Raw genomic sequence first — 459120 nt, 5'->3', positions numbered from 1 at the left:
TCCGGCCGGTCGCCAGCAATCCGCCGTCATTCCGCTGCTGATGCGGGCGCAGGACCAGGACGGCTGGGTGAGCCGCGCCACGATCGAGACCGTGGCCGACATGCTGGGCATGGCCTATATCCGCGTGCTGGAAGTGGCGACGTTCTATACCCAGTTCCAGCTGCAGCCGGTTGGCCGCAATGCCCATATCCAGGTGTGCGGCACGACGCCGTGCATGCTGCGCGGTGCCGGTGAGCTGATCGAGATCTGCAAGAACAAGATCCACCACGATCCGCACCATCTCAATGCCGATGGCACCATGAGCTGGGAAGAGGTGGAATGCGCCGGGGCCTGCGTGAACGCGCCCATGGTGACGATCTATCACGACACCTATGAAGACCTGACGCCCGCGCGCTTCGAAGAGATCGTGGATGCTTTTGCCGCGGGCAAAGGCGCGACGATCAAGCCGGGTCCCCAGATTGACCGGCTGCATTCGGCGGCTGAAGGCGGCCGCACGACACTGCTGGAAAAGCCGACCGCCAAGCGCGAGAAGTTCATTCCGCCTGCGCCGCCCGCCGACGCCGCTGCGCCTGCTGCCGCCGCACCCGCTGCGGCGCCGACCACGGCCGCCAAGCCCAAGGACGTGAGCGAAGAATCCGCGCCGGCCATCAAGGGCACGCCAGCCAAGGCCAAGGTGTCCGAGGCCAAGGCCGAAGGCGAGCGCAAGGCGACCAATGCCGAGGCCAAGGCCAATGGCAAGCCCAATGACGCCATGCGCGAAGGCGCCGTTGGCGCCGAGTCGCCCGCCGCCCAGGACATGGACAAGACCACCAGCACGACGGCCGGCAAGAGGAGCCGGACCATCATTGCGTCCAACGCGCCGGCCGCGAAGGCCGAAAGCGCGGCAGCGCCAGCCATGGCGCCGCTGTTTACGGCGCCCGAGGGCGCTGCTGACGACCTCAAGCTGATCTCGGGTGTCGGGCCGGTGCTGGAAGGCAAGCTCAACGCGCTCGGCATCACCCGCTGGAGCCAGGTGGCGGCGTTTACCGAGGCCGATATCGCCAAGGTCGACGATGCCCTCAGCTTCAAGGGGCGCATCACGCGCGACGATTGGATCAAGCAGGCCGCCGCACTCGCCAAGGGTGGCGAAGCTGAATATGTCCGCGTCTTCGGCAAGAAGCCGCGGTAGGAGTGAACGATGCTCGCTGATAAAGATCGCATTTTCACCAATCTGTATGGCCAGCATGACTGGACCCTGGCCGGGGCACGCGAACGCGGCGCCTGGGTCGGCACCAAGGAATTCATCGATTCCGGCCGTGACTGGATTACCAATGAGGTCAAGGCTTCGGGCCTGCGTGGCCGTGGCGGCGCCGGTTTCCCGACGGCGCTGAAATGGACCTTCATGCCCAAGGTCAACGATGGCCGTCCGCATTACCTGCTGGTCAATGCCGACGAGTCCGAGCCGGGCACCTGCAAGGACCGCGAAATCCTGCGCCATGACCCGCATCACCTGGTGGAAGGGTGCCTCTTGGCCGCCCGCGCCATGGATGCGCATACCGCCTTCATCTATGTGCGCGGCGAGTTCATCCGTGAACGCCAGCACCTGGAGCGCGCCGTCGAGGAGGCCTATGAGGCCCGCCTGATCGGCAAGGACAACATCCACGGCTGGGACCTGGACATCATCGTCCATCACGGCGCCGGCGCCTACATCTGCGGTGAAGAAACCGCACTGATGGAATCGCTGGAAGGCAAGAAGGGCCAGCCGCGCCTGAAGCCGCCGTTCCCGGCGGGCATGGGCGTCTATGGCAACCCGACGACCGTGAACAATGTCGAATCCATCGCCGTTGTTCCTGAAATCCTGCGCCGCTCGGGCGCCTGGTTTGCCTCCATCGGCCGCGCCAACAACACCGGCACCAAGCTGATGTGCGTGTCGGGCCATGTGAACAAGCCGGCCACGTTCGAAGAAGCCATGGGCGAAAGCTTCAAGGACATCATCGAAAAGCATTGCGGCGGCGTGCGCGGCGGCTGGGACAATCTGCTGGCGGTGATCCCCGGCGGCGCTTCGGTGCCCTGCGTGCCCGGCGAAAAGATCCAGAACGCCATCGTCGATTTCGACGGTCTGCGCGAAGTGGGCTCGTCGATGGGTACGGCTGCCATCATCGTGATGGACAAGCAGACCGATATCATCAAGGCCATCTGGCGCCTGTCGGCTTTCTACAAGCACGAGAGCTGCGGCCAGTGTACGCCCTGCCGCGAAGGCACGGGCTGGATGATGCGCGTGATGGAACGCATGGTCGAAGGCCGTGCGCAGAAGCGCGAAATCGACATGCTGTTCGAGGTGACCAAGCAGATCGAAGGGCACACCATCTGTGCGCTCGGCGACGCGGCCGCCTGGCCGATCCAGGGTCTGATCCGCAATTTCCGCCACGTCATCGAGGCGCGGATTGACCAGTACACATATTCGTCCACCAGCGATGGCGCCGTGCCGTCGATCGCGGCGGAGTAGGTCTGATGGCAAGTATCAAGGTTGACGGCAAGCTGGTCGAAGTTCCCGACCACTACACGCTGATGCAGGCTGCGGAAGCAGCCGGCGCGGAAATCCCGCGCTTCTGTTACCACGAGCGCCTGTCGGTTGCCGGCAATTGCCGCATGTGCCTGGTCGAGGTGAAGGGCGGTCCGCCCAAGCCGCAGGCCAGCTGCGCCATGGGTGTCAAGGACATGCGTCCGGGCCCCAATGGCGAGCCGCCTGAAATGTTCACCAACACGCCCATGGTCAAGAAGGCCCGCGAAGGCGTGATGGAATTCCTGCTGATCAACCACCCGCTGGATTGCCCGATCTGCGACCAGGGCGGCGAGTGCGACCTGCAGGACCAGGCCATGGCCTATGGCGTGGACAAGAACCGTTTCGCCGAGAACAAGCGCGCCGTCGAAGACAAGTACATTGGCCCGCTGGTCAAGACCTCGATGAACCGCTGCATCCACTGCACGCGCTGCGTTCGCTTCACCACCGAAGTGGCCGGCATTGCCGAAATGGGTCTGCTGGGTCGCGGCGAAGACGCCGAGATCACCACCTATCTCGAAAAGGCGCTGAGCAGCGAGCTGCAGGGCAATGTGATCGATCTGTGCCCGGTGGGCGCTCTGACGTCCAAGCCCTATGCGTTCAATGCCCGCCCGTGGGAACTGACCAAGACCGAGTCGATCGACGTGATGGATGCCGTTGGCTCCAATATCCGCGTCGACAGCCGTGGTCGCGAAGTGATGCGCATTCTGCCGCGCATCAATGAAGCGATCAACGAAGAGTGGATTTCCGACAAGACCCGCTTCATCTGGGATGGCCTGAAGAGCCAGCGGCTCGACCGCCCCTATGTCCGCAAGGGCAAGAAGCTGACGGCGACCACCTGGGACGATGCGCTTTCGACCGTTGCCAAGGCCGTCAAGAAGGCCGGCGCCCGCGTCGGTGCTATCGCCGGCGACCTGGCTGGCGTGGAAGAAATGTATGCGCTCAAGGCGCTGCTGGCTGGTCTGGGTTCGGGCAGTGTCGATGCACGCCCGGCGGGTTCGGCGCTGTCGCCGGCTGCCGGCCGCGCCAGCTATATCTTCAACCCCACCATCGCGGGGATTGAGCAGGCTGATGCAATCCTGCTGATCGGCACCAATCCACGCAAGGAAGCGGCTGTGCTCAACGCGCGCATCCGCAAGGCCTGGCGCGCCAAGGGCCTGGCGATCGGGGTAATCGGCGAAGCCGCCGACCTGACCTATCCGACCCAGCATCTGGGCAATGGCTCGGAGAGCCTGAATGACCTGGTCGAGGGCAAGGGCAGCTTTGCCGAAGCCTGGGCCAAGGCTAAGACGCCGATGGTGATCGTGGGCGAGGGCGCCGCCACCGCCGACGTGCTGGCTGCCGCTGCAAAGCTGGCGACCGGTAACGCCGAGATTGCGGAAGGCTGGAATGGCTTTGCGGTGCTGCACAATGCGGCTGCCCGCGTCGGTGCCCTCGATGTCGGCTTTGTGCCGGCCAAGGGCGCTGCCGATACGGCCGCCATGCTGGCTGGTGGCGTCGACGTGCTGTTCCTGCTGGGCGCCGACGAGTTCGACCTGGCTAATGTCGGCGATACGCTGGTGGTCTATATCGGCACCCATGGTGACAATGCGGCGCATCGTGCCGACGTCATCCTGCCGGCCGCGGCCTACACCGAAAAGAGCGCAACCTATGTCAACACCGAGGGCCGCGTGCAGGTGACCACCCGCGCCGTGTTCCCGCCGGGCGAGGCCAAGGAAGACTGGGCCATCGTCCGTGCCCTGTCGGCACTGACCGGTTCGGCGCTGCCGTTCAACTCGCTGGCCCAGCTGCGGGCAGCGATCTATGCACAGTATCCGCACCTGGCGCGTATCGACGCCATTGCAGCGGGCACGACGGCCGATATAAGCAAGCTGGCAAAGGGTTCGACCAAGGGCAAGAAGGCAAGCTTTGTCTCGCCCGTCAGCGAATTCTATCTCAGCAATCCGATTGCCCGCGCGTCTGCCGTGATGGGCGAATGCGCAGCGACTGCCGCCGGTCTCCGGCAGGCGGCAGAGTAGGGGAGCATAATGGACTTCATTCTGGCTGCCCTCGACTATCTTCTTGGCATCCCGCCCCTGGGCTGGGGCATGCATGTGGGGCTGATCTACAAGGCCCTGCTGCTGCTGGTGTCGCTGCTGGTCTTTACCGCCTTTATCCTTCTGGCCGACCGCAAGATCTGGGCGGCGGTGCAGCTGCGCCGTGGCCCGAACGTGGTGGGTCCCTTCGGCCTGCTGCAGAGCTTTGCCGACCTGATCAAGTTCGCGCTCAAGGAGCCGGTTATCCCCGGCGGCGCCGACAAGATCCTGTTCCTGCTGGCCCCGCTGCTGACGGCAACGCTGGCGCTGACCGGCTGGGTCGTGGTGCCGGTGGGCCCGGGCATGGCGATCGCCGACATCAACCTGGGTATTCTGTACCTGCTGGCGATCTCTTCGTTGGGCGTCTATGGCGTGATCATTGGCGGCTGGGCTTCGAACTCGAAGTATCCGTTCCTGGGTTCGCTGCGCGCCGCAGCGCAGATGGTGTCCTATGAGGTCTCGATTGGCCTGGTTATCATCACGGTGCTGCTCTGCGTGGGTTCGCTGAACCTGAACGACATCATCGTGGCGCAGCAGGAAATGGGCCTGGCCCATATGATTGGCCTGCCGCAGCTGACGTTCCTGAACTGGTTCTGGCTGCCGCTGTTCCCGATGTTCGTCATCTTCTACATTTCGGCCCTGGCCGAGACCAACCGCCCGCCATTCGACCTTGCAGAAGGCGAGTCCGAGCTGGTGGCCGGCTTCATGACCGAATATTCGGCGACGCCCTACATGCTGTTCATGCTGGGCGAGTACATCTCGATCCTGTTGATGTGCGCCATGACCACGGTGCTGTTCCTGGGCGGCTGGACGTCTCCCATCGATCTGCCTCCGTTCACCTGGATCCCGGGTGTGGTGTGGTTCTTCATCAAGGTGAGCCTGGTGTTCTTCATGTTCGCCATGGCCAAGGCCATCGTGCCGCGCTACCGCTATGACCAGCTGATGCGCATTGGCTGGAAGCTGTTCCTGCCGCTGTCGCTGCTGATGGTCATCATTGTTGCATTCGTGCTTCAGCTCACGGGCTGGGGCTGGCATGGAGGGATGGCCTGATGCGCGCCGCCCAGTTCGTCAATACGCTGCTGCTCACCGAGCTGGTGAAGGCCTTTGGCCTGACCATGCGGTATTTCTTCACGGCCAAGCCGACGATCAACTATCCGTTCGAGAAGGGGCATGTCAGCCCGCGCTTCCGTGGTGAGCATGCACTGCGCCGCTACCCCAACGGGGAAGAGCGCTGCATCGCCTGCAAGCTGTGCGAAGCGATCTGCCCGGCGCAGGCCATCACCATCGAGGCCGGCCCGCGCCAGAACGACGGCACCCGCCGCACGGTTCGCTACGACATCGACATGGTCAAGTGCATCTATTGCGGCTTCTGCCAGGAAGCCTGCCCGGTGGACGCGATCGTGGAAGGTCCGAACTTCGAATTTGCCACCGAAACGCGCGAAGAGCTGTATTTCTCCAAGGAGAAGCTGCTCGCCAACGGTGACCGCTGGGAGCGCGAAATCGCTGCCAATCTGTCCGCCGACGCACCGTATCGCTGAGAGGGAAGCGCATGACACTTCCACTGTTCTTCTTCTACGTTTTCTCGGCGATTGCCGTGGCTTCGGCGCTGATGGTGATCTCCGCGCGGAACCCGATTCACGCCGTGCTGTTCCTGATCCTGGTGTTCTTCAACGCCGCGGGCCTGTTCATGCTGGCCGGGGCCGAGTTCCTCGCCCTGATGCTGATCGTGGTCTATGTCGGCGCCGTTATGGTGCTGTTCCTGTTCGTCGTGATGATGCTGGACGTCGACTTCGCCTCGCTGCGGCAGGGCTTCCTGCAATATGCGCCGATTGGCGTGATCGTGGGCGCCGTGCTGCTGCTCGAGCTGCTGATGCTGGCGGGGAGCTTCGTGGTATCGCCTGAAGTCACCGCCTCGGCTGTGCTGCCGATGGATGGCGTGGACAATATGCGCGCCATCGGCCAGGTGCTCTACACGCGCTATGTGTTCCTGTTCCTGGGCGCTGCGGCGGTGCTGCTGGTGGCCATGATCGGCGCCATCGTGCTCACGCTGCAGCACAAGAGCAATGTGAAGCGCCAGGATCCGGTCAAGCAGGTTGGCCGCCGGCCATCCGAAACGCTGGAAATCGTCAAAGTCAAAAGCGGTCAAGGGCTGTAGGAGGCGAACATGGGCTTGGGTATCGGGCTCGGTCACTACCTGACCGTAGCAGCCATTCTGTTCACGCTGGGCGTGTTCGGCATTTTCATCAACCGCAAGAACATCATCGTCATCCTGATGTCGGTGGAGCTCATCCTGCTGGCGGTGAACCTCAATCTGGTGGCCTTCAGTGCGCAGCTCAATGACCTGCAGGGTCAGATCTTTGCGCTGCTGATCCTGACAGTGGCTGCCGCCGAGGCCGCCATCGGCCTGGCCATCCTGGTCATTTTCTATCGCAACCGTGGCTCGATCGCGGTTGAAGACGTCAACACGATGAAGGGCTAAGAACCACCGCTATGATTCAAGCGATTGTTTTCCTGCCCCTTATCGGTGCGCTGATAGCGGGGCTTCTGGGTCGGACCATCGGTCACCGGACCAGCGAATATATCACCACGGGCCTGCTGCTGATTGCAGCGGTGCTGAGCTGGGTCGTGTTCCTGCCGGTCGCCTTTGGCGGCGGACTTGCCGGTGCCGTGGCAGACGGCCATACGGCCGTGGTCAAGGTCGAGGTGATGCGCTGGATCCAGGTCGGCGACATGGACCTGCGCTGGGTGCTGCGCGTCGATACGCTGACGGCCATCATGCTGGTGGTGGTCAACACGGTGTCGAGCCTGGTGCACATCTATTCGATCGGCTACATGGCCGACGATCCGCACCGCAGCCGCTTCTTCGCCTATCTGAGCCTGTTCACCTTCGCCATGCTGATGCTGGTGACGGCCGACAACTTCCTGCAGATGTTCTTCGGCTGGGAAGGCGTGGGCCTGGCTTCGTACCTGCTGATCGGCTTCTGGTACACCAAGCCGTCGGCAACGGCGGCGGCCATGAAGGCCTTCGTGGTCAACCGCGTGGGTGACTTCGGCTTTGCCCTGGGCATTTTCGGCGCCTTCATGGTGCTGGGCCATATCGACTTCGACGGCGCGTTCCACGCCGTGGGCGAGTTCGGCACCACCGGCCTGCCGGTGATGCAGTTCCTCGGCTGGAAGCTCGACGCCATGACTGTCATCTGCCTGCTGCTGTTCATGGGCGCCATGGGCAAGTCGGCACAGTTCCTGCTGCACACCTGGCTGCCGGACGCCATGGAAGGCCCGACCCCGGTGTCGGCGCTGATCCACGCGGCCACCATGGTGACCGCCGGCGTGTTCATGGTGGCGCGCCTGTCGCCGCTGTTCGAGACTTCGCCGACCGCGATGACTTTCGTGCTGGTGATCGGCGCCATCACCGCGTTCTTCGCGGCGACGGTGGGCCTGGTGCAGAACGACATCAAGCGCGTGATCGCCTATTCGACCTGTTCGCAGCTCGGCTACATGTTCGTGGCGCTTGGGGCAGGGGCCTATTCGGCCGGTGTGTTCCACCTGTTCACCCACGCCTTCTTCAAGGCGCTGCTGTTCCTGGGCGCTGGCGCGGTGATCCATGCCATGCACCATGAGCAGGACATGCGGAACATGGGCGGCCTGCGCAAGAAGATCCCGATCACCTATGCCATGATGCTGATCGGCACCCTGGCGCTGACCGGTGTGGGTATTCCGGGTTCGGAATGGCTGGGCTTTGCCGGCTTCTTCTCCAAGGACTCGATCATCGAGGCGGCCTATGCCGTCGGCGGCAACACGGGCATGTTCGCCTTCTGGCTGCTGGTGATTGCGGCGCTGTTCACGAGCTTCTACTCGTGGCGCCTGATCCACCTGACCTTCCACGGCACGCCGCGCGAGCCGGCGCATGATCACCATGCCCATGACGACCATGCGCATGACGACCATGGCCACCACGGCTCGGCCTATGACAATGCCCATGAGGCGCCCAATGTGATGCTGGTGCCGCTTTATGTGCTGGCTGTCGGTGCGGTGCTCGCAGGTGCGGTGTTCTACGGCATGTTCTTCCACGATGTGGAGCATATCGAACACTTCTTCGCCGGTGCCATCGTGGTCGACCACGAGATCATCGAGGCAGCGCACCATGTGCCGCTGTGGGTGAAGTGGAGCGCGACGATTGCCATGGTGATCGGTTTTGTAACCGCCTGGTACATGTATATCCGCCGTCCGGAGACCCCGGCCAAGCTGGCCGCGACCAATCCTGGCCTCTACAAGTTCCTGCTCAACAAGTGGTACTTCGACGAGCTGTATGACTTCATCTTCGTGAAGCCTGCGCTGTGGATCGGCCGTGCGTTCTGGAAGGGCTTTGATGACTGGCTGGTGGACGACAAGATCACCGGCGGCCTCGGCCGGCGCGTGCTCAACGTGACCAGCTGGGTTACCAAGCTCCAGTCGGGCTATCTCTACCATTATGCCTTCGCCATGCTGATCGGCATCGCGGCTCTGCTGACCTGGGCCATTGCGGCCGGGGGACTGATCTGATGACCTTCGAAAACTCCATTCTCACAGTCCTCACGTGGCTGCCCATGCTGGGGGCCATAGCGATCCTGCTGACGCCACGGACGGCGGAAGCGGCCATCCGCTGGACGGCCCTGATTGTCACCGGCGTGGTGCTGGTGCTCTCGCTGGCCATGTGGCGCGCCTTTGACCCCAGCAATGACGGGTTCCAGTTCGTGGTGAACCTGGCCTGGGTCGGTGACACCATCGGCTATCGCGTTGGCGTGGACGGCATTTCGGTGCTGTTCGTGGTGCTGACGGCGCTGCTGATGCCGTTTGCCATCCTGGCAAGCTGGGAGTCGGTGACCGAGCGGGTCAAGGAATACATGATCGTGTTCCTGATCCTCGAGACGCTGATGATCGGCGTGTTCACCACGCTCGATCTGGCCATGTTCTATGTGTTCTTCGAAGGCACGCTGCTGCCGATGTTCCTGATCATCGGCATCTGGGGTGGTGCGGCCCGCATCCAGGCCAGCTACAAATTCTTCTTCTACACCTTCGTCGGCTCGGTGCTGATGCTGCTGGCCATCATGGCCATGTATTGGAATGGCGGCACGACCGACATCACCAAGCTGCTGGACCACGACTTCCCCAAGTCCTGGCAGCCCTGGCTGTGGTGGGCGTTCTTCGCCTCGCTGGCGGTCAAGATGCCGATGTGGCCGTTCCACCGTTGGCTGCCGGAAGCGCACGTGCAGGCGCCGACCGCTGGCTCCGTGATCCTGGCGGCGATCCTGCTCAAGCTGGGCGGCTATGGCTTCCTGCGCTTCAGCATCTCGATGTTCCCCGACGCTTCGGCCCAGTTTGCCAATATCGTGTTCTTCCTGTCGGTGGCCGCGATCGTCGTCACCTCGCTGGTGGCCCTGGTGCAGACCGACATCAAGAAGCTGATCGCCTATTCGTCGGTGGCGCACATGGGCTTTGTGACCATGGGTATCTTTGCCGGCAATGCCCTGGGCATTCAGGGTGCCATGTTCCAGATGATCTCGCACGGCATCGTGTCGGGCGCGCTGTTCCTGTGTGTCGGCGTGATCTACGACCGCATGCACACCCGTGACATCGAAGCCTATGGTGGTCTGGTCGAGCGCATGCCGCGCTATGCCTTCGCCTTCATGGTGTTCACCATGGCCAATGTGGGCCTGCCGGGCACCTCGGGTTTCGTGGGTGAATTCCTCACCATGCTCGGCGTGTTCCAGGTCAACACCTGGGTCGGCTTTGGCGCCGCCTTTGGCGTGATCTTCTCGGCGGCCTATGCCTTGTGGCTCTATCGCCGCGTGATCTTCGGTGCGCTGACCAAGGATAGCCTCAAGGCCATTCTCGACCTCAACCTGCGCGAGAAGGTGATGCTCTATCCCCTGATCGTGCTGACGGTGGTGTTCGGCTTCTATCCCGCGCCAATTCTCGATACGACGGCGGCGGCTGTGAACCGGCTGGTGACGAACTATGCCACGGCCGTTGGCCTTGACCCGGCAGTGTCGCTTGCCCAGGCGCAGGCGCCCCTTGCCCATGCTGAACCGGTTGCTGCGGCCGAAGAGCCCGCCGCCGCGCCTGCTGCCCACTAGGAGAGTCCCGTGAACTCAGACGTTATCGATTTCGCGAGCCTGGCTCCCGCCTATCCGGAAATGCTGCTGGCGATTGGCGCCGTGGTGCTTCTGATGATTGGTGTCGTGGTCAACAAGGAGCGCTCGGTGCTGGTGTCCTATGGCGCCGTGCTGCTGCTGATTGTCACCGCGGCCCTGGTTATCCTGCAGCCCAAGGACGGCGTGCTGTTCAACGGCGTGTTCATCGCCGATGGCTTCGCCCGCTATATGAAGGCGCTGGTGCTGGGGGGCTCGGCCCTCTCGCTGCTGCTGGCGCTGCCGCGGGCCGAGGAAAATGGCACCCACAAGTACGAATATGCCGTGCTGGTCGTGCTGGCGACGCTCGGCATGATGATGATGGTGTCGGCCAACGATTTGATGAGCCTTTATGTCGGCCTCGAGCTGCAGTCGCTGTCGCTCTATGTGCTGGCGGCCATCAAGCGCGAGGACAGCAAGGCGACCGAGGCGGGCCTGAAGTACTTCGTGTTGGGCGCGCTGAGCTCGGGCATGCTGCTCTATGGCTCGTCGCTGGTGTATGGCTTTACCGGCCACACCAATCTCAGCGAAATCTTGGTGGCGATCGCCCAGGAAGGCCGTTCGATCGGCCTGATCTTCGGCGTGGTGTTCCTGCTGGCTGGCGTGGCCTTCAAGATCTCGGCCGTGCCGTTCCACATGTGGACGCCGGACGTGTATGAAGGCGCTCCCACCCCTGTGACGGCCTTCTTTGCCACTGCGCCCAAGGTTGCCGCCATGGCGCTGATGGTGCGCCTGGTGACTGATACCTTCAAGGGCATCAGCCACGACTGGCAGCAGATCGTCATCTTCCTTTCCATCGCATCGATGGTGCTGGCGGCCTTTGCGGCCATCGGGCAGAAGTCCATCAAGCGCCTGATTGCCTATTCCTCAATCGGTCACGTGGGCTTTGCCTTGGTGGGCCTGTCCTCGGGAACGCAGGGTGGTGTTGAAGGCGTCGCGATCTATATGGCGATCTATGTCACCATGACGGTCGCGCTGTTCGCCTGCATCCTGTCGCTGCGCACCAGTGCGGGATATGTCGAGACCATCGAGGATCTGGCTGGCGCCGCCCAGCACCGTCCGTTCGTCGCGGCGATCATGGCCATCGTCATGTTCTCGCTGATCGGCATGCCGCCGCTCGCAGGGTTCTTCGCCAAGTGGCATGTGTTTCTGGCGGCGATCCATGCGCATCTCTATGTGCTGGCGGTGATCGGCGTGCTGGCTTCGGCCATCAGCGCCTTCTACTACCTGCGCGTGATCAAGGTGATGTATTTCGACGCCCCGGTGCGCGAGTTCGAGGCGGTTCCGGCCGAGCTCAACATCATCATGGCCGTGACCGGCTTTGTGGTGGTGACGTATTACTTCACCGTCGCCGGGCCGCTGGCCGGGCTTGCCCAGTCCGCCGCAGGAAGCCTGTTCTAGGTGACCGACTTCGCGCTCGGACCCAAGGCGCGCGCAGCCGGCTATCGGCTGCGCAGCTTTGACAGCATTGGGTCAACCAATCAGGAAGCGCTGGCGGCTGCCTCCGCCGGCGATCCGGGCGGCATCTGGTTCGCGGCGCGGCAGCAGACCAGTGGTCGCGGCCGGCGTGGCCGGGCCTGGGTCAATCCGCATGGCAATCTGGCGGCAACGCTGTTGGTGGTGCCCGACTGCGATCCCGCTGTGACGGCAACGCTGGGCTTTGTGGCCGGGGTGTCGCTCAACCGGGCGCTCACCACTATTTTGCCCAAGGGGTTGGTTCAGGTCGGGCTCGATGGCGCCGACAGTGCCAATGGCCGCGGGCGCATGGCGCTCAAATGGCCCAATGACATGCTGGCCGACGGCGCAAAGCTCGCAGGCATCCTGCTCGAAGCCGTGCGGACGCCGGACGGCCGGTCGGCAGTGGCCATCGGCATTGGCGTCAATGTTGTGGCGGCGCCTGATGGTTTGCCCTATCCGGCGATCTATATAAACAGTCTGGGCGTGACGCGCTCGGCCGAAGAGGTGTTCGAGGCGCTCTCGGATGCCTGGGCCGAGGTGTTCGGCCAATGGAATGACGGGCAGGGCCTGGCGTCGGTATTGGCCGATTGGCGGGCCTCTGCAGCCGGGATCGGTGGACCGGTGGCTGTCACCCAGGACGGTGATGTGCTGCGCGGCATTTTTGAAACCATCGACGACGCGGGACGGCTGATCGTCCGCGCGGAAGACGACCGCCTGATCGCAATCACGGCGGGCGACGTGCATTTTGGGGCAACGGCCAGCGCCCGAAGCTGACCATCAATTGCGCAGGCGACCGGCGACCAAAGATCGCTCCGGCGTTGCGCTCGAAAGGACTGAAAGACCCATGGCTAAAACCCAAAGGGACGAACTCGTATTTGTGCCGCTTGGCGGCGTCGGCGAGATCGGCATGAATATGGGCGCCTACGGCTTCGGGCCGGAGAAATCCCGCAAGTGGATCGTGGTCGACTGCGGCGTGACCTTCGGCGGGCCGGACCTGCCGGGGATCGAGCTGATCATGGCTGATCCGGAATTTCTGGAGGAACGCGCCGACGACGTGCTGGCGCTGATCCTGACCCATAGCCACGAAGACCATTACGGCGCCGTGCTCGACCTGTGGCCGGGCTTTGAGAAGCCGGTGTTCGCCACCCGCTTCACCGCCGCCATGTTGGCGGCCAAGCGGGCAGGGGATGGCATTGTCGAAAATGTCGACATGACCATCATGGTGCCCGGCAAGCCGTTCACGGTCGGGCCCTTCACCATCGAGGCGATCAATGTGGCGCATTCGATTCCGGAATCGAATGCCCTGCTGATCTCGACGCCGGCCGGCCGCGCACTGCACACCGGCGACTGGAAGCTCGACCCCACGCCGGTCGGCAATGCGCCCACGGACGTGGCGCGCCTCAAGGCCATTGGCGAAGACCGCTCGACGCCCCTGGCGCTGATCTGCGATTCCACCAATGCGCTCAAGGAAGGCGAAAGCCCGAGCGAGGCGGAAGTGGCGGCCAATCTGGCGGCCATGATCGCCGAGTCACCCAATCGCGTGGCGGTGACCACCTTTGCCTCCAACGTCGGCCGGGTGATCTCAATCGTCCGTGCCGCCGAGAAGGCCGGGCGCCAGGTGGTGATGTCGGGCCGTTCGCTGCACCGCATCATGGGCATTGCCCGCGAGCTGGGCATGCTGGAAGGCCTGCCGCCGCTGCTCGACCAGGACGCCTATCGCAGTATTGCGCGCAACAAGATCGTGCTGATCTGCACCGGCAGCCAGGGCGAGGCGCGGGCCGCCATTGCCCGTATCGCGCGCGGCGACCATCCGGTGATCGCGCTGACGGCGGGCGACCGGATGATCTTCTCGTCCTGGGCCATTCCGGGCAATGAGCGCGAGGTCATCGACATCCAGAACCGCCTGATCGACCAGGGCGTCGAGGTCATCACCGCCAATGACGGGCTGGTGCATGTGACCGGCCATCCGCGGCGCGACGAAATCCGCCAGCTCTACAGCTGGCTCAAGCCCGACGTGCTGGTGCCGGTGCATGGCGAAGCCGTGCATCTGACCGCCCATGCCAAGCTGGGCCGGGAATCGGGCATCGCCAATGTGTGTGAAGCGCGCAATGGCGACATGGTGCGGCTCTTTCCCGAGCCGATGCTGATGCCGGGCGAAGTGCGCACCGGCGAGCTCTATCTCGACGGCCTTGTGCTGTGCACGCCCGAGGAATCGGGCGTCAAGGGCCGGCGCCGGCTGTCATTCGGCGGCCATGTGGTGGTGAGCCTGTGCGTGAATGGCGGCGGTCAAGTGGTGTCGGGGCCGGATCTGGTGATCGACGGGCTGCCCGAGACCGAGGACGAGTCGCTGACCGAGTTGGTGGAAGACACCATCGATGGCGTGCTCAAGTCCATGCCGCCCAAGCGGCGCAGCGACACCGAAGTGCTCAACTCGGCGCTGTTCAAGGCCATTCGCAACGAGGTGAATGCCTATTGGGGCCGCAAGCCCAATGTGTCGGTGTTCGTACACCGCGTCTGACGGTTAAGTTGTCGCGGCGGTTGCCATGGCGCGCGCCGCGACAAGATTGCTGCTATCGCCTCATGGGGCCGCGGGCGTATGCTGGCGGCCCAAACTTTTTCAACTTGCTGTCAGGACAGACCATGCAGATCGGGTCGCTCATCGCCGTGTTTTTCGTGATGTGGTGGATCAGCTTCGTGGCTGTGCTGCCGATCGGCAACCAGAGCTTTCACGAGGCCGGCGAGAAAGTCGTTGCAGGTAGCGATCCCGGCGCGCCAATGCGCCCGCGCATTCTGCGCAAGGCGCTGATAGCGACCGCACTGGCGATGCTGCTCACGGCGCTGCTGATGTGGGCCATGTCCAACGAGACACTGCACCACTACTGGAATCGCTGAGGACAGCGACGGGGGCAGGGGCTCTCGAAAGCCTCCCCCTGAAGGGGGAGAGACTGGTCCCGTTCATGGGCGAGGTTTGCCCCGGACGAGCCGGGCAATGACGGGCACAGCGGTTAGCGGACAGAGACCAATCAGGTGCGGCGCGGTGGGACGGGATACACCCATCGGCCAACTCCGATTCTGATTGCACGCCAGTCCCTGCAGAGCTGACTAGCGTTTGCGGCCTGGCTTGGTAATGGCGTGGGCAGGGCCATGGCGAGCGCTGCGGCGAGATCGGCCTCGGTTGCAGCGGCCAGGGTCAGCGTCGTCCAGCCCTGACGACCCCAGGCATTGTCGAGCGGGGCAAAGACCTCCGGCGCAACCATGCATTTCAGGGACTGCTCGTCCGGCGTGAACTTGAGGTTCGCCGTCGCGCCATCAGCCGCCAGCGTGGCGTAGATCCGATGCACCTTGAAGGCGCGGCGATCGACGTGCGGCGCTTCTGAGGTGCCAGGGAGCGCGAGGGCCAGGCGACGCAGATCTGATTGGGTGGCCATGAAAATGCCTCCGAAACCCGACAAACTGCTGCAACTGCATAAAAAAAGCGGGGCACAAGGCCCCGCTCCATAAGTTTGATCGACAATACGCTGGTCTTAGGCACGCTATTGAAAGCGGCGGCCAACGCTCCTCCCTTGACGTTGTCGACGTCCGGCGGATTGTGACCGCCTGTGCTTGATTGGTCGTGACACTAACAACTCAAACACGGGCTGTCACGCAGATTCTGCATGCCTTCCATGCTTGCATCGGATGGACGAGTAGGATTTGAGTGGGCATCAAGAAAAGTCACGAGTCGACGGTCATTCTGGAGTTCACATGCGCCTGTCTCGCTATTTTTTGCCGGTGCTGCGCGACGTTCCCAAGGACGCCGAAATCGTCTCGCATCGCCTGATGCTGCGGGCGGGCATGGTGCGCCAGCAGGCGTCCGGCCTCTACACCTGGCTGCCGCTGGGCTACAAAGTGCTGATGAAGGTGCAGAAGATCATCGAAGAGGAGCAGAATCGCTCCGGCGCGGTGCAATTGCTGATGCCCACCATCCAGTCGGCCGACCTGTGGCGCGAAAGCGGGCGCTACGATGCCTATGGCAAGGAAATGCTGCGCATCGAGGACCGGCACGAGCGCGAATTCCTCTATGGCCCGACCAATGAGGAGATGATCACCGACATCTTCCGCACCTATGTGAAATCCTACAAGGACCTGCCGCTGAACCTGTACCACATCCAGTGGAAGTTCCGTGACGAGGTGCGCCCGCGCTTCGGCACCATGCGCAGCCGCGAATTCCTGATGAAGGATGCTTATTCGTTCGACCTGGACAAGGAAGACGCCGTCAAGGCTTACGAGCGGATGTTCGTGGCCTACATGCGCACCTATGCGCGCATGGGGCTGACCGCGATTCCGATGCGTGCCGACACCGGCCCCATCGGCGGTGACCTCAGCCATGAATGGATCGTGCTGGCCGACACCGGCGAAAGCGCCGTGTTCTGCGACAAGCGCCTGCTCGACAAGCCCATTCCCGGGCCCGACACCGATTTCCGTGGCGACCTCAAGCCGATCTTCGAGGACTGGACCTCGCTCTATGCCGCGACCGAGGAAATGGTCGACATGGCCGAGTTCGAGGCCAGCGTGCCGGAAGAAAATCGCGTTTCGGCGCGCGGCATCGAAGTCGGCCATATTTTCTACTTCGGGACCAAGTATTCCGAGCCCATGAAAGCGACGGTCACCGGACCGGATGGCAAGGAAATCACCGTGCACATGGGATCGTATGGCATCGGGCCGACCCGGCTGGTGCCCGCACTGATCGAAGCGTTCCACGACGAGGCCGGCATTGTCTGGCCGGTGTCGGTGGCGCCGTTCGAGGCCGTGCTGATCAATCTCAAGGCCGGCGATGCCGAATGCGACGCTGCCTGCGATGCGCTCTATGCCGAGCTCACCGCGGCCGGAATCGACATGCTCTATGACGACCGCGACCAGGGCGCTGGCGCCAAGTTCACCACGGCGGACCTGATCGGCATTCCCTATCAGATCATCCTGGGACCGCGCGGCCTGAAATCGGGCGAAGCCGAGATCAAGCACCGCAAGACCGGTGAGCGTGAAACGCTGCCGATCGCTGCCGCCGTGGCCCGCCTCAAGAGCCTGATCGAACCGCAGAGAAAGACCGATATTTGACCGAGATGGCGACGCCTGCACTGAACAAGGGCACGCGCGCCTTCTCGCGCTTTGAATGGATCGTGGCGGGCCGCTATCTGCGCGCCCGGCGCAAGGAGGCGTTCATTTCGGTGATCGCAAGCCTGACCATGGTGGGCGTGGCGATTGGCGTTGCGACGCTGATCGTGGTGATGTCGGTGATGAACGGATTTCGGGCCGAACTGCTGACCAAGATCCTGGGGCTGAACGGGCATTTCACGGCCTACCCAATCGAGCGGGAATTCACCGACTACAAGGAAACCATTGCCTCGCTGCAGAAGGTGGATGGCGTGGATTTCGCCGTCTATTTCGTCGAGGGCCAGGTGCTGGCGTCCGGCAATGGCAGCTCGACGGGCGTCACCGTGCGCGGCATGGACGAAGAGAATATCAAGAAGCTCAAGCTGCTGCATGGCGGGGCCAAGCAGGGCGGGTGGGACAATTGGGATACCAGCAAGGGCGTGGCCATCGGCTATCGCTTGGCGCAGACGCTGGGCGTGTCGCTGGGCGACCAAGTGACCATCATCAACCCGGACGGGGCGATGACGCCGTTTGGCACCACGCCGCAGATCAAGTCCTTCCCCGTCAATGTGATCTTCGACCTGGGCATGGTCGAGTTCGACAGCTTCTTCATGTACATGCCGCTCGAGCCGGCGCAGGACTATTTCAAGCTGGTGGACGAGGTGCTCAAGCCGGGCATGGGGCCGCTGGACCCGCTGGCGAGCGACGAAGAGATCGACGCCGCCTATCAGCGCGTGGGCAAGGTTTCGGCGGCGGAAATCTTCATCAAGGACCCCGATGACGTGGCCAATATGCGCCTCAAGCTGCAGGCTGACCCGGCAACGCGGCCGCTGGTGCTGACCGACTGGCAGCAGCGCAACGAGACGTTCTTCTCGGCGCTGCAGGTGGAGCGGGTGGTGATGTTCACCATTCTCTCGATGATCATCCTTGTCGCCGCATTCAACATCATTTCCAGCCTCATCATGCTGGTGAAGGACAAGAGCAGCGACATTGCCGTGCTGCGCACCATGGGGGCGACGCGCGGGGCAATCATGCGCATCTTCTCGATCACCGGCACGACCATAGGCGTGATCGGCACCATTTCGGGCGTGGTGCTGGGGCTGATCGTGGCGGCCAATGCCGAGCCGCTGCGGGCTTTCCTGTCCAATACGCTGGGCGTGGCGATCTTCCCGCCAGAAGTGTTCTACCTCTCCTCGCTGCCGTCCAAGACCGATCCGGTGGAAGTGGGCGTGGTGATCTGCCTGGCGCTGGGGCTGAGCTTCCTCGCGACGCTTTATCCGGCCTGGCGCGCCGCGCAATATGATCCGGTCGAGGCCCTGCGTTATGAGTAAGCCGCATCTCATCCTCACCGACGTCCACCGGCACTACGGGCAGGGCGACAAGATCGTGCGCGTGCTCGAGGCGGCGAACCTGACCGTGCACAGCGGTGAGCTGGTGGCCCTGGTGGCACCCTCGGGCGCCGGCAAGTCCACGCTGCTGCACCTGTCGGGGCTGCTGGAAAGCCCGCAATCGGGCGAAGTGGAGATCGTGGGGCACAAGACCAGCCAGCTGGGCGACCGCGGACGCACGCAGCTGCGGCGCTCGACGGTGGGCTATGTCTATCAGTTCCACCACCTGCTCCCAGAATTCACGGCGCTGGAGAACGTCACCATGCCGCAGCTGATTGCCGGCGTGGCGCCGGCGGCAGCCAACAAGCGCTCCATGGAGCTGCTGGACCTGCTGGGTGTGGGCCCGAGGGCCAGCCATCGTCCGGCGGAGCTCTCAGGCGGCGAGCAGCAGCGCGTGGCCATTGCCCGCGCTGCGGCCAATCATCCCAAGGTGATCCTGGCCGACGAGCCGACGGGCAATCTGGACCCGGAAACCAGCGAGATCGTGTTCGGCGCACTGGCCAATCTCATTCGCAATGAGGGTGCGGCAGCGCTGATCGCCACGCATAACCATGACCTGGCGCGGCGCGCCGACCGCATCGTCACGCTCAAGGGCGGGCTGGTGGTGGATCACACACTCTAGGCGTGTGCGGCGGCGCTAGAGCGCCGCGGCGATCGCCTTGGCCAGTTCGGCCAGTTCGGCATCATCGGCCTTGCCGCCGGCGTGCGGGGCCAGGGCCATGCCTTCATAGACCGGGATCAGGTGAAAATGCAGATGGAACACCGTCTGCCCGGCCGGGGCTTCGTTGAACTGGGCCAGGCGAATGCCATCGGCACCAGTGGCAGCCTTGAGGGCATTGGCGATGCGCTGCACCAGCGGCATGACGGCTGACAGGGCCGCCGGATCGGCATCGAGCAGATTGCGCGAGGGTGCCTTGGGAATGACCAGGGTGTGGCCGCGCGACTGCGGGAAGATATCCATCATCACCAGCGCGGTTTCGTCCTCATAGACACGGTGCGCCGGGATTTCCCCGCGCAGAATGCGGGCGAAGATATTGCTGGAATCATAGCTCATGGGTCACTCCGCCGGCTGGGTAAGGTCCGGCTGCTCCTTCTGGAAGAAACGAAAGCGGAAATAGTTGAGCACGGCCAGGCCGGTGAGCGTCACCGGCACGTAGCGGAAGTCACGCTTGATGAAGAAAAGCGCAATGCTGACCGCGGTCTCGGCGCTCATCTTGCCCGGGCCCATGGCCGACTGGAAGGACGATGGCACGATGTGCCGGTAGATCAGGGCATTGGAGCGGTAATAGTCGCGCGCACGGGCAGCGAAGGCGCGCTTGGAGCTGGCGTAATCCTTGAGCCAATCAAGGCCCATGTCGCCGTGGAACTCGACCTCCGAGCCCAGGCCCCAGACCTCTGGCGGCGACAGGCGGGTGCTACCGATCTCGATGAAGCGTTCGGTGAGATCGCGGGCGGTGACGTAGTTGGCGTTCCAGCAATCGTCCTTGATGGCGCCATGGGACAGGATCAGCACATCGGCGCGCGCAAGTTTTTCGTCCATGCGATCATAGTCGCCGGGGGCATAGTCGACACCCGACTTGGCGGTCTCGACACTGCCGCCGAGCTTTTCCAGCCGCTTGACCATGGCCGAACCGAAGGCGCCGCTGGCACCGGTGACAAGGAAGCGCCGCCCGGCGATCTGGCAGCCCGTGCCCATCACCAGGTCAAAGACATTGGTGAAGGAGGAGAAGAAGTTGTGCGGATAGAGGTGGTGCATGGCGTGGTAGTTGTTGTCCACCCATAGCCGCCCCTGCTGGCCGCCGACGCGGTCCATGGACATGTGGTTGTAGTCCAGGCCTTCCTCGCGCAGCGTCATCACCAGCATCACGGTGCGCACTGCCACCACAAGCGCGATGGGCGGCCAGGGGAAGACGAGGAGGAAGATCAGCGTGCCGGCCAAGGAGGTGAGATATTCCGGCAGGATATGGAACCAGATATTGGCCCGGGCATAGGCCGGGTTGACCTGCATATCGAGGCCGAGGAACTTGTGATGCACCCAGTGCCAGGCCGAAAAGCGGCGCAACAGCGGATTGGTCGAACGCTCCCAGCGATGGAGGGTCCAGTGCAGGGCGTCAAACAGTGCCGTGGAGACCACGAAAACCAGACCAGCCTGCAGCGCGAAAACGACAATGTCCCAGATCATGGTCATTCAATAGAGGGGAATGGGCGCAGGGGAAAGGGCAGGCGGCGTCGCAGGGGGATTATCGGTCGAGCCGTTCGCCCTTGCGGAAGGGGGTGAACTGGTCGAGCATTTCCTGGTTGCGCTCAACGGCGCGACGCTCCTGCTCGAGATAGTCGGCGACGGCGTGGCGCAGGCCCGGATGGGCAATCCAGTGGGCGGAGTATGTGGTGGCAGGGGCATAGCCGCGAGCCAGCTTGTGCTCGCCCTGGGCGCCCGCCTCGACGACCGCCAGCTTGTGGGCGATGGCGTAGTCGATGGCCTGATAATAGCAGAGCTCGAAATGCAGGAACGGCACGTCGCGGGTGCAGCCCCAGTTGCGGCCGAAGATGCGATCGTGGCCAAGGAAGTTGATGGCGCCGGCAATGGCCTCGTCCCCGTCATAGGCCAGCATGAGGACGATGCGGTCGGCCATGGACTGGTTGAGACGCGAGAAGAATTCGCGGTTGAGATAGGGGCGGCCCCATTTGCGGGCGCCGGTATCTTCATAGAAGGCGTAGAAGGCGTCCCAATGGTGTTCGCGCAGATCCGAGCCGGTCAGCCATTTAACCGTCAGGCCGTCGATCAAAGCATCGCGGCGCTCGCGGCGGATGGTCTTGCGCTTGCGCGAGGCGAGCGATTCGAGAAAGTCCTCAAAGCTGGCATAGCCGTCATTGTGCCAGTGGAACTGGGTATCGACGCGCTTGAGCCAGCCATCGCCGGCAATTTCGTCAGCCTCGGCCTGGGGCAGGAAGGTGGCGTGGACCGAAGACGCATCGCGCTGCTCGGCGAGCTGTTGGGCGGCGTCCAGCAGGGCGGCGCGGATGGCTGGGGCGCCCGAGGGCACGAGCAGCTTGGGCGCGGTGGCGGGAGTAAAGGGTACTGAGCACTGCAGCTTGGGATAATAGTGCCCGCCCGCCCGCTCCAGCGCATCGGCCCAGCCATGGTCGAACACATATTCGCCCATGGAATGGGACTTGAGGAACAGCGGCATCAGCCCGACCGGCGCGCCGGATGCGTCGTTGAGCAGGATGTGCTGCGGCTGCCAGCCGGTGCGGGCCGTGGCGCAGCCGGATTCTTCCAACGCCAGGAAAAAGGCGTGGTCGAGAAAGGGGTTGTCCGTCTTGCCACTGGTCGACGGCACAAGGCTGTTCCAGACCGCGGCGGGGATGGACGCCGTGGTCGGATGGATGGTGGCCGTCAGGGCGTTGGCTGGCACGAAGGATCCGGGGATAATCAGCAGACTCGATAAAGATAGGCTGCATTGCCCGGTATTGTAAGGTTGTGATCGCGCCGGATCACGGAGATTTGGGACCCGAATTGCTGGCAGGCCGCGGTGAAGGCGGACAGCGGCGTATCCGCATATTCGATATCGAGCACATGGCGCCCAAACACGGCGGCATAGTCGTCGCACTCCTCGAACAGCTGGCAGGATTCGGTAATGGCGAAGTCTATGCCGATGTCGCGGCCTCTGGTGCCCAGCTCGACGCTGTTCTTCTGGCTGAAGGCGAGGCCGAGGGCATGGGCGCGCTCCACCAGGGCTTTGGCGAAGGCGAGGTTGCCGGCCATGCTCAGGGCGCCATCCGAGCGCGAATAGCTGTCGAGATTGTCCGCCTCGATGGCTTGAAAGCCGTCCTTAGCGCATTGGTCGATCCAGGGGCCAACAATGTCGAGCAGCGCCGCGCGCTTGTGGGCCGTGCTGGTGTCCAGCAGCATCTCGTCAGGCCAGCCCGGATCGAAGACGAGATTGCCCTGGGCACTGGTCAGCAGAAGCTCTGGGTGGTTTTGCGCCCACCAGTCCGCATCCTGCGGCTGGGTCTGGAAGGCGTTGATGTAGCAGATGGAATAGAGGCCGGCGGCAGGCGTGGCTTCGCGGTCCCGGCTGACGATCGTGGTGCCCGGCGGCGGCGCATAGGCGCCGCCGAGCTGGGAATCATATTGCCCGCCGGTCGGGGGGAGGCGCACTTCGGCCGCCTGGACCGGCAGGGCCAGCAGCGGCGCGAGCAGGATGCCGGCGCTAGATCTGCGCGACATCAAAGCCTTCAAACACGATCTGGTCGGCGTCGCCCAGAGCGGCACGGGCTTCATCGACAGAGCGAATGGTCCAGGCTGTCACGGGCTTGCCCAGCGCGCGCCAGAAGACGATGGCGGGTAGGTCGAGGGCCTGGCTGTGGCAGGAGATGAAGTCGAACTGGGTCTCGTGCCAGTGCAGCAGATGGCGCAGGCGATAGCGCTGCTGCTCGGTGAGCTGGCTGTCCCAATCAGGGCGATCATAGGCATAGGTGATGATGCCGCGCGGACCGGTGAAGCCGAACTGGCGGATGGCGGTCAACAGGTTGGGATCAAACGATTCGATGGTGACCGGGCCGTCATAGGCCTTGAGCGCCTCGGCCACCGCGCGAGCGAGAAGCTGCGTGCCGGCGGCATCGCGCTGGCCCTTGAGCTCGATCTGCAGCAGGGTGCGACCGGCAATCTGGGTGAGAAAATCGGTGAAGCGCTGCGGACAGTCACCTGCGGCGCTGTCCAGTAGGGGCGTGGCGGTGATGTCGCCCGCGCTGGTATCGGCGACGGCGCCCTCGCGGCCGAGCAGGCGGACCATGTCGTCATCATGGAAGATGACCGGCACGCCATCGCTGGTCAGCTGCACATCGCATTCGATGGCAAAGTTGCCGGCGATGGCGGCCTCGAAGGCCGCCGCGCTGTTCTCGATGATGCCCGCTGCACGGTCATGCAGGCCGCGATGGGCGATGGGGCGGGGGAACATGGGTTCAGTCTTGCTGTCAGTCATGGTTCAGTCCTGGCGTGCTGTCGTCTGGTTGTGCGCCTGACCTGCCAGCAAACTGTGACGGTGCTGTAACGTCAGACCTCGACCACGGCCTCAATCTCGACGGCAGCGCCGAAGGGCAGGGACGCTACGCCAAAGGCGGCGCGGGCATGCTTGCCCTTGTCGCCCAGCACACCGACCAGAAGGTTGGAACAGCCGTTTGCCACCAGATGCTGCTCGGTGAACTCGGGCGTGGAGGCGACCAGAACCGTGACCTTGAGGATCCGCTTGATCTCGTCCAGCGGTACGCCACCCATGTGGACGATCTGTGACAGCACGTTGAGCGCAGCCAGTTCGGCGGCATTGCCGCCCTGAACCACATTCATGGTGTCGCCGAGCAGGCCGGTGACGACGCCGTGCTCATTGCTCGAAATCTGGCCGGAGACATAAAGGATATTGCCGGTGCGGGTGACCGGCACATAGCTGGCGACGGGGGCCTTGGGCGCAGGGAGCTCGTAGCCATATTCGCGGAGCTTTTCGATCGGGCTGGTCATTTGGTCTTGCCTTGGTTCTGGTCGTCGTCATTTGTCGCCGGCTGCGGCGCCGGCGCGTGTTTGTAGAGCTTGCCGCGTACCACGGCTTCACGGCCGAAGCGGGTGCGAACGCGATCCATGGCGCGTTCGGCAGCGGCCTTGCGGGCCACGATCGGCTCGAGCAGATCGGCCGGATCATTGCCGTCAGCAGCGTCGATTCCCGAAACGCCGATTCCGATCAGCCGGAATGCCGTGCCATCCACTTCGCGCTCGAGCAATTGCAGCCCAGTCTCATAGATGACATTGGCAAGCTGTGTGGGGATCATCAAGTGCCTGGCCCGCGTACGCAAGCGGAAACCGGCCGACTTGAGCTTGAGCGTCACTGTGTCGCCAACAATGCCCTTGGCCTTGAGCCGTTCCGACAGGCGTTCGCTGACCTTGAGCAGCTCGGTGGAGAGACCCTCGAGCGAGGCAATGTCGGTGTTGAAGGTGGTTTCGGACGACACCGTCTTCATCTCGCCGTCGCTGGAAATGCGGCGACTGTCCTCGCCACGGCACAGGCGAGCGAGTCGGGCGCCGGTTTCGCCATAACGGCGAATCAGGGTTTCCGGCGGTTCAGCCTGCAATTGCCCGATGGTGGTCAGGCCATCCTTGCGCAGGGTTTCGGCCAGCACCTTGCCGACGCCGTAGATCAGGCTGATGGGGCGTGGCGCCAGGAACGACAGGGTTTCGGCCTTGCCGATGACGGCGAAGCCGCGCGGCTTGTCTAGATCGGAAGCAACCTTGGCGAGGAATTTGTTATGGCTCAGGCCCACCGAGATGGTGACGCCGATCTCGGTGGCGATGGTGCGGGCGAAACGGGCCAGCACCACCGCCGGCGGCGCCTTGTGGAGCGACTGGGTGCCTGCGAGGTCCAGGAAGGCCTCGTCGAGCGAGATGGGTTCGACCAGCGGGGTCAGCGCATCCATGTGCTGGCGGATCTGCTTGCTGACGCCGACATATTTGCTCATGTTCGGCTTGATGATCACGGCGTCCGGGCAAAGCTGGCGCGCCTTGAACATGGGCATGGCCGAGCGCACGCCGGACTGGCGGGCGATGTAGCAGCAGGTGGAGACGACGCCGCGCACGCCACCGCCGATGATCAGTGGCTTGTCGGCCAGGCTCGGGTCATCGCGCTTTTCGACCGAGGCGTAGAAGGCGTCGCAATCGACATGGGCGGTGGTGAGGGCAAAGAGTTCCTCATGGCTACGCAGCCGCGGCGAGCCGCAGGCCGGGCAGCGCATGGGCACCGGCTCGGTGCTGGCATAGGTCAGGCAGTCGCGACAGAGCCAGTCGACAGCCATGGCTCATCCCGCCGGATTGAGCTTGTACCAGACCCGCATGAAGTCTTCGGGCGTCATGGCGGCATTGGCGCAAAAGGCGAGCAGAATCGGTTCGTTTGCCGCAAAATAGTCGATGAGGCCCCGCTGCAGGCCGGGGGAGCCCACAGCGGACTGAAGAGCGGCGGCATCGAGGCCGGCATGCTGCATGAAGGCCAGCAGCTCCTCGGGGTGCTGGATGAGATAGCCCAGGCAGGCTTCGGCCAGCGGCGCGACAGAGTGTTGGACTTTCTCGATGCGCGGCACAGGCGGGCTCATTTGGTGATTTGTAAGAGTTTTGATGCTAGCTGAAACAGGCGACAAAGCGAAGCGTCGCCAGCGCCAGTCGGCGCGAGGAAGGACCCATGCCCAAGACTGTGATGATCGTTGAAGACAATGAGCTCAACATGAAGCTCTTCAACGATCTGCTCGAATCGCGTGGCTATGCCGTCATCCAGACCCGCAATGGAATGGAAGCGCTCGATCTTGCGCGCGCTCACCACCCCGATCTGATCCTGATGGATATCCAATTGCCCGAGGTTTCCGGGCTGGTGGTGACCAAGTGGCTCAAGGACGACGACGAGCTGGCGCATATCCCTGTTATCGCCGTTACAGCCTTTGCCATGAAGGGTGATGAGGAACGGATTCTGCAAGGCGGATGTGAGGGTTACATCAGCAAACCAATCTCCGTGCCTCACTTTCTGGAAACTATTGCCCGCTACATTGGGCCGGCCTGACCGGACAGATTTGGCGACAAGTTTCCGTCCGGCTGACGAGTCCGGGCTGGCAGTCTTGCCGGGGCCGGCGTGAATACCGGGGCTTGTAGTGACCGCACGCGTTCTGATCGTTGATGATATTCCCACCAATGTCCGCCTGCTCGAGGCGCGGCTGGCGGCGGAATATTATGACGTAGTGACAGCCTCGTCGGGCCCGCAGGCGCTGGCCATCTGCGACAGCCAGGATGTCGATATCGTCCTGCTCGACGTGATGATGCCGGACATGGACGGCTTCGAGGTCTGCCGGCGGCTCAAGGCCAATCCAAAGACCCTGCATATTCCCGTATTGATGGTGACGGCGCTCGACCAGCCCTCGGACCGGGTGAAGGGACTCGAAGTCGGCGCCGATGATTTTCTGACCAAGCCGGTCGACGACATGCAGTTGATGGCCCGGGTGAAGAGCCTGGTGCGCCTGAAGTCACTGACCGATGAGCTGCGCGCCCGCGCGATGACCGGCCAGCAGCTGGCCGTCGAGGATTCGCTGCGGGCGATGGACCGCATCACGACCAGCGGTGGCTCGCTACTGATCATCGACACCGATCAGCGCCATGCCGAGCGGCTCAAGAGCTTCCTGACGCCCGAGCATGACGTGGATATTCTCACCCAGCCGTCCGACGCGGTGTTCCAGGTGACCGGGGCGCAGTATGAGCTGGCGCTGGTATCGATGGCGCTGGCTGACTTTGACCCGCTGAGGGTGTGTTCGCAGATCCGCACGCTTGAGCATACCCGGCACCTGCCGATCATCCTGGTGGCCGAGGACAGCGACAAGCCCAAGGTGGTGCGGGCGCTGGACCTGGGCGTCAATGATTTCATTTCCCGCCCGGTGGAGCGTAATGAGCTCGCTGCGCGGGTTCGGACGCAGATCCGCCGGCAGCGCTATGCGCTGGAGCTGCGCCAGAGCGTGACCAATACTATGGCCCTGGCCGTGACCGATGAGCTTACCGGCTTGTATAACCGGCGTTATTTCGACCGGCACCTGGGGCTGATGCTGGGCAAGGCGCAGAACCAGGATCGCAACATGGCGCTGATGATCCTGGACATCGACCACTTCAAGGCTGTCAACGATACCCATGGCCATGATAGCGGCGACGTGGTGCTGCGCGAGTTCGCAACCCGCTTGAAGAGAAACATCCGCGGCATTGATCTAGCTTGCCGATTCGGCGGCGAGGAGTTCGTGGTACTGATGCCCGATACCGAATTCCGGCAGGCCGAAGCGGTCGCCGAACGGGTGCGGCAATCCATTGCGGACCGGCCTTTCGAGCTGGGCGGCGGCAAGACGCTGGCGATGACGGTGTCGGCTGGGGTGACGCTTAACGAGAGCGGCGCCGACACCGCGGAGTCGCTGGTGAAACGCGCGGACGTGGCGCTCTATCGCGCCAAGCGCGAAGGCCGCAACCGGGTGGTGTTCGACGCGGCCTAGCCGATGCCGACAATTCGACCCATTAGGGTTATTTGTTATAATTAACAAAAGGTTGCCGGCTGGAGATGGCCGGTTTTCCTTGTGTTTTGGCGGCTTGAGCGTAGGTTGCCCCCAACACCGACAGCGACCCCTAGGGGGTTGTGGTTGAGGGTTCCCTACGGCTCGTCTCAGGTCCGCCGCAACTCCTGAGCCCCGTAGGGCGGTTGGTCCGGACGCGGACAGAGTGGCCTCTTCGACATGCCGCTCCGGACCAGCCACTCCATTCAAAATTCAGCATCACTTGCAGTCAATGTGTCAGCACTCGGTTCACCGCCCGGGGCGCACATTCGCCAATGCGACAGCCTGCTGGGCCAGCGCCGGATAGCTGTGCCCGGCCAGATGGTCGAGGCCGGCGATTTCGGCCGGGGTGAACCAGGCAATCTCGGAATGCTCGTCGCAGACATTGGCGGGCTCGCCACCTGTCCAGCCCAGCACGGCATAGATGCTGGAGGTGGAGAGGGGACCATTGGCCGAGGCGGGATTGGTGACTTCGCAGAGCAATGCGATGGTTTCGACCTCGACGCCGACCTCTTCGCGGATCTCCCGGCGCAGGGCCTGGTCGGGCGTCTCGCCTGGCTCCAGGCGCCCACCGATAGCGTCCCAGTGATTGGGCCAGGCCGGCTTCCAGCCGGCGCGGAGGCCCAGGAGCACACGGCCGTCGCGCACCAGGAGGCCGGCCGCCGTGCGCAGAAGGGGTGTTTCGGACATGCTCATCCCCGTTTATTCGGTGGTGAGTCAAACTGTCACGAGATCGTCAATATCCGTCAACAAAGCCGCAGCGGAAATAAAACAAAAACCCCGCAATTGCTTGCGGGGTTTTCTCAGACTCCAGCAAAAAAGCCAGATTACTTGATCTTGGCTTCCTTGAATTCGACATGCTTGCGCACAACCGGATCGTACTTGTTGTACGAGAGCTTCTCGGTCTGGGTGCGGGCGTTCTTCTTGGTGACGTAGTAATAGCCGGTGTCAGCCGTCGACACGAGCTTGATCTTGACGGAAGCAGCTTTGGCCATTCTGTAGTCCTTCACAAAGCAAAAGGCGCCGCGGAATCCCCGGCGCCGGAATTTGGCCGCAACCTACGGATTTACCGCAGATTGTCAAGCCGGCATTCAGTCGATCTGGCCGGTGCCGAAGCCATACATGCGATTGGCCCACTGCAGGCCGACGATGGCGCCCTTAATCGAGGGCAGCATGGCCAGCGGCATGATCACCGCCAGGGGCACCATGGTGTAGAGATAGGTCAGCGGATCGACATGCCAGACCATATCCATGTGCAGCATCAGGCCGACCAGGATGTGGCCGACGATCATGATGGCGATATAGGGCGGGAAGTCGTCGGCGCGATGCAGGTTGAGCTGTTCGCCGCAGCTGTCGCAATGGTCGGCAACCTTGAGATAGGCGCGGAACATCTTGCCCTGGCCACAATGGGGGCATTTGCACAGCGTGCCGCGCCACATGGCCTGGGTTACGCTGCGATGTTCAATCGCACGGCTCTGGTTTTCCATCACTCTACCTCTTCCTGCGGCCCTTGGGCCCGAAGGACCTAGATGGGCGCTTCTTGTCGCGGCGAACAGATGACGGATTGACGCGTACACCCTCCGACAGCAGCTCAAAGCGCAGTGCGCCGGCGACAGGGGCCGCTTCGAGTAACCGGACGGTGACGCGATCGCCCAGGGCGAACTTTTCGCCCGTGCGCTCGCCGATCATGGCCTGGCGCTCCTCGACATAGCGATAGTAGTCCTGGCCCAAGGTGGATGCGGGGATGAAGCCATCGGCGCCGGTCTCGAACAGGCGCACGAACAGACCGGATCGCGTGACGCCCGAGATGCGGCCCTCAAAGCGGGCGCCGATCTTGGTGGCGAGGAACTGGGCGAGCAGGCGATCGGCGGTCTCGCGCTCGGCATTCATGGCGCGGCGCTCGGTGGCCGAGATGTGCTGGGCGATGCCGGGCAGACGAAGGGCCTCGTTTTCGCTGAGGCCATCATCGCCCAGGCGCAGCGCCGAGATCAGCGCACGGTGGACGATGAGATCGGCATAGCGACGGATGGGCGAGGTGAAATGGGCGTAGCGGTCGAGATTGAGGCCGAAGTGGCCGTAGTTCTCGGCGCTGTATTCGGCCTGGGCCTGGCTGCGCAGCACCATTTCGCTGACCTGCTCGACATTGCCGGCCTTGCGGGCCTGGGACAGGATGCCGTTGAAATCGCTGGCGCGGACGCTGTCGGATTTCTTGATGGCGATATCGAGCGAGCCGAGGAAGTCGCGCAGGGCCTGGAGCTTTTCGGACGAGGGCTCGTCATGGGTGCGATAGAGCAGGGCGGAGCGGTGCTGTTCGAGGGTTTCGGCGGCCGCGACATTGGCCGCGATCATCATTTCCTCGATCAGGCGATGGGCATCGAGCCGCTCGGGGATGCGGATGTCCTTGACCATGCCTTTGTCGTCCAGAACGATCTTGCGCTCGGGCAGGTCGAGATCGAGCGGACCACGCTGGTCGCGCGCCTTGGCCATGGTGTCATAGGCGGCGTAGAGCGGGCGCAGGATGGGGTCGAGCAGCGGACCGGTCTGGTCATCGGCATTGCCGTCGATGGCGGCCTGGGCCTGCTGGTAGCTGAGCTTGGCGGCCGAGCGCATCAGCACGCGATGGAAGCTGTGGCTGCGCTTGCGCCCGTCGGCGCCAAAGATCATGCGTACGGCCAAGGCGGCGCGGGGCTCGCCCTGCTTGAGCGAACACAGTTCGTTGGAGATGCGCTCGGGCAGCATGGGCACGACGCGATCGGGGAAATAGACCGAATTGCCGCGCAGATAGGCCTCGCGATCGAGCGCGGTGCCGGGTGTGACATAGGCGGCGACATCGGCGATAGCGACAGTGACGATATGGCCGCCCGCATTGGCCGGGTCGGTGTCGGCCTGGGCGTAGACAGCGTCGTCGTGATCCTTGGCATCGAAGGGATCGATGGTGATCAGCGGCAGGTCGCGCCAGTCCTCACGGCCCTTGAGGGTGGCTTCCCTCGCCTCCTCGGCCTCGCGCAGCACGGACTGCGGGAAGCGATAGGGGATTTCAAGATTATGGATGGCGATCAGGCTGACCGCGCCTTCGCTCATGGGGTTGCCGATGACCGCGGTGACCTTGGCGCGGGGTATCATCAACCGACCGGACAGCTTGACCTCGACTTCGACGAGATCGCCATCGGAGGCGTTGAGCAGATCGCCCAGCGGGATGCGCATTTCCTTGTTCTTGCGATCAACCGGAATGAGGCGGGCGCCATCATCGTCCATGCGCACGATGCCGATCTGGCCGCGGCGCGGCTTGTCGAGGATCTTCATCGCCTTGGCGGTATAGACGGGAACGTCGCCATCGCCGGCGTCGATGCGGGCCAGAATGCGGTCGCCCGGCGCCGGTGCGACGCGGGCGTCTCGGCCTGTCAGTACGGTGACGCGGGGCTTTTCGCCTTCCTCATCATTCCACTGGGCGGGGAAGGCGTGCATGTTCTCGGGGTCGGCATCGGACGGGATGTCGAGAACGGTGACATGGGGCAGGGCGGCGGTGCGGCGCAGCGCCTTGCGGGTGCGGGTGATGACGCCCTCGCCCTCGAGTTCGGCCAGCATGGCCTTGAAGGGGCGCCGCATGTCGCCGCGAATGCCGAAGACCTTGGCCAGATCGCGCTTGCCCTTGATATCGGTCTGCTCGGCGAGCGCAGCCAGCAACTGCTCACGGCTGGGCAGCGCATCCGCGCGGGGCGCCGTGGCGCGGCGGGGGCCGGAGGTGTTCTTGCTCTTGGGGCTCGGCTTGCGGCTGGGCGTGCTGGTCGGGGGCTTGGGCATAAATCAATTTCAATGGAGGGCAGGGCCTATGTAGGCGATTGGCGGGGTTTTGCCAAATGCGGGCGCTTTTGGAGGGTGGCAAGGGCGGTGCGGGTCGCGATGGATTGCCCGGACAAGCCGGGCAATCACGGGCGGTGCTGAGGCAGGCATGAGGGCGCCGTGCGCACAGGCCTTGAGGTGGCCGTGGTGAGGGGATTGTATCGGGGCTTCAGCGTTGAAAGCGATTCCCGATGACCATTCCCTTTTTTGACGGCCACAACGACACCCTGCTCAAGCTGCTGGAGGCGGAGGGGGATCGGACGGCGCTGTTTGTCGAGGGCCTGCCCAAGGGCGATATCGACCTGCCGCGGGCCAAGGCGGCCGGGATGGCGGGTGGGTTCTTCGCGATGTTTCCGCCGCCGCTCAAGGCCGGGCTCGATGCCGTGGTGGCGTCGCCCAACTACAGCACCGGCAATTTGCCACCCGAGCTGGCAGTAACCGATGCGCAGCAGTCGACCTTTGGCATGAGCGCCATTCTGCTGCGACTGGAGCGGGCCGGGGCGCTGGCGGTGTGCCGGACGGCGGCAGAGGTGCGCTCGGCCAATGCGCGGGGCCTGCTGGCGGCGGTGATGCATATCGAGGGGGCCGAGGCCATCGACACCGAGTTCAACGCCCTGGAGGTGCTCTATGCCGCCGGATTGCGCTCGATCGGGCTGGTTTGGAGCCGGGCCAACGCCTTTGCCACCGGCGTGCCGTTCCGCTTTCCCTCCGATGCCGAGATCGGGCCGGGGCTGAGCGATGCCGGCAAGGCGCTGGTGCGCGAATGCAATGCACGGGGGATCATGATCGATCTCAGCCATATCAATGCCGCCGGGTTCCGCGATGTGGCGGCAGTCAGCGACAAGCCGCTGGTGGCGACGCACTCCAATGTGCATGCCATCTGCGCCAGCTCGCGCAATCTGGTGGACTGGCAGCTCAAGGCGATTGCCGAAAGCAAGGGCATCGCGGGCGTCAACTACGCCACCGGCTTCCTGCGGCCGGACGGACAATGGCGTGTCGACACCGAGATGGAGGTTGTGGTGCGCCATGTCGATGCGCTGGTCGAGGCGCTGGGCGAGGATGGCGTGGCGCTGGGCAGTGATTTCGACGGGGCCATGCTGCCCGCGCCGATGAAGGACGTCACCGGCGTTCCCAAGCTGCTGCAGGCCTTGTTGGACAAGGGCTATGGCGAAGCGCTGGTCAGCAAGATCGCCTATGGCAATTGGCTAAGCATGATCGAGCGGGCGATCGGCTAGGGGCGGTGGCACCCCCACCCAGCCTCCCCCTGAAGTGGGAGGGGCGCCCGGTGAAATGGACATAGTCGGGGCCCAAAACGCCGTCATCACCCGGCTTGTCCGGGTGATCCAGTGTGATGGTCGGTGGTGGATTGCCCGGACGAGCCGGGCAATGACGGGTGTGGGCGGATGGTGGGACGGAGCCGAGAAGCTGAACCCCTCACCCGGCGCTGCGCGCCGACCTCTCCCCTCAGGGGCGAGGTGGGCCTCGGTGCGTGGGGAGGGTGCTTTACCCCGCCGTCGTCATCACTCGGCTTGTCCGGGCGATCCAGTGTGATGGTCCGGATGTGGATTGCCCGGACAGGCCGGGCAATGACGGTGGGTGTGGGGCGGGCCTGCGCTCAGGGCGCGAGATCGCCCAGGCGGACAAACTCGTAGCCCTTGGTGTGCAGCTCCAGCAGGCCCTTGGCGATGCCGGCGCCGGCCGGGCGGCCGGGCTGGTTGATATGGGCGATGATGACATCGCCGTCCCTGGCTGAGGCGATGCGGCTCCGGGCGGTTTCCGCCGAGGCCGAGGCGCCGAAATCGGCATTGAGCGAAAAGCCGGCGACGCGATAGTCCAGATGGGTGATCTCTGCGATGGCGTCAGGCGTGTAGAGCGCGGTGGCGCCGCGGAACCAGGTGGGCTGGCGGCCGAAATTGGCCAGGATCGCCTCGGCGCCGCCCAGCACTTCGTCATCGACGGCAGCCAGCGTGCCGGCGGGGGTGATGCCATAGGGCTTTTCGCTGCCGGTGACGGCCGGCACATGGTTGCGGCCATGATCCTCGATGTCGAAGAGATCGGGATGGGCCACGAGCACGGCGATGGTCTCGGGATTGTTCCTGAGCCAGCGCGCGGTGGCGAAAATGGTGGTGGGGATCTGCTGGGTGACCAGCACGTCGAGGATGCGATGGTCGATGTCGCCCATGCAGGCATCGAGCGTCAGCGCCACGCGGGGGTGATCGCCGTGCGACGGGGGTACGGTGAGCGCCGGCTCAAGCAGCTTGCCGGCCGCGGCACCCAGCGTGCTGGCCAGCACGGCCAGACCGGTTATCAGAAATCGACGCATGTGAGCCTCCCGGAGCGGAGGCTTATCCCGTTTCTTGCGGCGGGCAAGGCGAATGTTTGCGGGCAGCGCCAGGGGCGCTGCCCGAACGTCCAGGTCGCCTAGAAGGGCACGTCTTCGTCGGCGACGATCTTCTTTGTGGCAGGCTTCTTGGCCGCAGTGGCCTTTTTGGCTGCGGCAGGTTTCTTGGCAGCCGTGGTCTTGTCAGCCGTGGTCTTGTCAGCCGTGGTCTTGGCGGCTGCGGTCTTTGCAGCCGGCTTTTTGGCCGCAGCCTTCTTGGCCGCAGCCTTCTTGGCCGGGGCCTTCTTGACCTTGGCGCCGGTGGCTTCGGCGCGGGCGGCGATCCAGGCGACGGCCTGGTCGAGAGTCACGGCCTCGGGCTGCACATCCTTGGGGATGGTGGCGTTGATCTTGCCCTGGTTGACATAGGGACCATAGCGTCCGGCGCGCACGGTGATGGGGCCATTGTCGTGCTCGAAGGTCTGGATGGCGGCAACGGCAGCACCGCCGCCGCGCTTGAAGCCGCCAGCGGCCTTTTGCGCGAGCAGATCGACCGCACGGTTGAGGCCGACGGTGAAGACCTCCTCGACATCGGGCAGGTTGGCATATTTGCCATCGTGCAGGATGAAGGGGCCATAGCGGCCCAGACCGGCCGAGATGGGCAGGCCGGTTTCCGGATGCAGGCCCACTTCGCGCGGCAGTGACAAGAGCTTGAGCGCGGATTCCAGCGTCAGATTGGCCGCGTCCCAACCCTTGGGGATGGAGCTGCGCTTGGCTTCCTTGCCATCGCCGAGCTGCACATAGGGGCCAAAGCGGCCGGACTTGAGGAACACGTCCTCGCCGCTCTCCGGATCGGCGCCGAGCACGCCGTCACCGGCTGCCGCTTCCGGCGCCTGGCCGGAGGCGGCGTCGGAGAGCTGCATGGTGTGCTTGCACTCGGGATAGTTCGAGCAGCCGATGAAGGCGCCGAACTTGCCCAGCTTGAGCGAGAGCTGGCCGGTGCCGCAGGTGGGGCAGCGGCGCGGATCGGAGCCGTCTTCCCGCGGCGGGAAGATGCGGCTGGCCAGGGCGTCGTTGAGGGTATCGAGCACCTCGGAGACGCGCAGATCCTTGATCTCATCGGTGGCGGCGGTGAAATCCTTCCAGAAGTCACGCAGCACCTGCTTGTAGTCGAGCGTGCCGGCGGAAATCTCGTCGAGCTGTTCTTCGAGGCCCGCCGTGAAGCCATATTCGACATAGCGGGTGAAGAAGTTTTCGAGGAACGCCGTGACGATGCGGCCGCGATCCTCGGGATGCAGCGCCTTGCCCTCGAGCCGGACATAGTCGCGGTCCTTGAGCGTGGTGAGCGTGGCCGCATAGGTGGACGGCCGGCCAATGCCGAGCTCTTCCATCTTCTTGATCAGGCTCGCCTCGGTATAGCGGGACGGCGGCTGGGTGAAATGCTGCTCGATGTCGACCGCTTCGAGCGCGGGCTTGTCGCCCACGGCCAGCGGGGGAAGCTCGCGGGTGTCCTCATCCTCGTCATCGGGCTCGTCGGACTTGGCCTCGACGCCATAGAGCTTGAGGAAGCCGGGGAAGGTGACAACCGAGCCGATGGCGCGCAGTTCGACGGCGCGGCCGGGGACGTTGACGGCGATGTCGACCGTGGTGCGGTCGATCTCGGCCGATTTCATCTGGCTGGCCAGGGTCCGGCGCCAGATCAGGCCGTAGAGCTTGGCCTGGTCGGCATCGAGCGAAAGCTGCTCGGGGCGCTTGAACATGTCGGTGGGGCGGATGGCCTCGTGCGCTTCCTGGGCGTTCTTGGCCTTGGTCTGGTAGATGCGCGCCTTTTCGGGGAGATATTCCTCGCCGAAATACTTGCCGATCACCGAGCGAGCCATGGCAATGCCCTCGGGGGCCATCTGCACGGCGTCGGTTCGCATATAGGTGATCAGGCCGTCTTCGTAGAGGCGCTGGGCGATCTGCATGGTGCGATTGGGGCTCAGGCCCAGGCGCGAAGAGGCATCCTGCTGCAGGCTAGAGGTGGTGAAGGGCGCATAGGGATTGCGCTTGGTCGGCTTCTTTTCGACCGCCGAGACGTTGAACTGGCCGGATTCGATGAGCTTTTTGAGCTCGGCAGCGTTCTCGCCGGTCTTGATGGCGAGCTTGTCTGTCTTCTTGCCATCGACCGAGAGAAGACGGGCGAGGAAGCTCTTGCCCGACTGGCTGAGCTTGGCCTCGACCGACCAATATTCGTCGGGCTTGAACTTCTCGATCTCGGATTCGCGGTCGGACACCAGGCGCAGCGCCACGGACTGGACGCGGCCAGCCGAGCGGGAGCCGGGCAGCTTGCGCCAGAGAATGGGCGAGAGGGTGAAGCCGACGAGATAATCGAGGGCGCGGCGGGCCAGATAGGCATCGACCAGCGGCATGTCGATTTCGCGCGGCACTTGCATGGCCGCCAGGATGGCGTCCTTGGTGATGGCGTTGAAGAGCACGCGGCGGACCGTCATGTCCTTCTTGATGGCCTTCTTCTGGCGCAGCACATCGAGCACGTGCCAGGAAATGGCCTCGCCTTCGCGATCCGGGTCAGTTGCCAGGATCAGTTCGTCAGCGCCCTTGAGGGCGGCGGCAATGTCGGCAACGCGCTTTTTGGACGCCGTGTCGACTTCCCAGGACATGGCGAAATCTTCGTCCGGCCGGACCGAGCCATCCTTGGCGGGCAGATCGCGGACATGGCCGAAGGAGGCCAGGACTTCGTAGTCCGACCCGAGATATTTGTTGATTGTCTTGGCTTTAGCCGGACTTTCAACGACGACGACCTTCATGGAATACCTGTCCGCAACCGCTTTGTTGGAAGTGGCGCAACATGGTGAAGCCGGAACAAAGTGTCAACGGCCTCCCAGCGCGCCGATGCAGCCGGGCGCCGCCTCCCCGAAGGGGAGAGAAAACTTGCATACAAGACGGGACGGGTGCAGACTTGGTTCCGGCGCCGTTCTGCGCCCCACCCAATCACAGTGCAATCGTGCTCAATCTGTCCCGCGCTCCCTGGCGCGGTCGCCGATTGCCTGTCGGGCCGATCACGAGGAGATGATTGCTATGGACTATCGCATGCTGGGTAACAGCGGCACCGTCGTTTCGAACTATTGCCTGGGCACCATGACCTTTGGCGCGGAATCGGACGAGGCCACGTCATTCGCGCTGATGGACGCCTATGTGGCGGCGGGCGGCAATTTCATCGATACGGCCAATGTCTATAGCGCCGGGGTCTCCGAGGAGATCGTGGGTCGCTGGCTCAAGAGCAAGCCGGGGATCCTGCGCGACCTGGTGATCACCACCAAGGGCCGCTTTCCCATGGGGCAGGGGCCGAACCACCTTGGCCTGTCTCGCAAGAATCTCAATGAGGCGCTGGACGCTTCGCTCAAGCGCCTGGCCGTCGAGCATATCGATCTCTACCAGATGCACGCCTGGGACGCGCTGACGCCCATCGAGGAGACGCTGCGCTTCCTCGATGATGCCATCCGTAACGGCAAGATTGCCTATTATGGCTTCTCCAACTTCCTGGGCTGGCAGATGACCAAGGCGGTGTGGACCGCCAAGATGGCCGGCTTTGCGCCGCCGGTGACGCTGCAGCCGCAATACAATCTGCTGGTGCGCGACATCGAGCACGAGATCGTGCCGGCGGCGCAGGACGCCCAAATCGGCCTGTTGCCCTGGTCGCCGCTGGGCGGCGGCTGGCTGAGCGGGAAATACAAGCGCGATCAGATGCCGACTGGGGCCACGCGTCTGGGCGAAAACCCCAAGCGCGGCATGGAGGCGTTTGAGAAGCGCAACAGCGACCTGCGCACCTGGGAGGTGATTGGGGCGGTGGAAGACCTGGCCAAGGCGCGCGGCGCCAGCATGGCCCAGGTGGCGCTGGCCTGGGTGGCGGCGCAGCCGGCGGTGACCTCGGTGATCCTGGGCGCGCGCACGACCGACCAGCTCAAGGACAATCTGGGTGCCGCCGGGCTGGTGCTGACGTCGGAAGAGCTGGCGGCGCTGAGCGCGGTCAGCAAGCCGGAGATGAGCGACTATCCCTATGGCGAAGGCGGTATCGGCCAGCGCAACCGCAATATCGGCGGCGGGCGGTAGAGAGCTGGGGTGGGGGGGCGGCCCCCACCCGACCTCCCCCTGGAGGGGGAGGAGGTGCGCGGCGGCTGGGGCGAGATCGTGCGCAAGCCGTCGTCATCTCCCGGCTTGTCCGGGTGATCCAGTTGCGGGGCCAGTGGTGGATTGCCCGGACAAGCCGGGCAATGACGGTGCGATGGGGACAGTTGGTCCTCGAACCTGTCGACCCCCTCCCTTGATCCCTCCCCTCAAGGGGGAGGGAGACGATGGATCCGCTGGTTCGGGAATGGGGAGAGGCCCGTTGCGCAGTGAGTCGAGGCGTCTGACCTCCGAACGCCGTCATCACCCGGCTTGTCCGGGTGATCCAGTTGCGGGCCGGTGTAGATTGTCCGGACGGGCCGGGCAATGACGGGGATGGGGACGGCGAGTGCGCTAGTAGCGCAGCGCGACCAGCTGGCCGCTGGACCATTCGATCTGGCCGGCCAGATCGAGTTCGAGCAGCAGCATCTGGATATTGGCAGCGGGCAGGCCGGATTGGGCGACCAGGTCGTCCACCGCGACCGGCGTGGCGCTGAGGGCGACGAGCAGCCGGGATTTGTCGTCGGGCGACGGCGGCGGCAGCTCGGGCGTGAGGGCCGGGGTCCAGTCGTGGTCAAAGAGCGCGGTGCGCGCGGGATCGGCGGCGCCGAGCACCGTGATGATGTCGGCGGCGGAAGTGACCAGATGGGCGCCCTGCTTGATCAGGGCATTGCCGCCTTCGGCGCGGGGATCGAGTGGCGAGCCGGGGACGGCAAAGACATCGCGATCCTGCTCCAGCGCCAAGCGCGCTGTGATCAGCGAGCCGCTGCGCTGGGCGGCCTCGACGACGACAATCCCCAGAGACAAACCCGACACCAGCCGGTTGCGGCGGGGAAAATCGCGGGCACGCGGCTCCCAGCCCAGCGGCATTTCGGTGAGCAGGGCGCCACCGGCATCGAGAATCGCATGGGCCAGGGGGATGTTCTCTGAGGGATAGATGCGGTCGAGCCCACCGGCGAGGACGGCGATGGTGCCGGTATCGAGGCTGGCCTTGTGGGCGGCGGCGTCAATGCCGCGGGCAAGGCCGGAGATGACGGTATAGCCGGCGGCGCCGAGGTCGGCGGCCAACAGGCGGGTCATCTTGACCCCGGCCGAAGAGGCATTGCGGGCGCCGACCAGGCCCACGGTGCGCTGCCAGTCGCGATTGTCGCCGCCGGCAATGGTCAGGACGGGCGGGGCGGCGGCAATAAAAGGGAGCAGCGGCGGATAGTCGGGATCGGCGCTGGTGACCAGCCGCGCGCCATAGCGGCTGAGGCCGGCCAGTTCGTCTTCGGCCTCGGTCTGGGTGAACACGTGGACCGGGCGGCCGGCGCGGCGGGCGATGTCGGGCAGGGCGTCGAGCGCCGCCTCGGCGGAGCCGAAGCGGTTGAGCAATTGGCGGAAAGTGGCGGGGCCGACGTTTTCGGTGCGGATCAGCCGCAACCAGGCGAGGCGCTGGGCAGGGCTGAGGCCCTTGGCACCCGGCGCCCCCCGCAAGGATCAGGACGCCTTCTTGCTGCCGCCGATCCGGGGTTCGGTGCCCCGGATAAGGCGCAGGATGTTTTCGCGGTGCTGGAAGAACAGCAGCAGCGCCATGAGCGCCACGGCGCCGGCGAGGCGTTCGCTGACCACCACATAGGCAAAGATCGGCGCGGTGGCGGCGGCGGTGAGCGCAGCCAGCGAGGAGAATTTGCGGGCGAAGGCGATCAGCAGCCAGACGGCGCAGAAAATGAGGCCAACCGGCCAGCTCAGCGCCAGGAGCGAGCCGATCATGACGGCGACGCCCTTGCCGCCCTTGAAGCCCAGCCAGACCGGGAAGCAGTGGCCAAGGAAGGCGCCGATGGCGGCCAGCATGGCGGCATCGTCACCCCAGAGGCTACGGGCGATCAGCACGGGCAGGGCGGCCTTGGCGGCATCGAGGACCAGGGTGCCTGCGGCCAGCCAGCGGTTGCCGGTGCGCAGCACATTGGTGGCGCCGATATTGCCCGAGCCGATGGCGCGAATGTCGCCCAGGCCGGCGGCGCGGGTCAGCAGCAGGCCAAAGGGAATGGAGCCGAACAGATAGCCCAGCACGAGCGCATAGAGCAGGGGAAGAGCGTCAGGGGGCATGGGGATTCCTTTGCGGGCCTGCGGGCAGAAATACCCCGCGCGGGCCAGTGGCGGCAAGGGGTGTGCTGGAGGGGGCGACTGGGGTGAGTGCGTAGGCGGCCCGCAGATGGCGCTGGCGCGGACATGGATTGCCCGGAGAAGCCGGGCAATGACGGGGGCAAGATGAGCGCACCAGGCAATCGGCGCGGCGTTTGGATTGCCCGGAAGAGCCGGGCAATGCTCAGTCGATATGCTCGAACACCGTGGCGCCACCGACGATGGTGCGGATGACCTTGCCGGCGAGGCGGGCGCCTTCGAAGCAGGTGTTGCGCGAGCGGGAGCGGAGCTGGCGGACGTCGACCTGCCAGGGATAGTCGAGATCAATCAGGATCAGGTCGGCCGGGGCGCCCACGGCGATGCGGCCGGAGGGCAGGCCGAGGATCTCGGCCGGGCGGCTGGTCATGGCGCGCAGGACGGTGAGCAGATCGACCTCGCCGGAATGGACAAGGCGCAGCGCGGCGGGCAGCAGGGTCTCGAGGCCAATGGCGCCATCGGAGGCTTCGGCGAAAGGCTGGCGCTTGACCTCGGTGTCCTGCGGATCGTGGTCGGAATGGATGGTGTCGATGGTGCCGTTGCGCAGGCCCTCGATGACCGCCTGGCGATCATCCTCGCTGCGCAGGGGCGTGGAGAGCTTGAAGAAGGTGCGGTAGCGGCCGACGTCGTTCTCGTTGAGCGCGAGGTTATTGATGGAAACGCCTGCCGTAACAGAGTTGTTACGTTTCTTGGCGGCAGCCAAAAGCTCAATGGAGGCGGCGCAGGAGACCTGGGCGGCATGGTATTTGACACCCGTGAGACCGGCCAGCTGCAGGTCGCGCGCCAGCGGAATGGTCTCGGCTTCGCGCGGCTGGCCGCGCAGGCCCAGGATGGTGGCAAACAGCCCCTCGTTCATCACGCCGTCGCCGGCGAGATCGGCATCGCGCAAGTGATGCACAAAGGTCATGCCGTAGTTGGCGGCATAGCTCATGGCGGTACGCAACAGGCTTGTCGACTGGATGGCGTGGCGGCCATCGGTCAGGCAGACGACGCCGGCTTCGCGAAGCAAGCCAAATTCGGTCATCTCCTTGCCGCCGAGACCCTTGGTGATGGCCCCAGCAGGCAGGACATTGACCTTGGACGTTGCCTTGGCGCGGCGAATGAGGAAATCGACCAGGGCGCTGTCGTCGACCACAGGGGTGGTGTCGGGCATCATGACGAAGCTGGTGACGCCGCCGGCAGCGGCGGCCTCGCCGGCCGAGGCCAGAGTTTCGCGATATTCCTTGCCGGGCTCGCCGGTGAAGACGCGCATGTCGATCAGGCCCGGCGCCAGCGCCAGACCGCGGGCATTGATGACCTCGACGTGGTCGGGCACGCCGATGGGCTTGCCGATGGCAACCTCGGCGATGACGCCGTTCTCGATCAGCACGGCGCCGGCATGATCGGTGCCGGTGGCGGGATCAAGGATGCGGGCGTTTTCAATCAGCGTTGCAGTGGTGGTCATGGCGGCGCTCATGGCTCGTTCCTCGCCGGCAGCAGCGCATCGAGCACGGCCATGCGCACGGCGACGCCCATCTCCACCTGGTCGGTGATGACCGAGGCGGGACCGTCGGCAATGGCGGGGTCGATCTCGACGCCGCGGTTCATCGGGCCGGGGTGCATGACGATGGCGTCGGGCTTGGCGTAGCTGAGCTTTTCGGCGTCCAGGCCATAGAAGTGGTAATATTCGCGGATCGAGGGGATCATGCGGCCGTTGGCGCGCTCGTGCTGCAGGCGCAGCATCATGACCACGTCAGCGTCCTTGAGGCCTTCGCGCATGTCAGTGAAGACCTCGGTGGCGAGGTTTTCGATGCCGGCGGGCAGCAGGTTGCGCGGGGCGATGACGCGGGTGCGCACGTTGAGCGCGCCGAGCAGAAGCAGGTTCGAGCGCACGACGCGGGAATTGCCGATGTCGCCGCAGATGGCGACGGTGAGGCCGGCAATGCGGCCCTTGTGATTGCGGATGGTGAGGGCATCGAGCAGGGCCTGGGTGGGATGCTCATGGGCGCCGTCGCCGGCATTGATCACCGCGCAACCGACTTTCTGGCTCAGCAGTTCGACCGCGCCGGCGGCCGAATGGCGCACGACGATGACGTCGGGGCGCATGGCGTTGAGCGTGGCGGCGGTGTCGACCAGTGTCTCGCCCTTACTGACCGAGCTGGTCTTGACCGACATGTTCATCACCAGCGCGCCCAGCCGCTTGCCGGCGATCTCGAAAGAGGCCTGGGTGCGGGTGGAGGGCTCAAAGAACAGGTTGATCTGCGTCTTGCCCGTCAGGGTCGGGTGCGTCTTCCGCTCCTGGCGGGAGATGGGCACCATGGCCGCGGCGCGATCGAGCAGATCGATGATCTCATGCTGCTGGAGATCGGCAATCGAGAGCAGATGGCGCTGATTGAACGGGGGATAATCGCCGGAAGTGCCGGCGGGCGAATTCGAGGCTGTGCTGGCGCGAGCTTGGGCCATGCGCTCCCATTCCCTATCGATTTGCTGCGGTCTAGCGGAGGGGGACCACAGGGGCAAGAGGGCGCGCGATTTTCATACAGCTATCGCTTCCCGAAGCCGGGCTAACGCGGGCGGAGCCGGTCGAGCGCACCCTGCAGGATGTAGCTGGCGGCGAGCTTGTCGACCACTTCGGCGCGGCGGTCGCGGCGCATATCGGCATCGATCATCATGCGGGTGACGGCGCTGGTGGAAAGGCGCTCGTCCCAAAAGGCGATGGGCAGGGTGATGCGCTGCGCGAGGCTCCGGGCAAAGGCGCGGGTGGACTGCACGCGCGGGCCTTCGCTGCCATCCATATTGAGCGGCAGGCCCAGGATGATGGCGACGATGGCGTTTTCGGCGATGAGCTGGTCGAGCCGGATGGCGTCGGCGGTGAACTTGGTGCGCTTGATGGTTTCGAGCGGGGTGGCCGAATAGCGCATGCCATCCGAGACGGCGACGCCAATGGTCTTGGTGCCCAGGTCCAGCCCCATGATACGGCCGCTGGGCGGAATGGCGGCCAGCGGATTGGCGAACTCTGGATTGTCTGCGTCAGTCATGCGGGGGGCTCGCTTGCCATGATGGCTTGGTCCTATAGGGTGCGGGCCAATTTGGCGACAGGAAAGCGCGGCATGAAACTGACCTGGTTTGGCGGCACGACGGTGCGCATTCACATTGGCGGGGCCATTGTGGTGGTGGATGCCGCCGGGGCGCCCGCGGGAATCGATGCGGCCGAGCTGGTGGCTGGGGCCGACCAGGTGGTGGCTGACTTTGGCGCGGAGCTCGAGACTATCGACGCTGCTGCGTTCAAGCCGCGCAAGCCGGTGCGGCTGCTGGATGAGGGCGAAGGCCTGCCCGATGTGATGATCTGGTCGGCCGGGCCGGGCGCGCTGGTGATCGACGCCATGGGCGAGGCGCCGCTGCTGCTGGTGGCGGGCGAGATGCCGGTGATGGGGCGCTGGGCCGATGGGGCCGTGGTGGCGCTGTTTGGCGACGGGGCAGGGCTGTTGGCACGGGGGCAGGCGCTGCTCGCCACGCGGGCGCCGCGGCTGGTGATGCTGGGTGGCGACGAATCGGCGGTGGATACCGCCATTGACGGGCTGCGCGCGGGGCTGGATGGCACGGGGCTGGTGGCGCTCGAGGCCGGGCTGGCACTCGAAGCCTGAGCCGCACGCGTGAACGCATGTGGTGATGGCGTGCATCAGGCATTTTCATTGTCTTTTTGGTCGGGCCGTTGCTAATAACGCGCCAACAGGCCGTATTTTCTGGAGTGACCCATGTCCGTCGACGCCACCACCGTAAAGCGCATCGGGCGCCTGGCGCGTATCCGCATCGAAGAGCATGAAGTGGCGGGCTACCAGTCCGAGATCAACTCCATCCTGGGCTTCATCGAGCAGCTGTCCGAGGTGGATGTGACGGGCGTCGAGCCGATGACCTCGGTGAGCCCGATGGTGCTGCGCCGTCGCGACGACGTGGTGAGCGATGGCGGCTATCCCGAGCAGATCGTCGCCAATGCGCCGCTGGCGGAAGACAATTTCTTCATGGTGCCCAAGGTGGTCGAATAATGGCAGTCAGCGTCGCCATCGAGACGCCGCTGCAGGACGATGTGCGGACGCTGGTTGCGGCGCTCAATGCGCATCTGCAGCCGCTGTCGCCGCCCGAGTTCCAGTTCAAGCTGACGGTCGAACAGATGGCGGGCGCCGACACCAGCGTGTTCGTGGCGCGCGACGAGAGCGGCCAGGCGCTGGGCATTGGTGCGCTCAAGGTGCATTCGGAGACCATGGGCGAGGTCAAGCGCATGTTCACCCTGCCGGCGGTGCGCGGGCAGCGGGTGGGCTCGGCGCTGCTCGATGCCATCGTGGCGCTGGCGCGCAGCAAGGGGCTGAGCGTGCTGATGCTCGAGACCGGCGCCGCGGCGGACATGCCGGAGGCCCACCGCCTCTATACGCGCAGCGGCTTTGTGCCGCGCGGGCCGTTCCTCGATTATCCCGAGAGCCAGTGGTCGGCGTTTTTCGAGATGCCCCTCACGGTTGGCGTGGAGCCGGCGGAATGAAGGCCCTTTTGGCATGTGCAGTCTGCCTGGCTGGCTTTCCGCTGGCGGTCGTGGCGCAGGACGATCTGCCGATCGACCAGTCCAAGCTCTATGTGAGCGATCCGGCCGCGTGTGAGGCGCTCGAGAAAAAGGGCGTGGACGCCTTCATGGATACCGATTTCCTGGTGCTGTCGTTCAAGGACGGCATCCACTCGATGGAATTCACCTGCGACCTCTATGAGATCAAGTCGCGGCCCAACAACAACATGCTGTTCGTGGACGCCATCTGCCAGGCACCGGGCGAGGTTTATCCTGACACGTTCTCGATCAGCCCCTATGATGCCAAGACCATTCAGTTGGTTTCCACCTATGACGCCATGATGGCCATGTCCCGACCCGTTGACGGGGCGGAGCCGACCGGCAACCCCGGCGTGACCCTTTATACCCGCTGCGACAATCTGAGCGAGATCCGTGTTGACTGACCTGACCAAACTGAGCCTGGCCGCCGCCCGCAAGGGGCTGACCGACAAGAGCTTTACCGCAAGCGAACTGACCGGGGCCTATCTTGGCGCGATCGAGGCCGCCAATCCGGCGATCAACGCCTATGTGGCGGTGACTCCAGAGCAGGCCATGGACATGGCCAAGGACAGCGACGCGCGGCTGGCCAAGGGGCAGGCTGGTCCGCTCGAAGGCATTCCGCTCGGGATCAAGGACCTGTTCAGCACCAAGGGCGTCCACACCCAGGCGGCCAGCCATATTCTGGATGGGTTCAAGCCCGAATATGAATCGACCGTGACGGCCAATCTCTGGCGCGATGGCGCGGTGATGCTGGGCAAGCTGAACATGGACGAATTCGCCATGGGCTCTTCCAACGAGACCAGCTATTACGGCCCGGTGATCAGCCCGTTCAAGGCCGAGGGCAGCAATGCCAATCTGGTGCCCGGTGGCTCCTCGGGCGGTTCGGCTGCGGCCGTGGCGGCCTGGCTCTGCGCCGGCGCGACCGCGACCGACACCGGCGGCTCGATCCGCCAGCCGGCGGCGCTGACCGGCACGGTTGGCATCAAGCCGACCTATGGCCGCTGCTCGCGCTGGGGCGTGGTGGCCTTTGCCTCCTCGCTCGATCAGGCCGGCCCGATTGCCCGCACGGTGGAAGACGCCGCGCTGCTGATGACCTCGATGAGCGGCTTTGACCCCAAGGATTCGACCAGCGTCGATATGGCGGTGCCGGACTTTGCGGCGGCCGTGGAACGCGGCGTCAAGGGCCTGACCATCGGCGTGCCGCGCGAATACCGCATGGACGGCATGCCGGGCGAGATCGAAAAGCTGTGGACCCAGGGCCTGGAGTGGCTCAAGGCCGAAGGCGCGGTGATCAAGGACATCTCCCTGCCGCACACCAAATATGCCCTGCCGGCCTATTATATCGTGGCGCCGGCCGAGGCCTCGTCGAACCTGGCGCGCTATGACGGCGTCAAGTTCGGCCTGCGCGTCAGCGGGCAGGATATTACCGACATGTATGAACTCACCCGCGCCGCCGGTTTCGGCCGGGAGGTGAAGCGCCGCATCATGATCGGCACATACGTGCTGTCTGCCGGTTACTTTGACGCCTATTACGTCAAGGCCCAGAAGGTGCGCACGCTGATCAAGAAGGATTTCGAAGACGCCTTCCACGGCGGCGTCGACGCCATCCTGACCCCGGCGACGCCCTCGGCCGCCTTCGGCATTGGCGACGAGACGCTGGCTGCCGATCCGGTGGCGATGTATCTGCAGGACGTATTCACCGTCACGGTCAACATGGCCGGCCTGCCGGGCATTGCCGTGCCCGCCGGCAAGGATGGCAAGGGCCTGCCGCTGGGCCTGCAGCTGATCGGCAAGCCGTTTGACGAAGAGACGCTGTTTGCCGCCGCCCGTGTGATCGAAAAGAGCGCGGACATGGATTTTTCGCCCAAGCGCTGGTGGTAAGCGGCGCCAAAATAGTGACGGCGCCGACGCACCGGGTCCTTCACGGCAGCTGTGAGGGACCAGGGACGGCCAAGGGTGCCGGAGTTTACTCAAACCGCTTGCGCCACTTGATCCGCCCGCTGATCCGCCTTATTTGGCCGAAATGCGAAAACTGAAATTGGTGGTGACGCCGCCACGTCCGGCGTCCGGGCAGACAAGAGAAACTCCCATGGCCACTGATATCTTCACCACCCTGGACTGGTCCGAGCCGCCCAAGGACATGAGCAAGCCGCTGCAGGCTCTGTGGTGGCTCAAGAAGGGTGGCCTGCGTGTGGGCCCCGAGTGGGAACAGGCGCATGTGATCGTTCAGGCCATGGAAGGCGTGCAGGCCTTTGACTGGGTGCATGCGCTGATGCACTGGATCGAAGCCGACATGGGCAATGCCGACTATTGGTATCGCCGCGCCGGCAAGAAGCGTGCGACGGCCAGCGTTGCCAGCGAATGGGAACATATCGCGGCAGCCCTCAGCGAAGTGACGCGGCACTAGGCCGTTTTGAATTCGAATTGATGCGGTTCGATCATCCTCTGCTCTTTGCGTAGAGGGTGGGGTTGGTGCTGATGGCCACTGATGGACCCCCTCCCTCGGTCCCTCCCCTCAAGGGGGAGGGAAGGGATCGAGCCGAGAATCCCCCAGCGGTGAAACGGCAGGGCCGTCACTGCGGGGACCGGCCCGGCAGTGACGGCGCCTTTATGTTCGACTAGCGGTTGTCATACTCGCTGCGCACCAGCTCCAGCCCACGCCGCGTGATGCGGTAGGGCTTTCCGCCCGACGATTTGATCGCCTTTTTGGCCTTGAGCTTGCGGAACAGCAGCAGGCTGCAGCCGCTGCTCAGCCAGCCGTCGCGGTTGAAGAATTCAAGGCCGGTGACCTTGCCGTCGTCATTGCGGATGAGGGCGATACAGCCGCCCTGTGCGAGGGCATGCAGCACCCGCTGTTCGTCTCGGGAAATATCCATGGAAGTCTGAAGCCTGATGGCGGCCCCAAATGGGCCGCGGACAAACAAGGCCCGTCACCGGCATCGCGCACGGCGTCAGGCTGGTTCATCAATGCCCCGTCGCAGTTGGACGGGGCTTCGGGCGGTTTCAGACTGCTTACACATGGCTGCTTGATAGCGCCGACTGGACGAATTGCGCAAGGCGGGCGGTTGAATTCGCGCCGAACTCGGTGCAAACCAGCAACAGAGCCAATTGAGTGGATAGTGCTGTGACCGCTGCAAAACTGCCTGCCGAATGCCAGACCAAGGACGATGTCCGCGCCGAGATCGACCGCGTCGACCAGGCGTTGCTGACCCTGTTTGCGGAGCGGCACGCCTATGTGACCCGCATGGCCGAGATCAAGACCGATCCGCATGAGGCACGCGACCCGGCGCGCATCGAGGCAGTGATCGCCCGGGTCCGTGAACGCAGTTTGGCCCTTGATCTTGACGAGGATCAGGCCGAACTTGTGTGGCGGACCCTGATCGACTGGAACATCAACTACGAGAAGGGCATCATCGCCGCACGGCGACGCGGCTAGCCCGGAGGCTTACGATGGCAGGTGTCAGCATACGCAAGGCGGTGACCGATGACATGCCGCACCTGGCAGACATCGCCTATCGCGCCTGGGAACACGGCATCTATCCGCTGCTGACGCCACTTCCGGGCCTGAAAGCCGCCGAACAGTCCCGCCTGGGCCAGGTGGTGTCGCAGACGCTCAACCGCATCATTGTGGTCGAAGTGGGCGGCGTGGCGGCCGGCTGGTGCTCGCGGGCGGCGCGGCGGGCCTATATTCCCTATCTCTTCGTCGCGCCGGAAATGCAGCGCATGGGGCTGGGCTCGATGCTGCTGCGGCGCATGGAATCGCTGCTCGAGCTGGAAGGCGCCGAGCGCGTCTATCTCGAAACCCCGGCGGACAATGTGCCGGCCGTGCGCTTCTATGAAAAGCAGGGCTACCAGATCCTGGCGCTGCGCCAGGATGGCAATGCGGCCCACGAGGCCTTCATGAGCGTGCACCTGGAAAAGCGCTTGCTGCCGTTCACCGGCGAGATCGACGAGGACTGAGCCGGGCAGGGGCTGTTTGCGCCCCGTAGTGCGCAAAGCAATTGCAACCGCAGGCCCAAGGCAATATGCGTTTGGCATCGCTTTGCCTCGCCTCAGGACGTCTCAATTGACCCTTATCGACACGCGCACGCCCAACCCCAAGAGCTTCATTGCCGGATCGACCGGCGACTGGGAAGTGATCATCGGCATGGAAGTGCATGCGCAGGTGACGTCCGAGAGCAAGCTGTTCTCGGGCGCGTCGACGCAGTTCGGCAATGCCCCCAATTCCAACGTGTCGTTCGTGGACGCCGGCATGCCCGGCATGCTGCCCGTGATCAACGAGGAATGCGTGCGCCAGGCTGTGCGCACCGGTCTGGGCCTCAAGGCCAAGATCAACAAGCGCAGCGTGTTTGACCGCAAGAACTATTTCTATCCCGACCAGCCGCCGGGCTATCAGATTTCCCAGTACAAGGACCCCATCGTCGGCGAGGGCGTTGTGGCGCTCGACGTCAATGGCGACCAAGTCGAGATCGGCATCGAGCGCGTGCATCTGGAAACGGACGCCGGCAAGCTGCTGCATGACCAGCACCCCAACATGAGCTTTGTCGATCTCAACCGCGCCGGCGTGGCGCTGATGGAGATCGTCTCCAAGCCCGACATGCGCTCGTCGGACGAGGCCAAGGCCTATCTCTCCAAGCTGCGCTCGATCCTGCGGTACCTCGGCACCTGCGACGGCAACATGGAGCAGGGTTCCATGCGCGCCGACGTCAACGTCTCGGTGCGCCGCCCGGGCGGCGAGTTCGGTACGCGCTGCGAGATCAAGAACGTCAACTCGATCCGCTTTGCCGGCCAGGCCATTGAATTCGAAGCCCGCCGGCAGATCGACATTCTCGAGGATGGCGGCGTGGTGGAGCAGGAGACCCGGCTCTATGACCCCAAGCTGGGCGAGACGCGGTCGATGCGGTCGAAGGAAGATGCGCAGGACTATCGCTATTTCCCCGATCCCGATCTGCTGCCGCTCGAGTTCGACGATGCCTTCGTCGCCATGCTGGCTGACAATCTGCCCGAGCTGCCGGACGAGAAGACCGCGCGCTTCATTCGGGATTTCGGCGTGACGCCCTATGACGCGATGGTGCTGACGCTGGATCGCGAGACGGCGGACTATTTCGAGGCCGTGGTCAATTTCGGTGGCAGCGCACGCGACGGCAAGGCCGTGGCCAATATGCTGAACGCCGACGTGGCGGCCTTTGCCAATAGCCAGGGCCTGGCCATCTGGGAAACCCATCTCAAGCCGGCGCAGATCGCGGGAATCGTCGACCTGGTGGCAGCCGGGACCATCTCGTCCAAGGGCGCCAAGGATCTCCTGGCCATCATCATCAGCGAAGAGCCCGAGGGCGTGCCGGCGGAGATCGTGGAAGCCCGCGGCATGAAGCAGGTGACCGACATGGGCGCCATCGAGGCGATCGTGGACGAGATCATCGCCGCCAATCCCGACCAGGTGGCCAAGGTCATCGCCAAGCCGACCATGATCGGCTGGTTTGTCGGCCAGGCGATGAAGGCCTCGGGCGGCAAGGCCAATCCGCAGGCGCTCAACGAGCTGATGAAGAAAAAGCTCGGCCTCGAATAGGTCCGATTGTCTGAATGGACCAAACCGGTCGGTGCGCGGGCACCGGCCGGTTTTTTCTTGCGTGTCGGCTGGTCAGGCGGCGACGCGCTGCCAGAGTCGGCTGATGCGGCCATCGATCAGCAACAGACCGGTGAAGATCACCAGCATGCCCAGGATCTGGATGGGCAGCACGCTCTCCTTGAGCACCACCACGCCCAGGATGATCGCCGAGATCGGGGCAATGAAGGTGGTGGTGGCAAAGTTGGTCGGGCCGACGCGCGGCAGGATGCGATACATGATCTGGAAGGTGAAGGCCGTCGAAACCAGGCCGATGGCGATAGCGGCGGCCCAGGTCTCGGGGCGCTGCAGCACCGGCGCGCCCTCGGTGAAAAAGGCGACCGGAATCGAGACGATAGCGGCGCCGGTGAGGGCGATGGCGGCCAGCGCGGTCGGCTCCACCGCCTTGAAGCTGCGGGTGATATTGAGCGAAAGCGCGTAGCACAAGGTGGCCAGGAGGCAGGCGCCGATGGCCCAGAGATGGGAATCGCCACCGTCCATCAGGGCGGGTGAGGCCAGGATTGCAGCGCCGACGAAGCCGACGACGACCCCGGCAGACTTGACCCGCGAGGCTTTCTCGCCGCCGATCCAGAAATGGCTGACGATGACCGTCATGATCGGCGTCAGTGCATTGATGATGGCGGCTACGCCGCTGGCCAGATTGGCCTGGGCGAGGGGGAACAGGGCAAAGGGGATGGCGTAGGCCAGAACGCCCAGCGCACCCAGCTTGAACCAGAGCATGGGATCTCGCGGGACAGGCTTGCGCAGGATCAGCATGGCGAACCAGCAGCCGAGCGCGCCGATGCCGACGCGGAAGGAGGTGACCCAGAGCGGGCCGATCTCGCGGATGAGCACGGCGTTGAAGATAAAGGAGCAGCCCCATATGGCGCCCAGCAGAATTATCCAGAACCAGTCGCGACGAACCATCAGAATCTCCTTGTCCGCGGACGCTACGCCGTAGCGGAACAAAGATCGAACCGATTTTGACGATGGGATCGATCAAAACCGGTGATGGGTGTCGCGGGGATCGATCAGGGGGCGCTGATGGCCCCGGAGGCGAGGAGGCGCAGGGCTTCGGGATAGATGCGGTGCTCTTCGACCAGCACGCGGGCGGCGAGAGTGTCGGGGGTGTCGCCGGGGAGCACAGGCACTTCGGCCTGCAGGATCGGCGCGCCTTCGTCGAGGCCGGGGGTAACAAAGTGGACGGTGCAGCCATGGGTGGTGGCGCCGTCGGCCAGGGCGCGCTCATGGGTGTGCAGGCCTTTATAGAGCGGCAGCAGCGAGGGATGGATGTTGATCATCCGCCCGGCCCAGTGATTGACGAAGTCATCGCCCAGGATGCGCATGAAGCCGGCAAGGCAGACGATGTCGACGTCCCAGCTTTCCAGCATCTGGGTCATGACATCTTCGAACATGTCCCTTGTGAGGAACTTGCTCTGGGCCAGGGAGGCGGTGGCGATGCCATGGCTGGCGGCGATGGTGAGGCCCTCGGCGGCGGCACGATTGGACAGCACGCCGACGATCTCGGCGGGATAGTCTGGCGCCTTGGCGGCGTCGATCAGCGCCCGCATGTTGGAGCCGCGACCGGAAATGAGAATGCCGACGCGCTTGCGGGTCATGACTTGGGCTCCAGGGAGGGATCGAACAAAGCGAGTTCTTCGGCCGTCGGACGCTCGATGGCGTCGGCGTAGCGGCGCAGCTCGTCCAGGGTGAGCGGCGGGTTCTCGCGGCCGCGGGCCGAGGTCCGCTGGTAGAGGATTTCCGGCGCGGCATCGAGAAAGTGCAGTTCGGCTCGTGCGCCGAGGGCACGCGCGCCCTCGCGAAGCCGGTCCCGCTCTGCCCGGGCCCAGGTACCCCATTCAATGATGGCGACGCCGCCGAGGCGCAGGACGTGCTGCGCCTGCAACCACTGCAGCGCCTCTATGCTGTCGCGGGCCGCAGTGTCCCAGAGGTCGATGCCGAGGGCGTCCATCCACTCGTCAGGGGCATAGATGATGCCCCCGTGCTCGTTTGCCAGTTGTGCCGCGAGCGTGGACTTGCCCGTGCCGGGCAGGCCGCAGATGATGATCAGCCGGCCCGGGTTGCGCATATCAGAGCGCCAGGCTTCCCTCGAAGGTCACCGGTTCGCCGCTGCGCTCTGTCAGATTGCCGACGATGGAGGCGATTTCGCCGGCGGCGTTGAGCTGGTCGACGAGGGCCTGGGCGTCTTCGGGCGCCACGGCGACCAGCATGCCGACGCCGCAGTTGAAGGTGCGTAGCATCTCATGCTCAACGATGCCGCCGGTGCGCGACAGCCAGCCGAAGACCTTGGGCACGGTGATGGCCGGCAGGTTCACATGCGCGGCCAGATGGTCGGGCAGCACGCGAGGAATATTGTCGATGAAGCCGCCGCCGGTGATATGGGCCAGCGCCTTGATGGCCAGGCCCGCCTTGAGGGCGGCGAGCAGCGGCTTCACATAGATGCGGGTGGGGGTAAGGAGGGCTTCCGAGAGCGCCGTGCCGGGGGCGAAGGGCGCATCGGCGTCCCATGCCAGGCCCGAGACCTCGACGATCTTGCGGACCAGCGAATAGCCATTGGAATGGACGCCCGAGGAGGCGATGGCCACCAGCGTGTCGCCGGCGGCGATATCGGCGCGGGGCAGCAGGGTGCCGCGCTCGGCAGCGCCGACGGCAAAGCCGGCCAGGTCATAGTCATTGCCGTGGTACATGCCCGGCATCTCGGCGGTTTCGCCGCCGATCAGGGCGCAGCCGGCGAGGCGGCAGCCATCGGCGATGCCGGTAACGATGGCCGTGCCCTGGGCGACGTCGAGCTTGCCGGTGGCGAAGTAGTCGAGGAAGAACAGCGGCTCGGCGCCCTGGACGATGATGTCGTTGACGCACATGGCCACCAGGTCCTGCCCGATGGTGCCGTGATTGCCGGTATCGATGGCGATCTTGAGCTTGGTGCCGACGCCGTCGTTGGCCGCGACGAGCACGGGATCGGTGAAGCCGGCTGCCTTGAGATCGAACAGGCCGCCAAAGCCGCCGATCTCGCCATCGGCGCCCGAGCGGCGCGTGGAGCGCACGGCAGGTTTGATCGCTTCGACCAGCGCATTGCCAGCATCGATGTCGACTCCGGCCTGCTTGTATGACAGACCATTTGATGTCAGGTTTTTCGGATCGGACATGGGCCTCGGACCATCATGGGGAAAGCGTGCGGAAAGCTGACACCGGTCGACCAAGGCGGTTGCCAATTCCGGAGCCGGAAGCTATGCGGCCTGATAGCTTCTCCACCCCACATGCGCAAGGGCTGCCCGGCACCATGACCCTGAGAAATCAAGTGCTGATCTGGATCGCGTTCCTCGTGGTCATGATCGTGCTGCTTTGGCTGTTCCGCGGCATCCTGCTGCCCTTCGTGGTGGGCGCGGCCCTGGCCTATCTGCTCAATCCGCTCGTCAACCAGTTGCAGCGCTGGCATTTCAACCGGGGATGGGCCACGGCGGTGGTCCTGCTGGCGGTGATCACCATCTTTGTGGGCGTGTTCCTGATGTTCCTGCCGCTGGTGGGGCAGCAGATCATCGGCCTGATCCAGCGCCTGCCGGGTTATGTGACCTCGCTGCAGGGGCTGGTGACCGAATGGTCGCCACAAATCAACGAATGGCTGGGGCCGGAGCGCGCCGCGCAGTTCCAGACCTCGATTACCGAGCTGACGCGCCAGGCGCTGGGCTTTATCGCCACGTTGCCGGCCGAGCTGGTCAATATCGGCTATACGGGCGCTGCCGTGATCGGCGTCACGCTTGTGACCCCGGTGGTCGCCTTTTACCTGCTGCTCGACTGGGAGGGCATGGTGCGGGGCCTGCAGGGCCTGCTGCCACGCGACCACAAGCACGAGATCAACCGTATTCTCAGCGACATCGACAAATCCATGGCCGGGGTGATCCGCGGGCAGGGCGGTGTGCTGGTGATCGACGCGATCTTCTATGCCACCGCGCTCAGCCTCATCGGGCTCAACTTCGGTCTCGCCGTCGGGCTGATCAGCGGGCTGCTGAGCTTTGTGCCCTTCGTGGGCTTTGCCTTTGGTTTCTCGCTGTCGATCGGCATTGCCATCGTGCAGTTCTGGCCCAACTACTGGATGGTGGTGGCTGTCGCGGCGATCTTTCTGGGCTGGCAGTTCATCGAGGGCAATGTGCTCTATCCCAAGCTGGTGGGATCGAGCATCAACATCAATCCGGTGTGGCTGATGTTTGCGCTGCTGGCGTTCGGGGCGTTGTTCGGCTTTGTCGGCCTGTTGCTGGCCGTGCCGCTGGCCGCCATCGTGGGCGTGCTGGTGCGCTATGGCATCGGCAAGTACAAGGCGAGCACGCTCTATCTGGGCATCAATGGCGAGGTGCCCGCCCTCACCGATGCAAGCACTGCCAATGACCCTGCCGGCACGCCCTGAACCGGGCGATACAGCGCGACAGCTGGCGCTGGACCTGCAGCATACGCCCGCACAGGGGGAAGCCGACTTCCTGGTGGGCGACGGCAACCGGCTGGCGCATGCGCGCATCATGGCGTTTCCGCACTGGTCCGAGCCGCTGACCCTGCTGCTGGGCCCCGCTAAGGCAGGGAAATCGCATCTGTCGCGCATCTTTGCAGACCGCGCCGGAGCGGCCTACGCCGGGATCGATGCCTTGGAAACGCTGGCCATGGCCGGCGGGAACCAGCCGCTGATCGTGGAGGATGCGGACCGCCTGGGCTATGACGAGACCGGGCTGTTCCACCTGCTCAACCAATCCCTGCGTGATCGCCGGCCGATCCTGCTGACCGCGCGGGAAGAGGTTGCGCAATGGCCGCTGTCGACACAGGATGTGGTGTCGCGCGTGCGGCGCGCCACGGCCTTTACCCTGGAGATGACGGACGACATCCAATTGTCACAGATGTTCGTGAAGTTGTTCGGCGACCGTCAGGTCGCCGTGGACCCCAAGATCATCGCCTATCTGGTGGCGCGCATGGAGCGCTCGTCGGAAGAGGCCGTGCTGCTCGCCGACCTTATGGACCGGCTGGCGCTGGAGAAGGGGACCGCCGTGACCCGCAGCATTGCTGCACAGGCCCTTGATCGTCGCCGACGCGACCGCGGGGAGACGGACGACGAACAGGAGTGGGATAGTCAAGACGATGAATGACATGAGCGAGTTCTCCGAAGGCGACGCAGCGGTTCCCGATACCGAAGCCCTGCGCGCGAGCCCAGCGCGGTTCGTCAACCGCGAGGTGAGCTGGCTGCAGTTCAACATGCGCGTTCTGGAAGAGGCGGGAAACGCCAACCATCCGCTGCTGGAGCGCCTCCGTTTCGTCTCGATCTCGGCGAACAATCTCGATGAGTTCTTCATGGTGCGCGTGGCCGGGCTCAAGGGCCAGTTGCGCGCCGGCATGACCAAGCAGAGCGCTGACGGTCTCAGCCCGGCCGAACAGTTGGACGAGATAGCGACCCTGGCCCAGCATCTGCAGCTTGAACAGCAGGATCACTGGCAGGACCTGCGCGAGGAGCTGTTTGCGCAGAATGTGGTGATCCATGAGCAGGATGATCTGACGCCGGACCAGGTGAACTACCTGCAGAAGCTGTTCCGCGAGGAAATCTTCCCGGTGCTGACGCCAATCGCCGTGGACCCGGCGCATCCCTTCCCCTTCATTCCCAATCTGGGCCTGGCGCTGGCCTTTGAGCTCAAGCGGCCGGACTCGGACCTGCACCTGACCGCGCTGGTGCGCATTCCGGGCAATCTCGATCGCTTCATCCACCTGCCGAGCTCGCTGGTGTCAGAGGGGCGCAGCGAGGTGGTGACCATCGATACGCTGGTCAAGCTGTTCTTCCACAAGATGTTTCCCGGCCACGAAGTGGTCGGCTCGGGCGCCTTCCGCGTGATCCGCGACAGCGAAATCGAAATCGACGACGAAGCGGCCGACCTGGTGGTGGAGTTTGAAAGTGCCTTGCGGCAGCGGCGGCGCGGCCAGGTGATCCGTCTCGAGATCGAGAGCTCCATGCCGCGCGCCCTCAAGCGGCAGATCGGTGAACAGCTCGGCGTCAAGGAGTCGGAAGTCTTCGAGGTGCATGGCTTCCTCGGGCTGGCGGACGCCAGCAAGGTCTGCGAAGTCGACCGCCCGGACCTCAAGTTCACGCCCTATCATGCCCGGTTCCCAGAGCGGATTCGCGACTACAATGGCGACAGCTTCGCCGCCATTCGCGCCAAGGACATCCTGGTGCACCACCCGTTCGAGAGCTTTGACGTGGTGGCGCAGTTCTTGATGCAGGCGGCACGCGACCCCGACGTCGTGGCCATCAAGCAGACGCTCTATCGCACGTCGGCCGATAGCCCGATCATCAAGGCGCTGGTGCTGGCGGCGGAGGCCGGCAAGTCGGTGACCTGCCTGGTCGAGCTCAAGGCGCGCTTCGACGAAGAGGCCAATATCCGCTGGGCGCGCGACCTGGAACGGGCCGGTGCGCAGGTGGTGTTCGGCTTCATCGAGCTCAAGACCCATGCCAAGCTCAGCCAGGTGGTGCGGCGCGAAAAGGGCAAGCTGGTCAGCTACTGCCATATCGGCACGGGCAATTATCACCCGATCACCGCCAAGATTTATACCGACCTGAGCTATTTCACGATCGATCCGGCGATCACGCGCGACGTGGCGCGGGTGTTCAACTTCATCACCGGTTATGCACGACCGACCGAGCTCGAAACCATCGCGGTCTCGCCAGTGAACCTGCGGCAGACGCTGATCGACGATATTGCCCGCGAGGTGGAATTTGCCCGCAACGGGCAGCCGGCCAGCATCCTGCTCAAGATGAACTCGCTGGTCGATCCGCTGATCATCGATGCGCTCTATGACGCCAGCCAGGCGGGCGTGAAGGTGGATCTGATCGTGCGGGGCATCTGCTGCCTGCGCCCCGGCATCCCCGGCTTCTCGGACAATATTCGGGTGAAGTCGGTCGTCGGCCGGTTCCTCGAGCACAGCCGCATCTATTGCTTTGGCAATGGCGAGGCCATGCCCAACCGACGCGCCAAGGTCTATATTTCCTCAGCCGACCTGATGGGCCGGAACCTGGACGGCCGCGTCGAGGTGATGGTGCCCATTCTCAACAACACCGTGCATAAGCAGATCCTGGATCGGATTCTGGTTGCCTATCTGCGTGACAACCAGCAGAGCTGGGAAGTGTTGCCGGACGGCAGCTCACACCGTATCCGCGCGGCGGAGGGCGAAGAGCCCTTCAACGCGCATGACTACTTCATGACCAATCCCTCGCTGTCCGGTCGCGGCAGCGCCGGGTTGGTCGAAGCGGACGAGGGCTAGGGTTGAATAAATTCTGGGGCGTCGATGCCGATCCGACGGCGCAGGGCCGCATCAAGGGCGCCAAGCCCGTGGCCGTGCTTGATATCGGGTCCAACTCGGTGCGTCTGGTGGTCTATGAGCGGCATGCCCGCGCGCTGACCCCGCTCTACAACGAAAAATCCGCCTGCGCCCTCGGGCGCGGCGTGGGGCAGACGGGCCGGCTGGCTGACGCCAACGTGGCCCAGGCACTCAACGCCATCAAGCGATTTGCCCTGGTGTGCCGCATGATGCGGGTGGGCAAGGTATTCGTGCTGGCAACGTCGGCCGTGCGCGATGCCGCCAACCGCGAAGAATTCGTCGGCGCCGTGGAATCGGTGATGGGCAGCAAGGTGCAGGTGCTCACCGGCGAGCAGGAAGCGCACTACGCCGCGCTGGGCGCCGTGGCGGGCATATTGGGCTTTTCCGGCTTCGTCGGAGACCTCGGCGGCGGCAGCCTCGAGCTCTCGCGGATCACCAATGGCGCCGACACCGACGGATGTTCGTTCGAGCTGGGCGTCATCCGCCTGCAGGACGATAGCGGCGGTTCTGCCGAACGGGCCGCGGCCATGGTGCGCGAACGGCTGGCGGGAACCTCGCTCAAGGACCTGGCCAAGGGCGCATCATTTGCCGCCATCGGTGGCACCTGGCGTTCGCTGGCGAAAATCCACCAGGTGATGACGAAATACCCGCTGCACATGGTGCAGCACTATGTGGTGCCTGCAGAGGACATGATCGCCTTCTGCAACGAAATCGTCGCGGCGGGCTCGCTCAAATCCTACCCGGGTTCGGCTCATGCCAGCTCGTCTCGTCGCGAATTGGTGCCGTTCGGCGCGGCGGTGATGGCCGAGGTGCTCAAGGCCGGGCAATTCAGGGATGTGGTGTTCTCGGCACTCGGGGTGCGCGAGGGCTATCTCTACGGCATGCTGGATGCGCGCGAGCAATCCATCGATCCGCTGATCCAGGGGGCCGAGGAGCTTTCGGTGTTGCGGTCGCGCTCCCCGGCACATGCCGGCGACCTGATCGGCTTTACCAGCCAGTTTCTCGAAGCCAGCGGCATCGCGGAGAGCGATGAGCAGGGTCGGCTGCGGCTGGTGGCGTGCCTGCTGTCGGATATCGGCTGGCGGGCGCATCCGGACTATCGCGGCGCGCAGAGCGTGGATTCGATCGCCTATGGCTCGCTCAGCGGCATCGACCATCCCGCCCGCACCTTCCTGGCGCAGACCATTGCCATTCGCTACGACGGGCTCAAGAGCAAGACGGCGGCAGCGCTGGTTGACCTGGGCACACCGGCGCAGACCGAGCGGGCGCGGCTGCTGGGGGCGCTGTTCCGCGTCGCCTATCCGATGACGGCGGCCATGCCGGGAATCCTGCCACGCATCCGCTTCGAGCTGGATGGCGGCACGATCAAGCTGGTGCTGCCGGCCGATCTCACCTTTCTCAATGGTGAGCATCTGCAGAATCGCTTCGACAGCCTGGCTGGCGTGGCCGGCTTCAAATCCGCCGAAATCGTAGTGGCCTAGCGCAAACCCCAGGGTATGCCCGGCAACCCCGAGGGGGTGCCCGGAGCCGCCTATTCGGCGGCTTCGGGTAGCTTGACCTCGAACTGCACGATGCCCTTGCGGGTGGCGGCCAGGCCAATGCGCCCGTGCTTGATGGCCAGGGCCTTGTCGCCGAACAGCTTGCGCCGCCAGCCATGCAGGGCCGGCACGTCGGCTTCGTCATCCAGCACCAGGGCATCGATGTCGTCGGAGGTGGCCAGGATCCGGGCGGCGACGCCATGTTCCTCGGCGACGGACTTCAACAGAACGCGGATCAGGTCACCCACGGCACCCTTTGGCGATGGGCCGCGGTACCGCTCGGGCATGGAGGGCAGTTCTGCCTTGGTGAGGCTCTCGACCTGCTTGAGCAGGCCGATGATCTCGGCGGCGGCACTGCTGCGGCCAAAACCGCGCGGCACGGCCCGCAGCTTTTCGAAGGCATCGGGGGTCAGCGGGCGCTGCACGGCCAGTTCGGACAGCACATCATCCTTGATGATGCGGCTGCGGGGCTGGTCGGTGTCCTGCGCGCGCTGTTCGCGCCAGGCAGCCAGCGCCTTGAGGGCGGCCAGGTCGCGCGGGCGATTGATCTTCATCTTGAGCCGTTCCCAGGCCTTGTCGGGCTGGACGATGTAGGTGTCGATGCTGCGCAGGACGGTCAGCTCGTCTTCCACCCAATCGCCGCGACGGGTCGCGGCAACCTGCTTGCGCAGTTCGCGATAGATGTCGCGCAGATGGGTCACGTCGGCGATGGCGTAGAGGCGCTGCTTCTCGGTGAGCGGGCGCGCCGACCAGTCGGTGAAGCGGCTGGACTTGTCGAGTTCGACGCCGGTAATCGAGCGCACCAGATTGTCGTAGGACACGCTGTCGCCGAAGCCGCAGACGCTGGCGGCAATCTGGGTGTCGAAGATATTGGCCGGCACCTTGCCCGTGGCCTTGACGAAAATCTCGATGTCCTGCCGGGCGGCGTGGAACACCTTGACCACGTCGGGATTGGCCAGGAGGTCGTAGAAGGGGGTGAGATCAAAGCCGGGGACCAGCGGATCGATCAGCACGGCCTCGTCGTCGGTGGCGACCTGGATCAGACAGAGCTTGGGCCAATAGGTGGTCTCCCGCAGGAATTCCGTATCCACCGTGACAAAATCGAATTTGGCCGCGCGTTCGCAGAATTGGGCGAGCACGTCTGTGGAAACGATGAGGTCCATGCGTCTGTCCGTCTCAAAATAGTCACGATTGTTCCTAGCAGGTGCGTTCGGTGCACTCCAGAACGGATTTCCCTGTATTGTATATGGCTTAGCCGCTGGCGCGCGCCGATCGGGTCCCGTGCCGGCTTCACCTTGACAATCTTGGCCTCGCGTGCGCTTTTCCGGCCCAAGATTCCGGCCTTTTTTCAGAGCTTTTGACATGACCGAACATCGCTACCGCTCGCACACCTGCGGGGCACTGACCGCCAAGGAGGCCGGCCAGACCGTCCGCCTGAGCGGGTGGGTTCATCGTATCCGTGACCATGGCGGGCTGCTGTTTATCGATCTGCGCGACCATTACGGCCTCACCCAGGTGGTGGTCGATCCCGATTCGCCGGCCTTTTCGGCGGTGGAGAAGGTGCGCTCGGAATGGGTGATCCGCATCGATGGCGAGGTGAAGCTGCGCGACGCCGCTGCCGTGAACCCGAACCTGAGCACCGGTGCCATTGAGGTGTTCATCCGCGAGATCGAAGTGCTGTCGGCGGCCAAGGAATTGCCGCTGCCGGTGTTCGGCGACCAGGAATATCCCGAGGACGTGCGCCTGACCTATCGCTTCGTCGACCTGCGCCGCGAAAAGCTGCATGCCAATATCGTCAAGCGGACCAAGATCATCGGCGCAATGCGCCAGCGCATGGGCGAGGCCGGCTTTGCCGAATACTCCACCCCGATCCTGACGGCGTCTTCGCCGGAAGGCGCGCGCGACTTCCTGGTGCCGAGCCGTATTCATCCCGGCAAGTTCTTCGCGCTGCCGCAGGCGCCGCAGCAGTACAAGCAGCTGCTGATGGTGGCTGGCTTTGACCGCTATTTCCAGATCGCGCCGTGTTTCCGCGACGAAGACCCGCGTGCCGATCGCCTGCCGGGCGAGTTCTACCAGCTTGACCTGGAAATGAGCTTTGTGACGCAGGAAGACATCTGGAACACGATGACGCCAATCATCACCGGCATCTTCGAGCAGTTCGCCGATGGCAAGCGCGTAACCAAGGAGTGGCCGCGCATTCCCTATGACACGGCCATCCGCAAGTATGGCTCGGACAAGCCGGACCTGCGCAACCCCATCGAGATGCAGGCCGTGACCGAGCATTTTGCCGGTTCGGGCTTCAAGGTGTTTGCCAGCCAGATCGAGGCCGATGCCAAGGTGGAAGTCTGGGCGATTCCGGCCAAGAACAAGGCCGGCGCCGAGCCGATCGGTCGCGCGTTCTGCGACCGCATGAACGCCTGGGCGCAGGGCGAGGGCCAGCCGGGCCTGGGCTATATCTTCTTCAAGGACGGGCAGGGCAGTGGCCCCATCGCCAAGAACATCGGCGAGGAGCGTACGGCGGCCCTCAAGGCCCAGCTGGGCCTCGATGACGGCGACGCCGTGTTCTTTGTCTGCGGTCGCCCCGAGAAGTTCTACAAGTTCGCCGGCGAGGCTCGCACCAAGGCCGGTACCGATCTCGGCCTGGTGGACACTGAGCAGTTTGCCCTGTGCTGGATCGTGGACTTTCCGTTCTACGAGTGGAGCGAAGAGGAAAAGCGCGTGGACTTTGCGCACAACCCCTTCTCCATGCCGCAGGGCGGGATCGACGCGCTCAACAGCCAGGACCCGCTGACCATCAAGGCCTATCAGTATGATGCGGTCTGCAATGGCTATGAGATCGCTTCCGGCTCGATCCGTAACCAGCTGCCCGACACCATGGTCAAGGCGTTCGAGCTGACCGGCAAGAGCCGCGCCGAGGTCGAGGAGCAGTTCGGTGGTCTCTACCGCGCGTTCCAGTATGGCGCCCCGCCGCATGGCGGCGCCGCATTCGGCGTGGATCGCATCGTGATGCTGCTGTGTGGCGTGCAGAACCTGCGCGAGATCACGGCCTTCCCGATGAACCAGCAGGCCGAAGACCTGCTGATGGGCGCGCCCAGCCCGGCTTCGGCCAAGCAGCTGCGCGAGCTCAGCATCCGGCTGAACGTGCAGGACAAATAGTCCGCCTCCAGGCGGGTCAAGGACTTCTACACAAGGCGGTCACCTCATCGGTGGCCGCCTTTTCCTTTGGCCGGGGGAGTGGTTTATGAGGGTTAACCAGCATTAATGATCCGTTAAATGCTGATTGATACCGATAGGTGTGTTGTCGCCCATTCGGATTCGCAAAGTTGAAGTCCCGATACTCCCATATCCTGATGCTGCTCGGCGCCATCCTGGCGTTCGTGCCGATCTTGAGTGTGGACTTTTTGCTCGATGCCTATGTGCGCATGCGAGAGAAAATCGATGCTTCTCAATATGTAGCGGCGATTTCTTCACAGATTGATGCTGCATCGACCGACGCCATGTCGTCGCTGCGCCAGGTCCTGGCGGATAGTCCGTCGCTGTGTACGCCGACCTTTGTGGCCAATGTCCAGGTGGCCATCGAATCCAGTCTCAATATGAAGCAGGTGCTCGTTGAGAATGCCGATGGCGTCCAGTATTGCGACGCTTTCGGGCGGACGGTGCAATATTCGCCACTGTCTGAGAGCCTGCCGGTTCCGGGCCGGACGGAATCGCTGACGGTCGTGAAATATGCAGACATGACCATGCCGGTGCTCAAGCTGACGCAGGCGTTTGGCGAAACGCGGCGCGTGTCGGCCTTCCTGCCGGTGATGAGCCAGAACACGGCGACGATGGAGCAGGGGCTTGATGCCGGTGCCATGGTGAGGGTGAGCCTGACCAATGGGACGCCGATCCTGACCCTGGGTGACCCGGGCGCCTTTGACCGGCGCGAAATCGACGCCGATTTCATTTCTGCAGACAGCTTTGCCGGTGCCCTCCCGGTCAAGGTTGAGTACGCGGTGCCCTTTGCCATCGTGCGGGCGGGCTTCGCCGATCTGGATGTGAGCTTCACCATCGTGGCGTGCCTGATGAGCGCCGCCTTCCTGGTGCTGGCGCTGCACTATGTGCGGCGCTCGCGGGTGCCGGCGTTCGATCTGGAACGCGCCATCGCCCGTGGCGAGATCAAGCCCTATTATCAGCCGGTGATCAATCTGCGCACCGGCGCGCTGGTCGGCTGCGAAGTGCTGGCCCGCTGGGAAAAGAAGAACGGCAAGATCGTGCCGCCCGGCGCCTTCATCGACTATGCGGAAGTGACGGGCCTGGCCATTCCGATGACGCTGTCGATGATGCAGCAGGTCAAGGCCGATCTGGGCGACCTGTGCACGATGATGCCGGACATGAAGGTGGCCATCAATCTGTTCGAGGGGCATTTCCGCGACGACAGCATCGTGGAAGACGTCCAGGCCATCTTCGGCAATTCCGCCATCTCCTATCGCCAGCTGGTGTTCGAGATCACCGAGCGGCACCCCGTGGGCAATTCGGCCGTGGCCAACAGTGTCATCGCCGGGTTGCATGCCCTTGGCTCGCGCCTGGCCATGGACGATGCCGGTACCGGCCACTCCAACCTGGCCTATCTCGGCACGCTGGGCATCGACATCATCAAGATCGACCGCATCTTCGTGGACATGATCAAGCCCGAGACCACTCAGGTGCCGGTGCTGGACGGGCTGATCGCTATGGCCAAGGACCTCGATTGCGAGATCGTGGCCGAAGGGGTCGAGACCGAAGCACAGGCCATCTATCTGCGTGCCCGCGGCGTGCTGCAGGCCCAGGGCTACATCTTCGCCCCCGCGCTCAAGGTCGATGCCTTCCGTGAACTGGCCGTCGCGCTGCATGCCACGCAGGCCCCGCGCCAGCGAATTGAGGCCGTGGTGGCGAGCGCCGCGTGAGCATTGCGACTTTAGTTGCAAGCCCCCGGGGGATTTGACCCTTTTCATTGCCCGGAAATGGTGGCACGAACGCGGTCCCGTACGTGAAATGCACAGTGTTGAGTGCAGCCGGGAGAGGAGGCTGAAGTGTCCAGCGACATCAACGAACAGCGGAAGGCCCTGCGCGAAGCGGCGCTGCATTTCCACGAGTTCCCCAAGCCCGGCAAGCTCGAGATCCAGCCGACCAAGCCGCTCGGCAATCAGCGCGACCTGGCGCTGGCCTATTCGCCGGGCGTTGCTGCGCCCTGTGAGGAAATCGCTGCCAATCCGGACGCCGTAGCCCGCTATACCTCGCGCCAGAACCTGGTTGCTGTGATCTCCAATGGCACCGCCGTGCTGGGCCTGGGCAATATCGGCGCCCTGGCCTCCAAGCCGGTGATGGAGGGCAAGGCCGTCCTGTTCAAGAAGTTCGCGGGCATCGATGTGTTCGATCTGGAGATCGACGAGATCAATCCGCAGAAGTTCATCGATGCCGTGGCGCCACTGTGGCCGACCTTTGGCGGCATCAACCTGGAAGACATCCGGGCTCCGGACTGTTTCGAGATCGAGGAAGCGCTGCGCGAGCGCATGCCCATTCCGGTGTTCCACGACGACCAGCACGGCACGGCGATCATCGTGGGTGCCGCTGTTCTCAATGGGCTGGAACTCAAGGGCAAGCGCATCGAGGACGTCAAGATCTGTGCGTCGGGGGCAGGGGCCGCAGCCATTGCCTGCCTCAACGTGCTGGTGGCACTTGGCGCGAAACACGAAAACATCTGGGTGGCCGACAAGGATGGCCTGGTCACGCACAAGCGCAATGACGTCAACGACAAATGGCGCGGCCAGTTCCGCCGCGAAAGCGACGCGACCACGCTGGCCGAGGTGATCGAGGGCGCCGATATTTTCCTGGGCCTGTCTGCAGCCGGCGCTCTGAAGCCGGAAATGCTGACCAAGATGGCGCCCAAGCCGCTGATCCTGGCGCTGGCCAACCCCAATCCCGAAATCATGCCGGAGGTGGCCAAGGCCACCCGCCCGGACGCCATGGTGTGCACGGGCCGGTCGGACTTCCCCAACCAGGTCAACAACGTGCTTTGCTTCCCCTTCATCTTCCGGGGCGCGCTCGACGTGGGCGCGACCACGATCAACGAAGAGATGAAGCTGGCGGCCGTGCGGGCCATTGCCAAGCTGGCGCATGAGCCAGGGCTGGAAGTGTCGCCCTCGGGCGCGCCGGCGGTCTATGGGCCCGACCACATCATTCCCAATCCGTTTGACCAGCGGCTGATCCTGCGCATTGCACCGGCCGTGGCGCGCGCCGCCATGGAATCAGGCGTCGCCAAGAACCCGATCACCGACTGGGCGGCCTATCTCGATAGCCTCAACCGCTTCGTCTTCCGCTCTGGCCTGGTCATGAAGCCGATCATCGATCGGGCGCAGGGGCAGAACAAGCGCATCGCCTTTGCCGATGGCGAGGACGAACGCGTTCTGCGCGCCACCCAGGTGCTGCTGGAAGAAAAGATCGCGCGGCCAATCCTCATCGGCCGCCCGTCGGTGATCGAATCGCGCATCGAGCGCTTCGGCCTGAGCCTGACGCCGGGCCGGGACTTCGAGGTGATCAATCCGGACGATGATCCGCGCTACCGCGACTATGTCAGCCTGTTCCACTCGCTGGTGGGCCGCGACGGCGTGACGCCCGATACCGCCCGGCAGGTGGTGCGCACCAATACCACGGTCATCGGCGCCCTGGCCGTCAAGCGCGGCGAGGCCGATGCGCTGATCTGCGGCTTGCAGGGTCGCTTCATCAAGCATGTACGCGACATCCGCTCGATCATCGGGCTTCAGGATGGCGTCACGGACGTGTCGGCGCTGTCGATGCTGATCATGCCGCGCGGCGCCTTCTTCCTGGCCGACACCTATGTGAACATCGACCCGACACCCGACGAGATCGTGGGCATCACGCTCAAGGCGCGCGACAGCCTCAAGCGCTTCAATATCGAGGCCAAGGTGGCGCTGCTGAGCTATTCCAACCTCGGCTCGCGCGATGGCGACAGCGCCTACAAAATGCGCGAGGTCTACAAGCGGCTCAAGTCGGTGGCGCCCGAGATGATCGTCGAAGGCGAAATGCAGGGCGATCTGGCGCTCAACCAGATGCTGCGCGAGCGCTATGTGCCCGACTCGCCGCTGAGCGGGGAAGCCAATCTGTTGATTTTCCCGAATCTGGACGCGGCGAACCTGTCGATGACGCTGCTCAAGGAAATGAACAATGCCCTTTCGGTGGGGCCGATCCTGATGGGGCCGCGGGCACCAGCGCATATCCTTGCGCCCTCCACGACCAGCCGCGGTATCGTCAACATGGCGGCCATTGCCGCCGCCGAGGCCGTGGGCAGCGAAGGCTGATCGTCGGGTCATTTCTGCACAGATTACGCATGCGCGGTCCCGCTTTCCGCGCATGTGCCGGGCGGTTCATGTCGGGCTTTTCAACGCCCCCAGAAATAAGTGCGCCTGCGGATTTTTTCATTGCAATCAGACCTGGCCAGGCGCTTAAGATTCTGACGGAGTGGTCCGAGTTGATGTGCTGCAGTGGACAGGCTGATCAAAGAACTGAGTGTACGCTTCGATCCAAGGCCTCGCCTGGATTGGCTCACCGGGCTGCGGCTGCCCATCATCGTGCTGCTGGCCATCGCCAGCTGGCTGGTGTTCATCGCCATCGGTGTGGGACTGTTCCTGCTGGTCCGGCAATTTCTGTAGCGATGACAGCGTGATCGAACAGGCGGCGCCAGCCGGGATCGCAACGCCGCGTTAAGCAGTGCAATGGCATAGTTGGCTATCCTAATCCGGTTGCTCCATGCCCACCCGTCTCAAACGACCTGCGCTCTGGCGTCCCCTGGCTCTGACCGTTGCCCTGCTGGGTTTCCAGGGCTATCTGGGCTTTTCCGCCATCGGTGGACAGTTTGGCATCGAGAGTCGGACGCAGATCATGCTGGATATCGACCAGCTCAAGGCCAAGTCGGCGGCGCTGCAGGCCGAGATCGATGCCTATCGCCACCGTGCGACGCTGATGGACCCGCGGCGGCTCGATCCGGATATCGTCACCGAGCGTGCCAGGGCGCTGCTCAACATGGCCAATGCCGACGACATGCTGGTCATGGTCGATCCGAGTACCGGTCAACCACTTTCCGGTAAATTCAACGAATTAGCCGCAGATCAGTTAAACGCAATTATCGCTGCAGATTCAATTCTCTAGCGCGTATTTTGCGCTGAGCTGTGGCATTGCTTTGCTGCGTTTGCTTGCGCTATAGTGTCGATATGTGGCCATGTTGGCACTAGCGGCAATTCCATTCCGATGCGGAGCGTTCTCTATGGCGCGTAAGGCTGTGGCCACCAAGGCCAAGACGCAATCCAATATCCCCCAGTTCAGCCCTGAGCAGGAGCTCGAAGCCTATCGCGAAATGCTGCTGATCCGGCGTTTCGAAGAAAAGGCTGGCCAGATGTATGGCATGGGCCTGATCGGCGGCTTCTGCCACCTCTATATCGGCCAGGAAGCGGTGGTGACGGGTGTCACCATGGCCTCCGAGAAGGGCAAGGATGCCCAGATCACCGGCTATCGTGACCACGGCCACATGCTGGTGATGGGCCTGGATCCCAAGGGTGTGATGGCCGAGCTGACCGGTCGCCAGGGCGGGCTCAGCCGCGGCAAGGGCGGCTCGATGCACATGTTCTCCAATGAACACCGCTTCTATGGCGGCAACGGCATCGTGGGTGCGCAGGTTTCGCTGGGCACCGGGCTAGCCTTCGCTTCGAAGTACAAGGGCGACGGCTCGGTGAGCCTGGCCTATTTCGGCGACGGCGCGGCCAACCAGGGCCAGGTCTACGAGAGCTTCAACATGGCCAAGCTGTGGAAGCTGCCGGTCGTGTTCATCATCGAAAACAACAAATATGCCATGGGCACCTCGATCGAGCGCGCTGCCGCGACGACCGATTTCTCCATGCGCGGTGCCTCGTTCGATATTCCGGGCGAGCAGGTCGACGGCATGGACGTGCGCATGGTCTATGATGCTGCCCAGCGCGCCATCGAGCATGCCCGCTCGGGCAAGGGCCCCTATATCCTCGAGATGCTGACCTATCGCTATCGCGGCCACTCGATGTCCGACCCGGCGAAGTATCGCTCCAAGGACGAAGTGACCAAGTATCGCCAGGAGCGCGACCCGATCGAGCAGGTCAAGGCGCGGCTGCTGGAATCGGGTGCCCAGAGCGAGGAATCGCTCAAGGCGATCGAGAACGAGATCCGGGCCATCGTCACCGAGGCGGCTGACTTTGCCACCAATGATGCCGAGCCCGATCCCAAAGAGCTCTGGACCGACATCACCATCAGCGCCTGAGGGGCCTGTCCATGACCGTGCTGCTGGGCGTGATTGCCGTCTTTGCCATCCTGTCGCTGGTCGTCGCGATCACGCAGGCGCGGGCGGTCATCCGACTGGCGCCGGCCAGTGCCGAAGTCGGTCCGTTCATGGTGCTGGGCTGGTGGAAGTTCGCCAAGCTCGATGCCAAGGCCGGACCGGCGGCGGCGACAAACCTGCAGATCTACAAGCGCGCCACGATTGCCTTTGTGGTGCTGGTGCTGCTGGGCGTGATGCTCAGCGGCTGGATGGTCAGCCAGAGCGAGGGCGAGCAGCCCGTCGCAAGCCTGGATGGCGTCATCCTCATGCCACTGGCCGATGCCAACAAGATTGCCTTCAATACTGACCTTCGCCGCGTGGCCAGCATGCCCGGCGCTACACTTCTGGAGAGCTGATATGCCCCAAATCCTGATGCCCGCGCTGTCGCCCACGATGGAAGAGGGCAAGCTGAGCAAATGGCTGGTCAAGGTCGGGGACACCGTGTCGCCCGGCGATGTGCTGGCCGAGATCGAGACCGACAAGGCCACCATGGAAGTGGAATCGGTCGATAGCGGCGTGGTCAAGGAAATCCTGGTCGAGGAAGGCACCGAGGGGGTGAAGGTCAACACACCCATCGCCCTGGTGCTGGCCGAAGGCGAAAGCGCCGGCGAGAGCAAGCCGCAGCCGGCTGAAGCCAGCGAGAGCGCGGCGCCTGCTGCTGCTGCCAGCGCGCCCGCCGAGGCCAAGGCGCCGGCGGCTGCCGAGGCGCCCAAGTTTGTCGCGCAGGACGATCCGGACCTGCCTGAGGGCGTCGAAATGGTCGAGATGACCGTGCGCCAGGCGCTGAACGAGGCCATGGCCGAGGAACTGCGCCGCGACAAGGACGTCTTCGTGATGGGCGAGGAGGTTGCCGAATATCAGGGCGCCTACAAGATCACCCAGAACCTGCTGCAGGAATTCGGCCCCGAGCGCATCATTGATACGCCGATCACCGAGCATGGCTTTGCCGGCCTGGCCGTTGGCGCGGCCTTTGCCGGCCTCAAGCCGATCGTGGAGTTCATGACATGGAACTTTGCCATGCAGGCGATCGACCAGATCATCAACTCGGCGGCCAAGCAGCTCTATATGTCCGGTGGCCAGGTTACGGCGCCCATGGTGTTCCGCGGCCCCAATGGCGCGGCCGCCCGCGTGGGTGCCCAGCACAGCCAGGACTATTCGGCATGGTACAGCCATGTGCCGGGCCTGACCGTCATCGCGCCCTATAGCGCAGCCGACGCCAAGGGCCTGCTCAAGGCTGCCATCCGCTCGCCCAATCCGGTTGTGTTCCTCGAGAACGAAATTCTCTATGGCTCGACCGGCCTTGTTCCCAAGGTGGACGATTTCGTGCTGCCGATCGGCAAGGCGCGCATTGCGCGCAAGGGCGCTGATGTCACCATCGTGTCGTTCTCGATGGGTATGCGCTACGCCACCCAGGCTACCGAGAAGCTGGTTGCTGCCGGCGTTGACGTGGAACTGATCGACCTGCGTACGCTGCGCCCGCTCGACAGCGACACCGTGATCGCCTCGGTCAAGAAGACCGGGCGCCTGGTGACGGTGGAAGAGGGCTGGCCGCAGGGCGGCATCGGTTCGGAACTGTCCGCCCGCGTGATGGAACAGGCCTTCGACTATCTCGATGCGCCGGTGATGCGCGTGACCGGCAAGGATGTGCCCATGCCCTATGCCGCCAACCTTGAAAAGCTGGCGCTGCCCAACGTTGATGAAGTGATCGCGGCGGTCAATGCCGTGACCTATCGCTCGTAAGGAGAACCGGGATGCCAATCGATATCACCATGCCGGCGCTCTCTCCGACGATGGAAGAGGGCAAGCTCGCCAAATGGCACGTCAAGGAAGGCGACAGCGTCTCCTCCGGTGACGTGATTGCCGAGATCGAGACCGACAAGGCCACGATGGAAGTCGAGGCCGTGGACGAAGGCAAGATCGGCAAGATCGTGGTTGCCGAAGGCACCGAGAATGTGAAGGTCAATGCCGTGATCGCGGTCCTGCTGCAGGATGGCGAGAGCGCCGGCGACATGTCCGCACCCAAGGCTGAGGCGAAAGCCGAGGCGCCAAAGGCGGAAGCGCCCAAGGCTGACGCCGGGGCCGTCAAGGAAGCCAATGCGGCAACGCAAACCGCGCCCACGGCAAAGGCGGACCCCGCGCCCGCCAGCAACAGCAATTCGGGTTCGAGCGCACCGGCTGCGGCACCTGCGCCGGCCAAGTCGGGCGGTGACAAGGTATTCGCTTCGCCACTGGCACGCCGTATGGCCAAGGACGCCGGCATTGATGTCGCCGCCATTTCCGGCTCCGGCCCCAAGGGCCGCGTGATCAAGGCCGACGTGGAAGCCGCCAAGTCCGGCAAGACGCCGCTCAAGGCGTCTGCCCCTGCCGCCGGTGCTTCGGCTGCGCCCGCTGGTGCTGCCATGGCTGGTGGCATGAGCAAGGCCCAGGTTCTGGCGCTGTTCGAAGAAGGCAGCTACGAGCTCGTGCCCAATGACGGCATGCGCAAGGTGGTGGCCGCGCGCCTGACCGAGTCCAAGCAGACGGTGCCGCATTTCTACCTGACACTCGATTGCCAGATCGATGCGCTGATGGCCGCCCGCGAGCAGATCAATGCGTCTGCGCCCAAGGGCAAGGATGGCAAGCCGGCCTACAAGCTCTCGGTCAATGATTTCATCATGAAGGCCTGGGCGGTGGCGCTGCAGCGGGTGCCGCTGGCCAATGCCACCTGGGCTGGTGACAGCATTCTCTATCACAAGCGCAGCGACGTGGCCGTGGCCGTCTCGGTGCCTGGTGGGCTGTTCACGCCGGTGGTCAAGAGCTGTGACACCAAGAGCCTGCGCGAGATTTCCGACGAGGTGAAGGATCTGGCCACACGCGCCAAGTCCAAGAAGCTCGCCCCGCATGAATATCAGGGCGGCGCCTCCTCGGTCAGCAATCTGGGCATGTTCGGCATCAAGCACTTTGCCGCCGTCATCAACCCGCCGCATGGCACGATCCTGGCCGTGGGTGCGGGCGAAGAGCGCGTCTATCCCGAGAACGGGCAGATCAAGATCGGCCAGTTCATGACCGTGACGCTGAGCTGCGATCACCGTGCCGTCGATGGTGCGCTCGGCGCAGAGCTGCTGGGTGTGTTCAAGGGCCTGATCGAAAATCCCGTGATGATGCTGGCCTAAGGGGCAGGGCGCCATGAAGACCATTCTCGCTTACGGCGACAGCCTCACCTTCGGAGCCAATCCGTCGGGTGGGGCGCGCCATGCCTATGAGGATCGCTGGCCGACGGCGCTGGAAAAGGGCCTGGGCGGCAAGGCGCGGGTGATTGCCGAGGGTCTTGGCGGTCGCACGACGGTGTCGGACGACTGGTATGCCAATGCCGACCGCAATGGCGCGCGCATCCTGCCGACGCTGCTCGAAAGCCACGGGCCGCTCGACATGGTCATCATCATGCTGGGCACCAATGACCTCAAGCCGGCCATCTGTGGCTCGGCGCTCGAGGCCTCGTTCGGCATGCGCCGGCTGGTGCAGATCATCCGTGGCCATGCCGCCGGACGCAATGAACCGGCGCCCGAGATCGTCCTTGTCGCGCCGCCTTTGCTCTGTGACAGCGACAATGCCGACATGATGGGCCATTTCGGCGGGCTGGCGCATGGGCTGGAACAGTCCAGCCAGTTTGCCGCCCACTATGCCCGACGGGCGCAGGAGTGGAACACCGGGTTCTTTGATGCCGCGACCGTGGCCAAGGCGGACCCGCAGGACGGTGTCCACCTGGACGCCGCCAATACACGCGCGATCGGCGAGGGGCTCGTGCCGGTCGTCAAATCCATGCTGGCAATCTAGGCCGGCTCCATAGACTTTCTGGAGGCCCAAATGGCTGACCAATATGATCTTCTCGTCATCGGCGCCGGCCCCGGCGGCTATGTTGCCGCCATCCGCGGCGCGCAGCTGGGCATGAAGGTGGGCATTATCGAGCGCGAGCACATGGCGGGCATCTGCTCGAACTGGGGCTGCATCCCGACCAAGGCACTGCTGCGCTCGGCCGAAATCTATGGCCACATGAGCCATGCCAAGGACTATGGCCTGACGGCGGACAAGTTCGGCTTCGACATCGACGGCGTGGTCAAGCGCAGCCGCGCCATCGCGGCGCAGATGAACAATGGCGTCCAATTCCTGATGAAGAAGAACAAGGTCGACATCATCTGGGGCGAGGCGGTCATCACCAAGCCCGGCGAGGTCAAGGTCGCGCCGACCAAGAAGACCATCCAGCAGCCGCAGGTGCCGCCGCCCAAGAATGCCCTGGGCGAAGGTACCTACAAGGCCAAGAACATCATCATCGCCACCGGCGCGCGCCCGCGCGTGCTGCCCGGCATCGAGCCGGATGGCGACAAGATCTGGACCTATTTCGAGGCGATGAAGCCGGCTGCCATGCCCAAGAGCCTGGTGGTGATGGGTTCGGGCGCAATCGGCGTCGAATTCGCCTCGTTCTACCGCTCCATGGGCGCCGAGGTGACCATCATCGAGCTGTTGCCGCAGATCATGCCGGTGGAAGACGCCGAGATCTCGGCGCTGGCCCGCAAGCGGCTGGAAAAGCGCGGCATCAAGATCCTGACCGACACCAAGGTGGAAAAGGTCGAAAAGACCGCCGCAGGCGTGACCGCCCATGTGGTGCTCAAGGATGGCAGCAAGCAGCAGATTTCGGGCGACAAGCTGATCTCGGCCGTGGGCGTGCAGTGCAATATCGAAGGGCTGGGCCTTGAGACCGTTGGGGTCAAGACCGAGCGCGGCGCCATTGTCATCGATAGCTATGGCAAGACCAGCGTGGACGGCATCTGGGCTATCGGCGACGTCGCCGGCCCGCCGATGCTGGCGCACAAGGCCGAGCACGAGGCTGTCATCACCGTCGAGAAGATCGCCGGCATGAAGGTGCACGGGCTTGACAAGACCAAGGTCCCCGGCTGCACCTATTGCGAGCCGCAGGTGGCCAGCGTCGGCCTTACCGAGGCCAAGGCCAAGGAAGCCGGGCGCGAGATCAAGGTGGGGCGCTTCCCCTTCGTGGGCAATGGCAAGGCCATTGCGTTGGGCGAACCCGACGGTCTGGTCAAGACCATCTTCGACGCCAAGACCGGCGAGCTGCTGGGCGCGCACATGGTGGGCGCCGAGGTGACCGAGCTGATCCAGGGCTTTGTGGTGGCCATGAACCTTGAGACCACCGAGGAGGAACTGATCCACACGATTTTCCCGCATCCCACGCTCAGCGAGACGATGAAGGAAAGCGTGCTGGACGCCTATGGCCGCGCGCTGAATATCTAGGACGGCCCAGAGGACGGTTGTGCACAGCCCGTGCACAGCTTTTCCACAGGCTATCCCCAAGATCTCCACAGGGGACGGGCTGCGCCCCCTGAGCAAAAACCTGATGCAGCCTGGGGGTTGCCGGTGGTTTTCCCCAATGTTCCCACAGTTGGCTGCATGGGTATGTGGACAAGTCGGCCGGGTTGATCCGGCCGCTCGGGCGGCATGAGCCGACCGGATCGCAAACCCAGGCCAAGGAGACGGACCATGAGTGTTGGAATGCAGGAATTGCTGATTTTTCTCGGTATCGGGCTGGTCGCCGGCTGGCTGGCCGGGCTGATCCTGGGCGGCGGCGGTCTGCTGCGCAATCTGATCGTTGGCGTGATCGGCGCCTTTGTCGGCGGCTGGCTGCTGTCGGCGCTCAATATCTCGCTGCCGATCGGCAACGTGCTGGTGAGCCAGATCATCACCGCCACCATCGGCGCCATTGTGGTGATCGCGGTGGCCCGGGTCATCGCGCGCTAGCGGGCGCCCCTTGAAGGTCCGGCTCTGCCGGGCGATATGTCACGCCAAGCGTGGAAGGCAGGAAGCAAGTGGTCACACTGATCGACACAGCAGCATCCCGGCCCCGGCACCCCGAAAAGGTGAACCGGCCGGAGAGCGTGGTGTTGCGCAAGCCCGACTGGATCCGGGTCAAGGCACCGGGCTCGCCGGTGTACAAGGAAACCCAGGAGATCGTGCGCCAGAACGGTCTGGTGACGGTGTGCGAAGAGGCCGGCTGCCCCAATATCGGGGAGTGCTGGAGCAAGAAGCACGCGACCATGATGATCATGGGCGAGATCTGCACCCGCGCCTGCGCCTTCTGCAACGTGCGGACCGGCATGCCTGGCCCGCTCGATCCGGCCGAGCCGGAAAAGGTCGCCCGTGCCGTCCAGCAACTCGGCCTCGAGCATGTGGTGATCACCTCGGTGGACCGCGATGACCTGGCCGATGGCGGGGCGCAGCATTTCGCCGATGTGATCCTGGCCATAAGGGCGCAGAACCCCAAGACCACCATCGAAATCCTGACGCCGGACTTCCTGCGCAAGGAAGGCGCGCTGGAGATCGTTGTCGCGGCCAAGCCGGATGTGTTCAACCACAACCTCGAAACCGTGCCGTCGAACTATCTCAAGGTGCGGCCGGGTGCCCGCTATTTCCACTCGATCCGCCTGCTGCAGCGGGTCAAGGAGCTGGACCCCACCATGTTCACCAAGTCGGGCATCATGGTCGGGCTGGGCGAGGAGCGGAACGAAGTGCTGGCGCTGATGGACGATCTGCGCACCGCGGACGTCGATTTCCTGACCATCGGGCAGTATCTGCAGCCGACCAAGAAGCACACGCCGCTGATCCGCTTCGTGACGCCGGAAGAGTTCAAGTCCTATGCCACCGTAGCGACGGCCAAGGGCTTCTCGCTGGTGTCGTCGAGCCCGCTGACGCGCTCGTCGCATCATGCCGGCGAGGATTTTGCGGCCCTCAAGGCGGCGCGCATGGCCAAGCTCGGTCACTAGGCATTGTGCTGAGGGGCAAGCTGCCGCCGGACGGAAGAAAGCCAGAAGCCTGAGACCATGAATCGATTCTTCGAGCGGCATGTGCCGCATCTGCCCCAGCGCATGTTCGAAATCGTCGACGACTTGGCGGACTATCCGCGCTTCGTGCCCAACTGCAAGGCCATGGTGGTCCGCGATGACCCGGCCTCGCGCGACGGACGGGTGAAGCTGGCAACGATGACGCTCTATTTCGGACCAATCACCCAGGCCTACACCAGCCGGGTGACGAGTGACCCCAACGCGCTGACCATCGCCGCCAAGGCAGTCGATGGTCCGTTTGCCTATCTCGATAGTCTCTGGCGCTTCGAGGCGGAGGGCATGGGCACGCGGGTGCGCTTCGAGATCGACTTCAAGATCTCCAACCCGTTCATCGCCGCCATTGCCGAGCCGGCCTTTGCCGCCAAGCAGGACGAGATCATGCAGGCCTTTGCCGACGAGGCCGACCGGCGCTTCGGCGCCTAGCGGCGGCTGACGGATCGGTCTTTTGGTTCAGGATTGTTCCTGATATGTTCTCGATGGAATCGAGGGCAGAATGATCCGCAAACTTGAATGTGTCTGTATCCCGACCAAGGACGTGGCTGCGTCCGAGGCCTTCTATGTGTCGTTGGGGCTGCGGCGCAGCTGGATCATTGAGCGCAGCCTGCCCAATGGGGCCGTCTGGACGTTGCTCGGGCTCAAATTCGCCGATGCGGCCAGTTCCGAGCTGGTGCTGAGCGATAATCCCGACGTCAATTTCACCGAGATCGAGCTGGCGGTCGATGATGTGCGCGCCAGTTTCGCTGAGATCAGCAAGATGCCCGGCGTCAGCTGGATCCGCGAACCCTTTGCCACCGAATCCGGTCATGTGGCGGTGATGCTGGCGCCGGACGGCAATGTGTTCGTGCTGGTCGGCGCCTAGCCGCCCAGCGGCTGGCACAAGGGCAGGGGCCGGGCCCCGCCGGCAGGCGTCGACGGGGGCCGACAGATGCGTTCAGGCCTTGCTGCCCTTGAGCACTTCGATGACCAGATCGAGCGCGGCCTCGACGCTGGCGGCGCGGATGGCGTCGCGGCCGAGGTCGCCAAAGCGATGCTCGATGACGACGGTGGCCAGTTCGGACGACACCGCGACATAGACCAGGCCCACAGGTTTTTTCTCCGAGCCGCCATCGGGGCCGGCGATGCCGGTGACCGCCACGGCATAGTCGGCATGGGCGGTGTTGCGGGCGCCATCGGCCATGGCGCGGGCGACCTGGTTGCTGACCGCACCATAGTCGCGGATCAGCCGGGCCTGCACATGGATCATGCGCGACTTGGCGGTGTCGGCATAGGTGATGAAACCGCCATAGAAGGCCGAGGACGAGCCGGGCACGTCGGTGAGCGCGGCAGCGATCATGCCGCCGGTGCAGCTCTCGGCGGTGACGATGTTGCGATTGACCTCGGTGAGCAGGTCGATGACCTGCCGCGCCTTGTCGGTGGCTTTTGCTGCGGGTTTGGCGATCATGACTCCACCCTCGGCACTTCTACGCTTGCACTTGCCATTGCCACGATACCTTCCTCCCGCCCGGTAAACCCGAGCTTCTCGCTTGTCGTTGCCTTGATCGCGATCCTTGCTGGCGCGATGTTGAGTGTCTCGGCGATGACCGCGCGCATGGCCGCGACATGTGGACTGACTTTCGGCCCTTCGCAGACGATTGTCACGTCCAGATTGACGATGCGCCCCCCCGCCTGGCCGATCAAATCACCGGCATGCTTGAGAAAGATGGTTGAGGCCGCGCCTTTCCACTGCATGTCGGACGGCGGGAAGTGGACGCCGATGTCCCCGGCGCCGATGCTGCCATAGAGCGCATCGGTCAGGGCATGCAGGGCCACGTCGGAATCGGAGTGGCCATTGAGGGCATGGTGATAGGGAATGCGCACGCCACCCAGCCAGACGTGATCGCCAGGCACGAAGGCATGCACGTCAAAGCCGGTGCCGATGCGGGTTTCCATGAGACTGTCTCCGGACAGGATGCGTTCGGCGCGGGCAAAGTCCGGACTGAACGTGAGCTTGATATTGTCGGGATCGCCCATGGTCATGGCGACACGTAGGCCGGCCCATTCGGCGATTTCGGCATCGTCGGTAAACTGGCGGCGCACGGTGCCGGCGCGCATATGGGCCGAGAAGATCTGACCGAAGCGGAAGCCCTGGGGTGTCTGGGCGGCGGCAAGCTGGTTGCGGTCCTCGGTGGTGGCGACATGGCGACCATCGAGCGTTCGCTTGATGGTGTCGGTGACCGGCAGAGCGGGCAGGGCGCCGTCATATTGATCGAGCAGGGCGATGACGTCGCCAATCAGTTGCGGGCTGGCGAAGGGCCGCGCGGCGTCGTGGATCAGCACGCGGTCTGGCCGCATCGGCGCCAGGGCCTTGAGCCCTTCGAGTACCGAGGCCTGGCGGCTGTCGCCGCCGATCACCGGCGGCAAGAGGCGTGGATCGTCCAGCCCCAGGGCGGCATAGCGCGCCTGATGGTCGGCATGGATGACCGTGAGGATGGTGGTGACCTGTGGCAGCGCCTGGAAGGCGGCCACGGTATGGGCCAGCATGGGCTTGCCCGCCAGGAGGCGATACTGCTTTGGATCGGGGCTGCCATCGGTGCTGGCGCGCTCGCCCTTACCGGCGGCGACGATGATGACGGCAATGGATTTTTGACGCATGGACGAAGCAAACTCGGACGTGAAACCGTCATGTCATCGTGGTCTAGCGCTGCCCAAGTCATGCGGCAAGGGCAGGGCTGCCCGCGCGGGATTGTCACCAGATAAGGGATTGCACCGGCAGCGGTTTTGACTATTGTGCAGGCATATTTTTAGGATTGACCATTTCTGGGGCATGTTTGTGTCGGTAGGTGCCTGCAAGTTGAGCATCGGGAGCCACTTCGTTGGCAATAGTGCTTTTCTCGCGCCAATGGCCGGGATCACCGACCGGCCGTTTCGCAAGCAGGCCGAGCGCTTTGGCGCGGGCATGGTGGTGTCAGAGATGATTGCCAGCAATGCGCTGGCTGTCGGCAATCACGAAATGGCCCGCAAGCTGGGGCGACCGGGACGCCTGCCGCATATGGTGCAACTGGCCGGCTGCGAGGCCGAATGGATGGCGCGCGGGGCGCGGATCGTGCATGACGCGGGCGCCGATATCATCGACATCAATTTCGGCTGCCCGGCCAAGCGGGTGACCAATGGCTATTCCGGGTCTGCGCTGATGCGCGTGCCTGACCATGCCATGACGCTGGTCGAGGCCGTGGTCAAGGCGACGCCGCTGCCGGTGACGGTCAAGATGCGGCTCGGCTGGGACGATGACAGTCTCAATGCCGCCGACATGGCGCGGCGGGCCGTCGACGCCGGGGTACAGATGATTACCGTGCATGGCCGCACCCGGCAGCAGTTCTACAAGGGCAGCGCCCGCTGGGAGCTGGTGCGCGCCGTGGTCGAGGCCGTGGACGTGCCGGTGGTGGTCAATGGCGATATTGTCGACCTCGCTGCGGCAAGGACCGCGCTGGCGCAGTCTGGCGCCGCCGCCGTGATGCTGGGGCGTGGCGCGCAGGGGCAGCCCTGGCTGGTAGGCCAGATCGGCGCCGGGCTCGATGGCAGGGCACCGCAGGCGGCGCCTGAGGGTGCAGAGCTCGTGGCCCTGGTGCGCGAGCACTATGAGGACATGCTGAGCGAATATGGCGTGGCCGTTGGCCTGCGCGCCGCCCGCAAGCATCTGGGCTGGTATGTCGATGCGGCGGGCATTGCCCTCGACAAGCCGATGCGCACCGTATTGCTCAATTCGGAAACACCCCAGGAGGTCATGGCGCTGATCGGCACCGTGTTCTCGGGCGACTACAAGGTGGCGGCATGACATCTGAACAGGCAAAGACCGCGCTGGCGCCGGCATCGACCACCGCCATTATCCAGGCTCTGCCGCAGCCGATCATCGTCTGCCGCGAAGACCGCCAGATCGTGTTCGTGAACTATGCCGCCGAGGCCTTCTTTGGCGCCTCGCTGAGCGTATTGACCCGCCAGCGGCTGGACGATCTCATCGCCTTTGGTTCGCCCATCATAAGCCTCGTTGAAACCGTGGTGCTGCGGCAGGCGCCGATGACCGAATATCGCGTGCGCGTCGGTTCCTCGCGCTTTGGTGACGAACGGGTGGCCGACGTCTTCGCCAGCCCGCTGTCTGACAGCCAGGGGCAGGTGGCCCTGCTGATCCAGGAACGCACCATGGCCGACAAGATCGACCGGCAGATGGTGTCACGCGGCGCGGCGCGCTCGGTGACGGGCCTGGCCTCCATGCTGGCCCATGAGATCAAGAACCCTCTCTCGGGCATCCGTGGCGCAGCGCAACTGCTGGAGCAGACCGTCAGCAGTGACGAGATCCCGCTGGCGCGGCTGATCCGCGAAGAGACGGACCGCATCGTGCATCTGCTCGACCGGGTGGAAGTGTTCGGCGACGAGCGCCCGATGGAGCGCGAGCCGATCAATATCCATGTGATCCTGGACCGGGTGAAGCTGCTGGCCCGCAATGGCGTGGCGCGCGGCGTCACCTTCTCGGAGGAATATGACCCCTCGCTGCCGCCGGTCTATGGCAACCGCGACCAACTCATCCAGGTGATCTTGAACTTGGTGAAGAACGCCTCGGAAGCCCTTGAAAGAACACAGAAACCTGAAATCAAGTTCTCGACGGCCTTCCGGCCCGGCATCCGCATCAGCGTGACCGGTGTCTCCGAGCGCATTTCGCTGCCGCTCGAGATCGTCATCGAGGACAATGGCCCGGGCGTGCCGCCCGACATCCTGCCGTTCCTGTTCGACCCCTTTGTCACCACCAAGCAGAATGGGTCCGGCCTCGGGCTGGCGCTGGTGGCCAAGATCGTGGGTGACCATGGCGGGGTGATCGATTGCGACAGCCGCCCCGGCCGCACGCGCTTCCGTATTTTGCTCCCCGTTGCGAGCGGGGCTTTCCAAGCCATCCAAGAAGAGGAAACGGCACCATGAGCCATGTCGTTCTGCTCGCCGATGACGACGCCGCCATCCGCATGGTGCTCAACCAGGCGCTGACCCGCGCCGGCTACGAGGTTCGCCCCACGGGCAATATCTCGACCATGTGGAACTGGGTCAGCCGCGGCGAAGGCGATATCCTGATCACCGACGTGGCCATGCCGGACGGCAATGCCTTTGAGGTGATGCCCAAGATCAAGAAGTTGCGCCCCGATCTGCCGATGATCGTGATGTCGGCGCAGAACACCTTCATGACCGCCATTCGCGCCTCGGAAGTGGGCGCCTATGAATATCTGCCCAAGCCCTTCGACATCACGGAAGTGCTCTCGGTGGTGGCCAGGGCCTTGGCCGATGCCAAAAAGCCCACCACGGCCGACCGCAAGGCCGAGGAGCCGGGCGAGACCATGCCGCTGGTGGGGCGCTCCACTGCCATGCAGGACATCTATCGCGCCCTGGCGCGGCTGATGCAGACCGATCTGACGGTGATGATCACCGGCGAGAGCGGCACCGGCAAGGAGCTGGTGGCGCGGGCGCTGCATGACTTCGGCAAGCGTCGCAATGGTCCGTTCGTGGCCATCAACATGGCCGCCATTCCGCGTGACCTGATCGAGGCCGAGCTGTTCGGCCATGAGAAGGGCGCCTTCACCGGCGCCAATACCCGCTCATCGGGTCGGTTCGAGCAGGCCGAGGGCGGCACGCTGTTCCTCGACGAGATCGGCGACATGCCCATGGACGCCCAGACGCGCCTGCTGCGCGTGTTGCAGGAGGGCGAATACACCATGGTGGGTGGTCGCAATGCCATCAAGACCAATGTGCGCATCGTTGCCGCGACCCACCGCGACCTCAGCCAGATGATCCGCCAGGGCCTGTTCCGCGAGGATCTCTACTACCGCCTCAATGTGGTGCCGATCCGCCTGCCGCCCCTGCGTGAGCGCGTGGACGACGTTGGCGATCTGGCGATGCACTTCCTCAAGGTGGCGCAGCGCGAGGGCGAACCGGTCAAGTCCATTTCGCCTGAAGCCATCAAGCTGATGCAGAACTACTCCTGGCCGGGCAACGTGCGCGAGCTGGAGAACCTGGTTCGGCGTCTCTCGGCCCTCTATGCCGACGAGAGCATTTCGGCCGAGATCGTCCAGAGCGAGCTCAACATTGCCGAACGGCCCAATACGCCTGGCGCGCCTGGGCCCGTGGACGTGTCCATGGCCGTCGAAACCCATGTGGGCCAGTTGCTGCGGGAATACGAGCCCAATCTGCCGCCAAATGGGCTCTATCAGCGGGTGATCGACAAGGTCGAGGCGCCGCTGATCGCCATGGCGCTCAACGCCTGTGGCGGCAACCAGATCAAGGCCGCGGACCTGCTGGGTCTCAACCGCAATACGCTGCGCAAGAAGATCCGCACGCACAGCATCGAGATCGTCAAGCATAGCCGGCGGAGCTAGGGCTGGATCGCCCTCGCGGCTTGTCGGGGCCCTTCGAGCGTAGCTCTACGGGTCTGATCGCCTGAAAACACGCCGCTGGCGTGTCTTTGTGGCATGGCCGCCGTGCTGCCCTTCGAGCGCAGCTCTTCGGGCCTAACGATCTCAAATCGCGCCACCGGCGCGATTTGGCGCGGTGCGCCGATCGTTAGTGTCACATTTTGGCAACAATTGTCTTGAAGGGTTGCCGGAATTGCGGCAGGTTCCAGCCCTTGTTGCTCGAAAGTGGAGTGGCCCGGGCCGCTAATGACTGAAACCGCGTTGATCGAAGGGGCCAAGCCGGCAGATCGGGCTGAACCCGCCTCCAGGCCGTCGCGCGCCGCGCGACTCGGCCCCAGCGGGACTGGTCCGTTGCGCGTGTTGGGTCTGGTGGTCGTGGTCGCGGCGGTGATCCTGTCGTCGATCTCGTTCCTGATTCTGTCGGGCACCACCAATATCGAGCCGTCCACCACGGTCTGGACGGTGATCTGGATTGTCACCGGCATCCTCGTCCTGCTGGTGATCGCCCTGGTGCTGACCGAGGCGACGCTGCTGATCCGCGCCCGCGTGAACAAGCAGGCTGGCGCCGGCATGCAGATCCGCATGGTGACCATGTTTGCCCTGGTGGCGGCCATTCCGGCGGCCATCGTGGCCGTGGTGGCCACGATCGCCCTCAACCAGGGCCTGGACCAATGGTTCTCCGAGCGCACCCGCGCCATGGTGGAAAGCTCGCGCCTGGTCGCGCGCTCCTATCTGCTGGAACACTCACAGGTGCTGCGCGACGACGTCATCTGGGTTGCCACGGAACTGGAGCAGGCGCGGCCGACCTATGACAGCGACCGAGAGCGCTTCCAGGGCATTCTGACGGCCCTGGCGGTCACCCGCTCGCTGCCCTTCACCTCGCTGGTCAATGCCAATGGCGAGACGCTGATGCGGGCGCAGATTGCGGTGCAGGGGGCCTATCCGCGCCTGCCCGATGGGATAACCGAGGGGCTGGTGGAGGGCATCCCGGCCGAAATCGCGCCGGGCCGGGTGAACCTGGTGGGCTCGGTGATCAAGCTGCGCGGCTATGACGACACCTATCTGTTCGTGGCGCGCCCGGTGGAAGCCGAAGTGCTCGAATATATGCGGCTGACTGACGAGAACATCACCGAATACCGGCAATACGCCTCCAACCGGCTGGTGTTCCAGATCACCTTCACCATCATGTATGTGGGCCTGGCCGTGGTGCTGCTGCTGGCCGCGCTGTGGATCGGCATTGCCCTGGCCAACCGCTTCGTCGACCCGATCCGTAACCTGATGATCGCCTCGACCCGGGTCAGCGGCGGCGATCTGGATGTGCAGGTGCCGGTGCGTGAAGGCAGCGGCGACCTGCGCGATCTATCGAATGTTTTCAATACGATGACGCGCCAGCTTAAGACGCAACGTGAAGCGCTTTTGGCCGCCAATGAGATGAATGAGAAGCGGCGCCAGTTCACCGAAGCCGTGGTGGAAGGCGTGTCGGCTGGCATTATCGGGCTTGATCCGTTCGGCACGGTCACCCTGGCCAATGCGCGGGCCTGCGAAATGCTGGGGCGCGACGAAATCGCCCTGATGGGCGAGCGGATCGAGGTGGTCATGCCGCAGCTGGCGCCCATTCTCGAACGCGCCCGCTCGGCCCGCCGGGGCCAGGTGCGCGACCAGATCGAGCTGGGCAATGAAGCCGACCGGCGCACCTATCAGGTGCAGCTGACCCGTGAAGGGTCGATCACGGAATCAAAGGGCTATGTGCTGACCTTCGACGACATCACCGATCTCGAGTCTGCGCAGCGCACCAGCGCCTGGGCCGATGTGGCGCGCCGCATCGCCCATGAAATCAAGAACCCGCTGACGCCTATCCAGCTTTCGGCCGAGCGGCTACGCCGCCGCTATGGATCCAAGCTGGAAGACGACCGCGAGGTTTTCGATAAATGTATCAACACCATCGTGCGCCAGGTGGGCGACATCGGCCGCATGGTCGATGAGTTCTCTGCCTTCGCGCGCATGCCCGAGGCGGCGCCCGACATTGCGGACCTGTCAGATACCGTGCGTCAGGCGGTGTTCCTCGAGAGCGTGCGCCTGCCGGAGATCACCATCGACACCCTGCTGCCCGATGAGCCGATCATTGCCTGGTTCGACAGCCGGCTGATCTCGCAGTCCCTCACCAATCTCATCAAGAACGCGGTTGAAGCCTTCGAGACCGTGGACCGCGCCGAGGGCATTGTGCCCACCATAAGGGTGGAGGGGCACATCGAAGGCAATCATGCGCGCATTTCGGTGTCCGACAACGGCAAGGGTTGGCCCAAGGACAATCGCCAGCGCCTGCTCGAACCCTATATGACCACCCGCGAGAAGGGGACCGGCCTTGGTCTGGCCATTGTGGCCAAGATTATCGAGCAGCACGGCGGCATCGTCGAGCTGGTCGACGCCGAGCCCGATCCCACCGGCCGCATCGGCGCCTGTGTGACCTTCACATTGCCGTTGCAATCGCCGACCAAGACAGCAGAGGCAGGGGAGGCAGCTCAGGCCGCTACCACCACCGCCCAACAGGAGGAGCCGCTCAACACAGCGGCGGTTCATAACTAATGGCACTCGACATTCTGATCATCGACGATGAAGACGATATCCGCGACCTGATCGCCGGCATCCTGGAGGATGAAGGCTATGAGGCGCGCCAGGCGCATGACGCCGACAGCGGGCTGAACGAAATTGCGCGGCGGCGGCCCAGCCTGGTGTTCCTCGACATCTGGATGCAGGGCTCGCGGCTGGACGGGCTGCAGCTCCTCGATGTGTTCCAGAGCCAGCACCCGGACATGCCGGTGGTGATGATCTCGGGCCATGGCAATGTCGAGACGGCCGTCTCGGCCATTCGCCGCGGCGCCTATGACTACATCGAAAAGCCGTTCAAGATTGACCGGCTGCTGCACATCACCCAGCGCGCCATGGAAGCCACGCGCCTGCGCACCGAAGTGGCCGAGCTCAAGGAACGCTCGGCGACCAAGAGCGCCGACATGGTCGGCACGTCACCGGCCTTGCAGGCGGTGCGTGGCATTATCGAGAAGTCGGCGCCGACCAATTCGCGCATCTTCATCTCCGGCCCGTCGGGCGCGGGCAAGGGCCTGGTGGCACGGCTAATCCACCAGCGCAGTCCGCGCGTTGAATCGCCGTTCGTGGAGATCAATGCCTCGCTTTACGCCCCCGAAGAAGTGCCGGTGGTGCTGTTTGGCCGCGAGGCCCGCGAGAAGAACGGCATCCTCAAGGTTGAGGTCGGCGCGCTGGAGAAGGCGCATGGCGGCACGCTCTACCTGTCGGAAGTGACGACGCTGCCGCAGCAAACGCAGGCGCTGCTGCTGCGCACGCTGGTGGAAAACCGCTTCAACCGCGTCGGTGGCACGCAGGCCGTGCCGATCGACGTGCGCATCATCGCGTCCAGTTCGCAGAATGTAGCCGCGCAGGTGGAATCGGGGGAGTTCCGGTCCGATCTCTTCCACCGGCTCTCCATTGTGCCGCTGCCGCTGACCCCGCTCAAGGAACGCCGCGAGGACGTGCCGCCGCTGGTTAATGTCTTCATCGAACAGGTGGCGCGGATGCATAATCTGCAGCGCCTGGTGGTGGGCGATGACGCCATGGCGGTGCTGCAGGCGCAGGAATGGCCGGGTAATGCCCGCCAGCTGCGCAATTCCATCGAGCGGCTGATGATCCTGATGAAGGACCAGCAGCCCGAAGATGGGTTGATCACGGCCACCATGCTGCCGTCCGACATTGGCGAGGTGCTGCCGACGGTAGGCGATACCGATGCTTCCGCTCACCTGATGAGCCTGCCGCTGCGCGAGGCCCGCGAGGTGTTCGAGCGACAGTATCTGCTCGCGCAGATCGAGCGCTTTGGCGGCAATATCTCGAAAACCGCAGAGTTCGTGGGCATGGAGCGCAGCGCCCTGCATCGCAAGATCAAGTCGCTGGGATTGTGATCTGATCCCATGCGAAAAAACGGGGCAGCCCTGCGGCTGCTTCGGGTAGGCACGAAAAACGAACTGTGCAATAGTCTTAATTGTGAACAAATCACATCGGCGCGGTCTGTGCGGCAGGTTCGGCGCCGACTGGCAGGCGAGCGCAGCCCGGCAGCGAAAAGCAATGCCGCAATAACGAGGCCAAAAATGCCCAGCGAAAAGCAGCAAAATCTCCAGGATTCCTTCCTCAACCATGTCCGCAAGCAGAAGGTTCCGGTCACGATCTTTCTCGTGAACGGCGTCAAGCTGCAGGGCGTCATCACCTGGTTCGACAATTTCTGCCTGCTGCTGCGCCGCGATGCGCAATCGCAGCTGGTCTACAAGCACGCCATTTCGACCATCATGCCTGGCGCGCCGATCCAGCTGTTCGATCCCGAACAGAACCACGATAGCGACTGACACCATATGAGTGAATTCGACGACGACGAGGCCGTCCAGCCGGGCGGCCGCAAGCCGTTCATCGACCAGCAAGCCCATCCGTATCGGGCCGGCGTCGTCGTGCCCGATGTGCGCGGCCATGTCTCCGGGCATGCAATCGAGGCGCGTCGCGACGAATTCGTCGGTCTAGCCAATGCCATCGGCCTCGATATCGCCTTTGTCGATGTGGTGAAGGTGCGCGAGATCAAGCCGGCCACCTTCATCGGTGGCGGCCATGCCGAGACGCTCAAGGGCAAGGTCAAGGCCGACAAGGTCGACCTGCTGCTTGTCGACGCGCAGCTGACCGCCATCCAGCAGCGCAATCTGGAAACCGAGACCGGGGCCAAGGTGCTCGATCGCACCGGGCTGATCCTGGAAATCTTCGGCGACCGCGCGGCAACCCGCGAAGGCGTGCTGCAGGTCGAGCTGGCGCATCTCAACTATCAGAAGGGGCGGCTCGTCCGCTCCTGGACCCACCTTGAACGCCAGCGCGGCAGCGGCGGCAGCGGCTTCATGGGTGGTCCCGGCGAAACGCAGATCGAAAGCGACCGCCGACAGATCATGGACCGGATCGTGCTGCTCGAAGACCGGCTCGACAAGGTCAAGAAGACCCGCGCGCAGCAGCGCCAGCAGCGGACCGGCACGCCCATCGTCGCCCTGGTGGGCTATACCAATGCCGGCAAGTCGAGCCTGTTCAACGCTCTGACCAAGGCTGAGGTGTTCGCCAAGGATCTGCTGTTCGCCACGCTCGACACCACCGTGCGCAAGCTCGAGCTGCCGCATGGCCGCGAGATCATGATCAGCGACACTGTGGGCTTTGTCGCCGACCTGCCGACCGACCTGGTCGCGGCCTTCCGGGCGACGCTGGAAGAGGTGCTGGACGCCGATGTGATCCTGCATGCCCGCGACGTGGCCAATCCTGACCACCTGGCCCAGGCGCATGACGTGCTCAAGGTGCTGGGTGATCTGGGCGTTTCGGCCGAGACCACGCCGATCATCGAGGTTTGGAACAAGATCGACCTGCTCGGCCAGCCCGAACTGGATCTGGACGACCGCCTGGCCGGCATTGCTCCGGCGGGCAAGGTCGCGGCGACCGTGCCGGTTTCGGCGGTGACGGGGCAGGGGATCGATGCCCTGCTGCTGGCCATCGAAACCGCGCTGGGCGAAAAGAGCCGCACCTATCACGTGCATGTGCCGCATAGCGCCGGGGCTGATATCGGCTGGCTGCATTCGCATGCCGAGGTGATCTCGCGTGACGAGCCCACAGAGACGGGCACCGGCTTTGTGGTGCGCATCGAGCCACGGCACAAAACGGCGTTCCTCGAACGCTTCAACGGCCGCATCGAAGGCTCGGACGCCTGAGCGGCCGCCAGGCCGTTGATGCTGGTCTGCAAAATGACGGTTTTCTGCGCTGCCGATCCTCAGGTGCCCAAACGTACGGTCCGGTGTTCGAAAGCCGCCATTTTTGACTCAGCCTGAATGACCCTTCGGCCACTCAGGCGTGCAATGCTGTCAGGCCTTGTCGGCCGCGCGGATCTCGTTCCAATAGCCATCCAGCCGCTCCAAGCCAGCCGTCGCGGGATCCAGCCCATCCTCGCGGCAGCGGGCCTCGACATGGTGGAAGCGCCGGGTGAACTTGAGATTGGCGTCGCGCAGCGCGCCCTCGGCGTCGACGCCTGCCTTGCGCGCCAGATTGGCCACGGCGAACAGCAGGTCGCCGATTTCCTCATGCACGGCGGCGGCGTTGCCACCGGCCTCGGCCTCGGCCACTTCAGCCAGTTCTTCCTCGACCTTGGCGCGCACGGCAGCGAGGTCCGGCCAGTCAAAGCCGACCTTGGCGGCGCGCTTGGTCAGCTTTTCCGCCCGGGCGAGGGCGGGCAGCACCTGGGGAACGTCGTCGAGCAATGAGGGTGTGCTGTCGCCCTTGCGCGCGGCCTTGGCGGCGCGTTCCTGCACCTTGATGGCTTCCCACTGGCCCTTGGCCATTGTGGCATTGCGCGCGGCTTCCTCGCCGAACACATGGGGATGGCGGCGGATGAGCTTTTCGGTGATGGCCTCTATGACATCGCCAATGTCGAAATAGCCGGCCTCGCTGGCCATCTGGGCGTGATAGATGGGCTGCAGCAGCAGGTCGCCCAGTTCCTCGCGCAGATCATCAAAATCCTCGCGCTCGATGGCGTCGGCGACCTCATAGGCCTCCTCAATGGTGTAGTGGCGGATGCTGGCGAAGTCCTGCTCGAGGTCCCAGGGGCAGCCGCCGACCGGATTGCGCAGCGCCGCCATGATCTCGATGAGGCGGGACAGGTCGCGGGAGGGCTGCATGGCGGGCTCACGGGTTGGAATCACTGCCCAAGCCTAGCGCGCCGGCAAAGGCAGAGTCGCCATTGTTGCCGGGTCTGTCGGGCAAATCTTGCCCACAGGCAGCATTGGCTGCAGCACAAGAGCGGGCAAAAGCCCGGAAATCCCGCCCTGCGCATGTGGCACGAGAATTGCTAAATCCCTCTCAGCAATCAACATTCGAGGGCAGAGGATGACGGAGATCAGTAGTGTTGGCGGAACATTGCTCAACCGGCTGTTCGCTTTGGCGGACAAGGACCGGGACGCAAAGGTGTCCGGCGCGGAAATGTCCGAGCTGCTCGATCAGGTGGGGCAGAAGGGCAAGCTTGAGCAGGTCATGGCAGCTCAGGATGCCGACAAGGATGGCGCGCTCAGCCTTGAGGAATGGCCCGGCAAGCTGCTGTCGAGCGATGTCATCGGCCAGCTTCTGACGGTTCAGGATAACAAGGCGATGAGCCCTGCGGCGCGGGCCGAACTGGCGCAACAGGCCAAGGACGCCTATTTCGCCCGGGTCGATGTGGACGGCAATGGGGTGCTGAACCGCGAGGAGATCGAAGCCGACAAGGTGATGAATCAGGCCAACTATCTCGACAATGGGGCACTACCCAATATCGCGGTGATGTTCCGGGAAGGGGCTGATCGCAACGCCATCACCAAGGATGATATCTTGGTGGCGCAGCGGCTGGACACGTCGGGCATGACGGCCATGCCCATCAAGCAGATTGCCGAAGAGGACATGACCGACGCGGAAAGGGAAATGATCCAGATCGCGAAGGAGGGGGCCGCCCGCAGTCCTGACGCCGGCATGCCTGCCGAGCCTGTCCCTGAGCCGGAGACGCCAGAGGCCATGCGGGCGCGCGTGAGCAGCGCTGAGTTTAGCGCGGCGCTGCTGAGCCGGTTGTTGGCCCAGTTTGGTGGCGCGACTGCGCCTGCACCGGATGTCGGCGACAGCGCTGGCTAGGGCAGGGGCGGTTGGCCGGCGTGGGGCCCTAGCCCAGCCGGCCATTGCGACGCATCAGCGCGATGAAGAACACGCCGCCGACGAGACCGGTGATAACGCCAATGGGCAGGTCCTGCGGCGGGATGATGACCCGCGCCACCATGTCAGCCAGCACCAGGAAGATGGCGCCGACCAGTGCCGAGAGCGGCAGCACGCGCCGATAGTCGCCGCCGATGGCCAGGCGCACCAGATGCGGGATCATCAGCCCGACAAAGGAAATGACGCCGGAAAAGGCCACGGCTGCGCCGGTGAGCAGGGCGCAGACGACAAAAATCAACAACCGGAAGCGCCCGGCGGGCAGACCAAGCGTAGTGGCGCTTTCATCGCCCAGCGTCATGGCATTGAGATTGCGCGCATTGACCAGCAGAACCGTGCCGCACAGAAGAAGGGCGGCGAGCGGGTAGGGCAGTTGCGCCCATTGCGCCAGGCCCAGGCCGCCCAGCATCCAGAAGATCACCGTATGGGCCGCACGCGGATCGCCCAGGAAGATGGCGAGGCTCCCCAGTGAGGTGATGACAAAGGAAATGGCTACCCCGGTCAGCACGAGGCGGCTGGCATTGGTGGCACCGGCGAAATTGGCAACCCCGACCACGAGAGCGGTGCTGAGCAGCGCGCCGCCAAAGGCGAACAGCGGCACGGTGACAAGGCCGAGGAACATGCCGGTGTGCAGCAGCACCAGAATGGCGCCCAGCGCCGCGCCCGAGGACACGCCCAGCAGATGCGGGTCGGCAAGCGGATTGCGCGTCACTGACTGCAGCGCGGCGCCAACGACGGCGAGGCTCGCGCCGACCGTGGCGCCCAGCAGGACACGGGGCAGGCGCACCTCCCAGACGATATTGTCGCGGCCGGCCGACCAGTCCGGCGTGATGCTGCCGGGAAACACATGGCTGGCCACCACGCGCCAGACCATGTCGGGCGGAATGGCAATGGCACCGACGCTGATCGCCAGCATGGCGACCAGCAACAGCAGAAGCAGCAAGCCGGCAATGGCGAGCGGCAGGTTGTGGATCAGGGCGTGGCGTGGCCCGTCGACGAGGTGCTTGTGCGACATTGGTGTGGCGGGCCGGCGCGAAGCCGGCCCTGATCTCCGTCAGGCCGGATGGAAAGCGGCGGCAAGGCGCTTGATGGCCTCGATATTGCGTGGACCGGGCGTCGCCTCGACATAGTCGAGCACGACGAAGCGGTCGTTGACCACGGCGGGAATGGCCGAGAAGGCCGGGTTGGACTTGAGGAAATCGATCTTCTGATCGGCTGTGACATCGCCATAGTTGACGATGACGATGACGTCGGGATTGCGCTCGATGACCGGCTCCCAGCCGATGCTGACCCAGCTCGATGGCACATCGTCCATGATATTGCGGCCGCCGGCGGCCTCGATCAGCGCCGTGGGAATGCCAAAGCGTCCGGCAGTGAAGGGCTTGTCTTCGCCGGAGTCATAGACAAAGACCGCTGGCGGCGTGCCGCTGGTGTCGAGCGTGGCAGTGAAATTGGCCAGTTCCTGGCGATAGCCGGACACGAGGGTCTCGGCCTTTTCGGCCACGCCGAAGATGCGGCCGAGGTTCCGCAGATCGGCATAGAGATCGTCCATGGATGCCTTGGGCTTGTCCATGATGTGGATGCAGCTCTCGGTCAGCTCATAGACGGCGATGCCGAAGGGTGCGAGCGTCTCTGGCGTCACTTCGCCCCCGACCTTCATGCCGTAGTTCCAGCCAGCAAAGTAGAAATCGGCATCGGCGCCGAGCAGGACTTCCTTGCTGGGATAATCCGGCGACAGCTCGGGCAGGGCGGCGACACCCTGGCGCAGCCGCTCGTCCAGGGTTTTCCAGTCCGACACACCGGTGTAGCCCGCCATATGGTCGGTCAGGCCCAGGGCCAGCATCATCTCGGTGAGGTTGACGTCGTTGGAGATGGCGCGCTGGGGTGCCGCGTCAAAGGTCACCTCGCGGTTACAGCTCTTCACCGTCACGGGAAAGCCAGAAGCCATGGTCAGCGGTACGGGCAGGGCGCAGGCCAAAAGGGCAGAGGCCATCAAAAGGGGCAAAACGCGCATCAAAATCTCCTAAATCTCTGAATTATCGCGGTGAAAGGAAAAGCGGGGCCGGCCGGTGGCCGGATGGCTGTCGACGGCGGTCTCGACGGCAAAGGTTTGGCGGATCGCCCGGGGTGTCAGCACATCGAGTGGCGCGCCGAACTGGGCCTGGCGGCCCTGATCAAGCAGCAGCACGCGATCGGCATGGGCGGCGGCCAGCGCAAGGTCATGCAGCGACACCACCACCGTTGTCGGCAATGCGGCGAGCAGCGCCAGCACATCGAGTTGGTGGCGGATGTCGAGATGGTTGGTGGGTTCGTCGAGGATCAGCAGGTCGGGCTTCTGCACCAGTGCCCGGGCAATCATCACGCGCTGCTTTTCGCCGCCGGAGAGCGAGGCAAAATCGCGAGGCGCCAGTGTGGTAAGTTGCATCAGCGCCAGCGCATCCTCAACGGGCTCGTAGGCCGGGGCGCCAAAGCGCTGCTGATGCGGCGTCAGGCCAAGCTCGACGATCTCGGCGACGCTGAGCCCAAAGTCGGACGCCGATTCCTGCAATACGGTGGCGACGCGGCGGGCGAGGGCCCTGGGCTGGGTCTCCCAGATATCAGCGCCATCGAGCAGCACGCGGCCCATCGTGGGGCGATGATAGCGATAGAGGCAGCGCAAAAGGCTGGATTTTCCGGCGCCATTGGGGCCGATCACGGCCAGCATGGCACCGGGCTCGACAACGAAATTTAGGTCGGCAATGATCGGCTGGTGGCCCCTCGGGCCCCAGCTCAGCCTGTCGACAGTCAGTCGGGCCGGATTATCGCCGACGAGTCGTCGCGCCAGATCCATCGCGTGGCTCCGCCAATGGGCAGGGCGGTGCGAAAGAACCGATCAGGCAGAATGCTGCGATGTGGTGGTCGTCGAGCGCCATCGTTGTTCCCCTCGGCACACCCCGGCCGGGTTTCATGGATGTCGATGGCAGGTCTCCTGGCTCGCGGGTCGCAGCGCTTCCAACCTTCCCAGCCCATAAAGGCCAGTGGTGTCCTGGAAGAGCTCACCGCTTACAGTTGCGGGGGCAGCCACGGTTTTGCGCCCTGATGGGTACGTCGCACCGTGTTCCCTTTTAATCCCCGTTGGCAATCGACCGCCGAGGAACCTTCAACGCGAGTGATAAAGCGCAGCGGACAGAGTCGTGTCAATGGCGGATCAGGCGCGTGGTTGGGGGGAGCTCCGGATAGACCTGCGTCTGGGGAATTGCCGCTTGCCAACGTGTTGGCGTTTGCAGCGCCAGGCAGCACAGGTAGATCGAGGGAGGGCAAACACAGCAGCGAATAGTCCAACACAAGCCGCTATCTGTAATTCGCATAATATATATTATGGAACTTTTGTGGATGGGAAAGCGGCTGATTTGCTGAGGTTTGGCGGTTGAGCGGCCTTTTGAACGTGCCGAATGCGGTTTTCCGCATCTTGCTGTGCAAAATGCCCCTGGCAAGTCCGTTGTTCGTCCTCCGGCCCGTTGTCGTCCACTTCAGTCGTGCAGTACGGCGCCCGGCCAGACACCAGAGCTGTGCCGTTGGCAGACGCCACGCTCGATGCCGCGCAGCGTGCGGATTGCAAGCTCGACGTCGTGCCGCAGCATTGTGCGCCGCTGGCAGACGTCTGATCGCTGCGATGGCCGTCTGGCTTTTCAGCACCCACCAGTCAGCGTGCCCGCAAAAGGCGTCGCCTCTGTACGCAACGTGCGGCCAATGCCATGCGCCTGCAATCTGTCCGACCTATTGTCCTACGGGACATCATTGCGGTTGCGCCGCGCTGTCCAGATGACCACCCTGAGCCTGGGGATTCTTGTCCGGCACGGTGTGCAAGAATCCGATGGACAATTTTGACCAATTGGTCAAAGTATTGTTGTCGGCATGGGCATGGAGGATGGCAATGCGCTTCGGATACAAGGCGTCGGCGGAACAGTTCGCGCCCACCAAACTGCTCAATTTTGCCGTCGAAGCTGAACAAGCTGGCTTTGACTCGGTCTTCGTCAGCGACCATTTCCAGCCCTGGAAGCACACCGATGGCCATGCGCCATTTGCGCCGTCCTGGATGGCTGCCGTGCTGGCGCGCACCGAGCGCGTCGTGCTGGGCACCTCGGTTCTGACGCCGACCTTTCGGTTACATCCATCGGTTGTTGCGCATGCCTTCGGCACGTTGGGCGCCATGTTCCCCAATCGCGTGATACTGGGCGTCGGTACGGGTGAATCACTCAATGAAGTGCCGTCCACAGGCATGGTCTGGCCCGAACTCAAGGAGCGGTCGGCGCGGCTGCGCGAGGCCGTGGCGCTGATCCGCCAGCTGTGGAGCGAGGATCGCGTCAGCTTCGAGGGCGAGTTCTACAAGACGCAGAACGCAACCATCTATGACAAGCCCGACGAGATGGTGCCGATCTATCTGGCGGCCGGCGGGCCGCTCAATGCCAAATATGCCGGTCGCGCCGGCGACGGCTTCATCTGCACGTCCGGCAAGGGCGCCGAGCTCTATGTCGACCAGCTGCTGCCCAATGTGGCGCTGGGCCGGCAGGAATCCCCGCTGGCGGACAAGCCGTTCGAGCGCATGATCGAAGTGAAAGTCTCCTACGATCCTGATCCGGAAGTGGCGCTGAACAACACCCGCGGCTGGGCGGCGCTGTCGCTGTCGGCCGAGGAAAAGCACTCGGTGGAAGATCCCGAGGAAATGGAACGGCTGGCTGCGGCGCTGCCCATCGAGCGCATTGCCAAGCGCTGGATTGTCTCGAGCGACCCGGACGAGCATGTCGCCGCGATCAAGACCTATATCGATTATGGCTTTGATCACCTGGTGTTCCATGCGCCCGGTGATGACCAGAGCCGGTTCCTCCAGCTTTACGCGCGCGATATCCTGCCGCGCCTCAAGGCGCTCTAGCGCCGGGAACAGGCCCCCTGCCCCATCTGCCAGCCACGCACGGACGATTGCCAATGAGTTTGCCACGCTTTTCCGTCTGGGGCCTGACCGGACTGCCCGAAATCGCGGCCGGCGATGATCTGGTCTCGATGATTGCCGATGCTGTGGCGCGTCAGGCGCTTGAGGATGCCGAGAGCGCCTTGCGCGACGGCGATATTCTGGTGGTCACCAGCAAGATTGTCTCCAAGGCCGAGGGACGCCAGGTGCCGGTTGCCGATCGGGATAAGGCCATTGCGCTTGATACCGTGCGCGTGGTGGCCGAGCGCGTGCATCCGGGTGGCGTGACGCAGATCGTCGAGACCCGCCAGGGCCTGGTGATGGCTGCCGCCGGCATCGATACCTCCAATGTGCCCGACGGCGTGGCGCTGCGCCTGCCTGAGGATCCCGATCTCTCCGCGCGCCAGCTCTGCGCCGGCCTGCGGGACGCGCTCGGCCTGCGACTGGGCATCATCATCACCGACACCTTCGGGCGCCCCTGGCGCGTCGGGCAGACCGATGTGGCGATCGGCGCTGCCGGTGTCATCGTCACCGACGACATGCGCGGCGGCGTCGATGCCAATGGCAGGCCGCTGCAGGTGACCATAACCGTGCTGGCCGATGAGCTGGCTGGCGCCGCAGACCTGGTCAAGGGCAAGGCCAGCGGCATTCCGGTCGCCATTGTGCGCGGGCTGGACCGGCTGGTGGTCGATATCGACGCGCCCGGCGCCCGCACGCTGGTGCGCTCGGTGGAAGATGACATGTTCCGCTTTGGCTCCGCCGAGGCCTATCGCCTGGGCTATGCCGCCGCCCAGGCAGAGAGGCGCGACGATGCGCCGGCCGTTTCCCCACCCCAAGCCCAGCATCAGGATTGATTCCATGCGCGCCTCCCGTGCCCTTTTAGCCCTTGCTCTCGCCGCGTTGACGAGCACAGCCGCATTAGCCGAGACCAGCTATCCGCTGACCGTCGACAATTGCGGCGTGTCGGTCAGTTTCGCCGCCGCGCCCAAGCGCGTGGTGACGATAAAGTCGTCCACCACCGAAATGCTGCTGGCCCTGGGCCTGGCCGACCGCATCGTCGGCGTCGGCTTCCAGGACGATCCGGCGCCCGAGCCCTGGACCGCTACTGCTGCCGGCTTGCCCGTGCTGGCCGACAAGGTGCCATCCCAGGAAGTGGTGCTCGAGGCCGAGCCCGACCTGGTCTATGGCGGTTGGGAGAGCAATTTTGCCGCCGATGGCGCCGGTGAACGGCAGAGCCTGATGGATCTCGGCGTTGCCAGCTATGTCGCGCCTGCCGCTTGCCGTTCGATCAAGCCGGCCAAGCTGACCTTTGATGGCGTCTTTGCCGAGATTGCCGAGATCGGCACCATTTTTGACGCCAGCGCTGCGGCCGACACCCTGATCGCAGAACAACGCACGGCCCTGGGCGGTGTCACCGCCGATACGCGCGGGCTCACCGCCGTGTGGTATTCCTCGGGCACCAAGGCGCCCTATGTCGGCGCCGGCAGCAATGCCCCGGCCATGATCATGGAGGCGCTCGGCCTTACCAATATCTTCGCCGATGTCGATGACGGCTGGTTCGCCAGCAGCTGGGAAGCCATAGTCGATGCCAATCCCGATGTGATCGTGCTGGTCGATGCCGCCTGGAACTCGGCCGCGCAGAAGAAGAAGCTGCTGGCGGAAAACCCGGTCACCAGCAAGCTCGATGCCGTGGTCAACCAGCGCTACCTCGTGGTGCCCTTCCCGGCCTCGGAAGCCGGTGTGCGCAATGTGCCCGCCACCGTCGACATGGCGGCGCAGCTGGCCGCGCTGACCTTTACGCCGTGAGCCTGAACCGGGGTCCGCAACGTGCGCTGAATGGCGCCTTGTGGGCGCTGCTGGCCCTGAGCCTGGTGTTGGCGGTGACCCTTGGTCCCGCCGACATCGCTGCCACCGAGGTGTGGCAGACCATTGCCCATCATCTGGGCCTGCCCGGCGAGGTGCCGGTGACGCGGTTGCGCGACGCCATCATCTGGGATCTGCGCCTGCCGCGCGTGCTGGTCGCGGCCGGCATTGGTGCGGGGCTGGCACTCTGCGGCGCAATCATGCAGGCGCTGACGCGCAATCCGCTGGCTGATCCGTACCTCCTCGGCCTTTCCTCCGGCGCGGCTTTGGGCGCGGTTGTCTTCCTCCTGATCGGCGCGGCGCTGCTGATGCCGTTGGGCGCCTTTGCTGGTGCCGGAGCGGCCATGGCGCTGACGCTGCTGATCACCAGACTGCTCGGCGGCGCCACGCCGTCGCGGGCGATCCTCTCGGGCATTGCGATTTCGGCGCTGATGTCGGCCGCCACATCCTTTCTCATCTTCTGGTCGGCAACCGGGGATTCCTACCGCGAGATCCTGAGCTGGCTGATGGGCTCGCTCAGCGGCTCCGGATGGGCCGACGCCGGCGTGGTGCTGGCGGCTGTCCTTGTGCTCGGGGTGCCCATGCTTTTTGCCGGCCGGGCGCTTGATGCCTTTGCCTTTGGCGATGCGGCGGCGGCGACGCTGGGCGTCGATGTCGCGCGCCTGCGCTGGCTTCTGCTGGGCGCTACGGCGCTGCTCACGGGATCGCTGGTCGCCGTCGGCGGGGCCATCGGCTTTGTCGGGCTCATCGTGCCGCATGTGGTGCGGCTGGCCACTGGCTCGCGCCACCGCGTCATGCTGCCCGTCGCCATGCTGGTGGGCGCAAGCTTTATGGTGTGGACCGATACGGCGGCGCGCAGCCTCTTCGCCCCGCGCGAACTGCCCGTCGGCATCATCACGGCGCTGCTGGGCGCGCCGATCTTCCTGCTCGTCCTCCTGCGCTATCGGCGGGTCACATGAACGCGGGCCTTGTCTTCTCCGATGTTTGTGTGCGCGCCGGTTCGGCTGTGCTGCTCGATGGCGTCAACTGTGGCGCCGAAGCCGGGCGGCTGACAGGGCTCATCGGTCCCAATGGCGCCGGCAAGTCGAGCCTCCTCAAGGCGGCCCTGGCGCTGGTCCCGCTCGACCATGGGTCTATCCGCTTCAAAAGCGTAGACCTCCCGACTATGCCGCGGCGGGCGCGGGCGCGGATTTCGGCGCTAGTGGAGCAGAGCGGCCTGGCCGAGGTGCATCTCAGCGCCCGTGAGGTGGTGCAGCTGGGGCGCATACCCTTCCAGTCCGTCTGGCAGTCGGCCCCCTCCCCCGAGGATGATGCCGCCGTGGACGCGGCTCTTGCAGCGGTCGGCATGGCGCCTCTGGGGGCGCGTGCCTATCAAAGCCTCTCCGGTGGCGAGCAGCAGCGGCTGCATGTGGCGCGTGCCCTGGCGCAAGAGCCGCAGCTCCTGCTGCTGGACGAGCCCACAAATCACCTCGATATCCATGCCCAGTTTGCCATTCTCGAACTGCTGCGGCAGCGGGCCCGGGCCGGCGCCACGGTGCTGCTGGCCATCCATGATCTCAATCTGGCGGCCAGCTTTTGTGACGAGTTGATCGTGCTGGCCGGTGGTCGGATGGTGGCCCAGGGGACGCCCGAAACCGTGCTGACCCCTGCCCTGTTGCGATCGGTCTATGGCGTCAGCGCCAGCGTACTGACGCATCCGGCCAGCGGGCGACCGCTCATTGCCTATGATGGCCCGGTGTTGGCCGACGCGCGTTGAGCAAAGGCGATTGACATTGGCGCCGGGCACGACCAAAAATTTGATCGACTGGTCAAATTTGCTGCGGCACGGGGAGACGGAACGCATCATGGAATTCGGCATCACCTTCAAGGGCTTTATCGAAGCGGAACGCGCCCGCTATCTGGTGCGCGCGGCGGAATATGCGGGCTTCAGCTATTGCTGGTTCTATGACTCCCACATCCTGTGGCGCGACTGCTACGCGGCCATTGCCATGTGCATGGAGCACACCAAGGACATGCGCTTTGGCCCGCTGGTGACCAATCCGGACGTGCGTGACTGGTCGGTGGCGGCCTCGCTGTTCGGCTCGCTCGCCAAGCAGAGTGGCGGCCGCTTTGACCTTGCCGTCGGCCGTGGCGACAGCTCGCGCCGGGTGATGGGCAAGAAGCCGGCGACCCTGGCCCGGGTGGCCGAATTCATCCACAAGACCCGCGCCATGGTGCGCGGCGAGGAAGTCACCTATGGCGAGATCGACGAGCCGGTGAAGTTCCCCTGGGCCGTTGGCCATGACATGCCCAGCTGGATCGCCGCCTATGGCCCGCTGGCGCTCAAGACCGCTGGCGAACATGCCGACGGCGTGGTGCTGCAGCTGGCCGATCCGGGCCTGTGCAAGTGGTTCACCGACCAGTGCATTGACGCCGGCAAGGCTGCTGGCCGCGACATGAGCAACTATCGATCCATGGCCGCCGCGCCCGCCTATTTCGGCGACAAGGCCCGCGCCATCGAGGCGACCAAGTGGTTCCCCGCCATGGTGGGCAATCATGTGGCTGATATTGTTGAGAAATACGGCGCTGACAGCGACAAGGTGCCGGCGAGCCTGACCAGCTATATCGAGAAACGCCGCGGTTACGATTACTCCAAGCACGGCCAGGCGGATAACCCGTTCCTCGACTTCATCACGCCAGATGTGGTGGAGAATTTCTGCGTGCTGGGCGAGCCGGATGAGCACATCGCCAAGATGCATGCCCTCAAGGCGGCGGGCGTCACCCAGTTCAACATCTATCTCGACAGCGGCGACGAAGAAGAAATCATCGCCGGCTACGGCCGCCACGTCATCCCGGCGTTCCGGTAAGGCTGGGCTTTGAGCACTCGCTTCCGCAAGGAGCAGCGAGTGCTCAGCGGTTGAGGATCGTTCCGGTCACCACATCGATCTGCATGCCATCAAACGCCGGCGTCACATGCGCCGGCGTTTCTGCGTCGAGCGTGGCATAGTCGAGGTCAATGTGCATGTCGGTGAGCACGGCCTGGCGTGGTGGGAAGCGGCTGATCCAGTCCAACGTTTCGGCCAGGCTCAGATGGCTCGGATGTGGCGTCTGGCGCAGCGCATCGATGATCCAGACGTCGAGCCCGTCGATGTCGGCGAATGACTCCGGCGGAAAGGCCGAGAGGTCGCAGCAATAGGCCAGCCCGCCGATGCGGAAGCCCAGCGAGTCTATATTGCCGTGTTCCTGGCGGAAGGCCGAGACTTCAAGCGTGCCGCCGGGGCCGTCGATCTCGAGCTTCGCGCCGGGCGCGATCTCATGCGCGGTCAGGATGGGCGGATAGTCGCTGCCGGGCGGTGATTCAAAGCAATAGCCAAAAGCCTCGCGCAGGCGCGCGCCACAGGCCGGGGTGAAATAGACGTCGACGCGGCGCCGGTTGTGCAGCGCCAGCACGCGCAGATCGTCAATGCCATGGGTGTGGTCAGCGTGCTCATGGGTATAGAGCACGGCATCGACGCGATCGACGCCGGCGTGCAGCAGCTGTTCGCGCAGGTCGCAGCCGGTGTCGATCAGCACGCGCGTGGGCTCTGCCACGCCGTCGGTCCAGCCCTCGATCAGCAGCGCGCAGCGGCGGCGGCGGTTGCGGGGTTCGAGCGGATCACAGGCGCCCCAGTCATTGCCGATGCGCGGCACGCCGCCCGAGGAGCCGCAGCCCAGAATGGTGGCGATGATGCGCTGCGCCACGGCCATGGCTCAGGCCAGCCCGGTCTTGGAAAAGAGGCGGGCGAAATTGGCAGTGGTCTCGGCGCCGAGCTGCTCCAGGCTGATGCCGCGCACTTCGGCGAGCTTTTCGGCGGTGTGGCGCACGAAGGCCGGCTCGTTGGAGGCGCCGCGATGCGGGATCGGCGCCAGATAGGGCGCATCGGTCTCGACCAGATAGCGGTCGGCCGGCACGAATTTGGCGACCTCGCGGATCTCCTCGGCATTCTTGAAGGTGATGATGCCGGAGAAGGAGATATAGCCGCCCAGTTCCAGCGCGGTGCGGGCCAGGTCGACGCCGGCCGTGAAGCAATGCAGCAGGAAGGAGAAAGCCCCCTGCCCGGTTTCCTCGCGCAGGATGGCGGCCATGTCGTCGTCGCACTTGCGGCTGTGGATAACCAGTGGAAGACCGGTGATGCGCGCGGCAGCAATATGACGGCGCAGACCCGTCGCCTGCGCCTCGCGTGGGGCGTTGTCGTAGAAGTAGTCGAGCCCCGCCTCGCCGATGGCAACGCAGCGCGGGTGGGCACTTAGGCGGACAAGATCATCCGTAGTGATATGCAATTCGGCATCGGCGTGATGCGGATGAGTCCCCACCGAACACCAGACATTGGGATAGCGATCGGCAATGGCGGCATATGTGGAAAACTTGTCCACATGTGTGGATATCGTCACCACGCCGGAGACGCCGGCGGCCGCTGCGCGGGCCAGCACACCGTCGAGATCGTTGGCCATGGCCTCGAAATCGAGGTGGCAGTGGCTGTCGATCAGCATGTCTATTCGGCCTTGCGTTCGAGGCGGGCAAAGACGCCCTGAGGCACGGGCAGATCGGTGCCCGGCACCAGGCGATTGGCCTCTGTAGCGTCGCCCAGCCCGCGCTGATCGGCCGGAACAGCCAGCTGGTCCAGCAGGCGCGCGGCGGAAGCCGGAACAAAGGCCTGCATCGGGATGGTCAGGCGCCGCACGGTGTCGGCCGTCACATAGAGGACGGTAGCCATGCGATCGGGATCGGTCTTCTTGAGCGCCCAGGGTTCCTGGCCGGCAAAGTAGTTATTGGCCGAGCTCAGCGCGGCAACGATGGCGCCGCTCGCCTCATGCACCAGCTGTTCGTCCATGGCCTTCTGTGCGGCGGCCAGGGCTTCGTCGACCTCGGCGATCATGGCCTGGTCGGCTTCGGTCAGCGCGCCGGGCTGGGGCACCTTGGCGTCGCAGTTCTTGTTGATCATCGACAGCGAGCGCTGTGCCAGGTTGCCCAGGTTATTGGCCAGGTCAGCATTGACGCGCAGCACCAGCTTGTCATGGCTGTAGTCGCCATCATTGCCGAAGGAGACTTCGCGCAGGAAGAAGTAGCGCGCCGCGTCAGTGCCGAACTCTTCGATCAGGGCAAAGGGGTCGATGACATTGCCAAGGGACTTGCTCATCTTCTGGCCGTCCACGGTCAGAAAGCCATGGGCAAACACGCGATGCTGCACTTCAATGCCGGCGCTCATCAGGAAGGCGGGCCAATAGACGGTATGGAAGCGGATGATGTCCTTGCCGATGACATGCAGGTCTGCCGGCCAGAACTTCTTGAACAGCGGATTGTCGGTGTCGGGATAGCCCACGCCGGTGATGTAATTGGTCAGGGCATCGACCCAGACATACATCACATGACCCGGTGCGTCCGGCACGGGAATGCCCCAGTCGAAGGTGGTACGGGAGACCGACAGGTCCTTGAGCCCACTCTTGACGAAGGAAATGATCTCATTGCGCCGCTCCTTGGGCGCGATGAAGTCAGGATTGGACTCGTAGAGGTCGAGCAGTTTCTGCTGATAGGCTGACAGGCGGAAGAAATAGGTGGGCTCTTCCACCCAATTAACCTCGGCGCCGGTGGGGGCAAATTTCTTGCCGTCCTTTTCGGTCAGCTCTTCCTCGTCGAAATAGGCCTCGTCGCGCACCGAATACCAGCCCTTGTAGGTGGACTGGAAAATGTCGCCATTGTTGTTGGCAGCCATCTTCTTCCAGATGGCTTGGGCCGAGTCATGGTGACGCGGCTCGGTGGTACGGATGAAATCATCATTGGAGATGTCGAGCGCTTCAGCCAGGCGGCGGAACTCGGCAGCATTGCGATCAGCCAACTCGCGCGGGGTGACCCCCTGGGCGGCCGCGGTCTGCACCATTTTGATGCCGTGCTCGTCCGTGCCGGTGAGGAAATAGACCTCGCGACCTTCCAGCCGCTTCCAGCGCGCAATCGCGTCGGTCGCAATCATCTCATAGGCATGCCCGATGTGAGGCGCGCCATTGGGATAGGAGATTGCCGTGGTGACGTAGAAGGGCTTGGCGGTCATGAGAACTCAGCGGAAACAGGGGCGGTCGACGATACATGCTTTCTGATCGCATCGAGGATGGCGACCAGCGTCTGTTTCATATCCAGATTGATGCTGTCGGCGTCGGCGAGCAGGGCGTGAGCCTTGTCCCATAGCTCATTGGCAGAGGCAAGACGCATCCTGGCGCCGGGCTGCATGGCGGCGTTGCGCGCCTCATCGGCAATCCAGTCGTCCAGCATTTCGCGGGCGAAAGACAGCTCGGGGCTCTGGCTGTCGGCGCCCAGCGCCTCGGCCAGTTGCAGCGACACCGCCGGCGCATGCGCAGCCGGATTGGCCAGCCAGGCCTGCAGCGCCCCCAGGGTGGAGTCGGCATCCAGCGCCAATGTCTCAAAGGCCCGGCGTGGGCGACCACCGGCAAGGCCAATGGCGCGGGTCAGCGCCTCGGCGCCCAGCGCCGCATCATGCTCAAGCAGAATGTCGCGCACATCGCCATCGGCAATCGGGCGCAGCGCCAGATTGTGGCAGCGTGACTTGATGGTGGGCAGCAGTTGGCCCGGGCGATGTGACACCAGCAGGAAGGTGGTATCGGCCGGCGGCTCTTCGAGCGTCTTGAGCAGCGCATTGGCGGCGGAGGGATTGCAGTCATCAATGCTGTCGATGATAGCGACGCGGTGGCCGGCCCGACCACGGGTATGGTGCAGGCTGTCGCGCAGGTCGCGTACGTCCTCGACGCGGATGACGGTGTAGTAGCCCTTGGCGTCCTTGGGCTGCCGGCGCAGCAGGAAGACATTGGGGTGGGAGAGCGCGGCGACCTGTTGATGCACGCGATGGGCATCCTCGTCACCCGTCGCTGTCAGAATGGCGGCGGCCAGCTCGAAGGCAAAGGTGGCCTTGCCGATGCCCTGCGGCCCGTGCAGCAGGATGGCGCCCGGCAGGCGGCGACCACTGATCTGCGCAAAGATGGCGGTGCGTGCCGCATCATGACCACGTGCCTGCTGCCGCTGTTCGGGCGGCAGCACGCCGGCCAGGGCGTTGGGATCACTCACGTCGGCTGTCCGCCCAGCAGTTCGGGAAAGCGCTGGCTGACCACGTCCCAGATGGCGGCTTCCAGCGCCTCCGGCGACTGATCGGCCGAGAGCACCACGCAGCGGTCGGGGTTGTCGCGGGCGATGGCCAGGAAGCCTTCGCGAAGCCGCATGTGCCAGTCCAGCTCTTCCTTTTCAAAGCGGTCGCCAGTCTGGGCCAGCCCGTCCTCGATGGCGCGCTCGGCCACGCGCTTGAAGGCCTTTTCAGGATCCATGTCGAGCACCAGCGTCAGGTCCGGGGTATGGCCGTTGAGCGCCAGCTCCTCGAGCGCAGCGATCAGCCTGGGCGCTACGCCGCCGGTCAGGCCCTGATAGGCCCGGGTCGAGTCATGAAAGCGGTCCGACAGCACCCAGGTGCCATTGGCCAGGTTCGGCGCAATCAACTGGGTGACATGGTCGAGCCGGGCCGCGGCGAACAGCACAGCTTCGCCCCCTGCCCCCCAGCTTTCCGATCGCCCCTGCAGGATGAAGGAGCGGATGGCTTCGGCCTTGGGCGTACCGCCGGGTTCGCGCGTGCGCACCACCTCGACGGCATGGCGTTGCAGGTTCTGCTGCAGGCGTTTGACCTGGGTGGATTTGCCGACGCCTTCGCCACCCTCAAAGGTGATGAAGCGGGCCTGTCTGGCGGAAAGCGTATCGAGCATGGTCAGCCTTGTACCCGAGTCTCAGAGCCAGCCGAAAGCCAGTTGCTTGAGCGCATCGGTCGCCTTGCGCACGATGTCGCCTTCGCCGACGTCACTGGCGGCATAGAGCGGCGCGGTCTGCACCAGCTGGTCGTCGCACAGCACGCGCAGCTCGGCGATCTTGGTGCCGGCCACGACCGGCGGCATGAGCGGGGACATATAGGTCACTTCGCCATTGAGGCACTTGCGGCTGCCGCGCGGAATGTAGAGCGAGATAGGCCCATTGCCGATCAGGGCGACACTGTCGGTCAGCCCACCATAGACCTTGGCATAGGCCACCACGGCGCCTTCGGGATAGGCGTCAAAGCGCTCGAAGGCCCGGGCGCCCCAGGTGATGAGCTTGCGGCCCTCTTCGGCCCGCTGCGACATGGAGGTTAGGCCATGTACGACGCCGATCAGCCGCCGCCCGCCCTCGGCGGTCGAGATCACCGATCCGTAACCCGAAGCTTCCGTATGGCCGGTCTTGAGCCCATCCACGCCAATGCCCATTTCGACCAGCGAGTTGCGGTTGGGTTGCTTGATGCCGTTCCACTCCATCTCCGGCTCGGAGAAGTAGTGGTAGTATTCGGGGAAATCGTGGATCAGATAGCGCGCCAGATTGGCCAGGTCACGGGCCGTGACGCGCATGTCCGGGTCCGGCAGGCCGGTTGGGTTGGTGAAATGCGATGATGTCAGGCCGATGGTGTCGGCCAGCTCGTTCATCATATTGGCAAAGCTGCCCTCGCTGCCGGCAATGCCTTCGGCGAGAACGATGGCGGCGTCATTGCCCGACTGGATGATGACCGAGCGGATCAGGTCGTTGACCGGAATTTTGGAATTGAGGTCGGCGAACATTGTCGAGCCGCCCGAACTGGCGCCGCCGGTGCGCCAGGCATGTTCGGAAACAAAGAACTCGTCGGTCAGTTTCACCCGCCCTGCCCGCACCTCGTTGAAGACCACGGCAATGGTCATCAGCTTGGCCATGCTGGCCGGTTCCATGGGCAGGTCGGCATCCTTCTGGAAGATCACCGTGCCGGTCTCGGCATCCATCAGGATGGCATATTTGGCAGCGGTCTCGAAACTCACCTGTGCCCAGGCGGGAAAGACCAGCGCCAGAAGCGCAACCAGGATGTAACCAAGCCGTTTCACGTTTCCGCCTTCCCCCCGGTGAACCGGCGGGCTGCCGGTGTCTGAGACTAATAGAGCGTTATGTCGGTGAGGCCAAGTTTTCTGGCGAGGTCGAGGGCGTCGGTCTTGGCGACGCCGGCCTTGAGATGGGTCAGGGTCAGCCGCGTTGCGGCACGCCCGTTGACGGTCACCGGCTCTTCGTCGACAGCGCCCAGGATGGCGAACTCCTCGGCCAAGGCGATGGCATTGTTCTGGTCAGCGAAGACGCCCAGCCCCATCTTGATGTCGCGGGAGTCAGCATCCATGGACTTGGCCCAATCCTGAAGGGCCGGATTGCGCGTGGCCATGGCGGTGACAGCGGCGTGGGCGGTGCCGATATTGGCATCCTGCGCCTCAGGCGTCGTGTCGGCATAGGAGAACAGACTGCCGAAGAAATTGCCGGCCATGTCAGCCAGGCTATTGGTATTGTCCACCTGTGCCACGCGGGTGGTGCCGGCACCATAATTGGCCGGGCCGGAATAGCTGGCCACCAGCATGCGGGTGTCGTCGCCTTCGAGCGGGGCGCGGCCGACATACTGCGCAGTGATCTGGGCGTGGCCGGAGTTCACATAGCCCAGCATTTCTGCCGCGCGATGGCTGAGGTCCATGATGCGGCCCGGCATATAGGGGCCGCGATCGTTGACGCGCACGATTACGGAGCGACCGTTTTCCTGATTGGTCACGCGCACATAGCTTGGCAGCGGCAGCGTGGGATGAGCGCCGGTGATGGCATTGGCCGAGAAAATCTCACCGTTGGCGGTGCGGCGGCCATGGAAGTCCGAACCATACCAGGAGGCCTCACCCGAGGCGACATAGGTGGGGTCTTCCTTGGGGACATAGACCTTGCCGCGCACGGTGTAGGGCTTGCCGACCTGGTAGCGGCCGCCACCCTTGGGCGGATTGGGATTGCTGGTAACGCGCGGGGAAACGCCGACGCCATATTCTGATGACGAGAAAGCCGAGCGCTTGACGGTGGCGCCCAATCCGCCGATGCCGCAGGCGGCAAGGCTGGGGGCAATCAGCGCTACAAGGGCAATGATGCGGACGGCATGGCGCCAGGGTGTCGTCACAGTAATCAAACTCAGGGTACTCGAACTTGGGCCGGATCAAGATGCGCGGGCGCCATCATAGCGCGCCTAAGGGGCTTGGACGCGCAGAGAACAGTTTTCTGGTTTCAGCGAGGTTAAAGACAACAAAGCGTTAGCCGTTTGCGTGACATTTGAATGGCACGGTGCACGAAGCATTGATCGCCCTGGTGTGGCAGGCTTCCCTTGAAGCAGGGTTGATATAAAGATATCTTTATGTCACATCCGACGTCCGAATGAACCGAGGTGAACCTCCATGAGCCAGTCCGATCAGCATGTCCTCCCCGACTGGAACGAGGTGCGTGCGGCGCTTGCGAAAGCGGCCAGCGAACGCATCCTGATTCTGGACGGCGCCATGGGCACCATGCTGCAGCGGCGCAAGTTCACCGAAGAGAACTTCCGCGGCGAGCGCTTCAAGGACTGGACACTGCCGCTGCAGGGCAACAATGACCTGCTGGTACTGACCGAGCCGCAGGCCGTCGAAGACATCCACTTCGAATATTACATGGCCGGCGCCGATATCGTTGAGACCAACACCTTCTCGGCGACCTCGGTGGCCCAGGCCGACTATGCCTGCGAAGACGCGGTCTATGACATCAACTACCAGGGGGTGGTCGTGGCGCGGCGCGCGGCGCTGCGCGCCGAGGCCGCCGACGGGCGCCGGCGCTTTGTCGCCGGGGCGCTGGGGCCGACCAATAAGACGTCGTCCATGTCGACGGATGTCAACAGCCCCGGCCATCGCGCCATCACCTTCGACCAGCTGGTTGTGGCTTATGGCGAGGCCATCCGGGGCCTGGTCGATGCCGGTGCCGACCTGCTGCTGTTCGAGACCATCACCGATACACTCAACACCAAGGCCGGCATCTTTGCCGCCCAGCGGCTGTTCGAGGAACGCGGCATCGATGTGCCGATCATGATTTCGGGCACCATTACCGATCTCTCCGGCCGCACGCTGTCCGGGCAGACGCCGCTGGCGTTCTGGTATTCGGTGCGCCATGCCAATCCGCTGACCATCGGGCTCAACTGCGCCCTGGGCGCAGACCTTATGCGCGCCCATATCGCCGAGCTGTCGAGCGGCGCCGACACCTTTGTCTGCGCCTATCCCAATGCCGGCCTGCCCAACGAGTTCGGCGGCTATGACGAGACGCCCGAGATGATGGCGGCCCAGTTCGAGGAATTTGCGCGCGAAGGCCTGGTCAATATCGTGGGCGGCTGCTGCGGCTCGACGCCGGACCATATCCGCGCCATTGCCGAGGCGGTCAGCAAGTACCCGCCGCGCGTCGTGCCCGAGATCGAGCGCCGCCTGCGCCTGTCGGGTCTGGAACCCTTCGTGCTGACGGCGGAAATCCCCTTCGTCAACGTCGGCGAGCGCACCAATGTCACCGGCTCGGCGCGTTTCCGCAAGCTGATCACAGCCGGCGACTATACCGCGGCGCTCGACGTGGCGCGCGACCAGGTGGCCAATGGCGCCCAGATCATCGACATCAACATGGATGAGGGGCTGATCGACTCCCAGCAGGTGATGATCGACTATCTCAACCTGTTGGCGGCCGAGCCCGATATCGCCAAGGTGCCGCTGATGATCGACAGCTCCAAATGGGAGGTGATCGAGGCGGGCCTGAAATGCGTGCAGGGCAAGGCCCTGGTCAATTCGATCTCCATGAAGGAGGGCGAAGAAGCCTTCCTTAGATATGCCCGGCTGGTGCGCGCCTATGGCGCTGCTGTGGTGGTGATGGCCTTTGACGAGCAGGGCCAGGCCGACACCGAAGAGCGCAAGGTCGCCATCTGTACGCGCGCCTACAAGCTGCTCACCGAGGTCGTGGGCTTCCCGCCCGAGGATATCGTGTTCGACCCCAATGTGTTCGCCGTTGCCACCGGCATCGAGGAACACAATGGCTATGGCGTGGCCTTCATCGAGGCCACCAAGACCATCACCGACACCCTGCCCCATGTGCATGTGTCGGGCGGTATCTCCAATCTGAGCTTCTCGTTCCGCGGCAATGAGCCGGTGCGCGAAGCCATGCACGCAGTCTTTTTGTACTATGCCATCCAGAACGGCATGGACATGGGCATCGTCAACGCCGGTCAGTTGGCGGTCTATGAATCGATCGATCCCGAGCTGCGCGACGCCTGCGAGGACGTGATCCTCAACCGGCGCGCCGACGCCACCGAGCGCCTGCTCGACATTGCCGAGCGCTATCGCGGCAATGCCGGCAAGGAAGCGGCGGCCAAGGATCTGAGCTGGCGCGAGAAGTCCGTCGAGGAGCGCATTGCCCACGCCCTGGTCAATGGCATCACCGAATATATCGACGCCGATACCGACGAGGCCCGGCAAAAGGCCGAGCGCCCGCTGCACGTCATCGAGGGTCCGCTGATGGCCGGCATGGGCATCGTCGGTGACCTGTTCGGCTCGGGCAAGATGTTCCTGCCCCAGGTGGTCAAGTCCGCCCGCGTGATGAAGCAGGCCGTGGCGCTGCTGCTGCCCTATATGGAGGCCGAAAAGAACGCCGACGGCAATGCCACCGGCCGCAAGAGCGCGGGCAAGGTGCTGATGGCCACGGTCAAGGGCGACGTGCACGACATCGGCAAGAACATCGTCGGCGTCGTGCTGAGCTGCAACAATTACGAGATCATCGACCTGGGCGTCATGGTGCCCACGGCCAAGATCCTGCAGGTGGCGCGCGACGAGAAGGTGGATATCATCGGCCTGTCCGGTCTCATCACGCCCTCGCTGGACGAAATGGTGCATGTTGCTGCCGAGATGGAGCGCGAGGGCTTTGACATCCCCCTGCTGATTGGCGGGGCGACCACCAGCCGCGTCCATACGGCGGTCAAGATCCATCCGCGCTACGACAAGGGCCAGGCCGTGCATGTGCATGACGCCAGCCGCGCCGTTGGCGTGGTGGGCAATCTGCTTTCGGCCGACACCAAGGTCAGCTTTATCGCCGATATCCGCGCGGAATATGCCAAGGCTGCCGCTGCACACCAGCGTGCTGAAGAGGAAAAGCAGCGCCTGCCGCTGACAAAGGCGCGCGCCAATGCCTTCAAGCCCGACTGGTCGACCTACGCAGCGCCCAAGCCGGCGTTCCTGGGCACCCGGGTGCTGGAGGATTTCGACCTGGCGGAACTGGCCACCTATTTTGACTGGACGCCCTTCTTCCAGACCTGGGAACTCAAGGGCCGTTACCCCGCCATTCTCGAGGACGAGCGGCAGGGCGAGGCTGCGCGCCAGCTGTTTGCCGATGCCAAGCGCATGCTCGACCAGATCATTGCGGAAAAATGGTTCAAGCCGCGCGCCGTGGTCGGCTTCTGGCCGGCCAATGCCGTGGGCGATGACATCAGCCTCTATACCAACGAGGGCCGCGACGAGGAGCTGGCACGTCTGTTCACCCTGCGCCAGCAGCTGAGCAAGCGCGACGGCAAGCCCAATATGGCGCTGAGCGATTTCGTCGCGCCGGTGGACTCCGGCAAGCCGGACTATCTGGGTGCCTTCGTGGTGACGGCGGGCCTCGAGGAAGTGGCCATTGCCGAGCGCTTCGAGAAGCAGAATGACGACTACTCCGCCATTCTGGTCAAGGCCCTGGCCGACCGCTATGCCGAGGCAATGGCCGAATATGTGCACGCCCGCGTGCGCCGCGAGTTCTGGGCCTATGCCCCGGACGAGGCCCTGAGCCCCGAAGAGCTGATCGGGGAAACCTATCGCGGCATCCGCCCGGCGCCGGGCTATCCGGCCCAGCCCGACCACACCGAAAAGACCACGCTGTTCCGCCTGCTGGACGCGCAGAACACCGTGGGCGTCACCCTGACCGAAAGCTATGCCATGTGGCCGGGCTCCTCGGTGTCGGGCTTCTACTATGCCCATCCCGAGGCCTATTACTTCGGCGTGGCCAAGGTGGAGCGCGACCAGGTGCTCGACTATGCCGCGCGCAAGAACATGCCCGTGGCCGAAGTCGAACGCTGGCTCGGCCCGGTGCTGAACTATATCCCCGGCCCCGCAATCGCGGCAGCGGAGTAAGGCCTGGCTTTTGTTGGGGTAATCTCGATGTCCAACGCAGAACCCATTCCCGTGACCCTGGTCACCGAGCCCGGCCACATGCTGGCGCTCGATGCCGAGACGGCACTGCTCCGCCTGGCCGCCAATTCCGGCCATGGCCATGCCGACGGCAGCACATGCGTTGCCTGCGCGACGCGCACCGATGTGCGCGCGCTGCTGTTCGACATGCTCGAAGAGGTCAAGCTGGGCCGCCGTCCGGCGTTCAGCAGGGTGGTGGTGGACGCCAGCGCCCTGCCCGATCCGTCGGTCGTCGTGGAGGCACTGACTGGCAAGCTGCCAGCCCTGGCGCTGCGCGATCACAGCGTCGCCCGGCGCTTCTATCTGGCTGGTGCCGCCTGATATTGTGTCGCAGGACCGGATTGCCCCGACGGGCTCTTGCCGCGTGACAGGTCCCCTGCGCGTGCCTATTCTGCTGCCGATCCCACGGAGAGTCAGCCATGCCCAAACCCGTTGTCGCCCTGGCCCTGGGAAGCGGGGCTGCCCGTGGCTGGGCCCATATCGGCGTCATTGACGCGCTGGTCGAGGCCGGCATCACCCCCGACATCGTCTGCGGCACCTCAATGGGGGCCCTGGTGGGAGCCGTCTATGCCAGCGGCCAACTCGACAAGCTGCGCGACTGGGCCGTCGGCGCCGACTGGCGCGTGGTGGCGTCCATGGTCGATGTGGGGCTGCTCGCCGGCGGCCTGGTTGATGGCGTGCGCATCGTCGACTGGCTGGGCGGCCTGGGCCTTGCCGAATACATCGAAGACCTCAAGCTGCCCTTCGGTGCCGTGGCGACCGACATTTCCACCGGCCGCGAAGTCTGGATGCGCGCGGGACCGTTGACCCAATCGATCCGGGCTTCCATTGGCATGCCGGGGGTATTCAGCCCGGTCAAGCTCGACGGCCGCTGGCTCAGCGACGGTGGGTTGGTCAATCCCGTGCCGGTGTCGCTGGCCCGCGCCATGGGCGCCGACTTCATCATTGCGGTCAATCTCAACGAGGATCTGCTGGGCCGCCGACTGGTTGCCGAGGAGGTTTCGGACGAGGCCGCTGCTGCAGCAAAGGCCGAGTTGGCCGCGGAGGCCGCAGCCAAGCCCAGCAGCTTCATCGATATGGTGCGGGCCATTCCCGCCTCGGTGCAGGCGCGCATGTCGACGATGAATTTCTTTGGAGCCGGCCAGTCAACGCCGGGCTATTTTGACGTGCTGGCCAATGCCATCGACATCATGCAGGACCACATCACCCGCTCGCGGCTGGCGGGCGAGCCGCCCCATGTGATGGTGCTGCCGCGCGTGGTCGACATTGCCATCATGGATTTTCATCGCGCCCAGGAGGCCATCGCCGAAGGCCGCGCGGCCGCCGAGCGGGTCATCCCCATCATCGAGGCTAAGCTGGCTGGGCGTGCGCCCCGCTAGGCGTGGCTGCAGCGCTGCAGCCCCAACGCCCTCACCCTGAAGGGGCGGAGTCTGCCACTACAAGTCTCCCGTCATTGCCCGGCTTGTCCGGGCAATCCAGCATCGTTCAACCGGCTGATCTCGATTGGATCACCCGGACAAGCCGGGTGATGACGGCGATCGCGGTTATAGTATGTTCGCGTTTCCATATCGGCGTGCTGGCTATGCCCAGGCAAGGACAGGCGCCGTCCTATGCCCCGGAGAATTCCACCAGCGGCGTGTCGCCGCGGAGATAGAGTGGATGCTTGGGTGAGCCATCGGCATTGGTGCCAAAGCACCAGAGGGCGATGCCGTCAGCCTTCAGGGCCGCCACCAGCTCCCGCCCGGCCGGGGCCAGCGCCTTGTTGAGCTTGCCGTGGCAGAGGATCACCCGGTCCGCGCCCGAAGCCGCCGCACGGATGGCTGGCAGGTTCTCTGGCGAGACGGCCGCAACGCCGGGCGCCAGCAGCATCTTGGGGTCGGTGGCGCGATAGTCGCCGACATTGGCCTTGACCATGGCCTCGAAACCTTCGCGCCGGGCGAAGGTCCACTCGCGCGCGCAGGTCGGGTCATTGACCATGGCATCGGCCGTGCTGGGGTTCATGCCGATGAACAACAGGTAACGCGAGGGGAACGCATCGCCGATCCAGCGGCGCATCAGCCGGCGATAGCGGCCATCGGCGCTGAAGCTGGCGTCGCCCTTGACGCCCGGCATCAGCGCCAGGCGCACCTTGCCGCCCGGATCATGGGCATCGATGGTCATGCGGTGAGGTCGCTCGGGGGCACCAGACCATTGATCAGGCACGCCGTGGTGACGGTGTTGGCCAGAAGGCAGGCGATGGTCATCGGCCCAACGCCACCCGGCACCGGGGTGATGGCGCCGGCCACTTCCTTGGCGCTGGCGAACTCGACGTCACCCAAAAGGCGGGTCTTGCCGGGCCCACGCTCGGGCGCATCGATGCGGTTGATGCCGACGTCGATCACGGTGGCGCCCGGCTTGATCCAGTCGCCCTTGATCATCTCGGGCCGGCCCACGGCGGCGACGACAATATCGGCCTGGCGCACGATGGACGGCAGGTCGACGGTGCGCGAATGCGCGACGGTGACCGTGCAATTGTCGCGCAGCAGCAATTGCATCATCGGCTTGCCGACGAGGTTGGAGCGGCCGATGATGACGGCGTGCTTGCCGGCCAGCGTGCCGAGGTGATCGCGCAGCAGCATGAGGCACCCCAGCGGCGTGCAGGAGACCGGGCCCGGCAGGCCGATCTGCACCTTGCCCACATTGGCGGGCGTGAAGCAGTCGACGTCCTTGGCCGGGTCGATGGCCTCGATGACCTTGTTGGGGTCGATCTGCTTGGGCACCGGCATCTGCACCAGAATGCCGTGGATGGCCGGATCGGCGTTGAGCTTGTGCACCAGCGCCAGAACTTCGGCTTCGCTGGTGTCCTCGGGCAGCTCGTATTTTTCCGAGTGCATGCCCACTTCCACGGTCTGCTTGGCCTTTTGCGCCACATAGACCTGGCTGCCCGGATCATGGCCGACGATGACGACGGCCAGGCCCGCCGTGATGCCGTGCTCGGCCTTGAGCCGGGCGACATGGTCGGCGATGCGGCCGCGCAGGCCCTCGGCAAAGCTCTTGCCGTCGATGATCGTGGCTGTGCTCGTGGCTGTCATGGGGGCGCCTCCAGTGTGGATCGATGGGCCCGCCGGGCGGCAGGCCCGGGCGGCGTTGTGGCATGCAATAGGAAATGTTGGTCGCCCCGTCCATGGGCTTACTGGCGTAGCGGCGGCTTTTGTTGTGACGCTGCGCCCAAATGAAACGACCACCGAAGCATCTCTGCTTCGGTGGCCGGTGGGAATGCAGGTTCGCCGCGCTGTTGAGGGCTTGGGGGACAAGCGGCCAACACAGCATTCCTGGTTCACCGGTTGCATGGGTCGCTTGCCGTGCCAGTGAACTGAGGAGGAAGATGGTGTGCAAATGCGGCGAGAAAAGAGCACATCACCGCGAAGTGAAGGCGGCGGGATTCCGGGGCCGCAGTTGAAGCAGCGTCGAGAAGCTGTCATTTGGATTGGATAGTGCCTGCCAAATGTGCAGCGCGATTCCGCCGACGGCGGGTTCAATCCGGAACCCGCGAGATGAAAGAGAAACAGAGATGACGACCATCAGCCCCCCGCGCCTGGAGACCAAGTCCTTCACCGAGCCTGCGGAGGCCTGGCGTTATCTGGCCGAGATCTACCATCGCAACACTGGCTTCATCCGTGGCCACCTGGCGTCGCTGGCCAAGGGCATCGTTCCGGCGGGCCGGGTGCGCGCCTGCTATCCGCAGATCGAGGTGCGCTCCACCAGCTATAGCCGCAGCGAGAGCACCCTGCCCTATGGGTTCCTCCATACCCCGGGCATCTACCGCACCACGGTGACGGCGCCGGACCTGTTCTGCAGCTATTTCCAGGAGCAGTTCGCCGTCATCCTCAAGAACCACGGCGGCACGATCGACATCGGGGAATCCGACACGCCCATCCCGCTGCACTTCGCCGTGCCGGCCAATGAGCGGATCGATGGCGAGGCACTCAATGCGCTCAATATCCCGCTGCGCGATGTGTTCGATGCGCCCGACCTGGGCAATACCGACGACGAGATCGCCAATGGCACCTTTGTGCCGCCGCGCGGCGGACCCTATCCGCTGGCTGCGTTCACCGCGCCGCGCGTCGACTATTCGCTGTTCCGGCTCAGCCACTACACCGGCACAGACGCCAGCCACTTCCAGAATTTCGTGATCTTCACCAACTACGCCTTTTACATCGACGAGTTCTGCCGCGTCGCCAAGCAGTACCTGGCCGATGGCCATCCGCATTACGAGAGCTTCATCGAGCCGGGCAATGTGGTGACCGACAATGCGCTGGCCGGCGGCAAGGTGGCGGGCACGTCCCCCGCCCGCGCGCCGCAGATGCCGGCCTATCACCTGACGGCGCCCAATGGCCGTGGCATCACCATGGTCAATATCGGCGTGGGTCCCTCCAACGCCAAGACCATCACCGATCATATCGCCGTGCTCAGGCCGCATGCCTGGATCATGCTCGGCCACTGTGCGGGCCTGCGCAATTCCCAGGAGCTGGGCGACTATGTGCTGGCCCACGCCTATGTGCGCGAGGACCATGTGCTTGATGCCGACCTGCCGCTGTCGGTGCCGATCCCGGCGCTGGCCGAGGTCCAGGTGGCGCTCGAGCAGGCCGTGCACGAGATCACCCAGACCGAAGGGCTCGAGACCAAGAAGATCATGCGCACCGGCACGGTGGCGACGTTTGACAATCGCAATTGGGAACTGCGCGACCAGGCCGAAATCACCCAGCGGCTCAGCCAATCACGCGCGGTGGCGCTGGATATGGAGAGTGCGACCATTGCCGCCAATGGGTTCCGCTTCCGCGTGCCATACGGCACGCTGCTCTGCGTCTCCGACAAGCCGCTGCATGGCGAACTCAAGCTGCCCGGCATGGCCTCGGATTTCTACCGCACGCAGATCAATCGGCACCTGTTGATCGGCCTGCGCGCCATGGAAATCCTGCGCGACCAGCCGGCCGAGCGGCTGCATTCGCGCAAGCTCAGGAGCTTTGCCGAGACGGCGTTTCAGTAGGGCGTCCTCATGCAAATGCCGAGTGTCACATCAGTCCTCACTGTTTTGGGGGTAGCCTGCGCACTCGCGGCGTTTTGCATGTTTTTCTACGGCCTCGCGCGATTGTTGATGCTGGGTTTGCAAGATGCCAAGAACGACAAGGGCTTAAGTCGATCGGATGCTATGTTTGCCGTTTATGCGCGCGTTGGGGAGCCTGAATACCGCAAGTACATGGTAATGACCGGATTGGCCTGGCTCGCTGGCGTGCTGGCGATCGTCCTGCTTGCAGTTGCCCAATCGCTCGCTTAGGGCCCTTCGCTGAAACAACAAAAAAGCCCGGTGTCACCACCGGGCTTTTGCGTAACGTCTGTCGAACCGATCAGCGGCCCTTGACCACCGAGTAGCCGGCGTACTTGGCCGAGGTGCCGAGCTGCTCTTCGATGCGGATGAGCTGGTTGTACTTGGCCAGGCGATCGGAACGGCTGAGCGAGCCGGTCTTGATCTGACCGCAGTTGAGCGCCACGGCCAGGTCGGCAATGGTGGAATCTTCGGTTTCGCCCGAGCGATGCGACATCACCGAGGTGTAACCGGCGCGGTGCGCGGTATCGACGGCATTGAGCGTCTCGGAGAGCGAGCCGATCTGGTTGACCTTGACCAGGATGGAATTGGCCACGCCCATCTTGATGCCCGAGACGAGGCGCTTGGTGTTGGTGACGAAGAGGTCGTCGCCCACCAGCTGTACCTTGTCGCCGATGGCGTCGGTCAGGGCCTTCCAGCCTTCCCAATCGTCCTCGGCCATGCCGTCTTCGATGGTGATGATGGGGTAACGGGCGGCCAGGTCCGCCAGGAACTTGACGTTTTCCTCGGAGGACAGCGACTTGCCCTCGCCGACCATCTCATACTTGCCGCCCTTGAAATATTCGGTGGCAGCGCAGTCGAGCCCCAGGAACACGTCTTCGCCGGGCTTGTAGCCGGCCTTTTCGATCGAGCGCATGATGAAGCCCAGCGCGTCGTCGGCGGACTTCAGGTTCGGCGCAAAGCCGCCCTCGTCACCCACGGAGGTGTTGTAGCCCTCGGCGGAGAGGCCCTTCTTGAGCGTGTGGAAGATTTCAGAGCCGATGCGGACGGCGTCGGCTAGGTTCTCGGCGCCGGCGGGCAGGATCATGAATTCCTGCATGTCGATCGGGTTGTCGGCATGCTCGCCGCCATTGATGATGTTCATCATCGGCACGGGCAGCACATGGGCGTTCGGGCCGCCGATATAGCGGTAGAAGGGCAGCTCGCTCGACTCGGCGGCGGCCTTGGCCACGGCCAGGGAGACGCCCAGGATGGCGTTGGCGCCCAGGCGCGACTTGTTCGGGGTGCCATCGAGATCGATCATGGCCTGGTCAACGGCGAGCTGGTCGAGGGCGTCCATGCCCTGGATCTCGTCAAAGATCGCCGAATTGACGTTTTCGACGGCCTGGGTCACGCCCTTGCCATTGTACTTCGGGCCGCCGTCACGCAGCTCGACGGCTTCGTGCGCGCCGGTGGAGGCACCCGAGGGGACAGCGGCGCGGCCGAAGCTGCCATCGTCGAGCACCACATCAACTTCGACCGTGGGGTTGCCGCGGCTGTCATAGATCTGGCGGCCGGTGACGTGGATGATTGAAGACATGGAAAGCCCTTCCCGATGGGAGTTCACGCGATTGCTGGCCTTCTGTTAGACGCAGGTCATGACAGAGAAAAGAGGGCACCCGAGAAAAAATGCGCCTGGCATCGCAATCGGGGCCCGATGGGGGCATGGAGGAGTTGTTCGCCTGTTGGATTATCGTTAATACCAACGCCATCCCGAGGAGGACCCATGAGCGAACGATTCATCAAGCAGGTGGCCCATGTCTGCGTTTTTGCGCAGGACCTGGCCAAGACCGAAGCCTTCTATGTCGATGTGCTGGGGCTGGAGAAAGCCTTCGACTTCAACCGCGGCGAGGACTGGATCGGCTTTTACCTGGCCACCGGCGGGCGCACCTTTGTCGAGGTGTTCCGCCGCGACGCCGTGCAGTTCGCCGACAGCAATCCGATCAACCATCTCTGCTTTGAGACCGAGGACCTCGATGGCCTGCTCGCCCAAGTGCGGGCCAAGGGCGTTGCCATCACCGACAAGAAGCTGGGCGTGGATGGCACCTGGCAGGCCTGGACCGCCGATCCCGACGGCGCCAAGATCGAGATCTTCCAGTACACGCCCGAAAGTCGGCAGTTTCAGCCGCATGGCGGCGTCTGCCAGGTGAACTGGTAAGCCCTAGCGCACCGGTGCGGTTACCTGGCCAGCGCCGATGAGCCAGGTCACCGACTCCTGCACGGCCTCAAGCGAGGTATAGCGCGGCGCGTAGCCGAGGAGGCGTCGGCCCTTTTCGATCGAGCAATTGGGCGAGCGGGCGATGTGTTCCCAGGTGGCCTTGGCTTCCTCCGGATCCTGCTCGCTGGCCCATTGCTCGAAGCCGGCAAAGCGCAGGCGCGGCTCATGGCCGAACCAGCGGTACATGGCCTCGGCATAGCCACGCAGCGTCACTGCCGCGCCGGAGACGGCGTGGAAGGCCTCGCCGACCGATGCCGTACGGTTGTCGATGGCGCGCACGATGACCTGCGCCACGTCGTCGGCATGGACATGGTGCACGGTTTCCAGACCGAAATTGGCCAGCGCCAGCTCGTCGCCACGCGCAATGGTGCTGAACACCGCCGGGTTGAAATGGCCGGCCGGGTTGAGCGGCGCCCAGCCCGGCCCGACGATATGGCCGGGGTGGACGATGGTGGCGGGAAACTGCTCGAAGGCCGCCCGGCGCAGCAGGTCGGCCTCGATGTCGGCCTTGGCGGTTCCATAGTCGCCAAAGGGGAATTTCACTGCCGATTCCGGCGTCGGCACGACGGTTGAGACACCATGGGTCCAGATGGTGCCCACATGGATGAAATGGCTCACCTGGCCCTGGAGGGCATCGGCGAGCTGGTTGTGGCTCTCCAGCGTGAAGCAGATGCAGTCCACCACGATATCGGCGCCCAGATTGGCAATGGCATGGCCGAAGTTGCCCTTGGCCTCCTCGGCCTCGCGGTCGATGGTCACCATGCGGGCATGTTGCCAGACCGGACTGGGCTGATAGGGCTGCGCCCTGCCCCGGCTCACAGCGATCACCTCGTGCCCGGCCATGATCAGCCGGGGCACCAGATAGGTGCCAATATGTCCGGTTGCGCCGATTATGGCGATCTTGCTCATGGCCTAGTCCTCCGTCGTCTTTTTGTGTGCATCGGTGTCGTCGCGGCGATGGCCGTCGATGCGCTTTTGCGCGAGTGCCTTTTCAGCCGCCGTCTGCTGTTTTTCCGCCTTGGTGCGGCCAAACGCGATGCGGTTCTGCTCGGCCTGCGCCTCTTTGTCGGCCCGGGCCTTGTGCTTGCGCGCCATGCGCAGGTTGATGATCTCGGCCATGGTTGGCTCCGGCTTGGGGTGCTCTCTGGCTAACACGCAGCACAGGTCGCGGCCAAGTCCGCCGGCCGCGATCCGGGAAAGACATCGGTAGTTTTCCGGTGTGCTGACGGGGAGTTGTACCAATTGCGGACCATGCCGGACCGGCCTTGACTGCCTCAGGGGGACATGGTGTCCCGGGAGAGGCTGAGATGACGGAAGAGTTTATGGCCGGCGAGCCCATTCGCCCATCCGTGCGCGAAAGCGGCGCGGGAATGCTGTGGTATCCGCTGGCCGAGGCGGTGACGCCACTGATGAAGACCCGGGGCAAATATGCCAATCACTATCCGGTCGGCGCCATCGTCCACTACACGGCCGGGCATGACCAGAGCGAGGACGATGCGCGCGGCACGCTGTCCTGGGGCCGGCAACAGGGCTACTGCTTCTTCGTCATCGGCCCGACCGGCAAGATCTACCAGTCCTTCCCGCTCGACGAATGGGGTTATCACGCCGGCGAGTCGCATTGGCCCGGGCTGGGATCAAGTGTCAGCTCCAAGCTGGTAGGCATCGAGGTGTGCGGCGCCGGCCTGCTGGACTCCAATCGCAAGAGCTGGTTCGGCAAGACCTATCCAGCCGATCAGACGCGCAAGGTGACCGAGGCGGACTATGGCTGCCCCACGGGCCTGTACAAGGCCTATACCGAAGAGCAGGAAGAGGCCCTGATCCGGCTGCTGCTCTGGCTCAAGAGCAACAAGCCCAATGTCTTCGACAACCGCTATGTGCTGGGCCACCACGAAGTCAGTGGCAAGCAGGGCATTGGCTATTGGCGCAAGCAGGATCCGGGTGGCGCGCTGTCGATGTCGATGACGGCCTTGCGCAAGCGCCTCGACGCCGGCGCCTGAGCTCTAGGCGCGCTCCGCAGCGGGCCGCTCCAGCGTCAGATAGATGCTGTCGCACCATTCCTCGCCGAGCAGAAAGGTATGCGCGGCCCGGCCGGTCTCGACAAAGCCGAGCCGGGCCAGCACCGCCAGCGAGGCGGCATTGCGCGGGTCGACATCGGCCCTCAGGTCCGGCGTATCGGTGACGGCAAAGATATGGGCGATGGCGGCCCTGGAGGCCTCTGTGGCAAAGCCCCTGCCCCAGACATCGGGGTGGAGGATGAAGCCGAAATCGGGCAACCGCCCGGCGCCCACTTCGCCGATCACTTTGCCATCGAGTTCGATGGCAAAGTGCTGGCCGCCGGTGGCCTCGCGGGCCAGCATATTGTCCAGCCAGGTGCGCGTCACCGACACATCGGCATGCGGCAGCGTCGACCAATAGCGCATGGCAAGCGGATTGCCGGTGATCTCGAAGAAGGCGTCGAGATCACCCGCCCTGGGCCGCCGGAGCAGCAGGCGCTCCGTGCGGATGTGCACTAGACCAGCCGGCTCTGCTCGATGGCCGCCGCGATGAAGCTGGCGAACAGCGGATGCGGCTCGAAGGGCTTGGACTTGAGTTCGGGGTGGAACTGCACGCCGATGAACCAGGGGTGGTCGGTGCGCTCGACGATCTCGGGCAGCTTGCCATCGGGCGAGACGCCGGAGAACAGCAGGCCGTTCTTCTCGAGCAGTTTGCGATAGTCCATGTTCACTTCGTAGCGGTGACGATGGCGCTCGGAAATGCGGGTGGTGCCATAGATGTCGGCGACGCGGCTGCCGCGGGTGAGCTGGGCCGGATAGGCGCCCAGGCGCATGGTGCCACCGAGGTCGCCGTCATTGGCGCGCTTTTCGGTGTCATTGCCCTTCACCCATTCGGTCATCATGCCGACGATGGGCTCCTTGGTGGGGCCAAACTCGGTCGACGAGGCATTCTTGATGCCGGCAGTGTTGCGCGCGGCTTCGACGCAGGCCATCTGCATGCCAAAGCAGATGCCGAAATAGGGCACGTCCTTGACGCGGGCAAAGCGGGCCGCCTCGATCTTGCCGGCCGAGCCGCGCTCGCCAAAGCCGCCAGGCACCAAGATGCCGTGCACATGCTCGAGATAGGGGGCCGGGTCATCGCGCTCGAAGACCTCGGAATCGATCCACTGCAGGTTGACCTTGACCTTGTTGGCGATGCCGCCGTGGTTGAGGGCTTCCGAGAGGGATTTGTAGGCGTCCTTGAGGCCGGTGTACTTGCCCACGATGGCGATATTGACCTCGCCCTCGGGGTTGTGCAGCCGGGCCGACACATCCTGCCAGGCGCTCAGGTCCGGAGCCGGCGCGTCGGTGATGCCAAAGGCGGCCAGCACTTCGCGGTCGAGGCCCTCATTGTGGTAGGCCAGCGGCACGTCATAGATCGAGGCGACGTCCAGGCCCTGGATCACGGCGCTTTCGCGCACGTTGCAGAACAGGGAGAGCTTCTTCTTCTCGCCCTCCGGAATCGGGCGGTCGCAACGCACCAGCAGCACGTCGGGAGCAATGCCGATCGAACGCAGCTCCTTGACGGAGTGCTGGGTCGGCTTGGTCTTGAGCTCGCCGGCCGAGGGGATATAGGGCATCAGCGTCAGGTGCAGGTAGCAGGCGTGGCCGCGGGGCAGATCATTGCCGAGCTGGCGGATGGCCTCGAAGAACGGCAGTCCTTCGATATCGCCGACCGTGCCGCCGATTTCGACCAGCACGAAGTCGAAGTCCTCATTGCCTTCGATGACGAAGTTCTTGATGGCGTCGGTGACGTGGGGAATGACCTGGACGGTGGCGCCGAGATATTCGCCCTTCCGCTCCTTGGCCAGGATGTCCGAATAAATGCGGCCGGTGGTGATGTTGTCGCGCTTGTTGGCGGCGCGGCCGGTGAAGCGCTCGTAGTGCCCCAGATCCAGGTCCGTCTCGGCGCCGTCGTCGGTGACGAACACCTCGCCGTGCTGGGTAGGGGACATGGTGCCGGGGTCGACATTGAGATAGGGGTCGAGCTTGCGCAGGCGGACCTTGTAGCCGCGCGCTTGCAGGACAGCGCCGAGCGCCGCCGATGCAAGACCTTTACCCAATGAGGAGACCACGCCTCCGGTGATGAATACGTACCGAGCCATGGGCGCTCACCTTAATCACATCAGCATCGATTCGTAGAGCCGCCAAGCCGCTCTACACAAAAAGAAGAAGGGGATGTTTCCATCCCCCTCTTTGGTCTCGCCTTGCGGCGGTTAGTTGGTCGGCGCCGCCGGCGTCTCGGCGGGGGCCGGAGCGGCGTCGGTGCCGCTGGCAGCCGGCGCGTCGGCTGCAGGCGCAGCTTGCGCCTCGGGCGCCGGGGTCGCGGTGTCGGCAGCAGGTGCAGCGGTGCTGGCCGCCGGCGCCGTGGTGGCATCGGTGGTCGGCGCGGCCGGCGTATCGCTGGCCGGGGTCGTGGTGGTCGAATTGGACGCGGGTACAGGCAGGTCAGCGGTGCTGTCGCCCTGCAGGGAATTGAGCGCATCCAGCACGCTACCCGGCGCGGTGCCGTCCGGCGTGGTCACTGCACCATCGATGATGCTGGTGGTGCCGCGGTCAAGTTCGCTCAGAATCGTCAGGCCAATGGCCGTGGCAAAAAACAGCGTGGCCAGGATCGCCGTGGTGCGGGTCAGCAGGTTCGCCGAGCCGCGCGCGGTCATGAAGCCGCCGCCGCCACCACCACCGCCAATGCCCAGTGCGCCGCCCTCGGAACGCTGCAGCAGGATCACCACAATCAGCGCCAGGACGATCAGCAGATAGGCCACAATCAGGACGTTCGCCATCGTGTCTCAGTCTATTGGTCTGTCAAAAGATGGCGCGTCATACACGCCTCAGGTCGCAATTGCCAGAGGCCGGGCGGATTTTCCGGCCGGCCTCGGGTCGTCATTGCCTAGACGGCGGAGATAATGGTGTAGAAGTCCTTTGCCAAGAGGCTGGCGCCACCGACCAGGCCGCCGTTGACATTGTCCACCGACAGGATCTCGCGTGCGTTCTGCGGCTTGAGCGATCCGCCATAGAGAATGCGGATGCTCATGCCCGTTTCGGGGAAGCGCGACACCAGCTGCTGGCGAATGCTGGCATGCATGCGGGTAATGTCGTCAATGGTGGGTGTACGCCCGGTGCCGATGGCCCAGATGGGCTCATAGGCGATGATAACCTCGTGAACGCCGGCGGCGTCGGGCACCGAACCGGTGAGCTGTTCGGCCACCACGGATTCGGCCTGGCCGCTGTCGCGCTGGGCCTCGGTTTCACCCACGCAGATGATCGGCTTGAGGCCGGCGCCGATGGCCTGCTCGGCCTTGGCGCGCACCAATGCGTCGGTTTCGCCATGGTCGGCGCGGCGTTCGGAATGGCCAACAATCACATATTGCGCGCCGGCGTCAGCGAGCATGCTGGCCGAGATATCGCCGGTGTGGGCGCCCGCAGCCTGGGAATGGCAATCCTGGCCACCGGCCAGAATGCCCGAGGTGGCGCCCAGCTGGCACACTTCGGAGAGGATCGTCGCCGGCGGGCAGATGACCACCAGCGCACGTGGCGATTCACCGGTGGTGAGTAGTCCGGCGAGCGTCGAAATCTCGTCCAAGGCCCCCCGCAGTCCGTTCATTTTCCAGTTCCCCGCGATCAGCGGCGAAATTGACGTGGTCACTGTTTGCTACTCCTGCCTCTTGCACCGGAACTGGGATTGCCCTAACCCCGGCTGTCAAAATGGATTACTAATGCCCTGCCCACGCTGTGGTAAAGGCTCAAGTCTCTGAAACGGAACGTCCGATATGCTCGATAGTTTGCGCGGTTTTGCAAAATCCTGGCCCGGCAAAGTCATGGGTGCGTTCCTTTTGGTGGGCATAGCCGGCTTTGGCGTCAACAATGTGGTTGGTGGCCTGAACACAACTTCGGTTGGCAAGGTGGGCAATCAGGACATCTCGCTGCGGAGCTTCCAGCGCGCCTACCAGGCCCAGCTCAACCAGGTGGCCCAGCAGATCGGCCAGATGCCGACGACCGAGCAGGCCGTCAATTTCGGCATTCCCTCCCTGGTGCTGCAAGATCTGGCGCAGGACGCGGCGCTCGACCAGATGGCCGATCAGTTCGGCCTGGGCGCGTCTGACAAGAAGCTCAGCGAAATGCTGCGGCAAGACCCCGCTTTCCAGGGCACGCTGGGCAATTTTGATCCCACCACCTTCAAGCAGGTGCTGGCGCGCAGCGGCTTTACCGAGGCCGAGTATTTCGATGACCAGCGCGATGCGGCGCGTCGCCAGCAGCTGATTCTGAGCCTGTTCGGCGATACCCCGCTCAGCAGCACCGCCTCGAGCCTGATCAACCGCTATGCCGCCGATCAGCGCACGATCGACTATTTCGTGCTGACGGATGCGAACCTGCCGGCGCCTGCGGCGCCGACCGAAGATGAGCTGGCGACCTATCTCAAGGATCATCAGGCTGAGTTCCGCACCGTCGAGACCCGCACCGTGCAGATGCTGCGCCTGTCGCCGGCGGACCTGGCCGCGACCAAGGTCATTACGCCCGAGGCCATTGCCGCCGAATACGAGCGCACAAAGGCCAATCTGACCAAGGCCGAGCGCCGCACCATTCAGCAGGTCGTACTCAACGACGCCCAGGTCACGGCTTTCGAGGCCGGCCAGGCCGCAGGGACGCCGTTTGAGACGCTGGTGGCCGACAATGGCCTGACCGCGACGGATCTGGGCACGCTGGCCCAGGCTGACATCAATGATGCCAACCTTGCCACGGCCGCCTTTGGCCTGGCCGATGGTGCCTTCACCGTCATCGATGGCGTCGCCGGCAAGCGCGCCGTGCACGTCTCGGCCATCGAAGCTGGCGGCGTTCCCACGCTGGAAGAAGCCGGCCCGCAGATTGCCCAGGACCTTGCCCGCGTGCAGGCCCGCAACGAGATCGCCGATGTGCAGGACCAGATCGAGGAACTGCGCGCCGCTTTCCGCCCGCTGAGCGAGATCGCCCAGCGCTTTGGCCTGCCCATCTACGAAGCCAAGGTCACAGCCGCCGGCGGTGAGCTAAGCGTGGTGCCCGACCTGGACAGCGCCGACGTGCCGCGCGTAAGCCAGGCCATCTTCAAGGCCGAACAGGGCCAGCTGACGTCAGCCATTCCCCTGGCCGGCAGCGGCAATCTCTATTTCGATCTGACCGCCATCGACCCCGCCCGCGACCAGACGCTGGACGAGGTGCGCGACGATGTTGTCACGGCCATCACCACCGAGCGCAGCAACAATGCTCTGCTGGCGGCCAGTGCCGATGCCGTGGCCAAGCTCGATGCCGGCACGCCGCTGGCCGATGTCGCCGCGACCTACAACCTCTTCCCCCAGCTCAGCTCGCCCTTCACCCGCTTCGGCGCCGAAGACGGGACGATCGATGCCACTGTTGCCGCCGCTGCCTTTGCCGGCGACGCCAAACACCACGGCTCGTCGGTCAGCCAGGCGGGCGAATATGTCGTCTTCCAGGTCGTGGACGTTGTGGCCGCCGATGGCGGGCTGGAGGCCAATGCCAAGCAGAGCCTCGAGAACGAAGTCCGCAACGGCCTTTATGGCGATTTCGTCACCGCCGTGCGCGACGACGCCGGCCTCCGCATCAACCAGCAGGCGATCAACCAGATCCTTGCCGTCAATACCGGCCTGTAAGCACAGGCCGGCCCAACCCCAAACCGGATATGAACACGATGGTCGACGTCGATTTTCAGCACTTCTGCGCGCAATATGATGCCGGGAAGTCGCAGATCGTCTGGCGTCGCATCGTGGCCGATCTGGAAACGCCCGTTGGCACCTATCTCAAGCTGGCCCAGGGCCGGAAGAACACCTTCCTGCTCGAGTCAGTGCAGGACGCCACCGTGCGCGGCCGCTATTCCATCATCGGCCTGATGCCGGACGTCATCCTCAAGGTCGAGGACGGCGCAGCCAGCATCAATCGTTCGGCCCAGCTCGGCGACAGCCATTTCGAGCCCCTGCCCGACCTGCCGCTGGACGCCTTGCGGGGCCTGGTCGCCGACAGTGCCATCGAGGTGCCGCCCGGCCTGCCGCCGCAGTCCGCGGGCGTCTATGGCTATCTCGGCTATGAGATGGTCCGCTATATGGAAGTGCTGCCCGACAGCAATCCCAAGGACATCGATACGCCCGAGGCGGTGCTGATGCGCCCGTCGCTGCTGGCCATTTTCGACACGCTCAAGGATGAGCTCTATCTGACTGCACCCGTCTATGTGCGGCATGGCGTGTCGGCCCGCCAGGCCCATGAGGCCGCCCAGGGCCGGATCGATGACGCCATTGACCGGCTGGGTCGCGCCATGCCGACCACCCCGGCCCTGCCCGACCTCGAAAACATCGCTGTTACCAGCAACACCTCCAAGGACGAGTATTTCGCCATGGTGGCGCGGGCGAAGGACTACATCACCGCCGGCGACATCTTCCAGGTGGTGCTGAGCCAGCGCTTCTCGGCCGATTTCAGCCTGCCGCCCACCGCGCTCTATCGCGCGCTGCGCCGCACCAATCCCAGCCCCTACATGTATTTCCTCGATTTCGGCGACTTTGCCGTGGCCGGATCGAGCCCGGAAATCCTGGTGCGGGTGCAGGATGGTGAAGTCACCATCCGGCCGATCGCCGGCACCCGCAAGCGCGGTGCCACCCCGACGCGCGATCAGGAACTGGCGGCCGAACTGCTCAGCGACCCCAAGGAGCTGGCCGAGCATCTGATGCTGCTTGATCTGGGCCGCAATGACGTGGGCCGTGTCGCCAAGACCGGCACGGTCAAGGTCACCGACAAGTTCTTCCTCGAATACTATTCCCACGTCATGCACATCGTCTCCAACGTGGTGGGCGTGCTCGATCCCAAATATGACTTTGTCGACGCCCTCTCGGCCGGTTTTCCCGCCGGCACCGTGTCGGGTGCACCAAAAGTGCGGGCCATGGAGATCATCGACGAGCTCGAAAAGTCGCGCCGCGGCATCTATGGCGGCTGCGTGGGCTATTTCGGCGCCGACGGCACCATGGACACCTGCATCGTGCTGCGCACAGCCATCCTCAAGGACGGCAAGCTTTATGTGCAGTCGGGCGCCGGCATTGTTGCCGACAGCGTGCCCGAACTCGAGCAGATGGAATGCGAAAACAAGGCCCGCGCCCTTTTCAGCGCCGCCGAGGAAGCGCTACGCTATGCTGGCGAGGCGAGGATCGGGCAATGAGTGCGGCAGGCAGGTTTCAATCGCGATGGCGGCGCTGGTTCTGAACACAGTACCGGAACCACTTTTCAGGGACAGGCCCAATGACCAAGACCCTCGTCATCGATAATTACGACAGCTTCACCTACAATCTCGTGCATTTCCTGGGCGAGCTGGGCGCCGACATTACCGTCGTGCGCAACGACAAGATCACGCTTGATGAGATCGCCGCCATGGCGCCCGAAGCCATCGTGCTCTCGCCCGGCCCCTGTACACCCAATGAGGCTGGCATCTGCCTGGCCGCCATCGAGCGGTTCAAGGGCGAGATCCCCATGCTTGGCGTGTGCCTGGGCCATCAGGCCATGGGCCAGGCCCTGGGTGGCGAGGTGATCCGCGCGCCCCACCTGGTGCATGGCAAGACGTCCAAGATCCATCATACCGGCAAGGGCCTGTTCCGCGGCCTCAACAATGATTTCGAGGCCACGCGCTATCACTCGCTGATCGTGCGCAGCGAAAGCCTGCCCGATGTGCTCGAAGTCACCGCGACCACCGATGATGGCCTGATCATGGGCATGCAGCACAAGACGCTGCCCATCCATGGCGTGCAGTTCCATCCCGAGAGCATTGCCAGCGAGAATGGCCATGCCCTGCTGCAGAACTTCCTCACCATAGCCCGCGACTTCAACCAGAAGCGAGCCGCCTGATGGACATCAAGCAAGCCCTGAGCAAGATCGCCGACGGTCGCGATCTGACCGGCGAGGAAATGCGCGGCGTCATGCGCATCATCATGGCCGGCGAAGCCACCCCCAGCCAGATCGGCGCCTTCCTGATGGGCATGCGCGTCAAGGGCGAGACTGTGGTGGAGATCGCTGCCGCCGTTTCCATCTTGCGTGAACAAATGGTGCCGGTGACCGCGCCCGAGGGGGCCATCGACATCGTTGGCACTGGCGGGGACGGCGCTGGTACGCTCAATATTTCCACGGCCAGCGCCATTGTCGTTGCCGCCTCAGGGGTTCCGGTGGCCAAGCATGGCAATCGCGCGCTGTCGTCCAAGTCTGGCGCCTCACAGGTGCTGGAGGCCCTGGGCGTCAAGCTCGACCTCACCCCGACCGAGATCGGCGCCTGCGTTGGCAGCGCCGGCATCGGCTTCATGTTTGCGCCCAGCCATCATCCGGCCATGCGCCATGTCGGCCCCTCGCGCGCTGAGCTCGGCACGCGAACGCTGTTCAACCTCCTTGGCCCTCAGTCCAATCCAGCTGGCGTTCGCCGCTATCTGCTGGGCGTCTATGATGAGCGCTGGGTCGAGCCGGTAGCGGCAGCGCTGCTCGCCAATCGCGCCATCAAGGCCTGGGTTGTGCATGGTAGCGACGGGCTGGATGAAATCACCACGACCGGGCCGACCCATGTCGCCCAGATCGAGGGCGGGAGCCTGACCACCTTTGAAATCACGCCCGAGCAGTTTGGCCTGCCGCGGGCAACGCTGGACGATCTGCGCGGCGGCGATCCGGCCGACAACGCTGTTGCGATGCACGCCCTGCTCGATGGCAAGCCCAGCGCCTACCGCGACATCGTGCTGCTGAACAGCGCGGCGGCCCTTTTGGTGGCGGACAAGGTCACCACAATCGAAGACGGCATTGCCATGGCACGCGAGGTCATCGACAGCGGCAAGGCCAAGGACACACTCGCCCGGCTGGTGGCGGTATCGAACGGACGACAGGCATGACCGATATTCTCAAGCAGATCGAGCAGTACAAGCGCGAGGAGATCGCCGCGGCCAAGGCCATGCGGCCCTGGGCCGAGGTGGTGGCGCAGGCCCATGACCAGCCCGCCCCGCGCGGCTTCGTCAAAGCCATCAAGGCCAAGCGCGCCGCCGGGCAATATGCCTTGATCGCCGAAGTGAAGAAGGCCAGCCCCTCCAAGGGCTTGATCCGCGCCGATTTCAACCCGGCCGAGATCGCCCGCAGCTATGAAATGGCTGGCGCCGCGTGCCTCTCGGTGCTCACCGACCGGCCGAGCTTTCAGGGCTCGCCCAGCTATCTGATCGAGGCCCGCGCGGCCACGCAGCTCCCCGTGCTGCGCAAGGACTTTCTGTTCGAGACCTATCAGGTGGCCGAGGCCCGCGCCTGGGGCGCCGACTGCATCCTGATTATTCTCGATGCCGTGGGCGACGATGTGGCGCGCTATCTGCTCGACGCGGCCGAGGAATGGAAGATGGATGCCCTGGTCGAGGTGCACAACCAGCTCGAGCTCGACCGGGCTCTGGCCTTGGGCGCCGGGTTCATCGGCATCAACAACCGCAATCTGCGCACGTTCGAGACGACGCTGCAGACCTCGATCAACCTGGCGGTCGGCGTGCCCAAGGGCACGCTGCTGGTCAGCGAAAGCGGCATCGGCGGTCATGACGATCTGGTCAAGCTCGATCAGGAGGCCGGCATTGGCACATTCCTGGTCGGCGAGAGCCTGATGCGGCATGAGGACGTGGCCGCTGCGACCCGCGCGCTGCTCATGGGTGCGCCGCAGGCCGCCCGCTGATGGCCGGTGGACTGACCCATCTCAACGACAAGGGCGAGGCCCATATCGTCGATATCGGTGACAAGGCGGTTACCCGTCGCCGCGCCGTAGCCCAGGCGCGCCTCGTCGGCCAGCCGGCGACCATCGCCACCATCATGGGCGGTGGACTGAAGAAGGGCGATGCCCTGGCCGTTGCCCGCATCGCCGGCATCATGGCCGCCAAGAAGACTTCCGAGCTGATCCCGCTGTGCCACCCCATTGCGCTGACCAAGGTCAGCGTCGAGCTGACCCAACAGGGCGACGACGCCATCCTGATCGCCGCGACGGCGGAGACCACGGGCCAGACCGGCGTCGAAATGGAAGCGCTGGTTGCGGCCTCGACCGCCGCGCTCACACTCTACGACATGGCCAAGGCCATCGACCGCGCCATGGTCGTGACCGATGTGTGCCTGATGGAAAAATCGGGCGGCAAATCGGGCGACTTTCATCGCGACGATGCGGACGCGTCATGAGCCTGTTGCCGGTCGAGGACGCCATAGCCGCCATTCTGGCGCGGGTGCCGGCCTCGCGAGGCGAAGCCGTGCCCCTGGCCGAGGCCGCCGGTCGCGTGCTGTTTGCGCCCTTGCTGGCCGGGCATGACCAGCCGCCGTTTTCCGCCAGCGCCATGGATGGCTATGCCGTGCGCGCCGCCGACATCGTCCCGGGTCATGCCCTGCGCCGGATCGGCATGGCTCAGGCCGGCGCCGGCTTTGCCGGCAGTGTTGGCGCGGGCGAAACCGTGCGCATTTTCACGGGTGCGCCCCTGCCCGCCGGCGCTGATGCCGTCATCATGCAGGAAGAGGCTCAGCCCGAGGGCGATCTGGTCCGCTTTTCCAGCCAGCCGCAGCCGGGCCGCAGCGTCCGCCCCCTGGGCAGTGATTTTGCCCGCGGGCAGCGCCTGCTTGAGCCGGGCACTCGCCTCACCGCCATGCAACTGGCCGTGGCCGCCGCCGCCAATGCGCCTGAACTCTCGGTCGCCCGGCGCCCCCGGATTGCGCTGCTGGCCACCGGCGACGAACTCGAACTGCCGGGCGCCGTATTGGGGCCCGACCAGATTATCGCGTCGAACAGTTTTGGCCTGGCGCCACTGCTCGCCCCCTATGCCGAGTCCATCGCCGACCACGGCATCGCCCGCGATGATCGCGCCGAGCTCAGGGCCAAGCTCGAAGCCATCTTTGCCACTGAGCCCGATGTGGTCATCACCACCGGCGGCGCCAGTGTCGGCGAGCATGACATCGTGCAGGAGATCCTGCTCGACCTCGGGGTGACGCTGGATTTCTGGCGCATCAACATGCGGCCGGGCAAGCCACTGATGTTCGGCACCCGCGGCAAGACGCTGGTCTTCGGCCTGCCGGGTAACCCCGTCTCGGCCATGGTCACGGCGATAGTCTTCATCAAGCCGGCGCTGCGCGCCTGGCTGGGCCTTGCCCCGCAGCCGGTCTGGCATCTGCCGCTGGCCGGCGCGACGCCGGCCAACACCGCAAGGCGCCACTTCATGCGCGCCGAGCTTGTGCATACACCATCGGGCCCCATGGCCCGGCCGATCAGCCAGACCGACAGCGGGCATACGTCCTCGCTCGCCGCGGCAGACCTGCTGATCGTCCAGCCCGAGCATGATCCCGGCCAGCCGGCCGGCGCAGTCGTCGAGGCATTGGTGATCGACGCCTTCTGAGGCTCCAGACGGCGCAAAGCTGGGATTTTGCGGGGATATTGCAGAACATAACTGGAACACGTATAGTCGTTCTGTCTATGTTCCGATTCTCTCCCCGAGGGGCCCATGCTCACGCGCAAACAACACGAGCTGCTGATGTTCATCCATGAGCGGATGAAGGAAAGCGGCATCCCGCCGTCGTTCGATGAGATGAAGGATGCCCTCGATCTGGCGTCCAAATCGGGCATTCACCGGCTGATCACGGCGCTGGAGGAGCGTGGCTTCATCCGCCGCCTGCCCAATCGGGCCCGGGCGCTCGAAGTGGTCAAGCTGCCGGACTCGATGAACCCCTCGCTTGGCGGCCGCAAGGCGCGCTTCGAGCCGGCGGTGATCGAGGGCAACTTGGGCAAGGTCGCGAGCCCGCCGGCGCGCATGTCCGCTGCCGAAGACTATGCCCGCCCCATCTCTATTCCGGTCATGGGCCGCATCGCGGCCGGTACGCCCATCGAGGCGATCCAGAACCATTCGCACACCATCATGGTGCCGCCCGAAATGCTGGGGAGCGGCGAGCACTATGCGCTCGAAGTGCGCGGCGACTCCATGATCGATGCCGGCATTTTCGATGGCGACACCGTGCTCATCAAGAAGCAGGATCAGGCCAGCACCGGCGAGATCATCGTGGCTCTGGTGGATGATGAGGAAGCCACGCTCAAGCGCCTGCGCCGCAAGGGCAATACCGTTGCGCTCGAGGCCGCCAATCCGGCTTATGAAACCCGTATCTTCCCGCCCGATCGCGTCAAGGTGCAGGGACGGCTGGTGGGTTTGCTGCGCAAGTACTGACATCCATGCGCGCCGGCAGTCCGGAGGCGGCAATGGCACTTTATGCGGAGCGCATCAATGCGCATCGCTTTGAGCTGGTCGCACCACTGATTGCCGATGAGGCTGTTTTCTGGTTCGGCGATGGTTCGCATCGGGGGCATGCTGCCATCAGTCGGGCCTTCGCCGCGACCTGGCGGGTGTTGAGCGACGAAACCTATTGGCTTGAGGATGTTGAGTGGATCGCGCGCGGCGATCGTGCGGCGGTCTGTGTCTATCGCTTTTGCTGGCGCGCCAGTGTCGATGGAGTGCCGACCACCGGCATTGGCCGGGGCACGTCGGTGCTGGCCGATGGTGCCGATGGCTGGCAGATTGTGCATGAGCATCTCAGCCCGGAGCCGGATCGGTCTTGAGGCGTGAGCGCGTAGCCGCACACGCCCTGCTTCCCTCGCGTGCTGGCGCGGTCACAGTCTGGTCTGTGCGATCCTGGGGCGTCGGCGTGACGACGTCCGGCTCTTTTTGTCCCTGGTGTCCGGCTTGCCTGTTCTCCTGGGTAGAGGCGGGGCGAATGACTGGCACGCCCTAGTCTGCCGTCTTTATTTCCAGCCGGGTCACCCAATCAGCCGGGTCTGGAACCTCGGACGGGTCGGTTTCGTAGATTTCCAGCCGGCAGGCAAAGTGGTCGCCGTCTGCCGCCGGAGTCATATCCCATGCAATGCCGCGCTCCTTGGCCCAGCCGATCAGCATGGCGGTGGCGTCATAGAGCTGGTCGTAGGGGCCGGTATGGGTGGTGCTGACAAAATTGCCTGCGGGCAATGTGCCGAACTGCACCGGTCCATCCCCCTGCCCGGCCGCTTCCACTTCCACGCCGGCCTCGATCTCAAGCGTCGCCGCCATGTCGATGCGCCGGTAGTTGTAGAAAGGCGCGCCCACCGGGGCGATGCCGTGCTGACCCAGCCAGGCGAACAGGGCCGGGAAGCCTTCGTCGGCCGGCTTGGCGACCGCGCTCATGGGCACGGTATAGCTGATGAAGGCGTAAGGCCGGGCGGGCCTGGGCTGAGTTTGTGGAACGGTGAGCACGGCGGTCTCCTCTGGCTGGATGATGCACTGCATCGTCATGCCGACAAGACGAGCCACGGCGCCCGGTTTCGACAGGCCCTTGACCGGTATTCGTGGGCCCTATGGCCGCTCGCTGGGCGGCGGCACGGTCGTGCTGGTTTTGCACTCGATCAGCCACACGTCATAAATCGCGTGGTCGATGGCGTGCAGTGCCGGGCTGTCGGCGAACATCCAGCCGGTGAAGATGCGCTTGGAGGCGCCATTGAGGCTGCGCTGGTCCACCTCGATGAAGGCTGAGGTGCGCTGCGTTTCAGTGGCTGCGCGGTTGTAGCAGGCGCGCGGCGTGATCTCGAGTGCGCCGAACAGCACCGTCTCGTCGATATAGACGTCGAAGCGCGTGATTCGACCGGTGATCTTGTCGAGCCCGGCGAAGGTCGCCACCGGATTGGCGATCGGCTGCGCCTGAACGGGCATGGCCAGCAGCGCCAGGGCCGCCAACGGCCCCAGCATGGTGCGCATGCGGGTCAGAATGGGTCGGTGGCGCAAGGCGCCGTCCTTATTCGGGCGACCAGGCGGTGTAGTCGCCGGTCACGCGCGGGCGCTCGCCCTTGCTAAGCAGGCTGCCATCGGGACGGTAGGCGGCTGCGGTGCCGGTGAGATTGGGCTCGTGCGGCAGCTGCCAGGGCTTGGCGACGTAGTTCGCCTTGGTGGGCACCACGTCGGTACGGTGGTGCATCCAGCCGTGCCAACCCTCGCCAATGGTGGAGGCGTCGGCATAGCCGGCATAGGTCACATAGCGGCGGTCCGCCTTGCGATCCTGATAGTATTTGTTGCCGAATTCATCGCTGCCGACGTAGTCGCCAAAGCGCCAGATCCACAGGCGTGTGCCCCACGTCTGGCCGCTCCACCAGGAGAAGATTTCTGTCAGGAACTGCTTGATACCGGATTTGGCCAATTCTTCGATTCCGTCGTCGTCGAGGATGCGCTGGGGCGGGTGTACCATGGGTCGCTGGCACAGCCTAGTGTTGCCGGGCTGGTTTGATGGTGTTTTTGCGGTGCACGGGCATTGGCGATGACGCCGCTATAGATAGTGCCTTTAGCGTCATGGCGACCGACAGGCACAAGCGCTGGTGTGTGCCGTTGTGTGCCGGCGGCAAGCGCGATGGGGTCGAAATATCTGCGCTTGACAGCTTTTTGGGGCGGCGATTCTGTCTTTTATCGGCATGGTTAGCGATGCGCTAATGCCGCCAGGTGCGACCGGGAACACCAGGATTCGCGGGCGCTTAGCGGAGGTTTTTCGGCAAGTTCATGTGACGGAAAGGTGACATGAAATGCCGCCTCAAGCGGGCCAATCAAGAGCCCGTTTTCCTTGCCATTTGTCCCCACAATCCACATATTGAGCCTACTAGACGTTGTCACTCGACCCTGCCCGACCACTACACCTTGTGATTTCTTGCGTTGACGCTGGATTTGAATCGGCAGATGTTTTTAGCCAGTTCGCGGCGCCTCCCGCTGCGGGCGAAAGACCCCTGCTGAAAGCGCTGGCAACAGATCGGCACCAGGCATGGGCACAGGCAAGTTTTTCGGACCCGGCCACGGGTTCGGTGGGTGACGCGTCAACACAGATTTGGATGAGAAGCCGGTTTTCGGCTCGCGGGCCTTCGTGTGCCCGCTACATTGGGGACTAAGACGACTATGCGCATTGAACGCCGGTTCACGACAGCCAACCAGGATCGCTACAGCGGCATCGAATTCCGCTCGGCCACCAGCGAGATCCGCAATCCGGACGGCTCGGTGGTCTTCAAGCTCGAAGACATCGCGATTCCGTCGACCTGGAGCCAGGTTGCCGCTGACATCATTGCGCAGAAATATTTCCGCAAGGCCGGCGTCGCCAAGGTGCTCAAGAAGGTTGAGGAGAATTCCGTCCCCAGCTGGCTGTGGCGCTCGGTCCCCGATGAGGCAGCGCTCGCCAAGCTGCCCGAAGCAGAGCGCTTTGGCTCGGAAATGGACAGCCGCCAGGTATTTGATCGCCTGGCCGGCACCTGGACCTATTGGGGCTGGAAGGGCGGCTATTTCGACAGCGAGGAAGATGCGCGCACCTTCTTTGACGAGCTGGCCTATATGCTGGCCACCCAGCGCGTGGCGCCCAACAGCCCGCAGTGGTTCAACACGGGCCTGCACTGGGCCTATGGCATCGATGGCCCCGGCCAGGGCCACTTCTATGTCGACCCCTTCACCCACAAGCTGGTGAGCTCTAAGAGCTCCTACGAGCATCCGCAGCCGCATGCCTGCTTCATCCAGTCGGTCAATGACGATCTGGTCAATGACAACGGCATCATGGACCTGTGGGTCCGCGAAGCCCGCCTGTTCAAATATGGTTCGGGCACGGGCACCAATTTCTCGGCCCTGCGCGGCGCCGGCGAACGCCTGTCGGGCGGCGGCAAGTCGAGCGGCCTAATGAGCTTCCTCAAGATCGGTGACCGCGCTGCCGGCGCCATCAAGTCGGGCGGCACCACCCGTCGCGCCGCCAAGATGGTGGTGCTGGACATCGACCACCCCGATGTCGAGGAATATATCAACTGGAAGGTCAAGGAAGAGCAGAAGGTCGCCGCGCTCGTCACCGGCTCCAAGGTGGTCTCCAAGCACCTCAAGGCTATCATGAAGGCCGCTGTCAACTGCGACGGTTCGGGCGATGACTGCTTTGACGTGGCCAAGAACCCGGCCCTCAAGCGCGAAGTGCGCGCCGCCAAGAAGGCCCTGGTGCCGGAGAACTACATCTTCCGCGTCATCCAGTTCGCCAAGCAGGGCTATACCGATATCGAATTCCCGGTCTACGACACCGATTGGGACAGCGAAGCCTACCTCACCGTCTCGGGCCAGAACTCGAACAATTCGGTGCGCGTCACCGATGATTTCCTGCGCGCCGTTGAAGGCGACGGGGAATGGCAGCTCAAGGCCCGCTCCTCGGGCAAGGTGACCAAGACGCTCAAGGCGCGCGACCTGTGGGAACAGGTGGGCTATGCCGCCTGGGCCTCGGCCGATCCGGGCATCCAGTATCACACCACCATCAATGAGTGGCACACCAGCCCCGAAGCCGGTCCGATCAATGCGTCGAACCCCTGCTCGGAATATATGTTCCTGGATGACACCGCCTGCAATCTGGCCTCGGTGAACCTGCTGCCCTATCGCAATACCGATGGCAGCTTCGATACCGCCGCCTATGAGCACACGGTGCGCCTGTGGACCATCGTGCTCGAAATCTCGGTGATGATGGCGCAGTTCCCGTCCAAGGCGATTGCCGAGCGCTCGTTCGAATATCGCACGCTGGGCATTGGCTATGCCAATATCGGCGGGTTCCTGATGACCTCGGGCATTCCCTATGACTCGGTGGAAGGCCGCGCCATTGCCGGTGCCGTCACCGCCATCATGACCGGCGTCAGCTACGCCACGTCGGCCGAAATGGCCAAGGAGCTGGGCCCGTTCAAGGACTACAAGCGCAACGCCAAGCACATGCTGCGCGTCATCCGCAACCACCGCAACGCCGCCCATGGCAATGCGACGGGCTATGAAGGCCTCTCGATCACGCCCGTGCCGCTGGACCATGCCAATCTGAGCGATGCGGCTCTGTCCGAACGCGCCAAGCTGGCTTGGGACAATGCCCTGGCGCTGGGCGAGAAGCATGGCTTCCGTAACGCCCAGGTTTCGGTTATCGCCCCCACCGGCACCATCGGCCTGGTGATGGATTGCGACACCACCGGCATCGAGCCCGATTTCGCCCTGGTCAAGTTCAAGAAGCTGGCCGGTGGCGGCTACTTCAAGATCATCAACCGCGCCGTGCCGCCGGCCCTGCGCACCCTGGGCTATTCGGAAGGCGACATTGCCGAGATGGAGGCCTATGCGGTCGGCCATGGCAATCTCAACCAGGCGCCGGGCATCAACCCCTCGACGCTGCGCGCCAAGGGCTTTACCGACGACAAGATCGCCGCGCTCAATGCCGCGACCGCCTCGGCGTTCGACATCAAGTTCATCTTCAACCAGTGGACGCTGGGTGCTGATTTCCTCAAGAGCCTGGGCGTCACCGACGAGCAGCTCAATGACTTCAGCTTTGACCTGCTGAGCTTCCTGGGCTTTTCCAAGAAGGACGTCGAGGCCGCCAATATCCACGTCTGTGGCGCGATGACGCTCGAAGGCGCGCCGCACCTCAAGGCCGAGCACCTGCCGGTGTTCGACTGCGCCGCCCCCTGCGGCAAGATCGGCAAGCGCTCGCTCTCGATCGAGAGCCACATCCTGATGATGGCGGCGGCTCAGCCGTTCATCTCGGGCGCCATCTCCAAGACCATCAACATGCCCAATGATGCGACGGTGGAAGACGCCAAGGAAGCCTATATGATGAGCTGGCGCCTGGCTCTGAAGGCCAACGCCCTCTATCGCGACGGGTCCAAGCTCAGCCAGCCGCTCAATTCCTCCGTCCTGGCCGCGGCCGATGACGATGAGGATGAGGCTGCCGAGGAACTGGCGGCCATGTCGGCTGCCGCCCGCGTGCCCCATGTCGCCGAACGCATTGTCGAGCGCATCGTTGAAACGGTCGTGCGCGACCGCGAAAAGATGCCCGATCGCCGCAAGGGCTATACCCAGAAGGCCGTTGTCGGTGGCCACAAGGTCTATCTGCGCACCGGCGAATATGACGATGGTCGCCTGGGCGAGATCTTCATCGACATGCACAAGGAAGGTGCCGCCTTCCGCGCGATGATGAACAATTTCGCCATCGCCATCTCCCTGGGCCTGCAATATGGCGTGCCGCTGGACGAGTATGTGGAGGCCTTCACCTTCACCCGCTTCGAGCCCGCCGGCATGGTGATGGGCAATGACCGGATCAAGAACGCCACGTCGATCCTCGACTATGTGTTCCGCGAGCTGGCCGTGTCCTATCTGGACCGCGACGACCTGGCCCATGTGAACCCGGAAAGCCCGACGTCGCTGGGCAAGGGCAATGACGAGAGCAAGGGTGGCCGCACCGCCCCTGCCCCCGTCGCTCCCATGCAGGCCGATCGCTTCGTCTCGCGCGGCATGACCCGCGGTCGCGTCAACAACAAGAGCCTGATGATCGTCTCGGGCGATCACCAGTTCAATCCGGTGCAGGCGATGCAGACCTCGACGGTGACGGCCCTCAAGACGGCGACAGCCCTCAAGACCGACACCCAGCTCAGCCCCTCGGCCTTCGCGCCGGCGGAACTGAACCCGATCCCCAGCCCGCCGCCGTCCAAGGACACGGGCCTGCTGCGTGCCGAAGCCCAGATGAAGGGCTACACCGGCGACCAGTGCACCGAGTGCCACAATTTTACGATGGTCCGGAACGGCACGTGCCTGAAGTGCGATACGTGCGGCACGACGACGGGTTGTAGCTGAGACTACCTATTTCGCTGCAAGTACTTAAGGTAGGACAGCACGTCCTGAGCGTATCTAGGAAGCCCAGAATTCTGGGCTTCCATGTGGTGAGAGGCCTAGAGTCTTAAACTCAGACGCAAGGCTCTAAACGAACCGAACAATCAAGCGCAGTTATTCAAAGTAAATAGACGGCGGCGAGATTTTCTCGCCGCTCAATCTCCGAGAGAACAATACATGAACTGGCCGGTGGGCGGCGGAGAATGCACACAAAATGCCGATCACTCGCGACAACCACTTCGTGCCTCAGTGGTATCAGAGGCAGTTTCTCGTCGACGGTCGGTCGAAGCTCAGTGTCCTCGACAAATCGCCGCCAACAAGAGTTCTCGCCAACGGCCGCATAGTTCAGACGGGTCGTTCAATCGAGGACAAGGCGCCCATAAGCGCCTTTTTCGAGGAGGACCTGTACTCAACCTTCTTCGGAACCGCGGTGAATGATGAGATTGAACGCAAGCTTTTTGGGGATATCGACAGGCGTGGCGCCGTGGCTGTTAAGGCCTTCGCCGCAGGCGGTGAAACCAATTGGCACGCACACTTTCTGACTTTTTTCGAGTATCTGGATATCCAGAAGGTCCGCACTCCTAAAGGCCTGCAATGGCTGCGCGCACAGTACCCACAACTCAGCCAGAACGAGCTCATGCGCGAAATGCAAGGCATTCGCAGGATGAACTGTACGATATGGACTGAAGGGGTTCGCGAGATCGTTTCAGCAGAGGAAGTCAGCACAAAGTTCTTGGTGAGCGACCACCCTGTAACAGTTTACAACCACGCAATGCCGCCGGAGAAATTTGGTCCCCACGACCCGGCAATTGCACTGAAAGCGTCTCAGACAATCTTCCCTCTGGGTCCCGACCATTGCCTGATCCTGACCAACCTGGAATACGCCCGAGATCCAAGTGTCTTGCCGTTGACCAAGCGTACATTTCCTCGCAACTACCGGCAGTCGATGGTCAATACGATCAACTTCATACATAAGCGCAAGCTCACAGACCTTCAGGTGGCCGAGATAAATCTGGTCATAAAAGCAAGTGCCAAGCGCTATGTGGGAGCAGGACGCAAGGAATGGTTGCACCCCGAGCAAGTGGTCACATCGTCTTGGTCAGAGATCAAGGAAACACTTCTTCCGCCGACGGATCAGCTTTGGCACTTTGGTGGCGAGATGTACGCCAAGTTCGACAGCGGACATGTGCACTACCAGGACTCGTTTGGTAGGACGGAAAAGGAGCGAGAGTTTCTCAAGAAACAGGTTTCGACTACTTCGCTGAAGCCAAAGGACGGGTGCGGGTGCGGGTCTGGTCGCCGATTCCGAGACTGTTGTGACCGGAAGCCTGTCAATCTGCGGCCAACATGGGAAGAGAAGAGCATCCGCGAAAGAAACCTGATGTTGTGCAATGGCATCATCAATGTTCTCGAGTTGGACGGCACTCGGGACTGGGCCTCAGTAAGGCGTTCGCTTACCGATGAAAAGATTGCAGAAATATATAGCCTCTATGAGGGGCTCTGGCCTCTTGAGACGGATTTGCTATCACTTTTGCCTAAGCCAGATGGCACACCACGGGCGGTATACGCCGGCCTCATTCACCCAAACCATATTGCCAACTTCGCCCTTGGGGCCGCTCCGTATTTTGGACAAATCATCGTCGAAAATCCGTTCATTCATCCTGGCATTGTGAATGACGAATTCAACCCGGTAAAATTCCCAAGTAAATATCGCGATGAATTTTTGAAGGCAGTTGTCTTCTTTATTAACGTGGTGCCCTTTGTTGACGCTGGCTTCATCAACCTCATTCCCGATCCCTGCGATTTTGATTTTCATCTGCGCGAGCAAATGATGGCCATGGCGGAAATTAGGGCACAGCAGTCGAAGGCGAGCATCGACGATGAGCCTGCAGTCCGGGATATCATGATGCAAGACATGAGGCGCAGCATCGAAGGGATAACGCCAGAATCAAAACTTCGGAGGGACCTCGCAGAGATCATGCCCGAACTTGAGCAAGGTGATGTGAACGCCGCAATTCGTTACCTTGCTGAAAAACGCGAAGCTGATCCTCTGGCATCACTGCGAAACGTAGACCCAACAGCTGACCGAGGCGGCCAATTTCAATTGGCACGGCTGGCGCCAAATTTCGAGATGGCAATGTATATCGCGCAGGCGACCGGATCACACATTGTCACCGACAGCGAACACCGCTGGAGGGAACTCAAACGTGCATCTAGAAAGATCATGTTGGGGATGCCTCCGCTGCTTGCTGAGCTGTCTGAAAATCTTGATCAGTCCACGTTCTCAATAGGCTACCGCTTTGAAGACTTGGCGGATCAGATGTGTAGCCCCACTTTCCATGGATATGCGACCATCTTCCGTGAGGCCTCTTCGTACCTTGCCAAAGTCAGCGCTGGTGGACAGCCACGCCGGCAGAATTTTGAGGCGCACCTTGGAGCAAAGTTCATGAAGACGCATGCCTCTGCGCAAGCGTCGATCCGGAAATCGAGGCCCCCTGTAACAATTGGCAAGATCACTGGTCTTTTCCCTTTTGGGGGTATCCAGGACAACAGCGTCAATCGGTTGCTATTAATGTCCAGCTCTGAGAACCACCTTCCTTCAGTCCCCATGGCATTCCGATTCAGCAGGTCCGTCGCTTGATTTTGGGTATGCACGGAAACCCAGCGCATTGATGGCGTTGGCTAAGCTATTCTGGCCATGTCTCATCGCGAGGCCTAGTATGAATGCCCTGCCAATGCACGAGCAAAGCCCGCCAGTGACATAGATCTGGCGTCGCCTCGAACGGTAGCGACACAACAGTTGGGGATGGCTTCGGTGAAAACTTCTACCCCTCCCGATCCCCCACATACGCCGTCATCCCCGACACACCCCGTCCTAGCCGCAAAATCCGGCAGTCACTGCACCAGACGCACCGCGCCAAACCGACAGGATTTTCTGCCGCCCCGTTTCTAGCCTGTCTGTCGCCCAAGGTTGCCCATGTCGAACGTCAAGAAATTCCGGGACGAGGCTTTTCACCGCCAGGGCGGGCTGTGCTGGTATTGTGGGCGACCCATGGCCGCTGCGAGTGACAAGCGGTCAAGCAGGCGCACCGCTGAGCACCTGCTGGCGCAATGTGATGGTGGCGAGGATGTAGCGGAGAACATCGTCGCCGCCTGCTGGCTCTGCAATACGCGGCGGCACACGTCAAAGACCCCGCTGTCGCCCCAAGCCTTCCAGGACTACGTCCGGCAGCGGCTCGCCAGGGGGAACTGGTTCAATCCCAAGGGTGGTCAACCCGCTGAGGCTCCCACCTCCTCCGCATGTCACCCTCGGGCTTGACCCGAGGGCTCTACATTGGCGGCGCGTCCAGCAAGTGCAACGCCCTCGGGTCAAGCCCCAGGGTGACGGTCGGTGAAAAGGCGATGGTCTGTCGGGTGGGCAAGCGGCCCGCCCCTACCCCTCCCGATCCCCCACATAACCCGTCATCCCCGCAAAATCCGGCAGCCAGCGCTCTCGCCGCGCCGTCCAGCACTCATAAGTCGGGGTGAACTGGTTGGGCGCGTCCAGCGTGCCGAGGTGGACTTCGACCTCCTCGCCCGAGCGGGCAAAGACCGGGGAACCGCATTGGGGACAGAAATGGCGACCGTGATAGGCGCTTGTGTCGCCGGTGATGGCCACCCTGTCCTGCGGAAAGATGGCGGCGGCGTAGAACAGCGCCCCATGCGCCTTGCGGCAGTCGAGGCAATGGCAGATGCCCACGCGGTCGGGCTCGCCCAGTGCCACGAGGCGCACCGCGCCACAGCGGCAGCCGCCGGTTACCTGATCCATGGGTCTTGCTCCTCCGCTGGGTGCGCCGCAGGAAACCATGCGGGCGCGGCGGCGACAAGCGATGGCCGGCCCGCTAGGCCGTCGCAGCCGCCTGCTGGCGCCTGGCCTTGCGGTGGCGGCCATAGGCGACGGGAATGGCGAGGGTTGCCAGGCCGGCGAGCAGGATCAGATTGGCGCCCAGGGGCTCGATGCCGTCCGTATCGACCAGCAGGTAGAAGGCATAGATGCCGACCAGGTGAAAGGTGAAGATCGAGAGCGCATGCTGGCCCAGCAGGACCAGGGGGCGAGCGCGCAGCAGACGGCCCAGCCCCGCACTCGCCATGCGCATCGAGCCATAGTGCGATGTCGGGCCGGCCACCAGAAGCCAGGCGATGACGAAGGCGGTCGCCATGACATTGAGCAGCGACACCAGGCCCAGGCTGCGCTTGCTGATCAGCCAGGCATAGGTCGACCGGTGGTCGGTGACCAGCTCGAACAGATAGAGCGTCAGCAGCAGCATGGACGCCGCGATGAACAGGATGGTGGCCAGCACCAGGGGCGGCAATCTCGGCGATGTCAGCGCCGACAGGTCCAACTCGCCGCGCACGAAGGCGGTGCCCAGCATCAGCCCGACAAAATAGAGCGCCGACCAGGACAGGCGATTGAAGTAGAGGCCGAGTTCAATGGCATGCTGCTCTAGGCCAAGCGCGGTTTCCAGCCCGTCCCAGGAGGCTTCGAGAAACCCGGTCTGTCCGACACCCCAGGTCGCGGCAACCAGGGCAATGACCAGCCAGCGCCTGCCGCTGGCCATGGCCGCAAAGGCGGCGGGCGTGAGCAGCAGGAACAGGACATACATGGGCAAAATGTCCATGCACCAGCCGGCCGCAAGCGAGACGACGGACAGGCCGCCGAACAGGACCGGCGCCGTGCCATAGGCCGCGGTGATCCAGCTCGACCGGCCCAGAGCCATGGCTGCCATGGCAGCCAGGGTGACCAGGACCACCAGAAAGACGTGATGGGTGAAGACGCGCAGCGTGCGGCTGCCCAGGGCCTTCTTGCGCGCCGCCTTGGCCGGATCGAACCAGCCATTGGCATAGGCGATCGCCACGCTCAGGCCGGAGAGAAACACAAAGCCGCTGGCAGCGTCATTGATGAGAGTGGCCTTGAACACCAGGCCCTGCGTGACACCGAGCGACAGATTGGTGCCCAGATGACTCAGGACCATGCTGATCAGCATCACGCCGCGCAGCCCGTCGAGATAAATATAGCGCACAATAAATCCGTATAGTCATAAAAGGACTGCTGAAGAATCGATGGCGCGGAATTAATTCCACGGCTGAGGCAATGTGGCAGAATGAAAATATTGGAACATGCTGTTCCACTGCTAGTGCGACGACAGTTTCACTGTCGAATTAACAAGATGCTACTTTGAGGGCAGACTTTCGCGATCGGCTTTACCATAGGCGGACGACGCCACATTGGGATGGGCAAGGCAGCAGTGGCCGCGGCAAGCGCCGCTGCCCGCACGTCGGGACTATCCGTCGTCTATCGGCCCGAAAAGCCAGGGGCTGCACCTGCCCCATCGTCCCGTAGGGATGGCCGGGGCCCTGCCCCAGCCGCCGCCGGGCTAATATTGTGCGGGGATGCACTGGCGCGGTGGCAGGGCGTGGAGCAGGAACTGCTTGTCGTCGACCCCCGACTGCAGCGCAAAACCCTCGTCGAGGATGGCCTCGGCGCAGCCATTGGTCATGGCGATGTTACCGATGGTCTCAAGATCGACCAGGACATTGCCGCCCGAGCGGGTGCTGACCAGCACGCCGCCGCCGTCGCATTCGACGCCGCACCACATCTTGTCGCCCTCGGCACTGCACGGGCCTATGGCCGTGCCATGGGTGCCGTCGCGCAGGTCTGCTTCCAGGCGGAACACATATTGGGCCGGGTTGATCGCCGTTTCATCCCAATAGCTGACGGCCAGGCTCATGGCAGTGACCTGCTGGTGCGGATGGGCGGCCAGATGGGCGGCATCATATTGGCGGGACCAGCAGGCCGAGGCGCCGTCGCTGGCGGCGACAAAGGCGTCCAGTTCGCCGGCCAGGACGCTGAGGCTGGACAGGGCAAGGGCAGTGCCCAGGACGATGGAGCGGGTGAACATCATTTCGGTCTCCTGTTGAGCAAGGGGCAAGATGGGCGTTGGGGTGAGCCTATATCGCGCTCACCGACACCAGATAGGCCGCGCGGACGCGGGCGCCGACGCCGGTCTGTTCGGTGTTCATCGATTGCAGCAGGCCAAGCAGTGTCGGACACAGTTCGGGCGATGTGGCATCGAGGGTGGAGACCGCCTCGAAACCGGCCTGGGTGGCGCCGCCGGCGACGGCCATGTCGGTGATGCGCTTCCAATCGTCCTGGCTGGCGTCGTCGCGGGAGACCGGGGCATCGTGCCCGGCCTTGGCCGCGGCCAGCAGCAGCACGGACTGGGCCATGACCAGATCCTGGTATTTCGCTGCGGCAGGCGTGCCGTCAAACACGGCTGGGCCGTTGATGGCAAAATTGCTGCAGGCAATCGGGCCCTCGCCCTCGAAAACCGCCTTTTGCAGATCGATGGTCGTGGTCATCAGGGCGCCCAGCAGTTCGTCGGGCGCGGTGGCGAGGCTGGCGCCATAGGTCTGGCGCAGGCCACCGAGCAGGTCCATCACGACGCCGTCGAGCGTTGCACCTCCGGCCACGGCCGCCTGGGCCTGTGGCACGAAGGCGGCAAATTCGGTGGGGAAATTGCCCTTGAGGAAGGCGAACAGTTCGGGCGCCACGTCCATCAACTGCGCTTCGGTGAGGCTGGGGCCGGCAGCAGGCGGCGCTGCCACGGCGGTCTGCGCCTGGGCAGGCGCGGCCAGGGAGACCGACAGGGCCAAGGTCGATGCGGCCAGCATCAGCATGGCCAGGGCGCGGGTGGGTGTGAAGCCAGACATGGGAAAATCCTCAAGCGAAGCGCCAGACGCCGGTTGCGTCGGCTGATGCAGGCAGATTGCCAGCCGGCGGAGTGGTCCGCTGTTCCGCTGGAAACACCGCTCCGGCCGGGCGGGCACAGGTCGGCGCAGAGCAACGGACCGGGGCCATGCTAGCGCCCACCCGATTGGCCGGCGTCGAACATCTGTCTGATGGCAAGGGCGCCGACAGGCGGCATGGTTGGCATGGCAAAGCCACCCCGCCAGAGACTGGCGGGGTGACATTTGACGAATGGCTGGTGGACGTCGGGCGATCAGTAGCCGCCGCTGGCGGGCTTGGAATAGCTGCCGGAGTGCTTGGTGTAGCCGCCACCGCTGCAATAGCCGGCGCTGTCGGTGATGTAGCGCTGGGCAACCCAGCCCCAGCGACCGTTCCACTGTACGCGGTACCAGCCGTTCTGCACGTAGTCGAGCTGGACGCTGGCGCAGCGGGCAATGCTGCCGATCTTGGCGTAGTAGGCGCCCGGACCGTCGCGGAAATTGACCGCACCAGTGGTCCAGCCGGTGGCGGCCATGCTGGAGGCGGTGGTGGCGACGAGAACGGCGGCGGTGAGCAGGATGCGTTTGAACATGATGGTCTTCCCGATTTGCTGTGCGGATCACCCTGTGCGATCCGATGGGTCCACAATGCCGGGTTGCTGGTGGGGTCGCAGTTCCCTGCGGAACAGGCCCGCAAGCATGCGCCGATTGCGCGTCACTCCAGGCCGGCGCCAGGGACACCGATGAAGCCCAATCCTTCTGGCCAGGCCTTCTGGCGCTCGTTCGCCATGTTCGACGGCTTTGATCCGGCTGCCATAGCCCTGCTCGACGCCATGGCGATCCCACGCAGCTGGTCGGTCGGCGAAGTCATTTTCCAGCGGGGCGACGATGGCGACTATATGGTCGTGGTCACCCAGGGCCGCATCAAGCTGTCGCTGCTCACCGCGTCCGGGCGCGAACTGGTGCTCCGCTATGCCGAACCCGGCGACACGCTGGGCGAACTGGCGTTGATGGATGGCGCCACCCGATCAGCGGATGCCACCGCAAGCGCGCCAACCGAGGGCCTCGTGCTGCTGGCGCGGGATTTCGAGCGCCTCCAGGCCCAATGCCCGCAAACCGCGCGCCCGCTGATCACCTATCTCGTGCAGCGCCTGCGCGATACGACCGAGCAGCTGGAATCGATTGCCCTGTTCGAGATCGAGGCACGACTGGCGCGCTTCCTGCTGGTGACCTTGCGCCATGTTTTTGGCGACGACATTCCCGATGACCCGCAATTGCGGCTCGATCTTAGCCAGGGCGAGCTGGCCGGCGTGCTCGGCGCCAGCCGACCGAAGGTCAACCGCGCCATCCTCGCGCTTGAGGATATTGGCGCCATCGCCCGAGACGGGCCGGTCTTGCGGTGCGATGTCGACCAACTGGCCCTCATTGCCGACCCGGACGCCTGAGGATGGTGGATTGGCGAGGCATGCGCGCGGGACTCGGCGTGGCGGTCGCGCTCTCGGTTGCCGGTGGAGCTGTGATTGCCACCCTGCCCGAGGATCTGGCGCCCTGGCGGGAGCCGGCCTTCGACCGGCTGGTTTCCCTGATGCCGATGCCCGACGACAGCGCCATCATGGTTGTTGATATTGGTGCCGTTTCGGATACCGGTGCGCCGTGGCAGCGGGCCGATACGGCGCGGTTGCTGAACAACATAGCGGCGGCGCGGCCTGCTGTCGTCGCACTGGACATCGTGCTGGGCAGTGATTGCACCGTAACGGCCACCAACCAGTCTCTGGCCGATGCCCTGGCGCGGGTGCCGACAACACTGGGCTTTCTGCTGGCACCGCGCGAGAACGTGCCACCCAAGCCCGATCTGACCATTGCGGCCAGCGAGGGGCTCGCCCTGCCGCTGATCTGGCAGGCCACCGGCGCCGAACATGCCTGTCAGATCTTTGAGCAGGCCGCCATGGGCAGCGCTGTGACGGCTCTCGCGGGCGGGATGGATGCCATCATCCGCGACGTGCCGGCGCTGGTCGCGGTTGGTCAGAACGCCTATCTGGGGCTGGCGCTCGACGCGCTTCGGCTCTCCGCAGGTCGCCGCTCCGTGTTGCTGGGCGGTGACCCGGCCTGGATGCGCCTGAGCAGCGCGCCCCTCGAGATCGGACCTTCAGCGCATGTTCGGTTCCATCCCAGTGGGCCGGCACGATGGGCGGCCAGGACGCTCGATGCCCCCGCCTTGCTTGCCCTGCCTGCAGCAGCGCGGCCCCTGGAGGGCAAGATCGTCTTCATCGGCAGCAGCGATCCCGGCAGTGGCGCTCTCCGCGCGACGGCGGCCAGTCCGGTCCATCCTTCAGTCCAGATCCATGCCGATGTAGCAGCGACCCTGTTGGGTGGAACATTGCCGCTGCGCGCGGGCAATGCAGCGGCGCTGGAGGCAACCGGGGCGATGGTGGGCGCCTTGCTCGCCGGCGCCGTCGGAGCGGCCGTGGCGCCGGTATTGGCTGGGTTGCTGGTGCTGGCACTGGCGTTGGTCTGGGTAACGGCAAGCATTGGCGCCGCTGTGCAATTCGGCTTGCTGTTCGACCCCGTTGCGCCGGGTGCGCTGGTGCTGTTGGCGGGCATGATGGCCATGGTGACACAGGCGACGCAAACCCGCCGGGCGGAGACGGCGATGCGCCGGCGCATGGCGCAATTGCTGCCGGCGGATGTGGTCAGCCGGCTCGTCCGCCAGCCCGACCTGCTGCGGCTCGAGGGCGAAGAACGGCAGGTGACGGCGCTCTTCACCGACATCGAGGGATTCACACAGTCCCTGCAGGGCGTGGAGCCGCGCGCCTTCGTGGCGATCCTGGACGCCTATTTTGCGGGGATGACCCGCATCGTGCTGCAGCACGGCGGCATGATCGACAAGCTGGTGGGCGACGCCGTGCATGCGCTTTTCAACGCACCGGCCAATCTTGACCACCATGTCGACAAGGCCATCGCCTGCGCGATCGAGATGCATGCCTTCGGAGAGGCGTTCCGGCAGCAACCGGATATGCAGGCGTTACGCTTTGGGCGAACGCGGATCGGCATCGAAACCGGCATGGTCATCCTGGGTGACGTCGGCGCCGCCGACAAGATTGACTACACGGCGCATGGGGCGGCGATCAACATGGCGGCCCGGCTGGAGGAGGCCAACAAGAGGCTCGGCAGCAGCATCTGCATCGGGCCCACGGCCGGCGCGGCAGCCAATGTCCCGTTGGATAGCCTGGGCATAATCGAGCTGCGCAGCTTTGGCCCGGTTGCCGTGTTCACCCCGGCCGGCATGACAGCAGGCGGACAAAGGACCTAGCGCGCAACCTTCACGCTGGCGAAGGCGGCGGCAATGCGAGCATCGCCCCACTTGACGACTTCGCCCGGCGGGTCGCCCGGGGCCGCAAACTCCACACCCTCTCCGTCCGACACTATGCGTTCAACGCCGGCCGCGGTGACGGACACCGAGCCATGGTCGACGAACACGGAGAACTTGCCCTTGCTCGGGCCGGCAAAGAAGCGTGTGCCGCGCACGCCAATCCGGCCAAAAGCGGTCAGGATTGAAATGTTGGTGGGCGGCAATTCTGTCGGGCGATCAAACAGCATCGCCCCGCCCACGGAGATGACACCACCCTGCTCGACGATGAACTGATCGATCGTCAGGTCGCTGCTCGCGCCGAGATTGATCTGCGTCCGATCATCAAGCAGCAGCAGGGCAAAGCCATCCTCTCGTGTCATCACGCGATCATCGATCAGCAACGGGTCCTGCGGAGAAATGCCAAGGGTTGTGCGCGCCCGCTCGAGAGCCACGGAGCCCTCAAGCGAGACAACCTTGCCCACAGCAACATTGGCAAAGGCCGGACGGACAAGGGCACCGGCGCCCATCAGAGCCAGTGCAGCCACGACCTGGCGACGCGATGGCCGCCAGCCGCAGTCTGGACCAAAGGGCGGGCGTTGTTGAACACTCATGGTAGCCGTCTCCGATATCTGCGTTGACGCAGATATCGTTGGCGCCCGGGGCCCGATACGTCATCGAACTTGTGTTCGATGGCGGTCGCTGCAGCGTCGCTATAGTCGCCTCATCACACTGGAGGGACTGCACAATGATCAAGAAAGCAACAATTGCCCTGGCGCTTCTTGCGGCCATGAGCTCGGCTTCGATGGCTGCGAGCACGGGCTGGACGACCGGGTCGGTGAACTTCCGGGACGGTCCGGGCACCTATTACACCAAGCTGGGCAGCATCGCGCGCTGCGTCCAGGTCACCATTACGGAATCTCGCGATGGCTGGTACCGCGTGCAGTGGAACGGCACCTGGGGCTGGGTCGCCGCCCGCTATGTTTCCGCCGACGCCGGCTATTGCTCGGGCGGAACCACCAAGAAGGGTTACTGACCCTGATGCGGCGGTGTCCGGCCTGTTCGGGCACCGCCTTCTGCCTGACTTCACCCTGACTATTGCGCTGAGGCCTGCCCGATGTGCTCCCGCCTAGCCCCAATTTGCCTCGCCCTGGCGGCACTGGTTGGCCCAACGCTGCCGACTTTCGCCGATGAGGCTGCCTGCGCCGGATGGTCACTCCCCGTGGCACTTAAGGGCTTTCTGGTGGAGGGGGTGTTTCCCGGGCCGCCCGAATTTGCCAGCGTGGCCAAAGGCGATGCCGCCTATACCGCCCAGTTTCTCTATTTGTCGCAACCGATCTGTGTGGTGGCCGACCCGGTGATGGGCACCCCTGCCCTCACTGATGTCGACATGGTGCAGCTGGCCTGCGCCGACACCCCCCTTGTGCCCGGTCAGGAGGTTTCCGTGACCGGAACGCTGTTCGCGCCACATAGCGGCTATCACCGCGCCCAGGTTCTTTTGGCCTGCGAGTGACCCCGCACAAAAACCCATTCCTTCCCATCAGCCAAGGTTATTCGCCATGCTCTCCAGACTTGCATGTGGCTCAGCCGCCCTCCTGCTCGCCGCTACCATCCATGCTGCGCCTGTTCTGGCCGACGATCCGGTGGCGGTCTGCGACGCGTTGGCCTCGAGCCCACTCGATACTGCCCGGCCCGCCGATGTGGTCGGGGTCGCTTTCGAAGAGATTGATATCGCCGCGGCGGAACCGGCATGCCGCGCGGCGTGGGAGGCAACTGCGGATCCGCGGATTGGATACCAGCTGGCCCGTGTGCTGTTTCAGGACCAGAAGCTCGAAGAAGCCAATGCGCTGTTCGGCGAGGCCGCGGCCGCTGGGCATGTCGAAGCCAAGGTCGGCATGGCGCAGACGCTGCTGGAACTGGCACGCGCCCACGCGGCGGCCCTGCTCAAGGAGGCGGCTGACGCCGGCAGCCTCAACGCCATGTACAACCTTGCCCTGGATTATGCCGAAGGCGATGGGGTGCCGCAGGATACCGGCATGGCCATTGCCTTGTATGAGCAGGCCTCGGCGCGGGGCGATGCGTGGTCCAGCTACAACCTTGGCGTGCTCTATGACGAGGGCAGCCTGGTGTTGCGCGATGCCGCCAAGGCAAAGCAGTATTATGAGCAGGCCATCGCCAAGGACCACTATTGGGCGATGATCAACCTTGGATATTTGCTGCTCGAAGGCGAGGTTGACGCTGAAGTGCGTGATCGGGCTGTTGCGCTGTTCCGGCGCGCCACGACCGAGGACGGCGACATAAATGCCGGTCTCCAGCTCGGCATCTTGTTGCAGGATGGCAATTCGGCAGAACAGGATGAAAGCGAGCAGTTGGTGATCGCCGCGCTGAAGGCGCGCGACACGGAGCTCGGCAGCTTCCTGCAACAGCCCGAGAGCGGCCTGTCGCCGCGCAACCTTGCGGCGATCAAGGCTGAGATTGGCATACCGGCTGCTGCTGGTACGATGGGCGAAGCGGATATCGCACAGTTGCGGCGCTACTACGCGCAAACCCCTTGAGGCCTGCGCTTCGGCGCCCGCAAAGGCGGGCGCCTGGTCATTCGCGCCGATGACGGAGGTTACCGTGCAGCTTGCGCCAGCACCTTCGCCTCAGGAGGGCGCCATCTGGTCAAGCAACTGCACAGCTTCGCTACTGCCATCGGCCGCGGCCTGGGTCAGCAGTTCCCGTGCAGCGGCAGGGTTCCTGTCGACGCCTTTGCCCGTCAGGAGCAGCTTTGCCAGGGGCAACAGGGCGTCCTTGTTGCCCAGGTCAACTGCGGTGAAATAGTTGAAGACCGCAGTCTGCGGGTCAACGGGACCGGCAATGCCGACTTCGGCATAGTGACCCAGTTCGTAGAAAGCTTGGGCGTCCCCATAATGCGCGCCAAGGCGCATCAGCCGATAGGCCTCCATCTCGTCGCTGGGCACTCCGACACCGGCCAGATACATGCGGCCCAGAGTGGTTGCCGCTGGACCAAAACCCTCGTCGGCGGCCAGTTGCAGGAAGTCCACGGCCAGATCGGTGTCGACATTGACGCCGGTTCCATTGAGCAGGCTGATCGCCAGCGCATGGAACGCGGGCGCAAATCCGGCTTCCACCGCCGCCATCAGCAGCTCAGCACCACGACCGGTGTCGGCATCGACACCCTGGCCAGCGCTATAGAGCACTCCGGCGAGATAGAGGCCGAGGGGGACGTCGTTCTCTGCGGCGCGATCGGCGAAATAGAAGGCGTCGGCATATTGTCCGGCGGCGTAATAGGCCCGGGCCATCCAGGCGTTCATCCGGAAATCGTTGTCGCCGCTCCCCATCGCCGCCCAGCAGGCCTGCACTGTTGCATCGAGGTCCAGCATGGATAGCGGGCGACCAATGGTTTCGAAGCCGGGCTCGAAGCTGCTGGCGGCCTGCATGGCACATTCGGTTTCGAGGGCATTGAGAGCAGGCATCCCTTCGGAGGCAATGGCAGGCGCTGCAAGGCCAACAAGGCTCAGGCCCAGAACAAGAACACGGGTGCGGATCACTTTCGTCTCCTCTTTGTCGCGTGCGTGGCGTCAGGCCGTGGCAACACGGTCGAAGAGGTCGGGGCCGCGCAAGCGCGCATCGAGGTCAGCGTGGCCGCGGCTGACAACTCGGTCCTCGCAGGCCGCGTCGGCCTGACCGCAATGGGCAATGGCGCTGGTTGGTGCTGCGGCGGTATTGGTGGGCAGCGGGGTCTTGCCTGCGGCTGCAAAGACGGCGGATGCGACAAGGGCAATGGCAAAGGCGGTGCGGATCATCTTGGCTATCCATGGGTTGGCGTTGCGATGCCCCATGACTAGCGCGCTGGATCAGACAGCGATGTTCCCCGCGGCACAGGGATATCGGCGATGCCACTGACGACAGGAAATACCTAGACCTGTTCCATCACCAGGCGAATGACGTCGGCCTGGCGGCGCACGCCGGTCTTGTCAAAGATGCTGGTCAGCTGGGTCCTGACGGTCGCCAGCGAAACCCCCAGCCGGTCGGCGATGACGGCGCGGTCGCCACCACGGGCCAGCTCCTGGAGCACGGCAGTTTCGGCCGGCGTCAGTCGATAGCGCTGGCGCAGCTCCTGCGTCCGCTGCTGCAGTCGGGTTTCCTGGTTTGTTGCAATCACCATCACCCGATGCGGGTGCCCATTCTTGCTCCAGCCCTCGGCCGGAATAGGAATGGCCACAAGCTGCAGCGGCAGGCGGGACGCCCCGCGCTGCACCAGGACCGGCGCGCTCGCGGTGGCCGATTTGCCGGAGGCGGCGTGATAGATGGCGCGCTGGAGCTGGCGCGTATCGTTCGCCTCCAGGCACTGCAACATGCCCTGCACCAGCCTGATGCCGTCAGCCTGGGCCAGCAGGGCCTCGGCGACTTCGTTGGCCGGCATGCACAAGCCCGTTTCAGCAATCAGAAAGACGCCGCGGTCCGCCAAAGCGAGCGCGGAGAACGTGCCCAGGCTTTCCGAACGGCTCTCGTGCAGCAACTGGTTGATGCGGAATGCCCGGGTCAGATGTGGCGACAGGGCCTGCAGGAAGTCCACGGCGCCTTGTTCGAACGGCGTGTTGGCCGAAATCATCAAATTGGCAGTCCAGCCGCCGGTGGTCGCGATCGTGAGAGCGACGCCATGGCGAAGACCCTGCGGAACGCACCAGTCGTTGTAGAAGGCGGTCTTGTAGAAGGTGTCCTTGTCGACCAGGTCGGTGTCAAAGGCTGCACGTCCGGCTGGCAGTTTTCGCGCGCCCAGCTGCATGGGGTTGCTGGCGTGATAGTGCGACGTATAGAGCGCGACCATCGCCGGGTCCGTCCTTGGCGCCATGAAGACGGGCGCCTTGACCCCGCTCATGCCGCCAATGACAGCGTCAAAGCCACCGGTCGCGTCAGCCAGGCGCTCCATGGTCGACAGCCACCGCGATGGATCGGCACCGGCTTCATAGATGTCGTCGATCAGCGCAAGAACCTGGTCCATCGCACGCCCATGTATCGACACAAACAGCGTCGACCCAATCCAACCGCCGGAGTACGGCATGCCGCATGCGAACTGTCCAAGCGCACTTGCCATGGCCATGTTTCATGCCGCGGTGGGGAGTAGGCCATAAAATGGCAATGCATTCCAGTGGTTATCGGCGATGGAGAGCTTCGGAACGGGGCAGTTCCAGGGGGTGAGCGCACTCTGCAGATCCGGCGTCTGCGGGGCATGTGGGTGGCAGTGTTGCCACGGGCAAGACTGGGCTTGTCAATTCTGCCCGGCGGCTTGCGTGGCGCGGGAACGGGGAGGAACCGGTCTCCGCGCCACGGTGCCGGCTACTGGCGTTCGACAGGACGCAGGTCGCCGGCTGTGTAGAGCTTCATGGTCTGGTGCCCGTTCTCGTCCTCGACGTAGGCGCGGATCAGCCCACTCCATTCTTCAACACCGACCACCTTGACGCCCTGCGCCTGCAGACGCTGCGCAATCACGCTCTTGGCGGCGCTGTCGAGCTTGTCGGCAGCAAAGCCCTGGGTTGCAGCGGTGGCGAACAGCATGGCGGCGAGAGCCGCAGCAAAGTAGGTCTTCATTTCCATTCCTTGTTTCGACCGGGAGTGGTCGCGAAAAGGACAAGACACCGCCCCCCTGCAGGATCGGTCGACATCTGGTCCAGAAATGGTGGAGGCCAGCCGCATGGAATGTGCGGCTGGACCAGGGCGCGGGGGCTCTGTTGGGCACATGTCGCGCGCCAACCCAGCAAGAGGCGATGGAGCCGATGACGTGCGGGCGTCTAGTGCGCGGCCCGCAAGTCAGCAGCCAGGCGCCGGCAGGCCCGTACCGTCATGGCCATGATGGTCAGGGTCGTGCCTGAGACGCCGCTTCCGGCAAAGGCGCTGGCGTCGGTGACGAGAAGGTTGGGGAGGTCCCAGCTCTGGTTCCAGGCATTGAGCACGGACGAAGTCGCGTCGCTGCCCATGCGGGCGCCGCCCGCCTCGTGGATGGCGGCCCCCATCACCATGGTGCGCGGAAACATCTTTCGGAAGATGAACCGACTGAAGGGGTCAGCGTCGGGATAGGCGCCGCGCCCCTTCTCTTCCAGACCGAGCGGGGAGCCAACATAGTCGATCTTGCCGCCGGAGCTTTCGATCGTCTCGACGATGGCGTCGATCTGGTTGCGCAGCGTCTGCCGATCGCTGTCCCCGATCTTGCAGCGGATGTGGGGCACAGGCAGCCCCCAGGCGTCGCGGCGACTTTGGTCAAGGGTGATGCGATTGTCGGGGACGGCGTCCATGGCGCCGTAGCCGAAGAAGCTGAAGCGGGCGTCGGTATTTTCGGGTGTGCTGTAGCGCCCGATGCTGCCCTGGAACGCAAAGTCATTGGCTGCCGACTGGCCATCGGCGGCGATGAAGCGTGGCAGATAGATGCCACCGGATGGACCGTAGAAGCTATCGGCGGGGGCGCTATCGGCCGTCGTCCAGCCCTTGGACTTGGAATAGGTGCCGGCCACGACGCAAGGCAATTGGTCAACGAAGTAGCGTCCCAGCGTGCCCGAGCTATTGGCCAGTCCCTGGGGGTGCTGGGTCGACGCCGAGTTGAGCAGCAGCCTCACGCTTTCGATGGGCGATGCACACAGGATCACCGAACGGGCGCGGACGGTAGTCGTCTGGCGCGTGACGCGGTCGATGACCTCCACGCCTGTGGCCCGCTGCCCGGTTGCGTCAGTCAAGACCTTGCTGACGATGCTGTTGTAGCGGATGTCGAGACGCCCGGTTGCGAGGGCATCGCGCAACGGACGCAGCACGCGGGTCGGCTCTGGTCCGATATAGCGCCACGTCACCACCCGACGGTCGGGCCAGCGGCTCTCGACGTCGTTCTTGAAGATGCGTTCGGCCGGCGTCAGCTCGGCGCGGTGACCATAGATGCTGTCCGGAAGCGTGGGCACGCCGTCGTCTTCGCCATAGATGGCGAGGCTCCGTTCCACTTCTTCGTAATAGGGCACGAGATCGTCATAGCCGATGGGCCAGTCGACGCCGCGCCCGGTCCGGCTGTGGACCTTGAAATCGTCGTCGGTCCAGCGCAGCAGGACACGACCGAACACATGGGTTCGGCCACCGGCCTGGCGACTGCGGATCCAGACGAAAGGGGCATCGGCCGGTGTCGTGTAGGGCAATTGCCGGTCGTTGACAAAAAGGTGCCGCTGCCGGGCGTCAAAGAAGGCGGCGCGCGCCTGGATGCCCTGGCCGCCGATAAACGCCTTGGCGCGTTGCCAGAGGTTGATGTCGCTCTGGCGGCGCACGGATGAGGGGTCAAAATCGCCGGGGCCGATCTCAGGCCCAGCTTCAAGCTGCACGACCCGCAGGCCCTGCGCCGTCAGTTCCTGGGCCGCAAACATGCCGGATGCGCCTGACCCAACAATAAGGGCGTCGTAGAGAGTATCCGGCATAGTCGCTCCAAAAATCTGCTGGATGAAAAATATGTGCGCCGGCAGGCGCTAAAGCTGTTCAGCGCCGGTTGAACCGATGACCTGATGGCCGTCGACCCAGACGGACGCGACATTGGCCCGCGTGGCGCCGTGAATGATCTTCTCGAAAATGGCGACAGGCTCGACGGTGTCGAAGAGGCGAATACCCCCTGCCCGGACCGCCGTATCGATGGCGACAACGTCGAAGCGTTGTCCCGTTGCGAGCCGCCCGATGGGCAGATCAAGCACGTCGCCGCCGCCCGCGGTCGCCAGATGAAAGGCCGCAACCAGATCAACGGCGGAGTTTGGACGGCCACGCCGATCGGCGGGCAGGTCGGGATCAACCCCCTCCTCCAACATGCGCGATGACCGCACCGTGGTGAGGCAGGCGTCGAACATGGAGGATGACGGCCCGCCAGAAATATCGGTGCCCAGCCCCACTCGAACCTGCCGCTCGAGCGCCTTGCGCAGCGGAAACACGCTGTTGGCAAAATAGACATTGGAGAGAGCGCAATGCGCCACGCCGGACCCGCGCTGGGCAAGGCGATCCATGTCATCGCTGGTGAGGAAATTGGAGTGCGCCAGCACCGTGCGGCGGGTGAGCAGGCCAAAGCCGTCCAGAGCCTGGGCGTCGGTGACGCCGAATCGCGCCAAGGGATGGGCGTGGGCCCAGTCACTCTCCGAGCAGTGGGTCTGCACATGGCAGCCGAACTCTTCGGCCAGGGCCCCGAGCCCGGCTAGCGCAGCGTCGGAACAGGATGGCGTGAAGCGCGGCGTCACCACGGGCAGCACGCGGGCCTCGGCGTTGTCCGGATGGGCTCGAATGTGTTCGATCACGGCGCGGGTCCCAGACACGGCCGCTTGGGCATCGGCGTCGCGGTAGTTGTCCGGACAGGCTGCCGGATCATCCATGGCAACCTTGCCCACCAGCGCCCGCTGCCCCAGTTCCAGGCACAGATCGGCAAGGATCTTGCTGGCCTCGACATGTTGGGTGGCGAAGTACAGCGCCGTGGTGGTGCCGTTGGCCAAAAGGTCCTCCACGAGCACCCGATAGCGCGATTCCGCCAGTTGCTCGTCAGCGTACTGGGCTTCGAGGGGAAAGGTGTAGGTGTTCAGCCAGACTTCGAGCGGCGCGTCCAGCGCCAGCCCCAGTTGCGGATACTGCGGTGCATGGACGTGCAGATCGACAAAACCAGGGATGCAATAGGTGTGCTTGGGCAGGCGGACGACGCCTTCGCCAAGTGCCTGCTCCGTTTCCGCCCGTCCTGGTGCATCTGGGCCGAGAACACCCGAGATGCTGCCAGCGTTATCGATGGTGATCAGCGTGTCGAAGAGCACCTCTAGCCTGTCGATGGCGGGAGCATGGAAGAAGTTCCCGACGATGGCTTTGCCGCGGAGTGTTGGGTGGACGGCTTGGTTCATGATGCGATTTCTCGGACACTCTGGCGCAGGACCAGCTGGCATGGGACTTCGATGCGCTCTGCGGGGGCAACTGTCTCGCCTTCGACCATGCGGATGATCAGGTCGGCGGCATGCAGGCCAAGTTCGGTTGTTGACTGCTGGATGGTGGAGAGGCTGGGCACCATGAAGGCGCCCACCGGGGCACCGTCGAAGCCGACCACAGACACGTCGCCGGGGACGTTCAGGCCCGCGTCGCTGACTGTCTTGATGAAGCCAATTGCCGTGTCGTCATTGGCGCAGACAATAGCGCTGGCGCGTTCGGCCGCCGGGGTGGCGAGAAACTGCTCGGCCGCTCGGACACCGCCGCCGAAGTTGAAGTCGCCGCGCATGACGGTGAGAAACGGATCGGCAACGCCAAGGGAAGCCAGCGTCTTGCGGACACCGGAGACGCGCTGCCGCTCGTGATAATTGTCCACGCGACCACCGACATAAATGAAGCGCCGGTGCCCCATGTCGAACAGCGCCTGCACCGCCTGGGCAATGGCGGCAAAATCATTGCTGACCACGCTGGGAATGCCATCCCCGCTCTGGTCGAAGTGTAGCGAAACCACTGGCAGACCGGCGTCGGCGACGGTCAGCCCCCCTGCCCGCGGCGGCAGCGTCGCCATCAGGATGATGCCGCAAATGGTGCCGCCAAAGGCCGTGGTGATGATGTGCTCGTCTGTCGAAGCGTCGCGCGACACGTTGGCGATGAGCAGGTGGTAGCCGCGCTCGGTCAACGTCTTGGCAACGGACTCGAGGCCCTCAAGAACGGTCTGCGAGGCGCCGATATAGAGGCTTTCGGGCAATACGATCATTACCGTGCGAGTTTGCCCCACCCGCAGGCTGCGTGCGGTCTGATTGACCGTATAGCCCAGCTTGCGGGCCGCGGCCTCGACCTTTAGCCGAGTGGGTTCGGCAATCCGGCCTGGCTTGGTCAGGGCACGACTCACCGTCGAGGTGGCCACGCCCGCCTCCCTGGCCACATCTGCGATGGATGGCCCAACGGGCCTGTCATCTTGCTTCGCCATTTCGCCTGTTTCCTCCCGCCGGCGTTTGGTCGACGGAGTAGCCTAATTTGAAGGCACGAACCACTCTTGCGTACCAAATCAGCATATGCCATGAATTGCGCGTTGGCAATCGATTGCCAAACTCAGTTGGTCTAGCCGGTGCTGGAGGGAAGCCGCGCTCAGGCGGGCCAGAATGTCGTCATTCCCGGTCTTGTGGAGGACCCTTATGAAGCATCTAGCCATCGCAGCAGCTCTGCTCGCTGCCACCGCCGTCGCGACCCCGTTCGCCTCTGCACAAGACGCCATCGACGATAGCCCGGCCACCGGTTCGCTGCAGGTGTGGATTGGTGGCGCCGAGGGCGAGAAGCTCCCCGCCTTCCTTGCAGACTTCGAGGCGGCCAATCCGGACCTCACGGTCGAGGTGACCCAGATTCCGTCGGATCAGTTTGACACCAAGCTGCTCACCGCGATTGCGGCCGGAACGGTGCCGGATCTGGTGCGGCTGTATTCGCAGAGCCAGGCTGGCCTGATGGCGACAGGCGCATTCGCAGAGGTTCCGGCGGGCCTGGTCGATCCGGATGCGTTCTTCAGCAATACCTACAACACCAACGTCAAGAACGGCGTGGCCTATGGCGTGCCTTGGGACGCCTACGCCACCATTTTCCAGTATCGCAAGGATCTTGCGGAAAAGGCCGGCGTTTCGGTTCCAAAGACCTGGGACGAGCTCAAGACATTTGCTGCCGCGATGAAGGCGCAGGGCGTCGAGTGGCCGATTTCGCTCGACGTCGGATATGACATCTACAACGCACAGGGGCTGAACGAATTCGTGCATCAGAACGGTGGCAGCTTTATCGCCGCCGATGGCAGCGCCTGGACCATCAACTCGCCCGAGAATGTCGCGGCGCTGGAATACTGGGCCTCGTTGATCACGGAAGGCTACGCTTCCGCAGACGGGCCGAAGTTCCTCGATACCGTCCCCTGGTTCACGTCCGGCCAGATTGCCGCCAAGGACAATGGTCCCTGGCTCGAGCAGTGGCTCGTGGAGGCCAATGGCGCAGACTGGGTGAAGGATCATCTGGCGACCGCGCAGGTGCCCGCCGGTCCGGCTGGAAGCTTTTCGGCGCTGGGGTCGGGCAGCATTGCCGTGCTCAAGGACGCCAAGAACCCTGACGCAGCCTGGAAGCTGGCCCGCTACCTGACGACGCCGGAGACCCAGATCGCCTGGTACAAGGCGTTTGGCTCCCTGCCCGCGGTCAAGGCCGCCTGGGACGATCCCGCCATCGCGTCCAATCCGCTGCTGGACGCAGAGCGTGAGGCCCTGCAAACGGCCGTCGACATTCCGCAGGTGTCCACCTGGCCGCAGGTCGGGACCTATATGGGCCAGCAGATGGAACTGGTGGCCCGCGGCCAGGCCAGTGCCCAGGATGTGCTCGATGACGTCCAGAGCTTCGCCGAAGGCGTTGGCCTGGGTAACTGACCTCCCGAGCGGCTCCGGGGCTTGCCCCCGGAGCCTTTCCCAAACGCCCTAGAGCCTGGAGTCCAGCCGTGTTCCGCATCGCGCTTTGGAAGCAAGAGCCCAGCCCCTGGCGTGCGGCCACGGCCTGGTTGTTCGTTGCGCCGTTCATGACGATCTTTGTGGTCTTCACCGCTGTGCCTGCGGTGCTGGCGCTGATCTACAGCTTCACAGACATCGGCGTTGCCGACATCCGACACCCGCTCGACGTCGATTTCGTATCGTTCCAGACCTTCGCGCGCGTGCTGACCAATCCGGGATTTCTCAAGTCGGTGTGGACCACGGCACTGTTTGTGCTGATCGGCGTGCCATTGACGATGATGATCGGGTTGGCGCTGGCCATCGGGCTCAACAGCGGCATCACCAAGCTGCGCGCAACCTATCGGGCCGCGTTCTACCTGCCGGTGATCACCAATATCGTGGCGGCCGCCGTCATCTGGCAATACGCCTTCACGCTGAGCGGACCGGTCAATTCCATGCTCGAGGCCATGGGCGCGACGGGCCCGAACTGGCTCGGCGATCCGCGGATGGCCATGCCGACGGTCATCATGCTCGCGGTCTGGCGCAATATCGGCACCTGCATGGTGCTGTTCCTGGCTGGCCTGCAGGCTATACCCAGCGATGTCTATGAGGCCGCCCGGATCGATGGCGCCTCCGCCTGGCGCCGTTTCAGCGCGATCACCTTGCCCCTGCTCAAGCCCGCAACCCTGTTGGTCACGGTGCTGATGACCGTGTCCTTCATGAATATCTTCGACGAGCCCTACCTCGTCACCAAGGGTGGCCCACTCAGTTCCACCAAGTCGGTGGCGTTGTGGGTCTATGAGCAGTTCGGCCAGGGCAATATCGCGCCCGCCATGGCCGGATCCTATGTCATGCTCGCCATTGTGGTGGTGCTCGGCGTTCTGCAACTGCGTCTGCTGAGGGCCCACTGATGACCAAGCCACACCCTGCTCTCACTGCCCTGCTCTATGGCCTGCTCACCATCGGTGCGGTGATCGCCCTGCTGCCCTTCGCCTGGGTGCTGTTCGGCGCGTTCAAGACGCAAGCCGAAATCATGTCAGCGCCCGGGGCCTGGCTGCCGCGCAGCTTTGCCAATCTGGACAATTTCGTCACCCTGTTCTCCGAGCGCCGGTTCGGCCGATACATGATCAACTCATTGATCGTGTCGGCGGCAACGGTGATCACCAATGTGCTGTTTGCCACCATGGCGGGCTATGCGCTGGCAAAGCTGGAGTTTCCCGGACAGAAGATGGTGTTCGGCTGTGTGCTCGCGGCGATGATGGTGCCCTATATCGCCCTGTTCGTTCCGCAGTTCTTCATCGTGGTCCAGATGGGGCTGGTCAACACACTGACCGCAGTGGTCCTGCCGATGGCGGTCATGCCCATTGGCGTGTTCATCATGCGCCAGTTCGCCAATTCGGTTCCGGACGAACTCCTGGAAGCCGCAAGGCTCGATGGCGCGGGCGAATTCGCTATCTTCTTCAAGATCTTCCTGCCCCTGGTTGGGCCGGCGATCGCCACGGTGGCGATCATCACGTTCCTGAACTCATGGAACTATTTCCTCTGGCCGCTGATCGTGGCGCAGAACCAGGACACCTATACGCTGCCCGTGGGATTGGCGGTGGCGTCCCAGGCGGCCAAATCCACCGACTATGGCCTGCTTCTCGCAGGCGCCATCGTGGTGCTGTTGCCGGTCCTGATCCTTTTCCTCTTTCTCCAGAAGTACTTCGTCCAGGGTATTGCGGGCACCGGCATCAAGTAGCCGCCGTTCCGCACCTTCGTTCCAGCTAGGGTATTCCAATGGCCAGAATTATCGCCACCGACATTATCACCTTCTACCACCCAGACTTCTGGGGCGTTGCGCACTTTGGTGAGGTGCTTGCCTGGGGGGCTGCCAATCCCCGCCCCTTCTGGGACAAGGTGCTCGCCACACTCAAAGGCACGGGCGTCACCGGACTGGAGCTGACGTTTGGGCCCGGCAGCATCGACAATGCCCTGGCGGCCTATGGCGATGTCGCCGGGTTCAAGGCGGCGCTCGATCATGCCGGCGTCAGCATTGTGAGCGCTTTCGTGGCCGACGGCCCGAAATGGGATCAGGGCGACAATCTGGCCGACATCGTCGCAGATGCCGAACGGCGCGCGACTGTCCTGTCCGAGCTGGGCGGCGGTCTGCTGGTCTGTGGATTGCCCATGCGGCAGACGTTTGGCGTTCAGCCCCCGGTCTTTATCGACGGGCCCTATATGCAGCGCATGGCCGATATTGCCCATGCTGTTGGCGAGGCGGTGAGCCGCATCGGCATCAAGCTGGCGATCCACACCGAATCCAACAGCGCCTTGTGGTACGAACGCGATGTCGATCTGTTCATGGGGTTGACCGACCCTGGCTATGTCTGGCTGTGCCCGGATTCCTGCCATATTGCCCTCGGCGGTGGCGATCCGGTTCGCGTTGCCCAGCGACACGCGCCCCGCATTGCTCTCGCGCATTGGAAGGACGCCCTCGCCCCCATCGAGGGGCATCTGGTAATCGACTCCACGATCTATGATCAGCAGCAACGCTACATGGCGGACTTCGGCAAGGGCATTGTCGATTGGGCAGCCTGGTCGGCGGCCATGAATCAGACGCCTGGTCGCGACATTGCCCTGATCGAACTCGACGTTGCAGCCGATCCGGTTGCCGCATTGCGAGATGGCGTGGCAGTGGTCGCCCGTCATCAGGATTGATCGGCCGCAGCGCCGATCTCGCCAGACTGCCGGGCCGATGAACCAGTCTCGCCCAACACCGCCGCAAACACCGGCGGTGTTGGCTTTCGAGTGCCTGATCGTCTGGCCTAGTTGCCCAACCTGGCGCGAAAGAGGCCTCCAGCGAGGAAGCTCTCCACCATGGCTTCATAGGGCCGGGTGTCGATGCCGCGGGCGGCCAGCCAGGCATCGTTGTAGTAGCTGTCTTCGTACCGCTCACCGCTATCGCAGATCAGCGTGACCAGGGCGCCGCATTCCCCGCGGTTGCGCATACCGTCGGCGGCCCAGCACATGCCGAAGAAATTTGTGCCGGTGGAGCCACCGACGCGTCGTCCCAGCCGGCGCGACAATACACGCATGGCGCCCAGCGAGGCCGCATCGGGCACCTTGATCATCTCGTCGACCACATCGGGAACAAAGGATTTTTCCACCTGTGGCCGCCCCACCCCCTCGATGCCGGACGGCGTGGCGCAGCGGGCCTGCATGTCCCCGTGCGTCCAGCCGTCGTAAAAGGCGGAGTGCTCGACATCGGGCACCAGAAGCTGCGTTTCGCAGCCGCGATAGCGGATGTATCGGCCGATGGTCGCCGACGTCCCGCCCGTGCCGGCGCCGACAATGATCCAGCTTGGTGTCGAAAAGGGTTCGTTCTCCATCTGGCGGAAGATGGACTCGGCGATATTGTTGTTGCCGCGCCAATCGGTGGCGCGCTCGGCATAGGTGAACTGGTCGAGATAGTGCCCACCACATTCGGCGGCCAGCCGTGCCGCCTCGGCATAGATTGTGCAGCCGTCCGCAACCAGGTGGCAGCGGCCACCCTGCTGTTCGATAGCCTCAATCTTGCGCGGACTGGTGCTGGCTGGAAGAACCGCGATGAAATTCAGACCGAGCAGGCGCGCATAATAGGCTTCGCTCACGGCCGTTGAGCCCGAGGACGCTTCGGTCAGCGTGACTCCTTCGGTAATCTTGCCGTTACAGATGCCGTAGAGAAACAGCGACCGTGCCAGGCGGTGCTTGAGGCTGCCGGTGGGATGGGCGGATTCGTCCTTGAAATAGAAGGCCAGATCGGGAAACGCGGCGACCGGCATGGCAATCAGATGGGTGTCCGCGGAGCGGCGTCCCTCGGCCTCCAGAATGGCGATGGCGCGGCGCGCCCAGGTACGATCCACACCACTCCGGCTGCACGGCACGACGTTGTCCAACATGACACATTCCACAGAATGACCGCACGGAAGCATCATGTGCTCCCATTTGATCATTCTGTAGCACATCATACTGTGAAATGGAATTTGCACGCAAACAGAGACGCCAACGAGCTCTCGTAACGCATTGCACGTGCCTGAACCCGGTGAAACCGTCCTTGCCACCAGGGTGTGCGGCAATCTCAGGCCTGCCACGGGGCCAAGTCACACGGCGCAGTTGGCCTGCCGTGGTCAGGCGGTCAATTGCTTGTCGCGACCGTAGACCAGCAGCATGCCGACAATGACTGTGCCGTAGATCACCTGCCGACCGGCCTCGGGCATCTGCATGATGGACAGAACAGAGTTGAGCAGGACAATCAGCGTCACCCCCACGACCGTGCCGACATATCGACCGCGTCCGCCCAGAATGCGCGTTCCGCCAATGACGACCGCGGCAATGGCGGGCAGCAGAAAGGCATTTCCCATGCCCTGATAGGCTTTGGTGGAATAGCCGGCCAGCAGGATGCCGGCAATGGCGGCGCAGACGCCGGAGATGACAAAGGCGCCAACGATGACCCAACGCGTACGAATGCCGGAGAGGTAAGCGGCGGCTTCCCGGTTGCCCGTGGCATAGATGGAGCGACCAAAGGCGGTGCGTCCGAGTATGGTGACGATGACCACCGACACAAACAGCCAGACAAAGATGGCGACGGGAATGCCCAGCAGCTTTTCGGCTGCAAGGAAGCGCATCAGCGGCGTCGCCTGATCCTGCGGGGCAAAGCCGCCGGTGTGCCATACCATCAGCCCCCGCATGACTGAATCCACGCCCAGGGTGAAGATCATCGAGGGGATGCGCAGATAGGCCACGCCCAGGCCGTTGATCAGCCCAACGGCCACGCCCACGGCAATACCGGTTGGAAGCGCCATATCGCCGCCCACAGCCGTGGCCATCATCGCTGCGGCGGTGAGTGTCCAGGGGACAGAAAGATCGATGTGGCCGAGCAGAATGACCATCATCATTCCGGCGGCCACAATGCCCAGGAACGCCCCGGTCTGCAGCTGTTGCAGCAGGTAGTTTGGCGAGAACAGCGGTGCCGTGCCCTGGGTTGCCAGTGTGTAGACCGTGCCGAGGATCAGGATCAGGACGATGAAGGCCGCCGAGATGACGACGGGCTTGTCGTCCGGACGAAGGCGCGAGAAGGCAGAGGTCATGTCGAGCTCCTAGCGGAATAGATCGAGGCGGTTCTTGATGCGGAACACGCGGACGGCCCCCAGGCTGACCGCAGCCAGAAGAACCAGCCCTTCGACCAGCGGCTGCAGCAGCGGATCAATAGACAGGATGCGGAAATAGAAGGAGATGACGCGCAGGATCAGTGCGCCAATCAGCGAGCCAAGGGCGCCGCCAACGCCACCGAGCAGAGACGTCCCGCCCAACACCACGGCAGCGATTGAATTGAGCGTGTAGGCGCCGGCCTGGGTGATGTCGGCGTTGCCAGAGGCTGTCTGGATGGCGAGGTAAAGCCCGCCGCAGGCAGCGAAGAAGCCAGCCAGGGTGAAGGCGGCGATCTTGGCGCGATTGATCGGCAGCCCAGACATATATGCGGCGCCCTCGGCAGAGCCGATGGCATAGATGGTTCGGCCAATCACTGTCCGACGGAACGGCAGCCAGACGCCTGCGCCAAACACCAGGATGATCAGCAGCGGCACCGGAATCCAGGCGACCGGCGCAAACCAGGCGGCGTCGGGATCGAAGAAGCCATAGGTGTCCACAAAGTCCCACAGTGAATTGGTCACCGCCCAATTGAGGTCGCCATCAACATCTCCGCCCGGCTTGGGTCGGATGAACAGCGCCAGGCCCATGGCGATGGCACCGGTTGCCAGCGTGGCAATGATCGGCTGCAAGCGGCCATAGACCACGATCAGCCCATTGCAGAAGCCAAACGCCGTGCCGGCCAGAAGCGTTGCCACCATGCCCATGATGATCTGCAGCGGCGACCCGTTGACCAGGACGGAGGCTATGCAGGCCGACAGGGTCATGACGGCGCCGACCGAGAGATCGAGGCCGCCGAGCAGCACCGGAATGGTCTGTGCCATGGCGACAAACACAATGGCCACCGATTCATTGGCGTTCTGAATCAGCACCGCCGAGGAGAAGCCGCGGGGATGCAGAATGTTGTAGAGCACGAAAAGCGCGAGCAGCATGAGGACGGCGCCGGCAAAGGCCCGGTTCTGGCGGATGCTGCTGGCAAGATTGGCTAGCTTGCTGCTCATTGGGTCACCCCGAATGCACCGGCGTGGATATTGAGCGAGGCGGCAACGATGGCTTCCTCGGTCACCGCGTCGCCGGTTAGTTCAGCGACAATGGCGCCGTCGTACATGATGGCGACCCGCTCACAGCAGCCGATGAGTTCGGCATAGTCGGTGGAATAAAAGAGGATGGCTCGTCCCTCGTCGGCCAGGCGGCGCATGAGGCGATAGATCTCCTGTTTGGTGCCGACGTCGATGCCGCGGGTCGGGTCATTGAGCAGAATGACGTCCGGATCGGTCATCAGCCATTTGGCGATAACCACCTTCTGCTGATTGCCGCCCGACAGGGTGGCAACGGCGTCCTGCGGGTCGCCGATCTTGATCTGCAGCCTGGCGACAGCCTCGCTGACAGCCTGGCTCTCCAGCGCTGGGCTGATAAAGGGGCCGACCGAGACATAGGCATAGGACGCTGCCAGCAAATTGTCGGCAATCGACATGGGCAGCATCAGGCCTTCTGTCTTGCGATCTTCCGGCACCAGCGCGATGCGCCGTGGTGCCTGCTTTGCAATGGCGGGGTCGCCGGGCACGCCAGATGTCTCGCCAACCTCCACGCGGCCCTCCACGCCTCGCAGCACGCCGAACAGGGCCAGCATGAGTTCCTTCTGGCCCTGCCCGTCCAGGCCGCCCAAGCCGACGATCTCGCCACGCCCAACCGTCAGCGACGCGCCCTTGAGCCGCTTCTCCCAACTCAGGGCGTTGACCCGCAGATGCGCGGGATGCTCGGTTGGCGCGGGTTTGGGCGGAAACTGTGCATCGACTTCGCGACCAATCATCAGCCGGACGATCTGGCCATCGGTCTTTTCTCCCTTGGCGAAGGTCTCGACATGGCGCCCATTGCGGAACACGGACAGCGTGTCGCACAGGCGCTCGACCTCGTTCATGCGATGGGAGATGAACAGGCTGGCGACATTATCCTGGCGCAAATCTGCCAGAAGCCCATAAACCGTCTCGACATCGTTACGGGTCAGGGCTGACGTCGCCTCGTCCAGGATCAACAGGCGCGGTCGCTTGCCAAGCGCCTTGGCAATTTCCACCATCTGCCGGCGCGACAGCGACAGGTCGCGTACCAGGGCGTTGGGATCGACATCTTCGCATTTGATCCGCGCCAGGAGGTGTTCAGCAATCTCGCGCTGTGCGCGACGATCGATCATTCCAAACCGGCGCGGAGGCTGCGCCAGCGAGATATTGTCGGCGACCGTCAGGTCGGGCACCAGGGACAGCTCCTGGAAGATGCAGACAATCCCAGCGGCGTTGGCGTCGGCCGGACTGGCGTAGTCGACCGGCATGCCGTCAATGCTGATCGACCCGGTGTCGGGCTTGAGAACGCCCGAGATGATCTTGATCAGCGTCGACTTGCCGGCGCCGTTCTCGCCCAGAACGGCATGGATCGACCCGCGTTCACACGCGAAGTCGACGCTTTCCAGGGCGCGCGTACCGGCGAAATACTTGGACACGCCAGTCAGCTGCAAAAACGGGTGTTCAGACATGTTTGAGCCATCTCCACCGCTCGGGCCGGTATGGCGGCGCCCGGGAATGGCGCCGCCACGATATGGCTTTACTTCACGTCCGCTTCGGACTGCGCCATGATGGCGGGGCCCGAAATGTTGACGCCGCAGGGCGGGAACTCGTTCACGGTGAAGAAGTTGTCCGGCAGATCGGACCAGAAGTTCTCGCCATCCTTGAGCTGGTCGTAGGTGGCAACGGGCAGCGGCACCGAGATCAGCTGCGGCATGACATTGCCCTCAAGGGCGGACACTGCCGCCTTCATGGCAATGGCCACGAGGCCTGGCGACTGGCCAATGGAAATGCCCTTCAGTCCGTCGGCAGAGTGCTCCGCCACGAGTTTGCGGAAGCCATTCTCGGATTCACCGGCAATGGGCACCATGGGATGGCCCGCATCGATCATGGCCTGCACCACACCGGTGGTGCCGCCCTGGGCTGCGATGGCGTCGAACTGACCATGCACGGCGATCGCGTCTGCGGTGACCTTCTGCGCGGTGCCGTCATCCCAGTTGCCAACGACCTCCACGATCTCCCAATTGCCGCCACTGGCCGCGAATGCATCGTGAATTGCGGCCGATCGGTCGCGGTCGACCGAGTTACCGGCAAGGCCGCGCACTTCAAGGATCTTGCCACCCGTCTTGCCCTGGGCCGCCAGCTCGTCGATCAGGAACTGGGCCCAGCGATGGCCCATTTCGGTCTGGTCCTCGTTGACCTGCATGACAGCGTCGGTATCCAGAACGTTGTCGAACGGCACCAGAACGACGTTTTCCTTGTCGGCCAGGCGGATCACGCGATCAAAGCCGTCCGGCGAGACGGCGATGGTGACGATGGCGTCAAAGCCCTGGTTGATGAAGTCCTCGATGGCGCCAAGCTGGGCAGGCGCGTCCGTCCCGGTCGAGACCACCTTGAATTCGGCAATCTTGTCCTTGATGGCCGGATCCTCGGCAAATGCCTTGGCGGTCTTGATCATCTGAATGCGCCAGGTGTTCCCGACAAAGCCGTTGACCACGGCGATGCGGTATGGCCCCTCCTGAGCTGGCCACTGCATGTATTTGGCGTCATCGCCCCAGGGCGCGAAGCAGGTTGGATCGGCACCAGGGCCGGAGACGGTCTCCGGTCCGGCGAGAGTGAGGCTGGTCGAAGCGAGCAGGCTCGCCACAACCAAAGTTGCTACGTGCATAGTCTTCATTTTCGTCCTCCCAAGATTGGCGTCTCCCCGACGCCATGTTCAGGCGGTCCTGCTCCATGCGAGACGGGCGGCCTGCACATTGCTCCCCACGGCCTGCGTCACAGCGCCGGCCGATCCGCCTCCCCCTCTTCGTCGAAGGCCCAAAGTCCCAGATGCAAATGCGTGATCAGCGCATATTGGTAGCGAATGCGATCCCGCAGCTCGAGCGCATCGACCACTGTGGCGTGCTGCTCGAAGGTGTCGACATTGAAGTCGCGGATCTGCTTGCCGCGCTCCATGATCCGGATGATCACCGGCTTCATGATGCGGTAGACATCGTGCGCCGCGCGATTGTCGAGGATTGAAACCAGTCGGAGGTGGAAACGGAAGTCCAGCTCCGACGCCTCGCTGATGCTGGGCGCCTCGCGCAACGCGGCGTTCAGCGCGCGCAGCTCGGCGACATCCTTGGCCGAGACATGGTCGAAAATGGTGTCTACCGACCCCACTTCGATCAGCTTTCGGAACCCCTGAATGTCATTGAAGGTGCGCCGCGAAATGTCGAGCGTATTGAACGAGAAGAGGTCGAGTGCGCGCTCCATGCGGTCATCGATCAGGGTCGCGCCCACCTTGGGGCGCACGGCAACGACGCCGTACGCCTTGAGAATGCGCATGGCCTCGCGAACCGTGTTGCGACCGGCATCGAAGCGTTCGCACAGCTCCTTTTCGGTGGGCAGGCTGTCGCCCAGCTGCAGGCCACCATCGGAAATGAGGCCGCGGATCTTGGCCACCATGGCGTCGACCGCTGATGGTGCCGGGCGCTCGGCTGTGACCGCCCTGGCCCTGCCTGTCTTGCCCGACACCTGGTCGTTCATCCCTTGACCGCTCCGACAGTGAGCCCTTCGGCCAGGAACCGCTGGGCATAGATGTAGAGCACCGCAACCGGAATAGTGGTCAGCAGGGACGCCGCCATCAGCTTGCCCCATGGCAGGATGTCGCCCACCACCAGGGATTGCAGCCCGATCGGCAAGGTCCGCAGGGATTCAGAGGTGATGAACACGAAGGCGAACAGGAACTCGTTCCACGCATTGGTGAAGGCAAACAGCGTCACCGAGAGGATGGCCGGGGCCGCCAGCGGCAAGGTAATGCGCCAGAAGATATAGAGTCGGCTGGCGCCATCGATGCGGGCAGCCTCCTCCAGCTCCACCGGAATGGAGCGGAAATAACCCATGAGCACCCAAGTGGCGAAGGGGAGCAGGAACGTCGGATAGGTCAGGATCAGCGCGGCATGCGTGTTGATCACGCCCAGCGACGTCAGTGTCTGGTAGAGCGGGATGAACAGCAGCGTGCCCGGCAGAAGATAGGTGATGAGCAGCAGCGTGGTGAGCAGCCCTGCCCCGCGGAACCGCAGGCGCGACAGCGCATAGGCAGCCAGGGACGCCAGCGCCACCGAGACCAGGGTCGCGGATGCCGCAACAAAGGCCGAGTTGAGCAGCCAGGTCACAAATGGCGTATCCTGCAGCAGCGACCGATATTGGTCGAGCGTGGCCGGCTGTGGCCAGAAGATGGATTCGCGCTGGCTGATCTGCTCGGTGGTTTTGAGCGATGTGGTGATGATCCAGTAGAATGGAAAGGCCACAAAGATCATCACCGGCAGCAGCACGATCAGGCGCAGCCAGGGCCCGCCATTGCGACGCACGGCCTGCGAGGTCATGGGCTGGGTGACGCGACGGCCCGAAGCCCGCCGGACCGCCCGAACACCGGCCTCGTAGAGTTCAAACAGCTTCTGGATTGGCCAAAGCACGGCGTCGATCAGCAGGTTCATGCCCTTGCCGATCCACTTCAGGGCGCGGTCGGCAAGCCCTGGCGACTTGTTGAAATCGCCGTCACGCTTGTCGTCCTGACGCATGAAGCGCGCCAGCAGCCAGATCATCACGGCCATCAACGGCGCCACCGAGAAGGCGATCGCAATACCGGGGCCGTACTGCAGCGACGCAATGGCCTTTTCGTAGGCGAGAATGGAGTAGAGCTTTGTCGCACCGCTCGGTCCGCCGCCAGTCATCAGGAATGGCAAGCCGAACTGGTTGAATGTCGAGATGAACGACAAGAGCAGGGTGACCACGATCACATAGCGCAGGCTCGGCAGCGTAACGTTGCGGAAACGCTGGATGGCATTGGCGCCATCGACCTGGGCCGCCTCGAGCTGCTCGCGGTCGACGGCCTTGAGGCCGGCCAGCAACAGCAGGACGAAGAAGGGAATCCCCTTCCAGACGTTGACCGAGATAATGCTGCCCATCGCCATGTTGGGGTCCGAGAGCCAGCCCAGCGGACGATCGATGATGCCGGCGCCCTGAAGGATCGGGTTGAGGCCACCGAACAGCGGGTCGTAGATGGACTTCCAGGCCAGTGCGGTCACGATCTCGGGAATGATCCAGGGCAGCAGCATCAAGCCGCTGAGCACACCGCGAAACGGCAGGCGGCTGTTGAGAATAAGGGCAACCGACAGGCCGACGATGAACTTGATCAGCAACGACCAGAAGGTGAACACGATCGTGTTCTGCATGGACTGCAGGAAGTCGCTGTTGGTGAACAGGCGCGTGTAGTTGCGCAGGCCCACATTGGTGGTCTCGCCCGTCAGGAAGTTCAGCGACGTGGTGCTCTGGATGATGGCGCTGACAAACGGCCAGAAGATCAGCAGCGCCATGATCAGGACCATGGGCAGCACGAACAGATAACCAACCTTCCAGTCACGGCCGAAGAACTGGTCAATGCGCTTTGCGCGTGCGCGACGAGGCTTGGTGATGGCGGTGGCCAGGCTCATGCGATCTTCCATGGCTTGAACTCCAACGGGAACGCGCCCGCAGATGACAAAGGGCAAGCGTCCGCAGCACCCGACCGGGTGCACGGGCGCCAATCAGGCGAGCGGCAGGGGCGAGACATTGCCCGCCCCTGCCGCACCGCGACTTACATGATGCCGCCTTCTTCGAAGAGCTGGACGATCTTGTTGTGAGCGTCGGTCACTGCTTCCTGAGACGTCATGCGGCCGGCAATGACATTGCCCATCGACTGCTCGAGGATGCCCTGGGCCCGGATGGCGTCGATCTGAGCCGCCGGCTGGGCGGGCCAGGACGGGCCAATGAAGGGATCGGGAACGCTGACCTGGTCCTTGATGATGGCGAAGTTCGGATCGGCCTCGATCAGTTCAGGCGTCCAGAGCTTCTCATAGGCGGGCATGAACAGGCCGCCAGCCACCGAGGACATCGGGGTGAAGTTGGCCGGATCGAGCAGGTCGAGTGCCAGCTTCTTGGCCAGTTCAACGTTGGGTGCGCCCTTGAAGACCGTCAGCCAGCCGCCAACAGCACCGCCGTCGCGACTGTCGCCATTGTTGGCATTGGGCTGGCGCAGCAGGATCGTGCCCGGGAACACCGGGTTGTTGTCGCGCTTTGCTGCCGCATAGACCGAGAACGCATTGTGCGTATAGCCGATGCTGCCGGCGAGGTAGGCTTCGTTGTTGGAAATGTCGCCCCAGCTTTCAACGCCCGGGGGCAGCATGGCCGCGTACTTGCCATTGCGATCATAGGTCTCGCGCACGAACTCAAAGGCGGCCACGGTCTCAGGCGAGTCGAACTCGACCTTGGTGCCCGAGGCATCGGTGAAGTGCCCGCCAAAGGCATTGAGAATGCCCGAAGCCACGCCCCATCCGTCGCCGGACTGGTTGACCGTGAGGCCCCAGCCGTAGAAGCCATTGGCCGGGTCCGAAATAGCCAGGGCTGCTTCGCGGCGCTGTTCCCAGGTGTCCAGGGTGCTGGGATCGATGTTCTTTTCCGCGAGCTTGTCACCGCGGAAGAACGTGCCAGTGGTGTTGGCAATGAACGGAATGGCGACCCAGCGACCGTCGATCTTGCCGGTCTTCTCGGCGTTGATGCCGCGCATCACATTGCCGTACTTGCTGATGGCTTCCTCGACCACGTCGTTGACGTCTTCCAGCAGGCCGAGCAGATGCATCTGCGGCACCGACACATTGCTGGTATAGGCCAGGTCTGGTGGATTTCCGGCCTTCACGGCCGCGGACATCTTGCCAAGGAAGTCGCCGAACGACTCCGGATTGGTGGTCGAGATGTCGAGTTCCGCACCGTTGGCCTTGGCGAAGGTGGTCACGGTGTCGCGGAACAGGTTTTGGGCGGCTTCGAAATATTCGGTCCGGTGAATGACGGTCAGCTTGCCTGCGGCACCCTGCGGCAGGTCAAGCTCCGGAGCCTTGTCCTGAGCGAAGACCGGCAGGCCCTGGCTGGTGGCCCAAAGGCCCAGGCCAGCCGCACCGCCGCCGCGCAGAACATCGCGTCGATTGAAACGATTTTTCGTCATGGTTCCAGTCTCCTCCTCAATGGAACATGGCGGCGGGCACCCGCACACAATCAAGCGCGCGGACGAATCGAAATGTCAGATGATGCCCAGTCCTCCCTGGCGGGGCCTTCTCCCTTGCCCCTATCCGATGCCCTGCCCCTATTTGTCCCAGCATTGGCACCGAATTGTCGGATTATTAGGTCACGACCTTCTGACCGTCAATATATTGTCGGACAAAATACTTGTGCGCGTGGAGTCTGCGGGCTAAAAAACTTGCTCTCGCACTTGGTTAAAAGCCGTCCGCAAACAGAGAACGGCAGCCCAAGAGGCGGAAAACCAAGGTCGTCCGCGGTTGGCGACCACGCTGAGGGGAGGATAATATGGGCGCAGTGACCATCCGTGATGTGCGCAAGAGCTATGGCAGCGTCGAGGTGCTGCATGGCGTTTCCATCGACATTGCTGACGGCGAGTTTGTCATCCTGGTCGGGCCATCAGGATGTGGGAAATCGACCCTCCTGCGGATGATCGCGGGCCTGGAGGATATTTCGGGCGGAGAGATCGAGATTGCCGGCCAGGTCGTCAATGACCTCGCCCCCAAAGACCGCGACATCGCCATGGTGTTTCAGTCCTATGCGCTCTATCCGCACATGACCGTTGAAGAGAACATGGGGTTCTCGCTCAAGCTGGGCCGTGTCCCGCGCGACGAAATCCGTCGCCGCGTGGCCAGCGCTGCGCAAGTGCTGGGGCTTGAGCCCTATCTCGAGCGCTACCCCCGGCATCTGTCAGGCGGCCAGCGCCAGCGTGTCGCCATGGGCCGCGCAATCGTGCGCAATCCCCAGGTGTTCCTGTTTGACGAGCCGCTGTCCAATCTGGATGCCAAGCTGCGCGTGCAGATGCGCAGCGAGATCAAGCTCAACCATCGGCGACTCAGCACCACCACTGTCTATGTGACGCACGACCAGATCGAGGCCATGACCATGGCCGACCGCATCGTGGTCATGCGCTCGGGCGAAGTCGAGCAGATCGGTACGCCGCTTGAACTCTACGATACGCCGGCAAACCTGTTCGTCGCTGGTTTCATCGGATCGCCAGCCATGAACGTCTTGGATGGCATCGTCGAGGGCAACGGCTTCAAGCTAAACGACGGCACCATCATCCCGCTGCAGCCGCACACGGCGGCATCGCACCAGGGGCCAGCCAAGCTGGGCATACGGCCAGAACATCTGCGCCTTGATCCAGCGGGCATGAAGGCAGAGGTCCTGGTGATCGAGCCAACGGGATCTGAAACCCAGGTGGCTCTCAAGATGGGCCAACACGAGCTGGTGGGCGTCTTCCGGGAGCGGATCACGACGCTTCCTGGCGAAACCATCGGTATCGGCTTTGCCATGGATCTGGTGCACCTGTTCGACGGCGCAACCGAGCAGCGCATCGTTCCCTAGACCGTCTCACCCGCATTTTTGCGGGCAAATGCCGCAGTTTAGGCGCCGGACGAGCATTGCTATCCGGCGCCTTTTGCCGCAACACTAAAGGAACCCGGGTCGCAATGGCCCCGCTTCCTGCCGGCCATGGCATGGCCAACACCGATCGATCCCCTGATGGCTTTACGTGACTACTCGGACGACCCCACAACCATTGACCGCAACCCTGCAGTCGAACGGTTGATGACCCCTCATGGCGAGGGACGAAACGACAATGACCTGCTCCACATCCTCGGACGCGAAATTGTCTCTGGCACCTACCCCGCTGACGCCCGCCTGCCCGACGAAGCCGCCATGCTGGATCGGTATGGCGTCACGCGCACGGGGCTGCGCGAGGCCTATGCCCAGTTGACGTCCAAGGGCATGATCGTGGCCAAGACGCGCGTCGGCACCAGCGTCACCCTGCCCATGTTCTGGAACATGCTCGATCCAGAGGTCCTGGCATGGCACCTGGACGCCAAGCCGCTGGATGAAATTGCCATGAGCATCTATCCGCTGCGTCGCATGATTGAGCCGGGCGCGGCAGCCATGGCGGCGCAGGTGCGGACCGACGCCGAACTGAAGCGGCTTGAGCTTGCCTATGAGCAGATGAAGTCTGCGGGGCGGGACGAACAGGCTTTGCTCACGGCGGACCTCCGGTTTCACCTCGAGATCGTCAGCGCCACCCACAATCCGTTCATCGGCGCGTTCAACACGCTGCTCAATACGGTGATGCGGCGGACTCTCCGCCTGGGGTGGCAGGGTGTCGAATCCGCTGCGTCCAAGCCTGCGCGCCTGTTGCAGCACTTCGACGTGCTGGAAGCCATTCGCCAGCGCAACGCAGAAATGGCACGAACCCGAATGGAGATCCTGATCGACGACTCCTTGAAGGACGTTGTCGACGCCCTGGAGGCGAAGCACCGCCAGCGTGATGCCCTGGCTGGCAAAAGCGCCCCGGCTCGCGTTTGAGCCACCAGCCGTTCAGTTGATAATATTATCCTTGAAATCACTGAAGGCGTGACGTTTGGTGTGCCCATGGGCGAGTATGCCCAGCATGTATCCGGCCACGGCTGCGGTGGGCGGGTACGGGGCGTGACTGGCTCGGCGGGAGACGAAGACGTCACCCGCATGGCCAACTGCCACGCACCACTCGTCCAGACAGTCCGGCGTCGCGCCCAGCACGCCGGCTACAGCAAGTTCGGAGATGCCCGCCCCTATGCCCAAGTCCAAAAAACAGGCGGGCGCGACCAGGCCCACCATGATGGATGTTGCCGCGGCTGCCGGGGTGTCCCAGGCGACGGTGTCGCTTGTGCTCAGCGGCAGCAAGGGCGCGAGGCTGGCGGAAGCAACACGGCGGCGCGTCGTCGACGCCGCAAATGCGCTGGGCTATCGGTTTGTCCGCCGGGGGCCGCGGCCCATGGCGCCCGAGGCGCAGTCGACAATCCTGTTCGTCGTGGATGAGATTTCGGCTGACCCCTGGATGGCGCTGGCCTTCGAGGGCGCCCGCGACTTTGCCCTGGAACAGGGCATCAGCGTTACGCTGGGGGTTAGCCACGGCGACCCCGAGGTCGAAGCCAGCCTGATTGCCAGCGCGGCGCGGCAGCGGCTTGTCGGGGTCTTGTATGGGACCATCCTCACCCGCGAAGTGCAGCTCTCGCAGGCATTTGCCGGACATCGCACGGTCTTGGTGAACTGCCATGACGCCGAACGGGCCCATAGCGCTGTCTTGCCGGGCGATTTGGTTGGCGGCCGGGTGGCCACCGAGCACCTGATCGCCATGGGGCGGCGACGGATCGGCTACATCAATGGCCAACATGGCGTCGAGGGCGCACGTGATCGCCTCAAGGGCTATCGCCAGGCCTTGGCCAGCGCCGACATGAGCTTTGATCCACAGCTGGTCAAACCCGGAAACTGGGAGCCCTCGGCTGGCTATAACATGACGCGCGAGCTGATGGCCCTGCCCGCGCCACCGGATGCCATATTCTGTGCGAACGACATGATGGCAGTCGGCTGCTATGAGGCGCTCAAGGAACTCGGGCTGAGCATTCCCGGCGACGTCGCCGTGATCGGGTTCGATGATCGTGACATCGCGCAATACATGCACCCGCCGCTGTCCACGCTGGTGCTCCCGCAGTACGAGATGGGTCGGACGGCGGCTGAACTGTTGATTGATGCTTCTGGCGGCCTTCCCATTGCGCCGACCCGCATCAAGGTGGAGTGCGAGCTCATCGTGCGCGAATCCACCGGCCTTGCCGCCAACGCCGTCAAGGCACGCAGAGCGGCGGAATAGACTGCTCAGCACAAAAGACAATCACGGCCAATAACTTGCTCGTTCTGCAGCGGTCGCAGCGGCATTCGATTGACGCCATATTTGCGCCCCTGAGACGGCGGTGCTGTGAGCACTGCGCGTCGGCAATTGTCGGTACTTTGTAGGCCAGCGGACAGCGCTTCATGTGCTGACACTATACCTGCAAATACTGTCTTGACGGCATGCCGTGTTGAATGCTGATATTATCACATAATATGATCATTCGCGATGCGGTGGTCCGTGATATTTGCGCTCTGGCCTGGGTCGAAGTGCAGATGCGAAGCCGGGCGGGAGGGGAGGCCCGCTCGGCAACCAAACCAGATTGGCATGTGACGTTTCCGGTGCTGCCGCATGTGCACCGGGACGGGAGGGGAGCCGTTTTGAGGTACGTATATCTTTCTTCCTTTGGCCGAGCGCGGCTTTCATGAAGTTGCTCGTCACGGGCATTACCGGGAAGGTTGGCAGCAATTTTCTGCCGGCGTTTCTGTCTGCCAACAAGTTCGCAGGATGGACAATCCGGGCCATCTGCAACAACCGCATCATCGAGCATCCGTCCGTGGAGGTGGTGAAGGGGTCACTTTCAGACGCCGACCTAGTCCGCAGCGCCATGGAAGGGGTAACCCATGTGCTCCATATGGCGGCCGTAAAGGAGTCTCCTGCCCTGGCCATGGATGTGGGCGTCAAGGGCATGTTCAACCTGCTCGAGGCATTCCGCAGCGCGCCCGATGCAGAGCAGTTCATGTTGATCGGCGGCGATTGCTCGGTGGGGCATATGTTCCACGCCTATGACGCCCCCATCACCGAGACCGCGCCACGCCGCGCCTATCCCGGCTGTTACGCGCTCACCAAGGTGATCGAGGAGGTCATGCTGGAGCAGTACGCGATCCAGTATGGCATCAACACCTGCTGCCTGCGGGCGCCGTGGATCATGGAAAAGGATGACTTTCGCTACGCACTCAGCTTTGGCGAGCAGTTCGGCGGCCCGGCCTGGAGCGAACTGCTGCCGCCGTCCGAGATCGAGAGGCTTGCGGCGTCAGATACTGTTCCCCTGCTGAGGGACCTCAACGGCGCGCCGCTGCGGCGAAATTTCGTTCATGTCTCGGATCTGGTGTGCGCCATCCTGACCGCGCTCGATCACCAGGCTGCCCGCGGTCATCTGTTCAACATCGGCATGAGCCAGCCGGTAGACTACGGCTTTGTGGCTGCGCATCTGCGCGCCACCCGTGGCCTGCCCTCTGTCGACATCAACACACCCTATCACAGCAATTGGCTCGATACGTCAAAGGCTGGGCTGCTGCTCAACTGGCGGCCGATGGTGGATACCAAACTTCTTGTCGAGCGCGCCTGGGACTATCGCCGCGCGCCCGACGACCCCCGCATCGTCTGGTACCCGGGCTAGACGATACGGCAATGGAATCCGCGCACCCCAAAGTCCGCAATCTGTGCAGTGCGTTCGGAAAAGGGGGACAGGCGGTAAGCCCACCTCACGGCAAATGGTTTGCCGTGGGTGACGTCAACAGGTCGGGAGGAGGCAAGCAATATGCCCCCTCGACAGGGAGGATCATCATGAAGTCAAAGATTGCCATCTCACTGCTTAGCCTCGCTGGACTGCTGTCCGGCCCAGCCTTTGCCCAGGACAAGCCGCAGCTCGCCTTCGTGGTGAACGCCGCTTCCGACTTCTGGAAACTGGCAGAGGCCGGCGTCAAGAAGGCGCAGGACGAGCTGCCCGGTTATGACCTGCAGTTCCGCTATCCTGTGCAGGGGACCGCCGCGTTGCAGAACGCCCTGATGGACGATCTGGTGGCCGCCGGAACGGACGCCATCATGATCTCGTCGGCGGATCCCAAGAACTCCATCGATGCGTTCAACCGCATTGCGGCGCAGGTGCCCCTGTTCACCACCGATAGCGATGCCCCAGCCAGCAATCGCATCGCCTACCTGGGCTCGTCCAATACCGCGGCCGGCGTTCAGGCGGGCGAGATCGCGGTCAAGGCGCTGCCCGACGGGGCCAAGTGCATGGGCTTTGTGGGCTTCCTGGGCGCCGACAACGCCGTTGAGCGCATTGCCGGCTTCCGCCAGGCCGTTGAAGGCAAGGGGATCGAGCTGGTCGATGTTCGCGGCGACGACGTGGATTTCGGTCGGGCCCGGTCCAATGTCGATGACGTTCTGGCCGCCAACCCAGAGATCAACTGCATGGTTGGCTTCTACTCTTACAACCCGCCCAAGATCTATGAGGCGCTGCAGGCAGCGGGCAAGCTGGGGCAGATCACGGTCATCGCCTTTGACGAAGACCCCATCACCCTGGGTGCCGTGCGTGAGGGCAACTTTGCCGGCACTGTTGTGCAGGACCCCTACCAGTGGGGCTATCAGGGCATGCACCTGATGGCGAAGTATCTTGAGGGCGACAAGTCCGGCGTTCCCGCGGATGGGCTGATCATCGTGCCCACCAAGGTGATCGACAAGGACAATGTCGATGCCTTCGAGGCCGAGCTCAAGGCGCGCATTGGCGGCTAATCCTCACCGCTGATGTCGCACCGGGCCAGGAACGGCAGCCTGGCCCGGTGCACATTTCTGCTTCCAGACCCTTCCCGGGTCCGACTGCGTGAAATTGCCAAACAATGACCAACAAAGAGACCGCCCCTGCGCCATTGCTGGTGCTCGATAGAATCGCCAAGACCTACCCCGGCGTGGCAGCACTGAGCGGCGTGACCATCAGCGTCATGCCCGGCGAAGTATTGGCCCTGATCGGCGAAAACGGTGCCGGCAAGTCGACGCTCATGAAGATCCTCGGTGGGGTGATCGAGCCGACGTCCGGCAAGATCGTGATCGATGGCGTTGCCCATGATCGGCTCACTGTCAGCCAGTCACAAGCTGCGGGAATCGCCTTCGTTCACCAGGAGCTCAACGTATTCGACAACCTCGACGTCGCCGCCAACATGTTCCTTGGGCGCGAAATCAGACGCGGTTTTCTTGGCCTGGTCGATGTGAAGGCCGCTCGTGCGGCCGCTCAACCGCTGTTGGACAGGGTCGGCGCAAGCTTTGGTCCTGACACGCCGGTCGCCGAGCTGTCCCTTGCCGAGCGGCAATTGCTGGAGATCGCCAAGGCGCTGTCCATGGATGCGCGCATCGTCATCATGGATGAGCCTACGTCGTCGCTGACACTGCGGGAAACCCAGGTGCTGATGAAGGTCATTGACGACCTCAGGCAGCAGGGCATTGCGGTGATCTATATCTCGCACCGCCTGAGCGAAGTTGAGCAGTGTGCAGACCGGGTGGTCGTATTGCGCGACGGGCACCTGGCCGGGGCACTCAGCCGTCATGAGATCAACCATGACGCCATGATCCGCTTGATGATCGGGCGCGACCTCAAGGCACTCTACACACCCCCGGCTCAGCCCGCGGGCCGCGTTATCCTTGACCTGAACGCGGTTCGGACCAGCACCTACCCCAATGCCGCGGCGAGCCTTGCCGTGCGCGCAGGCGAGATTGTCGGCGTGGCTGGGCTGGTCGGTGCCGGCCGAACCGAACTGGCGGAGGCCGTTTTCGGGATCACCAGGCTGCGTGGCGGAACCGTGCAACTGGACGGGGTCGCGCTCGACTGCAGCTCGCCCAGAAGCACGATTGCGGCGGGCGTCTATCTCGTGCCGGAAGACCGCAAACGCACGGGCCTCGTGCTGGAGAGCTCGATTTGCGAGAACATTTCGATGGCCGATCTCGCCAGCGTGGTCCGTCATGGCCTCGTCTCCGGATCGCGCATGGCGGCACGAGCCGAAGAGCAGCGGACCAGACTTGGCATCAAGACAGCCGACATCCATCGCGTGGCGGCCGAGCTTTCTGGCGGCAACCAGCAGAAGGTCGTTCTCGGCAAGTGGCTCTCGATGCGTCCGCGCATGGTCATTTTTGACGAACCGACCCGCGGCATCGACGTGGGTGCAAAATCCGAGATCTATCGCCTGATGCGGGCGCTGGCAGATGCCGGCGTCGGCGTGCTCATGATCTCATCAGACATGGAAGAGGTCATCGGCGTGTCGGACCGCATTGTTGTCCTGCGCGAGGGCGCAGTCGCGGGGGAGCTCGAGCGGCCTGAATTTTCTGAACACAACGTGCTCAAGCTGGCCGTTGGCGCGCACTAGGGGACCAACAATGCAAAAGAAAGACCTGGGACTGGCTATCCTGATCATCGTCGTCGGCCTGGTGGTTTACCTGCGCAATCCACTGTTCCTGTCGCCCATCAACCTGGCCAATACCGCCAATCTCATTGGACTGTTCGGCTTGTTTGCCATCGGCCAGGGCTTCGTCATCATGACCGGTGGCATTGATCTCTCGGTGGGCTCGATGATTGCCTTGCTGGGCGTGCTGTTCGTCGAGCTGCTGGGCAAATATGCCGTGCCCTGGCCGCTTGCCATGCTGATTGTGGTTGCCGCCGGCACCCTGATGGGCCTGGCGCACGGCCTGCTCATCACCAAGCTCAAGATGCAGCCTTTCGTCGTGACGCTCTGCGGCTTGCTGATCTACCGCGGCGTCGCCCGTGGCTATACCGGCGAGGCGACAGCTGGCTTTCCCTTTGGCACCAGCTTTCCGGAGGTGGAATGGATCACCATCGGACGCAGCTTTGGCGTGCCCCATTCCTTCATTGCCATGCTGGTCGTGGGCGGCATCTGCTGGGTCATCCTGCATCGCTCCGTCTTTGGGCGGCATCTTTATGCCGTCGGCAAGAACGAGGACGCGGCCCGCTATTCCGGTATCCGCACCGACGCCGTTGTTATCGCCGCCTATATCATCTGCGCGGTGCTGACTTCGGTTGCGGCCATCTACTTCGCCATGTTCACCCGCTCGGTGCAGCCCTCGTCGCACGGCAATTTCTACGAGCTCTATGCGATCGCAGCAGCTGTTTTGGGCGGGTTTTCGCTGCGCGGCGGCGAAGGCTCGATCATCGGCGTCATGCTGGGGGCGCTACTGCTGCAGGAGCTGCAGAACCTCGTCAATCTGCTTGGCATTCCCTCCTCGCTCAACTTCGCCGTCATGGGGGCGGTAATCCTTGCCGGCGTGCTGGCCGACCAGCAATTCACCCGCTACCGCGAACGGCAGCGGGCCAAGGCCATGGAACTGCGCGGGCTCGACGCCCGCTCGGCGACGGGAGGCTGAAATGGGAGTGGCCAGCGCTGGGCTCCCAGCACTGGCCACCACCATCAGCAACAGTTCCGTTACGGATGAGTTGCGGCTTGTTGGGGCGCCCTGCCCGCGGACTTCTGCGTGCCATCGGCGTCGGCAGCGGCCAGCCTATGCTGGGCGATCGCCAGCATCGCCTGGTGCTGACTGAGGTGCACTTGTCCGCTGAGATGAGCAACGAAGTCAGTCCCCGCCAGCCGATCCATGACCGGACCTTTGACCTCAGACAGGTGCAGGCGGACATTCATGTCCTTGAGGCGGCTGGCAATGGCCTCGAGGCTTTCGAGCGCCGACATATCGATGGCGTTTACGGCCGAACACATCAGCACGACATCGGTCAGGCCCGGATTAGCGGCAACCTGGGCGATGACCAGATCTTCCAGATAGTGGGCGTTGGCGAAGTAGAGGCTTTCGTCGATGCGGATGGAAAGCACCCCGGGGACAGTGTCCACCTTGTGGCGCTTGACGTTGCGATAGTGCTCCGTCCCCGGCACGAGGCCCACCACGGCGGCGTGTGGCTGCGAGGAGCGATAGAGAAAAATCAGGATCGAGGCACCAACGCCCAGCGAGATACCGATCTCGACGCCAAGCAAGAGCGTCCCGGCCAGAGTCAACGCGACGGCGGCGAAATCCGCCTTCGAGTAGCGCCAGGCGCGCGCCAGAATGGAGAAGTCCACCAGGGTGAGCACGGCGATCACGATGGTTGCCGACAGCGTTGCCTTGGGCAGCAGCGCCAGGAACGGCGTCAGCAGCAATGTCGCCGCGGCGATGCCGATGGCGGTAAAGGCCCCCGCGGCAGGCGTGGCGGCACCGGCGTCGAAGTTGACCACAGAGCGCGCGAACCCGCCGGTCACCGGATAGCCGCCGCCGATCGCAGCGGCGATATTGGATGCGCCCAGGCCAATCAGCTCCTGGTTGGGCGAGATGCGTTCGCGCCGCTTGGCGGCCAGGGTCTGGGCGACAGAGATCGATTCCACAAAGCCAACGATCGAGATGATCAGGGCGGGCACCAGCAGCTGCTGCACGGTGTCGAGATTGAAGCTGGGCAAAGTCAGCAGAGGCAGCCCTTGCGGCACCTGCCCGACCAGCGAAACGCCCTTGGCGCCAAGCTCCAACAAGCCGGACCAGGCCATGGTGAGGAAGACGACCAGAACCGGGCCGGCGCGCACGATCACGGTGGCAGGCCCCTTGGGGACGCCAAAGCGGGCGAGCCAGTTCTTGAGGTCAAGACGGATCCAGAGGAGCAAGGCGAGCGCAACGAAGCCGACGGCAACCGTGTGGCCATTGATCTGGCCGATATTCTCGATGATCGACATCAGCAGGTCGGGCATGGCGTGCCCCTCGGTCTTGATACCGAGCAGGCCGCCCACCTGGCTGGTGGCGATGATCAGGCCTGACGCAGTGATGAAGCCGGAGATCACCGGATGCGACAGAAAATTGGCGATAAAGCCCAGGCGAAACAGGCCCATCAGGGCGAGCATCACGCCGGACAGCAGCGCCAGGATGATCGCGGCGCTGGTGTAGTCGACGGAGCCTTCGGCCGCCAGGCGCCCGACCGCGGTGGCCGTCATCAGGGAAACGACAGCCACGGGCCCGACGGCGAGCGCCGAGGAGGTGCCGAAAATGGCATAGGCGACCAGCGGCAACACCGACGCGTAAAGACCCACCTCCGGCGGCAGGCCGGCCAGCAAGGCGTAGGCCAGCGACTGGGGGATCAGCATGATGGTGACGATGACCGCCGCAATGAGATCGCTTGTCAGCGTTTGCCGGTTATAGCGCCGGCCCCAGTCCAGGATGGGGAAATAGGTCTTGAGGTTCATTGAAGCGGTCGCCTTGAATAGATGGGCCGGCTGCGCCCGCAGCCGGCCGGGAAAGATGGGTCAGCGGCCAAGAGTGCTGTGCAGGCTGCCGGCGCGCGCGCCCGAGCGGCAATAGCCGAGCATGGGCTTGGGCATCTGCGCCCAGGCGTCGTGGAAGCGGATGATCTGGCCCTCCCCCAGCATTCCCGAGACGGGGATGTGCACGATCTTGAGCCCGAGGTTTTCAGCGGCGCGGGCCACTTCGGCAAAGCTCGGCTGGCCGGGCTCTTCATTGTCCGGGCGGGCACACACGATGGATTTGAAGCCGGCGTCGGAAACATCCTTGACCTGCTCGGGAGTGATCTGACCGGTCACGGAGAAATTGTCGTCGACCTTGCGGAGGTTCATGGTCTTGGCCTTGGGCTTGAGAAAGGAAAACATGGTTGGTCTCGTCGATGTTGAGCGCACTGCGCCAGGCAGTGCACCGGGCGCTAGAGCCCGTTGATGGGAACCTTGAGGAAAGTCTTGCCACTTGAATCCCGTGGCGGCAGGCGTCCGGCGCGCATGTTGACCTGCAGCGACGGAATGATCAGGCGCGGCATGTTGAGCGTAGCGTCGCGGGCTTCGCGCATCTTGACGAAGGTGTCCTCGTCGGTGCCCTGGCCAACGTGGATATTGTGGTCGATCTCCTCGCCGACCGTGGTCTCCCACTGGATGTCCCGGCCGTTCGGACCGTAGTCGTGGCACATGAACAGGCGCGTTTCGCGTGGCAGGGTGAGCACGCGCTGGATAGACCGGTAGAGCACGCGCGCGTCGCCGCCCGGGAAGTCGGCGCGTGCGGAGCCGCCATCGGGCATGAACAGGGTGTCGCCAACAAAGGCCGCGTCGCCGATGACATGGGTCATGCAGGCCGGCGTGTGGCCGGGCGTGAGCAGGACATGCGCGGTCAGTTCGCCGATCTGATAGCTGTCGCCATCGACAAACAGCTTGTCGAACTGGCTGCCATCGCGCTGAAATTCGGTGCCCTCGTTGAAGATCTTGCCGAAGGTGTCCTGCACGATGGTGATGTTGGCGCCGATCCCCAGCTTGCCGCCCAGCTTGCCCTGGATATAGGGCGCTGCTGACAGGTGGTCGGCATGCACATGGGTTTCGATCAGGCACTCGAGCTTGAGCTGATGCTCCTCGATATGGCGGATGATGGCGTCGGCGCCCTCATAGCTGATGCGACCGGCCGCATAGTCGATGTCCATGACGGAATCGATCACGGCGCAGGCGTTGGACTGCGGATCCTTGACCACGTAGCTGATGGTATTGGTTGGCGCGTCAAAGAACGCGGTCACTTCAGGATGAACCGAGAGGTCGGCTTCGAAAGGAAGAGTGCTCATCTTAGAACTCCTTGAGGGGTTTACGCGGTTTTGGTGGCGGCGCTGGCTGCGTTGGCCTGGCGAATGCTGCGGGCAATGAACAGACCGGTCAGCATCGAGCCGACGAAGGCCCAGGCTGTGGCTTCACCCAGACCCAGCGCCGGTATGGCGCCGCCCGGACAGAAGCCGGAAATGCCCCAGCCAAGGCCGAAGACTGCAGAACCGCCAACCAGGGGCAGATCAATCCTGCGGTTGGTCGGCAGGTGGAAGCTGGGCTCCAGCAGCGGGCCGGGTCGACGGAGCACGAGGCGATAGCCGACGAATGCCACGGCGAGCGCCGAGACCATGACCACCAGCAGGGACGGATCCCACTGCCCGGCGACATCAAAGAAGTTGAGCACCTTGGCTGGGTTGGCCATGCCCGAAAGGGCGATGCCCGCGCCGAAGACCAGGCCGATGAGGCCAGCAACAATCGTGCGTTTCATCACAAGCCCCCCAGCACATGGCGAATGACGAACACCGTGGCAATCGCAGAGCCAAGGAAGGTCAGCGTCGCAACAAGCGAACGGGGAGACAGGCGGGCCAGGCCGCAAACGCCATGGCCGGATGTGCAACCGGACCCGAAATAGGCGCCGCCGCCGACGATCAAGCCGCTGATGATGACCCAGGGCATGGGCACAGGACTATCGAAGGCGATGGCCGTCTCGGAGACCTGCAGCATCAGCATGGGTGCAATAATGGCGCCGGCAACAAAGGCCGCCCGCCAGGCCCAATCGGTCGATCCCGGCGGAATCAAACCCGTCAGAATACCGGTCATGCCGGCAATGCGGCCATGGGTGGCCATCAGCAGCACGGCCGACAGGCCAATCAGTGCACCGCCAACGAGCGAGAGCACCGGCGTAAATTCAGTCATTATGGGTAACCTTGGATGTAGAGAAACCAAAAATCCTGTAGATCGGGCAAAATCTCAGGACGGCGGTGGCAATCAGGACAATGCCAACCACAGTTGCGATCCAGAACCAGACAGGCTCGGCAAACAGGGACAACCCGGGCAACCAGGGCAGGACGATGAGGGCAACGCCAGCGAGAAGCCGGGCGATACGATCGGGGGTTCCAACATTGGCCAACATGGGTAGCTCCTTGAATCAGGCGCGAAATCGGCAGACATTGACGCTGCCGCAGGTTGTATATAAGAACATTCTAATATGAGCAATATGGAAATCGAAAGAATGGAAGTCAATGCCGAGGAGGCCAGTCGCCTCCTGACGGCCATGGCAAATTCCAAGCGCCTGATGATCCTGTGCAATCTGCTTGAGCAGGAACTCAATGTGACCGAGCTGGGCGAGCGAGTCGGGTTGGCGCAGTCGCCGCTGTCACAGCATCTCTCCAAGCTGCGCGCCTGGGGATTTGTGAAGACGCGGCGCGAGGGCCAGCAAGTCCACTACAGCCTGGCGTCGCCGGCCGTGCAGCAGGTTCTGATGACTTTGTATGGGATCTATTGCGCGGATTAGGGGCAGGCGCGCCGGCGATGCCGGCAGGCCTCCCAAGATTACGGGGTGGCAATGCCACGCTGGACCAGCCCCGGATAAAGAAACGGCGGGCCCTGAGCCCGCCGCGCGGCCTCAGGCGGCCTTGACGATTTCGATCAGTTCAACGTCGAACACCAGGTCCTGACCGGCGAGCGGATGGTTGGCGTCAACCTTCACATTCGCCTCGTTGATTTCGACGACCGTGATCGGGATCACGCTGCCGTCGGCGCTGCGCGCCTGCAATTGGGTGCCGGGACGAACTTCGATGCCGGCCGGAACCTTGGCGCGATCGAGTGTCTGGACGGCTTCTGCGCGGTGCGGGCCATAGGCCTGTTCGCAGGGAATGGTCACCGTGCTGGTGGCGCCGGGCGCCATGCCTTCGACGTGAGCCTCAAGGCCCTTGATGACCTGTCCCTCGCCGAGCGTGAATTCGAGTGGCGCGCGACCAACTGACGAATCGAACTGTTTTCCGTTGGTAAGGCGCCCCGTGTAGTTGATGCGAACGACGTCGCCCATCTTGGCTTGGGTCATGGCTGTTTCCTTCTGCGATTGCGGACGGTCGACCCGTCCATCCAGTGAGGCCGCGCATGTGGCGCGCGACAGCGAATGCCCAATGTAGGTATTGAGTCCAGGATGTAAACCTTTGGCGGCCAATGGCTGCCCCCACGCACGGGTCGCGTCGCGCCCCGTCAGGCCCCCGTGATGCAGAACGGACTGCCCGGAGCCGTCAGCAGAAGGCCCAGGATACCGCCCAGGATCAGGGTTGCACCCGCAACCAGGCGACCAGGGCGGCGGCGGGCCCGGCCAGAGCCATAAAATGCAAGTGTACTGGCCACCACGGCTGGCACAGTCCCGAGGCCAAAGGACAGCATCAGGGCGGCGCCGAACAGGGGGTCGCCGGTGAGCAGTGAGTTGAACAACGCTGTATAGACCATGGCACAAGGCGTCGCGCCCCAGGCCAGGCCAGCAACGATCGCCATCTCCGGCGTGCCCAGAACGGGAGAGCTGCGCCAGCGAGACATGGTGGCAGCCACGGGCGCGAGCGCGCGATCGGCAAGAGCAAGGCTCGGAACCAGGCCAGCGGTGGTCAGCCCCATCCAGACGATGACCGCGGCAGCCACCACCTGCAGCGCGCCATGGGCTGCCGTGAGGTTGAACTGGCCATAGAGACCGGCGCCGAAGACGCCAAAGGCCAGGCCCGCGAGCGCATAGGCGGAAATGCGGCCCAGCTGCAGCAAGCCCAGGCGGAGCGCTACGGAGGCCTTGTCCTGCGGTGCGGGTCCCAGCATCATGAGCGTGCAGCCGATGGGGCCGCACATGCCGGCGCAATGCAGGCTCGATGCCAGCCCCAGGGTCAGGCCCCAGATGACCGCGCTGGCGAGCATCAATGAGCCGTGGTTCCCAGAAGTGCCATCACCACCTCACGCTCCAGTGCGATGCGCCGCTTGCGGGCCTCGAAGAAGCCTCGCAGCATATAGCCGAGGGCATCGGTGCAAACGGTCGGGCGATCGGTGCCGATGGTGCTGAGCGCGTCCTGCAGTTCTTCGGCATGGCTGAGATCCTCGTCACTTTCGCGCAGCAGGCGCCGGGCCGTTCGGCTCACGTCCAGGTGCCGCACTGTGCCGATTTCGACCAGCGTTGCCCCCAGAATCGCCCGCTCATTTGCCGTCGCCTCCTGCATGACGGCGTGAAGACGCTCTGCCGTCCTGTGGCAAAGTGCCGAGTCGACATCATGCGGCAAACCATCTGCAATTTGCTCGAGCGTATCGCAAATAGCCAGTTGCTCATCATGTCCGGCCAGCAGGCGGCGCAACGCGCCCTCATCTATGTGCACGACCATGGTGTGAATTCTCCTTGTCGCGGCAAGACCATGACCGGTGCAGCCTCTCGTGTTCGAGGCCCGCCGACATTGACCTAGATCAATGAGACTCCCTCCCCCTCACAATAGTGTGATGCCAAGCAGCCATGGCTGCGAGTTCGGAAAAACTAGGGGGCACCGGTGAGATACTCGGGCTGGGCTATAGGGCTAGGAATAGGCATGGTGGGCGCGTTCATCATGTCTGCCCTGGCCGTCGACGATGCGTTCCGCATCCACATGGGGATACTGACCCTGATCTTGGGCATTGGGGTTGTGGTGGCCATGCGGCTGCCTGCGCCGGTTGAGGGCGTGGCACATTCGGCCGGCTATATGGACGGGCCGGTGCGCGTCGGTTCAATCCTCACCGTATTCTGGGGAATCATCGGCTTCACCGTGGGGCTGGTAGCAGCGTTGCAGCTGGCCTTTCCGGAACTGAATTTCGGCCCATGGCTGAACTTCGGCCGCATTCGGCCCCTGCACACCTCCGCCGTGATTTTCGCGTTCGGCGGCACGGCGCTGATCACAACCAGCTTCTATGTGGTGCAGCGCACCACCCGGGCACGCCTGTTCGGCGGAGACCTCGCCTGGTTCGTGTTCTGGGGCTACCAGCTGTTCATCGCACTGGCGGCGACAGGCTATTTGCTGGGGATCACGCAGAGCCGCGAATATGCCGAGCCGGAATGGTATGTCGACCTGTGGCTGACGGTCGTCTGGGTGGCCTATCTCGTGGTCTTCCTGGGCACCTTGCTCAAGCGCAAGGAACCGCACATCTACGTCGCCAACTGGTTCTACCTGGCGTTCATCGTCACCGTTGCCCTGCTGCATGTGGTCAACAATCTGGCCGTGCCGGTGTCGTTCTTTGGTTCGCGCAGCTATTCGCTGTTCTCGGGCGTGCAGGACGCGCTGACGCAGTGGTGGTATGGCCACAATGCCGTGGGCTTCTTCCTCACCGCCGGCTTCCTGGGCATGATGTACTACTTCCTGCCCAAGCAGGCCGAACGGCCCGTCTATAGCTACCGGCTGTCGATCATCCACTTCTGGGCGCTGATCTTCCTCTACATCTGGGCCGGTCCGCACCATCTGCACTACACCGCCCTGCCCGACTGGGCGCAGACCCTGGGCATGGTGTTCTCGATCATGCTGTGGATGCCCAGCTGGGGCGGCATGATCAACGGCCTGATGACGCTGCGTGGCGCCTGGGACAAGATGCGCACGGACCCCATCATCCGCATGATGGTGATCGCCGTGGCCTTCTATGGCATGTCGACCTTCGAAGGTCCGGTGATGTCGATCAAGTCGGTCAACGCACTCAGCCACTATACGGACTGGACCATCGGCCATGTGCACTCGGGCGCCCTGGGTTGGGTTGGCATGATCTCGTTCGGCGCCATCTACTTCCTGGTGCCGCGTCTGTGGGGCCGTGAACGCCTCTATTCGCTGCGCATGGTCAACTGGCACTTCTGGCTGGCGACCCTTGGCATCGTGGTCTACGCGGCCGTGATGTGGGTGTCGGGCATCATGCAGGGCCTGATGTGGCGCGAGTACGATAGTCAGGGCTTCCTGGTCTACTCGTTCGCTGAATCGGTTGCGGCCATGCACCCCTACTACGTGATGCGCGCTGCTGGTGGGCTGCTCTACCTGGCCGGTGGCCTGGTGATGGCCTTCAACATCGCCATGACCATTGCCGGCCGCGTGCGGACAGAACGTCCGATGCCCACGCCCGCTCAACTGCAACCCGCCGAGTAGGAGTATCCCATGTCACTTATTGAGAAGCATGGCATAATCGAACGCAACGCCTCGCTGCTGCTGGTGGGCTCGCTGCTGGTGGTCTGCATCGGCGGTCTGGTGGAAATCACGCCACTGTTCTACTTCCAGAACACCATCGAGAAGGTGGAGGGGATGCGTCCCTATTCACCGCTCGAGCTGGCTGGCCGCGACATCTACATCCGTGAAGGCTGCTACGTCTGCCACAGCCAGATGATCCGTCCGTTCCGCGACGAGGTCGAGCGCTATGGCAACTACTCGCTGGCAGCGGAGTCGATGTACGACCACCCGTTCCAGTGGGGTTCCAAGCGGACCGGGCCAGACCTGGCCCGCGTCGGCGGCCGCTATTCCAACGAATGGCAGGTCCAGCACCTCACCGACCCGCGCTCCGTGGTGCCGGAATCGATCATGCCGAGCTACGCGTTCCTGGCCAAGGCAACGCTGGATTACGACACGATCGGCGGCATGCTCCAGGCCAATGCCACCGTTGGCGTGCCCTACACGCAGGACATGATCGACAACGCGAGCAATGACCTGATCGCCCAGGCGACGCCAGACGCCGATACCTCGGCCGTTGCGGATCGCTATCCCAAGGCTGTGTTCGGCGATTTCGACGGCGACAGCCAGCGGATCACCGAGATGGATGCGCTGGTCGCTTATCTGCAGATGCTCGGCACGCTGGTCGACTTCGACAGCTACGACGCTGAAGCGAACTACCGCTAGGGAGAACGTTATGGATTACAATACGTTACGCCATTTCGCCGACTCCTGGGGGCTCGTCTATCTGTTCGTGATCTTCCTGGCCGTGGCGGTCTACATCTTCCGCCCCGGCGCCAAGAAAGCCGCAATTGAGGCTGCGCAGATCCCGCTGCGGGATACCGATGAAAGGGTGGACAGCAAATGAGCACCAACAAGAACACGGGTAAGCCGGTCGATGACCTGAGCGGTGTGGAAACCACCGGTCACGAATGGGACGGCATCAAGGAGCTCAACAATCCCCTGCCCCGTTGGTGGTTGTGGACCTTCTACGGCTGTATCGTCTGGGCGCTGGTCTACACGATCTTCTTCCCGGCCTGGCCGATGCTCAGCTCGGCCACCACGGGCGTGCTGGGTTACTCCAGCCGTGCGGACCTGACCAAGACCATGAGCGAAGTGCAGGTCGGCAACCAGGCGGTCGTCTCCAAGATCGCCGAGCTGCCGGTGGCCGATATCCTGGCTGATCCCGAGCTGAACCGCTTTGCCTCTGCGGCTGGCGAATCGGCCTTCAAGGTGAACTGCACCCAGTGCCATGGCACCGGCGCAGCCGGCGGTCCGGGCTATCCGAACCTGAACGACGACTCCTGGATCTGGGGTGGCACCATCGACGCCATCTACACCACGATCGCCCATGGCGTTCGTTCGCCGACCGATCCGGATACGCGCTACAACATCATGCCGAACTTCGGTGCTGACGAACTGCTGGATGCCGCTTCGATCAACACCCTGGCAGAGTATGTGGCCAGCCTCTCGGGCCTCGAAGGCGGGGTGAACACACCCGAGGGCGCTCAGTTGTTCAGCGACAATTGCGCGGCCTGCCATGGCGAGGGCGGCATCGGGGTGACTGACGTCGGCGGGCCCAACCTGACGGACGCCCTGTGGCTCTATGAAGGCTCGCTGGCGTCCATCAAGAGCCAGATCGAGAAACCGCGCCATGGCGTCATGCAGGCCTGGTCGGAGAAGCTCGACGACAGCACCATCAAGGAACTGGCCGTCTATGTGCACGGCCTGGGTGGTGGCGAGTAAATAGCGGCCGGCTCCAGCTTTGGCTGACCGACCGATATGCGGAGGGGGGCGTCGTGGCGCCCCCCTTTGCGCATCCCTGCCCTGGCTTGATGCAGGTCAAATCCAGCGCGTCGGCGTCATGCTTAAAGGGAGCGTGAAAGGGTCCCTCCGCCATGAACACAACGACCGACAGCCCCCTGCCGCCACTCGACCGCCACGACGTAGAGCCGGTCAACTCAGCCAAGCTGCGACAGCCTCTGTATGCGGCGCGCCGCAAGATTTTCCCCAAGCGGGCTGAAGGCAATTTCCGCCGGTTCAAATGGCTGGTCATGGCCATCACACTGACGATCTACTATGTGACGCCCTGGCTGCGCTGGGATCGCGGCGAATATGCCCCCGACCAGGCCGTGCTGCTGGACCTGGCCAATCGCCGATTCTACTTCTTCTTCATCGAGATCTGGCCGCAGGAGTTCTACTACGTCGCCGGATTGCTGGTGATGGCGGGCGTCGGACTGTTCCTGATCACATCGACCGTGGGTCGCGCCTGGTGTGGCTATGCCTGCCCGCAGACCGTCTGGGTCGATCTGTTCCTGGTGGTTGAGCGCGCCATTGAGGGGGACCGTAACGCCCGCATGAAGCTGGACGCTGCGCCCTGGAGCGCCGGGAAGCTGGTAAAGCGGGTCAGCAAGCACGCGCTGTGGCTGCTGATCGGTGTGGCAACCGGCGGTGCCTGGATCTTCTATTTTGCCGATGCGCCGACGCTGCTCGGTGATGTGGTGCATCTGCAGGCGCCCATGGTGGCCTATGCGACGATCGCGCTGCTGACTGCGACGACCTACACATTCGGCGGGCTGATGCGCGAACAGGTCTGTACCTATATGTGCCCCTGGCCGCGCATCCAGGCCGCGATGCTCGATGAGCATTCGCTGACCGTCACCTACAACGACTGGCGCGGGGAGCCGCGCGGTCGTCACGCCAAGAAGGCCGCCAGTGCAGGTGCGCCCCAGGGCGATTGCGTGGACTGTAACGCCTGCGTGGTGGTCTGCCCGATGGGCATCGACATCCGCGATGGCCAGCAGCTGGAGTGCATCACCTGCGCCCTGTGCATCGATGCCTGCGACAATGTGATGGACAAGCTCGGCCGTGAGCGCGGGCTGATCTCCTACACCACGCTGGCCGACTACAACGCCAACATGAATCTGGCGGCGCCGGAAGGCCGCCTCGATCCGACCCGCGTGCGCGACTCGGTGACGGGCCGCTTCGTCTCGGCCATTCGGCACACCAGCTGGCGCTCGGTCTTGCGGCCGCGCACGCTGGTCTACTTTGTCGTCTGGGCCGGTATCGGCCTGGGCATGCTGACCGTGCTGTCGCTGCGCGCACCCATCGGCATCAATGTTCTGCACGACCGCAACCCGCTCTATGTGATGCTCTCGGACGGCTCGATCCAGAACGGCTATGACGTCAAGATCCTCAATATGACGACGCAGCCGCAGGACATGGTCTTCTCCATTTCGGGATTGCCCGGCGCAACCGTCACGACATCGGGCGCAGATGGCACCGCCAGCGACGAGATCCATCTCGAGGTCGAGCCAGACCTGGTTCTGCCGCTGCGCGTCTACGTCAAGGCGCCGCCCACCCAGGCAACAGGGCAGATCGATTTCACGATGACCGTGACGAACGCCGATGGCACAGTCAGCGCCAGCACGCCCGTCCGCTTTGAAACCCCACAGGATTGAGCCATGGCAACCTCGACACCCAAGCCTTTCACCGGCCGCCACATGCTCCTGGTCACTGTCGGCTTCTTTGCCGTCGTGGTGGCTGCGAACCTGACGATGGCCATATCGTCGGCCCGCACCTGGACTGGCCTGGTGGTGCAGAACAGCTATGTCGCGAGCCAGGAGTTCCAGACCATCCAGGACACCATTGCCCGTCAGAAGGCCGCCGGATGGACGCTCAAGACCAGCTATGAGTCGGGCCTGGTGCGCTTCACGGCGCTCGACGGATCCGGCGCGCCACTGGCGCTGACCGGGGTCAGCGCCTTTATCCGGCGGCCGGTCGGCGGCCATGACGACACCTCGGTGGGCCTGACCCTCAAGGATGGGGCCTATCAGGCTGCCATCGCGCTGCCGGCCGGGGTGTGGGATGTCACCGTGACCACCAATCCCACCGAATTGGGCGCCATCGCCTATGAGCACAGGGTGACAGCCAATTGACAACCTTGACGGCGCCAGCGGGCGCCGCGCCAGTCGAGCTTGATCCCTTCATCGCCTATGCTGCTGATGGCACTGGCGAGATTTGCTTTGCCGTGCCGGACGCCTATTGCGCAGCCTGCATCCAGGCAATCGAAGGGGAATTGACCAATGTCGCGGGGGTGCGCAGCGCCCGCGTGAACCTGTCACAGCGGCGCGTCCTCATCCGCTATGACCAGTCGGCCGACGTCAGCGGCTTTGCCGGGCACATCACCCGCAGCGGCTATCGGAACTTTCCGGTGGACGCCACGGTCGATCCCCAGCACGACGCCGCTCTGACCGAACTGGTCCGCGCGCTGGCCGTATCCGGATTTGCCGCCGGCAATATCATGCTGTTCTCGGTGTCGGTCTGGGCCGGCGCAGACGAGGCGACCCGCGCCCTCTTCCACTGGCTCTCGGCACTTCTGGCGCTGCCGGCAATTGTCTATGCCGGGCGGCCATTCTTCCGGTCGGCCTGGTCGGCATTGCGCGTCGGGCGGACCAATATGGACGTACCAATTTCGATCGGTGTCACCCTGACCACGGCGCTGAGCCTGTTCGAGACGGTGACCGGCGGCGAGCATGCCTATTTCGATGCCTCCACGATGCTGCTGTTCTTCCTGCTGGCGGGGCGGACCCTTGACCACATGATGCGCAAGCAGGCGCGCAGTGCGGTCGACAATCTTGCCCGTCTGTCGCCGCGCGGGGCCTATCAATTGCTCGATGACGGCACCGTCGCGTTTGTCCGCCTGGCTGACATCGTGCCGGGCATGCGATTTGCCCTCAAGGCCGGCGAGCGCGTGCCGGTCGACGCCACGGTGGTCGACGGCAACGGACAGATCGATATGGCCATGGTCAATGGTGAGTCGATCCCCCTGGCTGCGTCTCCCGGCACGAGCCTGCCTGCCGGCGCCATCAATCTTCTTGGCTCGCTGGAGATCGTTGCTGCCCGCCCGGCCCGCGATTCATTTCTCGCGCGGATGCAGGCCTATGTCGAAGCGGCAGAGGACACCCGAACCAGATACCGCCGCATTGCTGACAGGGCCGCGCAGCTCTATGCGCCCGTAGTGCATCTGACGGCGGCCATTACCTTCCTGGGCTGGCTCGTCATGGGAGCGGGCTGGCACGCCGCATTGCTCAATGCCGTTGCCGTTCTGATCATCACCTGCCCCTGTGCCCTGGCTTTGGCGGTCCCGATCGTCCATGTCGTGGCAGCTGGCCGCCTGTTCGCAAATGGCGTCGTGATGCGCGAGGGCTCGGCGCTGGAACGCATGGGCGCTGTGAGGGTCGCTGCCTTTGACAAGACCGGCACCTTGACACTGGGCACGCCACGCCTGGTGCGGCAAGAGCCCGACGATCCTGCACTGCTGGCAGTTGCGGCCCGACTGGGGGCGCAGAGCAACCACCCGCTCTCCCGCGCCATCGCCGCTGCCGCAGAGGCAGAGGGGCACCTGAACGTCGACCCCATCGCCGTGACCGAAGTGCCGGGCAAGGGTGTCTCGGCGCAGATCGGGAATGCTGACTGGAAGCTGGGGAGTGCTGCCTTTTGCAATGCCGAAGACAAGGATGGCGACAGCGCCAGCCATGTCTGGCTGGCACGCGATGGCCAGCCGGTGGCCCAGTTCTTCTTCCGCGATGCCCCGCGCAGCGATGCGTCCGCGGCCGTTGCCGGCATGGCTCGGCTGGGCGTTCCGGTGCATGTCCTGTCCGGCGATCGCGGGGCCGCCGTGGCCGACGTGGCCAACGCGGTGGGCGCCACCAATTGGCTGGCGGGCCTGACCCCGGAGCAGAAGCAGGCGGCCATTGCCGACCTTCGCCGCGACCATGGCGCCGTGCTCATGGTTGGCGACGGCATCAATGACGCGCCGGCCCTACGGGCTGCCGATGTCTCGATAGCGCCAGCCAGTGCCGCCGATATCGGCCGGGCCGCGGCAGACTTCATCCTCACCAATGACAAGCTGACAGGCGTGCCGTTTGTGGTATCGGTTGCCCGTCGGGCCGATCGGCTGGTTCGCGAGAATCTCGGCTTTGCCGTCGCCTACAATGCCGTCGTCTTGCCCCTGGCGATCCTGGGGTATGTGACGCCGCTGGTTGCGGCCATTGCCATGTCGAGCTCGTCGGTCATCGTTGTGCTCAATGCCCTGCGGCTGCGCCTGGGCGCCGGGCCGTCCGAATTTGCGGCCAGCCGGAGGTAAGTGCGTGAGTGGACTCCTGATTCTCATCCCCTGCGCGATTGGCCTGGGCGCGCTCGCCCTGCTCGCGTTCTTCTGGGCGTTGCGCAGCGGACAGTATGACGATCTCGAAGGCGATGGTCAGCGCGTGCTGCTCAATGACGAGCCATTGGAGAACATTGACCGAGGTCAAGGCAGGGGCGGCAACTAGGCCCTAGCAGTGGGACACTGGAGAACGCCAATGTCCGATTCACTCGCCCATCTGACCAAGCCCGTGCCGCGCTACACCAGCTATCCCACGGCCCCGCATTTCCACGCCGGCATCGACCAGCGGACTTATGAGGCCTGGCTGGCGGAGCTTGCACCGGATGCCCGGGTCTCGCTCTATCTCCATCTGCCGTTCTGCGACCGGCTGTGCTGGTTTTGCGGCTGCCACACCAAGCAGATCAATCGTTACGCGCCAGTTACGCAATATCTTGAGGCGCTCAAAGCGGAGATCGTGCGGATTGCCGGTATTGTCGGCAATCGACCGGTCACCGCCATTCACTGGGGTGGCGGCTCGCCCTCGCTGCTAGCGGCGGACGACATTGCCCAGGTGACTGCCCTGCTGCGCAGCGTGTTCAACGTCACCCCGTCCGCCGAGTTCAGCGTCGAGCTGGATCCCAGCGACATGGAAGACGCCAAGTTTGACGCCTGGGCTGCTGCCGGACTGACGCGCGCCAGCATCGGTGTCCAGGACTTCGATCCAAAGGTCCAGGTCGCTATCAATCGGCTGCAGAGCTTTGAACAGACCAAGGTTGTGGTCGATGCCATGCGCAGCCGCGGCGTCGGCTCGGTCAATATCGACATGCTCTATGGCCTGCCCCACCAGACGATCGAAGGCGCGGCGTCCACGGCCCGTCAGGTGGTGTCGCTACGTCCCGATCGCGTGGCCCTGTTCGGCTATGCACATGTTCCCTGGATCAAGAAGCACCAGACCATGATCGAGGAGGCCAGCCTGCCCGACAGCCAGGCGCGCTTTGCCCAGGCCAATGCCGCAGCCGATGTTCTTCGCGCGGCTGGCTATGTCAGCATCGGCTTTGACCACTTCGCCCTGCCCCACGACAGCATGGCCAAGTCTGCCGTCGATGGCACGCTGCAGCGGAACTTCCAGGGCTACACCGTCGACGAACATGATGCGCTGATCGGGCTCGGGGCTTCTGCGATCGGACGCCTGCCGCAGGGCTATATCCAGAATGTGGTTGCAACCGGCGACTACCAGCGGCGGGCGCTGTCCGGCGAAGGCACCGTGGCGAAGGGAATTGCCCTGACAGACGATGACAGGTTGCGGGGCTATGCCATCGAGCGGCTGATGTGTGACTTCCAGGTGGATTTCAACGCGCTGCGCCAACGCTTCGGCGGCGCCGCGGAACCGGTGATCTGCGAGGCCGTGGCCATGGCTATGGAAGACCAGAACGGTCACATCACCATGCGGCCCGGCGTCATGGAGGTGACCGCTGCCGGCCGCCCCTTTGTCCGCAGCTATGCGGCACGCTTCGACGCCTATCTGGCACAGGACACGGCCCGCTACTCAAAGGCTGTCTAGTTGCCGGACCCCTGCGCAAAAGCGCAGGGGTTCTTTGGGCCACCGTAGGCATCAGGACAAAAAAGAACGGCCCCGAATGGGGCCGTTGTCATTCTTGCGTCTGAACGCCAGGCCGGGTGACGGCCCGCGCGTCAGTGCTCGAGCTGCTCCAGAATGGCTTCCATGCGTTCGTGGGTCTTTGGGGCCATCTTGACCGCCTTGATGGCCTCCGCGTCCACGGGCTCATCACCCACCACGATGAGCGCAACCATGCCCATGCCGAAATGCGGCGTGCATTTGACGCCATAGGCGCCCGGCACCGTGAAGGTCACGACCACTTCCTTGCCGATGGCGCCCTTGAACGGTTCTGCGCCGGCGGGAAGGATATCCTTGATGGTTTCGGCGTTGTGGCCCTTGTCGGTGGGGAGGAAGGTGACCGTGTCGCCGACCGCGACCTTGGTCAGCGCCGGTTCAAAGACCATTGTCTGACCATCAGCGCCCTTGTTGAGCATGTGGACTTCGAAATTGGCGGCGAACACTGGGGTGGCCAGAAGGGCGAGAGCTGCAACCGCAGCGGCTTTGAAAGCAAACACTTTGATTCTCCGTGGCAGAACGGCTGCTGCCGTTCGTTGGCCACAGATTGGCCATTTCGGCCCGGAGCAGGTTGATGCAGGTCAAGTCCGGGCGAATTTGTCGCAGGGCGGCGCCGGTCGCCTGACCGACCAGCGCCAGAGCGATCACGCCGACGGACTGTCGGTGCGCGCTTTTGTCGGTGCGAGCATACGCACTAGCGTTCGGTCTCTGAGGACAAAATGGTGGAAGAGCGCCGCGCCGGCATGCACCAGGATCAGCAGAATGAAAGCCGGCTTGGCGAGCTCGTGTATCTCGCCGACCTCAGGATTGAGATGGACGGCCACCAGGCCCGAAATCGGGACAATGACCAGCAGCAGGTAGAACAGACCGTGGGTCACCTTGCTTGCCGCCACCATCAAGGGATTGCTGTCGAGCGGGGCTGGTGCGCCATAGCGCAGGCGCACAATCAATCGCGCCGCCACCAGGACCAGGATGGCCACCCCGACCCAATAGTGCGCTGTCGCCAGAATGGCGTCGCCATTGCTCAAAGCTTCGCCTTCTTCGGCGGCCTCCGTGGCTTCGGCCATGCTCTCTCCAAAGATGAGCTGGAACAGCACCATGGCTGCCATCAGCCAGTGCAAGCCGATCTGTATCGGCGCGTAGCCGTCGGTCCGGGTCTGCGTCACTTCAAAGTCCTCCTGTTGTGTGGGTGCTCAGGGCGGCAAATGCGCCGACGCCGATATCATGCAGTCCTTCTGGTCGGCGCAGGGTGAAGAGGGCGTCGAGCCCCTGCTCTGCAGCCATCGCCGGACCGGCCGCTTCGCCCAGCACCATCAATGCGGTGGCCCAGGCGTCTGCGGCGGCACAATGTTCGGCCGTCACGGTCACGGCACAGACTGCGCTTTGCAGTGGCGCGCCACTGCGCGGATCGATTGTGTGCGACACCACGGCGTCGCCATGGCGGCGGAACTGGCGATAGTCGCCCGAGGTCGCCATGGCCAGGTCGCTGACGGCGATCGTGCGGGCCAGGACGCGCTTGTCGCGCTCGGGGCGTTCGAGTCCCACCAGCCAACCGCTGCCGTCGGGCCGCGTTCCGCGCGCCCGCACCTCGCCGTCGATGCTGACGACAAAGCTCTCGATGCCATGCGCCAGCAGAACCTCGGCCAGACAGTCGACGCCATGGCCCTTGGCAATGCCGCAGAGGTCGAGCTGGACGTCGTGCAGCCGACGGAGCCGCCCGCCGTCCATGTCGACCTCCACCGCGCCGTCCGCCGACTGCTGGCTATGCAGGGAGGCGATAGCTCCACTATCCGGCTCAGCCCGGGCGGCACCGAAGCCCCAGGCATTGACAGTTTCGCCCACGCCGATGTCGAACGCGCCCTGCGAGGCCTGGCCGATCTGCAGGCTCAGCGCCATGATCGCGCAGAGCTGCGGGGACGCCGGCATCCACGTCCCCGGCGGCGTCCGGTTGAGCCGCATGAGCGCGCTGTCCGGCTTCCAGGTCGACATGGTGTCGTCGACGGCGTCGACCGCCGCCTGCAGGGCCTCGGTCAGACCTGTCTGCTCAGCCTTGGACGCGGAGAACACGGCCGACCAGCGGGTGCCCATGGTGGGGCCATTGAGGGCAAGGCGATCCATCTCAGTACACGTCCTCGAGGTAGCGGCCCTTTGCCCGCAGGCCGGTGACGGTTTCGCCCGCCGGGGCCAGGCAATAATCGATGCTGTCGCGGACGCCGGCGGCCATGTCGCGCCCGCCGCAGACCAGGATCTGCGCACCCGAGGCCACGAGCTTGCGAATATTGGCGGCGTCTTCGCGCACGCTGTCCTGGACATAGCGGCCGCCCACAACCCGGGAAAAGGCGGTCGCCAGGCCGGCCAGCCGATGATCGGCCAGTGCCGCCCGCCACAGGGGCGCATAGAGGAAGTCCGATGCCGGGTCGCGGCCACCGAAATAGAGGTAGTAGGGCTGGTGCCGACGGTTGCCATCGACAAAGCCGGCGAGCGGACCGATGCCCGTCCCGGCGCCGATGAGGATGACCGGGGCGCGGCCCGGCTGCGGCCGGAAATCGGGGTTGCGCTTGATGAAGGCAGAGATTGTCTGGCCCGGCTCCAGCCCATGCAGGAATTCCGAGCACACGCCGCCCGACACCTTGCGCACGCAGATCTCCAGCACATCGTCGCGCGACGACGACGCCAGCGAATAGTAGCGCGGGATGGTTTCGCCAGGTGGCACGATGCCGACCAGATCGCCCGGCTCGAAGCGCAGCGCCTGCGTCCGGCCCAGGAGGCGATCGATCAGGCCGACCTCCCCCGCAGGCAATGCAAAGCGGAGCACCGCCGTGGGCGCCTGCACCTCGGTGCCAAAATCGGTGCGGTCGAGCAGCGCCAGCGTGCTTGTCACCGGCACCACGGGCGCATGGACAAGCGTCAGTTCGTGCCCCAGGGCAGCGCCCAGGTCATTGCCCCATTTGGCAAAGCTCTGGGCCGACTGGCGGTCGATGCTCTCATAGGTCAGTAGCTGCTTGAGCCCTCGGTCCAGCATGGCCTGCTGGGTCTCTTCGGCGAAGTGGCAGAACTGGGCGAAGCTGCGGTCGCCAAATCCCAACACGGCAAAGCGCTGGCCCGGCACGGGCGTAAAGTGGCGCAGGCGGGCGGCAAAGTTGCGCGCAGAGGCGGGCGCGGCGCCGTCGCCATAGGTGGCGGTCAACACCAGGATCTGGCGCGCCGAAGGATAGCTGGCGGCAAGGCTGTTCATGGCAGCGGCATGAACCTTGTGGCCGGCCTGGGTCAGGGCTGCGTGCAGCGTGGTCGCAAAGCCCCAGGTCGAATTGCCCTCGCTGCCCACCAGAATGATGGTATCGGCGTGGCGTGCCGGGACATTGCCCACCAGCCGCGGCTGGTTGCGGCGTCGAACCCACCAGATCAGGCCCCCGGTGATGGCCAGAGCGGGCACGGACAGCGATGCCAGGCCCAGCAGCGCGCCGAACCACCACAGCCCCTGCCCCGTGTGCAGCATGTAGATGGTCTCATAGATGGTCTGACCCAGGCCGTTGGGGGTAAAACTCAGCCAGGCGCCCGTGCCCTGGTCGACATAGCCCTGGCCATTGGCCGTGATGACGCTGAAAACGTCCGTGACATCGCCGAGATAGGGAAACGTGAGTTCGCGCAGGCTGGAGAGGTCCAGCCCCTGGAGCGCTGACAGTGTGCTGATCGCGGCCGGCGTGCCGCCGTCGACATTGCTGGGAAAGGCCGTCATTGGCGCATCGGTGCCGGGCAGCAGGCCAAAGCTGTTGAGCGACATGGCGATGCCCGAGGCGCCGCTCACAATCAGCCCGAGCACGCCCATGCGGGCCAGTTCGACATGCAGGCGCTGCGACAGAGTCCCCTTGGCGGTGGTGAACAGTTTGCGCCACCCGCCCAGCCGGTTGGCCAGCAGGACCAGGCCGCTCACCGACAGCACGGTGATGGCCAGGGCCGCAAGACCAGACGCAACCCGCCCATTCATGTTGAGAAACAAGGAGCGATGCAGCTCGGTAAAGAAGGCGAACACCGGCGACGGCGCGGTTGCTCCCAGAACATTGCCTGTGGCTGGATCGATGCTCGCCGCCAGCTCTCCTGCCCCAGCATCGTAATAGGCCGTTATTGCGCCGGAGGCGGCGTGGGTGATCCGCGTCACGCCCGGCAGCTGGGCGGACACCGCCTCGGCCAAAGCGGCCACGCTCATGCTGCCCGATGACGGCGTGGCCAGGTGATCCAGCACCGGCTGCAGAGACAGCACCGCGCCGGTGATGGCCATCAAGGCGACGATCACGCCAGCGGCGAGCCCGGCCAGGGAATGGAAACGACGGATCATGCCGAACCTCCCGATCCTAGAAGGTGACGGCCATGGCCGAGATATAGCCGCTGCCCGAGACCACGGTTCCCGAGTTCGCCGATGTCAGCGGCAGAACGACGTCGTCCTGGTTTTCCGCGCCGTGCTCAACAGCGCTGTCGACATGTATGGTGTAGCCGGCGTCAATCAGGGCGTCAGCGATGGTGATGCCCACTTCCATGGTGCGACCGCTGCCAACGCTGGCGCCGGTGATCCCGTCCAGTCGCTCGCCTGAGCCCGATACGCCCTGAATCCAGCCGCGCAGATGGCGGTAGTATTTGGACTGCGTCCCAGCCACCCAGAGCGTCGAGTCATAGCTGCCGTCGGGCTTAGTGAGGTAGACCGCCAGATAGGCCGGCGGCCCCTGGTATCCCGTCATCCGAATGGCCAGAGTGGCGTCTTTGGCATAGGCGACGCCGGGGACCGAAAAGGCGGTTGCCAAAAGCAATACGGCGGTGAGTTTCTTGAGCATGGCACAGCTCCAATGCGTTGGAATTGCACTGCTTGTCCCATGCGTTCCTGACGCCAGCCTGAACTGCGAGGCTTTCATCCTTCAGCCTGGTGTCAGCTTGGGCTAATAGAGAGGCGCGGGGGAGAGTGATCCGTGCGCATTCTGTTGATCGAAGACGACCACGTGCTGGGCGCAGCCATCCGCGATCACATTGCGGCCGAGGGCCACGGCGTGGACTGGATGCAGCGTCTGGACGATGCGCGTGCGGCGCTGGACACCGTTGCCTATCAACTGGTGCTTCTTGACCTCAACCTGCCGGATGGACGCGGCCTCGACCTGTTGCGCGGGCTCAGGGCCAAAGGCAATGATGTGCCTGTCATCATCAGCACTGCGCAGGACCAGATAGCGGTCCGGATCGAGGGCCTGAATGCTGGCGCAGATGACTATCTGGTCAAGCCCTATGACCTCAGCGAAATGTCGGCCCGGCTGGCAGCCGTTGCCCGCCGCTATGGTGGCAGTCCGTCGCCCGTGGTCACCATCGGCAGCGTCGCCGTCAACACGGCCACAAGAATTGTGACCCTCGATGGGAAGCCGGTGACTTTGACAGCGCGAGAATGGGCGGTGCTCGAGCGTCTTCTCAGCCGGCGCGGCGCCATCGTGACCAAGGCAGACATCGAAGACTCGCTGTATGCCTTCGGCGCCGAAATCGAGAGCAATGCCGTGGAAGTCTATGTTAGCCGCCTTCGCAAGAAACTGGGCAAGGACTTTGTCACCACATTGCGCGGACTCGGCTACCAGGTGCCGGCGTGAGGCGCCCGTCGTCCATAGCCTTGCGCCTGGCGCTCCTGCTGACGCTGGTCATCGGGGTCTTCTGGGTCGGCGCGGCGGCGGTGTCGACGACGGTGCTGCAGCACGAATTGCAGGAGGCCTTTGACGAAAGCCTGAGTCAGAGCGCCTATCGCCTGCTGCCGTTGGCCCTGCACGACCTGCGCGAGCCGGAAGAACGCCGTGAAACTGTGCGGCGCCTGGATGAGCCCGAAAACAGCGCCTTCACCTATTTTGTGCATGACGGCAAGGGGCGCATCCTGTTGCGCGCCGAGGACGCGCCTGAGAACGTCACCACTCTGCCCACCTCCACCGGCTTCAGCGATGTCGACGGTCGGCGGGCCTTTTCGATCAGCGACCGCCGCAGCGGATTGAGCATTGTCGTGCTGGAAATGTCCAACCACCGGCAGGATGCGCTGGTTGATGCTGCAAGCACTCTCTTCTGGCCGCTGGTGGCGCTTGTCCCGCTCCTCGGTGTCGGCATCTGGGGTGTCGTTCGGCTAGGCATGCAGCCCATCAACAGGTTCTCCCGTGATGTTGCCCTGCGTGACAGTGGCAATCTGGCGCCGCTCGACGCCGCCGGCCAGCCCATAGAGCTCGCGCCGATCGCCAGTGAGGTCACCGCCCTGCTCGACCGCCTCAAGGGTGCCATGGACGCCGAGCGGAGCTTTGCGGCCAATAGTGCGCACGAACTGCGCACGCCCCTTGCCGGCGCCCTGGCACAGACCCAGAGGCTGGCACTGGAACTGGGCACGCACCCCGCGAGTGCGCGGGTGCAGGAGATCGAGCGCGCGTTGCGCCACCTCTCGCTCTTGTCCGAGAAGCTTCTGCAGCTGGCGCGGCTTGAAGCGGGGTTCGCGCGGTCGGACGACCCCGTCGCCCTGCGGCCGATCATTGATCTGGTGGTGCGGGATTTCGAGACCGCAAAGGCGACAGCCGGGCGGGTGGCGTTCAGCGCCGCCGAGAACGTACAGCTCGAGACGCGCATCAATCCCGATGCCTTTGCGATCGCGCTGCGCAATCTGATCCAGAACGCCTTGCTGCATGGCCAGCAAGGCGGACCTGTCGAGATCACGGCGCTGCCTGGCCCGATCATTATCGTGCGAAATCGAGGCGCCGTGGTGCCACCAGAGGTCCTGTCGCAACTGGGGACGCGCTTTGCTCGCGGGGAAACCGGCGCCAGTGGGACAGGGCTGGGCCTGGCAATTGTCGATGCTATCGTCCAGCAGACCGGGGGACGGATGCGGCTGGCGTCGCCAAGAGCTGGCCAGACAGACGGCTTCGAAGTCAGTCTGGACTGGAGCGCCAGCACTGTTTAGGCGGCACGAGCCCCGCTGCAGACTTGCCATGTGCCTTGTGCATCTGCCAATCGGCATGGGCCATGCTAGGTGTCATCATCAAGCCGATCTCGCCGCCCGACAGTCTCCCGGATACCCACTGCCATGTTCATCGATAGCCATTTGCACCTCGATTTCGACGAGTTCTCCGCCGACCGCGCAGCCGTGATCGAGCGGGCGCAGGCGGCCGGGGTCGGCCGGTTCGTCTCCATCGGCATCCGTGTCCGCGATTTTGCGCGCGTGCTGGCCGTCGCCGAAGCCTATCGGGATGTCTATTGCACGGTGGGCACCCTGCCCCATCACGCCGACGACGAGCATGATGTGACAGCAGCCGAGATCGTTGCGCATACCCACCACCCCAAGGTGGTTGGGATCGGAGAGGCAGGCCTCGACACCTTCTTCGGCAATGCTTCCTGGGACGCGCAGATCGCGGTTTTCCGGGCCCACATCGATGCAGCGCGGCAGACCCAGATGCCCCTGGTAATCCACTCGGTCCGCCAGGATGAGGCCATGGCTGATATGCTGCGCGAAGGCACGCGTCAGGGCGCGTTCCCCTTTGTCGTGCACGCCTTCTCCGGCGGGCCGGTCCTGGCAGAAACGGCGCTGAGCCTGGGCGGCTACCTTGGATTCGGCGGGCTGCTGACCTATCCGGACAATCATCAGATGCGGGAGATTGCCGCCAGCGTTCCCGCCGACCGCATCCTGCTTGAAACAGACTCCCCGTCCCTGGCGCCCGCCCCGGACCAGGATCAGCGCAATGAGCCGATCCGGCTGCTCGACGTCGCGACATTGCTGGCCGATTTGCGCAAGGTTTCCATGGCTGATCTGGGCACCACGACGTCGGCCAATTTCTACCGCTTGTTCAAGAAGGTCCCGGTTGCCGCCGACTGATGCCCGACCCTAGTTGCGCCGGGCGTCTGTTGCCCACTTGAGGATGTCCGCCGATGACATCGCACCGGACACGCGGGCGATCTCATGGCCATCCTGGAAGAGGAGCATTGTCGGGATACTGCGGATCCCCAGCCGCGCCGACAGCTCGGGCGCAGCATCGGAGTTGAGCTTGATGAAGCGCATTGCCGGCTCGGCCTTGGCGGCGGCGGCGGCAAACTGCGGCCCCATCACCCGGCAGGGACCGCACCAGGGCGCCCAGACATCGACGAGAACGGGAATCCCCGACTTTCCAACTTGCCGATCAAACTGGACAGCCGACACCTCAGCGGGTTGACCGCTGAACAGAGGTTCTCCGCACTTGCCACACTTGCCTGTCGTCGCGTCATGGCTGGCTGGCAGACGGTTGACCGCGCCACAAGAAGTACAAACAACGTGATTGTGCTCAGCCATATCAGACACCCTTGTCTCCGGGCCGCCAGCCGGTCATCATGCTGGGTGTGTGCCCATTCTATTAAAATGGGATGGCAGAGGCTGGCTTGCAAGCGCGGCCCTGGCGTTGAGCTTGGCAGATCGGCCTTGACGGCAAGGGGCGCGGAAACGAACCGAAAGTAAAGAATTTTTACTGAAAAAACCCTATTTTTCAGGCGCTTGGATCGCAATTTCGTGCGGAGCTCCGACAAGCGAAGAGTGTTTCCGGGCGATCGAGCCCGGCGCAAGAATTGTCTACCAAGTCGACTAAGCGCATCTGCCTATATGGTCTATTGATTGAACACGGCGAATGGCTAGGCCCCCATGGCTGCCGCGCCAGATGCAAACAGGAGCATTCCGATGTCCACCTTCCCGTCCCGTTCGGTCGCCGTCCGCCTTGGTCGCGCGCTGCTGACTGCTGCGCTGCTCACCAGTGTTTCCGCCGGCGCCGCCATGGCCCAGAGCTATGACAAGGACGCCACGATCCGCATTGGCTCTCTCTATGAGCCGCAGAACCTGGACAACACTGCGGGCGCTGGCCAGGGCATCAACGAAGCCTTCAACGGCAATGTCTACGAAGCCCTCTTCCAGCTCACCGACGCCGGCTCTGTCGAGCCCGTGCTGGCCGCCGACTACACCATCAGCGAAGACGGGCTGACCTATACGATCACCCTGCGCGATGGGGTGTCCTTCCACTCCGGCGAACCGCTCACTGCGGCCGATGTGAAATACTCGATCGAGCGCGTCACTGCCGAGACCTCCAAGAGCTCGCGCAAGAAGAGCCTTTCGACCATCACCGGCATCGAGACCCCGGACGACAAGACCGTGGTCATCACGCTGTCGAGCCGGTCGATCTCGCTGCCCTACAACCTGAGCTACGTCTGGATCGTCAACGATGCGGCCACCGACATCACCGGTACCGAAGACGGCACGGGTCCCTACACTCTCGAAGAGTGGCGCCGCGGCTCTGCCCTCGCCCTGACCCGGTTCGATGGCTATTGGGGCGACGCGCCGACAAATGGCCAGGTGCTGTTCCAGTATTTCACCGACGCAACGGCGCTCAACAACGCGCTGCTGACCAATGCGGTGGATATCATCACCTCGGTGCAGAGCCCGGATTCGCTGGCCCAGTTCGCCGACAACCCGGCCTTCAAGGTCACCGAAGGCGCCTCCACCACCAAGGAACTGCTGGCCTACAACGACCGCGTGGCCCCCTTCGACAACGTCAAGGTGCGCAAGGCCCTGGCCCGCGCCGTCGACAAGGCCAAGCTGCTCAACTCCATCTGGGGTGACTATGGCACGCTGATCGGCTCCTTCGTGCCGCCGACCGATCCCTGGTATGTCGACCTCACCGGCGTGGATGCCTATGACGTCGAGAGCGCCAAGGCCCTGCTGGCCGAGGCCGGCTACCCTGACGGCTTCGAGTTCACGCTCGACACGCCCGACTACGATCCACATCCGATCGTGGCGCAGTTCCTGCAGGGCGAATATGCCAAGATCGGCGTGAAGATGAACATCAACATCATCACCGCCAATGAATGGTACACCAAGATCTACCAGGCGCATGATTTCCAGGCGACGCTGCAGGAACACGTCAATCACCGCGATATCGTCTTCTACGGCAATCCAGATTTCTACTGGGGTTACAACAACCCTGACGTGGTCAAGCTGATCGCCGACTCCGAAGCCGCCGCATCGGTCGACGAGCAGACGGCCAAGCTCAAGGAAGCCAACGAGATCATCGCCGAGGACGCCGCCAGCAACTGGCTGTACCTCTATCCGCAGATCGTGGTGTCGGCGGCCAATGTCACGGGCTACCCGGTCAATGGGCTGAACGCACAGTTCTTCGCCTATGACATCGAAAAGGCGAATTAAACGTCAGCCTATTGTTGACGCTTTGCTAGAAAGGGTCACTCGCATTCGAATGGCGGGTGACCCCAATTGCGTCGTGCTGTAAGCCAGTGCGACGCTGTCAAACGAGGGTCCTCCCATTCTCGCTTACACCCTGCGCCGGCTGGTTATTCTGCTGCTGTCGCTGCTGATTGCAGCGATGGTGCTCTTCGCTTTGCTTCGCCTGTTGCCGGGCGATCCGGCAAACGCGCTATTGGGCGTGGGCGCAACCCCCGAGCAGATCGCGGCGGCCCGGGCCCAGCTCGGTTCAGACCAACCGCTGGGGACGCAATTTATCAATTATCTCAACAGTCTGGCGCGGTTTGACCTTGGCACATCCTTTGTCAGCCATGCGCCGGTTCTGGATGAAATCGGCAACCGGATGGCCGTCACGCTGCCGCTGACTCTCTTGGGTTTCGTTCTGGCCTTGGTCATCGCCATTCCGCTGGGCGTGATTGCGGCGGTCAAGTCCCAGACCTGGTATGGCTGGCTGATCTCGGTGGTGTCGCAGTTGGGGATTGCCATCCCGGTGTTCTGGCTGGGTATCCTGCTGGTTACCGTTTTTGCCATCAATCTGCGTTTGCTGCCGTCCGGCGGCTTTCCCCTTCGCGGCTGGCAAAATCCACTGGAGGCAATAACTGGCCTGTTGCTGCCCGTTCTGACCGTCGCACTGGTGATTGGCGCGTCGCTGCTGCGCTATGTTCGCGCCGCGACCCTGGACGTCATCGACAGCGACTATATCCGCACCGCGCGGGCTCTCGGATCGGGGTTTACCGAGGCCTTGATCAAGCACGGTATCCGTAACGGGTCCGTGCCGATCATTTCAGTTCTGGGTATCGAGCTGGCCAGTACCTTCCTGGGGGCCGTGGTTGTGGAACGTGTTTTCACCCTGCCCGGCATGGGCTCCATGCTGTTGCTGGCGATCCAGCAACGTGACTACCCAAACTTGCAGGGCGTACTGATCGTTTCGACCTTGCTGGTGCTGCTCATCGGCTTTGCCGCCGACATGCTGCAGCGCCTGATTGACCCGCGTCTGCGCGACCGAGTGCAGGCCCCGACATGACAACTCCTGAGCTCACGATTCCACAAACGCATCCCAGGGTCTCGGCTACACTTTGGGTGGGGTTGGTTCTGGTGGGGCTGCATGTGGCCATCGCCCTGCTTAGTCTGGTGTGGACACCGTATGATCCCCTCGGAATGACCGGCGGACGCCTCGAGGCGCCCAGTTGGGCGCATTGGGCTGGAACAGATCGGCTGGGGCGGGACTTCTTTACCCAGATCATGCTGGGTAGCCAGATCGCGCTGGTCGTGGGCGCTGGCGCCGTAGCAATCGGCGGCGCGATTGGCGTCACTCTTGGCCTGCTGGCAGCGTTCGCCAGCCGCTGGCTTGACGATGCCTTGGCCGCGACGCTGGATATCCTGATAGCCTTTCCCACACTGCTGATCGCCATGCTGGTGGTTGCTGCAAGCGACGAGGCCAACCTGTTCACGGCCATTCTGGCCATTGGCATTGCCCTGTCGGCTATCGTGGCCCGCCTGACCCGCATTCTGGCCAAGCGCGTACTGCTGCTCGACTACATCACGGCCGCGCGCACGTCTGGAACCTCGTGGATGGGCATTGTCCTGATCCATGTTCTGCCCAACATCTGGCCGACGCTGGCGGTCAATTTCGCTTTGCAGTTTGGGCTGGCGGCCATTGCCGAAGCGTCCCTCTCCTACCTGGGCCTTGGCGCGCCGCCACCGAATGCCTCCTGGGGACATCTGCTGCAGGAAGCGCAAGGCACTGTCTACACCGCGCCCATCGGCGCCTTTGCGCCGGGACTGGCGCTAGTCATTCTTGTTGTGGGCATCAACCTTTTGGCCGATGGCCTGCGTGATGTTGCGGACCCAACGCGGAGCGCACAGAGATGAGACCCGTTCTCGATATTGCGGACCTGTCCATCGCCGCCAATGGCAAGACGCTCCTGGACAAGGTGTCTCTTTCGATTGCGCCAGGCGAGCGCGTGGGTCTGATCGGGGAATCCGGATCGGGCAAGTCCCTGACGGCACTGGCCGCGATTGGCCTGCTCGCGCCCGGCCTGACCGCAACGGGGGCGATTTCACTTGATGGTCAGGACGTCATCGGCGCCAGCGAGCGCTCAATGGTGTCGCTTCGGGGCAATGTGACGGCGACGGTGTTCCAGGAGCCGCTCACCGCGCTCGATCCGCTGCAGCCTGTCGGGCGGCAGATTGCCGAGCCCCTTCGCCGGCGCCTTCGGCGCGATGGAGAGGCTGCGGGCCGGACAGACGTGGCGGCCGGGGTGCAAAATCTTCTCGCCCAGGTTGCGCTGCCTGACCCCCTGGCGCTGTCGCGGCGCTATCCGCATGAGCTGTCGGGTGGTCAACGCCAGCGCGTTGCCATCGCCATGGCTCTGGCTTGCCGCCCGCAACTGCTGATTGCCGATGAACCGACTACAGCGCTTGATGTTACAACACAGGCGGAAATTCTTCGGTTGCTCGCCAAGCTGGTCGCGGACAATGGCATGGCTCTCCTGTTCATCAGCCATGACCTGCCCGTCGTGGCGCGTGTCGTTGATCGCGTGGTGGTTATGCAGCATGGCGTCGTCGTCGAGGCCGGGCCGGTGGGCGAGGTCTTCTCAAGGCCGCAACATGACTACACGCGCTCGCTCGTGGCCGCCGCTCGAAGCTTTGATGGCGCACTGGAAGGTGCGGCATGAACCTTCTTGACGTCAACGCCGTGGACTTTGCCTACCGCAGCGACAAGGCCGTCTTGCAGCAGGTGTCCTTTGCAGTTGAAGCCGGCGCAAGCCTTGGCATCGTGGGCGAATCTGGATCTGGCAAGACCACTTTGCTGCGCTTGCTTCTTGGCCTGTCGCAGCCCAGTGCAGGCTCGATCGCACTCAATGGTGCACGTGTGGATACGCGCGATGCCGGCTTTATGCGGAGCTATCGTCGCCAGGTGCAGGCGGTGTTCCAGGACCCCTACTCTTCGCTCGACCCACGGCGGAATGTATTCGACATCATCGCGGAGCCGCTGCGTTCGCTGCGGGTCGCGGGCAACCATGAGGATATGGTCGGCGCTGCGCTTGATTCCGTCGGCCTCCCCCAGGACAGTCTGCGGCGCTATCCGCACCAGTTCTCCGGTGGGCAACGCCAGCGTATTGCCATAGCCCGCGCCATCGTTGCGCGTCCCCAGCTGTTGCTGGCTGACGAAGCCGTCAGTGCGCTTGACCTGACAACCCGCGTTCGCATTGTCGCCCTGCTGCAGACCCTGGCGCAACACATGACCCTGGTGTTCGTTTCCCATGATCTTGGGGTGGTTGCTGCTCTTTGCCGCGACATCGTCGTATTGGAGCGCGGTCGCATCGTGGAGGCCGGTCGGACCCAGGATGTACTCGGGCGCCCAAAGCACCCCTATACCCAGGCGCTGCTTGCCAGTGTCCCCCGTATGCCAGAAGGACTTATGCCATGACGTCATCCAGCAACTATGTCGAGCAGTACGCGCAGTGGCGGGCAAAGCGCCTGGCCAATCTGAAAGCTGCAGATGGGTGGCTCAACATCATCGGTCGATACTGGCTGGAAGACGGCATAGTCACGGTCGGGAGTGCGGCGGACAATGATCTGGTGCTTTCGGCCGGTCCCGCCCATGTCGGTTCGCTGACGCAGGACGACAAGGGCGTGCTTTACACGCCAGCTGATGGCAGCGCGCCGATCCAGCTCAAGCTCGACAAGGCCAAGCCGCCGCGCTTCCAGTCCGGAACGCTGCTGCTGGAGGTGACCTCACTGAACGGTGACAATGCGCTGCGGGTTCGGGACACGGAGTCGCCTGTGCCAGCGACACTGACGGACATCGACACATTTCCGCTGGATCCGAATTGGCGCATCGTCGCCGACTGGGTCGCGCTGGAGGCGCCCCAGGGGATGACGGTGGACACTACGAAATCAATCACCACCGATGTGCAGGTGACCCACAAGGCCGTGTTCACTCTGAATGGTGAACGGTTCGAATTGCTGGCGACGCATGGCACGGCGGCCGCACCGCAGTTCGTGCTGCGGGACCTGACGTCACGCGATTTGACCTACCCCGCCTCGCGATTCCTCTACGGCGAGGACGTTACAGACACCACAATTGTTCTGGACTTCAACAAGGCCATCAATCCGCCCTGTGCGTTCACCGAGCACGCCGTGTGTCCGTTGCCACCGCCGGAGAACGTGTTGCCGATCCGAATTGAAGCTGGCGAGAAGCGCCTCCCGCCGCCGTTTTATCACTAGCTTCGGATTTTCAATGCAGATCAGGGCGTTGACCTGGATCAACGCGTTGTCCGGTCCGTGAACGCATAGCTTGGTCACTACACCCGATGTGGAGAATGAAGTGCCAGCGACGCGTATCCGAATGCCAGCCCTGCTTGAGCGAATTGTCACCGCAGACGAGGCCGCCAGCCTGATCTCCGACGGCATGGTGGTGGGCATGAGCGGCTTCACCCGGGCGGGCGACGCCAAGGCTGTGCCGCTTGCGATGGCCCGTCGGGCGAAAGACCATCCGTTCCAGGTCTCCCTGGTCACTGGCGCCTCGCTTGGCAAGGACGTTGACCGCGTGCTGACCGAGGCCCATGTGCTGGCGCGGCGGATGCCTTTTCAATCCGATCCCACGCTCCGGGCTGCCATCAACCGTGGCGACGTGATGTTCATCGACCAGCATCTGTCGGAGACGGTGGAGCATCTGCGGTCCGGACAGCTGGGCCCAATGGACATCGCGGTAATCGAGGCCGCTGCCATTACCGAGGACGGCGGCATCGTGCCGACCACTTCTGTGGGCAACTCAGCGAGCTTTGCCATCCTGGCCAAGAAGCTGATCGTCGAGATCAACCTCGGGCAACCGGCAGAGCTCGAGGGCCTGCACGATATCTACATCCCGACCCGACGTCCGGCGCGCGAGCCCATTCCCGTGGTAGCAACCGACAGCCGTGTGGGGCTGCCTTATGTGCAGATCGACCCCGACAAGATCGTTGCCATCGTGATCACCCAGCAGGCGGACAGCCCCGCCGTTCTCGAAGCGCCGGAGGCCGACACTGCTGCTATTGCCCGGCATCTGACGGACTTTCTCGAACGCGAGGTCGGTATGGGACGGCTCGATCTCAGCCTCAACCCGCTGCAGGCCGGCATCGGCAATATTGCCAACGGCGTTCTCGCTGGCTTGCGGGACGGTCCTTTCCACCACCTGCGGATGTATAGCGAGGTGCTGCAGGACAGCACGTTCGATCTGCTCGATTCAGGCAAGCTGCTGTTCGCCTCGGGTTCGTCGATCACGCTGAGTGCCGACTATGCCAGGCGCGTGTTCGGCAATCTGGCGGCCTACAAGGATCGCCTCGTGCTGCGACCGCAGGAGATCAGCAATCATCCCGAGGTCATCAGGCGACTGGGGATCATCGCGATCAACACCGCCCTGGAAGTCGACATCTATGGAAATGTGAACTCCACACATGTCAACGGCACGCAGATGATGAATGGCATCGGCGGATCAGGTGACTTCGCCCGCAACGCCTATTTGTCGGTGTTCGTCACGAAATCACTGGCCAAGGACGGTGCTATTTCATCGGTGGTGCCCATGGTTTCTCATGTCGACCACACGGAGCATGACGTCGATATCATCGTCACAGAGCAGGGCCTGGCCGACCTTCGAGAGCTGGCGCCTCGCGAGCGGGCGGCGCAGATTATCGCCAATTGCGTCCACCCCAGCTACCGCGTGCAACTGCAAGACTATTTGGACCGTGCAACGGCCCGGGGCGGGCACACGCCCCATCTGCTTGAAGAGGCCTTTTCCTGGCACCTGCGCCGGCAGGCGACCGGAACAATGCTCGACGAAAAACCCTCCCGGGATTGAGATGCAGTCGGGCTTAAGGCCCGGCTACGGCTTTGCGATGGGCGCAACCAGCCGTTTCACCATTTCGATGTGTGTACCCAGAAAGCTGTCGGCTTCCGGGCTATCTTCCGGCAACACCAGATCGAGCACGAAATAGCCCAGGAACGGGCTGAGGATGAAAAAGGGATCAATACTGGCGGCCTGCGGGGCAAACTCGCCGGTCTCGCTGCCCTTTTGCAGAATCTGCTGCAAACTGCCGAAGACCGGCCCGGCAAAATTGTCCTTGAAACGCCGTGACAGGCTCTGGAAGGTATTCTTCTCAGCAATCAGCAGACGCAGGATTTCCCGGGAGTAGCGATCGGACAGGGCCTCGGCATAGACGTTGCGCAGCAGGTGCTCCAGCGCGGACGCTGCCGAGGTCTCGAGTTCTGCAAGATAGGGCGTGGTGTCGTGTTCCGGCGTGGACAGCTCGACAACCATGGTCTCGAACAGCGTCTCCTTGTTCTCAAAGTAGACGTAGATCGTACCCTTGGTGACGCCAACGCGGGCCGCGATGTCGTCGAGCCGGGTCGCTGCGTAGCCGCGAAGAGAGAATTCCTCGAATGCGGCCTCCAGAATCTCGCGTGGCCGCGCCTGTTTTGCAGCGGCGCGGGAACCCTTTGTCATTGTTCTTGTGCCTTTCTTGAGGGGCGTCGTCGTCGGTGTTGCCGTGTGACACATATTTTCATTGACTAATCAGTTAGTCAATATTAGGTCGGCAAGGGATCATTGGAGAACCAGCTTGGTCACGAACATGTTTCCCAAACCGTTTGCTGCTGTACGAACGAAGAGACGAGACCTGCGAACACTGGCCGCGTCGGTGGCAGTTGCGCTCAGCCTTTGTGCCTGTCAGGCCCCTCCGCCAGAGCAGAAGAACGCCGCTGTCGACGTCGACACCGTCGTAGCCAGCCTGGTGGAGTACCCGACGGAAACGGCCCTCAGCGGTGAGGTGCAAGCCGAGTTCTCCGCAGCGCTGGCCTTCCAGGTTGGCGGACAGGTGCAGGAGCGCTTGGTCGATATCGGAGACCATGTGAAGGCGGGACAGGTATTGGCCCGGGTCGGATCGGCCGAGCAGATGGCTGATCGTGACGCAGCGGCAGCCCAGCTGGCTGCTGCGCAGTCCCAGCTCAATCAATCGCAAGCTGATCATGATCGACAAAAGAGCCTTGTTGATCAGGGACTTGTAACGCGTAGCGCCTATGACCGCGCGGTAGAAATCCTGGCCACCAGCCGCAGCGCCGTCGACAGCGCACAGGCCGCGCTGGATGGCGCCGACGAGGCTTTGGCGCACACGGAACTGAAGTCCTTTGCGGATGGCACGGTGACGGCCCTCAAGGTGGAGCCCGGCCAGGTGGTACAGCCAGGTCAGTACGCCTTTACAGTTGCCAATGATGGCGCGCGCGAAGCTGTCTTTCATGTAGACGAAGGCGTCTTGACCGACCAATTCGCCAAGCAGACCTTCACGGTGCGCTTGCTCGAACGGCCCGAGGTCTCTGCAACAGCAGAGCTCAGCGAAATTGCGCCGACGATCGACAAATCCACGGGATCTGTCCGCGTGAAGCTCAGGATGGATGCTCCACCAGCACAGATGACGCTTGGCTCGGTGGTGGGCACGACCGCGCAATACCAGGTCACCTCAGCAATCGTACTGCCGGCATCTGCGCTGACCTCATCGGACGGCCAACCTGCGGTTTGGGTTGTCGACGCCGAGACGCACGCCGTCTCTCTGCGCCCGGTGACGATGGACAAGTTCGACGCCCAGTCGTTGGTCATTACCGACGGCGTTTCGCCCGGTGAGCGCATCGTTACCGATGGTGCCAGCCTGATCTATCCGCAACAGATCGTCGCGTTCAAGGAATAGAGCCATGAGAGCCCCCTTCCCCGCCGCATTGGCGATTGTTGCAAGCCTAGCCCTGGCTGGCTGCCAACCGGCTGCCGACAAGCCCGAGCCAGTACGCCCTGTCCTGACCAAAGTGCTCACTCTCGAGGCCGCGCCAACCGTTCGATTTGCCGGCGAGGTGGCACCACGCTACCAGACCGATCTCAGCTTCCAGGTCTTCGGTCGCGTTATCGAGCGCTCGGTCAATGTCGGCGACACGATCACCACCGGACAGCAGATCGCCCAGCTCGATTCCACCAGCCAACAGCTCAATGTCCGCGCTGCGGAAGCCAATCTGGCATCGGCGGAGGCGCAACTGAACAATCTGCTGGCTGTCGAACAGCGCCAGGCGGACCTGCTGGAACGCGGCACGATCTCGGACATTGTCTATGAAACAGCCCAGCAGGCGAGCCGGTCGGGCGCGGCCGCAGTCGCCCAGGCTCGGGCGCAACTCGACAAGGCGCGCGAACAGCTGAACTACACTGTCCTGCGTGCTGATGCAGAAGCCGTGGTCACTGCTGTTGGCGTCGAACCCGGCCAAACGATCGGTGTGGGCCAGGTCGTTGCCACCGTCGTGCGCCCTGACGAGCGCGAGGCCGTGATATCTGTGCCCGAGGCTTTTGCGACCGACCTCAAGGTCGGCGACCGCTTCGACATCGTCAAGCAGCTTGATCCCGCAATCGTTGCGGTCGGATCGGTGCGCGAGATCGCGCCTCAGGCCGACCCAAACACCCGTAGCTTCGAAGTGCGGATAGCCCTCAACGGCGCCTCGGCAAGCTTTACCATCGGCTCGACCATCACGGCCAGCCTGGCCCATGCGGAACCAGATCAGCTCGTGCTGCCACGGTCTGCCGTGCTGGACAGGGATGGAGCTGCCTCTGCCTGGGTGGTGGACCCCAAGACCCAAACAGTTTCGCAGCAAAGCGTAACCACGGCCGACCGCGACGAGGCAACCGTCGAGGTCACCAGCGGCCTGTCCGCGGGCGACATTGTGGTCGTCGCGGGCGTGCATAGCCTGGAAGACGGCCAGGCCGTCAGGATTGACGAAGGACAGATGTGATGAAGACGTTCAACCTTTCCGAATGGGCGCTGGACCACAAGTCGCTGGTCTGGTTCTTCATGATCATCCTCTCGGTTGCCGGGGTGATGTCCTATATGAACCTGGGGCGCGAGGAAGACCCCAGCTTCACCGTCAAGACCATGGTCATCGCGGCGCAATGGCCAGGCGCAACTGTGGACGAGACGGTCAACCAGGTTACCGATCGCATCGAGAGCAAGCTGGTGGAGCTGGCAGAGCTCGACCACACCAACAGCACAACAACCGCCGGCACCTCGGTTGTCTATGTTCACCTCAAGGATACTGTTCGCGGGAGCGCTGTCACAGCGGCATGGACGCAGGTGCGCAACATGGTCGGCGACATTGCCAGCACCTTCCCCCAAGGCGTACGGGGTCCCTTCTTCAACGACCGGTTCGGCGACGTCTACGGCAATATCTATGCCTTCACTGCCGACGGGCTGACAGAGCGTCAGCTGCGCGACTATGTGGAGACGGTGCGCGACAAGGTGCTCCAGGTCCCCAATGTTGGCCGGGTTGACCTCGTGGGAACGCAGGACGAGGTTATCTACCTTGAGTTCTCGACGCAAAAGCTGCGCGCCTTCGGCCTGGATATCCAATCGATCGTCGGGGCCCTGCAGGCGCAGAATTCGGTGTCGCAGTCGGGGGTCATTGAAGCCGGCGACGATCGTGTGGCCATCCGTGTCGGGGGTGCCTTCACATCCGAGCAGAGCCTTGAGAGCATCAATCTGCGCGTCGGTAGCGTATTCTTCCGCCTGTCGGACGTTGCGACCGTGACGCGCGGCTATGTGGATCCCCCGAGCCCGATGTTCCGCTACAACGGCCAGCCAGCCATCAGCCTTGCCATCGGCATGATTCCGAACTCGAACCTGCTCAAATTCGGCGAGGCTTTGGAAAAGACGCTTGACGAAGCCGTGGCGGACCTGCCTGTCGGCGTGGGCGTGCATCAAGTCTCCAACCAGCCCGAAGTCGTCGACGAGGCCGTTTCGCACTTTCTTCGGAGCCTGCTGGAAGCCGTCGCCATCGTGTTGGCCGTCAGCTTTGTCAGCCTGGGGCTCAGGGCCGGTCTGGTGGTGGCCCTGGCTATCCCGCTGGTCCTGGCGATCACCTTCGTGATCATGGAGTATCTCGGCATCTCGCTGCAGCGTATTTCCCTGGGCGCCCTGATCATTGCGCTGGGCCTCCTGGTCGACGACGCCATGATCGCCGTGGAGATGATGGTGTCACGGCTCGAAGCCGGCGACACGCTGCGCAAGGCAGCAACCCATGTCTATACGTCCACGGCCTTCCCGATGCTGACCGGTACCCTGGTGACGGTTGCCAGCTACATCCCCGTGGGCCTCAACGACAGTTCCGCTGGCGAATTCGTTTTCACCCTGTTTGTGGTGATTGCGGTGTCCCTTGTGGTGTCATGGGTGGTCGCGGTGCTTTTTACGCCTCTTCTTGGCGTGCTCATCCTGCCCAAGACCATTGCCCATAAGGCCCATGGTCCCGGCCGGATGGCCCGAGCCTTTGCCAGTGCCCTCGACGTCTGCATGCGGCAACGATGGCTGACCATCGGCATCTGCGTGGTGGCGCTGGTCGCATCTATCGGGGGCTTGCGCCTGGTGGAACAGCAGTTCTTTCCCAATTCGGATCGCGTTGAGCTGGTGGTGGACTTCAATCTTCCCAAGGATAGTACCATCCAGGCCACCAAGGCCGTGCTCGACAAGTTCGAACAGGAAAAGCTCGTCGGCAATGACGATGTCGCACACTGGAGTTCCTACGTTGGCCAGGGCGCCAGCCGCTTCCTGCTGACATTTGATCCTGAACCGCAGAACCCGTCCGTCGGGCAGGTCATCATTGTCTCGAAATCCCTGGAGGCCCGTGACCGACTGCGCGCTGATCTGCAGCCCTGGGCCAATGAGAACCTGCCCGGCACCGATGTGTTCGTGCGTCTGCTTGATATCGGCCCACCCGTTGGTCGGCCGGTGCAATATCGAGTGTCCGGACCTGACCCGGAGACGGTCCGCAAGCTTGCCAACCAGTTCGCCGGCGTGATGGCGCAGGACAAGCGCCTGGGCAAAATCACCTTTGACTGGAATGAACCGGCCCGCGTGATCAAGGTCAATGTGCTGCAGGACAACGCTGCCCAGTTGGGCGTGACATCGGCCGACATAAGCTATGCTCTGAACGGCATCGTTGGTGGTGTCACCGTGACACAGGTGCGGGATACAACCTATCTCGTCAATGTCGTGGGCCGGGCGACCGAGCAGGAGCGCAACTCTATCGAGATGCTGCGCAACACCAGCATCACGACCGCCCGCGGGTCGGTCCCTCTGGCGAGCGTTGCCACGTTTGGCTATGAGCTTGAGCAGCCGGTGATCAAGCGCCGCAGCGGCCAGGCGACAATAACCCTCAAGGCCACCATCACTGACAAGACGCAGGCTGCCACCATCGCCGCCGATCTGGCGCCAGGCCTCGAGTCTTTTGTCAGTAAGCTCCCGACAGGCTACAGCGTCGAAGTGGGTGGCACGGTCGAGTCAACGGCAGAGTCCCAGGCGCCGATCTTTGCCATTGCCCCTCTCATGCTCTTCGTCATGGCCACGCTGCTCATGCTGCAGTTGCAGAGTTTCCAGCGGTTGTTCCTTGTGTTTGCTGTGGCACCGCTGGGCCTGATCGGCGTGGTTGCCGCTTTGCTTCTGAGTGGCGCACCGCTTGGCTTTGTTGCCTTGCTTGGCGTGCTGGCACTGATCGGTATCCTGATCCGGAACTCGGTGATCCTGGTCGTGCAGATCGAGCACCTGCGCTCGACCGGCGTCGAGGCCTGGCAGGCCGTGACAGAAGCCACGCAACACCGCCTGCGACCGATCATCCTGACGGCCCTTGCGGCAAGCCTTGCCCTGATCCCCATCTCACGCGAGGTCTTCTGGGGTCCCATGGCCTACGCCATGATGGGTGGGATTATTGTCGGCACAGCGCTGACACTGCTGTTCCTGCCGGCGCTCTACGTTGCGTGGTTCCGTATTCAGCCACCCAAGCCCGAAGACCGGGTGACGCCAGATGCAACGGAGGTTCAGCCGATCGCCGGCTGAACCTCCCCTATGCCACTTGATGGAACATGACTGTCCGCTAAAGAGAGGAACCATGGATCCACACCAATTCTGGCAGCAGGTTGATGAGACTCCCGTAGTCACTGGTGGAGGCGGATGGTCGACGGCCTACCCTGCCCGCCTGCCGGATGGCCGGTTTGTACATCTGCCCATTCGCGTGTTGCCCGGTGATGGCACAGCGGCTGTCGCGTCGTTGATCATCAACCAGGCAAGCTTTGCGGTCGAGGATGCCTTGTCGAGCGCACTGGCCCAGCAGTTGCAGCCGCTGGCGCCCGACGTGATTGTTGGCGTACCGACACTCGGCCTCACCTTGGCCAACAATGTCGCGCGCCGCCTTGGCCATGTCCGCATGGTGCCGCTGGGGACGTCGCGCAAGTTCTGGTATGACGACAAGCTGTCGGCCCCACTGAGTTCCATCACCAGTCCGGGCCAGCAGAAGCGCATCTATCTGGACCCACGCATGCTGCCGCTTCTGCAGGGTCGGCGCATTGCGGTCATCGATGATGTGATCAGTTCTGGCACTTCGATGGTCGCGGTCCTGGCCCTGCTGTCCGACGCAGGCCTGCGCCCGGCCGCAATCGGGGCGGCCATGTTGCAGGGCGAGCTGTGGCGGACCGGGCTTGCAGAATTCCAGGACGTGACGGTGGCCCCGCTGGCATCACCGCGCCTGAGACTGGCCCCCACTGGCCTTTGGCAGCCAGAACTTTAGCCCCGTAAAGGTTCGTTCTGCAGAACCAACACAGTGCAACGCTTTGTCACCAGACTATGGCGTGGGTTTCGCCGGTCTGGACGTTGACGAAACCATTGGGCGCCCGCTCGGATGGCGCCACCAGCACCCAACGCCAGGGCGAACAGGTGAGCGTGGCAAAGATCAGGAATTCGGGGAAGCCGGGCTTCCAGCGGTTCATCGCTGCCGGCTGATACATCCAGGTGACCTGGTTGGCGCGGGCGAGGAAGGCCTGCATGTCCGCATCGAAGGCCTCGGCGGGGCGCGCGGTCATCAGGCCCGCGATCTCGAGACGAACCTCGGCGACGACCTCGCCGCGATGCACCAGTACCCACCCGCCATCGATGGACTGCAGATGATTGACGGCCTTTGCCATGGCGCTGTCGGACGAGCCGATGCACCAGACATTGTGGCTGTCATGGGCGACCGAGCAGGCCAACGCCGTATCAGCGTCCTCGGGGCCGCAGCCGGTCCAGAACATGGAGGCCACGGCGCCGTCGCCGCGGTAGCGGTCGATGAGGGACCATTTAGTGATCATGCGGGCAGTATCGCGCTGCACCTGGCCGTCCACCACGGGAAGATCCTCGGTGAGGAAATCCTCATTCCAATGGAACGGACGCAGCACTGCAGCGGTCATGCTGCTGCGGCCGGGTTCGGCCGCAATTGCAAAGTCGTCGGCGGTCAGGAAGCGGCCGATATTCATGGTGCGATTGGCCCAATCAGGCCAGGCGATCTGCGGCATCGGGCCAATAAAGCGCGTGCCCTCGGAGGACAGAATGCCATCGGCATAGACATGGGCGATGGAGACGCTGGCAACATCATCGAGAAGGACGATATCGGCATAGCGGCCGGGGGTAATGGAGCCCACCCACTGGTCAATGCGCATATGACGCGCCGGATTGATGGTGGCGCACTGGATAGCGATATCGGGCGACAGGCCAAAATGGATGGCGTGGCGAACATTGTAGTCGCTGGCACCATCGCGCAGGGTATCGGTGGCGCTGCGGTCATCGGTGGTAAAGGCGATGTTGGACCAGTCGCTGAGGCCGCGGGCGATCAGGCCGGGAATAATGGCATCGTAGGAGAACGGGCGGAGTTCGGTGAAGAGGCCCCGCACCAGGCGATCCCAGGCTTCGTCAAGCGCCCAGACTTCATGATCGGAACTGAGCCCGGCAGCGGCAAAGGCGGAAATGTCATGTGGGTCGGTGAGGCCCGAGCCATGCCCTTCCACAACGCCACGCCGCTCGAAAGTCGCGCCGATCATGCCCCACATGCGGGCATAGCCGGGATTGGTGGGGTCCCAGACCGAGGGCCAATCCATGACTTCATCGAGGCCGGTGACGCTGAGGTCGCGGGCCAGGAAGTCCTTCTGCTCCTCATAGCCATACCAGCCGCCGCTCTCTTCCCAGGCACTGGGCGGCACGGCGGAGCCGGGCTGGATGAAGACCTTGAGCGGGGAACCGGCGAGGCGCGCCTTTTGCCAGAATTCGGTATTGCGGGCACCGTTGACGTTGGCGAATTCATGGCTGGCTTCGCAGGTCCAGGTGTTGCCGCGCGGAATGACCATGGCCGCCTCAAATTCGGGCGTCAGATGGCTTGATTCAATGTGCTTGTGCACTTCGCCAAAGCCGGGCACAGCGGAGAGATGGGGGTATTTGAACCGCTCGGACACGTCGCCCCGGTATGAGCCGATGGGGCCAACGTAAGCAATGCGGCGCCCGGAGATGACGATCTCCTGATTGTCGAGCCACTGGTTGGCATAGACGGCCAGGAGCCGCCCGACCTCGATCACCTTGTCGGCGGGGCGCTTGCCCAGGGCGACCAGCAGAAGATGCTGCCGGATTGTCACTTCGTCGGCAGCATTGAGGATCAGATCATCGGGACGGATCATATCTTGCTCAGGGTCCGCAGTTGCCGGGCCCGCTGGGCGCGATAGCTGAACAGCACCAAGGCCAGGATGGTGACGACAAAGGGAATAGTCTGAATGAGTTCGCTGGGGATCCAGTTGAACAGATTGGGCATGACAATCGACAGCGCCTCAAAGACGCCGAAGAGCAGCGCTGCGAGCATGGCGCCGACCGGATGGCGCGCGCCCAGCAGCACGGCGCCCAAGGCGATGAAGCCGCGACCGGCCGTCATGTCACGCGTGAACCCGACATAGTTGAACATGGCCAGTTGTGCCCCGCCGATGCCCACGAGGGCGCCAGAGGCGATCAGGCTCAAGGCACGGACCTTGTTGACCGGAATGCCTGCCGCTTCGGGCGCGGCGGGATACTCGCCGACGCCGCGCAGCCAGAGGCCCCAGGGGGTGCGATAGAGGAAGAACCAGACGGCAATGACGGTGAGTACGGCCAGCCAGGACAGCAGCGAATGGCCCGACAAAAGGCTCTTGAGCAGAGGACCGACGCCGGGGATCGCCTGAAGCAAGGAGAGGTCGAGCGCCGGGATGGCCTTGGACTGCAGGTTGATCGAGGTGCCCTTGTCACCCCCCGTAGCCTGGGACAGGGCAAAGACGGTGCCGCCGGCAGCCAGGATGTTGACGGCAAAGCCGACCAGGATGATGTCGGCCTTGAAGCGCAGATGGAACAGCGCCATGAGCGCGCCCAGCAGCGCACCTGCCGACATGCCCGAGAGTACGGCCACATACCAGGGCGCATAGACCGAGACGATCACAGCCGTGAGCGCGGCAATCAGCATCATGCCTTCGAGCGCGACATTGAGCGCGCCAGAGAGGTCAGCAATCAAGCCGCCCATGGTGGCAAAAAGCAAAGGCGTGGTGGTGCGGATCACGGTGACAAAGAAGGTCGCCGAAAAGACCGTCATCAACAGTTCGATCATTTCGCGGCCTCCGCGCTGGCGGCAGATGCCGGTGATTGCCCCAGGAGGCGCTTGAACAGGGCCTTGCCCGGCAGAGAGAAGGACGAGGCGACCAGCAGGATGATGATAGCCTGGACCACCGCGATCATCTCGGTGGGCACGTCGGTGCGAATGCCCATGAGCTGGGCGCCCTGGCGCAAATAGCCATAGGCCAGCGCCACAAAGGGCACGGCCAGCGGGCGGGAGCGGGCGACAATGGCAATCAGGATGCCTTCAAAGGCCAGATTGCCATCGAAATTCTGGGCGAGATTGCCAAAGGCCCTGCCCTGCACGAAGACCGAACCCAGCAGGCCACCAAGTGAACCAGCAACTGTCATGGCCGAGACCATGACGAAGCTGGCGCGAATGCCGGCATATTCGGCGAACTTGGGATTGTGACCCACCAGCCGTAGCTTGAGACCCCAGTTGGTCCGGTAGAGCAGGAACCAGACAATCACTGTCGCGACCAGGGCGATGGCGATGCCGAGGTCAAAGCGGGTGCCGGGAATGATAGCGGGAAAGATAGCGGCATCTGGGAACTTGGCGGTCATTAGCTGGCCCGAGCCGGCAGGGGCCAGATGGGCGCGGATGAGATAATTGACCACCAGAATGGCGATGTAGTTGAGCATCAGCGAGGAGACGATCTCACTGGCGCCAAAGCGGGCCTTCGCATAGCCGGGAACGAAGCCATAGACGGCGCCGGCCAACATGCCGGCCAGCATGCCCAGCGGAATGGCGAAGGGCGTGGCACCGAGCGGCGACATGGCAACAAAGGCAGCAAAAAGCCCGCCGACATAGACCTGGCCCTGGACGCCCATGGAGAACTGGCGAGCCTGGAAGACCAGGCTGAAGGCCAGGCCGGTGAGGGTCAGCTTGGCGACATCATCGATCCACAGGCCCATGGTGCGGTTGGACGAAAGTGGCGCCGAGGCCAGGGTGCTGAAGGCCTTGCCCGGATCGGCAGAGGTCACAAAGATGACGATCAGCGCCACAATGAGCGCGATGACGAGGGCTGTCAGAGCGCGCCCGACTTCGCGCAGGAACGCTGCACCACGCTGGTTTGCCAGAGTACTCATTGAAGGGCCGCCCGCATGGTTTCGGGCTCCTGGGTATTAAGGCCGAGCATGTAGGTGCCCAGCGTTTCGGGGGTGAGGTCATCGCTGTTGTGGAAGGCGGCGACGATGCGTCCGCGGTAAAAGACCACGAGACGATCGGAAAGCGCCAGCAGCTCCGAGAGATCGGCCGAACTCAGCAGCACGGCAGCGCCACCGTCGCGGGCCTTGGTGAGCGACTTCCAGATGAATTGGGTGGCGCCGAGATCGACGCCGCGCGTGGGCTGATTGACCAGCAAAAGCTTGGGTTGTTCGGCCAGTTCGCGGGCGACGACAACCTTCTGCATATTGCCTCCGGAGAGCGTGCCGACAGCAAAGGCCGGACCACCGGCGCGTATGGAGAAGCGCTCGATCAGTGCCTGGGCGTTGGCCTTGATGGCGTTGAGATCGAGCAGGCCATGGCGAACATAGCGGCGATCAGCCAGGCGGGTGGCTACCATGTTCTCGGCAATGCTGGCGCCCGCAGCAAGGCCGCGGGCCAGTCGATCCTCGGGAATACTCGCAAGGCCGCGCGCGCGGCGCTCGATGACGCTAAGGGGGCGCAGGCTTTCTCCATTGAGATAGATGGCGCCATCGGCCACATCGCGCAGGCCGGCGACCGCCTCAAGCAGTTCGGCCTGACCATTGCCTTCGACCCCGACGAGACCAAGGATTTCTCCGGCATGGACCTGGAGGTTGAGGTCCTCGGCAATGGTCGAGCCGGTGTCACTGGTGATCTTGAGCGCCTTGATCTCGCAGGCGACATCACCCCTGCCCGCGGCACGATCGACCCGCAGCGCGATCTCACGGCCGACCATCATGGTGGCGAGGCTGTCTTCGGTGACGTCCTTGGTGTTGACCTGCCCAACTGTCTTACCGCCCCGCATGACGGTAATACGGTTGGAAATTTCCAACACTTCGGGGAGCTTGTGGGCGATGAAGATGACAGTGCGCCCCTGCTCGACCAAAGCGCGGACGGCGACGAAAAGCTCCTCGACCTCCTGGGGCGCCAGGACGGCGGTGGGCTCATCAAGAATGAGGATGCGGGCGTCGCGATAGAGCGCCTTGAGGATCTCGACACGCTGCTGCTGGCCGACCGGCAGATCTCCCACGGCGGGGAGCGGGTCGACATGCAGGCGGAATTTTTCGGACAGGGCCCGCACCTGGGCGATGGCCTTCTCGCGATCAAAGCGGACGCCATTGCGCGGTTCGGAGCCGAGCACGACGTTTTCATAAACCGAAAAGGACGGCACGAGCGAGAAATGCTGGAAGACCATGCCGATGCCATTGTCGATGGCTTCGCGTGGATTGGCGAAAGAGATCGGCTTGCCTTCGAGGCGCAATTCACCCTTGTCGGGCTGTTCGATGCCGAACAGGATCTTCATCAGGGTGGATTTGCCGGCACCGTTTTCACCGACGACGGCATGGACTTCCCCGGCCGCGACCGAGAGGTTAACCCCGTCATTGGCGACAGTGCCACCCGGATAGGTCTTGCCGATGGAAATCGCCTCAAGCACAGCGGCCATTGTGCGTCCTTGCTGGGAAAGAGAACGGTCCCGCCGGAGGCCGGCGAGACCGCAGGGATTACTGCATCACGGTGTCGACAGTGATCTCGCCGGAGATGATCTTGGCTTCCTGGGCGTCGACCTCGGCGCGGACTTCGGCGGGAACAAGCTTCTCGTAATATGCGTTCTTGGCGATGCCGACGGCGCCATCGGCCAGACCGAGCAGCAGGGTCGAGCCATAGGGTGCGGTGCCATCCAGGGTCTGCTGGATTGCGGTGTAGAGGGAGTCGCCGACCTTCTTTTCCACCGAGGTGAAGATCACATCGGCCTGGGCCTGGTCGGTGGCAGCGAAGATCTCGGCCTGGTCGCTGTCGACGCCCACAGCCAGCTTGCCTTCGTCACGGGCAGCCTGCAGCGCGCCAATACCGGTGCCGCCAGCGATCGGGAACACGATGTCAACGCCCTGGGCGAACTGAGCCAGGGCCAGTTCCTTGCCCTTGGCCGGGTCGGTGAAAGAGCCAGCGACGGCGCGGGTGACTTCAACTTCGGGATTGGCGGCCTTGGCGCCCTGCTCGAAGCCGACGGCGAATTCGACGACAGTGGCGCCTTCAACGCCCAGGATTTCACCGAGCTTCCCGGTCTGGCTGATCTTGGCGGCGGCATAGCCAGCCAGATAAGCGGCGGTGGAGGTGCGGTAGGTGATAGCGAGGATATTGGGGAAGGCGCCGCCGCTGAAGTCTGGAGTGTCATCGAACAGGATGAACTTCGCATCCGGATACTCAGGCGACAGCGTCTGCATGAAGCCGTTCATTTCCCAGGTACCGGCGATGATGACGTTGAAACCCTGATCGGCAGCGTCGGCGAGAGCGGGTTCCCACCGGCCGCGGTCGGTGCCGGCCTCAATGACGGTCACTTCCACGGGCAGGTCGGCCTTGGCGCGTTCGAGGCCAGCGGCTGCGCTATCGAAGAAGCTCTTGTCGCCGAGGTTGCCGTGCACCACGAGGGCGACCTTGAGCGGGTTTTCCTTGGTGAATTCCTGGGCGAAGACGGCACCGGCAGACACCGAGCTCATCAGGCCGGCAGCAGCCATCAGGCCGAAGACGGTGCGGCGGGAGAATTTGGGGGACGACATGGACGGCACTCCTGCTTGGGGTTTGGTTCAGGACTTCTTTGGGACGTAAGCGATCGAGGCGGCGTAAAGGGCGACCAAGCGGTCCTGCCGGGCCTCTTCAATCAGGGTCACCATCGGTGTGCCGAGGCGACCCGAAGGGTCAACGATGGTCATGCCGCGGGCAATGCCCGGCGCCAGGGCCACATCGACCGATGCGCGAATGGACTTGGTGACAATCGAGGGTTCAATGACGGCCGCAGCCGCCAGAGGATCGACGAAGCGGAAAACGTCGCCGCCGCCATAGCTTGCATTGGTGCGCCGGGCATGATCGGCCAGGGCTTCCGAAAAGGCCTTTTCCGGACCATCGGCGATGGCCGAGAAGGCAGCATCAACGGCGGCGCCGGTCATGTTGTGGGTAACGCAGGGCTCCCAGGGGGCGACCAGGATGTCGATCTGGGCGCCAAAGACGACCGCGGCGGCCTCGGGGTCAGCATAGATATTGAACTCGGCAGCCGGGGTGGTGTTACCGCGGCCATAGACGGTGCCGCCCATGATGGTCAGCTGGCCGATGCCATTGATGATGCTGGGATCAAGACGCAGCGCCAGAGCAAGATTGGTCAGCGGGCCGATCATGAGAATATCGACCTTTTCGCCGGCTGCGGCAGCAGTGCGGAAGGTCTCGATCAAAAAGCCGATGCCATCGTGGCTGGCGACGGGCGGGATGGTGGCCGGCCGTGGCGCGCCGCCCAGGCCGTCTTCGCCGTGGATGTATTTGGCGTCAATGACGGCCTGGGTCAGCGGGCGACCCGCGCCGGCGTGAACCGGCACGTCTGCGCCGACAACGGCCAGGACTGTCAGGATATTGCGGGTAGCGGCCTCGAGGCCGACATTGCCGAAGACAGTGGTGATGGCGTCGGGGGTGCGACCGTTGGCGATCAGCATCAGCAGGGCCTGGGCGTCGTCGACGCCACCATCGGTATCCAGGATAAGGCGATTGAGGGAGTTTGACACGCTCAGGCTACTTTCTTGTTGTGTTCGACCCGGTCCCAGAAGGTCCGATAGGTCGCTGAATAGGCCGAGCGGATATCGCCATAATCGCGCTTGAGCAACACCCGATCGGCGACCAGGCGCTCGCCAGCGACCCAGACATGGGCGACGTCGCGACCGCTGCCCGAATAGACCAGAACGGTTTCATAGTCGGGGGTTTCCGAATAGCCTGGTCCGCGCATGTCCACGGCAATGATGTCGGCGGCTTTGCCGATTTCGAGGGAACCGATCTCGTGGTCGAGGCCGAGCGCCCGGGCGCCCTCGATCGTGGCCATGCGAACGAGTTCGGCGCTGGAAATGGGCTGGGCGACGCCCTCGCGGTGCGAGGCAACAAGGCCGGCCACCCGCATTTCGGCGATCATGTCATAGGCGTTGTTGGCCGCGACATTATCGGTGCCCAGGGCCACGGTGACGCCTGCAGCCTTGAGCTTGACGGCCGGACAGGCCCCTGCCCGGCCAGAGCGCAGACCGGCCGTTGCGCAATAGGCCACCGAAGCCGCAGGCGCGGCAGCGAAGATGGCAATGTCCTCGTCTGAGAGGTCGAGGCAATGGGCGGCATGAACACGGCCAGCAAAGAAGCCATCGCGCGACAGCGCCTGCGTGGCGGTCAGCCCATAGCGGGCCATGGTTTCGGCATTGTCCTCGGGGCCCGCGGCCATATGCAGGTGCATGCCCACGCCATATTTGACAGCCATGGCCACTTCGGCCTGCAGCAGATCCTCGGAGTTATCGACATAGGGGGCGTGCGGGCCGAACCAGGGGATGATGCGGCCATCGGCGGAGCGTTGCTGCTCGATAAAGGCGGCGGCATTGGCCAGTTCAGCATCGCCGCGCTCGGCATCGCCAAGCTGCACAATGCCGTAGGCAACAACGGCACGGATGCCGCTGGCCCCGGCAGCCTGGGCGATCTCGGCCGCGAAGAAATACTGGTCGCAGAAGGTGGTCGTTCCCGAAAGCAACATCTCGGCACAGCTCAGCGACACGGCGGGCGCAATGTCCTCAGCCAGGAGCGACAGCTCGGGCTCGCGGATGGAATTGTACCAGCCTTCCATGGTCAGCAAGCTCTGGCCCTCGGAGCGGCCGCGAAACAGCACCATGGCCGAATGGGTATGAGCATTGACCAGGCCCGGCATGACGATGTGGCCGGGCAGCGCGATAACTTCGTCAAAGTCGGAGTGCGCAGGACAAGTCTCGCGCGGGCCCACACCCGCAATCCGCCCCTCCCGGATGGCGACCCAGCCGCCGTCATGCACGGTATTTTGTGCATCCACGGTGAGGACCACAGCATCGGTTATGAGCACAGAATTCATGCGACCCTGGCAGGTAAAGCGGTTTACGAAGCTTATTGACGGCAGTTATCGAGCTGTTGTCATATGCTGTCAATGGGCCATTGCCTAAATCATATGCGGTTTCGAAAATCGCACAAGTGGGTAGCAACCATGCGCAGCGCACACAGCGGGAACCCGGGCCGATGAGCAGCAATCCCTTTGTCGCTGACATGGCCGTGCCGACCCGCCTCGCCCGCTATTCTGAAGCCGCTAGAGCGGCGTTGGTTGCAGACGCAGCCGCAGTGCTCCACGACGGCATCATGAGTGGCGCCGATGCGCAGGACCTCATCGCCCGCCACGCCATCGGCTCCGTCACGGATTTGATGCTGCTTCTGCTCGACTTCGCCAAAGGGTTGGCACAGCCGCCGATCTCCAACTTCCTGGTCGGTGCCATCGGGCTTGAGGCGGAGAGCGGCAACCTGGTGTTTGGCGGCAATGTGGAGTTCCCCGGCACGCATCTGGGCACCACGCTGCATGGCGAGGGCTTTGTAGCAACGCGGGCGTTCAATAGCGGCACGCGGCTGTGCGTGATCGCCATCGGCGAGGCCCATCCCTGCGCCCACTGCCGACAGTATCTCTCCGAATTTGCTGGTGGCCCGTCGTTGCTGCTGATCGACCCGCTTGGCCATAGCCTGCCGCTGAGCGCACTCTACCCTTGGCCATTTGACCCAGCCTATTTAGGCCAGACTGGCGCCGTGGCTGGTGCGATCAACTGGCCAGAGGTGCGGAGCACGGAAAGCGTGCCGCCCGCCTTGCTGGCTGCTGGGCAGCGCTCACACACGCCGTATAGCGGCTGCCCCGGCGCTGTAATGCTGGAGCTCGCCGACGGGCAATGGGTCACCGGCAGCGCTATCGAAAGTGTTGCGTTCAATCCAAGCATATCCCCACTGCAAGGTGCGATCGTCGATTTACTTGCTCGTGGGTACCGATACAGTGACATCACAGGCGCCACATTGGGTTGTGTCGTCCAAGGTGCCGTCGACTACAGGCGCAGCACCGCCGAATTGCTGGCCGCAATCGCCCCTGGCGTCGGTTTGACTGTGGTGGGTTGGAGCCCCTGATGGTGCGTTGGCCGGCGACAGCGGCAGGCAAGGAGCTGGCATGGCGACGCTGAGCGATGTGGCGGCGGCGGCTGGCGTTTCGCCGACCACGGTGTCGCGCTATCTCAACAACAATATCGCCCTGCCCGCGTCCACGCGCGAACGGATTGATGCAGCCATCCAACAACTGGATTATCGCCCGAACCTGCTGGCCAAGCGCCTGTCCACAGGACGCGCCGAGGCTATCGGTCTGGTGACCCCGGACATCGGCAATCCTTTCTTCGCGCAGCTAGCGGCTGTGGTGGAAGCGCAGGCGGAACGATATGGCTACGCGGTCTATATGACATCCACCCATGGCGACCGGGCCCGCGAGATCGAAGCCATTCGCCGCATGCGCGATCGCCATGTCGATGGGTTGATCCTGATGAGCAATCGGCCCGACGACGGTTCGCTGGCCCGACTACTTGGCGAAGACGACAAGGTGGTTCTGATGGATGAGGACGTGCCGGGCGTTGGCCTGTCGCGTGTATTCGTCGAGAACGAAGTTGGCGCCTATCGCGCGACCCAGCATCTGATTGCCGCCGGGCACCGACACATTGCGCTGATTGGCGGACCACCTGGGCTGATGAGCGTACGCGAGCGGCTTGCGGGCTATGAACGGGCCATGGCCGAGGCGGGCTTTGCCGTCCAGGAAGGCGACGTGATGCTGCACGATTACAGTCGCAGTTTTGGTCGCGCAGCGACCGAGACGATATTGGCGCAGGCCAGAACACCGAGCGCCATTTTTGCCTGTTCGGACTACCTGGCGGTCGGCGTGTTGCAGGCGCTGCAGAATGCCGGCCTGTCAGTGCCGCTGGACATGTCGCTGGTCGGATTTGACGACATGCCATTTGCCGAAATGGTCAATCCGCCGCTGACCACGGTGCGCCAGCCCGTGGCCGAGATGGGCCGCATGGCGGTGGACCAGTTGATGGCGCTTCTTAACGGCATTGCTGCCGCCCCATTGACCCGCCTGCCCGTCGACCTGGTGGTGCGGCGGTCGGTGGCCCCATTTCACTCCAGGAGCATTTGATGAGTTTGCGTCGCGTCCTGATCGCCGGGGAATCCTGGACGGTCCACTCCATCCACCAGAAGGGTTTCGACAGTTTTACCACCACCGAATATGCCGAAGGGGTGCGCTGGCTGAGGGACGCGCTCGAGGCCGATGGCTGGAGCGTGACCTATCAGCCGGCCCATGTGGCGGCTCGGGATTTTCCATCGACGCCGGAGGCGCTGGCGGAATTCGATTGTGTCATTCTCTCCGACATCGGCGCCAACACGCTGCTGCTGCATCCCGACACCTTTAGTCGCTCCAAGGTGTTGCCGAACAGACTTCATGCGATACGTGATTATGTGGCGGCTGGCGGCGGCTTTGTGATGGTCGGCGGGTATCTGACATTTCAGGGAATCGAGGCCAAGGGGCAATATGCTGGCACGGCAATCGAGGAAGCGCTGCCGGTGACGCTGTTTCACCGCGACGACCGGGTCGAGTGCCCGCAGGGCGTGCTGCCAAAGGTTGTGGCGGGTGACCATGCCATCGTGGCAGGGCTCGACCAAGCCTGGCCGGCCCTTCTCGGCTATAATCAGATCACGGCCAAGCCGGGCGCCAATGTGGTCGCGACCGTGGGTGCCGATCCGCTCATTGTCGCCGGCGGCTTCGGCAAAGGCCGCTCGGTGGCCTTTGCGTCCGATTGTGGACCGCATTGGGCGCCACCCCCGTTTGTGGACTGGAGCGGCTATGGCCGGCTGTGGTCGCAGATGGTTGGCTGGGCGGCGGGAGAGAACTGATGGTCAAGGTACAGCAGCCGCCCGATCCGTGGCAGCGCACAACGACAGAACATGGGCTGGCGGCCGACGAGGTGATTTCGGCGCTACAGAAGTGCCTGCGTCGCGGGCTGGTGGACAATGTGCTGCTGCTGGGCTGGGAAATGTATGTGACCAGCCCAGAAATGGAGGAAATGCTGTGGTCACGCCTTTGCGTGATCGCGGTCGAGGACATTGGCATGGGCAATCCGCAGGCGCCGGTGCTGGTGGAGACGCTCTATCAGCAGCACAAGCGCTATCCGCGCCCCAGCGGGGATCGTTTTCTCTTTGCGGCGCATGCCATTCGCGTGCTGGCTGGATCGACCAAGGACCGTACATCCGACGACATGGTCAACTGGGCCAAGCGGTCAATGGAACTGGGCGAGAACCTGCCAGAGATTCCTGATGTGGCGCTCGACATGCACACGCGCCGCGGCCAGGACATGGGTCGCGACTATCTGTTCTTTATGCAGGAAGCGTCCAAGGTCGTTCCCGAGATCAATGACAAAGAGCAGCGCTATCGCGACTGGATCATGCAGGCGCTGAAAGATGGTCGGCTGACCTGAGGGCAGCCCCGTCGCGCTCAGCCCATTTCGAGACTGGTGACGGCATAGACTCGTGCCTGATCGATGTCTGGCGGGGTGCCGCGATACATGCGGGCGGTGCGGAAGCCGGCGACGAAGCCACGGGCTTCCAGCGCCGCCAGCCACGCGGTCTGCCTAGCGGGCACGTCGAGATGAATGGGGCCTTCGATCTGCTCGAGCAGGTTGATTGCAGCAACGGTGCCGGGCGCGAAGAGCGGACCGAGCTTGCGGGCATCGCGGCAAGGGCGCAACACGCCATAGCCTTCCAACTCCCCCTGTCGGGCAATGGCCAGCGGCGTATTCGGCGCTGCGAACCATTGCTCCAGGAACGCCGGGCGGGCCGCGGGAAAGCACTGGCGATCCATGGCGATGATCCGGTCTGCTGTCAGTGCCGGCTCGACTGGCGGCACAGTGGCCGGGCGCAGCGTGCCGGACATGCGGATGGTCTCATAGGCGGTCACGAAGCCCATGCTTGCATAGTTGGCCTGCTGTTCGGGCACGCCATCAAGGCCGATGGTGCGGGTGCCGAGATAGTCCATGGCGGCGTCCCAGACGGCCTTGCCATGCCCCTGCCCGCGCCATTGCGGCTGGCAGATATAGAGGCCGATGAAGCCATAGGTATCGTCATAGGCAACGGCAGCGATGCCGGCGACCATCTGGCCGTCGACAAAGGCGCCGAGGAACCCTTTGGGATCGGCGGCATAAAAGGCGTTGGCATCGGAGAGACCGGGGTTCCAGCCTTCAGCTGCGGCCCAGTCGAGCAGGGTTTCCAACTCTGGCAAGGTCAGATTGCGGATTGTGCGAGTCACGCGGGGGCAAACTCCGAAAGGGCCCCCATATAGGCCTTTGGCACGGGCGGTGCATAGGCCCCGCGCTTGCTGGTGCGCAGGCCCAGGGCGACGAGGGCCTCGGCTTGCTTGACCGCCGCACCAACGCCATCGATCACCGGAAGACCGAATTCAAGGCTCAGCGTATGGGCTAGATCGGCCATGCCGGCGCAACCGAGCACGATGGCCTCGGCACTGTCCTCGGCAATGGCGCGGACGATCTCGTTGCGCAGCCGGTCGCGTGCTCCGGAATTGGGATCTTCAAGTGCGAGCACGGCAATATTGGCGGCGCGGATACGGGCCTTGCCGGCGTGTCCATAGCGATGGGCGAGTTCCTCAATGGGCACGCGGGAGCGCTCCATTGTGGTGACGACGGTGAAGCGCTTGGCGATCATGGCGGCGGTGGCAAGCGCCGCCTCGCAAATGCCGACCACCGGGATATGGGCCATGGCGCGGGCGGCGTCGAGGCCGGTGTCGTCAAAGCAGGCGATGACGGCGGCATCTGCGCCTTGGCGCTCGGCGGCGGCGATTTCGGCCAAGAGGCCCGGCAGTGCAAAGGCCTCGTCATAATAGCCCTCAATGGAGGCTGGCCCCATGGCTGAGGTGGCTGGAATGATCTCGGTATCGCCGGCTGCCACCAGCCGCGCCGCGGCGGCGATGGTGAGCGTCATCGAGGTCGTGGTGTTGGGATTGACGACGAGGATGCGGCTCATGAACGGCTCCGCCGCTGGCCGATAAAATAGATGATGCCGACGGTCAGCAGGATGATGAGGAAGGAAAACACCGTGGTGACTGTGCCGAGGGCATAGAGCACAGGCGTCGTGACATTGGTGGTCATGCCGTAGATCTCGAGCGGCAGGGTGTTGGAGCTGCCCGAGGTCATCAATGTACGGGCGAATTCGTCATAGCTCAGCGAAAAGCCGAAGAGGCCAACGCCGATCAGGCTCGGGGCGATCATGGGCAGCACAACATGGCGGAAGGTCTGCCAGGAATTGGCGCCAAGGTCGCGTGCGGCTTCCTCATAGCTGGGCGAAAAGCGGTTGAAGACGGCGAACATGATGAGCACGCCGAACGGCAGCGTCCAGGTCATGTGCGCGCCATAGGCCGAGCTGAACCAGGCCGGGCGCAGGCCCAATTGCTGGAACAGCACGCCAATGCCGAGCGAGACAATGATGGAAGGAACAACGAGGCTGGCCACCGTCAAATAGAACAGCGGGGTGGCGCCGAAGAAGCGGCGGCGGAACGCCAAGCCCGCCAGGAGCGAGACGACGACGGTGGCGGCCATGACCATCAGCCCCAGGGTGAGCGAGCGCGAGAAGCTGGCGCCGAAATCGCCGACGGCCTGCTGCTCAAACAGGTTCTGGAACCAGCGGACCGACACGCCATTGAGCGGAAAGGTCAGCCCGCCCTGGGGCCCCTGGAAGGACAGGATGAAGATGGCCGAGAGCGGGCCATAGAGGAACAGCACAAAGAGGACGAAGAAGGCGGCGAGGATGTAGAAGCCGGGGGAACGCTTTTCCTGACCCATCTCAAAGCTCCTTGCGAATGTCGACGATGCGCAGGATGCCTGCGACCATGGAGAGCACCACAACCAGCAGAACGACGGCGTTGGCCGCCGCGGCGGGATACTGCAGCAGGCTCATCTGGTTGCGCATCATCAGCGCCACAGAAGCACTCTGGCCGCCGCTCATCACCTGAACGGTGGAGAAATCGGCCATGACCAGCGTCACGACGAAGATACTGCCGATAGCGATGCCGGGCTTGGCCAGGGGCAGGATGACATTCCAGATGATCTGCCAATCGCTGGCGCCACCGTCGCGGGCGGCCTCGACCAGGGATTTGTCGATGCGCATCATGGTGTTGAAGATCGGGGTGACCATGAAGAGCGTGTAGAGATGCACCATGGCCAGGATTACCGCGAAATCGGAGTAGAGCAGCCATTCGACCGGCTGGTCGACAATGCCGGCGCCCACCAGTGCGGAGTTGACCAGGCCGTTGCGCCCCAGCACCGGAATCCAGGAGATCATGCGGATGATGTTCGAAGTGAGGAAGGGCACGGTGCAGACCAGGAACAGTACGGTCTGCGTCGAAGCCTTGCGCACGTGGAAGGCAAGGAAATAGGCGACCCAGAAGCCGATGAAGGCGGTGATGGCCCAGACGATGGCAGCAAATTTCAACGTATTGCCATAGGTCTTCCAGGTGACCCAGCTGCCCAGCGTCTCGGCGTAGTTGAAGGTCATGAAGCCGGGATACATGCCGGCGAAATCATAGTCCCAGAAGCTGACGACCAGCAGCAGCAGGATGGGCAGCGCCAGGAAGAAGCCGAGAATGACCAGCAGGGGCGTGGCCTGCAGATAGGGCGTCGCGCGGCTGAGCAGATTGTTCATGCTAATCGTTCTCCTGCGGGCGCAGTGGACCTCCCCCGTTGGGGGAGGTACCGTTTCGTATCGATGCAGCGACGAGGCCTTAGGAAGCGATGAATTCGTTCCAGCGGCGGACCATGTAGCGGTCTTCGTCCATCACCGAGTTCCAGCAGGCGACATGGCCCATGCGTTCCAGGAACGAGCCGCCATCGCGCACGGCGCCGGCCTTTTCCATGACAGTGCCATCGGGGGCCTTGATTTCGCCTTGGGCCGGCTTGCCCTCGATCCAATAGCCCCACTCATCCTCGGACATGTATTCCTTGGCGGTGTCCATGGCGGCCGAGTAATAGCCCTGGCGGTTGAGGTAACCACCGACCCAGCCGGAGGTGTACCAGTTGATATATTCATAGGCGGCGTCGAGCTGGGCGCCTTCGAGGTGGGCAGCAAGACCCAGACCACCACCCCAGGAGCGATAGCCTTCCTTGAGCGGCTGGTACTTGCAGGCGATGCCCTTGGAGCGGACGGCGGCAACGGCCGGCGACCACATGGACTGGATCACCACTTCGCCCGAGGCCATCAGGTTGACGCTTTCGTCGAAGCTCTTCCAGAAGGCGCGGAACTGGCCGTCCTGCTTGGCCTTGATCAGGAAGTCGATCGTCTTGTCGATTTCCTCGGTGGTCATGTTGCCCTTGTCGGCATAGGTGATGTTGCCCATGGCCTCCATGATCATGGCAGCGTCCATGATGCCGATCGAGGGGATGTTCAGGATTGAGGTCTTGCCCTTGAAGGCCGGATCCATGATGTCGGCCCAGGTGGTGATCTCACGACCCACCAGGTCCGGACGAATGCCGAGGGTGTCGGCATTGTAGATGGTGGGCACCATGGTGAAGTATTCGGTTTCGCCCTTGGCGAATTCCTTGCTGTCCTTGGCTTCGACGAAGCCGACAGTGTGCGGCGCAGTACCCTGGGCGATGACGCTGTCGGGGGTGAGCTTGCCGGTTTTGAACAGCGGCACGATCTTGTCGTAGTACTTCAGCTTGCTGATTTCCATCGGCTGGATAACGCCGGTGGGGAACACCTTCTTGAGGATCCAGTACTCGATATCGGCGATGTCATAGCTGTCGGGCTGGGTGACGGCGCGCTGGGCGGCGGCGTCGGAGTCGGTCGCCGTCATTTCCAGCGTGATGCCAAGGTCTTCCTTGCACTTTTCCGCAATGGCATTGAGGTTGGACACGCCTGTGCCGAACTGGCGCAGGGTGATCGGGTTCTGCGCCCAGATGGTGGGGAAGCCAGTGATGGCGCCCGAGCCGACGGCTGCGCCCGCGACGGCTGCAGCACCCGTCTTGAGCAGATTGCGGCGGGAGATACCGGTCTTTTTGATCATGTCAGTCATTGCCTTGTCCCTGTTGTGGTTCGACCTAATTGGGGCGGCCAAGGACGATGGCGTCCGAGGCATCCCAATGCACTGGCACCGCGTCGCCGACCGACACGGGCATTGAAAAGAAGCTCACGTCATCGACGATCGCTGTGAAATCCTCGACACCGGCGCCATCGATCGACAGTTTCACGGTGCCGCCGCGGTATTCGACATTGGTGACGAGGCCGGTGAAGCCGAGACCCTTGACCGGGCTCTCGCCGATGCGGACGTGGTCGGTACGGATAGCGGCGTCGGCGGGTGCGCCGATGGACTGGGCCTCGCCGCGCACCAGGAAGGTGCCGCCGCCGGCGACGGCGATTTCCACGCCGCCATCGGCAGCGGCCGTCACGGCGCCTGAGATGACATTGTGGTCACCCATGAAGCGGGCGACAAAGGCGGTGGCGGGGCGCTCAAACACCTCGCGCGGCGCGGCGGCCTGCTCGATGCGTCCGTCACTCATCACCACGATGAGGTCGGCCAGAGCCATGGCCTCTTCCTGGCTATGGGTGACATGAACAAAGGTGATGCCCAGGCGCTTCTGCAGCTTCTTGAGCTCGGCGCGCATACGAATCTTGAGGAAAGGATCGAGCGCGGAGAGCGGTTCGTCCAGCAGCAGAGCCTCTGGATCGGTGATCAGCGCGCGGGCAAGCGCCACACGCTGCTGCTGGCCGCCAGAGAGCTGGGCCGGACGCCGATCGGCATAGGCATCCATCTGCATCAGCTTGAGCATCTCAAGTGCGCGGGCCCGACGCTCGACCGTGGGCACGCCGGCCATCTTGAGGCTGAAGGCGACATTGTCGATGAGGTCAAGATGGGGGAACAGCGCATAGGACTGGAACATCATGGCCGTGCCGCGCTTGGCGGGCGGCAGATTGGTGACCACGGTGTTGCCCAGGCGAATGTCGCCGATGGAGACGCTCTCGTGCCCGGCAATCATCCGCAGCGTTGAGGACTTGCCGCAACCTGAGGGCCCGAGCAGACAGCAATAGCTTCCGGCCGGGATCTTGAGCGATATGGCGTCGACGGCTGTCGACTTGCCGTAGATCTTGGACACTGAGGCCAGGTCAATCTCGGCGGCTTTGGTCATGCGGCGCTCCCGGGTTAACGCCTCTTGCTATGCATGACCCGTGCCAATTGCGCGCCGCGGCGCCAAGGTGTTGCGACGCAAAGGAAAAACCACTGCACAGCAGCCGCCCTATTTTGAGGCGCATTGCGTCTCTGCTTGGAAATTAAGCAGTTGCGCACATTTCTCGCCCAGATTGTATGCAATATTGCGACCAGATCGTGTGCGACAATTCCCTTTCGCTTCGGCTGGATTCTTTCTATGAAAGAGCGACAAGGTGAACCATGACCATCGCCGACCCCCAACTGACGCAATTGAACTCGCCACCGGCCCAGGCTGGCGAAGACCGCGCCATGACCATCCGCGACCACTTGCGCGATGCCATCGTGGATCGCCGGCTGGCACCGGGCACCAAACTGTCGGAAGCCGAAGTAGGCACGTTGTTTGACGTGAGCCGCACCGTGGTACGCGCTGCGTTGCAGGCATTGGCCTTTGAGGGTCTGGTGAAGTCGGAACGCAATCGCGGCGCCTTTGTCGCCAATCCAAGCCCGGAAGAGGCGCGCCAGGTGTTCGACTCGCGCCGGCTGATCGAGCCCGGCATTGCGCGGGCGGCTGCCGGCCGGCTCAGCCCAAGCGATATCGCGACCTTTCGCACGCAGTTGATCGAGGAAAGCCGGCTGTTGGCCGAGCGAGGCGCCCTCGCCCGACGCGCTGAGATCCGCGCATCGGGGGATTTTCACCTGCTACTGGCGAGCATCGCGGGCAATGTGATCCTGCACCGGTTCATGGAAGAACTGGTGGCGCGCTCGTCGCTGGTGATTGCGCTTTATGGCAATTCGGGCGCATCGAGCTGCGGACACAATGAGCATGCCGATATCCTGGCTGCGCTGGAGGCTGGCGACGGCGAGCGCGCGGCACAGCTCCTTGTCACCCATATCAATCACATCGAGGCAGACCTCGACCTGCGCCAGAACACCGGTCTGCCCCTGCGCGAGGCGTTGTCGCGCTAGGGGCTGCCGCGCCAATCCTTCGGTTTACGCTGAACTAGCAGGTCCGCAGCGGCAGGCAGAGCGGGCGGCCATAGGCCGGGTCGGTAATGATCATGGCATCGACATTGAAGACCTGAGCAATCAGGGCCTCGGTCATCAGCTCGTCGGGCGTGCCGCAGGCGGCAACACCGCCATCGCGCATGAAGACGAGCTGGTCGGCATAACGAGCGGCGAGGTTGAGATCGTGCAGAACGAGGACGACCGTGCGACCGAATTCGGCGTTGAGCTGGCGCACGAGATCGAGACAATCGAGCTGGTGGGCGAGATCGAGATGGTTGACCGGCTCGTCGAGGCAGACGATTTCGGTTTCCTGCGCCAGCACCATGGCGATCCAGACACGCTGTAGCTGCCCACCTGAGAGCGAGCCAAGCGGGCGATCGCGCAGGCCGGTGACGCCGGTGCCAGCCATGGCGGCCTCGAGCGCGCGTGTATCCTGCGCGTCCCAGCGTTGCAGCATGGTCTGATGCGGATAGCGGCCGAGACGAACCAGCTCTTCTACCGTCATGTCCTCTGGCGCCGAGGGGTTCTGGGCGAGCAGGCCGATCTGGCGCGCCAGAGCCTTTTCGGACAGCGCTGCCACATCCATCTCCTCCAGCAACACCCGACCGGCGGCGGGACGATGGAGGCGCCTTATCGCGCGCAGCAAGGTGGACTTGCCGCAGCCATTGGGACCGGCAAGGACAGTGATCTTGCCACGCGGAATGTCCAGCGACACGGAGTCGAGCACGGTCTTGCCAGGGTAGGTAAGCGTGAGACCGTCAATGGAAATGCTGGGGGCGGAATTAGCCGTCATCACGTTGCTTGCTCATGAGCAGGAAGAGGAAATAGGGGGCGCCAATGATGGCCGTGACCGTGCCGGCCGGCACCTCGGTGGGCGAGAACAGCACGCGCACCACCAGATCGGCACCGACCAGCATGAAGGCGCCGAGCAGGAAGCTGCCGATGATGCCAGCCACCGTTGAGCGGCCGACGATAAGCCGCGCCAGATGCGGCGCCATGAGACCGACAAAGCCGATGGCGCCGACAAAGGCCACCGAAACGGCGGTGAGTGCCGCGGCCACCGCAAACACAAGAATGCGGAACACCGGCAGGTCCAGCCCGACGCTGCGAGCCGAGACTTCATCAAGGTCGGCGGGTGGGAGCTTGCGCGCCACCGCCAGCGCGAGGATCAGCAACGGCAGCAGAAGTAGAGCGGTGATCTGGATTTCCGTCCAGTTCACCTCATTGACGGCGCCCGCAATCCAGCGGGCCGCCTGGCTGGTGCGATAGATAGGACCAATCAGCATCATGACCATGACCAGGGCCTTGGCTACGGCACCCACGGCAATGCCAAACAGCAGCAGTCGTATGGCTGAGACAGATTGCCGTCCGCTCAGCAGGAACACCATGGCGATCCCCACGGTCGCGCCGGCCATGGCTGCCAGGGGCTGAAACACGATGGACGTCACCAGGGTGTTGGATTCATTGGAGAGCGCAGCCAGGAAGATCACAACACCCAGTGCGCCACCGTCGATGACGCCGAGCACGCCAGGAGAGGCCAACGAGTTGCGGGTGATCTTCTGGAGCAGGAAGCCAGCGACCGCCATTCCGCCGCCTGCAAGAATGGCGATGACCACGCGCGGCAGGCGCAGTTGCAGCACAATGAGGGACTGTGTCTTCTCGCCGACGCCGAGGATCACGGCGGCCACCTTGTCGATGGGAATCCAGCTCGAGCCGAAGGCAACGCCACAGAGCGCGAGCAGGACAAGGGCAGATGCCATGACCACGAGCATGGAGGGCGCGCGGGACGCTGAAAGGGGTGTGACCAACAAACTCATGCAGCCCTCCGGCGCAGCAGAACCACGAGCACCAGGCCGCCCACAACCGCCGTGACGGCACCCACCGGCGCCTCGACCGGATAGATGACGAAACGGGCAAGCACATCGGCCAGCGTGGTGTAGATCGCGCCGATCAGCGCGGCCGCCAGCATCAGCGGGCCATGGCGCAGGCCAGCGAGGCGACGCGCCGCGTGCGGTACCACCAGGCCGACAAAGCTGACCGGCCCGGCCATGGCCACAGCGGCGCCGCTAAGCAGTGAGATCGCCAGAAAGCAGCCTACACGCACCAGGCTCACTGGAACGCCGAGGCTGACGGCCGTTGCGTCATCGGCCTGCAGTGCGTCGAGCGGACGAACGAGTGCAAAGGCTATGGCACCGCCGGCCGCAATGAACGGCAGGCCATTGATGGCCAGGGCCATCGGGCGGTCGACAAAGGAGCCAGCCAGCCAGAACATGAGGTTCTGCATCTGCGCCTCATTGCTGGTGAGGATCAGTTGCACCACGGACTGGCCGAGCCCGGCAATGGTTACGCCGATGAGGACGATGCGGATGGGGGAAATGCCCCCTGCCCCAGCCGCTATGGCAAAGACCAGCATGCTGGTGAGCAACGCGCCGAGTGCCGCAACGAGTGACAGGCCAGCCAGCGAGCTGATGCCCAGCGTGGCGCTGGCCAGGACGACGGCCAACGACGCGCCGGCATTGAGGCCCAGGGTATCCGGCGAGGCAATACGGTTGCGCGAGAGTGTCTGCACCAGCACGCCGGCGACTCCGAGGCCCGCGCCGACCATTGGAGCAAGGATGGCCCGCGGCAGGCGCAGATTCACCAGAACCGTCGCCGTCTCTGATCCATCGAAGGCGAAAATCGCCTGATAAAGCTGGTCAAGCCCATAGAGCCGATAGCCCACGGTGGCGCTGACCAACATGGCCGCAATCAGCAGCAGCGTGAGGCTTGCAATAGTGATTGCAAAGCTTTGCCGGGCCGATTGGACGCGCGGGACGGTCATGGCTTGGCTCAAGGCGACACCCGTAACTTGAGATTGACAGTCATATTAGTTTCTGTCTGATTGCGCAGATCATTTTATGACCCACCTTGTCAAGTTAGAGAGTGCAAATGTCCCTGCTTCGATCCACTCGCGCTGCCATCGTGGCGCTGGCCATGCTGGCCGGGCTACAGACCGCGATGGCACGCGAAATCACCCACGCCATGGGCGTCACAGAGGTTCCCGATGAACCGCAGCGCATTGTCGTTCTGACCAACGAGGGCACAGAGGCGCTGCTGGCGGTGGGCGTCACGCCGGTTGGTGCAGTGCGCTCCTGGCTTGGCAATCCGTGGTATGACCATATCGCCGCCCAGATGGCCGAGGTGACCGTGGTGGGTGAGGAATCAGCGGTCGACCTCGAGGCCATCGCCGCACTGCAGCCGGATCTGATCATCGGCAACAAGACGCGGCAGGAAAAGATCTACCAGCAGCTCTCGGCCATTGCTCCGACCGTGATGTCAGAGCGGCTGCGCGGGGATTGGAAGATCAACATGGCACTCTACACCGAAGCCGCCGGGAAGGCTGAGGCAGGCGCTGCGGCGCTGGCATCCTTCGACGCCAGGGTGAAGAAGCTGGCCGAGGAAGCCGGTCCCCTGCTCAAGGAGCGCATTTCTCTGGCGCGCTTCATGCCATCGATGACCCGCATGTACTACAAGGACACTTTTGCAGGCCTGATCCTGTCGGAGATCGGCTTTGCCCGTCCGGCTGTTCAGGACCAGGACACGTTTGCCGACGAGATCGGCAAGGAACGCATCCCGGACCTGGACGGCGACCGCCTGTTCTACTTCGTCTATGAGACCGGCGACGGCGCCGGCGACAACCAAGCCAGTGACTGGCTGGCCGATCCGCTGTGGCTGAACTTGCCCGTGGTCAAGGCCGGCAAGGCCTATCCGGTGTCGGACGCCATCTGGAATACGGCCGGCGGCTATATCGCCGCCAACCTGATGCTGGACGATCTTGAGGCCAATTTCGGCCTCGCCTCGACCCGCTAATCCCGTTCCTGCCGCATATTGCCAAGTCTATTTGAGAGTTTGACCATGCCATTGCGTTTCCTGGCCGGCTGTGCCGTTGCCTTTATGCTGGCGGCCCTGCCCGCCTCTGCCCACGAGGTGACCCACGCGATGGGTACGACGGACGTGCCCGAACACCCGCAACGGGTGGTGATCCTCACCAATGAGGGCACCGAGGCGCTGTTGCATCTGGGTGTCGTTCCGGTGGGAGCGGCGCAAAGCTGGGACGCCGACCCGTTCTATGCGCACCTGCAACCCCTGCTGGGGAACGCGGTATCGCTGGGCACCGAGACGGCCATCAATCTCGAATTGGTGGCCGCTCTGGAGCCGGACCTGATCATTGGCTCCAAAGTGCGTCAGGAGAAGATCTATACCCAGCTCTCGGCCATTGCCCCCACGGTGATGTCGGAGACACTGGGCGCCACCTGGCTGGAAAACTACCAGTTCTATGGCGAGGTGCTGGGGCTGGGCGACAAGGCCAGGACCAATGTGGCAGAACTGGAAGCGCGGGCCGATGCGTTGGCGGCAGCCATTGGCGAGGGCGTCGAGGACGAGATCTCGATGGTGCGCTTCTCGCCGTCGCGTGTGCGCATCTACCAGAAGGCCAGTTTCCCCGGCGTGGTGCTGGGCCTGGTGGGCTTTGCCCGCCCACCAGCGCAGGACAAGGACCAAACGTTCGAGGAGGTGACCAAGGAGCGCATTCCAGACATGGCCGGCGATCGCATCTTCTACTTCTCTGCCGACAATGACGCCCAGGATGACAAGGCCAATCTCGACGAATGGCTTGCTGACCCGCTGTGGCAGAACCTGGATGCGGTGAAGGCTGGCCGGGCGCAGCGCGTGAGCGAACTGGCCTGGAATGCCGGCGGCGGCATCTATTGCGCCTATATGATGCTCGATGACCTGGCCGAGATCTATGGCGCCACCCTGCCGCCGGTCACCCCGTAGGCAATAAACTAGCGCCGGGCGGCATGTGCGACCCGGCGCAAATCCCTTGGAATGAGCCCAGCTCTGCCCTACCTGAAGGGATACCGTCGCGACCTGAATTTGTTTGCGGTTGATCCTGATCAAACAATTGACGCATCACCATATTAGGGTGGAGCCACATTGAAGGAGACCCGAGATGGACATTCGCAATATCGTCGTCGGCCTTAACGTTGAGATGGACCAGCCCGAGCTGCTGTCTCTGGCAGTCGACTTGGCGACCCAGCACAAAGCCACTTTGACCGGGTTCAGTTCCGCGCAGCCGCCTGTGACAACCACTGTGGGCGCAGGCGATGTGGCGGGAGCGCTCTATGTTGAACAGATGCAGGTCATTGAGCAGGGCGTTGCCCGCGCCAAGGAGCATTTCCTCGCGGCTGTGCCAGACACCATTGCCCACAAATGGGTGGGCGGCGTGCAGTGGCCCGCCAACGGCCTGATCGATTTGGCGCGCACAACAGACCTGATTGTGTTGGGCGCAAGTGAAAACAAGGGGCAAGACGCGGCCAGCGCGATCGATATCGGCGAAGTGCTCCTCGGCGCCGGGCGCCCCGTCCTGATTGCAGCCGAAGGTGCCGGCAAAGTTGTTGGCGACAAGATTGTAGTGGCGTGGAAGGACACCAAGGAAGCCCGACGCGCCATCGTGGATGCCCTGCCCTTTCTTAAGGCCGCCAGCGACGTTCAGGTGCTGGTCATCGACGAAGGCAACCTGGCAAGCGAGCGCGCCAGCATGCAGGACGCAGTTGCCTGGCTGCAGTCTCATGACGTGAAGGCGCGCGGTGACGTGTTGCCCAACGAAGGTGGCGTTGCCGAAACAATCGCGAAGGCCGCCAAGGACGCCGGTGCCGATCTCGTCGTTAGCGGCGCCTACGGCCACAGCCGCCTGCGCCAATGGCTTGTTGGTGGCATGACACGCGGCCTATTGGGCACGAACGGTATCCACCGTCTGCTCTCGAACTAGCCTTCGCCAGCACCAGGCGCGGCAAGATCGTCGCGCCTTTTGCTCCCTAGAGATCGAGTTGCCGCGGCCAGTAGACGTCGCTGTCAAAGTCGTGAGGAATGCGCGACAGGCAGCAGATTGCCTTCATGGCAAATTCGACTTGCTGAGCATATTGCCGCAGATCTTCCGGCACGGGCAGCCCGGTGAGAAACTCGCGACGTCGCCATTCGTGCAGCCGGACTGCACGCAGACGACGGGTGGCCTCTGCCTCGACGTCTTCGACGCTCACCCGGTCACTGACAGATTGCTGCCCCTGCCAGCCTGGTTCGGTCCATTCCCTGGAATTGCCGATCTCTGCGAAACGCACTTTGGGTTCCTGCTGCCTTGTCGACCGGTGCGGCCGCGCAATAACTTCAGATTGTCACACGCTCCTTACCGAAGCGGTAACAATCCGGCTTCGCAAGCCTGCCAGCTATGCTAGCTTTGCAAGCATGAGCATCCTCTACGTCATGGCTGCACAAGCCGAATACGGTCCCCACCTCAGGGCGCGGATTGCGCCGCTGATGACGGGCGTCGGCCCTGTAGAGGCGGCAGTGGCGGTGACCCGGGCGCTAGCCACCGCGCCGGCTTTGCCCAAAATGGTGGTGTCGCTGGGGTCGGCTGGCTCGCGCATGTTGCAGCAGTGTGGTGTCTATCAGGCCAGCTCGGTCAGCTACCGGGACATGGATGCTTCGGCACTCGGGTTTCCCAAGGGACAGACACCGTTTCTGGACCTCGCGCCCGTCCAGCCTCTGCCCCTGAGTGTGCCGGGCATAGCAAAAGCCAGGCTATCGACAGGCGCCGATATCGTGTCAGGCGCCGCCTACGACGCGATCGACGCAGACATGGTGGATATGGAGACCTATGCGGTGCTCCGTGCCTGTCAGGTCTTTGACGTTCCGCTGATTGCCTTGCGCGGTATCTCCGACGGTGCCCAGGAGCTAAGCCACGTCACCGATTGGACGCAATATCTGCATGTCATCGACGAACGACTGGCCGCTGCGGTTGATCAGATCGAGGCCGCTGTATCGGCCGGGACATTGCCCTAGCGGTGTAGCTTGCGGTCGCGGCGGGCGCGCCGCCAGATTGTCCACTTCCGCAGTCCCCTCACGATGGCGAGATTCACGGGGCCCTGCAGGAAGGCAAGGTCGATGGCCAGCAGCAAGAGCCCTAGGGGTAGCATCCAGATGCCCAGGACCGGCAGGAAGCTGAAAATGCCGCCAAGCACCAAAAGAAAACCGAGCGGGACACGAATCCAACGCGCTTCGGGACGGCGAAGGCTACTCAGCATGCCCACAACCTGAGGCGGCACGCTGCGTTGTAGCCTGTCAAACTGTCGGTCGAGGCGTGCACGGTGTTTGGCCACAGACTGTCCCTTTTCGGCGATCGCGATCCAACTGGATGTAGTGTCACAGCAAGGGCGTTCCAAGGGGGGCGTGCGCCTTTGAACCTGCCACATGGGGGTGAGGTCGACCTGGAGCGACGTTAGGGTTTTGCTAACCTTCCGGCTCAGACTTTCCTTAAGCCTGAAGAGTCATATTCGCGGGTAATTGCACAATTGCAACACTTGAGGATTGCCCATGCGAAACACGATCAAAGCGGTGCTTCAGGCCGCAGCGCTCGCGGTCGTCGCGTCCAGCCTGGGTGGCTGCAGCCTGTTCGGGATCAGTTTCGGCACGGCGCAATTGAGCCCCAAGGAATGCCTGATGCGGGCCATGTATTTCGAATCCAACCGCTCCAGCGCCGAAGGCATGCTTGCTGTCGGCACAGTGGTCATGAACCGGGTGAATGATCCGCGCTATCCCAAGTCCATCTGCGGCGTCGTGGGCCAGAAGAACCAGTTTGCCCAAGGCGTGATGACCAAGCGGATGACGGACAGCGGCGCTGTCCTTGCCTCGCAGATGGCCGACCAGGTGCTCAATGGCGCCCGCCACCCCGGCGTGCGCTCCGCCCAGCATTTTCACACTGCCGGGCTGCGCTTTCCCTATAACAACATGCACTATGTGCTCGAAGCGGGCGGCAACGAGTTCTACGAGAAGTATTGACGGCGCGCCGGCCGGAATCGACGGCGGTTCGTGCTAGAAATCGCCGCCCATGTCAAAGCCGCTGTCGTCCATGTCAAAGCCGCCGGAGTCGACATCTGTGCCGGAATCGTCAGCAGCGGGCTGATCGGTTTCGCTGGCGTGTGCACCGCCACTGAACAGGCCAGCCAGGGCGCTGCCCAGCAACATGCCGCCGGTGACGCCCAGGGCCGTCTGCGCGGCACCGGCGAGGAAACCACCGCCCTGCCCGCGCGCCGGCTGTTCCGCCCAATCGCCACGCGCGCCAGTGCGATCCCATGGTCCACGGGGGCGCTCACGCTCACGTTCGAGTTCTTCAACGCGCGCGCGGGCCTCGCGCAATGCCTGATCCTGCATCACCACCACCTGGGCCAGATAGTAGGGTGCGGGCGGGAAGGCCTGCAGCCTCTGCTGGATCAGGTGCTCGGCGTCGCGGTCGCGGGGCGCGCTTGTGCGGGCCACATCCTCGATACGGTCAAACAGATCACTGATGGCCTGCTGGTCCTGCTGGTTGGGCATGATGCACCTCCGTGACAAAAACTGTCTGGAGAGGACATGGGAACCAGTACGCCGCCCTGCAATGGGCAGCCGTTCAATTCAGGTCTTCTTGCTGGTGCGCAACACATAGCCGATCACGATGGCGACGGCCTCGTAGAGCTCTAGCGGTATGCTGTCGTCGATGGGCACACTGCTCAGGGCCTGGGCCAGGACAGGATTGGCTTCGATGATGATGCCATTCTCCTCGGCAAGGGCGACGATGCGCTCGGCCACAAGGCCCCTGCCCTTGGCCACGACCCGCGGGGCGTCGCGCGTGCCTCTTTCGTATTGAAGGGCTATGGCGAGAGCGCGGTCCTTGGGAGCATCGCTCATGAACGGGCATCCACGAAATGGCCGGAAGGACCGGGTGCTGGCGTCTGCGGCGCACCATGGCGCACGATAACCGAACCGGGTTGCAGACCGACGCTCGCCAGAGTGTCGCGCAGGGCATTGATTTCGGATTCGAGCGCCGCCGATGTCTCCGCATCAGCAGCCCAGAGCATCACGCCGGTGGTGCGACCGCGCAGCGTGACCTGTGCGCCAACCTCGCCCATGTCGGGTACGTTCATGGCAAAGCGCATCTGCCAACCGCGTTCGTTTTGGTCCTCGCTGGCGCCATGTTCATCGCGATGGATCTGCATCTGCAAAAGCGTCTGCTGGCCGGAGATGACCACCGGCAGGTCCAGGCTCCAATCGGCATTGCGGGTGGCGGGGTCGGGCAAGGATGCGTGTTGGTGCAGGCGCATGCGGGACAGCGCGGCATCGGTACGGTCCAGCAACTGCTTGCCGACGGACTCCGAACCACTGGCGGGATCAACAGGCGCCGGCAAGGGCCCCTTGGCTCGGGGCACCTGGCCACGCAAGGGCGGCGGAGGCTGGGCCACGGCTGCCAAAGCGCCCTGCTGACCCAGCCAGGTAGCAAGGGATTGACGCAAGCCAAGCAGGGCAGACTTCATGTCAGTCTGGGCCGTGGGCAAGCGCGCCGTGGCATCGCCCAAGGCAGCCTCCTGGAAGATACCAGAGCCAAGCACAGCCTTTTGCAAGGCAGCGCCGTTGAGCTTGCCACCATCAAGCACAACGCGATTGGCCAATACCTGCTGGGCGGCGCGAATGACAGGCTCGGGCAGCGCGACCTTGCCGGCTACGGCTGTCAGCGCAGCCGTCAGACTGGCGATGCTGTTCTGCCGTGGCAACGCAGCTTGCACCATCTGGGCCAGCGCAGCTTGGGGCGCTGTGGCCTGCGGTGGAGGAACGACTGCAGAGTTTGGCGCCACAGCACCGGGCAACATTGCTGGGGTTCCAGCCTGCGGCGCTGTCGGCGCCGTGACCGGTGGCGGGCTGCTGGGATAGGCCGTGCGCAGCGCGGCGGTGGGCGCCATTGGGGTCGCCTGCGTCGGTGGTGGCGCAGCAGACGGAATCGGTGCGCCGGGTGTTGGACCGGGCGAGGTCGTGACGGGTGCCGCGGCTGAGGGCACTGGTGCAGAAGCTGTAGTTGGTGGCGTTGGCGTGGCTGTGGTCAGCGGTGCAGGCTGGACCGGACTGGCGGCACCAGGAGGGCCTGCCGGTGTGGACGCGGGCGAAGCGGCACCAGCGCCGGGCGGCGCGGCCTGCGATGGCGCGATGGCAGCAGGGGTTGTGGAAGCAGGCGTTGCCGCAGCAGGCGTTGCGGCAGATGCGGCGGTTGGTGGGGGCGCTGGGTTTGCCGCTGGCTGGGCGGCGGGGATGGGCGCCGACGCAGATGTGCCAGTAAGCGTAGTCGCGGTTTGGGTGCCGGGGGGCGTTGCGCTTTGTCCCTGGGGTGTCGGCGCCTGGCCTGGGCGGGGCTCAACAACGAGCGTGGTGGCGGCATTGGGCAAAGGCAGGGTCGTTCTGGCCTGGGGCGCAGGTTGGGCCTGGGGCGATGGTGCACCGGGGAGCGAGAGCGCCTTGATGCTTGCGGCCTGGATAGCGAGACGCAATTGTGCGCCGGTGCCCTGAACGTCAAACTTGAGGATGTCCCCCGCCTTGGCGGCCAGCGGTAACAGCAAGTTGAGCGACTGGCCGGCGATCTGGACCTGGGTACCACCATTTGGCGCCGGGCCGATGACCTTGCCCTCGAGAGTCTGGCCAGCCTGCAAAGCCAAGGCCTGCAGCGCGGTTCCGCGTGCAGCGGCAATGATCTGGGGGAACTGGCTGGGGATCGACATGGCGTTCCGGCCCCGGCCGCACCATGCGGCAGCGCTAGTCTAGCGCAGCGTTAGCATCGCCTGATTCTGTCCCGCTTGGGAGACTTAACGTCGGGTGACCACGCCGGCGCGATTTGGTCGCTTTTGTGATCAGTCCGGGCGGATATCGGTATAGGCCTTGGTGGCCGGCTTGCCGCGGAAGGTGACCCAGAAGAAGTTGAGCGTATAGGTCCCCGCCGTGCGGAAGACGCCTTCCTTCTCAAGACGACGGCCGGATGTCTTCATCTTGAGTGCGAAGGTCCATTTGACCGCGCCGACCTTGGAGAGGCGCACGGCCACGTCGGTGTCTTCGCCGAAGAATTCGATCGAGCGGTCATAGCCGCCAACCTGCTGCCAGGCGGCGCGCTTGAAGACGAAATTGCCGCCCTGCACCACTGAGCCGACGCGCAGCACATAGCGGTTGAGCACGTAGATCAGCCAAGTAAGGCCATAAAAGGCATTCACCAGGAAGCGGTTCCAGGCGCTCATGTCATAATAGACATAGGGTCCGCTGAGGCAGACCAGCTTGGGATCGCGGTTGAATTCGCTGAAGACGGTATCGAGCCAGCCGGGCGGGACGATGGTGTCGCTGTCGATATTGGCGACGAGGTCAAAGCCTTCGCTGGCGGCAAAGCCGGCATCGCGCGCGTTGACCAGCCCCTTCTTGGGTTCATCAACCACACGCACTGTGGGGAAACTACGAGCAATCTCGCCGGTACGGTCAGTAGACGCGTTGTTGACGACGATGATGTCGGCGTCGACCTTGGCACGGGCCACTTCGGCCACGACCGATTCCAGGCATTTGCCGATCAGCGCCTCTTCGTTATAGGCCGGAATGACGAATGCCAGTTTCATGCTTGCCTCATGCTGGTCCGGGGCTTTGCGACGGTCGCCGGGACGCTATTTCCCATAGCGCGCCGCAACCCGCGCGCGGAATGCAGTGGCTGCAAATAACCTTTGCGCCGCCCCGCGGCAACTGCTTGTTGCCAGCACGGGGCGACGCAAGGCGCTATCGAACCGTTCAGCCGATGTAGTCGCGCTTGCCGATCGGCACCCCATTGGCCCGCAAAATGGCGTATGCCGTGGTCACGTGGAAGTAGAAATTCGGCAGGGCGCGCTGGTTGAGATAGTCAAGCCCCGCCATGGTCACATCGTTGCCACCGAGCTTGAGCGTTACCTGGCGGGTGGCGCTGTCGACGAAGTCCTCGCGCTTGGTGGTGGCGAGAAGGTCGAGCGCTTTGCGAATACGGGTGCGCAGCTGGTCGAAGGTCTCCTCGGTGTCGGGCCAGGACGGAACCTCGTGACCGGCAAGGCGCGAGACGCAGCCCTTGACGTGATCGGTTGCGATCATGATCTGGCCGCGGAACGGGATCATGTCGGGCGCCAAACGGGCGTTGGACAGTACGGAAGTGTCGAACTTCCGATCGGCAGCATTGGCCTCGGCTTTGTCCATGATGGACAACAGATTGGTCAGCATGCGGGTGAAGACAGGCACGGACACGTCGTATAGGGACACAGTCATCGGAATTTACCTTGCTTGGCGATGTGCAGAGTTCGGCAAGACCATCGGCGCATGATGCGACGCCACGGCACCGGCCGAACGAGAAACACAGCAGTCACATGCGCCTGCTGCAGCACCGTGACAAGTCAAATGGAGCGACATATGCAGAGGTGCGTATCATGACCCAGACAGAAGCCACCTCGACACGCCCCAATCCTCCCGGCCGATTCCACCGGCTCCGCTCCAGACTGCGCCTGCTTTACCACAGCCAGTCGCGGCCAGCTCAACGGTTCCAGTTCGCCGTATTGGTGGTCGATCTGGCGATCGTCGTGTTCTTCATTGCAGCACCACTGTTGCGCGAGAATGAGTCGTTCCTCTGGATCGACCTGTCCATTGCCGCGCTACTGGCGCTGGACCTGGGGGCGCGGGCCCTTGCCGCAACGGATACGGTGCGCTGGGCCAAGCAGGTGCCAGTGATCCTGGACTTCCTCATCCTGATCTCATTGTTGCTGCCCGTCTGGTTGATCAACCTGGGGTTCCTGCGCATCCTGCGCTTGTGGACGCTGACCCGAAGCCCGCTGTTCTGGCGACCACTGCGGCGCCTTGGGCTGATAGGCTATCGCGAACCCATCCAGGCGGTGATCAACCTGTTGGTGTTCCTATTCGTGGTCACGGGCTTTGTCTACGTCTCCTTTTCGAACAGGGGGGACACCGGCATCAGCGGCTATGTCGACGCGCTCTACTTTACAGTCGCCACCGTCACCACTACCGGATTTGGGGACATCACCCTTCCCGGCACTGGCGGGAAACTGGCCTCGATTGCCATCATGATCGTGGGCATCTCGCTGTTTGTGCGCCTGGCGCAAGCCATCTTTCGCCCCAACAAGGTGCACTTCCCCTGCCCGCAATGCGGCCTGCAGAAGCATGATCCTGACGCCGTGCACTGCAAGGCCTGCGGTCATGTGCTCAATATTCCGGATCAGGGACGCGATTAGCCTGCGCCAACGACTGGAAGGCGCACGCGGAAGCATGCGCCGCCCAGCGGGCTTGGAACGAGATCGAGCGTGCCGTTCATGCGGGCAATGATCTGTCGGGAAATCGCCAGGCCCAAGCCTGCGCCGCTCTGGTCGCTCGCCCCATGTTGCCCGCGCGAAAATTTCTCGAAGATCAGCGTGCGCTCGCTCTTGGGTATGCCGGGACCATTGTCGGCGATCTCCACCACATAGCTTCCGGCGCGAACGGACGAGGTAACGCGTAGCACTGCCTTGGTGGCATTGTTGTATTTGACCGCGTTGGAAATCAGGTTGATGAAGACCTGACACAACCGGTCTGCGTCGCCCTCCACCATAGTGCAGCCAGCGCGCGGCCCCTGTTCGACCCGCATGTCCCGCTGCCGCAGCAGTGCATCACACACCTGCAGGGCCCGCTCCAATGCGGCTTCGGCATCAACAGGACGGTTTTCCCAACTGCGCTCACCCCGCTCAAGAGCGGAAAGATCAAGGATCTCATCCAGCAGTCGGGTCAGCCGCAGGCTTTCCTGGTGAATTGTCGAGACAAAGTGTTGCCGCTGGACGTCATCGATCCCCTGCGGATCGAGCAGGATTTCGGAAAACGACCGGATCGAGGTCATGGGTGTGCGGACCTCGTGACTCACCTGGCTGAGGAACTCGTCCTTCTGGCTATCAAGCTCCCGGAGCTGTGTGTTGGCATCCTCAAGCTTCTGAGCGGTGGAACGCAGTTCTGCAGAGGTCTTCTCCAGCTGCTGAGAATATTCAATGACCTGCTGGGTCTCATCGGCCATCTGCATCATCTCTTCGAGCGACACATCGCTGCCCGACACCACTTTTGACAGCATGACATGGGCCGAGGCAGCCCCGATCGAGCCAGCCAGTTCCCGCTCGAGCTTGCCAATGAAGGCCGGCGACGGCTCGAGCATGTCGGGATCAACGCCAATCTCGCGGGCCGCCGTCTCGAAGAGCGCCGCGGCACGCCGCTCACCCAAGACGCGTTCCGCCACGAAGAACAGATCGTTGGCTGTCGCGGACCCACGAACGAAGTTGCCACGCTGCGCTGCACCGCGCCGGAAGACATCGACAAAGAGCGTCGACTGGATGCGCTCAAGCGCCGATTGTTTGGTCAGCAGCGACACAACGGTGAGCGTGACGACATTGATGGTGAGGCTCCAGAAGGCAGCGTGCGACAGCGGATCGAGGCGGTCGAGACCGAACAAGGCTTCCGGGCGCAACCAGGCAATGCCCCAGGGCCCGTGCTGCACCAGCATGGCCACTTGCGGCGACACCGATTCGAACGATGGCAGAAAGCTGCACCAGACCCAGATGACAAAACCTGCGGCAATGGCGGCAGTCGCGCCCTTGAGCGACGCATCTCGCCAGAACAGTGCTGCCAGAACAGCCGGGAAAAACTGGGCAATGGCGGTGAACGAGATCAGTCCAATGGGCGCCAGGGCGTTGGAGTCGCGGGTGAAGAAGAAATAGAAAAAGCCCAGCGAGAGGATGAGAATGATCGAGACGCGCCGGGCGACCAGAAGCAGGTGGCTGACCCCCTGCCCGTCGGCGCTGGGCTGGCCCGAACTGAAGCGCAGGACCAGCGGCATGATAATGTGGTTGGAGACCATGATCGACAGGGCGATCGATTCCAGAATGATCATGGAGGTGGCCGACGAGAAGCCACCGATAAACGCCAGCAGTGCCAGTGGGCTTTGGCCATAGAACATCGGCAGGGTCAGCGCGAACATGTCCGGGTTGGAGCCGGCCGGCATGACGGTGAGCCCGAACACGGCAATAGGCAGGATGAACAGGCTCATCAGCAACATGTAGGCCGGAAAGGCCCAGCCGGCGACGCGCAGGTGGCTCTCGTCCGAGTTCTCAACCACCGTCACCTGGAACTGCCGCGGCAAGCAGACGATCGCAGCGACCGAAAGCACAAGCGTGGTCACCCAGCGGTCGCCAAAGCTGTTCTCGGTGGGCGCACTAACGCCCATCTCGGCAGCGCGGCGGAAGATCGGCTCAAGGCCCCCGCCGACGTAAACGACGAAGATCCCGACCCCCAGCAGGGCCGCCAGCTTGACCACGGCTTCGAAGGCAATAGCGGCCACAACGCCATGGTGTTGCTCCTTGGCGTCGACGTGGCGTGTGCCGAAGAGAATTGTGAACAGCGCCATGGCGGCGGCAATGCCGAAGGCCAGTCCGACATCGTCAATGCCGGCTAGGCTCCCCTGGCCGAATTCGGACGATCCGGCGACGGCCTGGATCGAGGACGTCACGGCCTTGAGCTGCAACGCGATATAGGGCGCTATGCCGATCACGGCGATACAGGTGACCAATACGGCCAGCCGGTTGGACTTGCCGAAGCGCGATGACAGCAGGTCCGCCAGCGAAGTGATGCGCTGATCGTGGCTTATGCGCACCAATCGCCGCAGCAAGAACCACCAACCGACGAAGACCAGCGTGGGTCCAAGATAGATGGTCAGGAACTCCAGCCCGCTGCGGGCGGCGTTGCCGACGGCACCGTAGAAAGTCCAACTGGTGCAATAAACCGAGATTGAGAGGGTATAGACCGCGGGCGAATGGAGAAATGACTTGGTATTGGCCCGCGCACGGCGGTCACCAAAAAACGCCAGCACGAACAGCAGGCCCACGTAGCCTACGGCGGTGGCGATGACGAAGTCAGCCGACAGCATCACTCATCCTCCAGGCCGTCTGGCTTGCCAGAAGTGTCGGGGGCCAGCGTACGGCTCAGCCAGGCAGTGCCGATGATTAGTCCCAGCCAGACAAGGAACAGGTAGATCACGATCTGGGGCACGCCGAAGTGGCTGATGGGCTGATTGAATACCAGCACCAGGGGCGGGACGAGCAAAAGAGCACCGAAGACGGTCAGGGCCAGCATGGCGCTGACGCGCTTACGCGGCTCCACCGATATCACCCAGCAGAGCGCGCACAGCGCCGACAACATCGGCATTGGCATAGGGCTTGGTCACAAAGCCATCGGCGCCGAGCTCCTCGGCAGTCCTGCGATCCTGCTGCTGGCCCTTGGCAGTGAGGATGAGCACCGGCACGGCAGCGAGCTCGGCACTGGCGCGAATCTGCTTGAGCACGTCGAAGCCGCTTCGCTTGGGCAGCATGACATCGAGCAGCACCAGGCGCGGTCTCAGGCGACGCACGGCCTCGAGCACGGAATCGCCATCGGTCACCGCACTGACGTTCCAGCCAGCCCGGCGCAGGATGAAATCGAGCGATTCCAGAATGCTCGGCTCATCCTCGGCAATGAGAATGTCGATTGCCAAAGTCCCCCCTGATCCTGCCGCGGTCTCCCCTCCGCAGCGGTACCGCAGTTAAGCGCAATCAGCCGGGATCGCCAAGCGCAAATGCTGCCGGCAACAACGGTGCACGCGTCCGCGAGGAATCGCCGGACGGCGAGAGCGTCTCTTCCTGCCGGCTGGCACAATCGCGCCGAGTACAAAGCCGACAACTCGGACCAACGGGAACGTCAGCCGACAGGTCGTTGAGATCGAGGCCCGTGGCGTAGATGGTCCGGTCGGCATGCAGCACGTCGCAGGCCAACATCACCGATGACGCCACAACCTGCTCACGGAAGGAGGCCGTGCGTCGCTGCACCGTGCGCGCCAGAAAGAGATAGCGCGAGCCATCTGAAAAGCGGACGACCTGGCGCGTGGAGACGTCAGGCGTGCGGAAGGCGCCGTAGATTGCCCAGAGCGGACAGGCATGACCGCTGTTGGGCAGCAAGAGACCGGGCAACGGGAAGTGTTTGGTCAGACGCCCAGCCGGGTCCGAGCGCAGGAAGCCGAAGGGGATGCCCTGCTGGCCGGGACGCCGCAGGGTCACCAGGCGATGGGCAACCTGCTCGTAGCTGGCGTGATAGACCTGCCGGAGATGATCGATGTCATAGGCGCAGCCTTCGGCATCTTCGAGGACCTGTTCGTAGGGAAAGACCATCGCGCCAGCGAGATAGGAACCAATGGCCCGCGAGGCCAGTCGCCGGGCCGTAGGCGTCGAGAGCACGGCGCTTTGCAGCGCCTCCGCAATGGCATCGGGAGCGGCGAGTTCCCCAAATAGCCGCGCAAGTTGGAACTGGCGCGTGGCCAGGGTGGTTGCGCCGTGGAACCACATGCGACGACCAGCGGATTCAAAGCGATACTGCCCCGGAAAATCCTCTTCATCGGGCGGACCTCCGACGACAACGGTCACGCCGAAGCGCTTGTCGAGGAGCGCGGTGAGCGTGGCCACGCCAAACGCGCCGTGCCCCTCGATTTCTGCCCGCAGTTCTTCTGCGGCATGCTCCAAAGTGGGGAAGTGGTTGTCACGCTCGATGATCAGGTCATCGATCTCGCGCACAGGGGAGACGCTCCGGCGGATCTGACTGGAGGTATCGAACTGGCCGATCAGATTTCGCGCGACATCAGACAGGGCGCGCGTTTCACGGCCAATTGCTGAAAGGAAACGCTGGCGCTCAGCGTCATCGAGATCGGGGACATCCTCCAGGATTTCCGCGCTGGACCGAATGGCGGTTACACCTGAGACGATGCGGTGAAGCAACTGGCTCAGCAAGGGGTCTGACCGCAGTCGATCAGCATAGGCATCGGCATTGGAGACCGCATTGCCATAAGCGCGGTGCAGCCGGGCCAAAGCGGCGGCGCTGGCCGGATACTGCGCCACCAATTCGCGCCTTTCGTCGGGCTGAAATGGCAGCGACTCGACCATGGGGTCGGCGAAGGCCTCTTCCAGGTCCTGCAGAAGCTTCTGCTCGCTCTGACCGGTCAGTTCATCGATATCGATATCAAGATGAGCGGCCACCCGGTTCAACAGAGCGCCACCTATGTCGCGTTTGTTGTTCTCGATGAGATTGAGATAGCTGGGCGAAATACCAATCAGGCGGGCAAGACCCGCCTGCGAAATCTTCAATGATTTCCGTCTGTTGCTTATCCGAAAGCCGATTGGCGCCCGCATAGCCCTCCCCCTCCCGGAAGCTCGTTGTCAACGAATTGACCAATACTCAGACATTATAGAACAACAATTTACAGAATATTCCAGCAATTACAACGCGCTATTGAAGCCGTTTTCTCCTTTGTCGATACTCAGACTGCGGTGAGTGGCTGACTATGCATCAGTTGCCCCGCGCCAAAAGGAGGAAATCGATGACACTTTTGAAGCGCGGCCTCAGCCGCCGTCGGGTGCTGCAAACCGGCATGGCCGGTATTATCGGTACCGGCGTTGCACCCCTGATGTTCACCAAGGGCGCCTGGGCGCAGGAGTTCTGCAACAATCCCACCGGTGACACGGTCACCATCGGCCTGAACGTGCCGCTGACCGGCGCTTATGCCGAAGAAGGCGCCGACGAACTGCGCGCCTATGAACTGGCGGTCAAGCATCTGAACGGCGAAGGTGATGGCGGCCTGCTCAATGTTCTGCAGCCATCCGCCCTGAAGGGCAACGGCGTCCTTGGCAAGAAGGTCGCCTTCGTGACCTCCGACAGCCAGACCAAGGCCGACGTGGCCCGCGCCGGCGCGACCCGCATGATCGAGCGCGATGGCGCGCTGATGATTACTGGCGGCTCGTCCTCTGGCGTGGCCGTTGCGGTGCAGGGCCTGTGCCAGGAGATGGGCGTCATCTTCATGGCCGGCCTGACGCACTCCAACGACACCACCGGCAAGGACAAGAAGCGCTACGGCTTCCGTCACTTCTTCAACGCCTACCAGTCCGGCGTGGCACTCGGGCCGGTGCTCGGCCAGGAATATGGCAAGGACCGCAAGGCCTATCACCTGACGGCCGACTATACCTGGGGCTGGACCCAGGAAGAGTCGATGAAGAACGCTACCGAGGCTCTCGGCTGGGAAACGGTGGCTGCCGTTCGCACGCCCCTGGGTGCCGGCGACTTCAGCCAGTTTCTGACGCCGGTGCTCAATTCGGGCGCCGACGTGCTGATCCTGAACCACTACGGCAATGACATGGTCAACTCGCTGACCCAGGCCGTTCAGTTTGGCATGCGGGACCGCGAAGTGAACGGCAAGCAGTTCCAGATCGTGGTGCCGCTGTTCTCCGAACTGATGGCCAAGGGCGCCGGTGCCAATATCAAGGGCATCTTCGGCACCTCCAACTGGCACTGGAACCTGCAGGACGCCGGCACCAAGGCCTTCACCAAGTCGTTCGGTGCCGAATATGGCGCCCCGCCGTCGCAGGCCGCCCACACCTGCTATGTGCAGACGTTGCTCTATGCCGACGCCTGCGAGCGTGCCGGCACGTTCTATCCGCCCGAAGTGATCAAGGCGCTGGAAGGTCACGACTTCGACGGTATGGGCAATGGTCCGACGACCTATCGTGCCGAAGATCATCAGTGCATGAAGAATGTGCTGGTGGTGCGAGGCACAGAGAACCCGACCAGTGAATACGACGTGCTCGAAGTCGTTCAGGAAGTGTCGCGCGACGCCGTGGACTACGATCCGTCCATCTTCGGCGGCGATCTCGGCCCGGCCGAACCTGCACCCATGTGCTGATCTGTCGGTCCGCCCTGCTTGGTCAGGGCGGACCACGCCTCTGTCTGCGGCTCGGAGCACGCCATGTTTGAAGCTATCTTTCTGCAGTTCCTCAATGGGCTGGATAAGGGCAGCGCCTATGCGCTCATTGCGCTCGGCCTGACCCTGGTTTTTGGCACCCTGGGGGTCGTCAACTTTGCCCATGGCGCGCTGTTCATGCTCGGCGCCTTCTGTGCCGTGCTGTTCCGCCAGTTGATTACCCTGGAAACCGTCACGCTTGACCCGACCCAGCTCTCCCCCTGGGGCGCGCCGCTGGAAGTCCGGGAACCGCTGGTCCAGAGCTGGTTCGGCGATTTCGGTGCCGTGCTGGTCAATTACTCAGTGCCGTTCTCGATCCTGCTCACCATCCCGGTGATGCTGGTGATCGGCATCCTGTTTGAGCGCGGCATCATCAAACACTTCTACAAACGCCCACATGCCGAGCAAATTCTTGTGACTTTTGGCCTGGCGATCGTCGCGCAGGAGATCATCAAGTCCATCTTTGGAGCCAATCCCATTCCGCAGCCGATGCCTGAAGAAGCACGTGGCGCGGCCGATATCGGGGTGTGGCTCGGCATGCAGGCCAATGTGATCACCTATCCGATCTGGCGCCTGGTCTATTTCCTCTTTGCTGGCGTCATCATCGGCGGTGTCTTTGCTTTCCTTCAGTTCACCACGTTCGGCATGGTTGTCCGCGCCGGCATGGCTGACCGCGAGACCGTGGGATTGCTGGGCATCAATATCGATCGCCGCTTCACCATCATGTTTGGCCTGGCTGCCGTTGTCGCCGGTATCGCGGGTGTGATGTACACGCCGCTGCTGCCGCCAAACTATCACATGGGCATGGACTTCCTCGTGCTCAGCTTCGTGGTGGTTGTCGTGGGCGGCATGGGATCGCTGCCGGGCGCCGTCGCCGCCGGCTTCCTGTTGGGGATTTTGCAGTCCTTTGCGTCGATGACGCAGGTCAAGGCCATCGTCCCCGGTATCGACCAGGTCATCATCTACCTCGTCGCTGTCGTCATTCTGCTTGTTCGTCCGCGTGGCCTGATGGGTCGGCGCGGCGTGATGGAGGCCTGACATGCTGGCCATGCCCCGCAAGGACGTCGTCCTGTTCCTCGGCTTTGCCGCTGTCGTGCTGGCAATGCCAATCTGGTTGCAACCATTTGGCGCCGCTTATCCGGATCTGCTGAACCGCTTTGCGATCTTTGCCATCTTCGCGGTCGGCTTCAACATTCTGTTCGGACTGACGGGATATCTGAGCTTTGGCCACGCCGCTTTCTTTGGCGTGGGTTCCTATGCCGCGGTCTGGTCCTTCAAGCTTTTGAGCATGGACGCCCTGCCCGCGCTGGTCTTTGCGATTGTCGTCTCGGGCCTGTTCGCCCTGGCCATAGGCTTTCTGAGCCTGCGGCGCTCGGGCATCTACTTCTCCATCCTCACGCTGGCCTTTGCGCAGATGAGCTATAACCTCGCCTATTCGGTGTTCACGCCGATCACCAATGGCGAGACCGGCCTGCAGCTGAGCCTGAACGACAGCCGCGTGCTGGATCGGATGTTCTCTGAGCCTGGTCCGGGTCTGCCCTCCCCCACGCTGCTGGGGACGCCCCTGAGCGGCTACGTCGCCTTCTACTTCTGCGCCTTCTTCCTGATCGCAACCTTCTTCATCGCCCAGCGCGTGACCGGTTCGCCCTTTGGGATGATGCTCAAGGGCATCAAGTCCAACCAGACGCGCATGAATTATACCGGCGTCAACACGCGGCCCTACACGCTGGCTGCCTTTGTGATTTCGGGCATGTATGCGGGCCTGGCCGGTGCACTGCTGGCCATTACCGACCCGCTGGCGGGCGCCGAGCGCATGCAGTGGACCGCATCGGGCGAAGTGGTGCTGATGACCATCCTGGGTGGCGCCGGCACGCTGGTGGGCCCGGTTATCGGCGCCTGGCTGATCAAATACTTCGAGAACATCTTCTCGGCCATCAACGACGGTATCTTGACCCAGTTCTGGGGTTTCCTGCCCGATGGCGCGCAGCACACCGCGGTGTTGATCAGCTCTAAGTTCGTCGGCGAGGGATGGTTCCTCACACTGGGCCTGGTGTTCGTGTTGATCGTGGTCTTTCTGCCCGGTGGTGTGATGGAAGGCGTTCGGCGCATCGCAGCGCTGTTCCGGCCCAACAAGCCGACGCCCGCCAGTGCCGGTACGACAGCCTCAAAACCCCATCCAGCCGAGTAGGACCACAGTCATGAGTTTGCCCAATGTCGTGCTGCATGTGGCCGATGTCCACAAGCGCTTCGGTGGCCTGCACGCCCTCGCCGATATCGATCTGCAGGTCGAGGAAGGCCAGACCCACGCCATCATCGGTCCCAATGGCGCAGGGAAATCCACACTGCTCAATGTGATCATCGGCAAATTGGCACCCAGCAGCGGCCAGGTGGTCTTCGAAGGAACCGTGCTGACCGGACGGAAGCCATATCAGATCAACCAGCTTGGCATTGCCCGCGTGTTCCAGACGCCGGAGATCTTTGCTGACCTCAGCGTGCTGCACAATGTGATGATCCCGGCGCTGGCCAAGCGCGACGGCGCGTTCAAGCTCAGCATGTTGCGCTCGCTTGAACATGAGCATGCTGTCCGCGCCGAGGCCGAACACATGCTGCACGACGTCGGCATGCACAGCGCTCGTGAGGACCATGCCGGGAGCCTGAGCCGCGGTGACAAGCGCCGGATGGAGCTGGCGATGTGCCTGATCCAGCATCCGCGGCTGCTGCTGCTCGATGAACCGACTGCCGGCATGAGCCGGCATGACACCAACACCACCATCGAGCTGCTCAAGAAGATCAAGAGCCGCGGCATGACCAAGGTGATCATCGAGCACGACATGCATGTGGTGTTCTCCCTCGCCGACAAGATCTCGGTGCTGGCGCAGGGCCGTATCATCGCCGATGGCACGCCAGATCAGGTTCGTGGCAATCCCAAGGTTCAGGAAGCCTATCTCGGAGGCACCGCGTGATGAGCATGAGCAGCATGGACAGCGTCGCCAACAGATCGACCCCGGCAGCGGCCAACCAGGCCGAAAAGCCCTTCTTCTCCGTGCGCGATGTGCACGCGTACTACGGCGAAAGCTATATCGTTCAGGGCGTCTCGCTTGACATCCGCAAGGGAGAAATTCTGGCATTGCTAGGACGCAACGGTGCAGGCAAGACCTCGACGTTGCGGACCATTGCCCGCACCGACGATCCTCAACTCAAGCGCGGCGAGATCTGGCTCGATGGCCAGGCTGTGCATGGCATGAAGAGCTTTCAGGCGGCACGTGCCGGCATTCAGCTGGTACCCGAGGATCGACGGATCATCCAGGGCCTCACGGTGGAGGAGAATATTATCCTCGCCAAGGTGGCGCCGGGCGACGGCTGGAGCCTTGACCAGATCTACCAGAGCTTTCCGCGTCTGGCGGAACGGCGCAAGCAGGAGGGTGTGACCCTTTCGGGCGGCGAGCAGCAGATGCTGGCCATTGCCCGGGCGCTGGCGCGCAACCTCAAGCTGCTTTTGCTCGACGAGCCCTATGAAGGGCTGGCCCCGGTGATCGTGCACGAGATCGAGCGCATTCTGCATTCGATCAAGCCGCTGGGCATCACCACCATCATCGTCGAGCAGAATGCTGTGGCGGCGCTGAAGCTGGCCGACCGGGCGGTGATCCTCGACACCGGCGAGGTTGCCTTCTCGGGCACGGCAAAAGAGGTGCTCGACAACGCCGAGCTACGGCACGAATACCTCGCTATCTAGCGCACATTTCGCGCTTCACGCTTTTCGGTCAGCTGACCGAGACGTTCTACCCTGGGCTCTATGACAAAGGCATTCCGCCGATTTCACCTCTCCCCCATTGAGCCCAGGGTAATTCTCATGCTGACGGCGGTTCCGGCGCTTCGGGCGGCACCGGTGCGATGGTGATGCCCTCACTCTCGAGGGCATCGCGGATCTCTCGCGCCAGATCGACGGCACCGGGCGTATCACCGTGCAGACAGATCGAGCGCGCCGAGGACTTAATCACCGTACCATCGATTGCGACGATCTCTCCATGCCGCGCGAGGCGCAGGCACTGGGCCACCACTGCGTCGGCGTCGTGGATCACAGCCCCCGCCTCGCTCCGCGGTACCAGCAGTCCCTGCGCCGTATAGGCGCGATCCGCATAGGCCTCGCGGATCAGGGGCATGCCCACAGCGCGGGCAGCCCGAACCTGTTGGCTGTTGTCCAGTGCCAATGCGGCCATACGGGCGTCCATGGCCTGGATGGTGGCGAAAATCCCCACGGCAAAGGCCAGTTCCTCGGCGGTCTGGTTGGCCAGGGCGCCATGCAGCTTCACATAGGCCAAGGGTACGCCAACCTCGTCGGCAATGAAGCGGGTGAGAAACAGCTGTTCCCGGATCTGCCCCAGCAAGGTGTCGAGTGGCATGACAATGCGAAAGCGGCCGAAGCGCTTGGGGTCGGCGTAGCCGGGATGGGCCCCGGCTCGCACGCCGCGCGCCTTGCAGATGCGCAGGATCTTGCGGATGGTGGCGGCGTCGCCAGCATGGGCGCCACAGGCGATTGAGGCGCTGGAGACGATCTGCAGCAGGTCCTCGTCATGGCCTGCCCCCTCGCCCAGATCGGCGTTAAGGTCGATCACGCTCATCAAATCTGGCTCCGCAGCAAGGACAAGGCATGGTCCGCCGTGATGGCGGCAAAACTGAGCATTGTTCCCGGCCGCATCTGGGCCAGGCGATCGAGATCGGCAGAAATCACCGTGGCAATGCGCGGATAGCCCCCGGTGGGCTGGTGATCGCGCATCAACACGGTGGGAGTGCCGTCGCCCAGGATCTGGATATCTCCGGGCACAATGGCGTCCGAGACCAGCGAGAGAATGGATGCCTCCGCAAAGACGCCGTGGGGATCATCGAGCCTTATGCCCATCCGGTCATGCCGGCGGCCGATAGCAAAAGGCTGCTGCAGGAAGCCCTGGCGAATGGTGGGGCTGAACAGATCGGCATGGAGACCCCAGACAAAGCGCAGGGGACCATTGTCTGGAGGAGTCACGGTAACGGTGACAGGCGCCGCGGGTTCGGCGACGGGACGCAGGTCGACCCTATCGCCTGTGAGCAGCGCCCTGCCCCGATAGCCGCCGATGCCAGCGCGGGTACTCGTAGCAACGCTGCCCAGAACGGGCGGGCAATCGAGGTCAGCATCAAAGCGCAGGTAGCCATAGTTGCCTGCCGGACCGGGCGTGATGGACAGGCGATCACCAGCAGAGAGTGTTACTACGCCGGGCCAGGGAACGACCCGATCATTGTGCCGGGCGGTAAAGACGCCACCGGCAAGGCCCAGGCGGCAGTTGCCGGCGTCCAGGACCAGGTCGATCCCGGCGGTGGTGATTTCGATGGCGCCGGAGCCGCCACCAGCTAGTTGTCCAGCCAGGGCATAGGCGGCGCGGTCCATCGGCCCCGAGGCGCTGATGCCGTGGCGCAGCATGCCGAAGCGGCCAGCGTCCTGGATCGTTGTCAGCGGACCGGCCCGGGTGATGAACAGGCGCGTGTTCATGTGGCAACCGTGAACTGAACTGTGTCACCGGGGCTCAAACGGGTGGGCGGGGATGCCGAGGCGTCGAAATTGGCAAAATCGGTACGGCCGAGGACATGCCAGCCTGTTGGGAGCGGCGTTGCGGTGATGGCAGTTTGGCCGGCTGCAAAGAGGACGGTGCCGGCCGGGACCATCGGCCGCACGCTGGTGCGGCGCGGCAGTACGAGAGCGTCATCGTGCATGCCGCAATAGACAAAACCTGGCGCAAAGCCGGTGGCCAGAACGCGTAACGTCCGGCTGTTATGGGCAGAGACGAAGGCGGCAGCTGAGAGGCCGAGTAGGGTGGCAACCTCTTCCAGGTCAGGCCCGTCAAAGACGGTCGGAAGGGTCCAGTGGGCTGGCGCATCTGCGTCGCTGTCGCCGAGGGCAAACAGCCGCAGACGAATTTCCCCGGCGATTTGCGCGGGGTGGGCCCGCAGCGGATCAAAGCGCAACAGCACCGAGACAAGATTGGGCATGACCTCGTCCACGCCGGGCACCGGTTCGCGCTCCAGCAGCCGCGCAAAGGCGATGACGGCGCGATTGGCCTGATCGGTCAAGGTCGTGCCGAAACGCACCAAGAGGCAGGCATCGCCCAGAGGCACGATGGTAGGCACGGGAAATGCATTGGGTGCGGACAAGTCGGTCACGGTGCGGCCTCGGCGCGCTCTATGCCGCTACTCCTGTCGGAGCAGCCCGGGACAGTCAATCCGGTCCATAAGCGCAGGAGCTCTGCCTCGCTCGGAAGACCGTTCGTTAGCGCCGATGCGCAGCGACTGGCATCGGCCGGAGTTGACCTGCCGGGACTGGTGCGTCCGGCGTCAGTTGGGGTCCTTGCCGTCCTGTTCCACGACAGCATCAAAGAGCTGGCGTGCCTGCCCCGCACCGATTGCCTCGATGGCAACCGCGGCGATGGCAGCAAACAGTTCTGCAATTTCCTGGGGATCGGTGATTTCGGTGTCGTCGTCTTCGGCGTCGGCGTTGATCAGAGTAAACACAATAACGCGCCTCCAAGTATGCCAATGACCTGAGTGTGCGGCGATTCCTGTTACAGAATAAATAACGGAAATTTGCCGGTCGGCCGCTGGAGGGGCGTTGCCAACTAGGTCAGCCGCGCTTACTCTTCCGCCGCTTCCAGTTTGTCGACATAGTCCTCTATGTCCTCAAAAGTTGCCGAGAACGGCAATGGGTCATCCCCATAGATTACCTTATGTGTGGCATCCTCGCGGATGGCGTGGCCGCCCTTGCCCATCTTGGCCGTAAGCTTTTCGGCCGTGAGAATGGTCAGGCCGTGCCGCCCGGCGATCCGCTTGAGGCGGCGCATCTTGGATGCATCAAAATCCTTGCGGCTCATGTCCGTCTCCTGGCGGTCCTGACATTGTCCAGCCGCACAGCGGGCGGCAAGACTGGCTGGCTCCATAGCAATGCCAGCCCTGCCCCGCAATGGTCCGCAGCCGTCACCGCGGCGACTGTGCGCGCCAGGCCAGCATAGCCAGACCGCCCAGCATGAGCGCCGCCGCAATCAGGAAGGTGAGCTGCATGCCCCTGGCGATGGCCTCCGGGCCTGCTTGCGCAAGGTCTGCCGCACCAGTTGCCTGCGCAAAAATGGCTCCCATGGCAGCCGCCCCAGCAACCAGTCCGAGGTTGCGCGACAGGCCCAATAGTCCCGAAACAGTGCCGCGCATGGGTCCGGCGACATCGGCAAGCGTGGCCGTATTGTTGGCCGCCTGAAACAGTTGATATCCGGGAGTGAGGACAGCAATGGCGAGCGCGTAACCCCACATCCCCATGAAGCCCGGTAGCACGGCCAGGAGCAGTGCCCCGGCCAGGATCAGGCTTTGTCCAGACCAGAGAACGGCAGTGGCCCCTCGCGCATCAACCAGGCGCCCAGCAGGTACGCCGGCCGCGATGGAAATGCCTGGGCCAATCGCCATCACCAGCCCGACCTGCTCCGCCGGCAAGCCAAGGGAAAGGCCAAGATAGAAAGGGCCAACGACCAGTGTCGTCATCATGACGGCGGCGACGAGGAAGTTAAGTGTGAGATTGGGCAGGAGCGCCCAATCCAGCGCCGAGCGAAGACGCTGTGCGGTGGGGTCAGGGCGCGTCGGCGCGTGTGGCAGCGCGATGAACGCCAGGACCAGAGCCAACCCAGCCAGTGGCAATTGTGCCCAGAAAATGCCGCGCCAGCCGGCCAGTGGAATCACAAGACCGCCCAGCGTCGGCCCGAGCGCGGTCCCCACGGCCGACACCGTGCCCAAAAGGCCCATGGCGCGGCCAATGCGCGCCGTGCCTGCCGTCTGTCGCATCAGGGCCATGGCCAAGGTCATCAGGAATGCGGCGCCGACGCCCTGCAGGCCCCGGGCAACTACCAGAAATTCGAGTGTGGGCGCCACTGCGCACAGCGCCGTCGCCGCCGCGAAGAGCGTGAGACCAAGGCGCAACATGGCGCGCAAACCAAAACGGTCGCCCACGCGCCCGGCCATCAGGACGGCCATGGTTAGGGTGGTCAGATAGACGACAACAACGGCTTGCACGGCGGCGAAGGGCGCGGCAAAGGCCGTGGCCAAGTTTGGCAGCGCAATGTTGGCAATGCTGGTCCCCAGGGAGGCCAGGAGCATGCAGAGCGCCAATGTCACTGTAACGATTGGGGGCGCTTGATGCTGTGAGGTGGCAGTCGTGTCGGGCGAATTCATTGGGGATCCTCTTGCGAAAATAGGGCTATCGGCACATGCTGCCACTTCAAGTTCACTTGAGGTCAAGCATGGAATTGCTCGATATCGGCGAGGTCTCCGCACGCAGTGGCGTGCAGCCGTCTGCTCTGCGCTATTATGAGGATGCGGGGCTGATCGCCTCCGTCCGGCGGCACGGATTGCGGCGGCAGTTTGCGCCTGAGGTGCTGCTGCAGCTCAAGCTGATTGCGATGGGCAAGACGGCGGGCTTTTCGCTGCACGAGATCGCCGGCATGTTTGGGCAGAGTGAGCTAAAGGAACTGCCGCGCGCGGTGCTGCGCGAGAGGGCCGATGCCATTGACCGGCAGATCGATGAGCTGACAGCGCTGCGCGATACGCTGCGCCACGTCGCCGATTGTGCGGCGCCATCGCATATGGAATGCCCGACGTTTCGGCGGCTCATTGATATGGCGGGAAGGCGCGGCGGCAAGCGGAGCAAGCCGGCGCTGTCATCGCGTCAGGATAGCAAACAGGGCGGATGAGGCGGGCATCGCTCCAGTCGTCGGGCGCGGACGCCCCGGGCCAACCTTGTCTGGGGCTACGAACCGAACGGACCCGGGAGCTTGGCAGTTCCGCAGGATTTATCGGTCGGCCCTGTGCCAGCCTGCTGCTATGCAAACGGAGTGGCGAGAAGGAATGACCGAAATGGCGCAATCAGCTTACGAGTCGCGGCTCGACAGGGCGCTCGAGCACATCCATGCCCATCTCGATGAGGACATCGGGTTCGAAACGCTGGCCGAGGTGGCGTGTCTGTCGCCCTACCACTGGCACCGGATCTATGTGGCGATGCGGGGCCAGACCATCACGGCGACAATCCGGCGGCTGCGGCTGGCACGGGCTGCGGAACGGCTGGCAAACTCCGACATGGCACTGGCGGCCATTGCGGCCCAGGCCCACTATGGCTCAGCTGATGCCTTTGCGCATGCCTTCCGGGAGGCCTATGGCCTGGCGCCAGCCGCTTATCGCGCCGAAGGATCGCATGCCGCCTTCAAGGCCGCGAACCGGGCGGGCGATGCCAAGGGCTTTCCAATCTATATCGAGACCCTGCCAGCAGTTCGCTGTGCGGCAATGGCGCATCAGGGCACCTATATCGAGATCGACCGCGCCATGGGGCAGTTGTTCGCCCAGCTTGGGGCGCAAGGCGCCCTGCCCGCCGCCCCGCAGATGATGGCGGCGTTTTTCGATGATCCCGACCTAGTGGCCAGTGATCGCCTGCAATCGCAGGCCCGTGTGCCGATCGGCGAGGCGGTTGGGTTGGTGCCGCCGCTGCTGGACAGTGTTCAGCGCGGCGGGCTCTATGCGCGGCTGCGCTATGTGGGGCCCTATGCCGACATGCGCGATGCCTATCGCTGGCTGTTCGGCGTCTGGCTGCCCGGCTCGGGCTATGCGGCTGACGATGCGCCCGTGCTCGAGGCCTATCGCAACGATCCGCGTGACACGCCGCCCTTGGCGCTGGTGACCGATATCCATCTGCCGCTGCGGGCAATGTGATGGAGAAGCTGACAGCAGCGCCGCCGGTTCCAGACACGGTCTCGCCGGCGTTTGCGGCAGTTTCAGCGCCAGTGCGCGATCACCTGCTGCGCATTCGCCAGCTGATCTTTGCCGTGGCCGATGCGACGCCGGGGGTCGGTGTGCTGACCGAAACGCTCAAATGGGGAGAACCGGCCTATCTGACCGCAGCCACCGGCAGTGGCAGCACCATAAGGCTGGGGGTACCAAAGGGCGAGGAACACACTGCGGCAGTGTTCTTCAACTGCCACACCAGCTTGGTGGACAGTTTTCGCGCGCAGTTTGCCGATACGTTTGCCTATCAAGGCAATCGGGCGATCCTGATCCCGACGGCAGAGCCCCTGCCGGAGACCGAACTGGCAATGTGCCTGGCCATGGCGCTGACCTATCATCAGCGGGCGAAAGGGTCGGGCAGCGACAGCGCCGCCCGCTGACTCGGCGCGGCGGGCTGGCGGGAAACGCCTAAACGCCCATGGCAGATTTGGTGGCGAAGGCGACAATGACCAGCGCGATTGCCGCGAGACCGACGAGGGCGGGCATGGACGGTTTTGGCGCCGGCACATCGCCGGTGCTTGCACCGGAGTGCCGGGCGGACAGATAGGCGGCAAGGACCAGGGCGGCGCCCAGAACCGTGCCGATCCACTCCAGCGTTGCCAGAACAGCGGACATGGGTTCGGGCGGCACGGGAAAAATGCGGCCGAGGTCGAGCAGATAGACGGCCACAAAGCCCAGTCCGGCCAGACTGACGAGGCCAGCGAGACGGCCTGTGCGAAACACCGCGTAGGCTAGAACAAGACTGCCCAGGCCCAGGACCGTCAGAAAGACGTTGAAAGCACCCAGGACTAATGGCGAGTAGGCACTGAAATCGCGGGTCTCGACGAAGCCGCCAGGCACCATGAGCGCTAGGTTGATGGCTGAAGCGACGAGCAAGGCGGTAACGGCCGTACGGGCAAAGCGCATAAGGTCAATCCTTCAGGAATGCGGGGGAAATGGATGGTGCGTCTGGCGGCGCCAACATGGCCATGAAGAGGCCAAGGACCTGCTGGTTGAGGGGTTGCGCCTGCGCTGCTTCCAGGTCGGCTCCATGGGTTGCAAACCACTGGTCCGCCGCGCGGATGGCCGCAAAGGACATGTCGACCAACAACGCCTGGGGCAGATCGGTGCGAATGGCGCCGACGCCCTGCCCGATCACGACCAGTCCGGAAAAGCCTCTCTCGAGGTCGGCGATCAGGTCAGCTATGGCCGCTTGGGCTGAAGCTTCGCGATAGATTCCACGCCCAAGTTCGGCCAGATCGTCGCGCTGCTGCAGCACTGTCGTCAGCCGCTCAAAAAAGCCAGCCATGTCGCTCCAGAAGGCTTGTGGCGAGGCCGAAGCATTTGGCTTCGCCTTCACCAATCCCGCCAGAACGGTCAGCGCCCGATCGATGACGGCCCGGTAGAGCTCACCCTTGTCAGCGAAGTAATAGTAGGCTTGGCCCTTGCTGATGCCGGCCCGTGCCAGAATGCCATTGAGCGAGGCGCCCTCGAAGCCGCGGGCGCGAAACTCTGCCTCGGCGATGTCCAGCCACGCGCTACGCTGCTCATCGGGAAGCTGGCGCAAGCGTTCGCGCGCCATATGTCGCTGATCCATGGTTGGTACACCGCGTGGTGGCAAGGTCATTCCGGTCTCTAGACCAGTGGTCTAAAGAAGTCCAACCCGAAATTGCCAGGGTCACTCCTGCGGCGGCTGCACGGCGGCACGCCCGACTTCTGTCAGCCCATAGATGCCCCTGCTTACCCGGGTGAACCAGCCATAAACGTTGCTCTGCAAAATGCTGGGAGCCCGAAGCACGACAGTTTTGAGCTGCTTTGGGCTTTGCGGGCCAGCCAGCAAGGCGGTGGCACAGACAATGCAATCCTGCCGGTAGGCCGTCATGATTGGCTTGCCGCGGCCACCACCGACCTGGGGGTCACCCACCCTGCGCTTGTGTTCATCGAGAAGACGCGAGCGGCGTTTGGCGTCGCGACGTGGCGTGGCAGCAAACGGCGCAACGATGACCGATACCTCGCCTGCCTCGGAAACGGCGATCGCGCCAAAGCCGAGACGACGGCACAGATTGCGAAAGCGCGCGTCGTGCTCGCGTCCCCTGCTGGTCTTGGAAGCACGGGCGGCCAGCCAGACCTCATCACAGAAGGCAGCGCGCTTGACGCCCTGCATGACCAGTTCGAGGTTGAAGGCCAGTTTCAGCTCGCAAACAATGACAACAGGCGGATCCCCGTCCTTAACGCCCACCAGATCGCAGTCATTGACCTCGCCTTTGACGACATAGCCGGCGCCTTCCAAGAAGGTCTTCAGCGGCAGGTAAAGGTCGGTCTCGGCCATGGCTCACGTCATCCGGGGAAAGGTGAACCCAGATTGTAGCCGAGTCTGTGAAGTGATGGGGTGAAGCGCCGTGGTCTGAAGGGACTATTGGCCAAGTATGGCGGGTGGGGAGGGATTCGAACCCCCGGGACGCTTCCGCGCCCGCCGGTTTTCAAGACCGGAGCAATCGACCACTCTGCCACCCACCCGACGGGTGAGCCTTTAGCGGCAGAGCGGCTGGCTGTCCAGACCTCAGGGGATGAGGATCACCGATCCGGTGGTCTGACGATTTTCGAGCGCGCGATGGGCATCGGCAGCCTCGGTCAACGGGAATGTCTTGTTGATCTCGACTGTAATGGCGCCGGAGGCGACAGCGTCGAAGAGCAGCTTTGCGCCAGCGAGAAGATCGCTGCGCTGATTGAGGTAATGCACGCCGGTCGGGCGGGTGACATAAAGCGAGCCCTTGCGTGACAGCAAGGTGATGTCAGGAATGGTCACCACCCCCGACGCATTGCCGAAGCTGACCATGAGTCCACGGGGCCGCAAGCAATCGAGCGACTTCTCGAATGTTGCCTTGCCCACGCCGTCATAGACGACGTCCACGCCTCTGCCGTTGGTGATCTCTCGGACGCGTGCGGCAAAGTCTTCGGTTGAGTAGTTGATGACGTGGTCGCAGCCATGTGCCCGCGCCAGCCTGGCCTTGTCCTCGCTACCAACCGTGCCAATCACTGTCGCGCCCAGGGCCTTTGCCCATTGTGTCGCGATCAGGCCGGTACCGCCTGCGGCCGCATGCCAGAGAATGGTCTCGCCAGCAGCCAGCGGCCAGGTCTTGAACAGCAGATAGTAGGCCGTCAGTCCCTTGAGCATGATGGCGGCTGCCGTCTGGTCATCAATCGCATCGGGGACCGGCACCATGCGCTCGGCTGCGGCGACGCGGTGGCTCGCGTAGGCGCCAACGTGCCCCTGGTACGCAACCCTGTCCCCCACCGAGATATGTTCAACCCCGTCGCCAACGGCCGTGACGACCCCGACCCCTTCATTGCCGGCCACAAAGGGCGTTGGCACGGGATAGAGACCCGAGCGCTGATAGGTATCGACGAAGTTGAGACCAATCGCCGACTGGCGCAACGCAACCTGCCCTGGGCCGGGCTGTGGCGGATCAATACCCTCCACGCGCAGGACCTCCGGGCCACCCGTATTGGCGACAACGACAGCGTAGGGAGCAAGCTGGCTCATCACTTTGGTGCCTTGGGCTTGCGCGGCGCCGACTTGGGTCGCGATTGGGCGCGCGCAGCCGGCGTCGAACGGTTGCTTGGGCGAGCAGCTGTGCCGACAGGCCGCGGTGCTGCAGCCTCGGCGGAGTTCGGCTGGCCGCTCCGGTTGAGCGCCGCAATAGCCTTGTCTGACGATACGGAGCCCGTATCGCCGGTGAACGGCGTGAAGTCCGTCCCGCCGGAATGGACGCCCGACAGGCGCTGCTTGCGCTGCTTTGCAAAGATGTTGATGGCCTCGACCAGCACCGAGAAGGCCATGGCAGCGTAGATGTAGCCCTTTTCGATGTGGAATCCGGTGCCATCGGCCACCAGGGTCACACCGATCAACAGCAGGAAGGCGAGAGCCAGCATCTTGGTGGTGGGATGGCGTGCAACAAAGCCGGCGATAGGGCCAGAGGCAACGAACATGACGCCAACAGCCACCAGCACGGCAGCGACCATGACCAGCACCTGATCGGCAGGCACCATGCCCACTGCGGTAATGATGGAATCGATGGAGAACACCATGTCGATGATCACGATCTGCACCAGGATCGCCTGCAGCGTTGCGCCGGTCACGTTGGCGGCGCTCACCTCGTGATGATCCTCGATGGCGGCATGCATTTCGTGCGTTGCCTTGTAGATCAGGAAACCGCCACCGGCGATCAGGATGATGTCCTTCCAGGAGAAATCATGGCCAAAGGCGGCAAAGACCGGGTCCTTGAGCTGGACAATCCAGCTGATCAGGAACAGCAGCACAATGCGGAACACCAGGGCCAGGCCAATACCGAGCTTGCGGGCAAACTCGGCCTGCTCTCGGGGCAGACGCGATACCAGCACGGAAATGAACACGATATTGTCGATCCCGAGCACGATCTCCATGACCGTCAGGGTGCCAAAAGCGATCCAAACATTCGGATCAGCCAACATCTCAAGCATCGCGAACTCCTCCACGCGGTAACGCGCCGCAAGTTGTAGTCTGCCCTTTGCCGCTGAGCCAGATAGCGGCCAAGAGTTTTCTCCAAACTGCGGCGTTGCGCAGCAGATTTGAACAGTTGATCGACTGGCTTAGCGCTTGGGCGCAGTGATACAACCGTTGCAGGCCACGAACCGAAGAGTCTGCAATGGAATCGTTTTCTCCGCTCCCGGCCGCGATCGGCGGGAGTTTGATTGGTCTGGCTGCGGCCGTGCTCTGGCTGGGCAATGGCCGAATCGCCGGCATATCTGGCATCTTCGGTCAGCTACTGCCGCCGGCGCAGACAGTCGTCTGGCGCGTGGTGTTCCTGCTGGCGCTGGTCGGCGCCGCCTTTGGGACCGCGCGGCTCTTCCCGGCCATTGGCATGGGCGGTGATGTGCCGGCGAGCCTGGTTGAAGCACCTGCCGCGTGGTCCATCCCCACACCAGCCTGGCTGGCCGTCGCTGGGCTGCTGACCGGTCTGGGCACCAAGATCGGCAACGGCTGCACCTCTGGGCACGGCGTGTGCGGCATTGCCCGGCTGTCGCGCCGGTCATTTGTGGCCGTAGGCGTCTTCTTCGGGGTCGCTATGCTCACAGTGTTTGTTACGGGAGTGGTGTGATGCCGCATCTGAGGGCCCCCTATATCGCGACGGCGGCAGCCAGCGGTGCCTTGTTCGGCGCCGGGCTTTATGTGTCTCAAATGGTCGATGCCCAAAAGGTGCTCCGCTTTCTCGACGTGTCCGCCATTCCGTCCGGCGGGTGGGATCCGAGCCTGGCCTTTGTCATCGTGCCAGCCATCCTTGTCATGTTCCTTGCCGTGCAATGGAGCAAGCGCCGGCAGGCGCCCTTGTTTGACAGCGTGTTCCATCAGCCGGAATACGACAAGGTCGACATGCGGCTGATCGGCGGGGCAGTCCTATTTGGCATGGGCTGGGGCATGGCCGGCATCTGCCCCGGACCGGCCATCGCGCTGATGGCGTTCGGGCCAGAAAACCTCGCCATTTTTATCATCACCATGCTGATCGGCTCCTATTCGGGCAGCATGCTCATTCCCAGCGGGCATGCGCGTCGACTGGCGGATGCCCGATGAGCGCCCCCGTCCAAGCCATCGTTGTGGGTGGTGGCCTCGCCGGCGTCGCGGCTGCCGTTGCCGTGGCCCGCACTGGCCTCGAAACCGTGCATCTGGCGCCAACCGCGCCGCCGGACCGGCGCACCTCGGCGCTGATGATGCCCAGCGTGAACTACTTGCTGTCAGCGGGCCTGATCGACGCGCCAGAAGCCCTGGGCCATGCGCTGAGCCAGATTCGCATCATCGACTCCACGCCGAGGCTGATCCGGGCGCCCGAAACGCTGTTTGATTCCCGGGATGCCGGTATCCCGGCATTCGGTTGGAATTTTGCCAACGGCCCGTTGCTGGAGAGTTTCCATGCCAGTGCAGCAGCGCTGCCCAATCTGACCGTCAGGCCGGTGGGCGCCAGCGCTGTGACGCGCGACGGCAACGACTGGGTGGTGCGCCAGAGCGACGGTGTGAGCCTGCGGGCGCCGCTCGTGGTTGGCGCCGACGGCAAGAAGTCGATGGTCCGCTCCGCGGCCGGATTGCGCGCGACAGAACGCCAGTTCGAGCAGTCCGCACTGGTCTGCGACCTCGACCTTGGCCGTTCCATCGGCAGCACCTCTATCGAGTTCCACTACCCAAAGGGACCGTTCACCCTGGTGCCTGCTGGCGGCAATCGCGCCAATCTGGTCTGGATCGATGACGCGAAAGTGCTGGCGGATGCCCAGGCAGAGGGCTCCGACGCGCTGCTTGCCCGTTTCGCGGAAAAGTCGCAGCGCCTGTTCGGATCCATTGCCCTGGTCAGCCCCACAGTCGTGTTCCCGCTCGGCGTCCTGAGCGTGGACCGTGCCGGAGCTGACGGCATCGTCCTCGCCGGCGAATCCTGCCACGCTTTCCCGCCCATCGGCGCCCAAGGGCTGAACCTTGGATTGCGCGATGTTGCCGACATCGCGCGCGCAATTGGTTCGGTCGACCGCAGCCGAGCCGACTGGGCCGTAGCGATCAGCACTGACTATGCGCGGCGGCGTGCCGCCGATCTTGCGCGGACTGGCGGCATGGTCGACACGCTGTTCCGCTCGCTGCTGGCCGACATGATTCCGGCCCAGGCGCTGCGGGCCGGCGGGCTTTGGGCACTCAAACTGACCCCGTTCCTGCGCAAGCAGGCCTTTGCCCTCGGCATGGGTCTCCGCTGACATCAAGACAAAGCAAATGGGGCGCGGTTTCCCGCGCCCCATTCAAAATCTCGTGTGATTGCCAAACCTGGCTTACTGGGCGGCCGGCGCGGGAGCGTCCGTGCCTGCCGCGGGAGCAGCAGCACCGTCGGCCGGCGGCGTTTCAAGCTGCTGGCGCAGCTGTTCGGCGCGATCCTGCAGAACCTGTTCCAGCGCATTCTCGCCCGAGGTTTCCTGGCGGAACTGGTCGAAGGTCAGGGCGGCGTCACCATCATAGGTCGCGGTGAAGCCGGCCAGGCTGATCTCGATGGTCAGGTCCTGATTCTGGCGATTCTTGGCGGTGAGCTTGAGCGTGCTGCCCTTCTTGAGCGAGTTCACATACTGCTCGTTGATCACCAGCTGCGTCGCGCAGGAGGTGGGGTCGCACAGCATATAGGGCACCCGGATCGGCTTGGCGCCATCGATCTGCCAGGTCAGGCCAAACGGCAGCAGCACGCCAAGCGGCACGGCCGCAACAGCCAGCAGGCGGCTTTCCTGGCCCGGATCGTCGCGCAGCAGGAACGAGCCGAGGAACTGGCCATTGGCCAGGATCACCTGGCGCATGATGCAGGCCTTCTGGCCATCGGGCAACGGGTCACAGACCTTGAGCCAGTTGGTCGAGGGCGAACCGGCGCCAGGGGCAGCATCAGCTGCCGGCGCTGCGGCGGCGTCGGCCGCAGGCGCAGTCTCGGCGGCCGGCGCAGCCGGAGCGGCATCCTGGGCAAAGACAGACAGCGGGGACAGCATGAGCGCGGCCACCGCAAATCCGGCGACGAGGGGTTTCCTGATGTTCATAGAATTTCCTTGGCTTCCTTGGCGGTCCCGGTGACAGACGCCACCTCGATAACTGAACTGCCCTTCAAGTGCTGAAATCGGGCAATACCATGACCAACACCCCTTGCCAAAGCATTATGGCAAGACAGGGTTTATCGGCGCGGCTCATGACGGATTTTCCGCCAGCTTGGCCATCCGCGACAATATGGCAGCCGCGCCCTTGAGGCGATCTGTCGGCGTGGGCCAGTTTCGCGCGAACACCAGTTTTTGATCCGGCTTGATGCGAACCTGGCTGGCCGGGTCACCCACCATGCGGACAAGACCGGCCGGATTGGGAAATTCGTTGTTGCGCAAAGTGATGACGGCACCCTTGGGGCCGGCATCCACCTTTTCCACATTGGCCTGACGGCACAGCGCCTTGACCAGAATCACCTTGAGCAGGGATTCGACTTCCTCGGGCAGCGGGCCGAAGCGGTCGATCAGCTCGGCGCCGGCGGCGTCGATATCGCGGATATCGGTGAGATCACCCAGGCGCCGATAGAGCTGCATGCGGAGCTGCAGGTCGGGAATATAGTGCTCGGGAATCATCACCGGCATGCCCAGCGAGATCTGCGGGCTCCACTCGTTCTTGTCCTCATAGTCGGCATCGCCGTTCTTGAGGTTGGCCACTGCCTCTTCCAGCATGGCCTGATAGAGCTCGTAGCCGACTTCGCGGATATGGCCGGACTGTTCGTCGCCCAGCAGGTTCCCTGCCCCGCGAATGTCGAGGTCATGGCTGGCCAGCTGGAAGCCGGCGCCCAGGCTTTCCAGCGATTGCAGCACGCCGAGGCGCCGCTCGGCGGTGTCGGTGAGTTTGCGATCGGGCGGCACGGTGAACAGCGCATAGGCGCGCGCCTTGGCCCGGCCAATGCGGCCGCGGATCTGGTAGAGCTGCGCCAGGCCGAAATGGTCGGCGCGATGCACGATCAGCGTATTGGCATTGGGGATATCGAGGCCCGATTCGACGATGGTGGTGGCCACCAGCACGTCGAACTTGTTGTCGTAAAAGGCATTCATGATGTCGTCGAGCTCGCCCGGCGCCATCTGACCATTGGCCACGACGTAGGAGACTTCCGGCACGTGCTCCTTGAGGAATTCGGCGATCTCGACCTGGTCCTTGATGCGCGGCACGACATAAAAGCTCTGGCCACCGCGATATTTCTCGCGCAGCAGCGCCTCGCGCACCGAGAGCGCGTCAAAGGGCGAGATGAAGGTGCGGATGGCGAGACGATCGACCGGCGGGGTCGCCAGCAGGCTGAGGTCGCGCACGCCGGTGAGCGCCAGCTGCAGTGTGCGCGGAATGGGCGTGGCTGTCAGGGTCAGCACATGCACATTGGCCTTGAGCTCCTTGAGACGCTCCTTGTGGCCGACGCCGAAGTGCTGCTCCTCGTCGATGATCAGCAGGCCCAGGTCGCGGAACTTGATGGTCTTGCTTAAGAGGGCATGTGTGCCCACCACGATGTCGACCTGACCATCGGCCAGACCTTCCTTGGTGGCCTTGAGCTCGGCGGCGCCGACCATGCGCGAGGCCTGGCGCACGCGCACCGGCAGGCCGGCAAAGCGCTCGCTGAAGGTCTTGAAATGCTGCCGTGACAACAGCGTCGTCGGCACGACGACTGCAACCTGCTTGCCGCTGAGCGCCACGGCAAAGGCGGCGCGCAGCGCCACTTCGGTCTTGCCGAAGCCGACGTCGCCGCACACCAGGCGATCCATGACGCGGCCGGAGGTGACATCGTCGAACACCGCCGAAATGGCAGCGAGCTGGTCCTCGGTTTCCTCATAGGGGAAACGGGCAGCGAATTCGTCATAGGCGCCGGGGCTGATCTCGATGACATCGGCCTTAGTGAGCAAGCGCGCGGCAGCGATCTTGATGAGCTGCTCGGCCATCTCGCGGATGCGCTGCTTGAGCTTGCCCTTCTTGGCCTGCCAGGCGACGCCGCCCAGCTTGTCGAGCGTGACATTGCCCTCGTCGGCGCCATAGCGCGTGAGCAGTTCGATGTTTTCGACCGGCAGGTAGAGCTTGGTGTCGCCGCCATATTCGAGCTCGACGCATTCATGCGGCGCACCGCCGGCCTCGATGACCTTGAGGCCGATGAATCGGCCGATGCCGTGGTCGACATGCACCACCAGATCGCCGGCGGCCAGGCTCGCGGCCTCGGTCAGCGCGTCGCTGGCCTTCTTCTTGCGCTGCGGGCGGAGGATGCGTTCACCCAGAATATCCTGCTCGGAGAGGACCAGCAGGTCCTTGGTCTCGAAGCCCGATTCCAGCGGCAAAACGACCAGCGAGGTGGTGGCCGCACTGGTGGTTTCGGCATCGCGCCAGTTTTCCGCCAGGCGCGGATTGGTCAGGCCGTGGTCCTTGAGGACCTGGACCATGCGGTCGCGCGTGCCGGTGCTCCAGCAAGCCACGACGGCGCGGCGGCCCTTCTGGCGCTCGGCCAGGAGGCGATCAACGACGGACTGGAAGAGATTGGTGTCGGTGGCCTGGCGTTCGGCGGCAAAGCTGGGGGCGATGTGTCCACCAGCATCGTCGGCGGCCTTGGTGCCGGGCGCCATGAACTGGCTGAGCTGGACCACCGAGGCGCCAGCCAACGCGTAGGGGTGCTGGTCGACGGCATAAAGCAGTTCGGGCTTGATTGGCTTATAGGGCGCGCCGGTGCCCGCCACTGTCGGCGTCAGTCGCGCTGCTTCGCGGGCCTCGTAATAGTCACGGACCTGGGTAGCGCGGTCGGCATAGGCCTCGATGGCCTGCTCGTCGAAAACAAACGGGGCGTCACCTACATAGTCGGCCAGGGTGTCGAGATGCTCGTAGAAGAACGGCAGCCAATGCTCGGTACCCGAATAGCGCGAGCCACCGCTGACCGAGGCATAGAGCGTGTCGTCGACCGTGTTGCCCCCAAAGGCCGCGGTATAGTTCTGGCGGAAGCGGCGAATGGTGGTTTCGGTGAGCACCACTTCGCTCATTGGCGTCAGGTCGATACGCTTGAGCGTGCCGGTGGTGCGCTGGCTGTCGGGATCGAAAGTGCGGATCGATTCCAGCGTGCTGCCAAAGAAGTCAAAGCGCAGCGGCGATTCGGCGCTGGCGGGGAAAAGGTCGACGAGGCCACCGCGGACGGCAAACTCGCCGCTTTCGCGCACCGTCGGCACGCGCAGATAGCCATTATTGGCCGCCCAGGCGATCAGCTTTTCGCTATCCACCATGCGGCCGGAGATGGCCGAGAACGACATCTGCTCCACAACATCGCGCGGCGGCACCTTCTGGATCAGTGCGTTGACGGCGGTGAGCACCACGGCACCCTTGGCGCCGCTGGTGAGCGCCGCCAGTGTGTTCATGCGCGCGGCAATGGTCACATTGTTGGGCGAGACACGGTCATAGGGCAGACAGTCCCAGGCCGGCAGAGTGAGGATTGTATGGCCAGGCAGCATGGCGCCGAGCACTTCGGCCATGCGCTGCAGCCGACGACCATCACGGGCGACAAAGACCAGGCTGGCCGCATCCTCGGGGGCAGCGTTGATACGTTGCTCGATCAGCCTGGCCAGCACCATGGGCTGCATGCCATCGGGGACATTGGCAATGGTGCGCGCCGGGCGCAGGGGCGTAGCGTCGTTCATTTGGCCAGCCGGGCGTGGTGGTCAGCGATGACGAGGTCGAGGAACTCGCGGTCGATATGGTCGGGCGGCGTCTCCTGCCCCATGACCCATTTGAGCAGCGGCGGATCTTCCTCGCTCATCAGCGCCTCGAGCCTGTCGAGCTGGGCGGCATCCATGGCCTCGGTATGGGCATCGGCATAGGGGCCGAGCACGAGGTCCATCTCGCGGGTTCCCCGATGCCAGGCGCGGTAGCGCAGCTTCTTGCGGCGCATGGAAATGTCTTCACCGGCACTCATTTGATGCGCCATGATCCCGAATTTGTTCCCGATTTGGTCACTCTCATACGCGGATTGGAGCGCCTTGTCAGCCCTTGGCGGCTTGACCACGATCATGTCGTCACTTGCTGGAGACACTAGACTGCCGGGACGAATGCGAGGAGGCCATGACCATGTCGATTCCCCAGAACAAGGCCGAGCTGCTGACGGCGATCACCGATTCCTATCGCAAGCTGGCGCCGGAGTTGGCCAGCGTTCCCGCCGAGCGCACGGACGAAGCGAGCCTAGAGGGCCACAGCAAGGGCACGCTGATGAGCGTGCATGATCTGGCCGCCTACCTGCTGGGCTGGGGCGAACTGGTGCTCAAGTGGCATGCCGGTCGGGCAGCGGGCCAGGCTGTCGACTTTCCCGAGACGGGCTTTAAGTGGAACGAACTCGGCCAGCTGGCGGCGAAACTCTATCGCGACTACGCCGAGTTACCCTATCCCGAACTGCTGGCGCGGCTGGACGCGACCAAGACCGCGCTGGTGGCGCTGGTCGAGAGCGAGAGCGACGCCGCGCTTTATGGCGCGCCCTGGTATGAGACATGGACGCTTGGCCGGATGGTGCAGTTCAATACCGCCTCGCCCTATGCCAATGCCCGCGCCCGCCTGCGCAAATGGAAGAAGCAACAGGGTCTCGACTGATCGGGCCGACGGCGCCTGGCGCCGCCATGGCATGCCTTCAAACGCCCGGCGCGGGGCTGTAGCCTCCGGACAAGGAGAATCATCACCCCGTGTCCCGCCCGGAAGCCATTTCGCCGCTGTTTCGCTCGCTGCGCTCGATCAAGGGTGTCGGCGACAAGCTGGCTGCGCTGCTGACGCGGTTCTTTGGCGCGCCAGAGGGCCAGGACGCTATCGCCTTGGATATATTGATGCATATGCCGTCCGGCGTGGTGGATCGGCGGCGGCAGGTGGGCATCGCCGAGGCCTATCTCAACCAGATCGTGACATTGAAGCTGCATGTCGACCGGCACCAGCCGCCGCCGCGGGGCAAGGAGCATATTCCCCATCGGGTGTTCGCCCATGACGAGACGGGCGATGTGCAACTGGTGTTTTTCCGCGCCCAGGGCGGCTGGGTGGAGCGGGCATTGCCTATTGGCGAAGATCGCTATGTCTCTGGCACGATTGGCTTTTTCAATGGCGAAAAGCAGATCACGCACCCGGACTATATCGTCGAGCCGGAGAAGTTTGCGAGCCTGCCGCTGGTGGAACCGGTCTATCCGCTGACGCAGGGGCTGAGTTCGAAGGCGCTGGCCAAGCTGGTGCGGCAAGTCGTTGATAGTGTTCCGGATTTACCCGAATGGATCGATGCCGGAACGCTCCGGCAGCGGCAATGGCCGAGCTTTGCCGCCGCCATGCGCATGGTGCATCTGCCGGATGCGCCGGGCGAGGCGGAACTGTGGGCCCCTGCCCGGCAAAGGCTTGCCTATGATGAATATTTTGCCGGTCAGCTGACGCTGCAACTGATCCGCTCGACCATGGTGGCGGACCGTGGCATCGCGCGGGTTTTTTCGGGCCAAATCACCGAAAAGGTCAGCAAGGTGTTACCCTTTTCATTGACACAAGGGCAGCTTGCCGCGGTCGACGAAATCCGCGCCGATCTCGCCTCGCCCGACCGCATGTCGCGCCTGCTGCAGGGCGATGTTGGCGCGGGCAAGACGGTGGTTGCGCTGATGGCCATGGCGGCCATGGCCGAGAGCGGTGCGCAATCGGCATTGATGGCGCCGACCGAACTTTTGGCGGCGCAGCACTACAAGACGCTCAAGCCGCTGTGTGACCTCGCGGGGCTGGGCTGCGAACTTTTGACCGGCAAGATGCCGGCGGCGGAGCGGCGGGCCAAGCTAGCCGGCATTGCTAGCGGGGCGACGACCATTGTGGTGGGCACGCATGCGCTGTTCCAGTCCGGCGTCGCATTCCAAAATCTGGGCCTGACGGTGGTGGACGAGCAGCATCGCTTCGGCGTGCACCAGCGACTGGCGCTGTCGGACAAGGGCAAGCATACGGATCTGTTGGTGATGACGGCCACGCCCATTCCGCGCACGCTGGTGCTGACCCATTTTGGCGACATGGCGGTGAGCATCCTGCGCGAAAAGCCCAAGGGGCGGCAGCCGATCGATACGGCGGTGCTGTCGATCGGCGAGTATGACCGGGTGGTGGCGCGGCTCAAGGCTAGGCTCGATGATGGCGCCCAGGCCTTCTGGGTGTGCCCCCTGGTGGAAGAGAGCGAGCATCTCGACGTGGTGGCCGCCGAGGATCGCTATGCCGAACTGGCAAAAGTGTTCGGCGACCAGGTGGCGCTGGTGCATGGGCGGATGAGCGCGGCGGCCAAGCAGGCGGTGATGGGCCGCTTTGCCGCCAATGAGGTGAAGCTGCTGGTGGCGACGACAGTGATCGAGGTGGGCGTGGACGTGCCCAATGCCTCTATCATGATCATCGAACATGCCGAGCGCTTCGGCCTGGCGCAGCTGCACCAGTTGCGCGGGCGCGTGGGCCGTGGCTCGGCCCGCTCGTCGTGTCTGTTGCTCTACAAGGGTAATCTCAGCCAGACGGCGCAGGCGCGGCTCGACACCATCAAGTCCACCGAAGACGGCTTCGAGATCGCCGAACGCGACCTGGAGCTGCGCGGCCAGGGCGACGTGCTGGGCACGCGGCAATCCGGCATGCCCGGCTATCGCCTCGCCGTGCCCGATGTGCACCGGCACCTGCTCGACTTCGCCCATGACGACGTCAAGGCCCTGCTGACCCGTAACCCCGGCCTGACCGGTGAGGATGGCGAAGCGGCGCGGACGGCGCTCTATCTGTTCCGCAAGGACCTCGCCATTCCGCTGATCCGGGCAGGATAGGGGGATTTGGGATTGGCGGCTGGGGATGGCGTCGGGTTGCGGACTAGCAGGTTTTGGTGTGCATTTGAGCTAAACAGCCACCCTTACTCGGCTAAGGCTTTTCCCAGGTTTGGTCGTCGTGTCGATGAAAGTACTCCGACCACTGCATTAAGGACGCAGACGCTTCGGTGAAGCTATTGATGTCGAGCGACGCAAAGCTAAAGCAGAAGGCCCCAAGGCGCCATAACGTTCGAGGCAGTTCTACGAAATGCAAGATGTGCGGCGTAGCACCTCAATTTTGGCAAGGTGGCCGCTAGCGCTCCCTGCTGCAACCCCACATAGGTGGCAGCGGGACCGTATAGACTTAGGCCTCTGGCCGCTTAACCTTCGGGCCGGTTCATCACTCGCGTCATCACGGCCCTATGCGACTTCTTTGAAGTCGACGCCTGATTCCTGCAGCTTGGTGAGAAACCGTTGGACGTTAGCAAAGCCCTTTGAATCGCGGGTTAACGTGAATCTGACACGTTCTCTTGCACGTGATAGGGCAACGAAGAAGACGTTGACGTCATCGGCGTTTTTCCAGAAAGCGTCGTCGTTGAACTCCACGAAGATCACCGTGTGATACTCAAGGCCTTTGGACTTGTGGATCGTCATAATCTTCACGGCATCCCGGCCTTCGAGGTTGCCTATCAGTGTCCGCCAATCTGGCGCATCCTTAGCACTCTCGTTGTAGAATGCTGCGCAGGCTTCGATCACCGACGCCAAATATGCGCGATTTCGGTAATCCGCATACACCCTAGTCAACCTCTCGCGGCGATCTTCAGGGAAAGCCGCCGAAATCAACTGCGCAATGTCGAAGTCGGTAGGTGCCTTGTCCTTTGTCACCTTAATCGTGAAGTCGACCAACTCCTGCACTAAGCGAAGGCTTCGGGTTGCACCTCTATCGGTGGCAAGGTCTAGGCCCTCAACGCTGGCGATTGTATCGCGGCATACCTGGAAAGGGCTACCATCCCTGACCCCATGGGCCATCTTGAACAGCGCAGTAAGGAAGAGGAACACAGGATCTTTTACGATGTCCTGAATGACAAGCGGGCCGATTTGCCTTGCTTCGTTTCGAAGCCGAAGTCCCTTTGCAACAAAGTGCGATAGCAATCGATCCTCCAGCTGGTTTGCGTAGAGGCGAGTAAGGATCACGAAGTCATGGGGCCGAAGCTCTGGGTTTTCCTCGAGTGAGGCCTTGATGAAATTTGCAATACCGACGCCCTCGGCATCACGTGTCTTGAAAACCCAACCTTCAAGGGCATCGTACGGTGGATCGTCTTTCCGGGCGCTTTCAGTAGGGACAGCCGGCTCGTCGGTAAGCAAGCTCGAAAGGTCGTTGATTAGGCCGACGATCTTGGAGTTGGAGCGATAGTTAAATAGCAGTTTGCGGTTCTCAGCACCGAAATCTTCCCCGAAGGTACTGAAGATATCAGGCAAAGCCCCAGCCCAGCCCATAATCGCCTGGTTTGTGTCACCAACCGCCGTCAGAACAGCGGGTGTCTCTTTGAAGATGCGGCAGATGAGGTCGTATTGTTGTCTTGTTACGTCCTGGAACTCATCCAAGAACACATGCGTGTAAGTGCCTGCAATAGCTTTTTGCACCAAGGGTTGCGTTTGCACGATATGCATCGCCAGAAGCATCATCATATCGAAACTGATTTGCGACGGTTCATGCGCGAGAGTGGCCTTCCACCAAAGGTGCCGCAGCCTGTCGCGTGATGTTAGCTCGACGGCGTCGAAGTCAGGGACACCACCTTGCACAAAGGTGCCAAACTGAGCAGGCGTGAATCCGCGGATATCTGGATAATCCCCCGCGTGTTCGGCCTGAAACTCTGCCCAGAAATCGCGATTGGGAAAGATGATTTTATAGTCGGGAGAGGGACGTAAGGCCTCTGGCAACGCCTCCCTGAATTGGTCGAGCGTTCGCTTCGCAAAAGCATGCAACGTTAGCGATTCAAATCGCCGCGCCTCTTGCGCATCGCATCTCAATGCAACACGGTCCTGTAGATTGCGTGCAGCGTCTGCCTTAAATGCCACCGCCAGAATCCGCTTGGGATTAGGGCAAAGACCGGTGTTCAGAAGATACGTAGCGCGCTGAGCGAGAAGCTCCGTTTTTCCGGCACCAGGCCCAGCTAAGACCGACATAGATGAAGTCGATTTTACGACCTCAAGCGCCGTACCTTCGATCACTATTCCAGGTGTTGGTTTCCAGTCCTCCGGCTTCGCAAACATTTAGGGTGTCACCTTCACTGCGGGTTTTTGCGCGATGAGATGGCCTGCGCGCTCGATCAGTGCCTTCAAAGGTTCCGGGCACCCTGCAGACAGCTGCGCTTTTGTTAAGTTTCCAAATGCCTCCAAATGAGATCCAGGCTTGGACGACGATTTGAAGAGCGACTTGTAGCTCCAAAGCTCCTGGTCTGTGTAGTTCACCGCAACAGGTTTTAGCTCTGCATTTCCTTTGCCATGCTCGCCAAATACCGATGCAGCCAGCTTCACCTTATCTGCCGCCGGGTCCAGTGGCGTTGTGACATAGGCCGCTGGAAACGCGGTCATCATCATCATGTCGAGATCTAGTGGTGAAGAGTAGAAGATGTCCTTGTGACGTAGCCACTTCACCCACCCGTCAAAGTTTGCGGGCGACAACCCAGCATTGTCCGGTATGTCGGCTGTCGTTGCTGCTCTAAAAGTTGGGGGAGTGGTGGGGGGCGTCACGGGGATTTGTGGAATGTGGGCCGCCCCGAGATCTGAGAGCCATGTCACAGCGTTTTTGATCCGTCCGGTCCCTCCGTTGTGTCGACCCAAGTCGAAATCGATCAGCGTGATGTGCGGGATCTGAAGACCGTTTAGGAGGCGCCAGAGATGCTGTGCATGCCGTCCTCCAATCGACACATAGGCGATGAAGGAAGGGTCTAGGCTGGTCCCAAGCGCTTCCGCGATCTTGGGGATCACTATGCGCTCCGTGTCGCCCTCACCAATAATTACCAGCCTGGCAAAGTATATTTCAGGGTTCGCAAGAATGACTTGCTGCACGAATTTGTCTGCAGCAGCGTCTGCTTTAGGAAGCGGTAGCGGCAGAACGGATGTCTTAAGGGTGACCGGGCAGATCCGGAAATAGAGCACGAGCTTTGGATCAACGCGTGAAAGGATGCTCGTTGCGTGACTGGTGACAATGGATTGCGCTGCCCCACTGGCATTTAGCGTCTCAAGCAGGGCCATTAAGCGCGGCAGGTAGAATGGAGAGAGATGGTTCTCTGGCTCTTCCAGCGCGAAGATTGTCAGCGCCGGGTAAGTGAAATCGGCTGCCTTAAACCCCTTAACCGAGCCGGGCAGCGTCTTCTGCATATCCCAGATCAGGTTGTGCAGTGTGGCCGATAGGGCGAAGTAGAGCAAGGACATCTGTCCTTCGCTCAGTTCTCCGAGCTGGCGGATGCCGCCGCCTGGAGCTTTATCAAACTTGAGTGTCAGCTCCCGGATGAGCTTTTCAAACTCAACCGCCACCACACTCAATGCCGGTTCGGCATCGTAGTGGCCATCATGGAGCTTCGACCAAAACCCTCTCAAAGTTGTGGTGATCGCAGTGACCGCATCCGTTGCATTGAGGTTTGCCTCCAGATCCTGTGCAAACTGTTGCGACTTTATCCTCGTCGCAGGATCCCAGTCAGCTGAGTACTCAAGGCGCTGAAGCACGTTTTTTAACGCATGCTGGCTAACACCACGGGAATCCCGATGCGCCGGGATGTAGACCACTTCCGCGTATTGTGTTGGACGGGAGAGCCGGGTCTTCCGCTCATCGTCCGGTCCAAACGGGACCTCGTCGGTCGTCTTAACTGAGTAGTAGACGACCTCGACGTTGTCTTCGACAGACTCTGACTTTTGATACAGCGCCTCCAGACGGATGCGCACCTTCACAGAGGCATCCGCTGCGTCAAAAAAAAGATCGTTGAAGACCGGGGAAACATCAGCCGTAGTTTCGAAGCCGAAGATCGCATCAATTGCGACCTCGCGTTTGTCCAGGGTAATCGCACTCTCGCCCGGACCGAAGTGGATATCGGACCGGCGAATTTGACGATCAGCTGGTGTCGCCGAAAAAAGCCGTTTCAGAGCTTCGAGTGCCGCGGTCTTCCCGGCACCATTCGTTCCGACGAAGGCGTTAGTTCCAGGCTTGAAGCGGATCGTCACCGGTGTATCGCCGAAGCAGCGAAAATTCCGAATGGAAAGTGACTCTAGATACATCAACGCCCCCGGCCGATTTCATCAAATTGGTAACTTCAAATGGTGCAGACAGTGCTAAATTCGCTGTGCCTGTGAAAGAAGGCGCCGTGATCAGCGACCTACTCAGCAAGTACGGATCGACTTTTACAAATAGAGATATGTTGGCCCAGGTGGCGGTGCAGGATCGCAGGGCGCGATCTTTCTGCTAAAGATCACTTTTCTGCATCTCTGCCGCAACGGCAATGCACATTCTCCGTTCAGCTACAATGGCAGCTCTCGAGCTTTAAGCCACGGCCCCCGAATAGCTGGAACTGGGTTGAAAGCGGCTGCAATAATCCGCAACCGCCGTCCGCGCCCCGCCCTATTCCACCGTCACCGATTTCGCGAGATTGCGCGGCTGGTCGACGTCGGTGCCCATGAAGACGGCTGTGTGGTAGGCGAGGAGTTGGACCGGGATTGTCGCCAGGATCGGGGCGACGAAGCTTGAGACGTGTGGGATCTCGATGATGTCGGCGACGCCGTGGCCGACGGTTTTGGCGCCTTCGGCATCGGTGATCAGGATGATCTTGCCGCCGCGGGCGGCGACTTCCTGCATGTTGCTCAGGGTCTTGTCGACGAGTTCGTCGGAGGGGGCGACGACGATGACCGGCATGGCTTCATCCACCAGGGCGATGGGGCCGTGCTTGAGTTCGCCGGCGGCATAGCCTTCGGCGTGGATATAGCTGATTTCCTTGAGCTTGAGCGCGCCTTCCATGGCGATGGGGAACATGGGGCCACGGCCGAGATAAAGCACGTCCTTGGCCTTGGAGAGGCGCTTGGCGATGTCGATGATCTGGCCTTCGGTGGCCAGGGCCTCGGACACGGCGGTGGGCAGGCTGATGAGCGCGCGAACCAGTTCGGCCTCGCGGGCGGCATCGATGACGCCACGGGCGCGACCGGCCGCCACGGCAAGGCTCGCCAAAGCGGTGAGCTGGGCGGTGAGCGCCTTGGTGGAGGCGACGCCGATCTCGGGGCCGCAAAGGATGGGGAAGACCACATCGGATTCGCGGGCGATGGTGGATTCCTGGGTGTTGACCAGGCTCGCCACATGCTGGCCCTGGCTGGCGCAATAGCGCAGCGCGGCCAGCGTGTCGGCCGTTTCGCCGGACTGGGAGATGAAGAGCGACAGGCCGCCCTTTTCCAGCGGCGGCTCGCGATAGCGGAACTCGGAGGCCACATCGATGTCCACCGGCAGGCGGGCATATTTCTCGAACCAGTATTTGGCGACGGCGCCGGCAAAGTAAGCCGTGCCGCAGGCACTGATGGTGAGGCGCGTCAGATCGGCAAAGTTGAAGGGCAGCGTCTCGCGCAGGGCGACGCGCTCGGCGCCCATGTCCACATAGTGGCTGAGCGTGTGCGAGATGGTCTCGGGCTGCTCGTAGATTTCCTTGGCCATGAAATGGCGGTGATTGCCCTTGTCGACCATGAGCGCGGAGGCCTGGGAGACGAGCTTTTCGCGCTCGACAATGGCATCCTTGCCATCGCGGATGGTGACGCCCTCATGGGTGATCACCGCCCAGTCGCCATCCTCGAGATAGCTCAGGCGCGAGGTGAAGGGCGAGAGCGCCATGGCGTCTGAGCCGAGGTACATTTCGGATGTGCCATAGCCGATAGCCAGCGGCGCACCGTGGCGCGCGGCGATCAGCAGGCCCTCGTGGCCCTTGAAGAGGAAGGCCAGGGCAAAGGCGCCGCGCAGATGCTTGAGCGTGCGCGAGACGGCCAGCTCGGGCTCGGCGCCATTGGCCAGTTCGCGGGTGACCCAGAGCGCCACGGATTCGGTGTCGGTCTGCGTCTTGGGCAGGTAGCCGTCCCTGGCGAGGTCGGCCAGCATGTCGCGGTAGTTCTCGATGATGCCATTGTGCACCACGGCGACGCGATCGGTGGCATGGGGATGGGCATTGAGTTCTGTGGGGGCGCCATGGGTGGCCCAGCGGGTGTGGCCGATGCCGATGCGGCCGGCCAGCGGCTCAAAGCTCAGCTTCTGGGCCAGATTGCCCAGCTTGCCTTCGGCGCGGCGGCGAGTGATGTCGCCGCCTTCGAGCGTCGCCACACCCGCGCTGTCATAGCCACGATATTCGAGGCGCTTGAGCGCATCGACCAGACGGGTGGCAACCGGTTCACTGCCAACAATGCCGACAATACCGCACATGACTATTTCCCCTTGGCTGCTTTTTTGGCGAGGGCCTTTGCGCGCAGCTTGGGCGCATAGCCTGGCTTGTTTTCCTGGCGGGCACGGCCCAGCGCCAGCGCATCGGCCGGCACGTCCTCTGTAATCACGCTGCCCGACGCCGTATAGGCCCCGTCGCCGATGGTGACCGGCGCGACCAGAGAGGCGTTGGAGCCGATGAAGACATTGTCGCCGATGATGGTCTTGTCCTTGTTCACGCCATCATAGTTACAGGTGATGGTGCCTGCGCCGATATTGGTCTTTTCACCGATTTCCGCGTCGCCGAGATAGCTCAGGTGACCGGCCTTGGTGCCCGCGCCGATGCGGGATTTCTTGACCTCGACGAAATTGCCCAGGTGCACATCGGGGCCGATGTCGGCGCCGCCGCGGATGCGGGCGAAGGGACCGATGGAGGCGCCCTCCCCGATCACGGCATCTTCGATGTCGCAGAAGGCGCGGATTTCGACATTGTCGCCGATTTTGACGCCAGGGCCAAAGACCACATTGGGGAAGATGGTGACGTCGCGGCCGATCTCTGTGTCCCAGGAGAACCAGACGCTGGCGGGATCACGCAGGGTGACGCCAGCCTTCATGAAATCGTTGCGGCGCAGCTCCTGGAAGGTCGCTTCGGCCTGGGCCAGCCTGGAGCGATCATCGACGCCGACCACTTCGGCGGGATCGGCTTCGACAAACTCGACGCGGCGGCCATCGGCATTGGCCAGTTCGACGGCGTCGGTGAGATAATATTCGCCCTTGGCATTGGCATTGCCGATGCGGTCGATGACGGCGCGCAGCGCATCGGCCCGAAAGCCCATGATGCCGGAATTGCACAGATTGATGCGGCGTTCTTCGTCAGACGCGTCCTTGTGCTCGCGGATGGCGAGCAGGCGGCCGTTTTCGGTGAGGAGGCGCCCCAGATTGGTCGGGTCTTCGGGGCGATAGGCGACCACGACGATATCGGCGCCGGCGTCGAGGCGCGTACCGATTTCGGTGAGCGTGGCCGGAGAGACCAGGGGATTGTCGGCATAGAGCACGATGACATTGCCCTTGGCGTTTGCATAGGCGGCGGCGGCCTGGCGCACGGCGTGGCCGGTGCCCAGACGCTCGGCCTGGACGGCCACCATGGCGTCGGGGGCCGTGGCCATCACGGAAGCCTGCACCTGTTCACCCGCGGCGCCGACCACCAGAGCGATCGACGTGGAGCCTGCAGCCCTGGCGGTGCGCAGCACATGGCCGACCATGGGAAGACCGCCCACCGGATGCAGCACCTTGGGCATAGCCGAGCGCATGCGGGTGCCTTCGCCCGCAGCAAGGATGATGGACAGCAGTTCGGTCATTGATGGTCCCCGAGACGCAACGTGTTGTTCACGCGCATTTTCACAGTTTTATGGCATGCAAGAGTTGGCGAACACCTAATGCCTGCCCCATGGTTATTGTCGAGCGCAATAGCTGATTCGACTGCGCCATCGGGGTTTTTTGACATTGGCCAAGGCATCGGAACAGTTCCGCCAGTCGGACGTGACCACCTGGGGCATCGTGGCCCTGGTTCTGGGCGGTATTGCGGTGCTGGGCGCCAATGTGTCGGCCATCGTGCCTTCCACCATCCTGGGCGGCCTGCACAAGACCCGTATCGAAGGCGCGTCCGTCGACCAGTTGCGGCGCCAGGTCGCCGACCTGCGTGACCAGACCAACCAGTTGCGGCGGGAGAATGGCGTGCTGGCCACGCGCTTTGCGCTGGCCGAGCAGCAGGGCAACCAGGTGGTGCAGCGCGTCGGCGCGCTTGAAGTGAGCCTGCCGCGCATCCTGGAAAGCACGGCCAGCGGCCAGCGCATTGACCGATCATCGATGACGGCGTCAATCGGGCAAGCGCTTGTCTATGACGCCGACGGCGGTTCGGTGAAGATTACCCGCGAGCCGATGCCGGAACTGGCGGCTGCGTCGCCGGCGCCGGTGGAAACCGAGCAGCCGTTGCCCGAGCCTGTCGCGCCGGTCGCCGTTGCGGCCGCCCCCAACCTGGCGGCATTCGGCATTGCGCTGGGCAGCCCGGTATCGTTCGAGCAGGCGCCGGAGACCTGGCGCGACCTGTCCATGAAGCTGGGGCCGCTGCTGTTCGGGCTGGCGCCGCTGCTGACCGACGAACCCAATAGTGACGAGAAGCGGATCGTCGTCGGACCCATTTCCCAGCTGTCGGAAGCGACCGCCCTGTGCACGCGACTGGAGCGGATTTCGATTTCGTGCCTGCCCATGCCGTTCGACGGAACACCGCTCAGCTATTGAGAAGCGCGCAATTGCGGTTGACAGCGGGGGGAACGTGGCTATGTTCCGCCGCGACGCTCGCAGCGTCAATCTTGGTGCGTGCCGGTAGCTCAGTGGTAGAGCATTCGACTTTTAATCGAATGGTCGAGGGTTCGACCCCCTCCCGGCATACCAATTTTCTTCCCGCAGTATGATCGGGCGCTGCCATGTCTCAGGATATCATTGATCTGCTCAAGGTGCTGGTGGCCACGCTGCTGGTGTTTGCGGCCAGCACGCTGGTGATGCTCTATGTCATCTACCTGCTGTCGCAATATGGCGCGGACCTGCCCATGATCGGCGCGGTGCCGCTCAGCGTGCCACCCGAAATGGTGCCCATGCTGGCGCAGAACCAGATTCTGCCCACGCTGGCGGCCGTGCATGTGACGGCAACGGGCCTGGCGCTGCTGCTGACCAGCCACACCATCGACATGGCCCTGCTGATCACCTCCAAGGCCGTGGCCGTCGTCATCACGGCCCTGTTGGGCTTTGTGGGCGGGCACATGATCTATCTGCAGCTCAGCGAGGCGGTGGCGATCAAGCTGGCGCCGCTGACGCCGGTGGCCATCGCGCTGGTGGCGTTCCTCGTGCTCTCGTCGATCCTGAGCGTGCCCAGCCTGCGCCAGTTGGGGCGCATGCGCTTCGTGGCCGCCGCCGCAGCCATCGTCATGGGGCCGCTGCTGCTGATCTGGCTTTAGCGAATCATTCCAGTTCCCTGCGCGATTTTCTTCGCGTTGCGCTCTAGATCGTTTTGAGCGCGAATTGACGCGGTTCTGTCGCCCCCTCCCCGCCCGGGTCGCGCTTTGCGCGCCTGAGTGCAGGCTCCTGACGCGAGGGTCGAGATGGGGGTGGCTTTGTGGGCCACCGACAGACCCCCTCCCTCGTTCCCTCCCCTCAAGGGGGAGGGAGGCAAAGGAGCCGCAAGTCCCCGGAAGAGTGAATCTATCTAGGCGGCCAGGGTGACGACGACCGCGCCGCGGGGCGTGGCCACCACGGTATGCTCATACTGCACACAGGGTGCAGCGGGCCGGCTGATCAGCGTCCACTCATCGTCTTCCGACTTCTGGTCGGCCATGCGTCCGCCCAGCGACAGGAAGGGCTCGATGGTGAAGACCAGGCCATTGGCCATGCGGCGGCGTTCGGACCTGTCGGGCCAGGTGGGGATCTCGCCGGGCTCGTCATGCAGGCTATCGCCCACGCCATGGCTGGCGAGGTTGCGGATCAGCGTATAGCCGCCCTTTTTGGCGAACTTGCCGATGGCATCGCCAATATCGCCCAAGGGGGCACCGGCCTTGACGGCATTGATGCCGGCCCACATGGCCTTCTTGCCATCGCGGCAGAGGTTGACCAGGCGCTGGTCGCCCTGGCCCAGGATGTAGGAGGCGCCGCAATCGGCAAAGACCTCATCCTTGACGGCGGACACGTCGATATTGACCAGATCGCCCTCGCGGAACACCCGGTCTCCGGGAATGCCATGGGCGATTTCTTCATTCACCGAAATGCAGGTGGCGCCCGGAAAGTCATAGGTGACGATGGGGGCCGACTGGGCGCCATGCTCGGCCAGCACGCGCGCGCCGATTTCGTCGAGCTCTCGCGTGGTCATGCCCACTTCCATCGCCGCAGCCATGGTCTCGCGCGCCAAGGCACAAATGCGGCCAATGGCCTTGAGCTGTTCGAGCTGCTCTTCGGTGGTGATGGTCATACGTCTTTTTCCTCTGCCATGGCGTGCAGGTCTGCAAGCAACTGGTGCTGTTCGCCGTCCGCGATCACGCCGACATGGCGCAGCCAGTACCACATCACCACACGATGGATCATCGTATAGAGCCATAGGGCGCGCTGCGGATCGGGATGATCGATCGGTCCATACCCCTCAAGGATAGGCCGCGTCGAGCCCGGCGCCTCGTGTTCGCAGCAGAATAAGGCCTTGGCCAGATCGAAAATGGCATCGGCCGCGCGGGCATTGCCGAAATCGATCAGCCCGGTCAGCCGCAGGCGCCCGGCGGCGTTGCGCTCGGCCAAGATGTTGTTGGGCTGAAAATCGTCATGCGCGAAAACCGGCCCGCTGGTGTGGGCGACAAGGCCAAGGTTTTCGCTCACGATCTGGTTCAGCCGTTCGGCGAGATCCGGTGCGGCGCCGAAGTGGCGAAAGCGTTCCAGGACGCTCGTCCACAACTGGACGATGTAGTCGCTGTGCGAGACGATGGGGTCGACGATGCCATCGGCGTTGAACGCGCCGAAGGCCGGCAGGCGTACTCCATGCAATTGGCGCAACAGGCCGCCCATCTCGCGATAGAGGTCGGCGGCGTCTGGCGCATCCTGGAAGACGGCCACCCGGACGCCGGGCAGATAGTTGGACACCGCATATCCGAATGGCAGGCGGGTGAGGCTCTCGTCGCGGGCGATGACACGCGTTATCGGGACGCCAAGTTTGGCAAGGAGGCCGGCGGCAAAGGCTTCCTTGCCGGAGCTGTCTCCGCGCCGGTCGTTGTAGACCTTGAGGACAATTTCATCGGCGTTTTGCCGGGAAACCCGGTAGGAGAACGCACTGCCGCCCTCCAGGAGGGTCAAGCCGACGGGCTCGCCCAGGCCGAGTTCGGCGAAGGCCCGCGCCAGGCTATTGCGATCAATAGCCGGCGCGGCCCCGGGCATGTGTCAGCCCTTGTTGGCGAGGTAGTAGGCGAGCAGGCCCTGGGTCGAGCTGTCGTGGCCTTCGCCGCTCTGCTTGCCTTCCACCTTGGGCAGCAGGGCCTTGGCGAGCTGCTTGCCCAGTTCAACGCCCCACTGGTCATAGGAATTGACGTTCCAGATCACCCCCTGGGTGAACACCTTGTGCTCATAGAGCGCGACCAGCGAGCCCAGCGTCTCGGGGGTGAGCTGCTCGTAGAACAGGGTGTTGGAAGGGCGATTGCCGGGGAACACCTTGTGCGGGGTCAGTTCCTTGATCTTGGCCTTGTCGAGGCCCTGGGCCTTGAGCTCGGCGACGACCTCTTCCTCGGTCTTGCCGAGCATGAGGGCTTCGGACTGGGCCAGCACATTGGCCACCAGCTTGTCGTGATGCGGCGGCAGGCTTTCATGCGGCTTGGCGGCAATGAGGAAATCGCAGGGGATGACGTCGGTGCCCTGGTGGATGAGCTGGTAGAAGGCGTGCTGGCCATTGGTGCCGGGCTCGCCCCAGACGATGGGGCCGGTGGACCAGCCGACCGGCTTGCCCGACAGCGTGACCGACTTGCCGTTGCTCTCCATGTCCTGCTGCTGCAGATAGGCGGCAAAGCGGCTCATGCGCTGGTCATAGGGCAGCACGGCATGGGTCGAGAAGCCCCAGACATTGCGGTACCAGACGCCGAGCACGGCCATGATGACGGGCAGGTTTTCCTCGAGCGGCGCGCTGAGGAAGTGCCGGTCCATGGCATCGGCGCCCTGGAGGAATTTGGCGAAATTGTCGTAGCCGACGGCCAGGGCAATCGGCAGGCCGATGGCCGACCACACCGAATAGCGGCCGCCGACCCAATCCCAGAAGCCGAAGATACGGTCTTCGCGGATGCCGAACTTGGCGCAGGCCGGGATATTGGTGGAGACGGCGGCGAAATGATTGGGCACGGCCTCTTCGCCCAGCGTGTCGGCGATCCAATCGCGGGCCGAGCCGGCGTTGGTCATGGTCTCGTCGGTGGTGAAGGTCTTGGAGGCGACGATGAACAGCGTCGTCTTGGGATCAAGGCGCTTGAGCACGTCGTGGATATGGGCGCCATCGACATTGGAGACATAGTGGGCGCGCAGATCGGCGCGGGTATAGGGCTCGAGCGCCAGGGTCACCATGGCGGGGCCGAGGTCGGAGCCGCCAATGCCGATGTTGACGATGTCTGTGAACTGGGCGCCGCCGTGGCCGCGAATGGCGCCGCTGCGGATGTCGTTGGTGTAGCTCTCGATGGCCTTGAGCACGGCGCGGACGTCGGGCATGACATCCTTGCCGTCGACCGGCACGGGCTTGTCGCCCTGGTAGCGCAGCGCCATGTGCATGACGGCGCGATCTTCAGTAATGTTGATGTGCTCGCCTTCGCACATCTGGTCACGACGTTCCTCGACGCCGGCAGCACGGGCCAGATCGAACAGCGCCGCCAGGGCGTCGCCATCGATGCGGTTCTTGGAATAATCGAGCAGGATGCCGGCGCCGGTGGCCGAATAGCGGCGGAAGCGGTTGGGATCGACCGCGAACTGAACGCGCATGGGCTGATCTTCGAGCCGCTTGCGGTGTTTGCCCAGGCTGAGGAAACTTGCCTTGCGTCCAGCTTTAGCCATGTCGAAGACCCCTTGTGTCTGTCAGAGAACCGGCAGGTCGCCGGCAGCCCATGCCGCGCGCGTCTCTGCCGCAAAATCAGTGAAACGGCCGCCCTCGATCGCCCGGCGGCAGCCCTGTACCAGCTCTTGATAATAGGCCAGGTTGATCTGGGAAAGGATCATCGCGCCCAAAATCTCTTCTGTCTTAACAAGGTGATGCAGATAGGCGCGGCTCCAGCGGCGGCAATTGGGATTGGGCGAGGCCTCGTCAATCGGCCTGTGATCATCCCTATGCCGGGCATTCTTCAGGTTGATGACGCCAAAGCGGGTATAGACATGGCCATGGCGGCCGGCGCGGGTGGGATGGACGCAATCGAACATGTCGATGCCGCGGCCGATGGCGCCCAGGATGTCGTCGGGCTTGCCCACGCCCATCAGATAGCGCGGACGGTCGGTCGGCAGCTCGGGGGTGATCTGCTCGATGACGCGGAACATGACGTCCTGCGGCTCGCCGACGGCCAGACCGCCGACGGCATAGCCGTCAAAGCCGATGGACTTCAGCCCCTGGGCGGAGCGGGCGCGCAGCTCGGCGTCGTCGCCGCCCTGCACAATGCCGAACAGGGCGCGATTGGGCTGGTTGTTGAAGGCAATCTTGGAGCGGTCGGCCCAGCGGAGCGACAGCTCCATGGCGCGCTCCATCTCCTTGCGCTCGGCCGGCAGGGAAATGCACTCGTCGAGCTGCATGATGATGTCGCTGTCGAGCAGGGTCTGGATCTGAACCGACCGCTCGGGCGTCAGCTCGTGGGCCGAGCCGTCGATATGGGATTTGAAGGTGACGCCGCACTCATTGAGCTTGCGCAGCTGGGCCAGCGACATGACCTGGAAGCCGCCGCTGTCTGTGAGGATGGGACGCTCCCAATCCATGAACTTGTGCAACCCGCCCTGGCTGGCGACGCGCTCAGCGCCGGGGCGAAGCATCAGGTGATAGGTATTACCCAGCAGGATATCTGCGCCGGTCTCGCGCACCTGTTCGGGATACATGGCTTTGACCGTGCCGGCCGTGCCCACGGGCATGAAGGCCGGGGTCTGGATATCGCCGCGCGGCGTGTCGATGCGGCCGCGCCGCGCCATGCCGTCGGTGGCCGAAAGGGTGAAGGTAACCAGCTTGTCTGTCGTGCTCATGGCGCGGGTTCTAGCCGGTTGGGCCGCGAGTGGGAAGTGCCCCGCGCGGCGGCGGCCCCGAAGGGCGCGGCGCCCGCCCGTCCCTACTCTGCCCGGATCAGCAGCGAGGAATCGCCATAGGAGTAGAACCGGTAACCGTCTGCAATCGCATGGGCGTAGGCCGCCTTCATGGTCTCGAAGCCGGCAAAGGCGCTGACGAGCATGAAGAGGGTCGACTTGGGCAGGTGGAAATTGGTCATCAGCATGTCCACCGTGGCGAATTTGAATCCGGGCGTGATGAAGATGTCAGTATCGCCGCTGAAGGGCGCCAGCTTGCCGGTGGCGCGGGAGGCGCTTTCGAGCAGACGGAGACTGGTGGTGCCGACGGCGACGACGCGACCGCCGGCTTCGCGGGCGGCATTGATGCGCTCGACCGTGGCGGCGTCGATCTCGCCCCATTCGGAATGCATGACATGGTCTTCAGTCTTGTCGACCTTCATGGGCAGGAAGGTCCCTGCCCCGACATGCAGCGTGACGCGCTCGATGGTGACGCCGCGCTCCTGGATGCGCTCGAGCAGGCTTTGCGTGAAATGCAGGCCGGCCGTGGGCGCGGCCACGGCGCCATCCTCGGCGGCATAGACGGTCTGGTAGTCGGTCTTGTCGCGCTCGGTCAGGTCGCGCTTGGCGCCGATATAGGGCGGCAGCGGCATGGCGCCCTGGGCCTTGATGGCTTCGTCGAGGGCAGCGCCGCCCAATTCAAATTCGAGGGTCACTTCGCCGGTGTCGCCCTTGCCGGCCACACGGGCGCGCAGCACATCGCCCGCGCCATTGCCCAGTTCTAGCTGATCGAGCAGTTGCAGTTTCTTGGCCGGGCGGGCAAAGGCGCGCCAGGTATGGGCATCGTCGCGCTTGTGCAGGTTGAACGAGACATTGGCGCGGGTGTCGCCGCGCAGGCGGACGCCCTTGAGTTCGGCCGGCAGCACGCGAGTGTCATTAACCACCAGAACGTCGCCGGCGCGCAGCAGGTTCACCAGATCGGGCACATGCTTGTCGCTCAGCCCGCGGGTCGGATCGACCAGCAGGAGACGCGCGCTGTCGCGCGGCTCGACCGGATGCAGGGCAATGAGCTCCTCGGGGAGCGTGAAATCAAAGTCCGAAACAAGCATGGCGACCCAATGGCAGGTCCGGCAACGGCGCCGGAATCAGCGTTGAATCAGCTATAGCAGCCGGATCATCAACGCCCCAATCACAAGCAGCATCGCCCCGGCGATGCGGCCCAGCGAGATCTCGCGCACGGCCATGCCCATGAAGCCGGACTTGTCGAGCAGCAGGCCGCCGACCAATTGCCCGGCCACCGACAGGGCCATCACCGCCGCCGCGCCGATCATGGGCGTCAGCATGATGTTGGAGAACACGTAGAAGGCGCCCAGCACGCCGCCGGCGACAAACGTCCAGGGTGCGGGCGCGCCGAAGTTGATGGCGATGCCGGTGCTGCGGCTATAGATCAGCGCAATAGCCCAGAGCAGGATCGCGCCGGCCACGAAGGAGACGCCCGCGGCCGCAATGGGCACGCCCAGGTTGCGCCCCAACTGGGCATTGATCGGCGCCTGAACGGCAATGCAGGCCCCGGCGACAATGCCCATCAGGGCCCAGAGAATGGTATCCATCCGCAAGCGACGTCCCCATCAACAAAAGACCCCCGGGCGGCGCCCGAGGGTCTGAAAATCATGGCACGAGTCGGGATCAGGCGGCGATATCGGCCGCAACCTTCACCGACACCATCTTGTCGGGATTGACCACGGGCTCGCCGCGCTTGATCTGGTCGACGTTTTCCATGCCTTCGATGACCTGGCCCCAGACCGTGTACTGACGGTTGAGGAAGGGTGCATCGGTGAAGCAGATGAAGAACTGCGAGTTGGCCGAATCCGGGTTCTGGGCGCGGGCCATCGAGGCGGTGCCACGGACGTGGGGCTCGGCGTTGAATTCCTGCTTGAGATCGGGGTACTTCGAACCGCCGGTGCCACGGCCCTGCGGGCAGCCGGTCTGGGCCATGAAGCCCTCGATGACGCGGTGGAACACGATGCCGTCATAGAAGCCTTCGCGCGCCAGCTTCTTGATGTGCGCAACATGGTTCGGAGCCAGGTCCGGACGCATGGCGATCACGACCGTGCCCTTGGTGGTTTCGATGACGAGGGTGTTTTCGGGATCGGCGTATTCAGCCATTTGGTGCAACTTTCGGTTGGGAATGTGGCCCGCATGTAAGGCGAAAGATCGCAACGCGCAACCTCTGCCACGCCCGCTTGTGCCTATCGCCCGGCCATGGGGCCCGCCGCGTCTATCGCGGCGAACCTGACTGTCGGCATGCCGCCACGCCTGGGCGTGGCCGGCGGATTACTTGTACTCGATGGTCGCCTTGACGATCTTGTCGGGGTTGGCGACGGCGCCGTTCTGCTCCTTGGGACCCTTCTCAAGCGCATTCACGGCTTCCATGCCGCTCACGACCTTGCCGAACACGGTGTACTGGCCATTGAGGAAGCTGGCGTCAGCCGTGGTGATGAAGAACTGGCTGTTGAACGAATTGGGGTCCTGCGACCGGGCCGCGCCGACCACGCCGGGCTGGAAGCTCTCGGCGTTGAACTCGGCCTCGACGTCGGGCATTTCGGAACCGCCCATGCCGGCACGGGTCAGGTCGAAATCAGGGCCGCCGGTCTTGCCGAACTTGACGTCGCCGGTCTGGGCCATGAAGCCATCGATAACGCGGTGGAACACCACGCCGTCATAGGCGCCTTCGTTGGTCAGGGCGATGACGCGCTCGACATGCTTGGGGGCAATGGCGGGGAGCAGTTCGATATCGACCGTGCCCTTATCCAGCGTCAGGATCAGGTGCGGAGTGCCGCTCTGGGCAAAGGCGGGTGCGGCGGCCAGCGCTGCGGCGCCGATGACGAGGGCGCCGAACAGGCGACGAGTGATTGCGATCATTTGCTTTTCAGGGCCTTGAGAACGATTTGCGGGACGAAGGCGGAGATGTCGCCGCCCATTTCAGCGATCTGGCGCACCAATGTGGCCGAGATATGCCGCACCGGTGGACTGGAGGGCAGGAAGACGGTCTGCAGGTCGGGCGCCATCTGGGCATTCATGCCCACCATCTGCATCTCATAATTGTAGTCGGTGGTGTCGCGCAGGCCGCGAATGATCAGCTTGGCGCCGTGCTCGCGGGCGGCATTGACCATCAGGCCGGAGAAATCGACGAACTTGAACTCGGTCTCGGTGCGCTTGCCAACCGGGGCCAGCACCTGTTCCAGAATCAGCAGGCGATCCTCATGGGCAAAGAGTGGCGTCTTCTTGCCGGGGTTGATGCCGACGGCCACCACCAGCGTGTCGACCAGCTTGCAGGCGCGCTCGATGACGTCCAGATGCCCATTCGTCAGCGGATCGAATGAGCCCGGATAGAATCCAACAAGCTTGCTCATGGCGCCCTCCCCCATTGTTGTTGCTAGGGTTTTGTCATGGGCAGGTTGCCGTGGCAAGGCGCTGCCGATTGTGCCACCCTGCTGGCAACACCCCTCTGTAGCGAGCACATCATGAGCACCAGCAACGAAGCCGATCCCTTCTCCGGAGCCCAGATGCAGGACGGGCACTATCAGCGGGCCGACATGGCTCGCAGCCACTTTGACGGGGTGAACCTGTCCGGCGCGCGCTTCTATGCCCTGATGAGCGGCGCCCGCTTCGACGACACGGACCTCAGCGCGGCAGCCTTTGAGGATGTGAACCTGGGCGGCGCAACGCTGAACAACATCAACCTTGCCGGTGCCGTGATTACCGATGCCAATATGGGCAATTTGCGCATTGCCGACGCCAATCTGGCTGGCGCCAGCATCGAGCGGGTCAATCTTGAAGGCATGCGGATCAATGGCATTCTGGTGACGGACCTATTGGCAGCCTATGCGGCCGCCAAGGGCTAGTCTGGTTCGGTCCCAGCGCCCGCGGCCACGTCGCGGATGAAGATATCGACGCTTGTCTTGCCGGACTCGGCCTCCATCAATGTCCAGCCAGTACCGAGATAGTACGACCGCATGGTCGGCTTGGCGTTGAGATAGATTTGGGCATGGCCCTGGGCGAACATGGTGGCATTGGCCTGATCGACCAGTGCCCTGGCGATGCCAGCGCCACGCTGCTCCGGCTCCACCCAGAGCGCGGCGATCCATGGCCCCAGTTCGGGGCGTTCTGCGAGATCGGACGCGATGGCGGTGACGGTGCCGGCAAAGGTGCCGTCGGTCAGCGCCACCAGGGTAAATGGAAAGGCTGGCGCCGCCACCACATCGTCCAGGGCCGCGACAACGGCCGAACGCGGATGGCCATCGTGGCGCCAAAAGGCATGCCAGATGCGATCGGCGATGTCGGGGATGAACTGCCTGGCGTCGCGGAGGTTGACGATTCTGAGGGTCATGCGCGCTTGAGCAGCGCCAGCCAGGCCCCCCCGGCCATCAGGATCAGGCCAGAGACGCGGGACACGAAGCGCACGCGCGCGGCGCTGAGCAGGCCGCGGGCCCGTCCGGCCACAATGGCATAGATGGCGTCTGTCGAGCCGGCCACCAGCATGAAGAAGAGGCCCAACACCATGACCTGCGGGAAGGTCGGCTGGGTGACGTCGACAAACTGCGGCAGGAAAGCCCCCAGGAAAATCAGTGCCTTGGGATTGGAGAGGATCACGAGGAAGCCCTCGAGCGCCATGGCGCCGCGGGACTTGGTGCGTTCGGCCTGCGCCGCGCCCAGCTCGCCATTGGAGCGCCACATCTTGTAGCCCAGCCAGACCAGATAGGCGGCGCCAATCAGCTTGATCCCGTCGAAGGCCCAGCCCATGAAGGCCACCAGCGCCTGCATGCCCAGCGCCACCACCAGGGTCATGACCAGAAAGCCGGCCTGGGTGCCGGCGACAATGGCCAGCCCTGCCCCGGTGCCGCGCGCCAGCGCATTGGCCACAATGACGGTGACGGTGGGTCCGGGCACAATGGCCAGGAGGAAACAGGCGCCCAGATAGGGGATCAGCGTGGTCAGGGTGAACATCGGGAAAACTCCAGGTGACACCATAAAGCCAGCAGCGCCCCGATCTGGCAACCAGCCGATGCGTGGCGGGCGCAAATCTCTGCCATGACAGAAAAAACAAGGGGCGCCGCAGCGCCCCTTTTTCCAGATGTGTTCGGCTATTCCTGCGGAGCGTCCGGGGTGTCCGGCGCCCCGGGGGCGTCGCCCTCGGGCGCTTCGGGCGCAGCATTGGCTTCGCTTTCGTCGGCCTCGGGCTCGCGGATGTGTTCAACCGAGACGACCTTTTCGTCTTCTGCGGTGTCGAACACGATGACGCCCTGGCTACCGCGGCTGACGATGCGGATCGGCTTGTCGCCGCCCACCGGCAGACGGATGGTCTGGCCACCATCGGAGATCAGCATGATCTGGTCTTCATCGGCGACCGGGAAGCTGGCCACCAGGTTGCCGTTGCGCTTGTTGACCGCCATGGCGACGATGCCTTTGCCGCCGCGACCGGTGATCCGGTATTCGTGGCTGGAGGTGCGCTTGCCATAGCCATTTTCGGAGATGGTCAGGATGAACTGCTCGGTGGCGCTCATCAGGGCATAGCGCTCGGGCGGCAGTTCGCCGGCCACGACATCACCTTCGTCGGACCCGGCCTCCTCGCTCTGCTCTTCACCGCGCACGGCACGGCTCATCTTGAGATAGGCGGCGCGTTCTTCGGCGGTGGCGTCGGAGTGGTTGATCACGGCCATCGAAATCACCGTGTCCTCGGGCGCCAGGTTGATGCCGCGCACGCCCATGGAGTCGCGGCCCTTGAACACGCGCACATCGTCCACGGGGAAGCGGATTGCTTGCCCCATGGCAGTGGTGAGCAGGACGTCGTCATTGGCGGTCGCCGTCTCGACGCCGACGATCTGATCGCCTTCGTCGAGCTTCATGGCGATCTTGCCGTTCTGGCGGACTTCGACGAAATCGGCCAGCGAGTTGCGGCGCACGGTGCCACGGGTGGTGGCGAACATGATGTCGAGATTGCCCCAAGTGGTCTCGTCCTCGGGCAGCGGCATGATGGTGGTCAGGCGCTCACCCTGCTCGAGCGGCAGGATGTTAATGAGCGCCTTGCCGCGCGCATTGGCCTGGGCCAGCGGCAGGCGCCAGACCTTGAGCTTGTAGGCAATGCCGCGGCTGGTGAAGAACAGCACGGGGGTATGGGTATTGGCGACGAACAGGCGGGCGACGAAATCTTCTTCGCGCGTCGCCATGCCCGAGCGACCCTTGCCGCCGCGGTTCTGCGCCCGATAGGTCGAGAGCGGCACGCGCTTGATATAGCCTTCGTGGCTGACGGTGACGACCATGTCCTCGCGGGCAATCAGGTCCTCGTCGTCGAAATCGCCCAGAGATTCGGAAATCTCGGTGCGGCGCGGCGTGGCGAACTGCTCCTTGATCTCGGTCAGCTCGGTGCGGATGATCTCAACGACGCGTTCGCGGCTGCGCAGGATATCGAGATAGTCCTCGATCTGGGCTCCCAGGCCATTGAGTTCGTCGCCGATTTCATCGCGACCCAGCGCCGTCAGGCGGGCCAGGCGCAGCTCGAGAATGGCTCGGGCCTGCTCGTCGGACAGATTGAAGGTACCATCGTCGTTGATGCGGTGGCGCGGATCGTCGATCAGGGCGATCAGCGGGGCCACGTCCTGGGCCGGCCAGCGGCGGGTCATCAGCTGTTCACGCGCCGTCGCCGGATCGGGCGCGGTGCGGATCAGGGCGATGACCTCGTCGATATTGGCCACGGCCACGGCCAGACCCACCAGGATATGGGCGCGGTCGCGGGCCTTGTTGAGCAGGAAGCGGGCGCGACGCGTCACCACCTGGTGACGGAAATCGATGAAGGCCTGCAGCATTTCGCGCAGGTTCATCAGCTGCGGCTTGCCGCCATTGAGCGCCACGAAATTGCAGCCGAAGGAGGATTGCAGCGGCGTGAAGCGATAGAGCTGGTTGAGCACGACATCGGCCAGCGCATCGCGCTTGATCTCGACGACGACGCGCATGCCGTTGCGGTCGCTTTCGTCGCGCATGTCGGAAATGCCTTCGATGCGCTTGTCGCGCACCAGTTCAGCAATCTTTTCGACCATCGAAGCCTTGTTCACCTGATAGGGAATTTCGGTGATGACGAGGGCTTCGCGCTCCTTGCGCACCTCTTCGATGGCAACGCGGCCGCGCATGACCACCGAGCCGCGGCCGGTCTCATAGGCGGCGCGGATGCCGGCTCGACCCAGGATGATGCCGCCGGTGGGGAAATCGGGGCCCGGCATGACGCCGAGCAGTTCCTCGACCGTCACCTGCGGATTGTCGAGCACCAGCAGCGCCGCATCGATGGTCTCGCCCAGATTGTGGGTGGGAATATTGGTGGCCATGCCCACGGCGATGCCGCCGCCGCCGTTGACCAGCATGTTGGGATAGCGCGCCGGCAGGACGGTGGGCTCCTTTTCGGAGCCATCGTAGTTGTCGCGGAAATCGACCGTATCCTTGTCGAGGTCATCGAGCATGGAATTGGTGATCTTTTGCATGCGCACTTCGGTGTAACGCATGGCGGCGGGCATATCGCCGTCGACCGAGCCGAAGTTGCCCTGCCCTTCCACCAGCATTTCGCCCATGGAGAAATCCTGCGCCATGCGCACCAGGGCCATGTAGACGGCGCTGTCGCCGTGCGGATGGTACTTACCGATCACGTCGCCGACGACACGGGCCGATTTGCGGTAGGGCTTGTTGTATTCGTAGCCGTTCTCGCTCATCGAAAACAGGATGCGGCGGTGCACCGGCTTGAGCCCGTCGCGCACGTCCGGGAGGGCGCGGCTGACGATCACGCTCATGGCGTAATCGAGATAGGACTTCCGCATTTCGTCGGTGATGGAGATCATCGAGATATCGGAGGGCGGCAGCGCGCCGGATCCGTTGTCGCTGGTATCGGTCACTGGGGTGATTCTATGTTGGTTTTGTTGCCCGATAGATAGGCGATTTCGGCCGGGAATACCAATTTTGCGGCGCGTTAGGTGTGGATTGCCAAGGCATGCCCGGCTTGACGGCCATCGTCTGACGCTGTATTTGCATGCCAACGCAATTACTCTGGTTAGCAAATATGAGCGATCCCCTCACCCGCACCTTCAGCGCGCTGGCCGATCCGACCCGGCGCGCCCTGCTGGCCCGGTTGGCCGAAGGGCCGGCCACGGTCAATGAACTGGCGGCCCCGTTCGCGCTGACGCTGCCGACCGTGTCGCGCCACCTCAAGGTGCTCGAGGAGGCCGGGCTGCTGCGCAAGGAACGGCATGCGCAATCCCGGCCCTGCCGGCTGGACCCCGCCCCGCTGGCGGCGGCGGATGCGTGGATCGAGACCTATCGCAGCTTCTTTGCCGAGCGGCTGGATCGGCTTGGCGCGCAACTGACGACGACCCCAGGAGAGAAAGAATGACGGGACCCCGGCGCGGCTTCACCCTTGTGCGTACCTATCCCGTGCCGCCGGCTGAGGTCTTTGCGGCCTGGACGGAGCCGGACAAGCTCGACTGGTTCCTCAATCCCGGCATGCCGATCGCCTGGCCACCGCAGGTTGATTTGCGCGTGGGCGGCGCCTGGCGGCTGCACATGGTCGAGACGGCAGACAAATCCTATGTCACCGGCGGCATCTATCGCGAGATCGACAAGCCGCATCGCCTTGCCTTTACCTTTGGCGCGGTGGGTGGCTGGCCCGATCTCACCGACGGGGTCGAGGATGCGCCACTGGTGACGCTGGACTTCCAGGCCTTGGATCGCGGCACAAGAATGACTCTCCGACTGGACTTGCCGCCCCATCTTGACGACGAGGCCATCCGCAACTGGTTTAACCTCGGGATCGAGGCCGGCATGAGCCAGACCATCGACAGGCTGCGCCTGCCGCGGCCCTGAGCGCCGTCAGCTGGTTGCGCCAGCCCTCGCCTGCCCCATCTGGCGAAAGCTGGGTATCGCAAGGGGCAGCAGCGTGGCGCAGAGATAGAGCGTGGCCGTTACACCCAGGGCCGGCAAGATGCCGACATTGTTGACCAGAAGACCCGCGTAGAGCCCGCCAAAGGGGATCAGCGACCAGGTGAGCGCGCCGGTCAAAGCGATGACCCGGCCGACCATCGGCGCGGGCGTCCGTTCGAGCAGGATGGCCGAGATGATGGGGTTGAGGAAGCCCGCGGCCAGACCGCCCAGCAGCAGAATGGCGATGATGGCGGGCAACGGCAGGTTGAGCGCAAAGCTCCCCAATGCCAGCGGACCGGCGCAGAGGAAGCCCAGGGTATAGAGCAGCAGGCGCGGCAGGCGGGCGCCATAGATCGCCGCGAGGGTGGACCCGGCAATGGCCGAGGCCGAAAAGGTGGCCAGGAAGATGCCGACCCAGGTGACATCAAGACCGGCGGCGCGAACCCAGACGGGCAATAGGACCATGGAGTAGGCCTGATCGAACAGATTGGTCACGGCGATCATCAGCACCAGGCCCATGAGCACGGCGTCACTGCGCAGGACGTGCCAGCCGGCGGCGAACTGGCCGATATAGCCGATGGGTACGACGGGTTCGGCTGTGGCATCGGCAGCGACGGCAGCATTGGTTCGCGGAACGCCCATGGACAGCACGAGAGCCGAGAGCAGGAAGGCCGTGGCATTGGCGATGAGCGCCGCGCCGGAGCCCAGCAGACCGATCAGGGCGCCCGCGCTGGCGGCGCCCAACGTGCCGGCCAGCCGATCCGCAGCGCCGACCACGCCCGTCACCCGTTCGAGCGGCATGTGGCCGAGAGCGGCCACGGCGGGCACCATGGCCTGCTTGCTGGCATCGGCGGGTGCGCGCAGCACGCCGATCAACGCCAGAGCCGGCAACAAGATCCAGATGGAGAGCAGGCCTGCCCAATAGAGCAGTGGCACCACCGCGACCGCCATGGTCGACAGCAGGTCGCAGGTGATGGCCATGCGCCGCGGGCCAAGGCGGTCGATGAGCGGACCACCCAGCGCCTTGGCCAGAACATAGGGCAGCATTTCGGCCAGGCCAGCCAGACCGGTCAGCACAGGGTCACCGGTGGTTTCGAGTACCAGCCAGGGCACGGCGATGGCCGAAAAGCGCGTGCCGGTGGTGGCAAGGACAGTTGCCGCCGAGAGGGCGAGGAAGGGTCTGGGCAGGCTCATGACGGATCCTGCTCCGGCTGATCGGCCATCAAGGGGGCGGCATTGAGGATGACGGAAAATGGCCGCAGGTCACCCGGCAGCGGCGCGACCAGTGGCGGCGCGGCGGCCATGGCCTCGGTGAGCAGCGACTTGATCTGGTCGATCAGCGCGGCGGCGGCCTCGGGCGTCATGGCGATGGTGTAGTCGCTGACGGTGAACGCCTGGCGCCATGCCAGCGGCAGCTCGGGATAGGCATTGTGCGCCGCCTGCATCTGCCGCATGTGCCAGTTGATCGCCGCTTGCTGGAAGGCGAGGCCCGCCTCGAGCGCATCGCCTTCGACGCTGTCGGTGAGAAAGGTCGTCATGTCATGCCGGGAGCGCCACCAGCGGTCGCGCTGATTGCCGCGCGCGCTGTCTTCCTCGATGAAACCATGCTGCGCCAGTTGCCGCAGATGATAGCTGGTGGCGCCCGAGTTGAGGCCGAGGCGCGCCGCGAGGCCAGACGCGGTTGCCGGGCCATCGAGACGCAGCAGGCTGAGCATGCGCAGCCGCACAGGATGGGCGAGCGCCTTGAGCGCGGTGGGATCAGGGGCAATCCGGGTAATGCTGCGCCGGGCCATGCGACATCTCCTTGTCGCTGGCCAGACTATATTGCAAACAAACGTTTGCAAACGATTCTTTGCGATTGAAGCGCCGACGCCTCTGGTACGGCGCGGAAGACCTCAGTTGGCGCTGTCGAACACCTGGCGGGCCTGGTCGATGCGGGGATGGTTCTCGCCTGCCCACTGGATCAGGTGCCCAAACGGCACAATGATGGACTCGCCCAGCGACGTCAGGCGGTATTCCACCGAGGGCGGCTTGGTGTCGAAGACAGCGCGCGCCACCATGCCGTCGCGCTGCAGGTCGCGCAGCGTCTGGGTCAGCATCTTCTGCGAGATATCGGGAATCTCCCGCCGCAGCTGGTTGAAACGCCGGGGGCCACTGGCCAGCGTCATCACGAGAAGCATGCTCCACTTGTCGGAGATCTTGTCGAGCACGCCGCGGACCGGACAGGCATCGGGCGGACCAGCCGGCGCCTGGTTCCAGCGTTCGATGTACAGGGCGGCTTCTTCAGATAGGGTGCGCAACACGGCTGGGTACTCCTGGGCAGTTACCTGTGGGTGACTTTAAGCGGCCAAAGTGCCTCCTTTTCGTCATCCCGGAAGCAGACTAGATAGCACTCTCCAAACGATACTTACTCTCCATCGGCATCCGCTGCAAGGAGGAGTTGGTCAACACGGAGATCAAGATGACTCAATTCAAGGATCAGACACTGCTGGTCACGGGCGCAGCCGGCCATCTCGGCCGTATCGCGGTGGAAGAGCTGCTGGCGCGTGGCGCCACCCGCATCGTTGCCGGCACGCGCGACGTCAGCAAGCTGGCCGATCTGGCCGCCCGGGGCGTTGAGGTCCGCAAGGTCGATTTCGACGATGCCGCCAGCCTGACCGCAGCCTTCGCCGGCGTGGATCGCGTGCTGATCGTCAGCACGGACGGCATTGGCTCGCGCGTTGCCCAGCAGACCGCGGCGGTCAATGCCGCCAAGGCTGCCGGCGTCAAGCACATCGTCTACACCTCGGCACCGGCTGCCCGGCCCAACCCTGACGCCGGCATCGGCTTTGAGCATTATTGGACCGAGCTGGCCATCGCCAACAGCGGCCTGGGCTTCACCATCCTGCGCAACCACATGTATGCCGAAAACAACCTGGCCGATGCGGCCCATGTCATTGCTTCGGGCCAGTTGTTCGGCCTGATTGGCGACCGTGGCACATCCTATGTGACCCGCGCGGACGCGGCCCGCACGGCGGCAGGCGCGCTGCTGCAGTGCGAGGGCCAGACCATCGAGGATGTGACCGGCCCCGCCTTTGTGACCAATGTCGACCGCGCAGCGCTCTATAGCCAGATCAGTGGCAAGCCGGTGCAGGTCATTGCCGTAGCGCCCGACCAGCTGCAGGCCGGCATGGTCTCTGCCGGTATTCCCGAGGGCTTTGCCGGCGCGCTGGTGGCCTTCCAGAAGGATGCCGTCACCGGCCACTTTGGCGTGGTCACCGACACTGTCGAGCGCTACTCGGGCCGCAAGCCTGCCACGCTCGCCGATTTCCTGGCGGCGAACCGCCCTGCCCTCGGCCTCTGAGGTCAACGTCAGCTGCTGCCCCGCCACTCTGGCGGGGCAGCAGCTGCATTATGAGTGTATGACTGGCGCCGGGGCCCGCCCGCACTCCGGCCGCCGCTGACAAACCCCTGGGAATCGCGCAGCTTGGCCCCAGCGCGTGCAAGCTGGGGTCAAATATCGTGGGGTCTGTGTTCAAGCGTCTATGGGCGACGATCACATATGACCGGTCCATCGGCTTCGGACTGGAGTATTTCGGTTTCGCCACGCTGCGCTACCCCAAGATCGTGGCCCTGCTGGTGGTGCTGGTCACCGGACTATGCGCCAGCCAGTTGCCGCGGGCCAATGTCGATGGCGACCTGCTGCGCATCTATGCCGACTCCGGCCAGTATTATGATGCCTATGACCACCTGTCGCAGACCTTCGGTACCTTCGAGAACGATGTCTATGTGCTGGTCAGCTCGCCCACTCTGACCGATCCGGAGACGCTGGAGCGGGTGCGCGAGCTGGCGTTCGACCTCGAGCTCAACGATTTCGCCGTGGGCACCATGTCGCCGTTCACCCTGCGCAGGCCCAGCGAGTATGGCGGATCCGTGCCGGCTGTGCCCGAAGGCATGCAGGATTTCGCCGAAGTGGCTGTGGCGCTAAGTGACCTGCAGCAGAACGACCCGCTGATGCGGAACCTGATCACACCGGACCTGACCGGCATTGTGCTCATCATGTTCCCCAACCCCGAAATGACGCGGGGCGATGGCACCAAGGCGATGATCGCCAGCGTGCGTGAGACCATCGCGCCCTATCAGGATGGCAATATCTCCGTCGAACTGACCGGTCCCCCGATCTGGACCAGCGAGATGATCAACGCCTCGGTTTCCGACCAGCTCAAGTTCACCATCTGGGGCTTTGGACTGGGCGCCCTGATTGCGCTTCTGGCACTGCGCTCCCTGCCCGGCGCCTTGCTGGTGGCCGCGACGCCGGCTCTGTCGGTACTGTGGTCGATGGGGATCATCCTGTTCTTCTTTGGCTCGTTCACCTTTCTGACGGTGATCGTCACCACGCTGGTGCTGGTGATCAGCTTTGCGGAGTCGATGTTCTTCGTCTTCAACTGGCTGGCCTATTGGCGCGACGGAATGGACCCGGACGAGGCGGTGGATACCACCGTCAAGCTGGTGGGGCCGGCAGCGGCGCTGACCATGCTCACCACGTTTGTGAGCTTCGCCTCGCTGGCCTTCACCCCGGGCCAGGGCGTTCGCGAGTTCTCCATAGCCGGCGCCATCGGCACCTTCGTGCTGTTTGTATGCCTGATGACCTTCCTGCCACTGATGCTCAAAGCCGCCGTGCGGATGGGTTTCAAGGCGCCCAAGCGCAGCAGCCTGGTGCTGACTGCCGCCCTGCCGCTGAGCTGGTTCATCGCCAGCCGCCATGGGCGCCTGCTGTCGGTGGTTGCGATCATCGTCACCGTGGGCCTGTTCGTGCCCTATGTGCTGATCAAGCCGCATTTCTCGTTCGAGGATTTCATCGCCAAAGACTCCATGGCGCTGTCGGCGGCGGAAAATATCGACGAGGGGGTTGGCGGCGTGGCGCCGCTCTATATCCGCGTGCCGCTGCAGGATGGCGATCCCAATGTCACCGAGCGCGACTTCGAGACCATCCAGACGGTGCATCGCATTCTGGAAGGCCACATTGGGGACAACAAGGTGATCTCAGCGGCGGCCATGACGGACTATACCGATGCCGGATTCTCCCGCGAGGAGGTGTTCGACTCCGTGGGGCCGTTCCTGCGCAAGCGCTTTGTGACTGATGATGGCACCCAGGCGCTGGTCACCGGCTTCATGCCCACGATCATGGATTCTGACGACCTCAAGCAGATGGTGACGGACGTCAAAGCCGAGTTGGCGGCGGCCGGCGTGGCCGGCGCCGAAATCGGCGGGTTCCGCGTGTTGACCACCTATGGCACCGACCAGATCGTGAGTGGGCTGCAGCTCGACCTCACCATGTCGGTGCTGGTCAACCTGGCGCTGATCGGCTTTGCCTTCCAGTCGTTCCGGGTGGCGCTGGCATCCGCCATTCCCAACCTCTTCCCGGTGCTGGGCACCGAGGCCTGGCTCTATTTCAGCGGCCAGGGGCTGCAATTGACGACCGTGATCGCGCTCACCATCGCCTTCGGCATTGCAGTGGACGACACGGTGCACTTCCTCTCCCACTACCTGCATGCGCGGCGGGAGGAGAAGATGGACCACATGGGCGCCATCAAGCACACGGTGCACCGCATCGGCGGCGCCATTGTCGCCACCACGATCATCCTGTGTTCCGGGGTCATCATCGTTACCTTCTCGGACCTGCCGCAGGTGGCGCTGTTTGGCACGCTGTTCGTGTCCACGCTTGGCTTCGCGGTGATTGGCGACCTGTTCATCCTGCCGGCACTGCTGGTGGCAGGCGGCAAGTTCTTCCTGCCGCTGGGGCGCATTCGTGTGCGCACCGGCGAAGACGCCGCGCCGCATGGGTCTGGCTGAGAGGGGGATCCGGCGGGCGCTTGCGAGCAAATGGCTGCCGCGTCTAGAGTGGCGGAACGGCGATTCTGGCGCGCGAAAATCGCCGCCAGGCTGGCCGCATCTGCCGGGGGGCATGATGGTTCTGGAGGCTTGCTAGAATGAGACGTTTGGCACCCGGCGTGCGCGCCCTGGGTCTTTTGGCCCTTCTGTTGGCGAGTGGCGCCGGCAGCGCGCCCGTGCTTGCCGCTCCCGATGATGTGGCACTGCTGAAATCCTATATTGGCACCTGGCGCGGGCGTGGCACCTTGACGGGCGCCAATGTCGAGACCGTCGTCTGCCGGCTGACGTTGGCGGAGGGCAATCGCGACATGGTCAACTACAATGGACGCTGCACCCTGGCCGGCACGCAGCTGTCGATCGCCGGCACGGTGGCCTATGTGGAGGCCAACAAGCGCTATGAAGCGGCCATGAGCTCGAACGCCAAGTTCGGCGGCCGCGCCATCGGCCAGAAGCGCGGCGGCAATGTGATCTTCACCATGCACGAGCGCGACAAGGACGAGGCCGGCAAGGATCTCGACATCTCCGCGCAGATGAAGTTCAGCCAGGACGCCATCCATGTCGTTTTCGACGTGGTCTATGTGGACAATGGCGACAGTCTGCGCGCCGAGGTGCCTTTCAGCCGCTGATCGGCGTTTGCGCACAAAGCCTTAACCGAAACGACCCTAGTGTATCCAGCAGGTTGGAAACACAGGTTGTTTGTCTTGTCTGGTCTTGGTGCTGCCGCTGCCCAATCGTCAACGGCGCCGGAAGGTGTGCCGGACGCCGCGCCGGCGGCCGGCACGCTTGAGCGCCTGCGGCAACTGCTGCAGGTGGACGCCGTGGCGGTCTCACGGCGGCAAGGCGAGACTGTCGAGATCGTCGACTACAGCGGCGACACGGCGCATCTGGCCTGCATTGCCACGCACCCGATTGAGGCCTGCCCCTTTGGTGCGCCGCTGGTGATTGCCGACACGGCGCGCGTGCGCGGCCTGGCGCCCGGGCGCACCCGCTTCTACGCTGCCATTCCCATGCCGGACGGCACTGACAATCCCGCGCTGACCCTGCATCTGTGCGACGCCAGACCGCGCGGCCCGGCCATGGCGCACCGGCTCGAGGCCATGGCTATCGAGGTGACCAGCCGCGCCACGATCGGCCGGATGTTGCGGCAGCGCGCGCATGAGCGGGGCCGGCATGAGGCCGAGCTGCGGGCCCAGAACGAGCGCTTCGAGCGCGCCTCCGAGACGGCCAGCATCGGCATCTGGGAATGCGAGCTCAGCGACGAGAGCCTGACCTGGACGTCGGGCGTCTACGACATCTTCGAAATTCCGCGCGGCGCACCGATCGACCGGGAGAGCACGCTGCAGCGCTATACTGCGGAGTCGCGCGCCGCCATGGCGGCGGCGCGGGCGCGGGCCATCGCCCAATGCGGGGATTTCTCGGTCGAGGTGGAGATTGTTACCCTGCAAGGCCGCCAGCGCTGGATGCGGATCACCGGCACAGTGGAAGCACGCGACGGCAAGGCCGTGCGCATCTTCGGGATGAAGCAGGACATTACCGAGCAGCGTCTGCTGGCGGACCGCACGCGCTACCTGGCCGAGACCGACGTGATGACCGGTCTGGCCAACCGCAGCCGCTTCCAGGCGCGACTGGACCTTGCCGATGCCGGGCACAATCGGCAGCCGCTCTCGGCCATGTTGCTGGTGGACCTGGATGGCTTCAAACAGATCAACGACAATCACGGCCATGTGCAGGGCGACCGCTGCCTGATCGAGGCGGCGCAGCGCCTGTCCAGCTGCTGCCAAGGGGCTGAGCTTGTCGCCCGCATCGGCGGCGACGAGTTCGCGGTGCTGCTGGGGCCGGACACGGCGCCCGATGCCGCCCAGGCCCTGGCCGCGCAGATTGTCGAAACCATCGGACGGCCCTTAGTCAGTGACGGGCAATTGCTGGCGCTCAGCGCCTCCGTGGGGCTGGCCCATGACGATGGCCTGGGGGCGGATGACTTGCTCCGACGCGCCGACATGGCGCTTTATGCCGCCAAGGCAGCAGGGCGCAACACCAGCCGGGTACACGGCCCGCGCGTGCGCTCGGCCTGACGCCGCTCTCGACCAAATAACAAGAGGGGCCGCATGGCGACCCCTCCTGGCATTCAATATGGCTGACAGTCGTAGCCGCGGGTCCTGCCCGGCACGCCGTCCAGCATCGCTCGGAACCGATCAGAACGGGATGTCGTCGTCCATGCCGCCGGGCTCGAAGGCCGGCGCATTGGCCTGGGGCCGGCGGGCACCGCCGCCGCCATTGCCGCCACCGAAGCCACCGCCGGAATTGTCGCGCACGCCGCGGAAACCGCCCTCGCCGCCACTGGCACCCTCACCGTCGCCGCGACCGTCGAGCAGCGTCAGGTTGGAATTGAAGCCCTGCAGCACGATCTCGGTGCTGTACTTGTCCTGGCCGGACTGATCCTGCCATTTGCGGGTCTGCAACTGGCCTTCGATATAGACCTTGCTGCCCTTGCGCAGATAGCTCTCGGCCACGCGGGTCAGGCCTTCCGAGAAGATCACCACGCGGTGCCATTCGGTCTTCTCGCGGCGCTCGCCGGTGTTGCGGTCCTTCCAGGACTCGGAGGTGGCAATGGACAGATTGACCACCTTGCCGCCGCTGGGGAGGTTGCGCACCTCGGGATCCGCACCCAGATTGCCGACCAGGATCACCTTATTGACACTGCCTGCCATCGCTCAATTCCTTCTCAATTCAGTCCCGGGCCCTGCCCCTTGGGACGCTCACTTACATAGCGCGGGCACTTTACGCCCCCACGCCGCTCACCGCGCCTGCCTTAGCAGGGTTGTGAACAGAAGTGTCGCTGCGTTTGTTCCTATTATGTTCTCATTCTAGGGCCATTGTCAATTCGCCGCTGTTGCTGACACGCCCTGTCAGCAGACCTCCGCCATGGCATCACCTCTGATGGGGATGCGGCATGGACTATGCACAGGCGCTGGGGATTTTTACCGTTCTGCTGCTCGGCATCATCGTTGTGCCGGGCATGGACATGCTGTTCGTGCTGGCCAATGCGCTGACATCCGGGCGCCGGGCCGGCCTGGCGGCGGTGGCTGGCATCATGATCGGCGGCGCCGTGCATACGCTGTTTGGCGCCCTGGCCGTGGGTGTGCTGGCGCAGCTGCCAATGGCCATGTTCCAGGCGATGGTGCTGATCGGCGCCGCCTATATGGCCTGGATCGGCTATGGGCTCGTGGCGAGCAGCATTACGGTGACCAAGGTGGGGCGCGCGGCGCCGCGGTCCGAACTGGCTATTCTGCGCCAGGGCACGATCACGTGCCTGCTCAACCCCAAGGCCTATCTCTTCGTGCTGGCGGTCTATCCGCAATATATGCGGCCGGCCTTTGGCCCGATCTGGTCACAGGCGCTGGTGCTGGGCTGTCTGACCGTTGCCATGCAGGGCCTGATCTATGGCGCGCTGGCCCTGGGCGCCGGGCGCGCCCGCGACGGGCTGACCGGTCATCCGCAGGTTACCATATGGATTGGTCGCGGCGCGGGACTGCTGTTCCTGATCGCGGCTGCATTGACTGCCTGGCATGGAGCGACGCTGCATGCGAGCGCTTGACCGAATCTGCCTTGTTCCTTTTATGTTCCTGAGTTACGCAGGCACATCGGGATCGCTCTGCTGCGGTCCAAGCCGGGCAGTCCTGCGTATAGCTGGGTTGAAGGTGTCGTCAGGTCGCCCTATTTTCGGACTCCTCCCGACCGCAGACTGCCTGTTTGATCGCTGTGCCGCCACTCCGGCGCACTGAGCCATGGACTTCAATGATGACGCCAAAGCCAAGCCTCAACCGTGAGATCGTCGTGCGCGGCGCGCGCGAGCACAATCTCAAGGGCATCGACATCAAGCTGCCGCGCGACAGCCTGATCGTGATGACGGGCCTGTCCGGCTCGGGCAAGTCCTCGCTGGCCTTCGACACCATCTATGCCGAGGGGCAGCGCCGCTATGTGGAGTCGCTGTCGGCCTATGCCCGGCAGTTCCTCGAAATGATGCAGAAGCCGGATGTGGAGCACATCGAGGGCCTGTCGCCGGCGATCTCGATCGAGCAGAAGACCACCAGCCGCAATCCGCGCTCGACCGTGGGCACGGTGACGGAGATTTACGACTATCTGCGCCTGCTGTTCGCCCGCGTCGGTGTGCCCTATTCGCCCGCCACGGGCCTGCCGATCGAGAGCCAGACCGTCAGCCAGATGGTGGACAAGACCCTGGCCATCCCCGAGGGCACGCGGCTCTACCTGCTGGCGCCGATCGCGCGCGGCCGCAAGGGCGAATACAAGAAGGAACTGGCCGATTTGATGCGCAAGGGCTTCCAGCGCGTCAAGATCGACGGCGAGTACTACGAGATTGAAGAGGCCCCTGCCCTCGACAAGAAGCTCAAGCACGACATCGAGGTGGTGGTCGACCGCGTGGTGGTGGGTCCCGACATTTCTGGCCGCCTGGCGGAGAGCTTCGAGACTGCGCTGAAGCTGGCCGAGGGCATTGCGCTGATCGAATATGCCGACGAGAAGGGCGAGGACGGGAAGCCGCGCCAGCAGACTTTCTCGGAGAAATTCGCCTGCCCGGTTTCCGGCTTCACCATTGCCGAGGTCGAGCCGCGGCTGTTCTCGTTCAACAATCCCTTCGGCGCCTGCCCGGTCTGCGATGGCCTGGGCACCGAGCAGAAGATCGATCCTGACCAGGTGGTGCCGGACGGCACGCTGTCGCTGCGCGATGGCGCCATCCTGCCCTGGAGCAAGACAAGCGCCCCCTACTACCTGCAGACCCTGGGGGCTGTGGCCAAGCACTATGGCGCCTCCACCGGCACGGCCTGGAACGATCTGCCGTTCGAGGTGCAGCATGCCGTGCTGTTTGGCACCGGCAAGGAGAAGATCGACTTCGTCTATGACGACGGGTTGCGGCAGTACAAGACCAGCAAGGTCTTTGAAGGCGTGATCGGCAATCTCGAGCGGCGCTACAAGGAGACCGAGAGCGCCGGCATGCGCGAAGAAATCGAGAAATATATGTCGGCCAAGCCCTGCGTGGCCTGTGGAGGCTACCGGCTGAAGCCGGAGGCGCTGGCCGTCAAGATCGACGGGCTGCATGTCGGCCAGGTGACCGAGAAGTCGATCCGCGCCGCGGCAGAATGGTTCGAGGCGCTGCCGGCCAAGTTCACGCCCACGCAGCAGCAGATCGGCGAGCGCATCCTCAAGGAAATCCGCGAGCGGCTGAACTTCCTGATCGATGTGGGTCTCGATTATCTCACCATGGCGCGCAACTCCGGCACGCTGTCGGGCGGCGAGAGCCAGCGCATCCGCCTGGCCAGCCAGATCGGCTCGGGCCTGACCGGCGTGCTCTATGTGCTCGACGAGCCCTCCATCGGCCTGCATCAGCGCGACAATGCGCGGCTGCTCGATACGCTGCGCCGCCTGCGCGACATTGGCAATACGGTGATCGTGGTCGAGCATGACGAGGACGCCATCCTGACGGCAGACTACGTGGTCGACATCGGCCCGGGCGCAGGGGTCCATGGCGGCACCATCGTGGCCGAAGGAACGCCGCAGGACATCATCAACCACCCCGACTCGCTGACCGGCAAATATCTGTCCGGGCGGCTCGGCATCGCCATGCCGGCCGAACGGCGCCAGGGCAAGCCGGGCAAGACGCTGAGCGTCAAGGGCGCGACCGGCAACAATCTCAAGAATGTCTCGGTGGACGTACCGCTGGGCCTGTTTGTCGCCATTACCGGTGTGTCCGGCGGCGGCAAGTCGACGCTGATGATCGACACCATGTACCAGGCCATCGCGCGGCGGCTGAACGGCGCCCGCGTCGTTCCGGCGCCGCATGAATCGCTGACGGGCCTCGAATTCCTCGACAAGGTCATCGACATCGACCAGTCGCCCATCGGGCGCACGCCGCGGTCGAATCCGGCCACCTATACCGGCGCCTTCACGCCGCTGCGCGAGTGGTTCGCCGGCCTGCCGGAAGCCAAGACGCGCGGCTATGGGCCGGGGCGCTTCAGCTTCAACGTCAAGGGCGGGCGCTGCGAGAAGTGCGAGGGCGATGGCCTGCTCAAGATCGAGATGCACTTCCTGCCCGACGTCTATGTCACCTGCGATGTGTGCAAGGGCAAGCGCTACAACCGCGAGACGCTCGAGGTGCAGTTCAAGGGCAAGTCGATCTCGGACGTGCTGGACATGACCATCGACGAGGGCGTCGAGTTCTTCTCGGCTGTGCCGGTGATCCGCGACAAGTTCGCCACGCTGCAGCGCGTGGGGCTGGGCTATGTGAAGATCGGCCAGCCCGCCACGACGCTCTCGGGCGGCGAGGCACAGCGCGTCAAGCTGTCCAAGGAACTGAGCAAGCGCGCCACGGGCCGCACGCTCTATATGCTGGACGAGCCGACCACGGGCCTGCATTTCCACGACGTGGCCAAGCTGCTCGAGGTGCTGCATGAGTTGGTCGATGGCGGCAATACGGTGGTGGTGATCGAGCACAATCTGGAAGTCATCAAGACGGCCGACTGGGTGATCGACCTGGGCCCGGAAGGCGGCGATGGCGGCGGCGAGATCGTGGCCATGGGCACACCCGAAGAGGTGGCCGAGAGCCCGCGCTCGCATACCGGCCATTTCCTCAAGGAAATCATGGAACGCCGGCCCCACTTCGCTACCCGCGCTGCCGAATAGCAGCAATGGATCAGCCGGCGGTCGCCTGAACGCGTCGCCGGCTGATTTGCGCGTGCGGCATGATGTCTCCAGTGCCGGCCGCAGTGCTGCCGTGATCGCCCGGTGCGGCGTAGGCAGGCGGAGGCGTGCAAGAGCGACATCGACGGCCCTTTGACCGCCAATGCCCGGTTTTGCGGCCTGTTTGAGCGGAATGCCGTGGCGCCGCGTGGCCCGGAGCGGGCGGCAAATCACTGAGATCACGACATTGGTGTGAAAATGCCATGCATTGATTGCATGAAGCGCGTGACGTTTACGGCATGGCGCGTCTTGGCAAATCACCGCATGGTGGATTTGTCTTCAGACAGCCCAAAGGGAATATGCCGATGTTCGTCCGAGCCGTCTGGCGCGTCAAGCGCCTGGTCGACATCAAGCAAACGTTGCGGGAAATGGACGTGCCCTCGACGCGGGATGCCGATCTTCTGGGGCTCTCCGGCCCTGACTTCTCCAAGATGACGCGGTCGCTTTTCGACCGCTGAATGCGCGAGAGCACGCAATGCCATCAGGCCGCCGGTTTGCCACCCGGCGGCCTTCTTGTTGCCGCAGAACTTAACCAAGCGTCAATCATATCGCGCCAAGCCCCGCGAAAAACGCATAGGTCATTTGACCTTTATCCCACTGCTCATCTTGGCGGCAGTGACGTAAATATAGGCTCGTAAACACAAGGAGACTTCAAATGGACATCCGCAAGACCTTCAAGAAATGGGCCGCTTACCAGCAGACCGTTCGTGAACTGGCCGCTCTCGACAATCGTCAGCTCAACGACCTGGGCATCTCGCGCACCGATATCAATCGCGTCGCTCGTGACCATGCCAGCTCGCTCTAAGATTTGCGTATCTAAACTTTCAGCCAGCGCAAACCGAACAGCCGCTTCTCTATGAGATGCGGCTGTTTTGTTTTTCTGCCCTGGAACTGATCAATAGGCGAGCCTGCCGACAAGTTCGGCATAGCTGACCATCACGGCCTTGCAGAACCCGGGGCGCAGCTGCAGCCGCCGATACCAGTTTTCAACGGCCGGCATGGCTGGCCGGTCGATATCCATGGTGAACCAGCGATAAAGCGCCACCCCTGCAGCGATATCGGCATAGCTGAGCGCATCGCCGGCGACGTAGTCGCGATCGATCAGCGTGCTGTCGAGAATGCGCAGGGCGGATATGGTGCGGGCATGGCTCTCGGCAATGGCCTTTGCATCGTGCAGCGCAGCAGGCGTGCGCACCTTCTGCCAGAACAGGGTTAGCCAGGCCGGCTGAAAGGTCGTGGCCGTCCAGTCAGTCCATTGGTCGACAATGGCCCGCTCCACCGGGTCGGCCCGCCAGAGGCTCTGCTGACCATAACGCGCCGCCAGATAGCGCAGGATGGCGTGACTTTCCCACAGCACCAGCCCCGCTTCGCGAAGGGTCGGGACCCGGCCATTGGGATTGAGCGCCAGGTATTCGGGCGTATCGAGCCCGCCATGGGCGCCGCCAACCAGAATGTGCTCGAAGTCCAGGCCCAGCTCATCGAGGGCCCACAGCGCCTTCTGCACATTGGCCGAACTGGCCCTGCCCCATAGTGTCCGCTCTGCCGCCACGCCTTGCACTCCCCCAAAACGCCCGGCGCCATGCTAGTGATCAGGCCGGGAACCGCAAGATTTGTTGCGCCCCGCGGTACCGCTTGCTATCTGCCAGCCATGTCAAAATCAGAACCCATTCATATCATCGGCGGCGGGCTCGCCGGGTCGGAAGCCGCCTGGCAGGCTGCAGAGGCTGGCGCCAAGGTCATCCTGCATGAAATGCGCCCCGTGCGCGCCACCGATGCGCACCAGACCGACAGCCTTGCCGAGCTGGTCTGCTCGAACAGTTTCCGCTCCGACGATGCCGAGCAGAATGCCGTTGGCCTGCTGCATGAGGAAATGCGGCGCTGCAACTCGCTGATCATGCGCTGCGCCGATGCGCATCAGTTGCCGGCCGGTGGCGCGCTGGCCGTGGACCGGCACGGCTTTTCGGCCGCGGTCACCCAGGCCATCGAGCAGCACCCCAATATCACCATGGCGCGGGAGGAAGTGCCCGGCATGCCGCCGGAGGACTGGCGCAATGTGATCATCGCCACCGGGCCGCTGACGTCGCCGGCGCTGGCGGAAGCGATTCTGGCCAAGACGGGCGAGGATTCGCTGGCGTTTTTCGACGCCATTGCGCCGATCGTCCACTACGACAGCATCAATATGGACATTGTCTGGGCGCAGTCGCGCTATGACAAGGCGGGGCCCGGCGGCACGGGCGCCGACTATCTCAACTGCCCGATGGACAAGGACCAGTACATGGCCTTTGTCGAGGCGCTGAAGGTCGCGCCGCTGCATGAGTTCAAGGACTGGGAAAAGGTCCCCTATTTCGACGGCTGCTTGCCCATCGAAGTGATGGCCGAACGCGGCGTCGAGACGCTGCGGCATGGGCCGATGAAGCCGGTGGGCCTGACCAATCCGCGCAACCCCACGGTCAAACCCTATGCCATCGTGCAGCTGCGGCAGGACAATGCGCTGGGGACGCTGTGGAACATGGTCGGTTTCCAGACCAAGATGCGCTACGGCGTGCAGGCGGAAATCCTGCGCATGATTCCGGGCCTCGAGAACGCGCAATTTGCCCGGCTGGGTGGATTGCATCGCAATACCTTCATCAACTCGCCCAAGGTGCTGGGGCCGGACCTCAAACTGAAAGCTGATCCGCGCATCCGCTTTGCCGGCCAGGTGACCGGTGTAGAAGGCTATGTGGAAAGCGCAGCGGTCGGGCTGATCGCGGGGCGCCTGGCGGCGGCCGATGAGCGCGGCACGCCGATGCCGACGCCGCCGAACACCACGGCTTTGGGCGCGCTGATCGCCCATATCACCGGCGGACATATCGAGTCCGAGAGCTATAGCGGCGCGCGCAGCTTCCAGCCGATGAACGTCAACTTCGGGCTGTTCCCGCCGGTGACCATCACCAAGCCGGAGGGCGTTGCCCGCTGGCGTGGCCCGGACAAGACGATTGCCAAGCGCAAGGCCATCACGAGCCGGGCGCTTGAGGATCTCAAGGCCTGGGCATGACACCGCTGGATCTCGAAGCCTATCTGCATGCCCATATCCCGCAATCGCGGGCCATGGGCGTGACAGTGGTGGCCATCGAGACCGACAGCGTCGAACTGGCGGCGCCGCTGGCGCCCAATATCAATCACCGCGACACGGTGTTTGGCGGCAGCGCCTCGGCGGTTGCGATCCTGGCCGCCTGGAGCCTGCTCCACGTGCGCCTGGCGGCGCTGGGATTGCCCAGCCGCCTCGTCATTCAGCGCAACACCATGGAGTATCTCGCCCCGATGGCCGGCGACTTCACCGCGCGCTCGGCCATTGAACCCGATCAGGACTGGGAGCGCTTTTTGCGCATGCTCAGCCGGCGCGGCGTCGCGCGCATCAGCGTGGGCGCCGAACTCATCTGCGATGGCGTGATCTCCGGCCGATTGAGCGGCGAGTTTGTCGCCTTCGGCGGCGACACCCTCTAAGGCCGGGTCAGGCTCCACCACATCAGACGGGTGATTTTGCGCCAATCGGCATCGTCCGGCGCCGGGGCAAAGAGGCCAGTCTGGCGGCGCTGCAGCAGGGCGAACTGCGCCTTGAGCACAGCAATGGGGGCAAAGGCCGGCTTGAGCTGTGCCGGCAGCTGGGCAATGGCCGTCTCAGCCTTGGCCAGATGGCCGGCGGCCAGTTCGGCGATCTGACCAAGCGCGGCGGCCAGGCCCTCGCTCTCGGTGCCCGAGAAGATTTCCCCTTCGCGCACGCCATTGGCGGCCAGGATCGACCAGGGCAACATGATGCGCCCCTGGGCCGAGACATTGCCGAAGGCGCGGAGATGGCCGATCAGGGCATGGGCGACGCCCAGATGGCCGGCGGCGTCGCCGGTCTCGACCGTCTGGCCGTTGTTGAGGATCATCGCGGCGAGCTGATAAAGCGTCGAGACGGTCTCGCCGGCATAGCCCTCGAAAGTCTCGAGATCGGGCATGGGATCGTCATAGAGATCAAAGCGGCGGGCGCCGATCAGGCGCAGCAGCGTGCCGGCCGGCAGGCTGTAGGTGCCCAAAGTCTGCAGCAGCGCATCGGCCACCGGGTTCTGGCGCACGGCGCCGTGCCCCTCGCCCTCAAGCGCATCGGCCCACCATTGCAGGCGTATCTCACCCGGCGCTGGATCGCTGACCCGCGCGCGGATCGAGGCCACATCGGCGTTGAAGGCATAGAGCGCGGTGACGCCATTGCGGTGGGCGGCGTCGAGGATGAGCGTCGACAGGTAGCGATCGCGGTCACCGGCACGCAGGGCCTGTGCGGCATGCTCAAAGCTGTCCTGAGCCATCAGCGCGCCCGCTCAACCGCGATCAGCGCAGCGGCCACGGCCCGCTGCTCGCCCAGCAGGACGTTGTAGGTGCGCACGGCGCCGCCCGTGCCGATGGCCTCAACGATGATATTGCGTTCGCGCAGGGCCGCCCGGATATCGGCTGGGAAGCCGACAACGTCGTGCCCCAGCCCGACCAGCAGCACGTCGATCTGGTCAGCGACTGCAAAGACAGGCGCCATGGACTGCATGGTGATGTCAGCGGGCGTCGCCACGGCCCAGCCCTGCATGCCCGAAGGCAGGCAGAGCAGAGAGCCGCGATGCGACATGTCGGCAAAGCGGAAGCCGCTATTGCCATAGGCATCGATGCCGACCTGGTCGGGGTAGAAGCCCGGCTCGGGTGTCGTCATGCCCTGCCCTTTCAGACGGCGGCGCCGTCCGTCAACTTGGGTTTGCTGTCTTCCTCGGCCTTGGCCTTGAGGCCGAAGTTGATCAGGATCGGACCGTTGACGATGATCGAGGAATACATGCCCACGAACACGCCGAAGGTCATGGCGATGGTGAAGCTGCGGATGACTTCGCCGCCAAAGACCACCAGCGGAATCAGCGCCAGGAACACGGTGAACGAGGTCAGCGAGGTGCGCACGATGGTCTGGTTGATCGACAGGTCAATCAGCTCGGGCAGCGGCATCTTGCGATGCTTGCGCAGGTTCTCGCGCACGCGGTCCGACACCACCACGGTCTCGTTCAGCGACAGGCCCACCAGGGTCAGCACCGCCGCAATCGAGGTGAGGTTGAATTCGAGCCCGGTGATCGAATAGAGCCCGATGGTCATGATGATATCGTGCGAGGTGGTCGTGACTGCCGCGAGGGCGAACTGCCACTCGAAGCGGAACCAGATGTAGATCAGGATCGCGATCAGCGAGATGATGACCGCAATGGTGCCCTTCCACGCCAGTTCGCTTGAGACCGTGCCGCTCACCGCTTCGGTGCTGCGGATGGTGTAGTTCTCGGTCGCGAGCGCTTCACGCACCTTGGCCACGGCCGCCTGGTCGGCATCCTGGCCGCCCTCCTGCGCCTGCACACGCACCAAGACGTCCTCGGGCGTGCCGAAGCCCTGGACCTGGACTTCGCCCAGTTGCAGGCCGTCAAGCAGTTCGCGCACCTGGCCAACATCGGCCGGGCCGCCATCATGCTGGATGACGATGGCCGTGCCGCCGACGAAGTCGATGCCCAGGTTGAAGCCCTTGAAATAAGCCGAACCGATGGACAGGACGCTAGCCACGATCGAGAACGCGATCACGTAGCGGCTGATCTTCATGAACGGGATCTTGGTGCCGTCCGGAATGAAGCGGAAGTGCTGGATCTTGAGGGTCTTGGGACGTGTGGCACGGAACCACCAGCCCACGAAGTAGAGCGTGACGGTGTAGGAGGTGAACAGCGAGGTAAGGATACCGAGCGCCAGCGTCACCGCAAAGCCCTGCACCGGGCCGGAACCCAGGAAATAGAGCACTGTCGCCGCAATCAGCTGCGTCAGGTGGGAGTCGATAATGGTGCCCCAGGCGCGCTGGAAGCCGGCGTTGATGGCCTGCAGCGGTGACTTGCCCGCCTTTTGTTCTTCGCGCATGCGCTCGTAGATCAGCACGTTGGCGTCCACGGCCATGCCGATAGTGAGCACGATGCCGGCGATGCCGGGCAGCGTCAGCGTGGCGCCGAGCATGGAGAGCGCGCCGAAGATCAGCACGATATTGAGGATCAGCGAGATATTGGCGAAGACGCCGAACAGACCATAAGCGGCGACCATGAAGGCCACGACCAGCGTGGCTGCCACGATACCGGCGGTCAGGCCATGCTGGATGGAGTCGGCACCCAGGCTCGCATCCACGGTGCGTTCTTCGACCACATCGAGCGAGGCCGGCAGCGCGCCGGCGCGCAGCAACACGGCCAGGTCATTGGCGGTCGCGGTGGTGAAGTTGCCGCTGATCTGGCCGGTGCCACCGGTGATGGCCTGCTGGATGACCGGCGCGGTGATGACGGTGTTGTCGAGCACGATGGCAAAGCGCTTGCCCACATTGGCCGAGGTGATCTGGCCGAAGGTGATGGCGCCGCGGGTGTCGAAGCGGAAGCTGACGACGGGGATGGAGCGCTGCTGGTCATAGCTGGGCTGTGCATCGACCAGCGACTCGCCGCCCAGGGCGACGTCTTCATAGAGCAGCTCGCTGCCACCGTCCTGGCTGGGCAGGATCATGGTGCCGGCCGGCAGGCCCTGGGCCTCAGCCTGGGCGGCAGTCATGCCGGGATAGACCATGTGGAAGGTGAGGCGCGCGGTCTTGGAAATGATGTCCTTGAGACGCTGGCTGTCGCCAAAGCCGGGCACCTGGACGAGGACACGGTTGGTGCCCTGGCGCTGGATCTGCGGCTCGGTGGTGCCGAGCTCGTCGACGCGCTTGCGGATGACTTCGATGGACTGGGCGACGAGGGCCGACTGGCGCTCATTGACCCCTTCGGGCGTCAGCGACACGGTGAGCTTGCCGTCCGCAGTCTCTCCGAATGCCAGCTCCTTGGCGCCGCCGACGGAAATCACCGAATTGCTGACGGTGTTCTGCAGCTTCTCGATGGCGGCCCTGGCGGCGTCGCGCTGGGTCGGGTCGGTCAGCTCGACAGTCAGCGTGCGGGTCGCCTCATCGGTGGTGATGAGGTTGCCGATGCCATTCTCATTGGCCAGCGTGTTGCGCACGTCGCGGCGCAGACTCTGCAGGCGCTCCGACACAATGCCCTGCTCGTCCACCTGGAGCAGCAGGTGCGACCCGCCCTGCAGATCGAGGCCCAGCACGATGGTCTGCTTGGGCAGGAAGCTCGGCCAGGCGTCGCGCACGTTCTGCGGCAGGAAGCTGGGCAGCGCAAACAGCACGCCAATGAGGGCAACAAAAGCGATAATGGCGGTGCGGATCGGAGAGAACTGCATAAAGGGTCGTCCTGAAAGGAAAAACCGGAGCCCATGGGCTCCGGTGGGCAGGCTTGGGCGCGGACTTAAGCCGGCTTGTTGTCGTTGACCGGTTCGGACTTGCTGCGCACATCCGAGATCATGCCGCGCACGAGCTTGACCTTGACGCCAGTGGCGATCTCGACCTCGAGGTCTTCGCCATCAACGGCCTTGGTCACCTTGCCGACGATGCCGCCGGTGGTCACGACGGTGTCGCCACGACGAATCGCGGCCAGCATGGCCTGCTGGGCTTTCAGGCGCTTCTGCTGCGGACGGAAAATCAGGAACCAGAAGATCACCACCAGCAGCAGGATGGGCATCAGCTGCACCAGAATCTCGGTGAGACCGCCACCCGCTGCGGGGGCTCCGGCTGCTGCTTGGGCATAAGCGGGTGTTACAAACATGAGGCGCAATCCTTGGTTTTCTTGATTGTGGAGAGTCTGCGACCGTCATGGTCATCGCTTGCGATGGCACTGGACGCATATGGGGTTTGATGCACTTGCACCCCGGTCAAAATCGCGCGGACTATACATTTGCCCCCCCGTGATTGCAAAGGCATTCACGGCGGCTCAAATTGCCGCGCCGTGCAGAGGAACCACCCATCTTGAAACGCAAAGACCACCTGGCCGAAATCGCCGAAAAGCTGGATACAATTGCCAACGCACTCAAGGCCTTGACCCCGCCAGTGGAGTCGACAGCGCCGACGCTGGGCACCGCCGATGCCTATCACTGGGAAGCCGACAGCAAGCAATTGCTGCCCGTGCCCAAGGTCAGCCGCGTGCCGCTGGCGATGCTCAAGGGCATCGACAGCGTGCAGGACATTCTGTTGCGCAATACCGAGCAGTTTGCCCGGGGTCATGGCGCCAACAATGCCCTGCTGTGGGGCGCGCGCGGCATGGGCAAGAGCTCGCTGGTCAAGGCCATCCATGGCGATATCGTGGACCGTGCCGGCGAAGGCTTTCAACGGCTGGTGCTGATCGAGATTGCCCGCGAAGACCTCGAATCCCTGCCGGTGCTGATGCGCCGGATCGCCGGGGAGACGGCGCGCTTCATCGTCTTCTGCGACGACCTGAGCTTCGACAATGGCGAGACCAGCTACAAGTCGCTCAAGACCATCCTGGATGGCGGCCTCGAAGGGCGGCCGGACAATGTGCTGTTCTACGCCACCTCCAACCGGCGCCATCTGATGCCGCGTGACATGATCGAGAACGAACGCTCGACCGCGATCAACCCCGGTGAGGCGGTGGAGGAAAAAGTGTCACTATCGGATCGGTTCGGGCTCTGGCTGGGCTTCCACAATTGCGACCAGCCGACCTTCCTGACCATGGTGCGCAGCTATGCCGACCATTATGGCCTGGGCATTGACGACGAGACCCTGCGCGCCCGGGCTATCGAATGGGCCGCCACGCGCGGCGCCCGTTCGGGCCGCGTCGCCATCCAGCTGGTGCGCACGCTGGCCGGTGAACTGGGCAAATCGGCCTGAGGCCATTCCCCCAATAGCAAAACCCCCGCTTTCGCGGGGGCTTCACTTCGTAGTTTGCGAGGTTATCAGCTGGCCAGCAGCGGCACCGGGTCCACCGGGGTCGCGCCCTTGCGCAGCTCGAAATGCAGTTGCGGCTTGGTCACAGAGCCGGTCTTGCCAACGGCGCCGATGGTGTCGCCGCGGTTGACGTTGCTGCCCTTGCTGACGCTCATCGCGCCAAGGTGGGCATAGGCCGAGACATAGCCATTGGGGTGGCGGATCAGGATCAGGTTGCCATAGCCCTCGACGCCCGAGCCGACATAGATGACCGTGCCGTTTTCGGCAGCCTTGACGGCAGAACCGTCATTGGCCTCGATATTGATGCCGGTGCCCTTGGACGAGGCGAAATCGACCAGAACACGGCCACTGACAGGCCAGCGGAACTTGTCGTTGCCCGACATGGCGGGCTCGGCGGTCGGTATGGAGGCGACCTGGGTGACCTTTGCGGGCGCGGCCTGGGCCGGAGCGGGCGCAGCAGTCGGCGTGGCGGCAGGCTTGGTGCTGGCCTGCAGGGCATTGGGGGCCGCCTGCGGCAGGGTCTGGCTGGCCGGAACCGGTGCGACCGTGGTCGGGGTGGCCGAGGCAACCTGGGTTGCCGGCGCCTTGGTGGACAACAGGTCGGCGCGGCCCGGGATGATCACCTTCTGGCCGACGACGATCTTGTCGGGCGAGGCGAGATTGTTGGCCTGCACCAGCGCCTGGGTGGTGATCTCATAGCGGCGCGCGATGGTGTAGAGAGACTCGCCGCTGGCGATGGTGTGGGTGAAGGTGCCGTTGGCCGCGGTGGGCGTGGCCGAGGCGAGCGTGGGAACCGAACTGTTGGTCGGCAGGCTGCCAAGGGCAGCAGGTGACGGCATGGAAGCCGAAGCGACGGCGGACTGTGCTTGCATGGCTGGCAGGGACCCCTGGGGCGTGGAATTCAGAGCGGGAAGGCTTTGGGACTGCACGGTCGGTGTGGCCGTGGGCAGGGGCGCGAGCGGCTGGCTGAAGGCCGTCTGCGCCGGCTGGTTCCATGCCGGCTGCACAGGTGCTGACTGACCGGCGAACCCACCACCGACATTGGCCGGCGGCAGGAAGCGGCTTTCAGCGACGCTGTTCTGGGGGGCACCCAGCGTGGCGGGCATTGCCTGATTATAGCTTTGAGGAGAGGACTGCGGCACGGAGCCGGTGGTGGTCTGGTCGCGGAAGGCGCTCCGACCCAAGCTGGAACATCCAGACAGGGCGACGGCGGCAACCATCAGACCGGCCATTGCAATGACACCCTTGGGCGTCCGACGCGATACGCGGATACTCATCAGCTTACTCGTACGCAGGTACTCAACACGATTTTGAGACTAGGCGAGTAAGGTAAAGACGAGTTTAAGGCGCATGCGATTTGAGCAAAATCGACAGCACCCGATTCCGGATTGGGTAAGGTTAAGACGCTGGGGGCGCCCGAAGCCTCAGGTCAGGCTCAATGTGCCATTGAGGCGGCGGGCCAGATCCAAGTCCGTCTGCTGCAGCATCAGCGGCGTGACGGTGACATAGCCGTCGCGGCGCATGACCTCGAAATCGGCGCCGGGATCGAGCGGCAGCGGCGTATCGGGAATGGCCACAAAGAACTTGCCGGCATTGTCGCTGGGATAGTGGCGGAAGGGCGAGCGCGAGAAGCGCTGCAGCGGCACAACGGCGATGCCGCGCGTCATCGCCGGATCGCAGAACGGGAAGTTGATGTTGTAGTAGTGGTCCCTGCCCTGCGCGGCAGCGATCACGGCCCGTGCCGTTGCGGTGCCATGGGCGATGGCATTGGACCAGTCGACATCGCGGCTGACGGAATAGTCGATGCCCTGGCTCATGGCGATGCCGATGGCGCCCTGCATGGCGCCTTCGCGCGCGCCCGCGGCTGTGCCCGAGCAATTGACGATGTCGCCCAGGTTCTGCCCGGCATTGACGCCCGAGAGCACGACATCTGCCGGGCGATCACCCAGCAGATGGGTCATGCCGGCGACAACGCAGTCGGCGGGCGAGCCGCCGACTACCGCAAAGGTGCGGGAATCGCGGCGATCGATGGTCAGCTCATGCCCGAAGCTGAGCCGATGGCCGGCGCCGGACTGGTTGCCATCCGGCGCGACGATCCATACGTCATCGCTCAGCGCCCGGGCGATGTCGGCCATGATGGCGATGCCGGGCGCATCCACACCATCGTCATTGGTGATGAGGATGCGCAGGCCCATCAGTTGCCGCCGATGGCGGTGAGGCCACCCATATAAGGCTGCAGCACATCGGGAATGGCGACCGAGCCGTCTTCCTGCTGGTAGTTTTCCAGCACGGCGATCAGGCAGCGGCCAACGGCCGTGCCGGAGCCATTGAGCGTGTGCACATAGCGCGGCGCCTGCTTTTCGCCGGCGGGGCGATAGCGGGCCTCCATGCGGCGCGCCTGGAAATCACCGCACACCGAGACCGAGGAGATCTCGCGATAGGTGTTCTGGCCCGGCAGCCAGACTTCCAGATCATAGGTGCGGCGGGCGCCAAAGCCGATGTCGCCGGTGCACAGGTTCATGACGCGATAGTGCAGGCCCAGCTTGCGCAGCACGGCCTCGGCACAGTCCAGCATGCGCTCATGCTCGTCCAGCGAGGTTTCTGGCGTGGTGATGGACACCATCTCGACCTTGTTGAACTGGTGCTGGCGCAGCATGCCGCGCGTGTCGCGACCGGCCGAACCGGCCTCGGAGCGGAAGCATGGCGTCAGGGCAGTCATGCGCAGGGGCAGTTCATCCTCAGCCATGATGGCTTCGCGCACCATGTTGGTCAGCGGCACCTCGGCCGTGGGAATCAGCGCCAGGCGCGAGTCCCCGTGCGGGGTGAAGAACAGATCTTCCTCGAACTTGGGCAACTGGTTGGTGCCGAACAAGGCCTCGTCACGCACCAGGAGCGGCGGCTGCACTTCGAGATAGCCGTGCTCGGTGGTGTGCAGATCCAGCATGAACTGGCCCAGGGCGCGTTCGAGCCGCGCAATCTGCCCCTTGAGCACGACAAAGCGGCTGCCCGAGAGCTTGGCGGCCGTCTCGAAGTCCATCTGACGGGCAGCGACGCCGACTTCGTAATGCTCCTTGGGGGCAAAGGCGAAGCTCGGCTTGGCCGGACGCACCTTGGACGCCGTTTCGGCCGAGCCATTGCGGCCGAAGTATTCGACATTGTCGCTCTCGTCGGTGCCGACCGGCACATCATCGAGCACCAGATTGGGAATGGTCGAGAGCGCAGCGTGCAATTCGGCCTCGACCGCGCGTTCGTCGGCTTCGCCCTGGGGGATGAAATCCTTGAGGCGCGCAACCTCGCTCATCAGCTCGGCGGCGCGGGCCTCGTCCTTCTGGGCCTTGGCCTGGCCGATCTGCTTGGACAGGGCGTTGCGGCGCTCCTGGGCCTCGTTGAGCCGGCCAATGATCTCGCGGCGGCGATCGTCGATAGCCAGCAGGTCAGAGGAGCGAACGGAGACTCCCTTGCGCCGCGACACGGCGACGTCGAAAGCTTCGGCGTTGGCTCTGATCCACTTGATATCGAACATGGGTGTTACGGGCACCGCCCGCCTCTGGTTGGTGCAGGCTTGACGGGACCTCGCGACGCGCCTGCAAGGCCGCGAGGGACAGATTGCCCTCGCCCTTGATCAGGCGGGGGCGGTTATTCGGATGAAGACGAGCCGGTCAGTTCGGCTTCCTGGGCTGCCAGCGCTTCCGCGCGACGCCGCTCCACCATCCGTACGGAAATGATGGAGAGTTCGTAGAGCAGGTACATGGGCAGGGCAAGACCAAGCTGGGAGATCGGATCGGGCGGCGTGATGAAGGCGGCAAAGATCAGAATGCCGACAATCGCATAGCGCCGCCCCTTCTTGAGCAGATCCACGCCGACGAGGTCGATCTGGGCCAGCAGCGTCAGCACGACGGGCAGCTGGAAGCAGATGCCGAAGGCCAGGATGAGCAGCATGGCGAGGCCCAGATACTCGCTGACGCTGGTCAGCATCTCGATGTCCTCGGTCTGCATGCTGGCAAAGAAGTGCAGCGCCATCGGCAGCACCACCAGATAGACCAGGGCGGCGCCCGCCACGAAGAAGACGGGCGTGGCAACGAGATAGGGGATGAAGGCCTTGCGTTCGTGCTTGTAGAGCCCGGGCGCGACGAACATGTAGATCTGCGTCGCAATCATGGGGAAGCCCAGGAACATGGCGCCGAACAGGGCCACGTTGAGATAGGTGAAGAAGAGCTCCTGGGGCGCGGTGAAGATCAGGTTCGCGCCGGGGACGGCGCGTTTGTAGGGGATCAGCAGCCACTCATAGATCGTGCTGGCAAAGATGAAGCAGAAGGCCATCAGGACCACAATGGTGATGGCCGAATAGATCAGCCGCTTGCGCAGCTCGACCAGATGCTCGAGCAGCGGGGCCTCGCTGCCGGCCAGTTCGTCCTCGACCTGAGCCGATTTGTCCTCGATCTGCTTGGTATCGGCCATGGCTAGTTATCCCCCGCCTTGTCTGCTTCGGCAGCCGCAGGCTTTGGCTTGGCCGGCGCGCGCTTGCGCGGTGCGGGTTTGGCTGTTTCGTCTTTTTGCGCTGCCGTCGCGGCAGTCGCGCGCCTGGATGCGGCGACCTTGCCTGTCGGCGCCTTGGTGGCTGCGCTTGCGGCCGCTTTCGCCTTGGCAGCAGGCTTGGGTTTGGCCGGCTCGGCTTCTGGCGCCGTTGCAACGGGCGGCAGATCGCTCGAAACCACAGTGCTGCCGGGCACTGCCTTGGCTTTCGCCGGCGCCTTGGTCGCAGTCCTGGCGGCCTTGACCGGTGCCTTGGGCGCCAAAGTGGTCTTGGGTTCGGTGGGGGCCGGGGCCGCTGGCTTGAAGCCCGCAGCCTTGGCGACCTCGTCAGCCGAGGCTGGCGGCGCCGGTGGCGGAGTCGTCATCCCGGCCTTGGCCTTGATGTCGTCCACGACGCTTTCGACCTTTGGGTCGGTGGGCTTGAGGACCCCGGTCGGCTTGGCGCCGGTCGGCGTCATGGCGTTGAATTCCTTGCGGATTTCATCAGCCGTCTGCTTGAGCGGACTGGTGATCGAGTCGCGCAGATTGCGCACCTCGCTCAGGCCCGTCGACCGGTTGATCTCGCGCTGGAACTCATTGCCCATGCGCCTGATCTGGCCAAAGATCTTGCCGACACGGCTCATCACCACCGGCAAGTCTCGCGGGCCTATGACAATCAGCGCCACGACGCCGATCACCAGCATTTCACTCCAGCCCAAGCCGAGCATAGTCTTATTTCCTCAAGTCAGCGGCGCGGCCGGGAAGGACGTAACTAGACGTCTTTCTTTTCGGGCTCGCGAACCTCGTTGGTGGTGGCGACCCGCTCGACGGGCTTGTCGTCGTCGCGCATGCCCTTCTGGAAGGCCTTGATGCCGGTGGCAACTTCACCCATCACACCGGAGATCTTGCCGCGGCCAAACAGCAGGATCACAACAACGGCGACAACGAGAATGCCCCAAATTCCTGGCGCGTGCATTTTGGACTCCCTAGATTTTTTCCGAACGCGTTACACGCGGATATATAGGCCAGAAATAGGTTCAAACGCAGGGAAACACAAGAACGTGTTCCGTATTGAGCGTGACGAATACGTCCTGGCCGGCAACGATGCTGGGGCTGGCGGGCTGGCGCACGCCAATTGGGATATCGAGCCCATCGACCTTGACCTCGCAGATGTCGATGCCGATGGCGTCGCGCTTGCCGATGACGCGGCCAAGTGTCCCAGGGCCGGTTGTGCGCAGCCTGGCGCCACCGGCCGGGCGGATGGCAACCGTCACCCTGGCGCCGTCGGCGAAGCCGGGCGTCGGCACTGCCCCAAGGGGCGTTTGGGCCGCGCCGTCGCGCACCACGGCCTCGAGTTCGCTGAGCGGTGAGAAAAAGCGCGCCGCATTGAGGTCAATGGGATTGCTGTAGATGTCGGACGCCGTGCCGATCTGGGCAATGCGGCCGTGGCGCAGCAGCGCCACGCGATCGCCCAGCACCATGGCCTCTTCGGGGTCATGGGTGACGATCAGGCTGGTCACATTGGTTTCGCGCAGCACAGCCAGGGTTTCCTCGCGCACGGTTTCGCGCAGGCGCGCATCGAGGCTGGAAAAGGGTTCATCGAGCAGCAGCACGCCGGGCCGCGGGGCCACGCTGCGTGCCAGCGCCAGGCGCTGTTGCTGTCCGCCTGACAGCATGTGCGGAAAGTCGGCCTCACGATCCCCAAGTCCGACACGGCGCAGCGCCGCCCGCGCCTGCGCCAGGGCCGCCGGTCGCCCCAGACGACGCAGGCCGAACAGCACGTTCTGCAATACAGTCAGATGCGGAAACAGCGCAAAATCCTGGAACATCAGGCCAATGCCGCGTCGATCCGCCGGCACGGTGCGCCCCGGCTGTGACACCGTTTCGCCATTGATGCGGACCGAGCCGGCATGGATAGGCTGGATGCCCGCCGCCACGCGCAATGCAGTGGACTTGCCAGAACCGGATTCGCCGAGCAGGCAGACGATCTCGCCGGGACGCAGGGTCAGGCTGAAGCGGTCGAGAACCGCCCTGCCCCCAAGCCGGACGTCAACGGCGTCGAATTCCAGCGTTGCCGCAAAGCTGACGCCTGTGGTGCCGCGGGTTCCCCAGCCGGCCAGTTCTTCAGTCATTATGCGTCGTCATCCTCGCCATCGTCATCGCGATCCCGATCGTCATCGTGATCGTCGGGATCGAGCGGATCTTCGTCTTCGCGCAAGGCGCCGTCGAAGGGAAGCGGTATCTGCATGGACGGCGGCAACCGGCCCGAAAGCAAGCCCGAGCCCTTTAGCTCTTCCAGCCCTGGCAGATCGGACAGGGTTTCGAGCCCAAAATGATCGAGAAAAGCTTCGGTCGTGCCATAGGTTACGGGCCGCCCGGGGGTGCGGCGGCGACCGCGCATGCGGATCCAGCCTGCCTCCATCAGCAGGTCAATGGTGCCCTTGCCTGTGGCAACTCCGCGCACCTCCTCGATTTCGGCGCGGGTGGTGGGCTGATGATAGGCGATGATGGCGAGCGTCTCGAGCGCCGGGCGCGAGAGCGGCCGCGTTTCCTGCTCCTGGCGGCGCAGCAGGAAGCCGAGATCTTCTGCCGTGCGGAACGCCCAGCCGTTGCCGCGCTGGACCAGGTTGACCCCGCGACCGGCATAGCGGGCCTGCAGTTGCAGCAGCAGCGCCGACACGTCAGCCCCCTCCCCCAGATAGGGCATCAGGCTGGCCGGCTCCAGCGGCTCGCTGGCCGCAAACAGCAGCGCCTCAAGCACGCGCAGATGGCGGTCCGTGATCTCTGCGCGCTCATCATCGACCTCTGTCATGCCCCGTCACTCCGGCGCCGACGGACGAACAGCGGCCCGAAGGTTTCGGTCTGGCGCATGTCGATCTTGCCCTGGCGCACCAGCTCCAGGCTCGACGCGAAGGTGGAGGCGCGGACGGTTGCGCGCTCCGACGGTGTGGTCAGATAATGGGCGAGATAGGTGTCCATGGCGACCCATTCGCCGCTGTCGCCAATGAGGCGTTGCAGAATGTCGCGGGCATCCTGCAGCGACCAGACCGTGCGCTGGATCGGCGCATAGTCGCTGGAAATGCCCCGCTCGCGCTGGGCGGCATAGGCCTTGAGCAGGTCGTAGAGCGAGGCTTCCCACAGGCTGGTGCGCGCAATCTGATAGGGCTCGGCCATGCCCCGGGCATAGACCTGAAAGCCTAGGCGCGGCCGGTTCATCAACTGGCTGGCCACGCGGCGCATGGCCTCGAGCCGCTTGAGCCGAAACTGCAGCATGGCGGCCAGCATCTCGCCGGACGGTTCATCATCGGACGGCGCCTGCGGCACCATGAGGCGGCTCTTGAGATAGGCCAGCCAGGCGGCCATCACCAGATAATCGGCGGCGACCTCGATGCGCTTTTCGCGCACGGTTTCGATGAAGCCCAGATATTGCTCGGCCAGCGCCAGCACGGAAATGGCCGACAAATCGACTTTCTGGCGGCGCGCGAGATCGAGGAGCAGGTCGAGCGGGCCTTCATAGCCGTCGACGTCGACATAGAGAATGTCCTCGTCGGCTGGCGGCGGGGGCGTTTCAAACCAGTCAGGCTGGGGCGACGTCATGAGCTTTTGCGGCGTTTCAGGACCATGGCGCATCCTTGGCTGCCGGTTCGGCGAGCGTCAAGCGCCCTGCACGAGGCTGTGCCGGCGGCCGCAGCCGCCGGGCCGATCACATGGTGAAACAGTCGCCGCCAGCTGCTTTGACATTGGTGCAGATCATCGCCGCCTGCTCCGCCGATGCGGCGGGAACGCGGACGCGATAGTAGATGCCCTTGGCGCCCAGATCGACACGCTGCACCTCAAGGTTGGCGCCGCCAAAGAGCGGGCCAAAGCGGCGCACCATGGCGTTTGCCGAGTTGAGCGCGTCCTGCTCGGTCCGCTGCGACGCCAGCTGCACATAGGCCGGCGCGGTGCCGGCAGGCGTGCTGGCGGCCACGGGCTGCTCGACCGCGGCAGCTGGTGCTGCCGTTGGCGTGGTCGTGGCAGCCTCGGTCGTCGGGGCCAAGGTCTGGGCACTGGCGGCCGAAGCTGCTGGCAGCGTCAACCCATTGGGTCGCTGCAGCGGAATCACTGCCGTCTTGCCGGCGATGGCGTTGCCAGTGAGGTCGACTGCGGGGACGGTGGAGCCCGGCACCACCGGCGTCGCGGTGGCCTCAGGCGCAGGCGTTGCCGGCGTCGTCGCTTCAGGCGTGGCGTTCGGGGTTGCGAGCGCTGTCTCGGTTGCCGCCAACAGCTCGGTCACGGCATCGGTTGCACCGGGAACCTCGGGGACATTGGGGCGATCCACCGGCAGGATTGAGCTGCCGGCAACGCCCTGGTCGCTGCTAACAATGGTGCCATCGGGCCGCACGGTGACCGTGCGGACCTTGCGATTGGCCAGGCCTTCTTCGCTCTGGGCGGGAATGGCGGCGGCGGTCTGGACGGCATCATCGGTGACGGTCTGATCACGCGACACCAGCTGCTCTTCAGCACCCGGCGCGACGCCATCAATCTCGTTGAACACCACCGACTGCTGTGGTGTTGTCGTCTCGACCGGAGCGTCCTGCTTGGTGGGCGTGGTATCGGCAGTCAGCAGTGGCGCAGGACCAGCCTCGCGACCGCCCAGACCCAGCACCCAATAGAGGCCCAATCCGGCCACAAGCAGCAAGGCGATGGCGACCAGTGGCCCGGCAACAGCGCGGGTGATGCCGAAGCGACGGCGATGCCGCGGGGCAATCTCTTCCGCTGCGGTTTCGGTCGGCGGCAGTTCGGGCTCGTCGACCCAGCCAATCTGTGCTCCGGTCGCCTGGGCAGCGGCAAAAATGGCCTCGTCAGCAGCCGACATGGCGCGGCGCTTTTCAGGCTGTGGCGCATCACTGCCCGCCAGGCTGCGCAGTGCCGGGGTCGGCCCAGGAGCGGGGACCGGCTGCAGGCTGACTTCGGGCGCGGCTTCCACCGGCGCGCTGGCGGCGGGCGACAGATCCACCCGCATGGCCCGGCCAATCAGGCTCTCGATTTCATCGATGGGATCGAGGCTGGCACTGTCCTGCGGCGGCGGGGCCGCGGGTGGCGTCACGATCGGCTCGATGGGAGTCGGCTTGTGGGCCTGCGCCGGCGCTTCGGCGACAGGCATCACCGGACGTGGCGGCAGTTTGGGCGGGCCAGGCTGCGGCGACACACCCGGTGCGGGCTGGGCAGACTGGGCAGCACTGGAGCCCAGGCCGAACACTGGCGGCACCTTGAAGCGATCATTGTCCAGGCGCGGCGGCACGCGCGCTTCCTGCGGCTGCTGCATCTCTGTGCGCGCCGAAGGCGCTTCGGGCTGCGGCGCAAATTCGGGCTCGCTGCGCGACGACATCGCGTCTACGCGCGGCGCCGGCGCCGCTGGCGGCGCATCGCCAGCGAGGTCTGCGGCAATGAGGTCGGCTATGCTGTCATGTTCATCAACGGCCGGCGCAGCCGGAGCTGACACGGTGGTTTCAGCCACCGGGGCTGCGGTCTTGGGCGCGGGTGGCACCGGCGAGGCGGGAAAAGCCGGCTGCTCAGCGGCGCCAGACTTGCCACCCAGATCGAAATCGAAGTCGAAATTGAAGGTCTCGGTCTCTGCCGGCGCGCTGGCGCGACGGTCCACCTGCGGCTCAGGGCGGGCAAACTGCGGCTCGGGACGTGCCGAGGTTTCAGCACTCACGGCGGGAGCGACGGGCGCAGAGCTCCGACGCTCGGCATCCAGCGAGGGGATGGAGCGCAGGAAATCGATGGAGGACGGCGTTGGCGCGGCAGGCGCATTGGCGGCAGGCACCGGCGCCACAGGTCGCGGCGCGGCAGCCTGCGTGGGCTGCGACTTGGGTTCCCCCGGTATGCGAACCGCGAATCCGGGCTCAGTCGCTGGCGCAGTCTCGCTGCGACTACCGCTGGCGTCTTGCGCCATGAGCCGGGAAAGCTCGTTGATCAGGTCCTCGGCTGAGTCGGATTGTCCGGCCATTGACTAGGGTCTCGCTCGCATTACGCAGCGCCTCTTCAAACGTCACACTTTGCACTTCTGGCACATACCGCGAGTCAACACGGTATTGCGCCCGAATTATGAAAGCTCCGTGGGAGCAGATACGCCCAAGATACCGAGGCCATTGACGATGACCTGTCGAACAGCGTCGACCAAGGCGAGTCGCGCTAGCGTCAGCTTTGGGTCCTGCTGGTTAACAAATCGTAACTGCGGGTCATCCTTGCCCTTGGCCCAGAAGGCGTGCAGCGCTGCCGCCAGCTCGTGGACGTAAAAGGCAATGCGATGCGGCTCATGGGCAATGGCGGCAGCCGTCACCGTCCGCGGCCAGGCCGCCAGCACCCGGACGAGGTCCAGATCGGCCTGGCTGGTCAGCAGTTCAACCTCTGCGGCAGCCAGCCCCTTGGGCGTCAGGTCGAGCTCGGGCATGTCCTTGGCGGCGGTCTTGAAGATCGAATAGGCCCGGGCATGGGCGTACTGCACATAGAACACCGGATTGTCCTTGGTCTGCTCCTTGACCAGGGCAAAGTCGAAATCCATGGACGCATCATTGCGGCGATACATCAGCATGAAGCGAGTGGCGTCGGCGCCCACTTCGTCAACCACGTCGGCCAGAGTGACCAGGTCGCCTGACCGCTTGCTCATCTTGAACGGCTCACCATTCTTGAGCAGGCGCACAAGCTGGCAAATGCGCACGTCCATATCGGCAGCATTGAGCGAGACGGCCTTGGTGGCCGCCTGCAGGCGCTTGACATAGCCCGAGTGATCGGCGCCCAGCACATTGATCATGTGCTTGAAGCCGCGCAGGAATTTGTTGCGGTGATAGGCAATGTCGGCGGCAAAATAGGTGTAGGAGCCGTCCGACTTGATCAGCGGGCGATCAATGTCGTCGCCATAGTCGGTGGCGCGGAACAGCGTCTGCTCGCGGTCTTCCCATTCATCGGGGGTCTTGCCCTTGGGCGCTTCCAGGCGCCCCTCATAGACCATGCCCTTCTCGCGCAGCCAGGCGAGCGTGAGGTCGATATCGCCCCCCTGCCCGTGCAACTGGCGCTCGGAGAAGAACACATCGTGGTGGATGCCAAGCCGGGCCAGGTCGGCCTTGATCAGCTCGAGCATGGCCTTGAGCACGCGATCCTTGGCCAAGGGAATGGCTTCGGCCTCTGGCATCGCCAGCAATGTGTCGCCAAACTCGGCCTTAAGGGCTTCGCCTACCGGGATGAGGTAGTCACCGGGATAGAGCCCGGGCGGAATCTCGATGCTCTCGCCCAGCGCCTCGCGATAGCGCAGCAGGGTGGAGCGGGCCAGCGTGTCGATCTGGCTGCCGGCGTCGTTGATGTAGTATTCGCGGGTCACGTCGAAGCCGGAAAAGGCCATGAGCGCCGCCAGCGTGTCGCCGAACACGGCGCCACGGGTATGGCCGACGTGCATCGGCCCGGTGGGATTAGCGGAGACATATTCGATATTGACCGGCTCGCCGCCGCCAAGGCTGCTGCGCCCGTAGTCGGCGCCCTGCTCGGCAATGGCGCGCAAAACCTGGTGCCAGATGGGCGCGTCCAGACGGAAATTGACAAAGCCCGGGCCGGCCACTTCCACGCTGGTCACATCGGCATCGTGCTTGAAATGCTCGACCAGCGCGGTGGCGACCTCGCGCGGGTTCTTGCCCATGGGTTTGGCCACGATCATGGCCGCATTGGTGCTCAGGTCGCCATGCGCAGCGTCTCGCGGCGGCTCGACCACGATGCGGGCCAGCAGATCATTCCCGACTTCGGGATAGAGTACCTGCATCGCATTGGCGACGCGCGCGGAGAACAGTGCAAAAACGTCCATGATAGACCTGACTAATGAAGTGCGCCGGGGTTAACCGAATTCCGGTCTAGCGTCAAACAAGCGGGCATATTCGTCCATGGCATAGGGGTCGGTCATGCCGGCAATGAAGTCGGCGACGACCCGCGCCAGCGCCGCGTCGCTTTCCTGCGCCCGGGCGATGGCTGCCCAGCGGCCAGGGAGATCGCGGTTGGACATGTAGTGATCGAACAGCCGGCACACCAGATCTTCACTGTGGCGCACCCAGACCATCACCGACTCATGGCGATAGACGCGGGTGAACAGGAAGCTCTTGAGACCTTTTTCGGCCGCGGCGACCTCGGGCGAAAACTGGACGAGGGTCTGGCTGGCCGCACGCACGTCCTCGGCCGTCTTGATGCCGGCCGCGGCGATATTGGCATCTGTGGTAGCAATGACATCCTCGATGTTGCGGGTGATCAGCCGCCGCTGCACTTCGTGGGCCTGCCGCTTGGGGGCAATGTCGGGGTAGCGGTCCAGCACCTCGGCCACAATGGGACCGGCCAAGGGCACGTCCCGCAGGTCGGCCAGCGTGATCAGCCCGGCCCGCAGGGCATCATCAATATCATGGGCATTGTAGGCAATGTCGTCGGCAATCGCCGCGGTCTGGGCCTCCAGCGACGCATAGCTGTCGAGGCGCAGATCAGCCGACGCCGGGATGTCGCCAAGACCGGCTGGCAGGCCCTCCCCGGCATAGCGCCCGAAGGGACGGCCATCGGAATGGATCAACGGCCCATTGTGCTTGAGGATGCCCTCCAGCGTCTCCCAGGTCAGGTTGAGCCCATCGTGCTCGGCGTAGCGGTTTTCCAGCCGGGTGACCACGCGCATGGCCTGTATATTGTGGTCAAAGCCACCATAGGCCGCCATGGCGCCATGCAGGGCGCGCTCACCGGCGTGGCCAAAAGGGGTATGGCCAAGATCATGGGAGAGGGCGACCGCCTCGGCCAGGTCCTCGTCCAGGCGCAGGGCCCGCGCCAGCGAGCGCGCCATCTGGCTGACTTCAAGCGTATGGGTCAGCCGGTTGCGGAAATGATTGCCGTCATGGCGGAAGAACACCTGCGTCTTGTGCTGCAGGCGGCGAAAGGCGGTGGAATGGATGATGCGGTCGCGGTCGCGCTGATACTGGCTGCGGGTCGGGCTGGGCCCGGTGTCATAGAGCCGCCCCAGCGAGGCTTCGGATCGGCTGGCGTAGGAAGCGGTTTCGCACATCGGTGATGACAAGGCCCTTTTCAATTCCAGAGGGAGTTCCTATTTTATCCAGACCGTTATGACATAACGAAATCTCGTCTTCTCATCAGGCCTGGATTGCAAATGACCGATATTGCCCTGGCGCCCACTCCTGCCCCCACCAGCACCGTGGTGCTCACAGATCGCGCCGCCAAGCGCGTTTCGCGCATCCTGTCCAAGGAAGCCGAGGGGACTGTCCTGCGCATTTCCGTGGCCGGCGGCGGCTGCTCGGGCTTCCAGTACGAGTATAATCTGGTGCAGGAGCAACCGGCCAGTGACGACACCGTCCTGCAAAAGGGCGATGCAACCGTGCTGATCGACGCCATGAGCCTTGAGTTCATGGCCGGCTCGGAGATCGACTTTGTCGATGACCTGATCGGCCAGGCCTTCCAGATCCGCAATCCCAATGCGGTGGCGTCGTGCGGCTGCGGCACCAGCTTCGCCGTCTGATCTACCATACTAGACTTTTTCGCCGCTGCCGTGCCCTATGCTGCCCGTGAATCGGAGGCACAGCATGAGTTTGACCAGCAGCATCGACCAGATCACCGCAACTGCCATGGCCGAGAGCCGCATTGTGGGCGGGGCCGTCCAGGTATCGCTGGGGGGTGAGCCGGTCTATCGCAAGAGCTTTGGCCTGGCCGACCGCGAGGCGGGCACGCCCACGGCGCTGGACACGATCTATCGCCTGGCATCGGTCACCAAGCCCATGGTGTCGTTGACGGCGCTGGCGCTGTGCGACGCAGGCAAGCTGTCGCTGGACGACGCCGTAGCCGACCACCTGCCCTATTTCACCCCGAAGTTCCAGGGCCGCACCCCGACCATCACCATCCGCCATCTGCTGACCCACACGGCTGGGCTCGGCTATAATTATGGTGGCACCGGCGTTGCCGCGGGCCTACGCGACGAGACGGTCGATTTCGAGACCAATTTCACCCGCCTTGCCGCGCTGGAACTGCATTTCGAACCGGGTACGGCCTGGGAATATTCGGTCGCTATCGACGTGCTGGGCGCGGTCGTCGCCAAGGTGCATGGCGATACCTTGCAGTCGGCCGTGCATAAATATGTCACCGGCCCGCTGGGCATGTCGGACACGGCCTTTCACGTCACCGACCCGCGGCGCCTGGCGGCCAATTATGGTAATACTCCCAGCGGCGCCGAGCGCATGGGCGACAGCTATTCGCAGCGCGACGAGCAGGGCAATGAGCTGATCTACTCGCCGTCGCGAGCCTTCAATCTTGAGACCTTCCAGTCCGGCGGGGCTGGCATGGTGGGCACGCCCGATGACCTGTTCGCCTTTTTTGAGGAAATCCGCCGCGGGGCGCCCAAGCTGCTCAAGCCGGAGACCTTCCGCCTGGCGGCCAGCCCGCAAACCGGCGATGTCGATCGCGTCCCCGGCTGCAAATTCAGCCTGTTCTCGGACATTATTGTCGATCCCAAGCTGGCCAATACGCCGGAAAGCCCGGGCACGTTGGGTTGGGGTGGCGTCTATGGCCATTCCTGGTTCGTGGATCGGGCCCGCAACCTGACCGTGCTGATGATGAGCAATACGGCGCCGGCCGGCGTCAATGGCGCCTATGTCGATTCCATTCGTGACGCCGTCTACGCTGCCCTCTAGGAGACTGCCATGAGCATGGAATCCGCGCTTGATGGCGTCGTCGCCAAGGCCATTGCCGATGGCCGCATCGTCGGGGCCGTGCTCAAGGTTCAACAGCACGGCGTGCCGCTCTACGACAAGGCCCATGGCCTGGCAGACCGCGAGGCCGGTCGCGCCATGACGCGCGACGCGATTTTCCGCTTTTCATCGCTCACCAAGCCGGTTGTTGCGGCCACCATCCTTGCGCTGGCCGACGCCGGGAAACTGCGGCTGGACGATCTGGTGAGCCTGCACCTGCCGGGCTTTGCGCCGCGGCTGGCGGACGGCTCGACGCCCGATATCACCATCCATCACCTATTGACCCATACCTCCGGCCTGGCATCGGGGCCCATCCTGACGCCCGCCGAGGAACTGGCCGGGGTCAACCGCTGGCATCTGGATGCCGACGAACTGCTTGCCCGACTGGCGGCACTGCCGCTGCTGTTTGCGCCGGGCAGCCAGTGGAACTATGGGCCATCCATCGATGTGCTGGGGGTCATCGCGGGGCGGCTGAGCGGCGGCACGCCCGGAGACGCCATCGCCAAATGGGTAACCGGCCCGTTGCATATGGTGGACACCGGCTTCTTCGTCAGCGACCCGGCACGGCTGGCGACGCCCTATGGCGATCATCCTGGCCAACCGGCCCGCATGGGCAGTGTGCATGAGGTGATGAGTCCCTGGGGCAGCATGGTTCGCTATGATCCCGAGCGGATCTTCGATGCCGCGGCCTTCCAGTCTGGTGGCGGCGGCGCAGCTGGCACGGCTGCCGATTTCATGGCGTTGCTGGAAGCCCTGCGGACGGGTGGCGGGCCGATCCTGCGCCCGGAAACAGTCGACAAGGGGCTGAGCAACCAGACGCCTCAGCTCGCCCAGGCGGTCTCGCCGGGCGTGATGTTCAGCTATTTTGGCGCCTATATTGCCAATCCCGCCGTGGCGGGCCTACCCCTGTCGGCGGGCAGCAATCGCTGGGGCGGGATTTATGGGCACAATTGGTTCATCGACCGCGACAAGGGCCTCAGCGTGCTGTCGATGAGCAATACTGGGCTCGAGGGCAGCGACGGCGCCTATCGTTCAGAGGTGTGTAACGCGGTTTATGCCGCGCTCTAGTGTTGCCCCCTGCCCGCTGGATGAGTAGCGTTCGGCACCACGGAGGCTGACATGCGCATTGCGACCTGGAACATCAACGGCATCAAGGCCCGGCTCGAGCTGCTCCTGACGTGGCTGGCGCAGGAGAAGCCCGATATCGTCGTGCTGCAGGAGATCAAGTCGGTCGACGAGGGCTTTCCCCGCGCCGAGATCGAGGCGCTGGGCTATAATGTCGAGACGCATGGCCAGAAGAGCTGGAATGGCGTGGCCATCCTGTCGCTATTGCCCTTTGACGAGGTCACCCGCGGACTGCCGGGAGATGACAGTGACGAACAGGCGCGGCTGATCGAAGGCGTGTTCTCGGTGGAAACCGGCGTCGTGCGAGTCTGTGGCATCTATCTGCCCAATGGCAATCCGGTGGACAGCGAGAAATTCCCCTACAAGCTGGCCTGGATGCGCCGACTCGAGGATTTCGTCGCCGAGCGCCTGGCTCTCGAAGAACCTTTCGTGCTGCTGGGTGACTTCAACCTGATCCCCTCGCCCATCGACGCCCATGATCCGCAGGCGTGGTGGGGCGATGCCCTCTATCGTCCGGAGAGCCTCGAACGCTTCCGCACGCTGGCCAACATGGGCATGACCGATGCGCTGCGCGCGACCACGGAAGAGGCCGCCTATACGTTCTGGGATTTCCAGGCGGGCGCATGGCGCCGCAATGCCGGCATCCGCATCGACCATCTGATGCTGTCGCCGCAGGCGGCAGATCTGCTCGATGGTGTCACCGTCCACAAGGATGTGCGCGGCTGGGACAAGCCGAGCGACCACGTGCCGGTCGAGGGCCAGTTCCGCCTTTGATCACGGCCGCATCGCGGCCACAGGGCTCAGAAGCCTGCGACCTGTGGCGCGATGGTCTTGGCCAGCTGGGACGCCTCGGTCTGTTCATCCGGCGTCGACAGCGACATGGCATTGTCGAACATCTTGTTGACCCAGGCGGCATCCGACGTGGTGGCACAGCGCTGCTGCGCGATGGTCAGCCACATCAGCCCTTCCACAGGCTGAGCGGCGATGCCGTCCATGCCAGCGAACAGCAGGTCACCCAGATGCGCCTGCGCCGGGCAATGGCCCTTGCGGGCAGCCAAAGAGAACCAGCGGGCACTCTGCAGCGGGTTCACGCCAAGCTCCTCCTCGTTGAGATAGAGCAGGCCAACGCGATACTGGGCGTCCGCGTCGCCGAAATAGGTCGCGGCATGCAGCAGCAGCGCATGGGCGCGGCCAGAATCCGCGGCAATGCCGGCGTCGGGCAGACCGTCCTTGTAATACTCGCCAACCTTGACGAAGGAGCGCGCGACAATGTCGGCCTCCACACCGCGCGGCGCGGTGTCGGCGTGCTGGTTGGCAATCTGGGCAAAATAGCCGAAGGCCTTGGCGGGGTCGCGGTCCACGCCCTCACCGTTCTCGTACATGGTGCCAAGCTGCCACATAGCCATGGGCTGACCTGCGTCAGCGGCGTTCTGCAAAGCGGCAATCAGCTCGCCGCTTGACACACCACCACCAGCACCGTCGAGCAAGTTGGCCATGTCGAGCGCAGCATCCGCCGCTGTCTGGGCCTGCACGGGCAGCACAGCCACACACAGGGACAGGGCGGCTGCCAGCGCAACGGACGTGAAGGGCTTATCCCTCTCGATGCGCATAATACTCCTTTCGCCCGCCAAGACGCGGGCGCCATTCAGAACACTTCTGTTACCGGGCAAACCCGGCGCCGCAGCGCCAGATGCCCCAGCGTCCGCATGGCCTCCGACCCACATCATCGGGTGTCGACTGACCACGCGCAACGCCAGCATTAAGAATTTGGTAAACTTCGTTTGTGACCGCATTGAAGCCGAGCCGTTCACAAAATTGCGCTTGGTGGCAGGCTGATCAGCGCCATCGGAATTATCGACCTATCTGCAGATCTGCTGGCCACGTCGCCGTCCCGCCTTCCCGCCACATTACAGCCGTCGCTCTCGCTAGAGAGCAGAAGCCAAGCTGCTCGACCGGACCTGCACAAGCAGGCGCCCGCCGAACTGATGGCCGCAACTGTAGTCACCCGCCCCCGGATGCCTATAAATTCGATAGCGGCAGATTGTGGCGACAAATATCGCCAAATCGTTGCGAAACGCGCCGGCGAAATCGTTTGACGTATTTTGTTGCTGAATCGTCACATCTGCGGGCCGTGCCAAGCGTGTCGAGGCTGCCACAGCCACCGACCTTCCGTCGCTGACCTCGACAAAATCTGTTGCCGGCGCGCCTTTGCCCGCTCATGGTCCTGCCATCTGCACAACCATGTGCACGTCCACGCCTGGGAGCAACCGATGAAAACCCTGTCCGCTCTGAACTCCATTTCCCATCATTCGAACATCATCGGTTATGACCTCTCAAACTCCGTGGACGGGGGCGCAAACAGACGCCAGCCGTAAGAGCCTTCTCGCTCGCCTTTTCCCTAAACACCGCCCGTCGGGCCTTGCCGAGGCGCTGACGCGTCCACGCTTTGCCCGTTTCGTGGGCTATTATCGACCGCACCGCGCCCTGCTTGCCGCAGTCCTCGGTTGCGCCGTTCTGGTGGCAGCGACGGCTGTCGCACTGCCGCTTTGCGCCAACTACATCACCAGCCACCTGGTTGATCTCAAGGATGGCGACAATGGGCTTGTGCCCATTCTGGTCATGGGCGGCATCATGCTGGCCATCTTCCTGGTGCAGACGCTGGCCACCTATTTCGTGGACTACAAGGGCCATGTGATGGGCGCCCGCATCGAAGCCGATGTGCGGCGCGAGCTGTTCGAGCATTGCCAGAAGCTGTCGTTCAGCTTCTACGACCGCCAGCGCGTCGGGCAGTTGATGAGCCGGATCAGCAATGACTCGCTCTGGCTGGGCGAGTTGTTCCACCATGGGCCGGAAGACCTGGCCATCGGCCTGCTCAAATTCGTCGGGGCCCTGGCGGTCCTCATCTACATCGATCCGGTGCTGGCCAGCCTGATCGTGCTGCTGACGCCGCTGGCAGTGGCCTATGCCCGCCACTTCAACCGGCGCATGCATGTGGCGCTCAAGGGCAGCAAGGAGCAGATCGCGGCAGTCAATGAACGGGTCGAGGACGCGCTGGCCGGCGTCCGGGTGGTGCAGTCCTTCGCTAATGAAGGTGACGAGCTGCGCCGCTTCGACGTCGAGAACCAGCGTTTCTTCGAAAGCCGTCGCGACGGCTACCGCAGCGAGGCGCTGCTGTGGTCGGGCATGGATGGGTTTTCGCAACTGGTGACGATTCTGGTCATTGTTGCGGGCGCGATCCGCATCCTGCATGCCCAGCTCAGTGTCTCGGACATGCTGACCTTCCTGCTCTGCGTCGGGGTGCTGGTCGACCCCATCCGGCGGCTGGATAACTTCATCCGCCTCTGGCAGGAGGGCTATACCGGCTTCGTGCGCGCCATGGAGCTGCTGGAGGAAGAGCCCGACATCGTCGACGCGCCCGGCGCCGTCGATATCGGCGAGGTGGCCGGGGCGATCCGCTTCGACACCGTCGCCTTCCGCTACGAAAGCGATGGGCGGCTGGTGTTCGACGGGTTGTCGCTCGATATCCGGCCGGGCGAATTCGTCGCCCTGGTCGGACCATCGGGCGTCGGCAAGAGCACCTTCTGTGCGCTGATCCCGCGCTTTTACGATGTGGAATCAGGTTCGGTCAGCATCGATGGCCGGGACGTGCGGTCACTGACGCTGGCCTCGCTGCGGCGCAGCATCGGCGTGGTGCAGCAGGATGTCTATCTGTTCAGCGGCACCGTGGCGGACAATCTGCGCTATGGTCGTCCCGATGCCAGCGATGACGACATCATCGCGGCGGCCAAGGCGGCCAATGCGCATGAGTTCATCATGGCCCTGCCCCGCGGCTATGACACCGACATCGGCCAACGCGGCGTCAAGCTCTCGGGCGGGCAGAAGCAGCGCCTGACCATTGCCCGCACCTTCCTCAAGGACCCGGCCATCCTGATCTTTGACGAGGCCACCAGCGCCCTCGACAATGACAGCGAACGAGCGGTGCAACAGTCGCTGTTGTCGCTGGCCAAGGGGCGCACCACCATTGTGATTGCGCATCGGCTGTCGACTGTCCGACAGGCCGACCGCATCCTGGTGCTGACGCCCAATGGCATTGGCGAAGAAGGCACGCATGACCAGTTGATGGCTGCCGACGGGCTTTATGCCGGGCTGCATCGCGTCCAGGCGCGTATCTAGACAAATATGGGCTCCGGGCGCATCGCACGGGGCCTCATCTACGTCAGAGCCAGCGGCGACGGCGCATCCACCAGATGATGCCCAGCGACATGCCGAACAGGGCGGCACAGACCACCCAGAAGGCATGGGGATTATCCGAAAAGGGGATGCCGGACACATTCATGCCCAGGGCGCCGGTCAGCAGCGTCAGCGGCATGAACACCACCGTCACCGCCGCAAGCACCATCATGGTGTGGTTCATCTGTTCGGCGCGGGCGTCGATGATCTGCTCATGCACCAGCACAGCGCGTTCAGACAACGCCTGCAACTCGTCACCCAGCCGGGCCGAGCGGGCCGATGCCTCGCGCAGACGCATGCGGTCGCGCGGGGAGAAATGCGACAGGTCTTCGATTTCGAGCGTATTGAGCACATCGCGCTGCGGCCAGACGATGCGGCGGAAGCTGATGAGCGTGCGGCGCAGATGGCTGAGCTTGCCCTGGGCGCGCGAGGTGTTCTGGATGATCAGCGATTCCTCGATCTCGTCGAGCCGATCGCCGAGACGCTCAACGAGGGGTTCGAGTCGATCGGCCGCGCGCAGGCCCAGGCGGGCAACCAGATCGGCGGGCGACACCGGCGCGTGATGGGAGGCTTCCCATTTGGTGAGGCCCAGAAAGTCCAGAATGTTGAGCTCGGAGGCGATGATCACCCGGCCCTTTTCGATCCACAGGGTCAGCAATTGCCGCCCCATGTCGTCGGGCTCGGCACCGGGCCGGGCGACACGCATCACCACCATGGCGCGGTCTTCGATGACGGTGCAGCGCGAGCGCGTACTGGGCACGGTGAGCAGGTCGGCGTTAAACACGCCCAGCTCTTCCTTGAGCCAGACCTTGAATTCGGGCGCCTTGGAGTTGCCGCAGACCAGCTTGAAGCCGCGCGGCGGAATCCTGGGCGTCTCGGCGGTCGGCTCGATGCGCACCACACCGCCCTTGCCGTCAAAAATCAGCACAGCGCCGACGCCGATCATGCCATTCTGCATGGCCCTGGTGGGCGGTTCGCGGGGTGTGTCATCCATGCTCGATCTCGCTTCGGTTGACAGCAATCCGCACCGGCCCGGCCCCGCGAAAAGCGGGTGCCGGTCCGATTCCGGAATTAGCTGAGGCGCTTGAGCGCCTCGGCGATATGGTGGCGCCGCTCGACGGCGGCTTCGCGACGGGCCTTCTGCTCCTCGATCACTTCCTCGGGCGCCTTGGCGACAAACTGCTCATTGCCGAGCTTCTTGTCGATCTGGCTGACCTCGGCGTCGAGCTTGCCGACTTCCTTTTCCAGCCGCGCCTTTTCGGTCGGGATGTCGATGAACTCGGCCAGCGGCAATGCCCAGGTGGCTTCGCCGACGACGAACTGCGCCGACTCGCCGGGCACCTCGTTCTGGGGCGAAATGCTCTCCAGCCGCGCCAGGCGGGTGATGAGCGAGGTGCCGGCGACGAGGCGCTTGAGCGTGGTGTCGCCCGCGCCCACCACCACCAGCGGCAGCTTGGCGCCGGCGGGCACGTTCATTTCGCTGCGCACCGAGCGCACATTGGTGATCACGTCGATCAGCCAGGTCAGCTCGGCATCGGCTTCGGCATCCTCGAGGCCCGCCAGATCAGGCCAGTCGGAGAGGATCAGCATGTTGTCACGCGCCGGGCCGAACTTGCCGGTCTCAGCCCACAGCTCTTCGGTAACGAAGGGCATGAAGGGATGGAGGATCAACAGGATCTGGTCGAGCGCCCAGGCCGCAGTGGCGCGGGTCTCGGCCTTGGCGGCCTCGTCCTCGCCCATGAACACCGGCTTGGCGAATTCGACATACCAGTCGCAGAAGGTGCCCCAGACGAAGTCATAGGCGGCATTGGAGGCTTCGTTGAACTTATAGTCGACGATGCCCTTGCTGACGGCAGCGGCCGCACGCGCGGTGGCACCGACAATCCAGCGGTTGAGCGCCAGCGTGTTGCCCTTGGGATCGAAGCCGTCGACGCGGCGGCATTCGTTCATCTCGAGGAAGCGCGCAGCGTTCCAGATCTTGGTGACGAAGTTGCGATAGCCCTCGACGCGGCTGATGGAGAGCTTGAGATCGCGTCCCTGCGCGGCCATGGCCGCCAGGGTGAAGCGCGTCGCATCGGCGCCGTACTGGTCGATCAGGTTCAGCGGATCGATGACATTGCCCTTGGTCTTGCTCATCTTCTGGCCCTTTTCGTCGCGGACCAGGGCGTGCATGTAGACAGTGTGGAAGGGCTCTTCCTTGAGGAATTCGAGCCCCATCATCATCATGCGGGCGACCCAGAAGAAGATGATGTCAAAGCCGGTGACCAGCACGTCGGTGGGATAGTAACGACGCAGTTCGGCGGTGTCGTCGGGCCAGCCCAGGGTCGAGAAGGGCCACAGGGCCGAGGAGAACCAAGTATCGAGCACATCTTCGTCGCGCTTGAGCGTTACGGGCTTGCCATAGTGGGCATCGGCCAGCGCCTGGGCTTCGGCCTCGCTCTGGGCGACGAAGGCTTCATTGTCCGGGCCATACCAGGCCGGGATCTGATGACCCCACCACAGCTGGCGCGAAATACACCAGGGCTTGATGTTCTCCAGCCAGGCGAAATAGGTGTTCTCATATTGCTGCGGCACGAATTTGGTGCGGCCTTCGCGCACCGAGGCCATGGCCGGCTGCGCCAGCACATCGGCCTTGACCCACCACTGGTCAGTCAGGAAGGGCTCGATGACGACGAGTTTGCTCTTCTCGTCATGCGGCACCATGATCTTTTTGTCTTCGATGAACGCCAGGCCACGGGTGGGCTCGGCTTCGGCCAGGGCGGTCAGCTTGGCGACGATGGCCTTGCGCGCAGCAAAGCGATCAAGCCCGCGCAGGTCTTCCGGCACGAAATCGGCCGAAATGATCGCGCCCTGGGTGGTGAATACGTTGATCTGCTCGAGATTGTTGCGGACGCCGACTTCAAAGTCGTTGAAGTCATGCGCCGGCGTGATCTTGACCGCGCCCGTGCCCAGGGCGGGGTCGGCATATTCGTCGGCGACGACGGGAATGCGGCGGCCGACGAGCGGCAGCTCGACGAACTTGCCAACCAGGCTGGCATAGCGCTCGTCGGTGGGGTGCACGGCAATGCCGGAGTCGCCCAGCATGGTTTCGGGGCGCGTGGTGGCGACGATGATGTAGTCGCGGGTTTCCCACTCGGTGGGCTTGCCCTCTTCATCATGCGCAATGGGGAACTGGTAGGTTACGCCATCAGCCAGCGGATAGCGCAGGTGCCACATGTGGCCCTTGATCTCGATGTTCTCGACCTCGAGGTCCGAGATCGCGGTTTCCAGGCCAGGGTGCCAGTTGACGAGGCGCTTGGCGCGATAGATCAGACCGCGCTTGTGCAGCTCGACAAACACCTTGGTGACGGCGCGCACCATCTGGTCATCGGCGACGCCGTTCTCACCCATGGTGAAGCGTTCACGCGAAAAGTCAGCCGAAGCGCCCAGGCGCTTGAGCTGGTTCATGATCGTGCCGCCGCTCTCGGCCTTCCATTCCCAGACGCGTTCGACGAATTTCTCGCGGCCCATCTCGCGGCGACCGGGCTGCTGGCGCTCCATCAGCTGGCGCTCGACGATCATCTGGGTGGCAATGCCGGCATGGTCTGTGCCCGGCTGCCAGAGCACATCCTTGCGCAGCATGCGGTTGAACCGCACCAGGATGTCCTGAATGGTATTGTTGAGCGCGTGGCCGATATGCAGCGAGCCCGTCACATTGGGCGGCGGAATGACGATGGTGAAGGTCTCGGCGCCGGGCGCGGCCCCTGCCCCGGCGGCAAAGGCATTGGCCTTGAGCCAGTCGGCATAGACGCGCGTTTCGACGGCGCCGGGCTCATAGGACTTTTCAAGCATGGGTCACTCGCAACAGCAGAGACCCGCCAGGGAGGCTGGCGGGCCGAAAAACAAGGTTGGCAGACTTCAAGCAAATGCGGCTGGCGGGGTCAACTGCAACCGGCGCTTTGGCGCGCAATAGGCTGCGCGCCAATTCGGCATCGGACAATCGAACAGGCCACGCGCGGCCGGAAAGGTCAGTCGCCGCGCGAGATGCGGGCGATTTCCTTTTCCACCATGCGCTCGACGACGGACGGCAGGTTCTCGTCCAGCCATTCCTTGAGCATGGGGCGCAGCATGTCGCGCATCAGCGACTCGATGGTGGCGCCGGCATTGCCCAGCCCCAGGCCATTGAGCTTGGTGATCGAGCTGCGCACGGCAGCCTGGGTTGCCGGCTCGAGCAGCTGGTCGGCCATGTCGCTGGACAGGCGCGCGTCCGGCATGGGCGCCGCCTGGGCAACTGTCGGCTGCGGCCGCGGCGGGGGTGCCGCCATTTCCGGCTCGGGATCGAAGCTGGGCTCTTCCATCGCGGCGACGGGCGAAAACTCGGGTTCCGGCTCCGGCTCGGGGTCAAACGCCGGTTCGGGTTCGGGCTCCGGCTCCGGCATCACGGGTGCGCGGGCCGGCGCTGCGGCGGCAGGCTGCGGCTTGGGCGCGGCCATCGGCGCGCGCTGCGGCGGCGGATCGAAAGACGGCAGATCGTCTTCCACTGGCTCGGGCGCAAAGGCGATGTCTTCGGGATCGACCAGATTGGGCACGGCCGCCATGGCAGCTGCCATGGGATCGTCCTCTTCCTCGGCGGCAGCCGCGGGTTCGGTGTCGGCGAGGATGGAGTCAAAGCTGAAACCACCCACATCGTCGTCATCGGACACGATCTGGGCGGGCGACAGCGCCAGCGGCTCGATATCGTCGAGCATGTCGCTGAGGTCACGATCCAGCGAACCGGCAGCAGACCGGGCGGGAGCAGCTTCCATGGGCGCGGCGGCAGCCTGCATGGAGGGCCGGCGCGGCGCGCCGGCGGCGTCGTCGTCGGCGATAATCTGCCTGATGGACGACAGGATCTCGTCCATGGACGGTTCTTTTGGTGCCGGCTTGTTCATCGATGCCTCTTACTCGTGCGCTCGATCCGGGGGCTTGCAACGCTCCGCAAGTGCAGCCAATCCCTGATTCGTAAACAATACCTTAGACTGCGCGGCACAAATTAGGAATCGCGCAGGCCGTTGCACACAAGGTCTTCCACTAAAACTTGTGGCCGGGACAAAGCCCGGCCACCAAGTCTGGTCAATAATGGGACAGTGCCTATTCGGAGACGGTGCGCAGTTCCGCCCAGACGTCGTCCACCGCATCGGTGTAGCGTGCTGCGGACTTGATTTCGACATTGAGGCCGAGGTCGCTTGCCGTCAGGTGGCCCATGGCGGCCAGCAAGGAGAATGTCGCCAGCACCTTGTTGGACGAGGCATTGATCAGGCCCTCGCGGGCCGTGGTCAGTTCGGCCTGCGAATTGAGCACGTCCAGCGTGGTGCGGGTGCCCAGGTCGCGTTCCTGGATGACGCCATCGAGCACGGTCTTGCCGGCGGACACAGCAGCGCTGGCGGCCGAGATCTGCGCATCGGCGCTCTGGATACCGGCCCAGGCCGAAATCACCGATTCACGGATCTTGTCGTAGGAGGACATGGCGTCCACTTCTGATTTGATCTGCTCGATATTGGCCTTGCGCACGCTGGCGCCAATGGCGCCGCCCGCATAGAGCGGCACGGTGATCTGGAAGGACACCGACCCGCTGAAGCCGTCGGTCGGCGAGCCGTTCTGCCCGGTGACCTTGGAGCCGACCGAACCGTTCAGCGATGCCTTGGGCCCGAAGCCGGCTTCGGCAGCCTTGCTGCTGGCCTGGGCCGCACGGATAGCAGCCTTGGCCATGAGGATGGCCGGATGGCCCGTCTCGGCTTCGGCGATGGCAGCCGACAGGCCGCTGGGGATCAGGCGGCTGAAATTATGAGAGGCGCTCAGATTGTGCGGCGCCTGGCCAACATAGCGCTGGAACGTGGCCTTGCTGGTCTCAAGATTGCTCAGGGCTGCGCGATAAGTCGCGTCGCCCTGGGCCAGACGGGCCTCGGCCTGAGCCACATCGATACGGGTGCCTTCGCCGACGTCCAGCCGGTCACGGGCAGACTGCAACTGCGCCTGGAAGAAGGAGAGGTTTTCCTGCCGCAACGCCACCAGCTGGCTGTTGCTGAGCACCGAGACATAGGCCTGCACCACCGCGAGCAGCACGTTCTGCTCGGTATTGCGGATCTGGTACTCGGCCGCCTCGGCCCCGGCGCGGGCCGCCTCGACCTCGGAATTGGTCTTGTTTCCGTCATAAAGGGTCTGACTATAGGACAGGCCGGTGGTCAGCGATGTGCCGTCGGTGAATTTGCCGCCGGCGAGCGACCAGCTGTAGTTGCCGCTGACCGAAGCGCCCAGTGTCGGCCGGGTGCCGGCCTTGGCGAGAGCAATGTTTTCGGCCGACGCCTTGGCATTGAGCAGGGCAGACTGCAGGTCCGGCGCATGATCATAGGCAATTGTCAGTGCCTGGGCGATCGACTGCGCCTGTGCGCCATTCACGGCAAGCGCGCTTGCCAACACAGCCACGGCGCTAACCGCCAAACGTTTGCGAAAACTCATCGCCGCCTCCAGAACACCAAGACTTTATAGCCGCCCTCGTCGGGTTAACAACCTGCGGCGACCGACAATACCAAAGTTTAATGTAGGGATGATCCCACAGCGTTGCATCGAGGCAACGGGATCATCCTCGCAATCAAAATACGAACTCGACAGTACGCGGCGTGGTGTCGAGTGCGGGCAGCGTGGCGTTGAACTCGCCGCGCGCAGTCACCGTGCTGCCCGTCTTGACGAACACGCTGGCCACGCTCACGCCGCCATCGCGCACCAGGGCGACCAGCCGGCCGCCGTCCTTGACGACGCCGAGCAAGGCATCTGCCACCACATCGAGCGTGCCTTCGACAAAGACGAGGTCGAACATCCTGGTGCCGACAGCACTGACATCGCCGGCAATCACGCTGGCATTTGCCAGCCCCAAGCCGGTCAGATTGGTGTTGGCGGCCTGGGCCAGGGCCGCATCGGCCTCGAGCCCGACCACGGAGGCAGCGAGCCCGGCAATCACCGCCGTCGCATAGCCGGTGCCGGCGCCCACATCGAGCACGCTCTCGGTATCATTGATTTCGGCCAGTTGCAGCAGCTTGGCGAGGGTGGCCGGCGCCATCATGAAGCGCTCGCGACCGCCGCCCAGCCAATGGATATCATCGATATAGGCCAGGGCCTGCCGCTCGGCGGGCACGAAACGTTCGCGGGGAACCGCGCCCATCTGCGCCAGAACGCCCCAATCGGTCACGCCGCTGGTCCGCAACTGATTGTCGACCATCACGGCCCGAAGCCGCCCGAAATCCGTCATCTGCGATCATCCGCCCCATACGTCATATGCTGGACGTGAATATCCCTCCCCCCGCCCGCTTGGCAAGCCACCTTTGCGTGGCGCGACAAAAAGGATGGCGCATGGGAGCCATGTGCAAGCAGGGGACCGCGCGGAACGCCGGACCGGATCAACACCGAAAAGGGGAAAATGGAGGCCTCGTCCGGAATTGAACCGGAGTACACGGATTTGCAATCCGCTGCGTAACCACTCCGCCACGAGGCCTCTGCGGCGCTATCTAATCGACCGCCCGTTCATATGCAAGCGAGCAGGTTGCCAAAGTGTTAGCGCAGCGCGGATGCGTTTGGTGCTTCACCACTTGGGCCGGGCTGCCTAGGGTGTGGCCTTCACTATGGAGAGTCGCGTGAGCCAGATCGAGCCAGTGTCCAGTGGAGGTGCGCGCACCTATTTCCAGCCCATCATGGCCGGCGCCCTGGCCGCCATTGTCGGCTATGCCAGCACCTTTACCCTGGTGTTGGCCGCGCTGACCGCGTCTGGCGCAACGCCGCAGCAGGCTGGATCGGGCCTGATGACGGTGTGCATTGCCATCGGCATTCTCAATATCGTGGTCAGCGCCCGCATGCGGTTGCCGGCTAGCTTTGCCTGGTCAACGCCGGGCGTGGCTTTCCTGCTGACGGTGGGCGAACCGGTGGGCGGCTTCCCCGCGGTGGCGGGCGCTTTCCTTGTCGCGGCCGGCCTTTTGGTGCTCACCGGGCTGATCCGCCCGCTGGCCCGGCTGGTGGCGGCCATCCCCGCACCGATTGCCAATGCCATGCTGGCGGGCATGCTGCTGACCCTGTGCCTGGCGCCGATCAAGGCCGTGGCCGAACTGCCGGCGCTGGCGCTGCCGATCCTGCTGGCCTGGGTGCTCGGGCTGCGCTTTGCCCGCCGCTTTGCCGTGCCGATCGCGGTGGTGGTCACCGGCGTGCTGCTGGCCTCGACCACGCATCTGCCTGCCGGCGCGCTCGATGGCAGCTGGCCGGTGTTTGCACCGGTCATGCCGGTGTTCACCATGGACGCCATCATCCGCATCGGATTGCCGCTCTATATCGTGACCATGGCATCGCAGAACCTGCCGGGCCTGGCCGTCATGCAGGCCAATGGCTACACCCTGCCACCGGCGCCGATGTTCATTGTCACCGGCATCGCCAGCGCCGCGACGGCACTGTTTGGCGGCCATACCACCAATCTGGCAGCGATCACGGCAGCAATCTGCGCCGGGCCGGAGGCCCATCCCGATCGCGACAAGCGCTGGCCGGCGCCGATCTCGGCGGGCGTGGTCTATCTGCTGCTGGCTCCGGCAGCGAGCCTTGCGGCCGCCTTCATCGCGGCCTCCCCGCCGATTCTGATCCAGGCGGTGGCCGGACTTGCCCTGCTGTCGAGCCTGACTGCGGCCCTGGCCGGGGCGCTGGTGCATGAGGATGTCCGCCTGCCGGCGATTTTCACATTCGTTACAACGGCTTCGGGAATCACCGTGCTGGGCGTTGGTGCGCCGTTCTGGGGGCTGGTGGGCGGCATCGCCATGCTGGTGCTGCTCCGCCTCGGCATCAAACCAGCAATAGAGACCATGGGCACATGAGTGAACGCCCCTATGCCGTGATCATTGCGGGAGGCAGGGGGACGCGGCTGGGGGGCGTGCGCAAGGGTGAGCTGCGCATTGGCGGTTTGCCAGTGCTGGAGCGGGTCATACGCGGGCTGAATGGGGTCCGTGACCCCGTCATGGTCGCCACTGGACCGGCACGGCAGCAGCTCCTGATTCCATCCTCCTGCGAGGCCGTCCCCGATCTGCCCGAATCTACGGGCGGACCGCTCGCTGGGCTGCTTGCTGCCGCCAAACAGTTGGCAGACAGCGGAATCACGACAGGCACCTTGGTGTCGGTCGCAGCCGACACGCCTTTTCTACCAGAGGATTTCGTGGCGAGGATAAGTTTGGCCCTGGGCGATGCCCCCGCGGCCTATGCGGCCTGGGGAGAAGACTTCTATCCGCCCAATGCGATCTGGCGACTGGAAGCGCTGCAGGACATGCTCTCGGCCACCGGAAACGCCGGCAAACCGGGTAGTCTGAAGGCACTGCACAGTTCGCTCGGGTCTCTTCGGATCGACTGGAGCGGCTGGGCCCAAGCCAATCCCTTCGCCAATCTCAACACGATCAAGGACTTGATTGCGCTGCAAAATCGCGCGCGAAGCTAGGGCGATGTCGCAACTTATTCACACAGGCGGCAATTGGGGCTTGGCAAACCAAATCAAGTTCGGTACATGACCCTCGCCTTCGCAAGAAGGACAACGAAGGTGATCCGCGGTAGCTCAGTGGTAGAGCAATCGGCTGTTAACCGATTGGTCGTAGGTTCGAATCCTACCCGCGGAGCCATTCGTTCCCCCGCCCGATGATGGGCAGATTTCCCGACATGGTGATGAGCATAGATTTGACGGCGGCCAACACCGACTGATCAATGTATCGTGCTGCCATGCCCTAAGTGCAGTAGCATGCCACTCGACAGAGCGTGACACCTGGGGTCAATGGGCTAGCAAAGTGTGCACCGCGTTGTCGCCAAACCGGCACAGGTGCGAAACCGGCAGAAAGGGCGTAACCCATGAGCAATGGCATGGATCTGGACAATGAAAGCCAGATTACCCTCAGCCGCACCATCGATGCGCATATCGACGATGTGTTCAAAGCCTGGACCGACCCGGCGCTGATCGAGCAATGGCAGGCCGATGAGGCTGAGCTCGATGCCTTCGAGGGCGGCGAATACAAGTTTACCACCTTTGGCGATGACGAGGATCCCGAGGACCATACGGTCAGCGGCGAGATCCTGGGTTTTGTCGAGAACGAGAAGCTGGTGATGAGCTGGGTGCACAAGGATGCCGAGGACGAAGAGGATGACCTCATCTTCGTGCTGGACGTGCGCTTCAAGGACATCGGCGGCGAGCAGACGCAGATCACCTTGACCGAACGCGGCCTGGCCCATGCCGACCCAGAATCGCGCATCTTCTCGATCGAAGCCTGGAACGCCGCGCTCGAACACCTGGCGGAAGTGCTCGAATAGGCTGAACTGTCGCGGAGGCTGGCCCGTAGTGAATGCGGGAGTAGCCGAATGACCACCACACAGCTTGCCTGGCTGCGCAACGACCTGCGCCTGACCGACAACCCAGCCCTCGCCGCTGCGGCTGCAGCCGAGGGCGCGACAACCGCCCTTTATATTCATGAGCAGGCCGACGGCATTCGCCCGCCCGGGGGCGCAGCGCGCTGGTGGCTGCACCAGAGCCTGGTGGCGCTGGAGGCCGATCTGGCGGCGCATGGCATTGCGCTGGTGGTGGACAGCGGCAATCCGGAAGACATTCTCACAAGACTGGTGCGCGAGCTGAACATCGGGGCGGTGTACTGGAACCGTCGCTACGCGCCCGGAGAACGGGCGCTGGACAGTGCGATCAAGGCCAGGCTGCGCGGCGACGGCGTCACGGTGGCGAGCTTTGCGGCCAATCTGCTGATCGAGCCGTGGGAAATCAGCACCGGCGCGGGCAAGCCTTATTCGGTATTCACGCCATTCTGGAAGAGCCTGAAGCAGGCACCGATCGCCCGCCCCCTGCCCGCGCCGGCGAAGGGGACATCCCGCGACAGACAGAGCGTGGATGGCGACTATGCCGAGCCGCATTGGGCCGGCAAGCTCAAGCCGCACTGGCAGATCGGCGAAGCGGCGGCACAGGCCAGACTCGCGCAGTTTCTGGAGAATTGCGTCGCCGACTACGCCGATGAGCGGGATTTTCCGGCAAGGCTGGCCACGTCGCGGCTGTCGCCGCACCTGCGCTTTGGCGAGATCAGCCCGCGCCAGGTCTGGCACGCGGCGAGCCTGGTGGCAGAGGCCCACCCTGAAATGGCCGGCGCGATCGACAAATTCCTCTCCGAACTGGCCTGGCGCGATTTCAGCTACCACCAGCTTTATCATCGCGACGATATCGCCCAGGTGCCGATGCAGGAGAAATATCGCGGCCTCGAGTGGCGCGATGCGCCGGACGACCTCAGCGCCTGGCAGCAGGGCCGGACGGGCCTGCCGATGATCGACGCCGGCATGCGCGAGCTTTGGGAAACCGGCTCCATGCACAATCGGGTGCGCATGCTGGTTGCCTCGCTGCTGAGCAAGAACCTGCTGATCGACTGGCGCCTGGGAGAGCAGTGGTTCTGGGACTGCCTGGTGGACGCCGATGTGGCGAGCAATCCGGCGAGCTGGCAATGGGTGGCTGGCTGCGGGCTGGATGCGGCACCCTATTTCCGCATTTTCAATCCCGTAACGCAGGGCAAACGCTTCGACCCGGAGGGCACCTATGTGCGCCGCTGGGTTCCCGAGCTCGCCAAGCTCGACGACACCCACATCCACAGCCCCTGGGAGGCGCCACGGGACGCGTTGACGGCCGCTGGCGTGGTTCTGGGCAAGGACTATCCGCGCCCGATCGTTGACCTCAAGACATCGCGCGAGCGCGCGCTCGCGGCAGCTGCAGCGCTGTGATGGAATAGTATTGCGCCATGCGCCCATGGGCGCATCGCCATTGCGCAACCGTGGGGCAAGGCGGAAAGCCCTGCCCGGACAGGCGGTTATCGCTTGCGGGGGTTAGCCACCAGGCCTACGATCACCGCTCAATCATCAGTAGATCGCGCTCATGTTCGCCCATAAAGACCTGATTGCTGCCATCGGCAAGACGCCACTCATTCGCCTCAACCGCGTGTCCGAGATGACGGGATGCGACATCTGGGGTAAGGCCGAGTTTCTCAATCCGGGTCAGTCGGTGAAGGATCGCGCGGCGCTCTACATCATCCAGGATGCGATCAAGTCCGGACGGCTCAAGCCCGGTGGCACGATTGTCGAGGGCACGGCGGGCAATACCGGCATCGGGCTGACGCTCGTGGCCAATGCGCTGGGCTACAAGAGCGTGATCGTCATTCCGCAGACGCAGAGCCAGGAAAAGAAGGACGCCCTGCGTCTCTACGGCGCCGAGCTGATCGAGGTTCCGGCCAAGCCGTACAAGAACCCCAACAACTACATCAAGATTTCCGGCCGGCTGGCGGAGAAGCTGAACGCCGAACTGCCCGGCGGCGCCATCTGGGCCAATCAGTTCGACAATGTGGCCAATCGCCAGGCCCATATCGAGACCACGGGCCCCGAGATCTGGGAGCAGACCGGCGGCAAGATCGACGGCTTCATCTGCGCGGTCGGCTCAGGCGGCACGCTGGCCGGCGTGGCCGAGGCCCTGCGGGCCCGCAGCAGCACGGTCAAGATCGGCCTGGCCGACCCAGAGGGCGCGGCGCTCTACAATTTCTATGCGCATGGCGCGCTCAAGTCGTCTGGCGACTCGATTTCCGAAGGCATCGGCCAGGGCCGCATCACGGCCAATCTGGAAGGGCTGACTGTGGACAACCCCTACCAGATCCCCGATAGCGAAGCCCTGCCCTATATCTTCGATCTGCTTGAGCATGAAGGTCTCTGCCTGGGTGGCTCGAGCGCGATCAATATCGCCGGCGCGGTGCGCATGGCGCGCGACCTGGGACCGGGCAAGACCATCGTCACGATCCTGTGCGACTATGGCAACCGCTATGCCAGCAAGATCTTCAATCCCGCGTTCCTGCGCGGCAAGAACCTGCCGGTGCCCACCTGGATGGAAGGGCGCACGCCTATCGACATCTCCAGCGTGATCGAGGCGGAGCCGGTCTGAGGGGGTGGCGGAGCCTCGACCATTTTCGCCTTGAGCGAAACGATCTGTCGATAGGCCCACCCCTCTCCCGCCGCTGCGTGGCGACCTCTCCTGTCTGGGAAAAGGTGGATGGGGAGCGCTCTGCGTACCACTGATAGACCCCCTCCCTCGGTCCCTCCCCTCAAGGGGGAGGGAGGCGAAAGAGCCGACAATCCAGTCAGGAGAGAAGCGAGCTGGCGACACTGTGAACCCCTCACCCGCCGCTGTGCGGCGACCTCTCCCCTCAGGGGAGAGGTGGGGTGGCTCTGGCGCGAGATGTGGGCAGAGCGCTTTGATTGGAGGCATGCTAGAACTCTGGCATTTCCCGAATCTAGGCGGCTATCTTGATCGGCATCGAGTATTTTCTGGGTACCCTGGTCGCGGAGCTGCATATCGTGGCCGCGATCATGGCGGCGCTCTATTTGCTCGCCTTTGTCTGTGCCGTTCGGGAAATCATGAACTCGCGCACGTCGCAGGGATCGATTGCCTGGATCCTGGCGCTGGCGCTGCTGCCGTTTCCGACCGCCCTGCTCTATCTGGTGTTTGGCTGGAAGGCCTTTGACGACTATGCGACAGACCGCATCCGCAATGGCCGCTCGGCACGACCGCTGCGGGCCAAGGACCTGATGCTGATCGACCGCGACACCAGCGCCCAATGGCCGGTGCAGACCAAGGTGTCGGAAGTGCCGTTCCTCAGCGGCAATGACGTGGACATCCTGGTCGATGGACGGGCGACGTTTGACTCCATCTTTGCCGGGATCGACACCGCCCAGACCTACCTCTTCGTGCAATTCTACATCGTGCGCGACGACGCCCTGGGCAAGGAGCTGGCGGAGCGCCTGATCGCGCGGGCCAAGGCCGGGGTGAAGGTCTATTTGCTCTATGACGACATCGGCAGCACGGGCATGCCCAAACGCTACCGCACGCAGTTGCGCGAAGCCGGCATCAAGGTGGCCGGCTTCAACCAGCGCCACAAATTCATGCGCTTCTACGGCCCGACCCGGATCAACTACCGCAACCACCGCAAGATCGTTGTGGTGGATGGCGAACAGGCCTGGGTGGGCGGGCACAATGTGGGCGTGGAATATCTGGGCCAGAATCCGAGACTGGGGCGCTGGCGGGATACGCATGTGCATATAAGCGGGCCGGCGGCGCTGGGCTGCGCCCTGTTGTTTCGCGAGGACTGGGAATGGGCGACCGGCGAGGTGCTGCCCTCGGCGCCGCCCGACGACGTGCCGACACCCGGCGACAAGAGCGTGCTGGTGATGGGGACCGGGCCGGCCGACCAGCTGGAAGAATGCGCGATTGCCTTTACCGATGTGATCGGGCGGGCGCGCGAGCGGCTGTGGATTGTCAGTCCCTATTTCGTGCCCGACACCGATATCCGCACGGCACTCTATGCCGCCAAGCTGCGCGGCGTGGACGTGCGGATCATGCTGCCCAATGAGCCCGACCACAAGCTGGTCTGGCTGGCCAGCATTGCCCATGCCGACGCGATGATCGAGCATGGCGTGGCGATCCATCGCTATCGCGACGGTTTCCTGCACCAGAAGGTGGTGTTGATGGACGACCAGATCGCGACCATCGGCAGCGTCAATTTCGACAACCGCTCCTTTGCGATCAATTTCGAGATCACCATGTGGTTCACGGACGGACAAACGATCAAGGCAGTGGAAGACATGCTGACAGAGGACTTCAAGGTGTGCCGCGAGGTGACGCTCGAGGAGGTCAAGTCGCGCAGCTGGCCAATGCGTTTCCTGACCCAGGCAGCGCGTCTGCTGTCACCGGTATTGTAAGGACGAGTGATGACCCAGTTTCTGTTTCGGGACGATAGTTACCAGCGCAGCGTGACGGCACGCGTCGCGGCCGTGACGCCCGAGGGCGGGCTGGTGTTGGACCAGACGGTGTTCTACGCCGCATCGGGCGGGCAGCCGGGCGACATAGGGCGCATGTCCATGAGCGATGGCAGCGTGCTGGAGATCATCGACACCATCCATCCCGATGGCGACAAGACGACCATCGCGCATATGGCGGCGCCGGGCAGTGCCCTGCCCCAGCCCGGGGAGACCGTGACGGCGGAAATCGACTGGGACCGCCGCTATCGGCTGATGCGCATGCACACGGCACTGCATCTGCTGTCGGTGGTGTTCGCCTATCCGGTGACGGGCGGCTCGATCGGTGCGGACAAGGGGCGGCTGGATTTCGACATGCCCGAGCTGCCCGAGGATGTCGCGGCGCTGGAGGCCCAGCTCAATGGCCTGGTCGCGGGCCATCATGAGGTCAGCCAGGAGTGGATCACCGACGACGAGATGGCGGCCAATCCTGATCTGATCAAGACCATGAATGTGAAGCCACCCATGGGCCAGGGCCGCGTGCGGCTGATCCGCATCGGCGACGTGGACCTGCAGCCCTGTGGCGGCACGCATGTGCGCAACACGCGCGAAATCGGCCCGCTCAAGCTGGGCAAGATCGAGAAAAAGGGCAAGCAGAACAGGCGCGTCAGCCTGGTTTTTGATGAGACGAATCCGGCTGCGCCCTAGCGCACCGGCGGCACATAGAGCAGGCCACCATTGCTCCACAGCGAGTTCTGGCCGCGCAGCAGCGCGGCACCGGTCTGCGGCCCGAAGTGACGGTCGTAGAGCTCGGAATAATTGCCGACAGCGCGGATGGCATCACGCATGAAGGTGGGCTTGAGACCCAGCGGCGTGCCGTAATCGCCTTCAACGCCCAGGATGCGGCGGATGGCCGGGGTGTGCGAGGCGGCCAGGGATTCGGTGTTGAGTGAGGTGATGCCGACTTCCTCGGCATTGATCAGCGCGAACAGCGTCCATTTGACGATGTTGAACCACTGCTGGTCGCCCGAGCGGACGACCGGGCCCAGCAGCTCCTTGGAAATGCGTTCGGGCAGGATGCGATGGGCACTGGGATCGGGCAGCGCGCGGCGGATGGCCTGCAGCTGGCGGCCGGAGGCCGAGACGACCTGGCAGAGGCCGCTGCGGTAGGCCAGCGAGAGATCTTCCACATCCTCATAGGGCACCTCGGTATAGGTGGCCTGATTGGCAAAGAAGAACTCCTGCACGCGCTCGAGCTCCTCGCCGCCGTCGAGCACGCAGATGCTGACATTGTCGAGCTCGAAGGCCGAGACGAGGCCCAGCGACTGCGGCACCAGGAACGCCTGACCATCGAAGAAGGCTGTGCCCACATAGCTGGCGCCATAAAGACTGTCGCGCCGGGCCGTCCAGGGGCCGTCGCGGGTCAGCACATCGACGGCGCGGGTCTGTAGCGGCGCGAAGCGGGCTTCACCACGCAGGGCATGAAACTCGATGAGATTGGGGTCGCCCAGCACGGCAGCGGCAATGGCGCGGCAGAGATCGACATCAAAGCCGGCCCAGCGGCTGTCGGCCTCCATCTGGGCAAAGCCAGGCAAGGGATTGGTGGCGCCACAGATCAGGAAGCCGCGCTCGCGCACGTCCTGCAGCGTGTCAGCAGCGGCCGGCAGCGCAGCGGCAGCCGACAGGCACAACAGGGCTGCCAGGCCAGCCTGCACTCGCTTGAAAAATCCGGCCAATTGGGCGCTTCCCTTTACTCGCAAGCCATATTGGCAGGCGAGACCGGTGGGTCAAGCCGGACCAAAGGAAATGCCCCGGCCAATTTGCCGGGGCATGACGTGAATCGACAGCGAAAGACAGATCAGTGCAGGATCTGGCTCAGGAACAGCTTGGTGCGTTCGTGCTGCGGATTGGAGAAGAAGGCCTCGGGCTCGTTCTGCTCGATGATCTGGCCCTGGTCCATGAAGATGACGCGATTGGCGACCTGGCGGGCAAAGCCCATTTCGTGGGTCACGCAGATCATGGTCATGCCTTCTTCGGCCAGGCTGATCATCACCTCGAGCACTTCCTTGACCATTTCGGGATCGAGGGCCGATGTCGGCTCATCGAACAGCATGATCTTGGGCTGCATGCAGAGCGAACGGGCGATGGCCACGCGCTGCTGCTGACCACCGGAAAGCTGGCCGGGGAACTTGTTGGCCTGCTCGGGGATCTTGACCCGCTCCAGATAATGCATGGCGGTCGCCTCGGCCTCGGCCTTGGGAATGCCACGCACCCAGATCGGGGCCAGCGTCAGGTTCTGCAGGATCGTCAGATGCGGGAAGAGGTTGAAGTGCTGGAACACCATGCCCACTTCGCGTCGCACTTCGTCGATCCGCTTGATGTCGGCGGTCAACTCGGTGCCATTGACGATGATCTGGCCTTCCTGATGCTCTTCGAGCCGGTTGATGCAGCGGATCAGCGTCGACTTGCCGGAGCCCGAGGGGCCGGCGATGACGATGCGCTCACCTTCCATCACCTTGAGGTTGATGTCGCGCAGCACGTGGAAGTCGGCATACCACTTGTGCATGCCCACCACTTCGATGGCCACATTGGTCTGCGAGACCGTCATGTGCGGCGCAGCACGATCCTGGGTAGTTGCGGAAACTTCGGTCATTTGAACTACCTCTTGTAGCCAGTATTGAGACGACGCTCCATGAACATGGAGTAGCGCGACATGGAGAAGCAGAAGACCCAGAACACCATGGCGGCAAACAGATAGCCGGTGGTGGCGGTATTGGCCGACTGCCACTCGAGCGCGGAGTCGTTCTTGGTCTTGACCGCTTCGAGCAGGTCTTTCATGCCCACGATGTAGACCAGGGAGGTATCCTTGAACAACGAGATGAAGTTGTTCACGATGCCCGGGATCACATGCTTGAGGGCCTGCGGCAGGATGATGAAGTACATCCGCTGCCAATAGCCGAGGCCAAGGGACGCCCCGGCCTCATATTGCCCGCGCGGTATGGCCTGAAGGCCGCCACGCACCACTTCGGCCATATAGGCAGAGGTGAACAGCGTGACGCCGACCAGGGCCCGCAGGAATTTGTCCACGGTGGTTCCCTGCGGCATGAACAGCGGCAGCATGATCGAGGCCATGAACAGGATGGTGATCAGCGGCACGGCCCGGATCAGTTCGATGAAGGCGATGCAAAGCGTCTTGATCACCGGCAGGTTGGATTGCCGCCCCAGCGCCAGGATGATGCCCAGCGGGAAGGACAGCGTGATGCCAACCACGGAGATGATCAAGGTGACCAACAGGCCGCCCCACTTCTCGGTGGGGATCTCGGTGAGGCCGAAGACGCCACCGGCCAGCAGGAAATAGCTGACGATGGGATAGACGACCAGAAAGAGAATGGCGTTGGCTCGCTTGAACGGCACCTTGGGGATCAGCAGGGGCACAAGGAGCAGCGCCCCAAGGGCGAACACGATGTTTGGTCGCCACTGTTCGGGGATGTCGTAGAAGCCGTAGATGAAGAATTCCATCTCGTTGTAGATGTAGGCCCAGCAGGCCCCTGCATCCAGCGCACGGCACTCTTCGACGGTCCCATAGGGACCCACGGCATGGCCGATGAAGAAGTTGAACAGCGGCGGGACCACCCACACCAGGAACAGGATGCCCAACAGGGTCAGGACCGTGTCCAGCGGCGTGGCGAACAGGTTTTTCTGGGCCCAGGCAACCGCACCGGTGGTGCGGTTCGGAGCCGGTTTGGCAGGAACAAGGTCAGCGCGGACGAAACCGATATCACTCATGGCCATGCTCCTACCGCTCAACCAGGCTGACGCGGGCGTTATACCAGTTCATGATCGCCGAGGTCAGGAGTGAGAAGGTGAGATAGACCAGCATGGTCAGGGCGATACACTCGATCGCGCGGCCAGTCTGGTTCAGTGCGGTACCCGAGAAGACGTTGACCAGCTCCGGATAGCCGATGGCGGCACCCAGGGAGGAGTTCTTGGTCAGGTTCAGATACTGGCTGGTGAGCGGGGGGACGATGACGCGCATGGCCTGGGGCACAATGACCAGGCGCAGCCGGTCACCTTCCTTGAGGCCCAGCGACATGGCCGCTTCCGTCTGGCCGCGGCTGACCGCCTGAATGCCGCCACGCACCGTCTCGGCGATAAAGGACGCCGTATAGATGGTGAGGCCGAACAGCAGGGCCACGAACTCTGGCGGCAGTTGCAGCCCGCCCTTGAAGTTGAAGCGCTCCAGCACGGGCGGTTCGAACTCGACGCTGGCGCCGCTGGCGAACCACACGATGGTGGGAATAGCGATCAGGACGGCCAGCGACGTGAGGAAGACCGGAAAGCGCTTGCCGGTTGCCTCCAGGCGACGCTTGGCCCAGGTGCGCAGCACGATCACGCCAATGATGGCCAGGGCAATACCGATCCAGACGAAGCCGAACTGGGGATCGGGAATTGGCTTGGGCACGAAGATGCCGCGCTGGTTGATGAAGGATTCCAACGGCAACTGGATTGAATCGCGTACTGCCGGCATGGCCTTGAGCACGGCGAAGTACCAGAAGAACAGCTGCAGCAGCAGCGGGATGTTGCGGATGGTCTCGACATAGATCGTGGCGAGCGACGACACGATGAAGTTGCTGCTCAGGCGCGCGATGCCGATGGTGAAGCCGAGAATGGTTGCGGCAATGATGCCGACAAAGGCCACCAGCAAGGTATTGGTGATGCCCACCAGGAAGGCTTCCCAATAGATGGAAGCGCGCGTCCATGGGATCAGCGAGAAGCTGATGTCGAAGCCGGCCGTCTTCCAGAGGAAATCAAAGCCGGTGGATTTGTTCTGGGCAGCCAGATTGGTTGCCGTATTGCCCACGATCCAGACGATGAACGCCACCAGGAGCACTGCCACCAGCACCTGGTAAACGATGCCGCGAACAACCGGATCGTTGAAAAAAGAGGGCCTAGGGGCCGTGGTGGGCCCCGTATCAAGCGTTGTCATTTGTTTTTGTCCCCAAGCCGCCTAAGTCACGGCTGATCCACGGGCCATGCAGGATGGCCGAGCGTGGAACTAGAAACCCGACGCTCCAGGTATGAAGCGTCGGGCTCAGGTCCGGCTTAGCGGATCGGCGGAGCGTACTGAATGCCGCCGTCTTTCCACAGCGCGTTCAGACCGCGTTCCAGGCCGATGGGGGTCGACGGGCCAACGTTGCGATCATAGGATTCGGCGTAGTTACCGACCAGCTTGATGATCTGGTAAGCCCAGTCCTTGGTCAGGCCGAGCGGGGTGCCGAAATCGCCTTCAACGCCCAGCAGGCGCTTGATGGCGGGGTTGTCGGAGCCGAGCATCTCGTCGACGTTGGACTGGGACACGCCCAGTTCTTCGGCTTCGAGCATGGCGAAGTAGGTCCAGCGAGCGATGTTGAACCAGCCCGTGTCACCGGCGCGCACGACGGGGCCGAGGGGTTCCTTGGAGATGATCTCGGGCAGGATGATGTGATCATCCGGCACGGCGAACTTGGAACGCTCAGCGGCCAGGGCCGAGGAGTCCGTGGTGTAGACGTCGCAACGGCCGTCTTCATAGGCCTTCACGACTTCGTCCTGGTCGACGAACACCACGGTGTTGAATTCCATGTTGTTGGCCGCGAAGTAGTCGGCAGCGTTCAACTCGGTGGTGGTGCCCGATTCGATACAGATAGCGGCGCCGGACAGGTCGAGGGCGGACTTGATGCCGTCGGCCTTGCGGACCATGAAGCCCTGGCCGTCATAGAACATGGTGCCGACGAAGCTGATGCCCAGCTGGGTATCGCGGCTCATGGTCCAGGTGGTGGTGCGGGACAGAACGTCGATTTCACCAGCGGACAGCGCGGTGAAACGCTCCTGGCTGGTCAGCGAGGTGTAGCGGACGGCGTCGGCGTCATTGAAGACCGCAGCAGCGAGAGCACGGCAGTAATCGACTTCCAGGCCGGTCCAGACGTTGTTGGAATCGGGGGCAGAGAAGCCGGGCACACCGCCGGTGACGCCACATTGGACATAGCCCTTGGCCTTCACATCATCGAGAATGGCTGCATGAGCAGCCGTCGCGCCGAGGCTCAGCGAAGCCGCGACTGCGATTGTTACGAGCGTTTTCTGCATTGATTTTGCCTTTTGGTTCCTGACCTTGTGTCCCGAGGTTAGCGAGCTTGCCCACATCCCCGGTGGCACCTCCACACTTTGAAGTGCAGTTGCGATGCTGTTATCCATGCAAGCGTCTATTGACCGTTGCGTCAAGGGTAGATGCTGGCTTGGGACAGCAAGCCTGTCGCTTATTTAGACACCTTTGTGTATTTGACTGGATATTGAGCACCGAGCCTCCCATGAATGACATCAAAAAAGGCAGTTCGCCCTTGCGTTCGATTGAGACGATCCTGACCCATGGTGGGCGGGACCCCGACGAGCAGTTCGGCTTCGTCAACACACCGGTGTACCGGGGCTCCACGGTGCTGTTCAAAACCCTGGCGGATCTGGAGGCGCAGCAGCAGCGCTATCTCTATGGCCGCGCCGGCAACCCCACCACCGAAGGCGTCGAGGCCATCATCAGCCAGCTCGAGGGCGCCTATCGCACGCAGCTGCTGCCGTCGGGCCTGGCCGCAGTGACCGTGGCGCTGATGAGCTGCCTCAAGGCCGGCGACGATGTGCTGATCAGCGACAGCGCCTATGAGCCAGGCCGCACGTTTGGCGATGGCTTCCTGACCCGCATGGGCGTGAGCGTGCGCTATTTTGATCCGCGTATCGGCGCTGGCCTCAAGGCCCTGATGCAGCCCAATACACGCGCGGTGCTGGGGGAGAGCCCCGGCTCGCTGACCTTCGAAGTGCAGGACATCCCTGCCCTGGCCAAGGTGGCTCATGATGGCGGCGCGCGGCTGATCATCGACAACAGCTGGGCCAGCCCACTCTTTCACCAGCCGCTGGCGCTGGGCGCCGACCTGGTGGTGCATGCCGCCACCAAGATGTTCGTGGGCCATTCGGATGCCTTTGCCGGCACGATCTCGACCACCCAGGAAGCCTGGGCTGATGTGGAACGGACGCGCCGGCTGCTGGGCTTTTTTAGCTCGGGCGATGATGCCTATCTGGTGGCGCGTGGCCTGCGCACGCTGGCGCTGCGCATGGCGGCGCATCGTGACCGCGCGCTCGAGATCGCGCGCTGGCTGGAGAGCCAGCCCGAAGTACAGCAGGTGTTGCACCCGGCGCTGGAAAGCCACCCCGACCACGCTTTGTTCAAGCGCGATTTCACCGGGTCAGGCAGCCTGTTCAGTGTCTTGCTGGCCCCTGCCCCACGCGCCTCGGTGGCGGCCTTTGTCGACAAGCTCGAGCTGTTCACCATGGGCTATTCATGGGGTGGCTATGAGAGCCTGTGCCTGCCGGTGAAACTGGGGAAGAACCGCACGGCCAAGCCCTGGACGGCGGACGGCAATCTGTTCCGGCTGCATATTGGCCTGGAAGGCACCGAAGACCTCAAGGCCGACCTGGCGGCAGCGATGGAGCGCTATGCGCGGGCGCGGTAGCGCCAGCGGCGGAGCAGCCGCTTGATATTGGGCAAGCCCCGGAACCGCACGGAGCCATCCGCGCGGTTCGCAAACAGCCAGCGACGCCCCGCGAAGACATTCCGCACCGCATAGGCGCCGATCAGGCCGAGGGCAAAGCCGCCCACCACATCGGTGGGATAGTGCATGCCGATGACGACGCGCGACAGGCCTGTAACCAGGGCGATGACCAGAACGGCAGGAAACAGCCGCGGCGCCATGAAGCCCACGACCAGGGCCGTGGCCATGGCCGTGGTGGAGTGGCCGGACGGAAAGCTCTGAAAATCCCAGGCGTTGACCACATGGTGGAACTGGAAGGCGCCGACATCGCCAAAATGCTCCGGCCGCGCGCGACCGACCAGGCGCTTGAGCAGATTGGAGACCAGCCCGGGTAGACCGACCCCGATGAAGATGAAGGCGGCAACCATGCCCAATTCATAGACCGCGCGCCGATAGGCGCCGATCGGCAGCCGCAACGCGATCGCGGCCAGGGCAAAGACCAGAACCGAGGGAATCAGCACCCAATCTGACAGGCCGAAATCAGTGATGAAGGCGAAGGGCGCGCGCCACACATCGGGCCAAGCCTGCAATGTCTGGGACGCCCAGGCATCAATGAACAGCAATGCGAAAAGCACCATGACCAGCGCCACAGCGCGGTCCTGCCAGGTCTTGCGGTTGAGGCCCAGCGGCCAGCGCGGCGTAAGGTCAATCATGGGTGATGTATTTGGACGTGTGCACAGGTTCCGTCAATGCTCACACACAGGTGTGGTTACGCTTGCCCTATGGCTCTGAACAGGCTAACGGATGGCGGTGATATCGGAGTGTAGCTCAGCCTGGTAGAGCACCGGTTTTGGGAACCGGGGGTCCAAAGTTCGAATCTTTGTACTCCGACCATCACAGTCCGCCTTCTGGCGAAACGCATCGTGTTGAGGACTTTGCATGACCGCCCGTATCTACCGCCCGGCCCGCAACGCCATGCAGTCCGGCAAAGGCAAGACCCACAAGTGGGTGCTGGTGCATGAGCCGGCTGCGCCCCGCTCCATCGATCCTCTGATGGGCTATACCAGCACCACCGACACGCGCCAGCAGATCCGGTTGAGCTTTGATACGCTCGAAGCCGCCGAAGCCTATGCGCAGAAAAATGGCATCGCCTATAGCGTGCAGCCGGTGCATGAAGCCACGCCGCAGCGGGTGAGCTATCCGGACAATTTCCGCGCCGATCGCAAGACACCCTGGACACACTAGTCCCGTCTCTGCCATCCTGAATCCACAATGCGCTGCAAACTGTTGCGGCGCATTTGTTTTTTGGGCCGGCAAGACGATCACCGACCGTATCGGGAGGTGATTGATGCTCAAGCGGCTGTTGACGACACTTGGAGTGCTGCTGCTCAGCGCCCCGGCGCAAGCGGCCCCTGCCCTGTGGGCCGTCAGCGATGGCGATAGCGTCGTGCATGTGTTTGGCTCGCTGCATGTCATGCCCGCCGACACCGACTGGCGCACGCCACTGTTTGACGACACCCTGGCCAAGGCGGACCAGATCGTCTTTGAGACCGACATCCGTCCTGCGGCCATGGCCGAGGTGGGCGCCAAGGCCTTTGTGCGCGGCATCTATGTCGACGGGACGCAGCTGACCGATGTGATGGACGAGGGGCTTGAGGCCGAAGTGCGGCGGCAGGCCGAACTGCTTGGCATGCCGTTTGGGCCGATGCTGGCCATGCGTCCCTGGATGGCGGCCAACACGCTCTCGGCCGCCGGCATCGCCAGCCTGGGCATGATCGAGCAAGGCGTCGAGTTCAGCCTGGAACCCGAGATTGCCGCCGACCGCATGGCCTTTCTCGAGACCGGCGACGAGCAGATCGAGGTGCTGGCCGGGGCGCCGGATGATGAACAGATTGCCCTGCTGCAGGCGACTGTCGAGCAGTTCGACCAATTGCCCAAGGTGATGAGCAAGCTGATGAGCCACTGGCTGGGGGGCACGCCGGACAAGCTGGGCGCCCTGTTCCTGATGGATATGGGCGGGCTGGAAGAGGCCTATCTCGACCGGCTGCTGCTGGCGCGCAACCGCAACTGGATCGCGCCGATCGAAACGATGCTGGCCGAGAATCGCAACAACCTCATCATCGTTGGCGCCGGCCATCTGGTGGGCAGCGGCAATGTGCTGGAGCTGCTCGAGGCCGCCGGCTACAGCGTGGAGCGCGTGCAATAGGCCAAAAGAAAAACACCCCGGCGCAGGCCGGGGTGCTGTTCAGGCTGGGAGCGTCCCGGCTCAGACGTCGCTGAGTTTGGTCCACTTGCCGTCGTTCTTGCTCGACTGCACCGAGGCCACGATGAACTGCATGCCTTCCACGCCGTCGGCCAGCGTCGGCAGCAGGCCTTCATAGGCCTGGCCCTCGCCGCGGATGATGGCGGCGAACTGGCTATAGAGCGTGGCGAAGGCTTCGAGGTAGCCTTCCGGATGGCCCGAGGGAATGCGCACATTCATGGTCGAGGCGGCATTGCCCGAGATGGCGCCGCCGCGGGTCAGCAACTGCTTGGGTTTGCCGAATTCGGTGAACCACATGTAGTTGGGATTATCCTGGCGCCATTCGATGCCGCCCTTGTCGCCATAGACGCGCAGCTGCAGACCGTTCTCGCAGCCCACGGCCACCTGGCTGGCCCAGAGCATGCCCTTGGCTCCGCCTTCGAAGCGCAGCATGATGTTGACGTTGTCGTCGAGCTGACGGCCATCGACGAAGGCCGTCAGATCGGCCGAGACCGAGTCGGTCTTGAGGCCGGTGACGAAGCGGGCGAGGTTATAGGCATGGGTGCCGATGTCGCCGATGCAGCCGCCGGCGCCGGAACGGGCCGGGTCGGTGCGCCAGGACGCCTGCTTGTTGTCATCGCTGGTCGGCTCGGTCAGCCAATCCTGCGGATATTCGGCCTGGACGACGCGGATCTTGCCCAGGGCACCCGAAGCGACCAGCTCGCGCGCCTGACGGATCAGCGGATAGCCGGTGTAGTTGTGGGTGAGCAGGAACTTGGCGCCGTTCTTGGGCTGGATCTCGGCCAGCTTGCGGGCGTCTTCGAGCGTGGAGGTGATCGGCTTGTCGCAGATCACATGGATGCCGGCCTCGAGAAAGGCCTTGGCCGGGCCATAGTGCATGTGGTTGGGCGTGACGATGGACACCGCCTGGATGCCATCGGGACGCGCGGCCTCGGCCTTGGCCATCTCCTCATAGGAGGTATAGATGCGGTCTTCGGCCAGGCCGATATTGCGGCCGGATTCCCTGGCCACGTCGGGGCGGGACGACAGGGCGCCCGCCACCAGATCATAATCGCCATCGATGCGGGAGGCGACGCGGTGCACATAGCCGATGAAGGCTCCCGTGCCGCCGCCGACCATGCCCAGACGAATGCGCTTTGCGCCGTTCTCAGCCATTTTGTGTTCCTCTTCCCGTTCTTTCGTCCATCGTCATTGCTCGGCTCGTCCCGGCAATCGGTGGACCACCGGGACAAGCCCGGTGGTGACGATGAACATATATATCTGTGGTCCTATGACAGCCCGAGCATCTTGCGGTTGGCGGCCTTGTCGGTGCCGGCAGAGGCGAAATCGTCAAAAGCCTTCTCGGTGACGCGGATGATGTGGTTCTTGATGAACTCGGCGCCTTCACGGGCCCCATCCTCGGGATGCTTGATGGCGCATTCCCATTCGAGCACGGCCCAGCCGGCAAAGTCATACTGCGCCATCTTGGAGAAGATGGAGGCGAAATCGACCTGGCCGTCGCCGAGAGAGCGGAAGCGCCCTGCCCGGTTGATCCAGCTCTGATAGCCCGAATAGACGCCCTGGCGGCCGGTCGGATTGAACTCGGCATCCTTGACGTGGAACATCTTGATGCGCTCGTGGTAGATGTCGATGTAGTCCAGATAATCAAGCTGCTGCAGCACGAAGTGGCTGGGATCATAGAGCAGATTGGCGCGCGGGTGGTTCTTCACGCGCTCAAGGAACATCTCATAGGTCACGCCGTCATGCAGATCCTCGCCGGGATGGATCTCATAGCAGACGTCGACGCCGTTCTCGTCAAAGGCATTGAGGATGGGCGTCCAGCGGCGGGCCAGTTCGTCAAAGGCTTCTTCGACCAGACCTGCAGGGCGCTGCGGGAACGGATAGAGGAAGGGCCAGGCCAGCGCGCCCGAGAAGGTCGCGTGCTCGGTGAGGCCGAGGTTTTTCGAGGCCTTGGCTGCCCAATGGAGCTGCTGCACAGCCCATTCCTGGCGGGCCTTGGGGTTGCCGTGCACCGAAGCCGGCGCAAAGCCATCGAGCATGGTGTCATAGACCGGATGGGCCGCCACGAGCTGGCCCTGCAGATGGGTCGAGAGCTCGGTGATGGCCAGGCCGTGCTTGGCGGCGGTGCCGGCCAGTTCATCGGCATAGGTCTTTGAGGTGGCTGCCTTTTCCAGATCGATCAGGCTGCCCACCCAGGTGGGGATCTGAACGCCCTTGTAGCCGTAATTGGCGGCCCAGCCACAAATGGCATCGAAGGAATTGAACGGCGCCGCGTCGCCGGCGAACTGCGCCAGAAAGATTGCCGGCCCCTTGATGGTGCGCATTGGGTTTCTCCTCGTTGCGGGCGCTGTGCGCCTCAGTCTTGTACCAACTCGTAAAAACAGGCGGCGAATAGCCGCCGCCTGCCCTGGTCATTTATCATACTGTTGACCGGCCAATGACGGCTGTCAATGAGGTACGCACCTCATTATTTCAACAGGGCGCGTGCCTCTTCGGGGCTGAGCGCATCAGGACGTGCGCAGGTGGTGCTCAGGGTGAGCACCTGCCCGCTCTCGCCAGCCTTGAGCAGGCTGGTCATCACGTCCACGGCATGCAGCGCCACATCGAGGCCGCAGCGGGCGGTCTTGCCGCTCTCGATGGAGTTCATCATGTCGGCCAGGCCGGCAGCACGATAGTTGGCGCGCGGCGTGGGCTTGTCGAGGTCCTGGTTGGGCTTGCCGAACGGATGATCCCAGGGCGAGACATTGCTGCGCTCGCCAGCGATATTGGCCGTAACCAGATCGCCGCCGAAGAAGTTCGGATCGGGCACGAAGATAGAGCCATCGGTGCCGTAGAGCTCGATATTGTGGTGGCCGTGTGCCGCCACGTCCCAGCTGGCGCCGATGGTGACGATGGCACCCGAAGCGAACTCGAGCACGCCATGGATGGTGGTCGGCGTGCCGACCTTGACGAAGCTGCCCTTGAACGGGCCTTCGGCCGTCACTTCGCGCTCGGTGCGGGCCATGTTGGTGAAGGCCGACAGGCGCTTGACCGGCCCGAGCAGGTGGATGAGCTCGGTGACGTAATAGGGACCGAGATCGAGGATCGGGCCGGCGCCGGGCTGGAAGAAGAAGTCCGGATTGGGATGCCAATGCTCCATGCCACGGCTCATGACGTGGGTGGTGCCACTCATGATCTTGCCGAGCTGGCCACTGTCGATGATCTGGCGGGCCTGCTGGTGCGCGCCACCCAGGAAGGTGTCGGGCGCCGAGCCGACCTTGAGATTGCGCTCGGCGGCGGCCTTCTTGAGGGCCGTGCCCTCCTCCAGCGACAGCACGAAGGGCTTTTCTGAATAGGCATGCTTGCCGGCCGAGATGATGTCCATGGACACGCCATAGTGCGTGGCCGGGATGGTGAGATTGACGATCACGTCAATCTCGCTGTTCTTGAGCAGCTCATCGGGCGTCTGGGCGCGGACGCCGAATTCCTCGGCGCGCTTCTGGGCCGCTGCCGGCACGATGTCGGCAACGGCGCGAACCTCAAGCCCCTTGAACAGGGGCGCCAGACGCAGGTAAGCGCCCGAGATATTGCCGGCACCCATGATGCCGACGCCATAAGTCTTGGCCATTTGGATTACTTCCACTTCTTGGCGGTGGCGATGGAGCGCGTGGCAAAGCGCACTTCATCATTGGGCTTGTCGTGTTCGGCGACGAAGTATTCTGCCTTGGTCTTGGACTGCACCTTGCCGATCAGATTGTCCCAATCGAGCGTGCCGTGGCCAACGTCGGCCCAGCCGTCTTCATCCAGGCATTCACCGGCGGGGGCGATGTCCTTGACGTGCACGGCGGTGATGCGCGAGCCGTATTTGTCGAACCAGGCGATCGGGTCAGCCTTGCCACGGACAACCCAGGCGACGTCGCATTCCCACTCGATGGCAGGCGCGGTCTCAAGGATGATCTCCATGGGCGTGCGGCCCGAGGTGGTGGGCACGAATTCGAAGTCGTGGTTGTGCCAGCCAAAGCCATAGCCGTGCTTGGTGTAGGTCTCGCCGGCCTTGGCCAGCATTTCGGCCAGTTCGAGCCACTTGGACTCATCGGCGCTGCGGCCTTCGGGACCGATATGGGGGCAGAAGATCTTCTTCATGCCGAGCGTTTCGGCGGTCTTGAGCGTGGTTTCGACGTCCGCGACCTGGGCCGGGCCGAAGTGGCCGGTCGGCATGGTCAGACCATTCTTCTTCAGCGTTGCGGCAAGGCCCGCTGCATCGGCGTAAAGCCCGCCATAGCCTTCGACCTGGGTGTAGCCAAGGCCAGCCAGCTTGGCCAGGTAGTCTTCAAGGGAGGGAACATTGCGGGCGCTGTAGAGCTGGAATGACAGAACGGTCATTTTGGCCTCATTATAACGTTAGAATGGATGGCTGCGACGAAAGCTGGTCGCAGGGGATAACGATGTTTCGGGGCGTTGTCGCGCAGCAGCGGCAGGTCGATCACCGCAAAAGTAATATCTGGCTGCCGCGGGCAGTGTTTGGGCGCCGGCAGCCGCCCTGAGCGGGCGCCGACGCCGAAATTGGCAGTCGCTAGAGACGGTTGGTCGTCTCGACGCTGAAGATCGAGCCGCGGCCGGCGTCAAAGCCGATCAGTGCCTTCTGGCCAGACTTGATGTCGACATCGCTGTTGCAGCGGAAGGTCACCGGATGGCCGCCGATCTTGGTCCAGGCGAGGGTGTCCGAGCCCATGGGCTCGACAATCTCGATCTCGACATCCAGCGTGAAAGGCATGCTGCGAGCGTCTTCGCCCAGAACAATATGCTCAGGACGAACGCCGAGGATGGCCTTGGTGGGGCCGCTCACCGGGGTGGTGAACTCATAGTTGGCGGCCGAAATCGCGATCCCTTCATCGGTGGTGAAGGTCGTGCCATCGAGCGTGCCATTGAGCATGTTCATCTGCGGCGAACCGATGAAGCCGGCGACGTAGAGATTGACCGGCTTGTTGTAGATGGTGTGCGGATCGCTGAGCTGCTGGATCACACCATTCTTCATCACGGCGATGCGGTCGGCCAGGGTCAGTGCCTCGATCTGGTCGTGCGTCACATAGATCATGGTGTTCTTGAGCCGCTGGTGCAGCCGCTTGATCTCGACGCGCAGATCGCTGCGCAGCTTGGCGTCCAGGTTCGACAGGGGCTCGTCGAACAGGAACACATCCACGTCGCGCACCAGGGCGCGGCCGATGGCCACGCGCTGGCGCTGGCCGCCGGACAGCTCGACCGGCTTGCGCTGCAGCAGCGGCCCGATCTGCAGGATTTCGGCAGCACGGGCGACGCGCTTGTCGATCTCGTCCTTCTTCATGCCGGCAACGCGCAGGCCGAAGCTGAGGTTCCGCTCCACGGTCATCTGCGGATAGAGCGCATAGGACTGGAACACCATGCCGATGCCGCGATCCTTGGGCTCTTCCCAGGTGACATTGCGGCCACCGATGAAGATCTGCCCGTCGGAGACGTCGAGCAGGCCGGCGATGCAGTTGAGCAGCGTGGACTTGCCGCAACCCGAGGGGCCGAGCAGAACGATGAACTCGCCCTGGGCGATGTCCAGGTTCAGGTGCTCAAGCACCTTGACGTTGCCGAAGTTGAGGGACAGATCCCGAATGGAAACACTGTGTTGCGTCATCTTTTTAACCCTTAACCGCACCGGCGGCGATGCCGCGGACGAACCATTTGCCCGAGATGAAGTAGACTGCCAGAGGTACGGCGGCAGTCAGAATGGTCGCGGCCATGTTGACGTTGTATTCGCGCACACCGGTGGTGGTGGTGACGATATTGTTGAGCTGAACCGTCATCGGCATGTTCTCGCGACCCGCAAAGACCGTGCCGAACAGGAAGTCGTTCCAGATACCGGTGGTCTGCAGGATCACCGCCACGATGGCGATCGGCACCGACATGGGCAGCATGATCTGAAAGAAGATCTGCCAGAAGCCGGCCCCGTCCACGCGCGCCGCCTTGAACAGTTCAGGCGGGAGCGAGGCGAAGAAGTTGCGGAACAGCAGCGTCAGGATCGGCATGCCGAAGATGGTATGGACGATCACGATGCCCGGCAGCGTGGCGAACAGGCCCACTTTGCTCAGACCGATGATGAGCGGATAGATCACCACCTGGTAGGGCACGAAGGCGCCGAAGATCAGGATGCCGAACAGCAGGTCCGAACCCTTGTACTTCCAGAAGCTGAGGGCATAGCCATTGATCATGGCCACCACGATCGAGACCGGCACCGACAGGAGCGTGATCTTGAGCGAGTTCATGAAGCCGGGCTTGAGACCATTACAGTCGCGACCCGTGCAGGCGGTGTCCCAGGCCTTGAGCCAGGGCTCGAAGGTGACCTGAGCGGGCAGGTTGAAGAGCTGGCCGAGCCGGATTTCCGGCAGGCCCTTGAGCGAGGTCACGATCATGACCCAGAGCGGCATCAGGAAGAACAGGGCCGCAATGACCAAGAACGCATAGACGCCGACACGGCCGATGGTGAGCTTCTTGGGCTTGGCGCCACGCGGTTCGACGGCGCCCGATGCGCCGGTGGTCGCCGGCGAGAGTGCTTCGGACGTCATATTGCCTTTTCCTTCTTGCGCTTGGCGTTCCACTGCAGGACGCCCTGCAGGACGATGACGGCAAGGACCGGGAGCAGCATGGTGCATGCCGCTGCCATGCCCTGCCCCACGTTCACGCGGTCGGTGATGTGCTGGATGACGTAGATGGCGGGCATCTGGGTGGCGACACCCGGGCCGCCCTGCGTCATGGCGATAACAATGTCGAAGACGCGCACGACGCCGGTGCACTGCAGGATGAAGGCGGTGAGCAGCGCGCCCTTCATCATGGGCAGCACGATGAACAGATAGGTGCGCCAGGCCGGAATGCCGTCGATCTTGGCGGCTTTCCAGATTTCAGCATCGACGCCGCGCAGACCGGCCAGCAGGATGGCCATGGTGACACCCACACCGTTCCACACGCCACCGAGCACAACGCCATAGATTGCGGTGGCCTGGTTGGTGAGCGGGGCAAACTGGAAGTCGGTCCAGCCCAGCTGGCGGACGGCCGACTGGATGCCCAGGTTGGGATCGAACATCCACTGCCAGACGAGGCCTGTCACGACCAGGGACATGGCGAAGGGATAAAGGAAGATGGAGCGGAACAGATCTTCCTGCTTGATCCGCTGATCCATGAACACGGCCAGCAGATAGCCGAAGACCATGTTGGCGACCAGCGAGCAGACGCCGAACAGGAAGACGTTGCCGACGGAGATTCTCCAGCGGTCAGAGGCCCAGAGGCGATTGTACTGGTCCATGCCCACAAAGTTGAAATTGGGGAACAGCTTGGAGTTGGTGAAGGACCAGATGAACGAGAAGATGATGCAGATCACGAAGACGCCAACCGCCGTGAGGATCATCGGGGTGGTGCCAACAATGGACATCACATTGAATTTTCGGCGCGCTCGACGCGGTGGGCTGGTCGATACAAGCGCCGCAGCATCGCTGCTTTGGGCGTACTGGGACATGGAGGGGCTCCCTTTTGCATGGACGAGCCATGCAAGAATAAAAAAAGCCGGAGGGCATATGCCCTCCGGCCAAGCAGGGAATGATTACTCTGCGGTCTGGAGAATGTTGACGTACTGCTCGACAGCAGCATCAACAGTCATGGAGTCATCGGCCCAGAACTGAGCGACAAGGTCGTTCATCTGACCGGTCGTGTCGTTCGACAGCCAGCGGCCAGCGTCGACAGCGATGTTGGCCGGGTCCTTGATGATCTCGAGGCCCTTCTTCATGCAGTCGTCAGCCAGGGACATGTCAACGTCGTCGCGGATGGGCATGGAGCCCTTGGCGTTGTTGAACAGAGCCTGGACCTGAGGATTGACCATCATGGAGGCCATCTTCAGCTGAGCTTCCTCAACAGCCGGGTCCGACTGCTTGGGGAACAGGAAGATGTCGCCGCCGGTGGAGACGGTCGGGTGCTCGACGGGCAGAGCCAAGCAGGCGTAGTCGGTACCGGCAACTTCGCCGGCCACACCGAATTCACCGCGAGCCCAGTCGCCCATGATCTGCATTGCAGCCTGGTCGGTCACCACGAGGTTGGTGGTGTCGTTCCAGTTGCGGTTGGCGGAGCCTTCGTCCGAGAACTGCTTGAACTCACGGAACTTGGTGAAGACGTCAGCCATCTTGGACTTGGCCAGCTCGAGATCCTTGTCCTTGAGGATCTTCTCGCGGTCGGCGAGGCCGAGCATAGCGGTCTGGATCACGCCGAACGCACCGTTGATCTGCCAGCTTTCGCCGCCGATCGCGAAGGGAATGACGCCAGCTTCCTTGAGCTTGGGAGCCTTGGTCAGGAAGTCGTCAAAGCTGGTCGGCAGCTCGACGCCAGCCTTTTCGAAGGCAGGCATGGAGGCCCAGGCCCAGTTCCACGAGTGGATGTTCACGGGCACGCACCACCAGTGGCCATCGACCAGGCAGGCTTCAGAGATGGACGCCGGACGGATGAAATCGGCCCAGCCTTCCTTCTCGGCCAGCGGGGTCAGATCGAGCAGCATGCCGCCGCTGATCAGTTCCTCATACTGGCGACCCGGGTTGAACTGTGCGGCGCCGGGGGCGTCGCCACCCAGGATGCGCTGCAGCGTGGCAGCGCGGGCGTTTTCACCGCCGGCGATGGCGGTATCAACCCACTTGTCTTCGCCCAGGGCGTCGAACTCACGGGCAAACACGGACACGGCGGCCTGTTCGCCACCAGACGTCCACCAGTGGATCACCTCAACATCGGCTGCATGAACTGCGGTGGAGCCGAGGAGAGCAGTTGCCATAGCGGCAACCACTGCAAATTTCTTCATAGATTGTCCTCCCAACGATCACTTGGAGCCTAACGCTCCCGCGAAGCGGCCAGCCACAGGGTTATCTTCTTGGGAGATATCCCCTGCTGGCTGCATGTAATCGATTGCATTTCCCTTCGTGAGAAAGTTCTGCAATCGATTTCATTAGTGTCATACACGACTTGCGGACCTGTCAAGATCGATTTAGACAATAAGCGTTACCGACAGCGAGGGGGGCGCTGCCAGGTATGTCAATCATAAGAAAAACGCCGACAATTCAAGACGTTGCGCGGAACGCAAAAGTGTCTACCGCCACAGTCAGCCGCGCCCTGTCGAGCCCCGACAGGGTGAGCGAGGACACCCGTGCGCGCGTTTTTCGCGCCGTCGAGCAAACCGGCTACACGCTCAACCAGGCGGCCCGCTCGCTGCGCCAGCGCAACAGCCGCACCATCCTTGTTGCCCTGCCGGACATCGGCAACACGTTCTTCTCGGTGGTCCTGGATGCCATCGAGCGCGAGGCCGTGCTGCGCGGCTACAGCGTGCTGGTGGCGAACCGATTCGCCGGCCATGACAGCGGGCGGCGCCTGCACGAATATTTCCTCTCCAACCGCGCCGACGGGCTGCTGCTGCTGGATGGATCGGTGCCGCTGGAATCGCTGCTGGCACTGGCGGCGCCACCTGCCGGCGTGCCGTTGATCATGGCCTGCGAGGACATCGCCTGCGCGCCATTTCACAGCGTGCGGACGGACAATGAATTCGCCGCCGAGGTGGCGACGCGGCATCTGATCGGGCTGGGGCATCGCGGGATCGGCCATATCCGGGGGCCGGACGGCAATGTGCTGACGGAGGAGCGTGAGGCGGGCTATCGCCGGGCGCTGACTGCCGCGGGGATCGCGATCCGGCCGGAATGGATCCTCCCAGCCGGCTTCGACATGCAGCAGGGATTGGCCGCGGCGGAACGCTACATGGCGCTGTCCAGCCGCCCCAGCGCCATGTTTGCGGCCAATGACGAGACGGCGATCGGCTTTCTGTCGGGGTTGCGACAGCACGGGCTGGACTGCCCGCGCGATGTCTCGGTGGTGGGCTTTGACGATCTGGCCTTTGCCGCTCATTTCTGGCCGCCGCTGACCACGATGCGGCAACCCCGCGAGGCGCTGGGCCGTATCGCCGCAGAGGCGCTGATCGACCTGATCGAGGGTGAGCCGCGCCGCCGGGTGCCGCGCCACACCGTGCTGAGTTCGGAACTGATCATCCGCGGCAGCACACGGGCCTTTGCACCGGCCTCGCAGCGCCCCGCGCCGGTGGTGTGATCGACCGGCGCGGCCTTGACCGCGCGCCCTGCCCCGCCAATGATCGGCGCAGCGGACTTCCCTTTGCGGCAGAATCCGCTACATGAACCCTGTCTGGTTCAGGTCCCGTAGCTCAGCTGGATAGAGCAGCAGCCTTCTAAGCTGTTGGTCACAGGTTCGAATCCTGTCGGGATCGCCAGACCGCCCACCCCATTCCCACTCACGCCCCAAGGCCGCCCGCGTTCCTGCGCGGATCGAATGCGTCCGGCTTGAATCCATGCAGACTCATCTTGCCTTTTCATAGGACTCCTATATAAAGCCACCATGGACACCATGACCGCCGATACTTCGCTGAGCCTGCGCATCCAGATGGGACTGGAGCGTGTTGCCACAGCCATGCGTGCCGACGACTGGGCCAGCGCCCGTGCTGCTGGGGTCAATCCGGCGCAAATGGCCGTTCTGGCCGCGCTCGAGGGGCGTGGGCGCGGGCTGGCGGTGCGCGAGATCGCCAGCCAGTTGGGCGTGTCGCAACCATCGGCCACCGACTCGATCAACGCCCTGGACCGCAAGGGACTGGTGCTGCGCCAGCGCGATGCGGATGACGCGCGCTCGGTGCGGGTGATGCTCACGCCTGCAGGATCGGACGCCATGGCGGCAGCACAGGCCGCGCGCAGCGTGGGCGGCCAGGCTGTCGGTGCCCTGGCGGTGGATCAACAGCAGGACATGCTGGTCGCCCTCGTCGCCATGATCCGCAAGCTGCAGGACAGCGGCACCATTCCCATTCAACGCATGTGCGTCAGTTGCCGGCATTTCCGGCCCAACGCCCATGCCGATGCGCTCAGGCCGCATCATTGCACTTTCGTCGACGCGGCATTCGGTTCGCAGGACCTGCGCATGGATTGCCACGAACATGAAACCGCCGATCCGGCGACCCGGGCTGCCACCTGGGCCGCGTTCACAGCGGATGGCGGAACCCTCCAGGCTCAAACAGAGAGATAGAACGAGAATGACCAGACATATCCTGCTTTTGGCGGCCCTGCTGTGCAGCGCCTGCCTGCCGGCCTCTGCGCATGAAGCCGGCATCCATGCCGAGCCCAGCGACACCGTGCCCGCGGCCATGGACATCATCGAGACCAGCATCGGCATCGATGGCGACATGGCGGTGTTTTCCACACGCGTTCGCGGCTCCGCCGGTGCCGAAAAGCCCGCAGCCACCGGCAATTTTGCCGGTGCCGGCGTCTATGCCTATGTCTGGCCCACCAGCCTGAACAGCAGCGATGTTGGTTTCGACGCTGACCAGGGCATTGTCGCACTGGCGGTGACCTTCCACCCCGACTTCGACGACGCGGCCAATGGCGGCGCCAATCGCGACGTGTGGCACCCGCACTGGGTGGTGCTGGCCGAGGACGCGGCCTGCAACGGCGGGTTGAAGGTGGTCGACATTGCCGAAGGGACCACGCCCAAGGTGCCGGCAACCTGGCCGAAGGTGCCATTGCTGATCGACAGCCCGGACTATGCCACCGACCTCAGCGGCGACACGGTCAACGTGACCCTGCCGATCGCGCTGGTGGGCGGACTGGTCGATGCGGCCTATGACGGCGTCACCGCTGGCCTGCGGATCAATGCCGACCTGCATGCGCCGCTGCTATGCGTGGACAATGTGTTCAAGGTTGCCTCGGGCGACCTCAGCCTGCCTGGCAAGGTATCGACGGCACAATAAGGCCGATCGAATGGGTGCCGGTTCGTCGACTGCCATCGACGAACCGGCGGTTGCCGCCCCTCCAGGCATGAAGAGACGAAACGCAACAGACTTAGCGTCAATGGCGCGCCCGAGGCAATCAGGGCCTGCCGATGGGAGACACTGGCATGAAAACGGTAACCGCCCTGCGACATGTTCATTTCGAGGACCTGGGAACACTGGCGCCCGTGCTGGAGCGGCGTGGCTATGCCGTGCAATACCGGACCGTCGGCGACGCCGACTTCCTCGATTTCGATCCGCTGGCGCCTGACCTGCTGGTGGTGCTGGGCGGACCGATTGGCGTCTATGAGGAAGGCGCCTACCCCTTCCTGACGCGGGAAAAGGCGCTGATTGCGGCGCGCGTTGCGTCGCATCGTCCGGTGCTGGGCATCTGCCTTGGGGCACAATTGCTGGCTACGGCGCTGGGCGCGAAGGTGTGTCCATCCGGGCTGAAAGAGATCGGCTTTGCGCCTCTCACGCTGACAGCGGACGGTCATGCCGGGCCGCTGCGTCATCTGGACGGACTGCCGGTGCTGCACTGGCATGGCGACACCTATACCCTGCCGGAGGGCGCCGTGCATTTGGCCGCCAGCACTCTGGTTGAACAGCAGGCCTTTGCACTGGGCCGCAACCTTCTGGCGCTGCAGTTTCATGTCGAGGCCGATGCACAGGCCGGCTTCGAGCGCTGGCTGGTGGGCCATGCCAGCGAGCTGGCATCGGCCGGGATCGACGTCACCGCCCTGCGCCAAGACGCTGGCCGGTTCGGCGCGCCGTTGGCAGCAGCAGCGGGCAAAATGCTTGAGGACTGGCTGGACGGGCTGGACATCCAATGACGCCGTTGCGGCTGTCAGGACTGTTGACCGGCGCTGTCAGGCCGCTGGGGGACAAAGGTGTTCCCAGCGGCATCGACAAGCGAGCTGTTGCCGGGCCGGTTGCGCTGGCTGCGTCTGGTCTTGCCGGCGATGCGCAGGGCGACCTGCGGGTGCATGGCGGGCCGGACAAGGCCCTGCACCATTATCCGTTCGACCATTATGCGCCCTGGGCCGAGGAACTGGGCGCCCTGCCCCTGCTTTCCCGATGCGGCGCCTTTGGCGAGAATCTGTCGACGCTGGGTCTGACGGAGGCCGATGCGGCCGTGGGCGACGTGTTTGCGCTGGGCTCGGCGATCATCGAAGTCAGCCAGGGACGTCAGCCCTGCTGGAAGCTCAATGCCCGCTTCGGCGTCGCCGACTTGGCGCGGTGCGTGCAGATTTCGGGGCGGACGGGCTGGTATTACCGCGTGCTCCAGGCGGGGACGGTTGCGCCCGAAAGTGAGTTGCGTCTGGTCGACCGACGGGCGCCGGAGTGGAGCATTCGCCGGATCTGGCAGATCTTCTATCGCGACCCGCTCAATCGCGATGCCCTTGCCGCGCTGGCCGAACTGGCGCCGCTGGCCGAAGGCTGGCGCCGCCATGCGCGGCGGCGGCTGGACACCGGGACAGTGGAAGACTGGAGCCGGCGCCTCACCGGAGACGCTGCCGGCTAGCCAGCGCGGCTACCAGAGCCTGGCCGGAATGGTGGCGACAGCAGGTATGACCGTCGGATTGGGGAAGGTCCAGGCCGCGCCGTCGACGCTTAGGCCATGGTCCCAGTCGAGCGTCAGCGCCGGGGCATCGGGGCGGCGGAGGGTGAGCCTGCGGCCCTCGAGCGTCAGCGTCGTCTCGGCGATGCGGGCGCGGAAACGAGCGAAGGCGGAGGCATCGGGGCAATCGGCGACAATGGTCACCCAACCGGTGCGGAGGCCTGCGACGCGATACTCGCGGCCGGCGCCTGCCCCTGTGGTCATCGCCTCGAGCGGCGCCGTGGCGCCGATGGCGACGACGCCCTGGCCGGCGCGGGCGATGAGCCAGTTGCCCTCGAGGATGCGCTCGTCAATGCCCGAGGTCGACAGATAGGCATGGGTGAAGGCCACGCGGGGCGATGCGCCCAGGTCAAACAGCTGGAGCGCGACATTGTCGTGGGCGCCGACGCGCGGCATCACGCCATTGCCGGCCCAATAGGACGGGCGATTGTGGCCCCAGGGATCGTCCTCGCCTGGATGATTGACCCAGGCGCGGGCGAAGGGATGGGTGGCGAGGCGCACATCGACCAGATGCTGCTGGTGGCCGGTCTGGCCCGGGCGGCCATCGACGCAGGCGGAGAGCTGCACATGGGCGGTCTTGTAGAGTGCCAGCCGCCCCACGCCGGCATGGCCCTGCACATAATGGGCGGTGACGGCGCGGCCGGGCGGCGGGTTGACCAGTTCGGCCAGCGCAGCGGGCGGCTCATAGGCACCGACCAGGAATTGCGGGAAGGCCGCCACGCCGCGATTGAGCCAGCCCTGGCCGAAGGCCACGGCGGCAAAGGGCGCCAGCTCGGTGATGGCACCAGCGGTCAGCTCCAACCCATAAGCGCGGCCCATGCTGCCGGCCGGCACGCCAGCGAGGGTATGGAGCGCGATCATCTCGAAGAGGCGATCGAGCATGGCCTTGGCGCGATCGGCGATGGCCGGTGGCGCTAGTTCGGCCACGGCGAGCAGGCCAATGAAATCAATGGGGTAATAGGCGGCCGAGTTCCATTCGGCGAGACCATCGCGCTCGATGGCGTCGAGCCAGAGGCCCATGCGCTGCTCGCCCAGCTCGGCCTGCTGCCGACCGGTCCGGCCCGAGGCAGTAAACACAGCGTCCGGCAGCAGGAGCCCCGCCAACAATTGCGCGGTGTGGAAGCAGAGCACATGATTCTCGCTCCAGAACCACATCACGTCATTGCCGGGCTCATCGACCCAATAGCGATAGTCCAGCAGCGCGCGCTGAGCGCGGGCCAGGAGATCGGCCGGCAGGCCGTCGGCAAAGCGGTGCAGCGCCCAGAGCAGCGGCACTGCGACGAAATCGGAGCAGTCATGCCGCTCCTCGATGACATGGAGGGTCTTTTCGATGATGCGGCGCAGGCGCGGATCGTCGGCATGGCCGGCAGCCAACAGGGCGAGCGCGGTGCCCATGCGCTCTTCGCCATGCTCGACAATATGGTCGAGCGCCTGGCGCTTGCGGGTGGCGATGTCGGCGCCGAGCTGGCGCGGTTCGACCTGGGGCAGCACGACGCAGTGGATTTCGCGCGTGGTGCGGGCGCCCTGCGCGGAAAAAACCAGGTCGACAATATAGAAGCCGCTGGCGAGGCTCTCGGCGGGGCAGACAAAAAGGCTGTCCTGCTGCGAGGGCAGCGTCAGGTCATAGTGGAGGGGTTCGCCGCCGGCCTGGGAGCCTGGGCGCAGGGTGACGGCGATTTCAACCGGCACGGCAACGCTGGCGTCGAACTGCAGCACCAGGCCCTCCGGCCCCACTCGTTCGCCGAGCGGGCGCACGCTGGCGGCCAATTGGCGAATGGCGGCGCTGTCGCCCTGCGCCTGAGCGCCGGGCAGCGTGGCGGTAATCGGCGCCGGGCTGATCAGGCTGAGCTCGAAAAACCAGGTCGTATCGCGCTCGGCCATTTCCTCGGTCAGCACGACGACATCGCTGCCGCCCTCGCGCAGCGGCAGGGCAATCTCGCGGCGCTGCGGGCTATTGCGCACATAGGGCTCGAACGCCACCTGCAGCGCGCCATCGACCCAGATGTGCACGCCGCCGCAGGTGATCAGGTCAAAGCGGTGGTCGCCCGGCGTGGTGGGCACCAAGGTGGTGCGGCACCAGCGCGACAGTCGCGTCGGCCGATACTGGAAGCGGGTGAATTCGACGCGGCGGCTGGCACCCGGCAGATGCAGGCCCTCGACGGGCCAGTCGGTTTGGAGCGCGGGAACGCGGGTGGACAGCTCGCGCATCAGGGCGATGCGGCAGGGCAGCGTGCCGACATCCACGAAACCGTTGATGAAGTGGTAGTTGACGCGATCCTCGGCCGGCGCGGCCATGCCGGGATAGTCGAAGGCCGAGACCGGCGAGATCGCCCAGGCGGTGACGCTGTCGCCCGGCGCAATGGCAAAGCCCGCATGCGATGGGGAGGCAGGGCTGGGCATGGCGAACTCCGAAAATTGTCAGGCAGTAGGCGGGATCAGGCAATGGTGGGCGGGGCAGGGGCACTGTCGCGCAGCACCAGGTCACAGCCCAGTTCGAGCTTTTGCGTGGCGCGGGGGGCGCCAACGCTGGTCAGGCGCTGTTCGAGCAGGTTGAGCGCCGCGGCGCCGAGCTGTTCGAGCGGCACATTGACGGTGCTGAGGCTGGGCGCGGCAAACTGGCCGGGGGCGATGCCGTCAAAGCCCATCAGCGAGACATCGCCGGGCACATTTAGCCCGCGCGCCGTCAACGCGCGCATCACGCCCAGCGCCAGATTGTCGGCGGCGCAGAAGATGGCGGTGACGCCGTCCAGCCCATTGTGCTGGTCAAGCCAGGCCGTCACGGCCGCTTCGCCCGCCTCGGGCTCCCAGCTCCTGGCATAGCAGAAGCGCGCGTTTTCGGGCGGCAGGCCGTGGTCGGCAAAGGCATCGCAAAAGCCCTCGGCACGGCGGCGGATGGTGGTGCGGCCCTGCCAGGTGACATGCAGGATCTGGCGATGCCCCTGCCCGATCAGCCAATTGGTGGCCAGGCACGCGCCGAACCGATTGCCGGGCGTGACGCTGTCGAGGCGCATGCGGCTGTCTTCGCTGTTGAGCAAAACGGCCGCGATGTCGGCGGCGGCAATGGCGTCGATCAGCTCGGGGCGGTCGATATTGAGCAGCAGCAGGCCATCGGCCTGGCTGGTGGCCAAGGCGTCTAGCAAGCCATTGGCATCGCCGGCGGCGTCGATGGCATGGGGCACCAGCCGGATGCCGCGCGCCTCGCAGGCGCTGCCCAGCGCCTTGAGGATCGTCCAGGAAACCAGGTTCAGGCTCGTCTGCGCCAGCGTATCGGGCGGCATTGCGACGACAACGGCCTGCAGCGCGCCGATGGCGCCCATGGCCTGGCGCCGCGCCAGATAACCCAGGCGCCGGGCGACATCGAGCACCCGTGCCCGCACGGCCGACGAAATGGGCGCCGTGCCGTTGAGCACATGCGAGACTGTGGAAATGGCCACGCCCGCCTCGCGCGAGACATCCTTGATGCCCACCTTGGGCGGCTTGGCGCGCTCGATCACCGACCCGGCCATGGCGCGCCTATCGCAAGCCGAAGGTCTGGCACAGCGCGGCCATCATGCCCGCGCCAGCCGAATGGTCTTGACCTCGAAGGGGCCGAAAGCCAGCGCCACGCGACCCGCGTCGATGGCGAGGGCCACGCCGTCACGCTCGAGCAGATCGACAGCCTCAGCCACCGCATAGCCGTCGGGCAGCGTGATGCTGGCCGGGGTGCGCTGGCCGCGGGCTTCCCAGAGGCGGAGAATGATGCCGTCATCGTCCTCGGCCAGCTTGAGCGCTTCGAGCACGATGCCATCGCCATCGACTGCCAGCAGCGGCGTATCAACCCCGCCCGCGCCCGGCAGCGCCAGCAGCGGCAGGTTGAAGTCCTCGGCGGCGGCGGTGACGGCCGCCGTGTCGCCATCATGCAGCATGATGGCATAGCGGATGCGGTGCGCGCCCTGGTCGGACTCCGGCCAAGGATAGGTGGGCGAGCGCAACAGCGTCAGCCGCACCGTGGAACCCTTGGCGTCATAGCCATATTTGCAGTCATTGAGCAGGGCGACGCCGAAATCGGGTTCGGAGACGTCGACCCAGCGCTGCATGGAGCATTCGTAGCGTGCTTCGTCCCAGCTCGTGTTGACATGGGTGGCGCGCTGCACATGGCCGAACTGGATTTCGGCGCGTACGGCGCTGGCGTTGACCGCGATGGGGAAACCGGCCTTGAGCAGGGTATTGTGCTCGTGCCAGTCGATGAAGCTCTCGATCTCGAGCTGGCGCGCGTCGGCTTCGAGCGAAACGATCTGCACGATGGTCGAGCTTTCATAACGGTATTCAAAGCGGATGGCGGCGCGCAGCGGGCCGGTCTCGACAACGCGGGCGGAGACGAGCTCGTCGATGTCCCAGGACTGGTCTTCGAAAGAGCGGTCGATATCCCATGCGTCGAACTGGGCCGGACGATCGCGATGGGCGCGCAGATGATTGCCGAGCTGGCCGGGGCGCAGCACTTCGCGGTCATGCTTGCGATCGTGCAGCGAAACGATGCGGCCGAGATCATCGAAGCGGGCGATCAGGTGATCGTTTTCGATGGTGTTGGCCGAGACCTTTAGGGTGCTCACCGGCGCCAGCGGCGTCAGGGCCGCCGTGGCCAGACCGGCAACCGGGGCCTGACGGATCACCGAACGCGTGCTGCCGTCGGCATGCTCGATGGTCTGGCTGCCCGCCATGTCGCTGGCGACCAGGCCGGAACGGGTTCGATTGGTGACGTTGAATGCCGCCACAGCCCCACTGCCAAGGCCCGCCGCCAGTTCGGCGCGCAGCGCGTCGGCGCTAGCAAAGAAGCGGGCATAGTCGCGGTCGCTGTCGTCAAACACCGCGCCGATGGACGAGCCGGGCAGGATATCGTGGAACTGGTTGAGCATGACGATCTGCCAGAGCTCCCACAGTGCAGCGCGGGGATAGGCCGTGCCGCTGCGCAGATGGGCGGCAACCGCCAGGGCCTCGATCTCGCGCAGCGTGCGCTCGGCCTTGCGGTTGTTGGCCTTGTTCTTGGCCACCGAGGTCAGCGTGCCGCGGTGGAATTCGAGATAGAGCTCGCCCACCCAGGTGGGGAAGCGCTCGGGATGGGCATTCATCTTGGCCAGGAGGCGCTCGAAGAAGGGGCGCATCGGCTCGTGGCTGACCTTGGGACAGCCGGGAATGCCGCGTTCCATGCGGCGGATATTCTCCAGCATTTCGCGGGTCGGGCCGCCGCCGCCGTCGCCATGGCCATAGACCAGGAACAGCTCGTCATTGACCGGCTGCTGCCCATAGCGGTTCCAGGTGCCCATCACATGGGTGGGTTTCAGATCGGGGCAATAAGTGGTGCCGATGCTGGGCGACTTATAGGGCTGGGTGGTGAGGAAATAGGCCGCCGTGGTGGTGCCGTCGATGCCCTGCCAGCGGAAGGTCTCGTAGGGCATGCGGTTGGTGTCGTTCCAGCTCAGCTTGTGCGTCACGAAGGTGTCGAGCCCGGAGCGCTCCATCAGCTGCGGCAGGGCAGCCGAATAGCCGAAGGTATCGGGCAGCCAAAGCATGCGCGGGCGCACGCCATAGGTTTTTTCGTGGTAGCGCACGCCATGGAGGATGTGGCGGACCAGGGATTCGCCATTGGACACATTGACGTCGGGCTCGAGCCAGAGCGCGCCTTCGATCTCGAACTGGCCGGACTTGACGCGCTCCCCCACCCGCTCGAACAGTTCGGGATAGTCCTGATCGAGATAATCGAGCAGCACGCACTGGTTATACATGAAGCGGTAGTCGGGATATTCGTCCATCAGCGCCAGCGCCGTGGCCATGGACCGCGCCATCTTCTGGCGGGTTTCGCGCACGCGCCACAGCCAGGCGACGTCGATATGGGTGTGGCCGGTGGCGACAATGGTGGGCATCGCGTCGGCATCGGCCATGGCATAGATGGCGTCGGCATGCTGCTCGGCCGCTTTCAGGCTGGCATGAAAGCGCTGGAGATTGCCGGGGCGCAGATCGAGCACGGCCAGGGCCGCATCGACATGGCGGATGATGGCATGGGCGCGGGCATCATCCTCAGGCAGAAGACGCGCCACTTCGCGCGGCACGCTGAGGTCGTAGTAAACCTTCTCGGCCAGGGCATCATGGGTCCAGAGGTGAATGCCGAAGCCGAGCTGGCGACGATCCTCGATGGTGCCGGCCTCGACCATGATGTCGAAGCGCTCACCGGCGCGGGCCTTGTCGGTCAGGCGAATGGTCCGGTGATTGGCGTCCGAGCCCTGGGTGATGCGGCCATTGACGCGCACGAGGCATTGCGGATCGGAGCGGCCCATGACCTTGCCGAAGGCCGCCTCGATGTAGAGGTGCACCGGTGCGCCATCGAGTTCGGGTGGAATGACGACCGAACCAGCAAACCAGTAGTAGCCATCGGGCTCGCCCCAGATCAGGTCGCGATCCACCATCGTCCAATTGCCGGTGTCTTCCTTGAGCACGGCGGCGCGTTCGTCATGGCCGGCGGCGCGGTAGCGCAGCGGCACGGCGATACCGGCGGGCACGAAGATGCGCTCGGACAGGGCCTTGAGCATGGTGTCGATCGATTGAGACTTGGCGGTCCGCGTCACGGCTATGTCCTATGGCAATGAAAATGTTTTCGTTGCGAGAAGATTCGTCCTGTATTTCTCGCGTTTCTCGGACGAAAAGCAATGAAAATAGTGGCGACGAATTTTCACGTTTCGACGTGCGGAAACGTCCCGAGGCACCCGGGCGCAGACGCGATGTTATGCTGTGGGGCTAGCGTGCAGCCCGTCTTTCAGACGCGTTCGCTGGCTAGAAATCAAAGCCCATTTGCGAGACGGGAGCAGGCTCGCTGGTCCGGGGCTGGACGGCCGGCTTGGCGGCGGGCGCCTCTGGCTTTGCCCTGGCCGCCGGCCGGGGCCGCGGCGCCGTGACCGGCGCGATGACGATGGGTTCGGGTACGGGCACCACAATCGGCTCGGGTGCGGAGGCGACGGCCTCGGCGACAAGCGAGGGGGCCGTCCTGGCAGGCGGCAGTATCTCGGTCAGCCAGCGCTGCACCGGGGCCAGACGGTTGGCGTGCAGGGCATAGCGGTTCTCGCGGCCGATCTTTTTCTCGCTGATCAGCCCGGCCTGCTTGAGCACGCGCAAATGGCGCGAAATCGCCGGGCGGCTGATCTTGAAGGCCGCCGCCAGCACATGCACCGGCTGCGGGCCGTCATGCAGGATTTCGATCAACCGGCAACGGGTGGGGTCGGCCAGGGCAACGAGGATCTTGATGGGCGGCATGACGGTTCCAGAGCTGATAGTGCTGACTAGGTAACGACAGGGTTACTCGTCAAGTGCGCGCCCGGGTATAGAACGGATTGTTCACCAGAACTGTTGGTCAAGGCTTCAGGATATTCGCAAATCCCGGTGATTCCAGCAAAAGCCGCAACATTTCGGCCACTTCAGCATGCGAGGGTAGCGTCATTGGGGATGCACGACATGCAAGAGACGCCGACAGCAACATATTCATGGTGGAGCCGCGAACAGCGGCCCTACACCCGCGCCGAACTTCTGGTGGATGGCATTGTCCATGTGCTGGGTCTGGTGGTTGCCATCGCGGCCGGCTCCATCCTCCTGGCCTTCGCCATCATCAAGACGGCGCCCGAGGCGGCCCCTGCCCTGGCCGTCTATGTCGCCAGCCTGGTGGCCGTATTGGGCGTGTCGCTGGCCTATAACCTCTGGCCCGTTTCGCCGGTCAAGAAGATGCTGGCCCGATTCGACCAGGCGGCCATTTTCCTGTTTATCGCCGGCTCCTATACGCCCTTCCTCGCCGTCATCGGCGGCACGACAACCGGCGTCCTGATGACCACATTTGTCTGGGGTGCCTCGCTGATCGGCGTCGCGCTCAAGCTGATCGTGCCCGAGCACTTCGGGCGCCTGGCGATCGCGCTCTACCTGGCGATCGGCTGGAGCGGCATCCTGGTGTTCCAGTCGCTGGCGCAGACCCTGCCCCACTCCACGATGATGCTGCTGCTGGCTGGCGGCGTGACCTATTCGCTCGGCATCATTTTCCATCTGTGGGAGAAGCTGAAGTTCCAGAACGCGCTCTGGCATGTCTTTGTGGTGCTGGGCGCCAGCCTGCACCTGTGGGCGGTGCTGGACTGCATGGTGATCAACCGCCTCTAGGCGATTGCCGGCCTCAGTTGAGGGGCTTGCCCACGCGATCATGCTCCATGGTGTCACCCGGCTTGATGCCAAGCTCTTCGGATCGGCCACCCGGGATTTCCAGCACGAACTGCACCGGCACCTGCGAGGGAATGGATGTGGTGTCCTGTGGACGCGCGTTGACATGGATGGTCTTGATGACCCCGTCGGCACCCACAAAGATCATGTCGAGCGGGATGAAGGTGTTCTGCATCCAGAACGAGACCTCGCGCTCCTGCTTGAAGTCGAACAGCATGCCAGCGTCATCGGCCAGATCCTGACGGAACATCAGGCCCTGGGCCCGCGATTCTGGGGTATCGACCACTTCGACATTGAACACGTGATCGCCAGTGGCCGAATGCAGAACCAGGCGTCCTTCGTCGCTGCAAGCCGCCAGCGGCGCCGCAACCAGAAGGACCGCCAACGCAGCGGCAGAACGACGTGCGAGCGGCAGAACGCCCGAGGCGAAGAAGGTCATGTAATCAGTCCTAGTGCGACGACGGTGCGCCACCCCAGTCATCGGGCCGGATTTCGGCAACCATAAGGCCCTTGGGGCCATTGCCGTAGCGCACCAGCACAAACTGGCCCGGACGCAGTTCGGCAATGCCGAAGCGCCGCAGGGTTTCCATATGCACGAAAATGTCGGGCGTTCCCTCGCCGGCCGAGAGGAAGCCAAATCCGCGGATGCGGTTGAACCACTTGACCTCGAGACGGACCATGCCGGAAGTCGGCTCGACCACCACATGGGTGCGCGGCGGCACCTGCGCAGGGTGACGGGCCGTCGATTCGTCCATCGAGACAATGCGGAAGGCCTGAAGGCCACCGGGGCGATTGAGCGCTTCAACGACGATGCGGGCGCCCTCATGGGCCGTCTGGTAGCCGTCGCGCCGCAAGCAGGTCACATGCAGCAGGACATCGGGCATGCCGTTGTCCGGGACGATAAAGCCAAAGCCTTTGCCGGCATCGAACCATTTGATCGCGCCGGAAATCTCGATGGTATCAAGACCGCTATCGACGCCCTGTGCCGGCGCGTCACTGCGATTCATTGGCCCTGTCTGATCCGACAGGTTCGCTGGCTCATCGCCATCGCCACCAAATTTGGCCCCCATAGTCCCCAAAGCCCTTCTCCCTCATCCCGCAGCGACGAGGTACTCCACAATACAATAGGCCTCACTGTGGCCGATTCAATCGCACTTGTTAAGCATGTCTTAGTATTTTGTTCGACGGCCCGGCTGTTGCGGCTGGCCGCCCCCCTTGTTAGGCCAAGGACAGCACATCCCAACCGGAGGAAACCGCCATGCGCTATCTGCACACTATGGTCCGTGTCACCAATATCGAAGAGAGCCTGGCCTTCTACTGCAAAGGACTGGGACTGGAGGAAGTTCGGCGCACCGAGAACGAGAAGGGTCGCTTCACGCTGATCTTCCTGCGTGCGCCCGGCGACAGCGGCGGCGAGGTCGAGCTGACCTATAACTGGGACCCCGAGGAATACACCGGCGGGCGCAATTTCGGTCACCTGGCCTATCGCGTGCAGGACATCTACGCCCTTTGCCAGCACCTGATGGACATGGGCGTGACCATCAACCGGCCGCCGCGTGATGGTCACATGGCCTTTGTCCGCTCGCCCGACGGCATCTCGATCGAGCTGATTCAGGAAGGGTCCCTGCCGCCCCAGGAGCCCTGGCTGTCGATGCCAAACACCGGCAAGTGGTAGGCAAACCGCGCCATTTCGGGCCTGGTCAACCCTTTGCTAACCGTAGCCATTAGGCTGCGGTTAGCGAAACCGGGCGTATTTTAGCGACTTCTCAAACGAGCCCTTAACTGTTGCACAAGCGCAACAATCGGGCACGCGGAAGTCGTGATGCGCCACCTGTTTCGTCCCATTGCCGCTGCTGTGATCTGCGCCCTCATCCTTGGCGCATGCATGCCGATGGCCATGTTCGCCAGTTCCAGCGGGTCGGCCTATGCCGGCAAGCGCAATGACTGGGGTACGTTCGTATCCAGCCGCGAGGTGAATGCGTTCTGCCTGTCGCCCAAGCTGCGATTCCTGGTGTGGGAATTCGAGGGGCGCTTCGGACGCAAGGTCATCATGAATTCCGGCTACCGCGACAACCAGCACAATGCAGCGTCCGGCGGCACGGACAATTCCTATCACAAGAAATGCATGGCCGCCGACTTCTACATCCCCGGCGTGGACAAGCAGCAGCTGATCGCCTTTGCCATGCGCACCGACAGCGTGGGCGGACTGGGCTGCTACCCTGGCCGGCAGTTCATCCACGTGGACGTTCGCGACCGTCCGCGCGGCTATAATCGCCCGGTCACTTTCGCAGGCTGTTAAAAAAAATAGCGTTCGATGCGCAAATGGGTTGCGCAACGCAAAACACCCAACTATACGACCGGCAGCGCTTAAGCGCCCTTCGTCTATCGGTTAGGACGGCACCCTTTCACGGTGCAGAGAGGGGTTCGATTCCCCTAGGGCGTACCATTCCTTTTCACTTGGGAATGGCATAAATTGAGCGGCAGTTTCCTAGGTCCGCGCCCATCGTCTATCGGTTAGGACGGCACCCTCTCACGGTGCAGAGCGGGGTTCGATTCCCCGTGGGCGTACCAGGAACTTCTCCCCTTCAGATTGATGCCAATTGTGCCCGCGACAGCGGCATGGGCTTTTTTGCCCGCGCCAGCCTGCTGGCATCGGCCACTGGCGCATTCGATCACATTTTGACCCCTGCGGCTGATCCAGAGCTGAATTGAGGGCGTACGAGGCTTACAGGCACGGAGAAGCCGATGTATGCCTTGAACATGACAGACCAAACCATCGGACGGACGCCCGTGCCCGTCGACACTGACGACCTTTCCGGCCTGCTGCTGCGCGTGGCCGAATTGCGAGACAAGGCGGCGCTTGCTGCCCTGTTCAGCCATTTCGGCCCCCGCATCAAATCCATGATGCTCAAGCTCGGTTCAAGCGACGCCGTTGCCGAGGATCTGGTGCAGGAGACCTTTGTTTCGGTCTGGCGCAAGGCGTCGATGTATTCGCAGCAGCGCGGGGCCGCGAGCACGTGGATTTTCACGATCGCCCGCAACCTGCGCATCGATCAGCTGCGGCGACAGTCTAACAAGCCGTATGAGGATCTGGATGACCTCGACATGGCCAGCGATGCCCCATTGGGCAGCAGTCTGGTCGAGCAGAACCAGATCATCGAAAGGGTCACAAAGGCCCTCACGTCGCTGCCTGTGGAGCAGCAGGAGGTGGTCCGCCTCAGCTTCATCCACGACATGCCCCACGCCCAGATTGCCGAAACGGTCGGCATTCCCCTGGGCACCGTAAAATCGAGACTTCGCCTGGCCTACGAACGTCTCCGGCCCATGCTGGAAGATCTGCAATGACTATCAATCACCACCCCGACATCACCACGCTGATGGCATTCAGTGCCGGTACGCTCGACGAGCCGTATGCGGCCGTTGTGGCGACGCATCTGGCCATGTCCGAGGGCGGCCGCGAATCGCTGCGTCAGATCAATGCGATCGGTGGCGCGCTGCTCAATGACGAACCGGAAGCCGAGCTGTCCAATGGGGCGCTCGACCGGTTGCTGGACTCGCTCGGCGATGAAGACGATCGCATCACCGTGACTGAGCCGGCCGCTGCACAGGCGCGGGCTGCAGACGCCCTGCCGCTGCCGCTGCAACGCTATATTCCGGGCGGGCTGGAGAGCGTGCGCTGGAAGTGGACCGGGCCGGGCGTGGCCACGGCGGACCTTGCCTGGGGCAAGGATGGTCGCTCGCGCCTGATGCTGCTGCGCGTGGCCGGTGGCCGGCGCGTGCCCGAGCATGGCCATGGTGGCCAGGAGCTGACGTTGATCCTGCAGGGTGCCTACAAGGATCGCTTTGGTGTCTTCGCCAAGGGCGACATTGCCGACCATGACGAGGACGTCGAACACCAGCCTATTGCCGAGCCTGGCGAGGACTGCATTTGCCTGGTGGCGGTGGATGCCAAGCTGACGTTTCAGGGGCGTTTGATGCGCGCCCTGCAGCCCCTGTTCGGCATATGAGCCTGAAACCCGGCGTCGCCTGGATCATTGGTGGCGGCTCCGGCATCGGCGCAGCCGTTGCCAAGCTGCTGGCAGAGCGCGGCTGGACCGTGGCGATCTCGGGACGGCGCGTGGAGAAGCTCCAGGCCGTAGCCAGCGGCCACAGCAGCATCGTTCCCTACCCGCTCGACGTGACGGACACTGCTGCCGTGGCCCAAACCGTGGCGTCGGTGGCACATGATCTGGGCCGGATCGATATCTTCATATTCGGCGCTGCAGCCTGGCAGCCGATGGACGCCGGCGACTATGCGCTCGATCAGTTCGAGACGGTGCTGAACACCAATTATCTCGGCGTGATCCGCATGGCCAATCCGGTGGTTGCGCAGATGCAGCGCCAGGGTGGCGGCCATTTCGCGGTGATTGCCTCGGTGGCCGGCTATTTCGGCCTGCCCCGCTCGGCGGCCTATTCCTCCACCAAAGCCGGGCTGATCAATCTGCTGGAGACCATGCGGGCCGAGCTGGCGCAGCGCCACGTGGTGGTGCGCATGATTGCCCCGGGCTTTGTGAAGTCGGAGCTGACCGACAAGAACGATTTTCCCATGCCGTTCCTGATGGAAACCGACGACGCGGCGCGCCGCATTGTCGATGGGCTGACCCAGTCGGACCGATTCGAGATCGCCTTCCCCAAGCGCATGGTCTGGCTGATGAAGACAATGCGCTGGCTGCCCTACCCCATCTTCTTCTGGCTCACCGAAAAGATGGTGCCCAAAGACAGCTGAGGCCGCTTCTCCATGCCCTTCGCTTTTGCGCCTGATCTCCCGTGCGGGAGGTCAGGCGTTTTTCTGTGCGGGGTGGGCTGCGGCTGCGGCCATGGCCCCGGTCAGGCGGGGCGGCGGTACTGATAGATACCGACGTCGATGGCGCTCTCGGCAAAGCCGGCTTCACAATAGCTGAGGTAGTACACCCACTTGCGCCGGAACTCTTCGTCATAGCCAAGCGGGGCAATCATCGGCCAGCGTTCAAGAAAGCGCTCGCGCCAGAGCCGCAGCGTGCGGGCATAGGACTGGCCAAAGGTCTCGATATTCTCCAGCACCAGTCCATATTTCTCGCCGAACTCGCGCATTGCCGTCTTGGTCAGCAGCATGCCGCCGGGGAAAATGTAGCGCTGGATGAAGTCGGGGCCGGAGCGGTAGCCGTCGAAGTCGGCTTCATCGATGGTGATGGCCTGAATGGCGGCCGTGCCGCCGGGCTTGAGCCGGTCGTGCACCGTCTGGAAATAGCTCGGCCAATTGTCTTCGCCGACGGCCTCGATCATTTCGATGGAGCCAATGTGATCGAACTGTCCCTCGGTGTGGCGATAGTCTTCGAACACCAGCGTCGCCAGATTGTCCAGACCCTGCCGGGCCAGGCGCTGCTGACCAAACTTGAGCTGTTCGGCCGACAGGGTGATGCCGCGCAGCCTGGCCTTGTAGTCGCGCGCGACGGTTTCGGCGAAACCGCCCCAGCCACAGCCGATCTCGAGCACCGAGGATCCCTCGGTGATCCCCGCCATGTCAGCAACGCGGCGGTACTTGGTCAGCTGGGCTTCTTCCAGGCTCTGGTCCCCGGAGGTGAAGACTGCCGAGGAATAAGTCATGGAGGGATCGAGCCACTGGCCGTAGAAGTCATTGCCCAGGTCATAGTGCTCGGCGATGTTCTTCTTGGAGCCTTCCAGCGTGTTGCGGCGGGACAGGTGATAATGCAAATCCGAGGCTGCCCGACGGAAGAAGCCGGGGTTGGCCTTTTCGAACATGTCGCGGTTCTGCAGGAAGAAGCGGAACAGCGCCGTGAGGTCGTCGACCTCAATGTCGCCTCGCATATAGGCGGCAGCAAAGCCAACGGTGCCACGTTGCATGGCCTCGCTGAGCACCTTGAAATTGTTCAGACGCAATACGGCGTGCTCACCGGTGGCGGTATTGCCCACGGTGCGCGTGCGGCCATTGGGGAAAATCACGGTGAGTCCGCCATGGCGCGGCTTGCCGATCAGCGATACGCCGACGCGATCCACCAGCCACGAGACCAGGCTTGTCCACGGCGTCACACCCGTATTGGTGCTATCAATTGCTGTTTTTGTCATTGGGCAGAACGATCCAACATATCGTTACACTTGGCGCCCATTTTTCAGCTGGCGCCGCAATCCAAGCGTCGGCGGCACACCCTTGAGCCACAAAAGCAGAGCTTCCCAGTGTATGCCCACCACCACTTTAATAGTCATAAGTGGATATGCAAGCAGCAGCTTCAAGAGTTTGCTGTCGGTCAGCGGCTGACGCTCGGCGTCAAAATAGGTGGTGACCAGCCCCCCCTCATCATCGGACAGGGTGATGCCCAGGAACAGCCGTTCGGCTGGCGGGCGCACTGCAAAACGATAGGTGCCGGCCATGGAGTTGAAGGGCGAAACGTAAAAGGCCTTGGCGTTCTCGTGGCTGATCTCGGACGCGTCGGCATCGACCAGGGCTTCGTAGAAGTGGTGTTCGCCAAAGGTGTTGCGCACCTCATAGAGCATGAAGCGGACCGCCCCGTCGGCGTTCTCGCCGTAGTAGACGGTGATGGGATTGAAGGCGAAGCCGAGCAGGCGCGGATAGGCCAGCATGTGAATTCGCGCCAGGTGCCCTGCCCCCGCCGCCTGCGCCCGGGCGCGGACGAACTCGGCCAGGCTGCTGCCGTCGCGCGGGCCGAAATCGCGCGTCACCAGCGACACAAGGTTGAATCGGTTCAACGACAAAACGCGCAGATTTTCATCCAGCGCATCAAGATGATCGAGATCGACGAGCAGCGAGAAGACGCGGTAGCGCAGCTTGTGCTGGCGGGGCCGTACGCGCTTGTGCACGACTTCGCCGACATAGATGGCGCCGGCGGCCCCGTCCTGGCTTATTCGGCTGCCCACTGGTGGCTGTCTCCCTCGGCCCAATTGTGGGCAATGCGTCCGCGCGCCTCCGGCACGGTCCAGGGTCGCAGCTGCGGCCCGATGCGCTCGGCAATCTCGAGGCCGGACTGCAGCCCGTCCTCATGGAAACCATAGCCCATCCAGGCCCCGGCGAACCAGGCGCGCTGAATGCCCTGGATCTGCCAGAGATCGCGCTGGGCGGCGATGGCCCTGGCATCGAAGAGCGGGTGCTCGTAGTCAACTTCATACTGCACGGTGCCAGGGGCGAAATCGCGATAGGCGTTGAGCGTGACAAAGACATTGGAGCGGGTGGGCAGCGGCTGCAGCTCATTCATCCAATAGGTCAGGCTCAGGTCCCGTTCCCCTTCGGCGCCGCGCAGGTAATTCCAGGATGACCAGAGATGGCGGCGACGCGGCATGAAGCTGGCGTCGGTGTGCAGCGTGGCGTGATTGCGGGTGAAGCGGAAGGCGCCCAGCACATTGCGCTCAGCCTCGGTCGGCTTGGCCAGCAGAGCCAGCGCCTGGTCGGCATGGCAGGCGAAGACCACCTGATCGAAGGCGCGGCGGCTACCGTCGGCAAAGACCAGCGTGGTGCCGGTCTCGCTGCGCTCGACAGAGCGGATATTCGCGTTCAGGACGGTCTTGAACGCCGACTGCTCGGCGACGCGGCGCACATATTCGCGCGCCCCGCCCTTGACCGTACGCCAGAGCGGCCGGTTGTTGACCTGCAGCAGCGAGTGGTTGGCGAAGAACTCGATGAAGGTCTTGGCCGGAAAGCTCAGCATGTCGCGCGAGGGCGTCGACCAGATCGCCGCCGAGATGGGAAGGATGTGATCTTGAATGAAGACGCGCGAATAGTTGAAGCGATCAAGGAACTCAGCGATCGAGAGATCGTCGGGGCATTGTGCGATCTGCTTTTCCGCCGCGCGGAAGAAACGCAGGATATCGCCGACCAGCTTCCAGTGTTCGGGACGGATGATGTTGCGGCGCTGGCCGAAGAGGCCATTGAGATATTCGCCGGAATACTCACGCCGGCCCTCGGCGATGGAGACTGCAAAGCTCATCCACGACTCGGCCGTGGGAACATCGAAGTGTTTGAAGAAGGCCGTGAGGTTGGGGTAGTTGCGCTCGTTGTAGACGATGAAGCCGGTATCGACAGAAACCTCGCCCTCGGGCACCCGCGCCATGATGGAATTGGAGTGGCCGCCCAGGCGGTCGGCCTGCTCGAAAACCGTAACATCCTGAGTCTGAGAAAGCAGCCAAGCCGCTGAAAGTCCTGAGATTCCCGATCCGATGACAGCAATAGTCGTGGCGTTCATGATCGGCTTGGTCCCCCGCTTGTGTTGTCTGTTCCTACGCAGAAGGAAACGGCGTGGATCAGACAAAAGTTTCGTCAGGCCTTGGGCTTAGCGAGGTCGAGCAGGCGGAACTGCACCTGTTCGCGGCCCTGGTAGTGGTCGATCCCCAGGCTGCCGGCGAAGTGGAAGCTGGCATCATTGCCGCGCAGCAGCGCATCGCCAATCTCGGTGCTGGCGGCGCGGAAGGCGATGGCCTTGAGCTTGGCGCCGTCCTCGGAGACCAGCGAGAAGCTGACATGGCCACCCTTGCCGACCACCTGGGCGAACTTGGCGCGATGGGCGGGAAAGGCAAACACCGGGCCGGGATTGCCCGAGCCATATGGCCCTGCCCGTTCGAGATCACGCACCAGATCGAGCGAGGCGCCGCGGGCGGTGAGTGCCGCATCGATCTTGAGCGCGCTGGCAGCGCGGGCGGCCGCGACATCGGTGGCCAGGGCATCGGACAGAAAGGAGCGAAAGGCGCCCAGCTGGCCCGGTTTGATGGTGATGCCAGCGGCCATGGCGTGGCCGCCGCCCTTGGCAATGATACCGGCATCGACCGCAGCCAGCACGGCGCTGCCCAGATCGACGCCCGGCATGGAGCGGCCCGAGCCCGTTCCGGTTCCATCGGCGTGAAGGGCTATGGCAAAGGCCGGGCGCTCGAAGCGCTCGCGCAGGCGCGCGGCGACCAGGCCCACCACGCCCTGGTGCCAATTGGCCGAGGCGAGAACCAGCACGGAAGGCCCCTCGCCGGAGCCGATCTCCAGTTCCGCCACGGCGGTGGCTTCTTCGACGGCCTCGACCTCGATGCGTTGCCGCTCGGTGTTGAGTTCATCGAGCCGCGCCGCAATCGAGAGCGCATGATGTTCGTCCTCGACGGCGAGCAGTTCGGTGCCCAGCGCGGCATTGCCGATGCGGCCCCCGGCATTGATGCGCGGGCCGATGAGAAAGCCCAGATGATAGGGATTGATCGGCCCGCTGATGCGCGAGGCCAGGGCCAGCGCGGCTATGCCCTTGTTGTCGCCGCGGCGCGCGACCTCGAGCCCGCGCACGACAAAGGCGCGGTTGAGCCCGACCAGGGGCACCACGTCACAGACCGTGCCCAGGGCGACGATGTCGAGCAGCTTGAGCAGATCGGGCAGCCCGGTGTCGCCACGCTGGCGCAGCGCCCGGTTGACGGCAACGAGCGTCATGAAGGTGACGCCGGCCGCGCAGAGATAGCCCAGCCCGGAGATATCGTCCGGGCGATTGGGATTGACCAGTGCCGTGGCCTCGGGGAGCTCATGATCGACCAGATGGTGGTCGATCACCAGCACATCGGCGCCGCGGCTGCGGGCATGGGCAATCGGCTTGTCGCTGGTGGTGCCACAGTCGAGCGTGACGATGAGGCTGGCGCCGCCGTCGATCAGCTTGTCCATGGCCGCGATATTGGGGCCATAGCCCTCAAAGATGCGGTCCGGGATATGCACCTGCGGCTCGATGCCGAAATGCCTGAGATAGCGGGCCATCAGGGCGCAGGAACAGGCCCCATCAACGTCGTAGTCGCCGAACAGGGCAATGGATTCGCTGTCGGTGATGGCCTTTGCCAGACGGTCCGCCAGGGCATCCATGGCCGTCAGCGTGGAGGGATCGGGCATCAGCGCCCTTATGGTGGGCTCGAGATAGCTCTCGGCCGCATCCAGGGCGACGCCGCGCGCCGCCATAACCCGCGCCAGGATTTCCGAGACGCCTATGCGCTGGGCAATGGCCCCAGCGGTGCGGGTGGTGGTGCTGTCCAGTCGGTCAATCCACGCCCGGCCGGTGACCGAGCGGGAAACATCAAGAAATGGGCGCGGCGCATCCAGCATGGGCGAGAGGTAGGCGATTTCGACGGCCCGGTCGAGGCCTAGCGCGCGTGCTGCGCCTTGATCCAGCGGACGGTCTGGCTCCAGGAGCGCATGACGATGGTGCTGGTCACCAGCGAATTGCGGCCGATGCGGACGCCTTCGAGCAGCGAGCCATCGGTGACGCCGGTGGCTGCGACCAGCACGTCGCCGGCCGCCAGTTCGGTGACGTCATAGACGCGGTTGGGGTCCTCGATGCCCATTTCCTTGGCCCGGAGGCGCTTGTCGGGCGTGTCGAGGATCAGCTTGCCCTGCATCTGGCCACCGATGCAGCGCAGTGCTGCCGCCGCCAGCACGCCTTCGGGCGCGCCGCCGGAACCGAGGTAAATGTCGATGCCGGTATCATTGGTGTTGACCGCGTGGATGACGCCGGCAATGTCGCCATCGCTGATCAGCTTGACGGCAACGCCTGTGGTGCGCAGTTCCTCGATCAGTCCGGCATGGCGGGGGCGATCGAGCACGATGGCGGTGATCTCGCTCAGCGGCACGCCCTTGGCCCTGGCCAATTCCGTCACATTATCGGTTGCGGAGGCATCGATGTGCACAACGCCGGGGGCATAGTCGGCGCCAATGGCGATCTTGTGCATGTAGACATTGCGGGCGACGTTGAGCAGGCCGCCGCGTTCGGCCATGGCGAGCACCACCAGCGAATCGGGCTGGTTCTTGGCGCAGAGGGTGACGCCTTCGAGCGGATCGACAGCAATATCGACCTCAGGCCCGCTGCCGGCGCCGACCGCCTGCCCGATGTAGAGATTGTCGCATTCGTTCTGCTCGCCCTCGCCGATGACGATACGGCCGGAGATGCCGACCTGGTCGAGCTCTTCCTTCATGGCCAGCACTGCCGCGTCATCGGCGGCCTTTTCGTCGCCCTTGCCCCGCCAGGCGGCGGCGGCAACGGCAGCGCGCTCGGTGACACGCACCAGCTCGAGCGTCAGGCTGCGATGCAGATTTGCGGGCCGTGACTGGTGCTCGGTCTTGCTGAGTCTCATCTGTCCTCCCGGGGCGCGACAGGCCCCGAAGGTCAGAGCTTCTCGATCCGGATCAATTGCGGTTCGCCGACGATAAACCCGTCGGCCGCGATCTGTGCAAGTGATTCACGTACAGCTGATTCTAAAGTCTGTTGAGTGATCATCACAACCGTGCGGGTCGGCGAGCCATCGGGCGCCATGGCCTTAGCATTCAAGTCCGACCTCTGGATGACAGAATCGATGGAGATGGAGCGCTCGCCCATGCGGGTGGCAATCGCCGCCAGTGCGCCGGGCACGTCCTTGGCGCTGAGGCGGATGTAGTAGCCGCCGTCATGGGCGCGCATGGGCGCCTCGCGATAGGGCAAGAGCTCTTCGCTGGGCACGCCCAGCGGCGGTACGCGGGTGCCGCGGGCGATGTCGAGAATATCCGAGAGCACCGAAGACGCCGTCGGCGGACCACCGGCGCCCGGGCCGGCCAGCAGCAGTTCGTGCACATGGTCGGTTTCAAGCGCCACGGCATTCATCACGCCATCGACGCCGGCAATGGCGCTGCCCTTGGGCACGAAGGTGGGATGCACGCGCTGCTCGATGCCGTCCTCGGTGCGCTGGGCAATGCCGAGCAGCTTGATCTTGTAGCCCAGGTCGGCAGCGACGCGGATATCATGCTGGGTGATGCGCGAAATGCCTTCGACGCGGATCTTGTCGGGCGCAATCTCGTAACCGAAGCACAGCGTCGCCAGGATCGAGAGCTTGTGGGCGGTGTCAAAGCCTTCAACGTCAAAGGTCGGGTCGGCCTCGGCATAGCCCAGGGACTGCGCGTCCCGCAGACAATCGGCAAAGGAAATGTCCTCATTGCCCATGCGGGTGAGGATGTAGTTGCAGGTGCCGTTCATGATGCCGAAGACCTTGGCGATGCGGGCTGAACCCAGCCCCTCGCGCAGCGTCTTGATCACCGGAATGCCGCCGGCAACGGCCGCCTCGAAGCCGAGCTGGGTGCCAGACTCTTCGGCCAGGCGCGCCAGGGCCACGCCATGCTTGGCCAGCAACGCCTTGTTGGCGGTGACCACCGGGCGGCCGATATCCAAAGCCGCCTTGACCGCAGCATAGGCCGGGCCGTCCTCGCCGCCGATCAGTTCGACGAAGAGATCAATGCCGTCCGATTTGGCCAGCGCCACCGGATCGTCAAACCAATCCAGACCGGCATTGTCGATGCCGCGCTCGCGAGAGCGCGACCGCGCCGCAACCGCGGTGACGACCAACTGGCGACCGAGCTTCTTGGTGAGCTCGGCGCTATCCTTCTGCAGGATGCGCACCAGGGTTGCGCCAACATTGCCCAGACCAGCCACGCCAATGCGCAGCGGCGGCAGGCTTTCGCCGTCGCCGAAATCCTGCATGGCCTTGAGGATGCGGGTGCGGGTCTCCGAGCGCGGTTCGCGCCCCTCGCGCAGGTCGAACACGAAGAGCGGATCGCCCGCGACGGTGCGGCCAAAGCGGGTGGGAGTCCAACCGCGCGCGGCAATGAAGGTTTCGACAGCTTGGCGGAAAGACTGGATATCACTCATGGTGACGCCATCTGCATAGGAAAGTGCCTAGCCGTCAATAGGAGTTTAGTGCTGACACGCAGTCAGCCCAGCACAGGGGCGATGCGGTCCCCCTCCCCGCAGCGGAAAGAGGGACCGAGTTTGTGCGATCAGCGAGCCAGCGGCACCACGTTGCCGGCGCCGGTCTTGCCGCCCAGCAGTTTCTTGATGTTGCGCGCCGCCTGGCGGATACGCTGCTCGTTTTCCACGAAGGCCAGGCGGATATACTGGTCGCCGTATTCGCCGAAGCCGACGCCCGGAGCGACGCCAACGCCGGTCTCCTTGATCAGCAGCTTGGCAAATTCGAGCGAGCCGAGGTGGGCAAACTGGGGCGGAATGGGCGCCCAGGCGAACATGGTGGCCTGGGGAACCGGAATATCCCAGCCGGAACGGGCAAAGCTCTCCACCATGACGTCGCGGCGGAACTTGTAGACCTTGCGCACTTCGTCGACCACGTCGTCCGAGCCGTTCAAGGCTGCCGTCGCCGCCACCTGGATGGGCGTGAAGGCACCGTAGTCGAGATAGGACTTCACGCGCGCCAGTGCGGCGATCAGGCGCTCATTGCCGACGGCAAAGCCGACGCGCCAGCCGGGCATGGAATAGGTCTTGGACATGGAGGTGAATTCCACCGCGATGTCGATGGCGCCCGGCACCTGCAGCACGGACGGCGGCGGATCGATGTCGAAATAGATCTCGGAATAGGCGAGATCGGAGAGGATGAAGATCTCGTGCTCACGGCAGTACTTGACCACTTCGGTGTAGAAGTCGAGGTCAGCGGTATAGGCCGTGGGATTGGCCGGGTAGTTCAGCACCAGGGCGATGGGCTTGGGGATCGAGTGGCGCACGGCCCGGTCGAGCGAGCGCATAAAGTCTTCATTGGGGTCGGCCGGCATCGAGCGGACGACGCCGCCGCTCATGATGAAGCCGAAGGAGTGGATGGGATAGGTCGGGTTGGGCACCAGCACCACGTCGCCGGGGGCGGTGATGGCCGAAGCCATATTGGCAAAGCCTTCCTTGGAGCCGAGCGTCGCCACGACCTGGGTATCGGGGTTCAGCTTCACGCCGAAGCGGCGGCCGTAGTAGCTGGCCTGGGCCTTGCGCAGGCCGGGAATGCCGCGCGAGGTCGAATAGCGGTGGGTGCGGCCGTCCTTGACGGTTTCCTGCAGCTTTTCGACGATGTGCTGAGGCGTGGGCATATCCGGATTGCCCATGCCCAGGTCGATCACGTCGACGCCTTCGGCGCGGGCCTTGGCCTTGAGCGGATCGATATGGGCGAACACATAGGGGGGGAGACGGCGGATCTTGTGGAAGTCTGCGCTCATGATTTCCTCGGCGGTCCAACTGGGGACCTGAATGCGGCCGCGACGCGCTCGGGCGCCACACCACATGATGTGGATGTGATTATCGCGGAATTATGATTGTCATCGGGTTAAATTGCCCGGCATCGGGCGCGCTCGCAGTGTTCGGCTCTTCCCGGCCCGGCAGGGGCCATGCGGGAAGAGCTAGCGGGCGTTCGCGCCGGCCGCCATCATGGCGGCCGCGACCACTGCACCAGCGGCGAGCGAGGCTCCAACCTTAGCAACAGTGTACAGAGACTGCATGTCCCTTGCCCTTCAGAAGCGTATTTTGTAATGAAATCGGCTATAGATAACGCCGTTCATAATTCCTCGTCGAGGACTTGTAAATGGCGCGCCCGACGCCAACCTTGGGCGCGTTGACGGCCACATGGTGAGGTTCCACACTTGAAGCGCATTGCCCTTGTCACAATCGGCACGCAAGGCGACGTTCAACCCTATCTGGCCCTTGCTGTTGCGCTCAAGGAGCGCGGCTACTCCGTGATTCTGGGCGCTTCCGAAGAATTCCAGGACATGGTCGAGGGCTATGGAATCGAATTCCATACGCTAGGCCCCTCGATCCAGGCCTTCCTGCGGCAGCAGCGTTTCGAAAACGCCATGAGCCAGTCCCTGCTCATCAATGGCCCGTTCCTGCTGCGCCAGGGCCAGCAGATCGTGGACACGGCGGCGCGCCATGCCTGGCAGATGTGCCAGGGCGCCGACATGCTGATCCTGAACATGAACACCAGTTTTGGCATCGACATTGCCGAAGCCCTGCGCGTTCCCGCGGTCATGGTGGCGTTGCAGCCGCTCAATTCGACCAGCGAATTCCCGCTCTGCAGCTATTACAGCGCCGATCTGGGCCCGGCCTTCAACCGGCTGACCTATACCGCCATGACCGTGCAGCAGATCTACTACAACCTGCCGCGCAACAAGCTGCGCCGCGAGTTGATGGGTCTGGATGCCCGCAAGAACGGCGGCTTCTTCCGCAACACCGACGGCACGGCCCTGACCACGCTCTACCCCTATTCGCCCCTGGTGTCGCCGCGCCCGCGCGACTGGCCCAAGAGCGCCATCGTCACCGGCTATTGGCCGCTCAAGGACCGCACCGACTGGCAGCCGTCAGAAGCGTTCCAGAAGTTCCTCTCCGAGGGCGAGGCGCCGGTCTATATCGGCTTTGGCTCGATGCCCTTTGGCGCCGAGCGCAACACCAAGATCCTCAAGGAAGCCGTCGAAATGTGGGGCGGCCGGGCCGTTGTGGCGCGCGGCTGGGGCGGCATCAATCCCGAAGACCTGCCCGAAACCATCTTCGCCATCGAGAAGGCGCCGCACGACAAGCTGTTCAAATATGTCTCGGCCGTCGTCCACCATGGCGGCGCCGGCACGACTTCGGCCGGCCTGCACCTGGGACGACCGACCTTTGTGGTGCCGCAGTTCGTCGACCAGCCCTATTGGGGTCGCCGGGTCTATGAGCTCGGCTGTGGCCCCAAGCCGGTGCGCCTGCGCAAGCTGACCTCGGAAATCCTGGCCGGCGCCCTGGCCGACCTGACCACCAATGCCGAATACCGCCGCAATGCCGCGATGGTGGCCGAAAAACTGCAGGCCGAAGATGGCTTTGACAAGGCCATCAAAGTGATCGAGCGCGTGATGGAGAACTATGTTCCCCGCGCCGCCAAGGTGCCCAAGGCCAAGAAGGTCAAGTCGGTACTCAAGAAGGTCAGCTGAGCCAGCCTATAAGGCCACTACGCCCTGGGCGACTTTGGCCCGGACAGAATGCAAGAAAGGGGAGGCTTGCGCCTCCCCTTGGTTTTTCTGCGATGGACCCTGCCCTTACTGGGCCGGAACGGCGTCGGCGGCGTCCAGCGCTTCGATGCTCTCGCCGCGGGCATAGGTCGCCTCGTCGAGAATGCCCTGGCGCTTGGCGACGATGGTGGGCACCAGCGCCTGGCCGGCGACGTTGACCGCGGTGCGGCCCATGTCGAGGATCGGATCGACCGCCAGCAGCAGGCCGACGCCTTCGAGCGGCAGGCCAAGCGTCGACAGGGTCAGCGTCAGCATGACGGTGGCGCCGGTCAGACCGGCTGTCGCCGCAGAGCCGATGACCGATACGAACACGATCAGCAGATATTCCTGGAGGCCAAGCTGGATGCCGAAGAACTGGGCCACGAAAATGGCCGAGATCGCCGGATAGATGGCGGCGCAGCCATCCATCTTCGTCGTGGCGCCGAGCGGCACGGCAAAGGCGGCATATTCACGCGGAACACCCAGGTTCTGCTCGGTGATGCGCTCGGTCACAGGGAGCGTTCCAATCGAAGAGCGCGACACGAAGGCGAGCTGGATGGCGGGCCAGGCGCTCTGGAAGTAGCGGAGCGGGTTGAGACCATGGGCCTGCAGCAGCACCGGATAGACCACAAACAGCACCAGGGCGAGACCGATATAGATGGCCGCCGAGTACCAACCCAGTTGTGCCAACGCGTCCCAGCCATAGACGGCCACGGCATTGCCCAGCAGGCCAATGGTGCCGATTGGCGTCAGCCGGATGACCCACCACAGGATCTTGTGGACGATCTTGAGGAAGGAGCGGTTGAACGCCAGGAAGGGATCGGCCGCGGCGCCGACCTTGAGGGCCGCGATTCCGACCACGATGGAGACCACCAGGATCTGCAGCACGTTGAAGTTGAGGCTCGTGGTCGCGCCGCTATCGGTGACGCGTGTGGAGGCCTGCAGACCCAGGATGTTGGACGGGACCAGGCCCTTGAGGAAATCGAGCCAGGAACCGGAAGAGGCTGGCGCCCGGGCGGCTTCGGCGGCGACGGCGGTGTTGAGGCCCGGCTGGATGATCAGGCCCAGGGCAATGCCGATGAAAACGGCGATCAGTGCGGTGATGGCGAACCACAACAGGGTCTGCCAGACCAGCTTGGCGGCGTTGTTGAGCTCACGCAGATTGGCGATCGACGCCACGATGGCGGTGAAGACCAGGACCGGCACCAGCGCGCGCAACAGGGACACGAACGTCGAACCGATGGTGGCGAGGGTCTGGACCAGCCAATTGGCATTGCCGGCGGCGCCCGGGCCCATCTGGCGGGCGACGTAGCCCAGAGCCAGGCCAATGACCATGGCGACGAGGACCTGTGCGCCGAACTGGCGGTAGAGCGGCTTGGGGGCCCGCGGCGCTCGAGCGGAAACGGATGTAGGAGACATATTGACCTGCATGAATGAAGCGAGCGCACAACAATTAGGCGCTATGCATCGCAATTGAGCAGACCTTACGCCTATTCCGCTCGAACTGCTGCAAACCGTTTTCCGTATCCACAGCCCGGAGCGAAAATTCGTATCGACGCCAAGAGTTTCCGGGCAATGGCGATACTGTTGAGTCAGGTGCCGCGCAGGGCAAGCGTGGCGAGCCCACCAACGACCACCGGCAGGGATAATGCCGCGGCGAAAGCCAGGACCAATGGGCCCGGCCCAGAATCGAGCCAGGCCAGCACGAGGACGCCGATGCCGCCAAGCCCGAAGCCTATGCCGGTGAGCCGATGCACCCAGCGCCACGCCCGGTCGGAGGCGATCGGCCAGGGGGCGCGGAGGCCAGCGTAGGTGTGGCGCTCGGCCTCGAAGATGACCAGGGCCAACGGCATGAGCGCCGCGCCAAAGCCAAAGCCGATAATGCGGATAAGATCGACGTCCGAGCCGACGCCGGTGAGCAACAGCCCCATCTGGCAAGCGGCGACCAGGGCCAGCACAGCGCTCAGCGCCGGATCAAGGATATGCTGGCTTTTGGCATAGTGGTTGCGGGTCAGCGCCCGGCCGACGGCAAAGAACAGCGCCATCAGCATCAGGTCGAGCAGCGGCCCGACCGAGAGGGCCATGTTGCGCGACCAGGACCAGTCGACCGTGCTGCCGCTCCAATGGGCGGGATAGACGAAATCGGCGGGCACGCGCAGCAGCGCCACAGCGGTGATGGCGATGGTCACCGAGAACAGGAGCATGTGGAAGCGGGTGACCAGGTTCTGCATGCTGGCTAGATAGGGTGCCTGGACAACAATGCGAGGGGGCATTGCGCCCGCTGCGAAAAGAAAGTGCCAAAGAAAAGGGCCGGTTTCCCGGCCCTTTGCATAATTTGGTCTGCCAGCTTAGCGCTTGGAGAACTGGAACGAACGACGGGCCTTCGCCTTGCCGTACTTCTTGCGCTCGACGACGCGGCTGTCGCGGGTGAGGAAACCACCCTTCTTGAGAACCGGGCGGAGGGCCGGCTCGAAATAGTTCAGCGCCTTGGAGATGCCGTGACGCACAGCACCGGCCTGGCCGCTGAGGCCGCCGCCGGCGACCGTGACGACGACGTCGTACTGGTCAGTGCGCTCGGTGGCCACGATCGGCTGCTTGACGATCAGCTGCAGAACGGGACGGGCGAAATAGGTGGCGAACTCGCGACCATTGATGGTCACCTTGCCCTTGCCCGGCTTGATCCAGACGCGTGCAACGGCGTTCTTGCGCTTGCCGGTGGCATAGGCGCGGCCCTGGGCGTCGAGCTTCTGCACATGGACGGGCGCGGTGTTGACCGCAGCCGAAGCGGCAGTCGAGGTGCCCAGATCTTCGAGGGAGTTGATGGTTTCGGCCATATTACTTCACCCGCGCATTCTTGGTGTTCATCGCAGCGACATCCAGCTTGGCCGGGTTCTGCGCTTCATGGGGATGCTCGGCGCCGGGATAGACGCGGAGGTTCTTGAGCTGAGCACGGGTCAGCGGGCCGCCCGGCATCATGCGACGCACGGCGTTCTCGAGAACGCGCTCGGGGAAACGGCCTTCCAGGATTTCGCGGGCCGAACGGTCCTTGATGCCGCCGGGGAAACCGGTGTGCCAGTAGAACTTGTGCTGGTCCAGCTTGCGACCGGTCAGCTTCACCTTGTCGGCATTGATGACAACGATGTTGTCGCCCATGTCCATGTGGGGGGTGAAGGTCGGCTTATGCTTGCCGCGCAGACGCGAAGCGATGATCGAAGCAACGCGACCCACGACGAGGCCTTCGGCGTCGATCAGGATCCACTTCTTTTCGATCTCGCTCGGTTTTGCCGAGTAAGTGCTCATGCTTGAATTCCCTAGATTCTTGGGGTTGCCAGCCTTCGCACAGGCGAAAACGGCGTGTTCGGCGGCTCGTGTAGGGGGGAATCCCCGCCCCGTCAAGAGCCTAGATTTTCATCAATAAAATCAAGGCGTTACAAGCGCGGTATTATACTACCGCACATTGCGCCCTGTTTCAGTCGCCGATACGGGCGGCGCGGCGCAGGTCGGCCAGATAGGCCACCGTTACACCCGCCAGCATGAAAGCCAGCGCCTGATGGCCCACGGCAAGAGAGATGGGAACATGCATCAGGAGCGTACCGATGCCCAGCACCACCTGCAGCAGGACCAGGAAGGCCAGGCGCGGCAGCCAGCCGTGCACGCCCGAATAGCCGCCGGCGCTGCGCTGCTGCCAGACCATCACGGCAACATAGGCAACAATGACATAGGCTATGGTGCGGTGAATGAACTGCACCGTCAGTGCATTCTCGAACAGGTTCTTCCACCAGGGCTGCATCACGCCCAAGCCCTCGGGCACCAGAGCACCGTCCATCAGCGGCCAGGTGTTGTAGCCCATGCCGGCGTCGAGGCCGGCAACAAAGGCCCCCGCCGCGATCTGCAGCACGATCAGCACCAGCAACAGCCCGGCCCAGCCGATATTGTTGCCCGCGGCCGGGTCAGCCACCCTGCCCGGCTCAAGCGAACGCGGCACATAGATCAGCGCGATGAAGAGCAGCGAGGCGGCCGTCAAATGCGCAGCCAGGCGATATTGCGACACCGAGGTCAGCTCGCTCAGGCCCGAGGAGACCATCCACCAGCCCAGCAGGCCCTGGAAACCACCCAGCAGGAACAGGCCGAACAGCGGCATGGCCAGACGCGGCGTGAAGCGCTTCTGCGCCAGGAACACGAGGAACGGCACGATAAAGACCACACCCAGCAGGCGCCCGAGCAGGCGGTGGATATATTCCCAGAAGAAGATGACCTTGAAGTCGTCCACGCTCATCCAGCTGTTGTTCACCTGGTATTGCGGGATCTGCTTGTAGGCATCGAACTCGGCGGCCCAGTCGGCATCGTTCAGCGGCGGGATAATGCCGGAAATCGGCTTCCAGCTGGTGATCGAGAGGCCAGATTCGGTGAGCCGTGTAATGCCGCCCACCACCACCATCACCAGCACAAAGGCGGCCATGGCATAGAGCCAGATGCGCACCGGACGCAGCCGGTCGCTGGCATATTGGGTCTGGCTCAGTGCGGCATTGTGAACGGCGGTCACGGCATTTTCCCGGTGTCGGAGGGCGAGCCGGAGTGGTATGCCGCAATAACCTGTCCCGCAATAGCCGCGATGCCGCACATGACTCAGCGTAACCGCAAGTTGATCGGCGTGTTCCTCATCCTGGGGTCCATCGTCGCCTGGCTCTCGATCTTCACCTCGGTCTACCTGGCCTTTCCGCCCGGCCTGCCGATCTGGGTACTGATGCCCTATTTCATTGTTGCCGGCATGGGGTGGCTCTATCCGGCCATGCTGATCATCCGCTGGATGGCACGACCGGACGGGCCGCAAGGTGACTAGGCTGTTTGCCGAGCGCATCTGGGGCGTGCCCTGGTCCGTGCTGGCGCTGCTGGCCCTGGCCATCGCGGTTATCTATGTGGTGATCGACACCGCCGGAGACGCCGCGGGCCTGCGCTGGTGGGTGCTGCGTTGGTTCCACAGCCTGTGCTGGTTGCTGCTCGCCTTGGCGGCCCTGGCCATGGCGCGCAGCACGCCGCTGCCGCCGCAATGGGCCAACAGCCTGGCCGTGGCGGGCGGCGCTGCCTATGCCATCTTCATCGCCACCAGCTTTCTGGGCCGCGGCTAGCCGGTGATGCGGCCCATGAGCGAGAAGATCGCTCCACTTGCAAAAACATCGACATAGCGGCGCGACTGAAAGTAACCGTTGAGCGAAATGCGCGGCAGGGCATGCAGCGCGTTGGTGTGGTGCGGATAGAGTCCGCCCGGCCGTGTCGTGACCGCCGAGACAAAGCCCAGTTCCCGCGCCAGGCCGAACTCACGTTCGCCCGCCGATAGCGGACCACCCAGCGGGTAGGACAGATGCTGCGGCCGCTTGCCGAACTGGGCAAGCAGGATGTCAGCCGACTGTTCGATCTCGCTGCGCGCCTGGTCGATCGGCAGCTTGGCCAGTTCGTAGTGATTGACCGTGTGGGCACCGATGGTGCAGAGCGGCTCGCGGGCAAAAGTTGCCAGCTCGGTCCAGTCCATGATCAGGCTGCGGCACTGCTGGCCCAGGTCATAGCCATAGGATGCTGCAAAGCCATGCAGCAGCGCGATGCGCTCAGTCTCGGGGATGCGGCGCATCTGCCAATAGAGCTGGTTGAAGGCCTCGTGCTTCTCACGCAGCGTGCGGGTGTCGACATATTCAGTGTCGCCGCCGCTCTCGATGCCAATCGCCTGCTGGCGGGCGATGATGTCCTCGATCGCCTGCCACCACAGCTCGCCCACACCATCGATGTAGGCGGTGGGCACATAGAGGGTGAACGGCGCCGCATGCTCGCGCAGGATCGGCAGCGCATGCTCCAGATTGTCCTTGTAGGCGTCGTCGAAGGTCAGCACCACGAAGGGCCGGCCGCGCTTCGGTGCGGCCAGACGCTCGATGGCCTCATCAAGGCTGACGATGTCAATTCCCAGCACGCCCATGCGCTCGATGACATAGGCGAGGAAATCGGGCCGCACCTGCAGGATGGCATTGGGCGAGAATGCAGCCGGCGCCTCGGGCAGCACGCGGTGGAGGGTGAAGATCACCCCCCGCGATGACGACAGCGCCCGCAACAATGCGGGCAGCCGCGACAGCCACATGGCCTCGAACATGGCCCGGATGACGGCATATTTCATCGCCATGGCCTGGTCAGGCCGCGACGCGCGAGTCGAGGGCAGCGATTTCGACAGCCTCAAAACCGGCGTCATAAAGCTGTTCGCGGGTGTCGCTGACGGCGGTCAGGTCGTCATCGGGGCCAGCGATCAACACGATGCGCCCGTCCAGACCCTGAAACAGCGGCAGCGTCGAGGCGAGACCAACCTTGCCCGTCTTGAGCACGACAACCTCATAGATGTCGCCCAATGCCTCGATGAGGGTGAAGGGCTTGGACGAATGCCGCGCGATGGCGCGCCCCCTGCCCCAGGGAATCTCGGCAAAGCTGTTGTCGGCCGATTTGTGGACGACATCGCCAAAGCTGGCGGCGTCGGTGCTGAGATCGGTGAGGCCCAGCTCCTGGCTCGGCCGGGCGCTTCCGGCGTCCACCAGCGCCACGCTGAGGCCACGGCCGAGCGCATCGCCCACCAGCTCTTCAGCCAGTGCTTCGCAATCGTCATTGGCATTATGCGCCGCCAGCACGACCAGATGGGTGCGACCCAGCATGAGGTCGGAGGCCAGATCGTCCTTGGAGATCAGCCCGGTCAGCTTCGGCAGGGACGCGGCTGCAGCCGGCGGGGCCGTGCGCGGCTCTGCGGGCGCAGCGGCGACAGTCTGCGACTCTGCCGGCACAATGGTGTCGACAGCCGCGGCCGGGCGGCCAAACTCGTTGGCCAGGGCCTTGATGAAGGCAGACGATTCGCGCGCCGGCGTCGCCGCGCTTTCGGGCCGGGCCATGATCGGGTCGGCATCGATCCGATACGACTCGGGTTCGGGCTCGGCTTCCTCGTCAACCGCCGCCTCGGGCTCGATCGCCATTTCGGGGTCGAGTTCAACATCGGGGACAACAGGCGCGAGGTAGCTGGTTTCCGCTTCTACTGCGGGCAGGTCCTCAGCCTCGACGTCCACCGCGACAGGCTCTTCCCAGCGCTGTTCCGGTTCGAGTTCGGCCACCGAGAACGGCTCGGATTCCAGTTCGTCGAGATTCCGCTGCGGTTCGGCAGCCGCAATGATGGCGCGGCCCGAGATGAGCTCGCCAAAGACGACCAGCCCCACCTGTCCGGCGAGCGCGACGATACCGACCGCCAGCAGGATCATCTGCGTCTTGGGAGACGCCGGCACGACCGAAGGCGCCGCTTCGCTGACCACCCGCACGTCGGGCAGCGCCGAATTGGCTTCCGTCTTGGAGAAGGCTTCGTTGTAGCGCAGCAGATAGGCCTCCAGCAGGTCGCGCTGCGCCTTGGCTTCGCGCTGCAGGCCGTCGAGGGTTACCCCATCCTGGGTGGCGGTGGATGCGGAGGTCTTGGTGCGCGCCAGGTCGGCCTTCAGCGAGGCCTCCAGATCACCTTCGATCTGGGCCTCAGCCTCAAGGGCGTCGGCAACGCGACGCCCTTCGGCGGCAATCTGGGCATCGAGCTCGGCGATCTGGGCATTGATGGCCCGCATGGTGGGATGGCTGGGCAGCAGCGTCGCCGCCTTCTGGGCCATTTCCGAGCGCAGGCGCGCCTTCTCTTCGCTCAGGTTCTGGATCACCGCGGAATCGCGGACGTCGGAAACGCCCTCGATCGACTGGCCACGATCGAGCATGCCGCGGATCAGCGTGGCGCGCGAGGCAGCCTGGTTGCGACGCTCCTGGGCGGCATTGATCTGGCCGGCGATGGTCGACAGCTGCTGGTCGATCAGGCTGGTGTTGTTGGGGCCGGTGAACAGGTCGTTCTTGACCTTGTAGTCGGCCACGGCGGTCTCGGCCTCTTTCACCGAGACACGCAGACGACCAATCTCGTCGAGCAGCCAACCGGAGGCTTCCGCGGTGTCCGAGATTGACAGCTGCGCGCGCCGGGTCACATGGGCATAGGCAACGGCGTTAGCGATATCGGCCGCAAGTTGCGGATCCTGTGATCGGACCAGCACGGAAATAATGCGCGAGTCGCGCTCCTGAATCACGGTCATCCGGCCCAGCAGATTATCGAGCACGGTCTCATCGATGCTGACCGGCGTGGACTTGCGGCCCAGCAGGTTCGAAATCACGCCAATGGGCGAGAAGCCGCCACCGCCCGAGCCATTGAATTCGGGCACCGAGCGCAGGTCGAGCTGGTCGATCACCTTGAGCAGGGTGTCACGCGACTTGATCAACTCGATCTGGCTGGACACAACGCCGGTCTCATTGCCATTGGTGGTGGGCGCCTGCTCGTTGGCCGAGCGCGTATAGACGTTGCTGCGCGGCTCCACGAGGATGGACGCCGAGGATTCATAAAGCCTTGGCATGAACATCATGGCCACAAAGGCCAGCGCCAGCAGCACCAATGTGACGATGATGATCCTTGGCAGGCGCGCAATGACCGCGCCCAGGACAGCCGACACATCAATCCGCGCATCGCGCGCCGCTGACGACTCATAGGTCATAGCGAACCCCCTGAAACTTGGGGTCTCTTATGGTCCTGGCGTAGTAAGCAAACCGTTAAGCCGCTTGCAGACAGCAACAAAACCGGCCCGCCAGAAGGGGTTTGTTAACCACAACAGAGCAACAGTGCAGGCAGCAAAAACACCACGGTCCTTCCATGCGCTGGCTCACCCTCATCACGCTTGCCCTCGTGCTGCCGCTGACGGCCTGCGCGACGCCGCGTCCGGTTTCCCGCGCCGTCGACTCGGCGCCGCCCTACCAGCTCGATACGGGCGACACGGTAAAGGTCACCGTCTATGGCGATGCAGAGCTGACCGACACCTATCGCGTGGATGACAGTGGCGCCGTCGCCTTCCCGCTGGTCGGCCCCGTGCCGGTGCGCGGCGCCACCACCAAGCAGGCGGCCGGCAATATCGCTGCGGCGCTGGCCAATGGCTACATGCGCAACCCCGACGTTGCCGTCGAGGTTGCCGAATACCGGCCCTTCTTCATCCAGGGCCAGATCAAGAATGGCGGCCAGTTCCAGTATGGCTATGGCATGACCGTGCGGGCCGCGATCAGCGCTGCAGGCGGCTATACCGAGACCGCCGACAAGGGCGGCGCGCAGGTCTATCGCCGCCAGGGCGGCCGCATGGTGCGCCAGTCGGTCAACCTGGACTTCCCCATTGCGCCCGGCGACACCATCGTGGTGGGCGAACGCTGGTTCTGACGGAGACGGTGATGGCCTCGCCCACGCTGCGCATCCTGCAGGTCATGCGGGCGCCCGTGGGCGGGCTGTTCCGCCATGTTGCCGATCTGACCCGGTGGCTCGACGCGCAGGGGCACGAGATCGGCCTTGTTGTCGACAGCCTGGCCAACGACTCACAGACCGAAACGCTGCTCAACGGCCTGGCGCCGCATGCCAAGCTGGGCGTACACAGCTTTGCCATGCCGCGCGTGCTCGGTGCGGGCGACCTGACCACGCCATTTGGCGTGCGCCAACTGGCGCGCAAGCTCGATATCGATGTGCTGCACGGCCATGGTGCCAAAGGCGGCTTCTATGCACGCCTGGCCAAGCTGGGCGGCGGCAAGGCGGCTGCGGTCTATACCCCGCATGGCGGGGTGCTGCATTTTGCCCGAAGCTCTGTCTCCGGCCGTGTCTTTCACGTGCTGGAACGCTGGCTGATGGCGCAGACGGGCGCTATCGTGTTCGAAAGCGCCTATGCTCAGGCCACCTATTCAGCCCTGATCGGCGCACCCACCTGCCCCACCAAGGTCATCCATAATGGGCTGGGGGAGGATGAGTTCATTGCCGTGCCACCCGATGCCGACGCCGCTGACTTCGTGTTTGTGGGCGAATTGCGCGAACTCAAGGGCGTGCATGTGCTGGTCGATGCCCTGGCCGGGCTGACCCGTCCCGACGGCAGGCCGGCTCGCCTGGTCATGGTCGGCGACGGCGACCGGCATGACGCCCTCGTCGCCCAGATTGCCGCCCTGGGTCTCGCCAACCAGGTCGAGATGCTGCACGCGCAGCCGGCCCGCAAGGCCTTTGCCCGCGGCAGGGTCGCGGTGGTGCCGTCGCTGGCGGAGTCCCTGCCCTATATCGTGCTCGAGGCAGCAGCGGCCCAGCTCCCCGTCATCTCAACCCAGGTTGGCGGCATTCCCGAGATTTTCGGCACGACAGCGCCAAGCCTGGTGCCAGCCGGCGACGCTGCTGCTCTCCGATCTGCCATGCAGGCGGCACTTGATGATCCTGCCAAGGCAAAAGCCGAAATGGCAGAGCGGCTTGACCATGTCCGCAGCAAGTTCTCGCTGCAGCGCATGGCGGGCGATATCGAGGCGCTTTACCAGTCCCTGATGCCGACAGGACGATAGGTCCGGTTCACTGAGTTTAAACGCCTTAGCGGGACAATGCGGGCCAACGTATTGTATCGGTTGTTTTGCATGTTCCGCGTCGATCCCAAGCAAGCCGTTCTCGATCATGTCTCAAAGCAGACGGCAGCCGGCGAGTCTGGCCGGCAGCTTTCGCCGGAAGCCGAGGCCATCATTGCCACGCCTGCGGAGTCGTCCGTCTCGGGGGCCGTGGTGGTCGGCATTGCGCAGGTCGTGGAAGCCCTGCTGCTGGCGGGCCTGGGATACGCCATCTATGAATTCTACGTCGAGCTGGGACATCCTGCTTTCTACGTGCCGGTGATCCTGGCGTCGTGCCTGCTGGCCAATGTGCTGTTCAATGCCGGCCGCACCCATCGTATCACTGCCTATCGCACGGTGTTCAGCCAGGTCGGGCGTGTGCTCGTTGCCTGGCTGATGGTGATGACGCTGCTGGCCGTCAGCATCTTCTTCTTCAAGGCGGGCGATCTGTTCTCCCGGGTCTGGTTGGCGAGCTGGGCCGTAGGCGGCGCCGTGCTGCTGGTTGCCTATCGCCTGGGGCTGCGCTCGCTGATCAATCACTGGACACGTCTGGGCCGGCTGCGCCGGCGCACGGTGATCGTGGGTGGCGGCAAGGACGCCGAAGCGCTGATCGAGCAAGTGCGCACCAGCGCCAGCAATGACATCACGCTGCTTGGCCTGTTTGACGACCGTTTCGACGCGCGCTCGCCCGAGAGCGTCGCCGGCTATCCCAAGCTGGGCAAAGTTGTGGACCTCATCGAGTTCGCCCGGCGCACGCCGGTCGATCTGGTGATCGTGTCGATGCCGCTGTCGGCGGAAAAGCGCGTCCTGGACATGCTGACCCAGCTCTGGGTGCTGCCGGTGGACATCCGACTCTCGGCCCATATGAGCAAGCTCAAGTTCACCAACCGCGCCTATTCCTATGTCGGCGACCTGGCCGTGTTCGACATGGCCGACCGGCCCATCTCGGACTGGAACCGCGTCTTCAAATGGGTGTTCGACAAGGTCGTCGCCATTGTGGCCCTGGTGCTGCTCAGCCCGGTGATGCTGGCAACGGCCGTCGCCATCAAGCTCGAGAGCAAGGGCCCGGTGTTCTTCCGGCAGAACCGGCACGGCTTCAACAATGAGCTGATCAAGATCTACAAGTTCCGCTCCATGCGCACCGACATGGCCGATGCCACGGCCTCAAGACTGGTGACCAAGGACGATCCGCGCGTCACCCGCGTGGGCAAGTTCATCCGCAAGACCTCGATTGACGAGCTGCCGCAGCTGTTCAACGTGCTCAAGGGCGAGCTCTCCATTGTCGGCCCCCGTCCGCACGCGCTGCAGGCCAAGGCCGACAACAAGCTCTACTATGATGCTGTCGAGGGCTATTTCGCCCGTCACCGCGTCCGTCCCGGCATGACCGGCTGGGCCCAGATCAATGGCTGGCGCGGCGAGACCGACACCATCGACAAGATCATGCAGCGCGTGAACCACGACCTCTATTACATCGAGCACTGGTCGATCCTGTTCGATCTGTACATCGTGCTGATGACGCCGGTGTCGCTGCTCTCCAAGAACGAGAACGCCTATTGACCGATGCAGCTGGCATCGGCGGCAAGTCCCTGGCCGGGTCCGATGGACTCGGCCTTGCTGTCATTCGGGCCCGCGCCATGCGCCTGCTCGACTTCATGGTGGGCTTGTGGGTGTTCAGCGGCGGCATGGTGTTCGTCGAGCCAGCGCCCTATGAGCTGATCTTTTTGGGCGTGTTGCCAATCGCATTCCTGGCCGGCATGGGCATCTACCGGTCGACCTTTGGGCTCCTAGCCCTGATGATCGGCTTTATCCCCTTCGCGCTGATAGCCTGCTTCCAGGTCAAGTTCACCGCCATCAGCGATGCGCTGATCTTCTCCATCGTCACCGTCTTTCTGATGCTGACGAGCTATTTCGTCGCCAATTATGTCGCCGAGGCGACCGAGCGCCGCATGCGCCTGGTGATGAATGCCTATACGGCGATCGCGGTGATCAGCGCGATCGTGGGCACCCTCGCCTATCTCCACCTGCTGCCAGGCGGCGACGTCTTCGTCATCTATGGCCGCGCTCGCGCCGCCTTCAACGACCCCAATGTGTTCGGCCCCTTCCTGATCCTGCCGGCCATGTTCGCGCTGCAGCGCATCCTGCTCGGCCGCGGCAAGGTGCAGATCGTTGCCGGGCTGATCTATATGGCGCTGTTCGTGGGTGTCTTCGTCAGCTTCTCGCGCGCAGCCTGGGGCCATTTCGCATTGTCGTCGGCGATCGTGCTGGTGCTGTGCTTCTGGCTGGAATCAAACGCCCGCGACAAGGTGCGCATCATGATCATGTCGCTGCTGGGCGCCGGCATGTTGCTGGGCGCCGTTGCTGGGCTGCTGAGCATTCCCTCGGTGGCCAATCTGTTCGAGCTGCGCGCCGCCAGCCAGAACTATGACACGGGCGACACCGGTCGCTTCGGCCGGCAGGGCTTTGCCTTCGAGCTGGCGCTGGATAATCCCCTGGGCATCGGCCCGCATGAATTCCGCAATCTTCGCGTCATTGAAGAGCCGCACAATGTCTATGTCTCGGTGCTGCACGTCTATGGCTGGGGCGGCGGCGCCATGTACTACCTTCTGGTGATCCTGACGCTGTGGCGCGGCACCAAGGCCCTGTTCAAGCCGACGCGATACCGGCTGATCATGATCCCGCTGATGGCCACCTTCACCATGCTGGTAGGGGAATCGGCCATCATCGACAGCGACCACTGGCGGCACTATTTCCTGATTGCCGGGCTGATCTGGGGTGTGGCCAGCGCCATCAACATGGCACCGCGCGTTCCCAATTCCGCACCCAAGCTGCTGATCTAGTCCGGCCAGATGCGTCCGCGCATGTAGCGCTGCGCCAGCTCCAGCGTTCCGGCGGCAAATCCGGGGCGGTGGGTTTGCGCCAGTTGCGTCTCGCCATGCGAGCCGATCCAGGCCAGCAGCGCCATGCGCCGCAGCATGGCCATGGTCTCCAATACCTCCGCCGACGGTGGCGTCATGTTGGGGACGCTGGCATAGCCGGCGCACCAGGCTGCCCGCAGCGCGGGCATGTCGGCACGAGTCTCGTGGAAGGAGATGGCCGCGGCAAAGTCGTAGGCGAACCAGCAGAAGCCGCAGTCGTCGAAATCGATCAGGGTGACGTGATCGCCCTCGACCAACAGATTGCCCAGCCGCATATCGGCATGGATCAGTCCAAAGCGATCCGCCCCCGTGCCATAGGCGGCAAGCCGTTCGGTCAGCCTGTCGGAGAGCGATTCGAGCACGACACGACTCTGTGCATCCACATCGGGCGATAGCCGCCAGTCGCCCCAGAGCCCGTCCGGCGCCAGGATGGACTGCGCCTGCCAGGTGGGGCGCTCAAAGCCGGCGGGACGCGCCCACGTCCGCGCGTGGTGGTGCAGCATCGCGGCGTAGCGACCGAGCGTTGTGAACAGATCATCCAGCCGCCCTGCCCCATCCGGCTCGCTGCCGGGCAGGAAGGGAAACAGCACAGCGAGGCGCTGGCCGCCGTCAGGCGTGGCAAAGGCCTGCAGCACGGCGCCGTCAAGGCCGGGGATCGGCTGCGGCACTGGCACGTCGGTTTCGCGCGCGATCGCGGTGAGCCAATCGAGCTCGCTGCGGATCGCGGCCTCCGACTGATAGAAGCGCCGATGAATGCGCAGGCTGAAGCTGCGGCGCGCCGGTGTGTCGATGCGGAAGGTGTGGTTTTCGGAGTGGTTGACGAGCCTGGCCGTACCGCCGGTCAGCTCGGGCCAAAGCGCAAGCGCAGCGGCAATGTCTTGGGCGCTCAGCGGCATGACGGCATAGTCCGGCCAAGCCAAAAGCAATTGCCTTCGGCCAGCAGTTCAACAGGTTTTGGATGAATGGTCGGAGCGGCGGGATTCGAACCCACGACCCTTTGTCCCCCAGACAAATGCGCTACCAGGCTGCGCTACGCCCCGACTGCGCGGAGACATAGAGAAGGCCGGGATTTCGCGCAACCCTCATTTTTGGAGAAATGGAACAAATGGCGATTTGAATGGGGATGTGTGCGGTGGCCGTGCTTATGAAAGCACCGGCCCCCTGGAGAGGCGCAGCTTTAGCTGGCGCCAAAGGACAGCCACCCATCTGAGCTGATGGCTGACCCAGCCCGCCAATTTGCCCAAGGCAATTGGCGGGACGTTGATGAACCGGGAGATCGGTGCGGGCGCTAGGCGCGCCCGCTCTTGTCGATCATCAGCTTGATGAAGATGCCGCCGACGACCGAGCGAGCCCAGAAGCCGTGACCATGGGGCTGCTTGCCGGTGTCGGTCTCGAACCAATCCGACAGCGGCACGCGCTGCGGTGCGGCGTCCAGCCAGTCCGCCAAGGGGGCAAGCATGGCATCAAAATCGTCCTGTCGGCCTGTCAGGCATGCCGACCAGACCAGCCAGTCGAGCTTGGTATAGGCCTTGCGGCTATCGAGCGGCAGGCCATAGGCGTTGAGCTGGCTGCGATAAAAGGCCATTTCCTTGTCGGCGATCCGAGCATCGAACAGGTTGAGCCCCAGGATGCGGTCCCAGACCAGATTGTATTTCTGGCTCCAGGTGCCGGGCTGATCGAAGGCCAGGCGATAATTGGCACCGTCATCGGCCAGATCCTGCCAACGGGTGGCCCATTCCCCGGCGATTGCCAGATAGTGCTCGGCTTCGGCAGCCTTGCCCAGCCGTTGGCACAGCTGCCCATAGGCGCCCAGGCCCAGGATGGCCTTGATGGCCAGATTGGCATTGTGCGGCATGTGGCCGGCAAAATCGTCGGTGCAGAGCTGGTTGTCCGGATCGAGACCGCTCGCCTCCAGATACTGCGCCCAGCGGGTCAGCTCAGCCCAGAACTCTTCGGCCAGGGCGGTGCTGCCGGTGCGCTGCGCCAGTGCACCGGCGAGGATCAGCATGTTGCCACTCTCCTCGACCGGCATCTGGTCATGCTCGGTGCGATCGCCGCCGCCATAGTTCTGTCCATTGGCCCAGGGGTAGTGCCCGACATCATGGGGTGCATAGGGGAACGGCCAGCGGCCAGACTTGGCATAGGCCAGGACCGGCCGCATCTGGGCTTCGAGCAGTTCCGGTTTGAAGTGCAGGAAGAAGGGAGCGCCCGGATAGGTCAGATCGACCGTCCCCATCGAGCCGTTCGACGAGCCCTCCTTTGAGAAATGCAGCAAGTCGCCGCCAAAATCCTCAGCCAGGATATGGGCGCCGAGACATTGCCGGAACGCGAGAATGCCCAGCCGGGCATAGATTTCGCCGCCCGAAGCCTCGAGGTCGGCGATCAATCCGGCATCGAAAGCGGCCACACCTTGCAACACGCTGTCGCGGTCCGCCCACGCCCGCTCGATCAGCCCGATGGCCGATTGCCCGTTCCGGCTCCAATAGGGGCGCAGACGGCGGTCGAAATAGCTCAGGGCCCAGATTTGATCGTAAGCCGCCAACTGGCTCCAGCGTTTGCCCGCTGCGCCGACCTGCCCCAGGTCGGCCGCAAAGGCCATCACCTTGTGGGTGCTGCCAGCCGGCATGCGCAGAGGCCGGACGGCGCGCACATCGTCCCGGTCCGCAATCTGGCCCGACCGCAGGTAGTCATTGCGCAGCGTGGTGGAGTCGCCAAAGGCGCTGGCCACGGCAACGCCGGGCTGCGACGATACGAACAGATAGCCCCATTCGATCTGCACCTCGTCGCCCGAACGCTTGAGGGGCCGCTGTTCGGCGGCGCCCACGAAGAGCGCCTCGACCGGGCCGGCGCGGTGCCGACCCCAGCTCAATTCGGTCTCGGCCTCGCCGACAGACCAGTTGGCCGACCAGTCGTAATAGACACTGACGGCATGGTCGCGCCCATCGGTCGAGCGGACGTCGATGTCGACATAGCTGACCGGCCTGCCCAGCAATTCGAGATCGTCCGGCAGCATGGGGCTGGTGAAGGTGATCTGGAGCTCAACGCCAGCGGCGGCGAAACGATAGATGGTGCGCAGCGGCGTTACCTCGCGCGACGTCTGCGTCATCGCCGGCGCATTGGCCGCCATGTAGTCGTCGCCGCCCATGAAGCGCCATGCCGTGCCATCGACATGCAGCAGGCCGCACATCTCGTTGCGTTTGCCCGTCCAGTGGGCCGGCCAGCTGTCCGTGGCCGTGTCGGACCAGGACCATACGCTCATGAACGGGTCATGCACGACCAATGGGGTCACGGGGGCGCGGGCGGTAGTGGCATTGCTCATCAGGACGTTCCAACGATCAGGCCGCATGCCGGCGCGCACTATGGCCCGGCCACGGAATACACTCGGACAAGGCGCGGCCGGACGCCGAGGCGTTCCGGCCAGACCAGGCGGCAACAGACACCTCGCGCCGCACCGCCAGCACCTCCCACAGGATTACGCCAGCGGCAGGCGCTGAGGCTAGCGGTGAATGGGCTCCTTGCGGTGCCAGTTGTCCAGCTTGCGCGAAGGCTTGTGCGGCTGCATCGCCCATTCGATCCCGTTGCCGATGACGTGCTGCACCATGGGCTGGTGATAGATCGGGAAAGTCTCGTGGCCGGGCGAGAAATAGAAGATGCGGCCCAGGCCCCGATAGAAGGTCAGCCCCGAGCGGAACACCTCGCCGCCCTTGTACCAGCTGAGAAAGACGATCTCGTCGGGCGCCGGGATGTCAAAGGGCTCGCCGTACATCTCGGAGGCCGGGATTTCAAAGAACGGCGGCACGCCGTCCGCGATCGGATGATTGGGAAGGATAGTCCAGACCCGTTCAAGATCGCCTTCGGGCAATTCGCGCCAGGACAGGTTGGCATTGGTGCCCACCATGCGGCGGAACATCTTGGAATGATGGCCCGAATGCAGCACGACCAGCCCCATGCCCGCCAGCACACGCTGCTGCACGCGGTCGATATATTCGTCCTTGACCTCGTCATGGGCCACATGGCCCCACCAGGTCAGCACATCGGTGCGATCGAGCAGCTCCTGGGTCAGACCCTGCTCTGGATCGTCAATGGTCCGTCGCTCGATGCTGAAATCGCGGTCCGCAAAGCCGGCAGCCAATGCTCCGTCCATGCCGTCAGGATAGATCCTGGCGACCGGCGGATCGTTCTTTTCGTGGCGGCCTTCGTTCCACATGGTCAGGCGAATGGTCACGTATAGTCTCCGTAGGTGTGAAGTCAGGCCGCGATGACAGCGCCGGTCTGATCGAACAGGTGGAAGGCGGCGTGGTTGAGCGCCAGCTGCACGGACGTTCCTGGCGTCATGGCCAGATCGCCCTGGGCGCGCACCAGCAGCGTGTCCTCGCCATTGCGCACGTTGAGATAGGTCTCGGCCCCGAGGCGCTCGACAATGGCCACGCGGGCCTCCAGATCGGCTTCAGCGGCGGTGGCCACGGGACGAATGTCCTCGGGCCGCACGCCCAGCGTCACGGACTGGCCAATACTGCCCGCCAGCGACCGGCCATCGAGCCGGGCCACCCAGCCGGCATCTGCCTTGAACCCCTGGACCATTGCATCGCCGGTAATGGTGCCGGTGATCAGGTTCATCCGGGGCGAGCCGATGAAGCCGGCGACGAAGGTGTTGATGGGGTTGTTGTAGAGCGCAATGGGGGTATCCCACTGCTCTACCCTGCCCTTGTTGAGGACCACGATGCGGGTCGCCATGGTCATGGCCTCGACCTGGTCGTGCGTCACATAGACGATGGTGGGGCGCAGCTCCTGGTGCAGCTTCTGCAGTTCGGCACGCATCTGTACGCGCAGCGCCGCATCGAGATTGGAGAGCGGCTCGTCGAACAGAATCACCCGAGGACGCTTGATGATGGCGCGGCCGATGGCAACGCGCTGGCGCTGCCCGCCGGAGAGTTCGGCCGGCCGCCGATCGAGCAGCTCGGAGAGCTGGAGCTGTTCAGAGACCCGGCCGACCTCGCGGGCGATCTCGGCCTTGGGCACTTTCTTGAGATCGAGCGAGAAGCCGATGTTCTGCGCCACCGTCATGTGCGGATAGAGCGCATAGCTCTGGAACACCATGGCGATGCCACGCTGGTCGGGCGGCAGGTCGTTGATGCGCTGGCCGTTGAGGATCAGGTCGCCACCGTCGATGGTTTCGAGCCCGGCGATCATGCGCAGCAAGGTGGACTTGCCGCAGCCGGACGGGCCGACGAAGACGGAAAACTCGCCGTCCTCGACCTCAATATCGACGCCCTGGATAACGCCGACCTGGCCAAAGCTTTTGCGCACGCCGGAAAGTTGGATCATGGGAGTGGTCATCGTTAGCCTTTGACGCCGCCGGAGAAGGTTTGAACAAGGAACCGTCGCGCAAAGCTGAAGGCGATGACGGCCGGGATGAGGTAGATGGTGGCCAGTGCGGCCAGCAGCCCGTAGTCGATCTCGTTGACACGCAGGAAAGCGCGGAACAGGCCGATAGGGAGGGTCTGCAGCTCTGGCGAGGACAACAGGATCAGCGGGAGGAGGAAGTCGCCCCAGGCCGACATGAAGGTGAACAGGCCCGCGGCCGCCAGGCCGGGCAAGGCCAGGGGGATCAGCACGCGATGGATGCGCTGGACCAGCGTGGCACCATCAAGAATGGCCGCTTCCTCATAGTCCTTGGGCACGCCGTCGAAGAATATCTTCATGATCCACAGTGCCAGGGGCAGCTGGCCGGTGGCCAGCACGACGATCAAACCCAGATAGCCGTCGATGAAGCCGAACCACTGCATGACCGTGCGGTAGTACTCCCCGGTGATGGGGCGCAGCATGTTGCCCAGGCCGATGTTGGCGGTGAGCAGCACCTTGTAGAGCGGCACCAGAAGCGCCGTGGAGGGCAGCACGCGGATCAGCAGGATGGCGTAGAGAAAGGGCTGCTTCCACCAGGCCCGCGAGCGCGAGAGCGCATAGCCGCCCAGCCCCGAGATGATCATCACCAGAACGGTGGCGCTCAGGACGGTGAACAGCGAGTTGGCGAACCAGCGCACGCCATTCTCTTCGGCAAACACCTTGGTGTAGTGCTCGAAGGTGATGCCATCGGGCCATTTGAGGAACAGCTTGGCATTGGTGTCGACCGAAGCCAGGGCCATCCAGACGAAGGGCAGCAGGCAGAAGATCGAGATGATCACCAGCGTGACATAGGCGAGGAATGTGTACGCGCCGGAGCGCTTGTCGGCGATAGCAGCCATCAGACCTGCACCTTGAGTGAGCGTACATAGCCGATGCCCAGGGCCAGCGTGACGACCAGCGCCACCACGGCACCGGCAGCGCCATAGCCGATCTGGAAGGCCGTGAACGATTGGTTGTAGATGTAGACGCTGATGACCTCGGTCTTGTTGCCGGGCCCGCCACGCGTTAACGCATAGACCAGACCGAACACCGAGATGGTCGATACGGTCGAGATCAGCATGTAGAGGAAGATCGTCGGCGCCATGAGTGGGAGAGTGATGCGCATGAAGGTCTGGCGCGGATTGGCGCCATCCATGCGCGCGGCCTCATAGACTTCGGCGGGGACGGCCGCCAAGCCGGCGGTCAGCAGGATCATGGCCGTGCCGATGCCCCGCCAGGTGTTGACCATGACCACCATGAACAGCGGGAAGGTGTTGAGCCAGTCCACCCACGGCAGACCAAGCGCCATCATGATGCGGCTCAGAGTGGAGTATTCGCCCCCCGCCAGCATCGAAATCCACATAAAGCCGGCGACAACTTCCGGCGCCGCATTGGGCAGCAGGATGGCCGCGCCGAACACCGGCGCCCCCACGACCTTGCGCCGCAGGGCGACTGCCGAAATGAAGCCGAGCACGAACTGGCCGATAATGGCCGACCCCACCACGAACACCACCGTCACGAACAGTGAGTTCCAGAAGCGACCATCCGAGAACAGCCGCAGATAGTTGGCGACGCCGAGGAAGCGCGGCTTGGCCGCGGCGACGCCGGTGAGCGCTTCATTGGTCATGCTCAGGTAGATGGCATAGACCGCTGGATAGATCGTGAGGATTAGGATCGGCAGAAGTGCTGGCAGCAGCAGCCATAGCAGCTGCCTCTCCTTGCGCTTCTGGAATGCGTCGGTGACCATGTCTCTGCCAGGGTTGGGGACTGGGAAAGGAGAGACGCGGCTTGTTACTGCCGCGTCTCGTTGTCCGGCTGGAGCCTGGTGCGGGCTACTTTACGGCCTCGTCACCCAGCGTCTGGCGCACATGGTCCACCAGGATGGCCTGGGCACCGGCAGCGTCGACTTCCTTGCGCAGCAGCGCCTCGGTGGCGCGAGCCACACCGTCGGAAACCACGGACATGCCGTTGGCCTGCTTGAGGTAGGTGCCGTTATTGGCCGCCGCCTGGATCGGCACCAGTTCGGTCAGCGCCTGGAAGCGCGGATCGGCCTGGACGGCGTTGCTGGCCGGGATATTGCCGATGCGGGTCGCAGTCTCGATCTGGTTTTCGATCGAGCCGGTTTCCAGCAGGGCCTTCTTGGCCAGCTCGAGGTTTGCGGCCTTGGCGTTGACAGCCCACGGCGCGCCGAGGTTGGCGAGCACGAACTCCCCGCCCTCCTGGCCCGGGTCAGCCCAGGTGCCGACGGCGTTGATGACGTCGGGGATCGGGTTCCGGCTCTCGCGGCCCCAATCGAAGATGTAGCACCAGGAGCCGCAGGTGGTGGCGGCCAGCTCGCCCGCCGGGAACATCTCGTACTTGGGGATCACCCAGGGCTCAGGCCCGAGCAGCGGGTCAACCGGCATCAGGTCGGCGTCGATCAGGTCCTTGTAGAACTGGAAGACATCGCGCACGCCCTGGCTGTTGAGGTCGAACTTGCCATCATCGGTGACCAGCTGCGGGGTCGAGGAGCCAATGATCAGGTGCGAGAAGCCTTCATCGAAGGCGCCGCCGCCCCAGCTGGTGCCCGCGGGGAACAACAGGCCATAGGCACCGGTCTTTTCCTTGATTTCCTTGGCGCGATCGAGCAGTTCCGCCCAGGTCTTGGGCTGTTCGGTCGAAATGCCAGCGGCCTCGAGCACGTCGCGGCGGAAGTAGATCTGCTGGATGCCCAGGATATAGGGCATGACGTAGGTCTCGCCATCGGGGCTGACAGCCAGCTTCTTGGCCACGTCGACAAAGTCGGCATAGGGCGGCCAGGCGGCGAGATCGGCACCAACGGGCGCCAGATAGCCCGCGGCCACCATGTCGGCAACGCCAGCGGCGCTGGGGATCGAGAACAGGTCCGGACCATTGCCCGCGGCCAGCTCGGTCAGCAGCTTGGTCAGGTATTCGCCATCGGGCGCCGGATACTCGACGATCTCCACATCCACGCCCAGGTTGGCCTCGATGCGTGCAGCGGTCGGGGCAAAGGCGTCGATACCAGCCTGGCCGTGCAAGGCGATGCGCAGGGTCTCGGCATTTGCCGTACCGGCGAGCAGGCTCACGGCGATGGCCGCAAGGCCACCTACGATAAATCTATTCACAATTTCCTCCCTTTGGCGGCCTGGGCCGCCCTGTCTCTCTATGTGACGGAGGCAAATGTACACGCTTACATTTTGTCGGCAAGTCGAAATCGAACATTTCTTCCATTTCTCCAGATTTCGGCATTTCTGGAGCATTTTGCCGTTTACGAGCGATCAAACGATCATGTACACGTGACCCAATTTCAGAGGGGTCGTGTCATGGTTTTGCGTTTGGGGGTCATCGGGGCCGGGCTCAAGGCGGCGGATTATGCCAAGGGCTGGGCGGCCATGGAGGATGTGCGCATCGTCGCAACGGCAGAGGTCAGCCCGGTCTCGAGGCAGCGTTTCGGCGATACCTGCGAGGCTGCGGGCGCGCCGCGCCCGGCGGAGTATCCGGACGCCGATGCCATGCTCAAGGCCATGGCCGGGCAGATGGACGCGGTCTATGTCTCCACCCCTCATGCCTTCCATGGTGCCAATGCCCTGGCCGTCATCGAGGCGGGCTACGACCTGCTGCTGGAAAAGCCGATGGTGACAACAGTTCCGGAGGCGCTCGCGCTGGCCGAGGCCGAAAAGCGCACCGGGCGCACGGTCGTCATCGCCTTCCAGGGCGGCCTGTCGCCCCTGGTGCATGACACCAAGGATCGAGCGCGTCGCGGCGATTTCGGCGACCTCGTCAGCGTCAATGCTTCCATCTGGGAAGGCTGGGCCCGGGCCTATGCCGGCCAATGGAAGCAGATGCCGGAAATCTCGGGCGGCGGCTTCATGTTCGACACCGGCGCCCACATGATGAACACGGTCTGCGTGCTGGCCGATTCGGAGTTCGAACGGCTGTCGGCCTTCGCCACCAATCGTGGCCTCAAGGTCGATCTGGTGACCGCTGTTGCCGCCCGTCTGGGCAATGGCGCACTGGTGACCTTCAATGCCGCGGGCGACGGCCCGCCCGGCTGCGCCTCCGCCATCACCTTTTTCTACACCAAAGCGATTGTGCGCATCGACGCCTGGGGCAAGTGGCGCGAAGTCACCATCAATGGCGTCGCGGAGCCGCGCGATGAGAGCGAGATCCGCGATACGCCGATGCAGACCTTCCAGGCGGTGCGCGACGGGCGCATGAGCAATCCCTCCACAGTTGCCAATGGACTGCGTTTTGCCCGGCTGTGGGACGCGATTAAGCTGTCCTCCTCTCGCGACGGAGAGCCTGTTTCGGTATAGGGTCGGGAACCCGATCCGACCAAGCAGGACCAATGCCCAAGAAGAGTCTGACGTCCGTTGAGCTGGCAAAGCTGGCTGGAGTGTCTTCAGCCACGGTCTCGCGCGCCTTTTCGGCCGACTCAAGCATGAAGCCCGAAACGCGCGCGCGCATCCTGGCGCTGGCGGACGAATACGGCTTTCGGCCCAATTCCATGGCGCGATCGCTCAACAACAAGCAGTCGCGCCTGGTCGCGCTCGTCTACAATACCGTGGCCAATCCCGCAGAGGGCGAGGGCCTTGATGAGCTGATCCACCTGCTGCAGGAAAAGGAGCGCATGCCCCTGGTGCTGTGCTGCGCCAACCACAATGACCGCGGCCTGCTGATGCGGATCGCCTCGACCTATCAGGTTGATCACGTCGTGCTGCATTCCGACGCGGTCTCCATCGATGATGCGGTTCGCATCTTCCGCTCGGCCATCCCGATCATCGCCTCATCAGAGCCGCTGGACGGACGCGACCTGTTCGAGGTGCGGCTGGATGCGTCTGCGGCGACCCAGCAGGTCGTCGATCATCTGGTGCGACAGGGTCGGCACCGCTTTGTCTACCTCTCCGGCCGCGCCTCCAGTCACATCGACAAGCGGCGGCAGAACTGGTTCTCGCAGGCCCTGCAGCAGCATGGTCTGTCGTTCCAGGTGGTCGAGCACGGCGACTATTCCTATGAATCCGGCTTCAAGGAGAGCGCCCTGCTGCTCCGCCGCATGCGACCGGACGTCTTGGTCTGCGCCAACGACGTGATGGCCATTGGCGGGCGGGATGCCGCGGCCGTGCTGGGGCTGCGCGTGCCGCAGGATGTGGCGATCGTCGGCCATGATGGCGTGGCGCTGGCAGCCTGGGACTCGCACTCAATCACGACCATCATGGCCCCGCAGGGCGAAGTCAGCGCGGCCCTGGTCGAGCAGATCGAGCTGCCGCGTGGTGCGCGCACGGACCGACGCATTGTCGACTGCGTGGTGCGCTGGGGCACCAGCACCGATCAGACCCGCGCCCCCTAGAACCGAAAGCGGACTGGCGGACTAGGCCAGCATCCTCACCTGCCCGGTCGACGATCCATCTTGACGCGCTCGATATATCGACTATTCTCGAAATATGGAAACAACAGATGCGATCGCTGTCTTTACCGCCTTGTCACAGCCGACACGGCTGGAGACGCTGCGCCTGCTGATGGCGCATGAGCCCGCCGGGCTCGCCGCCGGCGACATCGCGCGCCAGCTCGAGATTCCGCAGAACACGCTTTCCACCCATCTGGCCATTCTGGCCCGTGCCGGACTGGTCGAGGCCGAGCGGCAGAGCCGGTCGATCGTCTATCGCGCGGTCATCGAGCGCGTGCGCGAGATCACCAGCTTTCTGGTGCAGGACTGCTGCGGCGGTCGCCCCGAACTGTGCCAGCCGCTGATCGCCGAATTCACCCCCTGCTGTGCTCCCAAGGAATCGAGCCATGTCTGACCGCGTCTACAATGTCCTGTTTCTGTGCACGGGCAATTCGGCCCGCTCCATCCTGGGCGAGGCCCTGCTCAACCATGTCGGCCAGGGGCGCTTTCGCGGCTTCTCGGCCGGCTCCACGCCCAAGGGCGCGGTGCATCCGATGAGCCTTGAGGTGCTGGAAAAGGCTGGCATCTCCACCGAGGGCCTGCGCTCCAAGGCCTGGGACGAGTTCGCCCTGCCCGGCGCGCCGCAGATGGATTTCATCTTCACCGTCTGCGACAACGCCGCGGGCGAGGCTTGCCCCGTTTGGCCTGGCCACCCGATGACGGCCCATTGGGGCCTTGAGGATCCCGCCGCCGTATCCGGGCCCGAGTTCAAGCAGCGGGCGGCCTTTGAGGACACGCTGCGCTTCCTGCGCAATCGCATCGCCGCCTTCGTCAACCTGCCGCTGGCGAGCCTCGACCGTCTGGCGCTCAATACAAAGCTACAGGGAATTGGCGCCATGGATGGCGCGACGGCCAAGTCCTCAAGCCCTGCCTGACCGCTCCATCCCAAAAGGTTCCCATGTCCATCTTTGAACGTTACCTCACCCTTTGGGTGGCCCTGTGCATTGTCGCGGGCATTGCCGCAGGCCATTTCCTGCCCGGCCTGTTCCAGACTGTCGGGGCGCTGGAATACGCCAAGGTCAACCTGCCCATGGCGGTGCTGATCTGGCTGATGATCATACCGATGCTGCTGCGCATCGATTTCGCCAGCCTGCGCCATGTCGGCAGCCATTGGCGCGGCATCGGGGTAACGCTGTTCATCAACTGGGCGGTCAAGCCCTTCTCGATGGCGCTGCTGGGCTGGTTGTTCATTGGCTGGCTGTTCCGCCCCTATCTGCCCGCCGGGCAGATCGACAGCTATATCGCCGGGCTGATTATCCTGGCCGCTGCGCCCTGCACCGCCATGGTGTTTGTCTGGTCCAACCTCACCAAGGGCGAGCCGCATTTCACCCTCAGCCAGGTGGCGCTCAATGACGCCATCATGATCGTGGCCTTTGCCCCGCTGGTCGGCCTTCTGCTCGGCCTCTCGGCCATCACTGTCCCCTGGGACACGCTGATGCTGTCGGTCGGGCTCTATATCGTGGTGCCGGTGATTGCGGCTCAGCTGCTGCGCCGCTGGCTGCTGGCATCGGGCGGTCCGGAGGCCATGACTCGCGTGCTCGCTGTGCTGCAGCCGGTTTCGATCGCCGCGCTGCTGCTGACCCTGGTCATGCTGTTCGGGTTCCAGGGTGAACAGATCATCGCGCAGCCGCTGGTCATCCTGCTGCTGGCCGTGCCCATCCTGATCCAGGTCTATTTCAACTCCGGCCTGGCCTATCTGCTCAACCGCATCAGCGGCGAGCAGCATTGCGTGGCTGGCCCCTCGGCGCTGATCGGGGCCTCCAATTTCTTCGAACTGGCCGTCGCCGCCGCCATTAGCCTCTTCGGTTTCAACTCCGGTGCCGCGCTGGCCACCGTAGTCGGCGTGCTGGTCGAAGTGCCGGTCATGCTGTCGGTGGTCTATATCGTCAACCGTTCGCGCGGCTGGTACGAGGCCGGCGCTGCCGTCAAACGCAATCCTGCAACGAGGTCCGCGCCATGAGCGTCACCATCTATCACAATCCCGAGTGCGGCACCTCGCGCAACACGCTGGCCATGATCCGCCAGTCCGGCGTCGAGCCGGTCGTGATTGAGTATCTTAGGACGCCACCGAGCAGCGCCCGCATCATGGAGTTGGTCCAGGCCGCCGGCATGAGCCTGCGCGACGCGTTGCGCAAGAAGGATACGCCCTATCTCGAACTGGGCCTGGATGATCCGGCGGTCAGCGACGACGCCCTGCTGGCGGCGATTGCCGAGCACCCGATTCTGCTCAATCGCCCCTTTGTCGAAACGCCCATCGGCACGCGCCTGTGCCGCCCGTCCGAAGTGGTGCTCGACATTCTGGAAAACCCTGACATCGGGCCCTTCACCAAGGAAGATGGTGAAGTGATCATCGACGCCGATGGCAAGCGGCTGCGCTGATCCCCCACCCCCGATTGCTTTTAATGGCGCGCCCTTGTGGCGCGCCATTTTCATTGCGCGTTAGGGCTGTGTGCAGGCGGCATGGAAGCCATGCTGCCACGGCGTTGACTTACAAAGCGCACTTACTATATGCGCACATATAATAAGTGCACATATGGAATGCGGATGACTGAACTCGGTGAACAGGAACGGGCCGTTGGTACGCTGATGGCAGACGTGTCGCGCCTGCTGCGCCGCCGCTTCGAGGATGAAGCCAAGCCGTTTGGCGTCACCCTGCCGCAGTGGAAGGCGCTCAGCACGATCCAGAAGCAGGACAGCATCACCCAGGTTGCCCTCTCAGCTCATCTCGAGATCGACGCGATGACGCTCAGCGGCATCCTAGACCGGCTGGAAAAGCGCGGATTGATCGAGCGCTTTGTTCACCCCGAGGATAGCCGCGCCAAGCTCACCCGGTTGACAGCCTCCGGCCAGGCGCTGGTCAAGCAGACCAGTGCCATCGGCACCACCGTATTCGAACAAGCCATTCGGGGTCTCAGTCCGGACGACCTCACGGCCCTGGGCCAGCATCTGGCCCATGTCCGCGCCAATTTGATTTCATCCAGCCAAGATATTGCCGAGACAGGGAAAGCCTCCTGACATGAACGCACGCGTTACGCCGCCCACCCAGGCCCAAGCCGCCCCCGAAACCAAGCTACGCCCCGTGTCGCCCGCACCCGCAGTCGAAGCCGATGTTGCCCCTGCTGCAGCGCCAGAAGCTGCGCCCAAGCGCAAGAGCGGCGGCCGGCGCCTGGCACTGATGGCCGGCGTGCCGCTGTTGCTGTTGGCGGGCGGCGGCTGGTTCTGGCTCACCGGTGGCCGTTATGAAGAGACCGACAATGCCTATGTGCAGCAGGCCAAGCTGTCGCTGAGCGCCGATGTCTCGGGCCGCGTCTCCGACGTGCGCGTGGCGGACAATCAGGTGGTCAAGGCCGGCGACGTGCTATTCGTCATCGACGCGACGCCGTTCAAGATCGCGCTCAGCCAGGCGCAGGCGGCTTTGGCCTCTGCCCGCGTCAATGTCGAGCAGCTCAAGGTCAGCGTCGGTACTGCCAAGGCGCAGTTGCAGGCTGCAGAGGCGACACTGGCCATCCGTCAATCGGCATTCGACCGCACCACAAGCCTTGTCAGCCAGGGTGTTAGTGCCAGTTCTTCACTCGATGATTCCAGGCTCGCCCTGCAGCAGGCACAGACCGCTGTCGACCTGGCAAACCAGCAATTGGCCGCCGCAACCGCAGCCTTGGCGGGCGACGCCGGCATCAACACCGACGACCATCCCATGGTTCTGGCTGCGCTCGCCGCCGTCGAACAGGCGCAGCGCAATCTCGACAAGACCACAGTGGTCGCTCCGGCAGACGGCATTGTCTCCAATGTGTCGAGCCTGAATGTCGGGCAGTTCATCGCGGCCGGCGCCATGATCGCCGCATTGGTTGAAACCGAGGACACCTGGGTTCAGGCCAATTTCAAGGAAACCCAGCTGGCCGAGCTCAAGGTGGGCCAGCCGGTGGACATCCGCCTCGATGCCTATTCCGAACCGCTGCATGGCCGCGTTGACAGCTTCAGCGCCGCTACCGGCTCCGAATTTGCCCTCATCCCTGCCCAGAACGCCACCGGCAACTGGGTCAAGGTGGTGCAACGCGTGCCTGTCCGCATCGCGCTGGATGGCGAGAATGGCGAAGTGCTGCGCACCGGCATGAGCGCCACCGTCACGGTCGATACCGGCCGCTCGACGCTGGACAAGCTGCGCGGGCTGTAAGCGGCGCGCCCGGGCTCAGCCCGGGCACGCTCCCCCTTTGGAGGCCCTCATGGCCAGCACGACTCCCCAGACGCTTTCGCCCCCCGCCATCGTGGTCAAGAACAAGACGCTGCTGACCGCGGCGCTGATGCTGGCCACCATCATGCAGGTGCTCGATACCACCATTGCCAATGTGGCCCTGCCCCATATGGCGGCCTCGCTGGGCGCAGCGCAGAACGAGATCACCTGGGTCCTGACCTCCTATATCGTGGCTGCTGCCATCGCCACGCCGCTCACCGGCTGGCTGGCCGACCGGCTGGGCCAGAAACGGCTGTTCCTGATCGCCGTCATCGGCTTCACCGTCGCCTCGGCGCTGTGCGGCATTGCCACGAGCCTGCCCGAAATGGTGCTGTTCCGCGTGATGCAGGGCCTGTTCGGCGCCGTCATCGCGCCGCTGGCGCAGACCGTGCTGCTCAATATCAATCCCAGGGAAAAGATCGGCCAGGCCATGGCCATCTATGGCATGGGCATCATGGTGGCCCCGATCATCGGGCCGACCCTGGGCGGCTGGCTCACCGAGAGTTTTGACTGGCGCTGGGTGTTCCTGATCAACCTGCCAGTGGGCGTGGCGGCCGTGGTGATGCTTTTCACCTTCATGCCGCGTACCGAGATCAAGATCCGGCGCTTCGACTTTTTCGGCTTCGGCATGCTGGCGCTCAGCGTGGGCTCGCTGCAACTGATGCTCGACCGTGGCGCCGACAATTTCTGGTTTGCCTCGACCGAAACCTGGATCGAGCTGGGCCTGGTCATCGCCGGCCTGTGGGTCTTCATCATCCATTGCCTGACCGACGAAAATCCATTCATCGACATCCGCATCTTCAAAGACCTCAACTTCATGCTGGCGTCGGTGATGATGTTCGTGGTGGGCATCACGCTGTTCTCGGGCCTGGCCCTGCTGCCACCGCTGCTGCAGTCGCTGATGGGTTATCCGGTGATCTTTTCCAGCGTCATCATGGCGCCGCGCGGCGTCGCGACCCTGATATCTATGATGATCGTGGGCCGGCTGAGCGGCAAGGTCGACGCGCGCATCATGATGATGTTCGGCGTGGTCTGCATGGCGTTCTCGCTCTATGAAATGACCAAGTTCAGCCTGCAGATGGACTATTGGCCGGTGGTCACCACCGGCATGCTGCAGGGCTTTGGTATGGGGTTCCTCTTCGTGCCGCTCTCGACCATGGCCTTTGCCACCATCGCCCCCCGCTTCCGGGGTGACGCCACCTCCATGTTTGCCCTGGTGCGCAACATGGGCCAGGGCGTGGGCATTTCGGTGGTCACGGCCGTGCTGTCGAGCATGATGCAGGTCAACCATGCCGAGCTGGCTGCGCGGATCACCGCTACTTCGCAGGCCGTAGTCAACCAGATGCCAGGCCTGTTGGTGGGCAATCCGCAAATCACCGCCATCGTCAATGGCATGGTCACCCAGCAGGCGGCGATGCTGAGCTATCTCGACGATTTCTGGTTGATGCTGCTGCTGAGCCTGGCCGTCGTGCCGCTGATCCTGCTGATGCGCGGCCCCAAAAAAGCCGCCCGGCCGCAGACCGAAGAAGAGAAGGCCCTCGAACGCGCCCACGCCATGGCCGACTAGCCATGGCGCCCTGCCCGTGTCGCGTCACGCCGCGCGATAGGCGCGCCAGCCGGCAAAGCGGGTAATGTCCTCCTGCCCTTCGACGGCGGCCGCCTCACAAAGAAAACCAGTCACCTGGCTGCCGTCATCGAGCGTCACCTTGCCCACGCCCAGCGGAGCGGGGATGCGGTCGATGAAGTCGCCAAAGCCGGCGAGCGGCAGCGCCCAGATTTCGAGGTCAATCGATCCACCCTCGCCAGAACTGCGCACCAGGCCCGGCTTGGGCGGCGTGGTGCTCAGGGCAAACAGGCGATAGTCGGGGCTGGTGCGCGCCTTCCTCAGCAGGATACCGCCGCGTTCGACCAGTTCGACATTGAGCGGCATGCCACTCATATGGGCGCCCACAACGGCCAGCGCGCGATAGCCGGCCGGCAAGACATCGTTTGCCGTCTCGCCTGGATAGGGATTGTCAAAGGCGCCCAGGTTCAGCCCGGTCCGACGGTGGAAGGCCGCGGCAATGCCGGCGGCTCGGGCCTCGGCAAAGCCGGGCGCCAGGAAGGTCACGCCTTGCGGCAGGCCATCGGCGCGGAAACCGTTCGGCACGGCGACGCCGCACAGGCCCATCAGATTGACGAAATTGGTATAGATGCCCAGCCGAGCATTCAGCGCGATGGGGTCGGCGGCAATCTCGGCCTTGGAATAGATGGTGGGCGTGGTGGGTACCATCAGCACGGCGATCTCGTCCCACACAGCCCGCGTGTCCCGCTTGAGCTCGGCGATGCGGTGGATGGCCGCGAACGTGTCGAGCGCCGTGAACCCGCCGGACTTGGAAAGGATCTGCCGGGTGACGGGATGGATGGCCTCGCCGTGCCGGGCCAGCACGGCGTCCAGGCTCAGGGCGCGCTCGGAAATCCAGGGGCCCTCATAGAGAATGCGCTGGGTTTCCTCGAAGGGCGTGAAATCCACCGGCACCGCTGTCCCGCCCATGGCCTCAGCCCGGGCGACCGCCTCGCCAAACAGACGTTCGGCCTCGGCATCGCCAAAGAACCGCAGCGCATCTCCCTTCGGGATGCCGAATTTGAAGGCCGCCGGTGGCGGGACGGGCACCAGCGGCACATCGTCTGCTTCCGGCCTGGAAAAGGGATAGCTGGGGTCATACCCGGCAATCAAACGGGTCACAGCCATGCCGTCCTCGACGGTCAGCGCAAACACCGACAGCGTCTCGATGGTCTTGACGCAGCCGCCACCCGAGACACAGGCATTACTCACCAGCCCCGGCGTCGGCTTGATGCCCACAATATTGTTGAAAGCGGCGGGCACGCGCCCGGAGCCCGCGGCGTCGTTGGCAATGGAGAAGCTTGCCAACCCGGCTGCCACCGACACGGCCGAGCCAGAGCTGGAGCCGCCCGAGATATAGTCGGGGTTGAACACCGAGGAACAGGCGCCATAGGGCGTGCGCATGCCGACGAGGCCGATACCGAACTGATCCATATTGGTCTTGCCGATCAGGATGGCGCCGGCATCGAACAGGCGGGTGATAGCCTGTCCGGAACTGTCCGCCACATAAGCGCCTTCGGGTAGCGCATTGGTGGTGGGCAGGCCGATGATGTCGTTGCAATCCTTGACGGAAAAGGGAATGCCCCAGAGCGGTCGACCGTCATAGCCCTCGGCCTCCAGCGCCGCCGCGGCGGCCAGCGCATCCGCGCGCGACACCAGATGGATCCACACATGGTCCTCCCCGCGCGCATCGATGCGATCGTAGATGGCCGAGATCACCTGCGTCGGGGTCAGCGCCCCGGTGGCATAGGCCTCGGTCAAGGTGGTGAGGTCGAGGCTGCCGCTTGTGGGTGACCAGGAAGCATTGGGCATGGGACGTCCTTACGATGGGGTCAGGGCCGCCCGCACGGCGGCCAGGTCGGCAACGGCCCCGAACAGGCCATTGCCAAAAGTGGTGATGCGCAGTTGTGCGGCATGGCGGGCCGGGGTGGTGCCGGCACAGGCATCGGCAATGGCCAGGCACTCAAAGCCCATGTCATTGGCCGTGCGCTGGGTGGCGTGAACCAACCCGTCGGTGGGCAGGCCGGCAATCAGCAGGTTACGGATGCCCGCAGAGCGAAGACTGTTCTCAAGCCCGGTCTGGTAAAAGGCATTGTCGCCAGCGTGGGTGATAATGTGCGCATCCTCGGGCAGCGCAATGTCGCGCGCCCATTGCCAGGCCGCCGGCGCCACATGGTCATCCGACGCCAATTTCTCCGGTCGCGCCTCGCGTCGCGCTACATAGATGGCAATGCCATGCTCATGGGCCAGCAGCAGCAGGTCGCGCGCCGCCAGCACGGCCTCGCGGGCCTGCAGGGCGTCGACCGCGCATTGTTGCAGGCCAAGCAGCAGCAGCGCGGTGTCCGCGCTGGACCATTGTCCGTCAAACGGCCAGGCGTATGGGTTCGCTGCGACACTCTTGTAGGACAGTCCCGGCTCCGGAGGTACCATCATGCGCCCTTGCCGCCGCCAGAAACGGCCTGCTGAAAGGCAAACCTGTCAGAGATCTTGCCCCAACGGCCGCCGAAGGCGCTGAGAATGTCGAGTGTGGCCAGGTGGTTGTCTGTCTCCACTGCGGCCGTGCAATCGGCCAGCAGCACGCATTCGAATCCGCGCTCGAAGCCGTCACGGATCGTGGATTGCACGCAGCAGTCCGAGGTCACGCCGGTCACCACCAGGCAGGTGATCTCCAGCGCCCGCAACTGGTCCTCGAGGTCCGTGGCATGGAAGGAGGATTTACCAGGCTTGTCGATGACGATCTCCCCTGGCAGCGGGGTGAGTTCGGGGATGATCTGCCAGCCGGGTTCACCCTGCACCAGGATGCGGCCGCTGGCGCCCATGTCGCCAATGCCCAGCCCATGCGCCCGCGTGCGCCATTGTTTGTTGAGCGGCAGGTCGGCGAGGTCGGCCTTGTGGCCTTCGCGGGTGTGGACCACCACCATGCCGGCAGCACGGGCGGCTGCCAGCGCCTCGCTGATGGGGCCGATCACCGCCCGGGTGTTGGACACATCCTCGCCCAACTGGTCGACCCAGCCGCCGGGAGCACAGAAATCGACCTGCATGTCGATGATCACCAGCGCCGTGCGCCGGATGTCCAACGGCCGCAAAGACGGCCAAGACGACGTCAAGACCGCCATGACTACAAAGCCATGCCGGTATCGGCATCGAACAGGTGAATGGCACCGGGGTCGACGCTGAAGCTCAGCACATCGCCCGGCGCGATGGCCAGCACGCCATCGATCATGGCCCGCATGCGCGGGCGGATGGCCTTGAGGTCATCCTCTTCCTCGGCGACGCTGGCATGGACCAGATTGGCCGCTTCGACATCGAGCTGCACCAGAAGCGTCGCGCCGAGATCCTCGACAAAGGCCGTGCGCGCCGAAATCGTGCCCGGGCCGCCCGCCGCCTCGGTCAGCTTTAGCGCCTCGGGGCGAATACCGACGATCACCTTGCGATCCTGATAGGCTGCCGCCCTCGCGCCAAAGGCGCCCAGCGGCAGTATGAAGCTACCCAGCTTGACCACTGCAGCGCCGTCCGCCTGCCCCACCATCCCCTCGAAGAAGTTGATCGGCGGCGAGCCGATGAAGCTGGCGACAAAGAGGTTGACCGGATGGTCATAGAGATTGCGCGGCGTATCGAGTTGCTGGAGCGCGCCCTTGTTCATCACCGCCACGCGGTGGCCCATGGTCATGGCCTCCACCTGGTCATGCGTCACATAGACGGTGGTCACGGCGCTCATCCGTTGCAGCTTGGCGATTTCGGCGCGCATCTGTCCGCGCAGCCGCGCGTCGAGATTGGACAGCGGCTCATCCATCAAAAAGGCATTGGGCGAGCGCACTAGGGCCCGGCCCATGGCGACGCGCTGGCGCTGGCCGCCCGACAGCTTGGCCGGCTTGCGCTCGAGATAATCGGTGAGCTCAAGCAGTTCGGCGGTCTTTTTCACCTTGGCGGCAATCTCGTCGCGCGACATGCCGCGCACCTTGAGGCCAAAGCCGATATTGTCGGCCACAGTCAGGTGCGGATAGAGCGCATAGCTCTGGAACACCATGGCGATGTTACGGTCGCGCGGCGCCAAATCATTGGCGCGCTCGCCATTGATCAGCAGTTCGCCGCCCGAAATATCCTCCAGCCCCGCGATCATACGCAGCGCCGTGGTCTTGCCGCAGCCGGAGGGACCGACCAGCACCATGAACTCGCCATCGGCGATATCCAGGTTCAGGTCGCGCACGGCGGTGTGGCCGCCCTCGTAGCTCTTGAACACATTGCGGAACGAGATTTGCGCCATTGCGATGGCCTCCTACTGCACGCCGTTGGTGGCGCCCTGAACGAAATAGCGGTTCAGGAACAGCGCCATCAGGACGATGGGAATGGTGGAGAAATGCGCCAGGGCGCCGAGCGAGCCCCAGGTGATGTCCTTGGTGCCATAGGCGGTCAGCAGGGCCACCGACAGCGGCTTGGAATCCAGCGTGGTCAGGAACATGGGGTACAAAAAGTCGTTCCAGGAGAACATCACGCAGAACAGCACGCAGGCAATGATGCCCGAGCGCGCCGCCGGCACCGCCACCTTGAAGAAGGCGCCCAATTGTGTGCAGCCATCGGTCAGCGCGGCCTCTTCCATGTCCCGCGGCAGGGCGCGGAAATAGGAGAACATCATCCAGGTGACAAAGGCGCAGTTGAGCATGGTGTTGATGATGACCACCGCCCACCAGCTGCCCAGCAGACCAATGTCGCGCATCATCAGGTAGAACGGGATCAGCGAGGCAATCGCCGGCACCATGCGGATGGCGAGGAAGAAATAGGCAAAGCCGGTGGCATAGCGCGACCGCGACCGGGCAAGAGCATAGCCGGAGGGTACGCCCAGCAAGAGCGACAGTACGGTCGTCCCCAAGCTGATCGCCACTGACGAGCGCAGCAACGAGACCACGTCGAAATAGCCGAAGATATTGCGGAACTGATCCAGCGTCGGCTGGAAGTCGAGCCGCGGCGGGATCGAGAAAATCTGGTTGGAAGGCTTGTAGGCCGTGGTGATCAACCACACCACCGGCAGCAGCATGACTATGGTGATGAGCAGAACCGCTGTCCGCTCGGCAAAGACCTGTCGTCCGGAAACCTGGGCCATGGCGCTATTTCCCGTTGATGCGCACGTCGGCGCGACGCACCACCAGCAGCAGCACGGCGGCCATGCAGGCGATGAAGAGAATGGTGATGTTGCCGATGGCCGAGGCATAGCCGATGTTGAAGAACTGCAGCCCCTCCTTCACCGCCAGCACCATGAGCGTGTTGGTGGCGTCATTGGGCCCGCCACCGGTCGTCACGAACACCGAGTCAAACACACGGAAGGCGTCCATGGTGCGCAGCACCAGTGCCAGGAAGATCGATGGCAGCATCAGCGGCAGCACGATCAGGGTGAAGCGCTGCCAGGCGGTGGCGCCATCGGCGCGACTGGCTTCGAGCACATCGGTCGGCAGGGATTTGAGCCCGGCGAGCAGGATCAGCGCCATCAGCGGCGTCCACTCCCAGCAATCGATCAGGATCAGCACCCAGAGCGCCGTGCCGGCGTCGGTGAGCAATCCGGTGCGCGGCCCGATGCCGGCATTGGCCAGGTAATAGCCGATCAGGCCATAGTCGGCGCCCAGCAGCGCCTTGTAGATCAGGCCAACCACCAGCGGCGTGATGGTCGCGGGGATCAGCAGGAACGCCAGGGCGATGCGGTTGAAGCGGCTATCGCGCCACAGCAGCAGTGCCAGGCAGAAGCCGAAGAAGAGCTGCAGGCCGACACTGGTGAGGGTGAACTGGAACGTGTTGACAATGGCCTGCCGCGCGCCACGGTCCTCGAAAATGGCGATGTAATTGTCGAGCCCGATGAACTTGGTGCGCTGCGGGCGGATCAGATTGTAGCGGAAAAAGCTGTACCAGAAGCCCTGCGCCAGCGGCCAGACGCCGACAACAAGCACATAGAGCACGGCGGGCGCCGCCATGAAGAACAGGAAGAACCGGCGGCTGTCGGTAAAGCTGCGGGGCCGCGAGAGCCAGGCAAGGCGCGGTGTCTGCGTGCGCGGCTGCACACCGGTGGATGAGGTCTGGCTCATGGTGGTCCAATTCCTGGCCTTGGGGCCGGTCGTCCGATCAGGATGTCCCTCGCCTGGAGGTGGCGAGGGACAACGCATGCAGGTTTTGCCTAGAAAAGCTCTTCGGCCTTGGCCTGCGCTTCATCGAGAGCCGCCTGCGGCTCGACAGCGCCCGAGAGCACGGCATTGACAGCCGAGCCCAGGATGTCCTGGATTTCCGGATATTCCGGAATACGCGGACGGTAATCGCCATTGCCGTTTTCATAGGTGGTGGCGATCACGGGCAGAAAGTCGAACTTGGCCAGCAGGTCCGGATCGGTCATCTGGCTCTTGCGCATGAACGAGCCGGCGCCATCGAGGTTGAACTCCTTGTGGATGGGCTTGGACACCAGCCACTTGATGAAGGTCCAGGCGGCTTCCTGCTGCTTGGCGTCGATGTCGGCATTGATGGCCATGCCCCAGCCGCCCACGCCATATTCGGGCGCAACACCCTCGCCGACCGGCGCAGTGGCGATGCCCACCTTGCCCACGACATTGGAAATGGCTGGATCGGAATAGCCCGGCGCGCCAACAGACCAGGTCTGCATCATCGCGGCGATACCCTGGCGGAAGCTCTCTTCACGCCCGCCCCAGTCATATTCGATGGCGCCCGGAGGGGCGGTGTCGGCGAACAGTTCCTTATAGACGGCCAGGCTCTTGACGTTTTCCGGCGAGTTGAGAGCCGGCATGCCTTCGGCATCCAGGATAGAGCCGCCCATCTGGCTGTTGTACTGCATCCAGTCCTGCGCCACGGCGGCGCCCATCTGGCCATTGGCAACAAAGCCATACTGGTTCTTGGCCGGGTCGGTCAGCGTCTTGGCGTCGGCGACCATTTCTTCCATGGTCTTGGGGACGTCGAGGCCAGCCGCCTCGAACAGATCCTTGCGATAGGCCAGCACATTGGCATAGGCGGCAAAGGGGAAGGCGACATACTTGCCGTCATACTGGCCCAGCGATTCCAGGATCACCGGATAGATGTCATCAAGTTCCAGCTCGGCGGCATCGCGCTTGACCCATTCGGTCAGGTCCACCGAATACTGGTTCTCGGCATAGGCGCCTGCCCAGACGATGTCCATTGTCACCAGGTCATAGCCCTTGGTGTCACCTACAAAGTCGGCCGTCGTCTTGGTCAGCAGGGTGCCATAGTCCATGATCTCGACCTTGAGATCGGCACCAGTGGCTTCCTTGAACTCGGGGGCCATCTTGGCCAGCACTGCGCCGAACTGGTCGTTCTGCGAGGCCAGCGTCAGCGTCACGCCCTCAAGCGGCTTGTCCTGCCCATAGGCCGTGGTGGCCATCAGCGCCAGCAGGCTGGCGCCCAGAACACTTGTCGTCTTTGACAGTCGGAAATTGGCAATCTTCGTCATCTGCACCCTGCCCTTCGGGATTGTTGCACAACCGCGAGCAAAGCTATCTGACAGAACAGCGCTGTCAAACATAATTTCACATTTCTAGCAGCAAATCTAACTCATCTGAACATAACAGATCAAAACATTCGCATGGTGCATAAATATTCGGCAAATCGACACGAGACGCCGGCGACCGACGCCGCGGGATACCTCACTGGTTGAAAGCGCTGAAAATTCCTCATTCTACAAATCATGATTCCCAAGAAAGCGACTAAAGATCAGGCATCTAGGAGCAACCGGCCCGCAACCTACGAAAAGTGGGCAGACCCGAAATTCGGCCAAAATTGCCAAAATAACAAAATCACACACTTTACAACGCATAGCCGCCGGATATGGTTCTTCCAGACAGAGTTGGAACCCCGTTCATGGTCGAAACCGCCGCCGGACTATGGATCAAAGCGCCGCTGGCCATTCTGGCCGACGGCGCCAGCAATGGTCTGGTGGTGCGCGATGGTCGTATCGTCGAACTGGTCCCGGCGGACGCCGTTCCCACCGTCCGCTATGCGCGGAGCTTTGACGCCAGCCGCCATGTGGTCATCCCCGGTCTGGTCAATACACATCACCATATGTTCCAGACGCTGACGCGGGCGCATCCCGCCGCGATCAACAAGTCGCTCTGGCCCTGGATCAAGGCGCTCTACCCCATTTGGGCGCGCGGCATGCGGCCCGATGCTTTCCGCACCGCTTCACAACTGGCCATGACCGAACTGATGCTGTCCGGGTGCACCTGCGCCTCGGATCATCAATATCTCTTCACGCCGGGCCTTGAAGACGCCATGGATATCCAGGCCGAGGAAGCCGGGCGGCTGGGCCTGCGCATGACCCTCACCCGCGGCGCGCTCGATTTGATGGCGGGAGATGGCGAACAGGCCGTGGCCCCGCGCGCGGTGATCCAGAAGACCGATGCTATTCTGGCCGATTGCGAACGCATCCTCGGCCGCTACCACGACCGTTCCGACGGCGCCATGCTGCAGGTGGCGCTGGCCCCCAATGCGCCCTTCGATGTCAGCTTCGAGCTGATGGTGGAGACGGCGCGACTCTCGGCCCAGACCGGCTGTGGCCTCCATACCCATCTGGTGGAAACCCGTGCCGAGGCCGATTTCGTGCGCAGCGAACATGGCTGCGACGCCGTGGATTTCCTCGAGCAATGCGGCTGGCTCAATGAGCGGGTCTGGCTGGCCCATGGCATTCATTTCGGTGATTCCGAGGTCGCCCGCCTGGGCAAGCACGGCGTGGGCATCTGCCATTGCCCGACGTCCAATATGGTTCTGGCCTCCGGCACCTGCCGCACCAAGGATTTGGAGGCCGCCGGCTGCAAGATCGGGCTGGGCGTCGATGGCTCCGCCTCCAATGACAATTCCAACCTCATGGAAAGCCTGCGCCACGCGCTGATGCTGGGCCGGCTGACCTATGGCGCCGAAGCCATCACCCATCTGGACGTGCTCAACTGGGCAACCGAGGGCTCGGCGGCCTGCCTCGGGCGCAGCGACATTGGCCGCATTGCCGTGGGCAAGCAGGCGGACCTGGCCTTTTTCACCCTCGATGAGCTGCGCTTTTCCGGCGCCGGCGATGCGCTGGCGGCCCTGGTGCTGTGCGGCGCCCACCATGCCGATCGCGTCATGGTGCAGGGTCGCTGGACCGTCGAAGACGGCCAGCCCGTCGGAATCGATCTCGCCCGGCTGCGCCATGAGCACGGCGCCGCCGCCAAAGCCTTTGCCGAAAGCCTTTAGACCATGACCACCCCTGATCCAGCACCCCAGACCCCGCCGGCCCTGACCGCCCTTGAGGCGCAGGTGCGCCGGGACCTCGCCAGCATTGAAGTGCCGCTGCGCCCTTGGGTGCCCGAGCGCCGCACGGCCAATGGTGACGTCCTCACCGATGTGGTCATTGTCGGCGCGGGTCTCTCGGGCCTCGCCATTGCCTTTGGTCTGATGCGTCAGGGCGTATCCCGGCTGCAGGTGGTCGACGCCGCACCCATGGGGCGCGAGGGGCCATGGGTCACCTCGGCCCGCATGCGCACCCTGCGCTCACCCAAGACGCTGAGCGGGCCGGATTTGGGCGTACCCTCGCTCACCTATCGCGCCTGGCACGAGGCCATGTTCGGCACCGCCGACTGGGACGCTCTGGACAAGATCGATCGCTGCACCTGGATGGACTACCTGGTCTGGTTCCGCAGCATGGTGGGCATTGCCGTCAGCAATGACACGCGCCTGATGGCCATCACCCCGGCCGACGACCACATCGCCCTGACGCTGGAAACCCCCGATGGCCCGGCTGTGCTGGCCTGCCGCAAGGTGGTTCTGGCCACCGGCATCGAGGGCGCCGGCGGGCTGCATGTGCCGTCGCTGATTGCCAAGAGCCTGCCGCGTGAGCGTTGGACGCATAGCGGCGAACTGCTGGACCTCGATCGGCTCACGGGCAAATCCATCGGCGTCATCGGCGCGGCAGCCTCTAGCTTTGACTGGGCCGTGGCGGCGCTCGACGCCGGCGCCGCAGAGGTCACGATGCTGGCGCGTAGCCCCACCCTGCCCCAGACCGAGATCCTGGACTGGTCCAACTTCCCAGGCTTCCTCAATCACTTCGCCGATCTTGATGATGCGCTGCGTTACCAGTTCGCGCGCCGCATGTTCGCGTTCAAGACGCCGCCGACCATGGAGATGTATACCCGCGCCACCGCCAGCCCAGCCTTCCGCTTCGTGGGCGGCGCGGCGCTCGAGGCGGCGGCGATGGATGGCGACAGCATCGCCCTCACCGCCGGCGGCCAGAGCTATCGCTTCGATCATCTGCTGCTGGGCACCGGCTATGCCGTCGACATCAGCCAGCGCAGGGAACTGGCTGGCTTGATCGATTCCATCGCGCTGTGGGCAGACCGCTTCACCCCGCCGGTCGACAGTATTGACCGTGACCTCCTGGCCTATCCCTATCTGGGCCCGGCCTTTGAATTCACCGAGAAAACGCCCGGCAGCGCGCCGTTCCTCAAAGACATCCACATCTTCAACAATGGCGCCGTGCCCAGTCTCGGGCCGGTGTGCAATGGCATTACCGGGCTGAAATCCGGCGTGCCCAAGCTGGTCAGCGGCGTCACGCGCGGCCTGTTCCTTGCCGATGCGGCGCTGCACTATCGGTCACTCGATGGCTACGCGAAGGTCCATTTCGATCCCGCCGCCGCAGGCCTTGCCTGAGCGGCCCAACCGGACGGTTTCATGCCCCAACCAGACATCGTGATCGGCCTTGATATCGGCACGACCTCGACCATTGCCGCCGCCGTGCGCCTGCCCGACCAGATCCTGGCCGTGGCCAGCCGGCCGGTGGCCCTGTCGTCGCCCCAGGCGAGCTGGGCCGAGGAGGATCCCCACCAATGGTGGGACAATGCCGTGGCCGTGCTGCGCGAGATCCTGAGCAGCATTGATCCAGCATCGATCGCTGGCCTTTGCACCACCGGAATGCTGCCCGCCGTGGTGCTGCTCGATGACGCCGGCACGCTGCTGCGGCCCTCGATCCAGCAGAGCGATGGCCGCTGCGGCGCCGAGGTCGACGCCATGCGGACCGAACTCGACGAGGCCGCCTTCCTCAAGCGCACCGGCAATGGCATCAACCAGCAGCTGGTCGCCGCCAAGCTGCGCTGGATCGCAGGCCACGAGCCCGAGGTCTTTGCCCGCATCGGTACGGTGTTCGGCTCCTATGACTATATCAACTGGCGTCTCACCGGCGTGCGCGCCGTCGAGCAGAACTGGGCGCTCGAAGCCGGTTTCACCGATCTGGCCAGCGGGTCCATTGCTGATGATTTGGTGGCGCTGGCCGGTATTCCGCGCTCGGCCGTGCCGCCGCGCAGCGTATCGCATGTGCAGATGGGCACCGTCACCGCCGAAGCCGCCGCGCTGACCGGCCTGCCCGAGGGTCTGCCGATCTTTGGCGGCGCGGCGGATCATATCGTTTCAGCCCTAGGCGCCGGCATCACAGCGCCGGGCGATATCTTGCTCAAGTTCGGCGGCGCCGGCGACATTGTGGTGGCCACTGACAAGCCGGTGCCCGATGCGCGGCTTTACCTCGATTATCATCTGGTACCAGGGCTTTACGCGCCCAATGGCTGCATGGCCTCGTCGGGGTCCGCGCTCAACTGGCTGGGCGAACTCATCACGCCCACGGCCGATGGCAGCAAGCCGCATCAGGCACTCGACGCCCTGGCGGCAGACATTCCGCCCGGCTCGGACGGCCTCATCTGCCTGCCCTATTTCCTGGGTGAAAAGACCCCGATCCACGATCCCCTGGCGCGCGGCAGCTTTGTTGGCCTCAGTCTGGGCCATGGGCGCGGCCATCTCTGGCGCGCGCTGCTCGAGGCGGTAGCCTATGGCTTCCGCCACCATATGGATGTGCTGGTCGATATCGGCCACAGCCCGCGCCGCTATGTGGCCTCCGATGGCGGCAGCAAGAGCCGCGTCTGGATGCAGATTACCGCCGATGTGCTGGGCGCGCCGGTCACCCTGCTCGACAATGCGCATGGTTCCTCGGTCGGCGCGGCATTCGTCGCCGCCATCGGCACCGGCCTTGCCAGCGACTGGAGCGCCGTGACGGCCCTGTCGCAGCTCGGCGAAACGCTTCAGCCCGATATGGCCGCCCACGCCATCTACAATCGCCGCTATCAGCGCTATCGCGACCTCTATGAGCGCCTCGCGCCCTATTTCCACGCCGTCTAAGCCAGCCCGGGGACCAAGCCCCGGGCCGTTGTGTCAGGCGATCAGGCCCACCCGGCGGGCGGCAACGACCTTATAGAGCCGGTCCCCGGTCAGCTTGAATTCCTCAAAGGCTGAGAAGGCCAGCGAGTGGTCGTGCTCGTCGTCGGAGGCCACCGCCGCCGCGGCGATTTCGGCGTCCGATGGCAGCGGCAGGTTGCGCCAGGCCTCGAGCGTCGCCGCATCAGGCAGGTCCGGCATGCCGATGCGCACATAGAGCGCCATCACCACTTCCCACCAATGCGCCACCAGCGCCTGTGGCTGGTCGAGATGGGGTGACACCAGCCGCAGCCAATGGCTGCCGGTCACCGCATGCAGCGCCTCAAAGGTCATGGTGGCGGCATAGACCGCCAGCGAGGCCGCGCGGACCTGATCGAGCAGGTCATCCGCCGGCTGCAGCCGCCCAAGCAGGCCCCGGAACGCCGGGACCGTGCCCATGTGCTCGATCCATTTCCACAGCAGCGTTGATTCCACCGTGATCCCCCGGAAACTGGGCTCGGACGGCATGGCCAGCACCAGTTCGGCGGCGCTATTGGTCGGCGTGCCGACGCTGTCGGGGCGCGGAAAGGCCAGGTAGGTCGCCGCCCAATAGCCCAGGGAAATGCCGATTTCGGTGTCGTCGCGCCGTAGCACGGCATAGGCCAGCCGCATCAGCCCATGGGTCGCCGAAGCGGCCACGCCGGGAAAGAGCTCGGGCAGATAGCGCCGGATCGCCTCGACGCCGCCGATGCGCCAGACCACGTCGGCGAAGAAGTCGCGCAGATCGGTTTCCCGCTCGCGATGGCCGATGGCCGTGCGCCAATTGGCTTCGGTCAACGGCGCCACGGGCGGCGGCGGAAACGGCACCGCATGGGCGGTGTTGTAATGCATGGCATATTCATCCAGCCGCTCGGGGCTGGCGCCCAGCCGACCCATGGCTTCGAGCACCATGGGCAGGTGGTTGGCCAGCAGCACAGGGAACTCCCCGCTGCGCTGGCCGATCTCGGCAATCAGCGGCCGCAGCCGCGCGGCTGCGCGCGGATGGCGGGCGATTTCGGTGCCAATATAGTCCATGTCCAGTCCCTCCGGTCCGCTCACGGCGGCTCAGTCCATGCGCACGCCGCCGGTGACATTGATGCCCTGCCCGGTCATGAAGCGGGCCGCATCCGAGGCCAGGAACTTCACCACCACAGCAACGTCCTCGGGCTCCTCGATGCGGCCCATGGGCGTCAGCGTTACATATTCCTGACGGACCGCCTCGGGCGTCATGCCGCGCAGCTCGCCTTCCCAGATGATTTCGCGCTCCTGCATGCCGGTGCGCACAAAGCCGGGGCAGACGGCGTTGACGCGGATGCCGCTGGGCGCCAGTTCGCGCGCCAGGCCTTGCGTCCAGCCGAGCACGGCGAACTTGCTGGCCGAGTAGTGCGCCAACAATGGCGCGCCGACCTTGCCGGCCAGCGAAGCGGTGTTGACGATGATGCCCTTGCGGCCAGTGGCCTGGAAATGGCGGACCACGATCTGGTTGCAGAGGAACACGCCCCTGGCGTTGACGTCCATGTTGAAGTCCCAGTCCTGGTCGGTCAGATCGACCGAACGCTGCATGGTCGAGACCCCGGCATTGGCGCACAGAATGTCGATGCCGCCCTGAGCCGCGATCACGCCGTCCATGGCCGACTGGACTGACGCGCGCTCGCGCACATCGATGGCGCCGGAGAAGGCATTGGCGCCCAATTCGCTCGCCAGCGCCGCCGCCCGGGCGGGGTCGAGATCGAGAATTGTGACCCGCGCGCCAGCCGCGTGAAACTCCCGCACAATGGCCGCGCCAATGCCGGACGCGCCGCCCGTGACCACCACCGATTTGCCCGAAAACTCCGACATTCCGCCTCCAAAAGCCTCTTAACAGCGGCCGCACAGCACTGCCGGCCCATCCGCTTTGCACTTTTGAACATTATATAACATAATACAACCTTTATTCGTGTGAATTCCTGTGTTAGGCAGGATGTCAACGAACCATCAAAGCGGCAGGCAACAGGCCGGGTGTGCGAAACATGACCAATAACGAAGACGACGTGAAATCAGCACAGGCGGAGGGCGGCAACGGCAATACGAAACTGCCGGCGGCGCTGCGCCATGCGCGCATCATGTCGGCGTTCGAAAAGGATGGCTTTGTCTCCATCACGAGCCTGGCGGAGGAGCTCGGCGTTTCGGGTATGACGGTGCGGCGCGACCTCGACCTGTTGGGCAAGCGCGGCCTGCTCGAGCGCACGCACGGCGGTGCCGTGGCGGCCGGCCAGATGGTCTATGACGAGGATGAGCCGGCGTTCGAACAGCGCATGCGCCGCAATGCAGCCGAGAAATCCACTATCGCCCAGGCGGCTGCCAAGCTGGTGGCGCCTGGCGAGTCGGTGGGGCTCGATGTCGGCACCTCCATTCTGGCGCTGGCCACCGAACTGGCCCCGCGCAAGGATTTGCGCGTCTTCACCAATAATCTGCGCGTTGGCATGCAGATGGCCGAGGGCAACAGCTCGGTCTATATCCTGGGCGGCCAGGTGCGCGTGCCCGAGTTCTCGGTCATCGGCCCCCAGGCCATCGAAGGGCTCAAGAGCCATTTCCTCGATCGCGTGTTCCTGGGCGTCTCGGGCATCGATGCCAATGGGCTCTACGACTATTCGCCCGAGGACACCGAGGTGAAGCGCGCCTTTGTCGAGAGCGGCGGCTGCGTCGTGGTGCTCTGCGACTCCTCCAAATTCGGGCGCCGCGCCCTTTCCCGCATCGTGTCGCTGGACCGGATCAATATCCTGATCACCGACGCCGAGCCCCCACAGGATCTCGCCCAGGCGCTGGCCGAGGCGGGCGTTCAAACCATCATTGCCGGCTGACAGATCGTCACGCCCACCGACCGGAGTTCACAGGACCAATGGATCTGTTCAATCGCAGCCACAAGACCGTCATCGCCATGGCCCATATCGGCGCCCTGCCCGGTGCGCCGCTTTATGACGCCGATGGCGGCATGGATCGGCTGATCGAGAATGTCATCAAGGATGTCGAAAAGCTCCAGGATGGCGGCGTAGATGCGATCATGTTCGGCAATGAGAACGATCGCCCCTATGAACTGACAGCGTCGGTGGAAAGCGCCATCGCCATGACGGCGGTGGTCAGCGCGGTCAAGCCGCTGCTCAAGGTGCCGTTCGGCGTCAATTTCCTCTGGGATCCCTATGCCACGGTGGCCATTGCCGCCACCACCGGCGCCAGCTTCGCCCGCGAGATCTTTACGGGCCTGTTCGCCTCCGACATGGGCCTGTGGGAGCCCAATGCCGCCAAGGCCCTGCGCCTGCGCCGCCAGCTTGGTCGGCCCGATCTCAAGCTGATGTTCAACATCAATGCCGAGTTCGCCGATTCCCTCGATACCCGCTCCATCGCCCTGCGCGCCAAGAGCGCAGTGTTCTCCTCGCTGGCCGATGTGCTGCTTGTCTCGGGCCCCATCACCGGCCAGCCGGCGGAAATGTCCAACCTCAAGAGCGTGCGCGACGCCATGCCCGATACGCCGCTGTTCGCCAATACCGGCGTCAATATCGACAATGTCTCCGACATCATGGCCATCGCCGATGGCTGCGTCATCGGCACGCATTTCAAGGTCGATGGCGACACGTGGAAGCCGGTCGATGGCGACCGCGTGCACCGCTTCATGGACCGGCTGCGTGGTCTGCCGACCGCGGCCTAGCTGTCGTGCCTCAGGCCCGACCATGCGCGGAGCGGGATGGCGCCATGTGCCAGAAGCGGCCGCGCGGGTCTCGCCTTTGCCCCGGGCTGCGTTAGGCTGACGGCACAGACTCCCATCAGAACGGATAGACCAGCATGACGGATTTCGATGCCATTTTCCGCAATGCCACGCTGGTCGACGGCGAACGCGCCCATGTCGGCATTGCTGCGGGGCTGATTGCCGCCGTTGTTCCGGCTTCGGAGCCCGCGCCACCGGCGGGCGAGGACACAGACCTCGCTGGCGCCATGCTGGTCCCCGGCTTTGTCGAGGGGCATATCCATCTCGACACCAGTTTCTATGGCGACGCCTGGAAGCCGCACCTGCCCTGTACCAATGGCTTTGACGTGCGCGAGCGCGTCGCCTTCCAGATGCAGAACATTGCCAATGCCGCGCCCATGGACCAGCGCGCCCGCAACCAGCTCGATCTCTGCATCGCCCAGGGCAGCACCAGCATGCGCAGCCATGTCATGATCGATGCCGATGTCGGGCTGCGCCATCTCGAAACCATCCTCGCGGTGCGCGAAGAGTATGCCGAGCTCATCGATATCGAGCTGGTGGCCTTTCCGCAGAGCGGGATTCTGGCCAGCCCCGGCACGGCGCAGTTGATGGACGAGGCCATTGCGCTGGGCTGCGACCTCGTTGGCGGGCTCGACCCCGCCAGTTTTGATAGGGATATCGAGGGCCATCTCGATGCGGTGTTCGACATTGCCGAGCGGCGCGGCGTCGGCGTGGATATTCACCTGCATGACGGAGGCTCGCTGGGCCTGTTCACCATCGAACAGATCGCGGCCCGCACGCGCCGTCTTGGCCTGGGCGGGCGCGTCGCCATCAGCCATGCCTATGGGCTGGGCGATATTGCGTCCGACCAGCAGCGCCGCATTGCCGCGACCCTGGCGGAAGCGGGCGTCGCCATCATGACCAATGCGCCCGGCGCGGTGAACTTCCCGCCGGTGACCATTCTGCGTCAGGCCGGCGTGACCGTGTTCAGCGGCTCGGACAATATCCGCGATAGCTGGTGGCCCTATGGCGATGGCGACATGCTGCGCCGTGCCAATATCATCGGCTATCGCTCGGGCTTTTACGAGGATTGGGAGCTGGCCTCGGCCTTTGACGTGGTGACATCGGCGGGCGCCAAGGCGCTGGGCCTCTCCGGCTATGGCATTGCACCCGGCTGCAAG

Annotated in this window: 430 protein-coding genes, 9 tRNA genes, 2 pseudogenes and 1 riboswitch (2 of these 442 cut by a window edge); of the genes and pseudogenes, 215 read left to right on the top strand and 226 right to left on the bottom strand. The window is 63.8% G+C overall.

All coding sequences use genetic code 11. From position 1 onward, the window contains the following. From nuoE to K1177_RS06440, 13 genes are all read left to right on the top strand, one after another. A protein-coding gene (gene nuoE, locus K1177_RS06500) for an NADH-quinone oxidoreductase subunit NuoE (RefSeq protein WP_224702490.1) crosses the window boundary here: on the top strand, nt 1–1168 show its 3' portion. Its footprint begins 98 nt before the window's first position; only the last 1168 of its 1266 coding nucleotides appear in the window; the start codon falls outside the window, past its left edge; the stop codon is at nt 1166–1168. Between the two features lie 9 nt (nt 1169–1177). Continuing rightward, on the top strand, nt 1178–2485 hold the full coding sequence (gene nuoF, locus K1177_RS06495; RefSeq protein ID WP_224702489.1) for an NADH-quinone oxidoreductase subunit NuoF: 1308 nt from the start codon (nt 1178–1180) through the stop codon (nt 2483–2485). A gap of 5 nt (nt 2486–2490) precedes the next feature. Further along, entirely contained in the window at nt 2491–4557 is a 2067-nt protein-coding gene (gene nuoG / locus K1177_RS06490; RefSeq protein WP_224702488.1) for an NADH-quinone oxidoreductase subunit NuoG, read from the top strand. A gap of 69 nt (nt 4558–4626) precedes the next feature. Further along, on the top strand, nt 4627–5664 hold the full coding sequence (gene nuoH / locus K1177_RS06485) for an NADH-quinone oxidoreductase subunit NuoH (RefSeq protein ID WP_224703704.1): 1038 nt from the start codon (nt 4627–4629) through the stop codon (nt 5662–5664). Then, nucleotides 5664–6152 carry an NADH-quinone oxidoreductase subunit NuoI gene (gene nuoI / locus K1177_RS06480; protein ID WP_171015828.1) on the top strand — a complete coding sequence of 163 codons (489 nt, stop codon included), beginning with the start codon at nt 5664–5666 and terminating at the stop codon, nt 6150–6152. The genes nuoH and nuoI overlap by 1 nt, the downstream gene beginning before the upstream one ends. Nucleotides 6153–6163: 11 nt before the next feature. Continuing rightward, nucleotides 6164–6769 (top strand): NADH-quinone oxidoreductase subunit J, encoded by a 606-nt coding sequence (locus tag K1177_RS06475; protein WP_224702487.1) that lies wholly within the window; start codon nt 6164–6166, stop codon nt 6767–6769. A gap of 15 nt (nt 6770–6784) precedes the next feature. Then, complete coding sequence (nuoK, locus tag K1177_RS06470) at nt 6785–7093, top strand: NADH-quinone oxidoreductase subunit NuoK (RefSeq protein WP_137153355.1); 309 nt, start codon at nt 6785–6787, stop codon at nt 7091–7093. A gap of 11 nt (nt 7094–7104) precedes the next feature. Further along, nucleotides 7105–9156: an NADH-quinone oxidoreductase subunit L gene (gene nuoL, locus K1177_RS06465; RefSeq protein ID WP_224702486.1), complete on the top strand. Its 2052-nt coding sequence runs from the start codon at nt 7105–7107 to the stop codon at nt 9154–9156. Continuing rightward, entirely contained in the window at nt 9156–10730 is a 1575-nt protein-coding gene (locus tag K1177_RS06460; RefSeq protein WP_224702485.1) for an NADH-quinone oxidoreductase subunit M, read from the top strand. The genes nuoL and K1177_RS06460 overlap by 1 nt, the downstream gene beginning before the upstream one ends. Nucleotides 10731–10739: 9 nt before the next feature. Next, nucleotides 10740–12185 (top strand): NADH-quinone oxidoreductase subunit NuoN, encoded by a 1446-nt coding sequence (nuoN, locus tag K1177_RS06455; protein ID WP_224702484.1) that lies wholly within the window; start codon nt 10740–10742, stop codon nt 12183–12185. Continuing rightward, nucleotides 12186–13016: a biotin--[acetyl-CoA-carboxylase] ligase gene (locus tag K1177_RS06450; RefSeq protein WP_224702483.1), complete on the top strand. Its 831-nt coding sequence runs from the start codon at nt 12186–12188 to the stop codon at nt 13014–13016. It begins immediately after the preceding gene. A 70-nt stretch (nt 13017–13086) separates the two neighbouring features. Continuing rightward, nucleotides 13087–14760: a ribonuclease J gene (locus K1177_RS06445; RefSeq protein ID WP_224702482.1), complete on the top strand. Its 1674-nt coding sequence runs from the start codon at nt 13087–13089 to the stop codon at nt 14758–14760. Between the two features lie 122 nt (nt 14761–14882). Beyond that, the gene (locus tag K1177_RS06440) at nt 14883–15134 is read left to right on the top strand and encodes a DUF1467 family protein (RefSeq protein ID WP_224702481.1); all 252 of its coding nucleotides are present in this window, start codon (nt 14883–14885) and stop codon (nt 15132–15134) included. A gap of 131 nt (nt 15135–15265) precedes the next feature. On the opposite strand, the gene K1177_RS06435 is transcribed toward K1177_RS06440, so the two are convergent. After that, on the bottom strand, nt 15266–15670 hold the full coding sequence (locus K1177_RS06435) for an MmcQ/YjbR family DNA-binding protein (protein ID WP_224702480.1): 405 nt from the start codon (nt 15668–15670) through the stop codon (nt 15266–15268). 316 nt (nt 15671–15986) lie between these two features. Here K1177_RS06435 and proS point away from each other — a divergent pair, with 316 nt between their 5' ends. From proS to K1177_RS06420, 3 genes are read left to right on the top strand one after another with little or no spacing between them, the layout of a single operon-like run. Then, nucleotides 15987–17336, top strand: a complete 1350-nt coding sequence (gene proS, locus K1177_RS06430) for a proline--tRNA ligase (RefSeq protein WP_224702479.1) — start codon at nt 15987–15989, stop codon at nt 17334–17336. A gap of 5 nt (nt 17337–17341) precedes the next feature. After that, nucleotides 17342–18703 (top strand): ABC transporter permease, encoded by a 1362-nt coding sequence (locus K1177_RS06425; protein WP_224702478.1) that lies wholly within the window; start codon nt 17342–17344, stop codon nt 18701–18703. Beyond that, nucleotides 18696–19382 carry an ABC transporter ATP-binding protein gene (locus tag K1177_RS06420; protein WP_224702477.1) on the top strand — a complete coding sequence of 229 codons (687 nt, stop codon included), beginning with the start codon at nt 18696–18698 and terminating at the stop codon, nt 19380–19382. Before K1177_RS06425 ends, K1177_RS06420 begins: the two co-directional genes overlap by 8 nt. 15 nt (nt 19383–19397) lie before the next feature. Here K1177_RS06420 and K1177_RS06415 read toward each other — a convergent pair whose 3' ends face one another. The 8 genes from K1177_RS06415 to K1177_RS06380 all read right to left on the bottom strand — a co-directional run bounded on the left by K1177_RS06415 (nt 19398) and on the right by K1177_RS06380 (nt 25891). Beyond that, nucleotides 19398–19814, bottom strand: a complete 417-nt coding sequence (locus K1177_RS06415) for an HIT family protein (protein ID WP_224702476.1) — start codon at nt 19812–19814, stop codon at nt 19398–19400. A gap of 3 nt (nt 19815–19817) precedes the next feature. After that, on the bottom strand, nt 19818–20942 hold the full coding sequence (locus K1177_RS06410; protein ID WP_224702475.1) for a hypothetical protein: 1125 nt from the start codon (nt 20940–20942) through the stop codon (nt 19818–19820). 58 nt (nt 20943–21000) lie between these two features. Then, complete coding sequence (locus tag K1177_RS06405; RefSeq protein ID WP_224702474.1) at nt 21001–22176, bottom strand: GNAT family N-acetyltransferase; 1176 nt, start codon at nt 22174–22176, stop codon at nt 21001–21003. A 17-nt stretch (nt 22177–22193) separates the two neighbouring features. Then, nucleotides 22194–22991 (bottom strand): endo alpha-1,4 polygalactosaminidase, encoded by a 798-nt coding sequence (locus K1177_RS06400; RefSeq protein ID WP_224702473.1) that lies wholly within the window; start codon nt 22989–22991, stop codon nt 22194–22196. After that, nucleotides 22975–23745: a glycerophosphodiester phosphodiesterase family protein gene (locus K1177_RS06395; RefSeq protein ID WP_224702472.1), complete on the bottom strand. Its 771-nt coding sequence runs from the start codon at nt 23743–23745 to the stop codon at nt 22975–22977. The genes K1177_RS06400 and K1177_RS06395 overlap by 17 nt, the downstream gene beginning before the upstream one ends. A 71-nt stretch (nt 23746–23816) precedes the next feature. Then, nucleotides 23817–24275 (bottom strand): RidA family protein, encoded by a 459-nt coding sequence (locus tag K1177_RS06390; RefSeq protein ID WP_224702471.1) that lies wholly within the window; start codon nt 24273–24275, stop codon nt 23817–23819. Beyond that, on the bottom strand, nt 24272–25597 hold the full coding sequence (locus tag K1177_RS06385; RefSeq protein ID WP_224702470.1) for a DNA polymerase IV: 1326 nt from the start codon (nt 25595–25597) through the stop codon (nt 24272–24274). The genes K1177_RS06390 and K1177_RS06385 overlap by 4 nt, the downstream gene beginning before the upstream one ends. Nucleotides 25598–25600: 3 nt before the next feature. After that, complete coding sequence (locus K1177_RS06380; RefSeq protein ID WP_224702469.1) at nt 25601–25891, bottom strand: DUF3572 family protein; 291 nt, start codon at nt 25889–25891, stop codon at nt 25601–25603. A gap of 86 nt (nt 25892–25977) precedes the next feature. On the opposite strand from K1177_RS06380, the gene K1177_RS06375 reads away from it, so the two are divergent. Both K1177_RS06375 and K1177_RS06370 read left to right on the top strand, forming a co-directional pair. Further along, nucleotides 25978–26349 (top strand): response regulator, encoded by a 372-nt coding sequence (locus tag K1177_RS06375; RefSeq protein ID WP_108459298.1) that lies wholly within the window; start codon nt 25978–25980, stop codon nt 26347–26349. Between the two features lie 88 nt (nt 26350–26437). After that, on the top strand, nt 26438–27808 hold the full coding sequence (locus K1177_RS06370) for a PleD family two-component system response regulator (protein ID WP_224702468.1): 1371 nt from the start codon (nt 26438–26440) through the stop codon (nt 27806–27808). A 306-nt stretch (nt 27809–28114) separates the two neighbouring features. Here the strand turns inward: K1177_RS06370 and K1177_RS06365 are convergent, their stop codons facing one another. From K1177_RS06365 to rnr, 4 genes are all read right to left on the bottom strand, one after another. Next, on the bottom strand, nt 28115–28555 hold the full coding sequence (locus K1177_RS06365) for an NUDIX hydrolase (RefSeq protein WP_224702467.1): 441 nt from the start codon (nt 28553–28555) through the stop codon (nt 28115–28117). A gap of 137 nt (nt 28556–28692) precedes the next feature. Next, nucleotides 28693–28860 (bottom strand): 50S ribosomal protein L33, encoded by a 168-nt coding sequence (rpmG, locus tag K1177_RS06360; RefSeq protein ID WP_056233989.1) that lies wholly within the window; start codon nt 28858–28860, stop codon nt 28693–28695. A gap of 96 nt (nt 28861–28956) precedes the next feature. Further along, nucleotides 28957–29352: a DUF983 domain-containing protein gene (locus K1177_RS06355; RefSeq protein WP_224702466.1), complete on the bottom strand. Its 396-nt coding sequence runs from the start codon at nt 29350–29352 to the stop codon at nt 28957–28959. A 4-nt stretch (nt 29353–29356) separates the two neighbouring features. After that, nucleotides 29357–31666, bottom strand: a complete 2310-nt coding sequence (gene rnr / locus K1177_RS06350; RefSeq protein WP_224702465.1) for a ribonuclease R — start codon at nt 31664–31666, stop codon at nt 29357–29359. A 230-nt stretch (nt 31667–31896) separates the two neighbouring features. Between rnr and K1177_RS06345 the strand changes: the two genes are divergently transcribed. Continuing rightward, nucleotides 31897–32940 (top strand): dipeptidase, encoded by a 1044-nt coding sequence (locus K1177_RS06345; RefSeq protein ID WP_224702464.1) that lies wholly within the window; start codon nt 31897–31899, stop codon nt 32938–32940. 380 nt (nt 32941–33320) lie between these two features. Here K1177_RS06345 and K1177_RS06340 read toward each other — a convergent pair whose 3' ends face one another. Next, the gene (locus tag K1177_RS06340) at nt 33321–34028 is read right to left on the bottom strand and encodes a polysaccharide deacetylase family protein (RefSeq protein ID WP_224702463.1); all 708 of its coding nucleotides are present in this window, start codon (nt 34026–34028) and stop codon (nt 33321–33323) included. Nucleotides 34029–34126: 98 nt separating this feature from the next. Further along, nucleotides 34127–36832 carry a type I DNA topoisomerase gene (topA, locus tag K1177_RS06335; RefSeq protein WP_224702462.1) on the bottom strand — a complete coding sequence of 902 codons (2706 nt, stop codon included), beginning with the start codon at nt 36830–36832 and terminating at the stop codon, nt 34127–34129. A gap of 271 nt (nt 36833–37103) precedes the next feature. On the opposite strand from topA, the gene K1177_RS06330 reads away from it, so the two are divergent. Next, nucleotides 37104–38135, top strand: a complete 1032-nt coding sequence (locus tag K1177_RS06330; protein WP_224702461.1) for an aldo/keto reductase — start codon at nt 37104–37106, stop codon at nt 38133–38135. A 408-nt stretch (nt 38136–38543) separates the two neighbouring features. On the opposite strand, the gene dprA is transcribed toward K1177_RS06330, so the two are convergent. The 5 genes from dprA to ruvX all read right to left on the bottom strand — a co-directional run bounded on the left by dprA (nt 38544) and on the right by ruvX (nt 43366). Continuing rightward, nucleotides 38544–39665 carry a DNA-processing protein DprA gene (gene dprA / locus K1177_RS06325; RefSeq protein ID WP_224702460.1) on the bottom strand — a complete coding sequence of 374 codons (1122 nt, stop codon included), beginning with the start codon at nt 39663–39665 and terminating at the stop codon, nt 38544–38546. A gap of 3 nt (nt 39666–39668) precedes the next feature. Further along, nucleotides 39669–40277, bottom strand: a complete 609-nt coding sequence (gene plsY, locus K1177_RS06320) for a glycerol-3-phosphate 1-O-acyltransferase PlsY (RefSeq protein WP_224702459.1) — start codon at nt 40275–40277, stop codon at nt 39669–39671. A 220-nt stretch (nt 40278–40497) separates the two neighbouring features. Further along, nucleotides 40498–41793 carry a dihydroorotase gene (gene pyrC / locus K1177_RS06315; RefSeq protein WP_224702458.1) on the bottom strand — a complete coding sequence of 432 codons (1296 nt, stop codon included), beginning with the start codon at nt 41791–41793 and terminating at the stop codon, nt 40498–40500. Between the two features lie 8 nt (nt 41794–41801). After that, nucleotides 41802–42791: an aspartate carbamoyltransferase catalytic subunit gene (locus K1177_RS06310; RefSeq protein WP_224702457.1), complete on the bottom strand. Its 990-nt coding sequence runs from the start codon at nt 42789–42791 to the stop codon at nt 41802–41804. Between the two features lie 101 nt (nt 42792–42892). Continuing rightward, the gene (gene ruvX / locus K1177_RS06305; RefSeq protein WP_224702456.1) at nt 42893–43366 is read right to left on the bottom strand and encodes a Holliday junction resolvase RuvX; all 474 of its coding nucleotides are present in this window, start codon (nt 43364–43366) and stop codon (nt 42893–42895) included. A 72-nt stretch (nt 43367–43438) separates the two neighbouring features. Here ruvX and K1177_RS06300 point away from each other — a divergent pair, with 72 nt between their 5' ends. The 6 genes from K1177_RS06300 to K1177_RS06275 all read left to right on the top strand — a co-directional run bounded on the left by K1177_RS06300 (nt 43439) and on the right by K1177_RS06275 (nt 47323). Continuing rightward, on the top strand, nt 43439–43972 hold the full coding sequence (locus K1177_RS06300; RefSeq protein ID WP_224702455.1) for a hypothetical protein: 534 nt from the start codon (nt 43439–43441) through the stop codon (nt 43970–43972). A gap of 111 nt (nt 43973–44083) precedes the next feature. Further along, a complete protein-coding gene (gatC, locus tag K1177_RS06295; protein ID WP_224702454.1) occupies nt 44084–44371 on the top strand; it encodes an Asp-tRNA(Asn)/Glu-tRNA(Gln) amidotransferase subunit GatC in 288 nt (95 codons plus the stop codon). Continuing rightward, nucleotides 44371–44859: a GNAT family N-acetyltransferase gene (locus K1177_RS06290; protein WP_224702453.1), complete on the top strand. Its 489-nt coding sequence runs from the start codon at nt 44371–44373 to the stop codon at nt 44857–44859. Before gatC ends, K1177_RS06290 begins: the two co-directional genes overlap by 1 nt. After that, a complete protein-coding gene (locus K1177_RS06285; protein WP_224702452.1) occupies nt 44856–45320 on the top strand; it encodes a hypothetical protein in 465 nt (154 codons plus the stop codon). The genes K1177_RS06290 and K1177_RS06285 overlap by 4 nt, the downstream gene beginning before the upstream one ends. Beyond that, on the top strand, nt 45313–46797 hold the full coding sequence (gene gatA, locus K1177_RS06280) for an Asp-tRNA(Asn)/Glu-tRNA(Gln) amidotransferase subunit GatA (RefSeq protein ID WP_224702451.1): 1485 nt from the start codon (nt 45313–45315) through the stop codon (nt 46795–46797). The genes K1177_RS06285 and gatA overlap by 8 nt, the downstream gene beginning before the upstream one ends. Before the next feature lie 208 nt (nt 46798–47005). Beyond that, nucleotides 47006–47323, top strand: a complete 318-nt coding sequence (locus K1177_RS06275; RefSeq protein ID WP_224702450.1) for a hypothetical protein — start codon at nt 47006–47008, stop codon at nt 47321–47323. A 211-nt stretch (nt 47324–47534) separates the two neighbouring features. Here the strand turns inward: K1177_RS06275 and K1177_RS06270 are convergent, their stop codons facing one another. After that, nucleotides 47535–47792 (bottom strand): YjhX family toxin, encoded by a 258-nt coding sequence (locus K1177_RS06270; protein ID WP_224702449.1) that lies wholly within the window; start codon nt 47790–47792, stop codon nt 47535–47537. Nucleotides 47793–48040: 248 nt separating this feature from the next. On the opposite strand from K1177_RS06270, the gene K1177_RS06265 reads away from it, so the two are divergent. The 3 genes from K1177_RS06265 (at nt 48041) to gatB (ending at nt 50482) form a co-directional block, all read left to right on the top strand. After that, a complete protein-coding gene (locus tag K1177_RS06265; RefSeq protein ID WP_224702448.1) occupies nt 48041–48352 on the top strand; it encodes a chorismate mutase in 312 nt (103 codons plus the stop codon). Between the two features lie 14 nt (nt 48353–48366). Continuing rightward, nucleotides 48367–48876: a GNAT family N-acetyltransferase gene (locus K1177_RS06260; RefSeq protein ID WP_224702447.1), complete on the top strand. Its 510-nt coding sequence runs from the start codon at nt 48367–48369 to the stop codon at nt 48874–48876. A 106-nt stretch (nt 48877–48982) separates the two neighbouring features. Continuing rightward, entirely contained in the window at nt 48983–50482 is a 1500-nt protein-coding gene (gene gatB / locus K1177_RS06255; RefSeq protein ID WP_224702446.1) for an Asp-tRNA(Asn)/Glu-tRNA(Gln) amidotransferase subunit GatB, read from the top strand. A 72-nt stretch (nt 50483–50554) separates the two neighbouring features. Here gatB and K1177_RS06250 read toward each other — a convergent pair whose 3' ends face one another. The 4 genes from K1177_RS06250 to purM form a co-directional block, all read right to left on the bottom strand. Beyond that, on the bottom strand, nt 50555–51445 hold the full coding sequence (locus tag K1177_RS06250; protein WP_224702445.1) for a DMT family transporter: 891 nt from the start codon (nt 51443–51445) through the stop codon (nt 50555–50557). Between the two features lie 104 nt (nt 51446–51549). Then, nucleotides 51550–52137 (bottom strand): phosphoribosylglycinamide formyltransferase, encoded by a 588-nt coding sequence (purN, locus tag K1177_RS06245; protein ID WP_224702444.1) that lies wholly within the window; start codon nt 52135–52137, stop codon nt 51550–51552. Further along, a complete protein-coding gene (locus K1177_RS06240) occupies nt 52134–52607 on the bottom strand; it encodes an AAA family ATPase (RefSeq protein ID WP_224702443.1) in 474 nt (157 codons plus the stop codon). The genes purN and K1177_RS06240 overlap by 4 nt, the downstream gene beginning before the upstream one ends. Before the next feature lies 1 nt (nt 52608). Beyond that, the gene (purM, locus tag K1177_RS06235) at nt 52609–53685 is read right to left on the bottom strand and encodes a phosphoribosylformylglycinamidine cyclo-ligase (protein WP_224702442.1); all 1077 of its coding nucleotides are present in this window, start codon (nt 53683–53685) and stop codon (nt 52609–52611) included. 152 nt (nt 53686–53837) lie between these two features. Here purM and K1177_RS06230 point away from each other — a divergent pair, with 152 nt between their 5' ends. The 4 genes from K1177_RS06230 to K1177_RS06215 are packed head-to-tail and all read left to right on the top strand — an operon-like array spanning nt 53838 to nt 59358. Further along, nucleotides 53838–54938 carry an AI-2E family transporter gene (locus K1177_RS06230; RefSeq protein ID WP_224702441.1) on the top strand — a complete coding sequence of 367 codons (1101 nt, stop codon included), beginning with the start codon at nt 53838–53840 and terminating at the stop codon, nt 54936–54938. Then, nucleotides 54916–55662: a P-loop NTPase family protein gene (locus tag K1177_RS06225; RefSeq protein ID WP_224702440.1), complete on the top strand. Its 747-nt coding sequence runs from the start codon at nt 54916–54918 to the stop codon at nt 55660–55662. The genes K1177_RS06230 and K1177_RS06225 overlap by 23 nt, the downstream gene beginning before the upstream one ends. Next, nucleotides 55655–57820, top strand: a complete 2166-nt coding sequence (locus tag K1177_RS06220; RefSeq protein ID WP_396119578.1) for an RNA degradosome polyphosphate kinase — start codon at nt 55655–55657, stop codon at nt 57818–57820. The genes K1177_RS06225 and K1177_RS06220 overlap by 8 nt, the downstream gene beginning before the upstream one ends. A gap of 2 nt (nt 57821–57822) precedes the next feature. Continuing rightward, a complete protein-coding gene (locus tag K1177_RS06215) occupies nt 57823–59358 on the top strand; it encodes a Ppx/GppA phosphatase family protein (RefSeq protein WP_224702438.1) in 1536 nt (511 codons plus the stop codon). 50 nt (nt 59359–59408) lie between these two features. Here K1177_RS06215 and rnd read toward each other — a convergent pair whose 3' ends face one another. Continuing rightward, nucleotides 59409–60578, bottom strand: a complete 1170-nt coding sequence (gene rnd / locus K1177_RS06210; RefSeq protein ID WP_224702437.1) for a ribonuclease D — start codon at nt 60576–60578, stop codon at nt 59409–59411. 199 nt (nt 60579–60777) lie between these two features. Here rnd and aspS point away from each other — a divergent pair, with 199 nt between their 5' ends. The 15 genes from aspS to K1177_RS06135 all read left to right on the top strand — a co-directional run bounded on the left by aspS (nt 60778) and on the right by K1177_RS06135 (nt 76537). Further along, nucleotides 60778–62571 carry an aspartate--tRNA ligase gene (gene aspS / locus K1177_RS06205; RefSeq protein WP_224702436.1) on the top strand — a complete coding sequence of 598 codons (1794 nt, stop codon included), beginning with the start codon at nt 60778–60780 and terminating at the stop codon, nt 62569–62571. Between the two features lie 167 nt (nt 62572–62738). Continuing rightward, nucleotides 62739–64340, top strand: coding sequence for an EAL domain-containing protein (locus K1177_RS06200; RefSeq protein ID WP_224702435.1), 1602 nt, complete (start codon nt 62739–62741; stop codon nt 64338–64340). A 126-nt stretch (nt 64341–64466) separates the two neighbouring features. Next, the gene (locus K1177_RS06195) at nt 64467–66752 is read left to right on the top strand and encodes an NADP-dependent malic enzyme (RefSeq protein WP_318153276.1); all 2286 of its coding nucleotides are present in this window, start codon (nt 64467–64469) and stop codon (nt 66750–66752) included. A gap of 183 nt (nt 66753–66935) precedes the next feature. After that, nucleotides 66936–67103, top strand: a complete 168-nt coding sequence (locus K1177_RS06190) for a hypothetical protein (RefSeq protein WP_224702434.1) — start codon at nt 66936–66938, stop codon at nt 67101–67103. 97 nt (nt 67104–67200) lie between these two features. Then, a complete protein-coding gene (locus K1177_RS06185; protein WP_224702433.1) occupies nt 67201–67599 on the top strand; it encodes an FtsB family cell division protein in 399 nt (132 codons plus the stop codon). A gap of 115 nt (nt 67600–67714) precedes the next feature. Further along, nucleotides 67715–68734 carry a pyruvate dehydrogenase (acetyl-transferring) E1 component subunit alpha gene (gene pdhA, locus K1177_RS06180; RefSeq protein ID WP_224702432.1) on the top strand — a complete coding sequence of 340 codons (1020 nt, stop codon included), beginning with the start codon at nt 67715–67717 and terminating at the stop codon, nt 68732–68734. Nucleotides 68735–68745: 11 nt separating this feature from the next. Next, nucleotides 68746–69147, top strand: a complete 402-nt coding sequence (locus K1177_RS06175; RefSeq protein ID WP_224702431.1) for a hypothetical protein — start codon at nt 68746–68748, stop codon at nt 69145–69147. 1 nt (nt 69148) lies between these two features. Continuing rightward, on the top strand, nt 69149–70531 hold the full coding sequence (locus K1177_RS06170; RefSeq protein ID WP_224702430.1) for a pyruvate dehydrogenase complex E1 component subunit beta: 1383 nt from the start codon (nt 69149–69151) through the stop codon (nt 70529–70531). Nucleotides 70532–70542: 11 nt separating this feature from the next. After that, complete coding sequence (locus K1177_RS06165) at nt 70543–71943, top strand: pyruvate dehydrogenase complex dihydrolipoamide acetyltransferase (RefSeq protein WP_224702429.1); 1401 nt, start codon at nt 70543–70545, stop codon at nt 71941–71943. Nucleotides 71944–71956: 13 nt separating this feature from the next. After that, a complete protein-coding gene (locus K1177_RS06160) occupies nt 71957–72604 on the top strand; it encodes an SGNH/GDSL hydrolase family protein (RefSeq protein ID WP_224702428.1) in 648 nt (215 codons plus the stop codon). Between the two features lie 30 nt (nt 72605–72634). Beyond that, a complete protein-coding gene (gene lpdA, locus K1177_RS06155; protein WP_224702427.1) occupies nt 72635–74074 on the top strand; it encodes a dihydrolipoyl dehydrogenase in 1440 nt (479 codons plus the stop codon). A gap of 246 nt (nt 74075–74320) precedes the next feature. Further along, nucleotides 74321–74578, top strand: coding sequence for a GlsB/YeaQ/YmgE family stress response membrane protein (locus K1177_RS06150; protein ID WP_224702426.1), 258 nt, complete (start codon nt 74321–74323; stop codon nt 74576–74578). A gap of 68 nt (nt 74579–74646) precedes the next feature. Next, a complete protein-coding gene (lipA, locus tag K1177_RS06145; protein ID WP_224702425.1) occupies nt 74647–75600 on the top strand; it encodes a lipoyl synthase in 954 nt (317 codons plus the stop codon). A gap of 57 nt (nt 75601–75657) precedes the next feature. Beyond that, the gene (locus K1177_RS06140) at nt 75658–76101 is read left to right on the top strand and encodes a type II toxin-antitoxin system RatA family toxin (RefSeq protein WP_224702424.1); all 444 of its coding nucleotides are present in this window, start codon (nt 75658–75660) and stop codon (nt 76099–76101) included. Nucleotides 76102–76171: 70 nt separating this feature from the next. Beyond that, nucleotides 76172–76537: a VOC family protein gene (locus K1177_RS06135; protein ID WP_224702423.1), complete on the top strand. Its 366-nt coding sequence runs from the start codon at nt 76172–76174 to the stop codon at nt 76535–76537. 72 nt (nt 76538–76609) lie between these two features. Here the strand turns inward: K1177_RS06135 and K1177_RS06130 are convergent, their stop codons facing one another. Beyond that, nucleotides 76610–77119: a CinA family protein gene (locus tag K1177_RS06130; protein WP_224702422.1), complete on the bottom strand. Its 510-nt coding sequence runs from the start codon at nt 77117–77119 to the stop codon at nt 76610–76612. After that, complete coding sequence (locus tag K1177_RS06125; RefSeq protein ID WP_224702421.1) at nt 77116–78309, bottom strand: bifunctional 2-C-methyl-D-erythritol 4-phosphate cytidylyltransferase/2-C-methyl-D-erythritol 2,4-cyclodiphosphate synthase; 1194 nt, start codon at nt 78307–78309, stop codon at nt 77116–77118. The genes K1177_RS06130 and K1177_RS06125 overlap by 4 nt, the downstream gene beginning before the upstream one ends. Nucleotides 78310–78508: 199 nt before the next feature. On the opposite strand from K1177_RS06125, the gene dusB reads away from it, so the two are divergent. The 7 genes from dusB (at nt 78509) to hflX (ending at nt 87883) form a co-directional block, all read left to right on the top strand. Continuing rightward, nucleotides 78509–79489, top strand: coding sequence for a tRNA dihydrouridine synthase DusB (dusB, locus tag K1177_RS06120; RefSeq protein ID WP_224702420.1), 981 nt, complete (start codon nt 78509–78511; stop codon nt 79487–79489). Further along, entirely contained in the window at nt 79486–80622 is a 1137-nt protein-coding gene (locus K1177_RS06115) for a two-component system sensor histidine kinase NtrB (RefSeq protein ID WP_224702419.1), read from the top strand. The genes dusB and K1177_RS06115 overlap by 4 nt, the downstream gene beginning before the upstream one ends. Beyond that, entirely contained in the window at nt 80619–82064 is a 1446-nt protein-coding gene (ntrC, locus tag K1177_RS06110) for a nitrogen regulation protein NR(I) (protein WP_224702418.1), read from the top strand. Before K1177_RS06115 ends, ntrC begins: the two co-directional genes overlap by 4 nt. A 393-nt stretch (nt 82065–82457) precedes the next feature. Next, nucleotides 82458–84683, top strand: coding sequence for a sensor histidine kinase NtrY-like (locus K1177_RS06105; protein WP_224703702.1), 2226 nt, complete (start codon nt 82458–82460; stop codon nt 84681–84683). Then, on the top strand, nt 84683–86065 hold the full coding sequence (gene ntrX, locus K1177_RS06100; protein WP_224702417.1) for a nitrogen assimilation response regulator NtrX: 1383 nt from the start codon (nt 84683–84685) through the stop codon (nt 86063–86065). The genes K1177_RS06105 and ntrX overlap by 1 nt, the downstream gene beginning before the upstream one ends. A 186-nt stretch (nt 86066–86251) precedes the next feature. Continuing rightward, nucleotides 86252–86503: an RNA chaperone Hfq gene (gene hfq, locus K1177_RS06095; protein ID WP_137151945.1), complete on the top strand. Its 252-nt coding sequence runs from the start codon at nt 86252–86254 to the stop codon at nt 86501–86503. 6 nt (nt 86504–86509) lie between these two features. Beyond that, entirely contained in the window at nt 86510–87883 is a 1374-nt protein-coding gene (gene hflX, locus K1177_RS06090; RefSeq protein WP_224702416.1) for a GTPase HflX, read from the top strand. A gap of 150 nt (nt 87884–88033) precedes the next feature. Here hflX and mazG read toward each other — a convergent pair whose 3' ends face one another. Next, nucleotides 88034–88843, bottom strand: coding sequence for a nucleoside triphosphate pyrophosphohydrolase (mazG, locus tag K1177_RS06085; protein ID WP_224702415.1), 810 nt, complete (start codon nt 88841–88843; stop codon nt 88034–88036). Nucleotides 88844–89051: 208 nt separating this feature from the next. On the opposite strand from mazG, the gene K1177_RS06080 reads away from it, so the two are divergent. Then, nucleotides 89052–89819, top strand: coding sequence for an EF-hand domain-containing protein (locus tag K1177_RS06080; RefSeq protein ID WP_224702414.1), 768 nt, complete (start codon nt 89052–89054; stop codon nt 89817–89819). 28 nt (nt 89820–89847) lie between these two features. On the opposite strand, the gene K1177_RS06075 is transcribed toward K1177_RS06080, so the two are convergent. The 3 genes from K1177_RS06075 to K1177_RS06065 are packed head-to-tail and all read right to left on the bottom strand — an operon-like array spanning nt 89848 to nt 92724. Continuing rightward, complete coding sequence (locus K1177_RS06075) at nt 89848–90909, bottom strand: FecCD family ABC transporter permease (protein ID WP_224702413.1); 1062 nt, start codon at nt 90907–90909, stop codon at nt 89848–89850. Nucleotides 90910–90948: 39 nt separating this feature from the next. After that, nucleotides 90949–91887 (bottom strand): ABC transporter substrate-binding protein, encoded by a 939-nt coding sequence (locus K1177_RS06070; RefSeq protein ID WP_396120141.1) that lies wholly within the window; start codon nt 91885–91887, stop codon nt 90949–90951. A 30-nt stretch (nt 91888–91917) separates the two neighbouring features. Next, nucleotides 91918–92724, bottom strand: coding sequence for an ABC transporter ATP-binding protein (locus tag K1177_RS06065; protein ID WP_224702411.1), 807 nt, complete (start codon nt 92722–92724; stop codon nt 91918–91920). Nucleotides 92725–92835: 111 nt separating this feature from the next. Next, a riboswitch (cobalamin riboswitch) is annotated at nt 92836–93050 on the bottom strand. Between the two features lie 757 nt (nt 93051–93807). Between K1177_RS06065 and fgd the strand changes: the two genes are divergently transcribed. The 6 genes from fgd to K1177_RS06035 all read left to right on the top strand — a co-directional run bounded on the left by fgd (nt 93808) and on the right by K1177_RS06035 (nt 99548). Further along, nucleotides 93808–94803, top strand: a complete 996-nt coding sequence (gene fgd / locus K1177_RS06060) for a glucose-6-phosphate dehydrogenase (coenzyme-F420) (RefSeq protein ID WP_224702410.1) — start codon at nt 93808–93810, stop codon at nt 94801–94803. Nucleotides 94804–94856: 53 nt separating this feature from the next. Then, nucleotides 94857–95693, top strand: a complete 837-nt coding sequence (cofE, locus tag K1177_RS06055; RefSeq protein WP_224702409.1) for a coenzyme F420-0:L-glutamate ligase — start codon at nt 94857–94859, stop codon at nt 95691–95693. Between the two features lie 4 nt (nt 95694–95697). Next, nucleotides 95698–96645, top strand: a complete 948-nt coding sequence (locus K1177_RS06050) for a putative F420-0 ABC transporter substrate-binding protein (protein WP_224702408.1) — start codon at nt 95698–95700, stop codon at nt 96643–96645. After that, nucleotides 96642–97661, top strand: a complete 1020-nt coding sequence (locus K1177_RS06045) for a putative F420-0 ABC transporter permease subunit (RefSeq protein WP_224702407.1) — start codon at nt 96642–96644, stop codon at nt 97659–97661. Before K1177_RS06050 ends, K1177_RS06045 begins: the two co-directional genes overlap by 4 nt. Further along, nucleotides 97658–98458, top strand: coding sequence for an ABC transporter ATP-binding protein (locus tag K1177_RS06040; RefSeq protein ID WP_224702406.1), 801 nt, complete (start codon nt 97658–97660; stop codon nt 98456–98458). The genes K1177_RS06045 and K1177_RS06040 overlap by 4 nt, the downstream gene beginning before the upstream one ends. Before the next feature lie 88 nt (nt 98459–98546). After that, complete coding sequence (locus K1177_RS06035; protein ID WP_224702405.1) at nt 98547–99548, top strand: TIGR03842 family LLM class F420-dependent oxidoreductase; 1002 nt, start codon at nt 98547–98549, stop codon at nt 99546–99548. A 43-nt stretch (nt 99549–99591) separates the two neighbouring features. Here the strand turns inward: K1177_RS06035 and K1177_RS06030 are convergent, their stop codons facing one another. Genes K1177_RS06030 through K1177_RS18505 form a run of 7 tightly spaced genes read right to left on the bottom strand, consistent with a single transcriptional unit; the run spans nt 99592 to nt 106727 of the window. Further along, nucleotides 99592–100428 carry an MBL fold metallo-hydrolase gene (locus K1177_RS06030; RefSeq protein ID WP_224702404.1) on the bottom strand — a complete coding sequence of 279 codons (837 nt, stop codon included), beginning with the start codon at nt 100426–100428 and terminating at the stop codon, nt 99592–99594. Nucleotides 100429–100431: 3 nt separating this feature from the next. Continuing rightward, complete coding sequence (locus K1177_RS06025; protein WP_224702403.1) at nt 100432–101211, bottom strand: TatD family hydrolase; 780 nt, start codon at nt 101209–101211, stop codon at nt 100432–100434. A 2-nt stretch (nt 101212–101213) separates the two neighbouring features. After that, on the bottom strand, nt 101214–102764 hold the full coding sequence (metG, locus tag K1177_RS06020) for a methionine--tRNA ligase (RefSeq protein WP_224702402.1): 1551 nt from the start codon (nt 102762–102764) through the stop codon (nt 101214–101216). After that, nucleotides 102761–103789, bottom strand: a complete 1029-nt coding sequence (locus tag K1177_RS06015) for an AAA family ATPase (RefSeq protein ID WP_224702401.1) — start codon at nt 103787–103789, stop codon at nt 102761–102763. Before K1177_RS06015 ends, metG begins: the two co-directional genes overlap by 4 nt. Then, nucleotides 103786–104472 (bottom strand): dTMP kinase, encoded by a 687-nt coding sequence (gene tmk, locus K1177_RS06010; protein WP_224702400.1) that lies wholly within the window; start codon nt 104470–104472, stop codon nt 103786–103788. Before tmk ends, K1177_RS06015 begins: the two co-directional genes overlap by 4 nt. Before the next feature lie 21 nt (nt 104473–104493). Beyond that, nucleotides 104494–105639 (bottom strand): D-alanyl-D-alanine carboxypeptidase family protein, encoded by a 1146-nt coding sequence (locus K1177_RS06005; protein WP_224702399.1) that lies wholly within the window; start codon nt 105637–105639, stop codon nt 104494–104496. Nucleotides 105640–105686: 47 nt separating this feature from the next. Continuing rightward, nucleotides 105687–106727 carry a septal ring lytic transglycosylase RlpA family protein gene (locus K1177_RS18505; RefSeq protein ID WP_318153275.1) on the bottom strand — a complete coding sequence of 347 codons (1041 nt, stop codon included), beginning with the start codon at nt 106725–106727 and terminating at the stop codon, nt 105687–105689. Nucleotides 106728–106998: 271 nt separating this feature from the next. Between K1177_RS18505 and metH the strand changes: the two genes are divergently transcribed. The 3 genes from metH (at nt 106999) to K1177_RS05985 (ending at nt 112193) form a co-directional block, all read left to right on the top strand. Continuing rightward, on the top strand, nt 106999–110757 hold the full coding sequence (gene metH, locus K1177_RS05995; protein WP_224702398.1) for a methionine synthase: 3759 nt from the start codon (nt 106999–107001) through the stop codon (nt 110755–110757). Nucleotides 110758–110784: 27 nt separating this feature from the next. Further along, nucleotides 110785–111135 carry a hypothetical protein gene (locus K1177_RS05990; RefSeq protein WP_224702397.1) on the top strand — a complete coding sequence of 117 codons (351 nt, stop codon included), beginning with the start codon at nt 110785–110787 and terminating at the stop codon, nt 111133–111135. Nucleotides 111136–111233: 98 nt separating this feature from the next. Then, nucleotides 111234–112193: a patatin-like phospholipase family protein gene (locus tag K1177_RS05985; RefSeq protein ID WP_224702396.1), complete on the top strand. Its 960-nt coding sequence runs from the start codon at nt 111234–111236 to the stop codon at nt 112191–112193. Nucleotides 112194–112422: 229 nt separating this feature from the next. On the opposite strand, the gene K1177_RS05980 is transcribed toward K1177_RS05985, so the two are convergent. Together K1177_RS05980 and K1177_RS05975 are read right to left on the bottom strand one after the other, a co-directional pair. Then, the gene (locus K1177_RS05980; RefSeq protein ID WP_224702395.1) at nt 112423–112974 is read right to left on the bottom strand and encodes a DUF1643 domain-containing protein; all 552 of its coding nucleotides are present in this window, start codon (nt 112972–112974) and stop codon (nt 112423–112425) included. Beyond that, nucleotides 112971–113885, bottom strand: coding sequence for a bifunctional methylenetetrahydrofolate dehydrogenase/methenyltetrahydrofolate cyclohydrolase (locus K1177_RS05975; RefSeq protein WP_224702394.1), 915 nt, complete (start codon nt 113883–113885; stop codon nt 112971–112973). The genes K1177_RS05980 and K1177_RS05975 overlap by 4 nt, the downstream gene beginning before the upstream one ends. A gap of 479 nt (nt 113886–114364) precedes the next feature. Between K1177_RS05975 and K1177_RS05970 the strand changes: the two genes are divergently transcribed. Next, nucleotides 114365–115840, top strand: coding sequence for an AMP nucleosidase (locus tag K1177_RS05970; RefSeq protein WP_224702393.1), 1476 nt, complete (start codon nt 114365–114367; stop codon nt 115838–115840). A 78-nt stretch (nt 115841–115918) separates the two neighbouring features. Next, on the top strand, nt 115919–116128 hold the full coding sequence (locus K1177_RS05965; protein ID WP_224702392.1) for a hypothetical protein: 210 nt from the start codon (nt 115919–115921) through the stop codon (nt 116126–116128). A gap of 70 nt (nt 116129–116198) precedes the next feature. On the opposite strand, the gene eno is transcribed toward K1177_RS05965, so the two are convergent. Further along, entirely contained in the window at nt 116199–117476 is a 1278-nt protein-coding gene (eno, locus tag K1177_RS05960) for a phosphopyruvate hydratase (RefSeq protein WP_224702391.1), read from the bottom strand. A gap of 186 nt (nt 117477–117662) precedes the next feature. Here eno and K1177_RS05955 point away from each other — a divergent pair, with 186 nt between their 5' ends. Continuing rightward, entirely contained in the window at nt 117663–118094 is a 432-nt protein-coding gene (locus tag K1177_RS05955; protein WP_224702390.1) for a VOC family protein, read from the top strand. Between the two features lie 3 nt (nt 118095–118097). On the opposite strand, the gene K1177_RS05950 is transcribed toward K1177_RS05955, so the two are convergent. Beyond that, nucleotides 118098–119063, bottom strand: coding sequence for an NAD-dependent epimerase/dehydratase family protein (locus K1177_RS05950; protein ID WP_224702389.1), 966 nt, complete (start codon nt 119061–119063; stop codon nt 118098–118100). 3 nt (nt 119064–119066) lie between these two features. Next, nucleotides 119067–119273 (bottom strand): DUF4169 family protein, encoded by a 207-nt coding sequence (locus tag K1177_RS05945; RefSeq protein ID WP_224702388.1) that lies wholly within the window; start codon nt 119271–119273, stop codon nt 119067–119069. Between the two features lie 188 nt (nt 119274–119461). On the opposite strand from K1177_RS05945, the gene K1177_RS05940 reads away from it, so the two are divergent. Next, nucleotides 119462–120151 carry a peptidoglycan recognition protein family protein gene (locus tag K1177_RS05940; protein ID WP_224702387.1) on the top strand — a complete coding sequence of 230 codons (690 nt, stop codon included), beginning with the start codon at nt 119462–119464 and terminating at the stop codon, nt 120149–120151. 3 nt (nt 120152–120154) lie between these two features. On the opposite strand, the gene K1177_RS05935 is transcribed toward K1177_RS05940, so the two are convergent. From K1177_RS05935 to tpiA, 4 genes are all read right to left on the bottom strand, one after another. Next, a complete protein-coding gene (locus K1177_RS05935; protein ID WP_224702386.1) occupies nt 120155–120664 on the bottom strand; it encodes a GNAT family N-acetyltransferase in 510 nt (169 codons plus the stop codon). After that, nucleotides 120664–122292: a CTP synthase gene (locus K1177_RS05930; RefSeq protein ID WP_224702385.1), complete on the bottom strand. Its 1629-nt coding sequence runs from the start codon at nt 122290–122292 to the stop codon at nt 120664–120666. The genes K1177_RS05935 and K1177_RS05930 overlap by 1 nt, the downstream gene beginning before the upstream one ends. Before the next feature lie 111 nt (nt 122293–122403). Further along, nucleotides 122404–122970, bottom strand: coding sequence for a preprotein translocase subunit SecG (gene secG / locus K1177_RS05925; RefSeq protein WP_224702384.1), 567 nt, complete (start codon nt 122968–122970; stop codon nt 122404–122406). A 107-nt stretch (nt 122971–123077) separates the two neighbouring features. Further along, nucleotides 123078–123833 (bottom strand): triose-phosphate isomerase, encoded by a 756-nt coding sequence (gene tpiA / locus K1177_RS05920; protein ID WP_224702383.1) that lies wholly within the window; start codon nt 123831–123833, stop codon nt 123078–123080. A 124-nt stretch (nt 123834–123957) separates the two neighbouring features. On the opposite strand from tpiA, the gene K1177_RS05915 reads away from it, so the two are divergent. The 9 genes from K1177_RS05915 (at nt 123958) to K1177_RS05875 (ending at nt 132782) form a co-directional block, all read left to right on the top strand. Next, nucleotides 123958–125829, top strand: a complete 1872-nt coding sequence (locus tag K1177_RS05915; RefSeq protein ID WP_224702382.1) for a peptidylprolyl isomerase — start codon at nt 123958–123960, stop codon at nt 125827–125829. 38 nt (nt 125830–125867) lie between these two features. Beyond that, nucleotides 125868–127376, top strand: coding sequence for an anthranilate synthase component I (trpE, locus tag K1177_RS05910; RefSeq protein ID WP_224702381.1), 1509 nt, complete (start codon nt 125868–125870; stop codon nt 127374–127376). 80 nt (nt 127377–127456) lie between these two features. Further along, nucleotides 127457–128056 carry an anthranilate synthase component II gene (locus K1177_RS05905; RefSeq protein WP_224702380.1) on the top strand — a complete coding sequence of 200 codons (600 nt, stop codon included), beginning with the start codon at nt 127457–127459 and terminating at the stop codon, nt 128054–128056. After that, nucleotides 128053–129075, top strand: coding sequence for an anthranilate phosphoribosyltransferase (gene trpD, locus K1177_RS05900; RefSeq protein WP_224703701.1), 1023 nt, complete (start codon nt 128053–128055; stop codon nt 129073–129075). The genes K1177_RS05905 and trpD overlap by 4 nt, the downstream gene beginning before the upstream one ends. Continuing rightward, a complete protein-coding gene (gene trpC, locus K1177_RS05895; protein WP_224702379.1) occupies nt 129072–129884 on the top strand; it encodes an indole-3-glycerol phosphate synthase TrpC in 813 nt (270 codons plus the stop codon). The genes trpD and trpC overlap by 4 nt, the downstream gene beginning before the upstream one ends. After that, on the top strand, nt 129884–130375 hold the full coding sequence (gene moaC, locus K1177_RS05890) for a cyclic pyranopterin monophosphate synthase MoaC (RefSeq protein ID WP_224702378.1): 492 nt from the start codon (nt 129884–129886) through the stop codon (nt 130373–130375). The genes trpC and moaC overlap by 1 nt, the downstream gene beginning before the upstream one ends. After that, on the top strand, nt 130372–131574 hold the full coding sequence (locus tag K1177_RS05885) for a molybdopterin molybdotransferase MoeA (protein ID WP_224702377.1): 1203 nt from the start codon (nt 130372–130374) through the stop codon (nt 131572–131574). Before moaC ends, K1177_RS05885 begins: the two co-directional genes overlap by 4 nt. A gap of 105 nt (nt 131575–131679) precedes the next feature. Then, entirely contained in the window at nt 131680–132393 is a 714-nt protein-coding gene (gene lexA, locus K1177_RS05880; RefSeq protein WP_224702376.1) for a transcriptional repressor LexA, read from the top strand. Nucleotides 132394–132425: 32 nt separating this feature from the next. Then, the gene (locus K1177_RS05875) at nt 132426–132782 is read left to right on the top strand and encodes a YybH family protein (RefSeq protein WP_263574782.1); all 357 of its coding nucleotides are present in this window, start codon (nt 132426–132428) and stop codon (nt 132780–132782) included. Nucleotides 132783–132951: 169 nt separating this feature from the next. On the opposite strand, the gene K1177_RS05870 is transcribed toward K1177_RS05875, so the two are convergent. The 3 genes from K1177_RS05870 to K1177_RS05860 are packed head-to-tail and all read right to left on the bottom strand — an operon-like array spanning nt 132952 to nt 134368. After that, nucleotides 132952–133506 (bottom strand): GyrI-like domain-containing protein, encoded by a 555-nt coding sequence (locus K1177_RS05870; RefSeq protein ID WP_224702374.1) that lies wholly within the window; start codon nt 133504–133506, stop codon nt 132952–132954. Between the two features lie 42 nt (nt 133507–133548). Continuing rightward, a complete protein-coding gene (locus K1177_RS05865) occupies nt 133549–133974 on the bottom strand; it encodes a DUF2155 domain-containing protein (RefSeq protein WP_318153274.1) in 426 nt (141 codons plus the stop codon). A gap of 10 nt (nt 133975–133984) precedes the next feature. Beyond that, complete coding sequence (locus K1177_RS05860) at nt 133985–134368, bottom strand: NADH:ubiquinone oxidoreductase subunit NDUFA12 (RefSeq protein ID WP_224703699.1); 384 nt, start codon at nt 134366–134368, stop codon at nt 133985–133987. Nucleotides 134369–135123: 755 nt separating this feature from the next. Between K1177_RS05860 and K1177_RS05855 the strand changes: the two genes are divergently transcribed. The 3 genes from K1177_RS05855 to K1177_RS18555 all read left to right on the top strand — a co-directional run bounded on the left by K1177_RS05855 (nt 135124) and on the right by K1177_RS18555 (nt 142189). Beyond that, the gene (locus K1177_RS05855) at nt 135124–138834 is read left to right on the top strand and encodes a vitamin B12-dependent ribonucleotide reductase (RefSeq protein WP_224702373.1); all 3711 of its coding nucleotides are present in this window, start codon (nt 135124–135126) and stop codon (nt 138832–138834) included. A gap of 250 nt (nt 138835–139084) precedes the next feature. Beyond that, nucleotides 139085–141511, top strand: coding sequence for a DUF4238 domain-containing protein (locus tag K1177_RS05850; RefSeq protein ID WP_224702372.1), 2427 nt, complete (start codon nt 139085–139087; stop codon nt 141509–141511). A 336-nt stretch (nt 141512–141847) separates the two neighbouring features. Continuing rightward, the gene (locus K1177_RS18555; protein WP_224702371.1) at nt 141848–142189 is read left to right on the top strand and encodes an HNH endonuclease; all 342 of its coding nucleotides are present in this window, start codon (nt 141848–141850) and stop codon (nt 142187–142189) included. A gap of 114 nt (nt 142190–142303) precedes the next feature. Here the strand turns inward: K1177_RS18555 and K1177_RS05840 are convergent, their stop codons facing one another. The 5 genes from K1177_RS05840 to K1177_RS05820 form a co-directional block, all read right to left on the bottom strand. Then, nucleotides 142304–142678 (bottom strand): GFA family protein, encoded by a 375-nt coding sequence (locus K1177_RS05840; RefSeq protein WP_224702370.1) that lies wholly within the window; start codon nt 142676–142678, stop codon nt 142304–142306. A gap of 73 nt (nt 142679–142751) precedes the next feature. Beyond that, on the bottom strand, nt 142752–143930 hold the full coding sequence (gene opgC, locus K1177_RS05835; protein ID WP_224702369.1) for an OpgC domain-containing protein: 1179 nt from the start codon (nt 143928–143930) through the stop codon (nt 142752–142754). A 354-nt stretch (nt 143931–144284) separates the two neighbouring features. Next, nucleotides 144285–144812, bottom strand: coding sequence for a hypothetical protein (locus tag K1177_RS05830; protein WP_224702368.1), 528 nt, complete (start codon nt 144810–144812; stop codon nt 144285–144287). A gap of 46 nt (nt 144813–144858) precedes the next feature. Next, nucleotides 144859–145620, bottom strand: a complete 762-nt coding sequence (locus K1177_RS05825) for a hypothetical protein (protein WP_224702367.1) — start codon at nt 145618–145620, stop codon at nt 144859–144861. Between the two features lie 290 nt (nt 145621–145910). Then, nucleotides 145911–146228 (bottom strand): SH3 domain-containing protein, encoded by a 318-nt coding sequence (locus K1177_RS05820; RefSeq protein WP_224702366.1) that lies wholly within the window; start codon nt 146226–146228, stop codon nt 145911–145913. A 150-nt stretch (nt 146229–146378) separates the two neighbouring features. Here K1177_RS05820 and K1177_RS05815 point away from each other — a divergent pair, with 150 nt between their 5' ends. Continuing rightward, entirely contained in the window at nt 146379–147080 is a 702-nt protein-coding gene (locus K1177_RS05815; RefSeq protein WP_224702365.1) for a Crp/Fnr family transcriptional regulator, read from the top strand. A 20-nt stretch (nt 147081–147100) separates the two neighbouring features. Beyond that, nucleotides 147101–148945, top strand: a complete 1845-nt coding sequence (locus K1177_RS05810) for an adenylate/guanylate cyclase domain-containing protein (RefSeq protein ID WP_224702364.1) — start codon at nt 147101–147103, stop codon at nt 148943–148945. Here the strand turns inward: K1177_RS05810 and K1177_RS05805 are convergent. Next, a complete protein-coding gene (locus tag K1177_RS05805; protein WP_224702363.1) occupies nt 148942–149595 on the bottom strand; it encodes a FecR family protein in 654 nt (217 codons plus the stop codon). The two genes, K1177_RS05810 and K1177_RS05805, sit on opposite strands and share 4 nt — an antisense overlap. A 134-nt stretch (nt 149596–149729) precedes the next feature. Here K1177_RS05805 and K1177_RS05800 point away from each other — a divergent pair, with 134 nt between their 5' ends. From K1177_RS05800 to K1177_RS05790, 3 genes are all read left to right on the top strand, one after another. Beyond that, nucleotides 149730–150017, top strand: a complete 288-nt coding sequence (locus tag K1177_RS05800) for an SH3 domain-containing protein (RefSeq protein WP_224702362.1) — start codon at nt 149730–149732, stop codon at nt 150015–150017. Between the two features lie 186 nt (nt 150018–150203). Next, a complete protein-coding gene (locus K1177_RS18500) occupies nt 150204–150494 on the top strand; it encodes a DUF4431 domain-containing protein (RefSeq protein WP_224702361.1) in 291 nt (96 codons plus the stop codon). A 46-nt stretch (nt 150495–150540) separates the two neighbouring features. After that, nucleotides 150541–151536, top strand: coding sequence for a tetratricopeptide repeat protein (locus tag K1177_RS05790; RefSeq protein WP_224702360.1), 996 nt, complete (start codon nt 150541–150543; stop codon nt 151534–151536). A 90-nt stretch (nt 151537–151626) separates the two neighbouring features. On the opposite strand, the gene K1177_RS18495 is transcribed toward K1177_RS05790, so the two are convergent. The 7 genes from K1177_RS18495 to K1177_RS05755 form a co-directional block, all read right to left on the bottom strand. Further along, the gene (locus K1177_RS18495) at nt 151627–152535 is read right to left on the bottom strand and encodes a tetratricopeptide repeat protein (protein ID WP_224702359.1); all 909 of its coding nucleotides are present in this window, start codon (nt 152533–152535) and stop codon (nt 151627–151629) included. 30 nt (nt 152536–152565) lie between these two features. Beyond that, on the bottom strand, nt 152566–152790 hold the full coding sequence (locus K1177_RS05780; protein WP_224702358.1) for a hypothetical protein: 225 nt from the start codon (nt 152788–152790) through the stop codon (nt 152566–152568). A 113-nt stretch (nt 152791–152903) separates the two neighbouring features. Beyond that, on the bottom strand, nt 152904–153989 hold the full coding sequence (locus K1177_RS05775; protein ID WP_224702357.1) for a helix-turn-helix transcriptional regulator: 1086 nt from the start codon (nt 153987–153989) through the stop codon (nt 152904–152906). Nucleotides 153990–154324: 335 nt separating this feature from the next. Continuing rightward, nucleotides 154325–154576, bottom strand: coding sequence for a hypothetical protein (locus K1177_RS05770; RefSeq protein ID WP_224702356.1), 252 nt, complete (start codon nt 154574–154576; stop codon nt 154325–154327). A 200-nt stretch (nt 154577–154776) separates the two neighbouring features. Continuing rightward, the gene (locus K1177_RS05765) at nt 154777–156429 is read right to left on the bottom strand and encodes a GMC oxidoreductase (RefSeq protein WP_224702355.1); all 1653 of its coding nucleotides are present in this window, start codon (nt 156427–156429) and stop codon (nt 154777–154779) included. Between the two features lie 48 nt (nt 156430–156477). Further along, nucleotides 156478–157869 carry a guanine deaminase gene (gene guaD, locus K1177_RS05760; protein WP_224702354.1) on the bottom strand — a complete coding sequence of 464 codons (1392 nt, stop codon included), beginning with the start codon at nt 157867–157869 and terminating at the stop codon, nt 156478–156480. Further along, on the bottom strand, nt 157866–158918 hold the full coding sequence (locus tag K1177_RS05755; RefSeq protein ID WP_224702353.1) for a LacI family DNA-binding transcriptional regulator: 1053 nt from the start codon (nt 158916–158918) through the stop codon (nt 157866–157868). The genes guaD and K1177_RS05755 overlap by 4 nt, the downstream gene beginning before the upstream one ends. A 205-nt stretch (nt 158919–159123) precedes the next feature. On the opposite strand from K1177_RS05755, the gene K1177_RS05750 reads away from it, so the two are divergent. The 4 genes from K1177_RS05750 to K1177_RS05735 all read left to right on the top strand — a co-directional run bounded on the left by K1177_RS05750 (nt 159124) and on the right by K1177_RS05735 (nt 163131). Continuing rightward, entirely contained in the window at nt 159124–160374 is a 1251-nt protein-coding gene (locus tag K1177_RS05750; RefSeq protein WP_224702352.1) for an extracellular solute-binding protein, read from the top strand. 68 nt (nt 160375–160442) lie between these two features. Then, nucleotides 160443–161342, top strand: coding sequence for a carbohydrate ABC transporter permease (locus tag K1177_RS05745; protein ID WP_224702351.1), 900 nt, complete (start codon nt 160443–160445; stop codon nt 161340–161342). Continuing rightward, the gene (locus tag K1177_RS05740) at nt 161342–162172 is read left to right on the top strand and encodes a carbohydrate ABC transporter permease (RefSeq protein WP_224702350.1); all 831 of its coding nucleotides are present in this window, start codon (nt 161342–161344) and stop codon (nt 162170–162172) included. Before K1177_RS05745 ends, K1177_RS05740 begins: the two co-directional genes overlap by 1 nt. Nucleotides 162173–162210: 38 nt before the next feature. After that, entirely contained in the window at nt 162211–163131 is a 921-nt protein-coding gene (locus K1177_RS05735) for a sugar phosphate isomerase/epimerase family protein (protein WP_224702349.1), read from the top strand. Nucleotides 163132–163238: 107 nt separating this feature from the next. On the opposite strand, the gene K1177_RS05730 is transcribed toward K1177_RS05735, so the two are convergent. The 8 genes from K1177_RS05730 to K1177_RS05695 all read right to left on the bottom strand — a co-directional run bounded on the left by K1177_RS05730 (nt 163239) and on the right by K1177_RS05695 (nt 173667). Then, nucleotides 163239–164351, bottom strand: a complete 1113-nt coding sequence (locus K1177_RS05730; RefSeq protein WP_224702348.1) for a PLP-dependent cysteine synthase family protein — start codon at nt 164349–164351, stop codon at nt 163239–163241. Nucleotides 164352–164579: 228 nt separating this feature from the next. After that, nucleotides 164580–165539 carry an ABC transporter permease gene (locus tag K1177_RS05725; RefSeq protein WP_224702347.1) on the bottom strand — a complete coding sequence of 320 codons (960 nt, stop codon included), beginning with the start codon at nt 165537–165539 and terminating at the stop codon, nt 164580–164582. Nucleotides 165540–165548: 9 nt separating this feature from the next. Next, nucleotides 165549–166598, bottom strand: coding sequence for an ABC transporter permease (locus K1177_RS05720; RefSeq protein WP_224702346.1), 1050 nt, complete (start codon nt 166596–166598; stop codon nt 165549–165551). After that, nucleotides 166595–168121 (bottom strand): sugar ABC transporter ATP-binding protein, encoded by a 1527-nt coding sequence (locus K1177_RS05715; RefSeq protein ID WP_224702345.1) that lies wholly within the window; start codon nt 168119–168121, stop codon nt 166595–166597. Before K1177_RS05715 ends, K1177_RS05720 begins: the two co-directional genes overlap by 4 nt. A gap of 68 nt (nt 168122–168189) precedes the next feature. Beyond that, nucleotides 168190–169326, bottom strand: coding sequence for a sugar ABC transporter substrate-binding protein (locus K1177_RS05710; RefSeq protein ID WP_224702344.1), 1137 nt, complete (start codon nt 169324–169326; stop codon nt 168190–168192). Nucleotides 169327–169424: 98 nt separating this feature from the next. Next, a complete protein-coding gene (locus K1177_RS05705) occupies nt 169425–170177 on the bottom strand; it encodes a FadR/GntR family transcriptional regulator (RefSeq protein ID WP_224702343.1) in 753 nt (250 codons plus the stop codon). After that, nucleotides 170174–172135: an ABC transporter permease gene (locus K1177_RS05700; RefSeq protein WP_224702342.1), complete on the bottom strand. Its 1962-nt coding sequence runs from the start codon at nt 172133–172135 to the stop codon at nt 170174–170176. Before K1177_RS05700 ends, K1177_RS05705 begins: the two co-directional genes overlap by 4 nt. Before the next feature lie 131 nt (nt 172136–172266). Continuing rightward, entirely contained in the window at nt 172267–173667 is a 1401-nt protein-coding gene (locus tag K1177_RS05695) for an ABC transporter substrate-binding protein (RefSeq protein WP_224702341.1), read from the bottom strand. Between the two features lie 359 nt (nt 173668–174026). Between K1177_RS05695 and K1177_RS05690 the strand changes: the two genes are divergently transcribed. The 7 genes from K1177_RS05690 to K1177_RS05660 all read left to right on the top strand — a co-directional run bounded on the left by K1177_RS05690 (nt 174027) and on the right by K1177_RS05660 (nt 182556). Next, nucleotides 174027–175085 carry an ABC transporter ATP-binding protein gene (locus tag K1177_RS05690; RefSeq protein ID WP_224702340.1) on the top strand — a complete coding sequence of 353 codons (1059 nt, stop codon included), beginning with the start codon at nt 174027–174029 and terminating at the stop codon, nt 175083–175085. A 156-nt stretch (nt 175086–175241) separates the two neighbouring features. Next, nucleotides 175242–176072, top strand: a complete 831-nt coding sequence (locus K1177_RS05685) for a FadR/GntR family transcriptional regulator (RefSeq protein ID WP_224702339.1) — start codon at nt 175242–175244, stop codon at nt 176070–176072. Nucleotides 176073–176319: 247 nt separating this feature from the next. Continuing rightward, complete coding sequence (locus K1177_RS05680) at nt 176320–177393, top strand: LacI family DNA-binding transcriptional regulator (RefSeq protein WP_224702338.1); 1074 nt, start codon at nt 176320–176322, stop codon at nt 177391–177393. 442 nt (nt 177394–177835) lie between these two features. Then, nucleotides 177836–178810, top strand: coding sequence for an NAD-dependent epimerase/dehydratase family protein (locus K1177_RS05675; protein ID WP_224702337.1), 975 nt, complete (start codon nt 177836–177838; stop codon nt 178808–178810). Nucleotides 178811–178977: 167 nt separating this feature from the next. Then, nucleotides 178978–179925 (top strand): sugar-binding protein, encoded by a 948-nt coding sequence (locus tag K1177_RS05670; protein WP_224702336.1) that lies wholly within the window; start codon nt 178978–178980, stop codon nt 179923–179925. Nucleotides 179926–180029: 104 nt separating this feature from the next. Continuing rightward, entirely contained in the window at nt 180030–181544 is a 1515-nt protein-coding gene (locus tag K1177_RS05665) for a sugar ABC transporter ATP-binding protein (protein ID WP_224702335.1), read from the top strand. 10 nt (nt 181545–181554) lie between these two features. Further along, entirely contained in the window at nt 181555–182556 is a 1002-nt protein-coding gene (locus K1177_RS05660; protein WP_224702334.1) for an ABC transporter permease, read from the top strand. 59 nt (nt 182557–182615) lie between these two features. Here K1177_RS05660 and K1177_RS05655 read toward each other — a convergent pair whose 3' ends face one another. Genes K1177_RS05655 through K1177_RS05630 form a run of 6 tightly spaced genes read right to left on the bottom strand, consistent with a single transcriptional unit; the run spans nt 182616 to nt 186873 of the window. Beyond that, complete coding sequence (locus K1177_RS05655; RefSeq protein ID WP_224702333.1) at nt 182616–184400, bottom strand: SulP family inorganic anion transporter; 1785 nt, start codon at nt 184398–184400, stop codon at nt 182616–182618. 60 nt (nt 184401–184460) lie between these two features. Then, the gene (locus tag K1177_RS05650; RefSeq protein WP_263574780.1) at nt 184461–184820 is read right to left on the bottom strand and encodes a TIGR01244 family sulfur transferase; all 360 of its coding nucleotides are present in this window, start codon (nt 184818–184820) and stop codon (nt 184461–184463) included. A gap of 50 nt (nt 184821–184870) precedes the next feature. Further along, nucleotides 184871–185764, bottom strand: a complete 894-nt coding sequence (locus K1177_RS05645; protein WP_224702332.1) for an MBL fold metallo-hydrolase — start codon at nt 185762–185764, stop codon at nt 184871–184873. Nucleotides 185765–185784: 20 nt separating this feature from the next. Further along, nucleotides 185785–186228 carry a DUF6691 family protein gene (locus K1177_RS05640; protein WP_224702331.1) on the bottom strand — a complete coding sequence of 148 codons (444 nt, stop codon included), beginning with the start codon at nt 186226–186228 and terminating at the stop codon, nt 185785–185787. Further along, on the bottom strand, nt 186228–186656 hold the full coding sequence (locus K1177_RS05635) for a YeeE/YedE family protein (RefSeq protein ID WP_224702330.1): 429 nt from the start codon (nt 186654–186656) through the stop codon (nt 186228–186230). The genes K1177_RS05640 and K1177_RS05635 overlap by 1 nt, the downstream gene beginning before the upstream one ends. Next, a complete protein-coding gene (locus K1177_RS05630; protein WP_224702329.1) occupies nt 186649–186873 on the bottom strand; it encodes a YgaP family membrane protein in 225 nt (74 codons plus the stop codon). Before K1177_RS05630 ends, K1177_RS05635 begins: the two co-directional genes overlap by 8 nt. Nucleotides 186874–186948: 75 nt before the next feature. Here K1177_RS05630 and K1177_RS05625 point away from each other — a divergent pair, with 75 nt between their 5' ends. Next, nucleotides 186949–187254, top strand: coding sequence for an ArsR/SmtB family transcription factor (locus tag K1177_RS05625; protein ID WP_224702328.1), 306 nt, complete (start codon nt 186949–186951; stop codon nt 187252–187254). A gap of 111 nt (nt 187255–187365) precedes the next feature. On the opposite strand, the gene K1177_RS05620 is transcribed toward K1177_RS05625, so the two are convergent. The 3 genes from K1177_RS05620 to K1177_RS05610 form a co-directional block, all read right to left on the bottom strand. Next, nucleotides 187366–187803, bottom strand: coding sequence for an FKBP-type peptidyl-prolyl cis-trans isomerase (locus tag K1177_RS05620; RefSeq protein WP_224702327.1), 438 nt, complete (start codon nt 187801–187803; stop codon nt 187366–187368). A gap of 158 nt (nt 187804–187961) precedes the next feature. After that, complete coding sequence (locus tag K1177_RS05615; RefSeq protein ID WP_224702326.1) at nt 187962–188657, bottom strand: sulfite exporter TauE/SafE family protein; 696 nt, start codon at nt 188655–188657, stop codon at nt 187962–187964. Next, complete coding sequence (locus K1177_RS05610) at nt 188657–189112, bottom strand: hemerythrin domain-containing protein (protein ID WP_224702325.1); 456 nt, start codon at nt 189110–189112, stop codon at nt 188657–188659. The genes K1177_RS05615 and K1177_RS05610 overlap by 1 nt, the downstream gene beginning before the upstream one ends. Nucleotides 189113–189310: 198 nt before the next feature. Here K1177_RS05610 and ccoN point away from each other — a divergent pair, with 198 nt between their 5' ends. The 9 genes from ccoN (at nt 189311) to hemN (ending at nt 198639) form a co-directional block, all read left to right on the top strand. Further along, complete coding sequence (ccoN, locus tag K1177_RS05605; protein WP_224702324.1) at nt 189311–190876, top strand: cytochrome-c oxidase, cbb3-type subunit I; 1566 nt, start codon at nt 189311–189313, stop codon at nt 190874–190876. Nucleotides 190877–190885: 9 nt separating this feature from the next. Beyond that, complete coding sequence (ccoO, locus tag K1177_RS05600) at nt 190886–191617, top strand: cytochrome-c oxidase, cbb3-type subunit II (RefSeq protein WP_224702323.1); 732 nt, start codon at nt 190886–190888, stop codon at nt 191615–191617. A gap of 10 nt (nt 191618–191627) precedes the next feature. Next, on the top strand, nt 191628–191798 hold the full coding sequence (locus tag K1177_RS05595) for a cbb3-type cytochrome oxidase subunit 3 (protein WP_224702322.1): 171 nt from the start codon (nt 191628–191630) through the stop codon (nt 191796–191798). Next, nucleotides 191795–192676: a cytochrome-c oxidase, cbb3-type subunit III gene (gene ccoP, locus K1177_RS05590; protein WP_224702321.1), complete on the top strand. Its 882-nt coding sequence runs from the start codon at nt 191795–191797 to the stop codon at nt 192674–192676. The genes K1177_RS05595 and ccoP overlap by 4 nt, the downstream gene beginning before the upstream one ends. A gap of 152 nt (nt 192677–192828) precedes the next feature. After that, nucleotides 192829–194391, top strand: a complete 1563-nt coding sequence (gene ccoG, locus K1177_RS05585) for a cytochrome c oxidase accessory protein CcoG (protein WP_224702320.1) — start codon at nt 192829–192831, stop codon at nt 194389–194391. Between the two features lie 3 nt (nt 194392–194394). Beyond that, entirely contained in the window at nt 194395–194868 is a 474-nt protein-coding gene (locus K1177_RS05580) for a FixH family protein (protein WP_224702319.1), read from the top strand. After that, nucleotides 194865–197078, top strand: a complete 2214-nt coding sequence (locus tag K1177_RS05575) for a heavy metal translocating P-type ATPase (RefSeq protein WP_224702318.1) — start codon at nt 194865–194867, stop codon at nt 197076–197078. Before K1177_RS05580 ends, K1177_RS05575 begins: the two co-directional genes overlap by 4 nt. Nucleotides 197079–197082: 4 nt before the next feature. After that, complete coding sequence (ccoS, locus tag K1177_RS05570; protein ID WP_224702317.1) at nt 197083–197265, top strand: cbb3-type cytochrome oxidase assembly protein CcoS; 183 nt, start codon at nt 197083–197085, stop codon at nt 197263–197265. A 30-nt stretch (nt 197266–197295) separates the two neighbouring features. Beyond that, nucleotides 197296–198639 (top strand): oxygen-independent coproporphyrinogen III oxidase, encoded by a 1344-nt coding sequence (hemN, locus tag K1177_RS05565; RefSeq protein WP_224702316.1) that lies wholly within the window; start codon nt 197296–197298, stop codon nt 198637–198639. A gap of 131 nt (nt 198640–198770) precedes the next feature. Here the strand turns inward: hemN and K1177_RS05560 are convergent, their stop codons facing one another. From K1177_RS05560 to K1177_RS05540, 5 genes are all read right to left on the bottom strand, one after another. Continuing rightward, complete coding sequence (locus tag K1177_RS05560; RefSeq protein ID WP_396120139.1) at nt 198771–199217, bottom strand: pseudoazurin; 447 nt, start codon at nt 199215–199217, stop codon at nt 198771–198773. Between the two features lie 138 nt (nt 199218–199355). Further along, on the bottom strand, nt 199356–199877 hold the full coding sequence (locus tag K1177_RS05555) for a cytochrome b (protein WP_224702314.1): 522 nt from the start codon (nt 199875–199877) through the stop codon (nt 199356–199358). 1 nt (nt 199878) lies between these two features. Beyond that, nucleotides 199879–200829, bottom strand: coding sequence for an FAD:protein FMN transferase (locus tag K1177_RS05550; RefSeq protein ID WP_224702313.1), 951 nt, complete (start codon nt 200827–200829; stop codon nt 199879–199881). 1 nt (nt 200830) lies between these two features. Continuing rightward, a complete protein-coding gene (locus K1177_RS05545) occupies nt 200831–203044 on the bottom strand; it encodes a PepSY domain-containing protein (protein WP_224702312.1) in 2214 nt (737 codons plus the stop codon). A gap of 16 nt (nt 203045–203060) precedes the next feature. Further along, entirely contained in the window at nt 203061–203534 is a 474-nt protein-coding gene (locus K1177_RS05540) for a DUF2271 domain-containing protein (protein WP_224702311.1), read from the bottom strand. 132 nt (nt 203535–203666) lie between these two features. Between K1177_RS05540 and K1177_RS05535 the strand changes: the two genes are divergently transcribed. The 3 genes from K1177_RS05535 (at nt 203667) to K1177_RS05525 (ending at nt 206566) form a co-directional block, all read left to right on the top strand. Next, nucleotides 203667–204323 (top strand): response regulator transcription factor, encoded by a 657-nt coding sequence (locus K1177_RS05535; RefSeq protein WP_224702310.1) that lies wholly within the window; start codon nt 203667–203669, stop codon nt 204321–204323. Beyond that, complete coding sequence (locus K1177_RS18490; RefSeq protein WP_224702309.1) at nt 204320–205657, top strand: ATP-binding protein; 1338 nt, start codon at nt 204320–204322, stop codon at nt 205655–205657. Before K1177_RS05535 ends, K1177_RS18490 begins: the two co-directional genes overlap by 4 nt. A 123-nt stretch (nt 205658–205780) precedes the next feature. After that, a complete protein-coding gene (locus K1177_RS05525) occupies nt 205781–206566 on the top strand; it encodes a TatD family hydrolase (RefSeq protein ID WP_224702308.1) in 786 nt (261 codons plus the stop codon). Nucleotides 206567–206575: 9 nt separating this feature from the next. Here the strand turns inward: K1177_RS05525 and trxC are convergent, their stop codons facing one another. Continuing rightward, on the bottom strand, nt 206576–207016 hold the full coding sequence (gene trxC, locus K1177_RS05520) for a thioredoxin TrxC (RefSeq protein ID WP_224702307.1): 441 nt from the start codon (nt 207014–207016) through the stop codon (nt 206576–206578). 378 nt (nt 207017–207394) lie between these two features. On the opposite strand from trxC, the gene K1177_RS05515 reads away from it, so the two are divergent. The 7 genes from K1177_RS05515 to K1177_RS05485 all read left to right on the top strand — a co-directional run bounded on the left by K1177_RS05515 (nt 207395) and on the right by K1177_RS05485 (nt 214805). Then, entirely contained in the window at nt 207395–208909 is a 1515-nt protein-coding gene (locus K1177_RS05515) for an ABC transporter substrate-binding protein (RefSeq protein ID WP_224702306.1), read from the top strand. A gap of 130 nt (nt 208910–209039) precedes the next feature. Continuing rightward, nucleotides 209040–209987, top strand: a complete 948-nt coding sequence (locus K1177_RS05510; RefSeq protein WP_224703697.1) for an ABC transporter permease — start codon at nt 209040–209042, stop codon at nt 209985–209987. Further along, on the top strand, nt 209984–210835 hold the full coding sequence (locus K1177_RS05505; RefSeq protein WP_224702305.1) for an ABC transporter permease: 852 nt from the start codon (nt 209984–209986) through the stop codon (nt 210833–210835). The genes K1177_RS05510 and K1177_RS05505 overlap by 4 nt, the downstream gene beginning before the upstream one ends. Further along, nucleotides 210832–211641 carry an ATP-binding cassette domain-containing protein gene (locus K1177_RS05500; protein WP_224702304.1) on the top strand — a complete coding sequence of 270 codons (810 nt, stop codon included), beginning with the start codon at nt 210832–210834 and terminating at the stop codon, nt 211639–211641. Before K1177_RS05505 ends, K1177_RS05500 begins: the two co-directional genes overlap by 4 nt. Then, entirely contained in the window at nt 211638–212396 is a 759-nt protein-coding gene (locus tag K1177_RS05495; RefSeq protein ID WP_224702303.1) for an ATP-binding cassette domain-containing protein, read from the top strand. Before K1177_RS05500 ends, K1177_RS05495 begins: the two co-directional genes overlap by 4 nt. Next, nucleotides 212393–213196 carry a DUF1684 domain-containing protein gene (locus K1177_RS05490; RefSeq protein ID WP_224702302.1) on the top strand — a complete coding sequence of 268 codons (804 nt, stop codon included), beginning with the start codon at nt 212393–212395 and terminating at the stop codon, nt 213194–213196. Before K1177_RS05495 ends, K1177_RS05490 begins: the two co-directional genes overlap by 4 nt. 121 nt (nt 213197–213317) lie before the next feature. Continuing rightward, on the top strand, nt 213318–214805 hold the full coding sequence (locus K1177_RS05485) for an acetyl-CoA hydrolase/transferase family protein (protein ID WP_263574778.1): 1488 nt from the start codon (nt 213318–213320) through the stop codon (nt 214803–214805). A 24-nt stretch (nt 214806–214829) separates the two neighbouring features. Here K1177_RS05485 and K1177_RS05480 read toward each other — a convergent pair whose 3' ends face one another. Then, complete coding sequence (locus K1177_RS05480) at nt 214830–215450, bottom strand: TetR/AcrR family transcriptional regulator (protein WP_224702300.1); 621 nt, start codon at nt 215448–215450, stop codon at nt 214830–214832. Between the two features lie 115 nt (nt 215451–215565). Here K1177_RS05480 and K1177_RS05475 point away from each other — a divergent pair, with 115 nt between their 5' ends. Genes K1177_RS05475 through K1177_RS05460 form a run of 4 tightly spaced genes read left to right on the top strand, consistent with a single transcriptional unit; the run spans nt 215566 to nt 221578 of the window. Continuing rightward, nucleotides 215566–216684 (top strand): efflux RND transporter periplasmic adaptor subunit, encoded by a 1119-nt coding sequence (locus K1177_RS05475; protein ID WP_224702299.1) that lies wholly within the window; start codon nt 215566–215568, stop codon nt 216682–216684. A 4-nt stretch (nt 216685–216688) separates the two neighbouring features. Then, complete coding sequence (locus K1177_RS05470; protein WP_224702298.1) at nt 216689–217762, top strand: efflux RND transporter periplasmic adaptor subunit; 1074 nt, start codon at nt 216689–216691, stop codon at nt 217760–217762. After that, nucleotides 217762–220851, top strand: a complete 3090-nt coding sequence (locus K1177_RS05465) for an efflux RND transporter permease subunit (protein WP_224702297.1) — start codon at nt 217762–217764, stop codon at nt 220849–220851. The genes K1177_RS05470 and K1177_RS05465 overlap by 1 nt, the downstream gene beginning before the upstream one ends. Nucleotides 220852–220903: 52 nt before the next feature. Beyond that, complete coding sequence (locus K1177_RS05460) at nt 220904–221578, top strand: phosphoribosyltransferase (RefSeq protein WP_224702296.1); 675 nt, start codon at nt 220904–220906, stop codon at nt 221576–221578. A gap of 46 nt (nt 221579–221624) precedes the next feature. On the opposite strand, the gene K1177_RS05455 is transcribed toward K1177_RS05460, so the two are convergent. The 7 genes from K1177_RS05455 to K1177_RS05425 are packed head-to-tail and all read right to left on the bottom strand — an operon-like array spanning nt 221625 to nt 230516. Continuing rightward, complete coding sequence (locus tag K1177_RS05455; protein ID WP_224702295.1) at nt 221625–223487, bottom strand: adenine deaminase; 1863 nt, start codon at nt 223485–223487, stop codon at nt 221625–221627. Further along, nucleotides 223484–224434: an ABC transporter permease gene (locus K1177_RS05450; protein WP_224702294.1), complete on the bottom strand. Its 951-nt coding sequence runs from the start codon at nt 224432–224434 to the stop codon at nt 223484–223486. The genes K1177_RS05455 and K1177_RS05450 overlap by 4 nt, the downstream gene beginning before the upstream one ends. After that, nucleotides 224431–225528, bottom strand: a complete 1098-nt coding sequence (locus tag K1177_RS05445) for an ABC transporter permease (RefSeq protein ID WP_224702293.1) — start codon at nt 225526–225528, stop codon at nt 224431–224433. The genes K1177_RS05450 and K1177_RS05445 overlap by 4 nt, the downstream gene beginning before the upstream one ends. Next, entirely contained in the window at nt 225525–227069 is a 1545-nt protein-coding gene (locus K1177_RS05440) for an ABC transporter ATP-binding protein (protein ID WP_224702292.1), read from the bottom strand. Before K1177_RS05440 ends, K1177_RS05445 begins: the two co-directional genes overlap by 4 nt. A gap of 58 nt (nt 227070–227127) precedes the next feature. Further along, nucleotides 227128–228180, bottom strand: coding sequence for a BMP family lipoprotein (locus K1177_RS05435; RefSeq protein WP_224702291.1), 1053 nt, complete (start codon nt 228178–228180; stop codon nt 227128–227130). Between the two features lie 27 nt (nt 228181–228207). After that, nucleotides 228208–229170, bottom strand: coding sequence for a nucleoside hydrolase (locus K1177_RS05430; protein WP_224702290.1), 963 nt, complete (start codon nt 229168–229170; stop codon nt 228208–228210). A 2-nt stretch (nt 229171–229172) separates the two neighbouring features. Then, the gene (locus tag K1177_RS05425; RefSeq protein WP_224702289.1) at nt 229173–230516 is read right to left on the bottom strand and encodes an amidohydrolase family protein; all 1344 of its coding nucleotides are present in this window, start codon (nt 230514–230516) and stop codon (nt 229173–229175) included. A gap of 161 nt (nt 230517–230677) precedes the next feature. Here K1177_RS05425 and cdd point away from each other — a divergent pair, with 161 nt between their 5' ends. From cdd to K1177_RS05405, 4 genes are read left to right on the top strand one after another with little or no spacing between them, the layout of a single operon-like run. Beyond that, nucleotides 230678–231595: a cytidine deaminase gene (gene cdd, locus K1177_RS05420; RefSeq protein ID WP_224702288.1), complete on the top strand. Its 918-nt coding sequence runs from the start codon at nt 230678–230680 to the stop codon at nt 231593–231595. A 40-nt stretch (nt 231596–231635) separates the two neighbouring features. After that, nucleotides 231636–232646 (top strand): LacI family DNA-binding transcriptional regulator, encoded by a 1011-nt coding sequence (locus tag K1177_RS05415; protein WP_224702287.1) that lies wholly within the window; start codon nt 231636–231638, stop codon nt 232644–232646. Next, the gene (locus K1177_RS05410) at nt 232646–233401 is read left to right on the top strand and encodes a glutamine amidotransferase (protein WP_224702286.1); all 756 of its coding nucleotides are present in this window, start codon (nt 232646–232648) and stop codon (nt 233399–233401) included. The genes K1177_RS05415 and K1177_RS05410 overlap by 1 nt, the downstream gene beginning before the upstream one ends. Continuing rightward, nucleotides 233401–233982 carry an AAA family ATPase gene (locus K1177_RS05405; RefSeq protein WP_224702285.1) on the top strand — a complete coding sequence of 194 codons (582 nt, stop codon included), beginning with the start codon at nt 233401–233403 and terminating at the stop codon, nt 233980–233982. The genes K1177_RS05410 and K1177_RS05405 overlap by 1 nt, the downstream gene beginning before the upstream one ends. 17 nt (nt 233983–233999) lie before the next feature. Here K1177_RS05405 and K1177_RS05400 read toward each other — a convergent pair whose 3' ends face one another. The 6 genes from K1177_RS05400 to K1177_RS05375 form a co-directional block, all read right to left on the bottom strand. Then, nucleotides 234000–234809 carry a GNAT family N-acetyltransferase gene (locus tag K1177_RS05400; RefSeq protein ID WP_224702284.1) on the bottom strand — a complete coding sequence of 270 codons (810 nt, stop codon included), beginning with the start codon at nt 234807–234809 and terminating at the stop codon, nt 234000–234002. Then, nucleotides 234806–235540, bottom strand: coding sequence for an aspartate/glutamate racemase family protein (locus tag K1177_RS05395; protein WP_224702283.1), 735 nt, complete (start codon nt 235538–235540; stop codon nt 234806–234808). The genes K1177_RS05400 and K1177_RS05395 overlap by 4 nt, the downstream gene beginning before the upstream one ends. Continuing rightward, a complete protein-coding gene (locus K1177_RS05390) occupies nt 235537–236355 on the bottom strand; it encodes an ABC transporter permease (RefSeq protein ID WP_224702282.1) in 819 nt (272 codons plus the stop codon). The genes K1177_RS05395 and K1177_RS05390 overlap by 4 nt, the downstream gene beginning before the upstream one ends. 1 nt (nt 236356) lies before the next feature. Then, nucleotides 236357–237214, bottom strand: a complete 858-nt coding sequence (locus K1177_RS05385; RefSeq protein WP_318153273.1) for an ABC transporter permease — start codon at nt 237212–237214, stop codon at nt 236357–236359. Nucleotides 237215–237293: 79 nt separating this feature from the next. Further along, the gene (locus K1177_RS05380) at nt 237294–238583 is read right to left on the bottom strand and encodes an ABC transporter substrate-binding protein (RefSeq protein ID WP_224702281.1); all 1290 of its coding nucleotides are present in this window, start codon (nt 238581–238583) and stop codon (nt 237294–237296) included. A gap of 25 nt (nt 238584–238608) precedes the next feature. Further along, the gene (locus K1177_RS05375) at nt 238609–239694 is read right to left on the bottom strand and encodes an ABC transporter ATP-binding protein (RefSeq protein WP_224702280.1); all 1086 of its coding nucleotides are present in this window, start codon (nt 239692–239694) and stop codon (nt 238609–238611) included. A 260-nt stretch (nt 239695–239954) separates the two neighbouring features. On the opposite strand from K1177_RS05375, the gene K1177_RS05370 reads away from it, so the two are divergent. Further along, on the top strand, nt 239955–240680 hold the full coding sequence (locus tag K1177_RS05370; protein WP_224702279.1) for a GntR family transcriptional regulator: 726 nt from the start codon (nt 239955–239957) through the stop codon (nt 240678–240680). A gap of 34 nt (nt 240681–240714) precedes the next feature. Here K1177_RS05370 and K1177_RS05365 read toward each other — a convergent pair whose 3' ends face one another. The 3 genes from K1177_RS05365 to K1177_RS05355 are packed head-to-tail and all read right to left on the bottom strand — an operon-like array spanning nt 240715 to nt 243540. Beyond that, entirely contained in the window at nt 240715–241512 is a 798-nt protein-coding gene (locus K1177_RS05365) for an ABC transporter ATP-binding protein (protein WP_224702278.1), read from the bottom strand. Next, the gene (locus K1177_RS05360) at nt 241502–242536 is read right to left on the bottom strand and encodes a FecCD family ABC transporter permease (RefSeq protein WP_224702277.1); all 1035 of its coding nucleotides are present in this window, start codon (nt 242534–242536) and stop codon (nt 241502–241504) included. The genes K1177_RS05365 and K1177_RS05360 overlap by 11 nt, the downstream gene beginning before the upstream one ends. Further along, entirely contained in the window at nt 242533–243540 is a 1008-nt protein-coding gene (locus tag K1177_RS05355; protein WP_224702276.1) for a FecCD family ABC transporter permease, read from the bottom strand. The genes K1177_RS05360 and K1177_RS05355 overlap by 4 nt, the downstream gene beginning before the upstream one ends. 107 nt (nt 243541–243647) lie before the next feature. Here K1177_RS05355 and K1177_RS05350 point away from each other — a divergent pair, with 107 nt between their 5' ends. From K1177_RS05350 to K1177_RS05340, 3 genes are all read left to right on the top strand, one after another. Then, the gene (locus K1177_RS05350; RefSeq protein ID WP_224702275.1) at nt 243648–244568 is read left to right on the top strand and encodes an ABC transporter substrate-binding protein; all 921 of its coding nucleotides are present in this window, start codon (nt 243648–243650) and stop codon (nt 244566–244568) included. A gap of 45 nt (nt 244569–244613) precedes the next feature. Then, nucleotides 244614–245534 (top strand): ABC transporter substrate-binding protein, encoded by a 921-nt coding sequence (locus K1177_RS05345; RefSeq protein ID WP_224702274.1) that lies wholly within the window; start codon nt 244614–244616, stop codon nt 245532–245534. Nucleotides 245535–245709: 175 nt separating this feature from the next. Beyond that, entirely contained in the window at nt 245710–246528 is an 819-nt protein-coding gene (locus K1177_RS05340) for a universal stress protein (RefSeq protein WP_224702273.1), read from the top strand. Between the two features lie 46 nt (nt 246529–246574). Here the strand turns inward: K1177_RS05340 and K1177_RS05335 are convergent, their stop codons facing one another. Beyond that, nucleotides 246575–246874 (bottom strand): hypothetical protein, encoded by a 300-nt coding sequence (locus tag K1177_RS05335; RefSeq protein WP_224702272.1) that lies wholly within the window; start codon nt 246872–246874, stop codon nt 246575–246577. A 124-nt stretch (nt 246875–246998) separates the two neighbouring features. Here K1177_RS05335 and K1177_RS05330 point away from each other — a divergent pair, with 124 nt between their 5' ends. Continuing rightward, on the top strand, nt 246999–247595 hold the full coding sequence (locus K1177_RS05330; RefSeq protein ID WP_224702271.1) for a 5'-methylthioadenosine/S-adenosylhomocysteine nucleosidase: 597 nt from the start codon (nt 246999–247001) through the stop codon (nt 247593–247595). Here K1177_RS05330 and K1177_RS05325 read toward each other — a convergent pair. Next, nucleotides 247592–247837: a hypothetical protein gene (locus tag K1177_RS05325; protein WP_224702270.1), complete on the bottom strand. Its 246-nt coding sequence runs from the start codon at nt 247835–247837 to the stop codon at nt 247592–247594. The two genes, K1177_RS05330 and K1177_RS05325, sit on opposite strands and share 4 nt — an antisense overlap. 289 nt (nt 247838–248126) lie before the next feature. On the opposite strand from K1177_RS05325, the gene K1177_RS05320 reads away from it, so the two are divergent. Next, a complete protein-coding gene (locus K1177_RS05320; RefSeq protein WP_224702269.1) occupies nt 248127–248591 on the top strand; it encodes a cell wall hydrolase in 465 nt (154 codons plus the stop codon). A gap of 33 nt (nt 248592–248624) precedes the next feature. Here the strand turns inward: K1177_RS05320 and K1177_RS05315 are convergent, their stop codons facing one another. From K1177_RS05315 to K1177_RS05295, 5 genes are all read right to left on the bottom strand, one after another. Beyond that, the gene (locus K1177_RS05315) at nt 248625–249125 is read right to left on the bottom strand and encodes a DUF2076 domain-containing protein (RefSeq protein WP_224702268.1); all 501 of its coding nucleotides are present in this window, start codon (nt 249123–249125) and stop codon (nt 248625–248627) included. A gap of 78 nt (nt 249126–249203) precedes the next feature. Beyond that, on the bottom strand, nt 249204–249476 hold the full coding sequence (locus tag K1177_RS05310) for an EscU/YscU/HrcU family type III secretion system export apparatus switch protein (protein ID WP_224702267.1): 273 nt from the start codon (nt 249474–249476) through the stop codon (nt 249204–249206). Further along, entirely contained in the window at nt 249473–250522 is a 1050-nt protein-coding gene (gene fliK, locus K1177_RS05305) for a flagellar hook-length control protein FliK (protein ID WP_224702266.1), read from the bottom strand. Before fliK ends, K1177_RS05310 begins: the two co-directional genes overlap by 4 nt. A gap of 936 nt (nt 250523–251458) precedes the next feature. Further along, nucleotides 251459–252202: a glycosyltransferase family 2 protein gene (locus K1177_RS05300; protein ID WP_224702265.1), complete on the bottom strand. Its 744-nt coding sequence runs from the start codon at nt 252200–252202 to the stop codon at nt 251459–251461. A 166-nt stretch (nt 252203–252368) separates the two neighbouring features. Continuing rightward, nucleotides 252369–252869, bottom strand: a complete 501-nt coding sequence (locus tag K1177_RS05295; RefSeq protein WP_224702264.1) for a DUF1993 domain-containing protein — start codon at nt 252867–252869, stop codon at nt 252369–252371. A 158-nt stretch (nt 252870–253027) separates the two neighbouring features. Between K1177_RS05295 and K1177_RS05290 the strand changes: the two genes are divergently transcribed. Then, nucleotides 253028–253843 (top strand): ion channel, encoded by an 816-nt coding sequence (locus K1177_RS05290; protein WP_224703696.1) that lies wholly within the window; start codon nt 253028–253030, stop codon nt 253841–253843. Here the strand turns inward: K1177_RS05290 and K1177_RS05285 are convergent. The 4 genes from K1177_RS05285 to K1177_RS05270 are packed head-to-tail and all read right to left on the bottom strand — an operon-like array spanning nt 253840 to nt 258832. After that, a complete protein-coding gene (locus K1177_RS05285) occupies nt 253840–256548 on the bottom strand; it encodes a sensor histidine kinase (protein ID WP_224702263.1) in 2709 nt (902 codons plus the stop codon). The two genes, K1177_RS05290 and K1177_RS05285, sit on opposite strands and share 4 nt — an antisense overlap. Further along, nucleotides 256548–256781: a hypothetical protein gene (locus tag K1177_RS05280; RefSeq protein ID WP_224702262.1), complete on the bottom strand. Its 234-nt coding sequence runs from the start codon at nt 256779–256781 to the stop codon at nt 256548–256550. Before K1177_RS05280 ends, K1177_RS05285 begins: the two co-directional genes overlap by 1 nt. Beyond that, nucleotides 256768–257151 carry a response regulator transcription factor gene (locus K1177_RS05275; RefSeq protein WP_224702261.1) on the bottom strand — a complete coding sequence of 128 codons (384 nt, stop codon included), beginning with the start codon at nt 257149–257151 and terminating at the stop codon, nt 256768–256770. Before K1177_RS05275 ends, K1177_RS05280 begins: the two co-directional genes overlap by 14 nt. Before the next feature lie 58 nt (nt 257152–257209). Further along, nucleotides 257210–258832 carry a helix-turn-helix domain-containing protein gene (locus K1177_RS05270; protein ID WP_224702260.1) on the bottom strand — a complete coding sequence of 541 codons (1623 nt, stop codon included), beginning with the start codon at nt 258830–258832 and terminating at the stop codon, nt 257210–257212. A gap of 188 nt (nt 258833–259020) precedes the next feature. Here K1177_RS05270 and K1177_RS05265 point away from each other — a divergent pair, with 188 nt between their 5' ends. The 5 genes from K1177_RS05265 to K1177_RS05245 all read left to right on the top strand — a co-directional run bounded on the left by K1177_RS05265 (nt 259021) and on the right by K1177_RS05245 (nt 264166). Then, nucleotides 259021–260376 carry a substrate-binding protein gene (locus tag K1177_RS05265; protein WP_224702259.1) on the top strand — a complete coding sequence of 452 codons (1356 nt, stop codon included), beginning with the start codon at nt 259021–259023 and terminating at the stop codon, nt 260374–260376. A gap of 63 nt (nt 260377–260439) precedes the next feature. Then, the gene (locus tag K1177_RS05260; RefSeq protein ID WP_224702258.1) at nt 260440–261471 is read left to right on the top strand and encodes a branched-chain amino acid ABC transporter permease; all 1032 of its coding nucleotides are present in this window, start codon (nt 260440–260442) and stop codon (nt 261469–261471) included. A 1-nt stretch (nt 261472) separates the two neighbouring features. Next, nucleotides 261473–262621 carry a branched-chain amino acid ABC transporter permease gene (locus K1177_RS05255; protein ID WP_224702257.1) on the top strand — a complete coding sequence of 383 codons (1149 nt, stop codon included), beginning with the start codon at nt 261473–261475 and terminating at the stop codon, nt 262619–262621. A gap of 10 nt (nt 262622–262631) precedes the next feature. Then, complete coding sequence (locus K1177_RS05250; protein WP_224702256.1) at nt 262632–263396, top strand: ABC transporter ATP-binding protein; 765 nt, start codon at nt 262632–262634, stop codon at nt 263394–263396. Nucleotides 263397–263410: 14 nt separating this feature from the next. Continuing rightward, complete coding sequence (locus K1177_RS05245) at nt 263411–264166, top strand: ABC transporter ATP-binding protein (RefSeq protein ID WP_224703695.1); 756 nt, start codon at nt 263411–263413, stop codon at nt 264164–264166. A gap of 115 nt (nt 264167–264281) precedes the next feature. Here the strand turns inward: K1177_RS05245 and K1177_RS05240 are convergent, their stop codons facing one another. From K1177_RS05240 to K1177_RS05215, 6 genes are all read right to left on the bottom strand, one after another. Beyond that, nucleotides 264282–265052, bottom strand: a complete 771-nt coding sequence (locus K1177_RS05240; RefSeq protein ID WP_224702255.1) for a 5-oxoprolinase subunit PxpA — start codon at nt 265050–265052, stop codon at nt 264282–264284. Next, nucleotides 265052–265954: a 5-oxoprolinase subunit C family protein gene (locus K1177_RS05235; protein ID WP_224702254.1), complete on the bottom strand. Its 903-nt coding sequence runs from the start codon at nt 265952–265954 to the stop codon at nt 265052–265054. Before K1177_RS05235 ends, K1177_RS05240 begins: the two co-directional genes overlap by 1 nt. Continuing rightward, nucleotides 265951–266622 carry a 5-oxoprolinase subunit B family protein gene (locus K1177_RS05230; protein WP_224702253.1) on the bottom strand — a complete coding sequence of 224 codons (672 nt, stop codon included), beginning with the start codon at nt 266620–266622 and terminating at the stop codon, nt 265951–265953. Before K1177_RS05230 ends, K1177_RS05235 begins: the two co-directional genes overlap by 4 nt. A 171-nt stretch (nt 266623–266793) precedes the next feature. Then, complete coding sequence (locus K1177_RS05225) at nt 266794–266970, bottom strand: hypothetical protein (RefSeq protein WP_224702252.1); 177 nt, start codon at nt 266968–266970, stop codon at nt 266794–266796. Nucleotides 266971–267089: 119 nt separating this feature from the next. Beyond that, nucleotides 267090–267326, bottom strand: a complete 237-nt coding sequence (locus K1177_RS05220) for a hypothetical protein (protein WP_224702251.1) — start codon at nt 267324–267326, stop codon at nt 267090–267092. A gap of 103 nt (nt 267327–267429) precedes the next feature. Then, nucleotides 267430–268590, bottom strand: a complete 1161-nt coding sequence (locus tag K1177_RS05215; protein ID WP_263574777.1) for an MFS transporter — start codon at nt 268588–268590, stop codon at nt 267430–267432. Between the two features lie 143 nt (nt 268591–268733). On the opposite strand from K1177_RS05215, the gene K1177_RS05210 reads away from it, so the two are divergent. The 3 genes from K1177_RS05210 (at nt 268734) to K1177_RS05200 (ending at nt 270644) form a co-directional block, all read left to right on the top strand. After that, nucleotides 268734–269183 (top strand): helix-turn-helix domain-containing protein, encoded by a 450-nt coding sequence (locus tag K1177_RS05210; RefSeq protein ID WP_224702249.1) that lies wholly within the window; start codon nt 268734–268736, stop codon nt 269181–269183. A 163-nt stretch (nt 269184–269346) separates the two neighbouring features. Then, entirely contained in the window at nt 269347–270192 is an 846-nt protein-coding gene (locus tag K1177_RS05205; protein ID WP_224702248.1) for an AraC family transcriptional regulator, read from the top strand. Next, nucleotides 270192–270644, top strand: a complete 453-nt coding sequence (locus K1177_RS05200; protein ID WP_224702247.1) for a DUF1801 domain-containing protein — start codon at nt 270192–270194, stop codon at nt 270642–270644. Before K1177_RS05205 ends, K1177_RS05200 begins: the two co-directional genes overlap by 1 nt. A 28-nt stretch (nt 270645–270672) precedes the next feature. Here the strand turns inward: K1177_RS05200 and K1177_RS05195 are convergent, their stop codons facing one another. The 6 genes and pseudogenes from K1177_RS05195 to K1177_RS05170 form a co-directional block, all read right to left on the bottom strand. Then, entirely contained in the window at nt 270673–271170 is a 498-nt protein-coding gene (locus tag K1177_RS05195) for a hypothetical protein (protein WP_224702246.1), read from the bottom strand. A 4-nt stretch (nt 271171–271174) separates the two neighbouring features. Further along, nucleotides 271175–271825 (bottom strand): TetR/AcrR family transcriptional regulator, encoded by a 651-nt coding sequence (locus tag K1177_RS05190; protein ID WP_224702245.1) that lies wholly within the window; start codon nt 271823–271825, stop codon nt 271175–271177. 96 nt (nt 271826–271921) lie between these two features. Next, nucleotides 271922–272572 carry a DUF2161 domain-containing phosphodiesterase gene (locus K1177_RS05185; RefSeq protein WP_224702244.1) on the bottom strand — a complete coding sequence of 217 codons (651 nt, stop codon included), beginning with the start codon at nt 272570–272572 and terminating at the stop codon, nt 271922–271924. A 98-nt stretch (nt 272573–272670) separates the two neighbouring features. Next, nucleotides 272671–272760, bottom strand: a tRNA-Ser gene (locus K1177_RS05180). 43 nt (nt 272761–272803) lie between these two features. Continuing rightward, entirely contained in the window at nt 272804–273787 is a 984-nt protein-coding gene (locus K1177_RS05175; RefSeq protein WP_224702243.1) for a quinone oxidoreductase family protein, read from the bottom strand. A 221-nt stretch (nt 273788–274008) separates the two neighbouring features. Then, nucleotides 274009–274743: pseudogene (locus K1177_RS05170) on the bottom strand (TerC family protein); the annotation flags it as partial. Nucleotides 274744–274928: 185 nt separating this feature from the next. Here K1177_RS05170 and K1177_RS05165 point away from each other — a divergent pair. From K1177_RS05165 to K1177_RS05155, 3 genes are read left to right on the top strand one after another with little or no spacing between them, the layout of a single operon-like run. Beyond that, on the top strand, nt 274929–275381 hold the full coding sequence (locus tag K1177_RS05165) for a YeeE/YedE family protein (RefSeq protein WP_224702242.1): 453 nt from the start codon (nt 274929–274931) through the stop codon (nt 275379–275381). Further along, nucleotides 275381–275851: a DUF6691 family protein gene (locus K1177_RS05160; RefSeq protein ID WP_224702241.1), complete on the top strand. Its 471-nt coding sequence runs from the start codon at nt 275381–275383 to the stop codon at nt 275849–275851. Before K1177_RS05165 ends, K1177_RS05160 begins: the two co-directional genes overlap by 1 nt. After that, entirely contained in the window at nt 275848–277008 is a 1161-nt protein-coding gene (locus K1177_RS05155; protein WP_224702240.1) for an FAD-dependent monooxygenase, read from the top strand. Before K1177_RS05160 ends, K1177_RS05155 begins: the two co-directional genes overlap by 4 nt. A gap of 72 nt (nt 277009–277080) precedes the next feature. Here the strand turns inward: K1177_RS05155 and K1177_RS05150 are convergent, their stop codons facing one another. The 3 genes from K1177_RS05150 to K1177_RS05140 all read right to left on the bottom strand — a co-directional run bounded on the left by K1177_RS05150 (nt 277081) and on the right by K1177_RS05140 (nt 281726). Continuing rightward, nucleotides 277081–277821 (bottom strand): invasion associated locus B family protein, encoded by a 741-nt coding sequence (locus K1177_RS05150; protein WP_224702239.1) that lies wholly within the window; start codon nt 277819–277821, stop codon nt 277081–277083. A gap of 144 nt (nt 277822–277965) precedes the next feature. After that, nucleotides 277966–281451, bottom strand: coding sequence for a transcription-repair coupling factor (mfd, locus tag K1177_RS05145; RefSeq protein ID WP_224702238.1), 3486 nt, complete (start codon nt 281449–281451; stop codon nt 277966–277968). After that, entirely contained in the window at nt 281448–281726 is a 279-nt protein-coding gene (locus K1177_RS05140) for an FAD assembly factor SdhE (RefSeq protein WP_224702237.1), read from the bottom strand. Before K1177_RS05140 ends, mfd begins: the two co-directional genes overlap by 4 nt. 152 nt (nt 281727–281878) lie before the next feature. Between K1177_RS05140 and K1177_RS05135 the strand changes: the two genes are divergently transcribed. Both K1177_RS05135 and recG read left to right on the top strand, forming a co-directional pair. Further along, nucleotides 281879–282391, top strand: coding sequence for a ClbS/DfsB family four-helix bundle protein (locus K1177_RS05135; protein ID WP_224702236.1), 513 nt, complete (start codon nt 281879–281881; stop codon nt 282389–282391). Nucleotides 282392–282480: 89 nt separating this feature from the next. Beyond that, nucleotides 282481–284589 (top strand): ATP-dependent DNA helicase RecG, encoded by a 2109-nt coding sequence (gene recG / locus K1177_RS05130; RefSeq protein ID WP_224702235.1) that lies wholly within the window; start codon nt 282481–282483, stop codon nt 284587–284589. Between the two features lie 399 nt (nt 284590–284988). Here the strand turns inward: recG and K1177_RS05125 are convergent, their stop codons facing one another. From K1177_RS05125 to glmU, 4 genes are all read right to left on the bottom strand, one after another. Further along, complete coding sequence (locus K1177_RS05125; protein WP_224702234.1) at nt 284989–286842, bottom strand: UvrD-helicase domain-containing protein; 1854 nt, start codon at nt 286840–286842, stop codon at nt 284989–284991. Beyond that, complete coding sequence (locus K1177_RS05120) at nt 286843–288843, bottom strand: ATP-dependent nuclease (RefSeq protein ID WP_224702233.1); 2001 nt, start codon at nt 288841–288843, stop codon at nt 286843–286845. It abuts the gene before it with no gap. A 340-nt stretch (nt 288844–289183) separates the two neighbouring features. Continuing rightward, the gene (gene glmS, locus K1177_RS05115) at nt 289184–291010 is read right to left on the bottom strand and encodes a glutamine--fructose-6-phosphate transaminase (isomerizing) (protein WP_224702232.1); all 1827 of its coding nucleotides are present in this window, start codon (nt 291008–291010) and stop codon (nt 289184–289186) included. Nucleotides 291011–291012: 2 nt separating this feature from the next. Beyond that, nucleotides 291013–292365, bottom strand: coding sequence for a bifunctional UDP-N-acetylglucosamine diphosphorylase/glucosamine-1-phosphate N-acetyltransferase GlmU (glmU, locus tag K1177_RS05110; RefSeq protein ID WP_224702231.1), 1353 nt, complete (start codon nt 292363–292365; stop codon nt 291013–291015). A gap of 145 nt (nt 292366–292510) precedes the next feature. On the opposite strand from glmU, the gene K1177_RS05105 reads away from it, so the two are divergent. The 3 genes from K1177_RS05105 to K1177_RS05095 all read left to right on the top strand — a co-directional run bounded on the left by K1177_RS05105 (nt 292511) and on the right by K1177_RS05095 (nt 294018). Beyond that, nucleotides 292511–293305 carry a hypothetical protein gene (locus tag K1177_RS05105; protein WP_224702230.1) on the top strand — a complete coding sequence of 265 codons (795 nt, stop codon included), beginning with the start codon at nt 292511–292513 and terminating at the stop codon, nt 293303–293305. A 78-nt stretch (nt 293306–293383) separates the two neighbouring features. After that, a tRNA-Lys gene (locus K1177_RS05100) sits at nt 293384–293458 on the top strand. 32 nt (nt 293459–293490) lie between these two features. Continuing rightward, on the top strand, nt 293491–294018 hold the full coding sequence (locus K1177_RS05095) for a hypothetical protein (protein WP_224702229.1): 528 nt from the start codon (nt 293491–293493) through the stop codon (nt 294016–294018). A gap of 248 nt (nt 294019–294266) precedes the next feature. Here the strand turns inward: K1177_RS05095 and map are convergent, their stop codons facing one another. The 9 genes from map to coaD form a co-directional block, all read right to left on the bottom strand. After that, nucleotides 294267–295022, bottom strand: a complete 756-nt coding sequence (gene map, locus K1177_RS05090) for a type I methionyl aminopeptidase (RefSeq protein ID WP_224702228.1) — start codon at nt 295020–295022, stop codon at nt 294267–294269. Continuing rightward, the gene (locus K1177_RS05085) at nt 295019–295969 is read right to left on the bottom strand and encodes a phosphotransferase family protein (RefSeq protein WP_224702227.1); all 951 of its coding nucleotides are present in this window, start codon (nt 295967–295969) and stop codon (nt 295019–295021) included. The genes map and K1177_RS05085 overlap by 4 nt, the downstream gene beginning before the upstream one ends. A 3-nt stretch (nt 295970–295972) precedes the next feature. Next, the gene (gene pgi, locus K1177_RS05080; protein ID WP_224702226.1) at nt 295973–297613 is read right to left on the bottom strand and encodes a glucose-6-phosphate isomerase; all 1641 of its coding nucleotides are present in this window, start codon (nt 297611–297613) and stop codon (nt 295973–295975) included. Nucleotides 297614–297634: 21 nt separating this feature from the next. Next, nucleotides 297635–298774, bottom strand: a complete 1140-nt coding sequence (gene tgt, locus K1177_RS05075; RefSeq protein WP_224702225.1) for a tRNA guanosine(34) transglycosylase Tgt — start codon at nt 298772–298774, stop codon at nt 297635–297637. 83 nt (nt 298775–298857) lie between these two features. Next, the gene (gene queA / locus K1177_RS05070; protein WP_224702224.1) at nt 298858–299919 is read right to left on the bottom strand and encodes a tRNA preQ1(34) S-adenosylmethionine ribosyltransferase-isomerase QueA; all 1062 of its coding nucleotides are present in this window, start codon (nt 299917–299919) and stop codon (nt 298858–298860) included. A gap of 51 nt (nt 299920–299970) precedes the next feature. Beyond that, complete coding sequence (locus tag K1177_RS05065; protein WP_224702223.1) at nt 299971–300420, bottom strand: DMT family transporter; 450 nt, start codon at nt 300418–300420, stop codon at nt 299971–299973. 76 nt (nt 300421–300496) lie between these two features. Continuing rightward, a complete protein-coding gene (locus K1177_RS05060) occupies nt 300497–300976 on the bottom strand; it encodes a peptidylprolyl isomerase (RefSeq protein ID WP_224702222.1) in 480 nt (159 codons plus the stop codon). A gap of 168 nt (nt 300977–301144) precedes the next feature. Then, a complete protein-coding gene (locus K1177_RS05055; RefSeq protein ID WP_224702221.1) occupies nt 301145–301732 on the bottom strand; it encodes a peptidylprolyl isomerase in 588 nt (195 codons plus the stop codon). Then, nucleotides 301729–302223, bottom strand: a complete 495-nt coding sequence (gene coaD, locus K1177_RS05050; RefSeq protein ID WP_224702220.1) for a pantetheine-phosphate adenylyltransferase — start codon at nt 302221–302223, stop codon at nt 301729–301731. The genes K1177_RS05055 and coaD overlap by 4 nt, the downstream gene beginning before the upstream one ends. Before the next feature lie 111 nt (nt 302224–302334). Here coaD and K1177_RS05045 point away from each other — a divergent pair, with 111 nt between their 5' ends. Beyond that, nucleotides 302335–302715: a pentapeptide repeat-containing protein gene (locus K1177_RS05045; RefSeq protein ID WP_224702219.1), complete on the top strand. Its 381-nt coding sequence runs from the start codon at nt 302335–302337 to the stop codon at nt 302713–302715. Here K1177_RS05045 and K1177_RS05040 read toward each other — a convergent pair. The 3 genes from K1177_RS05040 to gyrA form a co-directional block, all read right to left on the bottom strand. Further along, a complete protein-coding gene (locus K1177_RS05040; RefSeq protein WP_224702218.1) occupies nt 302712–303200 on the bottom strand; it encodes a GNAT family N-acetyltransferase in 489 nt (162 codons plus the stop codon). The genes K1177_RS05045 and K1177_RS05040 overlap by 4 nt on opposite strands. After that, the gene (locus tag K1177_RS05035) at nt 303197–303817 is read right to left on the bottom strand and encodes a LysE family translocator (RefSeq protein ID WP_137151774.1); all 621 of its coding nucleotides are present in this window, start codon (nt 303815–303817) and stop codon (nt 303197–303199) included. The genes K1177_RS05040 and K1177_RS05035 overlap by 4 nt, the downstream gene beginning before the upstream one ends. 137 nt (nt 303818–303954) lie before the next feature. After that, entirely contained in the window at nt 303955–306744 is a 2790-nt protein-coding gene (gyrA, locus tag K1177_RS05030; protein WP_396119476.1) for a DNA gyrase subunit A, read from the bottom strand. 164 nt (nt 306745–306908) lie between these two features. On the opposite strand from gyrA, the gene K1177_RS05025 reads away from it, so the two are divergent. Both K1177_RS05025 and K1177_RS05020 read left to right on the top strand, forming a co-directional pair. Beyond that, on the top strand, nt 306909–307238 hold the full coding sequence (locus K1177_RS05025) for an ArsR/SmtB family transcription factor (protein WP_224702217.1): 330 nt from the start codon (nt 306909–306911) through the stop codon (nt 307236–307238). Further along, on the top strand, nt 307235–307708 hold the full coding sequence (locus K1177_RS05020) for an SRPBCC family protein (RefSeq protein WP_224702216.1): 474 nt from the start codon (nt 307235–307237) through the stop codon (nt 307706–307708). The genes K1177_RS05025 and K1177_RS05020 overlap by 4 nt, the downstream gene beginning before the upstream one ends. Nucleotides 307709–307714: 6 nt before the next feature. Here K1177_RS05020 and K1177_RS05015 read toward each other — a convergent pair whose 3' ends face one another. The 3 genes from K1177_RS05015 to K1177_RS05005 all read right to left on the bottom strand — a co-directional run bounded on the left by K1177_RS05015 (nt 307715) and on the right by K1177_RS05005 (nt 310068). Next, a complete protein-coding gene (locus K1177_RS05015; protein WP_224702215.1) occupies nt 307715–308959 on the bottom strand; it encodes an MFS transporter in 1245 nt (414 codons plus the stop codon). Then, the gene (locus K1177_RS05010; protein WP_224702214.1) at nt 308956–309558 is read right to left on the bottom strand and encodes a winged helix-turn-helix domain-containing protein; all 603 of its coding nucleotides are present in this window, start codon (nt 309556–309558) and stop codon (nt 308956–308958) included. The genes K1177_RS05015 and K1177_RS05010 overlap by 4 nt, the downstream gene beginning before the upstream one ends. A gap of 102 nt (nt 309559–309660) precedes the next feature. Further along, nucleotides 309661–310068 carry a winged helix-turn-helix transcriptional regulator gene (locus tag K1177_RS05005; RefSeq protein ID WP_318153272.1) on the bottom strand — a complete coding sequence of 136 codons (408 nt, stop codon included), beginning with the start codon at nt 310066–310068 and terminating at the stop codon, nt 309661–309663. Nucleotides 310069–310226: 158 nt separating this feature from the next. Here K1177_RS05005 and K1177_RS05000 point away from each other — a divergent pair, with 158 nt between their 5' ends. The 4 genes from K1177_RS05000 (at nt 310227) to K1177_RS04985 (ending at nt 315708) form a co-directional block, all read left to right on the top strand. Then, nucleotides 310227–311108: an NmrA family NAD(P)-binding protein gene (locus tag K1177_RS05000; protein ID WP_224702213.1), complete on the top strand. Its 882-nt coding sequence runs from the start codon at nt 310227–310229 to the stop codon at nt 311106–311108. Nucleotides 311109–311266: 158 nt separating this feature from the next. After that, nucleotides 311267–313597 carry an efflux RND transporter permease subunit gene (locus K1177_RS04995; RefSeq protein WP_224702212.1) on the top strand — a complete coding sequence of 777 codons (2331 nt, stop codon included), beginning with the start codon at nt 311267–311269 and terminating at the stop codon, nt 313595–313597. A 137-nt stretch (nt 313598–313734) separates the two neighbouring features. After that, nucleotides 313735–314262 carry a hypothetical protein gene (locus K1177_RS04990; RefSeq protein ID WP_224702211.1) on the top strand — a complete coding sequence of 176 codons (528 nt, stop codon included), beginning with the start codon at nt 313735–313737 and terminating at the stop codon, nt 314260–314262. A gap of 75 nt (nt 314263–314337) precedes the next feature. After that, nucleotides 314338–315708, top strand: coding sequence for a diguanylate cyclase domain-containing protein (locus tag K1177_RS04985; protein WP_224702210.1), 1371 nt, complete (start codon nt 314338–314340; stop codon nt 315706–315708). A 120-nt stretch (nt 315709–315828) separates the two neighbouring features. Here K1177_RS04985 and ssb read toward each other — a convergent pair whose 3' ends face one another. Beyond that, entirely contained in the window at nt 315829–316344 is a 516-nt protein-coding gene (gene ssb, locus K1177_RS04980) for a single-stranded DNA-binding protein (protein ID WP_224702209.1), read from the bottom strand. 242 nt (nt 316345–316586) lie between these two features. Between ssb and K1177_RS04975 the strand changes: the two genes are divergently transcribed. From K1177_RS04975 to K1177_RS04960, 4 genes are all read left to right on the top strand, one after another. Then, entirely contained in the window at nt 316587–317231 is a 645-nt protein-coding gene (locus K1177_RS04975; RefSeq protein WP_224702208.1) for a LysE family translocator, read from the top strand. Nucleotides 317232–317434: 203 nt separating this feature from the next. Further along, nucleotides 317435–320329: an excinuclease ABC subunit UvrA gene (uvrA, locus tag K1177_RS04970; protein ID WP_224702207.1), complete on the top strand. Its 2895-nt coding sequence runs from the start codon at nt 317435–317437 to the stop codon at nt 320327–320329. A 362-nt stretch (nt 320330–320691) separates the two neighbouring features. After that, entirely contained in the window at nt 320692–320844 is a 153-nt protein-coding gene (locus tag K1177_RS04965) for a hypothetical protein (protein WP_171015814.1), read from the top strand. A 197-nt stretch (nt 320845–321041) separates the two neighbouring features. Further along, entirely contained in the window at nt 321042–321191 is a 150-nt protein-coding gene (locus K1177_RS04960) for a DUF1127 domain-containing protein (RefSeq protein WP_137151762.1), read from the top strand. A 90-nt stretch (nt 321192–321281) separates the two neighbouring features. On the opposite strand, the gene K1177_RS04955 is transcribed toward K1177_RS04960, so the two are convergent. Next, the gene (locus K1177_RS04955; RefSeq protein ID WP_224702206.1) at nt 321282–321935 is read right to left on the bottom strand and encodes a glutathione S-transferase family protein; all 654 of its coding nucleotides are present in this window, start codon (nt 321933–321935) and stop codon (nt 321282–321284) included. 99 nt (nt 321936–322034) lie between these two features. Between K1177_RS04955 and trmFO the strand changes: the two genes are divergently transcribed. Both trmFO and K1177_RS04945 read left to right on the top strand, forming a co-directional pair. Beyond that, nucleotides 322035–323420, top strand: coding sequence for a methylenetetrahydrofolate--tRNA-(uracil(54)-C(5))-methyltransferase (FADH(2)-oxidizing) TrmFO (gene trmFO, locus K1177_RS04950; protein ID WP_224702205.1), 1386 nt, complete (start codon nt 322035–322037; stop codon nt 323418–323420). Next, complete coding sequence (locus K1177_RS04945) at nt 323417–323869, top strand: YiiD C-terminal domain-containing protein (RefSeq protein WP_224702204.1); 453 nt, start codon at nt 323417–323419, stop codon at nt 323867–323869. Before trmFO ends, K1177_RS04945 begins: the two co-directional genes overlap by 4 nt. On the opposite strand, the gene K1177_RS04940 is transcribed toward K1177_RS04945, so the two are convergent. From K1177_RS04940 to yajC, 4 genes are all read right to left on the bottom strand, one after another. Further along, nucleotides 323866–324711, bottom strand: a complete 846-nt coding sequence (locus K1177_RS04940; RefSeq protein ID WP_224702203.1) for a phytoene/squalene synthase family protein — start codon at nt 324709–324711, stop codon at nt 323866–323868. The two genes, K1177_RS04945 and K1177_RS04940, sit on opposite strands and share 4 nt — an antisense overlap. Continuing rightward, a complete protein-coding gene (locus K1177_RS04935) occupies nt 324711–325100 on the bottom strand; it encodes an Mth938-like domain-containing protein (RefSeq protein ID WP_224702202.1) in 390 nt (129 codons plus the stop codon). Before K1177_RS04935 ends, K1177_RS04940 begins: the two co-directional genes overlap by 1 nt. An 11-nt stretch (nt 325101–325111) precedes the next feature. Then, nucleotides 325112–327655 (bottom strand): protein translocase subunit SecD, encoded by a 2544-nt coding sequence (secD, locus tag K1177_RS04930; RefSeq protein ID WP_224702201.1) that lies wholly within the window; start codon nt 327653–327655, stop codon nt 325112–325114. Between the two features lie 65 nt (nt 327656–327720). Then, nucleotides 327721–328077, bottom strand: a complete 357-nt coding sequence (gene yajC, locus K1177_RS04925) for a preprotein translocase subunit YajC (RefSeq protein WP_224702200.1) — start codon at nt 328075–328077, stop codon at nt 327721–327723. A gap of 200 nt (nt 328078–328277) precedes the next feature. Between yajC and K1177_RS04920 the strand changes: the two genes are divergently transcribed. Further along, the gene (locus K1177_RS04920) at nt 328278–329156 is read left to right on the top strand and encodes an ATP-binding protein (protein WP_224702199.1); all 879 of its coding nucleotides are present in this window, start codon (nt 328278–328280) and stop codon (nt 329154–329156) included. Between the two features lie 65 nt (nt 329157–329221). Here the strand turns inward: K1177_RS04920 and K1177_RS04915 are convergent, their stop codons facing one another. The 12 genes from K1177_RS04915 to K1177_RS04860 form a co-directional block, all read right to left on the bottom strand. Continuing rightward, entirely contained in the window at nt 329222–330490 is a 1269-nt protein-coding gene (locus K1177_RS04915) for a M23 family metallopeptidase (protein ID WP_224702198.1), read from the bottom strand. A gap of 147 nt (nt 330491–330637) precedes the next feature. Beyond that, complete coding sequence (surE, locus tag K1177_RS04910) at nt 330638–331408, bottom strand: 5'/3'-nucleotidase SurE (RefSeq protein ID WP_224702197.1); 771 nt, start codon at nt 331406–331408, stop codon at nt 330638–330640. After that, nucleotides 331408–332736, bottom strand: coding sequence for a serine--tRNA ligase (serS, locus tag K1177_RS04905; protein WP_224702196.1), 1329 nt, complete (start codon nt 332734–332736; stop codon nt 331408–331410). Before serS ends, surE begins: the two co-directional genes overlap by 1 nt. A gap of 113 nt (nt 332737–332849) precedes the next feature. Next, on the bottom strand, nt 332850–333671 hold the full coding sequence (gene tatC, locus K1177_RS04900) for a twin-arginine translocase subunit TatC (RefSeq protein WP_224702195.1): 822 nt from the start codon (nt 333669–333671) through the stop codon (nt 332850–332852). A gap of 2 nt (nt 333672–333673) precedes the next feature. After that, complete coding sequence (gene tatB, locus K1177_RS04895) at nt 333674–334453, bottom strand: Sec-independent protein translocase protein TatB (protein ID WP_224702194.1); 780 nt, start codon at nt 334451–334453, stop codon at nt 333674–333676. A 44-nt stretch (nt 334454–334497) separates the two neighbouring features. Further along, nucleotides 334498–334701 (bottom strand): twin-arginine translocase TatA/TatE family subunit, encoded by a 204-nt coding sequence (gene tatA / locus K1177_RS04890; RefSeq protein WP_224702193.1) that lies wholly within the window; start codon nt 334699–334701, stop codon nt 334498–334500. A gap of 61 nt (nt 334702–334762) precedes the next feature. Beyond that, nucleotides 334763–335857: an ABC transporter ATP-binding protein gene (locus tag K1177_RS04885; protein ID WP_224702192.1), complete on the bottom strand. Its 1095-nt coding sequence runs from the start codon at nt 335855–335857 to the stop codon at nt 334763–334765. After that, the gene (scpB, locus tag K1177_RS04880; RefSeq protein WP_224702191.1) at nt 335857–336537 is read right to left on the bottom strand and encodes an SMC-Scp complex subunit ScpB; all 681 of its coding nucleotides are present in this window, start codon (nt 336535–336537) and stop codon (nt 335857–335859) included. The genes K1177_RS04885 and scpB overlap by 1 nt, the downstream gene beginning before the upstream one ends. Further along, nucleotides 336534–337322, bottom strand: a complete 789-nt coding sequence (locus K1177_RS04875) for a segregation and condensation protein A (RefSeq protein WP_224702190.1) — start codon at nt 337320–337322, stop codon at nt 336534–336536. Before K1177_RS04875 ends, scpB begins: the two co-directional genes overlap by 4 nt. Before the next feature lie 106 nt (nt 337323–337428). Further along, nucleotides 337429–339720 (bottom strand): SPOR domain-containing protein, encoded by a 2292-nt coding sequence (locus tag K1177_RS04870; RefSeq protein ID WP_224702189.1) that lies wholly within the window; start codon nt 339718–339720, stop codon nt 337429–337431. 96 nt (nt 339721–339816) lie between these two features. Continuing rightward, on the bottom strand, nt 339817–341562 hold the full coding sequence (argS, locus tag K1177_RS04865; RefSeq protein ID WP_224702188.1) for an arginine--tRNA ligase: 1746 nt from the start codon (nt 341560–341562) through the stop codon (nt 339817–339819). Nucleotides 341563–341592: 30 nt separating this feature from the next. Further along, nucleotides 341593–342786 carry a deoxyguanosinetriphosphate triphosphohydrolase gene (locus K1177_RS04860; RefSeq protein ID WP_224702187.1) on the bottom strand — a complete coding sequence of 398 codons (1194 nt, stop codon included), beginning with the start codon at nt 342784–342786 and terminating at the stop codon, nt 341593–341595. A 102-nt stretch (nt 342787–342888) separates the two neighbouring features. Here K1177_RS04860 and erpA point away from each other — a divergent pair, with 102 nt between their 5' ends. From erpA to xth, 4 genes are all read left to right on the top strand, one after another. Next, nucleotides 342889–343254 carry an iron-sulfur cluster insertion protein ErpA gene (gene erpA / locus K1177_RS04855; protein ID WP_224702186.1) on the top strand — a complete coding sequence of 122 codons (366 nt, stop codon included), beginning with the start codon at nt 342889–342891 and terminating at the stop codon, nt 343252–343254. A 64-nt stretch (nt 343255–343318) separates the two neighbouring features. Further along, nucleotides 343319–344419 (top strand): serine hydrolase domain-containing protein, encoded by a 1101-nt coding sequence (locus K1177_RS04850; protein ID WP_224702185.1) that lies wholly within the window; start codon nt 343319–343321, stop codon nt 344417–344419. 9 nt (nt 344420–344428) lie between these two features. After that, a complete protein-coding gene (locus K1177_RS04845) occupies nt 344429–345544 on the top strand; it encodes a serine hydrolase domain-containing protein (RefSeq protein ID WP_224702184.1) in 1116 nt (371 codons plus the stop codon). 51 nt (nt 345545–345595) lie between these two features. Further along, entirely contained in the window at nt 345596–346375 is a 780-nt protein-coding gene (gene xth / locus K1177_RS04840; RefSeq protein ID WP_224702183.1) for an exodeoxyribonuclease III, read from the top strand. Nucleotides 346376–346401: 26 nt separating this feature from the next. On the opposite strand, the gene K1177_RS04835 is transcribed toward xth, so the two are convergent. Continuing rightward, nucleotides 346402–347211 carry a tetratricopeptide repeat protein gene (locus tag K1177_RS04835; RefSeq protein WP_224702182.1) on the bottom strand — a complete coding sequence of 270 codons (810 nt, stop codon included), beginning with the start codon at nt 347209–347211 and terminating at the stop codon, nt 346402–346404. Between the two features lie 715 nt (nt 347212–347926). Here K1177_RS04835 and K1177_RS04830 point away from each other — a divergent pair. After that, a complete protein-coding gene (locus K1177_RS04830) occupies nt 347927–349774 on the top strand; it encodes an ABC transporter ATP-binding protein (RefSeq protein WP_224702181.1) in 1848 nt (615 codons plus the stop codon). Between the two features lie 43 nt (nt 349775–349817). Here K1177_RS04830 and K1177_RS04825 read toward each other — a convergent pair whose 3' ends face one another. The 6 genes from K1177_RS04825 to K1177_RS04800 all read right to left on the bottom strand — a co-directional run bounded on the left by K1177_RS04825 (nt 349818) and on the right by K1177_RS04800 (nt 357335). Then, nucleotides 349818–350825, bottom strand: coding sequence for a CorA family divalent cation transporter (locus tag K1177_RS04825; RefSeq protein WP_224702180.1), 1008 nt, complete (start codon nt 350823–350825; stop codon nt 349818–349820). A 77-nt stretch (nt 350826–350902) separates the two neighbouring features. Further along, nucleotides 350903–353662 (bottom strand): valine--tRNA ligase, encoded by a 2760-nt coding sequence (locus K1177_RS04820; protein ID WP_224702179.1) that lies wholly within the window; start codon nt 353660–353662, stop codon nt 350903–350905. A gap of 176 nt (nt 353663–353838) precedes the next feature. Further along, a complete protein-coding gene (locus K1177_RS04815; protein ID WP_224702178.1) occupies nt 353839–354741 on the bottom strand; it encodes a PopZ family protein in 903 nt (300 codons plus the stop codon). A gap of 199 nt (nt 354742–354940) precedes the next feature. Beyond that, nucleotides 354941–356305 carry a TolC family outer membrane protein gene (locus K1177_RS04810; protein ID WP_224702177.1) on the bottom strand — a complete coding sequence of 455 codons (1365 nt, stop codon included), beginning with the start codon at nt 356303–356305 and terminating at the stop codon, nt 354941–354943. A gap of 133 nt (nt 356306–356438) precedes the next feature. Beyond that, a complete protein-coding gene (locus tag K1177_RS04805; protein WP_224702176.1) occupies nt 356439–357092 on the bottom strand; it encodes a protein-L-isoaspartate O-methyltransferase family protein in 654 nt (217 codons plus the stop codon). 169 nt (nt 357093–357261) lie between these two features. After that, nucleotides 357262–357335: transfer RNA gene (locus tag K1177_RS04800), tRNA-Cys, on the bottom strand. A gap of 139 nt (nt 357336–357474) precedes the next feature. Here K1177_RS04800 and K1177_RS04795 point away from each other — a divergent pair. The 8 genes from K1177_RS04795 to K1177_RS04760 all read left to right on the top strand — a co-directional run bounded on the left by K1177_RS04795 (nt 357475) and on the right by K1177_RS04760 (nt 365371). After that, the gene (locus K1177_RS04795; protein ID WP_318153271.1) at nt 357475–358689 is read left to right on the top strand and encodes a benzoate/H(+) symporter BenE family transporter; all 1215 of its coding nucleotides are present in this window, start codon (nt 357475–357477) and stop codon (nt 358687–358689) included. Continuing rightward, nucleotides 358686–359300 (top strand): molybdenum cofactor guanylyltransferase, encoded by a 615-nt coding sequence (gene mobA / locus K1177_RS04790; RefSeq protein ID WP_224702175.1) that lies wholly within the window; start codon nt 358686–358688, stop codon nt 359298–359300. Before K1177_RS04795 ends, mobA begins: the two co-directional genes overlap by 4 nt. A gap of 103 nt (nt 359301–359403) precedes the next feature. Next, nucleotides 359404–359478 (top strand) — tRNA-Asn (locus K1177_RS04785). A gap of 223 nt (nt 359479–359701) precedes the next feature. After that, nucleotides 359702–360157, top strand: coding sequence for an SRPBCC family protein (locus tag K1177_RS04780; protein ID WP_224702174.1), 456 nt, complete (start codon nt 359702–359704; stop codon nt 360155–360157). Nucleotides 360158–360205: 48 nt separating this feature from the next. Continuing rightward, on the top strand, nt 360206–361612 hold the full coding sequence (locus tag K1177_RS04775) for a cryptochrome/photolyase family protein (RefSeq protein ID WP_224702173.1): 1407 nt from the start codon (nt 360206–360208) through the stop codon (nt 361610–361612). A gap of 151 nt (nt 361613–361763) precedes the next feature. Further along, complete coding sequence (locus K1177_RS04770; protein ID WP_224702172.1) at nt 361764–362813, top strand: cysteine synthase A; 1050 nt, start codon at nt 361764–361766, stop codon at nt 362811–362813. A gap of 362 nt (nt 362814–363175) precedes the next feature. Then, entirely contained in the window at nt 363176–364627 is a 1452-nt protein-coding gene (gene cls / locus K1177_RS04765) for a cardiolipin synthase (protein WP_224702171.1), read from the top strand. 9 nt (nt 364628–364636) lie between these two features. Beyond that, nucleotides 364637–365371, top strand: coding sequence for an alanyl-tRNA editing protein (locus K1177_RS04760; RefSeq protein WP_224702170.1), 735 nt, complete (start codon nt 364637–364639; stop codon nt 365369–365371). Here K1177_RS04760 and K1177_RS04755 read toward each other — a convergent pair. From K1177_RS04755 to K1177_RS04735, 5 genes are all read right to left on the bottom strand, one after another. Further along, nucleotides 365368–366399 carry a transporter substrate-binding domain-containing protein gene (locus K1177_RS04755; RefSeq protein ID WP_224702169.1) on the bottom strand — a complete coding sequence of 344 codons (1032 nt, stop codon included), beginning with the start codon at nt 366397–366399 and terminating at the stop codon, nt 365368–365370. The two genes, K1177_RS04760 and K1177_RS04755, sit on opposite strands and share 4 nt — an antisense overlap. A 122-nt stretch (nt 366400–366521) precedes the next feature. Further along, nucleotides 366522–367316: an amino acid ABC transporter ATP-binding protein gene (locus tag K1177_RS04750; RefSeq protein WP_318153270.1), complete on the bottom strand. Its 795-nt coding sequence runs from the start codon at nt 367314–367316 to the stop codon at nt 366522–366524. Nucleotides 367317–367321: 5 nt separating this feature from the next. After that, entirely contained in the window at nt 367322–368455 is a 1134-nt protein-coding gene (locus K1177_RS04745) for an amino acid ABC transporter permease (RefSeq protein WP_224702168.1), read from the bottom strand. A 4-nt stretch (nt 368456–368459) separates the two neighbouring features. After that, nucleotides 368460–369650 carry an amino acid ABC transporter permease gene (locus K1177_RS04740; protein ID WP_224702167.1) on the bottom strand — a complete coding sequence of 397 codons (1191 nt, stop codon included), beginning with the start codon at nt 369648–369650 and terminating at the stop codon, nt 368460–368462. 116 nt (nt 369651–369766) lie between these two features. Next, nucleotides 369767–370783 carry an amino acid ABC transporter substrate-binding protein gene (locus tag K1177_RS04735; protein WP_224702166.1) on the bottom strand — a complete coding sequence of 339 codons (1017 nt, stop codon included), beginning with the start codon at nt 370781–370783 and terminating at the stop codon, nt 369767–369769. 221 nt (nt 370784–371004) lie between these two features. On the opposite strand from K1177_RS04735, the gene metC reads away from it, so the two are divergent. Next, the gene (metC, locus tag K1177_RS04730; RefSeq protein ID WP_224702165.1) at nt 371005–372192 is read left to right on the top strand and encodes a cystathionine beta-lyase; all 1188 of its coding nucleotides are present in this window, start codon (nt 371005–371007) and stop codon (nt 372190–372192) included. Here metC and K1177_RS04725 read toward each other — a convergent pair. Beyond that, nucleotides 372174–372923, bottom strand: coding sequence for a phosphatase PAP2 family protein (locus K1177_RS04725; protein WP_224702164.1), 750 nt, complete (start codon nt 372921–372923; stop codon nt 372174–372176). The genes metC and K1177_RS04725 overlap by 19 nt on opposite strands. A gap of 104 nt (nt 372924–373027) precedes the next feature. Here K1177_RS04725 and K1177_RS04720 point away from each other — a divergent pair. From K1177_RS04720 to K1177_RS04710, 3 genes are all read left to right on the top strand, one after another. Further along, nucleotides 373028–373104 (top strand) — tRNA-Pro (locus K1177_RS04720). Between the two features lie 45 nt (nt 373105–373149). Continuing rightward, entirely contained in the window at nt 373150–373455 is a 306-nt protein-coding gene (locus K1177_RS04715; RefSeq protein WP_137151718.1) for an ETC complex I subunit, read from the top strand. 103 nt (nt 373456–373558) lie between these two features. Then, nucleotides 373559–374416: a TraB/GumN family protein gene (locus tag K1177_RS04710; protein ID WP_224702163.1), complete on the top strand. Its 858-nt coding sequence runs from the start codon at nt 373559–373561 to the stop codon at nt 374414–374416. A 60-nt stretch (nt 374417–374476) separates the two neighbouring features. Here the strand turns inward: K1177_RS04710 and K1177_RS04705 are convergent, their stop codons facing one another. The 8 genes from K1177_RS04705 to K1177_RS04670 all read right to left on the bottom strand — a co-directional run bounded on the left by K1177_RS04705 (nt 374477) and on the right by K1177_RS04670 (nt 383303). Continuing rightward, on the bottom strand, nt 374477–375628 hold the full coding sequence (locus tag K1177_RS04705) for a Gfo/Idh/MocA family protein (RefSeq protein WP_224702162.1): 1152 nt from the start codon (nt 375626–375628) through the stop codon (nt 374477–374479). 113 nt (nt 375629–375741) lie between these two features. Further along, entirely contained in the window at nt 375742–376797 is a 1056-nt protein-coding gene (locus K1177_RS04700) for a sugar phosphate isomerase/epimerase family protein (protein ID WP_224702161.1), read from the bottom strand. Nucleotides 376798–376940: 143 nt separating this feature from the next. Continuing rightward, complete coding sequence (locus K1177_RS04695) at nt 376941–378080, bottom strand: Gfo/Idh/MocA family protein (RefSeq protein WP_224702160.1); 1140 nt, start codon at nt 378078–378080, stop codon at nt 376941–376943. Nucleotides 378081–378085: 5 nt separating this feature from the next. Beyond that, a complete protein-coding gene (locus K1177_RS04690) occupies nt 378086–378835 on the bottom strand; it encodes a sugar phosphate isomerase/epimerase family protein (protein WP_224702159.1) in 750 nt (249 codons plus the stop codon). 190 nt (nt 378836–379025) lie between these two features. Then, on the bottom strand, nt 379026–380111 hold the full coding sequence (locus K1177_RS04685) for an ABC transporter ATP-binding protein (RefSeq protein WP_224702158.1): 1086 nt from the start codon (nt 380109–380111) through the stop codon (nt 379026–379028). Between the two features lie 4 nt (nt 380112–380115). After that, nucleotides 380116–381039, bottom strand: a complete 924-nt coding sequence (locus K1177_RS04680; RefSeq protein WP_224702157.1) for a carbohydrate ABC transporter permease — start codon at nt 381037–381039, stop codon at nt 380116–380118. Continuing rightward, entirely contained in the window at nt 381036–381983 is a 948-nt protein-coding gene (locus tag K1177_RS04675) for a carbohydrate ABC transporter permease (protein ID WP_224702156.1), read from the bottom strand. Before K1177_RS04675 ends, K1177_RS04680 begins: the two co-directional genes overlap by 4 nt. A gap of 84 nt (nt 381984–382067) precedes the next feature. After that, on the bottom strand, nt 382068–383303 hold the full coding sequence (locus K1177_RS04670) for an ABC transporter substrate-binding protein (RefSeq protein WP_224702155.1): 1236 nt from the start codon (nt 383301–383303) through the stop codon (nt 382068–382070). A gap of 227 nt (nt 383304–383530) precedes the next feature. Between K1177_RS04670 and K1177_RS04665 the strand changes: the two genes are divergently transcribed. From K1177_RS04665 to K1177_RS04640, 6 genes are all read left to right on the top strand, one after another. Continuing rightward, the gene (locus K1177_RS04665; protein WP_224702154.1) at nt 383531–384592 is read left to right on the top strand and encodes a LacI family DNA-binding transcriptional regulator; all 1062 of its coding nucleotides are present in this window, start codon (nt 383531–383533) and stop codon (nt 384590–384592) included. Between the two features lie 101 nt (nt 384593–384693). After that, nucleotides 384694–384770: transfer RNA gene (locus tag K1177_RS04660), tRNA-Arg, on the top strand. Between the two features lie 125 nt (nt 384771–384895). Then, nucleotides 384896–385570: a MarR family winged helix-turn-helix transcriptional regulator gene (locus tag K1177_RS04655; RefSeq protein ID WP_224702153.1), complete on the top strand. Its 675-nt coding sequence runs from the start codon at nt 384896–384898 to the stop codon at nt 385568–385570. A gap of 7 nt (nt 385571–385577) precedes the next feature. Continuing rightward, nucleotides 385578–386291, top strand: coding sequence for a hypothetical protein (locus K1177_RS04650; protein WP_224702152.1), 714 nt, complete (start codon nt 385578–385580; stop codon nt 386289–386291). 146 nt (nt 386292–386437) lie between these two features. Further along, nucleotides 386438–387142 carry a glutamine amidotransferase gene (locus K1177_RS04645; RefSeq protein WP_224702151.1) on the top strand — a complete coding sequence of 235 codons (705 nt, stop codon included), beginning with the start codon at nt 386438–386440 and terminating at the stop codon, nt 387140–387142. Continuing rightward, nucleotides 387139–387834 carry an MOSC domain-containing protein gene (locus K1177_RS04640; protein ID WP_224702150.1) on the top strand — a complete coding sequence of 232 codons (696 nt, stop codon included), beginning with the start codon at nt 387139–387141 and terminating at the stop codon, nt 387832–387834. The genes K1177_RS04645 and K1177_RS04640 overlap by 4 nt, the downstream gene beginning before the upstream one ends. A gap of 9 nt (nt 387835–387843) precedes the next feature. On the opposite strand, the gene K1177_RS04635 is transcribed toward K1177_RS04640, so the two are convergent. The 5 genes and pseudogenes from K1177_RS04635 to K1177_RS04620 all read right to left on the bottom strand — a co-directional run bounded on the left by K1177_RS04635 (nt 387844) and on the right by K1177_RS04620 (nt 395208). After that, nucleotides 387844–390330 (bottom strand): hypothetical protein, encoded by a 2487-nt coding sequence (locus K1177_RS04635; RefSeq protein ID WP_224702149.1) that lies wholly within the window; start codon nt 390328–390330, stop codon nt 387844–387846. A 35-nt stretch (nt 390331–390365) separates the two neighbouring features. Then, nucleotides 390366–391436: a LacI family DNA-binding transcriptional regulator gene (locus K1177_RS04630; protein WP_224702148.1), complete on the bottom strand. Its 1071-nt coding sequence runs from the start codon at nt 391434–391436 to the stop codon at nt 390366–390368. Nucleotides 391437–391478: 42 nt separating this feature from the next. Continuing rightward, the gene (locus tag K1177_RS18570) at nt 391479–391835 is read right to left on the bottom strand and encodes a glycosyl hydrolase-related protein (protein WP_449508575.1); all 357 of its coding nucleotides are present in this window, start codon (nt 391833–391835) and stop codon (nt 391479–391481) included. A gap of 48 nt (nt 391836–391883) precedes the next feature. Next, nucleotides 391884–393827, bottom strand: a pseudogene (locus tag K1177_RS18565) (alpha-mannosidase); the annotation flags it as partial. Between the two features lie 904 nt (nt 393828–394731). Then, nucleotides 394732–395208, bottom strand: coding sequence for an ArsR/SmtB family transcription factor (locus K1177_RS04620; protein ID WP_224702146.1), 477 nt, complete (start codon nt 395206–395208; stop codon nt 394732–394734). Between the two features lie 198 nt (nt 395209–395406). Between K1177_RS04620 and trhA the strand changes: the two genes are divergently transcribed. After that, nucleotides 395407–396093, top strand: a complete 687-nt coding sequence (trhA, locus tag K1177_RS04615; protein ID WP_224702145.1) for a PAQR family membrane homeostasis protein TrhA — start codon at nt 395407–395409, stop codon at nt 396091–396093. A gap of 13 nt (nt 396094–396106) precedes the next feature. Here trhA and K1177_RS04610 read toward each other — a convergent pair whose 3' ends face one another. Both K1177_RS04610 and K1177_RS04605 read right to left on the bottom strand, forming a co-directional pair. Continuing rightward, on the bottom strand, nt 396107–396589 hold the full coding sequence (locus K1177_RS04610) for a DUF192 domain-containing protein (protein WP_224702144.1): 483 nt from the start codon (nt 396587–396589) through the stop codon (nt 396107–396109). Nucleotides 396590–396599: 10 nt separating this feature from the next. After that, nucleotides 396600–397157 carry a cold-shock protein gene (locus tag K1177_RS04605; protein WP_224702143.1) on the bottom strand — a complete coding sequence of 186 codons (558 nt, stop codon included), beginning with the start codon at nt 397155–397157 and terminating at the stop codon, nt 396600–396602. Between the two features lie 251 nt (nt 397158–397408). Here K1177_RS04605 and K1177_RS04600 point away from each other — a divergent pair, with 251 nt between their 5' ends. The 7 genes from K1177_RS04600 to K1177_RS04570 all read left to right on the top strand — a co-directional run bounded on the left by K1177_RS04600 (nt 397409) and on the right by K1177_RS04570 (nt 400915). Continuing rightward, nucleotides 397409–397825, top strand: a complete 417-nt coding sequence (locus K1177_RS04600; RefSeq protein WP_224702142.1) for a VOC family protein — start codon at nt 397409–397411, stop codon at nt 397823–397825. Between the two features lie 147 nt (nt 397826–397972). Further along, on the top strand, nt 397973–398449 hold the full coding sequence (locus K1177_RS04595) for a YcbK family protein (RefSeq protein WP_224702141.1): 477 nt from the start codon (nt 397973–397975) through the stop codon (nt 398447–398449). Nucleotides 398450–398521: 72 nt separating this feature from the next. Continuing rightward, nucleotides 398522–398596, top strand: a tRNA-Glu gene (locus K1177_RS04590). A gap of 50 nt (nt 398597–398646) precedes the next feature. After that, a tRNA-Glu gene (locus tag K1177_RS04585) sits at nt 398647–398721 on the top strand. A 189-nt stretch (nt 398722–398910) separates the two neighbouring features. Next, nucleotides 398911–399495 (top strand): sigma-70 family RNA polymerase sigma factor, encoded by a 585-nt coding sequence (locus tag K1177_RS04580; RefSeq protein WP_224702140.1) that lies wholly within the window; start codon nt 398911–398913, stop codon nt 399493–399495. After that, nucleotides 399492–400157, top strand: a complete 666-nt coding sequence (locus K1177_RS04575) for a ChrR family anti-sigma-E factor (protein WP_224702139.1) — start codon at nt 399492–399494, stop codon at nt 400155–400157. The genes K1177_RS04580 and K1177_RS04575 overlap by 4 nt, the downstream gene beginning before the upstream one ends. Further along, nucleotides 400154–400915 (top strand): SDR family NAD(P)-dependent oxidoreductase, encoded by a 762-nt coding sequence (locus K1177_RS04570; RefSeq protein ID WP_224702138.1) that lies wholly within the window; start codon nt 400154–400156, stop codon nt 400913–400915. The genes K1177_RS04575 and K1177_RS04570 overlap by 4 nt, the downstream gene beginning before the upstream one ends. Before the next feature lie 101 nt (nt 400916–401016). Here K1177_RS04570 and K1177_RS04565 read toward each other — a convergent pair whose 3' ends face one another. The 7 genes from K1177_RS04565 to K1177_RS04535 form a co-directional block, all read right to left on the bottom strand. Next, entirely contained in the window at nt 401017–402252 is a 1236-nt protein-coding gene (locus tag K1177_RS04565; protein ID WP_224702137.1) for an SAM-dependent methyltransferase, read from the bottom strand. Nucleotides 402253–402276: 24 nt separating this feature from the next. Next, nucleotides 402277–403059, bottom strand: a complete 783-nt coding sequence (locus K1177_RS04560) for a DUF1365 domain-containing protein (RefSeq protein WP_224702136.1) — start codon at nt 403057–403059, stop codon at nt 402277–402279. Further along, nucleotides 403044–404378, bottom strand: a complete 1335-nt coding sequence (locus K1177_RS04555; RefSeq protein WP_224702135.1) for an NAD(P)/FAD-dependent oxidoreductase — start codon at nt 404376–404378, stop codon at nt 403044–403046. Before K1177_RS04555 ends, K1177_RS04560 begins: the two co-directional genes overlap by 16 nt. A 74-nt stretch (nt 404379–404452) precedes the next feature. Continuing rightward, nucleotides 404453–406243 carry a single-stranded-DNA-specific exonuclease RecJ gene (gene recJ, locus K1177_RS04550; RefSeq protein WP_224702134.1) on the bottom strand — a complete coding sequence of 597 codons (1791 nt, stop codon included), beginning with the start codon at nt 406241–406243 and terminating at the stop codon, nt 404453–404455. Between the two features lie 38 nt (nt 406244–406281). Further along, nucleotides 406282–407268, bottom strand: a complete 987-nt coding sequence (gene glpX / locus K1177_RS04545; RefSeq protein ID WP_224702133.1) for a class II fructose-bisphosphatase — start codon at nt 407266–407268, stop codon at nt 406282–406284. Between the two features lie 32 nt (nt 407269–407300). Further along, complete coding sequence (locus K1177_RS04540) at nt 407301–408641, bottom strand: homoserine dehydrogenase (protein ID WP_224703689.1); 1341 nt, start codon at nt 408639–408641, stop codon at nt 407301–407303. A gap of 296 nt (nt 408642–408937) precedes the next feature. Beyond that, on the bottom strand, nt 408938–410149 hold the full coding sequence (locus K1177_RS04535; protein ID WP_224702132.1) for an LL-diaminopimelate aminotransferase: 1212 nt from the start codon (nt 410147–410149) through the stop codon (nt 408938–408940). A 420-nt stretch (nt 410150–410569) separates the two neighbouring features. Between K1177_RS04535 and K1177_RS04530 the strand changes: the two genes are divergently transcribed. After that, nucleotides 410570–411886 carry a glycosyltransferase gene (locus K1177_RS04530; protein WP_224702131.1) on the top strand — a complete coding sequence of 439 codons (1317 nt, stop codon included), beginning with the start codon at nt 410570–410572 and terminating at the stop codon, nt 411884–411886. Nucleotides 411887–411991: 105 nt separating this feature from the next. Here the strand turns inward: K1177_RS04530 and K1177_RS04525 are convergent, their stop codons facing one another. The 5 genes from K1177_RS04525 to K1177_RS04505 all read right to left on the bottom strand — a co-directional run bounded on the left by K1177_RS04525 (nt 411992) and on the right by K1177_RS04505 (nt 416486). Next, entirely contained in the window at nt 411992–413362 is a 1371-nt protein-coding gene (locus K1177_RS04525; RefSeq protein ID WP_224702130.1) for a dicarboxylate/amino acid:cation symporter, read from the bottom strand. A 173-nt stretch (nt 413363–413535) separates the two neighbouring features. Continuing rightward, nucleotides 413536–414216: an SdpI family protein gene (locus tag K1177_RS04520; protein ID WP_224702129.1), complete on the bottom strand. Its 681-nt coding sequence runs from the start codon at nt 414214–414216 to the stop codon at nt 413536–413538. Between the two features lie 75 nt (nt 414217–414291). Further along, entirely contained in the window at nt 414292–414777 is a 486-nt protein-coding gene (gene rpsI / locus K1177_RS04515; RefSeq protein ID WP_224702128.1) for a 30S ribosomal protein S9, read from the bottom strand. A gap of 1 nt (nt 414778) precedes the next feature. After that, nucleotides 414779–415243, bottom strand: a complete 465-nt coding sequence (gene rplM, locus K1177_RS04510) for a 50S ribosomal protein L13 (RefSeq protein ID WP_137151685.1) — start codon at nt 415241–415243, stop codon at nt 414779–414781. 169 nt (nt 415244–415412) lie between these two features. Beyond that, nucleotides 415413–416486, bottom strand: a complete 1074-nt coding sequence (locus tag K1177_RS04505) for a COX15/CtaA family protein (protein WP_224702127.1) — start codon at nt 416484–416486, stop codon at nt 415413–415415. A 78-nt stretch (nt 416487–416564) separates the two neighbouring features. On the opposite strand from K1177_RS04505, the gene K1177_RS04500 reads away from it, so the two are divergent. Both K1177_RS04500 and K1177_RS04495 read left to right on the top strand, forming a co-directional pair. Beyond that, a complete protein-coding gene (locus K1177_RS04500) occupies nt 416565–416783 on the top strand; it encodes a DUF2842 domain-containing protein (protein WP_224702126.1) in 219 nt (72 codons plus the stop codon). Beyond that, nucleotides 416776–417069 (top strand): hypothetical protein, encoded by a 294-nt coding sequence (locus tag K1177_RS04495; RefSeq protein WP_224702125.1) that lies wholly within the window; start codon nt 416776–416778, stop codon nt 417067–417069. The genes K1177_RS04500 and K1177_RS04495 overlap by 8 nt, the downstream gene beginning before the upstream one ends. On the opposite strand, the gene K1177_RS04490 is transcribed toward K1177_RS04495, so the two are convergent. Together K1177_RS04490 and K1177_RS04485 are read right to left on the bottom strand one after the other, a co-directional pair. Further along, nucleotides 417066–418106: a polysaccharide deacetylase family protein gene (locus K1177_RS04490; RefSeq protein ID WP_224702124.1), complete on the bottom strand. Its 1041-nt coding sequence runs from the start codon at nt 418104–418106 to the stop codon at nt 417066–417068. The genes K1177_RS04495 and K1177_RS04490 overlap by 4 nt on opposite strands. A 7-nt stretch (nt 418107–418113) precedes the next feature. Next, complete coding sequence (locus K1177_RS04485; RefSeq protein WP_224702123.1) at nt 418114–420519, bottom strand: GumC family protein; 2406 nt, start codon at nt 420517–420519, stop codon at nt 418114–418116. Between the two features lie 155 nt (nt 420520–420674). Here K1177_RS04485 and K1177_RS04480 point away from each other — a divergent pair, with 155 nt between their 5' ends. From K1177_RS04480 to K1177_RS04465, 4 genes are all read left to right on the top strand, one after another. Then, nucleotides 420675–421226 (top strand): polysaccharide biosynthesis/export family protein, encoded by a 552-nt coding sequence (locus K1177_RS04480; protein WP_224702122.1) that lies wholly within the window; start codon nt 420675–420677, stop codon nt 421224–421226. A gap of 11 nt (nt 421227–421237) precedes the next feature. After that, complete coding sequence (locus K1177_RS04475; protein WP_224702121.1) at nt 421238–422371, top strand: glycosyltransferase family 4 protein; 1134 nt, start codon at nt 421238–421240, stop codon at nt 422369–422371. 69 nt (nt 422372–422440) lie between these two features. Beyond that, nucleotides 422441–423964 (top strand): undecaprenyl-phosphate glucose phosphotransferase, encoded by a 1524-nt coding sequence (locus K1177_RS04470; protein ID WP_224702120.1) that lies wholly within the window; start codon nt 422441–422443, stop codon nt 423962–423964. After that, on the top strand, nt 423961–425244 hold the full coding sequence (locus K1177_RS04465; protein ID WP_224702119.1) for an O-antigen ligase family protein: 1284 nt from the start codon (nt 423961–423963) through the stop codon (nt 425242–425244). The genes K1177_RS04470 and K1177_RS04465 overlap by 4 nt, the downstream gene beginning before the upstream one ends. On the opposite strand, the gene K1177_RS04460 is transcribed toward K1177_RS04465, so the two are convergent. The 8 genes from K1177_RS04460 to K1177_RS04425 form a co-directional block, all read right to left on the bottom strand. Continuing rightward, a complete protein-coding gene (locus K1177_RS04460) occupies nt 425241–426242 on the bottom strand; it encodes a phosphotransferase enzyme family protein (protein WP_224702118.1) in 1002 nt (333 codons plus the stop codon). The genes K1177_RS04465 and K1177_RS04460 overlap by 4 nt on opposite strands. A gap of 43 nt (nt 426243–426285) precedes the next feature. Next, nucleotides 426286–426362, bottom strand: a tRNA-Pro gene (locus K1177_RS04455). 248 nt (nt 426363–426610) lie between these two features. Continuing rightward, entirely contained in the window at nt 426611–428641 is a 2031-nt protein-coding gene (locus tag K1177_RS04450; protein WP_224702117.1) for a glutaminase family protein, read from the bottom strand. Nucleotides 428642–428818: 177 nt separating this feature from the next. Beyond that, nucleotides 428819–429547, bottom strand: coding sequence for a ThuA domain-containing protein (locus K1177_RS04445; RefSeq protein WP_224702116.1), 729 nt, complete (start codon nt 429545–429547; stop codon nt 428819–428821). A 23-nt stretch (nt 429548–429570) separates the two neighbouring features. Then, nucleotides 429571–430647, bottom strand: a complete 1077-nt coding sequence (locus K1177_RS04440; RefSeq protein ID WP_224702115.1) for an ABC transporter ATP-binding protein — start codon at nt 430645–430647, stop codon at nt 429571–429573. A 14-nt stretch (nt 430648–430661) separates the two neighbouring features. Further along, complete coding sequence (locus tag K1177_RS04435; protein WP_224702114.1) at nt 430662–431564, bottom strand: carbohydrate ABC transporter permease; 903 nt, start codon at nt 431562–431564, stop codon at nt 430662–430664. Continuing rightward, nucleotides 431564–432451, bottom strand: coding sequence for a carbohydrate ABC transporter permease (locus tag K1177_RS04430; protein WP_224702113.1), 888 nt, complete (start codon nt 432449–432451; stop codon nt 431564–431566). The genes K1177_RS04435 and K1177_RS04430 overlap by 1 nt, the downstream gene beginning before the upstream one ends. An 85-nt stretch (nt 432452–432536) precedes the next feature. Beyond that, nucleotides 432537–433829: an ABC transporter substrate-binding protein gene (locus K1177_RS04425; RefSeq protein WP_224702112.1), complete on the bottom strand. Its 1293-nt coding sequence runs from the start codon at nt 433827–433829 to the stop codon at nt 432537–432539. Between the two features lie 198 nt (nt 433830–434027). Between K1177_RS04425 and K1177_RS04420 the strand changes: the two genes are divergently transcribed. The 9 genes from K1177_RS04420 (at nt 434028) to K1177_RS04380 (ending at nt 441942) form a co-directional block, all read left to right on the top strand. Further along, nucleotides 434028–435020, top strand: a complete 993-nt coding sequence (locus tag K1177_RS04420; protein WP_224702111.1) for a Gfo/Idh/MocA family protein — start codon at nt 434028–434030, stop codon at nt 435018–435020. A gap of 32 nt (nt 435021–435052) precedes the next feature. Beyond that, the gene (locus tag K1177_RS04415; protein WP_224702110.1) at nt 435053–436051 is read left to right on the top strand and encodes a LacI family DNA-binding transcriptional regulator; all 999 of its coding nucleotides are present in this window, start codon (nt 435053–435055) and stop codon (nt 436049–436051) included. A 94-nt stretch (nt 436052–436145) separates the two neighbouring features. Beyond that, the gene (locus K1177_RS04410) at nt 436146–436502 is read left to right on the top strand and encodes an ArsR/SmtB family transcription factor (RefSeq protein ID WP_224702109.1); all 357 of its coding nucleotides are present in this window, start codon (nt 436146–436148) and stop codon (nt 436500–436502) included. Continuing rightward, nucleotides 436495–437022, top strand: coding sequence for an arsenate reductase ArsC (locus tag K1177_RS04405; protein ID WP_224702108.1), 528 nt, complete (start codon nt 436495–436497; stop codon nt 437020–437022). The genes K1177_RS04410 and K1177_RS04405 overlap by 8 nt, the downstream gene beginning before the upstream one ends. Nucleotides 437023–437045: 23 nt before the next feature. Next, entirely contained in the window at nt 437046–438107 is a 1062-nt protein-coding gene (gene arsB / locus K1177_RS04400; protein ID WP_224702107.1) for an ACR3 family arsenite efflux transporter, read from the top strand. Next, nucleotides 438104–438526, top strand: a complete 423-nt coding sequence (gene arsC, locus K1177_RS04395; RefSeq protein ID WP_224702106.1) for an arsenate reductase (glutaredoxin) — start codon at nt 438104–438106, stop codon at nt 438524–438526. The genes arsB and arsC overlap by 4 nt, the downstream gene beginning before the upstream one ends. Before the next feature lie 165 nt (nt 438527–438691). Continuing rightward, complete coding sequence (locus K1177_RS04390; protein ID WP_224702105.1) at nt 438692–439162, top strand: MarR family winged helix-turn-helix transcriptional regulator; 471 nt, start codon at nt 438692–438694, stop codon at nt 439160–439162. A 1-nt stretch (nt 439163) separates the two neighbouring features. Next, nucleotides 439164–440318 (top strand): HlyD family secretion protein, encoded by a 1155-nt coding sequence (locus tag K1177_RS04385; protein WP_224702104.1) that lies wholly within the window; start codon nt 439164–439166, stop codon nt 440316–440318. Nucleotides 440319–440367: 49 nt separating this feature from the next. Continuing rightward, nucleotides 440368–441942, top strand: a complete 1575-nt coding sequence (locus K1177_RS04380; protein ID WP_224702103.1) for a DHA2 family efflux MFS transporter permease subunit — start codon at nt 440368–440370, stop codon at nt 441940–441942. A 24-nt stretch (nt 441943–441966) separates the two neighbouring features. Here K1177_RS04380 and atzF read toward each other — a convergent pair whose 3' ends face one another. The 7 genes from atzF to K1177_RS04345 all read right to left on the bottom strand — a co-directional run bounded on the left by atzF (nt 441967) and on the right by K1177_RS04345 (nt 449362). Further along, a complete protein-coding gene (atzF, locus tag K1177_RS04375) occupies nt 441967–443790 on the bottom strand; it encodes an allophanate hydrolase (RefSeq protein WP_224702102.1) in 1824 nt (607 codons plus the stop codon). A 9-nt stretch (nt 443791–443799) separates the two neighbouring features. After that, complete coding sequence (locus tag K1177_RS04370; RefSeq protein WP_224702101.1) at nt 443800–444411, bottom strand: isochorismatase family protein; 612 nt, start codon at nt 444409–444411, stop codon at nt 443800–443802. Beyond that, nucleotides 444408–445094, bottom strand: a complete 687-nt coding sequence (locus tag K1177_RS04365; RefSeq protein ID WP_396119421.1) for a cysteine hydrolase family protein — start codon at nt 445092–445094, stop codon at nt 444408–444410. The genes K1177_RS04370 and K1177_RS04365 overlap by 4 nt, the downstream gene beginning before the upstream one ends. 2 nt (nt 445095–445096) lie before the next feature. Next, nucleotides 445097–446242: an ABC transporter ATP-binding protein gene (locus tag K1177_RS04360; RefSeq protein ID WP_224702099.1), complete on the bottom strand. Its 1146-nt coding sequence runs from the start codon at nt 446240–446242 to the stop codon at nt 445097–445099. A gap of 12 nt (nt 446243–446254) precedes the next feature. Next, nucleotides 446255–447076: a carbohydrate ABC transporter permease gene (locus K1177_RS04355; RefSeq protein WP_224702098.1), complete on the bottom strand. Its 822-nt coding sequence runs from the start codon at nt 447074–447076 to the stop codon at nt 446255–446257. A gap of 4 nt (nt 447077–447080) precedes the next feature. Further along, entirely contained in the window at nt 447081–447935 is an 855-nt protein-coding gene (locus K1177_RS04350; RefSeq protein WP_224703688.1) for a carbohydrate ABC transporter permease, read from the bottom strand. Between the two features lie 200 nt (nt 447936–448135). Continuing rightward, entirely contained in the window at nt 448136–449362 is a 1227-nt protein-coding gene (locus tag K1177_RS04345) for an ABC transporter substrate-binding protein (protein WP_396120135.1), read from the bottom strand. A gap of 476 nt (nt 449363–449838) precedes the next feature. On the opposite strand from K1177_RS04345, the gene K1177_RS04340 reads away from it, so the two are divergent. The 3 genes from K1177_RS04340 to K1177_RS04330 are packed head-to-tail and all read left to right on the top strand — an operon-like array spanning nt 449839 to nt 454167. Further along, nucleotides 449839–451203 carry an 8-oxoguanine deaminase gene (locus K1177_RS04340; RefSeq protein WP_224702096.1) on the top strand — a complete coding sequence of 455 codons (1365 nt, stop codon included), beginning with the start codon at nt 449839–449841 and terminating at the stop codon, nt 451201–451203. Nucleotides 451204–451206: 3 nt separating this feature from the next. Then, nucleotides 451207–452655 carry an FAD/NAD(P)-binding protein gene (locus K1177_RS04335; protein WP_224702095.1) on the top strand — a complete coding sequence of 483 codons (1449 nt, stop codon included), beginning with the start codon at nt 451207–451209 and terminating at the stop codon, nt 452653–452655. 21 nt (nt 452656–452676) lie between these two features. Next, complete coding sequence (locus tag K1177_RS04330) at nt 452677–454167, top strand: FGGY-family carbohydrate kinase (protein ID WP_224702094.1); 1491 nt, start codon at nt 452677–452679, stop codon at nt 454165–454167. 33 nt (nt 454168–454200) lie between these two features. Here K1177_RS04330 and K1177_RS04325 read toward each other — a convergent pair whose 3' ends face one another. Together K1177_RS04325 and K1177_RS04320 are read right to left on the bottom strand one after the other, a co-directional pair. Further along, complete coding sequence (locus K1177_RS04325) at nt 454201–455256, bottom strand: questin oxidase family protein (RefSeq protein WP_224702093.1); 1056 nt, start codon at nt 455254–455256, stop codon at nt 454201–454203. 30 nt (nt 455257–455286) lie between these two features. Next, complete coding sequence (locus K1177_RS04320) at nt 455287–456060, bottom strand: SDR family NAD(P)-dependent oxidoreductase (RefSeq protein ID WP_224702092.1); 774 nt, start codon at nt 456058–456060, stop codon at nt 455287–455289. Between the two features lie 170 nt (nt 456061–456230). On the opposite strand from K1177_RS04320, the gene K1177_RS04315 reads away from it, so the two are divergent. The 3 genes from K1177_RS04315 to K1177_RS04305 all read left to right on the top strand — a co-directional run. Then, the gene (locus tag K1177_RS04315) at nt 456231–457061 is read left to right on the top strand and encodes a DeoR/GlpR family DNA-binding transcription regulator (RefSeq protein WP_224702091.1); all 831 of its coding nucleotides are present in this window, start codon (nt 456231–456233) and stop codon (nt 457059–457061) included. Between the two features lie 38 nt (nt 457062–457099). Beyond that, nucleotides 457100–457903, top strand: coding sequence for a BtpA/SgcQ family protein (locus K1177_RS04310; RefSeq protein WP_224702090.1), 804 nt, complete (start codon nt 457100–457102; stop codon nt 457901–457903). Nucleotides 457904–458037: 134 nt separating this feature from the next. Beyond that, nucleotides 458038–459120, top strand: partial view of an amidohydrolase family protein gene (locus K1177_RS04305; protein ID WP_224702089.1) — the 5' portion only. It continues 126 nt past the right edge of the window; only the first 1083 of its 1209 coding nucleotides appear in the window; the start codon lies at nt 458038–458040; its stop codon lies beyond the right edge, outside the window.

Origin of the sequence: Devosia aquimaris, from assembly GCF_020169335.1 — a bacterium.
GTDB classification, from domain to species: Bacteria; Pseudomonadota; Alphaproteobacteria; order Rhizobiales; family Devosiaceae; genus Devosia; species Devosia aquimaris.
This window is presented reverse-complemented; position numbering and strand designations above follow the sequence as displayed.

Coding starts and splice junctions, on each gene's coding strand:
- nuoF (WP_224702489.1), top strand. CDS start 1,178: ATGCTCGCTGATAAAGATCGCATTTTCACCAATCTGTATGGCCAGCAT.
- nuoG (WP_224702488.1), top strand. CDS start 2,491: ATGGCAAGTATCAAGGTTGACGGCAAGCTGGTCGAAGTTCCCGACCAC.
- nuoH (WP_224703704.1), top strand. CDS start 4,627: ATGCATGTGGGGCTGATCTACAAGGCCCTGCTGCTGCTGGTGTCGCTG.
- nuoI (WP_171015828.1), top strand. CDS start 5,664: ATGCGCGCCGCCCAGTTCGTCAATACGCTGCTGCTCACCGAGCTGGTG.
- K1177_RS06475 (WP_224702487.1), top strand. CDS start 6,164: ATGACACTTCCACTGTTCTTCTTCTACGTTTTCTCGGCGATTGCCGTG.
- nuoL (WP_224702486.1), top strand. CDS start 7,105: ATGATTCAAGCGATTGTTTTCCTGCCCCTTATCGGTGCGCTGATAGCG.
- K1177_RS06460 (WP_224702485.1), top strand. CDS start 9,156: ATGACCTTCGAAAACTCCATTCTCACAGTCCTCACGTGGCTGCCCATG.
- K1177_RS06445 (WP_224702482.1), top strand. CDS start 13,087: ATGGCTAAAACCCAAAGGGACGAACTCGTATTTGTGCCGCTTGGCGGC.
- K1177_RS06440 (WP_224702481.1), top strand. CDS start 14,883: ATGCAGATCGGGTCGCTCATCGCCGTGTTTTTCGTGATGTGGTGGATC.
- K1177_RS06435 (WP_224702480.1), bottom strand. CDS start 15,670: ATGGCCACCCAATCAGATCTGCGTCGCCTGGCCCTCGCGCTCCCTGGC.
- proS (WP_224702479.1), top strand. CDS start 15,987: ATGCGCCTGTCTCGCTATTTTTTGCCGGTGCTGCGCGACGTTCCCAAG.
- K1177_RS06425 (WP_224702478.1), top strand. CDS start 17,342: ATGGCGACGCCTGCACTGAACAAGGGCACGCGCGCCTTCTCGCGCTTT.
- K1177_RS06420 (WP_224702477.1), top strand. CDS start 18,696: ATGAGTAAGCCGCATCTCATCCTCACCGACGTCCACCGGCACTACGGG.
- K1177_RS06415 (WP_224702476.1), bottom strand. CDS start 19,814: ATGAGCTATGATTCCAGCAATATCTTCGCCCGCATTCTGCGCGGGGAA.
- K1177_RS06410 (WP_224702475.1), bottom strand. CDS start 20,942: ATGATCTGGGACATTGTCGTTTTCGCGCTGCAGGCTGGTCTGGTTTTC.
- K1177_RS06400 (WP_224702473.1), bottom strand. CDS start 22,991: ATGTCGCGCAGATCTAGCGCCGGCATCCTGCTCGCGCCGCTGCTGGCC.
- K1177_RS06395 (WP_224702472.1), bottom strand. CDS start 23,745: ATGACTGACAGCAAGACTGAACCCATGTTCCCCCGCCCCATCGCCCAT.
- K1177_RS06390 (WP_224702471.1), bottom strand. CDS start 24,275: ATGACCAGCCCGATCGAAAAGCTCCGCGAATATGGCTACGAGCTCCCT.
- K1177_RS06385 (WP_224702470.1), bottom strand. CDS start 25,597: ATGGCTGTCGACTGGCTCTGTCGCGACTGCCTGACCTATGCCAGCACC.
- K1177_RS06380 (WP_224702469.1), bottom strand. CDS start 25,891: ATGAGCCCGCCTGTGCCGCGCATCGAGAAAGTCCAACACTCTGTCGCG.
- K1177_RS06375 (WP_108459298.1), top strand. CDS start 25,978: ATGCCCAAGACTGTGATGATCGTTGAAGACAATGAGCTCAACATGAAG.
- K1177_RS06365 (WP_224702467.1), bottom strand. CDS start 28,555: ATGTCCGAAACACCCCTTCTGCGCACGGCGGCCGGCCTCCTGGTGCGC.
- rpmG (WP_056233989.1), bottom strand. CDS start 28,860: ATGGCCAAAGCTGCTTCCGTCAAGATCAAGCTCGTGTCGACGGCTGAC.
- K1177_RS06355 (WP_224702466.1), bottom strand. CDS start 29,352: ATGGAAAACCAGAGCCGTGCGATTGAACATCGCAGCGTAACCCAGGCC.
- rnr (WP_224702465.1), bottom strand. CDS start 31,666: ATGCCCAAGCCCCCGACCAGCACGCCCAGCCGCAAGCCGAGCCCCAAG.
- K1177_RS06345 (WP_224702464.1), top strand. CDS start 31,897: ATGACCATTCCCTTTTTTGACGGCCACAACGACACCCTGCTCAAGCTG.
- K1177_RS06340 (WP_224702463.1), bottom strand. CDS start 34,028: ATGCGTCGATTTCTGATAACCGGTCTGGCCGTGCTGGCCAGCACGCTG.
- topA (WP_224702462.1), bottom strand. CDS start 36,832: ATGAAGGTCGTCGTCGTTGAAAGTCCGGCTAAAGCCAAGACAATCAAC.
- K1177_RS06330 (WP_224702461.1), top strand. CDS start 37,104: ATGGACTATCGCATGCTGGGTAACAGCGGCACCGTCGTTTCGAACTAT.
- plsY (WP_224702459.1), bottom strand. CDS start 40,277: ATGCCCCCTGACGCTCTTCCCCTGCTCTATGCGCTCGTGCTGGGCTAT.
- pyrC (WP_224702458.1), bottom strand. CDS start 41,793: ATGACCACCACTGCAACGCTGATTGAAAACGCCCGCATCCTTGATCCC.
- K1177_RS06310 (WP_224702457.1), bottom strand. CDS start 42,791: ATGGCCCAAGCTCGCGCCAGCACAGCCTCGAATTCGCCCGCCGGCACT.
- ruvX (WP_224702456.1), bottom strand. CDS start 43,366: ATGACTGACGCAGACAATCCAGAGTTCGCCAATCCGCTGGCCGCCATT.
- K1177_RS06300 (WP_224702455.1), top strand. CDS start 43,439: ATGAAACTGACCTGGTTTGGCGGCACGACGGTGCGCATTCACATTGGC.
- gatC (WP_224702454.1), top strand. CDS start 44,084: ATGTCCGTCGACGCCACCACCGTAAAGCGCATCGGGCGCCTGGCGCGT.
- K1177_RS06290 (WP_224702453.1), top strand. CDS start 44,371: ATGGCAGTCAGCGTCGCCATCGAGACGCCGCTGCAGGACGATGTGCGG.
- K1177_RS06285 (WP_224702452.1), top strand. CDS start 44,856: ATGAAGGCCCTTTTGGCATGTGCAGTCTGCCTGGCTGGCTTTCCGCTG.
- K1177_RS06275 (WP_224702450.1), top strand. CDS start 47,006: ATGGCCACTGATATCTTCACCACCCTGGACTGGTCCGAGCCGCCCAAG.
- K1177_RS06270 (WP_224702449.1), bottom strand. CDS start 47,792: ATGGATATTTCCCGAGACGAACAGCGGGTGCTGCATGCCCTCGCACAG.
- K1177_RS06260 (WP_224702447.1), top strand. CDS start 48,367: ATGGCAGGTGTCAGCATACGCAAGGCGGTGACCGATGACATGCCGCAC.
- K1177_RS06250 (WP_224702445.1), bottom strand. CDS start 51,445: ATGGTTCGTCGCGACTGGTTCTGGATAATTCTGCTGGGCGCCATATGG.
- purN (WP_224702444.1), bottom strand. CDS start 52,137: ATGACCCGCAAGCGCGTCGGCATTCTCATTTCCGGTCGCGGCTCCAAC.
- K1177_RS06240 (WP_224702443.1), bottom strand. CDS start 52,607: ATGCGCAACCCGGGCCGGCTGATCATCATCTGCGGCCTGCCCGGCACG.
- purM (WP_224702442.1), bottom strand. CDS start 53,685: ATGTCCGATCCGAAAAACCTGACATCAAATGGTCTGTCATACAAGCAG.
- K1177_RS06225 (WP_224702440.1), top strand. CDS start 54,916: ATGACCCTGCCGGCACGCCCTGAACCGGGCGATACAGCGCGACAGCTG.
- K1177_RS06220 (WP_396119578.1), top strand. CDS start 55,655: ATGAATGACATGAGCGAGTTCTCCGAAGGCGACGCAGCGGTTCCCGAT.
- rnd (WP_224702437.1), bottom strand. CDS start 60,578: ATGGACCTCATCGTTTCCACAGACGTGCTCGCCCAATTCTGCGAACGC.
- aspS (WP_224702436.1), top strand. CDS start 60,778: ATGACCGAACATCGCTACCGCTCGCACACCTGCGGGGCACTGACCGCC.
- K1177_RS06185 (WP_224702433.1), top strand. CDS start 67,201: ATGCCCACCCGTCTCAAACGACCTGCGCTCTGGCGTCCCCTGGCTCTG.
- pdhA (WP_224702432.1), top strand. CDS start 67,715: ATGGCGCGTAAGGCTGTGGCCACCAAGGCCAAGACGCAATCCAATATC.
- K1177_RS06175 (WP_224702431.1), top strand. CDS start 68,746: ATGACCGTGCTGCTGGGCGTGATTGCCGTCTTTGCCATCCTGTCGCTG.
- K1177_RS06170 (WP_224702430.1), top strand. CDS start 69,149: ATGCCCCAAATCCTGATGCCCGCGCTGTCGCCCACGATGGAAGAGGGC.
- K1177_RS06165 (WP_224702429.1), top strand. CDS start 70,543: ATGCCAATCGATATCACCATGCCGGCGCTCTCTCCGACGATGGAAGAG.
- K1177_RS06160 (WP_224702428.1), top strand. CDS start 71,957: ATGAAGACCATTCTCGCTTACGGCGACAGCCTCACCTTCGGAGCCAAT.
- lpdA (WP_224702427.1), top strand. CDS start 72,635: ATGGCTGACCAATATGATCTTCTCGTCATCGGCGCCGGCCCCGGCGGC.
- K1177_RS06150 (WP_224702426.1), top strand. CDS start 74,321: ATGAGTGTTGGAATGCAGGAATTGCTGATTTTTCTCGGTATCGGGCTG.
- K1177_RS06140 (WP_224702424.1), top strand. CDS start 75,658: ATGAATCGATTCTTCGAGCGGCATGTGCCGCATCTGCCCCAGCGCATG.
- K1177_RS06135 (WP_224702423.1), top strand. CDS start 76,172: ATGATCCGCAAACTTGAATGTGTCTGTATCCCGACCAAGGACGTGGCT.
- K1177_RS06130 (WP_224702422.1), bottom strand. CDS start 77,119: ATGATCGCCAAACCCGCAGCAAAAGCCACCGACAAGGCGCGGCAGGTC.
- K1177_RS06125 (WP_224702421.1), bottom strand. CDS start 78,309: ATGCGTCAAAAATCCATTGCCGTCATCATCGTCGCCGCCGGTAAGGGC.
- K1177_RS06115 (WP_224702419.1), top strand. CDS start 79,486: ATGACATCTGAACAGGCAAAGACCGCGCTGGCGCCGGCATCGACCACC.
- ntrC (WP_224702418.1), top strand. CDS start 80,619: ATGAGCCATGTCGTTCTGCTCGCCGATGACGACGCCGCCATCCGCATG.
- ntrX (WP_224702417.1), top strand. CDS start 84,683: ATGGCACTCGACATTCTGATCATCGACGATGAAGACGATATCCGCGAC.
- hfq (WP_137151945.1), top strand. CDS start 86,252: ATGCCCAGCGAAAAGCAGCAAAATCTCCAGGATTCCTTCCTCAACCAT.
- hflX (WP_224702416.1), top strand. CDS start 86,510: ATGAGTGAATTCGACGACGACGAGGCCGTCCAGCCGGGCGGCCGCAAG.
- mazG (WP_224702415.1), bottom strand. CDS start 88,843: ATGCAGCCCTCCCGCGACCTGTCCCGCCTCATCGAGATCATGGCGGCG.
- K1177_RS06080 (WP_224702414.1), top strand. CDS start 89,052: ATGACGGAGATCAGTAGTGTTGGCGGAACATTGCTCAACCGGCTGTTC.
- K1177_RS06075 (WP_224702413.1), bottom strand. CDS start 90,909: ATGTCGCACAAGCACCTCGTCGACGGGCCACGCCACGCCCTGATCCAC.
- K1177_RS06070 (WP_396120141.1), bottom strand. CDS start 91,887: ATGGCCTCTGCCCTTTTGGCCTGCGCCCTGCCCGTACCGCTGACCATG.
- K1177_RS06065 (WP_224702411.1), bottom strand. CDS start 92,724: ATGGATCTGGCGCGACGACTCGTCGGCGATAATCCGGCCCGACTGACT.
- fgd (WP_224702410.1), top strand. CDS start 93,808: ATGCGCTTCGGATACAAGGCGTCGGCGGAACAGTTCGCGCCCACCAAA.
- cofE (WP_224702409.1), top strand. CDS start 94,857: ATGAGTTTGCCACGCTTTTCCGTCTGGGGCCTGACCGGACTGCCCGAA.
- K1177_RS06050 (WP_224702408.1), top strand. CDS start 95,698: ATGCGCGCCTCCCGTGCCCTTTTAGCCCTTGCTCTCGCCGCGTTGACG.
- K1177_RS06040 (WP_224702406.1), top strand. CDS start 97,658: ATGAACGCGGGCCTTGTCTTCTCCGATGTTTGTGTGCGCGCCGGTTCG.
- K1177_RS06035 (WP_224702405.1), top strand. CDS start 98,547: ATGGAATTCGGCATCACCTTCAAGGGCTTTATCGAAGCGGAACGCGCC.
- K1177_RS06030 (WP_224702404.1), bottom strand. CDS start 100,428: ATGGCCGTGGCGCAGCGCATCATCGCCACCATTCTGGGCTGCGGCTCC.
- K1177_RS06025 (WP_224702403.1), bottom strand. CDS start 101,211: ATGCTGATCGACAGCCACTGCCACCTCGATTTCGAGGCCATGGCCAAC.
- metG (WP_224702402.1), bottom strand. CDS start 102,764: ATGACCGCCAAGCCCTTCTACGTCACCACGGCAATCTCCTATCCCAAT.
- tmk (WP_224702400.1), bottom strand. CDS start 104,472: ATGCTCGATACGCTTTCCGCCAGACAGGCCCGCTTCATCACCTTTGAG.
- metH (WP_224702398.1), top strand. CDS start 106,999: ATGAGCCAGTCCGATCAGCATGTCCTCCCCGACTGGAACGAGGTGCGT.
- K1177_RS05990 (WP_224702397.1), top strand. CDS start 110,785: ATGTCCAACGCAGAACCCATTCCCGTGACCCTGGTCACCGAGCCCGGC.
- K1177_RS05985 (WP_224702396.1), top strand. CDS start 111,234: ATGCCCAAACCCGTTGTCGCCCTGGCCCTGGGAAGCGGGGCTGCCCGT.
- K1177_RS05980 (WP_224702395.1), bottom strand. CDS start 112,974: ATGACCATCGATGCCCATGATCCGGGCGGCAAGGTGCGCCTGGCGCTG.
- K1177_RS05975 (WP_224702394.1), bottom strand. CDS start 113,885: ATGACAGCCACGAGCACAGCCACGATCATCGACGGCAAGAGCTTTGCC.
- K1177_RS05970 (WP_224702393.1), top strand. CDS start 114,365: ATGACGACCATCAGCCCCCCGCGCCTGGAGACCAAGTCCTTCACCGAG.
- K1177_RS05965 (WP_224702392.1), top strand. CDS start 115,919: ATGTTTTTCTACGGCCTCGCGCGATTGTTGATGCTGGGTTTGCAAGAT.
- eno (WP_224702391.1), bottom strand. CDS start 117,476: ATGTCTTCAATCATCCACGTCACCGGCCGCCAGATCTATGACAGCCGC.
- K1177_RS05955 (WP_224702390.1), top strand. CDS start 117,663: ATGAGCGAACGATTCATCAAGCAGGTGGCCCATGTCTGCGTTTTTGCG.
- K1177_RS05950 (WP_224702389.1), bottom strand. CDS start 119,063: ATGAGCAAGATCGCCATAATCGGCGCAACCGGACATATTGGCACCTAT.
- K1177_RS05945 (WP_224702388.1), bottom strand. CDS start 119,273: ATGGCCGAGATCATCAACCTGCGCATGGCGCGCAAGCACAAGGCCCGG.
- K1177_RS05940 (WP_224702387.1), top strand. CDS start 119,462: ATGACGGAAGAGTTTATGGCCGGCGAGCCCATTCGCCCATCCGTGCGC.
- K1177_RS05930 (WP_224702385.1), bottom strand. CDS start 122,292: ATGGCTCGGTACGTATTCATCACCGGAGGCGTGGTCTCCTCATTGGGT.
- secG (WP_224702384.1), bottom strand. CDS start 122,970: ATGGCGAACGTCCTGATTGTGGCCTATCTGCTGATCGTCCTGGCGCTG.
- K1177_RS05915 (WP_224702382.1), top strand. CDS start 123,958: ATGCTCGATAGTTTGCGCGGTTTTGCAAAATCCTGGCCCGGCAAAGTC.
- trpE (WP_224702381.1), top strand. CDS start 125,868: ATGGTCGACGTCGATTTTCAGCACTTCTGCGCGCAATATGATGCCGGG.
- K1177_RS05905 (WP_224702380.1), top strand. CDS start 127,457: ATGACCAAGACCCTCGTCATCGATAATTACGACAGCTTCACCTACAAT.
- trpC (WP_224702379.1), top strand. CDS start 129,072: ATGACCGATATTCTCAAGCAGATCGAGCAGTACAAGCGCGAGGAGATC.
- moaC (WP_224702378.1), top strand. CDS start 129,884: ATGGCCGGTGGACTGACCCATCTCAACGACAAGGGCGAGGCCCATATC.
- K1177_RS05885 (WP_224702377.1), top strand. CDS start 130,372: ATGAGCCTGTTGCCGGTCGAGGACGCCATAGCCGCCATTCTGGCGCGG.
- lexA (WP_224702376.1), top strand. CDS start 131,680: ATGCTCACGCGCAAACAACACGAGCTGCTGATGTTCATCCATGAGCGG.
- K1177_RS05875 (WP_263574782.1), top strand. CDS start 132,426: ATGGCACTTTATGCGGAGCGCATCAATGCGCATCGCTTTGAGCTGGTC.
- K1177_RS05855 (WP_224702373.1), top strand. CDS start 135,124: ATGCGCATTGAACGCCGGTTCACGACAGCCAACCAGGATCGCTACAGC.
- K1177_RS05850 (WP_224702372.1), top strand. CDS start 139,085: ATGCCGATCACTCGCGACAACCACTTCGTGCCTCAGTGGTATCAGAGG.
- K1177_RS18555 (WP_224702371.1), top strand. CDS start 141,848: ATGTCGAACGTCAAGAAATTCCGGGACGAGGCTTTTCACCGCCAGGGC.
- K1177_RS05840 (WP_224702370.1), bottom strand. CDS start 142,678: ATGGATCAGGTAACCGGCGGCTGCCGCTGTGGCGCGGTGCGCCTCGTG.
- K1177_RS05830 (WP_224702368.1), bottom strand. CDS start 144,812: ATGATGTTCACCCGCTCCATCGTCCTGGGCACTGCCCTTGCCCTGTCC.
- K1177_RS05825 (WP_224702367.1), bottom strand. CDS start 145,620: ATGTCTGGCTTCACACCCACCCGCGCCCTGGCCATGCTGATGCTGGCC.
- K1177_RS05820 (WP_224702366.1), bottom strand. CDS start 146,228: ATGTTCAAACGCATCCTGCTCACCGCCGCCGTTCTCGTCGCCACCACC.
- K1177_RS05815 (WP_224702365.1), top strand. CDS start 146,379: ATGAAGCCCAATCCTTCTGGCCAGGCCTTCTGGCGCTCGTTCGCCATG.
- K1177_RS05810 (WP_224702364.1), top strand. CDS start 147,101: ATGCGCGCGGGACTCGGCGTGGCGGTCGCGCTCTCGGTTGCCGGTGGA.
- K1177_RS05805 (WP_224702363.1), bottom strand. CDS start 149,595: ATGAGTGTTCAACAACGCCCGCCCTTTGGTCCAGACTGCGGCTGGCGG.
- K1177_RS05800 (WP_224702362.1), top strand. CDS start 149,730: ATGATCAAGAAAGCAACAATTGCCCTGGCGCTTCTTGCGGCCATGAGC.
- K1177_RS05790 (WP_224702360.1), top strand. CDS start 150,541: ATGCTCTCCAGACTTGCATGTGGCTCAGCCGCCCTCCTGCTCGCCGCT.
- K1177_RS05780 (WP_224702358.1), bottom strand. CDS start 152,790: ATGATCCGCACCGCCTTTGCCATTGCCCTTGTCGCATCCGCCGTCTTT.
- K1177_RS05775 (WP_224702357.1), bottom strand. CDS start 153,989: ATGGACCAGGTTCTTGCGCTGATCGACGACATCTATGAAGCCGGTGCC.
- K1177_RS05770 (WP_224702356.1), bottom strand. CDS start 154,576: ATGAAGACCTACTTTGCTGCGGCTCTCGCCGCCATGCTGTTCGCCACC.
- K1177_RS05765 (WP_224702355.1), bottom strand. CDS start 156,429: ATGCCGGATACTCTCTACGACGCCCTTATTGTTGGGTCAGGCGCATCC.
- guaD (WP_224702354.1), bottom strand. CDS start 157,869: ATGAACCAAGCCGTCCACCCAACACTCCGCGGCAAAGCCATCGTCGGG.
- K1177_RS05755 (WP_224702353.1), bottom strand. CDS start 158,918: ATGGCGAAGCAAGATGACAGGCCCGTTGGGCCATCCATCGCAGATGTG.
- K1177_RS05750 (WP_224702352.1), top strand. CDS start 159,124: ATGAAGCATCTAGCCATCGCAGCAGCTCTGCTCGCTGCCACCGCCGTC.
- K1177_RS05740 (WP_224702350.1), top strand. CDS start 161,342: ATGACCAAGCCACACCCTGCTCTCACTGCCCTGCTCTATGGCCTGCTC.
- K1177_RS05735 (WP_224702349.1), top strand. CDS start 162,211: ATGGCCAGAATTATCGCCACCGACATTATCACCTTCTACCACCCAGAC.
- K1177_RS05730 (WP_224702348.1), bottom strand. CDS start 164,351: ATGTTGGACAACGTCGTGCCGTGCAGCCGGAGTGGTGTGGATCGTACC.
- K1177_RS05725 (WP_224702347.1), bottom strand. CDS start 165,539: ATGACCTCTGCCTTCTCGCGCCTTCGTCCGGACGACAAGCCCGTCGTC.
- K1177_RS05720 (WP_224702346.1), bottom strand. CDS start 166,598: ATGAGCAGCAAGCTAGCCAATCTTGCCAGCAGCATCCGCCAGAACCGG.
- K1177_RS05715 (WP_224702345.1), bottom strand. CDS start 168,121: ATGTCTGAACACCCGTTTTTGCAGCTGACTGGCGTGTCCAAGTATTTC.
- K1177_RS05710 (WP_224702344.1), bottom strand. CDS start 169,326: ATGAAGACTATGCACGTAGCAACTTTGGTTGTGGCGAGCCTGCTCGCT.
- K1177_RS05705 (WP_224702343.1), bottom strand. CDS start 170,177: ATGAACGACCAGGTGTCGGGCAAGACAGGCAGGGCCAGGGCGGTCACA.
- K1177_RS05700 (WP_224702342.1), bottom strand. CDS start 172,135: ATGGAAGATCGCATGAGCCTGGCCACCGCCATCACCAAGCCTCGTCGC.
- K1177_RS05695 (WP_224702341.1), bottom strand. CDS start 173,667: ATGACGAAAAATCGTTTCAATCGACGCGATGTTCTGCGCGGCGGCGGT.
- K1177_RS05690 (WP_224702340.1), top strand. CDS start 174,027: ATGGGCGCAGTGACCATCCGTGATGTGCGCAAGAGCTATGGCAGCGTC.
- K1177_RS05685 (WP_224702339.1), top strand. CDS start 175,242: ATGGCTTTACGTGACTACTCGGACGACCCCACAACCATTGACCGCAAC.
- K1177_RS05680 (WP_224702338.1), top strand. CDS start 176,320: ATGCCCAAGTCCAAAAAACAGGCGGGCGCGACCAGGCCCACCATGATG.
- K1177_RS05675 (WP_224702337.1), top strand. CDS start 177,836: ATGAAGTTGCTCGTCACGGGCATTACCGGGAAGGTTGGCAGCAATTTT.
- K1177_RS05670 (WP_224702336.1), top strand. CDS start 178,978: ATGAAGTCAAAGATTGCCATCTCACTGCTTAGCCTCGCTGGACTGCTG.
- K1177_RS05665 (WP_224702335.1), top strand. CDS start 180,030: ATGACCAACAAAGAGACCGCCCCTGCGCCATTGCTGGTGCTCGATAGA.
- K1177_RS05660 (WP_224702334.1), top strand. CDS start 181,555: ATGCAAAAGAAAGACCTGGGACTGGCTATCCTGATCATCGTCGTCGGC.
- K1177_RS05655 (WP_224702333.1), bottom strand. CDS start 184,400: ATGAACCTCAAGACCTATTTCCCCATCCTGGACTGGGGCCGGCGCTAT.
- K1177_RS05650 (WP_263574780.1), bottom strand. CDS start 184,820: ATGTTTTCCTTTCTCAAGCCCAAGGCCAAGACCATGAACCTCCGCAAG.
- K1177_RS05645 (WP_224702332.1), bottom strand. CDS start 185,764: ATGAGCACTCTTCCTTTCGAAGCCGACCTCTCGGTTCATCCTGAAGTG.
- K1177_RS05640 (WP_224702331.1), bottom strand. CDS start 186,228: ATGAAACGCACGATTGTTGCTGGCCTCATCGGCCTGGTCTTCGGCGCG.
- K1177_RS05635 (WP_224702330.1), bottom strand. CDS start 186,656: ATGACTGAATTTACGCCGGTGCTCTCGCTCGTTGGCGGTGCACTGATT.
- K1177_RS05630 (WP_224702329.1), bottom strand. CDS start 186,873: ATGTTGGCCAATGTTGGAACCCCCGATCGTATCGCCCGGCTTCTCGCT.
- K1177_RS05625 (WP_224702328.1), top strand. CDS start 186,949: ATGAGCAATATGGAAATCGAAAGAATGGAAGTCAATGCCGAGGAGGCC.
- K1177_RS05620 (WP_224702327.1), bottom strand. CDS start 187,803: ATGACCCAAGCCAAGATGGGCGACGTCGTTCGCATCAACTACACGGGG.
- K1177_RS05615 (WP_224702326.1), bottom strand. CDS start 188,657: ATGCTCGCCAGCGCGGTCATCTGGGGCCTGACCCTGGGGCTGGCATCG.
- K1177_RS05610 (WP_224702325.1), bottom strand. CDS start 189,112: ATGGTCGTGCACATAGATGAGGGCGCGTTGCGCCGCCTGCTGGCCGGA.
- ccoN (WP_224702324.1), top strand. CDS start 189,311: ATGGTGGGCGCGTTCATCATGTCTGCCCTGGCCGTCGACGATGCGTTC.
- ccoO (WP_224702323.1), top strand. CDS start 190,886: ATGTCACTTATTGAGAAGCATGGCATAATCGAACGCAACGCCTCGCTG.
- K1177_RS05595 (WP_224702322.1), top strand. CDS start 191,628: ATGGATTACAATACGTTACGCCATTTCGCCGACTCCTGGGGGCTCGTC.
- ccoP (WP_224702321.1), top strand. CDS start 191,795: ATGAGCACCAACAAGAACACGGGTAAGCCGGTCGATGACCTGAGCGGT.
- ccoG (WP_224702320.1), top strand. CDS start 192,829: ATGAACACAACGACCGACAGCCCCCTGCCGCCACTCGACCGCCACGAC.
- K1177_RS05580 (WP_224702319.1), top strand. CDS start 194,395: ATGGCAACCTCGACACCCAAGCCTTTCACCGGCCGCCACATGCTCCTG.
- hemN (WP_224702316.1), top strand. CDS start 197,296: ATGTCCGATTCACTCGCCCATCTGACCAAGCCCGTGCCGCGCTACACC.
- K1177_RS05550 (WP_224702313.1), bottom strand. CDS start 200,829: ATGGATCGCCTTGCCCTCAATGGCCCCACCATGGGCACCCGCTGGTCG.
- K1177_RS05545 (WP_224702312.1), bottom strand. CDS start 203,044: ATGATCCGTCGTTTCCATTCCCTGGCCGGGCTCGCCGCTGGCGTGATC.
- K1177_RS05540 (WP_224702311.1), bottom strand. CDS start 203,534: ATGCTCAAGAAACTCACCGCCGTATTGCTTTTGGCAACCGCCTTTTCG.
- K1177_RS05525 (WP_224702308.1), top strand. CDS start 205,781: ATGTTCATCGATAGCCATTTGCACCTCGATTTCGACGAGTTCTCCGCC.
- trxC (WP_224702307.1), bottom strand. CDS start 207,016: ATGGCTGAGCACAATCACGTTGTTTGTACTTCTTGTGGCGCGGTCAAC.
- K1177_RS05515 (WP_224702306.1), top strand. CDS start 207,395: ATGTCCACCTTCCCGTCCCGTTCGGTCGCCGTCCGCCTTGGTCGCGCG.
- K1177_RS05505 (WP_224702305.1), top strand. CDS start 209,984: ATGACAACTCCTGAGCTCACGATTCCACAAACGCATCCCAGGGTCTCG.
- K1177_RS05500 (WP_224702304.1), top strand. CDS start 210,832: ATGAGACCCGTTCTCGATATTGCGGACCTGTCCATCGCCGCCAATGGC.
- K1177_RS05495 (WP_224702303.1), top strand. CDS start 211,638: ATGAACCTTCTTGACGTCAACGCCGTGGACTTTGCCTACCGCAGCGAC.
- K1177_RS05490 (WP_224702302.1), top strand. CDS start 212,393: ATGACGTCATCCAGCAACTATGTCGAGCAGTACGCGCAGTGGCGGGCA.
- K1177_RS05485 (WP_263574778.1), top strand. CDS start 213,318: ATGCCAGCCCTGCTTGAGCGAATTGTCACCGCAGACGAGGCCGCCAGC.
- K1177_RS05480 (WP_224702300.1), bottom strand. CDS start 215,450: ATGACAAAGGGTTCCCGCGCCGCTGCAAAACAGGCGCGGCCACGCGAG.
- K1177_RS05470 (WP_224702298.1), top strand. CDS start 216,689: ATGAGAGCCCCCTTCCCCGCCGCATTGGCGATTGTTGCAAGCCTAGCC.
- K1177_RS05465 (WP_224702297.1), top strand. CDS start 217,762: ATGAAGACGTTCAACCTTTCCGAATGGGCGCTGGACCACAAGTCGCTG.
- K1177_RS05460 (WP_224702296.1), top strand. CDS start 220,904: ATGGATCCACACCAATTCTGGCAGCAGGTTGATGAGACTCCCGTAGTC.
- K1177_RS05455 (WP_224702295.1), bottom strand. CDS start 223,487: ATGATCCGTCCCGATGATCTGATCCTCAATGCTGCCGACGAAGTGACA.
- K1177_RS05450 (WP_224702294.1), bottom strand. CDS start 224,434: ATGATCGAACTGTTGATGACGGTCTTTTCGGCGACCTTCTTTGTCACC.
- K1177_RS05445 (WP_224702293.1), bottom strand. CDS start 225,528: ATGAGTACTCTGGCAAACCAGCGTGGTGCAGCGTTCCTGCGCGAAGTC.
- K1177_RS05440 (WP_224702292.1), bottom strand. CDS start 227,069: ATGGCCGCTGTGCTTGAGGCGATTTCCATCGGCAAGACCTATCCGGGT.
- K1177_RS05435 (WP_224702291.1), bottom strand. CDS start 228,180: ATGTCGTCCCCCAAATTCTCCCGCCGCACCGTCTTCGGCCTGATGGCT.
- K1177_RS05425 (WP_224702289.1), bottom strand. CDS start 230,516: ATGAATTCTGTGCTCATAACCGATGCTGTGGTCCTCACCGTGGATGCA.
- cdd (WP_224702288.1), top strand. CDS start 230,678: ATGAGCAGCAATCCCTTTGTCGCTGACATGGCCGTGCCGACCCGCCTC.
- K1177_RS05415 (WP_224702287.1), top strand. CDS start 231,636: ATGGCGACGCTGAGCGATGTGGCGGCGGCGGCTGGCGTTTCGCCGACC.
- K1177_RS05410 (WP_224702286.1), top strand. CDS start 232,646: ATGAGTTTGCGTCGCGTCCTGATCGCCGGGGAATCCTGGACGGTCCAC.
- K1177_RS05405 (WP_224702285.1), top strand. CDS start 233,401: ATGGTCAAGGTACAGCAGCCGCCCGATCCGTGGCAGCGCACAACGACA.
- K1177_RS05395 (WP_224702283.1), bottom strand. CDS start 235,540: ATGAGCCGCATCCTCGTCGTCAATCCCAACACCACGACCTCGATGACG.
- K1177_RS05390 (WP_224702282.1), bottom strand. CDS start 236,355: ATGGGTCAGGAAAAGCGTTCCCCCGGCTTCTACATCCTCGCCGCCTTC.
- K1177_RS05385 (WP_318153273.1), bottom strand. CDS start 237,214: ATGAACAATCTGCTCAGCCGCGCGACGCCCTATCTGCAGGCCACGCCC.
- K1177_RS05380 (WP_224702281.1), bottom strand. CDS start 238,583: ATGACTGACATGATCAAAAAGACCGGTATCTCCCGCCGCAATCTGCTC.
- K1177_RS05375 (WP_224702280.1), bottom strand. CDS start 239,694: ATGACCAAAGCCGCCGAGATTGACCTGGCCTCAGTGTCCAAGATCTAC.
- K1177_RS05370 (WP_224702279.1), top strand. CDS start 239,955: ATGACCATCGCCGACCCCCAACTGACGCAATTGAACTCGCCACCGGCC.
- K1177_RS05365 (WP_224702278.1), bottom strand. CDS start 241,512: ATGACGGCTAATTCCGCCCCCAGCATTTCCATTGACGGTCTCACGCTT.
- K1177_RS05360 (WP_224702277.1), bottom strand. CDS start 242,536: ATGAGTTTGTTGGTCACACCCCTTTCAGCGTCCCGCGCGCCCTCCATG.
- K1177_RS05355 (WP_224702276.1), bottom strand. CDS start 243,540: ATGACCGTCCCGCGCGTCCAATCGGCCCGGCAAAGCTTTGCAATCACT.
- K1177_RS05350 (WP_224702275.1), top strand. CDS start 243,648: ATGTCCCTGCTTCGATCCACTCGCGCTGCCATCGTGGCGCTGGCCATG.
- K1177_RS05345 (WP_224702274.1), top strand. CDS start 244,614: ATGCCATTGCGTTTCCTGGCCGGCTGTGCCGTTGCCTTTATGCTGGCG.
- K1177_RS05340 (WP_224702273.1), top strand. CDS start 245,710: ATGGACATTCGCAATATCGTCGTCGGCCTTAACGTTGAGATGGACCAG.
- K1177_RS05330 (WP_224702271.1), top strand. CDS start 246,999: ATGAGCATCCTCTACGTCATGGCTGCACAAGCCGAATACGGTCCCCAC.
- K1177_RS05325 (WP_224702270.1), bottom strand. CDS start 247,837: ATGCTGAGTAGCCTTCGCCGTCCCGAAGCGCGTTGGATTCGTGTCCCG.
- K1177_RS05320 (WP_224702269.1), top strand. CDS start 248,127: ATGCGAAACACGATCAAAGCGGTGCTTCAGGCCGCAGCGCTCGCGGTC.
- K1177_RS05315 (WP_224702268.1), bottom strand. CDS start 249,125: ATGCCCAACCAGCAGGACCAGCAGGCCATCAGTGATCTGTTTGACCGT.
- K1177_RS05310 (WP_224702267.1), bottom strand. CDS start 249,476: ATGAGCGATGCTCCCAAGGACCGCGCTCTCGCCATAGCCCTTCAATAC.
- fliK (WP_224702266.1), bottom strand. CDS start 250,522: ATGGCGCCCACCGCCGCGCTGCGCACGGCCTATCCCAGCAGCCCGCCA.
- K1177_RS05300 (WP_224702265.1), bottom strand. CDS start 252,202: ATGAAACTGGCATTCGTCATTCCGGCCTATAACGAAGAGGCGCTGATC.
- K1177_RS05295 (WP_224702264.1), bottom strand. CDS start 252,869: ATGACTGTGTCCCTATACGACGTGTCCGTGCCTGTCTTCACCCGCATG.
- K1177_RS05290 (WP_224703696.1), top strand. CDS start 253,028: ATGACCCAGACAGAAGCCACCTCGACACGCCCCAATCCTCCCGGCCGA.
- K1177_RS05285 (WP_224702263.1), bottom strand. CDS start 256,548: ATGCTGTCGGCTGACTTCGTCATCGCCACCGCCGTAGGCTACGTGGGC.
- K1177_RS05270 (WP_224702260.1), bottom strand. CDS start 258,832: ATGCGGGCGCCAATCGGCTTTCGGATAAGCAACAGACGGAAATCATTG.
- K1177_RS05265 (WP_224702259.1), top strand. CDS start 259,021: ATGACACTTTTGAAGCGCGGCCTCAGCCGCCGTCGGGTGCTGCAAACC.
- K1177_RS05260 (WP_224702258.1), top strand. CDS start 260,440: ATGTTTGAAGCTATCTTTCTGCAGTTCCTCAATGGGCTGGATAAGGGC.
- K1177_RS05255 (WP_224702257.1), top strand. CDS start 261,473: ATGCTGGCCATGCCCCGCAAGGACGTCGTCCTGTTCCTCGGCTTTGCC.
- K1177_RS05250 (WP_224702256.1), top strand. CDS start 262,632: ATGAGTTTGCCCAATGTCGTGCTGCATGTGGCCGATGTCCACAAGCGC.
- K1177_RS05245 (WP_224703695.1), top strand. CDS start 263,411: ATGGACAGCGTCGCCAACAGATCGACCCCGGCAGCGGCCAACCAGGCC.
- K1177_RS05240 (WP_224702255.1), bottom strand. CDS start 265,052: ATGAGCGTGATCGACCTTAACGCCGATCTGGGCGAGGGGGCAGGCCAT.
- K1177_RS05235 (WP_224702254.1), bottom strand. CDS start 265,954: ATGAACACGCGCCTGTTCATCACCCGGGCCGGTCCGCTGACAACGATC.
- K1177_RS05220 (WP_224702251.1), bottom strand. CDS start 267,326: ATGAGCCGCAAGGATTTTGATGCATCCAAGATGCGCCGCCTCAAGCGG.
- K1177_RS05215 (WP_263574777.1), bottom strand. CDS start 268,590: ATGCTCCTGGCCTCCCTGGGGACCAGCATTGCCAACATTGCGCTGCCA.
- K1177_RS05210 (WP_224702249.1), top strand. CDS start 268,734: ATGGAATTGCTCGATATCGGCGAGGTCTCCGCACGCAGTGGCGTGCAG.
- K1177_RS05205 (WP_224702248.1), top strand. CDS start 269,347: ATGGCGCAATCAGCTTACGAGTCGCGGCTCGACAGGGCGCTCGAGCAC.
- K1177_RS05200 (WP_224702247.1), top strand. CDS start 270,192: ATGGAGAAGCTGACAGCAGCGCCGCCGGTTCCAGACACGGTCTCGCCG.
- K1177_RS05195 (WP_224702246.1), bottom strand. CDS start 271,170: ATGCGCTTTGCCCGTACGGCCGTTACCGCCTTGCTCGTCGCTTCAGCC.
- K1177_RS05190 (WP_224702245.1), bottom strand. CDS start 271,825: ATGGCGCGCGAACGCTTGCGCCAGCTTCCCGATGAGCAGCGTAGCGCG.
- K1177_RS05185 (WP_224702244.1), bottom strand. CDS start 272,572: ATGGCCGAGACCGACCTTTACCTGCCGCTGAAGACCTTCTTGGAAGGC.
- K1177_RS05175 (WP_224702243.1), bottom strand. CDS start 273,787: ATGAGCCAGCTTGCTCCCTACGCTGTCGTTGTCGCCAATACGGGTGGC.
- K1177_RS05165 (WP_224702242.1), top strand. CDS start 274,929: ATGGAATCGTTTTCTCCGCTCCCGGCCGCGATCGGCGGGAGTTTGATT.
- K1177_RS05160 (WP_224702241.1), top strand. CDS start 275,381: ATGCCGCATCTGAGGGCCCCCTATATCGCGACGGCGGCAGCCAGCGGT.
- K1177_RS05155 (WP_224702240.1), top strand. CDS start 275,848: ATGAGCGCCCCCGTCCAAGCCATCGTTGTGGGTGGTGGCCTCGCCGGC.
- K1177_RS05150 (WP_224702239.1), bottom strand. CDS start 277,821: ATGAACATCAGGAAACCCCTCGTCGCCGGATTTGCGGTGGCCGCGCTC.
- mfd (WP_224702238.1), bottom strand. CDS start 281,451: ATGAACGACGCTACGCCCCTGCGCCCGGCGCGCACCATTGCCAATGTC.
- K1177_RS05140 (WP_224702237.1), bottom strand. CDS start 281,726: ATGAGTGCCGGTGAAGACATTTCCATGCGCCGCAAGAAGCTGCGCTAC.
- K1177_RS05135 (WP_224702236.1), top strand. CDS start 281,879: ATGTCGATTCCCCAGAACAAGGCCGAGCTGCTGACGGCGATCACCGAT.
- K1177_RS05125 (WP_224702234.1), bottom strand. CDS start 286,842: ATGTTTGCGAAGCCGGAGGACTGGAAACCAACACCTGGAATAGTGATC.
- K1177_RS05120 (WP_224702233.1), bottom strand. CDS start 288,843: ATGTATCTAGAGTCACTTTCCATTCGGAATTTTCGCTGCTTCGGCGAT.
- glmS (WP_224702232.1), bottom strand. CDS start 291,010: ATGTGCGGTATTGTCGGCATTGTTGGCAGTGAACCGGTTGCCACCCGT.
- glmU (WP_224702231.1), bottom strand. CDS start 292,365: ATGACCGAACTGCTGTCCATCATCCTTGCTGCGGGCGAAGGCACCCGC.
- K1177_RS05095 (WP_224702229.1), top strand. CDS start 293,491: ATGTCTCAGGATATCATTGATCTGCTCAAGGTGCTGGTGGCCACGCTG.
- map (WP_224702228.1), bottom strand. CDS start 295,022: ATGACCATCACCACCGAAGAGCAGCTCGAACAGCTCAAGGCCATTGGC.
- K1177_RS05085 (WP_224702227.1), bottom strand. CDS start 295,969: ATGCCCGGGGCCGCGCCGGCTATTGATCGCAATAGCCTGGCGCGGGCC.
- pgi (WP_224702226.1), bottom strand. CDS start 297,613: ATGGCTAAAGCTGGACGCAAGGCAAGTTTCCTCAGCCTGGGCAAACAC.
- tgt (WP_224702225.1), bottom strand. CDS start 298,774: ATGAGCACGACAGACAAGCTGGTTACCTTCACCCTTTCGGCCACCGAC.
- queA (WP_224702224.1), bottom strand. CDS start 299,919: ATGCTTGTTTCGGACTTTGATTTCACGCTCCCCGAGGAGCTCATTGCC.
- K1177_RS05065 (WP_224702223.1), bottom strand. CDS start 300,420: ATGGATACCATTCTCTGGGCCCTGATGGGCATTGTCGCCGGGGCCTGC.
- K1177_RS05060 (WP_224702222.1), bottom strand. CDS start 300,976: ATGGCTGAATACGCCGATCCCGAAAACACCCTCGTCATCGAAACCACC.
- K1177_RS05055 (WP_224702221.1), bottom strand. CDS start 301,732: ATGATCGCAATCACTCGTCGCCTGTTCGGCGCCCTCGTCATCGGCGCC.
- coaD (WP_224702220.1), bottom strand. CDS start 302,223: ATGAGCAAGCTTGTTGGATTCTATCCGGGCTCATTCGATCCGCTGACG.
- K1177_RS05045 (WP_224702219.1), top strand. CDS start 302,335: ATGAGCACCAGCAACGAAGCCGATCCCTTCTCCGGAGCCCAGATGCAG.
- K1177_RS05040 (WP_224702218.1), bottom strand. CDS start 303,200: ATGACCCTCAGAATCGTCAACCTCCGCGACGCCAGGCAGTTCATCCCC.
- K1177_RS05035 (WP_137151774.1), bottom strand. CDS start 303,817: ATGTTCACCCTGACCACGCTGATCCCCTATCTGGGCGCCTGTTTCCTC.
- K1177_RS05025 (WP_224702217.1), top strand. CDS start 306,909: ATGAGCGATCCCCTCACCCGCACCTTCAGCGCGCTGGCCGATCCGACC.
- K1177_RS05020 (WP_224702216.1), top strand. CDS start 307,235: ATGACGGGACCCCGGCGCGGCTTCACCCTTGTGCGTACCTATCCCGTG.
- K1177_RS05015 (WP_224702215.1), bottom strand. CDS start 308,959: ATGAGCCTGCCCAGACCCTTCCTCGCCCTCTCGGCGGCAACTGTCCTT.
- K1177_RS05010 (WP_224702214.1), bottom strand. CDS start 309,558: ATGGCCCGGCGCAGCATTACCCGGATTGCCCCTGATCCCACCGCGCTC.
- K1177_RS05000 (WP_224702213.1), top strand. CDS start 310,227: ATGACTCAATTCAAGGATCAGACACTGCTGGTCACGGGCGCAGCCGGC.
- K1177_RS04990 (WP_224702211.1), top strand. CDS start 313,735: ATGAGACGTTTGGCACCCGGCGTGCGCGCCCTGGGTCTTTTGGCCCTT.
- ssb (WP_224702209.1), bottom strand. CDS start 316,344: ATGGCAGGCAGTGTCAATAAGGTGATCCTGGTCGGCAATCTGGGTGCG.
- K1177_RS04975 (WP_224702208.1), top strand. CDS start 316,587: ATGGACTATGCACAGGCGCTGGGGATTTTTACCGTTCTGCTGCTCGGC.
- uvrA (WP_224702207.1), top strand. CDS start 317,435: ATGACGCCAAAGCCAAGCCTCAACCGTGAGATCGTCGTGCGCGGCGCG.
- K1177_RS04965 (WP_171015814.1), top strand. CDS start 320,692: ATGTTCGTCCGAGCCGTCTGGCGCGTCAAGCGCCTGGTCGACATCAAG.
- K1177_RS04960 (WP_137151762.1), top strand. CDS start 321,042: ATGGACATCCGCAAGACCTTCAAGAAATGGGCCGCTTACCAGCAGACC.
- trmFO (WP_224702205.1), top strand. CDS start 322,035: ATGTCAAAATCAGAACCCATTCATATCATCGGCGGCGGGCTCGCCGGG.
- K1177_RS04945 (WP_224702204.1), top strand. CDS start 323,417: ATGACACCGCTGGATCTCGAAGCCTATCTGCATGCCCATATCCCGCAA.
- K1177_RS04940 (WP_224702203.1), bottom strand. CDS start 324,711: ATGGCTCAGGACAGCTTTGAGCATGCCGCACAGGCCCTGCGTGCCGGT.
- K1177_RS04935 (WP_224702202.1), bottom strand. CDS start 325,100: ATGACGACACCCGAGCCGGGCTTCTACCCCGACCAGGTCGGCATCGAT.
- secD (WP_224702201.1), bottom strand. CDS start 327,655: ATGCAGTTCTCTCCGATCCGCACCGCCATTATCGCTTTTGTTGCCCTC.
- yajC (WP_224702200.1), bottom strand. CDS start 328,077: ATGTTTGTAACACCCGCTTATGCCCAAGCAGCAGCCGGAGCCCCCGCA.
- K1177_RS04915 (WP_224702198.1), bottom strand. CDS start 330,490: ATGAGTATCCGCGTATCGCGTCGGACGCCCAAGGGTGTCATTGCAATG.
- surE (WP_224702197.1), bottom strand. CDS start 331,408: ATGGGCCTGCGCATCCTCATCACCAATGACGATGGTGTGGATGCGCCC.
- serS (WP_224702196.1), bottom strand. CDS start 332,736: ATGTTCGATATCAAGTGGATCAGAGCCAACGCCGAAGCTTTCGACGTC.
- tatC (WP_224702195.1), bottom strand. CDS start 333,671: ATGGCCGATACCAAGCAGATCGAGGACAAATCGGCTCAGGTCGAGGAC.
- tatB (WP_224702194.1), bottom strand. CDS start 334,453: ATGCTCGGCTTGGGCTGGAGTGAAATGCTGGTGATCGGCGTCGTGGCG.
- tatA (WP_224702193.1), bottom strand. CDS start 334,701: ATGCACGCGCCAGGAATTTGGGGCATTCTCGTTGTCGCCGTTGTTGTG.
- K1177_RS04885 (WP_224702192.1), bottom strand. CDS start 335,857: ATGACTGAAGAACTGGCCGGCTGGGGAACCCGCGGCACCACAGGCGTC.
- scpB (WP_224702191.1), bottom strand. CDS start 336,537: ATGACAGAGGTCGATGATGAGCGCGCAGAGATCACGGACCGCCATCTG.
- K1177_RS04875 (WP_224702190.1), bottom strand. CDS start 337,322: ATGACGTCGCCCCAGCCTGACTGGTTTGAAACGCCCCCGCCGCCAGCC.
- K1177_RS04870 (WP_224702189.1), bottom strand. CDS start 339,720: ATGGCCGGACAATCCGACTCAGCCGAGGACCTGATCAACGAGCTTTCC.
- argS (WP_224702188.1), bottom strand. CDS start 341,562: ATGGACGTTTTTGCACTGTTCTCCGCGCGCGTCGCCAATGCGATGCAG.
- K1177_RS04860 (WP_224702187.1), bottom strand. CDS start 342,786: ATGTGCGAAACCGCTTCCTACGCCAGCCGATCCGAAGCCTCGCTGGGG.
- erpA (WP_224702186.1), top strand. CDS start 342,889: ATGACCGATATTGCCCTGGCGCCCACTCCTGCCCCCACCAGCACCGTG.
- K1177_RS04850 (WP_224702185.1), top strand. CDS start 343,319: ATGAGTTTGACCAGCAGCATCGACCAGATCACCGCAACTGCCATGGCC.
- K1177_RS04845 (WP_224702184.1), top strand. CDS start 344,429: ATGAGCATGGAATCCGCGCTTGATGGCGTCGTCGCCAAGGCCATTGCC.
- xth (WP_224702183.1), top strand. CDS start 345,596: ATGCGCATTGCGACCTGGAACATCAACGGCATCAAGGCCCGGCTCGAG.
- K1177_RS04835 (WP_224702182.1), bottom strand. CDS start 347,211: ATGCGCATCGAGAGGGATAAGCCCTTCACGTCCGTTGCGCTGGCAGCC.
- K1177_RS04830 (WP_224702181.1), top strand. CDS start 347,927: ATGACCTCTCAAACTCCGTGGACGGGGGCGCAAACAGACGCCAGCCGT.
- K1177_RS04825 (WP_224702180.1), bottom strand. CDS start 350,825: ATGGATGACACACCCCGCGAACCGCCCACCAGGGCCATGCAGAATGGC.
- K1177_RS04820 (WP_224702179.1), bottom strand. CDS start 353,662: ATGCTTGAAAAGTCCTATGAGCCCGGCGCCGTCGAAACGCGCGTCTAT.
- K1177_RS04815 (WP_224702178.1), bottom strand. CDS start 354,741: ATGAACAAGCCGGCACCAAAAGAACCGTCCATGGACGAGATCCTGTCG.
- K1177_RS04810 (WP_224702177.1), bottom strand. CDS start 356,305: ATGAGTTTTCGCAAACGTTTGGCGGTTAGCGCCGTGGCTGTGTTGGCA.
- K1177_RS04805 (WP_224702176.1), bottom strand. CDS start 357,092: ATGACGGATTTCGGGCGGCTTCGGGCCGTGATGGTCGACAATCAGTTG.
- mobA (WP_224702175.1), top strand. CDS start 358,686: ATGAGTGAACGCCCCTATGCCGTGATCATTGCGGGAGGCAGGGGGACG.
- K1177_RS04780 (WP_224702174.1), top strand. CDS start 359,702: ATGAGCAATGGCATGGATCTGGACAATGAAAGCCAGATTACCCTCAGC.
- K1177_RS04775 (WP_224702173.1), top strand. CDS start 360,206: ATGACCACCACACAGCTTGCCTGGCTGCGCAACGACCTGCGCCTGACC.
- K1177_RS04770 (WP_224702172.1), top strand. CDS start 361,764: ATGTTCGCCCATAAAGACCTGATTGCTGCCATCGGCAAGACGCCACTC.
- K1177_RS04760 (WP_224702170.1), top strand. CDS start 364,637: ATGACCCAGTTTCTGTTTCGGGACGATAGTTACCAGCGCAGCGTGACG.
- K1177_RS04750 (WP_318153270.1), bottom strand. CDS start 367,316: ATGACCGAAGTTTCCGCAACTACCCAGGATCGTGCTGCGCCGCACATG.
- K1177_RS04745 (WP_224702168.1), bottom strand. CDS start 368,455: ATGGCCATGAGTGATATCGGTTTCGTCCGCGCTGACCTTGTTCCTGCC.
- K1177_RS04740 (WP_224702167.1), bottom strand. CDS start 369,650: ATGACAACGCTTGATACGGGGCCCACCACGGCCCCTAGGCCCTCTTTT.
- K1177_RS04735 (WP_224702166.1), bottom strand. CDS start 370,783: ATGCAGAAAACGCTCGTAACAATCGCAGTCGCGGCTTCGCTGAGCCTC.
- metC (WP_224702165.1), top strand. CDS start 371,005: ATGAATGACATCAAAAAAGGCAGTTCGCCCTTGCGTTCGATTGAGACG.
- K1177_RS04725 (WP_224702164.1), bottom strand. CDS start 372,923: ATGATTGACCTTACGCCGCGCTGGCCGCTGGGCCTCAACCGCAAGACC.
- K1177_RS04715 (WP_137151718.1), top strand. CDS start 373,150: ATGACCGCCCGTATCTACCGCCCGGCCCGCAACGCCATGCAGTCCGGC.
- K1177_RS04710 (WP_224702163.1), top strand. CDS start 373,559: ATGCTCAAGCGGCTGTTGACGACACTTGGAGTGCTGCTGCTCAGCGCC.
- K1177_RS04705 (WP_224702162.1), bottom strand. CDS start 375,628: ATGGCTGAGAACGGCGCAAAGCGCATTCGTCTGGGCATGGTCGGCGGC.
- K1177_RS04700 (WP_224702161.1), bottom strand. CDS start 376,797: ATGCGCACCATCAAGGGGCCGGCAATCTTTCTGGCGCAGTTCGCCGGC.
- K1177_RS04695 (WP_224702160.1), bottom strand. CDS start 378,080: ATGGCCAAGACTTATGGCGTCGGCATCATGGGTGCCGGCAATATCTCG.
- K1177_RS04690 (WP_224702159.1), bottom strand. CDS start 378,835: ATGACCGTTCTGTCATTCCAGCTCTACAGCGCCCGCAATGTTCCCTCC.
- K1177_RS04685 (WP_224702158.1), bottom strand. CDS start 380,111: ATGACGCAACACAGTGTTTCCATTCGGGATCTGTCCCTCAACTTCGGC.
- K1177_RS04680 (WP_224702157.1), bottom strand. CDS start 381,039: ATGACGTCCGAAGCACTCTCGCCGGCGACCACCGGCGCATCGGGCGCC.
- K1177_RS04675 (WP_224702156.1), bottom strand. CDS start 381,983: ATGTCCCAGTACGCCCAAAGCAGCGATGCTGCGGCGCTTGTATCGACC.
- K1177_RS04670 (WP_224702155.1), bottom strand. CDS start 383,303: ATGAAGAAATTTGCAGTGGTTGCCGCTATGGCAACTGCTCTCCTCGGC.
- K1177_RS04665 (WP_224702154.1), top strand. CDS start 383,531: ATGTCAATCATAAGAAAAACGCCGACAATTCAAGACGTTGCGCGGAAC.
- K1177_RS04655 (WP_224702153.1), top strand. CDS start 384,896: ATGGACACCATGACCGCCGATACTTCGCTGAGCCTGCGCATCCAGATG.
- K1177_RS04650 (WP_224702152.1), top strand. CDS start 385,578: ATGACCAGACATATCCTGCTTTTGGCGGCCCTGCTGTGCAGCGCCTGC.
- K1177_RS04645 (WP_224702151.1), top strand. CDS start 386,438: ATGAAAACGGTAACCGCCCTGCGACATGTTCATTTCGAGGACCTGGGA.
- K1177_RS04640 (WP_224702150.1), top strand. CDS start 387,139: ATGACGCCGTTGCGGCTGTCAGGACTGTTGACCGGCGCTGTCAGGCCG.
- K1177_RS04635 (WP_224702149.1), bottom strand. CDS start 390,330: ATGCCCAGCCCTGCCTCCCCATCGCATGCGGGCTTTGCCATTGCGCCG.
- K1177_RS04630 (WP_224702148.1), bottom strand. CDS start 391,436: ATGGCCGGGTCGGTGATCGAGCGCGCCAAGCCGCCCAAGGTGGGCATC.
- K1177_RS18570 (WP_449508575.1), bottom strand. CDS start 391,835: ATGCTGCATGATGGCGACACGGCGGCCGTCACCGCCGCCGCCGAGGAC.
- K1177_RS04620 (WP_224702146.1), bottom strand. CDS start 395,208: ATGCCGCCCATCAAGATCCTCGTTGCCCTGGCCGACCCCACCCGTTGC.
- trhA (WP_224702145.1), top strand. CDS start 395,407: ATGCAAGAGACGCCGACAGCAACATATTCATGGTGGAGCCGCGAACAG.
- K1177_RS04610 (WP_224702144.1), bottom strand. CDS start 396,589: ATGACCTTCTTCGCCTCGGGCGTTCTGCCGCTCGCACGTCGTTCTGCC.
- K1177_RS04605 (WP_224702143.1), bottom strand. CDS start 397,157: ATGAATCGCAGTGACGCGCCGGCACAGGGCGTCGATAGCGGTCTTGAT.
- K1177_RS04600 (WP_224702142.1), top strand. CDS start 397,409: ATGCGCTATCTGCACACTATGGTCCGTGTCACCAATATCGAAGAGAGC.
- K1177_RS04595 (WP_224702141.1), top strand. CDS start 397,973: ATGCGCCACCTGTTTCGTCCCATTGCCGCTGCTGTGATCTGCGCCCTC.
- K1177_RS04580 (WP_224702140.1), top strand. CDS start 398,911: ATGACAGACCAAACCATCGGACGGACGCCCGTGCCCGTCGACACTGAC.
- K1177_RS04575 (WP_224702139.1), top strand. CDS start 399,492: ATGACTATCAATCACCACCCCGACATCACCACGCTGATGGCATTCAGT.
- K1177_RS04570 (WP_224702138.1), top strand. CDS start 400,154: ATGAGCCTGAAACCCGGCGTCGCCTGGATCATTGGTGGCGGCTCCGGC.
- K1177_RS04565 (WP_224702137.1), bottom strand. CDS start 402,252: ATGACAAAAACAGCAATTGATAGCACCAATACGGGTGTGACGCCGTGG.
- K1177_RS04555 (WP_224702135.1), bottom strand. CDS start 404,378: ATGAACGCCACGACTATTGCTGTCATCGGATCGGGAATCTCAGGACTT.
- recJ (WP_224702134.1), bottom strand. CDS start 406,243: ATGCTGGATGCGCCGCGCCCATTTCTTGATGTTTCCCGCTCGGTCACC.
- glpX (WP_224702133.1), bottom strand. CDS start 407,268: ATGAGACTCAGCAAGACCGAGCACCAGTCACGGCCCGCAAATCTGCAT.
- K1177_RS04540 (WP_224703689.1), bottom strand. CDS start 408,641: ATGCAGGATTTCGGCGACGGCGAAAGCCTGCCGCCGCTGCGCATTGGC.
- K1177_RS04535 (WP_224702132.1), bottom strand. CDS start 410,149: ATGAGCGCAGACTTCCACAAGATCCGCCGTCTCCCCCCCTATGTGTTC.
- K1177_RS04525 (WP_224702130.1), bottom strand. CDS start 413,362: ATGTCTCCTACATCCGTTTCCGCTCGAGCGCCGCGGGCCCCCAAGCCG.
- K1177_RS04520 (WP_224702129.1), bottom strand. CDS start 414,216: ATGCCCCCTCGCATTGTTGTCCAGGCACCCTATCTAGCCAGCATGCAG.
- rpsI (WP_224702128.1), bottom strand. CDS start 414,777: ATGGCCGAAACCATCAACTCCCTCGAAGATCTGGGCACCTCGACTGCC.
- rplM (WP_137151685.1), bottom strand. CDS start 415,243: ATGAGCACTTACTCGGCAAAACCGAGCGAGATCGAAAAGAAGTGGATC.
- K1177_RS04500 (WP_224702126.1), top strand. CDS start 416,565: ATGACTCAGCGTAACCGCAAGTTGATCGGCGTGTTCCTCATCCTGGGG.
- K1177_RS04490 (WP_224702124.1), bottom strand. CDS start 418,106: ATGGCGATGAAATATGCCGTCATCCGGGCCATGTTCGAGGCCATGTGG.
- K1177_RS04485 (WP_224702123.1), bottom strand. CDS start 420,519: ATGACCTATGAGTCGTCAGCGGCGCGCGATGCGCGGATTGATGTGTCG.
- K1177_RS04480 (WP_224702122.1), top strand. CDS start 420,675: ATGCGCTGGCTCACCCTCATCACGCTTGCCCTCGTGCTGCCGCTGACG.
- K1177_RS04475 (WP_224702121.1), top strand. CDS start 421,238: ATGGCCTCGCCCACGCTGCGCATCCTGCAGGTCATGCGGGCGCCCGTG.
- K1177_RS04470 (WP_224702120.1), top strand. CDS start 422,441: ATGTTCCGCGTCGATCCCAAGCAAGCCGTTCTCGATCATGTCTCAAAG.
- K1177_RS04450 (WP_224702117.1), bottom strand. CDS start 428,641: ATGAGCAATGCCACTACCGCCCGCGCCCCCGTGACCCCATTGGTCGTG.
- K1177_RS04440 (WP_224702115.1), bottom strand. CDS start 430,647: ATGATCCAACTTTCCGGCGTGCGCAAAAGCTTTGGCCAGGTCGGCGTT.
- K1177_RS04435 (WP_224702114.1), bottom strand. CDS start 431,564: ATGGCTGCTATCGCCGACAAGCGCTCCGGCGCGTACACATTCCTCGCC.
- K1177_RS04430 (WP_224702113.1), bottom strand. CDS start 432,451: ATGGTCACCGACGCATTCCAGAAGCGCAAGGAGAGGCAGCTGCTATGG.
- K1177_RS04420 (WP_224702111.1), top strand. CDS start 434,028: ATGGTTTTGCGTTTGGGGGTCATCGGGGCCGGGCTCAAGGCGGCGGAT.
- K1177_RS04415 (WP_224702110.1), top strand. CDS start 435,053: ATGCCCAAGAAGAGTCTGACGTCCGTTGAGCTGGCAAAGCTGGCTGGA.
- K1177_RS04410 (WP_224702109.1), top strand. CDS start 436,146: ATGGAAACAACAGATGCGATCGCTGTCTTTACCGCCTTGTCACAGCCG.
- K1177_RS04405 (WP_224702108.1), top strand. CDS start 436,495: ATGTCTGACCGCGTCTACAATGTCCTGTTTCTGTGCACGGGCAATTCG.
- arsB (WP_224702107.1), top strand. CDS start 437,046: ATGTCCATCTTTGAACGTTACCTCACCCTTTGGGTGGCCCTGTGCATT.
- arsC (WP_224702106.1), top strand. CDS start 438,104: ATGAGCGTCACCATCTATCACAATCCCGAGTGCGGCACCTCGCGCAAC.
- K1177_RS04390 (WP_224702105.1), top strand. CDS start 438,692: ATGACTGAACTCGGTGAACAGGAACGGGCCGTTGGTACGCTGATGGCA.
- K1177_RS04385 (WP_224702104.1), top strand. CDS start 439,164: ATGAACGCACGCGTTACGCCGCCCACCCAGGCCCAAGCCGCCCCCGAA.
- K1177_RS04380 (WP_224702103.1), top strand. CDS start 440,368: ATGGCCAGCACGACTCCCCAGACGCTTTCGCCCCCCGCCATCGTGGTC.
- atzF (WP_224702102.1), bottom strand. CDS start 443,790: ATGCCCAATGCTTCCTGGTCACCCACAAGCGGCAGCCTCGACCTCACC.
- K1177_RS04370 (WP_224702101.1), bottom strand. CDS start 444,411: ATGATGGTACCTCCGGAGCCGGGACTGTCCTACAAGAGTGTCGCAGCG.
- K1177_RS04365 (WP_396119421.1), bottom strand. CDS start 445,094: ATGGCGGTCTTGACGTCGTCTTGGCCGTCTTTGCGGCCGTTGGACATC.
- K1177_RS04360 (WP_224702099.1), bottom strand. CDS start 446,242: ATGGCGCAAATCTCGTTCCGCAATGTGTTCAAGAGCTACGAGGGCGGC.
- K1177_RS04355 (WP_224702098.1), bottom strand. CDS start 447,076: ATGGCCCAGGTTTCCGGACGACAGGTCTTTGCCGAGCGGACAGCGGTT.
- K1177_RS04350 (WP_224703688.1), bottom strand. CDS start 447,935: ATGGCGGCGCCCGCCGTGCTCTATGTGCTTGTTGTCGGCGTCTGGCCG.
- K1177_RS04345 (WP_396120135.1), bottom strand. CDS start 449,362: ATGGCCACCACGGCCTATGGGCAGGACAAGCCGCTTGAGGGCGTGACG.
- K1177_RS04340 (WP_224702096.1), top strand. CDS start 449,839: ATGGTCGAAACCGCCGCCGGACTATGGATCAAAGCGCCGCTGGCCATT.
- K1177_RS04335 (WP_224702095.1), top strand. CDS start 451,207: ATGACCACCCCTGATCCAGCACCCCAGACCCCGCCGGCCCTGACCGCC.
- K1177_RS04330 (WP_224702094.1), top strand. CDS start 452,677: ATGCCCCAACCAGACATCGTGATCGGCCTTGATATCGGCACGACCTCG.
- K1177_RS04325 (WP_224702093.1), bottom strand. CDS start 455,256: ATGGACTATATTGGCACCGAAATCGCCCGCCATCCGCGCGCAGCCGCG.
- K1177_RS04320 (WP_224702092.1), bottom strand. CDS start 456,060: ATGTCGGAGTTTTCGGGCAAATCGGTGGTGGTCACGGGCGGCGCGTCC.
- K1177_RS04315 (WP_224702091.1), top strand. CDS start 456,231: ATGACCAATAACGAAGACGACGTGAAATCAGCACAGGCGGAGGGCGGC.
- K1177_RS04310 (WP_224702090.1), top strand. CDS start 457,100: ATGGATCTGTTCAATCGCAGCCACAAGACCGTCATCGCCATGGCCCAT.